Source organism: Mesorhizobium sp. M2A.F.Ca.ET.043.05.1.1 (assembly GCF_003952445.1).
Lineage (GTDB): Bacteria > Pseudomonadota > Alphaproteobacteria > Rhizobiales > Rhizobiaceae > Mesorhizobium.
Genome location: NZ_CP034446.1, coordinates 3426237 through 3883777, shown reverse-complemented (window position 1 = coordinate 3883777; position 457541 = coordinate 3426237). Strand labels below are relative to the sequence as shown.

Sequence of the window (457541 nt, the reverse complement as noted above, 5' to 3'; positions counted from 1 at the left end):
GGTTGCAGCGCCTTGACCTTGTCATTGTGCTTGCGCAGCCATTCCACGAATGCCGCGACATCGGTGTTGCGCCACATCCAGCTTGGAAAGCGCTGGAACGGCTGATCGGCGCCGGGCGAGGCGTCTCGACCGCGAACATAGCGGTCGATGGCCGCTGCATCGGGCCAGTCGGCCTCGACCGCGACGATGGTGAAGCCGTGCCTCTCGATCAGCCTTTTGCTGATTGCCGCGCGCGCCCGGTAGAATTCAGAGGTGCCGTGGCTGGATTCGCCGAGCAGGACGATCCGCCGGTCCGCGAAACGGTCGAATGGTTCGGCAAACGCAGGGTCGTCGAAGTCGGAAAGCGGCTCGGCGACCGCGGCGATCATTTCCGGCAGGCTGCGCTGGCGCGCCAGTGGGGTCGTGCGGACAGTCGCCGGGCGGCTTTCCTCCCGCCAGCCCTGTTCGCCGATCAACGGGACGAAGCGCACGCCGCCGAAATCCTCCTCGCGATAGGTCGATGCGCCCGTGCGGGTCACCTTGAGCAGCCGCTGCTCGTCGGGATCGTCGCCCACCGGAATGACCAGCCTGCCGCCGACGTCGAGCTGCTGCTGCAAGGCCAGCGGCGCGCCCGGTCCGCTCGCAGCCACCACGATGGCGTCGAAGGGTGCTGCTTCGGGCCAGCCTTTGGTGCCGTCGCCGATCCGCACTTCGATGCTGCCGTAGCCTAGTCTTTGAAAGCGTCGCCGTGCGTCCTCGGCCAGTGGCGCGTGGCGTTCGATCGTGTAGACATGGTCGACGATGCGGCTCATGACGGCGGCTGCATAGCCGGATCCCGTACCGACTTCGAGCACCTGGTCGCCTGGGCCGACTTCCGCCATCTCCAGCATGAAGGCAACGATGTAAGGCTGCGATATCGTCTGTCCTTCCGCGATCGGCAGCGGTCCGTCCTCATAGGCGAATTCCTCATAGCCTGGGCCCACGAAGACTTCGCGCGGAACCTCTCGCATCGCCGCCAGGATTTCCCGATCATGGATGCCGCGCCGGCTGAGATGAACATCGACCATCCGTCGACGCTCACGGGAAAGATCAAGCATCGCAATCCCCTTCTATTCGCCTGCCTCCATCATCGTCCTGGCAGGCTCCCGGGCGACGTTTTCCTCGATCTCGTCGCGGCCCGGAGTCTGCGGCAGCGCCTTGCGGAAGTTCTTGGCGTAATCGGGTGGCATTTTCGGCGGCATCATCGGCTCATAGGCGTCGACCAGCGCCTCGATGATCACCGGCCCGCTGGTGGCGAAAGCCTGGTCGAGCACCCGCTCGACCTCCTCCGCCCGCTCGATGCTGAAGCCTTTTCCGCCCATCGCCTCGGCGGCCTTGGCGAAATCGATCGGCTGCAATTCGCAGCCGAATTGCGGGTTGCCGAGGAACATCATCTGCTCCCATGCGATCTGGTTCAGCATGTTGTTCTTGATGACCAGGACTTTCAGCGGGATGCCGTAGCGCACCGCCGTGGAAAACTCGCCGAGCTGCATGGCGAGCCCGCCGTCGCCGACGATCGCCGCGACCGGCCGGCCCGGAAAGGCAATGCCGGCCGCGATCGCATAGCTCAAACCGCAGGACATGGAGGCGAGCGCGCCCGAAACGCCGAAAGCCTGTCCCGCGCGGAGATCGACATGCCGCGCGGCAAGTTCCGTGTTCTGGCCGGAATCGGTCGCCAGCACCGTATTCTCGGCAAGGCGCTTGCCGAAGGCGCGCACGACGTGTTGCGGCTTGAGCGGATGGGCCAAGCCGTCTTCGGACTGGCGCATCATCTCGCGCCATTTCTGCATCGAGCTCTGCGCGGTCGCAAGGAATGCGCCGTCGCCCTTCTGCTGCAGCCGCTTGTTGAGGGCGCGCAAGGTCTCCGCCGCATCGCCGACCAGACCGGCCTCCACCGGGAAGCGCAGGCCGATGCGCTGCGCGTCGCAGTCGATCTGGACGCCACGCGCTTTGCCCGGCTGCGGATAGTATTCGATATAGGGGAAGGTCGAGCCGACGATGAGGACGGCGTCGCACGTCTCCATCGCCTCCTGCGATGGCAAGGTGCCCAGAATGCCGATGCCGCCCGTGGTGTAGGGATGGTCGTCCGGCAGCACCGCCTTGCCAAGCAAGGCCTTGACGATCGGCGCCTGCAGCAACCGGGCCGTTTCTTCGAGCTCGGCCGCCGCGCCGATCGCTCCGCGCCCCGCCAGGATCGCCACGCGCCGCGCGTCGTTGAGGATTGCCGCCGCTTTGTCCAGCTCCGCATCCTGGGCCAGGCAGTGGGGGGCGAACATGTCTTGCGGCGTGTGTGCCGGCCGGTTGCGCTTGGATCGCTTGGCCGCGTCGGCGGGCTGTTCCTGGACATCGCTGGCGATCGAAAGATGCGCGACGCCCTTGCGGGCGAGCGCCGTGCGGCAGGCGAGGCTTGCCACGTTCTCCATATGCGCGGCATCCGAGACCTGGACGTTGTAGACGCTGACGTCGTTGAAGACGCGGGTGAGATCGACATCCTGCTGCGTGAAAGTCTCGATCAGGTCATGGAACTGCATGCCGGTGATCGCCAGCACCGGCGCCTGGTCGAGCTTGGCGTCGTAGAGGCCGGTGAGAAGATGCGTGCCGCCGGGCCCGGATGTTGCGAGGCACACCCCGAGCTTCCCTGTCCATTTGGCGTAGGCGCAAGCCATGAACGCGGCCGATTCCTCGTGCCGCACCTGGACGAAGGATATCCTGTCCTGGTTCTTGCGCAGCGCTTCCATGACGCCGTTTATGCCGTCGCCAGGCAACCCGAACACGACTTCGACGTTCCAGGCGATCAAGGTGTCGACGAGAATTTCGGCTGCATTGGGCATGGCGAGGCTCCGCTGTTGGCTTCCGAACCAGCGAGGCTGCGGTTGGTTCCCTCGCCGGATCGAGGCGGCTCATGGCCAAAAGCAACGAACCCGATTGCGCAGGGTTGGGCCTCTACTGCAGTGTGATGGCCCTGAGGAGGCGTCCATGGAACCTGTTTTCTGCGATACTTCGCTTTTGCGGGTCGCCTATCTGAGCGGTGGATCCGAGGATGGACCGCCTGTGCTGCTCCTCCATGGGTGGCCGGATGATGCGACGACTTTTGCGGATGTGGCGCCATCGCTTCAGGCCGCGGGCTTCCGAACCTTCGCGCCATGGCTGCGCGGCTTTGGGAAGACCTCGTTCCACTCCGATCAAACGATGCGCTCAGGCGAGATCGCCGCCATGGCGCAGGACGCGCTCCACTTTGCCGACGCCATCGGCCTCGAACGGTTCGCGGTTGTCGGCCATGACTGGGGCGCGCGTATCGCCTATCTGCTCGCCTCAGTCTTTCCACAACGGATAACATGCTGCGCGGCGCTTTCGCTGGGGTGGCAGCCCGGCCCGCCTCCGACGCCGCCTTTGGAGCAGTCGAAAGCCTTCTGGTATCAGTGGTTCATGGCGACCGGGCGCGGCGAAGAGTTCGTGCGACAGCACGGTCGCTCCTTCGCGCGTTTCCAGTGGGACAGTTGGAGTCCCCCGGGCTGGTTCGACGACGCGCTGTTCGAACGGGTGGCGAGGTCCTTCGAAAATCCCGACTGGCCGGATGTCACGCTGCATTCCTATCGCGTGCGCTGGGGCGAGGCGGATCCCGACCCGCGCTATGCTGAACTTGCGCGCAAGCAAATTGAGGCGGAGGCCATCTCGGTGCCGACATTGGTCCTTCATGGCGATGACGATCGCGTCGTTCTGCCGGATTCCTCTGAAGGCAAGGAGCCGTATTTTACCGCCGGTTATGAGCGTGCGCTCCTGCCGGGCGTCGGTCATTTCCCAACTCGGGAAGCTCCTGCTCAGGTCCGGGAGAGGCTGGAGAAATTCCTGGACGACTTCGGCAGACAATAAAGCATGTCTTCCGAAAGTGGGAACCGGTTTCCGGATAAAGACATGCGTCAGATCAAAAAACCCAAAGTGCATGGAGCGAATCTGAAGATCGTGACGCGCTTTAGGCGACGTCGACTTCCGCGTCGGGGAAAGCTGCATTGAAAGGACGTTCGTCGGTCCAGCGGAAGAGCGAAGCAGGAACCTTTTTTCCGTCATTGGGTTAGTGGGCAGGCATTAACCCATGTTAGGGCGCGGCCGTGGCACGGAAGGTTCGTGAAACACTGAGATCGGAACAGGAGCTGTCCGAGACGACAACGCCGGAACGCGAGACGACCGTCGCGTTGGAGGCGCTGGGATCCGAGGAAGCGCCGTCTCGAATGCTGGAACTGGCGCGAAAGCTGGACGCCGCGATCGCGTCACATGCGCGCAAGGCCCGTCCCAATTGACTTTCAACTGACGACGCTCTGATCGCGCCGACCCGGAACAATCAGGGTCGGCATCTGTTCGCCTGTGAAACGTTACATGGGCAGTCCGATGAAGAGCCTGATTCAAAGCCTGATGGCCGAGTTCCTGCCGCGCTGGTGGCGCCGAAAATCTCGCATCCCTGCGCCGCGAGAGGTGCCCGCGTGTGCATCCTCGCGGGTAACGCCGGACCGCTCCCAGGCAAGCGGGGCAGGGGAGGGATCGGACGACGTTCAAAGATAGTTCGAGCTGGGCATGCCCGCCTCCGCCAGCGGGAACATTCGCCCCGATTGCTCGTTCGGCAACATCATTCAGCGAGCACATTTCACCGAGCAAAAGGGACACCGACAATGCCGAAGAAAGCTTCCCCGGCCGACGCTACAGCCGTGGCTGAGATTCATGACCAGAAACTTGTCCGCGGCAATGGCGGCGAGCTGCATCAGGTGGCCAAAGGCAAGGTCGAGGTGCAGACGACGGCGCTTGGCGCGCCGATCGCTGATGACCACAACACGTTGAAGATCGGCGACCGCGGTCCCACGCTGATCGAGGATTTTCATTTCCGCGAAAAGATCTTCCATTTCGATCATGAGCGCATCCCCGAGCGCGTCGTCCACGCGCGCGGCTACGGCGCCCATGGCTTCTTCGAGACGTATGAGTCGCTCGCCAAGTACACCAAGGCCGACATCTTCCAGCGGCCCGGCGAGAAGACACCCGCCTTCGTTCGTTTCTCGACCGTCGCTGGCAGCAAGGGGTCCTTCGACCTGGCGCGGGATGTGCGGGGCTTCGCCGTGAAGCTCTATACCAAGGAGGGCAATTGGGACCTCGTCGGCAACAACATCCCGGTCTTCTTCATCCAGGATGCGATTAGGTTTCCGGATATGGTCCATGCCGTGAAAGAGGAACCGGACAGGGCGTTCCCGCAGGCCCAATCCGCGCATGACAATTTCTGGGATTTTATCTCGCTCACGCCGGAATCAATGCACATGATCATGTGGATCATGTCCGATCGCGCCATCCCCCGGTCGTTCCGGTTCATGCAGGGCTTCGGCGTGCACACGTTCCGTCTCGTCAACGCAAAGGATGAATCGACCTTCGTCAAATTCATCTGGAAGCCGAAGTTGGGCATGCAGTCGGTGGTCTGGAACGAAGCCGTGAAGATCAACGGGGCCGATCCCGATTTCCACCGCCGCGACCTCTGGAACGCCATCCAGTCGGGCGATTTTCCGGAGTGGGAGCTCTGCGTACAACTCTTCGACCAGGATTTCGCCGACAGTTTCGACTTCGACATCCTCGATCCGACCAAGATCATTCCCGAGGAGATCATCGAGCCGATCCCGGTCGGGCGCCTTGTTCTCGATCGCATGCCTGAGAACTTCTTCGCCGAGACCGAACAAGTTGCCTTCATGACGCAGAACGTGCCGCCAGGCATCGACTTCTCCAACGATCCCCTGCTGCAGGGACGCAACTTCTCCTATCTCGACACGCAGCTCAAGCGCCTGGGCAGCCCCAACTTCACCCACCTTCCCATCAACGCGCCGAAATGTCCCTTCCATCATTTCCAGCAGGACGGTCACATGGCGATGCGCAATCCCGCCGGCCGCGCCAACTATCAGCCGAATTCCTGGGGCGAGGGGCCGCGTGAGTCACCCGAGCGGGGCTTCCGCTCCTTTGCCGATGCGGAGGAGGGGCAGAAGGTCCGGTTGCGGGCGGAGAGCTTCGCCGATCACTACAGTCAGGCCCGGCAATTCTTCATCAGCCAGACCGAGCCTGAGCAGCGTCACATCGCGATGGCTTTGACGTTCGAACTGAGCAAGGTCGAGACGCCGGTCATCCGCGAGCGGATGATCTCCCATCTGCTCAACATCGACGAGACGCTGGCGACCACGGTCGCCGACAAGCTCGGCATCAAGACCATGCCGGCGCCTGCCGACGCGGCCGTGCCGACACGCGATGACCTCGAGCCGTCGCCCGCGCTCAGCATCATCAACAACGGGCCGGACACCTTCAAGGGCCGCAAGATCGGCGTGCTCGTCAGCGACGGCATCGATTCCGGCCTGCTGCAAGCGGTGCGGGATGCGGCGCAAGCCGAAGGCGCCAAGGTGGAAATCGTGGCGCGCCGGGTGGGCGGTGTCGAGGCAGGCGATGGCAGCTGGATCGAAGCCAATCACATGATCGACGGCGGTCCTTCCGTTCTCTTCGATGCGGTCGTGCTGCTCGTTTCGGAGGAAGGCGCCGAGATGCTGTCCAGGGATGCTGCGGCAAAGGACTTCGTGTCCGATGCCTTCGCGCATCTGAAGTTCATCGGCTTCGTCGCGGGTGCCGGACCTCTGCTGGCAAGCGCCGGGGTAGCGGCCGATGCGGACGAGGGGCTCATCGAGCTCACGGGCGGCGATTCCGCGCGCTCGTTCGTCGAGGCTTGCCGCAAGTTGCGGCTTTGGGCGAGAGAGAGCGCCGTCAAACTCTGACTTTCGCGGGAACATTTCGAGCGCCTGCCGGTTCGAAAGAGGATCGCCCTCCCTCCAGCGATCCAGGGTCCCATCAAGACCTGACAAGGCCCGTTGCCGCATGCAGGCAGCGGGCCTTCTCTATCTGCCGATATTCGGTTGCGGCGAGCCTACAAAACCGGGCCCCATGGGAACAAGCGGATGCCTGCCGGGTTGCTTTCGAGAGAAGGGAACTCTCAGCAGGAGGCCGCAATGAGCGAGGCGATGACCACCTCAAATCACGAAGTGATCCGAGCTTGGATCGAGGCGCGCGAAGGACGGCCTGCCGTTGTCGCGACCCCAGGGAAGGCTGCCACGCTGCGGGTCGATTTCGGCGCCGGCGACGAAGATCTGAGGCCGATCGAATGGGAGGATTTCTTCAAGGTGCTGGACGACAGCAACCTGGCGTTCGTTCACCAGGACATGACCGCCGAGGGCAGCACCAGCCGCTTCAATAAGTTCGTGCCGCGCGAGTAGCCATTCGGGAGCAACGATTTCGACTGTCACTCAGCCCCCGGCATCTTGCTGGCGTCCTGTGGATTCTTCGTGATGCCGGCAGCTGGCGAGGTATCCTGCGGCGCATTCCCGCCCTGGTTTTGTTCGGGCGTGCGCTTCCATGGCGCCGAAGATGAGCCGCTGTCGACACGAATGAAGACCCAGTAACATGCCAGCAGCACGACCAAAGTCAGTATGAGCGGCAAAACAACACGTCTCATGCCGATTCCTTCCTGGCCTTTGTCGAGCGCGTGTCTGGCTCAGGCTCCCCGCCGTCGCGCCGCCTCGCGCTCGACATCGTCAGCCGAATAATCGCCGGCGGCCGGGTCGAATGCTGCCCATCCGTCCGCTTGGTATTCACTGCGGCGGTCGGCGATGTCGACCGATGCGGAGCTGCGGAGAATTTCACGGGCTTCCGAAGCGAGGTCGTCCTCGACGCGAGCCGTCACCAGCGTGCCGCCTCGGCGGACGCCTTCGGCATAGACATGCGCGTCCTGCTCCGGCACGCCGGCGTCGGTCAGGCTGCCGATGATGCCGCCGGCCGCGCCGCCGACAATCGCTCCGGCGACGGCGCCCGCGGCCGTCGCCGCCAGCCAGCCGGCCGCGACCACAGGCCCGACGCCCGGTATCGCCATCGCGCCCAGGCCCGTTGCCAGGCCGCCGGCGCCACCCACGACCGCGCCGATACCGGCGCCGCTGGCGGCGTCCTCGGCTGCGGGGGATTGCGTGTTCCTATGCCAGCCGCGGGCATTGTTGGCCATGATGCTGATGTCGGATGACGGAACGCCGGTGGACTCCAACGCGCCCACGGCGTCGGCGGCATCGTCATAGTCGTCGAACAGGGCGGTGATCGTTTGCATGTCGGTTCTCCTGTCTATTGTTGGCCGGCAAAGACGTTGCCCTGGTAGTCGAGCGCAACAGAGGTGCCCTTGCCGTCCTTTGTCGCCTGGCCGCGCCAGATGCCCTGTTCGTCCTTGGCGAGGGCGGACACGTCCGCATAGCCGGCGTCTTGGATGCGCTTCTTCGCCTGCGCTTCGGTGAAGCTGTTCGCGCCGGGGACCGGAGCGGGTGGTTTGGGCGTCGATGCCGATTTGACCGCCGGCGTGCTCGCGCTGGCGCCGGCGATCTTCTCGATCATGTCCTGATGCATCTTCAGCGTCGGCAGCGTCTCCGCAGCGAAAGATTTGAGGGCGGGATTGTCTCCGTTCTTGGCGTAGGCCTCGAACAGGCCGACCGCGTCCGCATGCGCCTTACGCTGCATCTCGACGTAAGGCTGGTCCAGCGAGGCCGTCGTGCTCTGCAATCGTTCCAGATCGCTCTTATGAGCGGCATCGGATTGCGCCGGCACCTGCAGCTTCTGCTCGCCGGCAATCTTCTGCAATTTGGCGTTCGCCGCGCCGTGATCGGCGATCATCCGCTTGGCGAAATCCTTGATCTGCTGATCCTTCGCACTGTCCTGCGCGATCTTGCTCGAATCCACTTCGAACATCCCGCCGATCGCAGCCTTGTTGACGAAGGTCTGCGCGTCGTCGGCCGCGAAGGCAGGGAGGGCAAGCATCAGCGCGGCGGTCGCCGACGGGATAAGGAATATCCGCATGCTCATGGGGCAAGGCTCCTTTGGTCTTGGTGGCACCGAACCACCGTTCCGGCCCTTTGTTCCCCAAGGGCCCTCGTTTCCATGACGTAAAAAATCGCCCGGCCGTGGCGGGGCGGATTTCGGGTTGGATCCGCTTGGGTGCCGAAGTTGCCTAGACGACAAATCAGGCAGCGTCAGCCGCCACGCTGGCTCTGCCGCCGATGACGGCAACAAACCTCGTATCGGGCCAATCGTTCGATGAATTTTTCCGTCGCACCGGCCAAAAACATCATTTGTTATTGTGACTTGGCAAATCGAGGCCGGTCGGCGCGAGCGCTTTTCGAAAAATGTGGCAAGCGCCTGCCTTGATGGAACGGAGGACTTTAATCGGAGTTTAGCGGCAGACAACGCGATGGAGAAAATCCAACATGGAATATGCTGCCGAAAATCTTCGTCCTGAAATCGCCGAACGGGAACGTTGCGCGGCCATGGCCGAGGCGCAAGCGAGGGAATTCGAACGCATCAAGATGTATCCGGTGGCACGCGCAATGCGTGCCTTGGCCTGCCGCATCAAAGAGTCCAGCCTGACACAGGAATTCGACACGCGAACTGCTTCTCGCAATATCGAACGTGCTGCGGTCTGATGGCCTCGACCGCGCTCTCACCGATCTCGGCGAAAGCCGTCCATATTTGCGTAGACATGCAGCAGATGTTCACGCCGCCGTGGCCATGGGCGGTCGATTGGCTGCCCGTGATCCTGCCACAAGTTCAGAGGCTGGTGCGCAAGCGACCCGAAGCCACGATCTTCACCAGGTTCATCCCGCGCGAAATCCGGGGAGGGCCACGGCCAGTGGAAACAATATTATGAGCATTGGGCGGACATGACGATCGCAAGGGCCGGCGAGGAGGCGGTGGACCTTCTGCCCGAGCTTGCCGTCCATATCCCGCCGGCGCGTGTGTTCGATAAGCCGATCTATTCACCGTGGCTGAGCGGCGAACTGGCTGGCGTGCTTCAGTCCGAAGGGGTCGAGGAAGTCATCGTCAGCGGCGGTGAGGCCGATATGTGTGTTTTGGCGACCCTGCTTGGCTCCATCGATCTGGGCTATCGAACGATCCTCGCGGAGGACGCCATCTGCAGCGCATCCGATGAGGCCTATGAGAACATCCTGAAGCTCTTCACCAAGCGGTACTCCCACCATGTCGAGGTCGCGCCGGTGGAGGCAATTCTCGAATGCTGGCGATAGCGGAGAGGCGGCGCCCCCGACCAGCGGACTGCTTTCGTTCGGAACATCTCGCTCCTTTCTTAGTTCGGTCGGCGCCGGCGCGTTCCGCGTCCCGAATGCGCCGTATTGGGCGTCAGGCGTCCTATCGAAAGGCTCGCCCGTTCACCCCTTTTGCGGGCGAGCCTTCCGTCGGACCAAGATTTGCGGGCGGTGATGGCGTTTGCGTCAGGCCCTGAGTTTAACAGCTGATTGAAACAAGTAGTTCAGGCGGAACGAAAGCCAGACCTAGGAATTAAATACAAGAATTCGAACACGACTTACAGGAGGACGAAATGGGACGAGGTATTCTGCTCTGGCTGCTCGGCGTTCCAATTCCGATCATCATCCTTTTGATGCTTTTTGCACGTTAGGAGCCGACGATGACCTTTTCCACGGCCGACGAACCCGCAACGATTGAGACATCATCCTCCGCCGTCAATTGGGGGCCGATCGTGGCCGGCGCTTTTGCGGCGGCCACTTTGACCGTCATCCTCATGCTTGTCGGTTCCGGACTCGGCTTGGCGATGATGTCGCCATGGGGTAGCCCTACCCTGACGACATTTGCGGTGTCGACCGCGGTCTGGCTGGTCATCGTGCAATGGCTGTCATCTGCGTTGGGCGGCTATGTCGCCGGGCGGCTTCGCACGAAGTGGGTCAACGTGCATACCGACGAGGTGTATTTCCGCGACACCGCGCATGGATTCCTGGCCTGGGCCCTGGCCACGCTGCTGGTGGCCACGGTCCTCGGCTCGGCGGTCTCCGGAATTGCCGGGACGGGCGCCCAGGCGACGACTGGTTTGCTGAGCGGCGCGGCCGCCGGTGCGGCTTCGCAGGCTTCGTCGGCGCAAGCTCCGTCCACTAACGATCTCGCCGGCTATTTCGTGGACGCGCTCTTCCGGCCGACCGGCAACGCGGCCGCGCCTACAGCGGCGGCAACGCCCCAAAACAACGCGGACGCTGCGGCACAGGCCGCACGCATACTGACAATCAGCGCTGCGAACGGCGAAATGAGCGCGGATGACAAGGCGTATCTTGCCCAACTCGTGGCATCCCGCACGGGCCTTCCCCAGGCTGAGGCGCAGAAGCGGGTCGACGAGGTCCTGGCGCGTGCCGAGGACGCCAAGAACAAAGCGAAGGCAGCCGCCGACAAGGCCCGCAAGGCGAGCGCCACCGCTGCACTGGTTGGCGCGCTGTCGCTGGTGATCGGCGCGTTCATCGCTGCGGTCGCGGCAGCGCTAGGCGGCAGGCAAAGAGACGAAGACGAGGCGGGCTATTTGCGCAGCGACTCCCGGACGGTTACGACCGCCGTCGGCTAAAGCATGTCTCCCGAAAGTGGGAACCGGTTTCGGGATAAAGACATGCGCAAATCAAAAACCTAAAGCGCATGGAGCGAATCTGAAAGATTGCGACGCGCTTTAGAGTGGTTCGCCGTTTCACGGAAACGGTGAACCACTCTATCTCTTTCCTTTGACGCAATTTCCAGCGGAAGCCGCTCACACTTTTCCTGAAATTGCTCTAATGGCGCGAAGCGGGACAGCAGCCGTGAAATTGAGACCGCTCGGAGCGAACCCCAACTCCACCGTCGCCCCGAGCTCGTAAGGCAAGGTCCGCTCGAGCACCTCGAAACCGAAGCCTCGTCGCTCGGTCTGCTTCAAATCTTCAACACCGCTTTCAGCCCAGACGAAGCGGAGCAGATCTTCCTCCAAACGCCATTCGATGTCGATGCGGCCAGTCCGGTTGGAGCTGGCGAGCGCCCCGTATTTCAACGCGTTCGTCGCCAGTTCGTGGATGGCCAAGCCCATCGTCTCGGCAGCCTTGGGGGCGAGCGTCAATGGCGGCCCCTCGATCGTCAGGTTATCGCCCTCCCGGCCCCCGGCGGCGCGCAATTCCTCGGCGACGATTAATGCCAGGTTGATCTCGATCGACGGACGGCGTGTGATCGCCGCCTGCACGCGGGCGAAAGCGTTGATGCGACCTTCCAGGTGAGCCGCGGCTTCGTCCAGGGATTCGCTTTTCTCCATCGTACGCCGCACGATCGAGCGGATCACGGCCAGCGTGTTGCGCATATGATGCTGCAATTCGGCGAAGTGGGCCTGCTGCTGTTCCTCGGCTTGCTTCTGGCGCGTGATGTCCTGGCCGACGCCACCGATATAAGCGACCTTTCCAGCCTCATCGCGCATCGGAAAGCCGGAATCGCGCAGCCAGCGTATCTCGTTGTCGGCCGGCCGGCAGATGCGGTATTGGAAGGTTGCGCGTTCGCCGTCGCGTATGCGTGCGATCTGGCCCAGCACATGCTCGCGATCCTCGGGCACGATAAGGTCGACCCAGGTGGCGAAATTGTCGCCGGCCAGGGCCTTTTGACGGCTCATCCCGTAAATTGCGTCGAAGGCCGGCGTCAGGTATTCCCACTGCAGCGTTTCGGCATTGCGGGCCCAGAGCACGTCCGAGGCGGCTTCGGCGAAACCCCGCAGGGTCTCGTCGCTCTCCCGCAGGCGGGCTTCGGCACGCGCATGCCCGCGCAAGCCCGGTTTGACATCTGCCAGACCGGGTTCAAGCGGCTTATTGGGCGGGCCCTTGGACATCACTCCTCGTTGGCGTCGAGATGCCTGCCCTCGCGATCGAGATGCAGATAATTGGGATTGAACAGCGCGACATCCTGCAATGCCTGGAGGTTGGGAATGGTCAGCGTCCTGTCCTTCAGCACGATGAGGTTCGAGGCCCGCAGCTCCTGCAGCGTGCGATTGACGTGAACCGTCGACATGCCCAGCGTCTCGCCCAGTTCCGTCTGCGTCAACGGGAATTCGCAACTGCTGTCGCTTGTGCAGCCGGCGGCCTCCAGCCGGATGAACAGCTCGCACAACAGATGCGCCATCCGCTCGAGCGCATCGCGCTGGCCGAGGTTGACCGTCCACTCGCGCTGGATCGCCGCCGCGACCAGCGATTCCCACCACAGAGCCTGAGTGATGCGCGGATGTCCGATCATCATCTCGTCGAAGGCGGCGCGCGAAATTTCCGAGACCGAGACTGGCGTGATGGCGCCGATCGAGTGGTCCATTTCTTTCAGGATGAAGACGTTGAGGTCACAGAGATCGCCGGGGAGGAAGAAAGCAATGATTTGCCGCCGCCCGTCCTCGAGCGTCTTATAGCGGCAGGCCCAGCCCTCGTTGATCAGGTTGATGAACTCAGGTTTCTCGCCTTCGTGGATGATGTCTTCGCGCGCGGCGAAGCGCCGGACGCGTTGCGCCGCAATTCTGACCAGCATCTCCTTGTCGGCCTGCGAAAGGCGCGTGAATTTCTCAAGCTTGCGGATCAGAGGTCGCCTCATCCCAGTCCTCTTTCCCCGTGATACACACAATGATGCGACGGCGACCTTACCTATGTTAATGTCGGACCGCGTAAGACGGTCCAAATGACTCCCTCGGGAGGCTTGCCATGAACGAGAAATTCGCCGGCGCTCGTGTTCTGGTCATGGAAGACGAGTATTTTCTGGCTGAGGATATCACAAAAGCCCTCTTGGGGCTCGGGCTGACGGTCATCGGTCCCTTCGCGACCCGTGACAAGGCCTTGAACTCCCTTGACCTGGATTGCGTCGACGCCGCCATACTTGATCTCGACCTGGCCGGTGGCATCGACTTTGCCGTGGCGGACGCGCTGCTGGAAAGGCGGCTTCCGTTTGTGTTCGCCACCGGTTATGACGCCGCTGCCATCCCCCCACGCTTTGCTGAGATTCGCAGGTTCGAAAAACCTTGCGACGCAACGGAACTGGCGCACCACATTGTGGACATGACGCGCGAGTCGCTGCCGATCCCTTGCGATCGATAATGGGTTTGGTGCCGGACTAAAGCATGTCTCCCGAAAGTGGGACCCGGTTTCGGGATAAAGACATGCGTAAGATCAAAACCCAAAGCGCATGGAGCGATCTGAAAGATCGCGACGCGCTTTAGATGGGCGTCAAATCGAAGCTCACGGCATGACCATGCCTGACGGCCGATCGCGCGATCATGTTGCTCAATTGCGGGGTCTCGACCGAGCAATCCGGCATGACGGTCAAGATGGCCCTCGTGGCCGCTGCGACCGACACCGGCGTGCGCTGCGAGGAACGCGTTTCCATGTAGTGTTCGATAAGCTCGTTCAGCCGCACAGGATGATATTTGATCACGCCGCAACCTCCCTTAGCCGCGCTTTTGTTATGTTTGCATTTGATAATTGCGCCCTGCCTCGGGCCACGCATTAACCCATGCGAGGGAGGCGGAAATTCTTTGGAAGCTTGGGCGCGGTCAAGACCCCGATCGCAAAAAGGGCCCGCCTCGCCTGGGGGTAGAGTTAGGCGGGCCCTCCGGCTCTCTTCGGTTGCCACCGTCTTGTATAGCCAGGGCCGAAATTTATCCGAGCCCGGAAAGAGTCGCTTTAACCTGCGTTATTGTCGGGGGCCTGAGCCGGGCGCAGATATCTTCAGCGTCACCCGGCGGACCCGGTTGAGTGGCGCCTGGGGTCGCCCGCGAGGCGCTCAGCCAAGCAACAAGAGAACAAAATGGTCTCCGCTGCCAATGGCTATGACTTTTCCGACATCAAGGCTGTTGCGCGCGAGCTCGTGCAGTCCGATCCGTCCGTGTCGATAGAGGACATAGTCCGCTCGCTTTACGAAGATCTCTATGAAGGCCAACCCTGCCCGCCGGCGTTGATTGAAGCCGTCAAGCAAGCGTTGCAGCACCCGGCCAGCGGGCAAACAGGCGCAGGTGGTACCTGATGTGCGCCGCTCTTGTCCGCCCTGAGCTGCATCGGCCTCTGAGAGTTGTCATGTCAGTTCTGGAGCGGCTTGTCGGCTGAAGGGAACATGCGGCTTCCCCGGGTGTTCGGCATCATGGATGATCTGCGCTCGCATCGCATCCAGCTCGACCTGGAACATCTTCTCCAAACCCGCCGACGCGCGGAGCGTCTGATCGGCGAAACCGGTTCGGCTATCGCCAGAAGTCGCATTTTGCTGCAGCAGTCCCGACAGTTGCTGGCCAAGATCGGGCGGAGACAGAAGCCTTGATCCGCCTTGGCAAAGTGCTCAAGGCACCCGGCCAGAAGCGCGCAGCCAGAAATAGCGTCAGGCTTGGTCGCCCAGGAAAATCCTGGCGTCCTTTGCGGCGTCTACGAAAGCCTGGCGAGCCACGCGTGGCGGCTGCTCGTCCCGCAGCACCGCAAGGCACGCCCTGATGGCGTGATGCCGGGCGCGGGAGTTGGGCTTCGGCCAGGTATGCAGAAGGACGTCGGCCGCATCCAGCACAGTGACCACCACCCGATCACGATCGATCCGGCCGGGCTGCACGATAACCGGTTTGCGAAAACGTTTGATGCGTTTTGAGCGCATGATCGCTTTGCCGCTGACCACTCGCCCAAAGAGAAGCGCTCAATCCTCGCCGCCATCAACAACCTATGTTAAGGCGGCGGCGCAATCATCGTGCAACATAGGTTGGCCTTTGTGCCCTCACTTAGGCCAGGCCCGGCCTGCAATCCTGTGTCACGGACGAAAACGCAGGTCGGGCTTCATCCGTACGGGGTTATGGCGAGCTGCCAGCGTGTTCAAGCCACCAACGACTGATGTGCGGTCTCCGTTCCGACAGCGGAACATTTGAACCTTTCACCGGTTAGCGCACCACCGGCGCCTCTGCTTGCGGGAGCACAGCCTTCAATCCGGGAAGGAAGATCAATGTCAGGCACCGACTTGTGGTTCATCGTCGTCGCGGGCGGCCCCCTCATTCTCATGCTCGTGATCGTCTACGTTCTCCTTACCCGCCGCCGCCGCGGACCGGCAGAGCGGCGCGAGAGCGACCGGGCAACCCAGCGTCTGTACCGGGACGAAGGCGACTAGCGCCTCTGTCCTGGCGAAGCTCGTCAAAGCGTGACGTCAAGCGCGGAACAACGCCGGTCTGCCGCTGTTTACCGAAACATGGGAATGAGGATCGAAAGCCGGAGCAACGGTTGATGGCCAATGACGAGTTGCCGGGAGTGCTGGCGACGCTGCCGGTTATCGATGCAAAGGCGGAGCCGACGCTGAAGAGCGCGGAGGCGGAAGCGTTCTACACGCATGCAATCCGCGAACTCGCCGCCACCGACATTCCGTTTCTGGTTGCCGGGACTTATGCGGTCAGCGCCTATACCGGCGTCGTACGCCAGACCAAGGATCTCGACATCTTCTGCAAGCCCGGCGATTGCCCACGCATCCTCACCCATTTCAAGGATATCGGCTACGCCGTCGAGATCGAGGACGATCGCTGGCTGGGCAAGGTCTTCGAAGGCCCGCATTTCTTCGACGTGATCTTTGCTTCCGCCAACGGGACCATGCACGTCGAGGACCAGTGGCTGGAGCATGCCCGCCAGGTCGAGCTGCTGGGCAGCCGGGTCAGGATCATCGGCCCGACCGAGCTTATCTGGTCGAAATGCTTCATCCAGGACAGGGGCCGGCATGATGGCGCCGACATCGCCCATACCATACTCAAGGCGCATGAGCAGATCGATTGGCAAAGATTGCTCTCCTATCTCGACACCCACTGGGAGGTGCTCTTGATGCAGTTGCTGAATTTCAGATGGATCTATCCCAGCGAACGCGACCACATTCCCGACTGGCTGCTCGACAATCTGCTCGACCGGCTCGGCAGGCAGCGGAAACTGCCTTCGCCGCGCATGAAGATCTGCCGCGGCCGGCTTTTGTCGCAGGTCGACTACGAGATCGACGTCAAGGAATGGGGCTTCGCCGGCGTCGGCGGCGTTGGAGAATTCCGCGATGGCTGAACAAAGCAGGACAGGCCGCAAAGCGAGCGGCAACGGCAAGGTCAAGGTTGCCGCCATGGGCGATCTGCATGTTCAGGAAGATGCGCAGACCTCCTACCGCGACCTGTTCGGCGAGGTTTCCCGAGAAGCAGACGTCCTGGTGCTCACCGGCGACCTCACCAATCTCGGCAAGCCGAAGGAGGCCGAGTTGCTCGCGGAGGATTTGCGCGCCTGCTCCATTCCCGTGGTCGCGGTGCTCGGCAATCACGACTACGAATCCGGCTGCGTCGACCAGATCGCGGCGACGCTCCGTCAGGCAGGCGTCTATCTCCTCGATGGGCAGGCCACGGAGCTGATGGAAGTCGGCTTTGTCGGCGTCAAGGGTTTTGTCGGCGGCTTCGGCTCGAGGATGCTTGGCTCTTTCGGCGAGCCGGCGATCAAGGCCATGGTGGCCGAGAGCGTCAATGAGGCGATGCGGCTCGAGAACGCCATGCGGCAGGTCCGCGCCAAGCGCACGCTGGTGGTGCTTCACTATGCGCCGATCGCGGAGACGGTCGCCGGCGAGCCGCCGGAAATCTTTCCGTTCCTCGGATCGTCCAGGCTCGCGGAAACGATCGACCGGTTCAAGGTGAGCGCGGTCGTGCACGGCCATGCCCACCGTGGCAGCTTCGAGGGCCAGACCCCCGGCGGCGCCAAAGTCTACAACGTCGCCATGCACATCACGAAGCCGACGGGCCGTCCCTACGCGCTGCTCGAAATCTGAACGTTAGACCTCGTCGAACCGGTTGCCTTCCTTGGAAGGGTCCTTCGACAGGACGCGTTCTTCTTCGTCATCAGGCAAGGCTTCGTCGCTGTCCTGGAAGGGGTTGTCGTCATCCTCTTCCGGAAGGTCGCCTTCCGCTTCGGCATCGTCCTGCGGATCACCGTTCACCGCGACGCTGTCAGGCAGGATCCTGCTGCCCTCCAGAGCGTCCCAGTCCTGCTGTTCGATGGTCGGCGCTTCGGTTTCGTCGGTCTTTGCAGGCCGCTGTTTGTCGCGCGGGTCCATGACGTTCTCCATTTCTGAGCTTCAAGTGGAGAACCTCTCGCCGAAACAGTTGTTCCGCTTCATATCCAATCACGGATGGTTGGCGCGGTTGCCCGGGAACAGCACGGCGCCTTGTGGCTTATCGTGCCGAACCGGGAACTTTCATGCCTCGCCAGCTCGATCTCAGAAGCGGCAAACCTGTCTGGTCTGCCTATCGCTCGCCCGCGGTGCCGGCGGAACGCCTGATCCGAGATGCAAAGACCGATGTCCTGATCGTCGGCATGGGCATCAGCGGCGCGATGATGGCCGAAGCCTTGACCCGCGACGGCCACGCCGTCATTTGCATCGACAGGCGTGGGCCGTTGCAGGGCTCGACGGCCGCGACGACGGCGCTCGTCGAGTTCGAGATCGATCAACCGCTGACAAGGCTGTCCAGGATGATTGGAGGCGATGCCGCGCGGCAGGCCTGGATCCGCTCGCGGCTGTCGCTGCTCAACCTGCGCGGACGCATCGCGGAACTCGATATTCGCTGCCGGTCGGCCGAGACGCCGTCGCTCTACTTGGCCGGCAATCGGCTCGATGCACCGGAGCTGCGCAGCGAGGCCGAAGCGCGTCGCGAGGCAGGCATTGGAGCGTCCTTCCTGCCACGCAAGAAGCTGAGAGAAGATTTCGGGATAGAGCGCGCCGCAGCGATTCTGAGCCACGGCAATCTGGCGCTCGATCCACGCAAATTGACGTCCGGGCTGCTGATGAGGGCGTTGCAACGAAAAGCACGGTTCTATGCGCCGGCGGAAGCGACGGCCATCGAAGATACCCGCCTCGGCGTGACGGTGGCGACGCGCCTCGGTCCGAGGATACATGCTCGCCATCTTGTGCTCACGACCGGCTACGAGCTGCTCGATATCGTGCCGAGGACCGGCCATCGCATCATCTCGACATGGGCGATTGCCACCCGGCCGCAGCCGGAGAAGATCTGGCCGCTCGCCGCCCTGATCTGGGAAGCTTCGGACCCTTATCTCTATCTCAGGGCGACATCCGATGGTCGCGTGATCTGCGGCGGCGAAGACGAGGAGTTCACCGACGAGGAGAGGCGTGACGCCCTGATCGCGGAAAAGAGGGACCGACTTGAGGAGAAACTCGGCAAAATCTTCCCGCGACTCGACATCGCGGCGGAATTCGCCTGGACCGGCTCGTTCGGAGCTGCCGACACCGGACTTCCGATTATCGGCAGTGTGCCCGGCCACCCGCGCGTTCATGCGGTGATGGGCTACGGCGGAAACGGAATCACGTTTTCACAGATCGCGTCCGAGATCGTCTCGGCTTCCATCGCCGGCAAGGAGGATACGGATGCGAGCCTCTTCGCGTTCAAGAGATGATTGGGCTACGCGATCTGCTCGAACGTGCACTGCCGCGGCGCCTTGTCCGGCCGCCAGCGCAGCAACCTTGTGCCATGCCGGAAGCGCTCACCGGTGACATGGTCGAAACGAATCTCGACGACCAGGTCCGGCTTCACCGGCTCCCATTCACCGCTGCGCTCTGCGCTCCAGCGGCTCGGACCGCCCGGCGCCTTGCCGGTGAAGCCCGGCCCGCGCAAGGCCTCGAGCTTCGCCGTGAGCGCCGCGCGGTCTTCATTGGCGATGGTCGATGTGAAGCCGACATGATCGAGCTGCCCATTGTCGTTGTAGAGGCCGAGCAGAAGCGATCCGACCTGCCGTTTGCCGCTCAGATAGCGGAAACCGCCGACCACGCAGTCGGCGGTGCGCAGCCGCTTGACCTTGACCATCGCGCGCTCGCCCGGCCGATATGGCTCGTCGAGCATCTTGGCGACGACACCATCGGTCGGGCCGTGGCCGGCGCCTTGCAGCCATTGCCTGGCGGTGGCGACATTGGTGGTCGATGGCGACAGCTGGAGGCCGGGATTGGCCGCCTTGGACAGAAAGGCCTCCAAAGCCTCGCGCCGGGCCCGCAGGGGTCGTTCGAGCATGATCTTGCCTCCCGGGGCGACCAGCATGTCGAACAGGATCAGCCGCGCCGGCGTCTCGATGCTGAGCTTGCGGATACGGCTCTCCGCGGGGTGCAGCCGCATCTGCAGCGCGTCGAAGGAAGCGCGACCGTCGATCTCGATGACGATCTCGCCGTCGACGACGAAATCCTCCGCATCGAGGCTTTGCATCGTCGCCATCAATTCGGGAAAGTAGCGGCCAAGCGGCTTTCCGGATTTCGCCCTGAGATCGACGGCCTTGCCGTCCTTGAAGGCAAGGCAGCGGAAGCCATCCCACTTCGGCTCGTATTGCCAGGAACCATTTCCCTCCGGCAACGCTTCCGCCGTTCGCGCTTCCATCGGCGGCGTTTCCGATGGCAACGGCAAGTCGCTCCGGTGCGCCGCTACCATCGTTCTTCCGTGTCATGGTGCGGCAGGTCGATGCCGCAGCAGACCCAGCCGAGCCGTTGCGAGGAACCGTAATTGTGACGCGGCTCAAGCCCGGACGGATCGTCAAAGGTCCCGATATGCATCGCGACTTCGTACGGGTTCGCGTCGTAGGCAAGGGTAAGCGGCGTGCCGCAAGACTGGCAGAAGCTTCTGCGGGCGATCGGCGAGGAGCGGCGATAGGCTGGTTCCGTGGTCAGCCACAAGAGGCCGGCGACAGGTGCCCAGCCAAGCACGGCGAAGGCGCTGCCAGTCGCGCGCCTGCACATATCGCAATGGCAGTAATGCACGCGCGGCTCTGCCGTCAGACAATAGCGGATGTTGCCGCACAGGCATCCGCCGTATCGCTCGACGGCTGCGTTTCGCGTAAAGACGTCCGCATCTTCCATCAAGCTTGAACGCTCGACCGAAGATGCGGTTTCGGCAACGCGAGATTTTACGCGTCGAGATCGATCAGGGCGATGCCGAGGCCCAGTCGCTTCGTGCGCCGCAAATGCACAGGCGATTCCGTCACCGTGACTTCGAGGGTCGGCTTCACCACGCCTTCCAGCAGGTGCCCACCGCGGGTGGATCCGTCGCTCAGGCCCAGCACCGCATGCAGATGCAGGCTTGGCTTGCCGCTGTCGTCGACGGCGATGTCGCCGATGGCGCTCAGCACCTCACACTGCTCGTCGACCGGTAGCTTGCGGTAGGATTTCGAGCCGAAATCGAACCAGCCGACCGTTGCTCTTTCGAAAGCGCCGATTGCCGTCAGCGAGGCGCCGGTAATTCCCTTCTGCCCCGCGAAAGCCGTAAGGGAGGCGAAGGCTTCCTCGCCCGGATCGAGCACGACCACGAATATTCTCTGTCCCGAGGTTTCAGTGACCAGCTTCGATTTCATGATGCCCTACTGACGGAGAGATGGACTGGCACAGAACGCCTCGCCACGCCGCATGTTCCCGGCGAAGCCTCGCGGCACTCCGGTTGAGCAGGAGCCTCACAGTTTGGTGAAGTGTCGCGGTTCTGCGTTCAGCGCCGGAACAATGGAACCATCGAAAGGTTAGCGCACAAGACCAGCCAGCCAGGAGCGAGCCATGTCCCAGCCTTCAGTCGCATCAAACAACGGGTTCAGTCGAAGAAGGTTCATGGCAGGTACTGTTTCGGCGGCGGCAGCACCGTTGCTAGCATCGACCGCGCAGGCTGAGGCGCCAGTCATCTCCCAAACAAAGTTGAGGCAGCCGGTCGTAACGTCGCTCAGGATCAACGAGCAGCCCTATGAACTTTCGCTCGACACCCGAACCAGCCTGCTCGACGCGTTGCGCGACCACGCCGGCCTTACCGGCACCAAAAAGGGCTGCGACCACGGCCAGTGCGGCGCCTGCACGGTGCTGGTTGACGGCAAGCGGGTGCTGTCTTGCCTGAGCTTCGCCGTGATGAACGAAGGCAAGGACATCACGACGGTCGAAGGGCTCGCCTCCAGCGACGGCAAGCTGCATCCGATGCAGCAGGCCTTCATCGACCACGATGCCTTCCAGTGCGGCTATTGCACGCCGGGCCAGATCCTGTCGGCGATCGGTTGCGTCAATGAAGGTCACGCCGAATCCGAGAATGACATCCGCGAATATATGAGCGGCAATATCTGCCGCTGCGCCGCCTATCCCAACATCGTCGCCGCCATCCTGCAGGCGCGCGACGAGACGAAGGGAGCCTGACATGCGTCCGTTCGTCTATGAACAGCCTGCCGACATCTCCGCGGCGGTCGCGATCGCGTCCCGGTTCACGACCAACGACGATCAACCCACGCGAGCCAATGCGCAGTTCATCGCGGGGGGTACCAACCTTGCCGACTACATGAAGCTCGGCGTGGCGGAACCCAACCGCCTGCTTGATCTCAACCGGCTCAAGGAGTATGGACTGAGGCAAATCCGGGTAACCGATGACGGCATCCGCTTCGGCGCCCTGGTGCGTATGGGCGAGGCTGCGGATCACCGAGAGGTCAAGGAGCGCTATCCCGTCATTGCCGACAGTTTGCGATTGGCGGCAAGCGGCCAGATCCGCAACATGGCAAGCCTGGCCGGAAACATCCTGCAACGCACGCGCTGCGAATATTTTCGCGAGACGTCTTGGCAATGCAACAAGCGTGTGCCTGGCTCCGGCTGCGCGGCGATGGAGGGCTTCAACCGGCAGCATGCGGTTCTGGGGGCCAGCGATGCATGCATCGCCACTTACCATGGCGATTTCGCCCAGGCGTTGATCGCGCTCGATGCTGTCGTCCATGCCGAAGGCTCGCGCGGCGCACGAAAGATCCCGTTCGCCAAGCTGCATCGGCAACCCGGCGACACGCCACATATCGAAACCGATCTCGCCGCTGACGAGATCATCACTGCGATCGAAGTGCCCGCCATCCCGTGGGCACGGCGCTCGCTTTACCTGAAAATCCGCGACCGCGAATCCTATGCCTTTGCGCTGGCTTCGGCGGCCGTCGCGCTCAACCTGGACGGCGAGACCGTGCGCGAGGCACGCATCGCGCTCGGCGGTGTGGCGACCGTGCCCTGGCGTGCCAGCGCGGCCGAACAAAGCCTGCAAGGCAAGAAGCTCGACGAGGCATCGGCGGAAGCGGCGGCCGACGCCGCCTTCGCCCAAGCCCGACCGCGCCAGCACAACGCATTCAAGATCGAGCTTGGAAAACGAACGCTGGTGCGGGCACTGCTTGAAACCCGAGACATGAAGGTATGACCATGGACGCTGCCGCTCCCAGACCCAAGGAGAACATGGGCGAACCGCTGCCGCGCGTCGATGCACGGTTGAAAGTCACCGGACAAGCCCACTACCCCGCCGATCTGCCCACCGCCAACATTGCCTATGGCGCGCTGGCCACCAGCAGCATTGCCAAGGGCAAAGTGACGAAGCTTCGTCTCGACGACGCCCGCGCGGTGCCCGGCCTGCTCGACATCGTCACCTATGGCGACATGGACAAGGTCGACAAACCGAAATTCGGCAATTCCGGCGCGACTTCTATCGGACCGCTGCACGACAGGACGATCTTCCATGACGGTCAGATCGTCGCGCTCGCGGTTGCCGAGACATTCGAGGCGGCCGAAGAAGCGGCGCGGCTGATCCGCGCCGAGTACGAGGAGGAGAAGCCGACTGCGACTTTCGACAGCCCGGGGACGGCGACCATCCCTGCCGCCGGAAAGAGCCCTCTGTTCAAGGAAGATGTGAAGGCAGGCGACTTCGATGCGGCCTATGCCGATGCCGCGGTCAAGATCGACCAGCGCTACTCGACGCCCACGCAGCATCACAATCCGATCGAGCTGTTTTCAACGACGGCCTTCTGGGAAGGCGACCAGCTGACCGTTCACGAGCCGTCGCAGAATGTGACCGGTTGGAAGGTCGAGTTGGCAAGGCAGTTGAAGATCGACCCTGCGAAGGTGCGCATCGTCAGCCCCTTCATCGGCGGGGCCTTCGGCTCGAAGGGGCCGATGACACCACGCACGGCAATCGTGGCGGTGGCCGCCAAGCGCCTCGGACGTCCGGTGCGCTGCGTGGCCAGCCGCATGCAGGCTTTTGGCACGCAGACCTATCGGGCCGAAACCCGGCACCGCATCCGCATCGGCGCCGGCAAGGACGGCCGCATCACCGCCTTCGCGCATGAAGGCTGGGAGGTGACGTCGCGCCCGGACGCCTATGTCGTCGGCGGCACGTCGGCCACCGGCCGCATGTATGATTATGGCTCGGTGCTGACCCATGTCTCGCTGGTGCAGGCGGACCGCAACACGCCGGGCTACATGCGCTCACCGCCCGAGACGCCTTATGTCTACGCGCTTGAAAACGCCATGGACGAGATGGCCGTTGCGCTTGGCATGGATCCTGTCGAATTCCGCCGGATCAACGAGCCCAAGACGGAGCCGATCGGCAAGAAGCCGTTCTCCAGCCGTTCGCTGATCCAGTGCTACGACCAGGCTGCGGAAGCTTTTGGCTGGGCCGACCGCGATCCGAAGGTCGGCGCGATGCGCGACGGCGACTGGCTGGTCGGCATGGGCTGCGCCACGGCGATTTATCCAACGGCCGTCGCGCCATGCGCGGCGCGCGTGCGCCTGACGGTCGACGGCGATGTGCGGCTGCAATGCGGTTCGCACGAGATCGGCACAGGCGTTCGCACGGTGGCCGGCCAGATGGCGTCGGAGCGTCTCGGTGTGAGCATCGACAAGATCAGCGTCGAAATGGGCGACAGCGGCCTGCCTCCGGCTCCGGTCTCGGGCGGGTCGATCTCCACGGCAAGCGTGTGCTCGGCGGTGCTCATGGCCTGCGACACTATCCGCACCAAGCTCTACGCCGCAGCGACCGCGGAAGGCGGTCCGCTGGCCAGCTCCCATAATGAGGAACTCGAGCTTGCCGGCGGCAAGATCGTGGCGAAGAGCGGCGCCTCGGCCAAGGTCGGGGATGTCCTGAAAGCCATGCAGGTCGGCGCGATCGAGGAATATGCCGAGTTCGCCCCAAGGGCGCGACGCCGGAGGCGCTGAAGAAGCTCTATGCCGGAACGCCGGAGTTCCATGGCGGCGAGCAGGACGAGGATTCCGTGAAATACGCCTTCGGCGCCGAGTTCGTCGAAGTCCGCATCAACCGCTATACCAGGGAAGTCCGCGTGCCGCGCATCGTCGGCGCCTTTGCCGCCGGCCGCATCATGAACACCCGCACGGCGCGCAGCCAGTTGATGGGCGGCATGATCTGGGGCATCGGTCAGGCGTTGCATGAGGCGACCGAGGTCGACAGGCGCTACGCGCGCTATGTGAATCGCGACCTGCAAGACTACGTTGTGCCGGTCAATGCGGACATCAAGGACCTGCAGGTGATCCTGGTGCCGGAGGTCGACCATGCGGTCAATCCCGCCGGCGTGAAAGGCCTCGGCGAGCTCGGCAATGTCGGCACGGCCGCTGCCGTCGCCAGCGCGGTTTACCACGCCACCGGCAAGCGTATCCGCGACCTGCCGATCAGGATCGAGCAACTGCTCGTCTGAGCACGCCTGCGATGAACGCGCACAGCTATTTTCTCTGACAGGGCGAAACCCATGTTTCACCTTGGCGTTTGGATGCTGCCCATCGCGGGCATCCCTCTGATCCTCATTTTGATCTGGATGTATGTCCTCGCCAGGCGCCGGAGCCGGCGGCTGGCGGAGCCGAGAGGCGGTCCGTCACAAGAGACGCAGCGGCGCCGCAACGACCAGAAGGGCTGAAGGGTCTCGAGGCCCCTGCTTTAGCTCAACCGACGTCTGTTACCCCGCCGGCAGAGCGTAGGCGATGACTTCGTCGCCGACCTTGGTTTCCATGAAATGATGGCCGCCGGGCGCGATGACGACATACTGCCTGCCGCCGACTTCGTACGTCATCGGCGTCGTCTGGCCTCCGGCGGGAAGATCGGCCTGCCACACCTCCTTGCCGCTCCTGATGTCGATCGCGCGAAGCTTGTTGTCGGTGGTCGCGGCGATGAAGATCAGGCCGCCGGCCGTCACCAGCGGACCGCCATTGTTCGGCGTTCCGATGGTGAGCGGCAGCATCGAGGGGATGCTGAACGGGCCGTTGCTTTCGGCACTGCCCAGCGGCTCGTCCCACAGCGTCCTGCCGGTCTTGAGATCGATCGCGCGGATATGGCCATAAGGCGGCTTCGAGCAGAGCAGGCCCGTGAATAGGCGCCAGCCGGCATTGACCGCAATGGCGTAGGGCGATCCGGCCTGCGGGTCGCCGATATCCTTCACCTTTTTCGGGCTGCCGCCCTTGTCGATCGGCCTGAAGCCCATCTCGTCCGCCTTCTGGCGCGCAATGAGCTGGTTGTAGTTCGGCATGTCGTTGTAATTGGCGATCAGCACGCCGTTGTCGGTGTCGACTGCGATGCTGCCCCAGTCCGAGCCGCCATTGTAGCCAGGATATTCGATGAAGGGCCGGTCGACTGTCGGCGGCGTGTACTCGCCCTGATAGGAGGCACGATGGAACTGGATGCGGCAGTAGAGCTGATCCAGAGGGCTCATGCCCCACATATCCTTTTCGGTCAGCGCCGGCTGGTCGAGATGCGCGTAGCCGGAATAGGGCTGCGTCTTGGAGAGCTTGTCCGGTTCGACGCCGCCCGAGGGCGCCTTACGCTCCTCGACCGGGAACAGCGGCTTTCCGGTCTTGCGGTCGAGCACATAGATCTGGCCCTGCTTGCTGGGCACGATGATGGCCGGGATCTTGCCGGTCACCGTCGGGAAGTCGACCAGCGTCGGCTGCGATCCGAGGTCGTAGTCCCAGAGATCGTGATGCACCGTCTGGAAATGCCAGACCGGCTTGCCCGTCGTGACATCGATGGCGACGATCGAGGAGTTTAACTCGTTCTCGAAACCCTTGCGATCGACGCCGTAATAGTCGACGGCGGCATTGCCGAGCGGCAGGTAGACATAGCCGAGCTGCGGATCGGCGGCGGCGACGGTCCACATGTTCGGCGTGCCGCGCGTGTAGGTGTCGCCTTGAGACGGCGCGCCGGTGCGATCGGGATGGCCCATATCCCATGCCCAGGTCAGTTTGCCGGTGGTGACGTCATAGCCGCGCACGACGCCCGAGGGCGCGTTCTCGGCCTGGCCGTCCTTGACTTGTGCGCCGACGATGGCGATGCCGCGCACGATGGTTGGCGGCGCCGTGATGGAATACCAGCCAGGCACCGTCTCGCCGATGCCCTGGTTGAGATCGACGCTGCCTTGCTGACCGAAATCCGAGCAAGGTCTTCCTGTCTTGGCGTCGATGGCGATCAGCCTTGCGTCCAGCGTTCCGAAGATGATCCTCGTGGCGCAGGCCTGGTCGGCATTCGCGCCTGGAGCGGCGAAATAGGCGACGCCCCGGCAACTGGCGCCGTAGGGTATCGCGTTGTCCGGCACCTTCGGCTCGTAGCGCCATTCTTCCTTGCCGCTGCGGGCATCGGCGGAAATGACAATGTCCTTGGCCGAGCAGGCATAGAGATGGCCACCGATCTCCAGTGGCGTGTTCTCCGGCGAATAGAGGTCCTTGGTTGCCCCGGTCGGCATGTCGCCGGTGTGGAACGACCAGACGCGGGTGAGCTTGGCGACGTTGGCCGCCGTGACCTGATCGAGTGGCGAATAGCGCGTCCCGAGTTCCGAGCCGCCGTAGACCGGCCAGTCATTGCCGGCCCGATGGATCGCGGCATCCTGCGACGCCGGCGCCCCCTTCGGCGCGGATTGCGCGGCTGGCGCTGGCGGTCGCGCCGGTTGTGACTGCGCCGAGGCATTGACGTGCAGGAAGCCGAACGCCGCCAGCGCAGCGATCGGCAGCAGCAGGCCGGTCACGTAGGCTGCGTTTCGGCCCCCGCGCCTTGTCCGGTCGCGGAAGGCGGGCATCGCGAGCAGCACGAAAATCAGGATGATCGTAGGAGCAAGGGTGCGTGGCATCAGGGCCCAGCCATCGAGACCGACCTCCCAATAGGCCCAGGCGAGGGTGGCGAGCCAGGTCAGCACATATAGCCAGACGCCGGCCATGTTGCCGGCCAGCAGCAGAATGCCCGCGAGCAGCAACGCGATGCCAGCCGGCAGATAGTACCAGGAGCCGCCGAGGGCGATCAGCCAGGCGCCGCCGCCGCCGATCAGCAGGCCAAGAATGGTCAGCAGCACCCCGACCAGCGCTCTCCACCAATAAGCGACGCCGTGATGGCGCACAGGACGACGGGGGTTGTTTGCAGCGTCGGTCATGGCATTTTCCAGCGTGAAACTGATTGTGATATCCGGCGAACGCATGCGGGCGGCTGTGGTTGCGGATTAAATCCGCGACCCGTTCCCGGTTGTGGTCACCATTCTGTGATCCTTGTGCGGCTTCGGAACTTTCGCGGCGAAAGCGCCGTTAGGTGTCGTCAACCCTGGGTTTGCCTTCAGCAGAATCGGCGAGGGGATGCCGCAGATCTTCTCGAAAAACGCCAATGGCGTTGCGCGCTTTGTCATCTGGGGAAGTTGTGCCGTTCTGCTGATCGCCGCCGCGATCGGGATAATCCTGCCCCGTTCGGACCTGGTAACGGGAGTAGGTGAGCCATTGGCGCAGCCGGTGCCGTTCAGCCACAAGCACCATGTCGGTGAGCTCGGCATCGACTGCCGCTATTGCCACAACGGCGTCGAAACCTCGTCTTCGGCGGGTCTGCCGGCCACCGAAATCTGCATGACCTGCCATTCCCAGCTTTTCACCAATGCCAATATGCTAGCGCCGGTGCGCGCAAGCCTGGCCAGCGGCAAGCCGATCGAATGGCAGCGCGTCAACAGCGTGCCCGACTTCGTCTTCTTCAACCATGCGATCCACATCAACAAGGGCGTCGCCTGCGAGACCTGCCATGGCGAGGTTGACCGGATGCCGCTGACCATGCGAGCGCACACGCTGAGCATGGAATGGTGCCTAGGCTGCCATCGCAATCCGCAGCCCAATTTGCGTCCGCCACAGGACGTGTTCCTGATGCACTGGCAGCCGCCTGCGGACATCGATGAGATCAGGCGGCAGCTGATCGGCATGCTCGACATCCATCCCGAGACGATGACGGATTGCTATGTCTGCCATCGCTGACGACAGACTTGGTCCCGCCATCGACATCGAGGCTCTGCGCAAGCGGCTGGCGCATGGCGGCGAAATGTGGCGCAGCCTGGACGAGATCGCCGGCACCGACGAATTCCGGCGCTTTGTCGAGGCCGAATTCCCGGCAATCGCGGAACGTCTGCCGGCAAAGCCGAACCGGCGCACGCTGCTGAAGCTGATGGGCGCCTCGCTGTCGCTTGCCGGGCTGGCCGCCTGCAGCAGGGCGGAAAGCATCGTGCCCTATGTGCGCCAGCCGGAAATCCTCGTTCCCGGCAAGCCTGTCCATTACGCGACGACGCTGTCCAGCGACGGCTTCGGCATTGGCGCCATCGTCGAAAGCCACGAGGGGCGGCCGACCAAGGTTGAGGGCAATCCCGATCATCCGGCGTCGCGCGGCGCGACCGACGCTGTGATGCAGGTAGCCGTGCTGACGCTGTTCGATCCTGACCGCTCACGCACGCCGCTGAAGGATGGCGAGCCGGCAGCTTACGGCGATTTCCTCAAGGACATGGCGGCGCTTGTCTCGCGCTGGGCGGCATCGCAAGGGCATGGCGGGGCGTTGCTGGTTGAGGCTACGACATCGCCGACCGCCGCAGCACAGATCGATGCGTTGCGGGTCCGCTATCCCGAGCTGAAAATCTATCGCCAGGACCCATTGGCAACGCCAGCCGCAGAGGCAGTCTCGCGCGCGCTGTTCGGATCGTCGCTGACGCCGATCTATCGCTTCGACCGTGCAGATGTGATCCTCAGCCTCGACGCCGATTTCCTCGGAGAAGGACCTGGGCGACTTGCCTATGCCCGAGACCTTGCCGCGCACCGGCGTGTGCGAAGCCCTAACGACCGGATGAGCCGGCTCTATGTAGTGGAATCGACGTCCACTATAACCGGGGCTGCCGCCGACCATCGGCTTGCTATCAAGCCAAGTGAAGTCGAATCCGTGGCTGCCGGATTGAACGCAGCTTTGGCCGGCCAATCCGGGGGCTCCGGCTCGGCGATCGACCAGGCCTGGAGGACGGCGCTGGTCGACGACCTGAGGGCGGCGGGCCGCAACGCGTTGGTCGTTGCAGGGGCGCATCAGAGCGCCTTCGTTCAAGCCGCCGCTTTGTCTGCCAATGCGAAGCTTGGCGCTCTCGGCAACACGGTCGAGCTGATCGAGCCGCCGGATGCATTGCAGGTCGATGGCGACCTCGCCGCGCTGTGTGAGGCAATCGGCGATGGCGCGATCGACACGGTCGTGGTGCTGGGCGCAAACCCGCTGCACACGGCTCCAGCGAGGCTCGATGCGCATAAGGCATTCTCCAGCCTGAAGCTGCTTGTCCATCACGGGCTCTATCGTGACGAGACCGCGTTCCCGGCGCATTGGCATGTGCCGGCGGCGCATGAGCTCGAGAGCTGGAGCGACATCCGCGCCCATGACGGCGCCGCCTCGCTTGTGCAGCCGCTGATCAAGCCGCTTTACGATGGCAAGACCATGCATGAATTGCTAGCCGTGTTTGGCGGCCAGTTCGAGACCGATCCGCTGGCGATCGTCCGGCAGCATTGGGCAGCGCTCGATGACGATGCCTGGAGGAAGGCGTTGCGTGACGGCGTCATGTCGAACAGCGCCGCCAGGCCCGTATCCGTCACCGTGCCGCCTGATCTGGGCGGCTTGAGACCGGCGGCGAAGGCCGCCGACGGCATCGAGATACGGTTCGTCGCCGATCCGTGGCTGCGCGATGGCCGCTTTGCCAATGCGTCGTGGCTGCAGGAGCTGCCGCGGCCGCTGACCAAGATCGTCTGGGGCAATGCGGCGCTCATCTCGCCCGTCACCGCGGAGCGGCTGAAAATTGCAAATGGCAAGGTGATAAACGTCGCGTCGAATGGAGTGAATGTCGACGCGCCGGCCTGGATCATGCCCGGCCACCCGGATGAGACGATAACGCTCTCCTTCGGCTTCGGGCGCAAGGCCGGTTCCGTTGCAGCGCTGTCGGAAGGCTATGATGCGTTCCCTTTGCGCGGCACGGCGGAATGGATGGCGACCGGTGCTGTAATCACGCCGCGCGAGAACAGCGCTCGCGTCATCACCACTCAGCATCATCAGGCGATGGAAGGTCGTGCCATCGTTCGCCACGCCTCGCTCGATGCGTTCCGGCAGGATCCGGATTTCGTCCGCAAGGATGCGCCGCCAGACCCGACAGAGTCGCTTTATCCTGATTGGCCTTACGACCAGGAAGCCTGGGCGATGGCGATCGACCTTTCAGCCTGCATCGGCTGCATGGCCTGCGTCTCCGCTTGCCAGGCGGAAAACAACATCGCCACGGTGGGGCCGGACGAATGCGAGCGCGGCCGCGAAATGCATTGGCTTCGTGTCGATCGCTACTATGCCGGACCGCTCGATGCGCCCGAGACCTTCTTCCAGCCAGTGCCATGCATGCATTGCGAGAAGGCGCCTTGCGAAGTGGTCTGCCCGGTCAACGCAACCGTGCATACGCATGATGGGCTGAACGCGCAGGTCTACAACCGCTGCATCGGCACGCGCTATTGCTCGCAGAACTGCCCCTACAAGGTGCGGCGCTTCAACTTCCTCGACCACCAATCATTCGACAAGGACGAAGCCGGGCCGGAGCAGGGCGTTCATAACCCCAATGTCAGCGTGCGCTCGCGCGGCGTGATGGAAAAATGCACCTACTGCGTCCAGCGTATCAGCGCCAAGCGCATCCAGGCGCAGATCGAAAATCGCGACATTGCCGATGGTGAAGTCGTCACCGCCTGCCAGCAGGCCTGTCCGACCCAGGCCATCACCTTCGGCGATCGCAACAGGAAAGACGCAAAGGTCGTCCGCGAGAAAAGCGCGCCGCAGAATTACGCGCTGCTGGAGGAGTTGAACACAAGGCCGCGCACCACCTATCTGGGCAAGATCTCCAATCCGAACGGCAAGCTTGCCAAGCCGGGCAAGGCGACCGATGGCTGAGGCGACCGCGAACAGCTTGGACGTCCTGCGCGGCCGCCACGATTTTCCCGAGATCAGCGGGCGCATCGGCTCGATCGTGCTCAACGGCCGCTTGCCGCGCCATTTCTGGACGGCGTTCTTCCTCTGCTTCCTGCTCGTCCTGTTCTTCCTCTACTCGATCACCTATCTGATTTCCGTCGGCGTCGGCGCCTACGGCATCAACTTGCCCGTGGTCTGGGGCACGATGATCTCCAACTTCGTCTGGTGGATCGGCATAGGCCATGCGGGCACCTTGATCTCGGCGGTGCTGCTTTTGCTACGACAGCCATGGCGCGCCTCGATCAACCGTTTCGCCGAAGCCATGACCCTGTTCGCGGTCGCGATGGCGGGGCTGTTCCCGATCCTGCATCTCGGCCGTCCGTGGTTTTTCTATTGGCTTCTGCCGCTGCCCAATGTGCACATGCACTGGCCGCAATGGCGCAGTCCCCTGGTCTGGGATTTCGCCGCGATCGCAACCTACGCGACCGTCTCGCTGCTGTTCTGGTACATGGGCCTGCTGCCCGACCTGGCGGTGCTGCGCGACCGCGCAAGGTCGAGACCGGCGCAGCTCTTCTACGGCATATTGGCGCTCGGCTGGCGCGGCTCGGCCTATCATTGGTCGCGCTACCAGACCGTCTATTTCCTGCTCGCGGCCCTGGCCACGCCGCTGGTCGTTTCGGTGCATTCGATCGTCTCGCTCGACTTCACCTTCGCGATCACGCCCGGCTACCACTCGACGATCTTCCCGCCCTATTTCGTCGCCGGCGCGCTGCTCTCGGGCTTCGCCATGGTGCTTACCATCGCCATTCCGCTGCGCTGGGCCTTCTCGGTCGAGGACCTGATCACGCCGCGTCACATGGACAATGCCGCCAAGCTGATGATCGCCGCCGGCATGGTCGTCGCCTATGGCTATGTCTCGGAAGCATTCTTCGCCTGGTATTCGGGCGAGCCCTATGAACGCGCCATGATGGCGCAGCGCGCTCTGGGTCCCTATGCGCCGCTGTTCTGGACAATGCTCGGCCTGAACTGCGGCGTGCTGCAGCTGCTGTGGTTCAGGCGCATCCGCCGCAATATGCGGCTGCTGTTCGCGATCGCCGTCGCCATCAACATCGGCATGTGGATCGAGCGCTACATCATCGTCGTGACGGGGCCGAGCCGCGATTACCTGTCGTCCGCCTGGGGCGAGCAGTCGCTGACCTGGCTCGATTTCGGCGTCCTGTTTGGCTCGATCGGCACCTTCTTCGCGCTCGTCTTCCTGTTCATCCGCATCCTGCCGGCGATCACCATCTTCGAAGTCGAGGAGTTGGCCGAAGAAGAGGGCAAGCTCAGATGAGCCTCTACGGTCTCATGGCGGCGTTTGCCGATCCCGAAGCGCTCGTTGAGGCCGCGCGCGGCATGCGCGAGCGCGGCTATCGTCGCATGGATGCGTTCTCGCCCTTTCCGATGAAGGAGCTGGACGGGATACTGGAGATCCCGAAGACGCGCCTGCCTTGGGTCGTGCTCGCCGGCGGTATTGCAGGTGCTGCTCTCGTCTATGCGCTGATCCGGTATTCCGTCGAAGTCGACTATCCCATCAATGTCGGCGGCAGGCCGCTGCATTCCTGGCCGCCTTTCGTCGTCATCGCTTTCGAGGCCGGCATCCTCGGCGCCGCCTTTTCCGGCTTTCTGGGCCTGCTCGCGGCCAACGGCCTGCCCCGCTACCATCATCCGGTCTTCAACGCCGAGAGCTTCAGCTATGCGCGCGGCGGCAGGTTCTATCTGCTGATCGAAGCGGCCGATCCGCAATACCGCAAGGGCGTGACCAGGGGCCAGCTGACGCGGCTCGGCGCCGAAACGGTCGAGGAGGTCGAGGCGTGAGCCGCCTCAGCCTCACGCTCATGCTAGGTGCGCTGGCCATCGCCGGCTGCCGGCAGGACATGGAGGACCAGCCGCGATACGATCCGCTGGAGGCGAGCAACCAGTTCGCCGACGGCATGTCTGCGCGCACGCCAGTGGCGGGCACGGTCACGCGCGACGCCGATTTGGCGCCGACCCCGCAGCGGATACCCTATCCGATCACGATCGAGCTGCTGCAGCGCGGCCAGCAGCGTTTCGATATCTTCTGCTCCCCCTGCCACGGCCGCACCGGCGACGGTCACGGCATGATCGTCCAGCGCGGTTTCCCGGCTCCGCCGAGCTACCATCAGGATGGGCTGCGCAAGGCTTCGGACCGGCACTTCTACGACGTCATCACCAACGGCTATGGCGCCATGTATTCCTACGCGGCGCGGGTGCCGCCGCGGGACCGCTGGGCGATCGTCGTCTACATCCGCGCCCTGCAATATTCGCGCGACGCACCCGTCGCCGAACTTCCACAGGCCTTGCGCGCACGCCTCGAAGCGGAGGCCTCGCCATGAGCCGCCTTGAGCAGGGTTTTCTGGCCGCCGGCATTGCGGGACTTGTCCTGTGCGCGCTCGGAGTGTCGCTCGACGCCAAGGCAATGCTGGGCGCCTGGCTGGCCGCAGCCATATTTGCGCTCAGCTTTCCACTCGGCGCGCTGACGATCCTGATGGTGCATGGGCTGACCGGCGGCCGCTGGGGCGAGGCGGTCCGTCAGCCGTTGCGGATCATGATCGCGATGCTTCCGCTTGCGCTGATCTTGCTCCTGCCGGTGCTGATGAGGCTCGATCTGGTCATTCCTTGGGCCGGGGCCGACTCCGCGATGTTGCCGGAGAAGGTTCGCGAGAAGCTCGCCTATCTCAACGTGCCGTTCTTCCTGCTGCGCTTCGCCGTCTGCGCCGCGATCTGGCTCGTTCTCGCCTGGATGATGGTAGGCCCGACTGCGGAGGATTCCGCAAAGACCGGCAAGGGCAGGAAATATGTTTTCGGCCTAATCCTCCACGCGCTTGCTGTCAGCGTCTTTGCGATCGACTGGATGCTGTCCCTCGAGCCGGAATTCACCTCGACCATCTACGCGCTTTGCGAGGCGGCGGCCGAAGTGGTCGGGGCATTCGCGCTTGCCGTCCTCGTGCTGGCGGCGAGGCGGGCGGTCGAGGTCTTGCCCGGCGGCGAGGAAGATGTCGCATTGAGCGAAGATCTCGCCAATATGCAGTTCGGCTTGGTGCTGATTTGGATCTATCTCGCCTTCATGCAGTGGATCGTCGTTTGGGGTGGTGACCTTCCGGACGAGATCCACTGGTACATCGTCCGCGCCACCGGCGGCTGGCAGTATCTGCTGTGGCTGCTGGTTGCCTTGCAGGCGGCTGTGTTCGCGAGCTCGCTCAGCCGGCAGCTCAAGCGAAGCCATGACGGCCTGATCTGGCTGGCGGGCATAGTTCTGGCCGGCCATCTCGCCGATGTGTTCTGGCGCATTCGACCACCGCTCTTCGCCGGTGGTCCGTTCGGATTCTGGCACGACATTGCCGCCTGGACCTGCGTTGGAGGCCTTTGGTTGGCAGTCTTCCTTTTCCTGCTCCGCCGGCCGAACACGATCGTCTGGTGGAAGCGGGAGGCCGCCCATGGCTAAAGCTCGCCGCCATCCCGAGACGCGCGATGTCCAGCCGCTTGTGCTGCTCGCTTTCGGCGGCGGGCTGTTGGTGTTTCTGGCCTTGGCCGCGCTCTGCATGAAGGTCCTTTTCAACACCACGCCAAGCTGGCTGCCGCAACCCGAGAACGCCAGTCCGGAAGCTCCTGATTTGCAGAGCGCGCCAAGGCAGGATCTTGTCAGCTTCCGCGCCGAGGAGGATCGCCAGCTGAAAATGCTCGGCTGGGTCGACCGCACGGCCGGTATCGCTCGCATTCCGATCGACGACGCGATGTGGGCAGTGGTCAGCAACGGCTTGCCGGATTGGTCCCAGCCCGACACCGCAGCCCCGGAACCTGGCGATTGCAGCCTGCTCGCGGCTGCAGTTCCCCGCACACCCCAGGCCCAGAATTGCCAGCAGCAAAGTGGCGAGGCAGGGCGATGAGAAGCCTGTTAGCCGCGCTTTGTCTGTTGGTTGTCGGGGCGGCCCTTGCCGCCGAGCGACCGACATTCGATCCGAAGCTCGGTGCGCAGCTGACGCTGGACCGCGAATTGATCGACGCCAGAGGCCGGAAGCAGACGCTTCGCGAAACGCTGGGCGGCCATCCGGCGCTGGTCATCTTCGGCTACGACAAATGCCCGAACCTGTGCGGCGTCACCCAGCAGGCCGTCGCCTCCGACCTGAACAAGACATCGCTTCGCCCGGCGGATTACCGCGCGCTGTTCATCTCGATCGATTCCGGGGAGACACCGGCCGACGCAATCACGGCGCAAGAAGAAATCGCTTCCGCAGCCGGTCCGGCAAGCCTGGCTGCCTGGCGCTTCCTGACCAGCAGCGATGGCGCCGGCGCGGCGCTGGCTAAAGAGGCCGGCATCACGTTCGACCGGCGCAAGGGCATCGATCAGTTCGTTCATCCGATAGCGGTTATCGCGCTTACCCCAACGGGCCGAATTTCGCAGGTGCTGCCGGCGCTGACCTTCACGCCGCGTGATCTCCAGCTCGCGCTGATCGAAGCGTCGGAGAACAGGCTCGGGTCTATCGCGGATCACATCTTCCTGCTCTGCGCTGGCTTCGACAGTTCGAAAGGCCAGTACACGCCAGCGATCTGGGCGGCACTGAAAGTGGCGAGCCTGGCGACGCTGTTCGGTCTCGGCGTGACGGTGCTATGGCAAGGCTGGGGGAGGGCGAGGTGAGCTTCGGCATTCCCTTCTTCCCCCCGGAGGCTTCCTCCGAAGCCGGCCAGGTCGACGCGCTGTTCTACACACTGCTTGCTTTTTCTGCCGTTCTCGGGCTGGCGCTCACCGGGCTGGTCGTCGGCTACGCTGTGAAATACCGCGTCGGCTCAAATGCGGATCGAACAGGCAAGCGTTCCCGCAGCCTGCCGCTGGAAATGAGCTGGACGATCGCCAGCCTGGTCATCGCTTTCATCTTCTTCGGCTGGGGCGCGACGCTCTTCGTTCGTCGCGACCATCCGCCGGCCGACGCGCTGGAGATCGCCGGGCTGGGCAAACAGTGGATGTGGGAGTTCAGGCAACCCGGCGGCCAGCGCGAGATCAACGAATTGCATGTTCCCGTCGGCAAGGCCGTAGTCGTGTCGCTCGCCGCGCAGGACGTCATCCACTCCTTCTACGTTCCGGCCTTCCGCATCAAGCAGGATGCCGTGCCTGGGCGCACGACGCATCTCTGGTTCATCGCCACCCAGCCCGGCCGCTATCACCTGTTCTGCGCCCAATATTGCGGCACGCAGCATTCGGAAATGGGCGGCTGGGTGACCGCGATGGCGCCCGAGCAATATGCCGCGTGGCTGAACAGCCAGGGCGAAGGCGAGACACTCGCCGCAGGCGGCGAGAAGCTGTTTCGGGCGCTCGGCTGTTCCGGCTGCCACGGCGCGAGCAGCAAGGTGAGGGCGCCGTCGCTTGACGGTATCTTTGGCCGTCCCGCGGCTCTCGACAATCAGCAGACGGTGATCGCCGACGAGCGTTACCTGCGCGACTCCATTCTCAACCCGAAGAAGGAGGTCGCCGCAGGCTACGAGCCGGTCATGCCGAGCTTCGACGGCCTCATCGACGGAGGCGAGCTGCAGATGCTGCTTGCCTATCTGAAGTCGCTTTCGCCGCAACCAACGGCTGGAGCCAGGCCATGACCAACGCGGCGATGCAGGGCACATATCTGGAGGAGGGGAGCGGTCCGCGGGCGTGGCTGCTCACCACCGACCACAAACGCGTCGCGTGGCTCTATCTCATCTCGCTGACAGCCTTCTTCTTCCTCGGCGGCGCCATGGCCGTGCTGATGCGCATCGAGCTTGCAACACCGGCCGGCGATCTCGTCTCCGACGATGTCTACAACCGGCTGTTCTCGCTGCACGGCATCATCATGGTCTGGTTCTTCCTGGTCCCGTCGATTCCGGCGACCTTAGGCAATTTCTTGTTGCCGCTGATGATCGGCGCGCGCGACCTTGCCTTCCCGCTGCTCAACCTCGCCAGCTGGTACGTCTTCATCTTCGGCAGCCTGTTCGCGCTGTTTGCGGTGGTCGCCGGCGGCGTCGACACCGGCTGGACCTTCTACACACCGCTATCGACCCTTTATGCCAATGGTTGGGTCTCGACCGCGGCGTTTGGTGTCTTCATCGTCGGCTTCTCGACGATCATGACCGGCATCAACTTCATCGTCACCGTGCACACGTTGCGCGCGCCCGGGCTCACCTGGTTCCGCCTGCCGATCTTCGTCTGGACGCTCTACGCCACCAGCCTGGTGATGGTGCTGGCAACCCCGGTGCTCGCCGCCTCGCTGATCCTGATCGTGCTGGAGCGCGTCTTCGGCATCGGCATCTTCAATCCCGCTCTCGGCGGCGATCCGCTGCTCTTCCAGCATCTCTTCTGGTTCTATTCGCACCCGGCCGTCTACATCATGATCCTGCCCGGCATGGGTGTGGTGTCGGAGGTGCTGCCCTGCTTCAGCCGCCGGCCGCTGTTTGGCTACAAGGCGGTGGCGATGTCGTCGATGGCGATCGCCGTCTTCGGCTTCCTGGTCTGGGGCCACCACATGTTCGTCAGCGGGCAATCGGCCTATGCCGGCGTGGTGTTCTCGTTCCTGTCCTTCTGCGTCGCGATCCCGTCGGCGATCAAAGTGTTCAACTGGAGCCTCACGCTGCGCAAGGGCGAGATCAGCTTCGAGGCGCCGATGCTCTATGCGTTGTTCTTCCTGGCGCTGTTCACCTTCGGCGGATTGGCCGGGCTCTTCCTTGCGGCGTTGGCGGTCGATGTCCATGTTCACGATACGTATTTCGTCATCGCGCATTTCCACTACATCATGGTCGGCGGCATGGTGACCGCCTATATGGCCGGCCTGCATTTCTGGTGGCCGAAGCTGACCGGCCGCATGTATTCGGAAACGTCAGCGCGAATTGCGGCGACCGTCACCTTCATCGGCTTCAACCTGACCTTCTTCCCGCAATATGTGCTGGGCTTCGACGGCATGCCGCGCCGCTATCACACCTATCCGCCGGAGTTCCAGTTCTGGAACGTGCTGTCCTCGGCCGGCGCGGTGGTTCTGGCGATCGGCTATCTGATGCCGCCGTTCTATCTCGGCTGGTCGCTGTTTCGCGGCGCCCGGGCGCCCGATAATCCGTGGAACGCCACCGGGCTCGAATGGCAGACCGGTTCGCCGCCGCCGCCGCATAATTTCGAGACCATGCCGGTCGTAACGCGACCGGCCTATGCCTATGACATGAAGGGGCTGGAGCATGAGCGCTTCAGCCCGCACCGGGAGGAGGCGGCGGGATGAGCGGCACGGAAAGCGTCGCTTTCGACACGCCGGAACGCGAGCGGCGCGCCGACACTTTTGCCATGTGGGTGTTCATCGGCTCCGAGGCGATGCTGTTCGGCGCGATCTTCCTCGTCTTCCTCATCGCCCATATCGATTTCGGCCCTGCCTTCGCGGCCGCCTCGAAACGCCTTTCGCTGCCGCTTGGCACCTTCAACACGGCAGTGCTGATCACCAGCAGCTTCACCATGGCGCTGGCGCACAGGCTTGCGTTGCAGAGGCGCTGGCGCGCGACGGTCTGGGCGCTGGTCGTCACCTCAGGCCTGGGCCTGTGCTTCCTGATCGTGAAGGGGATCGAATACGGCAAGGAGATCCACGACGGACTGGCGCCGCTCCTCGGCCTGCCGTTCCGCTATGCCGGGCCGGATCCGGTTCATGCCGAATTCTTTTTCGGCCTTTATTTCACGATGACGTCGCTGCATGCGCTGCACCTGATCGGCGGCATCGTGGTCATCGCCGGCATGATCGCGCTCTGGCGGACAGCCAGCCCCGCCAACCGCCTGCGCCGGATCGTGGCCACAGGCCTCTACTGGCACTTCGTCGACATCATCTGGGTGTTCATGTTCCCCGTTCTTTACCTGATCAACCGATGAGCGAACTGCGCAAACTCACCTTCGGCTATCTCGGCCTGCTCGCGCTGCTGGCGCTGACGGTAGGCTCGTCATTTCTTGATCTGGGCGGTTTCAACGTCGCGCTCAACCTGGCGATCGCCGCTGCGAAGGCTGTCCTGATCGCCATGCTGTTCATGCATCTGACCGGCACGTTGCCGCGGCTGGCCGTCGCGGCCGCCGGGCTTTGGCTGATCATCCTGTTCGGGCTGACGCTGATCGGGCGATAGGAGAGACATTAATCGCCGGCAGGCACGCCGACATAGTTTTGGGTCTTGAAGAGCCCGGCCAGATGAGCGGCATTGGAGGCCGCCATCTTGATCATTCTGACCACTTTCTCCGGTGTCCCGGGAAGATCGACGAAGTTGACGTCGCCCATCGCTTCTCCAACCCAGTACACGCCGCCATTGGCGGGAACGGTGAACCCGACATCGTTGAGCGCCTGATAGCACTCGGCATGGCAGTGGTGTGCGCCATCCTCGTTGCCGACGATCGCCACCAGCGCGACCTTGCCGGCAGCCGGCATGCGTCCGCTCTCGTCGGTCTCGGACAGGAAAGCGTCCATCCGCTCCATCACGCGCTTGGCGACGCTCGACGGCTGCCCCATCCAGATTGGCAGGCCAAGGATGAAGATGTCGGCGGCCAGGATCTTTTCCCGCAGCGTCGGCCAGTCGTCGCCTTCGCCCATGTCGGAGAGCACGCCGGGCTTGATGTTGTGGGCGAGCGCACGTGCCGTTTCGCATCCGACGTCATGTGCCGCCAAGGCCTTGGTCAACTCAGCAAGCATTCGATCGGTCGAGGACTCGTCATCGTCCCGAGGCGTCTTGAGTGTGCAATTCAAGGCAAAAGCGGTGAGCGGCATCGAATCTTCCCGACTGAACATGATGACCAACGCGGAGGGCAGACACTGGTTGCCTCTTTCTGCGCAACAGCCAGCGGGAAAGAGTCAGGTGTTTTCATTGGCAAGGTGGGCGTAGCCAGAATGCGGTCGCGACCTCACGCGCCTCAAGCGCCGGTTCGGTTCCGGTTAACGGAGTCGAGTACGAAAACAAAGGTTTAGGTGCAGGGATGCGCAACCTGAAGTTGATGGTGCCAGAGGCGGATTCGAGCTAATGGTCTATGTATTTGAAATTATTAACAAATTTTCAATATGACGAATAGTCGATACCCACAAAATTACCCAAGCAAAACGTTGCCAATGGTTTCACTTCACTTTTCCACAGAAATTGGCGCCATGATACAATGAATGCTATTACTTTTCCATCTCACATCCGGATTTATCGGATTTCACCACCTTCTCGCCTCGGCATCCACGATACGGGATTCTCTACCCATCGATTGATATCGGACTCGCGCCATCCAGCGCCGTTGACACTGATTTTCAACTGGGCAGGGAACGTGCCTTCGGCGATCTTGCGGTAGAGGGTGGAGCGGGAAAGGCCGGTTCGGGAAAGGACGGTCGTGAGGCGGATGATACGGTCGGGTTCTTGCATGGCTGGCCTGCCTCCTGCTGGATGCTTCTGATACCTTATGGTCAAACAGAACGGGGAGGCACGCCACGCAAGACGGATTGCCGCTTTATCGTAAGGTGACGTGGAAACGGCGGCAAATCGGAGGGGTGCTATAGCCCGATGCCGCGTCCCCTGCCAATGCCGTGGCTGAACGCGAGTTCCGCGCCCAGGCGCCGGCCGGATTCGACCTGGATGCCAAGCGCCTTCTTATGATTGGCAAGCAGCGATTCCAGTTGCGGATCGCGCTCGAGACTCGTGGCCATGTCGGACATGGCCGAGCGCGTTGACCTGTAGCCGGACATATCGCCGGCCTCGTATTGGCGCTGGCTTGTCCTTTTTAGCTTTTGCCAATCTTCTACGAAACGGTCGGCCCGGCGGCCCGGATCGGTGCGGATTTCCGTTTCAAGCTGGAGAGCGCGCACGATGCGGTTGACGCGACCGGCTCCGGCTTCGCGCACCAGCTCGGGATTCTTGACGTACGCCGCTTCGGCATCGCGCCAGCCATGCGGCCGAACCTTCTCGAAAGCGTTGCGCGCATCTTTCAACTCGCGCATCTGCTCGGGGCTGACCTGCCCGCCCGCCTTTCCGCTGCTGATAGCAGCGTCGAGTGCGCGCGCGTGGCGCACAAGCGCCTTCGTACGAGCGCTGCGCAACGCCGCTTCCGGATCCACCGGCGTATCCGCCTCGCGCTGCGCTCCTCTGGAGGAAGCTTCTCTTCCAGGTGCGGCATCGCCGTTTTGCGCTCGCCCGTCTTCTCTTCCCGGCTGATGCCCACGGTCCCGACCGGGCTCAGCGTCGGCGGGCGAGCGCAACCCGTCGAGCAGCCCGTCGATCCGGTCGCGAAGCTTCTCGGGAAAGATCCGGCGCACGATCTCGACCACACGCTGTCGGAAGCTGATCCCGCGCCGCTCGGCATAGCTCTGCGCCGGGTGGATCTGGTCGTAATCCGACGCCATGTCCTTGGCGCGGTCGCGTGACAGCGTCCGGACGAGCCGTTCGCGGGTCGCAAAATCATCGCTGCCGTAGTGCAGGTCCATCCCGTCTCGATGTCGCGACATGGAGACGTAGCTACCATGCGCGTCCATGCCTGGCGTCGCCAGCACATGCGTGCGGTCGATCGTCATACCCTGTGCCTTATGAATGGTCGCGGCATAGCCGTGGTCGATGTGGGCATAGTCCTTCAGGTCAAAGCGCACAGATCTGCCGTCGTCGGTGCGCACTGCCATGCTCTGGATGCTGAGCTCTTCGATCACGCCGAGCGTGCCGTTCTTGACACCGAGCGACCGCTCGTTGCGCAGGAACATGACGCGGTCGCCGCTGGCGAAGCTTCTTGCACCGCGTTCCACATCGACGTGAACTTCGTCGCCGAGATCTCCGGCAGCACGCATACGCTCGCGCGCTGATTTGTTGAGCGCGCGCACCTCGTCGTTTGTGTGGGTGAGAATGATTCGGCTCGCCTCGGGCTCTGTCTGCCGATTGCGATCCCAGCGCTCGACCAGATCTCGGCGCGCCTCCTCACGCGTCGCAGCCTGATGCACCATACCTTGCGCGTCATAGGCGTCGAGCGCAGCGCCGATCCTGCCGGTTGCCAGATCGCGCGTGGCGTCACGCTGCCAGTTCTTGCGCTGCCGGCGCACCTGACCGATCTCGACGCCGCCATGACGCTCATGGATGGAGCGGAATGCAGCACCGGCTTCGATCGCCTGCAACTGCTGCGGATCACCGACAAGCACGACCTTTGCGCCGGCGTCCGCCGCATGGGAGAGCACGCGCTCCAACTGGCGCGTGCCGACCATGCCGGCTTCATCGATCACCAGGATGTCGCGCGCGGTAAGCAGATCGCGGCCCTGTCCCCAGCCATGTTCCATGCTAGCGATGGTGCGCGACGGGATGCCGGAACCGCTTTCGAGATTCTCGGCGGCGATACCGGAGAGTGCCGCGCCTCGAACCTCATAACCCGCGGCTGCCCAAGCCTGGCGCGCAATACCCAGCATGGCGCTCTTGCCGGTGCCTGCAAAGCCGACAACGACACCAAGACCGCGGCCATCGATGACGTGATCCAGTGCATCGCCCTGCTCGACCGACAATGCAAGGCCACGCTGCCTGACACGCGCCAGAGCGCCCTCGCGATCCCGATCACTCACCGCATGCTGTCCCTCACCGGCCATGCGTTCTGCCGCGCGATACAGGCGCTGTTCGGTCTCGATCATTTGCCGCGTGGTGAAGCGATCTTCGCCGCGTCTATCCTTGCCGAGTTCGACAAGATCGGGCGCTCTCCTGATGGCCCCCATGACATCGTCGAACTGGTCAATTCCATCGCTGTGGCGATGCGCAAACTTCGCAATGTCCTTTCGGGTAAAGGTCGATTGCTGATGCGTAATGGCATCCAGCGCCACGGATGGATCGGCGACGATGCGTGCGCCGTTGTTGCGCGCGATCTCGCGATGCAGCTCAGCGCGATCTGCTTCAATGCCGGCAGCGTCGAGGCCGCTGCCTTCAATGCGCTGGGCCGGAGCACCGATCTGGGTCTGCGGCTCCAAGGCAATGCCCTGCGTTTCCAGACTACGATGGTCTATGCGGGTGTCTATGTCGAGTTCGGCCAGGCGCTCATTGGCAAGCTCGGCCCATCGCTCCCGCCAGCGCTCGACCAGCTCCGTCTTGTTCCAGTCGCGCACCTTCGCCCCAAAACCATTCTCGTCCACGGACCGCATGGTGAGCATGACATGGGCATGAGGTTTGAGACTGCCATCCTCTGCCCTGTCCCAATGCACATTGAGATCGGCGACCATGCCTCGGCTGACAAAGTCCGCCTGTACGAAATCGCGCGCCAACTCGATGCCTTGCGCCTGGCTCAGTTCGCGAGGCAGGGCAAACTCCACCTCACGAGCCAGTTGCGCATCCTTGCGCATCTCGAAGGCCTCAACGTCGTTCCACAGCCGTTCGCGGTCGCTCCAGGCGTCCAGCGCATTCTCCGGCAGCAGGACCTCGGAATGGACGACGCCACGCTTGGCCGAGAAGTCATGAGTGCGTTCGATCCGCTCGTCGCGCAGCCGAGAAGCCGACCGGTAGGCGGCCGACGCCACGGCGCTGCTCCCTGCCTTGCGGCCAATGACTTTGACATGAAGATGATAGATCGCCATCGCGACCAAACTATTTGCACGTCAAAGCGCACGTCGGCACGACGTATAAGCGCGCCCTCCCTCGAAAAATTCTCGGGATGGACCAGCCCGTCCCGGGCTGTCTCGGCAACCATGAAGCCTTCCGGCAGGCGCTCCCCTATCATCGGCGCATCGACAATCGATGGAGACCAGCACATGCGTAAACCACGTAACCTCGACGCGGAACTGAGGGCGTTGGAAGAAAAGGCGCGAGAGCTCAAAACGCGGAAGGTACAGCAACTCGGTGAACTGGTGATCGCCACCGGCGCCGATCAACTCAGCACCGAAGAACTGGCCGGCGCGCTGGTCGCAATCGCTGAAACGAAGGACACCGCAAAACGTGAGGCATGGGCCAAGCGTGGGGTGATGTTTTTCGAGAGTGGGTCCCGGCGAACTGCTCCGGCATCTCAGCGCGACGTTCGCGGCACTCCAGCGCAACCGGGCAACATACAATCGCCGACAAGGGGCTCTGGCTCGCAATGACATGCGCGGCTGGCAGGTCGAGCGCCGCAAGCGCACCCGACATCTGATCGAGCTCGGCGGTCTCGTCGTCAAGGCAGGCATTGTTGATCTGACCGCCGATGATCGTGCCATCATCTATGGAGCGATGCTCTGGATGGCCGATAAGCTCAAGAGCGATCAAGGTGAACATGCACGAGCACTCTGGGCCGAAAAGGGGAAGGAAGCCTTCGCGGATGAACAAGCAGCAGATAGGCCGTCCGTTTCGCAGGCGGGGCAGGTTCGGATCTGACCGATGGCGGGCGGCGCGAAGACCTCAAATATCGCTGCGACGCCCGCTTCGCCGCAGCAGTTGATGTCAGGTGCTACGGCGGTTGAGGCGCGAATGATGCTTACGACTAATGGTTCGCCTTGAGCGCGTCTAGCAAATCTGCCCACTCCTGCATCAGAGTCACCCGCTGCTCCCAATAGGTGGCGCGGTTGTAGGTCCGCCGGATCGTGTTCTTATCTTGATGCGCTAGCACCGCCTCAATCACGTCTGGATCGTGATTGTTGGCGTTGAGGATGGTGCTGGCGGTGACCCGGAAGCCATGCGCGGTCACTTCGTCCTTGCCGTAGCCCATACGCCGCAGCGCGGAATTCATGGAGTTCTCGGAAAGCGGACGCCTGGTCGAACGGATCGAAGGGAAGACCAGGCCGCCGTGCTCGGAGAGCGGCCAGATCTCTTCCAAGACCCGAAGCGCCTGTTTGGATAGCGGCACGTCATGTGGAGCACGCATCTTCATACGTTCGGCCGGGATGCGCCAGACAGCCTTATCTCGGTCGAACTCGCCGCGGGTCGCGCCCCGCACCTCTCCGGGACGGACGCAGGTAAGGGCAAGGAACTGCAGGGCGGCTTTGAGGGTTGGCCAGCCGTCGTACTCATCGATCGCCCCGAGGAGCTGGCCAAATTTCTTTTCATCGGTAATCGCCGCACGGCCGTTGGCTTTCGGCGCCTGGAGTGCACCCTGGAGCGCCAGGGTGGGATCGGTCTCGGCCCGCAGGGTGACAATCGCCAGCCGGAAGACACTGCCGATGACCCCACGTAGACGCCTAGCCGATTCCCGTCGGCCGCTTTTCTCGATTTTCTGAAGGATATGGAGAATCTCTGCCGGAGTGATCTCTCGGATGGGACGCTTGGTGAGAGGGCTGGCCAAGTCTTCGAGGAGCCATTCGGTTTTGGTCACCGTGGCCGCCGCGGCGTCCCGTTCCTTCATCCGTGTGATGTATTCCTCGGCGATCAGCCCGAAGGTGGTGCGCGCTTCTGTGAGAGCCACAACCTTCTCCTCCTTACGCTTGGCGGAAGGATTGATGCCGGCGATCAGCAATCTCTTGGCATTGTCCCGCCTCACTCTCGCGTCGAGAAGCGAGACAAGCGGGTACTTGCCAAAGGAGAGGATGTTTTCCTTTTGCAGATAGCGATAACGCAGCTGCCAGAGCTTCGAGCCGCCTTTTTGGACGACGAGATAGAGCCCGTCACCATCAGCAAGGCGATACGGCTTGTCTTTAGGCTTGGCGTTTTTACAAGCGAAGTCGGAGAGCGACATGGGTAACGGACCTTCTGGGCATGGGTAATACCCAGATCGTTACCCACAAACTGATGCGTTGCAACGGTACACGGCGGGTCGCCATGAGCGGGCCAGACCAGCCAACCAATTGATTTCTATAGATTAGTAGGACGGCGCGAGAAGCGGTGGGAAGCTATGGGAAAGGCAGGTGGTGCCCAGAGGCGGATTCGAACCACCGACACGCGGATTTTCAGTCCGCTGCTCTACCAACTGAGCTATCTGGGCCTGCGCCGGCTAACGGGATGCGCCCGCCGGGCTTCGCGAAGGCACCAGGCGGCGCCCCTTGAAAGCGCGTGGGTTATAGCACGGGAATCTTGGCTGTCCAGCGCCTAACGGGCGATTTTCCGGGGCAATTGTCGCAGGCGCCTGATGGGGTTCGAACGATGTCGGCAAAGGAGCAATCGCACTTGCCGGCAAAGCCGGGATCTGATTGCCCGCAACCACCCTAAGCATGTCCCGAAGTGGGAACCGGTTTCGGGATAAGACATGCGTAAAATCAAAACCTAAAGCGCATGGAGCGATCTGAAAGATCGCGACGCGCTTTAGAAGGGGGCGTGCCGCTGGCGCTTAGCCCTCGTCCTTGGGGCCCGGCTTCGGGCTGTCCTCGTCGTCCTCTTCGCCGTCACGGCCGGGGATGACATAGGCGCCCTTCAGCCAGCGATTGAGGTCGATGTCCTTGCAGCGCGCGGAGCAGAACGGATAGTGCTCGCGCGAGGACGGTTTTCCGCATTCGGGGCAGGGCCGCTTGGGCCGAAGCGGTGTCACCTTGTCGTCCAGGCTCATGGCCGCGCGACGTGCCAGTTCTTGTGCGCCTTGAAGCCTTCGCCGGAAAGCAGCGCCACGCTCTCATAAAGCGGCAGGCCGACCACATTGGTGTAGGAGCCGACCAGCTTGACCACGAAGGAGCCGGCCAGGCCTTGCACGGCATAGCCGCCGGCCTTGCCGCGCCATTCGCCGGAGGCGACATAGGCGTCGATCTCCTCGCGCGGCAGCCGCTTGAAGCGCACCCTGGTCTCCACCAGCCGCTGGCGCAGCTTGCCGCCGGGCGTGATCAGGCAGACGCCGGAATAGACGCGGTGCGAGCGGCCGGAGAGCAGGCCGAGGCAATTGATGGCGTCGTCGATCGTCTCGGCCTTGGGCAGGATGCGCCGCCCCACCGCCACCACCGTGTCGGCGGCGAGGATGAAGGCGGGCGCGTAATCTTCCTCGCTTTTCAGCGAGGCCAGCGCCTTCTCGGCCTTGTCCTTGGACAGGCGCTTGGCCAGCGAACGCGGATGCTCGGCGCGCTGCGGCGTCTCGTCGACATCGGCGGGCAGCACCCGGTCCGGCTCGATGCCGGCCTGCTGCAAGAGTTCGATGCGGCGCGGCGAACCCGAGGCAAGCACGAGCTTCTGCAGGATGCTCATCGTGCTTAACGCCGATTTGCTACTTGAAACGGTAGGTGATGCGGCCCTTGGTCAGGTCGTAAGGCGTCATCTCGACCAGGACCTTGTCACCGGTCAACACGCGGATGCGGTTCTTGCGCATGCGGCCGGCCGTGTGGGCGATGATTTCATGTTCGTTTTCGAGCTTCACGCGGAACATCGCATTGGGCAGCAGTTCGGTGACCACACCTGGAAACTCGAGGACTTCTTCCTTCGGCATTCGATACCTTTGCTTGGATGGTAGTTCCAGCACCCGGCTGGAAATTGCGGCGGAACCTATATGATAATCGTGCGCTTGTGAACACGCTTAATCCGAAGCGTTTCCTGCCTCTGGAAGCAGGAAACGTCGGCTTATGCGCGTTTTCAGCCGCTCGCGCACGTCGCGATAGGCCGCCATGATGTGCTCGCGCGTCCCGCCGGTGTCGGTCGGGTCCGGCATCGGCCAGTATTCGACCTCGACGGCGAGCGAGCGGGTGAGCTCGAGCGCGGCGTGGTGCGCCTCCGGCGCCAGCGTCACGATCAGGTCGAAATAATCATCCTCCAGATCCTCCAGCGTCCGGGGCTGGCGCTCGCCAAGCGACAGGTCGTCCTCGGCAAGCACCGCATCGACGAACGGATCGCGCTCGCCGGCGCGCACGCCGGCCGAAGCGACAAAGGTGGTGGCGGGCAGCATGCGGCGCGCCAGCTGCTCCGCGATCGGCGAGCGCACGGCGTTCATGCCGCACAGAAACAGGATCGAGTGGGGCAGGGCGGCCGGCACTAGAGCATGATCCCAAAAAGTGGGAACCGGTTTTTGGAAAAGATCATACTCCAACAAAGAGCTGGACCAGGACGGCGGTTCAACGAAACGTCATCCTGATCTAGCCCCGCCAGTGCAGAACGCAGACCAGCGTGAACAGCCGCCGCGCCGTGTCGAAATCGATCTCGATCTTGCCGGCGAGCCGATCCATCAGGGTCTGCGAGCCCTCATTGTGCAGGCCGCGCCGCCCCATGTCGATCGCCTCGATATGGCTGGGCGTCGAGGAGCGGATGGCCTCGTAATAGCTTTCGCAGATCAGATAATAGTCCTTGACGATGCGCCTGAGCGGCGTCAGCGACAGGATGTGGGTGACCACCTCGGCGCCGTTCTCGCGGCTGACGGCAAGGACCAGGCGCGACTCGGCCAGCGAAAGCTTGAGCCTGTAAGGACCCGCGCCGTCGTCGTTGACCGGCTTGAAACTGTTCTCCTCGATGAGGTCGAAGATCGCCACCGCCCGCTCGTGCTCGACGTCGGGCGTCGAACGTCCGATCGTTTCGTCGAGCTCGACTTCGATCAGCCTGTCGCGGGTTTGGTCGCGGCCGGGCATCGCTACATGTTCAGCCTGATCGCCACGGAGCGGGCATGCGCATCGAGCCCCTCCGCCTTGGCAAGCGCGATCGCGGCGGGCGCCAGCGCCTTGAGCTGCTCCGGACCCAGCTTCAGGATCGAGCTGCGCTTGACGAAATCGAGCACGGACAGGCCCGAGGAGAAACGCGCCGAACGTGCTGTCGGCAACACGTGGTTGGAGCCGCCGACATAGTCGCCGATCACTTCCGGGGTGTGCCGGCCGATGAACACGGCGCCCGCGTTGCGCATCCTGGAAAGGAAGCCCTCGGCATCGTCGAAGGCGAGCTCGACATGTTCCGCCGCGATCCTGTCGACCAGCGGCAGCGAGGCATCGAGCGTCGGCACCAGGATCACCGCGCCGAAATCGCGCCAGCTGGCGGCCGCCGTCTCGCCGCGCGGCAGGACTTTCAACTGGCGTTCGACCGCCTGCTCGACCGCCTTGCCGAATTCGGCATTGTCGGTGATCAGGATCGACTGCGCCGAGACATCATGCTCGGCCTGCGCCAGAAGGTCGGCCGCGATCCAGTCCGGATCGTTGTCGGCATCGGCCACCACCAGCACCTCCGACGGTCCGGCGATCATGTCGATGCCGACCGTGCCGAACACCTGGCGCTTGGCCGCCGCGACATAGGCATTGCCCGGCCCGACGATCTTGGCGACCGGCCTGATCGTCTGGGTGCCATAAGCAAGCGCCGCAACGGCCTGCGCGCCGCCGACGCGGTAGATCTCCGAAACGCCGGCAAGGTCGGCCGCCATCAGCACCAGCGGATTGATGACGCCGCCCGACGCCGGCACGACGATGACGATGCGCTCGACACCGGCGACCTTGGCCGGCACGGCGTTCATCAGCACCGAGCTCGGGTAGCTCGCCGTGCCGCCGGGCACATAAAGGCCGACGGCCTCGATCGCCGTCCAGCGCGAGCCGAGCTCCACGCCGGCGGCATCCGTGTAGCGGTCGTCCTTCGGCTTTTGCCGCTCGTGATGCGAACGGATACGGTCGCGCGCGAATTTGAGCGCCTCGACGGTGGCCGGATCGGCCGCTTCATAGGCCTTGGCGATGTCGTCCTTCGACACGGCGATGCCGAGCGCGCCGAGATCGGCTTTGTCGAACTTCAGCGTGTAGTCGATCAGCGCCTTGTCGCCTTCGGCGCGCACGCGGGCGATGATGTCCCGCACCACGGCCTCGACATCGGCCGACACTTCCCGCTTGGTGGTGAGGAAGGCCGAAAAGCGCTGTTCGAAATCGGTATCGGACTGGCGGAGCGTGATGGCCATCGTCAGCCTCTGTGCACAGGTCGCGAGGTGGCTTCCCAGGCGCCGCCGACATCGGCAAGCCGTGCCTCGACGCATTCGACGTCGAGCATGATGGTGCCGCCGCCCGAAAACACCAATTCGACGATGCCGGCCGGTTTGCTGATGGCAATGAAGCTGATCGCCAGCAGCGACAGCACTTCGGCGGGCTTGTCGCGTTGAATGCCGCTGGTCTTGACGCCGAGCACGCGGTCGAAATGCAGAACGCTCTGCCGCCGTTCATTGTGCTGGCGGAACAGGCCCGATTTCGCTTCCCAGACGAAGCGGTTCATGGTCAGCACGAAGCGCTTGGCCGCCGGCAGGTACTCCAGGTCGGAGACCTTCATCACGGCGTCCTGGACATGCGCCGAGACGATGCTCAGATCCTGATCGTCGAGCGCGATGAGCTTGAGAGCTGCCATGCGGAATTTGTACCTAAGGTTGGTTTCAGCCTTCTGTTAGGCGGTCTTTCCGGTCCGTGCAACCTCGGCACGGATGCAGCCAAAGGCAATCACGCCAAGTCTGTGCTGCCCCTCATCGCCCTACCGGGCACTTCTCCCCGTATCGTGACGGGGAGAAGGGAGGCTTTCGTCAGGGATTTCGCCAATCGCGAACGTTGCAGCAAAGGCGACAAGGCTGCAGTCGCGGCCTTCCCCGTTCACGGGAGAAGGTGCCCGAAGGACGGATGAGGGGCAGCGCCAGCTTCAAAAATTGGCCGCCCCAACGCGCGCGGACCTATGTTGTCTCGAGCACCTGCTTCGTGCGCGTCAGCCCGAAATGCGCTCGATCACCGCGCCGCAGCCCGAGAGCTTCTCTTCCAGCCGCTCGAAGCCGCGGTCGAGGTGGTAGACGCGGTTGACCGTGGTCTCGCCCTCGGCGGCAAGGCCGGCGATCACCAGCGACACCGAGGCGCGCAAATCGGTCGCCATGACGGGAGCGCCCTTGAGCTTGGCGACGCCGTCGACGATCGCCGTCTGGCCGGAAAGCGTGATGTGGGCGCCCAGCCGCGCGAGCTCCTGCACATGCATGAAACGGTTTTCGAAGATCGTCTCGGTGATGCGCGATTTGCCCTTGGCCATCGTCATCAGGCCCATGAACTGCGCCTGCAGGTCGGTCGGGAAGGCGGGGAAGGGGGCGGTGGTCACGTCGACCGGCGCAATGCCGGCGCCGTTGCGCTTGACGCGGATGCCCTCGTTGGTGGGCGTGATCTCGGCGCCGGTCTCGACGAGAACGTCGAGCGCCGTCTGCAACAGGTCGGGCCGCGCGCCTTCAAGCACCACATCGCCGCCGGTCATCGCCACCGCCATGGCATAGGTGCCGGTCTCGATGCGGTCGGGGATGACGCGGACACGGGCGCCGGACAGCGCCTCGACGCCCTGGATGGTGATGGTGGAGGTGCCGGCGCCGTGGATCTTGGCGCCCATGGCGATCAGGCACTCGGCGAGATTGACGATCTCCGGCTCGCGGGCGGCGTTTTCGAGCACCGTCTCGCCCTTGGCGAGCGAGGCCGCCATCATCAGCACATGGGTGGCGCCGACCGAGACCTTCGGGAAGACGTAACGATTGCCGACCAGGCGGCCATTCCGGGTCTTGGCCACGACATAGCCATTGTCGACGTCGAGTTCGGCGCCAAGCACCTGCAGCCCCTCGAGGAACAGATCGACCGGCCGCGTGCCGATGGCGCAGCCGCCGGGCAGCGACACCTTGGCCTCGCCCATGCGGGCAAGCAGCGGCCCGATAACCCAGAAGGAGGCGCGCATCTTCGACACCAGCTCGTAAGGCGCGGTGGTGTCGACGATGTTGCGGGCGGAAAAATTGATGGTGCGCGAATAGCCTTTCTGCTGGCTCTCGCGGCGGCCGTTGACGGAATAGTCGACGCCGTGGTTGCCGAGGATGCGGATCAGCTGCTCCACATCGGCCAGATGCGGCACGTTTTCGAGCGTCAGCGTGTCGTCGGTGAGCAGCGAGGCGATCATCAGCGGCAGTGCCGCGTTCTTGGCGCCCGAGATCGGAATGGTACCGGCCAGCTTATTGCCGCCGACAATTCTGATGCGATCCATAAGAAAACGTCCCCTCGGCCAGAACAGGCCGGTTCAATCGGTTGATGCGCCCGGCTTAGACCATTGGCCGGTTTGGTTCAAGAAATAGGATTTTTCCCGAAACCGGACCGACTATGGCCGGGCAGTATGGCTGATTTGGTCAGTCCTTGTGCATTTTTCCAGCAGCCGGCAAGCCTTCCGACCGCTGATCGGCGTCGCCAGCGCGCCGCGAACGCGTCTGCGCCTTGCGCTTCTGCAGATTGGCGCGCAGCGCCTCGGCCAACCGTTCCTTGCGCGCGGCTTCGCCCTTTTTCGGTGGATTTGTCTTGTCGTTCATCATCCATCCCTGACCGGCGGCTCAGCCGGCCACGATTCCGCAATGGCTAACATTTTAACGCGCCTATGTCATGAAAGCAGGCCGTCCGGCGGGTTTCACGCTGTGGATCGGCCGCGCATGCCGCCCCAACCGCTTAATGGCGGCCAAGAATCAGATGCGACGCTTTGGGTTTTTCTTGGCCTTGCGCTTGCCGGTTCGATATGGCAGAAGCGCCGCCATCGCAGGCTGCGGTAGCTCAGTGGTAGAGCACTCCCTTGGTAAGGGAGAGGTCGAGAGTTCAATCCTCTCTCGCAGCACCAGCCTTCCCTGTAATTGGCATCGGGCAGCGCCTGACGATGGGTCTGGCGCCAACCCATGGCAATGTCGCGCCTGCGAGGCCTCGTGGCGGAATGGTTCACGCAGAGGACTGCAAATCCTTCACTCCCGGTTCGATTCCGGGCGAGGCCTCCAGTTCCAGCGCCACCATAGCCCAGCCGCATTTGCCGGTGCGGCCAAGAAGCAGACCGATCGCGCCGGTTCAGTTGGTGACGTGCGACAGCCGCAGGCCGGCTTCGTCGGGGGCCTCTGCCATGCCTTCCTCCGCGAAGCGGTACATGTCCTCGAAATCGAGCTCATGTTCGAAGACGACGCCGCCGACGCTGATCGCAAGCACGTCCTTGTCGCCCTTCGGCGCGAAATAGATCTCGCCGACCGCGCCGCGAATACGCTCGCCGATCTCCTTGGCGTCCTGGTCGCTCGCACCCGGCAGGAAGACGCCGAACATCGAGGTTCCGAGACGGCCGATCAGATCGTCCTTGCGCACCGCGGATCGGATGGCCGATGCGATCAAGCGCAAGGCCTCGTCGCCCCATTCCAGACCGAAGCGCAGGTTGATCGACGCCAGATGCTCCGGATGGATGACCAGAAACGCGCCGGAGCGCGGACCGGCCGGCCTCGCCGCTCTCCTGTCGACCATCGATGTGAACACCTTGCCGTTCAGACAGCCGGTCAGCTGATCGTAGGTGCCGGATTTGGTGAGTTCCTGCCGGTAACGGCGGATCTCGATCTGTTGCCAGCCGGTGAGGGCAAACAGCGGCAGGCCGATGACGATCGGCACGATGATGGCCGTGGCGGCCCCGCGGGCGAACGGCGTCAGGCTGTCGCTGAAAAGCATCAGGTAGTTCAGCGCCAGCGAAAGGGCGACGCAGCCGGCGGTGCCAAGCACGGCCAGCAAGATGAGGTGCTTCCACGTTTGAGCCGGCGCGATCGGTGTTTTCGTGGTCAAGGGCCAATCTCCTGTTCGACGCATTGCTTTACAGGAGGTCCGTTGCAATTTCGGTTTCAGGGAAGCGTACAATTTGATGCAAAGTCGGCTTCTTCTCCATGGAAGCGCTGGATCCGGCGCACCGGCTGCCGTTGGATCAGGCCAAGTTTTAAAAGTGCCGAACCGCTCTGACCATTCTGCTTTCACGCAATTCCGTGACGGAAACCGGCTTTCCCGCGATTGCGCTATTGCGGTGGTCCGAAAATGCCCATCCTGGCTTCTCTCGCCACCGCTTCCGCCTTGCCGTAGATGCCGGTGGGAGCGGCCAGCGCCCAGCCGTTGGAGACCAGCCAGGCCCCGACATCCTGCTTGCCGAGCGCGCAGGGCGCGGCGATGGCGAAGCGGTCGGCATCCGGCGGCAGCAGGCATTTGAGCGCCCGGCCGCGCAGCCAGGCGTTGAGGGCGGCCCGCGCGCGCTGGCCGCAGGGCCAGGCAGTGTTGTCGAACGTGCAGGTCCTGTCGGGGTCGATGCCGATCGTGCCGCTGATGGCGACCCTGCGTCCCATGGCCTCGAAGACCGCCGAGGAGGTCGCGACCGGGCCGAAAAGCAGCGTCTCGCGCCAATCCCGCGGCATCGGCGTCTTCGGTCCCGGCGCGAGCCCGAGTTCGCCGAGCGGAGGGCGCGGCTCGATGCGCTCGATCCCGGATGGGTCGAGCGGCGGCGGCGCAATGAGATGCTCGGCGATCTTGCGTGCCGGCTCGCCCGGCCGCGTGTCTTGAACCGGGACCTGAGAGGCAGGCTCGAGGTCGCCGGCATCCTGGGTCGGCGCGACCGGAGGCGGGTCGGGCGGCAGCCAGCGCCTGCCCTCGGCGATCAGCAGCATGCCGGCGAGCAGCCCGAGACCACCGAGCATCGGCGCCAGCAGCGGGCGGCTGGGCGGTCTCGCCTGGCTCACGCGCGGGCCTCCATGGGATCGCGCCGGCAGCCGGTGTTGCTGCTCGATCCCAACCCGTTAGCTCCTGTCGACACGGCGCCACCCCGACTGTTGAATCCGTCCGCACATTAGATCCGCACATTAGACATGAGCGACATTCCTTGAAAAGCAAGGCGTTGCGTTAAGTCTCGCGCAACCAATGCATCCTAGAATCGGTCATCGGATGTCGAGGGGATGACATGATGCGCAAGCCGATACTGCTTTTTGCCTTTCCGGCCCTGATGCTGGTTTTGCTGGCGGCGGAGCGGATGGCGGCACTGCTTCTCGGCTTTTATCCGGCGAGCCCCGCCGTGTGGCACGCCTGGCTCGAGCTGCGGCCGTTCTCGACCATGTTCTGGCAGCAGGCGCATGTCTATCTCGGCGGGTCGATGGCCGTCGACGCCGCTATCCTTGTTTTCGCGGCGGGCGCCTGCTGGATGATCTGCCAGGCAAAGAGGTCGGCCGGCTTCTTTCTGGCCAATCACGCAGCCCTGATCTTCGCGGGGCTTATGATGGCGCAGAGCAGTCACGCGGAAACGGCGAGCACCGTTGCCGCGTTCGTCACACCCCATGGTCTCCAGTTCTCGGTTATGGTCGATCTAAGCTTGCAGAACTGCCTGGTGTTGTGCCTCGGTCTCGCGGCGTGCGCCTATTGCCACGTTGCTTTCCTGCGCGAGGCGAAACTGCGCGCCGAAGCCCGCTCGGTTCGTATGCTTGCGCTGCAGCGCGATCTGTAAGCGGCCGGCTCAGGCGGCCCGCGCGATCAGTTGATCTTCTTGTAATAGACCTTGCCGTCGGGCTGCTGGATGCGCTGGTAGGACGGGTTGGGACCCGGGGGCGCGACCTTGCGCTTGAACGAGGGCTGCGCGTCGGCGGGATCGGCGCCGCCTTCATAAGCCGCTGAAGCATCCGCCACCGTGGTGTTGCCGAGCATGCTCGGCTCCGGAGCGCCGGGCGCCGGCGCGCTGGCGGCGGCCGGTTGGCCTTGCTCCAGCCTGGCGACATTGCCGTTGATCTGGCCGAAATTCGCCTGCAGCTGGCGGTCCAGCGTCTCGAACCGGCTCTGGAAACCGTTGTTGACGGTGTCGATGCGGGCGCCGATGCGCTGCTCGAACTGGCCGAGCTGATCCAGCCGCGCCTCGATAGTCTTGAGGTCGTTGACGCCGCGATAGAGATAGACCGCGGCCGTCACGTTGATGGCGGTGACAAGCAACGCGCCGACGGCGATGACGCCGATCATCCTGGCGCGGCTGGGCTTTCCCGGAACGGTTTCCCGGTGACCGAGTTCGATTGCCGGAACGTCCGGCTCGCTGATCATCGTCATTCAACCACCACCTTTGCCCCCACCGAGACGCGTTTGAAGAGATCGATCACATCGGTGTTCGTCAGCCGGAAGCATCCGGACGTGCCGTCGAAACCGACGCCCCTGGGATCGTTGGTGCCATGGATGCGATAGAGCGTGTCGCGCCCGTCGCGCGAAAGATAAAGCGCCCTGGCGCCGAGCGGATTGTAGGGACCGGCCGGCACCATCGCCGGCAGTTCCGGCTGGCGCGCGCGCATTTCCTTGGGCGGGCGCCATTCGGGCCATTCGGTCTTCGACGCGATCTTGACCGTTCCGGTCCAGCCGAAACCGTCGCGGCCGACGCTGATCTGGTAGCGCAGCGCCTGGCCCTGGCCGGTCACCAGATAGAGGGCCTTCTCGTTCTTGCGGATGATGATCGTGCCCGGCTGCTCGCCGGTCTCAAAGACGACCGCCTTGCGCAGGCTTGGGCCCATCGCCGGCAGCGGCGGCAGGCCTGATCCCGCCATCGCCACTTCGCAGGCCGACGCCAGCGCGATGCCGATCAGGCCGGCCGCGGCAAGGGTTGTGCGAAGGTTAGCGCTGGGCATTGTCCAGCCGCTCCTTGAACATGCGTTTCAAGTCCTTGTTGAAGCGCGCGCGTCCGTCCACCTCGGAGGGCAGGATGGCGCGGTTCAGCGCATCGGCCAGGAGCGTATTGTCCAGCGCCAGCGACTTGATGTGCGGCGCCTTGAAGATCTTCTCCAGCTCGCTGCGCGAGAAGTGGTTGCCGAACCATTTGCGCTTGTGCTTGTTGGCGACCAGCGTGATGCTGACCTTGTTGCCGCGCAATTCGCGGATCTTCTTGTAGAGCCGCTTGCCTTGCCTCAGCGAGGCGACGTTGAGCTCGAAAACGATGAAGATCTCGTCGCTCGTGCGCAGCACCGAATCGTGCCACGGCGTCTCGATGTTGGGCAGGTCGATGACGATGTCGTCGAAGCGGTAGGCGACGAGGTCGAGCAGCCGGAAGACGAAGTCGGAACCGTGCGGCTCGAACGGCAGTTGCGGCCGCTCGAAGGAATAAAGCGTGAGGCCCGAAGGCCGCGACAGCTTGATGACGTCCATCAGCTCGACATCGAGCCGGTCCGGCTGGCCGATGATGCCGGAGAGGTCGAACTGGTTGAACTGGTTGAGATAGGCGCCGCAATTGGCGCTCTGGAAGTCGAGGTCGACGAGGCAGGTGGCGGCCGCCCGCTCGGCCGACTTCGAGGCGAGGTGCTCCGCCGCCGAGATCGCCAGCGTGGTGGCGCCGGCGCCGCCGCTGGCGGCGATGAAGGTGATGATGCGGCTCTTGGTGCCCTGGCTGCCGGTGTCGTGGAAGGTGACGGCGTTGAGCAGCTCCTTGGCGTCGAGCGGTTTGTGCAACCAGTCTGACGCGTTCATGCGCACCAGCACGCGCGTCTGCTCGGAGGTGAGCTCGTCCGAGATCGCGATCAGCGGCACCGAGGCCCAGGCCGCGCGCGCCTCGACGATCGCCGGATTGCCGAGCAGCTCGCCATTGCCGAGATCGAGGATGATGATGCCTGGACGGCTGTCGACAGGCGGCCCCTTCAGGAACTCCGCCGCATCCGAGACCTTGACGTCATAGATCGCCAGCGCGTCGAGCCGCGTGGTGACGTCGCGCTTGAAATTCGGATCGCCGGAAAACAGCGCCACCTGCTTGCGCTTGGTCGGGAGAACTCTTGTGTCGATGGCGTTCATGGTGACGTACTCTTTAAATCTTCACCCGTTACTGTACTCAGCATGGATGGCATCGTTTTATCTGCAAACCCGAGCAGCCCGCCCAAGAAGAAGAATTGGAACGGAACGTTCTGTAGGCTGACGGTGATGGTCGGCACCGGGCCACCCAAGCGCGTCTGGTAACCGAGGCCGGTGGCGGTATAGGTCACCACGACATTGGCGCGTTGCAAGCCTGGGAAAAATTGGCACATCCCCGGTCGTTGGTTGGCGGCCAGTCCCGGGCAGGCATCATCATTAGTCGCTGCCGTATCACCGCGGAAAATGCGGCTGAACGCGGCAGCATTGAATATCGCGGAATTGCCGTTACACGAGCCTGTGCTGCCGGAATATTTGCACTCGAACGAGTATGTTCCAGCCGTAATCGGGGCTCCTGGATTTGTACCTGGGTCGGCCGCTGCAAGCGTGGCTGTGTTGACGGCTGGATCGGAGACGGAGGCGAGCCTTGCACCGATCTGCACCGCCTTGGTCGCTGCGTTCCACTGATAAAATGCGTAACCGAAATCGACGAAACCCAAGGTAAGAGTAAGCAGGAGCGTCATCGCGATGGCCATCTCGACCATCGTTGCTCCATCTTCCGCTCTTAGGAACCGTTTCAGCATCATCAAAATCGGATCAACCGCTCCTGATGGCTGGTCCCCAGTGTGACGGTGGTGATGTTGAATAATGACAGCAGGCCGACGCTGTCCAGTTCGCTGTATTTGTAAGTGCCGGACGCCGTGACGATACAGACCTGCGATGTCGTCGACAGATAGAGGACAGTGCCGCTTGAATCGATAGCGTTCACGCAGGTGGTGGAGTCGATAGTGACATCCGATTTTTGCCACCCGGGGATACGTGCGGGCGCCGTCCCCGCTATATTGCCGAACACGGTGATGTTCTTTGCCCGGTCCGCGCAATCGATCGCCGCGAGCCCGGCGTCAGTATAGAGCTTGCTGTTGCAGCGGGCGGCGAACCGGGCTCCGTCGGTAAGGCCTGCTTCCATTAACAGCTTGTCGTGAATGAGATTGCCGAATTCAAACACGCCGGCCGACAGGAGCAACATGAGCGGCGCCACCAGGCTCATTTCGAGGATGACGGTACCGCGCTGATCGAACCAAAAACGCTGAAATATGCGGGACAGCAGATTCGACATCGTCGTCACCGATATAGCTGCGCTTCGTTGCGCAGGAAGTTGTCGAGTGTACCCTGACCCTCGCGTCCGCTGATGTCCACCAGTTCCACCATGACCGAGGCGTCGGAGGAGGCCGACGCTACCGGCTCGGTCAGAAAGAAGCTGGCGAAGGCTTCGACGGGGAGGTTGGTACTGTTGCCGTTGAGATCGTAGCCGGCTGCCTCAAGCGCAGTGCAATTCAACAACGCTCCGTAGATTAGGCGGCGATCGACAGTCGTCACCGGTGGCTGACAGCCACTGGGTGGCGTTCCAACCTCTCCGCCAGTTGACTGCACACCGACCAGCGACTGAGCGGCATTGGGGGGCGATGAGGGTAGCGTCCCGTTCGCCAAAGCGGCACGTTCGTACTTATAGACCTCGTATCGCGTCGGCGTGGTTGTATCCCAGGCGGTCGGATAAGAGGCGCTCCCAAAATTGGTCTGCCAGTAGTTCCCCTGCCCAAGAAGTAGGTAGTCTCCGGCTCCCATACGGCCGCCCATATATGGCGTCGTCTGATCTCTCGGCAGGCCCTTGTTACCGGGGCCGTTAAATGTCAGCTGATTGTATTGTGGACACTGGTTCGAATTTCCGTTGGATCGTACTCCTCCCTTGCGTACATTTTCCGCTGGGCCGTATTCCGGGGTGTTGAAGGCATTGCCGCTGGCATTGATTCCAAATCGGACATTGAAGGCGTCCTGAACCGGTCCCGTGTTTTGGCCGGTTTTGGTGTTTACTCCCTGCGCCGAATAGCAACCCAGCGGCTTCGATGTGGCGATTGTTTGGGCTAGAGCCTGTGCGCCGTTGCCGACGCCGTCCGGCGGTTGCAGGAAACCGAAATTGCCAGGGCCGTAAGCTGCACTGTTCCCGACCATTCGAAGTTCGATTAGCCGCCGATGGATTGCCGGATCCGTTACGGCCTGCTCCAGCGTGACGCCGCCCGCCGTATTGGTGCCATTCACCATCTCATAGGGATTACACATGAACACAGGCGTGTAATTGCAAACACCCGATGTAAAACCCGCCACGGAGACTGCGGTGAGGTTATAGCTCTTGTCGGTCGCATTTCCCGAGGACGAAACCGAGACCGGGAACATGGGCGTGAAGCCCTGCGGCTGAGCCCATACCTGGATGAAACGGGTCGTTATTGGCGACGCGGCATAGTTGGCCGACGTAATAGGATCGGAATCGTTCGTTGGAATGCTTGCGAGGTAACACCACGAAATTTGCCCTTTCGATCGGCAGGCGGGATAGGTCGCGTCCGTTGTGGCGGCTCCAGTGCCGGCGGTCAGCGAAACGGACCCACCGTCGGAGAACATCGTGTTGTTGGATACCAGGTTGGTGATAGCGTTCTCGGCGCGCGTCCATGAGTCGGATCTGCCGCTCAATTCGGCGGCTGCAGCGAGTGCCAAGGCATCCGTGCCCTTCTGCAAGTCGTTGTCCAGATTGTTCATCCGGCTCATGTCGATCGCCAGCAGGGACAAGCCGATAATGGCTGGCAACATGACGCTGACTAGTATCAGCGCTATCCCACTCTGATCGTGCCAGAACGCGCGAATGGTCCGCAGCATGGCCTACCCCTTACCCCGTGGTGTCAGGCGCCTCGTATGCCTGATGCAACCGCTTCCTTTCGTTCAGTTCATTGTGTGCTCGTCCCCGACGGTCCGACATTGACTGTCATGTTCGTCGACGGCGCGGATGAGCTTGGCGGTAATTTATATTTCTGCACGACACCGACGGAGCGTGCGCCGTTGCCTTCGATCTTCGTGTTGTTGGAAGCCGGATTATACGGGTCGACCGTCTGCAGCAGCTGGTTGGCCTTCTGCGAGTCGCCCGATGCCAGCGTCATCGTGTCGTAGTTGTGAAGATAGTCGGCCGCGCAGCCCGCGAGCAGGCCGGTGCCGAGAAGAACGAGCAGGAGCTTATTTCTTGACATAGACCAGCTTGTCCTTCGATTTCACATCCAGCATGTGGCCATAGGGCCCGGTGACGCCGTCGCCATGCTCGTACATGCGGATCATGTCCTTGTTGACTTCGAGCTGGCCGAGCAGCATCAGTTCCGGATCGTTGGCCGGCTTGGTCTTGTCGAGAGGCGTCGCCAGCTGCTCGCCAGGCCTCACCGGCCGCACGAGATGCGGCGTCACGATGACGACGAGTTCGGTCTCTTCGTTCTGCGTGCTCGAATTGTGGAACAGCGCGCCAACGATCGGCACCTGGCCGAGCCACGGCACTTGGTCCTGCAGTCTGGTTTTCTTGCTGGACAGCAGACCGCCCACGGCGAAGCTCTGGCCGTCGCGCAAATCGACCACCGTCGATAGTTTTCGGTTCGTGAATATCGGATCGCCGGCGCTGGTAAAGCCGGTCAGGTCGCTCACTTCCGGCGCCAGCTTGATGTGGATCTTGCCGTCGTCGAGCACCACCGGCGTGAAGTTCAAATTGACGCCGAACTGCTTGAAGACGATCTCAACTTCGCCTTGGCTGTTGACGCTGCGCACCGGCACCTCGCCGCCGGCGTTGAAGCTGGCCGTTTCGCCGGAAACCGTGGTGAGATTGGGTTCGGCCAAAGTTCGCACGACACCCTTCGACTCCAGTGCTTCGATGATAAGGTCGACCTTGATGTTGTTGTCGATGATGCGGGTGATGAGCGCCGCGAACGGGTTGGTATTGGATAGAAGGCCGGTAACGATATCCCCGGCTCCGGCAACGACGTTATCTTTATCGACAGCGGCGATACCGGTGGCTGCTCGCGTCGTGCCGCGGCTATTCGTGCTCCTGAACGACACCCCGAGATCGCGGCCGGCATTGCGCTTGGCCTCGAGAATGCGCACTGAGAGATTGACCTGCTCGCTGTCGTCGATCGTCACGGCATTGATGATGGCGTCAGGGCCATATTGCTGCGTGACTTCCACGATGGACGCCAGCGTCGCGGCGTCCTTGACGTGACCGGAAAGCCTGACCTTGCCATTGATGGAGCCGATCTCGATGCGCGCCTTTGGCGCCACCTGGCGGATCGCGGCCGCCATGTCGCTGACATCCTGGCCGACCTCGATCTGGATGGCGCCAAGCGAGCGCTTGTCCTCGGAAAACAGATTGACGGTGGTGGTGCCGACGCTCTTGCCGATGATGTAGAGGGTCTTGTCGGTCATCGGCTGCGCGTCGGCGATCTTCTCGTCGCCGACCACGATGTCGCCCAGAGTGGCATTCACCTGAATCGTGGCCGATTGCGATACCGGCACAAACACGCGATGCAGCGACGGGCTCGACACGTCGATGAAACGGTCGGCCGCGCAGGCCGGATGGCCAAGCATCGCCGGTGTACCCAAAAAGGACAGCGCGACCGCCGCCATCCTCATCCAAAACCCCTTCATTCCCCGTCTCCCCGCTCGCTGCCCATGGCAGCCCCGCCGCGCCGACCTTGGTCAGTCTTGTCGCGGCACCTCGTATGTTTCCAGCTTGATGCCCCTGAACACCCCGACCGTCGCTTGCTTCGGCGGTTCCGGCTGGACGTATTTGATCACTTCCTTCACGGGCTGAGCCTGAGGCGCAGCAGCCACGACCGTGACAGGCTTTGTCTTGCTCATCTGATCGATCTGGCTGCCGACCCGTTCCACCGCCTTGGCGAGGCCATCAATTTTTTGATCCGCCTGCTTGCGAGCGGCTTCCTCTGCTGCCTGCCTGTCGAGTTCCGCCTGCCTCTTGGCGACATCTTCGGGCGTGTCGCCACTTAGATCGGCAACCGTCACCCGCTCCGTCGTTTCGCCCTTGTTACCCGCCGCTTGCCGCAGCGCCAGAGATAATTGTCCGGCGCCGGCTGCAAGCGTCAGCTTCTGCGCATCCTTGGTGCTGACCTCCACGGTAACCGCCTTGACAACGGTCGGGCTGTCCTTGCTCTCGTCCGCGACTTGGTCAACCGCAAGAACCTTGACGCTCTGCAACAAGACATCGACGAAACTCTTCGCGACACCGCTGTCGTTCGTCGTGCGCGTGAGGAGGATATCCACCCGGTCGCCGGGAAACACGAAGCCAGCAACCCCCAGAACGTCGTTGACCCGGATGGAAACAGCCTTCATGCCTTCTGTCAGCACCGCCGAAAGCGTTGCGCGTTGACCGGCGCCGGTGATCTTGCTGGCAAAAACCGGCTCGTTAGTACTGATGGCCTGCAATGCTTGGCGCGTGCCGTTGCCGGCTAAGACATCCTTGATCGTCTTGAACGCGCCGGCTGGAACCGCGCCAACCGGCCAGGCAATCTCACGCAGCTTGTCTTCGCTCAGCGTGTCGCCGAACTTGAGAGGAACGGCCGCGACTACAACCGTGTCGCTCGGGACCTCATTGCCTCGCGCCAGCGCGTTACGCTGGCTGGCCAGCCAGAAATTAGCGAAGACGACCGCCAGCATGCCGAAAACACAGGCGAGAACGATCATCACGATTGTATTGGCGCGCATAACCCAAACCCCAAGCCAAATCCCAAGAAGGCCCAAAAACATCGGTCGCGACCGATCAGGCCCGGACGTGTGGATCCGGGCCTGATTTAAAGACGTCAGGTACCTGTACCTGCTGCTGCATCGCAGGTGCCCTTGGCGGTAGACGAAAGGACGCCCTTGCCATCAAGAATACTGCAGAGGCCCGAAAAGCGTCCTGTCACCCAGCCGCCAATCGCAATGATCGCCAGGATCGCCGCGCCGGCGATGATGCCGATCAGGATGGAGTATTCGACCATGGCAGCGCCGTTTTCATCGTCGCGGAACTGCCGGGTCATATCGATCAGCTTACCCATATAAGTTCTCCCTTCAGGCCCGGATCGGTAGACCCGGGCCTGATCGAATAGCCTCAGGTGCCCGTTCCCGCTGTCGCATCGCAGGTGCCCTTGGCGGTAGACGTAAGGACGCCCTTGCCGTTCAGGATTGTGCAGAGCCCCGAAAAGCGCCCAGTCACCCAGCCGCCGATGGCAATGATCGCCAGGATTGCCGCGCCGGCTATGATGCCGATCAGAATGGAATATTCGACCATGGCAGCGCCGTTTTCATCGTCGCGGAACTGCCGGGTCATCGTCATGAGCTTCTTCATGCCAATTCTCCCTTTGGAGGTTTGAACCCGACGAGACGAGCCTAAGGATGAACCCCATACCCAAGCATCCCCCGTCGCTTTCAATCCTAGGTCGCGCAAAAAAGCAGTGTCAAACGGATTAACGGAAGCTTAACCTTTCAATACTCGGATTTCGGCATTTTCATTTGAGACAAGGGTTTGATTCGCCTCATTTTTCAAGTCTCCTTAACCATTCGTTCACAATTCGGCCATGGTTAGGCCTTTCTGCGGTTGGATTAGGATGCCTACATACTTCTTTATATCTAATGGCTTAGGGGAATCGTCGCCTCCGTTGTGGCAAAGGTCCTAAGACCTTGGTCTGGGGACCAAAGGCGGCCTTGAAATAGTGATGTTGCTTCACGGTCACTTTTTTAACTATGTCGCAAGTAATTGCAGGTGCTTTGCCTCGTCACCCGCTTGTGCCCCTGGTGGTTAACGCTTAGTTTCCATCCTGGGAAAATCAAAAGGGGCGGGTGGCATGTTGGGTCGCTTTATCAAAGGGCCGGGGGAGCAGCGTGCTACGCAATCGGCGCAGGCGCCCGTGATTGCGAATGGTGCGATAGTCGTGCAGCCGGCGCAGGCCGAACCAGTGCCCGACGATTTTCTGTCGCTCAAGGTCGATCTGCATCGGCATCTCATAGACAGGTTCAACCTGACCGCCCTTGAAAACGCCTCCAAGGACGAGATCCTGAACGAGATTCGGCCGATCGTGCGCGAATTTGTTCGCGCTAAAAATGTTCCGTTGAACGCGCGCGAGCTGGATCAGCTGACGAGCGACACCGCCGATGAGATGCTGGGTCTCGGGCCGATTGAACCGCTGCTGAAGGACGATTCAATCGCCGACATTCTGATCAATACCCACAACCATGTCTTTATTGAGCGTCGCGGCGTGCTCGAGGAAACCTCGATCCGCTTTCGCGATGAGGCTCATTTGCTGCGCATCATCAACAAGATTGTGTCGGCCATTGGCCGACGGGTCGATGAATCCGCGCCTATGGTCGACGCGCGCCTCGAAGACGGGTCGCGCGTCAATGTCGCCGTGCGGCCGGTCTCGGTTGACGGTCCACTCGTCTCGATCCGTAAATTCTCCAGGAACCCCTATTCACTGGAACGCTTGATGGCCTTCAACTCGATCCGCCAGCCTATGATTGATCTGCTGCGGATCGCTGTGCAGGCGCGCAAGTCGATCCTGGTTTCGGGCGGCACGGGTAGCGGCAAAACCACGCTGCTCAACGCACTTTCGAGCTATATTCCGGTGAAGGAGCGCCTAGTTACCATCGAGGACGCAGCGGAACTGCAATTGCAGCAACCGCATGTCGGCCGGCTGGAGACGCGACCGCCCAACGTCGAGGGCAAAGGCGAGATCCGCCAGCGCGAGCTGGTCAAGAACGCGCTGCGCATGCGCCCCGACCGCATCATCGTTGGCGAAGTGCGTGGCGAGGAAGCCTTCGATATGTTGCAGGCCATGAACACTGGTCACGAAGGCTCGATGACCACCATCCACGCCAACACGCCGCGCGATGCGTTGTCACGTCTAGAGCAGATGGTAGGCATGGCTGGCCTGCCGATGACTCAGGAAACGATCCGCGCCCAGATTGCATCGGCCATCGACATCATTGTGCAGACGCAGCGTCTGGCCGATGGCGGCAGACGGGTCATTTCCATCTCGGAACTGACAGGCATGGAAGGGAACGTCGTACAACTCCAGGAACTCTACCATTTCGTTCGCCGCGAGGTGGCGGCAGACGGACAGATCATCGGCGAGTTTCGCGCCACCGGCATCCGCCCGCGCTTTGCCCAGGAAGCGGCAACGCTCGGCCTCCACTTCGCCAAGGATGCGTTCAATCCACAGGTCCCGCTCTGATGATGAACAGCGAGACGCTTATCTACTTCGTCTACGTGCTGGCGGCGGCGTCAGTCATCCTGGCAGCCGAGGCACTCTATGTCACTTATGTAAGAGGTCGCGATCGCATCGGCACGATAAACCGGCGACTCAAGCGATTGGCGGATGAGGCCCCGGCGGAACAGACCCTGCAGAGCCTGCTGCGCGAACGTGGACTGACCGAGTCTGGCGACTATGTATTTGGGGTGATTGCACTCAACAGGCTCTATACCCAATCAGGTATAACCGGAAACCCGCTGACATTTTCCACGATCTTCATACTGGCTGGGCTGATCGTAGCACTGCTTTTGAAGCTGCTGACGGGTTTTTCCGCGCTTCCAGCCCTAGTTTGCTTCGCATTTGTAGGATTTGTCTTGCCTCTGCTATTTCTCCGCCGGGCTCGCAACAAGCGAATTTTGAAGTTTGCTCGCCAATTGCCAGACGCCTTGGATATGATCGTGCGCTCTCTGCGCGCCGGCCATCCGGCCTCGGTGGCGATTGGGTTAGTTGGCCGCGAAATGGCTGATCCGCTCGGCACCGAATTCGGCATTGTCGCCGACGAAGTCACTTTTGGGTTGAGCATAGAGCAAGCGGCACGGAAGCTATCGGAGCGTGTCGGCTTCGAGGGGCTGCGTCTTCTATCGGTGTCTCTGTCAATTCAGTCCAAGACAGGCGGCAATCTCACGGATATCCTTGCCAACTTGTCCAAGGTTCTGCGTGAACGGCAAAAGCTTCGGCTGAAAATTAGGGCGCTTTCAGCCGAGGGGCGCTTTTCGGCGTGGGTCATCTCGCTGTTTCCAATAGTCATGTTCGCCATTCTCGCGTTGGTTGCCCCGAGCTACTACGGGAAGGTCTGGGGCAACCCCCTCATCTTTCCGGTGTTTACGATCTTTGGCGTATGGGCACTGCTTGGCGACTTGATCATGTACCGTATGGTCAACTTCGATTTTTGATTGGAGCGGAACATAAACCTCTTGTCGAACATCCTGGGTTCCGAGCTTCTCGTGTCCCTTTCGGTATTTGCGGCCGCGGCGGCGCTGTTTCTCTTTGGCGCATTTGTTTTATTGCCCGCTTTTCAGACGCGAAGGCTGGTAACCGAAAGCTTAATGTCGGAGGGAATCGTCAACCGGCGGTCCCTGAGCGCCCAAGAGCAATTGGTCAAGATTTCAGCTCAACGACCTGTCGATGCCTATTTCCGTGCGCTTGAGAAGGAGCGCGGTGAGCCAAATGCCCTTGAAGCCAGATTGTTTCGTGCCGGCTTCTACCATGCGAGCGCGCCGGCCCTTTACACCTTGTCGCGAATTGGCGCGGTCGCCGTTGCCTTTCTCGGCTGCTACATTCTGTTGGGGATGGTGTTGCCTCCGAAAATACCAGGCTTTATTTCGTTGGCCGGAGCCGCGCTGTTCGGATTGGCTTGCCTTGTTATTCCAAGCATTGCACTCGATCGCTTCGAGAACGCCCTAAAACGGACGTACCGTCGAGGCTTTCCCGATTTCATGGATATGATGATCACCTGTGCGGATGCCGGCATGAGCTTGGAGGCCGCGGTCGAGCGAGTGAGCCAAGAAATGGCCGGTACGCACAAATGGCTGGGCGTTCAACTCGCGATCATGAATCTGCAACTGCGCGCCGGTAAATCTCTTCGCGATTCGCTGCGAGAACTCGCCGATCGTATCGGCTTGGAAGAAGCCAGGGCTCTGGCGGTGCTGTTCCGGCAATCAGAGGAACTTGGCACCAGCCTCACCGAAGCACTGCGCGTCTACAGCGATGAAATGCGGACACAGAGAATCCTTCAGGCGGAGGAGCGTGCCAACGTGCTACCGGTCAAAATGATGATACCGCTGGGCATCTGTATCTTTCCGGTTGTGCTCATGATCGTCCTCTTGCCGGTGGTCATTCGCATGAGAGGCATTTTCTTCTAAATCGTCATATGATTATGTGCTAAAACGGATTCGGAGGGCATGTTGGGGCATAGTATGAAAAGGCCTATACGCCTCGTAGCCGCGGCAGTGCTGATGGCGGCCCTCGCCGGTTGTCAATCGACTGACGGCATCGGAGTGGTGCGCACCAATGAGCCGGATAAGGGCGATTACACCGCCTTTGGCGACACCTTCGACGGCTTGAAAACGGTCAGCGACGTCGACTACTACGCCTCGGACCAGGCGATCACCGAGGCCAAGACGCAATTCCGTTCCGAAAACTACGGCAATGCTGGCGCCCTGTTTTACAAAGCCACGAGACTTGCGCCAAATGATGGCGTTGCCTGGTTGGGGCTTGCCGCGTCCTGTGATCGTATCCGGCGTTTCGACCTTGCGGACATGGCCTACGGAAGAGCTTACAAGCTGCTCGGCGCGACGCCGGAATATTACAACAATCTCGGCTATTCCTATCTGCTGCGCGGCAAGCTGCAGGAAGCGCGCAGCAATTTCCTCAAGGCCTATGAACTGGCGCCCAACGATCCGACGGTGGCCAACAATCTGAAGCTGCTATCGTCCAGTGTACGGAACATCGAGCGGTCATGAGCCTTTTGCTTGCCGCCTCGCTTCTGCTGAAGGCAATTGCCATCCCGCTACTCGCGAGAGTGGCTTGGCTTGACTTCACCACACAGAAGATATCGAACCGTGATGTGCTGCTGTCGCTATGCCTGGGACTGGGAGCATTGCAGCTTGTCTCGGTGCTGACCGGGTCGTGGTGGGACATGGGCCTCAGCACGCTCGGTGGGCTTTTGCTGCTCGTTGCGCTCTTCCCGTTCTGGATCCTGCGCAAGGTGGGCGCCGGCGATGTGAAATTGATGGCTGTTATGCCCTTTCTAATCGGTGGGGATGGTCTCGTGGTTTTCACCTTGTTTCTGTTGGTTTTCGCGGTCGCTATAGTCGTGCTCGTGAAGAACCCATTCATGCTGCCGGCAGGCGCATTCCGCCTATATGTCCAGCATATGGATCGTAAGGGGGTTGTGCCATTCGGCGTGCCGATCTCGGCAGCTGCCATCTGCACTATCGCTTTGCAAATGTATCACGCGATTCTCGTGGCAACGAGTTCTGGAATCTTGGAACAGCTTAATTAGACCTTGTTTCGGGGTAGGGGCAGCGTGAGTTGAAGGAGTGTGCTTCAAAGTAACTCGGCTGGGAAATTGATGGAAAGAAATGAAAAGGTCGATTTTCCGGCACTTCCTGACTCTTTTCGGGAAAGTTCCACAATCCCATCTGCCAATCGGATGCGAATGATCCGCTTCGCACCCGGCTGTTCGATGTCGGGGACTAATTTTGTTTAGCGCATATAGCCGATACCTGATGGTTATACTCATTACCATCGGGCTAGCCCTGCTTTCCGACGCCGTCCTATTGCAACGATCGGCTATTTATCTCGCATCTGGAACTGCGCCGGCCGCGGTGCAGGGCGTTGCCTTCGGCGCGGTGTTCTTGGGCTTATCCAAACTGCTCTATCAGGCCGTGCGCCGTGCGACTGGTGCAATTGGAGATGCGCTGATGAGGGTATCGGAAGGGCTTCAGAGCGTCGGTACCTTCCTGATGCTGCTGTTCATCCTTCAGCCCGCCAGCGGCCTGTACATGTTTCTCGCCGCCGCTAATCAACATCCGCTGATGGACGGCACGATGGCGGCAATGGATCGGTCGATAGGCTTCAACTGGCCGGCCGTGGTCGAGGCGGCGAATTCGTGGCCATTGTTGGCCTCAATTCTTGTGGCCAGCTATGCATCTGTCCTCTATCAGGTGCCGCTGGTACTGGTATTCCACGCCTCGATGAGAGCCCAGGCTCGGTTTTTCGAATTTGCGGCCACGTGGATTGTGGCTCTCTTCATGACCACTACAATATCAATGCTGATCCCGACCGCCGGAGCCTATTCGTATTACCAGCCACAGGCGTCGTCCTATAGCCATTTCACGGCGTTTGGCGGGTTAGCGCACTTGGAGACCCTTCATCAGCTTCGCTCGCTAGTCCCCTACGAATTCACCGTGGGCAAGCTGGTCGGACTGATTTCCTTTCCGTCATTTCACACATCTCTCGGCATTCTGATTGTCTTCGCCCTTCGACGCACATTCCTTTTCTGGCCGGCTGTGGTGGTCAATGCTGCAATGATCGCTGCCACCATTCCAGAAGGCGGCCATCATTTCATGGACGTCATTGCCGGGGCTGTTGTAGCCGTCATCTCGATCGGCTTAATTCGTTGGGTCGGCAAAGAAGCCGACACCTTGAGAGAGCTCAAGTCAGCGTGATTTTGATAGTTGCCGCCCCCCTCAAAACCCCGCCGTCTGCTTCTCTACCAGCTTCAGCTGCCCCTTTTCCACCTTGAAGAACGGCATCGATCTTTGGCTTGAGCCGTCGCTGCGGAAGCGGAACAGACCGGTCGAGCCGCGGAAGCCGGTCGCATTTTCCAGCACCTGCTTGTTGAAGCCGTCGGGGCCGGCGGAGCTTGCTATGCCCGCGCTCAGCGCCACCATGTCGTAGGCATAGGCCACGTTGACGTCCGGCTGGTAGTTGTAGGTCGCCTTGAAGCGGTCGGCGATCGGCCCGGTCTCGCTCTGGTCGAGCGTCGCGATATAGGCGCCCTCATAGAGCGGATCCACTGGCCGCTCGAGCCAGCGGTCGGTGCCGATCAGCGTCACCGTCTTGCCCGGAATGCCCTTTGCCTTCAGCGCCGCAAGCACCGCGGCCGGGCTGCCGTCGCCGCAGGCGACGACCACGGCGTCCGGCGCCTCGACCAGCGAGCCCATGTCGGATACCACCTTGGCGCCGCCGTCGGTCGGCGAATAGGGCAGGGTCACCGCCAGCGTGGCGCCATAGATGCTGAGCGCGTTGGCCACCCGGGATTCGACGGCGCTTGAATCCGAGCCCGCCGGCACCATCAGCACGAATTTCCTGGCGCCCTTGCCGGCGATTGCCGCCGCGCCGGCCGCAGCACTGTCGGCTTCGCTGAGCCGCACGGAATAGACGCCGGGCCCCCGGCGAAATTGTCGGCCAGCGCCAGCACCGGCGGCCGCTTGGAGCCGGAGAGCTTGGCAAGGTGCTGCGCGGCCGCAAGCTCGGACGGGCCGACGACGACCTTGGCCGTGCCCGACGTGATCGCCTTCACCGCGAGGTCCTTGGCGTAGCCGCTGTCGCCGCGCGTATCCTGGATCGTCAGCGTCAGCAGCTTGTCGCCGAGATCGGCCATTGCGAGCCGCGCGCCGTCATACATCTTCCGGCCGTTCTCGCCCGTGCTTCCGGGTGCGGAAAGCGGCAGCAGCATGGTCACCTTGGTCGGCCCCGTGCCGAGCGTCAGGTTGGCCTTCGCTGCCGTGGCCGAGGTCGGGCCGCTCGACATCGCGCTGGTCGCGGTTCCGGCGCCCTGGGTCGCGGGGGTCGGGTTGCCAGGGGTCGCGCTGCTTGCCTGCTGCGCCGCGGCAGCGCCCGCCTGGCCGGCGGGTGCTGCGATCGCCGACGGATCGAGCACGTCCGATGCGCCGCTCTTGGACTGGCATCCAGACGCTGCCGCTGCGACCGCAAGGGCGAGCGCCAAGGCTCGCCAACGCTCGCGTCGGAGATCAGTTGGCGGCGTCCTGCCGGCATGCGCGGCAGCCGGCCGCGCGGTCGCTGAGGCGTCCGCCCGGGCTTGCATCGTCATCATTGCAAACGGTCGGCGCGCCGCACGCCCGTCAGCTCAGTGCATGTACTCGACCATGCGGTCGTGGAAGCACTCGCATTTGTTGAGCGTATCTTCGTCCTTGTAGTTCGTCTTGAGGTAGCCATAGGCCATGCCGCAGGCGACCTTGGCTTCCGACGCCCAGACGAAGGCCGGACGCGACGAGTTGATCCATTCCGGGCTGTTGGCGACGGCGACCGACTCGTCCATCAGCTTCACCACATGGTCCTTGAGCTCGACCATGTTGTCGGTCAGCACCAAGTCCGATGTGCCGACGGTGCGGCAATAATTCACCGCCGGCTCGCCGATGATATCGGCGGCAAACCCCGTCGACCCGGCCAAAAACAGCGCCGCGGCCGAAGCCAGCAATCTTGCGGAATGTCTCATGTAAGCCCCTCGTTGAATTGCGAATTCATGCGTTGCTAATGTGTAGCATGGGAGTGTGGCCACGCATAAGTGCTAAATGGTGACAGGATGCTGAACATGGTTCGTGTCATCATAGAGGATGTTGATCGTGCCGGCAGCAGGTGCGTTCGTCAGTTGCGCCACATCGACGAAATTAGCCTGGTTGCCCGAGCCGCTGCTGTCGACGCTAAGGGTGTGCGTTGTGCTGTTGTATTGGACATAGTTGCTAAGGGCGACATTGTCCGCTTTGTCGAACAACGCTGTCAGGTCGATCTGATCTCCTTCACCCTTGTTGTAGTCGGTGATGAGATCCTTGACGTCCAGGCTGTCTAGCTTGAACGTGTCGGCGCCGGTCCCGCCCGCCATCGTGTCCTTGCCCAGACCGCCAATCAGGATGTCGTTGCCGGCCCCACCGTCGATGATGTCGTTGCCGCCCCGACCGATGATGACGTCGTTGCCGCCATTGCCAAAGAGATGATCCACGCCGGATGTACCATAGATCTGGTCGGCAAGCGTCGCATCTCCATTGACGGTGATGCCCGGATCGCCCGGATCGTGCGAGAAGAACGAGAAGTTGACCGTACGCGCTTGGTAGTTGCCGCCGTCATTGTCGAAATACGAGAGTGTCCACGTATCGTTGACTGATGGTGGATGCGTAATCAGGTAGGAAGCAAGCGTCGTGCTTGTCGCTTTGCCGCTGGCATCGAGCAAGTAGATGTGATCGTAGTCAACGGTAGCTTTCATCAAACCGGTCGCCGGATCGTAGAACCAGCTTTGCTCGAACGTTGCCGGGCTCGTATCGTCCTCGACGATCGCGAAACGGTCCGTGCCGATTCTCACCTCGACCTGCACTTCCTGTTCGCGGTGCGAACCAGCGCTGCTATCGCCGTAAACGCCCGGGTTCCGCTCGCTGGGATCGATTGGCGTGGTGAACGGCGACTCCTGGAAATCGGTATAGACGACTATGGTCGAGCCGTGCGGATCGGCCGTGATCGCATTCACCGTCGCCTGCGACAGGTGGAGCGTTGCTACCTGGTCGTTGCCAGAGGTCAACGGGCTGTTGCCATTACCGATCTGCGAGGTGTCGCTCGGCAGGCTGGTCGGCGGCACCTCATGGATGCCGACCGTCTGGCCGACATGGACCGTGCCGTCATAGACGTCGAGCGAAAGACTTTTGGTCACTGTGTCATTGGCCGTAACCGTCGGCTTGTAGACCAAGTCGTCCAATAGGTTGATGCCGCTCGAGGGATTATAGAGCACCGTACCAGTTGTGAGCGCAACATAGCTGACGCCGTTGAAGTAGAAGACGCCGGCCGGGATCGCTCCGGTGGCTGTGACGACGAGGTTGTCTCCATCCGCATCGGTCGGGATGTTCACCAGCAACGGATAGCCGTCCGGATAGCTGGGTGTGCCGGAGGTCTGCTGCGACGGGTCGCTTGACATCCAGTTTTCAGTGTTCGCCACCGTCGGCGAATCGTTGACGTCCGTCAGGTTGATGGTCAGCGTTGTCGTCGATAGATCGCCGTCGCCGTCCTTGATCGTGTAGACAAAGACGTCGGTCGTGTTGGCATTGATGCTGTGCGCCGTCGACTGGTAGGTGTAGGAGCCGTCGGCATTGAGGTGCAGCGTACCGTGCAGACCGACAATGTCGGTGTTAACGCCACCGCTCACCGCCGTCGTTGTATCAGCTCCCGCCGCGCGGACGCCGTCGATGGTGGCGCCGTCCGCGCCGCGAACGTCATTGACCAGAACGCCGGCCGCCGCGAGTACGGTGAGCAGGGAGCCTTCATTAACGCTGCCACTGTCGTTGTGCGCCGTCGGCACGTCGTCGACGATGCTGATGGAGAGCGTCGTGGAGGCAGGATCGCCGTCGGAGTCCACGACCTGCACGGCGAAGTCGTCATGGGTGGTGTTGCCCGAGGTGTTGTCGAGCAGCGTGTAGGAGTAGGTGTAGCCCGTCGCCGGCGTGCCGGTGATGGTCAGGTCGCCATACTGGCCGTGCACCAGGATGCCGCCGGCCGCATTGGTCACGTCCACCTGGACGTTGTTCTTGTCGGTCACATAGAGGTGGCCGATCGTGTCGCCGCCGGTGGTGATGTTGAGCGAGCCCGTCGCCGTCTCGCTCGGATCGCTGTTGTTGGTGCCGTTGTTGTCGGCGATCTCACCCGAGCCCGCGGGCTCGCCGCCGCGCGCCGGAAGGCCGGCTTCGTTGACGCTGGTGTCGGAGCCCCCGGCGATCGCGATCGTCGGCGTCGAGTCATTCAGCAGGTTGATCGTCACCGTCGCCACCGACGGGTCGCCGTCGCCGTCGACGATCTGATACTGGAACGTCACCGTGCCCTGCTCGCCGGCGGCCGGCGTGTAGGTGAAGGTGCCGTCATTGTGATAGACGACCGTGCCGGAGCCGGTCAGCGAGTTCGCCACCAGGCTCACCTTCGTCGGATCGGCGATGTTGACGCCATCGGCGCCAGGCACGTCGTTGGCGAACACGTTCACCGTCACGGCGGCATTCTCGCTCGCTTGCGTGCCACTGTCGTTGTGCGCCGTCGGCACGTCGTCGACGATGCTGATGGAGAGCGTCGTGGAGGCAGGATCGCCGTCGGAGTCCACGACCTGCACGGCGAAGTCGTCATGGGTGGTGTTGCCCGAGGTGTTGTCGAGCAGCGTGTAGGAGTAGGTGTAGCCCGTCGCCGGCGTGCCGGTGATGGTCAGGTCGCCATACTGGCCGTGCACCAGGATGCCGCCGGCCGCATTGGTCACGTCCACCTGGACGTTGTTCTTGTCGGTCACATAGAGGTGGCCGATCGTGTCGCCGCCGGTGGTGATGTTGAGCGAGCCCGTCGCCGTCTCGCTCGGATCGCTGTTGTTGGTGCCGTTGTTGTCGGCGATCTCACCCGAGCCCGCGGGCTCGCCGCCGCGCGCCGGAAGGCCGGCTTCGTTGACGCTGGTGTCGGAGCCCCCGGCGATCGCGATCGTCGGCGTCGAGTCATTCAGCAGGTTGATCGTCACCGTCGCCACCGACGGGTCGCCGTCGCCGTCGACGATCTGATACTGGAACGTCACCGTGCCCTGCTCGCCGGCGGCCGGCGTGTAGGTGAAGGTGCCGTCATTGTGATAGACGACCGTGCCGGAGCCGGTCAGCGAGTTCGCCACCAGGCTCACCTTCGTCGGATCGGCGATGTTGACGCCATCGGCGCCAGGCACGTCGTTGGCGAACACGTTCACCGTCACGGCGGCATTCTCGCTCGCTTGCGTGCCACTGTCGTTGTGCGCCGTCGGCACGTCGTCGACGATGCTGATGGAGAGCGTCGTGGAGGCAGGATCGCCGTCGGAGTCCACGACCTGCACGGCGAAGTCGTCATGGGTGGTGTTGCCCGAGGTGTTGTCGAGCAGCGTGTAGGAGTAGGTGTAGCCCGTCGCCGGCGTGCCGGTGATGGTCAGGTCGCCATACTGGCCGTGCACCAGGATGCCGCCGGCCGCATTGGTCACGTCCACCTGGACGTTGTTCTTGTCGGTCACATAGAGGTGGCCGATCGTGTCGCCGCCGGTGGTGATGTTGAGCGAGCCCGTCGCCGTCTCGCTCGGATCGCTGTTGTTGGTGCCGTTGTTGTCGGCGATCTCACCCGAGCCCGCGGGCTCGCCGCCGCGCGCCGGAAGGCCGGCTTCGTTGACGCTGGTGTCGGAGCCCCCGGCGATCGCGATCGTCGGCGTCGAGTCATTCAGCAGGTTGATCGTCACCGTCGCCACCGACGGGTCGCCGTCGCCGTCGACGATCTGATACTGGAACGTCACCGTGCCCTGCTCGCCGGCGGCCGGCGTGTAGGTGAAGGTGCCGTCATTGTGATAGACGACCGTGCCGGAGCCGGTCAGCGAGTTCGCCACCAGGCTCACCTTCGTCGGATCGGCGATGTTGACGCCATCGGCGCCAGGCACGTCGTTGGCGAACACGTTCACCGTCACGGCGGCATTCTCGCTCGCTTGCGTGCCACTGTCGTTGTGCGCCGTCGGCACGTCGTCGACGATGCTGATGGAGAGCGTCGTGGAGGCAGGATCGCCGTCGGAGTCCACGACCTGCACGGCGAAGTCGTCATGGGTGGTGTTGCCCGAGGTGTTGTCGAGCAGCGTGTAGGAGTAGGTGTAGCCCGTCGCCGGCGTGCCGGTGATGGTCAGGTCGCCATACTGGCCGTGCACCAGGATGCCGCCGGCCGCATTGGTCACGTCCACCTGGACGTTGTTCTTGTCGGTCACATAGAGGTGGCCGATCGTGTCGCCGCCGGTGGTGATGTTGAGCGAGCCCGTCGCCGTCTCGCTCGGATCGCTGTTGTTGGTGCCGTTGTTGTCGGCGATCTCACCCGAGCCCGCGGGCTCGCCGCCGCGCGCCGGAAGGCCGGCTTCGTTGACGCTGGTGTCGGAGCCCCCGGCGATCGCGATCGTCGGCGTCGAGTCATTCAGCAGGTTGATCGTCACCGTCGCCACCGACGGGTCGCCGTCGCCGTCGACGATCTGATACTGGAACGTCACCGTGCCCTGCTCGCCGGCGGCCGGCGTGTAGGTGAAGGTGCCGTCATTGTGATAGACGACCGTGCCGGAGCCGGTCAGCGAGTTCGCCACCAGGCTCACCTTCGTCGGATCGGCGATGTTGACGCCATCGGCGCCAGGCACGTCGTTGGCGAACACGTTCACCGTCACGGCGGCATTCTCGCTCGCTTGCGTGCCACTGTCGTTGTGCGCCGTCGGCACGTCGTCGACGATGCTGATGGAGAGCGTCGTGGAGGCAGGATCGCCGTCGGAGTCCACGACCTGCACGGCGAAGTCGTCATGGGTGGTGTTGCCCGAGGTGTTGTCGAGCAGCGTGTAGGAGTAGGTGTAGCCCGTCGCCGGCGTGCCGGTGATGGTCAGGTCGCCATACTGGCCGTGCACCAGGATGCCGCCGGCCGCATTGGTCACGTCCACCTGGACGTTGTTCTTGTCGGTCACATAGAGGTGGCCGATCGTGTCGCCGCCGGTGGTGATGTTGAGCGAGCCCGTCGCCGTCTCGCTCGGATCGCTGTTGTTGGTGCCGTTGTTGTCGGCGATCTCACCCGAGCCCGCGGGCTCGCCGCCGCGCGCCGGAAGGCCGGCTTCGTTGACGCTGGTGTCGGAGCCCCCGGCGATCGCGATCGTCGGCGTCGAGTCATTCAGCAGGTTGATCGTCACCGTCGCCACCGACGGGTCGCCGTCGCCGTCGACGATCTGATACTGGAACGTCACCGTGCCCTGCTCGCCGGCGGCCGGCGTGTAGGTGAAGGTGCCGTCATTGTGATAGACGACCGTGCCGGAGCCGGTCAGCGAGTTCGCCACCAGGCTCACCTTCGTCGGATCGGCGATGTTGACGCCATCGGCGCCAGGCACGTCGTTGGCGAACACGTTCACCGTCACGGCGGCATTCTCGCTCGCTTGCGTGCCACTGTCGTTGTGCGCCGTCGGCACGTCGTCGACGATGCTGATGGAGAGCGTCGTGGAGGCAGGATCGCCGTCGGAGTCCACGACCTGCACGGCGAAGTCGTCATGGGTGGTGTTGCCCGAGGTGTTGTCGAGCAGCGTGTAGGAGTAGGTGTAGCCCGTCGCCGGCGTGCCGGTGATGGTCAGGTCGCCATACTGGCCGTGCACCAGGATGCCGCCGGCCGCATTGGTCACGTCCACCTGGACGTTGTTCTTGTCGGTCACATAGAGGTGGCCGATCGTGTCGCCGCCGGTGGTGATGTTGAGCGAGCCCGTCGCCGTCTCGCTCGGATCGCTGTTGTTGGTGCCGTTGTTGTCGGCGATCTCACCCGAGCCCGCGGGCTCGCCGCCGCGCGCCGGAAGGCCGGCTTCGTTGACGCTGGTGTCGGAGCCCCCGGCGATCGCGATCGTCGGCGTCGAGTCATTCAGCAGGTTGATCGTCACCGTCGCCACCGACGGGTCGCCGTCGCCGTCGACGATCTGATACTGGAACGTCACCGTGCCCTGCTCGCCGGCGGCCGGCGTGTAGGTGAAGGTGCCGTCATTGTGATAGACGACCGTGCCGGAGCCGGTCAGCGAGTTCGCCACCAGGCTCACCTTCGTCGGATCGGCGATGTTGACGCCATCGGCGCCAGGCACGTCGTTGGCGAACACGTTCACCGTCACGGCGGCATTCTCGCTCGCTTGCGTGCCACTGTCGTTGTGCGCCGTCGGCACGTCGTCGACGATGCTGATGGAGAGCGTCGTGGAGGCAGGATCGCCGTCGGAGTCCACGACCTGCACGGCGAAGTCGTCATGGGTGGTGTTGCCCGAGGTGTTGTCGAGCAGCGTGTAGGAGTAGGTGTAGCCCGTCGCCGGCGTGCCGGTGATGGTCAGGTCGCCATACTGGCCGTGCACCAGGATGCCGCCGGCCGCATTGGTCACGTCCACCTGGACGTTGTTCTTGTCGGTCACATAGAGGTGGCCGATCGTGTCGCCGCCGGTGGTGATGTTGAGCGAGCCCGTCGCCGTCTCGCTCGGATCGCTGTTGTTGGTGCCGTTGTTGTCGGCGATCTCACCCGAGCCCGCGGGCTCGCCGCCGCGCGCCGGAAGGCCGGCTTCGTTGACGCTGGTGTCGGAGCCCCCGGCGATCGCGATCGTCGGCGTCGAGTCATTCAGCAGGTTGATCGTCACCGTCGCCACCGACGGGTCGCCGTCGCCGTCGACGATCTGATACTGGAACGTCACCGTGCCCTGCTCGCCGGCGGCCGGCGTGTAGGTGAAGGTGCCGTCATTGTGATAGACGACCGTGCCGGAGCCGGTCAGCGAGTTCGCCACCAGGCTCACCTTCGTCGGATCGGCGATGTTGACGCCATCGGCGCCAGGCACGTCGTTGGCGAACACGTTCACCGTCACGGCGGCATTCTCGCTCGCTTGCGTGCCACTGTCGTTGTGCGCCGTCGGCACGTCGTCGACGATGCTGATGGAGAGCGTCGTGGAGGCAGGATCGCCGTCGGAGTCCACGACCTGCACGGCGAAGTCGTCATGGGTGGTGTTGCCCGAGGTGTTGTCGAGCAGCGTGTAGGAGTAGGTGTAGCCCGTCGCCGGCGTGCCGGTGATGGTCAGGTCGCCATACTGGCCGTGCACCAGGATGCCGCCGGCCGCATTGGTCACGTCCACCTGGACGTTGTTCTTGTCGGTCACATAGAGGTGGCCGATCGTGTCGCCGCCGGTGGTGATGTTGAGCGAGCCCGTCGCCGTCTCGCTCGGATCGCTGTTGTTGGTGCCGTTGTTGTCGGCGATCTCACCCGAGCCCGCGGGCTCGCCGCCGCGCGCCGGAAGGCCGGCTTCGTTGACGCTGGTGTCGGAGCCCCCGGCGATCGCGATCGTCGGCGTCGAGTCATTCAGCAGGTTGATCGTCACCGTCGCCACCGACGGGTCGCCGTCGCCGTCGACGATCTGATACTGGAACGTCACCGTGCCCTGCTCGCCGGCGGCCGGCGTGTAGGTGAAGGTGCCGTCATTGTGATAGACGACCGTGCCGGAGCCGGTCAGCGAGTTCGCCACCAGGCTCACCTTCGTCGGATCGGCGATGTTGACGCCATCGGCGCCAGGCACGTCGTTGGCGAACACGTTCACCGTCACGGCGGCATTCTCGCTCGCTTGCGTGCCACTGTCGTTGTGCGCCGTCGGCACGTCGTCGACGATGTTGACCGACAGCGTGCCGGGAAGCGAGACGTCGCCGTCAGTGTCGGTGACGGTCACCGTGATGTTGTCGAAGGTGGAATTGGTTCCGTTGCCGTCCGGATGCTGATCGCTATGCTCCAGCGTGTAGGTATAACTCACCTGGCCGGTGCTGGCATCGTAGCCGGTGATGGTCAGCGTGCCGAGCGGCGTGGTGATGTAGACATGCACGTTGGCGCTGTTGGCAAGGGCTGCGCCCGAGATCACCTGGCCGTTGATATTCACCGAGCCGATGCCGTCGGGCGAATTAATGGTGAAGGTGCCGGTGTTGTGTTCGGAGGGGTCGCCGTCGGGGCCAGGCGCCGCTTGTTCGCCCGAGCCTTCCGAGCCGGAGCTCGCCGGCAGGCCTTTTTCATAAACGATGGTATCGCCGCCGGTCGTCTCAGGGGTCAGGTCACCGATCGTCGGCGTCGAGTCGGGCAGCAACCCCGGGAACAATTCGCGGTGTTCCGGCTGGCCGAACGCCAGGGCCGTCGGCGGCAGCAGGGCGGTCAGGCCGAAGCCATTGCCGATATCGCCTGCGGGATGATCGAAATTGCCGCCCGCGCTGCTCGGCGAGCCGTTGCCGCCGGCCGAGATCGAGCCGTCGGCGCCGAAGGCGACATCGACATGGCTCGCCTCGAGCGCGGCGATGAGCGCGACGCGCGGCACCTCGACATCGCCGAGGATGAAGGTCGGCACGTTGAGCGCGCCGTCCTTGATGACGATCTCGGATCCGTCGGGCTGCACCAGCACCAGATTGTGGCCGTCGACCTTGATGTTGTCGATCGAGACATTGGCCGGGAGCTTCACGACATTGCCGGCTTCGGCATGATATTCATGCGGCACGTTCGCGGCCGCGGCATTCGCCGCCGGCGCGTTTGCGGCCGGTGCGTTTCCTTGGGCGGCATTGGAAGCTGGGGCGTTCGAGGCAGGCGCGTTCGCGTCGGCTGCCGGCTGGTTTGCGGCCGGCGCATTGGCCGCGCCCTGTGCCGGCGCGCCGCTGCCGACATCGACCGGCACGGGCTCGCTCGCCGCCTGGCCGGTGGTCGCCTGCGCGACCTGGACACCCGTCGAGATATGGTTTTCAGCGGCGCTGTTGTGCTCGTCCCAGGAATTTGAAACGGCGTCGAATTCGATATTGGTCGTCATAGCTCAAGCCCCTCCGGCATTTCCCGGAAAGAGACATGTGAGGCCCGGACTTTGCAACAGACCTTCCATCTATTTCATATAACCCAATATGTAGAGAATCGCATTTTTTACACTTGGTAAATTGCGATGATATATCCAGTTATGCATGATCCTAAGCGGCGCGGGATAGGCTGCGGCGCGCGGCGCTGGTTTGGTAAATGAAAGTATAAATTTGAATAAAATTTGACGAAAGATAGAATAACTTGATTCGCCGAAACTTACCCACCTTCCTTTCCGATAATTTGAGACAAGATTGGTAGCGTCCACAGTCAAAGGTGGGCGTTATGAAAATACAAAAAGCAGCCCCGGGAATGACGGGGATCAAGGTACTCTTGCTGGCTGCCGGCCTTGCCGGCTTCGCAAATCCGTCATCCGCCAGCGCGAATTCGGGTCCGGAACCGGCCCTGCAAAAGGTGGTTGCGCCGGCAAGCGTCGGCGGCGTTCCGCTGGCCCAGCCGCAGCCCTGGCAGCCAGCCGCCGCATACCGCATCGCGGACATTTCGGCTGGCTACGCGCCGGCGGCCGAGGTTGAAGCGCTTTCCGCCGCCAAGGCCGATCCCGGGATCGACCCGATCCAGACCGCCGCGATCATTCCCGGGGTTTTCGGCTCCGTCGCGTTGTCGATGCGCAACTTCCCCGTAGCGGCGCGCTGGGCTCCCGTCTACGAGGCCATTGTCGATTGCACGGCGGGCAGCGCCTGCGATCGCGAGAGCCCTGTTTTCTCCGAGATCATCGACATTGCCGCGGCCAAGGGCTTTCGCGACAAGCTGTCCTTCGTCAACTCAAGCATCAACCGCCTGATCGCCTATCGCAAGGACAGCGTCGTCTACGGCAAGCTCGACTATTGGGCAAAGCCTTCGGAAATCCTCGAGCATCGCGCCGGCGATTGCGAGGACTTCGCCATACTCAAGATGGCGGCGCTGCTCAGGGCCGGCATTCCGGCGCAGAGCATGTCGCTGGTGGTGCTCCAGGATCGCCGCCGCAAGTTCTTCCATGCCGTCCTGTCGGTCAGCACGGCAAGCGGCGCCTTCATCCTCGACAGCCTGGGCAACGCCGTCCTGCGCGACAGCGATCTGCCCGACTATGTTCCGCTCTATTCCTTCAGCACCGATCGCGCCTGGATCCACGGATCGAAGTCCGGCGCGCAGATCGCCGACATCGCCGGCGGCTTCGCGACGGTGGCGCCCGGCGAAGGATCGCCGGAATCGTCAGTGGCTTCGGATATGAGGCAGTAGACTGGGGCGGCTAAACGTTTCCGGGAACGCGGAAACTGCCCATCTGCCTGTTGTCGCGCAACGCCGGCGATGAGCTGAAGGCTGCTGAACCTCGTCATTCCAGGGCGGAGCAAGGAGCGAAGCGACGCGCGCAGACCCTGGAATCCATGCCGTTACCTCGGCCGAAGTGTGCAACGGTGCAGAATTCTGGACCGCTGCGGGGCTTCAAAGTCACGGCATGGATCCTCGGGTCTGCGCGCGTCGCTTCGCTCCTTGCTCCGCCCGTGGATGACGACCGCGATAGGCGTCTCGGCCAATCGCCAAGGCAGAGGAACTACCCGTTGAACACAAAGGCCATCAGAAGTTCCGGCTCGGCGACAGGCGCGCGCACGGCGCTGAGCTGGCCACGATAGCGCCGCTCGCCGGCGCCGATGACGAAGCCGCTGGTGACCGGCGTTTCGCCATTGGCGTCGAGCCTGGCGAAGATATCGGTGACGTTGAGATCGAGCGCCAGCTTCAAATCCTGCCGGCCATCCTCTCCGGGCGCGCTCGGCAACTGTCGCCTGACCAGTTGCTGGAACGGCGTGTTGAAGGCCAGGATTTTCTTTGACGACGACAGCGCGAAGGCGGGCGAGGGGCAGGCGACCAGGATCGCGTTGATCGTGCGGATCGAGGCGAGCTTGCGCAGTTCCATGCTCTCCTCGGCGAGGCCGCGCATGCAGGCGACCCGGATCGCCGAGGTGAGGTTGCCCTGGTCGGGATGATGCTCGGCGATCTCCTCGACCAGCATGCCGATCGTGCATTTGCGGCTTTCGGCCATGTGCTTAAGCGACACCCAGAAGGCGCGCTCCAGCCGGATGCCGCGACGTACGCCGCCGCGCGCCACGACGCGGAACTCCGGGCCGAAATCCTCGGCCGCGAGTGCCGGCAGCAGCCGTTCGCGCGGAGTGTCCGGGCGCATGGCGCTATCGTTCACTCATCGCCTCCTGACGCGCCTTGTTGATCGGCTTCAAGAGATAGTTGAGGATCGTCTTGCGTCCGGTCTTGATGTCGACCGAGCAGATCATGCCGGGGATGATCGAATAGGTCTTGCCGTTCCTTGTCAGCGTCGACTTCTCGGTGGCGACGCGCACCTGATAATAGGGCTCGCCGGTCTTCTGGTCGACGAGACTGTCGGCGGTGATGTTGGAGACCTTGCCCTCGATGCCGCCGAAGATCGAGAAATCATAGGCCGTGACCTTGATCAGCGCCTCCTGGTTCGGCTGGATGAAGGCGACGTCGCGCGGCGAAACCCGGGCCTCAACCAGCAGCGTCTCGGATGTCGGCACGATGCCAGCCACGACCGCGCCCGGCTGCACGAAGGCGCCGAGCGTGTTGACGTCGAGCGTGTTGACGATGCCGTCGACCGGCGAACGTATATCGGTGCGCGCGACCTTGTCGGTGGCGCCGCGGATGGTCTCGTCGACGACGGAAAGGTCGGCCAGCGCCTGCGTCAGGTCGCTCAGCGCTTCCTGCTGCAATTGCAGGCCGAGCTCATTCACCTGAAGCTGCGCCTCGGTGATTGCCGCCTGGGTCTTCTTGATGGTTTCTCCGGCGAGCGCCAGCTGTCCGTGCAGATCGGTCTGCTCGCGCTCGACGCGGATCTGCTCGGTCCTGGCCATCAGGCCCTTCTTGACCATGGGTTCCACCAGCGCCGCTTCCTGGTCGGTCACGGCCAGGCTCTTGGCCAGGCGGTCGGAATTGGCATTGGCCTCGTCCAGCTCCTTCTCGCGCTGGTCGAGGCGCGATTTGAGAACCGACAGCTTGACCTCAAAATTGTCGCGGCGCGCGACGAGCAGCTTTTGCTCGTTGTCGCAGATTTCCGGCGCGACCGTCTGGATTTCCGTGGGGCAGGGGAAGGCCCCTTCGACATTGCCGCTCTGCTCGAACTGCAGGCGCGCGATGCGTGCCTGCAGCGCTCGCGCCTTGGCCTTCTCCTCGCCCAGGCTCGACGTGTTGCCCGAATTGTCGAGACGGATGATGAGGTCGTTCTTCTTGACGGTCTGGCCGATCTGGACGGCGATCTCCTGAACGACGCCGGGTTCGCTGGCCTGGATGACCTGCGTCTTCGAGGCGGGTATCACCTTGCCTTCGCCGCGCGCTATCTCGTCCACCTCGGCAAATGATGCCCAGCCCGTGAAGCACACGAACAGCGCGCCGACGATGTAGACGGACGCCGAGGCGAAAAGAGGTGGCCGGTCTTTCCTTGCAAGCATGTCCGCGTTCCGGTCAGGCACTGCCTTTCTGCAGTGCCTGGATGACTTGTTCCTTTGGCCCGTCGGCGACGACGCGGCCTTGCTCGATGACGATGAGACGGTCGGCAAGTTCCAGCATGCTGTATCGATGGGTCGATACGATCAGCGTCGTGTTGCGGTCGAACGCCACCTTGAGCTGCTTGATCAACTGCCGTTCCGAGGCGAGGTCCATAGAACCCGACGGCTCGTCGAGGAAGACGATCTTCGGCTTCGTCAAGAGCAGCCGGGCGATTGCCACCGATTGTCTTTGCCCGCCCGAGAGATTGGTGCCGCGCTCGCCGACATTCATGTCGTAGCCGCGCGGATGCCGCGAGACGAAGTCGTCGACGCCCGCGGCCTTCGCCGCGTCGATGATCTCCTCGTCGGTCGCTTCCGGCGCCGCCATCAGGAGGTTCTCCTTGATGGTTCCCGAAAACAGATCCCCGGCCTGCGCGACGATGCCGACCGCGGCGCGCACCTCCGACGGGTGGTATTGGCGGATGTCGATGCCGTCGATGAGCAGCTCTCCCGAAGTCGGCAGGAAAAGCCGGCCGATCAGCCGGCCCATCGTGGTCTTGCCGGAACCGATGCGGCCGATGATGCCCACCCGCTCGCCGGGCCTGACCGTGATGTTGAGCCCGCTCAGAACCTCGTTTTCCGTGCCGGGATAGGCGAAACCGACATTCCTGAAGACGAGCGCGCCGCTGCGGATCGGCCGGTTGACGAAACCGACCGTGTCGGGGCGGTCCTCCGGCTGCGACATGATCGTGTTGATGATTCTGAGCGACAGCATGGCCTGCCGGAAACGCGCAAGCGTGATCGCGATCTGGCCGAGCGGCGCCACGGCGCGGCCGGCGAGCATCACCGTGCCGATGATGGCGCCCGTCGAGACCTGTCCTTCCGAGAAGGCATAGGCGCCGGCCACAACCAGGGCAACCGTCACGAATTGCTGGATGGCGCCGGTGATGTTGCCCGCCGCCGCTGAGAGCTCCTTGATCTTCTCCGAGGTGTTGGCCGCGTTCTTCGAGTGCTCGCCCCATTTGCGCAGCAGGTAGGCCTCGGCGCGCAGCGACTTGATCGTCTCCAGCGTGGAAATGGATTCGACCAGCAGGGCCTGGCGCTGCGATGCCTCGTTCATCGAGGCCGCGACCCGCTTGCCGATCCGCCGCTGCGTTATCAGCCCGACGATGACGGAGATGACGAAGGCCAGCGCCGGTATGATCACCAACCAGCCGCCGATGGCATAGATCACAGCCAGGAAGACGAACACGAACATCGTGTCGATGAAGACGCTGATGGTGTTCGAGGTGAAGAACTCGCGCACGAACTCGTATTGCGTGACACGGTTTGCATATTCACCGGTCGATCCGGGCCGGGCCGAAAGCGAGGAATTCAGCACCTTTTCGAACAGCAGATAGGATATCCGCAGATCCGCCTTGCGCCCGGCATAGTCGATCAGCGACGCTCTGGCCGTCTTGAGCAGCAGGTCGAACAGGATGGCCGCGCCGATGCCGAGCGCCAGCACCCAAAGCGTGGAGATCGCCTTGTTCGGCAGGATGCGGTCGTAGACATTCATGGTGAAGATCGGCGAGGCGATCGCCAAGAGATTGATGAAAACCGCCGACAGCACCACCTTGGAATAGGTGCGCCAGAACGCCCCCATCGTGCCGGTCAGCCAGTGGCGCCTCTCGATCCGCGCGGCTGTGCCGACGGTCATCTCTTCAGCCGTGTTGGCATAAGTGATCGAAAAGGACGTGCCGCCGCTGATGTAGTTCTCGGCGAGTTCCGCCCTGTCGATCGTGGTGCGGCCGTTTTCCTGGGGCGCCGTCAGATATTGCCCGCCGTCCATTTCCGCCAGGAGCGCGACCGGCAACTGGCTGACGCGGAAGACGATGGCCGGGAGATCGAAGCGGCCGCGTAGGAAATCGCGATGGCTGAAATCCTGGACCTCCAGTCCGATGCGCTCGGCCAGATGGCGGATTTCATCCGGCTCGATGCGCGTCTCCGAAATCGGCACGCCGGCAAACAGCACCGTTTCCGCGCTCGGCCTGCCGAGATAGGCCGCAACAGCGCAGAAGCAGGCTTTGAAGGCCTCCTTGGGCGACAAGATATGAGGTTGCTGGTTCACGACCCGCCCCGAAGGAACAGAGATCGATGCTTACATCGGCTACTTTTTCCTGACCGGCGCGAGGATGTCGAACGGCAGATCGTTCTTCTGCTCCGACGGCGTGCGCGCATAAGTCTCGGTATCGGCCGTGGCCGGCACACCGAATTCCTCACGAGCGTAGGCCGCGGACTGCTTGGCCGGCTGGATATTGAGCGTCTTCAGCAATTCCCCGGTTGCGGCCAGCAGCCGGTATTCCGCGAACAGCGACGCGTAGGACGACGTGTCGGCCAGTGTCGCGGTGTTGAAGCGCGTGTTCTGGGCATCGAGCACATCGAGCAGCGAGCGCTGCCCGACCTTGAATTGCTCGCGGTAGGAAGCGACGAGCTTTTCGTTGGTGGCCGCCTGCTGCCGCAGCGTCTTTGCGAGATCCGCCTGGCGGAAGCGGCGATCCCAAGAGGTGCGGACGGCTTCCTCGATCTCGCGCAGCACCTGGTGCAGCGCAAGACGCTGCTCGCTGGTGCGGCGGATCTGTTCCTGCTCGTTGGCCTTGTCGATGCCGCCGCGGTACAGGTTCCAGCGCAGCACCACCCGAGCCTGCAGGTCGCTGGTGTCGCCATTATCGCCATCGATATCATACCCGCCGCGGGCAACACCCTCGGCGGAGATCGTCGGACCGTATTTTGCCCGCGCCGCATCGACCAGCGAGGCCGCGGCGTCGATATCGCTGTTGGCCATGTGGACACGAGGATTGTTCTGCCTGGCAAGCCCGATCGCGTCATCCAGCGACCGCGGCAGGGCGGCCGAGACATCGGCCGGCCGGGATGGGCTGGTCAGCGGCTTGCCGACATTCTTGAAGAAGCGGATCTTGGCCGCCTCGAGTTCTTCGGTTGCCTCCTGCATCCGTGCCTTGGCGGCAAAAAGGCGTTCCTCGGCCTGCTGCCGGTCGGCATCGTTGAGCGCGCCGCCCGCGATGCCCTGCTTGATGTCGCTGAGAATGGACTGATGGAAGCCAAGGTTTTTCTTGGCCTCGGCCACGATCGAAGCCTGCAGCATATATTCCAGATAATCCTGGACGACCGCTAGCCCGATGAACTCGGACCGCTCCAGAACCCGGAAGGAAGCTCCGTCGACCCGCGAGGCCTGGCGGTTCAGCTCCGCCCGCCTTGCGCCGCTGTCGTAAAGCGTCTGCGAGACGGTGAGATCGGCCTCGTTCGGATAGAGGGCTTTGTGATCCTCGTCGAGCGCGCGCCGTGTGTCATTGTCCAAGCGGCGAACGCCTGTCGACGCTTCCAGATCGACGCTCGGAAGATAAAGGCCTTTCGCCTGGCGCAGCTCGAATTCGATCGCTTCGCGGTTTTCGATCGCCTGGCCAATCTCCGGATTGGATTCCACTGCGACGGCAACGGCTTCTTTGAGTGTGAGTGCGCTGGCGCTACCGCAAGCTAGCATCGACACCGTAATGGCAAGCGCAAACCGCCAGCCGACGGTCACTTTACCCGTCCTGGTCATTTCTACCCCGTGATTATCCCGCGCCATTTATTTTTATTGGCGCTTATTGCCCAAGCCTGCCACCAAAGCTAGCGGGCAGTATCTATCAGATTTTTCCAGGATGTGAGTGCATATTGGGTTAGGCACCCTTTAAAAGTGCGATTCCGGGCATTAGGGCCAAAGCCTGTAGCAAAAATGGCACAGAAATCGGGAGCGCTGCGGCCGGGAATTTTCGATTCAAGGCAGGCCGCAATGGTTAATGGCCTAAAACAAATGGCGAATCGTGCGGCCGCTAGATACGAACTCTCCGGAAATCTGCTCCAGTTTTGCAAAGCATACGCAAGAAATCGCCATGTCGGGCTGGTTTGATTGGCAAACGTGGATCGTTCCCTGTATTGCGAGCCGGATCAAAAAGCAGTGGATCTTCTTGCATGACCAATGTCGCCCTGACCGGGCTTGCCCGTGATCTTGCCCGCCGCGCCGCCGAGGGCAGGCCGGTGCGCGTCGGTGTCATCGGCTCCGGCGAGATGGGGACCGATCTGGTGACGCAGGGCATGCTGATGCCGGGCATTTCGATCGCCGCCATTTCCACGCGGCGCCCGCATACCGCCCGCGAGGCGATCCGCATCGCCTATGGCCGCGAGGCGATGGCCGCCGAAGCCGAAACCGCCTCCAAGGTCACCCAGGCGATCGAAGACGGCCGCATCGCCATCACCTCGAACGAGATGCTGGTCACCAACCCGCTGATCGACGTGATCATCGACGCCACCGGCAAACCGGGCGTCGCAGCCGATTTCGATCTGATGGCCATGGAACATGGCAAGCATCTGGTGATGATGAATGTCGAGGCCGACGTGACCATCGGCTGTTACCTGAAGCAGCAGGCCGACCGGCTGGGAGTGGTCTACTCCGTCGGCGCCGGCGACGAGCCGTCAAGCTGCATGGAACTGATCGAATTCGCCTCGGCGCTTGGGTTAAGCATCGTCGCGGCCGGCAAGGGCAAGAACAATCCGCTCAACCATGACGCCGTTCCGGACGACTACCGGGAAGAGGCCGCACGCCGGAACATGAACCCGCGCATGCTGGTCGAGTTTGTCGACGGCTCGAAGACCATGGTCGAGATGTGCGCCATCGCCAACGCCACCGGTCTGGTGCCGGATGTCCCGGGCATGCATGGCCCCAGGGCCGATCGCGATCAACTGGCCAAGGTGCTGATCCCGAAAGAGGATGGCGGTCTCCTGTCGAGGAAGGGCGTCGTCGACTACACGATCGGCAAGGGCGTGGCGCCCGGCGTCTTCGTCATCGTCGAGGCGATGCATCCCCGCGTCGTCGAGCGCATGGACGATCTCCATGTCGGCAAGGGCCCTTATTATGGCCTGTTCCGGCCCTATCACCTGACTTCTCTGGAGGTTCCGCTGACCGCCGCCCGCATCATGCTTCATGGCAAGCCCGACATGGTGCCGCTGCCGAGGCCGGTGGCGGAGGTCTGCGCGGTCGCCAAGCGCGACCTTGCCGCGGGGGAGTCCTTCGATGCCATCGGCGAGACCTGCTACCGCTCCTGGACCATGACCGTTGGCGATGCCCGGGCAAGCCGCGCCGTGCCGGTCGGCTTGCTCGAAGGCGGCAAGGTGCTGAAGCCGGTGAAGAAGGGCGAGTTGTTGACCGAGGACAATGCCGCGCCGGACCGGACAACGAGGCTCTACGCCCTGCGCCGGCTGCAGGACGACATGCTCTACGGAGCGAAGATCGCTTCGCCGGCCCTGTCAGGCGGAACCGGCTCTATCTCTTTGTTTTGACGCAATTCGCGGACGGAAGGTTACGGCGAAGGCGCCGAACTTAACCGCTCACACTTTCCTGGAATTGCTCTATTTGCGCAGCTCCGCCTCAATCTCGTCCAGCGCCTTGTCCTTGCCGATGCCAGTGAGGAAGGGGAGCCCCTTGATCACCGGCTTTTTCACGGATGCCGAGATCGGTGTGGTGGCAACGATGAAATCGACATTGTCGGCCAGTCCAGGCACTTCCGTTGCCTTGGCCTGCTGCGCATGAAAGGTGAGGCCGCGCTTCTTCATCGCTTCGGTCACCGCTGCATTGACCGCCGTCGAAGTCGCGACGCCCGTGCCGCAGGCAAAAAGAATGGTTTTCTGTCTGGACATGTTCTTTCCTTTGTCAGCCGAGAATGGCGCGGACGTCGTCGAAGGTCCTGGCGGTCCTCAAGCCATCCAGCGCCGCGGGATTCTGGATGGTGGCCATGACGGTCTGCAGCGTGTCAATCTGTTTGTCCTTGTCATTGATGGCAAGCAGGAAGACGAGGCCCACCGGCAGCTTCTCGTCGGGATCTTCCATATTGGCGAAGGTGACGGGCCGCTTGAGCGTGCCCATCGCGACACCCGGCTTCAGCACATGTTCGGGGTCGGTATGCGGAACCGCGACATTGTCGGCGCGCTCCAGCGGCAGACCTGTCGGGATCGTCATCTCACGCCGCACGACAGCGTCGGCGTAGCTGCTCTTGACGTAGCCCAACGCCTCCAGCCTGGAGGCCAGGATGCGGATGATCTCCTCATTGGTCGAGGCGTCGGAGCCGAGGACGACTGCCTCGGGGTCCAGGAGTTGGATCAGGCCGTTCGACAAGGGTTACTCCATTGATGCGGACCGTGCGCCCGCCGTGTCGCTCGGGCGCACGGGCCATTGTCAGTTCAGGATGGGGCCGGCTCAGGCGGTGCCTTCGGCCTGCTCGTCCTCGGCGCCTGCCGCGCGCTCCCAGCCGAGCGGATTGCGGCGGTAGAACAGGAACAGCGCCGCGATGACCACCGCGATGACGACGATCCCGATCACGCCGAGCCCCTGGATCGCTTCGATGATCACATAGGGAACCCAGAGGAAGCCGTCGACCACCGAGGTGATCTGCAGCGCATCCGCCGGCAGCTTGAAACCGGACGCGACGGCAGCACTTGTGAACAGCGGCGCCAGCGCGTTGGCGACGTAGAAGCCGACGGCGAGCGTCACCGTGCCGATGACAACCATGCGGAAGACATTGCCCCTGACCAGCGGCGCGGTCATCGCGACGATGAAGGGGATGACCGCAAGGTCGGCGAACAGGATGACGCGGTTGCCGGGCAGGATGACCGACAGGATGATCGCGATCGGCACCAGGATCAGCGACGACGAGATCGCGGCGGGGTGACCGATCAGGATGGCCGAGTCGAGCCCGACCAGCAGCTCGCGGTCGCCGGTGCGCTTGCGCACGAATTCCTGCGCCGCGTCCGAAACCGGCAGCAGGCCTTCCATCAGGATCTTCACCATGCGCGGCAGGAGCAGCATCACCGCCGCCAGCGTCATGCCGGTGCCGAGCACCTTGGCCAGCACCGTGCCGAGGTCGCCGGCGTTGTAGAAGGCGATCAGGCCGAGCACCAGGCCGATGATCAGCCCGAGTATCACCGGCTCGCCGAAGACGCCGAAGCGGCGTTCGATGGTTTCGGTGCTGATGTTGATGCGGTTGATGCCCGGAATGCGGTCCATGATCCAGTTGAGGATGATGGCGATCGGCAGGATCTGCGCCGAGGCGAGATGCGGCACCGAAATGCCGGGCACGCCGTAGAACTGCTGCACCGCGCGCGCCGACCAGTCGGCGAAGAGCAGCGCAAGCGCCGCGACAAGCGCGGCGATGATGATGCCGTAGGCCAGGTTGTTGGTGGCAGCGACCATCAGGGAGCCGACAAAGGCGAAATGCCAGAAATTCCAGACGTCGACATTGAGCGTGCGTGTCATGCGCGTGAGCAGAAGCGCGATGTTGACCAGGATTCCGACCGGGATGACCCAAAGCCCGACCGACGAGCCGAAGGCGATCGCAGCGGCGGACGGCCAGCCGACATCGATGATGTCGCGATGGATGCCGGTGTTGGTGACGATCGCCTTGGCCACGTCGCCGATCGAGGTGAACATCAGGCCGAGCACGAGGTTGATGCCGATGAAGGCGACGCCGATCGTGATGGCGGCGCGGAATGCCTTGCTGACCTTGGCTCCAAGGATCACGGCGATGATGAAAATGACGATCGGCAAGAGCACAGTCGCGCCGAGCGTGTCGATGGCTGCCTTTAAGCCTGCAAGTATGGTGTCCATTCTACCTCCCCAGGGGCATCGGCTTCGGCTCGAAGCGTGAATGATGCCCGCAACTCAATGACGCCTCGGCCGTCGCGACCAAGGCACTCCCCACTCGCCGACGAGGCAAGCACGTTCAGTCGAGTGAATGAACATTTGCCTCCGCCAGCGAACGAAAGTTTTATCTGGGTGGCCTATGACAAAGTCAATCGGCAATCCTTTGGGCCAAACCGCAAAGGCATCAATTGTCTGGGGAAATTGATCGGCCGGAACGGCAGTCGCAATCCGGCAAGCTTGATGATGCAGGCCAGCTGAGCTGTCCGTCGGGTCGGCTGGAAGGTTTACTTCCCGAGCTCTATCGACCGCAGCCGCGCCGCTTCCACGGCTTCGGTAACAAGCTTCGTCAGGCGGTCGCCGCCCATCAGCACGGCAAGCGCGGCGGCGGTCGTGCCGTTGGGGCTGGTCACCTGCTGACGCAGCACGCCCGGCTCATCGTCGCTTTCAGCGGCGAGCGAGGCGGCGCCGAAGACGGTCTGCATGGCGAGCAGCTTTGCGGTCTCGGCCGGCAGGCCGGCCTTCTCGGCCGCAACCGTCAGCGCCTCGATGAAGTGGAAGACATAGGCCGGGCCGGAGCCGGAGACGGCCGTCACCGCGTCCATCAGACCCTCGTCGTCGATCGTCGTCACGACGCCGCTTGCCGAAAGCAGCTCAAGCACGAAGCGCCGGACGTCATCGGAGACCAGCGGATTGGAAAACACCACCATCATGCCCTTGCCGATCGCCGCCGGCGTGTTCGGCATGCAGCGGATGACCGGCGCGAGCTCGCCCAGGATTTCCTCGAAGGTGGCGACCGGGGTGCCGGCGGCAATGCTGACGAAAGTCGTCCTGCCATCGCCAAAGCGCTTGTACTGCGCCGTCACATCGCGGATCACCTGCGGCTTTACCGCAATGACGACGAGGTCCGGCACGGCATCGGCCGGAATGGCCTCGGCGTCGGCGGAAACGCGGCAGCCGAGATGTTCGGCCCGCTGGCGCAGTTGCGCGTTGGGCTCGACCACGAACACCGCCGACGGCTCGAGCCTTGCGGACTTCAGCCAGCCCGAAAGCATGGCGTAACCCATATTGCCGCAACCGGCGAGAACGAGCCTGATCGTCATCAATATCTCCTTAGCATGGCTCTCCTTAAACGCTTGCGCGGTCAGCGAAAAGCCCAGCGTGAGGAAGATCGATCGTCCAGGACTGAGTACAATTCCGGGGAAAGGGCGAGCGGCTTTCCGCCCGCAATTGCGTCAGGACGGAGATAGAGAGGTTCGCCGTTCCGGTGAAATGGTGAAACGCTCTATCGCGACAGGCGAACCGGGATCGGCCGCAGCGAGACTTGCCTGAGGCCAAGCACGCCGAGAACGAAGAACAGCCAGACCGGATCGCCGCGATGAAAGAAGAAGCTTTCCAGGAAGCCGTTCAGTGCCGTGAACAGCACCACCATCATGAAGAAGTCACCGAGGAAGATGTTCTCCTTGCGCGGCGGGATACGCATGTAATCGCGCAAAGGAGCGATCAGGAAGGTGTAGACGGCAACGCAGAGCGCCGGGATGCCCATCAGCACGGCGATGTCGAGATAACCGTCATGGCCATGCACGATGGTGCGGATATCCCAGGGCCGGTCGAAGGGCTGGTCCTGGTTGAGCAGCAGCGGCGTCCCCCAGAAGCTTTCGTAGCCGTAGCCGGTCCACGGCTTCTTCGCCAGCATCTCGCCGGCGAACTCCCAAAGCGTCGTGCGCCCGTATAGGTGAGATCGGGGAAATAGATCGCCGCCAGATGCTTCACCGGCGGGATGAAGACGATGCCGAGCGTGCCGACCGCGGTCGCGACGATCGCCAGCGCGAACAGGATCGGCGTGCCGAGCCGCATGCCAATGAGGCTGGGCAGCACGACGATCAAGATCGAGAACGGCACCAGTCCTGCGGTCGTCTTGGAGCCGGTGTGCAGCATGAAGATCATCGCGGCGCAGAAGATGCCGGCACCCCACCAGCGCTGGCGGCGCCGGAACAGATAGAGCCCGGCGAAACTGAAACAGGCCATCACCGGCCCGGCGATGTTTTTGTGCGTGAAGACGCCGCGCCACAGGCCGGCATGCTCCGGCTCCTGCGAGTCGGCGGTATGCAGCGCCTCATGCGGAAAGACGATCAGCCCGATACAGGAAAGGCCGATCACCACGACGGCGGTGAAGATGATCACGCGGGCGAAGGAATCGGCGTTGCGCGGCAGCACCAGGATCGTCGCCATGGTGGTGATGCCGATCATGGTGAAGGAGGCGGCGCGCATCGCTGCGGGCGGATCGGTGGCGAGCACCACCGACAGGAAGAAGAAGCCCAGCATCAGCGCCCAGGAGGGCTGACCAGCGAGCGCACCACACGCGGATCGGCGAAGGCGAGCAGCGAGAAGATGGAGATCGCGCCGAGCGAGCCGAAGCCAAGCTGGTTGACGATGTCGCCGCCGTCGCCGGTCAGTTCCGCGCCCGCCGGCTGGAAAGGCCGGAACGAGACCATGATGACGGTGAACAGGAGCGCGGCGATCGCCGTCGCCACACCTTCCCTGGTGAAGGCGGCGCCGAGCGGCGCGCGCTCAATTCTTCTCAGGCTGTCGGTACTGCTCATTGGCATATCCGAATTCGGCAAGCACCCGGCCGAGCGCGACATAGACCGGGTAGAGGCCGCTCGTCAGCGAGCCGGTTCGCGCCAGCCGGATGGCGCCGCGCAGCGGTGAGGCCGTGAGCAGGGCCAGGCTTTTGAGAAACACCTTGAGGCCGGCAAGCGGCGTGCCGGCGCGTTTCTTCTTTTCGACCAGCGTCGAGATCACGCCATTGCGCAGGCTGCGGGCACGGATCCAATCGGCCTCGACGCGCCGGGCCGGCACGGTCTCGTTGACTTTTGCCTCGGCGCACCAGCCGAGCACGAAGCCTTTCTGCGCGGAGCGGCTGAGGAAGTCGGAATCGCCGCCGCCCATGAAATTGAACCTGAGATCGAGGAAAGGCGGTCCCATAGCCTTGAGCACGTTGCGCCCCACCAGCAAATTGCCGGACGAATAGAGTGCCGGAACACGACCGGTTTCCCGGTAGGGCGGCGCGAACACCGGGTGCTCGGCCCATCGGCCGTGGCTCGGATCGGCGAAGACCGGCACTTGCGGGCCGCCGACGATGTCGGCGTGAAGCGTCTCGGCGGCCTTGCACATGCGCTCCAGCCAGTCCGGCTCGGCGATCTCGTCGTCGTCGATGACAAGAAGGTGCTTGAAGTTGGGAAACTGCAGGATCGCCGTCTGCCAGCCGGCGTTGTAGGCGCTGCAATTGCCGCGCTCATGCGCGATGATCACCAAGCCGGGCATCTCGCCGCTTTCGAACAGCGGCAGCACCGCCTTGGCGCCCTCGCGCGCCTCGGCCTCGTTCTCCATGACGATGACGGCGAAGCGCCGGCCCGTACGCTGCGCCTTGAGCGAAGCCAGGGTTTCCAGCACCTGCTTCGGCCGCTTGAAGGTCGGCAGCGTCACCACCGCCTCGACGGTCTCGGCGGCGAGCCCCGGCGACCGTCCCGCGATCGATACAGAAGCGTCGGACGGCAAAGGGATCATCCGTTTTTGAGCAGCGTGGGTTTGCGCCCTCGATAGCATCGCGGTGATAACGTTTCGTTAATCACCTTCTCGCCCGGCTGTCGGAAAAGCCGGGTCTTTGGCCTTTGACGGTGCCATTTAATCAAGGCTTCACCGCGTTTTGCTACCGGCTGCACCTAAGGATAGGTGAGATGCATCTGCTGTTCGCCACATCGATCGTGCCCGATGGCGCTCTCGCCTCGGGCTACGAGATTGCCAATGCCGCGATCATCGATGCACTGCGGCGCGCCGGCGTGCGCGTGACGGTGATCGGTTTCATCTGGCCGGGCAAGACCCCGTCCGATCCGCAAAACACCGTTGTGCTCGACGCCGTCGAGGTGCGCACCGAAAGCGCCTCGCCGCTGCAAAAACTTGCCTGGCTGGGCAAGGCGGTTCTCTCCGACCTTACCTTTTCGTCGGTCAAGCTGCGTGTCGTTTCAGACGCGCAAGTGCGCGCCGCCATCGAACGCGCGGGTCCCTTCGACGGCTATATCCTGAATTCGGTGCAGTTCGCCGGCGCCTTCGAGAAGGTTCTCGCCGACCGCCCATTCGTCTTCGTGGCGCACAATGTCGAGCATCGTTCGGCCGAGGAAAACGCCGCCGCGGCCGGCAGCGCGCCGCAGCGCTGGATGTTCCGCCGCGAGGCGAGACTCCTCAAGGTCGTGGAGGAGCGCCTTTGCGGCGCCGCGCGTTTCGTCTTCACGCTGGCCGAGGAAGACCGCGCGGCACTTGGCGTCGCCTCCGACATACGCTCGGCGGTGCTGCCGCTGGTGACCCGCGCGCAGGCGCCGGCAAGCAAGGCGAAGCGCCCAATCGAATGCGACGCCGCGCTGATCGGCACCTGGACCTGGCAGCCGAACCGCATCGGGCTCGACTGGTTCCTGACCAAGGTCGTGCCGCATCTGAAGCCGGATTTCCGCGTCAGGATCGCCGGCAACATGGCTTCCGGCGTCAGTTCGGCGCATCCTGGCGTCTCCTTCGTCGGCAGGGTTCCGGACGCGCAGGCCTTCGTGCGCGGCGCCGCCGTTATTCCCCTGATCAGCACCGCCGGCAGCGGCGTGCAGCTGAAGACCATCGAGACCTTCGAGCTCGGCCTGCCGTCCGTCGCCACCAGCCGCTCGCTGCGCGGCATCGGCTATCGCCCCGACAATTGCGTGGTGACCGACGATCCGATCGCTTTTGCCGCCGCCCTCCAGGCGGCCGCCGCCAATGTCCGCGACGTCGATGGCAGCGCCTTCCACCGCCGCCAGCTCAAGGCGCTCGACGCCGCGATCGGACTCGGCCTGGAGAAGCTCGGCGCCGTCAGGCAGGAGGTCGCCGCATGAACATGCACACCGCGCGCGCCGCCTTCGGCTTCGATACGCTCAAGACCATCCTGGGCATTCCGGTGCTGGCCATACGCTGGGACGAGGCCATCGCCTTGCTCACCAGGCTGATCGACGAGCGCCGCTTCACCAAGGTAAGCTTCCTCAACGCCCATAATGCCAATCTTGCCTGCACCGATCCGGTCTTTGCCGAGGCGCTGGAAAACTTCCTCATCCTCCCCGACGGCGTCGGTGTCGACATGGCGGCAAAGCTGCTTTACGGCGCGCCTTTCCCCAGCAACCTCAACGGCACCGATTTCATTCCGGCCTTCCTGCAGGCCTCATCGCATCCGCTGACGGTGGCGCTGCTCGGCACGACGCGCGCCAATGCCGAAGCCGCATGCGCGAAGCTGTCGACGCTCGCCATGCAGCACAATTTCGTCGTCATCCATGACGGCTTCTTCTCCGCCGCCGAGGAGCCGGCGATCCTCGAGCGCATCGCCAGGCTGCGGCCGGACGTGCTGCTCGTGGCGATGGGCGTGCCGCGCCAGGAATTGTGGATCGAGCGCCACATCGACAGCCGCCATTGCGCGCTGCCGGTCGCCGTCGGCGCGCTGCTCGACTTCATGAGCGGCTCGGTGCCGCGCGCGCCGCTATGGCTGCGCCGGCTGCGGCTCGAATGGCTGTTCCGCCTGTGGATCGAACCCGGCCGCCTGTGGCGCCGCTACATCGTCGGCAACCCGCTCTTCCTGTGGCGTGTCGTCAAGCAGAAGCTGTCGCTCGGGCCGCGACCGCTGGGGGCACGCGGTGAATAGCCGCTTCGTGCCGGATACGTCCACCGCAATCGAACCGCTGCCGCGCGTACCCCTGGCCGCGATCGTCACGGCAAGCTACGCACCCGATTTCGAACGCTGCCGGCTTTTGTGCGAAACCATCGACCGCCACGTCGCCGGCATGGCGCATCATTACATCCTGACCGAACATCGCGACGTCGCTTTGTTTCGCCAGCTGGAATCCGGCCGCCGCAGCGTTGTCGACGAGCGGGACCTGTTGCCGCGCTGGCTGCGCGCGTTCGACGATCCGCTGAGCGGTTTCCGCCGGCGCATCTGGCTGAGCCTGAAGACACAGCCGCTGCGCGGCTGGCATGTGCAGCAGCTGCGCCGCATCGCCATTGCCGGCCACGCCAAGGAAGACGTGCTCGTCTTCTGCGATTCCGATGTCGCCTTCCTGAAACCGTTCGACGCGAACGCCTTCTGGCGCGACGGCAAGGTGCGGCTGTTCCGGCGCGACGGCGTCCTGTCGAACGACGGCCATGACGAGCATCGCATCTGGTCGCGCAATGCCGGCACAGCACTCGGCATCGATCCCGCCAACCCATCGAGCCACGACTACATCTCGACGCTGATCGCCTGGCGCCGCGAGACGGTCAACGCAATGTGCGAGCGCATCGAGAAGGTGCATGGCCGCGAATGGGTCAGCGTGGTCGGTTCGGCGCGAAAATTCTCCGAATGCATGATCTATGGCCGCTACGTCGACGATGTGCTCGACGGTGCCGGCCATTTCCACGGCTCGGAGGAGTTCTGCCGCGTCCACTGGAACGGCGCGCCGCTCTCGGATGACCAGTTCCGCCGTTTCGTCGACACCATGGCGCCGGAACAGGTGGCGATCGGCATGCAGTCCTTCATCGGCACCGACATTGGCCGCATCCGCCGCCTGATCGGGCTTGCTGCGTAAGGCTCAGATGGCTTTGGCCGGCCGGCGCATCGCCGAATAAGTCAGCAGCATCGAGGCAAGATAAAGCAGCAGGAAGACGATGTTGAGCGACAGGACCAGATTGGCCGTGTCGGGGATGGTCGTCAGCACATAGGTGAGCAGAACCGCCTTCAATCCGGCGAGCAGGCCGAGGTTGATTGCCCTGACCGCCGTCTGGCCGCGCGCGAAGAGCAGTTCGGCCTGGTATTCGACGAGGTTGCGCAGTCCCGGCACGCAGATCGCCAGCGCCACCAGCGGCGCTGCCTCGGCGACATTCCTGCCGAGCGCGTTGGGGAAGAAGTGCAGCACGATGCCGAGGGACGCCAGCGCCAGCATCGAGACGAGGAACACCCCGCCTTCGATGCCGCTCTTCACCGCCAGCCGCGACAGCAGCTCCGGCGCCCGCATCATGCGCTGCACCAGCATCATCGAGAAGGTGCGGATCGGGATCGCGGTGAGATCGACCAGCCGCATGATGATGGCGTAGATGCCGGCCAGATGCGGCCCGCCGATCGACAGCACCAAGAGCTTGTCGAACTCCATCTGCAGGTAGAACAGCACTTCGGATCCGGCTACATAGATGGAATCGGCGAGCCGCCGGAAATAGAGCTCGGCGCGCAGCCTCAGCCGCTGGCGCGGATAGAAGAAGGCGAAGGCGACGATCAGCGAAGCGGCATTGGCGCCGATATAGAACAGCGACCAGACGCCGATCGTATGCTGCGCGGCTAGCATGAACAGGATGGCGCCGACTGCCCGAAGCGCCGTCGCCAGAATGGCGAGCACCGCCGCCCGCCCGAACTTGCCGAGCCCGTTGTTGACGATCAGGGCCACCTCGACCGGCCGCCACAACAGCGCCTCGGCGAAGACGATCGCCGCAAAGGCCGACAGCGGCACAGTGCCGGCAAAGAAGATCAGGTAGACGATGTAGGCGGCGGCGGCGAGGAATGGCAGCGAGAGGACGCCGAGAAGCAGGAAACCGGCGGTGAAGGTGCCGATCAGGTTGGGGCGGATCGTGGCGGTGCGGTAGAGCGCCGAGATGAAGCCGAAGGCGAGGATGCGCGACAGCATGATGCCGGCGGCCGAGGCTGTCGCGAACATGCCGAACTCGGCGATCGAAAGCGTGTTGGCCAAGGCGATGAAATAGGCGAGCGAGAACACCAGCCGGCCGCCGGCGCCGCTGATGGCCGAGAGATAGTCGAACACCAGTTTCCGGCGGGTGGCCACGAAGTGGCCGATCCGCGCGAAGCTCCGCCTTTGCGGCATGTCGCTGGCCTGGGTCATATCCGGGCGATAGATAGGCTGGAAAGTTTAACGCGGCGTTCTGGCGCCTGTGCTGGCGGCGCCGGAATGCCGCGAACAAGGCGAGAACCGTGCGGACCCGGGTGCAAAATTAACCGTTTGTTTCCTATGCCCGTTTAGCGTGGCTTAACGATTGGCCCACCCGCCGCGCCCACACCGCCAGAGAGCAAGTTCCAGGACAATGGTCGACAGGGATAACCATGATGACTGGAGGCGCGAGCGTTCCCTGCTCGCGCTCGGCCAAGCCATGCGTGGCGACGACAACACGGTTTCGATCGGCGACCGGGCCAATTCCTCCTGGCGCGAGGACGCCGCCGCGCGCCATCGCGCCGCGCGTTCCGAGCGCGAAGGGAAGTCGAATCCGCGGCCCGATGATACCGGTGAATTTGGCCGCGATCAGGGACAAGCAGAATCCCAGCCGGTCGAGACCGAACATGACTGGCGCGCAAGAAGTCGGCCTACATCGCCCGAGCCGCTCTATGAAGCCCTGGGGGAGAGCCAGCAGCCGCAAGCCGCTCCCGAACCTCGTCACACAAGCCGACTACCCGCTGCCGACGATTCCCAGGAATGGAAACCGCTAATCGACCCGATGCAGGTCGTTCACGGCATCACGCGATCCAAGGCGCTGATCCTGTCGACGACCATCCTGGGCGCCGCGCTCGGCGTCGCCATCGCTTTATCGACACCGAAGAAATACGAGGCCACCACCGACGTCATCGTCGATCCGCGCGACCTCAAGCTCACCGACCGAGACCTGACGCAGAACGTGGTCGCCGCGGATGCGACGCTTGCCATCGTCGAGAACCAGGTCCGCATCCTGACGTCGGGCACCGTTCTCAACAAGGTCGTCACCGATCTCAACCTCACCAACGATCCTGAATTCAACGGCCAGGGCAGTGGCGGCTTCGGCCTGATCTCGACGCTCCGCTCGATCCTGTCGCGCCAGGATGCGGGTGTCGCAGACGAAGCGCGCAAGCGCGCGCTCGCGGTCGGCAAACTGTATGACAGCCTCGACGTGGAGCGTGGCGGCAAGACCTTCGTGGTCTCGGTCAGCGCCACGACGCAGAACGCCGAGAAATCCGCGCTGATCGCCAACACCATGGTCAAGGCTTTCAAGCAGATTTCCAGCGAGATCCAGTCGAGCACCGCGGGCCGCGCCAATGACGAGCTTACCGCCAGGCTCGACGAATTGCGCAAGGGTGTCGAGACGGCCGAACGCAACGTCGAGGATTTCCGGGCGACCCACGACCTCGTCGATGCGCAGGGTCACCTGATCAGCGACGACCAGATGCTGAAGCTCAACGAGCAGCTTTCCGTCGCCCGCGCCCGCACGCTGGAGCTCAATGCACGCGCCGCCTCGGCGCGCTCGCTGAACGTCAATTCGATCCTCAGTGGCACGTTGCCGGAGGAAATCAACTCGAACATGATGAGCGAGCTGCGCTCGCAATATGCCGCGCTGAAGCAGGAAGCCGACCGCGCCGAGGTCAAGCTCGGGCCGCGCCATCCGGAAATCGAGGCGCTGAATGCCCAGCTTGCCGGCGCGCGCGAGCGCATCAGCGCCGAGCTGCAGCGCATCGCATCCTCGCTGCAGGTCGACCTCAAGCGCTCCGTCCAGCTCGAGCAGGACCTTTCCTCGCGCTTGGCGCAGGCCAAGGTGCAGAGCGGCGACGTCAACAACAACCTCGTCTCGCTGCGCGAGCTGGAGCGCGAGGCGGCCGCCAAGCGTTCCGTCTATGAGCAGTTCCTGCTGCGCGCCAAGGAAACCGGCGAGCAGAAGGACATCAACACCGCCAACATCAGCGTCATTTCGGAGGCCTATGCGCCGCTGCAAGCCAAGGGTCCGTCGCGCGCCGTGATGGCCTTGGCCGGCCTGTTTGCCGGCCTGTTCGCCGGCATCGGGTTGGGCGGTTTGCGCGGGGTCTATGCGAGCCTGCGCGAGACGGCCGACACGCGCTCGCGACGCAGGGCCGGCGATCGTGCTCCAACGGTGGGGAACGTTTCCAACCGTGCCGCTCCGCTGGCGCCGCCGCTAGTTACGCCGCCACCGGCCCCGCCAGTCACTCGACCGCGGGCCGCGCCTTTCACGTCGGAGCCTCCCGCTCCCCCTTTCACGCCACCTCCGGCCAAATCATTTACGCCGCCTCCGGCTCCGGCATTCACGCCGTCGCCAGCCGCGTCTTTCACACCGCCGCCTGCCTCGCCTCCGGCCCCTCAGCCTGCGTCGGTGGCTGCGCAGCTTGCGGTCCAACCCGTCACACCGCCACCGATGCCGGAGAATGACGCCGTCCGTCCCGGGCTTTTCGGGTCGCTTGCCTCGGCGCTCCGCTATTTCGTGCGCCGCGAGCCGGCTGAAACGGTGGATTTGGACACTGTGCCGCCCGAAAGCGCCTGGCGCGTGCCCAGCCGGGAGGAACGCTACCCTGGGGCTGAACCCTCGGCGCGGCAGAATATTCAGCCGCCATACGAGCAGGGCTATTCCTATCGGCCGGCCCATGGCCGGACCGACCCGTACGAAGATCATTATTCGGCATCGCCCGCCTCCTATGATCCGCAACCGCCAGTCCCGGGCGACGCCCGCCAGTCGTCGTCCGACCAGGGTGAGATCGACGAGATCCGCGCCAGCCTGCGCGAATTCCGTGAGGCGGTTCGCGAGTTGACCGAAAGCCGCTCGCGCCGTCGCTATTTCTGAAGCGTCATATTGTTGACACCGCATATTTCTTGACCGCTTGCGGTTCGATAAAAGCTGCCGGTTTCGGGTTTACGGCATCCGACGACGCTTTGACGGGATTGCCCTGTCGAATTTTCGTGAAAATGCCGCGCTGCATTTCGGCCGCAAGCGTCTCGCTTTGGCGGATCGACAATGCCGATCGAGGAATGAGGCCATGCACCGGCCTCGTAGCGAAGCTGAGGGTTGGTGATGGCCGAAGTGATTGACGGAAAGAGTGTCGCCGAGGATGTGGTTTCGAAGGTCAAGGCTTTGACCGCGGAGCTGTCGGCCAAGGGAGCCACCAAGCCTGGCCTTGCCGTGGTGATCGTCGGCGAAGACCCGGCAAGCCAGGTCTATGTCGCTTCGAAATCGCGCACCGCCAAGGAATGCGGCTTCCATTCGCTCCAGCATACGCTGCCGACCGACACCAGCGAGGAACAGTTGCTGAAGATCATCGGCGATCTCAACGCCGACAAGTCGATCCACGGCATCCTCGTGCAACTGCCGCTTCCAGGCCATATCGACGCCGGCAAGGTGATCCAGACGATCGCGCCGGAGAAGGATGTCGACGGCTTCCACTTCATCAATGTCGGCAAGCTCGGCACCGGCGAGCTTGACACGGCCTTCGTGCCCTGCACGCCAGCGGGCTCCATGCTTTTGATCGAACGCGTGCGCGGCAAGGATCTTTCCGGCCTCAACGCCGTCGTCGTCGGCCGTTCCAACATCGTCGGCAAGCCGATGGCCAATCTGCTGCTCGCCGCCAACTGCACCGTCATCATCGCCCACAGCCGCACCAGGGACCTGCCGGCTCTGGCCCGCACCGCCGACATCCTGGTCGCCGCCGTCGGTCGCCCGGAAATGGTCAAGGGCGATTGGGTGAAGCCCGGCGCGACCGTGATCGACGTCGGGATCAACCGCATCCCGGCGCCCGAGAAGGGCGAGGGCAAAAGCCGCCTGGTCGGCGACGTCGCCTATGCCGAGGCGGCCAAGGTCGCCGGCGCCATCACGCCGGTCCCCGGCGGCGTCGGGCCGATGACCATTGCCATGCTGATGGCGAACACTGTAGCTTCCGCCTACCTCGCGGCCGGGCTGAAGCGGCCGTCCTTCTGATAGAAAGCAGATCCTTGCCGAACCTTACTGCTCCTGTCGAACGGCCGATCACGAACGATCCCGTTCAGGGCGGCCGTCAGTTCGGCTTCCTGCTCGTCGACAAGTTCTCGATGTTCTCGCTGGCCGCCGCCATCGACTGCTTCCGCTCGGCCAACCGGCTGCTTGGCCGCGACTTCTATGGCTGGACGACGATTTCGGCGGATGGCGACGCGGTGATGGCCTCGAACGGCCTGCCGCTGAAGATCGACTATTCGGTCGCCGACATGCCGCCGGTCGACATCCTGTTCGTCTCGGTCGGGCTCACCACGGAATTCCCCGGCAAGAGCAAGGTGCTGGCGGCTTTGCGCAGCTGGGGCCGGCGCGGCAATGCGCTCGGCGCGCTGTCGGTCGGCTCCTATCTACTGGCCGAGGCCGGGCAGCTCGACGGCTACCGCTGCACCATCCATTGGGAGAACCGCGCCGGCTTCATGGAGCGTTTTCCAGACATCAACTGCACCGGCAATGTCTTCGAGATCGACCGCAAGCGCTACACCTGCGCCGGCGGCACCACGTCGATCGACCTGATGCTGGAGATCGTCCGCGGTGATTTCGGCTCCAACCTGGCCAATGGCGTCGCCAACCAATTCCAGCACGAGCGCATCCGCTCGGCCGGCGACCGCCAGCGCGTCGGACCGGAGCGCGATCTCACCGGCAAGTCGGAGAAGCTCAGGCGCATCGTCGAGCTGATGGCCGACCATCTCGACGAGCCTCTGTCCGCCGTGCAGCTCGCCAAGTCGGCGGGCCTGTCGGTGCGTCAGGTCGAGCGCTTGTTCCTGCGCCATCTCAGCGTGACGCCGGGTCGCTATTACATGCGGCTGAGGCTCGAACGGGCGCGCGAATTGCTGCGCCAGACCAACATGCCGATCCTCGACGTGGCGATCGCCACCGGCTTCACCTCGCACTCCTATTTCGCGCAGAGCTACCGGCTGCAGTTCGGCCGCCCGCCATCGGAGGAGCGCCGCACCACCTACTGAGTTTTAGAAGGCGACATGCAGCCCGGCCTTGAAGGCTTGGTTGGTCGTGCCGCCGCCGAATTGCCCGAAATAGCTGATGCCGAGCCGCGCGGCCGCGCTGGTCTGGCGTCGAGGCCAAGGTCGATCAGAGCGGCGTCACGCGCGATCGGCGTCCCGGCGATGGTGAACGGATCCTGGCCGGCAAAGGCCACGCCGATCGTCGGTGCGGTGTCGCCGAAGGCATGGCGCCAGCCGAGGAATCCACACGCCGTCGCGGCCATGCCGCCAAGATCGAAGGCCGCCCGGCGCTATCGTGATGCGCTCAAAACCCGGCAGAGGGGCGGATGCAACGGCTGGGCTTGTCCCCCGGCGCCACCTAAAATAGCTTTCCGGGCGCGGACGAGGGAACAATCAGGAGACATCCATGGCGGGACTGATACGGAGCGTCGCTGCGGCGGCCCTCCTTTTGTCGATGACCAGTTTCGGCTTTGCCGCCAACAAGGTCATCATCATTCTGGACGCTTCAGGCTCGATGTGGGCCCAGATCGATGGCAAGCCGAAGCTGGAGATCGCGCGTGAATCGCTGCGCACGGTGCTGCAGTCGGTTCCGGCAGACGACGAGATCGGCTTCATGGCCTATGGCCATCGCACCAAGGGCAGCTGCGACGACATCGAGCTGATCGTGCCGCCGCAGGCCGGATCCGCCAGCGCCATTTCGGCGGCCGCCGACAGCATGAAATTCCTGGGCAAGACGCCGCTCACGGCCGCCGTCAAGCAGGCCGCCGAGGCGCTGAAATACACCGAGGACAAGGCAACGGTGGTGCTGATCACCGACGGGCTGGAGACCTGCGGCGGCGATCCCTGCGCGCTCGGCAAGGAGCTGAAGGAAAGCGGCGTTGATTTCACCGCCGATGTCGTCGGCTTCGGCCTGACCGCCGACGAAGGCAAGCAGATCGCCTGCCTCGCCGAAAACACCGGCGGAAAATACATCCAGGCCTCCGACGAGAAGGCGCTGCAGGACGCGCTGGTCGAGACCGTGGCGGCTCCGGCGCCGGCGCCAGAGCCGGCTCCGGCACCCGCGCCAGCGCCCGAGCCCGCCAAGCCTGAATTCAATTTCATGCCGAGTGTGGTCATGGCCGAGGGGGGTCCCGAGATCTCCGACAACAGCAATGCCTGGGAAATCTACAAGGCCAATGCGGACGGATCGCGCGGCGATCAGGTCATGACCGAGTATGGCGAGCTGAAAACCAATCTCGAACCGGGCGACTATATCGTCGTCGGCCGCGACGACGAGGCAAGAAGCGAGCAGAAGATCAAAATAGAGGCCGGCCAGGTTTACAAGCCGCTGTTCACGCTCAACGGCGGTACGCTGGTTATCCATCCGCATGCGAGCCAGGGATCGGAGATCAGCGGCGAGGCGCGTGTCGACTTTGCCTATCCCGGCGGCAGCACCACCCACTATGGCGACGCCAAGGCGACTGTCCCCGCCGGCGAGCAGAAGGTGACGGTGCAGATCGGCGCCGGCACGGTAACCGAGACCATCCAGCTTGCTGCCGGACAGACGGTCGAGAAGGATGTCGTCGTCGGCGTCGGGCACGCCGTGCTCAATGCCTTCTATACGGCAGGCGGCGACAAGGCCGACAATTCCGGCATTAGCTTCGAAATCGTCAAGGCGAAGAAGAAGATCGACGGCAGCCGCGAGAGCGTCGAGCACTCCTATGGTCCCGACAGCAAGTTCTGGCTGCCGCCGGACGACTATGTCGCGCTCACCACGCTCGATCTTGCCGTTGCCGAGCAGCCCTTCACCATCAAGGCCGGCGACAATCAGGACATCAAGGTCACGCTCGACGCCGGCGTGCTGGCGATGTCGGCGCCCGGCGCTTACTCGATCGAGGTGTTCTCGTCGAAGAAGGACATAGAGGGCAAGCGCAAGTCGCTGGGCTTGAGCTATGGCGACAGCTGGCAGCAGACGATTCCCGCCGGCGATTATGTCGTCGTGCGGCACGCCTCCGACCAGGGCCAGGACAAGGAAATGCCAGTGACGATCAAGGCCGGCGAACGGAGCGAGATCACCGTTCAGTAGTAACCGCAGCCTGCCTGCCTTCCGGTCTGGCTGCCCTGGCATTCCGCGAACGGATCGCGGAATGCCGACTCGGCAACGCGGTGCACATGGCGCCGATCAGGCAGCTTCCGAGACGCGCACTTCGACATGAAGCCCGGCCGCGACCGCCATATTGACGAGAGTGTCGAGGGCAAACAGGTTGATCTTCCCGCGCAGGAGATCGGATACGCGCGGCTGCGTCACGCCAAGCCGCTGCGCGGCCTCGGCCTGCGTCCAGCCCTTTGCTCGAATGTGCTTCTCCAACGCCATCATGAGCGTGGAGCGGAGCCTCATGTTCTCGGCTTCGGCGGGAGTGTCTTCGATGGCGTCCCACACACTTGCAAACGTTTCTTTGCTCACTGGCCTAGTACCTTAACACTGACGTTTTGACCGGGTTGGTTGGTGTGCGTTCCATGCCTTGGCGATTGGCCGAGACGCCTATCGCGGTCGTCATCCACGGGCGGAGCAAGGAGCGTAGCGACGCGCGCAGACCCGAGGATCCATTCCGTGACCTGGAAGCGCCGCGGCGGTCGCAGAAATTCTGCACCGTTGCACATTTCGGTTTAGGTAACGCATGGATTCCAGGGTCTGCGCGCGTCGCTACGCTCCTTGCTCCGCCCTGGAATGACGAGGTTCAGGAGCCTTCAGCTCATCGCCGGCGTTGCGCTGACTTACCCAAACGGACGTTGACAACCTGCCCAACAAGCCTGCAGTCTGTCAAAATCACTGTGCAGAGGGATCAGTCCTTCATGAGATTGCTGTAGCGCCGCAGCGTTAGAACTTAAGCGTCTTCACGCCAGCAACTATACAAAATTTTGTATAGTTGGCACAAGTAGCTTCTCACACGAAACGAGATCAGGCGCTTCCGAACGCCGCCGCCCCATGGTCGGCGCGGCCGACCAGTTGCCGGAACCCCGCGAACAGCTCGCGGCCGAAGCCGAACTCGTTGCCGATGAGATCGGCGTCCGCGGTGCGGCGCAGCGCGAATTCCGTTCCCGGCACCAGCACCTCGAGTGTGCCGGCATCGGCGTCGAGGCGGATGACGTCGCCGTCATGGATCCTGGCGATCGGGCCGTCCTCAACCGCTTCCGGCGTCACATGGATCGCCGCCGGCACCTTGCCGGAGGCGCCCGACATGCGCCCGTCGGTCACCAGCGCCACGCGTTGGCCGCGATCCTGCAGGATGCCGAGCACGGTGGTCAGCTTGTGCAGCTCCGGCATGCCGTTGGCCTTTGGGCCCTGGAAGCGGATCACGGCGACAAAGTCGCCGGTAAGCTGGCCGGCCTTGAAGGCGTCGTTCAGGCCTTGCTGGCTGTCGAACACTTTTGCCGGCGCCTCGATGATGCGGCGTTCCGGTTTGACGGCGGAGGTCTTGATGACGGCATGGCCGAGATTGCCTCCAAGCACTTTCAGGCCACCGGTCGGCTGGAAGGCTTTCTTGACCGGCGCCAGCACCTTCTCGTCGCCGCTCACGAGCGGCGCCGCTTCGCGCACCACGCTGCCGTCGTCGCCAAGCCTCGCCTCGACCGCGTAAGGCCGCAGGCCTTCGCCCCAAACCGTCTGCACGTCCTCGTGCAGCAGGCCTTCGTCGAGCAGCTCGCGGATCAGGAAGCCGAGCCCGCCGGCGGCATGGAAATGGTTCACGTCGGCGAGCCCGTTCGGATAGACGCGCGCCAAGAGCGGCACAGCTTCCGACAGGTCTGATATATCCTGCCAGGTCAGCGCGATGCCGGCAGCCGCGGCCATGGCGATCAGGTGGATCGTATGGTTGGTCGAGCCGCCGGTGGCGTGCAGGCCGACCACGCCGTTGACGATCGAACGCTCGTCGATCATGCGCCCGACCGGCGTGTAGGCATTGCCGAGCGCGGTGATCGCCAGCGCCCGCTTGGCCGCTTCCCTGGTCAGCGCGTCGCGCAGCGGCGTGCCCGGATTGACGAAGGAGGCGCCGGGCGTGTGCAGGCCCATGATCTCCATCAGCATCTGGTTGGAATTGGCCGTGCCGTAGAAGGTGCAGGTGCCAGGCCCGTGATAGGACTTGGATTCCGCCTCGAGCAGCTCGGCGCGGCCGACTTTGCCTTCGGCATAGAGCTGGCGAACCTTGGCCTTCTCGTCATTCGCCAAGCCGGTCGTCATCGGTCCGGCGGGGATGAAGACGGCCGGCAGGTGCCCGAAGGTGAGCGCCGCGATCACCAGCCCGGGCACGATCTTGTCGCAGACGCCGAGGAAGACGGCGGCGTCGAACATATTGTGCGACAGGCCGATCGCCGCCGCCATGGCGATGACATCGCGCGAGAAAAGCGACAGCTCCATGCCGGGCTGGCCTTGGGTGACGCCGTCGCACATGGCCGGCACGCCGCCGGCGACTTGAGCGATGCCGCCGGCCTCGCGCGCGGCTTCCTTGATCAGCGCCGGGAAGGTCTCGAAGGGCTGATGCGCCGACAGCATGTCATTGTAGGAGGTGATGATGCCGAGATTCGGCACGCGGTCGCCGCCGAGCGCGATCTTTTCCGACGGGCTGCACACGGCAAAACCGTGGGCGAGATTGCCGCAGCCCAGCACCGCCCGATTGGCGGTATTGCTTGACGCTCCGGCGATGCGGCCGAGATAGGCTTCTCGCCCGGCTTTTGAACGTTGGCGGATGCGTTCCGTGATGGCTTCGATATCGCGTCTGGCTGTCATGGTCCGTCCTTTCGAGCCCGGTAAGCGTCCTCCCCTGCCGCCGGGCTGTCCTCATATGAAATCAGGGTGCCCAGAACACCTCTATCCGTCCCGGCGCCGCCTCGAGCACGCTGCGGATGGGCTTTTTCGCGCCTGGACCCATCGCGCCGTTGAACGCTGTGCGCTTGTCCTCGCCTTCGATGTGCAGCGCGACGAAGCCGGCCGCGACGATGCGCGCCATCGACAGTGTCAGCCGCGGCTCGCCGCCGCTCGCCGCGTGCACCGGCAGCACGATGCGCTGTGACGCGGGGTCGAGCAACTCCTCGAGGTTGCCGGCATCCGGAAAGAACGAAGCCGTATGGCCGTCGCCGCCCATGCCGAGGATGACCACGTCGAGCGGCCAGGGCAGCGACCGCAGCGCTTCGCTATCCGCCGCCGCGGCGTCCTCGATGCTTGCCGCCTCATGGTAGAGCGGCACGAAGCGCGCCGCCGCGGCCTTGTTCTGCAGCAGATTCGCCGTCACCAGCCCGGCATTCGATCGCGGCGAGGACGGCGGCACGAAGCGCTCGTCGACCAGCGTCACAATAACCTTGTCCCAGGCGATCGGCGTGGTCGAGAGCACGGCGAACAGCTTTGCCGGCGTGGTCCCGCCGGAGACGGCGAGCAGCGCGGCGCCGCGTTCTGTGATGGCCCTGGTCAAACGGTCCGCGATCTCACCGGCAAGCGCCGTCGCCAGAACCTGGCGATCGGCAAAGCCGTTCCAGCCGTAGCTGACCTCGCTCAATTGCTCTCGTGCCATGTCCGTCCGTCACGTTCGATAAGCGCGATCGAGGCCGACGGCCCCCAGGTTCCGGCCGTATAGCCCTGGGCTTCCTGCCTGGCGCTTTCCCAGGCGTTCTGGATCGGATCGATCCATTTCCAGGCCGCCTCGACCTCGTCGCGGCGCATGAACAGCGTCTGGTTGCCGCGCACCACATCCATGATCAGCCGCTCATAGGCGTCCGGCGCGCGCGTGTCGAAGGACTGAGCGAAGCTCATATCGAGCGAAATCTGGCGCAGGCGCATGCCGCCCGGGCCGGGATCCTTGATCATGATGTATTGCTTGACGCCCTCGTTCGGCTGCAGACGGATCACCAGCTGGTTGGCGAAGATCGGTCCGGCGCTGTCGCCGAAGATCGAATAGGGGATCGGCTTGAACTCGATGACGATTTCCGAGACGCGGGTTGCGAGCCGTTTGCCGGTCCTCAGATAGAAGGGAACGCCGGCCCAGCGCCAGTTGCCGATCTCGGCCTTGATGGCGACGAAAGTCTCAGTGTTGCTATCCTTGCCGAGTTCCTCGACATAGCCCTTGACGGGACCGCCCGCCGAGGCGCCGGCGCGATACTGGCCGCGCACCGTATGCTTGGGCGCCCCGTTGCCGTTGATGCGCTTCAACGCCCGCAGCACCTTCAGCTTCTCGTCGCGCACCGCATCGGCGTCCATGGACGACGGCGTTTCCATGGCGACGAGGCAAAGCAGCTGCAGAATATGGTTCTGCACCATGTCGCGCAGCGCGCCGGCCTTGTCGTAATAGGTGACGCGGTCTTCGAGCCCGACGGTCTCGGCGACGGTGATCTGAACATGGTCGATATGCGCCGAATTCCACAGCGGCTCATAGAGCGCATTGGCAAAGCGCAGCGCCATCAGGTTCTGCACCGTTTCCTTGCCGAGATAGTGGTCGATGCGGAAGATCTGGCCTTCGTCGAAATCGCCACCGACCGCGTCGTTGAGGGCGCGCGCCGAGCTGAGGTCGCGGCCGATCGGCTTTTCCAGCACGATGCGCGAATTCGGCGTGATCAGCTTGTGCTCCTTGAGCTTGTGCGAGATGTCGCCGAACAGCGCCGGTGCCACCGCGAGGTAGAAGGCGCGGATGCGGTCGCTGTCGCCGATCGCCTTCTTGAGCTCGCCGAAGCCGGTGCCTGTGGTCGCGTCAGCCGACACGTAGGAAAGCCGCGCCAAGAAAGTCTCAAGCTCCTTGGCATCGACATCCTCCGGTTTCACGTGCTCGGATATCGCCTTCTTGGCGAAGGTCCGGAATTCGGCATCGCTCATCTTCGCGCGCGACGTTCCGATGATGCGCGTCGGTTCGGAGAATTGATGGTCGCGCTGGCGATGGTAGAGCGACGGCAGGAGCTTGCGTTCCGACAAGTCGCCGGTGCCGCCGAAGATGATGAAGTCGAAGGGATCGACAGGAATGATCTGGCTGGTCATGGTCAGTCCGATTTGATGCCTGATGGCGGCAGCGTGGCTGGTATATTCTAATCGATTTAAATTTTCCAGTGCCATGGTGTCACAGGCAGGACCAATCGCTTGCACTTGCATCGGTCCACATGTTTCCCGACACTCGCGCGCTGCCGGCAGGCTTGTCGGCAAGCCATGGCTTCCGGCAGCGTTCGCGCCTGCACCATAGAACGTGAATGTGACGAAAGCTAAGGGAGATGGCTGCGGAAATCCAATGAGCGGGAAAGCCATGCGTCTGGAAAACAAGGTCGCCATCATCACGGGTGCCGCGTCGGGCTTCGGCGAGGGCATGGCCAGGCGCTTTGCCGAAGAGGGGGCGCGCGTGGTCGTCGCCGATCTCAACGCCAAGGGCGCGGAGCGGGTGGCCGACGAGATCGGCGCCAACGCGATCTGGACCCAGACCGACGTGTCCCTGCGCTCCGAATTCGACGAGATGGTCTACGCCGCCAAGAGCGCGTTCGGCCGCATCGACATCATGGTCAACAATGCCGGCTTCACCCACCGCAACGGCGATATGCTGGGCGTCGACGAGGAAACCTTCGACCTGATCACCGCCGTCAACATGAAGGCGATCTATCATGCGGCGCTCGCCGTCGTGCCGATCATGGATCGGCAGGGCGGCGGCGTCATTCTGACCATGGCCTCGACCGCAGGGCTTCGGCCGCGGCCGGGACTGACTTGGTACAATGCTTCCAAGGGCTGGGCGATCACGGCCACCAAGTCGATGGCCGTCGAACTGGCGCCGAAGAACATTCGCGTCAACTGCCTTTGCCCGGTTGCCGGAGAGACCGGCATGCTGGAGAAATTCATGGGCGCCGACACGCCGGAGATACGCGAGAAGTTCCGCGCCTCGATTCCGCTCGGCCGGCTCTCGACACCGCTCGACGTCGCCAATGCGGCACTGTGGCTGGCTTCGGACGAGGCCGCCTTCATCACCGGCGTGGCGCTGGAGGTCGATGGCGGCCGCTGTGTCTAGTCGATCACGTGCGGCTTGAGTTTGACTTGACGATCCGGCGAAAGGCATAACGGTGCCTGGATGAGGCGGGTGCCATGAATGCCGGACTGCGGAGAATTCGCAAGGACCTGGGGCAACGCCTCAAGATCTACCGGGCGAGGCGCGCAAGGGCGCGGAGCAAGGCCACCTTCATCGGCGTAACCGGCAGCTCGGGAAAGTCGACCGCCGTGAGCCTGCTCGGGCACATTCTGGCCGGCCACGGGCGGACCTACACGCGGGTTCTGGCCAACACGATAAATTCACTGGTCAGCACACTCTACAGGCACATGAACAGGCACGGCGAGGTCGACTATGTCGTCTTCGAGGCGGGCGCCTCCGGCGTCGATACGATCAGGCCCATGGCACAGCTGCTCAAGCCGCATGTGGCTGTTGTCACTATGGTGCAGCTTGAGCATTTTTCCAGTTTCAAGGCCTTGGAGAACGTCGCTCGGGAAAAACGCGCTTTGGTCGAGGCGCTGGGGCCTGACGGGCTGGCGGTACTGAACGCCGACGATCCCAATGTATTGGCCATGGCGTCCGGCGGTGCGCATCGCCTCGTCACGTTCGGCGAGTCGGAAACGGCCGACTATCGCGTCGCCGATATCAGCGCTGCCTATCCGCGCACGCTCAGCTTCACGCTTCATTGGCGGGCCGGGGTGTTGAAGCTCGAGACGCAGTTTCCGGGAGAGCATTTCTGGCTGCCGACGGCTGCCGCGGCCGCGACCGCGCTCGAGCTTGGCGTACCAGCGCGAATGGTGGAGGCCAGGATCGCGGCATTCGAGCCGTTGGCGAACCGCTGTCGCGTCCTGGTCGTCGATGGAGGACCGCATTTCGTCGTCGACACCGCCAAGGCCCCTTGGCATTCGCTGTCGCTCGCCTTCGACATGATGGCAAGATCAACGGCTGGGCGAAAGCGGATCGTGCTTGGCCAGCTGTCGGACTTTGGCGGCTCGAACGCGAAATATGCGCGCGCCTATGAAAGTGCGCGCGAGATTGCCGACCAGGTGATCTATGTCGGGGAGCATGCCCATCGCTCGAAAGCCAGCCAGGCCGATCGCGACAGCGGCCGGTTCGTCGAACTGCGGACGCCGAAAGAGGTTTCCGATCATCTCAGGCGCACTGCCGCGCCAGGCGAACTCATCCTTCTCAAGAGTTCTTCCAGTCTTCACCTGGAACGTTTGGCGCTCGCCTGGACACATGATGTAAAATGCTGGATCCCCGCTTGCGGGAAGAAGGAAGGCTGCCAGACTTGCGGCCTTTTCGAAGTGCCGTTCGAGGAGCATCGGGAGTTCGTCAAAAAGCGCAGGCATGATCGCTGGCAGCAGCGACTTCGTCACCTCTTCGGCGGCTGACGGCATCGCGGTTCGGCTGCGGGCACCGCCGGCACAACGGCCTCACGCGCCGGTCTTGACGTAGCTCTTGTAGACCCAGCCGTGCTTGCCGTTATAGACGATCTCGCACCATTGCTTGCAACTCATCACCTGCACCGACGCCTTGGCTGGCACCGTGGCGATTGCGGCAGCGCCCTTCTTCGGGCCGGAACGCATGGTGACAGATCTCAAAATGCGTCCGTTGGCGGCCGCGCCGACCTTTTGAGGTTTCGGTTTGGACTGCGCCGCGTTGTCGGTTGCCGGCGGATCGGCAGCCTGTGGCTTGGCCTCTGGAATGGCGGCGGTCTGGGCGCCGTCCATCTTGTCGCCTGGCGTCTTCGCGGCCGTCTCGCCCGCCGGTGCGGGTGCGGCAACCTGCGACAGTGCGTCCGAGGCGTCGTTCTCCGCGGCTGGTTCGGCGAAGGCCGTGTCTGTTGATTGCGCAGCGCCAGGCTCGGCGGCCTGCTTCGATGGAGCTGGTTGATCCTCTGCCGGCTCCGATGGGGATTTGGAGTCGGGGGCCGTCCAGCGGGGGCTGTTCGACGCCAGCGCCGGAATGTTGGCTTCGCGGGCCCCTGTTGCCGGCGAAACCGCATCCGCCTTGCGCGCGGCCTGTGGTGCCGGGGCCACGGTCACCGCCGCTGCCGCCGGAGCGATCTTCGTGGTCTTCACCGGGATTGTCGGCACGGTCTGCTCGGCGCTGGCAGCGGCAACCTGCCGGCCGCTGCCCGGAATGCACAACCAGAGCGCCACCGCGGCCACGCCGAGCAGCGCGACCGTGCCCACGGCTGCAATGACCAGATGCGCGTTCGACTGCACCTTCTGCCAGAAGGATGGCCGTACGTTATAGCCGAACTGCATTGTGAAGCGCTGCCGTTCCGGCGTGCCGAAACTGAAGGGCTCGTTCACTCAAACCACCTCCAACAAGCGGGCCGACGTTCTTTCGATCATTGCCGCGAGGGTTGGCATCGATCGGCATCGGTCCCGAAATCACAGCGGACAAGGCCCGCGAAATCCCCGGAATTTTCGCGCATGATCGCATCTTTTACTGCTGATTATGGCATGAGTGAGCCAGATTGCGAAATTCTGCGCGCCCGTAAGGCTTCCACAACCTGCCTCGTGGAAGCGCCATGGTCGAATTGGCGCCTCGACCGGGCGCCAGGTTCAAATCCTGTCGCGCAGCGCGAACCAGCTGAGTGCGAGAAACAAGAGCGGCGCGCGAAAGCGGCGGCCGCCCGGGAAGGCGGGGATATTCAGGTCCTCGATCAGTTTCAGGCGGTCGCGATTGCCGGCAACGGCCTCGGCATAGAGCTTGCCGAAGAAGTTCGACAGCATGACGCCGTGGCCGGAATAGCCACCGATCGAAATCACATTCGGCATCACTTCGCGCACGAACGGCTTCCTCGGAACGGTGATGCCAACATAGCCGCCCCAGCCATGCGTGATCTCGACATCCTTGAGGTCCGGGTAGAGCTCGGCGATCTGCCTGCGGATGTGGATATGGATGTCCTTCGGATCGGCGACGGCATAGACCTCGCGGCCGCCGAACAACAGCCGGCCGTCTTTCGACTTGCGGAAATAGCGCACCACGAAACGGGAATCGTCGACGGACTCGCCGCCCGGGAGCACTTTGGAAGCAGCGCCGAGCGGCACGGTCGCGCCGATGAAAGAGCCGATCGGCATGATATGCGCCGCGCTCACCGGCTCGAGATTGCCGCCATAGGCATTGACCCCGATCAGGCATTTGCTGGCGGTGATCGTGCCCATGGGCGTCGTGACCTTCACCTTGCCGCCGCTGGAAATTATGCCGGTGGACGGCGTCTGCTCGAAGAGATGCGCACCGGCGGCGGCCGCCACTTTCGCCGTGCCGATCACCAGCTTCAGCGGATGGATGTGACCGGTGCCGATGTCGCGCGTGCCGCCGAAATAGCGTGTAGAGCCTAGCCGCTCCGCAGTCTCCGCCTGGTCCATGAAGCTTAAATGCCGATAGCCGAAGCGGGTCGCCATGATCTCGGCATGGCGCCTGTAGTCGTCGACGTATCGCTGCTTGTGCGCCACGGAAAGCTGGCCCGGCATATAGTCGATGTCGATCGCGTTGGCGGCAGCGAAGTCAAGCAGATGCGCCTTGGCCTCCTCGGCCATGTCGAATAGCGCCCTGGCGCGGGAAAGGCCATACTCGGCCTCCAGTTCCTCGGCCCAGGCGCGTTGCCCGGTGCCGAGCTGGCCGCCATTGCGCCCCGACGCACCGTCGCCGAGACGATAGGCCTCGATCAGCACGACATTTGCGCCCGCCTTGGCCAGATGCGCTGCAGCCGAGAGGCCGGTAAAGCCGCCGCCGACGATGACGACGTCGCAGGTCCGGTCGCCGTCGAGCGAAGGATATTCGGGGCGAGGGCCGACCGTATCCTCATACCAGGACCGGCCGGGAGAGATGGGGGATTGGTAGGGCATGATGCTCGCAGGCAGTAGGGCAGTAGGGCAGTAGGGCAGTAGGGCAGTAGGGCAGTAGGGCAGTAGGGCAGTAGGGCAGTAGGGCAGTAGGGCAGTAGGGCAGTAGTGCTACTCGGGCGCTAATTTACGGATGAGGAGCCGCAAGAGTGTTCCTACGCTCTCACTTCGCACCATCATTTGTTGAGCTGCTTCGTTGGAGGTGATTCCGACGCGCTGCGCGATCAGCAAGTGAGTTTCCAACTCTTTGAGTGATCCCTGTGCAATTCTAAGAAACTGTTGATAGGACGCTCTGCTTTCTCGTCCATAGCCCTCAGCGATGTTGGCAGGCACGGAAGCGGCTGCCCTGCGTAACTGAGTTGTCAATCCATAGAGTTCTTCCTTCGGCCAGGCTCTTGTCGTTTCGTAGATCGAAACTGCGAGGTCCATAGCCTGCTGCCAGACGACCAAATCCCTGTACGATTCGATCTTCGCCATCGTTCCCCCTACTGCCCTACTGCCTTACTCCCCTACTGCCTTTCCTCACACATTCAGCAGCAGATATTCCCGCTCCCACGGGCTGATCACTTCCATGAAGGTCTCGAATTCGGCCCGTTTGATCGCTGCGTAGGTGGCGGCGAAGGATGTGCCGAGGATGGCCGCGAGCTCTTGATCGCCTTCGAACAGGTCGACCGCTTCCAGCAGGCTGCGCGGCAAGTCGATCTCGTCGGCATTGGCCGTGGTCAGCACCGGCGGCTCAGCCTTGACGTTTTTGGTCATGCCGATCAGCCCGCAGGCAAGCGATGCCGCCAGCGCGAGGTAGGGGTTGGCGTCCGACGACGGGATGCGGTTTTCGACGCGCCGCGCGGCCGGATCCGAGCGCGGCACGCGGAAGGCGGTGGTGCGGTTGTCGTAGCCCCATTTGTTGTTGACCGGAGCCGAGGCCTGTTGCGTCAGCCGGCGGTAGGAATTGACGTAAGGCGCGAACATCACCAGCGCGTTCGGCACATGCTTTTGCATGCCGCCGATGAAGTGGAAGAAAGCGTCTGTTTCGGAACCGTCCTCGGCCGAGAAGATGTTCTTGCCGGTCTTCTTTTCGACCACGGATTGGTGAATATGCATGGCCGAGCCCGGCTGCCCCTGGATCGGCTTTGCCATGAAGGTGGCGTAGATCTCGTGCTTCAGCGCCGCCTCGCGGATGGTGCGCTTGAACATGAACACCTGGTCGGCGAGCTCGATCGGGTTGCCGTGCCGCAAATTGATCTCGAGCTGGCCGGCGCCTTCCTCATGGATCAGCGTGTCGATCTCCAGGCCCTGCCGCTCCGAGAAATGGTAGATGTCGTCGATCAACTCGTCGAACTCGTTGACGCCGGCGATCGAATAGCCGGCGCCGCCGCCGATCGGCCGCCCCGAACGCCCGACGGGCGGCGTCAGCGGATAGTCCGGGTCAGGGTTCTTGCGCACCAGATAGAATTCGATCTCAGGCGCCACGACCGGTTTGAGCCCGCGCTCGTCATAGGCCGCAAGCACGCGCTTCAATACGTTGCGCGGCGTGAACTCGACCGAGCGGCCGTCCTGGTGCACGAGGTCGCAGATGACCGCGGCCGTCGGGTCTTCTTCCCAAGGCACGACGGTCAGCGTCGAGAGATCGGGCAAGAGCTTCAGGTCGCCGTCGTCTTCGGGATAGTGGAAGCCGTTGCCGTCTTCCGGGTAGCCGCCGGAGATCGTCGTCATGAACACGGCTGACGGCAGCGCCAGCGAGGTGTTGGAGGTGAATTTCTTCGACGGCATCATCTTGCCGCGGGCAACACCGGCCTGGTCCGGCGTGATGCATTCGATGTCCTCGATGCCGCGCCACTCCAGCCAGGCGCTGGCTTCCTTCCAGTTCTTCACACCGCGTTCGTTTTTCAGGAAGGCAGGCGTGCGGGCGCGTCCCCCCCGGCTTGACGGACGGACTTCCTTTTTCTCAGGCGGCATCATTCACCAGATTGTGTTGCGGATTTCGGACTATAGCCGGGCACCACGGGGAAAGGAAAGGGGAGGCGGGACAACCACCCATCCGTCTTCAGGCTGGCGGCGCGCCGCAACAGCAGGTACACCGGCCGTCATGAAGAACGGGCCCGCCTCTCATTTGACCACGATCGGCTTCGATGCCGACGACACGCTGTGGCAGAATGAGCAGTTCTTCCGCATGACCGAGAAGCGCTTTGCCGAAATGCTGGCGGAGCACGGCGACCATGAGCATATTGCGGCAAGGCTGCTCGAGGCGGAAAGGCGCAACCTCGCCCTCTACGGCTTCGGCATCAAGGGTTTTACCTTGTCGATGATCGAGACGGCGGTCGAGATCACCGGTGGCGAGGTGCCTGGTTCGATCATCGGCGAGATACTGGCTGCCGGCCGCGAGATGCTCAGCCACCCGATCGAGCCGCTGCCGCATGCGCGCGAGACGGTCGAGGCGCTGGCGGGCTCCTATCATCTGGTGCTGATCACCAAGGGCGACCTCTTCGATCAGGAGCGCAAGCTTGCCCAGTCGGGGATGGGTGACCTCTTCGACGCGGTGGAGATTGTCAGCGACAAGAACGCCGCCACCTATGCCCGCATCTTCAGCCGCCATGGCCGTGGTCCGCAGAGCAGCATGATGGTTGGCAACTCCCTCAAGTCCGATGTGGTTCCCGCCATCGAGGCAGGCGGTTGGGGCATTCATGTGCCGCACGAATTGACCTGGGCGGTCGAACATGCCGAGGCGCCTGTCGAGGCGCCGCGTTTCCGCCAGATTGCCCATCTCGGCGAGTTGCCGAGCCTTGTCGAGGCTATCGCAAGGGCCGGCTGAAGGCCCTACAGTCTAACCGCGCCCTGTTAGGCGATCGACCACCGGTTGCAGCCTCTCTGGCGTGATCGGCTTGGCAACGACCGCATCGACCACGCTCGACAGGCCAAGGCTCTCCGGCGTGCCATTGCTGGTTGAGAGCAGGATCACCGCGGGCAGCGGCTTGCGGGAGACGCGCCGCAGCGCGTCGATGGCCGACATCAGCCGGTCGCAATCCTTGTTGTCGGGGCCACCGTCGAGGATGACCGCGCCGGGCAGTTGGCCGGCCAGTGTCTTCTCGGCGGCCTCGGGCGATTCCGAGATCGGCTTCAGGCCCGATTTCTCGACGATTTTCGACACCACGACCCTGTTGATCGATGATTTTCCGACGACCAGCACCTTCGAAAAGTCCGCCGCCATCGCGCCGGCGCGGGCTGCCGGTCTTGGATGTTTTTCGGAGTGGTCGTCATGGTCGGAGGGACACATCGGCGGGCAGGCACTCTGATTCAATGCAGGGTTGAAACCTGAGGTAGAATTGAGTGAGATCGCGCCCGGTGTCAAGCTGAAACGGTCGAGGCTGAGAATATAGCAAGAAAATCCTGAATTCAGCGCAAGTCGTGCCTCTCGACTGCGAGACAAATCGAAAAAATGCGACAGTCTCCCGAACGTATAACGCGCGGGAGACTGTCGCCGAGACTGTTGACGTTACGTCAAGTATGGCTCTGATGGGTGACGATGACGGGGATCAGCAGGTCACCCCAGTTGCCGTCGCCGCCATGGTGCCTGGCCGAGCGCACCAGCTCCACCGAGACGCCGGCCTCGACTGCCTTCATGACCGACTGGTTGAGCCTGTGCAGATCGTTGGCGAGCATGCGGATCGTCGCCTGCTGGTCGACGCTCATCGCGCTCGATTGCTCTTCCGCCCTTTCCTTGACGCGGCTTATCGATGCCATTGGTCTTCTCCTCGATGTAGATGCCCTGCGGGCGTTTCCTCTGGTTGTTATCCGTTACTCGGCCGCCGGCCTGAACTGGGCGTGCTCGGTCGATTCATGCATGGCGGTGGTCGAAGACTGGCCGCCGGTGATCGCCATCGACACGGCGTCGAAATAGCCGGTGCCGACCTCGCGCTGGTGCTTGGTCGCGGTATAGCCGTTGGCTTCCGCCGCGAACTCGGCCTCCTGCAGTTCCGAATAGGCCGCCATCTGGCGGTCCTTGTAGCCGCGCGCCAGCTCGAACATGCCGAAGTTCAACTGGTGGAAGCCGGCCAGCGTGATGAACTGGAACTTGTAGCCCATCGCGCCAAGCTCCTTCTGGAACTTCGCGATCGTTGCGTCGTCGAGGTTCTTCTTCCAGTTGAACGACGGCGAGCAATTGTAGGCGAGCAGCTTGCCCGGATGATGCTTGTGCACGCCTTCGGCGAACTTCCTGGCTTGCGCCAGATCCGGCTTCGAGGTCTCGCACCAGATCAGGTCGGCATGCGGCGCATAGGCCACGGCGCGCGCGATGCAAGGCTCGATGCCGTTCCTCACATTATAGAAGCCCTCGACCGTGCGGCCGGCGTCGTAGTCGACAAAAGCCCGGTCGCGCTCGTCGATATCGGAGGTCAAGAGCTTCGCCGCTTCCGCGTCCGTGCGCGCCACGACCAGCGTCGGCGTGCCCATCACGTCGGCCGCCAGACGCGCCGCGTTGAGGTTGCGGATATGCGCCGCCGTCGGGATCAGCACCTTGCCGCCGAGATGGCCGCACTTCTTCTCCGACGCCAGCTGGTCCTCATAGTGGACGCCTGCGGCACCCGCCTCGATGAAGGCCTTCATGATCTCGAAGGCATTGAGCGGACCGCCGAAACCGGCTTCGGCATCGGCGACGATCGGCGCGAACCAGGTCTCTACCGACAGCCCGTTGCCTTCGGATGTCTCGATCTGGTCGGCGCGCTGCAGGGTACGGTTGATCCGCTTGACGAGTTCCGGCGCCGCATTGGCCGGATAAAGCGATTGGTCCGGATACATGGCCGAAGCCGTGTTGGCGTCCGCGGCCACCTGCCAGCCCGAGAGATAGATCGCCTTCAGCCCGGCGCGAACCTGCTGCATGGCCTGGTTGCCGGACATCGCGCCGAGCGCGTTGACGAAATCCTCCTCGTGAATGAGCTTCCACAGCCGGTTCGCCCCCATCTCGGCCAGCGTCTGGCGGATTTGCACGGAGCCGCGCAGCCGCTTCACATCCTCTGGCGAGTAGGGGCGCTCGATGCCATCGAAGCGGCCTTCCGGCGCGGAGGGGATGAGGTTGTAAAAATCGGTCATTGGTCACTCCGGATCGTTTGAAAACTGCTTCAGCGCCGCATCGCAAATCCATATCCCGCGACGTCTGGATATGACATCATTTACATTGCGGCGCGAAATAAACCAGAGAAACCGCCATTTCGCGCCGAAAATAAAGGAAAAGCTGTGTTGCCATTGACAAGTCCGCTCTGTAAATTTGTCATGATTGTAAAAGCGGCAAACCGGGCGCTGGGTTCGATGCGCCTGTAAATTCTTGTCAAGGTGGAAGCGATGGCCGACCAGAAGATCTTTGCCGGGCCTCGGCTGCGCCGGCTGCGCAACGCCAGGGGGCTGACCCAGACGGCAATGGCCGAAGGGCTGGGCATCTCGCCCTCCTACCTGAACCTCATCGAGCGCAACCAGCGGCCGCTGACGGTGCAACTTATCCTCAAGCTTGCCTCTGTCTACAAGGTGGATCCGCACGAATTACAAGGTGAGGCCAGAGGATCGGTCGCAGCACTGAAGGAGGTGTTTGGCGACCCGCTGCTGGCTGGTGAACTTCCGGGCGATCAGGAGTTGATCGACCTCGCCGAGACGGCGCCGAACGCTTCGGCCGCGATGATAAAACTCTTTCGCGCCTATCGCGAGCAGGCCGAGCGCCTGTCCGACCTCAACCAGCTGCTGGCCAAGGAGGCAGGGCGACCGCGCTGTCCGGCGCGCGCCTGCCCGCCGACGAAGTCCACGAAGTGTTCGAACGCCGTCCGAACCACTTTGCTGCGCTGGAGGAGGAGGCGGAGGCTTTCACATCGCTCCTCGAGCCCGGCGACGATCTGTTCGGCGCGCTCAAGACCTGGTTGAGGCGTGAGCATGGCATCGTCGTCAAGGTGCTGCCGGTCGCCACCATGCCCAACTGGCGCCGCCGCTATGACCGTCATTCGCAGCGTCTGTTCCTGTCGGAGCGTCTGTCGCCCTTCGACCAGTTGCGTGAGGTCGCCATGGAGGCGAGCCTGATGCGCATGTCGGTGGCCGTGGCGGGCGAGATCCAGGGGCTGAAGCTCGGCACGGACGAGGCCCGCCGGCTCGCCCGCTTCGAGCTCGGCCGCTATGCCGCGCACGCCCTGATGATGCCCTATCAGGCTTTCCACGCCGCCGCCATTCGCGCCCGCTACGATATCGATGTCTTGCGTTCCCGCTTCGGCGTCTCTTTCGAACAGGCGGCCAACCGCCTGACCATGCTGCAGCGGCAGGGCGCAGCGGGCGTGCCGTTCTTCATGCTGGAAGTCGACAATGCCGGCAACCGCTTCCGCAAGGCCGGCAGCCAGGGTTATCCGCAAAGCCGCTTCGGCGGCGGCTGCCCCAAGCTTCCCATTCACGCGGCCTTCCCGCAGCCGGGCCAGATCCTGGTCGAGGCGGTGGAAATGCCCGATGGCGCCGAGTTCCTGTGCATCGCCCGCACGCTGGAAGGCCCGCAAGGCGCCTTCTCCGAACGGCCGCGCCGCACCGCGCTCCTGCTTGGTTGCGATATCGGCTTTCGCGACGAGATCGTCTATGGCGCGGCGCTGCCGGCCGGATCCTCCGGCAAGCCCGGGCAAGGTTTCGCCACTCCGGTCGGCCCCGCCTGCAGGCTTTGCGAGCGCGCCGGCTGCCTGGCGCGCGCCGAACCGCCGGTGACGCGCCCGCTCGGCCTCGACGAGATGGTGACGGGCCTCAGCGCCTTCGATTTCCAGGGTTGATACACGCCGGACCTGCGCGTCGGTGCAGGTCCGACCTGTGCCGAAGTAAACCGCGGCGACGTTGTCCCACATTTCAGTGAATGCTGGATCACGCCCGGCTTTCTGCTTTGCGCTACGCGATTGAGACACAGTCCTGTCGTTTGAGACGCAGAGTTCCTGTTGTCCTTGGTGCACCATAGCGCGCATAACTCGCTGACACTCATGTCCATGACCGATACCGCATCGCCTCGCGTCGCCCTGCCAGACGTCTCGCCGCGCGAGGAGCGGATCGGCATGCTGTTGGTCTTCCTCTCGGCGCTGATGTGGAGTTTTGGCGGCACAATTGCCCGTTTCATCCATGTCGACGACAGCTGGACTGTGGTGTTTTGGCGCTCGCTCTGGGCGGTGGCCTTCCTTATTGCCTTCATGCTCTGGCGCGACGGTTGGCGCGGCACGTTGAAGCTGTTCCGCGACATGGGATTGCCCGGGCTTGGCGTTGCCCTCTGCTTCGCCACCGCCTCCACCAGCTTCGTCGTGGCGCTCGCCTACACCACGGTCGCCAACATCCTTCTGATGCAGGCCGGCGTGCCGCTGCTTGCGGCGCTCCTTGCGTGGCTCCTGTTTCGCGAGCGTGTCAGCCCGGCGACCTGGGTTGCCATCGCCGCAGTCATCGCCGGCGTCGCGATCATGGTCTCCGAATCACTCGGCGGCGCCGTCTCGCCGATCGGCGACGGCCTTGCGCTGCTGATCGCGGTGATGTTTTCCGTGGCGACTGTGATTACCCGGCGTTTTGCCCATGTGCGCATGGTGCCGGCCAATTGCCTCGCGGCGTTGCTTGCTTGCGCGTTCGCGGCATCCCAGGCCTCGCAGTTTGCGGTGTCCGCACGCGACATGGGCTTCCTCTTCGCCTTCGGCGTCGTCAATCTCGGCGTCGGCCTCGCCTTTTTTGCCATGGGCGCCCGGCTGGTGCCGGCGGCGATCGCGGCGCTGCTCGGCACCTTCGAGCCGATTCTCGGGCCGATCTGGGTCTGGCTCGTCCATTCCGAGGTGCCGTCGGTGCGCACCATCATCGGCGGCGCGGTCGTGGTCACTGCGCTGCTCGTCCATATCGGCCTGGAGTTCAAACGTCAGGCGCGGCCGGCACGTCCCGGCATCACCGGCCTGCCGTCACCCAATTGATCTCGGCAATGATGTGTTGGCGCAATTAGATCCGCTCCCACACCAATACTGTCACGGTCAGCAGTTAGATGCTGCCCGTTCGTGCCTACCGGTGTGCGATACGCTGAGCCTGTGAGCGTCAAAATAAATTTTGGCCGATGCCAGACCTGGCTTGGGCCACAACAGTGGTGGAAAGGGACATTTTCAGTGTCGGTTGCGAATATATTTGGCGCTATTGTGAAGCCGAGCGACCAAGACCGGTGTGGTGGGTATGGATGATCGTACTGTAAGGAAAATGCATCGGCTCTTGTCCGATTTCGCAAAGGGAAAGAACGCTCGTGGCGCAGATATCGCGTCCCTGCGTTACGACGGCCGACCCGATGGATGGCGATTGCCCCCTTCGTTTCCTGAGCTAGACTTGCGTTTTTCATCCGTCATCAAAGCTTATCCCTCAATTGCCGCTGAACTTAAAGAGCGAGCGCTATTTGCCACTGCAGCGCTTTTTGGCGGAATGCTGACCCTCCCCGAATTGCAGGGCAACAGCTTCCGTCTCCAGATGCTCGCGCATCTTGCTGTTCTGCTGTGCTCGGGTCCGCGCCAACCGAAGATCGCTCAGGTAAGTCCGTGGTTCGACATGTTTGATCGCGGACCAGTCGGAAGTCACGAGGACCCCGCTGAGGATCTGTTCATTGAGTTGGTGGATGACAGCGCCGGCAACTATCGTGTTTTTGGAGGAACGTCGGAAGGAAACGGCTTCATCATCAGGGTCTTCCTGGAGATGCTAGAGACGTCATCTTGGCCGGAAGCTCGGTCTTTGCTGGTTCCTATACGGGCGCTTCTGAGCTTGTCTGACGCCGTTGCCACTCGTTCGGAACTACCAAGAAACATACTCGGCAGACCCAATCCTCGGCGCTCGTTGCCGAAGGCAAAACCCGAGGTCGGATTGGAACTGCAACGACGGGTAACTTTTTCTAACGAGGAACTTCGGGACCTGGGAATTGAAACGGCCCATCTTCATCGCTTTGTCTTTGACACGTCCCTAGCCAATTCAATGCTCGATCAGCGGATCGGCGATAGCTTTCTTGAACGTTTCCCAATTTTGATGGACGAGGGACGGCTCATCCTCGCGCATCCATCGGCGGTTGGGATTGCTGTCCGCCGTTTCGTAATTGAGCAGTTTCTAGCCACCGGCAACCAGCTATTATTTGAGGAGGAACTAGCCCGGGCATATGCACTGGAGTTTGGACGCCATCCATTTCTTAAACACCTCCCACCAATGCCGCTTATGTTCTCGCGACAGAGGCACTGTCACGTTGCGGAGCTTCTGACCGAGGTCGATGTCGGTCGGCGTCTCCAAATCCTGGTCGTAGTTGACGGCCTTCAAGGCTACGCAAAGGAAGGTCTCCTAGGCATAGCTGATGACAAAGCCCTCACTGTTGCACTCGGCGAGGCAATTCGGTCAGCTCAGGAGAGCGCAAGTGCTGATCCGAATTTCAAACAGGGGTTGTCACTAATCGTAGGATGCGGATGGGGGCGATCTGGTCTGCGTATTCCCCAAAATTCAGCTGACAATTGGGCGGCGGAAGCGGTGAGCGCACACGACCTTGTAACTTTGGGTCAGACAGAGGGAGGAACGGGTCAAAACTTGTTTCTACTGCTAGACGCGGAACGTGCGCTCGAACATGCCGGAATACAACTTTTCAACGTCAATGGACTTTTGAACCTACATGCTTGGGCATGGAAAAATCATGGCCATCTGGTTCCGCACGAGCGGCTTGACGCTGATTTTATAGTCGAGGGATCGACCAGCAGCCTCCAAATACCAATCAACTCGTTGCTCGACGCTCGGTACGCTGTAGCAAAGGGTAGGGACGAGCACAGTGTCCGCGATGTTCGCGGCGATCTCGTCCGGGTTAGGCGCCTATACGACACCCCCGGATTTGGGACGCACGACCTTGCACCATTTTACGTGGAGATGATCTATCCTCGGGTCGGAGAAGCATTGGCTGTCTTCACCGGCGAACGCTCCAATTGGTGGATCAGGGCAAGCTTCAGACCGAAGTTGCCTCGACGAATGGCATATGAGCTTGGCAAGTTAGCGTTTGTTTGGGCCGAAAGAGTTGCCAAAGAACTTTCGGGTTTAGCTGACGCGCCTGCAGGGACATGGGAGTGGCATGTCCAATTTTTCGAGGAGCATGACGATCTGGATGCGCGCGAGAACATACCGCCCATCAAACAGCTTTTTTCATGGAGTGCAAACTCGGCTGAAGGCGTAGTGAAAATTTCGGTCGCAGCGGGTTTTGCGTTGGCCGGATCAATTCCGACCAATGACGCCGAACGCGAATTTGCACGCACGCTGCTAGATAGCGGAGTAAGCTGCTGCGGTCTATCCATCACCAAAGCTGAGATAGATCGGCTGATGGAACGCATCGTTCCCTCGGAAGGTGCAAGGCAGTTTCACGCATTCACTGTGCCTGACGAGCGCGATTTCGTTCGCGACACGTTGCCGCCACCACATACGATTGGGCGGCTCCTTGATGCCTCTAGTCGGATCGGGCTGGGTTGGCTTGCTCGAAGCCGGGCCGAAGGAAACGAACTGTTCGGCACAGATTGTGTCACTTACCTCAACAGTGTGGTGCGCGCAGTAATCGAGCGGATCGAACGCTTCATTGCTCAGTTCGAACGGACGTCGATCATCTCAGCTGCGCTTCTCTGTCACGAGGCTGCAATGGCTGAGGAACGTCGCTACCGGCGATCGTTCAAGGCGCTGCTAGCATTGGCCGACGATGCTGAGAAGGCCATTGCTGACGCAAGTGAGAAGATATCCAAACTTAACGGAGCAAGCCTTGCAAGCAGACTGGTCGCAGAGATCGCGATTTGCGCCGCTCCTCTGGGCCATGGATTTGTGGCCGGCGATATCGACCTTGGTAGGCTAATGGCAGATGCTGCAATTCTCTTCCATTTTGGAGGCTACAGCGACGCAATGAGGGCTGGCGTCATTAGGCAAATAATTCGCATTTCTCCTGCGGGTGATGTGCTTATGGATCACAGCTTTTCTGAAAAGACTATTACCCCCTTCGGGCAGGTTTATCAGGCGGCTCGGCTGTCCAATGCCGCCACGAGCTATCAGAAGAATTTTGTAAGTGACGCTGATGACGCCGAGCCGAGTGAGGAAAGCAAGGCATTGCAAGGGGAGCTTCCAACTGCCTGGGTCGAAGAATTTGGGTTCGACTTCGAACGTCTTCCCGCACTTCTATCTGTGTTCCAGGATTTCGCGATGGAGGGGCAAGCTATCCAAATTATACCCCGCTCAGCCCTTCTTGCGGCGCTCAGGGAAAAGCCCCTTGTCAGTGAGAATGACGCCAGTCGTTTTTTGGATGCCTTCACTCTTGTGCATCGTCCAGATTGGAGTGTGTCGCCCAAAGGGTTCCAACCCCACGCATGGCAACCTTGGCGATTTCGTAGGCAGCTTTCGGTTGTTTCCCGTCCGATTTTGGCGATGGACTTGAGCGATGACCCCACATGTATTTTTGCCCCAGCTATGGTTCTAGAAACGCTGACGAAGTTTGTGGGCGACGTTCACAAGGGGCTTTTTGACGAGGATTTTTTCGCTACCTCTAGAATGAGGTCATGGATTGGCAGGGCGAATAACGAACGCGGGCACGCCTTCAACAATGCGGTAGCTGAGCATCTGCATGGCCTGGGTTGGCAGGCGATACCCAACGTGACCATTCCGGCGATTATCAAAGATTACCAGGGGCCCGATCTCGGCGATGTGGACGTACTTGCTTGGCGTCCAGGGGATGATCGAGTTATCGTCGCGGAATGCAAAGACTTGTTTGCCGACAAGACCTTCGGAGAGGTCGCGCGCAGGCTTGGGAAGTATCGCGGTGCCGTAGATGCGAAGGGCCGTCCTGACAACCTTGAGAGACATCGCCGGCGTGTGGCTGCGCTCCAAGCCGCCACAGAGCGGGTTGGTCAGTTCACCGGACAAGCGTCGCCTCGCTTGCAGCCTGCGCTGATCTTCGACCAACCGACGCCTATACAGTTCTACGAAAACCCTATGCTCGAAGGTTTTTTGGTTCTGACTAAGGACCAGCTTAACGAGATTTAGGACGCGCGAGCGCGGTAGCTGAATGTGAAAGCTGCAGTCGATTCGCACGTGCGGATATGGATCCCGCAAACATCTCGCGACGACGCTATAGGCTCTGATAAATGAAAGTTATCGGAGGTTAGGCCGTCGTGCGTCGAGCGGAAGAACGACGTAGCTCTCGATGAGGAATGGCTTTGGGGCATGGAGCGCCCATTCGGGCGCCCCCACAAAACACCCTTCTTCTTTCTCCCCAAGCCAGCACTCCGGTGCTGGGATACTTGGGCTTGGCCTCTTGGCGATCTTGAGGAAGAACACGAAGCCTCCGACCGGGAAGCGTACGACATTCACGCCTTCTTTTCGGTCCAATACAGGAGCCCTGTAGAATTGCGCTCCGGCATCTCCCACCTAAAGCTGGACAGCCGTGATATCGACGCTCGAGAGAGACAGTCCTATTTCGTGCTCGGCTTTGTGGCGTATACGGCGGCCGCATCAGAAAACGCAATTGACGCTCCCGCAGTTCCCCCATTGACAACCCCGCTGCCGGGCGGGCAGGCTGCGATCACGGCAACAACAAGACAGGCGTATCTTGCCAAGTGTCTCTGCCGGCCTGACTAGGGCCGGATCACATCGTCGTATCTCTGCCCACGCCACGGCAAACGCCGCTGACGCCGCCCGGGTACCTTACAGGGGCACCCTGCGGGAGGTCTTTGACCACCGACCGGCAACCCGGCGCAGCGCCGACAGGTCGCGCTTGTTGCCCTCCGGAAAGCCCAATAGTCTGAAATCAATGCCGCGCCGTCATATCGCGACGAGCCGGCAAGGGAACACTCACCAAAGGAGAACATCATGATCCGTAAAGCGCTCTGGCTTTCGGCGACGTCGGTATTTCTGACGCTTTTCACTGCGGGCGGCCATGCCGAGGACCGCGTTGTCAACGTCTACAACTGGTCGGACTATATCGATAGCTCGATCATCGACGACTTCACCAAGAAGACCGGCATCAAGGTCGTCTACGACACCTTCGATTCCAACGAGATCCTCGAAACGAAGCTGCTGGCCGGCGGCAGCGGCTACGACGTCGTCGTGCCGAGCGCCAACTTCCTGGCGCGCCAGATCCAGGCGGGCGTGTTCCAGAAGCTCGACAAGTCGAAGCTGCCGAACATCTCCAACATGTGGGACGTCATCTCCGAGCGCACCGCCAAATACGATCCGGGCAACGAATACTCGGTCAACTACATGTGGGGCACCGTCGGCCTCGGCTATAACGTCAAGAAGGTGACGGCCGCGCTCGGCACCGACAAGATCGACAGCTGGGATGTTTTCTTCAATCCGGACAAGCTGGCCAAGCTGAAGGATTGCGGCGTCTATGTGCTGGATTCTCCCGCCGACATCATTCCGGCGGCGCTGAAATATCTCGGCCTCGATCCCAACAGCACCTCGCCGGATGACATTGCCAAGGCCGAGGAAGCGTTGCTCAAGGTCCGCCCCTACATCCGCAAGTTCCATTCGTCCGAATACATCAACGCCTTGGCCAATGGCGACATCTGCCTGGCGATCGGCTGGTCGGGCGACGTCTTCCAGGCGCGCAACCGCGCCGAGGAAGCCAAGCAGGGCGTCGAGATCGGCTATTCGGTGCCGAAGGAAGGCGCCCAGATGTGGTTCGATCAGATGGCGATCCCGGCGGACGCGCCGCATGTCGCCGAAGCGCTCGAGTTCATCAACTACATGATGACCCCCGAAGTCATCGCCAAGTCGTCGAACTACGTGCTCTACGCCAACGGGAACAAGGCTTCGCAGCAGTTCATCGACAAGGCGATCCTGGAAGATACTTCGGTCTATCCAGATGCCGAGACGATCAAGAAGCTCTATACCGTTAAGCCATATGATCCAAAGACACAGCGCGTCATCACGCGCACCTGGACCAAGATCGTCACCGGTCAGTAAGCATTGAGATACGACCCCGGCAGCCAACTGCCGGGGTCGCTTTCTTTTGGGGAATCAAAAGGTAACGGAGTGGGGATCATGAAATCGCTTGGCAGCATCCGCAGGGATTTCGCGCCATGGAACGACCCGAACGCCAAGCCATACATCCAGTTCGACAAGGTCACCAAGAAGTTCGGTGAATTCACCGCCGTCAACAATCTGTCGCTGACCATCTTCGAGCGCGAATTCTTCGCGCTGCTCGGCGCGTCCGGTTGCGGCAAGTCGACCCTGCTCAGGATGCTCGCCGGCTTCGAGGAGCCGACGGCGGGCCGCATCCTGCTTGATGGGCAGGACCTGCGCGGCATCCCGCCCTACAAGCGGCCGGTCAACATGATGTTCCAGTCCTACGCGCTGTTCCCGCATATGACGGTGGAGAAGAACATCGCCTTCGGCCTCAAGCAGGAAGGCATGCCGGGACCCGATATCGAAAAGCGCGTCGCCGAGATGCTGAAGTTGGTCAAGCTCGAGCCGTTCGCCAAGCGCAAGCCGCATCAGCTCTCGGGCGGCCAGCGCCAGCGCGTGGCGCTGGCCCGCTCGGTCGCCAAGCGGCCGAAGGTTCTGCTGCTTGACGAACCGCTCGGCGCGCTCGACAAGAAGTTGCGCGAGGAGACCCAGTTCGAGCTGATGGACCTGCAGCAGGAGCTCGGCCTCACCTTCGTCGTCGTCACCCACGACCAGGAAGAAGCCATGACCATGGCCGATCGCATCGCCATCATGGACAAGGGCGAGGTCATGCAGGTCGCCACGCCTGCCGAGATATACGAGGCGCCGACCTCGCGTTTCGTGGCGCATTTCGTCGGCAACGTGAACATGTTCGAGGGCAAGGTTGCCGAGCATACGGCAAACGCGACGCGCATCACCGGCGCGACCGGGGCTGAGATCGTCGTCGACAATGGCGGCAAAGCCGCTGCCGGCTCCGACATCGTCTTCGCGATCCGGCCGGAAAAGATCAAGGTCTCCTCGAAGAAGCCCGCCGATGCCGTCAATGCGCTGGAAGGCGAGGTCTATGACGTCGCCTATCTCGGCGACATGACCGTCTATCACATCAAGCTCGATGACGGGCAAATCGTGCGGGCGAGCGCGCTGAACGCCTCGCGCGTAACCGAGGATCCGCTGACCTGGAACGACCGCGCCTGGGTCTCCTTCCGGCCTGATGCCGGCGTCGTGTTGACCAGGTAGGAGGCTGAGATGACCGATATCGCAGCGACTGCCGCCCCGTCGACGGAAACCGCAACACTGCCGGCGAGGCTGGCGAAGGGCTTCGTCAACCGCCTCGTCATCATCATCCCCTATCTCTGGCTGCTGTTCTTCTTCCTCATTCCCTTCATCATCGTCTTCAAGATATCGCTGTCGCAGACGGCGATCTCGATGCCACCCTATACGCCGGTGCTCGACTTCAGCGACGGCATCTCGGGATTCCTCGCCGGCTTCCGCGAGCTCAACTTCGACAACTACACCTGGCTCATCCAGGATGCGCTCTATTTCAACGCCTATGTGACGAGCCTGATCATCGCGGCGATCTCGACGATGCTCACCCTGATCGTCGGCTATCCGATCGCCTATGGCATGGCGCGAGCCCCGGCGACGATCCGTCCGACCTTGCTGATGCTGGTGATCCTGCCCTTCTGGACCTCCTTCCTGATCCGCGTCTACGCCTGGATCGGCATCCTCAAGCCCGAAGGGCTGCTCAATCAGTTGCTGATGTCGCTGCACATCATCAGCCAGCCGCTGGTGATCTTGAACACCTACACGGCGATCTTCATCGGCATCGTCTATTCCTACCTGCCCTTCATGGTGCTGCCGCTCTATTCGTCGCTTGAGAAGATGGACTATTCGCTGGTCGAGGCCGCGGAGGATCTTGGCTGTCCGCCGATCGGCGCCTTCTGGAAGATCACCTTCCCGCTGTCGCTGCCCGGCGTCGTCGCCGGCTGCCTGCTGGTGTTCATCCCGGCCGTCGGCGAGTTCGTCATTCCCGACCTTCTCGGCGGCTCGCAGACGCTGATGATCGGCAAGACGCTCTGGAACGAATTCTTCTCCAACCGCGACTGGCCGGTCTCCTCGGCGGTGGCCGTCATCCTGCTTCTGGTTCTGACCATCCCGATCATGTTCTTCCAGCAGGCGCAGGCAAAGGCACAGGAGCAGGGCAGATGAACTCGACCTGGAGCCGCTTCAACATCACCTCGATCGTGCTGGGCTTTGCCTTCCTCTATCTGCCGATCGTGCTTTTGATCGTCTTTTCCTTCAACGAGTCCAAGCTCGTCACCGTCTGGGGTGGCTTCTCGACCAAATGGTACGTGTCGCTGTTCCACAATCAGGGCCTGATGGACGCCACCTGGGTGACGGCGCGCGTCGGCGTCATCTCGGCGACGGTGGCGACGGTGCTCGGCACGCTCGCCGCCATCACGCTGACGCGCTACACGCGCTTCAGGGGGCGGGTGCTGTTCTCGGGCATGGTCTTCGCGCCGCTGGTCATGCCGGAGGTCATCACGGGCCTGTCGCTGCTCTTGCTCTTCGTCGCCGTCGGGCTCGACCGCGGCTTCTTCACGGTCACGCTCGCGCACATCACCTTCACCATGTGCTTCGTCGCCGTCGTCGTGCAGTCGCGGCTGGTCTCGTTCGATCGCTCGCTGGAGGAGGCCGCGATGGATCTCGGCGCGCCGCCGGTGAAGACCTTCTTCCAGATCACCTTGCCCGTCATCCTGCCGGCGATCATCTCCGGCTGGATGCTGGCTTTCACGCTCTCGCTCGACGATCTGGTCATCGCGAGCTTCTCCTCGGGTCCGGGCGCCACCACGCTGCCGATGAAGATCTACAGCCAGGTGCGTCTCGGCGTGACGCCGGAAATCAACGCTGCCTGCACCATCCTGATCGCGGTCGTGGCTGTCGGCGTCATCATCGCCTCGATCGCCAACAAGCGTCGCGAGATCCAGCGCCAGCTCGACGAGCAGGCCGCGCAACGCGGTTGAGCAGTTGGGTTCGGGGACGCTTTGGGCCGTGCCTTACTGGCCCGAAACGCCGGGAGCGATCGGCGAGATGAACGGCGCGCTCCAGTTGCCGCCGACGAAGAACAGCGACTGGTTCGGCTGAGCGGGAGTCGGACTGGCTGCCTGACCGTTGGCCTGCTGGGGCTGCTGTGCCGGCTGTCCGCTAGGCACCACGCCGCCCGAGAGCGCCAGTCCGCGTCCGGCATAGGAGGCGATGCCCGACAGCCAGATCTTGTATTTCTGCGCATTGATCTCGGCCTTGTCGAGGCGCGCCACGCCTTTCGAGATGCTTGCCTTGATCTCGGCGCCATCGATCGGCAGCGAACCATTGCCGACGTCGTCAAGCGCGAAGAAGCCGCCTTGCTGGTTGCGCTTGAGGAAGGCCGGTAGGTCGAGCCCGTTGAGCGTGCCCGGCCCGAACGTCGCCGAGAACGATCCGTCGGCATTCTCGAAAATCGAATTCCACGCCTTGCCCGGTCCCTTGAGGATAACCGACACCGTGCCGGTGCCGGCCGGCACCAGCCGCGTCATTCCCGCCGCGGTGGCAAAGGCGCCCGTATCCACATCCGACGCCAGGAGCCGCAGCTCGACCTGCGTGCCTTCAGGCTTGCGGTCGAAGCGCAGGCTGCTCTGGATGGTGCCGTTGAAGGCCGACGCGTCGGATATATCGAAGACGGCAAGGCCGTTCTTGACCTGCGCGGTCGCCGCGACGTCGGCCAGCTGCACCGGTCCCGCCATGGCATGCGCCGCCGACAGCCTGAGGTCGAGGTTGATGCGGTCGGCGAAGCTGGTGTCGATGTCGCCTGGGCCGGCCTCGCCGGTGGGCGCGACGGGCGTGAAGGCCGACAGGAAAGATCTCAGATCCAGCGTGTCAAAGGCGAGCGTGCCGGCGATCACTGGGCGCCCTTCGGCGAAGGAGAAATCCAGCGCACCCATGCCCGGATTGTTGTTCAGGGTGACGGTCGTGTTCTCGAATTTCGCGCGCCCCGCCGAGGCGTTCACCTTGCTGGTGACCGAGACCGCACCGATCGCGGCGCCCGGCGCGAGGCCGGCCTGCGACCACTCCAGCACGCGCCGCAGCGACGGCGCGACGAACTTCGCCTGGCCATCCAGATAGGCATTGTCCGACATCGAGGCCGTTCCGTCGAAGGAGAATGTCGCTGGCGCCGCTTTGAAGGAGAGGGTGACAGGCGCTGCTCCCCCGGCAAACAGCACCAGCGGTTTAGCCGAGGAGAAGTCGAGTTGCACGGTCTCGCCGCGCCAGATTCCGGTCGCGGTCAGCGATGCATCGCTGTTCATAGCCTCCCAGTTCACCTGGCCGCTCAGGCTGCTCAGGATTTCGGCGTCCTTGCCGTCGGCCGTCGTCACGACGCGGCCATCGCGGAACTCGACGGTGCCGAACGGATCGGAAGGCAATCTGCCGAGGTCGGGCTTCTGCGGGTTGGCGGCGACCACGCCGCGCGCGGTATCGATCGAGCGCGTGATGCGCCCGCCGGTCGGAAAGGGTGGCAGATAGAAGCCGCTCGCCATGCGCTGCACCCTGATCGTCGGGCGCACCAGCCTTGCGGTCGAGAAGGCGACGTCGCCCTGCAGGGCTGCCATGGCCGAGAGATCGACTTCCACGCGATCGGCCTCGACCACCGGCGGCGCGTCGGTCTCTGTCCATTGCGACAGGGTCACGTCGCTGAGAACGGCCCGGAACTTCGGCCACACCTCGATGCGCGGCGAGCCGTCGATCGTGACCCTGAAGCCGCTCCAGGCGCTCAATTCCCAGGCGATGCGGTCGCGCACGATGCGGGTCGAGGCAATCAGCGGCAACGCCGCGACCGCGAGCGCGATGACGAGCACGGCAACGCCGATCGCCCACACCCCGCGCCGGATCAAAGATGATGGCATTTCGCCCCGTATGCTTCTATTGCCGACAAAATCGCCCGACGGGTGTAACCGAGCGCCGACGCTTTTCAAGTCTTTATGGCCTTGCGATGGCATTTGCGCAGGGACGGCCATGGGTCGCGCGAACAAAATCTTGCTCTGCTGCGCTGCAATATGCATAAGCGAACCGTACGACCCCGGTCCACGGTTGCGCGCCGTTTTTGGAACGATGGCATAGGCGATGTTGAGCTTAACTGGCTCGTTCGCGACGCGCTTTGGGAGGAGCGATCATGGCCGCCGACACACCTTTGTGGACCCCGACGCAGGAGCGGATCGACGCAGCGCCTCTAACCGCGTTCATGAAGGCCGCGGCAGCGAAGGCCGGGGAGGCTTTCTCCAGCTATGCGGACCTTCACCGCTGGTCGATCGAGGATCGCGAAGCTTTCTGGAGCCTGGTCTGGGATTTCTGCGGGCTTGTCGGCGACAAAGGCGAGCGGGGCCTCATCGACGGCGAGCGGATGCCCGGCGCGGCTTTCTTTCCTGACGCCAAGTTGAACTTCGCCGAGAACCTTTTGCAGAAGACCGGCGGCGGCGAGGCCATCGTCTTTCGCGGCGAGGACAAGGTCGAGCGCCGGCTCTCCTGGAACGAGCTTCACGCTCTGACCTCGCGGCTGCAGCAGCTTTTCCTGTCGCTCGGCGTCAAGGCCGGCGACCGCATCGCCGCCATGATGCCGAACATGCCAGACACCATCGCCGCGATGCTGGCGGCGAGCTCGATCGGCGCGGTATGGTCGTCCTGCTCTCCCGATTTCGGCGAGCAGGGCGTGCTCGACCGGTTCGGCCAGATCGAACCGGTCGTCTTCATCGCGCCGGACGGCTATTGGTACAACGGCAAGGCGATCGAGGTGGCCGACAAGATCCGCGCCGTGGCGGCCAAGCTCACCACACTGCGCAAGGTGCTGATCGTCGATTATCTCGGCACCTCGGCCGACGTCGCCGCCACCATCGACGGGGCGACGGCGCTCGAAGAAGCGCTCTCGCCATTCGCCGCCAGGACGGTCAGCTTCGAGCGGCTGCCTTTCGCGCATCCGCTCTACATCCTGTTTTCCTCGGGCACGACCGGCATCCCGAAATGCATCGTGCATTCGGCCGGCGGCACGCTGATCCAGCACGTCAAGGAGCACCGTTTGCATGCGGGCCTGCTCGACGGTGATCGCCTGTTCTATTTCACCACCTGCGGCTGGATGATGTGGAACTGGCTGGTCACGGGCCTCGCCTCGGGCGCTTCGCTTTTGCTCTATGACGGCTCGCCTTTCTACCCCGACGGCAATGTGCTGTTCGATTTCGCCGACGCCGAGCAGATGACCTATTTCGGCACCTCGGCGAAGTTCATCGATTCTGTTCGCAAGGCAGGGCTCAAGCCGATCGCGAGCCACGATCTGTCCAGCGTGCGCACCGTCTCCTCCACCGGCTCGCCGCTGTCGCCGGAGGATTTCCGCTTCGTCTATGACGGCATCAAGAAGGACGTGCATCTGGCCTCGATCTCGGGTGGCACCGACATCGTGTCCTGTTTCGTGCTCGGCGTTCCCACCGAGCCTGTCTGGAGCGGCGAAATCCAGGGACCTGGTCTCGGCCTGGCGGTCGATGTCTGGGACGACGACGGCAAGCCTGTCCGGCAGGAGAAGGGCGAGCTTGTCTGCACGAAAGCCTTCCCGTCGATGCCGATCGGCTTCTGGAATGACCCCGAGGGCAAGAAGTATCACGCCGCTTATTTCGAGCGCTTCGACAATGTCTGGTGCCATGGCGATTTCGCCGAATGGACGGCGCATGGCGGCATGATCATCCACGGCCGTTCGGATGCGACGCTCAATCCGGGCGGGGTTCGGATCGGCACGGCCGAGATCTACAACCAGGTCGAACAGATGCCGGAAATCCTCGAGGCGCTCTGCATCGGCCAGGATTTCGACAATGATGTCCGTGTCGTGCTGTTCGTGCGGCTGGCCGCCGGCGTTGGCCTGGACGAGGATCTGGAAAAGCGCATCCGCGCCAGGATCCGCACCGGCGCCAGCCCGCGCCATGTGCCGGCCAGGATCGTCGCCGTCACCGACATCCCGCGCACCAAGTCCGGCAAGATCACCGAACTCGCGGTGCGCGACGTGGTTCACGGCCGTGCCGTCAAGAACAAGGAAGCGCTTGCAAACCCGGAAGCGCTGGAGCTGTTCCGCAACCTGCCGCAGCTGGCGGGCTGACGGGCGGCATGGTTAACGAAATCCTTCCAGCGAATTTACCTAGATTTCACGGGTGGTACACATTCGTAAATTTTTCCGCGGCCCGGTAAGGACTTGTTAAGGGACGACCCCGATAGTCGCATGTAACTTGAGGGAGAAATCCCGTTCCTCGTCCCCTGAGGTTCAGCTCAAGCCCCCGTTGTGACAGCATCCCATTTCTCAAGGCGTCCTCCCGGACGCCTTTTTCTTTGGCCGGAACCGAGGACGATCTTATTCGGCGAGCACGCGGGTCGAGGGGAAGGCGACCTCGACCAGGGTTCCTTCGCCCGGCGTCGAGGTGATGGCGAAGCGGGCGCGGTTCGCTTCCACCATGGCCTTGGTGAGAGGCAGGCCGAGGCCAGTGCCGTCGCCGCGTCCGCGCTTCAGCGCATTGATCTGCTTGAACGGCTTCAGCGCCTGCTCGATCTCGGCCGGGGTCATGCCGATGCCGGTATCGCGCACGCGCATGACGACATCGCCCGAGGCTTCGTAAGCGGTCGAGACGATCACCTGGCCGCCGGCCTGGGTGTAGCGGATGGCGTTGGACAGGATGTTGAGAGCAATCTGGCGCACGCTTCGCAAATCCGCCACCACTTCCGGCAGCCGCGAGGCGAAGCTGGACCGGATGATGACGCGCTCACGATTGGCCTGCGGCTGCATCATCGCCACCGTCTCGGCCAGCGTGTCGTTGAGCGACACCGCCTCGTAATCCATCTCCTGCTGGCCGGCCTCGATCTTCGAGATATCGAGCAGGTCGTTGACGAGGTCGAGCACATGATTGCCTGACCGGTTGATGTCGCGCAGGTAGTCGCGATAGCGGTCGTTGGCGATCGGACCGAATTTCTCGTCCACCATCAGCTCGGAAAAGCCGATGATGGCGTTGAGCGGCGTGCGGATCTCATGGCTGATGCGGGCCAGGAAATCCGTCTTCTGCGAGGACGCGCGCTCGGCAACCGCGCGTGCCTGGGTCAGGTCTTCCTCGGCCCGCTTCCATTGAGTGATGTCGCGCACCACGGCGCAGAAGCCGCTGTCGTTCGGCAGCCTGCCGATGGTCATGAACAGCGGGATGAAACGTCCCTGCGCCTCGCGGCCGATGACCTCGCGGCCGTCATTCAAGACACTCGCCACGCCCGGCTCCGAAAGGCCCGCGAGATAGTCGCGCGCTGCGCGCTGGCTTTCGATGGCGAACAGCGAGGCAAAGGGCTTGCCGGCGACCTCGTCGCTGTCGAAGCCGAAAAGGGCTTCCGCCGGCCGGCTGATCGAGCGGATGTTGCCGTCGCGGCCGATCAGCACGACGCCGTCCGTGGCGGTGTCGATGATGGTGCGCATCTCGGCGATGCGCGATTTCAATTCCGGCACGTCCGGCTGCAGCGCCGGCTCGTCATTGGCGGCGGTGAAATGCGCGGCATCGTCCTCGCCGGAGCGCCGCACCACCAGCATCAGCGCCTTGCCGCCCCGCCATGGCACCGAACGAAGCAGGGCTTCGATGGGAAATTCCTGGCCCTGGCGGCTCTTGAGCTTCAGCGAGTGGTCGCTTTCGTCCGCGGCGGCATCCTCGGCATAGGGATCGGCAAACAACGCGCCCAGGCCGCCCGCATCCGCGAGATCTTCCAACACATCGTAGCCGGTGAGCTCGAGGAAGGCTTCATTGGCGTAATGGAGCTCGTCACCCGAATGGATGAGCAGCGGCACCGGCAGCCTGGCGAGGATGGACGTATCGGGCGCCTTGGCTTCCTCTCCGGTCGAAAAGGCGGAGGGCACAAAGCCTGCGAGTTTCAGCGGCGGCACGTCCGGGCGTGGCCGCGCCGGCGTTACCGGTTCTTCCGCGGCCGTCGCCGCGTCGGCGTCGGAGCCGGCCCAATCCTCGCTGTCTTGCGCATCGCGGAAATCGTCGGCGGTCATGCTGTCATCATCCGCCGTCGCATCGCGCGCCGGCTTTTCGGCGACCGGCTCGGTCGCTGGCCGTTCGACCGGCTGCCGCGCCTCGGAATCGGCACGCTCGGCCGCCTGCCGGGTGGCCGCTGCTCGGTTGTCCTCGGAAGTAGGTTCGACGCCGGCTTCTTCCCCGGATTTCTCACCATCGGCGTAGCTGAGCAGCGAGCCGGAAGCGGCCGACGTCACCGTCTTGCCGGCGTCGCCCGTCGCAGCGGCGTCATCGATACCGTCGAGCCTCGCCAGGTCTTCCTGGTCTTCCGCCTCGGTCTGTGCTTCCGCGGTCTCCGCATCGGCCTTCGCGTCGACGGTTTCCGAGGCTTCCGGCGCGGGTGCCGGCGTCGCTTCCTGCGCGGGGTTCTCGTGCGCCGACCCTTCAAGCGCCGTTGTCTGGTTTGCCTCGGCCTTCGTTGCGACGGCGGGCTCTTTCGCCGTTGCTTCGTCCTTGCCGGCAACAACCGCATCGGCCTGCTTGCCGGCTTCGGCGGCGCTCGGCTCTGCAGGCAGGGAATTGTCCTTGCGCAGCCGCTCACCGATCTCGCGGAAGGCGCTGCGCTCGAGGATCGACAGGCTCTTCTGACTTGCGGGCGTGTCGCTCCCCGGCTGCTTGTCGTTGGCCGGCTGGCGGTGCTCGGCCAGCCTTATCACCTTGTCGGCGAAGCGCCTCTCCGGCTTCGGCACGATGCTCAGCGCCGGCACTTCGCCCTGGAACGGATCTGCGGGCTTTGGCTGTTCCGGCTGCGCCTGCTCCGCGGCTGGCTGCTCGACCGACGGCTCGCTCCCGGCAGGCGCGGCATTAGGCACCAGCGCCATGCCGAGCGCTTCGGGATCGACCACGGCGTCGGCCGGGCGCGCGACGCCAAAGCCGCGAAAACCCTCGAAGGCGCGGCTGCGGCCGTAGACGGGCAACGCCGCCAGATCGACCGGTATCTTCAGATCTGTTCCGGCCACCGGCCACAGCACCGATCGGCCTGACCAGGTGTCGCGCCGCTCGAGCAGACCGGCGATCTCGCCCGAGGTGTCGAGGCCGAAGATGGTGGCGACGTCCTTGAAGCGGCGGCCGATCACATCGGCGGCGGGCTGGCCGACGATGTCTGCGAATTCGGGCGACAACGCGCTGAATTTGCCGTCGGCGTCGGTGCGCCAGACGAAGCGCAGGGCTGGCGCCGAACGGTCGATGCCGCGGGGCAGGGCTGGCCGCGACGGCATGATGGTTTCGCGCGCGGCCGTCTCGCCAGCACCCGGCCGCAGGCCTTCGGCCGCGACGGCCTCCTTCGGCTCATCCTTCGCCGGCGCTGCCGGTTGAGCCTGCCCCGCGTCATCGTCGCCGGCGTTGAAATACCAATGGTCATGTTGGCCGGCGCCGGCGTCCGCGGCCTGTTGGCTGGGCTCGGCGGCATTCACGTGATGATTGGTCCGGCTTCCAGCGTCAGTCGGTGCATCGCCTTCAGCAGGCTCCGGGACCAGCTTGGCCTGTTCGCCGGCCGTTACGGCCGGCACAGGGCTATTGTCCTGGACCGGCCGGGGTTCGGGCTCGGCGGCCAGGCTTTCACCCGACAGCGTGGCCGCAACGGTGCCTGGCGTCGCGACTCGCTCACCATCGGGCCGAGAGCCCTGGCCGGCGGCCGGCTGTTCGCCGTCGAGCTGGTCTTCATCGATCACCACCAGCAGATGCCGTGTGTCCGTGAGCCGCGCGAAACCGGCCGGGTAGGAAGTGCCACTGCCAGGCACAAGGCGCTTGACGACACGGTCGCCGCTGCTTGCCACATCCGCAACCAGCGCAGCCAGGGTCCGCGGCTCGATGCCGAGCGCCGCGAAGCCGTCCGAGGCCGCTTCGACGCTGCCTTGCGCGTCGACGAAGGCGATGAAATGCCCGGCCTCGGTAAAACCGCCGATGGCGCGGCCGGCGATTTCACCGGCGCTGCGTGAGCCGGTCTGCGCCGCCGGCACCGCCAGCATGATTGCCTTCTCGCCGTCCGGCATCGTTACGGCGCTGGCCAGGAAGCCCACGGCCCGGCTCACCATGCCCGTGGCCAACCTCACCGTGATGGCACGGTCGCTGCCAATCTCGGGAAAGCCGCTGGTCGCCATGATCTGCCGCCTGGCGATCAGCGGCAGCCGCGCCGATGCGCCGATGATGGCCTCGATATCCGGATAGCCGAACACCGACGCCCCCGGTCCGTTCGCCCAGATCACCTGCTCGAGGTCGGCCGACAAAATGGCCAGGGCGTCGCCAGCGGCAAAGCGCTGACGCACCGCGTCGAGCACGGCGACGTCGAGGAAGGAGTAGTTTTCAGGCGGCATGCGCTGGGCAACCCTCCGGAGCGGGCATTTCAGTTAACGCTTTGTTAATAAAAGCCCGCGGTCCGAAGGTCCACAAGCCCTGGCTTGCATAGGTCGAAATCTCTGGGCTCTTGGTTAACGGCCCAGCGGCTGACGTTACGGTTGACGTGAGGGAAGATTTTATGGTGCGGTGCAACAAACATGTTGCAATGCACAAAAAAACCTCTATATTGCCACCATACATGAACGAGACGGCTTTCTGTCAAAGCCGCTATGCCGAAAGGTTGGAAAATGTCCAAGACCACCTCTAAGACCGCTGCCGAGACCATCGAAAACGTTGAATTCCCGAGCTTCGACGCTTCCAAGGCCACCGACCAGATCCGCGCCTTCGCCGAGAAGGGCGTCGAGCAGTCGAAGGAGGCCTATGCCAAGCTGAAGACCGGGGCCGAGGAGACCCAGAAGGTTCTGGAGTCGACCTACGAGACCGCCAAGGCCGTCTCCAGTGACGTTTCGCTCAAGGCCATCGCCGCGCTGCGCGCCAATGCCGAAGCCGGCTTCTCGCACCTTGAAGCCCTGGTCGGCGCCAAGACCCTTTCGGAAGTCGTCGAGCTGCAGACCGCTTTCCTGCGCAAGCGCGCCGAATTGGCCGTGGAGCAGGCCAAGGAGTTCCAGGCCGTCGCCACCAAGGCGGTCGAGGATGTCTCCAAGCCGGTCAAGAGCGCCTTCGAGAAGGCGATCAAGGACGTCAAGGCTGCCTAATTTTCGCGCACAACCCTGCGCTGCATCAAAACGTCGCATTTCGTCAGACAAATAGTTATGCGATAGAGTTGAGTAACCAGATACCCGGAAGCGGAACCTCCTCCCTCTGTTCCGGGGTGACCAGCCAGCACCTCCTCCCGCTGGCTCGTAACAGGAAAAGGCCGGCACCTCCTCCCGCCGGCCTTTTCTTTTGCCTTATGAAAGGTGCGATGAGGACAACCCGTCCTTTGCCTTATTAAGGGCCTTGAATTAGAATTCGATAGCCCGTATTGGACGCATCGCCAACGATGGAGCGCATCCTCGAGATTCCTGGATAGCGCTCGCCTGGAATGTGCCGTTGTAGCTCAGTTGGTTAGAGCACCAGATTGTGGATCTGGGGGTCGCTGGTTCGAGCCCAGCCAACGGTACCACCGCCCTCTCGCGTAAGTAACTGATTTTTCGATTTAAATTGGAAGGTTCGATCGTAAGCTTCGCATCTGCTTGCGATTTTGCCCCACAAATTGTGCTCCCTATTGTGGTGCGGACGGATGGTAGGGACGAACGCGCGAAGAGCGCGCTCTGGTCGCTGCTTCCTCCTCCATCATAATGGCCTACTGCGATCGCGCACCTTTCGATCCGGATTTACACGTCGCCGTCCATGGAAGTTCTCGAGCAGGACGCGTCATAACGTTGACGGATCACGTTCGTGAAGCTCTCTTATCGCTGGCGGCGATATGGCCTTCATACGCCCAGCAGGCGAGCCAGGGATGATGCGGCCCCGGTGCCGGCGATGCCAAGGTCGCGGACGCTGCTCATGTGGTTGGCCCCTGCAAGGCTTGTGCGCGAGACGGCAAGCCCTTGCCCTTCGAAACGCTCCGCAAGCGTGGCGGCCTGGCTGTGGAAGGGCGGCGTTTCCTCGGCGCCGACGGATATCTCGACCGCCACGCCCGGATCGAAGCGGTGATTTATCGGCGAGAACCGCTCAACCTCGTCGTCGGTGATCGCGATCTCGGCCGCGAGAAACGACTCCTGCAACGGTCTTAGATCGTAGATACCGCCGAGCAGGAGCGCGCCTTTGATGCCTGAAGGCCGGGTGTTGTCGTCAAAGAGCATCGTCGCGAGATGCGCCCCCGCGGAATGGCCGCTTACCGTCAGGTGGTCGGGATCGCCGCCATAGCTCGCGATATGGTCGTCTATCCATTGCCTCGCGCGGCGTATTTGATCGACGATCGTCGCCATTCTCACGCTCGGCATCAGTGCGTAATCCACGATGACGGCAATCGCTCCGGCGTTGGTGACGGTGTCCGCTACGTAGGAATAGTCGCGCTTGGAGAACATGCGCCAGTAGCCGCCATGAATGAACATGTGCACCGGCAGGTGATCGCGTTTGCCCTGCGGGAAGAACAGGTCGACGGTCTCCGTGCCGTTCGGTCCGTATGGCACGTCGGCGGCCATCGGGACCTTGGCCCTGGTCTCGGCGCTGCGCCGGACGATCTCGGCGACGATGTCGTCGAACTCGGGGACATGGTCGCGAATACGGAATGGATCTTTCACCATCTGTCTCATCAGATCGTCACGGCGATGTATTTCGCCTCCATGAACTCGGCGATGCCGTGCTTCTGGCCGCCCTCGCGCCCAAGCCCGCTCTGCTTGATGCCGCCGAATGGCGCGGCAGGGTCCGACATCAGGCCGCGATTGAGCGCGATCATGCCGGACTCGATCTTCGACGCCATGCGCATGCCTTTCGCAAGATCGCGCGTGTAGATATAGGCGGCAAGGCCGTATTCGGTATCGTTCGCCTTTGCGATGACCTCCGCCTCGTCCTCGAAGCGGCTGATTGGCGCCACGGGACCGAATATCTCCTCATGAGCCATGGCGGCGTCGGCCGGCACGTCGCTCAGCACCGTGGGCGGATAGAAAAATCCTCGGCCCTCGGCGACCGCGCCGCCGCACAGAATCTTGGCGCCGCGCGCGACCGCGTCCTGGACAAGCCGATCGATCTTGTCCACGGCTTTCCTGGTGATCATCGGTCCGCATTCGGTTTCCGAATCCGTGCCCGGGCCGATGGCGAGCGCCGCCATGCGTTTGCGCAGGCCTTCGGCGAATGCGTCATGGATGCCAGCCTGGACGTAGAGCCTGTTGGCCGCCGTGCAGGCCTCTCCGGCGTTGCGCATCTTGGCGATCATCGCGCCGTCGAGCGCCGCTTCGAGATCGGCGTCGTCGAGCACGATGAACGGCGCATTGCCGCCAAGCTCCATCGAGCAGGAAATGACCTGCTTCGCCGCCTCGGCAAGAAGCACGCGACCGATGCCGGTCGAGCCGGTGAAAGAGAGCTTCCGCACCCGCGCGTCGGCCAGCATGGCCGCAGTCACCGGCCCCGGATTTGAAGTGGTGATGACGTTGACGACGCCCGGCGGCACGCCGGCTTCCTCGTAGAGGGCGGCAAGCGCGTAGGCCGTCAGCGGCGTCTCGCTGGCCGGCTTCAGGATGACGGTGCAGCCGGCGGCAAGGGCCGGCGCGATCTTGCGTGTGGCCATCGCCGCAGGGAAGTTCCACGGTGTTATCAGAACGCAAATGCCGATGGGCTGGTAGTCGACCACGATCCGGTTAGCGCCCGACGGCGCAAGGCCGAACTCGCCGCTGATGCGAACCGCTTCCTCCGCGTTCCAGCGGAAGAACTCGGCCGCATAGGCAATTTCGCCGCGCGCGTCGCGCAGGGCCTTGCCGTTCTCCAGCGAAATCAACGCGGCCAAGGTCTCGGCACGTTCGGTCATCAGCTCGAAGCAGCGCCTCAGGATCTCCGACCGCTTGCGCGGCGGGGTCTCGCGCCAGCCCGCCGCTGCCTGTGCCGCCGCCTCGACCGCTGCCGCGGCGTCGGCGAGCGTCGCGTCCGGAACCGCGGCGATCACAGCTTCGGTCGACGGGTCGACCACTTCGATGACACGGCCATCCGAGGAGGGGCTCCATTTCCCGCCGATATAGAGTCCATGCGAAAACGCGGCATATTCAGTCATGTCGGGATCCTGGTCGAATAGGTCTATCGAAATGTTCATGGGCTTGGGCTCCGTCCCTCACACGGTCACGGCGGACATATCGCCGCTGTAAGCAGCCCTGACCAGGCGCTGCATCGCGGGCAGGTCGAAGGGGCGGGGATTGTTCTTGATCAGCCGGTCGATGCCGAGCGCCTGTTCCGCCGTCCAGTCGATCTTGTCCTCGGCAAGACCGAGGTCAGCCAGTGTCCGGGTGATGCCGATGGCGTTGAACAGTCGCGCGACTTCCGTGATTGTGGCATCGGCCAGCTGACCGGCATCGCGGTCCTGGCGCGGCAGGCCAAGCGCAATGCCGATTTCCGCGATATCCGAGCTTGCCGCCGACAGGTTGTAGCGCATCACATAAGGAAGCATCGTGGCGACGCCCAGGCCATGCGGCGTGTGGGTGAGCGCGCCGACCGGGTACTGCACCGCATGGGCGGCGGCGGTTCCCGCCGTGCCGAAGGCGCAGCCGGCGGCCAACGCTCCCATCATGACATCGGCCCGTGCATTTTCGTTCGACCCGTCGCGATAGGCTGCTTCGAGGCTGCGGCCGAGGAGCCTGATCGCCAGAAGGGCGAAATGATCGGTCAGCGCGCTCTTGCCGACGAAGACATGGCGTTGCGCCAGATCGGCATCGGCGCCGCGTCTTGCCGCGGTGAAGGCCTCGATCGCATGCGTCAGCGCGTCGGCGCCGGCGATGGCGGTCAGTGATGGCGGGCAGGTCGCCGTCAGGTCCGGGTCGCACAGAGCAACCGCGGCGATGAGATGCGGGCTGGAGATACCGACCTTCAGCGTCCGCTCCGGGTCGGAGATCACCGCGACGGGAGTGACTTCGGAACCCGTGCCGGCCGTGGTCGGCACAGCGATAAGGGGAAGGGTGGGGCCCGGCACTTTGAACTCACCATAATAGTCCTGGAGCTTGCCGCCATGGCTGATGAGCAGCCCGGCGCACTTGGCCATGTCGAGGCAGCTGCCGCCCCCGACGCCGATCACCATGTCCGGCCTGAATCCCTTCGCCTCCGCGATACAGGCGCCGACGCTGTCGCGCGGCACATCCGGCAAGGTGCGGTCGTGGACGAGCGTGTCGATCCCGGCAGCCTTCAACCCATCGAGCATCTCGATGAACTCAGGCGTGCCGGCGAGCCTTTCGTCGGTGCAGATGAATGCGCGCCGGCCATATCGCCCGGCAATGGCCGGCAGCGCATGGCGCTGACCCTTGCCGAAGAGGATTTCGCGCGGCAGGCGCGCGGCTGCAAAGAGGGTCATGGACTGAGATCTTTCGAAAGAGACTGATGAAAACGTCGTGATCATCGGTAGGGGCGGCCTTCAGTTCGGACGCCGGTGCTTCGTCGGCTTCTGCCCGCGTCGTTGAGTGCGGAGTGCGGTTCCTAGCCCATCCGTTCGTATCCCCTATAAAATCGTATAGGATATCCTATTGAATTGGCCGGAGCATCATGTTAGGGCTTGCTCCTGTCAAGAGGAAACCGATGGAAAATCCCGACCTGACGGTTGAAACCGAAACTCGCTCAAGCGGCCGCATCCAGCGCGCCAACAGCTTGGCGGGCGATGTTTACGAAGCAATCTTCGCGCAATTGATGTCGCTGAAGATTCCGCCGGGATCACGCATTACCGTCGACAACCTCGTCAGGGAATTCGACGTTTCACACACGCCCATCCGCGAAGCGCTCGGGCGGTTGGAGGGCGAGGGCCTGGTGGTCAAGACCCACCTGATCGGCTATCGCGCGGCCCCGCAAATCACCCGGCGCCGGTTTGACGAGCTGTACGAGCTGCGCCTTCTGTTGGAGCCCGCTGCCGCCGCCAAGGCTACGGCAGCGCTGGACGAAGAGCGCCTGGCGGTGTTGCAGGAAGCGGCGGGCGTGATGGCGCGGCGGGTGGGGAAGGACGAGCGCCTGCGCTATTCCAACTTCGCGCGGCAGGACGCGATCTTCCACGACAAGATCATGGAGTTCGCGCAGAACGAGCTCATCCGCGAGACGCTGAATCACCAGCATACGCACTTCCATATCTTCCGCTTGATGTATCACTCGCGCGTCACCGAAGAAGCGCTGGACGAGCATGAGGCGATTCTCGCTGCTTTCGCGGCCGGCGACGCGCATGCCGCCGAGAAGGCGATGCACGTGCACATTGAGAATTCGCGGGCCCGCCTCCTGCCCGCCTTCGAGTAATTGCTCCCATGTCCATTGCCGCTCGCATCGACGGAGATAGCGCTGTTGCGCCCGCAGCCGGCATCCCGGTTGGCCCTGCGGTGTTGCGCGCCGAGGGGCTGTCCAAGCAGTACGGCGCCGTCACCGTGCTGTCGGATGTCACGCTCGACATCCAGCCCGGCGAGATTCATGCGATCATCGGCGAGAACGGCGCCGGCAAGTCGACATTCATGCGGCTGCTGTCCGGCTACATCGAGCCGACTGAAGGCACGTTGTCCATGGCGGGGCACCGGGTGCGCTTCAGCAGGCCGGACCAGGCTCAGGCCGCCGGCATCGCCCTGGTGCATCAGGAGATCCTGCTCGCCGATGCGCTGAGCGTCACCGACAATCTTTTCCTCGGCCGCGAGCTCACCAAGGGTGGCCTTGTCGATGATGCCCGCATGCGCCGCCTCGCTGCGGCAAAGCTCGCGGAGCTGGGCTGCGAGGTCTCGGCCACGTCTCTCGTGCGCGACATCTCGCTGGCGGATCGCCAACTGGTGCAGATAGCCCGCGCCTTGCTCGATGAGCATCGGGTGGTCATCTTCGATGAGCCGACAGCCGTGCTGACGGGGGGAGAAGTCGAGCGTCTCCTCACCATCATCTTCGAACTCAAGGCACGCGGCATCGCGGTCCTCTATATCAGCCACCGGCTCGACGAGGTGCAGCGGCTGGCCGACAAGGTCAGCGTCCTGCGCGACGGCAAATTGGTTGGCACCTATCCGGGCCATACACTGACGCAGATCGACATGGCGCGGCTGATGGTGGGCCGCGAGCTCAACGCTCTTTATCCCCAAAAGCAGGCGGCGCGGACAAACGAGCCGATGCTGAGCGTGCGGAACGCCGTGGTTCCGGGCTTCGTCGAGGACGTCTCGTTCACCGTGCACAAGGGCGAGATTCTCGGCTTCGCCGGAATGATCGGCGCCGGGCGAACGGAGCTGTTCGAAGGAATGCTCGGACTCCGGCCGGGAACCGCTGCGGTCGAACTCAACGGTGCTCCGGTTCGGATACGCTCCCAGCGCGAAGCCATGGAAGCCGGCATCGGTTATCTGACCGAGGACCGCAAGGGCAAGGGCCTGCTCCTGCAGGAGCGTCTCGGGCCGAACCTTACTCTGTCCGCCCTCACCAGCTTCCATCCCGGTCTCATCGTAAGACGCGATCGCGAAGCGCGGGCCTTGGCGCAGGCAATCTCCAGCTACGACATCCGCCTGAAGAGCCTTGGCGCGCGGGCCGGGCAGCTCTCCGGCGGCAACCAGCAGAAGCTTCTGCTCGCCAAGGTGCTCCTGACCGATCCGTCCGTCGTCATCATCGACGAGCCGACCCGCGGCATCGACATCGCCAACAAGGCGCAGATCTACGGCTTCATCCAGGATCTCGTGAGGCAGGGCAAAGCCTGCATCGTCATTTCCTCGGAGATGCAGGAACTGGTGGGCATCTGTGACCGCGTCATCGTCATGCGCGAGGGCAGGATCAGCGGCGAAGTCTCGGGCGAAACGATGACCGAGAGCAACATCGCGCTGCTGGCAACCAGCTCGCGTGCGCACGTCGCCCAGGGAGGAACAAAGTGACAGCGCTTACCCAGTCCGCGCCGGCGCGAAGCGAGCGGCAATACCAATTCTCATGGGCCGACGCCGGCCCGTTTCTTGCTCTTGCGGCGCTGCTTGCGCTGGGATTCCTGGTCAATCCCGACTTCCTGTCTGCAACAAACCTCAGCAACGTGATCACGCGCAGTGCCTATGTCGCCATCATCGCCGTTGGCGCGACATTCGTTATCTCCTCGGGCGGCCTGGACCTGTCCGTGGGCTCGATGGTGGCTTTCATTGCCGGCATCACCATCATGTTCATGAACATGATGGCGCCGAGCCTCGGCCTCTGGGCCATTCCGGCTGGGATGGCGATCGCGGTCGTGACGGGGCTGCTGTGCGGCCTGGCGAATGGCGTCATCGTCACCGTAGGCAAGATTGAGCCGTTCATCGCCACGCTCGGCACCATGGGCATCTTCCGCGCGCTTATCACCTACATGACGAACGGCGGCACCATCCCGATCGACAAGTCGCTGCGCGAGGCATACCGGCCGGTCTATTTCGGAACCCTGGGCGGGATCCCAATTCCCATCCTGATCTCCGCGATCGTCGCGGTGCTTGGCGCCTTTGTCCTCTACAAGACCAAATATGGCCGCAGATGCGCCGCCGTCGGCGCCAACGAGGACGTGGCGCGCTATTCAGGCATCTCGGTCATCAAGACGCGCACCATAGCCTATGTCATCCAGGGCGCGTGCGTCGCCATCGCGGCCATCTGCTACGTGCCCAGGCTTGGCGCCGCCACGCCCACCACAGGACAGCTCTGGGAGCTGCAGGTCATCACCGCCGTCGTCATCGGCGGAACGGCGCTTCGCGGCGGCAAGGGACGCATCTGGGGCACGATCGCCGGCGCGGTGATCCTGGAACTGATCGCCAACCTGATGGTGCTCTCCGACTTCGTTTCCGAATACCTCGTCGCCGCGGTTCAGGGCGTCATCATCATCATCGCCATGCTCGTGCAGCGCTTCTCCAAATAATCCGTCTCGGGACCGGGCGGGTGCCTGTGTTTGATTGGTCCTCATCTCTGGGAGGCTTGTAATGTTCAGTAGAAAATGGTTTGCGGCCGTGGCCATCGGCGCTTTGATGGTCGCCGGCCAGGCGCTGGCGGCCGACAAGAAGGTGGTCGCCGTGTCAATCCCGGCCGCGGACCATGGCTGGACGGCTGGCGTGGTCTATCACGCCCAGGCCGCCGCCAAGGAAATCAACGCGGCCTTTCCCGATGTCGAGGTGGTGGTGAAGACCTCGCCGTCCGCGGCCGATCAGGTCAGCGCGCTGGAGGACCTTTCAGCCAGCCGCAAGCTCGATGCGCTGGTCATCCTGCCCTACACCTCGGAGGAACTGACCCAGCCGGTCAAGGCCATCAAGGACATGGGCACCTTCATCACCGTCGTCGACCGCGGCCTGACCGATGCCTCGATCCAGGACCTCTACCTGGCCGGCGACAACATCGCGGTTGGCGCCAACACGGCGAAGTTCATGATCGACAAGCTCGGCGGCAAGGGCGACGTGGTAGTGCTGCGCGGCATCCCGACCGTGATCGACGACGAGCGCATCAAGGGTTTCCAGGACACGATCAAGGGCACCGGCATCAAGGTGCTCGACATCCAATACGCCCATTGGAACAGCGACGAGGCGTTCAAGCTGATGCAGGATTACCTCGCCAAATATCCGCAGATCGATGCCGTCTGGGCCAATGACGACGACATGCTTCTCGGCGTGCTCGAGGCGGTCAAGCAGTCGGGCCGCACCGACATCAAGCTGGCGCTTGGCGGCAACGGCATGAAGGACATCGTCAAGAAGGTGATCGACGGCGACGCCGTGACGCCCGTCGAGACGCCTTATCCGCCTTCGATGATCAAGACGGCCGTCTACATGACTGTGGCCAACCTGATTGGCCAGGCTCCGGTTCGCGGCCACGTCAAGCTCGATGCGCCGCTGATCACCCAGGCCAATGCCAAGGAATACTACTTCCCGGATTCTCCGTTCTGACAATCGGCAAACCGAACTTTGCGACAGCCAGGGCGCGGCAGCGCCTTGGCATTCCCAAAAATCGAAAGGACAAGTCATGCCAGCCAAGAAGATACTGATGCTGACCGGTGAGTTCACCGAGGAATACGAAATCTTTGTCTACCAGCAGGCGATGGAGGCCGTCGGTCACGTCGTCCACGTCGTTTGCCCCGACAAGAATGCCGGCGACGTGATCAAGACCTCGCTGCACGATTTCGAGGGCGACCAGACCTATACCGAGAAGCTCGGCCATTATGCGCTGATCAACAAGACGTTCGCCGACGCGGAGAAGCAGCTCGATCAGTACGACGCCGTCTATTGCGCAGGCGGCCGCGGGCCGGAATATATCCGTACCGACAAGCGCATTCAGGCGATGGTGCGTCATTTCCACGAAACGAAGAAACCGATCTTCACCATCTGCCACGGCGTGCAGATCCTGATCGCGGTTGATGGCGTCGTGCGCGGCAAGAAGGTCGGTGCGCTGGCGGCCTGCGAGCCGGAAGTGACGCTCGCCGGCGGCACCTATATCGACCTGTCTCCGACGGAGGCTTATGTCGACGGCACGATGGTTTCGGCCAAGGGCTGGACGGCTCTCGCCGCCTTCATCCGGGAATGCCTGAAAGTGCTCGGCACGGAAATCCGGCACGGGTAAAGCATGTCTCCCGAAAGTGGGAACCGGTTTCGGGATAAAGACATGCGCAAATCAAAAACCTAAAGCGCATGGGGCAATCTGAAAAATCGCGACGCGCTTTAGGATCTGACGGGACGCAGAAAGACTTGGAGCAGGTGGCCGATTCCAGACGGAAGGCGCACCGCTCCAAGTACACGACGATTCCAATCGTTCATCTGTCGAAGAGTGGCTGTTCTTCGACGGCAGCGGAACCCGAGATTATCGAATCCGGCCGGCTTTCCGGCCGACCAACCGATGGTCGGTCTGTCGCCGCTCAGAGCCGACAGATTCTAGACTCCTGCGGTAAATCTCTCGCTTGCGACCCGGATATGCCGTTTCACGTTGCTCCATCGCATAACGGATTGGAGTAGCTGGAGACAGCTGCACGGAAACGACGCCTCATGACATCAGCCAATATTCTGATCTGCGATTTTGTCGGCCTCCGGTTTGGGGCCGATGGCAATCCCGACCATAGCGAGGTCAAGGCCTACATCGAAGCCAAGGGTGGCGTGTTCCACCAGACAGGCATCGCCAAGGCCCGCGCGCCTGACCCCGGCAAGCTGCATTTCTTCTACCAGCCGCAATTGAGCACGCGCGACGAATTGCTGGCCGAGGCCGGCGACGGCCGCTACGACGCACTCATCGCCGCCGCGACCTTCATTCCGGCCGAGACCAGATTCCGCCTTGGCGGCGTGCGCATCGGCGCCGGCACCGGCAATATGGGCTCGGCATCCTGGGGCGGCGGCAGCGGCGAAGGCGGCGAAGCGCCGCTGATGAACACGCCCGGCATCAACAGCCGCGCCACCGCGCAAATGGCCATGAAGGCGCTGCTGAAAGTCAGGCCGGACCTGCCAGTGGACAGATTGAACAGCCTCGTCGCCGGCGGGCAGTTCGATACGGGAAAGGACCTGCGCCATTATCCGACCGAGAAGCTCGAAGGCAAAAGACTGGCGGTGATTGGCTATGGCAATATCGGCCGGGAATTCGCCAGGCTCGGCCAGGCTTTCGGCATGCGGGTCGCCATTCATGCACGGCCCCGTCACCAAAAATGGATCGAGCTGGAAGGCTTCGACTACGCCGCAACCATGGAAGACGCGGCGCGCGGCGCCGACGCGCTTTCGGTCCACCTTGGCCTCGGTGCTTTCGATCCCGGCGCGCAACGATACGCCAATGCCGGATTGATTGGAGATGAAGTCCTCTCTCTCCTCAACCCCGGCGCCGTGCTTGTCAACTATGATCGCGGCGAGCTGGTCGATGTTGCCGCGCTGGAGCGCGCGCTGGCGTCAGGGCGCGTTTCCCATGCGGCGATCGATGCGGATCTGTTCAGGGACGGCGGCACGCTTTCAGGCCCGATGCTGCCTTATCTCAAACTGGTCGAAGCCTATGGCCCGCGTCTGGAACTTCTCCCCCATGCCGCGGCCGACACCGATCATCCCTCTCGCGTCGCGGGCGCCAAGCAGGCGGTCGACCAGATCCATGCGGTCATCACCGAGCGTCAGGTCACCAATCTGAAAGGCTCGCTGCCCCCGGGTTTCGTCGACATGGGAGCGAAAATCCCTCCCGGTATCGGCGGCATTACGCCCCGGCACCTCGCGGCACTCGCCGCGGACCAGGCGCTTGCCGCCGGCTTGGCCGGTGCGGGCGCTGTCGTGGCCGGATTCTGGGAGCGTCTTCTGGCTGCGTCCGCCCAAGAACGCCAGGCGCTGCTCTCTTCGGAAGGCGAGGTTTTCATCGAGGCAGCGAACCGGCTGTCGACCTTGCTGCGCGAACATCATCTTTCCGGGCCGTTTACTTCAAAATAATCGAACCCGGTTGGGCCGCCGGGCCATTGCATTGGAGCTGTCCCGGGTCGAACATGCCTTCTATGCAGCCAGTCCGAGTTCCGAAGCTAACGACGCCGAGGCTCGTGCTTCGGGCGCCGAGCGAACAGGATATCCCGGCATGGTTTGCGCGCGCGACGGATATTGAATCCGCCTCCCTGGCCGGCGATCCCGTTCCCGATGACATAGGAGCGGGCGAGCGATGGCTCGCCCGCTCGCGTCAGCGGTTTGCTGACGGCGAGGCGATCCAGTGGTGCATAGACCAAGCAGGAGTATCGGACGCGATCGGGACGGTAACCCTGTCCTTCAGCGAAGCCGATGCGAAGTCAGCCGCATTGGGATTTGTGCTCGCGCGCGCGTACTGGGGCCGCGGGCTGGGCAGCGAAGCGGTGCGCGAAGTCCTCCGCTTCGCCTTTGAAACCCTGGAGCTTGCGCAGGTAACGGCCGAGGCGGCGGCGCGCAATCTCGCGTCGCTGCGGATGTTGACGAAGTTCGGCTTCAGGCATGTCGAGAGCTTCGTTGACCCGTCCGACGACGAACCCTGTCAGCGTTTGTCCTCGACGCAGGAATTGGATTGCGATTGTTGGCTGGCGGGGAGGCACCCTAACGCTGATCACCCATTCTTGGAAGAGCGTCGCGCCACCTATTGCAGCGAGCACCAGCTCGCCCTGGATGCGTTGCTGGCGCGCGACTCCGAAGCCGCCAGCGATGCCATGCCGACGCATCTGAGGACCATCGAGCGCAACCTTCTGGGGAGGTAGCCGCGCGGATGACGGAGCCCCGAGTCGACATTGCAAGAGGATGTCACTATATAGCGCCTGCTCCGGCTCGGGCCGGGGCAGCGTTGACCGGGAAGCTGCGATACGGTTTGTGATGCAAATGCGCTGTCGAAGTTAGAAAAAGGCAAGCAAAAACAACGAAGACGACCTTCTGTCGATCCCGGCCCACCATTCCATCATTCTCAATGATCTGAACGTGCACCTCGAACCCTTCCATTCCTGCGGCTCTGCGTCTCATGGCCAAGATGTCTTGTCTCATGGCCAAGATGTCTTGCCGGTAGGGGACGACTCGGTTCGAATGGGGCATGCATCCTTTGCAGGGTGCGGACGTTCATGGCTACCAACCGGCTTTGCCGCCAGGGAAGAAGCAGTATGAGTGAACATGCGATCGAGTTCTTGCGCGGATGGATTGGCGAGAAAGTCCAATGCCAGCATTCGCCGATCCAGATCGAGCAGGCCGAGACTCTCGCCAAGGAGTGCTGCGCCAAAGCCGCCGAGGCAGGCATTCTCCTCGAGGACATCCAGGAAGAGGTCGGCGACATCCAGGAACTGATCGCGTCGCGCCTCGAGGAAGCCGCCGAAGAGGGCAACAGCGAAGCCAAGCCCGACACGCCGGCGGAGTGAAAATGCCCGCGCCGGCGCGGGGCAGGCGGCATCGTTTAGAGCAATTCCAGGAAAAGCGTGAGCGGTTTTCCGTCCGGAATTGCGTAAAAACAAGGAGATAGAGTGGTTCGCCGTTTCCGTGAAACGGTGAAACACTCTAGCCGAACTTCTCCTTTAGCCAGCCCTTCGGCAGCGCCGGCACGAAATTGCCGTCGCGTCCCGTCATGTCCTCATTGGCGGTGAGCGCGTTGAGGATCGCCTCCTCGACGCTTTGCACGACCGCGTCGAAGAACGGATCGATGTCGACGTCGGGGATGAACTCCGCCAGTCCGATGCGCCCTGAAGCGCCAAGCGCCGCCCCCGGATTGGCGGTCGAGAACGCCAGAAAGATATCGCCTGAACTGTGGTAGCCATAGCCGCCGGTCATGGCGATGCCGAGCGGCACGCGCCGGGCGAGCCGCTTCATCTGATGCGGCAGGAACGGCGCGTCGGTGGCGACCACGGCGATGATCGAACCCTTTTCGGCGCGCGCCGTCGCCTCGCGGATCGCCGGGTCGACAAGCGCCTGCCCGATGCGCCGGCCGCGAATGGTGAAATTGTGCCTCTTGCCGAAATTCGACTGCACGAAGACACCCACCGTGTAGCGCCTGTCCTGCCACGCGACGATGCGCGAGGCGGTGCCGGATCCGGCCTTGAAGCCGAAGGTGATCATGCCGGTGCCGCCGCCGACGCTGCCTTCCTCGATGCCGCCGCCGCCGGCGCTGTCGAGCGCGGCGACGACATGCTCCACACTCACATGATGGCCGTTGATGTCGTTGAGGAAGCCGTCATAGGTCTCGGCCGCCACAGGCAGGCCCCAGCCTGTGTCGAGCGCGGCCGGCAGCACCTTGTGCATCCAGCGCAGCGTGGCGTCGCGGGTGACGCCGCAGGAATGCGTGTTGGTGATGGTGACCGGGAAGTTGAAGGCGCCGGTCTCCTCGATGATATGCGTGCCCGTCAGCTCGCCATTTCCATTCTGGCTGAACACGCCGGCGAAAACCGGCGTTGCGAGTTCCTGAACCGGCCTCGGCAGGATCGCGGTGACGCCGGTGCGCACCGGTCCGTTGCCGACACGCAACGGACCGTCGCCGGAAATCAGCGTCGTGTAGCCCACCGACACGCCTGGAACGTCGGTGATGGCGTTGAAACGGCCTGGCGTGCCATCGAGCTCGATGCCGAAGGAGCGCAGGCGCGGCTTGCCGGAAGGCGTGCGAAGATGCGGGTCGTGGCTGCTCATCCAAACCTCAGAACAACGAGCCCTGATTGCCCGGCTCCCTGGCCTTAGCGGACGGCTTCGCGGCCAGCTTCGGCCGCGCGCCGCCGCTGGTGGCGATGGCCTCGGCAGTGCCATCGGCGAATTCAAGCTGCAGCGCCGCGCCCGGCGCCAGCTCCGCGACCCGCTTGATGACGGCGCCCTCGGCGTCCTTGACCAGCGCGAAGCCGCGCGCCAGCACGGCCTTGTGCGACAGCGTCGACAAAAGTCGGTCGGCCTGGGTCAGCGCCGCGCGCAGCCGGTCGAGCCGCCGCGCCAGCGCCTGGTCCTGCCGTCGCGACAGTCCGGCCAATGTGTCGGCCTGCAGCTTCTGCCGCCGCACGATCGGCGCCGGCGACAGGCGCGTCGAATTGCGCTGGAAGCGCTGGCGCCGCTCGCGCACGATGGCGAAGAACGCCGCCCGCGCTCGCGCGATATCCCGACCGGTCAGCGTGCGCGCCTCGTTGAGGCGTCGCGACAGGGTCGCCGGCGTCAGCCTTTGCCGCTCAAGCGTCGCCCGCTTGCGCTCGATATTCACCGTCAGCCCGCGGCCGAGGCGGCTGGTCGCATCGTCGAAACGGCGGCGCGGCAGCGCCAGCAACTGGTCGGGCGAGGGGAGCGCGCGCGCCGCCGCGCGCACCGCCTGGCGTTTACGCTCCAGATGCCGCGAAGCACAGGCATTGAGCCGAGCGCCAAGGCTGGCCAAGGTGGCCTCCAGGTCCGCCCTGACCGGCACGGCGATCTCGGCCGCGCCCGTCGGCGTTGGCGCGCGCCTATCGGCGACGAAGTCGATCAGGGTCGTATCGGTCTCGTGCCCGACGGCCGAGATCACCGGGATGGCCGACGACGCGACGGCACGTGCCAGCCCTTCGTCGTTGAAGCCCCAGAGGTCTTCGAGGCTGCCGCCGCCGCGCGCCACGATCAAAACGTCGGGCTGGCGGATGGGTCCGTCCCAAGTCTGCGCGTTGAAGCCGTTGACGGCCGCGGTGACTTCCTTGGCCGCCGTCTCGCCTTGGACCCGCACCGGCCAGACCAGCACATGGAGCGGAAACCGGTCCTTGATGCGATGGATGATGTCGCGGATCACCGAGCCCGTCGGCGAGGTGACGACGCCGATGACCTTGGGCATGAAGGGCAGCCGCCGCTTGCGGCCGGCGTCGAACAGGCCTTCGGCCTGCAGCCGGCGCTTGCGCTCTTCGAGCAGCGCCATCAGCGCGCCGGCGCCCGCCGGCTCCAGATTGTCGATGACGATCTGGTAGTTGGATTTGCCCGGATAGGTCGTCAGCCGGCCGCTGGCGATCACCTCCATGCCTTCCTCGGGGCGGAATTTCAGCCGCGCCATGGTGGTCTTCCAGACCACGGCATCGATCCGCGCCCGGTCATCCTTCAAGGCAAAGTAAGCATGGCCGGACGAATGCGGGCCGCGATAGCCGGAAATCTCGCCGCGCACCCGCACATTGCCGAAGGCGTCCTCGACAGTGCGCTTCAGCGCGCCGGAAATCTCGCTCACCGTGTATTCGGTGGCGTTGCTGCGTGATTCGGTTGCTGTTTCACTCATTTGGCGATTGGGGAACGCTTATCGGCCCGCGTCAAGCACGGAGAAAACCTGCTAATATTATAACGTGATTTTAAGCCCGATTTGATTTGACAGGCGGCAGGAGAGCCGGCCCGGAACGCATGAGCGCACGCCACGACAGCAGCCCGTTGACGCACCAGGTCACGTTGACCGTGCTGACGCTTGCCGCTCTCACGTTGGCGATTGTCGTCGGCTTCGGCTTCTACGCCGCCAATCAAGCCGACGAGGCTTCACTCGAACGGCAGAAGATTTTCATCGCCGATGGGCTGAACGACCAGATTGCCACGGTTCAGCGCGAGCAGGAAAGCGTGACGGTCTGGGATGACTCGGTAACCAATGTGAGGGCGGGCAATCAGGCCTGGATCGAGGAAAACCTCAGCACCTGGATGTACAGCTACTACGGCCACAACCGGGTCTACATCCTCGACGCCGCCAACCATGCGATCCACGCCATGCGGGAAGGCAAGGTCGTCGCGGCGTCGGCTTTCGGCGAGGACGAGCCGGAATTGCGGCCGACCGTCGACAAGCTGCGCCGCATGTTGGCTGAACCGCCGAAGGCCGACGCCTCCGGCCAGCCGGCCAAGATGGTCGCGCAGGATCTTGTCTCGCTCCAGGGGAAGCCCGCGATCCTGAGTGTCATGCCGCTGGTGCCGAGCACGGATCGCGTCAGCCAGGCGCCTGGCACGGAATATGTGCATATCTCGGTCGAGTTCATCAACGATGCCGTCATCGGCAAGATCGCGGCCAAATACCTGCTCGATGGCGCGCGCCTGGTGCCGTTGTCCGAGCCTGTTGGCCCGGCCGCCGTGCCGCTGGTCGATTCGCGTGGCGTCATCCTCGGTTATATCGGCTGGGACCAGTTGCGGCCCGGCCTCACCTTGGTGCGCAAGACCGCTCCGGCCTTGGCGATCGCGCTGCTCGTGGCGGGCGGCGTTCTGGTGTTCCTGCTGCGCCGATTGCGCCGCGCCTCGACCGCGCTGCAGACCAGCCAGGACCAGGCGCAATATCTCGCCTTCCACGACACGCTCACCGGCCTGCCCAACCGGGCGCTGTTCGAGGACCGATTGCGGCGCATGCTGCTCTTCGCCGGCCAGGACGGAACGCGCGTGGCGCTGCTTTACCTCGATCTCGATCGCTTCAAGCATATCAACGACACGCTCGGCCATCCGGTCGGCGACGAGCTCGTGCGCCAGACGGCGGCGCGGCTCAAGCATACGATCCGCGAAGCCGATACCGTCGCGCGGCTCGGCGGCGACGAGTTCGCTGTCATCCTGCTCGACATTCCCGACGCCGCAAGCGCCGAAGATATCGCCGAAAGGCTGCTTATGAAGCTGCGTGAGCCGTTCAGGCTCATTGGCGACCAGGTCTTCGTCGGTGCAAGCATCGGCATCGCGCTCTCGTCCGGGTCTGATGCGGATGCCGACGACCTGCTGCGCAAGGCCGACATCGCGCTCTACGAGGCCAAGAAGAACGGTCGCGACCGCTACGAGGTGTTCGCCGGCGACATGGATGATCTCTTGTTGCGCAAGCGCAAGGTCGAGTCGGAACTCCGCAAGGCGCTGGAGGGCGAGGGCGGCATAAAGCTCGCCTATCAGCCGGTTTTCGCGGCCGACGGCCGCCGGATTCTCGGGGCCGAAGCGCTGATCCGCTGGGGGCATGAGGTGCACGGCGCCTTGCCCGCGGCGCAGTTCATCGCGATTGCCGAGGAGCGCGGCCTCATCGGCGAGCTCGGCAAATGGACGCTAAGCGAAGCCTGCCGCTTTGCCGCCGGGACCGAACTTCCCTGGATCGCCGTCAACATCTCGCCGATGCAACTGCGCGATGCCGGCTTTGCCGAACAGATCGCCGGCATCCTGAAGGAAACCGGGCTCGACCCATCCCGCCTGCAGCTCGAGACCACCGAGAGCGTTCTGCTCGAGCACAATGACACGATCGGCGCCGTGATCGCCGCGCTGCGCCAGTCCGGCGTGCGCATCGTGCTCGACGATTTCGGCACCGGCTACTCTTCCCTCAGCTATCTGCGCCGCCAGGCGATCGACAAGCTGAAGATCGACCGTTCCTTCGTGCGTCTGCTCGACGAGGACGAGAGCGCCCGCGCGATCGCCAAGACGCTGATCGAGCTGGCGCTGGCCCTGAAGGTCGAGGTGACTGCCGAAGGCGTCGAAACCGACGCGCAGAAGGCCTTGCTGGTTGGCATGGGTTGTCTCCAGATGCAGGGCTATCTGCTGTCGCCGCCGTTGGAGCCGGGTCAGTTGCTTGCGATGCCGGGTGTTTGGTCAGCCGGCCCGGAGCGTTCCGTTGCTCGGGCCTAGAGCAGTTCGTCGTTTCACGGAAACGGCGAACCGCTCTATCTCTTTGTCTGGACGCAATTCCAGACGGAAAACCGCTTCACACTTTTCCTGGAATTGCTCCCGCCTTACCAGCCAGGCATGATCTGGTTGGCCTTGACCCGCTTCATCTTGGCAAAGGCGAGCGCCGCGAAGTCGAAGCTTCCCGCCTCTTCGCTCACCGGCACGGAAATGTTGTCGAGGCTTTCGGCGATGTGACGGGCCAAGGCGTCGACGATCTCCGGCTGTGAGGTCTGGCCGCGCATGATGCCGATGCGGCAGTCCGGCAACTGGCCGAAGCCGTCAGCCTCGCCGAGCACGCGCATGCCGGGCCTGAGCGCGCATTCCGGCAGCACCGAGACCGCCAGGCCGGAGAGCACGGCCGCGGTGATGACGGTGGCCGAGAAGCTGGAGAACAGCACGCGATAGTCGCGGTTCTGCCGGTCGAGCACGTCGACAGCCGCACGCCGCCAGATGCAGTTCGGCCGGCCGAACGCCATCGGCAGGGTTTCCTGTTCATGCGTGGCGTGGTTGGCCGAGGTGACCCACAAGAGCGGCTCGCGACGCACCACTTCCGACTGGCCGCGCGTGTCGTTATGCGTGACCAGCGCGAGGTCGAGATTGCCGCGCTTGATATGTTCGACCAGCCCCGGCGTCGGCTCGCAGACGACCGTCAGCTCGACACGCGGATTGGAGCGCGAGAAGCGCGCCATGATCTCGGGCAGGAAGCGGTCGGCGTAGTCGTCAGGCGTGCCGATGCGGATCGTGCCTTCGAGGCGCTGGTCGTCGAAGGCGGCCAAGGTCTCGCGGTTGAGGTAGATCAGCCGCCGCGCATAGGAAAGCAGCCGGTCGCCCTCCTCGGTCAGCTTGTTGGTGCGGCCGTCCTTTTCGAACAGCGGCTTGCCGATCCGCTCCTCCAGCCGCCGCATCTGCATCGACACCGCCGACTGCGTCCGGTGCACCTCCTCGGCCGCGCGGGTGAAGCTGCCAGTGTCGGCGATCGAGATGAAGGTTTGCAACTGATCGAGGTCAAGCGGCGCTTTCATCGGTCCAACCCATCATTGATGTTGATGCTAGAGATTAAAAACATTCGTTGGATTAATCAATCGCGCGATGGCAAATTGTCATTGTCCACATGAGAACAGTGCATGTCGCCCAGAAGTGGTTCCCGGTTCTGGGGACAACGACATGCATCACATCAATGAATGGAACCGGACCGGCGCTTCTCCCAAGGCGCCGATTGGCTGGTTTCGTCCGCTCGACTCCTGGAAGGAGAGACTGAAATGACCACGATTGAATTCGCCTCCGAGACCCCGCGCATCACCACGCGTCCGGCCGTTGCGACGCTTGTGGTCAATGCCATCGCCAACAGCTACCGCGCCTGGAAAAACCGCCGCGCCTTCTATCGCCTTGGCGAGATGTCGGACGCCGAGCTTGCCGATATCGGCCTGACCCGCGCCGACCTTCACGTTGCCGTCGCCGTGCCCTTCGGCCGCGATCCGACGGCGAAGCTGCGCGTGATCGCCAGCGAGCGCGCCGACACGATCGAGGACCTTGCTCGTCAGGTAGGCTGAAGGGCGGCGTTTCCTTGGATTTCCCGTCGCGCTGAACCTTTTCACGGCTCGGCGCGACCAAGCTTCATGCAGGCTCCCACACTCCCTGCCGGTTCCCCGCCGGCCAGCCTGCACATTGCCCGGTTCTCCTCCAGGACCGGGCATTTTTTATGGGCTCCGACTCATGACGGAAGCGTTGGTTGCCGCCAGATGCATCTGGTGAAACCAGCAAAGCCGTTTAGGGACGAAGGCTCTAATCTGGCGCCATTTGGCAATCGGGGCCGACCCACTTACCCGTTGTAATATCCAACTCGGCATCCATGTTTGCGGCGCTGCACACGGGATAACGATCATCACCCTGTCGGGCCTTGCTGCGGCTTCTGTATTGATTGACAAGGGTATCATGGTCGGGCTGCTGCGAGCCTCCCTGCCGCAGTGAAAGCTGCATCATGCAATTGGCGAAAGCATCCGTACCTTGTTCAAAACCCAAGCCAACGCATTGCGCCTCGTTCTTCGAGCTTTGGCCAGCGTTTCCGTTGCTTGTTGTGCAGCCCATCAGCGATGCGGCAAACATCAGTAGCAACATAGAGGACGAAGGGCGCATCCCGCTTTTCCTTGTGATCCAGAATACTCGGTAGTGAAATTGTGGTCGAAAGCCCCTGCAGGCAGTCGCGGCGAGGATTGCGGCGCATCTGCTTGGGTCTCTTGCTCGCGGAACGTCGCTCCGGCGGCGTTCAGGATTCACCGCCGGTCCATATCGCGCTTGAACTGGTCGAAGATCGTCTCCACGCCCTTCTGATATTCGTCGCGCTGCTGCGCGCCGGTCTCGAACATCTTGCCGAATATGTCGTCGAACGGGTTTCGCGGACGGCCGCTCGGGTTGGTCTGCGGCTGTTGCGGCGCACTCTGCTGCGGTTGGCGCTGTTGCGGCTGCTGCGCCGGCTGCCCGCCGGGCGCGCCAAAGCCGCCTCCGCCCTGGCGCAGCATCTCCTCGAAGATCTTGCCGAGCGGATTGTCGCCGTAGGGGCTTTGTGTCTGCTGCGGCTGGCTTTGCGGCTGCGCGCCGCCGCCGAACATGTCCTGCAGCACCTTGCCAAGCGGGTTTTCGCCGTAGGGATTGGGCGCTTGCTGTGTCTGGCTTTGCGGCTGTGCCGCGCCGCCGCCGAACATGTCCTGGAGCACCTTGCCGAACGGATTCTCGCCGTAGGGATTGGGCGCCGGCGCCTGCCGCGTTTGCGGCGCCGGCGCGAGGCCGCCCTGCCGCATCATCTGCTCGATGATCTCGCCGAGCGGATTGCCGCTGCCGCCGAAGGCCTGCATCTGCCCCCCGGTCAACTGATTGTTGGTCTGCTTGAACAGCCCGCCCATCATCATCGAGGCCATGGCCGGCAGCATCTGCTGCAACACCTGCTGGCTGAGCCCCGTCGCCTGGGCGGCCTGGTTCGCCACGGCGCGCGACAGCTCCTTCGAGCCGAACAGATGGCCGAGAATGCCGTTGCCCTCATCGATGCCTTGCGGCGAAAAGGCTCTTGTCGCGTCCTCGAAATATTTGGCGTGCTGCCCACTTGCCATCGCCGTCATGAAGGCGCCCATCCCGTAGGGATCGGCGGTGTTGCGCTGGAGCCCCTGTGAGAAGGCGGGCAGCAGCGCCTGGACCGCAGCCTGCGTCTGCTGCATCGAAAGCCCATATTGCTGGGCTAGCGCCTGCATGCCGGCGCCATTCTGGGCTTGGGCAAAAATGTCGAACAGGGAAGGCATGGGGGTCTCCTCCGGCAGTGTTCTCGCGGGAAAAGACTAGTTCGTTTCGATCACTGATTGAAGCGGCTTTTACCAACCAACCGCGTAGCGAGTAGCGGACGGTTAATAGGCATACTCCATGAACACCGGCTCGATCGAGCCGCCCCAGCGCGTGTGGTAGGCCGACAGCATCTCCTCAGCGCTGGTCGTGCCACGCGACACGACCTCGTCCAGCGTGTTGAGGAACGACGTCTCGTCGTAACCGTCGCGGTTCTTCTTGGCCCGATTCTTCAGGCCCATGCGCGAGACGGCGAGCACGTCGCGGGCCACGTCGCGCAAGGTGGCGTTGCGGAACGGCGCCGCGATGCCAAGCTCCGGCACGGCATTGCGCATCGCCAGCGCTTCCTGATAGGTCCAGCTTGCGGTCAGCGCCTCGACGGCGTCCAGCGCCTGCTCGTCATAGAGCAGCCCGACCCAGAAGGCGGGCAGGGCGCAGATGCGACGCCACGGGCCGCCATCGGCGCCGCGCATTTCGAGGAAACGCTTCAGCCGCACGTCGGGGAACAGGGTCGAGAGATGGTTCGCCCAGTCGCCCATCTCCGGCAGGCCGTCGGCGATTTCATTGCGCGCCGCACCCGCCATGAACTGGCGGAAGGTGTAGCGCGTCATGTCGTGATACTGGCCGTCGCGGATGACGAAGTACATCGGCACGTCGAGCGCCCATTCGACATAGTCGGCAAAGCCGAAATCGGGCGCGAAGCAGAATTCGAGCATGCCGGAGCGCTGGTTGTCGGTGTCGCGCCAGATGTCGCCGCGCCAGCTCTGCAGCCCGTTCGGCCGGCTCTCGGTGAAGGGCGAGTTGGCAAACAGCGCCGTCGACAGCGGCTGCAGCTTCAGGGACACCTGCATCTTGCGGCGCATGTCGGTCTCGCTCTCGAAGTCGAGGTTAACCTGGATCGTGCAGGTGCGGTACATCATGTCGAGGCCCTTGGTGCCGACCTTCGGCATGTAGCGCGTCATGATCTCGTAGCGCGACTTCGGCATTTTCGGCGTGTCGGCCAGCGACCATTTCGGGCTGCCGCCAAGGCCGAGGAAGCGGATGCCGAGCGGCTCGGCGATCTCGCGCACCTGCGCCAGATGCGCGTTGCCTTCGCGGCAGGTCTGGTGGATCGATTCCAGCGGCGCGCCGGAAAGCTCGAACTGGCCGCCCGGCTCCAACGAGATCGCGCCCTGGCCGGTCGGCTCGACAAGGCCGATGATACGGCCGTCATCGATGATCGGGTCCCAGCCGAGCTTTTGCTGCATGCCTTCAAGGATGGCGCGGATGCCGCGCTCGCCGCCATAGGGCACCGGCGCGTGGCCGTCGACATAGAAGGGGAATTTCTCGTGCTCGGTGCCGATGCGCCATTTGTCGCGCGGCTTGTTGCCGGCGGCCAGATAGCCGACCAGTTCGTCGATGCCTTCGATGGGCTGGGTATCGGTCGTATCGCGCGCCATGAGGCCCCTCCGAGCGCTTTGCCCCGGAAATCGGCATCGACTTCCGCCAGGCGTCCTGCACAGTTCCTAAGTGTTACAGCGCCCTTCGCGCGTCGAAAAGCATGCGCGGTGCTGCAGAGGCCGGACGGCCGCCGGCGCTAGATGGACGAAATGCCGGCAGCCGATCAAGCAAAAAATCCTGAGCCAGGCCTCAAAGGGATTTGATTTACCAGTCGCCGATCGTCGCCTGGATGGCGGCAAGCGCCGCCACCGCCGCCGTGTCGGCGCGCAGGATCCGCGGCCCGAGCGGGATGGCGGTGACGAAAGGCAAGGCCCTCAGCATCTTGCGCTCGTCCTCGGAAAATCCGCCCTCCGGGCCGACCAGAAGCGCAAGTTTCTTCTCGCTTACCGCCTGCAGGGCCGGCAGCGGATTGTTGGTCGAGGCATCTTCGTCGCAGAAGATCAGCCGCCGCTCCCTGTCCCAATTGGCGAGCAGCCTCTCCAGCTTCTCCGCTTCACGCACCTCCGGCACCGCGAGGATGCCGCATTGCTCGGCCGCCTCGACGACATTGGCGCGCAGCCGCTCGATGCCGGGCTTCGCCACCTGCGTGTGCTGGGTGATGACCGGCTGCAATGTGCCGGCGCCCATCTCCACGGCCTTCTGCACCAGATAGTCGAGCCGTCCCTGCTTGAGCGGCGCGAAGCAATAGACGAGATCTGGCAGCGGCGGCTGAGGCCGCTGCAGCTCCAGCACTTTCAACCGGACAGCCTTCTTGGATCTAGCGGCGATCGCAGCCGACCATTCGCCGTCGCGGCCGTTGAAAAGCAGCACCTCGGCGCCTTCGCCGAGCCGCAGCACATGGGCGAGATAATGGCTCTGCTGCTGTCCGGCATCGAATTCGAGGCCGGGTCCGAGATCGTCCGGCACGAACAGCCGCTGCATTTTGTAGTTGGCGCGCATGGCCAAGCAGGTTCCGCAAAAGTGTCCCCGCGGTTTTGCGATCAGAACCTGCGAAAAACAAGGGAATCTAGGCAGATATTTGCGGGCCATCCCGCGAATATCTGCCGACCAATGGGCGAGGCGATGGATATCGTCAAGTGTCGGCGGTCGGATGCCACACCGGCGCATAGCCTTGCCGCAGCACCGCGATGGTGGTTGCCGGCGTCAGCAGGCGCAGCGACCGGCCGGTAAAGCGATCGAAGCCGGTTGGATCGGCGTAACCCGCGAAGGACCATTCAAGTGCCTTGCCGGAACGCAGCGCGTAGGCGGTGTCGCCGTCCGCGATCATCGCTCCATCAGGCAAGCCGCCAAGCTCCGGCACGGTTACGGGAGGCGGCCGTCCGCCCGAAGCCAGCCGTTCCCGGTGCAGCTGTTTGTCGACCATCGGCGCGCGCGGCTCTGCGATGCCGAAGGCCTCGCCGAAGCGGGCGACGAAATCGGTCGCCCGTTCGCGCCGGCAGAAGAAACAGGGCCGGTGGCCGGCGGCCAATGCCGTCACCTCGTCGAGGAAGAACAGTTCGGTCCAGCCGGCCTTCCCACCGGGCCGGTTACGGCCCATCGGCTCGCGCCGCACGTTGCGGAACTCGCACACGCAGATGATCCAGGCCGGCAAGGCCCAGCGCTTCCTCAGCAGAGTCCTGGTCTCCGGATCATGGATGATGCCGCGATTGCCGGTGAACAGGCCGCGTTCCGGCACCGCATGGATGGTGCCGAAGGGATCGACCCGGTTCTGCAGTGGCATAGCTTTCTCTCCCGCCGCGCATCTTGGCTGAAACACGGGCCGCATGATATCGCTCGCCCCAGTCTTTTCATGTCAGCAGGATTCTCGATGCGCGTGCTGGTGGTCCAGAACTACGACAATACCGGCCTCGGCCAGGTCGGCGCCGCTCTGGCCGAAGCGGGCGCCGATGTCGACCTGCGGCGCCCATACCAGGGCGATCCGCTGCCGCAGGACGCGGGCGAGCATGATGCGATGGTCGTGCTGGGCGGCGGGCAGAATGCGCTGGCAGACGAGGACTATCCCTATTTCCCGGCGCTGCTTGAGCTGACACGCGATTTCGCCGATAAGGACCGCTCGGTGCTCGGCATCTGCCTCGGCAGTCAGCTCCTTGCCCGCGCGTTTGGTGGCGACAACCATATCGGCAGCGCCACCGAGTTCGGCTGGCACAAGGTCTCGCTGACGCCGGCGGCGAAGTCGGATCCGGTGCTGGCGGCGCTGCCCGAGCAATTCCCGATCTTCGAATGGCACGACGACACCTTTGCGCTGCCTGAGAATGCCGTGCGGCTTGCGGGCAGCGCGGTCGCCGAGAACCAGGCCTTCCGCCTCGGCCGCGCCGTCTACGGGTTCCAGTTCCATTTCGAGGCGGACACGCCGATGGTGCGCGACTGGAGCACCTCCTTCGCGGCAACCATCGCCGAGCGCCATCCCGACTGGAACGACCGGCTCGACGACGAGTTGGCCGGTAACGGCCCCGAAGCCGATGCCGCTGGCCTGGCGATCGCCCGCGCCTGGGTGGCTACCATCTAAGGTACGTTGATATTCAGGTGAGGCCGGCCTGACCTGCATCTCGACACATCCGCGCGGACGCAGCGTGGCATAATTGGCACGCCTCAGCGCCTGCGCCTGGGGATAACGCTCTTCTTTCTTGGTTTGTGTCCGGCCGCTCCCTTAAGAGGGCGCGCTCTGTATCGCCGGTGCAACTGCCATGAACCTTTTGTGTGATCCAGCCGACACACCGGCGAAACAGAATCTGCTTAGAAGCGCGAAATCGTCGAAACATTGAGACGCATTTTATCGTTTCAACGCATTGGTAACCGCCTCGTGCCCAGATGCAGAAAGCTTAACCAGAGATGACGTCCGTGAAAGCAGCTCTCCTGTCTTTTGTCATGCTGTCTGCCATCGTGCTCTGCGGCTTGGGCATTTATGCCGCCGACGCAGCGACCAACCACCGGGCCGTCGACGGCTACGGCGTGACGGCCTCGCTCGACTGAGCCCAATCAAAAATCGGAAGCACGCCCGCGCTGGGATCGCGCTTAGAGCGCTTTGCCTTTGACGTCGATAATCTGCTTGTCGCCGCCATTGACGGCGAGCGCGCTCAGCGTCCCCGATTTCCAGGCGAGCGTGTCGACATTGACGCGGTTGGCCTTCACCTCGGCTTCCGGGACTGGCGTGTGCCCGTGCACGATCACCTTTGAAAAAAGCTCCTGGTGATCGTGGAAGGCGTCGCGGATCCAGATCAGGTCCTGCTGGTTCTGATGGTCGAGCGGCACGTCCGGCCTTATCCCGGCATGGCAGAAGAAGAAGTCTCCGAAACTGACCGAAAACGTCAGCGACTGCAGGAAATCGACATGGCTGCGCGGCACCGCTTTCACCAGCGCAGCGTGTCCTCGCGCGATGGCTTCCGCCTTGCCGTACCAATGGGCGTCACGGACAAGGTCCACGCCATAGGACTGCGCGGTCTGCACGCCGCCATAGTTCATGAACAGGCCGTCCGGCTCGGCATCGGCCAGGAATTCGAGCATGCCGATATCGTGGTTGCCGGCGAGCATGATGTTGCGCGGATCGCGCTTGCGCGCCTCGATCAGGAAGTCGATGACGCTCCTTGAATCCGGACCGCGGTCGACATAGTCGCCGAGATGGATGATGCGCCAGTCGGACGCGTGCGCATATACCAGTTCGCTCTCGATGCGCCGGTGCATGGCGGCGAGCAGGTTAAGGCGCCCATGCACATCGCCGATGGCATAGAGCCGCACGCCGTCGGGCCCGCGCGCGTCGAGATAGTGAATGCCGGTTCCGGTCAAGGTGAACATCTTCCCGAGGCACAGTTGGAGCGAAGCCTAGTGCCGATCGATGAACAACGCCCTAGCGACGCAACCGATCCCTGCGATCTTGGCGCTGATGCGTCCTAAAAAGCATGTCTCCCGAAAGTGGGAACCGGTTTCGGGACAAAGACATGCGCAAGATCAAAAACCTAAAGCGCAGGGAGCGAATCTGAAAGATCGCGACGCGCTTTAGCGCCGGAGCTGGTCCTTGCCCATGTCGGCGACGAGGCGCTTGCCGCACAGCGCCATCGTGACATCCATTTCCTTGCGGATGATTTCGAGCGCTTTGGTGACGCCGTCCTTGCCCATCGCGCCGAGGCCATAGAGGAAGGGCCTACCGATATAGGTGCCCTTGGCGCCCAGGCAGAGCGCCTTGAGCACATCCTGGCCGGAGCGGATGCCGCCGTCCATATGGACTTCGATCCTGTCGCCGACCGCATCGGCGATCTCTTCCAGCACCGAGATCGAGGAGGGAGCGCCGTCGAGCTGCCGCCCCCCATGATTGGAGACGACGATCGCATCGGCGCCGGTCTCGGCCGCCATCAGCGCGTCTTCCTTGTCGAGGATGCCCTTCAGGATCAGCTTGCCGCCCCAGCGTTCCTTGATCCAGGCGACGTCCTTCCACGACAGGTGCGGATCGAACTGCTCATTCGTCCAGGACGACAGCGAAGACACGTCGCCCACGCCCTTGGCGTGGCCGACGATGTTGCGGAAGGTGCGGCGCTTGGTACCTGCGATGCCCAGGCACCAGCGCGGCTTCAGCGCAAGGTCGATGATGTTGGCAAGCGTCATCTTGGGCGGCGCCGAAAGCCCGTTGCGCACGTCCTTGTGGCGCTGTCCCAGGATCTGCAGGTCGAGCGTCAGCACCAGCGCCGAACACTTTGCCGCCTTGGCGCGGTCGATGAGGTTGAGCACGAAATCCTTGTCGCGCAGCACATAGAGCTGGAACCAGAACGGCTTCTTGGTCACCGAGGCGACATCCTCGATCGAGCAGATGCTCATGGTCGATAGCGTGAACGGAACGCCGAACGCTTCCGCCGCCTGCGCCGCCAGCATCTCGCCGTCGGCATGCTGCATGCCGGTCAATCCGGTCGGCGCCAGCGCCACCGGCATCGCCACCTTCTGGCCGATCATGGTCGATTCCAGCGAGCGGTTGCTCATGTCGACCAGCACGCGCTGGCGGAACTTGATCTTGCCGAAATCCTCTTCGTTGGCGCGGTAGGTGCTCTCCGTCCAGGCGCCGGAATCGGCATAGTCGAAGAACATCTTCGGCACCCTGCGGCGCGCCAGGTCCTTGAGATCGGCGATGGTGAGGATTTCGCTCATGATGGGTCCCCGCTAAATCTGTGCTTAAGAGCGTTTGCGTGTGGGTTCGATATCGCCGGCGTCGGAGCGCTGTCTCAGCCTCAGCCGGGAGACGCGCTGCCAGTCGCCGCTGCGCTCGGCTTCCGCCATCGAGCGCTCGACATAGGTGATGTGGTCCATCGCGGCCTTGCGCGCCGCGATCGGATCGCCGGCCTTGATCGCGGTGTGGATCGCGCGGTGCTGCTGGAGCAGCGCCTCGCGCGCCCCGGGCACGCCGAACACCAGAAGCCGGTTCTGGAACACGCCTTCCGACAGCAGCCGATAGCAGGAGCGCAGCGTGTGCAGCAGGATGATGTTGTGCGCGCATTCGCACACCGCATGATGGAACTCGACGTCGATCTCCGCCTCGTCGTCGAAGTCGCCGGTCCGGTGCGCCTCCTCCATGCGCGCCATGATGCGGTCGAGCAGCTTAAAATCCTCCGGCGTCGCCCGCCGCGCCGCATATTCGGCCGCCACCGCCTCGATCTCGCGCCGGTACTCCAGATAGTCGGTCACCGCCTTGCGGTGCGTGGAGATGAGGTCCGTCACCGGCTTGGTGAAGAGCTGGCCGATGACGTCGGCGACATGCGTGCCGCCGCCGGGGCGCGTCGTCAGCAGCCCGCGTCCCTCCAGCGCCTTCAGCGCATCGCGCAGGATCGGCCGCGACACGTCGAACTGGCGCGCCAGCTCGCGCTCGCCGGGCAGCCGGTCGCCGGTGCGCAGCACGCCTTCGAGGATCAGGCTCTCGATCTGCTGCACCACCTCGTCGGCGGTGCGGGAATGCTCGATCCTGGAGAAAATGTCGCTCAACGGAGACGCCTGGAGATGGAACGGATGTCGCCCAGATTAAAGCGTCTGTCGCCAACTGGTCAAATTATTTATCCAATTCGCCCGATGCGGTCGGATCGCCTGCCGCGCGCCGCCATCGCCGGATGCTAATATTTGCTGTTTACGCGTCTCGCCGATTGCCGCAAGACGACCGGGTTGCACGAAGGGTCGAAAACAGGGGGACCAGCCGTGTCCGACGAGATGTCCAGTCTCGAATTCCAGCCGCGCGCCCAAGGCAGCGTCATGGGTTTTCCGGCGCATGAGGGGCGGCCCGGCGCGATCGGCGAGGTTCATGCCCGTCCACATCCGCTGATCGAAAAGCCGCGCGTGCTGATCCAGCTTTCCTTCATGACCGAGGCCGGCGCCGCGGTCGACCATGCCGTGCTCTCGGAGCTTTCGCGGCGGCTGGGAATCGCCGCGCCTGAGCGCAACGCGCGTCACCATGCCATGAAATGGGGCAAGGGCTCGCTGCGTTGGGAGCGGCATACGGAATTCTCGACCTATCTGTGGGAGGGGCCGCTGGCCGAGAACGGCCGGGGGCAGGAAGATTCACCCTTCGGCAACGGCTTCTCGCCCCCAGGCACGGTGATTTCCGGCATCCGCCTCGAAATCCGCAAATGGACGCAGGCGAGCGAAAGGCTGATCGCCGGCTTCGATCCGACCAGCCTTTGCTATTCGCTGGTCGAGCGGGGCGCCGCCGCCATCATCACCGATTTCCGCCAGGACGGCGACGGCCTGACCCGAATGCTGGTTCTCGACCGCGGCCTGACGCCGGCCAGCACCGGCGCCTTGTCGCAGCGGCTGATCGACATCGAGACCTATCGCACGCTGGCCATGCTCGGCCTGCCGCTGGCATTGACGCTGTCCAGCCGTGCCCGCCGCATCGAGGACCGCCTGGCGCAGACCACGCTGGAAATGAAGGCGGTCGAAACCCGTGACAACCAGACGCTGCTGGCCGACCTCACCGAGCTCGCCGCCGAGCTCGAGGCGGACGCCGCGTCCAGCCTCTACCGTTTCGGCGCCAGCCGCGCCTATGACGGCATCGTCACCGAAAGGCTGGAGGCGCTGGATGAAGAGCCGGTGCAGGGTTTCGACACCTGGGCGGGCTTCCTGTTGCGGCGCATGGCGCCGGCCATGCGCACCTGCCGCTCGGTCGAGGAGCGCCAGGCCAACCTGTCGCGAAAACTTACCCGCGCCACCACGCTGCTGCGCACCTGGGTCGATGTCGATGTCGAGAAGCAGAACCGTGACCTGCTGGCGTCGATGAACAACCGAGCCCGGCTGCAGCTGCGCCTGCAGCAGACGGTCGAAGGCCTGTCCGTGGCCGCCGTATCATACTACGTCGTCGGCCTCATCGGCTATGTCGCCAAGGGCGCCTCGATCTTCGGTCACGTCTTCGCGCCAGAAGTCGTCACCGCCGCCTCCGTCCCCGTTGCCATCCTGCTGGTCTGGTGGGGTGTGCGCCGGGTGCGCAAGATGCATTCAGAGCCGGCGAAGCATCCGGGCGAGTAATCTTCCCCCGTGAGGGGGAGATGTCGCCTAAGGCGACAGAGGGGGTCGCCGCGCGTGGAGCGCCGGCGCCTTCCTGCTACGACAGAAGACGTCGGCGATCTACGTTAGACGACCCCCTCTGACCGCTTCGCGGCCATCTCCCCCTCAAGGGGGAGATTCGAGCGCCAGCGGCAGATTGCCGCTGCGGAAGCTCGGCGTTACGCTCGCCGCCATATGTGACCAAAGCAGCGTTTGCAACAAAACCGTCAAGCTGGTAAAAGATTTTGACCAGTCAAGCGGGATGACCGATGTCCGGCCTAGCCATGCCCAAGCCAGATGCCGAAACGCTGCGCCGCCGCGCCGAGATCGTCGCCGACATGCGCATCATCGTGCCGGGCGAGGGCGTCGTCGACGCGGCCAATGAAATGCGCGCCTTCGAAAGCGACGGCCTGACCGCCTACCGGCAGTTGCCGCTGGTCGTCGTGCTGCCGGAAACGGTGGCTCAGGTCTCGCGGGTGCTCAAATACTGCAACGAGCGCAACATCCGCGTCGTGCCGCGGGGCTCCGGCACTTCGCTGTCCGGCGGCGCGCTGCCGCTGGAAGATGCGGTGCTGCTGGTGATGAGCCGCTTCAACCGCATCCTTCAAATCGACTACCCCAACCGCATCGTGGTCGCCCAGCCGGGCGTCACCAATCTCGGCATCACCACCGCCGTCGAGCAGGAGGGCTTCTACTATGCCCCCGATCCATCCTCCCAGATCGCCTGCTCGATCGGCGGCAATGTCGCGGAAAATTCCGGCGGCGTGCACTGCCTGAAATACGGGCTTACCGCCAACAATGTGCTGGGCATCGAGATGGTGCTGATGAATGGCGAGGTGGTGCGCCTCGGCGGCAGTCATCTCGACCAGGAGGGCTACGACCTGCTCGGCGTCATGACCGGCTCCGAGGGCCTGCTCGGCGTCGTCACCGAGGTCACGGTGCGGATCCTGAAGAAGCCGGAGACGGCGCGCGCGCTGCTGATCGGCTTCCCGACCAGCGAAGAGGGCGGCCAATGCGTCGCCGACATCATTGGCGCAGGCATCATCCCGGGCGGCATGGAGATGATGGACCGCCCGGCGATCCACGCTGCGGAAGATTTCGTCCACGCCGGCTATCCGCTCGACGTCGAGGCGCTGCTCATCGTCGAGCTCGACGGGCCGAGTGTGGAGGTCGACCATTTGATCGGCCTCGTCGAGGCGATCGCCTACAGAAACGGCTCCACCACTTGCCGCATCTCGCAATCGGAGCAGGAGCGGCTGAGTTTCTGGGCCGGCCGCAAGGCGGCTTTCCCGGCGGTCGGCCGCATCTCGCCCGACTATTACTGCATGGACGGCACCATCCCGCGCAAGGAGCTGCCGCGCGTGCTCGCCGGCATGCGTGATCTCTCCGAGAAATACGGCCTCGGCGTCGCCAATGTCTTCCACGCCGGCGACGGCAATCTGCACCCGCTGATCCTCTACGACGCCAATGTGCCGGGCGAGCTCGACAAGGCCGAAAGCTTCGGCGCCGACATTTTGCGGCTTTGCGTCGAGGTTGGCGGCGTGCTGACCGGCGAGCACGGCGTCGGCGTCGAGAAGCGCGACCTGATGCCGGAAATGTTCAACCAGGTCGATCTCGACCAGCAAATGCGCGTCAAATGCGCCTTCGACCCCAACCACCTGCTCAATCCGGGAAAAGTGTTTCCGCAACTGCGCCGCTGCGCGGAGCTGGGAAGGATGCATGTGCATCGCGGGCAGGTGGCTTTTCCGGACATTCCGAGGTTTTGATGGGGGTGTGGGACAGAAGTTCCTCGCCCCCGCAAAGCGGGGGAGAGGTGGCTCGGGCGAAGCCCGAGACGGAGAGGGGAACGCCCTCTCCGCCAAGCCGCCGCTCGCCAGAAAAAATTGCTCGTGCCCGCGAGCTTCGCCACGGTGACAATCAAGCGGAAGCGACCCTCTGGAACGAGCTGAAGGCGAAGAAACTGGGCGGCTACAAATTCGTTCGCCAGATGCCCATCGGCCCGTATTTCGGGGATTTCGCCTGCAGGAGCAAAAAACTGATCGTGGAGCTGGATGGCAGCCAGCATGCGGACAGTCCATATGACAGGCGACGCGACGAATTCATGCGTGGTGAAGGCTTTTCGGTTTTGCGGTTCTGGAATTTTGATGTTTTGAAGAACACGAGGAGTGTTTGCGAGACGATACTTGCCGCACTTGAAGGGCGGCTTGCTGAAGATGTGGCTGCTGCCGACCTCAGGTTTGTATTTGCGGCCAAGAAGATCGGAGACAGCGCTCTATGATGGCTCCCTCTCCGTCTCGGGCTTCGCCCGAGCCACCTCTCCCCCGCTTTGCGGGGGCGAGGAACCCAAACTTTTCAAGGTCGCGAGGTCGGCGGTTGGCGTTTCCTCGCCCCCATGAAATGGGGGAGAGGTGTCCGCGTAGCGGACGGAGAGGGGGCAGCGCTGCCGTATGCGATTGCCCCGGCCTTGCGAGGGCGAGGAACCAGGCCAAGCCATGACCACCTTCACCCCTTCTACACCGGCCGAAACCCTCTCCACGATCCAATGGGCGGCAGCCGAAGAGACACCGCTCGAGCTCCTCGGCCATGGTTCCAAGCGCGGCATCGGCCGTCCGCTGCAGACCGAGCATACGCTCGACCTGTCCAAGCTCACCGGCGTCACCCTCTATGAGCCCGCCGAACTGGTGCTGTCGGCCAAGGCCGGCACGCCGCTCGCCGAGATCGAACAACTGCTTGCGGAAAACGGCCAGCAATTCGCCTTCGAGCCGATGGATTACGGCCCGCTGCTCGGCGGCGAGCCGGGCCAAGGGGGCAAGAGCGGAACCATCGGTGGCGTGCTGGCCTCGAACCTGTCCGGCCCGCGCCGCCTTAAGGCCGGAGCCGCGCGCGACCATATCCTTGGCGTCGCTGCCGTCTCCGGCCGTGGCGAGGCCTTCAAGTCGGGCGGGCGCGTCGTCAAGAACGTCACCGGCTACGATCTCTCCAAGCTGATGGCGAACAGTTGGGGCACGCTGGCCGTGCTCACCGATGTCACATTCAAGGTGCTGCCAGCGGCTGAGACGGAAGTGACTTTGGCCATCCGCGGCCTGCTCGACGAGGCAGCGGTCGCCGCCATGGCGCTGGCGCTGGGGTCCAGCGCCGAAGTGTCGAGCGCGGCGCATCTGCCGGAGCGCATCGCGGCCCGTGTCGCCGGCGGCAAGCACGGCAGCGACGCGGCGACGCTGCTGCGCGTCGAGGGGTTTGGCCCCTCGGTCGTCTATCGCGTCGAGGCGCTGCGCAAGCTGCTCGGCAAGGCCGGGCCGCTGGAAGAGATCGCCGGCGAGGCGTCGAAGACGATCTGGCGCGACATCCGAGACTGCCGGCCCTTCGCCGATGGTGGCACGCGGCCGGTCTGGCGCGTCTCGATGGCGCCGTCCGAAGCGCATCACATGGTGATGGCGCTGCGCATGCAGGCGGCGGTCGACGCGTTCTACGACTGGCAGGGCGGCCTGGTATGGCTGTCGATGCGCGAGGACGATCCGGAGGCCGATCTGTTGCGCGGCTTGATCCGCAAGCATGGCGGCGGCCATGCGACGCTGGTGCGGGCGTCCGCTCCGCATCGCGCCGCTCTGCCGGTGTTCGAGCCGCAGCCGCCGCATCTGGCGGCGCTCTCGGCGCGGCTCAAGGTCGAGTTCGATCCGAAGAATATCCTCAACCCCGGCCGCATGGCGCCGGGCTCCGGCTCTGCTACTCTCGCCCGATCAACACAGGGAGCAGCATCATGAGCAGTACCGACCCAGGACCGAGCAGCGCGCCACGCCAGACCGATCGCTGGCTGGAGCCGGGCCAGACCAACGCGCTGGTCATCTATATTCTCTACCTCGCCAGCTTTGTCATCGGCATCACCGGCATTGTCGGCATCGTGCTTGCCTACATCAACCGCGGCAAGGCCGGCGGCTTCGTCGAAAGCCACTATACGTTCCTGATCAGGACGTTCTGGATCGGCCTTCTCTACGCGCTGATCTCGGTGGTCCTGATGATGCTTGTGATCGGCTTCGTGCTGATGTTGGCCGTCGCCGTCTGGTTTATCGCCCGCTGCATTCTGGGCATCCAGGCGCTGCAGCGCGGCGAGGCCGTCAAGAACCCGCAAAGCTGGCTTCTTGGACAGTAAGGATTTTTGCGTGCAGACCAATTTCTCCCTTGCCCAGCTTGCCGACCCGCATGTCGCGGAATCGGAAAAGATCCTGCGCAAATGCGTGCATTGCGGCTTCTGCACCGCCACCTGCCCGACCTATGTGACGCTTGGCAACGAGCTGGATTCGCCGCGCGGCCGCATCTACCTCATCAAGGACATGCTGGAGAACGGTCGCCCGGCGGACAAGGAGATCGTCACCCATATCGACCGGTGTCTGTCCTGCCTTGCCTGCATGACGACGTGTCCGTCGGGCGTGAACTACATGCATCTGGTCGACCACACCCGCGCCCATATCGAGCAGACCTACAGGCGGCCGCTGCTCGACCGGCTGACGCGCGCAGTGCTGGCCTTCGTGTTGCCTTATCCCAGCCGCTTCCGCGCCGCGCTGAAACTGGCCGGCCTCGGCCGGCCTTTCATCGGCCTGTTCGAAAAACTGCCGGGCCTGAAGCCGGTCGCCGCCATGCTGAAGCTCGCGCCGTCCGCGATCCCACCGGCATCGCCGATGGCGAAACCAGGCACGCATGCCGGGCATGGCACAAAGCGCGGCCGCGTCGCGATCCTCACCGGTTGCGCGCAATCGGTGCTCGATCCAGCCATCAACGACACCACCATCTCACTGCTGACCAGGCTGGGCGTCGAGGTCGTGGTGCCCGAAGGCGAGGGCTGCTGCGGCGCGCTCGTCCATCACATGGGCCGCGAGGATCAGGCTCTTGCCTCGGCCAGACGGAATGTCGACGCCTGGACGCGCGCGATCGACCAAGGCGGGCTCGATGCCATCATCATCACCGCGTCAGGCTGTGGCACCACGATCAAGGATTACGGCTTCATGCTGCGCCTCGATCCGGCCTATGCGCAAAAGGCGGCGCGGGTATCGTCGCTGGCCAAGGACATCACCGAATATCTCGCCGCGCTCGACCTCCCCGAGCCGGTGCGCAAACCGGGCACTGTCGTCGCCTATCACTCCGCCTGCTCGATGCAGCATGGCCAGAAGATCACACGCCAGCCGAAGGAGTTGCTCGCCAAGGCCGGCTTCGTCGTGCGCGAGCCGCGCGAAGGGCATTTGTGCTGCGGCTCGGCCGGCACCTACAACATCCTACAGCCGGAGATTTCAGCCAAGCTACGCGACCGCAAGGTGCGGAATATCGAGGCGACCGGCGCCGAAATTGTCGCCACCGGCAATATCGGCTGCATCACGCAAATCGCGTCCGCCGCCAAGCTGCCCGTGGTGCACACGATCAAGCTGCTCGACTGGGCCTATGGCGGTCCGAAGCCGGAAGGTGTCTCCGAGGTAGCGATGGTCGCCGCCGAATAGTCGAAGCTACTCCGCCGCGAGCTGGTCCGCCACGCCGTAGGTCGCGCGATAAAGCGCGCGCTGGCGGTTGAGCGCCACCATGGTGTTGCGCAGCAGGATCGCGACCGTGAGCGGGCCGACGCCGCCCGGCACCGGCGTGATCCAGGACGCCACTTCCTTGACGCTGTCGGTGTCGACGTCGCCGACGATGCGGGTTTCACCGTCGGGCCCCACCTCGGAATTGATGCCGATGTCGATGACGCAGGCCCCCGGCTTCACCATGTCGGCCTTGATCAGCCGCGGCTTGCCGACAGCGACGAACAGCGCGTCGGCGCGCCGTGCATGCGCCGCCACCGAGCGCGTCATGTGGTGGCACACGGTCACGGTTGCGCCTTCGCTCATCAGCAGGAAGGCGATCGGCTTGCCGACGATCTCGGAATGGCCGACGACGACCACTTCGAGCCCCTTGAGATCAAGGCCGGTCTCCTTCAGCAGTTCGACCGAGGCGGCCGCCGTGCAGGGCGCCAGATCGAGCTGGTTGTAGACGATGTTGCCGATCGAGGCCGGGTGCATGCCTTCGACATCTTTCAGCGGATGCACCGCGCCCTGCAGCGTCTTGATCGGGATATGCGCCGGCACTGGCCGCTGGATGATGATGCCGGTGACGCGCGGGTCGGCGTTGAGGCCGTGGATCGCCGCTTCCAGTTCGCCGGCGGTGATGTCGGCGGCGAAGCGCCGTTCCTCGAAGCCGATGCCGGCAAGGGCTGCCTTGGCGCGCTGGTTGCGCACATAGACATCGACCGCTTCGGTATCGCCGACGGTGATCGAGACCAGCTTCGGCGGAAAGCCCTCGGACGCCGCGATCGCGGCGTCTTCGCGCACCGACGCGATGATGCGCTGGGCAACCGGGCCGCCTTTCAGATAGCGGCTGTCGTCGGTCCGGGTCATGGCTGGCACCTCTGCCTTCTGGGCAATTCGAGGAAATCGCGTAAGCAGCGTTGCGTCCAGAATTGCGTGACGATCAGGATTTGTGCACTGCAATAGCAGAGGAGCGCCGGGAAATCAGCCCCGAAAGCGAATCCGTCTGTTTGCGGCGCGACTTGCCGCGCCGCGCGTCAAGGAACCCTCAAGAACGAAAAGGGCAGCGCGGTTGCCCACGCTGCCCTTTCGTGACCGGCCGTATCCCCACACGGCCCGTCCCCCGTAAACTCGACACCGGTTTAAGCACATCCCACGGGATCGCACTATGACTTGACGGCAACAGCTGGACTAAAAGTGCTGCGCCGCCTAACCGGCTGGCTCGCAGAAACTAGATCACCTCGACCGTGGTTCCGACATTGACGCGCTCGTAAAGGTCGACGACGTCCTCATTGCGCATGCGGATGCAGCCGGAAGACACCGCGCCGCCGATCGTCCAGGGCTGGTTGGTACCGTGGATGCGGTATTCGGTGGTGCCGAGATAGAGCGCGCGCGCGCCGAGCGGGTTCTCCATGCCGCCGGCGAGGTAGGTTGGCAGGTAGCGGCCCTTCGCTGCCTCGCGCTTGATCATCTCGGCCGGCGGGCGCCAGTCCGGCCACTCGCGCTTGTTGGTGATCTTGTGCGTGCCCGACCATTCGAAGCCGGGCTTGCCGGTGCCGACGCCATAGCGCCGTGCCCTGCCGTTCTTCTCGACCAGGTAGAGGAAGTTCTGGTGTGTATCGATGACGATCGTGCCCGGCTTCGCCGGGCCGTCATAGGCGACTTCCTGCGGCAGGTAGACCGGATTGATCTGCGGCCGCATCACCATGCGCCTGGCCGGCTGCTGCACGGCCGCCGTCTTCTGCCGGTCGGGCTGCGCCTGGAACAGGCGCTGCAACGGCTGCTGCGTCGCCTGCCGGGCCGGGCGCACGATGCCCGGCGCGTGGCCAAGCTGCAGCACCCAGGGCGCCGAAAGGTCGGGGCTCACCGTCACCGGCGGCATATCGGCATAGCGGTCATTGGCAAAGGAGGTGGTGGCGCCGGCGGCAAGGATCGCCGCCGCGCCGAGCAGGGAACAAAACGCTGTCTTCATTGGAACGCACCTTGATCGAACTCATCCGGGGCGGAGAGGGCGCCCTCGGTTTCGCGATCCTTGGCGCGGAGCGGGAAGCAAAACATGAATCGGAATGCGTAAAATGCTGCTTTGTCAGTAAACCTTTTGGTGTGGTTACCGGCCGGTTCAGGAATCTGGTAAAGCCACGGTAAAAGCGGCGCCGAGGCGCATTAACGAAATGGATCTGCTGACGATGGCAACCGAAAATACCGGCATCCTCGACGGTCCCGACGGCAAGGCGCGCTGCTTCTGGCATGGCAATTTGCCGGACTATCTCCGCTATCACGACCATGAATGGGGCCGGCCGGTAACGGACGATCACCGGCTGTTCGAAAAGATCTGCCTGGAAGGATTCCAGTCGGGCCTGTCGTGGCTCACCATCCTGCGCAAGCGCGAGAATTTCCGCGAAGCCTTCGCCGGTTTCGACTTCGACAAGGTGGCTCAATTCACCGAGAAGGATGTCGAGCGCCTGCTCGGCAATGCCGGCATCATCCGCCATCGCGGCAAGATCGTCTCGACCATCAACAACGCCAAACGCGCCCGCGAGATGGTCGACGAGTTCGGCTCTCTGGCTGCCTGGTTCTGGAAATTCGAACCGGGCCCGGACGAGCGTCCGGAAATCGTCGACCTCGCGCATCTGCGCGCCAATCCGACGACGGCGGTGTCGGTCAGGATCTCGAAGGACTTGAAGAAGCGAGGCTGGAGCTTTGTCGGCCCGACGACGGTCTACGCCTTCATGCAGGCCATGGGCCTGGTCAACGACCATCTCGAAGGCTGCTATTGCAGAGCGGAGGTGGAAAAGGAACGCAGGAAGCTCAAGCGGCCGAAGTAAGGCGCTTTCTCCTTCTACCCTTGCGGGAGAAGGTGTCGCCGAAGGCGACGGATGAGGGGTGCTCCAGCTTGGCACCGCCGGACGAGACATCAAGTTTGCCAGCGTCTCACTCCGCTGGAACACCCCTTGTATCTGCACGGACAGAGATTTGTGCAAGGAAAGCGACTGAGCCTCGAACCGGACGGCCATCCGATACGAGGCTTGGCGAAGTCGCCCGACACCCCTCCGGTCACAACCGTGGATGAGCCTGGGATCTTCGCCTTCGTCACGCACGACCGAATAGTCGCTTGGCTCCAATCGCACGCACAAGGCAGGTTACCGTGAACAAGATCATATGTGGAGTGGATGTTTCGAAAGGATGGCTCGATGCCCATGTCGAGCCGAGCGGGGCGGTGGGCCGCTTCGGCAATGATGCGGCAGGCATCGCCGATCTGGCCGCCTGGTGTCAGAGCCACGACGTCGAGCTTGTCGTGATGGAGGCTAGCGGCGGCTATGAACGACTGGCCTTCCTGCTGCTGTGGGAGTTGGGCGTATGCTGTGGCTTGGCCAATGCCCGCAGTGTGCGCTACTTCGCCGAGGCGATGGGCTTCCTGGAAAAGACCGACAAGATCGATGCCGCCATGATCGCCCGCTATGGCGCGGTCAAGCAGCTCAAGGCGATGCCGCCACCAAATGCGGCCCAACTGCGGCTCAAGGCGTTGGTTGCCCGGCTTTCCCAGGTGACTGGCGATCTCACCGTTCAAAAGCAGCGCAAGAGTGCTGCCCTCGACGCCGAGACCGTCGCCAGCCTTGATGAGGTGATCGCGCTGCTCACACGCCAGAGCCGCAGGCTCGAGGGTGAGATCGCTTCGCTCATCGACGATGATCCGTTGTGGGCATGCCTCGACCGGGCCTTTCGCTCGCTCAAGGGCGTGGCCTCTCGCACCGTGCCACGGCTGATGGCGCAACTGCCTGAGATCGGCATCGTCTCCAACAGGGCCATCGCTAAGCTGGCTGGCCTGGCTCCGATCGCCAATGACAGCGGTAAGCGCAGCGGCCGAAGAGCGGTGCGCGGTGGCCGCGCCGGGCCGCGAGGCGTCCTCTTCCTCGTTGCCAGCATCGTTGCCAAATATGATCCCCATCTCGCCGCCTTCAAGCAACGGTTGCAGGCGGCTGGAAAGGAAAAGATGGTCATTCGCATTGCGCTCGCCAGGAAGCTGCTCGTCATCCTCAATGCAAAAGCACGCGACGCGCGCAAACAGTTCGCAAATGCAACTTGACACCTCAGATAGTCGCTCATCCGTCTCGGCGCTACCGCGCCGATCCACCTTCTCCCACAAGGGGAGAAGGTCAGGTTGCGAAGCTCAAACGCTGCCGGCGCCCGCCAAAAACAGCCCTGCGAGTATGGCCGCCACCGCGGCGAAAGCCGGATAGATCACGAGCAGCCCTGTCACCAGCGCGTCGCGAGCGCTCGGCTTGGCCGCCGCAGCCTCGAAAGGCCCTGCCGGCTGCTGCGCCGGCTTCAGTGTCGGAACCCCGGCAGGCCTCAGCCTTGCGGTCGCCCCGCCCTCGATGATGTCTTCAGCCGTCGTCATGGCCCCGAACCCCTTGTTTCGGCGTGGTTTATGGTCGTGGATTGTGTCGGCAGCATGCCGCGCCGATGGCGGAATTGTTTCGTTTTTGCGCTGATTGTTACGAAGTTCTTGGAGGCTCTCAACCTTCTAAGGGTGGGATATTGAAGTCTACTTCTTTATTAGTCGGCGCTGCCCCTCATCGCCCTGCCGGGCACTTCTCCCCGTATAGTGACGGGGAGAAGGACGCTGGCGCCGCGGGTTTCGCCAGTCGTCAACGCTGGAGCTGTCGCGCCGGCGCCGAAGCTTCCTCCTTCTCCCCGTCACTATACGGGGAGAAGGTGCCGGCAGGCGGATGAGGGCGGCGCGGCGCCTGCAAACTATCGAACTGTTTCCTGCAGGTCTGCAAACGCTTGCCGCACCACTTGGCATGGGTTAGGACACGCCCGCTCTCGATAAGCCAGTGTTTACTTAACGAAAAGACCGACCCCATGGCCGACAAATCCGAAAAGACCAAAGCGCGGTTGCCGCGCGGTTTTGCCGACCGCAGCGCCGAAGACATCCGCGCCGTCGAGAAGATGATGGCGACCATCCGCTCGGTCTATGAGCTTTACGGCTTCGAGCCGGTCGACCAGCCAATGATCGAATACACCGACGCGCTGGGCAAATTCCTGCCCGACCAGGACCGGCCGAACGAGGGCGTCTTCTCCTTCCAGGACGACGACGACCAGTGGCTGTCGCTGCGCTACGACCTGACCGCGCCGACGGCGCGTTTCGTGGCGGAAAATTTCGACAAGCTGCCAAAACCCTATCGTAGCTACCGTTCCGGCTGGGTGTTCCGCAACGAGAAGCCGGGTCCCGGCCGCTTCCGCCAGTTCATGCAGTTCGACGCCGACACGATCGGCACGCCGGGCGTGGCGGCCGACGCCGAGATGGCGATGATGATGGCCGACGTCATGGAAGCGCTCGGCATCAAGCGGGGCGACTATGTCATCCGCGTCAACAACCGCAAGGTGCTCGACGGCGTGCTGGAGGCGATCGGCCTTGGTGGTGATGAGAACGCAGGCCGCCGACTGACGGTGCTGCGCGCCATCGACAAGCTCGACAAGCTCGGGCCGGAAGGTGTCAGGCTGCTGCTCGGTCCCGGGCGCTGGGACGGCGGCAAGGAAGGCGAGGGCGACTTCGCCAAGGGCGCCGGGTTGAAGGATGCGCAAGCCGAGGCGGTTCTTCTCGCAACGGCCAGGAACGGGCAGGCTGCCCAGGACGCCAGCGTCAATGCCAATGCCGTCTATCAGGAAGGCGTTGGCGAACTCGCAACGATCGAGGCCCTGGTTAGAGCAGCGAGCTACGGCGAAGACCGCATCGTGATGGACCGCTCGGTCGTGCGCGGCCTCGAATACTACACCGGCCCTGTCTTCGAGGCGGAACTGCTGGCCGAGATCCCCAACGATGAAGGCCAGATAGTGCGTTTCGGTTCGGTTGGCGGCGGCGGGCGCTATGACGGGCTGGTCTCGCGCTTCCGCGGCGAGCCGGTGCCGGCCACCGGCTTCTCCATCGGCGTCTCGCGGCTGATGACGGCGCTGAAGAACCTCGGCAAGCTCGACACCTCCGATGTCATTGCCCCGGTGGTCGTGCTGGTCATGGACAAGGACACCGAAAGCCTCGGCCGCTACCAGAAGATGGTCGCTGACCTTCGCGCCGCCGGCATCCGCTCCGAAATGTATCTCGGCGGCGCCGGCATGAAGGCGCAGCTGAAATATGCCGACCGCCGCGGCAGCCCAATCGCCATCATCCAGGGCGGCGACGAGTGCGCCAAGGGCGAGGTGCAGATCAAGGACCTCATCGAAGGCGCGCGCCTCTCGGCCGAGATCACCGACAACGCCGAATGGCGCGCGGCAAGGCCGGCGCAGGTGACGGTGGCGGAGGGTGACCTGGTGGCTGAGGTGAGGAAGATACTCGCGGCGCAGGCCGAGGAGCGGGCACGTGGGAAGTAGAGCGCCGACCTTCCCTTCTCCCCTTGTGGGAGAAGGTGGATCGGCGCGTAGCGCCGAGACGGATGAGGGGTGTTCCAGGGAACGCCAGCGTCTCACTTCGCTGGAACACCCCTCATCCGTCGCCTTCGGCGACACCTTCTCCCACAAGGGGAGAAGGGGAGGGCGTGCCGCATGACCTCCCGTCCCGCCATCGCCGCCGACATCGCAAAACTCTTTGCCGCCCGCGACACGCACGCCGTGGAAGTCGCCGTGCTGCAGCCGGCCGATCCGTTCCTCGACATGGCCGGCGAAGACCTGCGCCGCCGCATCTTCCTGACCGAGAGCGAGACCGGCAAGACGCTGTGCCTGCGGCCCGAATTCACCATTCCGGTCTGCCTCGACCACATCGCCAGCCAGGCCGGCACGCCGCGCCGTTACTCCTATCTCGGCGAAGTGTTCCGCCAGCGGCGCGAAGGCGGCAACGAGTTCTTCCAGGCCGGCATCGAGGATCTCGGCGACCGTGACATCGCCGCCGCCGATGCCCGCTCGCTGGCCGACGCGCATGCGCTGCTGTCGCTGGTGCTGCCTGGACAGAACCTCGCCATCACGCTTGGCGACCAAACCCTGTTCGAGGCGGTGCTGGCGGCCCTTGGCCTGCCGCGCGGCTGGCGCATGCGGCTGGCCCGTGCATTCGGTTCGGCGCCGATGCTGGAAGCGGCCCTTGCCGATCTCGCCAATCCGCCGCGCAACAGCCAGCTCTCCGGTCCCGTCGCCTTGCTGGTGCTCGACGGTGACGCGGAAGGCCTCGCCGCGCATGTTGCCGAAGGCATGGAGCAAGCGGGGCTGTCGGCTTCCGGCGGCCGCTCGCCGGCAGACATTGCGCGCCGGCTGATCGAGAAAGCACAGTTGCGCAGCGTGCGGCTCTCCGATGACGCCTTCTCGGCGTTGAAGGGCTTTCTCGAGATCGACGTCGCGCTCAGCGACGCGACCGCGGCGTTGGAGAAATTCGCCGCCGATGCCGGCCTGTCGCTGGGCCCGGCGCTGGAGAATTTCGCCGCCCGCGCCAAGGCGATCGAGGCGCATGGCCTATCTGCGGCGCAGATCCGCTACGATGCCGCCTTCGGTCGTCCGCTCGACTATTACACCGGCCTCGTCTTCGAGATCGCTGTCCAGGGAGGCGATCGCCCGCTTGTCGGCGGCGGCCGCTACGATCGGCTGCTGACGCTGCTTGGAGCAAAAAAGCCGATCCCCGGCGTCGGCTTCTCGGTCTGGCTCGACCGCATCGAAGCCTTGCGGGAGAACGCCAAATGATCACGCTGGCGATCCCGTCGAAGGGCCGTCTCAAGGAACAGTCTCTCGAAGCGCTGGCCAAGGCTGGCCTTGCCGTCAGCTTGCCGCAGGACGACCGCAAATACCGCGCCCGCATCGACGGCATCGACAATGTCGAGGTGGCCTTCCTGTCCGCGTCCGAGATCGCCGGAGAGATCGGCCAGGGCGCGGTCGATCTCGGCATCACCGGCGAGGACCTTTTGCGCGAGAACCTCGCCGATTGGGAGGCCCGCGCCGAGATCGTCGCCCGTCTCGGCTTCGGCCATGCCGACGTCGTGGTCGCCGTTCCCGACATCTGGCTCGATGTCGACACCATGGCCGATCTTGACGATGTCGCCGCCGATTTCCGCCAGCGCCACGGCCGGCGGCTCAGGATCGCCACCAAATACTGGCGGCTGACGCAGCAGTTCTTCTCGCTCAAGCACGGTATCCAGGTCTACCGCATCGTCGAAAGCCTCGGCGCCACCGAAGGCGCGCCGGCGGCCGGCTTGGCCGACGTCATCGTCGACATCACCACCACCGGCTCGACGCTGCGCGCCAACCATCTCAAGGTTCTGGGTGACGGGGTGATCCTCAAGTCGCAGGCCTGTCTGGTCGCTTCGAAGAAGCAGCGCGACGCGGCGGATGAGGCACGGTTGCGGGAAATCGCAGCCAAAATGGGCGCCTTGGTCGCTTAGCCCTCCCTACCTTCGGCGGGTTTCCACCGCCGTTGCAGGCTGATAGGCTCAATGATCCCGGGAGGAGACGGCGATGGCGATCAAACTCGACGAGCTTATGAACGCCACCAATTTGCGCGGGCATCGCGCGACCTTTATTGCCCCGGCGGGCGGCAAGGCGCATGTCTCGGGCGACCGTTCCGTGCCGTTGCTCGACAAGACCATTCCGGAGCTGTTCTCCGACACGGTGAGCAAATACGCCACGCTCGACGCCGCCGTCTTCGTCGGTCAGGACAAGCGCTTCACCTGGAGCGAGCTCTCGGATGCGGTCGATGCCCTTGCCGCCGGTTTCCTGGCGCTCGGCCTGGAAAAGGGCGACCGCGTCGGCATCTGGTCGCCGAACCGCTGGGAATGGCTGGTGACGCAGTTCGCCACCGCCCGCATCGGCCTGATCCTCGTCAACATCAACCCGGCCTATCGGCTGACCGAGCTGGAATATGCGCTCAACAAGGTCGGCTGCAAGGCGCTGGTCACCGCCGCGCAATTCAAGACATCCGATTATCTCGGCATGATCGAGACGCTGGCGCCGGAGATCGCCAAGGCGGAGCCCGGCAAGCTCAAGGCGAAAAAGCTGCCGGCGTTGAAGATCGTCATCCGCATGGGTGACGACAATTCGCCCGGCATGTTCAATTTCGGCGATGTGCTGGCCATGGCCGGCCGCGACGAGCATGACAGCCTCGACCGCATCTCGGAGAGCCTGAAGCCAGGCGAGGCCATCAACATCCAGTTCACCAGCGGCACCACCGGCGCGCCGAAGGGCGCGACGCTGACCCACGCGAACATCGTCAACAACGGCAATTTCGTCACCTCGGCCATAAAACTCACCGTCGATGACCGGCTCTGCATCCCGGTGCCGCTCTACCATTGCTTCGGCATGTCGATGGGCACGATGGGCTGCGTGTCGAAGGGCGCGACCATGGTCTTCCCGGGCGAAGGGTTTGACGCCGGCGCGACGCTGAAAGCGGTCGCGCAGGAGCGCTGCACTGGCCTCTACGGCGTGCCGACCATGTTCGTCGCCATGCTCGACCATGCCGATTTCGCCGGCTTCGACCTCTCCAGCCTGCGCACCGGCATCATGGCCGGCTCGCCATGCCCGATCGAGGTGATGAAGAAGGTGGTGTCGCTGATGAATATGTCTCAGGTGACCATCGCCTATGGCATGACGGAGACCAGCCCGGTCTCCTTCCAGAGCAGCGTCGACGACCCGCTGGAAAAGCGCGTCTCCACCGTCGGCCGCGTCCACCCGCATGTCGAGGTGAAAGCGATCGGCGCGGATGGCGCGACCGTTGCGGTCGGGGAACCTGGCGAGCTTTGCACGCGCGGCTATTCGGTGATGAAGGGCTATTGGGACGACGCCGACAAGACGCGCGAGGCGATTGACGCCGAGGGTTGGATGCACACCGGCGACCTCGCAACGATAGATCCCGAGGGCTATTGCAACATCGTCGGTCGGGTGAAGGACATGGTCATCCGCGGCGGCGAGAACGTCTATCCGCGCGAGGTCGAGGAGTTCCTCTACCGCCATCCCAAGGTCAAGGAAGTGCAGGTCTTCGGCATTCCGGACGACAAATATGGCGAGGAACTCTGCGCCTGGATCGTGTTGAAGCCCGGCCAGATCGCGACCGCCGAGGAAATCAAGGCCTTCTGCGCCGGCCAGATCGCCCACTACAAGGTACCGCGCCACATCCGCTTCCGCACCGAACTGCCGATGACGGTGACCGGCAAGCCGCAGAAATACCTGATGCGCGAGGCGATGGTGGAGGAACTCGGGCTGGTGGCGCAGAAGACGGCGTGAAACGGCATTTATGGACAATGAGTTTCCAAATTTCGCGGCGCTGAGAGCCGCCAAGATCGAAAACGTGGATTACCGCATCGTCGTCCGGCGCGGCGCGCGAACCGGCGGTGCGATTGTCATGGCCCCGCATGGCGGCAAGATCGAACCCCGCACCTCCCTGATCACCGAGACGATAGCTGGCGGCGATCTCGACATGTATTGCTTTGAAGGGCTGATGCCGGAAAGCAACCGGGAGCTGCACATAACGTCCAGGAATTTTGATGAGGCAACCGCGCTGGACCTGTTGCGGACCAAGTCCACCGTCGTCGCCATCCACGGCCGTCAGGATCGCGACGATCTCGCGACGGTCTACCTGGGCGGCAAGGACGCCGCGCTGGTTTCGGAGATAGCCTGGCGCCTGCAGGAAGCCGGCTTCCAGACGCAAAAGGACAACCATCCCTTTCCGGGCATCCAGGATTCGAACATCGTCAATCGCGGATTGACGGGAAAAGGCGCACAGCTGGAAGTGCCCTTCTCGCTGCGCCGCCGGCTGGGCAACGAGCCGGAGCTTCTGGAAAAATTCTGTGCGGCGGTTCGCGGGGCCATCGAGACATTCGACGCCCAAAACGGTGCCCGGTCCCCGATCCTATTTTGAATGTTGCAAGGTGCCCGGGAGGTGCTCCCCACGCGGTTTTCCGCTAAGGTCGCGAAAGCGCATGGCGTTAGTCCAGGGGGATGAATGACGGGTTACGGCCGGTCGGTGACGTCCTATACGATGCCGGTGGCCGCGCTGGCGCTGGCCCTCGCGGTCAGGGCCAGCGGCGTTTCGGTTGACGAAGGGTCGCTGAACGTCAGGATCCTCGTTGGAGCGCTGTCGAGCGCCATCATGTTCGTCACCATTTTCGTCGTGCTCGACCATGCCGAGGCGCTCGCCCGGCGCGTGGGCGAGCCCTACGGAACATTGGTGCTGACCTTTGCGGTGACGGCAATCGAAGTGTCGATCATCGTCTCCATGATGCTGCATGGCGAGAACAACCCGACGCTGGCGCGCGAATCCGTCTTCTCGACCGTGATGATAACCTCCACCGGCGTTGTCGGCATCTGCCTCACGCTTGGCGGCTGGCGCTACCGCAAGCAGGCGATCGTTCGGCAAGGCACCAGCGCCTATCTGTCGGTTCTGATCGCGCTGACCGTGATGACGCTCATTCTTCCGACCTACACACGAGCCACGGACCCCGGCACGTTTTCGGCGGCTCAGCTTGGTTTCGTGAGCGTCCTTTCGGTGCTGCTCTATGCGAGCTTCGTGTTCGCCCAGACCGTCCGTCACCGGGAGGACTTCGTCCAGGAGGCACACGACGCACCGATGCGAACCGCCTCCCACGACAGCATTTCCGTCAGCGCCCTGCTGCTGTTGAGTGGGCTCATCGGCATTGTCCTGCTCGCCGAGCAGGTCGCCGCGAGCGTGGAGGACGCGCTCGCCGCCTACCAGGTGACCCAGGCCGACAGCATCGTGGGGGCATTGATCGCGGCGCTCGTTTTGATGCCGGAGGCCATCTCGGCGATCCGCGCCTCGTTCAAGAATGAGCTGCAGCGCAGCCTGAACGTCGCGATGGGCTCGGCCTGCGCCACGATCGGTTTGACGATACCGGCGGTCGCGGCCGCCAGCCTGTTGACCGGCAGGGGGCTGACCCTGGGGCTTCCGGCGTCCGATGCCGTGCTTCTGGTCTTGGCGCTTTTCATATGCAGCGTGAGCTTCAGCACCGAAAGAACGACGTTCCTGACCGGCATGGTCCATGTCGTGGTGTTTTTCACCTATGTGTTTCTGATCTTCGTGCCGTGAAGGGTGTCGCGAGCCGAGCATCGGGCGCAGGGTTAGCGCCGTCTTGAAAGGCGCTCACGCCGCGAGCACCGCCCGGTCCAGCCCGCGTATGATCCGCGCCAGTTCCACGCACTCGTCCTGCCGCACCTTGTTCTTCCGCCAGGCCATGCAGATCATGCGCTGCGGCATCGGCTCCTGGAACGGCACGATCCGCAAGTCGGGCATGATGCCGGCGGCACTTGCCGCCATTTCCGGCACCAGCGTAACGCCGAGCCCATGCGCCACCATCTGCAGGAGCGTGGTGAGGCTGGTCGCGCCGTAGCTTGCCATCGCCACCGGCCGCACATTGCCGCAGACGGCCAAGGCCTGCTCGCGCAGGCAGTGGCCTTCCTCCAAGAGCATCAGGCGCTCCAGCGCCGGGCTTTCGGGCGGCACCGGCGGCGAGGCGAAGGCCGGATCGCCGGCGGGAACGGCGAGGAAGAAGCGGTCGGGAAAAAGCTCTTCGGTGACGATCGCCGGCTGATCGAGGGGCAAGGCCGCGATAAAGGCGTCGAGCCGGCCTGATGTCGCTTCCTCGACCAGCGATGCGGTCACCGCCTCGCGCAATTCGAGCTGGAGGGAAGGGTAGTGCTTTTTCAGCTCCGGCAGCACATGCGGCAACAGGTAGGGCGCGACCGTCGGGATGATGCCCAGCCGGAAACGTCCTTCCATGGTCGGGCGGCCGCGCCGGGCAGTCGTCTCGACGTCACGTATGTCGGCCAGAATGCGCTCGATACGCGGCTGCAGGGCAAGCGCCTCGTCGGTCATGCGCACCGTCTTGCCGCCGCGCTCGAACAACAGGCAGTTCAGCCGCTCTTCCATCTCGGCGATCTGCGCGGAAAGCGCCGGCTGGCTGACGCCGGCAAGCTTCGCGGCGCGGCCGAAATGCAGCGTCTGCGCCAGCGCGTCGAAATATTGCATCTGTCGGACAGTGAGGCCAATCATAAGAAAATCCTATCAAATGAAACAGGAAAGGCAATTTGTCTTTATCGGCCGGTCGGCCTAGTCTGGAATCATTCCAGGATGGCGCGGCCAATGGCTGCCCCCCGGGAAATTCCGGGAAAATCAACCTCGGCAAAATTCAACCACGGCAAAACCTCGGCAGAATCGGGAGACCCAAGATGGACGCGAAAACCGACGACAACAGCGCTGGCAAATGCCCGGTGGCGCATGGATCCGCACGGACCAACCGCGACTGGTGGCCGAACCAGCTCGACCTTTCCGTTCTCCACCAGCAGTCGAACCTGTCCGACCCGATGGACGAAGACTTCGACTACGCCAAGGAGTTCGCGACCCTCGACCTCGACGCGGTGATCGCGGACCTGCACAAGGTCATGACGGATTCGCAGGACTGGTGGCCGGCCGACTTCGGCCATTATGGGCCGCTCTTCATCCGCATGGCCTGGCACAGCGCCGGCACCTATCGCATCGGTGACGGCCGCGGCGGCGCCGGTGCCGGTCAGCAGCGTTTCGCGCCGCTGAACAGCTGGCCGGACAACGCCAACCTCGACAAGGCGCGCCGGCTGCTGTGGCCGGTCAAGCAGAAATACGGCCGCAAGATCTCCTGGGCCGACCTTCTGATCCTCACCGGCAACGTCGCGCTGGAATCCATGGGCTTCAAGACCTTCGGCTTTGCCGGCGGCCGCGCCGATGTCTGGGAGCCGGAGCAGGACGTCGACTGGGGCTCCGAAGCGAAGTGGCTCGGCGACGAGCGCTATTCGGGCGATCGTGAGCTTCGAGGCCATCTCGGCGCCGTGCAGATGGGCCTGATCTACGTCAACCCGGAAGGGCCGAACGGCAAGCCCGATCCGGTCGCGGCGGCGCGCGACATCCGCGAGACCTTCGGCCGCATGGCGATGAACGACGAGGAAACCGTGGCGCTGATCGCCGGCGGCCATACCTTCGGCAAGACGCATGGCGCGGGCGATGCCTCGCTGGTGGGCGCCGAGCCGGAAGGCGCCGGCATCGAGGCGCAGGGCCTCGGCTGGTCGAGCAAATATGCCTCCGGCATCGCCGGCGACGCCATCACCTCGGGTCTCGAGGTCACCTGGACGACGACGCCGACCAAGTGGAGCAACAACTTCTTCGACAACCTCTTCAACTATGAATGGGAGCTGACGAAGAGCCCGGCCGGCGCCCATCAGTGGACGCCGAAGGGCGGCGCCGGCGCCGGCACGGTTCCGGACGCGCACAATCCCTCCAAGCGCCACGCGCCGGCCATGCTCACCACCGACCTCGCGCTGCGTTTCGACCCGGCCTATGAGAAGATATCGCGCCGCTTCCATGAGCATCCGGAACAGTTCGCCGATGCCTTCGCTCGCGCCTGGTTCAAGCTCACCCATCGCGACATGGGCCCGGTCGTGCGCTATCTCGGCCCGCTCGTGCCGAAGGAAGAGCTGATCTGGCAGGATCCGATCCCAGCCATCGACCATGAGCTGGTGAGCGAGGCCGACATTGCATCGCTCAAGGCCAAGATCCTGGCGTCCGGCCTTTCGGTCTCCGAGCTGGTCTCGACCGCCTGGGCCTCGGCCTCGACCTTCCGCGGCTCGGACAAGCGCGGCGGCGCCAATGGCGGCCGCATCCGCTTGAGCCCGCAGAAGGACTGGGAAGTCAACGAGCCGGCTCAGCTCGCCAAGGTGCTGGGCAAACTGGAAGCCATCCAGAAGGAGTTCAACGCGGCCCAGACCGGCGAGAAGAAGGTCTCGATTGCCGATCTCATCGTGCTTGGCGGCGCCGCCGCGGTTGAAAAGGCGGCGAAGGACGGCGGCACCGAGGTCAAGGTGCCCTTCACGCCGGGCCGTATGGACGCTTCGCAGGAGCAGACAGACGTCCACTCCTTCGCGCCGCTCGAGCCGAAGGTCGACGGCTTCCGCAACTATGCCCGCGGCAGGCTGCCGATGTCGGTCGAGGCGATGCTGGTCGACCGCGCCCAGCTGCTGACGCTGACGGCGCCGGAAATGACCGTGCTGGTCGGCGGCCTGCGCGTGCTCGGCGCCAATGCCGGCGGTTCGAAGCATGGCGTCTTAACCGACAGGCCGGGACAGCTAACCAACGACTTCTTCGTCAACCTGCTCTCGATGGCGACCGTCTGGGATCCGGCGGCCGGCTCCGAGCCGGGTTCCGACGAAGTCTACGAAGCGCGTGACCGCAAGACCAGGGAAGTGAAGTGGACCGGCACCCGCGCCGACCTGATCTTCGGCTCGCACGCGCAGCTGCGCGCGCTCTCCGAGGTCTATGGTTCAAGCGACGCCAAGGCGAAATTCGTCAAGGACTTCGTCAAGGCCTGGACCAAGGTGATGAACGCCGACCGCTTCGACATCGCGAAGTAAGGTCGTACCTCTCAAGAAAAAAGGCGCGGGTCATGCCCGCGCCTTTTTGCGTTTCTCGACCGAAGCAATTCCAGGAAAAGTGTTCTGCGGTTTTCCGTCCGGAATTGCTTCAAACGAAAAGACCGATTCAGTCTTTTTCGAAGATGCCGGCCTTGGCGACGACGCCGGCAATCGCCCCGCCGATCAGCGGCGCGACGATGAACAGCCAGAGCTGGCTGAGCGCGGCGCCCCCCGAAAACAGCGCCGGGCCGATCGAGCGCGCTGGGTTGAGCGACGTGCCGGTAACCGGGATGATGGCGAAGTGCAGGCCGGCCAGCGTCAGGCCGATCACCAGGCCGGCAAAGGCGGTGGTGTGCTTGGCATTGGTGACGCCGAGGATCACCGTGACGAAGGTGAAGGTGCCGATCAGCTCCCACAGGAACGCCGAGCTCACGCCCCATTTCGCCTCGTCCCAGCCATTGGCGCCGAAGCCGCCGGTGTGGCCGCCGGCCTGGCCGGAAACGATGATCCACAGCGCCAGCGAGGCGATGATGGCGCCGATGATCTGCGCGATCCAGTAGGGAATGACGTCCTTGGCCGGCATCCGCCCTGCCAGGAACACGCCCAGCGTCACCGCCGGATTGAGATGCGCGCCCGAGATCGGGCCGATCGCATAGGCTGCGGCGATCAGGCCGATGCCGAACGCCAGGCCGATGCCTTCCTGTCCGAGCGGCAGCGCGCCGCCGAAACCGCCCGTGACCACGGAGGCCGTGCCGATGAACACCAACAAAAACGTGCCGAGAACTTCTGCCAGATAAGTCTTCATTGCCCTCTCCTCATACGATCCGCCGAAATCACGTTTCCCGCGTCGCGAATCACCGCCAGAAGAGTATTCCCGCCGGAAACACTTGGAAAGCTGAGAGATTAAGCCGGTAGGCTTGCTTGTGTATGTCAGGTAAGTACATTAGAGATCTTTCATATTCTGGTTGATTGTTCTTGTTTTTTCCGTAGCGCCGCTTGCGATCGAAAACCGTTTGGGGAAATTGCGTCGCGCTGAAACCCTGTTTCACCGGCAAGCCGAATAGAATTGTTTCAATCCTGGCCTGAAAGGCTTTAAGAGCGGCTGGAACCGATTTGCAGGAGCTACGGAAAACGGGATGCGATTGGGCGGAAGGCTGGCGGCGGCCATAGAGGTTCTTGAAGACATCGGCCGGCGCCACCGGCCGGTGGCCGACGCTCTGCGCGACTGGGGCCTCTCGCATCGCTTCGCCGGCGGCGGCGATCGCGCCGCGATCGGCAACATCGTCTATGACGCGCTGCGCCGCAAACGCTCGGCCGGCTGGCTGTTCGACGAGGACACGCCGCGCGCCATCGGCTTCGGCGCGCTTCTCTTGGAGTGGGGGCAAACGGCGCAGTCGCTCAACGATGCGCTCGATGGCGACAAGTTCGCACCGCCGCTGCTCAGCGCCGCCGAATTGAAGGCGGCGACCGAGCGCAGGCTTGCCGACGCGCCCGAGGCCGTGCGCGCCGATATCCCGGATTGGTGCGCGCCGCTGCTCGAGCAAGCCTATGGCGACGCATGGGTCGAGGAGGGCGCCGCCCTGGCGCTGCGCCCTCCGCTGGATCTCAGGGTCAACACGCTCCAGGCCGACCGTGCCAAGGTGCTGGCCGAGTTGCAGGGCACCGGCGCGGCACCCGCGGCGATCGCGCCGCATGGCATCCGTATCCCGCCCATCGATGGCGACGGCAGACATCCTAACGTGCAGGCCGAGCCCGCTTTCCAGAAAGGCTGGTTCGAAGTGCAGGACGAGGGCTCGCAGCTCGCCGCGGCGCTCGCGGGCGCCGAGCCCGGCATGCAGGTGCTCGACTATTGCGCCGGCGCCGGCGGCAAGACGCTGGCGCTGTCGGCCGAGATGGACAACAAAGGCCAGCTCTTCGCCCATGACGCGGAGAAGGTGCGGCTGGCGCCGATCTTCGAGCGCATCCGCCGTTCGCATAACCGCAACATCCAGATCGTCAGCAAGCCGGCGGAGCTTGCGCCCCTTTCAGGTCATATGGACCTCGTGCTGATCGATGCGCCCTGCACCGGCAGCGGCACCTGGCGTCGCCGCCCGGACGCCAAATGGCGATTGACCGAGCGGCAGCTCGATGCCCGCAAGGCAGAGCAGCAGGCGATCCTCGATACGGCCCAGGCCTTCGTCAGGCCGGGCGGCCTGCTGGTCTATATCACCTGCTCGGTGTTCGACGCCGAAAACGGCGAGCAGGTCGCGGCGTTCCGCGAACGCCATGCAGGCTTTGCGCCGGTCGATCACCGCCAGCTCTGGGACAGCCGCTTCCCCGGCCATGAAGGAGCCGCGCGCATTGCCGGCAACGGTGGTGTCTCGCTGTCGCCGGCGCTGACTGGCACTGACGGGTTTTATTTCCACGCCTTGCGCAGGGCGGCCTGAGAGGCCGCGCGATTTTGTTGCGCTGCAACATAAAAGATTGCCTGTGCTGCCTGCCTCTGCAATAAGCTTCGCCAGCAAAACGTGAGGCGGAGACCATGGCAGCAAAGATCGTACCCGCTCCCGACTTCGAGGAACGCGTCAGGACGTCCTTTGCCCGGCAGAAAGCCATGGCCACCATCGGCGCGGAGCTGACGCTGGTGACGCCCGGCATCATCGAGATCGAGATGCCGTATTCCGCCTCGCTCACCCAGCAGCACGGTTTCCTGCATGCCGGCGTCATTTCCACCGCGCTGGACTCGGCCTGCGGCTACGCGGCCTTTTCGCTGATGCCGGAAAATTCCGGCGTGCTGACCATCGAGTTCAAGGTCAACCTGCTGGCGCCGGGCAGGGGCGAGCGCTTCCTGTTCCGCGGCTCCGTGACGAAGCCCGGCCGCACCATCATCGTCGCAGACGGCCAGGCCTACGCGTTTGCCGCCGACGGCGAGGCCAAGCTGATTGCCACAATGACCGGCACGATGATGACAGTGGTCGGCCGCGACGGGATCGAGGGGTGAGGAGCGGTCCGCGCAGCGGACGAACAGCCCCAAATGGGCTTTCGAGCGACGAACGCCCGGAGCCATAGCAAAGGGCCGGCAGACGGCGTTGCCGCTTTCCTTTTCGTAGTGGTAACAAACAGGGGTGGAGCCGCCATGACCGTCGAAATGTCGCGCCTGTCGCAAAAATCCGTTCTCTTCGTGATGGCGGTGGAGGCCGAATACGGCCCGCACCTGAAAAACCTGTTCACGCCGCTGATGACTGGTGTCGGTCCGGTCGAGGCTGCTGTGCGGCTGAGCGCCGAACTCGCGGCGTTGAAGGCCGAAGGAGCGCTCCCGGACCTGATCGTCTCGCTGGGCTCGGCCGGCAGCCGCGAGCTGGAACAGACCGAAATCTACCAGGCCGGGTCGGTGAGCTATCGCGACATGGACGCTTCGCCGCTCGGCTTCGAGAAGGGGGCGACGCCTTTCCTCGACCTGCCGGTGACGGTGCCGCTGCCTTTCGTCATCCCCGGCATCAAGACCGCCTCGCTCTCTACCGGCGGCGCGATCGTCTCCGGCGCCGCTTATGACGCCATCGATGCCGACATGGTCGACATGGAGACCTTCGCCTGCCTGCGCGCCTGCCAGCTCTTCGGCGTGCCGCTGATTGGGCTGCGCGGCATTTCCGACGGCGCGGCCGATCTCAGGCACGTCAACGACTGGACGGAATATCTGCACGTCATCGATGAGAAGCTGGCCGCGGCCATCGGCTTGCTGGAACAGGCGATCGAATCCGGCGCGATCCGACTGGCATAGGCGCAAAAGGACGGAAGGCCGCAGCGCGCAACCCATTGCGCCGACTCGTTTCTTTCTCTAAAGGCTCGCCATGACGACGACAGCCAATAACTCCGACACCGTACTGATTGTCGATTTCGGCAGCCAGTTCACGCAGCTCATCGCCCGCCGCGTCCGCGAGGCCGGCGTCTTTTCCGAGATCGTGCCGTTCCAATCGGCCGAAGCGGCCTTCAAGCGCATCAATCCCAAAGCGGTGATCCTGTCGGGCGGTCCGGCCTCGACCACCGACATCGGCAGCCCGCGCGCGCCGCAGATCGTCTTCGACGCCGGCGTGCCGGTGCTCGGCATCTGCTACGGCCAGATGGCGCTCTGCGTGCAGATGGGCGGCGTCGCCGAAAGCTCCAACCATCGCGAGTTCGGCCGCGCCTTCGTCGAGATCGAGAAGGAGAGCCCGCTGTTCGAGGGCCTCTGGGCGCCTGGCCAGCGCCACCAGGTGTGGATGAGCCATGGCGACCGGGTCATCGAATTGCCGCCGGGCTTCAAGGTGCTCGGCAAGTCGGAAAGCTCGCCCTTCGCCATCTTCGGCGATATCGAGCGCAAGATGTACGGCATCATGTTCCATCCCGAAGTGGTGCATACGCCGGACGGCGCGAGGCTCTTGAGAAACTTCGTCCACAACATCGCCGGCATCGAGGGCGACTGGACGATGCGCGCCTATCGCGAGCACGCGGTCGAAACGATCCGCAAGCAGGTCGGCAAGGGCAAGGTGATCTGCGCGCTTTCGGGCGGCGTAGACTCCTCGGTCGCCGCGCTTCTGATCCACGAGGCGGTCGGCGACCAGCTGACCTGCATCCTCGTCGACCACGGCCTGATGCGCAAGGATGAGGCGCAAAGCGTGGTGGAGATGTTCCGCCAGCACTACAACCTGCCGCTGATCCTGGTCGATGCGTCCGACCGCTTCATCTCGGCGCTGGAAGGCGAGGCCGATCCGGAGAAGAAGCGCAAGACCATCGGTCGGCTGTTCATCGAGGTGTTCGAGGAAGAGGCGAAGAAGCTCGGCGGCGCCGATTTCCTGGCGCAGGGCACGCTTTATCCCGATGTCATCGAAAGCGTTTCCTTCTCAGGCGGCCCGTCGGTGACGATCAAGTCGCACCACAATGTCGGCGGCCTGCCTGAGCGCATGAACATGAAGCTGGTCGAGCCGCTGCGCGAACTGTTCAAGGACGAGGTGAGGGCGCTGGGCAAGGAGCTTGGCCTGCCCGACAGCTTCATCGGCCGCCATCCCTTCCCAGGCCCGGGGCTTGCCATTCGCTGCCCGGGCGGCATCACGCGCGAGAAGCTGGAGATCCTGCGCGAGGCCGACGCCATCTATCTCGACGAGATCCGCAAGGCCGGCCTCTACGACGCCATCTGGCAGGCTTTCGCCGTGCTTCTGCCGGTACAGACCGTCGGCGTCATGGGCGACGGCCGCACCTACGAGTTCGTCTGCGCGCTGCGCGCCGTGACCTCCGTCGACGGCATGACGGCCGACTTCTACCACTACGACATGAACTTCCTCGGCGCCGCCGCCACCCGCATCATCAATGAGGTCAAGGGCATCAACCGCGTCGTCTACGACGTGACATCCAAGCCGCCAGGCACCATCGAGTGGGAGTGAGGGAGAGTACCCTGGCGTGGCGCGGGATAGGAGAGGGTACCAAAGGGAATTGCGGGTTTGCGATAGATCTCGATACATACGATGGGTGCCGGTCAATCGACGACACAGGGCCGTCGGATTATCTCGAGACTTCTAGGATTGCATCGGCGAACGCTTGCGGCGCCTCGCGTGGCACAAAGTGACCAATGCCAGGAAGAAGTCGCCGTTCATAGCCGCCGCTGAAGTAGCGTTCCTTGTGCTCCGAGGTGAATGGCAGGTTATCCCGATCATCTGCGCCCTGCAGCATGATGGTCGGCATGCTGATCACGGGCGGCTCCGCCAGATGGCGCTCTATCTCCTCGTGCTCTGGGGCTCCTTTGGCATCGTGCCACCGCTGCCGATACGCGTGAATGCTGACTTCGGGCCAGTCGGCATTGTCGAGGGAAGCGGTTGTCTCTTCGAATTCAGCGTCTCGGTTTGGCCATGGCGGTGACCAGCTTTCCCACAGATACTGGCAGAGCCGCTTGCGATCCTCGCGGTACGCCTTCTCGCCATGCGCCGTGTTGACGTACCACTCGTACCAGTAAGCGCGCGCCAACTCATAGGGCATCTGGCTCGCCGGAATCGCGGTGGCATAGCCCGCCGCTGCAGCGACAACGCCGACCACCCGTTGCGAAAACAGCGCCGCTACACCATAGGCCGCACGCGCACCCCAATCATAACCTCCGACCACGACGCGGTTGAGGTCGAGGACGTCGAGGAACTGCGCGAGATCGAGCGTGAGGGCGGCGATCGCCCCGCTGCGCATCGTGGTGTCGCGCAAGAACCGCGTTGGGCCGGAGCCGCGCAAGTAAGGCCGATAAATTCGGAAATTTGCGCCGCCCAGTCTCTCGATCACCTTGTCCCAGCAGCGCGCGTCGTCCGGCCAGCCATGGACAAGAACGAGCGGCCGGCCGTCAGTGGGTCCCGTGACCTCATAGGCGATTTCCAGTTCGGTCGTGCGGCAGGTGCGGAGGGCCTGTTGGGGCATGGTTTACGCTCCTTCGGGCTGCTTGACGGGCCTGAGCCATCTCATCGTAAGCGACACGTCCATCTCGTCTAAGGCACCGGCTCTTGGATAACCCGCCCATTCTCAAGATGGTCGAGCGTCCCGTCATAAATCGATATCGGCGGATGGCCGCCGGGATCGGTCAGCACGTCGATCAGCGCCACCGTGGAGGACTTTGCCGCTCGATCGAAAGCGGTGTCGAGGTCGCGTGCGCGCTCCACAGTCTCGCCATGGCCGCCGCAGGCGCGTGCGATTGCCGCATGGTCGACCTGGCCAAGGTGTCCGGAGCTGGTGTAGCGGCCGAACTTCGCCGTCTCGGCATCCTTCTGATAGCCAAGCACGCGATTGTTGAGCACGACCACCGTTACCTTGATGCCGGCCCGCACCGCGGTTTCCAGCTCCGCCCAGGCATGCGCAAAACCGCCATCACCGACCACAACGATCACCTCTGCATCGGGGCGCGCCAGCTTGGCGCCGAGGGCGAGCGGGAAGCCCCATCCGAGGCCGGCCAGACCCCGTGGCGAGATGATGCGTGTTGTGGCATGGCCGGTGCGAAGCTGGCCTGCAATCCAATTCGACGAATAGCTGGCATCCCCTGCGACGACGGTTTTCGGAGACAAGCGCTTTTGGATCGCCGCGAGAACGCGCTCGGCGCGGATTGGCTCGGCGTCGGACATCAGAGGCGCGCGTTCCCGCTCGAACATCGCCCAGGCATCGGCGATGCGGCGTTCGATCGCGCGCAGATCCCGGTTGTGGCTGCCCAGCGCGCCTGTGAGCGCATCGAGCGTGGCGCGAGCGTCGCCGAGGAGGCACGTCGCTTCGTAGTTGCGGCCAATCTCTTGCGGGTCGATGTCGATATGGATCACGCCTGCCGTGTCTGGGATCAGCGACCATCGGTCGGTTCCGTCCTCGTTGCTCCGGTTGCCGACGAGCAGAACCAGATCGGCATCCTGTACGATGCATTTGGTGTGGTGGCCGAGCCCGCCAGGACCGGTGAGATTTCCTATCGCACCCATGGCGAGCGGATGCGTCTCGGAAATGGCGCCTTTGCCCATATTGGTTGTCGCGGAAGGCGCAGCGGCCTTCTCGGCGAAGCGCAGCAACGCCTCGCATGCGCCCGAGCCATGCACGCCGCCGCCCGCGATGACGACCGGCAGGCGTGCGCGGTCGACGAGCCGCGCCGCTGTGCGGATCGCTGTGTCATCGGGGCGTGGCCGGTCGACCGGCCATGTGCCGAGCTGCATTTCACGGTGCCCCGGCTTTCTGGCTTCAGTCTTGTGCAAATCAACTGGCAGCATCAGCACGGCCGGGCCCGGCTTGCCACTGGCAGCAGCGATGAACGCTCGATCGAGATGATCTTCGACGCCGTCGGCGCTTTCGAGAAGATGGAACCACTTGGTTACCGGGGCGAACAGCGCCTTGTGGTCATATTCCTGGAAGGCATTCCTGCCGATGTGAGAGCGATCCACCTCCTGCATGATTGCGATGATCGGGCTGCCAGCTTTTGTCGCCTCGGCGAGCGGCGCGACCGCCAATGCTGCAGCGGGGCCGTTCTGGCAGATGAACACCGGCACACGTCCGGAAATGCGCGCAAAGCCATCAGCGATGGCCCCACCCATGTTTTCCTGGCGATAGGTGATGTTGCGGATTCCACGATCCTCGCAGGCAAGAACCAGCGCGGTCGGCACGCTCTGGCTCAGGATGAACCCCACGCCGTGCCGAACCAACCCGTCGGCGACGACATCGACGACCGTGCGATGCGCGTTGGACATGCCGTCAACTCCTTCCGGTGAGCGTGCCGATGTCGTCGGCCCTGAGAAAGCCTCTGACAGCCCCGACGGTCTTTACATTGTCCGCCGTCGGTTGGAATTCGGCCGACCGTCGGGATTGCCTCAAGGTGAAACGGCGGGTGCCTCACTGCCTTTCATCGGTGTCCGACAGGACACAATCGAACGGGCGCGGGCCCGTGCCGAACCAACACCTGTGAAACAAATCATGCGCCAGTGTGTTCCGACGGCATGAAGAGTTTTTGAAAACGTCGAGACTTCAGGATTGCATTATGTCGGACAATAATTTCCGCCTGCGCTGGGATTCCGCCGCACCAGCCTCATTGCGTGCGCGCATTCTGGATTGGCGAGGCCATCCGCAGAGATAGCGGTTTTCAGTGGTGAACGCCGCCCCTCATCTTTCAGCGGCAATCAGGGACGGGAAGAGAGTTACTCCCCCGTCCTGCATGAATTATTTGTTGGCGCCGCCCAGCGCCCTGAGCTTCTCGCAGAACACGGCGTAAGGCTTGCTCATCGCCGCGTCCTGGCATTCCCTCATCATATTGTCTTGGTAGTTCTTGGGCATGCCAGCCCAAACCTTCTTCATTTCATCGACTCGATCAGCAAAAACCTCGCTGACTTTCTTCGATCCCCTGTCATCAGGATTCGGCCGCTGTCAGGCCGCCGGTCGATGCTTACATGACCGGCGCATGGCGGATTCGACAAAGCGAGAGCATCTCGTACAAGATTGACCTGTCGTGCCGCGTATAATGGGGTGTTTGCATGCTGGATGAGCCGATAGGTCAGCTTACTTGTGGATCTTGGACCGGCCGGGCGTTGGCTTCCGTGGGAGGCAGCGCCACCGTGCCGATGAGACAGCGTCCATGGAGCCAGGAAGCGCGCAATCGCAGGTGAGGAGAAAGATGTGCATCAGGATGCGTCGATGGATGCTCAAGTTGGCCGCCATTTCGGAGTTTCGACCGCTCCGTTCATGTCCATACGGCCGCTTCGCAACGAGTGCTTCTCAGTGACGCATCTCTGCTGTCCGGTGGGCGCCGACAATTCTCTGGCGATCCATCTCCCGGCCCAGCCCGCGTATTTCATGTTGCTTTACATGCGCGATGCCGAGCATTGCGATATCATGGCCGGCGGCATGGAGACTGTGGTGCGACGCTACAGGAAAGCTTCCGTGTGCCTCGTCGACTTGCATGAGGGCGCTTCAATTCGGCTCCATAGCGACCTCGACGCACTCGCCTTTCACCTGCCGTACGGGCTCTTCAGTGAGGTCGCCAGCATTCCCCATGCCCCGGAAGCCGCACCCCTGCGCTGCCTCCGGGGTTCAGGGGAGCGAATCATTTGGAACATCGGCTGCGCCTTGCTGCCGCTGTTCGAACGGCAGGGCAACTCGGTCGACGACATGCTGCGTCCGATCGCCATCGCCGTCTGCATCCACCTCATGCAGCATTACGAGAGAAAGGTGCTGGACAGTGACGAGGCGCCGCTCACGGTTTGGCAGGAGAAGGATGCCAAGGAGTTCATGACCGACCATTTGAGGAAGAGCGTAACGATTGCGGAGGTCGCAGCGAAGGTCGGGATGCTGGCTTCCGACTTCGTCGAAGCTTTCAGCGCCACGGTCGGCATCGCGCCCGAGCAATGGCTGGCCCTGCTCCGGGTGGATCAGGCCAAGGACTATCTCCGCGACCGACGGCTTACGATGGCCGAGATCGCCGCGCGATGCGGCTTTGCCGACGAGTTGCAATTCAACGATACGTTTCTCAAACAGACGGGGATGACGCCGGGCGATTGGCGAAGGGGCTTGTATCACTGATCCGGAAGGGGTTTGCGCCCTGGCCCGGGCTTGTTGGAAGGACATTGCGATGAGGTCATTTCTCGGTCGGTCTTCACGGTATCGGTTCGTGACGCCAAAAGCTGCGGACGATAGAATTGCACCGCCCGGGGCTTTCGAGGACTTGGTCTGATGTCATCGGCTTCCCCAGAGAAGCTTGCTGACGGACAGCCTTCGGCAGCACCGACGGTGCCGTCGCTGACAGTCGGCGACGTCGAGATCGCACGCACCTTCGATGATGCCGGCAATCTCGACAGGATGGAGCCCGTTTCCAGCGGCGAGGCATTCAACGTAACTGTGCAACTGAGAGACCTTGAGCGGCAAAAGGTCTGGCGCGACGGCAAACTTCTTTTTGATGGCGGACGCCGGAGCGGCGACCTCATGATCAACGACCTGCGCTACCAGTGGCAGTGTCAGTATCTTTCGCCCTTCGACAAAGTTCGCTTCCGGGTTCCCTTCTCTTCACTGCATTCTTTCGCGGAAGACGCCGGGCGGCCCGAGTACCGGACCTTGTCCTGTCCACCTGGGACCAACGACGACGTCATGCTGGGGCTCGCACGTGCGCTGATTCCTTCGCTTGAACACCCGCAGGAGGCGCATCCGCTCTTCCTCGAGCAAATCAATCTGGCGATGCTGGCGCATCTGATCCAGAGCTACGGCGGCGTTTATTTTCCATCCCGCAAGAAAGGTGTCCTGGCGCCCTGGCAGGAGAAAAGGTCCACCGAATTTCTGGTCGGCCATGTTAACGCCTCCTTTTCTATCGCCGAGCTCGCGGCAGCTTGCGAGCTCTCACGCAGCTATTTCATCAAGGCCTTCAAACAGAGCTTCGGCCGGACGCCCCATCGCTGGCTGACCGAGTATAGAATCGCCCGAGCCAAGGATTTGCTGCGCCTCGATATGCCTATTGCCGAAATCGCGATCGTCTGCGGCTTCGCGGACCAGAGCCACTTGACGCGTGTTTTCTCTGACCACGTTGGCGTTTCGCCGGGACGCTTCCGTCGAACCTTCGCCGACCTGGATCCGGGCGAAAAGAAATAGACCGTCGGATGCCGGTCAACCGCCGATCTGCCTACGCCAACCGGCTGGCGTCATGCCGATAAGCCGGCGGAAAACACGCGTCATGTGACTCTGGTCCGCGAAGCCACAAGCGATCGAGATCTCTGCGAGAGAAGCGCCGGACTTTCGCATTCGATCCTTGACCTTCTCGATGTTACGCTTCTGCAGCCAGCGATGAGGCGTCATGCCCGTGGTGCGCTTGAAGGATCGTGTGAAATAACTGACCGAGAGGCCGCACGCACCTGCGAGCTCCACCAGTGTAACATTGCCGTTCGAGTGGGCGTCGACGAGCTCCATGGCACGACGTAGCTGCCACGGGGCGAGCACGCCGCTGTGGTGAAGCCTCGAAGCGTCGGCCTCACCGTATTCGATCGCCATATGCGATGTGAGAGCAAGTCCCATGTGGTCGAGGAACAGGCGGCTCGTTTGTGCCGGCTGCTCGAAGGCCGGGATCAAAGCATGCGCGAGGCCGCGGACGACCGGATCGTCTGTGTCGGCGCCGGGCGCCACGTTGAGGGCTTCGATCTGCCCCGAACCTAAATCCTCCTGCAAGGCATCGAGCGCCGGGCGTGGGATATAGAGGTTGATACAATCGAAGGCGGTCTGCAGGTCTGCCTCCGTCTCACGCTTGTGGTCATAGAGTGTAAAGTTGCCCGCACGGCCGATTGGAAAATCAATCCATCTTCCGTCGATCCACAACTGGCCGCGGTAATCGCGGAGTTGAACCGAGATCATGAAGGCATCTTCAATGACCGCCTGCCGCACATAACCGTGACCGGGGCTGCCTCTCGTCAAGCGAGTCGCCGTCACGGTTCCTTTGTCGAGAACAGACGACTCGATGGTCTTCGCGCTCTTCACGCGGAGATAGTCCATGTTGCGGTTGGACGGCGGAGGGTCCTTCGACACGCTCGCTCCTTGGCGCTGGAGCACAGGGCACGGCAACAGTATCCCAGCAACGAGACTTTTCGACAATACAGGCGTTGCGCGTTCCGACAGGGTTCGAATCTGCCGAGATCGATTTCGATGCATTCGTGAAGCGGCAAACATTCATGCGATCGACGGTGCAAGAGGCCGGGCCGCGTTCGAGCGTTGGCCGAAAGATGGAGCTGTGGCTCGACATGCCAGAAACGCACAACCAGTCTCCAAACGAGCGGCATGCGCGCGGTGCGCTGGACGGTCTCGGCTGCCCGTTGTCAAAGCTGCAGAGTGATCGCCAGATCGTCGGCGACTTCATGACTTTCTACCAGAAGACATCGGACTCGGCTGCGATCGGTCGGGTGGAGACGCCGGCGACGAACAGGGGTTTCCTGATCGGGCTTTCGGGAACGGGCGGTCACAGGCGCACGGTTTTCAAGGGAAACAGCGCGACCGATCACGATTTCGGTGAGAACAGCGTCTATGTTCGCGACTTCTCCGAGCACTACAAGGCCGACCTGCGCGGATCTTTCGACTTCGTGCTGCTGGAAGTGACAAACGCCGCGCTCGCGCGCATCGCGGACCGGGAAGGCGAATCGAGCCGGGTCGACCTCTCGCGTGGGGTGCATGACGCGGATCCCGTTCTTGCAGGCCTGCTCGGAGCGCTCTTCTCGACGAGCCCGCAACCGAGCAAACCAAGTGCCTTGTTCATCGATCAGATGTCAGTCGCCATCGGGACCCATATCCTGCAGAGATACGGCGCCGGCGAGCCTGCGCCGCCCGGTCGACGATATGCGCTGTCCTCGCGGCGCGTTGCCACGGTCGTCGAAATGATCGACAGCCGACTGAACGGCAATATCTCGATCGACAATCTGGCTTCAGCGTGCGGTCTCTCGTCGGCGGTCTTCACAAGCGCCTTCCGCGAAACCACCGGCAAGACCCCGCATCAGTGGTTGATGAAAAGACGGGTCGAAAAATCCCGCGGACTGCTTCTCAACTCGAACCTGTCGCTTGTGGAGATCGCCCGGAGCTGCGGCTTCACCGATCAGAGCCATTTCACCCGCATCTTCGCCCGCGAAACGGGCACGCCTCCGGGCGCGTGGCGGCGAAACCAGCGGTACTAAAGCATGTCTCCCGAAAGTGGGAACCGGTTTCGGGATAAAGACCTGCGTAACACCGAAGACCCTGAAGCGCATGGAGCGAATCCGAAGGATCGCGACGCGCTTTAAGCAGACACGCCAACATCCGGCGGTCGCTCATCAAGCTCCTCAATGCCGCGACATCATCAAAGAGATGATGACTTCATCCGGTGCCGCCTTCGCAGTCAGCGCAGTCATTTCGAATTCGCGATGCCGGCGCTCGTCATTTCGCGAATATTTCGCAGGGCCGCGGCGATCTTGCCGGCCGCCTCAGCGGTACCCGCCACCTCAATCGCGCTCCGCTTCTGGACGATGCCAGCCGGAATAGGCGGGCAGTTGGCGATGAACGGTCCCTTTTTCGCGCATCCTTCGGTCTGCGCAGCAAGCTTCGCCCTGTTCGCAATCAACGACCTGCTGACGCGTCACACGGCCCTCGGCCCAGCGCGGCCGATATTCCAGTTGTCTTTGTTCAAAACGCGATCGGGTTGGACAAGCCAGTCCGGAGCTCATCTGAGAGGATCGTCGGGACCGGCGAGAATACCGCTTGGACCCAGCCGCTCGGCAAATAGGAATTTGAGATGACAAACCTCGATGCACTCCATCTTTCGCGCCGGCAAGCCCTTGTAGCGGGCGCGACCGTTTCGCTCGCGCTGGCCGTGCCGGCCTTCGCGATGAAAAAATCGTCCTCCAACCAGAGCAAAGGAACTCATGCCATGACCCATAGCTTCGTCACGACCAAGGACGGCGTCGATATCTTCTACAAGGACTGGGGTCCCAAAGACGCCCAGCCGATCATGTTCCACCATGGCTGGCCGCTGTCGTCGGACGACTGGGATGCCCAGATGCTGTTCTTCGTCAACCATGGTTTTCGCGTGATCGCTCATGACCGTCGCGGCCATGGGCGTTCCTCCCAGGTCTCCGGTGGCCACGATATGGACCACTATGCCGCCGACGCCTCGGCCGTGGTCGAGTCTCTCGACCTGAGGAATGCCGTTCACATCGGCCATTCCACCGGCGGCGGTGAGGTGGCGCGCTATGTCGCCAAGTTCGGCGAGCCGCAAGGTCGCGTCGCCAAGGCTGTCCTCGTCAGCGCCGTGCCGCCGCTCATGCTGAAGACGGAATCCAATCCGGGCGGGCTTCCTCTCGAGGTCCTCGACGGAGTCCGCGCCGGCGTCGCCTCCAACCGGGCCCAGTTCTTCCTGGATTTCCCCACCGGCCCGTTTTATGGCTTCAACCGGCCGAACGCGAAGGTCTACCCAGGCGTTATCCAGAACTGGTGGCTTCAGGGCATGATGGGCAGTGCCAAGGCCCATTACGACGGCATCAAGGCGTTCTCGGAGACGGATCAGACCGAGGACCTCAAGCGGATCACGGTCCCGACGCTCGTCATGCACGGCGACGACGACCAGGTGGTGCCGATCGACGATTCGGCCAAGCTCTCCGTGAAGCTTCTGAAGAACGGCACGCTCAAGATCTACGAAGGGTATCCGCACGGTATGCTGACCGTCCACGCGGATGTCATCAACCCCGACCTGCTGGCCTTCATCAAGGGCTGACCTGAGGGCAGTTCGCGCACAGAGGCGTGGCGGAATTCGTTTCGCCACGCCGCGTCCTGCCGGCAATGGAGATCCGGCGGTAGGCCGGCGCCGATCTTCGAGGAGATGAACATTGCCGAGGTTGCCCCTTCCCATCCTGCTGAGCTTCAACGGTGGATATGTCGACACTGTTGGCTTCGTTGCGCTTGCCGGGCTGTTCACGGCCCATGTCACCGGCAACTTCGTGACCCTTGGAGCATCGATCGCGCTCGGGACCGGTGGCGCGCTCTCCAAGCTGGTGGCGCTGCCGGTCTTCTGCATGGTCATCATGCTGGTGCGGCTCCTAAGCCAGTGGCTCGAGCGCAGCCGGAAGTCTGTCATGACCGTTCTGCTGTGGTTGAAGCTCGTTCTCTTCGCTATCGCCGCCACCTTTGCCGAGGTCCACGGCCCCTTCGACGACGGCAGCAGCCTCGCGGCGTTCGCCGCTGGCATGATCCTGGTGGCGGCGATGGCGATCCAGAACGCCTTTCACCGTGTTCATTTATCCAAGATGCCGCCCACGACGCTCATGACCGGCACGACGACGCAGATCATGCTTGACCTGGCAGATCTGATCGGCGGCCTGGCGCAGGGCGACCTCAAGCCGGTCAAGGAAAGGCTAAAGCGGATGAGCGCCAGCGTCTTGGCCTTCGCGCTTGGTTGTGCTGCTGCGGCCGTTGCGTTCCTGCTGTCGCGCACCTGGTGCTTTGCCGTTCCAGTCGCGTTGGGCGCCTTAAGTCTCTTCGCATCCGTCCGTCCACCTGAAAAGGCAAGCATCGAGGCGCCTTTGGACAGCGCCCACACCGAATGACGAGACGAATTTGACAAGACGGAATGAGCCGTGGACGGGCAGCGCCCCCGAGCCAGTGAGGAGCGCCCGGTCCGTGCGGAGGTCAGCATGACGACGACGCTTCGCGCGAGGGCTTTGATAGGATCTTCGCCAACAACGACCATTGAACCCAATCGGTTCGAGCGGCGCCAACTCAATGCAACCGAGGAGTATTCAACCATGGAAGACAGCCCCAAATCGCGCATGAGCGCGGCATTGCACACCCGATCAGGTCTTTCCAACGAGGCGGTACACGAGATCTCGACCGCGGCCACGGTCCTGCTGGCCGACATATTCGCGCTTTACATCAAGACCAAGAACTTCCACTGGCACATGTCAGGACCGCATTTCCGCGATTACCACCTGCTTCTCGATGACCAAGCCGATCAGATTCTGGCCGTGACCGATCCGCTGGCCGAGCGGGTGCGCAAGCTCGGTGGCACCACCATCCGCTCGACCGGTGATATCGCGCGCCGCCAGCGGTTCCTGGACAACGATGCCGACTTCGTCCAGCCGCACGAGGCGCTGGCGGAGCTGCGCGAGGACAATGGCACATTGGTCGCCCGCATGCGCGCCATGCACGATCTTTGCGACGAGCACGGCGACGTTGCGAGCGCGAGCCTGCTCGAGAACTGGATCGACGAAGCCGAGCAGCGGGTCTGGTTCCTGTTCGAGACCCTTCGTACTACAAACTGATAGTGTCGATGTCAGCCATGATCCTCGCCATAGTTCCTGCTGTGCCATTCGCGCGCGACTACCGCGTCCTCCGGCACAAGCTCATGCGCTGCTTCGATGGTGTGCACTCGCAGCGTCGCGCCGGACGCTCCGAACCAATTCGCCAGCCGAGAGCCGTCGCCCAACGGATCGCGCGAGCCGGGGACCATCAGAACGTCAACGTCAGTTAGGTCGGCCGCGGGCAAAGTCTCCAGAACCGGTATTGCCCGCAACAGGATCGCTCGAGAGATGACTCCCGGTTGGAGACCAATCACCGCGGCCGCGAAATTCGCGCCGTTGGAAAAGCCGAGAAAGGTCATGCGTGCGGGCTCGAGCCCGTAACCTGTGATGGCGCCGCCCACGAAGGCGGCGAACGCCTCGGCCTCAGCCTTGATGTCCGCCTGGTCGAAGGTTGTGGCCGTCACCCGGCGGAACCAGCGCGCGCTGCTCTCTTCGTGGCTGCGTCCACGCACGCCGAGCAGTGTGGCGCGCGGCGCCACCCGATGCGCCAACGGCATCAGATCCGCTTCCGTCCCGCCGCTTCCATGCAGCACGACGATTGTGCTGCCGTCCGGATCTTCGGGTGTGAAGAAGCGATGCACAAATGGCAGGTCGCGCCGCGGCAAACGCGGCTCTCCAGGCATGGCGAACTGCGGCAACATGATCTGAAGATCGTCGGCGCGGTCTTTGTCGGTCGGCGGCAGCATTAGGGTCGTCCCCAGGTGCTCCGGTGCTTCGTCGACAGCGAAACCCGGCCCGTCCGTTGCCACTTCCAGCAATGTGCCTCCCGGTTCGCGCACGTAAAGCGACGTGAAATAGCGCCGATCGTGGACATTGGTGGGCGATGAATTGAGCTTCGACAGTTGCGTCCGCAACGCGCTAATGGCCGCCGCGTCCGGAGCACGGAATGCGACGTGGTCGGCTGTACCGGTGCCGGGAACGCCAGGCACATAACCAGAGCCATCGCGGATGTCGACGGCATCGGTGGCAGACAGAAGGCGCGTGATATTGCCCCGGCTGGGACCACGCTGATAACCGAACCTCTCGATGAAAGCAGCGGTCTCTTCCGGGACCTCCGACAGGATCGTCAACGCCCGCAACCGTCGCGGGGCGATTTCCAGGTTGCCCCATGGATGCGACGCTGGAATATCGGAGACGACCAGCTTGACGATGAAGCCGTCCGGATCCTTCAGTCGCAACACGGCTTCGCCGAACTCGTGCGTCGGCCCATCCACCGCAACGCCGTATCGCAGCGCGCGCGTCATCCACTCGCCGAGGCTGGCTGGGGGAATCGCGAAGGCTATTTCAAGAACCTGGCCATTGCCAACGCGCCCTGGCGCGCCGTCTTCCCAGACAAGGAAGGTGACGAGCGAGCCAGGAGAGCCAAGCCTGTCACCGTAAAAAAGATGCAGCTGTTCGGCATCCTCATAACCGCCGGTGCGTTTGACCAGCCGCAATCCAAGGAAGCCAACATAGAAATCGACATTCGCCTGCACATTGCGGGTGATCAAGGTGACATGATGAATGCCACTTGACTGAAGAGCGATCATGTCGACGTCCTCGGATTGTTGATACCGGCGTTGCCGGCGGAAAGCGCGCCCCAGCAGTGGCGGTTGAAAGCGGTTCCGAAATGCCACCGAAATCAGACAAAGCACAGTTCAATTCTACAAGACGCAAGCGCCCACTTTTCGCACCCTTCGGCGACAAAGAGGCCCTCCAACGCGATGGACCGGCCTCTCCATTACGGCACCGGGTGCGCAGATGAAAGTCTACTTACTATCCCTTGGCGCGGGCCTGCTCGTCGGCGTCATCTACGGCCTTATCAACGTTCGTTCACCGGCGCCGCCGGTCGTGGCGCTCGTGGGGCTTCTGGGCATCTTGATTGGTGAGCAGTTGCCGCCGCTGGTGCGGGGTCTGTGGGCCAAGGAGTCGGCCCTGCAGTCCTGGGAGAATCAGGTCAGGCCTCATGTCTTCGGTCACCTGCCGCGCGGCGCCCAGCCGGGGCAGGACGAGATGAAGAAAAGCGAGCGCGCGTAGTGCCGACGCGTCGCGCCGTCCTCGGCGGGCTCGTCCTTCCCGGCCTTGCGCTGTCCGCCTTGGCCCAAGGCCAATCCCAACAACCCGGAGACAAGCCTTTGACAGCAGACGTCATCTTCCACAGCGGCCAGATAACCACGCTCGACCGAAGCAGGCCGTCGGCAAGTGCCGTCGCGATCAAGGATGGCGTGTTCCTCGCGGTTGGTGGCGAGGCGGACGTGATGGTCCATGCCGGTCACAATACTGAAATAGTCGACCTCAAGGCACGCCGGGTGCTTCCGGGACTGATCGACAACCATCTGCATATCATCCGCGGCGGATTGAACTTCAACATGGAACTGCGTTGGGACGGCGTGCGTTCGCTGGCGGATGCCATGGGCATGCTCAAGCGCCAGGTTGCGGTGACGCCGCCGCCGCAATGGGTGCGTGTCGTCGGCGGCTTCACCGAACATCAGTTCGCCGAGAAGCGCCTGCCTACGATCGAGGAACTCAATTCGGTAGCACCCGACACCCCGGTGTTCATTCTGCACCTCTACGAACGAGCCTTGTTGAACGGGGCGGCACTGCGTGCCGTCGGTTACGGCAAGGATACCCCCAACCCGCCCGGCGGTGAGATCACCCGCGACGCCAACGGCAATCCGACCGGCTTGCTGCTTGCCAAGCCCAATGCCGGCATCCTCTATGCGACGCTCGCCAAAGGGCCCAAGCTGCCCTTCGATTACCAGGTCAATTCGACCCGCCACTTCATGCGCGAACTCAACCGACTCGGCGTGACGGGGGCGATTGACGCCGGCGGCGGCTTCCAGAACTATCCGGACGACTACGCCGTTATCCAGAAGCTCGCCGATGACGGTCAATTGACCATCCGCCTCGCCTACAACCTGTTCACGCAGAAGCCGAAGCAGGAGAAGGAGGACTTTCTCAACTGGAGCAGAACCTCCAAATACAAGCAGGGCAACGACTATTTCCGCCACAACGGCGCCGGCGAGATGCTCGTCTTTTCGGCCGCCGATTTCGAGGATTTCCGTGAACCGCGCCCCGACATGCCGCCTGAGATGGAAGGCGACCTCGAGGGCGTCGCTCGCATCCTGGCCGAGAATCGCTGGCCCTGGCGCCTGCACGCGACTTATGACGAGACGATCTCGCGCGCGCTCGACGTTTTCGAGAAGGTCGACCGGGACATTCCCCTCAAGGGGTTGAATTGGTTCTTCGACCACGCCGAGACCATCTCGGAGCGCTCGATCGATCGCATAGCGGCGCTTGGCGGCGGCGTCGCCGTGCAGCATCGCATGGCCTATCAGGGCGAGTATTTCGTCGAGCGCTATGGCGCTCGCGCAGCCGAGGCGACCCCGCCGGTGGCACGGATGCTGGGTAAGGGTGTGAAGACTTCGGCCGGCACCGACGCCACCCGCGTCGCCTCCTACAATCCCTGGGTCTCGCTCTCCTGGCTGGTCACTGGCCGCACCGTCGGCGGCCTCCGCATGACCCCGCAGCGCAATTGCCTCGATCGCGAGACCGCGCTCAGGATGATGACGGAGAAGGTGACCTGGTTTTCCAACGAGGAGGGGAAGAAGGGCCAGATCGCCGTCGGCCAATTCGCCGACCTGATCGTGCCCGACCGCGACTTCTTCTCGTGTCCGGAGGACGAGATTTCGCACATCACCGCCGATCTGACGGTTGTCGGTGGCAAGATTGTCTATGGCACTGGGGACTTCGCAAGCCTTAACGAAAGCGCGCCCCCTTCGGCCATGCCCGACTGGTCGCCGGTCAGGACCTTCAAGGGCTATGCGGCCTGGGGTGAACCGGAGGGTGCCGGCAAGCACTCCTTGCGGCGGGCAGCCATGACCAACTGCGGCTGCGTCAACTCCTGCGGCGTCCATGGCCATGACCATGCGCGGGCCTGGTCGAGCAGGCTGCCGGTCTCCGATCTCAAGAACTTCTGGGGCGCCCTAGGCTGCGCCTGCTGGGCGGTGTGATGCGCGACATCAGCCTTCCTGCGGACCGCCTTCTGCTCGTCGTGCTCTTCGCCGTCAGCGGTCATCGCCTGAAAATGCCAAACGCGGGGGTCAAGAAGATGCGTGGTTGCGAGAGCCAGCGCGGGCCAATCGGCCTTTTACGAAATGGGAGACCATGAACGATGTCGATATCGGATTCCGCGACCGTGCCTGCAAGCCAGGCTCCAGCACTACGTTGGTTCGCTTTGCTTCTGCTCTGCGCAGCCTACATTCAGGGACCGGTGACCAAGATACTCGATTTCAATGGCGCCATCGGCGAGATGAGCCATTTCGGCCTGTCGCCCGCGCCCGTCTTCGCTGTCTTGGTGATCATCCTCGAACTCGTGACGACCGCGATGATCCTGACCGGCCGCTGGCGGTGGCTCGCCGCACTCTTCCTTGCCGGCTTCACCCTGGTTGCTACGTTCATCGCCCTGCGTTTCTGGGAGTTGCCGCCGGGACAGGAACGGATGATGGCGACGAACGCCTTCTTCGAGCATCTCGGCCTGATCGGCGGCTTCCTCCTGGTCGCGCTAGATGACCTTGTGCGGGTGAAGGGAGCGGCTAGCTGAGCGATGTGCCCTCGAGTTCCGCACCCCTGCAGAAGGTCTTCGCGGCGCGCTGGGCGGCGACGATTGTCGGCAACGTCGGCAGCTTCATGCGCGAGGGTCGCCTGTGCGTGGTTCGTCACGGATCTCTCAGGCGCTCCGGTTGCGGTCGCTATGGTGCAAGCGACCGCAAACTCTTTGCGAACTTCACCCAGGGCTGAACGCAGATCTGCTTAGGAGAGACTGACAAATGCGACAGGAGGTTATCGGTGCCGCAGTTCCGACGGTGCTGCGAGGATCGGCGATCTATGCCATGGCGACCGCCGCGGGCATCGCAGTGGCGAACATCTACTACAATCAGCCGATGCTCGGCCTTATCGAAGAAGCGCTGCCCGGCCGACTGACTGAACTGGTGCCGACCGCAACCCAGCTTGGCTACGCCTGCGGACTTTTTCTGCTCGTGCCGCTCGGCGACATCGTTGAACGGCGGCGATTGATCGTTCTGCAGTTCGGCTTTCTCGCCATAGCGCTCGTGCTGGCCGCAATGGCCCCGAACGCATTGCTCGTCGTCCTCGCGTCTCTCGTGGTGGGGCTCTCGGCCACGGTCGCCCAGCAGATCGTTCCATTGGCCGCGCATCTATCGCCACCGGAGCGCAGAGGGGCTGCCGTCGGTACGGTCCTGGCGGGCATTCTGACGGGCATTCTATTGAGCCGGACGCTCGCCGGTTTTGTAGCGACCCAGGCGGGTTGGCGAGAGATGTTCTGGCTGGGTGCGCCGATGGCGCTCGCCGCAGGTGGGCTGATGTGGCTGATCCTGCCGGCGACACCGCCTGAATCCGACCTCAGCTATGGGAAGCTGCTGCGTTCGATCTTCGGTCTTTGGTGGGAATTTCCAGCCTTGCGGCTCGCGGCCATCACCCAGGCGCTTATCTTCGCGGCGTTCATTGTGTTCTGGACGGTGCTCGCCTTTCGACTTCAAGCGCCTCCTTTCCACCTTGGAGCGGATGTCGCCGGGCTTTTCGGCGTCCTAGGGGCCGTCGGCATCTTCGCCGCGCCGCTGGCCGGTCGCTTCGCCGATGCCCGCGGCCCCGCGCCAATTGTCGCGACGGGCGCCGTCGTGACATTGCTGTCCTGGTTCATCTTCGGTGCCTGGACCTCGCTCACGGGCTTGATTGTCGGTGTACTGCTGCTCGACTTCGCTATGCAGTCGGCCCTGGTCTCGAATCAGCACATCGTCTTCGAACTGCGTCCAGAGGCTCGAGCCAGGCTCAACACCGTCCTCGTCGGCGCGATGTTCCTTGGCGGTGCGCTCGGCTCCGCAGGCGGCACGACGGCCTGGCAACTCGGCGGCTGGACCGGTGTCGTCGGGCTCGGCCTGACATTCGCGCTCCTCGCAACGGCGATGCAGCTTGTGAATATCAACCGCCGCCCGCGTCACGCACGGGGTTCCTGATCGTCGCCGGCGCAAGCGCGGCGCGAAGTGAGCAGCAGATCATGCGTCTCGAAGCCGTTCTCGGCATCGATAGCGTGCTCGCCGGCGGGCCGCGCTCGCGCCGACATTCGATGGCCAGGAGGCCTGGCTGTCTCTTTCGTGCACGAGCCCATGAAACCGCAACAATGATCCGGCCTTGACGGGCTACCGGCGCAGCGAGGTCATCGGTCTGCGTTGAGGCGGAGTCGACATCGAGGGCAGTTGCCTGCGCCTAGCTGACAGCAAGGAGGGAGCATCAGTGCGTCCCATCGGCTGCCAGCCCTCGAATACCTCGAAGGTCACTGCGACGAGGAACAGAGTGCCGAGGACCACGTCTTTCCCGGCCGGGAGTCTGAACCGGTGCTCAGCACAAAAGCACCGCGTCAGACCAGGGCGCACACCGTCTTCGCCTCGAGATAGTTCTCCAGGCCGGGTGCGCCGTTCTCGTAGCCCCAACCAGACTGCTTGTGACCACCCTTGGGCAGCTCCGGCGAGAAGTAGGAGTGGCAGTTGATCCATACGGTGCCGGAACGGATGCGCGCCGACAGACGATGCGCGGTGGAGAGATCGCGCGTCCATAGGCTTGCCGCGAGGCCATAGGGCGAGTCATTGGCAAAGGCGACCGCCTCATCCAGCTCGTCGAACGGCGTCACGGCGACGACGGGTCCGAAAATCTCCTCGCGCATCATGCGCATCTGCGGCCTGACGCTTGTGACCACGGTAGGCTCGAAGAAGGTACCCGTCCGCTTTCCGCCGACAACGATGTCGGCGCCGGCTTGCTCGCCTTCCGCGACATAAGCCGCGACGCGTTCGGCCTGGACCGCGTTGACCAGCGGTCCGAGATCGGTATCGGGATCGAGCCCGTGACCGAGCCTCAGCTTCGCCGCCTCCCTTGCCAGCCCCTCGATCAGCTTTTCGCAGATCGAGCGATGGGCATAGACGCGTGAGCCGGCGACGCAGACCTGGCCGGCATTGGCGAAGATGCCGCGCGCGATGCCGGGGATCGCGAGCTCCATATCGGCATCGGGCATGACGATGGCCGGCGACTTGCCGCCGAGCTCGAGCGTGAGCTTCTTCAGATTGCCGCTTGCGGCAGTGACGATCAGCTTGCCGACCTCGGTCGAGCCGGTGAAGGCGACCTTGTCGACACCCGGATGCGCGGCAAGCGCGGCGCCGACCGTCTCGCCCGGGCCGGTGACGATATTGACGACGCCGGCCGGCAGGCCGGCCTCGATCAGGAGCTCGCCGAGCCTCAGCGCCGTGAGCGAGGTCTCCTCCGCCGGCTTCAACACCACGGTGCAGCCGGTGGCGAGCGCGGGCGCGAGCTTCATCGCCGCCATCAGCAGCGGCGAATTCCACGGCGTGATGGCTGCCACCACCCCGATCGGCTCGCGCGTGGTATAGGCGAAGATCTTCTTGCCCATCGGCTGGTGCGAGATGGAGGTGGGAATGGTCGTGCCCAGGATCTTGGTGGCGAAGCCGGCGAAGTAGCGGAACTGCTCGGCGGCTGCCGGTATTTCGCCGAAGCGCGCGGTCTTCAGCGATTTGCCCTGGTCGAGGGTCTCGAGCTCGGCAAGCTCGTCCGCTTGGCGGTCGATCGCCTCGCCGATTCGCCACAAAAGCTTGCCGCGCGCCGAGGGCGTCATGCCGCGCCAGGCATCGCTCTCGAACGCACAGCGAGCCGCCGCTACGGCCCGGTCGGCATCCTCCGCGGTGCCTTGCGCAAGGTTGGCGAGCAGGCATCCGCTGGCGGGATCGGTGGCCGGCATGGTCGCGCCATCGGAAGCGTCGTACCATCGGCCGCCGATCAGGTGCTGCAGGCGTGGTCGCGCGAGAAAGGCCTTCACGCCTTCGTGCCTGGGATCGCTGTTGCGGATGGCGATGGTCATGGCCTGGATTCCGTTCTCAGCCCTGAGTGGATGGCGGAGCGCTGCGGTCCGCCATTGCCCTGACGGCGGCGAGCGCTCCACGGATGATGGAGTGATAGCCGGTGCAGCGGCAGATGTTGCCTTCGAGCGCCGCGCGGATGGCGGGCTCGTCGGCGTCGAGGTGCTCACGCAGCAGCGCCGTGAGCGCGATCGTGGAGCCCGGCGCGCAGTAGCCGCACTGGAAGGCGTTCTCCTCGGCAAGCGCGCCGCGGACGATGGCCGCCTCGGGCAGGGCGTCGAGACCTTCAGGCGTGAGGATATCCGCGCCGTCGATCTGCCATGCCATCAGCAGGCAGGCATTCACCGGCCGCCCGTCCATCAGGACTGCGCAGGCGCCGCAGCGGCCGATGCCGCACGCCTTCTTGGCTGCCGTCAGCCCCAGCCGCTCTCGCAGCATGTCGATGAGGCGCATGTCCGGCGGGACCTGCATCGCCGTGTCCGCGCCGTTGAGGCGAAAGGCGACGGCAATCGTCTCGGTCATGCCGCCGCTCCCAGCGCGTCGAGCAGCCTTTCGGCATCGAAGGGCACGGCGTGCGGCCAGACGCCGGTCGCGTCGGCAACCGCATTGGCGATCGCCGGCGTGACCGCGCCGATGCCGAGCTCGCCGGCGCCGCGCGGCCCGAACGGGTCGCCTGGGTCGAGGTTCTCGAGCGCGTAGGTTGCGACGGATTCGGGCGCGTCGGCGATGCTGGGCATCATGTAGGTGTCCAGGTTGGCGGTGACGTAGCGGCCGTCCTGCATGGCGGCGTGCTCCGTCAGCGTGAAGCCGACGCCCTGCAGCCCGCCGCCTTCGATCTGGCCGAGATAGGCGGCGAGATCGAGGATCGGCCCGGCGGCTGTATGCTGGCTGAGATCGAGCACGCGCACCTGCCCGGTGATGCGGCTGACGGCCACCCGCGCCAGGGCCACGCCGAAGGCGAAGATCATACGGGCATTGCCCTCGAAATAGTCAGACTTGGGAAACTCGAAGCTCGTTGCCGCGAAAGGCAGTTTCTCGGGATCGAGCCCTTCCGCCAGCGCGGCGAAGCTCAGCAGCAGCTCGCCGCTGTTCGAATGGCGCTCGACGATGCCGCCAGGTGCGATCGCCAGGGTCGCGGGCTCCCGGCCGAGGCGTTCGGCCGCGCGAGCGAGGATGCGCTCGGCCAGCGCCGGAGCCGTCTTCGCCGCGACCTTCCACACGACGAAGGTCCCGCGCGACGCCGTGGTCGAGCCGGATTCCGGGGTCCGGCCCGTATCGCCTGTTACCGGCCTGACGTCGTCGCGGCCGCAACCCAGCGCGGCGGCGACGGCGGACCTGATCGAGGTCAGCAGGCCTTGGCCCATCTCGTCCAAGCCGTAGAGCGCCTCGATTGCGCCGTCGGCAGCGAGCCGCAACGCGCCGCCTCCCGGGTCGGGCGGCAGCGTGCCCAGCCCGTTGCCCTGGTAGTTCATCGCCATGCCTGTGCCGACGATCTCCGAACCATCATCGGATGGGCCGCGAGGCCTTTGCCAGATCGGGTCGGCCGCGGCGGCCTTGAGCATTTCCTCGAGGCGTTCGGACGGCGCGACGACCTGGCCGAGATAGCCGCGCGTGCCGGGCTTGCGCATATTCCTGCGCCGGATCTCGAAGACGTCGAGTCCGCATTCCGCTGCCAGCCGGTCCATCTGGCATTCGACGGCGTAGGCCATTTGGTTGGCGCCGAAGCCGCGGAAGGCGCCGCACACGCCGTTGTTGGTATAGGCGAGCCTGCCCGACGTGCGAACATTCCGAACCACATAGGGCCCGCAGGCGTGTTCGAGCGCAGTTTCCAGGACTGCGGGCCCAAGCGAGGCGTAGGCGCCGGCGTCGGAGATCACATCCACCTGTTGGGCAAGCAGCAAGCCGTCCGCATCGCAGGCCGTGCGCATGCGGATCGTCATCGCGTTGCGCTTGGCGCCGGCAAGGACGGATTCGGCGCGGTCGAGCTGCAGGCGCACCGGCTGGCCGGTCTTCAGCGCAAGCAGGGCCAGCGCCGGCTGCACGGTCAGCTCGTCCTTGCCGCCGAACGCGCCTCCCGTCGGACTGGTCACGACCCGGATCTTCTCCTCCGGCAGGCCGAGGATGCGCGAAAGCTGCTGCCGGTCGCGCAGGCCGTATTGGCCGCCGGCACAGACATTCAGCGTTCCATCCGTATCTACGAAGGCATGGCCGCCTTCGGTCTCCATGAAACCGTGCATCTGGCGCGGCGTTTCGTAGACGGCCTCGACGACGTGGGCGGCGCGGGCAAAACCCTCGGCGATGTCACCGCGTTCGAAGCCGAGGGAGGTTTGCAAATTGCCCGCCGCGTGCACGGGCTCGGCGTCGGCTGAAAGCGCCTGCTCCGGATCGGAGACGACGGGCAGCGGCGCATAGCGCACCCGGATGAGACCGAGCGCGCGCTCGGCGGTCTCGGCATCGACCGCCGCCACCGCTGCGACGGCATCCCCGACATAGCGGACCTTGTCGAAGCAGAGCGCCGGCTGGTCTTGCACGACAATGCCGAAGGCGTTGCTTCCGGCGATGTCGCGATGCGTGACGACTGCCGCGACGCCGGGCAAGGCCTCAGCCGCGCTTGTGTCAATCGAGAGAATCCTCGCGTGGGGAATGCCGGCGCGCAAGATCCGTCCCACCAGCATGCCCGGCTGGCGATGGTCGGTCAGGTATCTCAGCTTGCCCTCGATCTTGGCCGGGCCGTCTGGGCGTATGTGCCAGCGTTCTCCGGCGGTGCAGCGCGTCAGCCGGATTTCGCCGGCCGGCGGCGTGGCGGGGCGGGCAGCCGGAGCGGAGGGCCTGGAGGGTTGCGCGTCAGTTTTGCCGCCACCCAGCCCATGCACGAGGGCGTTGGCAGCAACCTTGCGGCGATAGCGGGCGGAACGGAAAGCATCGTCCGGCGCGACGATCTCGCCCTCGATCGCCGCCCGCAATGCGTTCCAGTCGACGCCGGGAAACGGCTGGCCGACGAGCAGGGCCTCGGCTCCGCCGAGCCGGGCCGGCGTCACGACGCCTCCGCCGACAGCCAGGCGTGCGGCTGCGACACGACCGTCGACGATTTCGATGATCCCGGCGGCGCCGATCACGCTCGGCGTGAAGGCGATGCGAAGACCGATTTTGCGATGCGTCCAGCGGACATGTGCATCGGGAACCGGGACCGTGATCGCTTCGATGATCTCGCCGCCGGGCTCCTGACGCAGCCATTCGGAAAGCGGCAAGGTCCGGCGTCCCGCCACGCAGGAGCTTTCGACACGGGCGTCGAGCGTGAGCAGGGCAGGGAGCAGGCAGCCGGTTCGGCCGGCAACGTTGCCGCCGACCGTCGCCAGATTGCGGACCGCCGGGCCTGCGGTCGCGCGGAGTGCCGCGGCGAGCAATGGCAGCTCTTCGCGCACGGTCGCGTCACGCTCCACAGCGCCCAGCGTCGTGAGTGCGCCGATCCGGAGCCCGTTGCCGGCAGGGACAATCCCCTTCAATCCGCCGATCTGGCCGATGTCGACAAGGCTGCGCGGCTTCGGCAGGCCTTTCGCCCACTCCAACTGGAGCGCGGTTCCGCCGGCGACCAATCTCGCATTGCCGCCCGCCAGGATGGCCAGCGCATCGGCGATCGATGTCGGGCGAAGCACCTGCACGGTCAGTGCGCTCCCGTCGTTCCGAACCGCAGGCCCTTCTCCTTGAGCCAGCGACGATAGGCGACCGAAGAGCCGTCCGCCCGCGTCGGGATCTCCAGGCGCGGTTCGAGCGGCAGCAGGAGGGGACGCTGGTTCTCGACTATGATCCGGTCCTGCAGGAAGATCACCTGCTCGAAATTGAGCAGCGCCGTGTCGGTCGAGGTCGCGTCGACGAGATACATGACCGGCTGCGCGCGGCAGAGATCCTCCTCGATCGGCTGGATGAAGAGCGCGATGGCATCGAGGCGGTCCGGCGCGCTGGGGCAGACGCGGTAGAGCATCACCACGAAGGGGCTTGGCACGCGGTAGGTGAGGTGCACGAAGTCGCCTGAGCTTTCCGTCGCCGCGATGCGCGGCTGGAAGAAGGTGCAGTTGGTGGCCCAGACCTCGTCCACGTCGCGGCGGATCTCGCTCAGATAGCGCGGCACCTCGGTGTGCGGCTCCGATCCGAGTATGTCGGTGTGCACGAAGGGGAAATGCGCCATGTCGAGGAAATTCTCCACGACGCGCAGGCCGGAGGCGCGCATCCTGACCCAGCCGCAGGGCACGAAGCGGCGGTCCGCCTCATGGCTTTCGGCGATGTCGAAAATGTCCTTGTTAGGGCGGCCAAGCGTCGTCCAAATGCAGCCGTAGCGCTCCTGCGCGGGGAGGGCGCGGCTTCTTCCGCCGTCGTGCAAGATTTCACGGATGACCGGCACTCCGGCCTCGTCGCGGCAGAGTTCGATGTCCTGGCCGAGCAGGCGTGTCACGACCGGAGCTTGTCCGAGTTCCGCGGCGGTCGCCACCGCGTACCATTCGTCGAGCGCCGCCCTGTCGGTCGTCTTCATGGCTCCGCTCCGTTCAGTCGGTCCATTGCCGGACGCCGCCGGCATTCTCGGCGAGGAAGGCCGCTCGCCGGGCAAAGAGGCCGGGCGCCACCTTGCGGACTTCGGCGATGATCTCACCCAGATCGGCGGTCTTGATCTCGCCATCCTCGACGACGATCTGGCCGTCGATCATCGTCATTGCCACGTCGCTGCCGCGCACGGCATGGACCAGATTGTGCTGCAGGTTGAAGTAGGGGCCTTCGCCGTAGAGGGGCGTCATGCGCGGCGTGTCGGTGCGGACCGCGATGATGTCGGCGCGTTTGCCGGGCTCGATCGAGCCGATCTCGGCGTCGAGCCCGATCGCCTTTGCCCCGGTGATCGTCGCCATGCGCAGCACCTGCCAACTGTCCATGGCGGCGGCGTCGAGGTCCTTGAGCTTGCCGAGCAGGGAGGCGACCTTCATCTCCTCGAACATGTCGAAATTGTTGTTCTCCTTCTCGCCGTCCGTGCCGATGCCGACCGCAACGCCGGCGGCCAGCATCTCGCCGACCAGCGCGATGCCGCTGGCGAGCTTCATGTTGGAAACGGGGTTGTGCGCGACCGACACGCGGCGCTTCGCGATGAATTCAATCTCGGCGGAATCAAGCCATACGCCGTGCGCGATCATGGCGAGCGGCGTTTCGAAGAAGCCGAGATCGTCGAGCACGTACATCGGCCGCTTGCCGTAGCGTCTCTCGAATTCGGCGAGCTCGATCTGGGCTTCGCTGCAGTGGGTGTGGAAACCGGTGCCGCGCTTCTTCGCCAGCTCCACGGCGCGGCGCTGCCCTGCCTCGTCGGCATAGAAGAGATGCTCGAGACCGACCCATACGTTGACGCGGCCGCCGGCCTTTCGATGCCACGTCTCGATCATCGCCTCGTTCATGTCGAGCGTGTCGAAATAGTTGTAGTCCGGATGCTCGCCGACATAGGGCACGGCGACGAGCCGGTTGCCGATCGCTTCCGCCGCCTTGGCGCTGCCCTCCATGAAGCGCCACATATCGACGACCGTGGTCGTGCCGCCGAGCACGGATTCGGCGTAGCACAGCCACGACGCGGCTTCTGCCTCGTGCGGCTGCAGCACCCTGTGCATCGGGTTGATGTGCAGCGTCAGCCAATCCCAGACCGGCAGGTGCTCGGCGGTGCCGCGCAGGAAACCTGAATGCGCGTGCGCGTTGACGATGCCCGGCATCAGCACGCTGTCGGTGATTTTTTTCACCGGCGCCGACGGGTTGTCGGCCGCGATCTCCCGCAGCTTGCCGACCGCGGCGATGCGGCCGTCCTCGATCAGCACGGCGCCGTCGGCGATGACGCTGTTGGTCGCGTCCATGGTGAGCAGATGGTCGCCTGCAAGGATCATGCTTTCACTCACTACGTTCCCCTCATCCGTTCGTCCCTTGTCCCCACAGCCAGGCAAGTTTCAGGCCGCCTGCAGGATGAAGTCGGCCGCGCGTTCCCCGATCATCGTTGCCGGCGCATGGGTGTTGCAGCTCGGTATGATCGGGATCACCGACGCGTCGGCGACGGTGAGTCCGCCGATGCCTCGCACCGCGAGGCGGCTGTCGACCACGGCCTCCTCGTCCTCGCCCATGCGGCAGGTGCCGCAGGTATGGAAGAAGGTCGAGCAGGCGTCGCGGACGAAGGCGACCGTCTCCTTTCGCGAGAGTCGCCGGTCGGGCGCGGCGAAGCCGGCGAAGACATGCGCGTTGGCGCGCGCGGCCGCCATCTCGATGACGGCCTCCACCGCCGTGACCATCGCCTCCAGATCCTCGGACTCGGCGAGGAAGTTGGGCTGGATCTCCAGCGCGCCGCCCGGCCGGGCCTCCAGCAGCCGCAGATGGCCGACGCTCTTCGAGCGCATCACGCCCGCGCCGAAGGAGAAGACGTCGCCCGAAATCTCGTAGCGGGCGCGGATCGCCGGCTCGGCGCTGTTGCCCTGCACCGGGAAGGCGTGGAGGTCGGCCTGCGGCAGGTCCGGCCGCGATTTCCAGTTCACCATCGATCCGCCGCCATTGCCGGTCACCGGCCCGAGCGGCCGTTTCGCCCGGAAGACGCAGGCTTGCGCCAGCGGATGATCCTGGAGATTGCGGCCGACGCCGGGAAGCGCGTGGACGGTCGGGATGCCGAGCCTGTCGAGCTCGGCCGGGTCGCCGATGCCGGCGAGCATCAGCAGGCGCGGGGTGTCGATGGCACCCAGGGCCAGCACGACATGTTCTCGCGCGCGGGTCTCCCGCTCCGCGCCGCCGACGAGATGGCGCACGCCGGCGCACCGGCTGTTCTCCACCGCCAGCCCGACGGCCAGCGATTCGGTCAGGACGGTGAGGCGCGGATGGTCGAGGATCGGCAGCAGGTAGCCCTGCACGGCGCTCCAGCGCCGGCCGCCGGCGACGTTGAAGTTGGCGGGCGCGGCGCCCTCGTTGTCGGAACCGTTGGGATCGTCGATGACAGGGATGCCCAGCTCCGCCGCGCCGTCGATGAGCGCCTGCGCCACGGGATGCATTTCGGCCGCGCGCTCGATGCGCAGCGGTCCGCCCGCGCCGCGCCATTCGCTGGCGCCGTCCCGCCAGTCCTCGCAGCGGCGGAAGTAGGGCAGGCAGTCAGCGAAGCTCCAGCCCTTCGCGCCGGCGTTTTCCCAGGCATCGTAGTCGCGCGGATGGCCGCGATACCACATCATCGCATTGATGGCGCTGGAGCCGCCGAGCACCTTGCCGCGCGGGATGCCGATGGTGCGGCCGTTGACGGGCGGGGCGGGCGCGTAGTCGTAGCCCCAGTCATAGGCGCCGCGCCCGAGCGGCACCCATTGCGCCGGATTGTCGATCTCGGCGATGCCGATGCCGGCCGGCCCCGCCTCGATCAGCAGCACCTCGGCGCCTGCGTCCACCAGCCGCCGCGTCACCGCTGCGCCGCCGGAGCCCGCGCCGACCACGATGACGTCGTAGGAAGGTTTGAGCGGCCTGGCGGGAATGGCTGGGGCGGAGGCGATCATGGGCGGACTTCAGTTGTGCTCGCTCGGACCCATGATGGTTATGCCTTCTGTCGCCTCGACATGGCGCACGAAGATGTATTTGTCCTCGCGGCCGTCGCTGTGCTTGCGCCTGATGTCGGGCTGCACCGTGCCCGATACCTTGGCGACGACGATGTACGGCTTCCCGGCGGCCAACCCCGCCTTGCAGTGGGCGTCGAACTCGTCGAGCGTGCGCACCAGATAGGCGTCCTTGACCCCAGCGCCGCGGGCAATCGCGGCGAGGTCCACCCGGCCGAAGGCGGTGTGGGTCGGCGGGCCGCCGATCGACAAATACTGCTCGTTGTCCCAGACGACGACCAGCAGGTTCTTCGGCTGCTCATTGCCGAGCGTGGCGAGGATGCCGAGGTTGAAGAGCAGGCCGCCGTCGGTGTCGAGCGAGACGATGCGCCGGTGCGGCAGGCCGGCCGCCAGCCCGAGGGCCTGGGGGGTCACGCAGCCGAGCTGCTGCTGGAAGAGGCTCGCCTCGCGCATGTGCGGCGCGGCGTTGTACCATTCGTCGACGCTGCCGCCGAGCGACAGGATCACCAACTCGTCCTTCAGCCGGGCAGCGAGCGCCTTCATGCAGTCGAAGCGTTTCATCGCACCACCTCGCCGCCGAGCGCGACCGCCGAATGGTAGTAGGACGCGTAGGACCAGGAGTAGGCGTCTGCGATCGCCCGTTCGATCTTTTCCTCCTCGCGCACCACGCGGTAGGGGATGCGCAACGCGTCCAGCACCGGCTCCATGGTGATGCCGTGGGGGATGGCCCACCAGTTGTTCTCGCCGAGCTCGCCGCGGTAGCTCATCAGCATCACGACCGGGATGCCGGCGCCCAGCCCCATGCGCGCCAGCGGCTCGACCGAGGCACGCAAGCCCGAGTTCTCCATCACCAGCGCGGCCCGCTTGCCCGACAGGAACACGCCGCCGCAGATGGCCGCGCCCTCGCCCTCGTTGGTGACGCGAATCGTCCTGATGTCGGGATCGGCGTCGAGCGCAGGGTAGAGTTCCTTGAACAGCGAATCCGGCAGGTAGCAGACGATCGACACTCCTGCTCTTTTCAGACCGCGAATGACGGCGTCCACCGCGCTTTTCTTCATGCGAATTCTCTCCTGCCGGCGCAGGTTCGCAGAAAAGGAGATGTTCCGAATAGTGCAAAAGGAAGCCGCGACATGATGCGAAGAACGCAACAACTGGCGGCGGTGGTCATCGATCGTTTCCGAGCCGCTCTACCGTCTGCGCCAGTTGCGTGGCGAAGGCGGAGGCCGCGTCCGACATCTCGCGCTCCGGCCGGGTGAGCAGCATCAGCCGGCGCGGCGGTATCTTGGCATCATGCAGCGGGACGAAGATCAGCGTCCCGTCGGCGACCTCCGCCTCGACGCCGATGCGCGTCTGTAGCACTGTGCCCAGATTGAGCTTGGCCAGTTCGATCATCAGTCCGATCGAATTGGTTCGAGACCGCCGTGTCAGATCGATGATCGAGCGGCTGATAGCCTCTTCCACCGAAAGCCCCAGCGCCAGGCTGCCGTCCGACAGGATCACGCGCTCGCCGGAAAGGTCGAACAGCTTAAGCTCTTTGCGGCCGGCGAAGCGGCTCTCCGGATGCGCAACCACGCCGAGCGGCAGCATGGCTGCCGCGATCTTGCGCACGCTGCGCGGCACCTGCACGTCGAAGGCGAGCGCAAGCTGGCAGTCGCCCTCCGCCACGGCATCGCACGCCTGCTGCGACCCTGCGACCCGCACGTCCACCGTGATCAGCGGGTGACGCTCCCAGAACGCCTTCAGCGCGGTCGGCATGAGGCCGCGCGCGACGCTCTCGACCACGGTCACGGAGACGCCGCCGCGGTTGAGGCCGCGCAGGTCGTTGATCTCCGACCAGGCGCGGCCAAGCTCGGAGGTGCTCACTTTGGCGTGGTAGAGCAGCAGCTCACCCGCACTGGTCAGCTTCAGGCGTTGCCGCACCCGCTCGAACAACGGCGTGCCGATCTCGTCCTCCAGCGCCTTGATGAGGCGGCTGATGGAGGATGGCGCGACGTTGAGCACCTGCGCGGTCTGCCGCACCGAGCCCAGCCGCGCCACCAGCTGGAAATAGTGGATACGCGGCGAGACGAGGCCGAGGCGGTAGGGATCCACTCAGGCCGCCTCGAAGGCCGGCACGATTGCCATCTCCGGCACCAGCACGAGGCCCTTGTCGGTGATGCGTATCTCCGGGATCACGGAGAGCGGGATGAGGTTGAAGCCCATATAGGGGATGGAGCAGCCGGCGGCTTCCCATTCGCGCTTCAGCACCTTCATCTCCTCCGCAACCTCGGTGACGCGCTTGTCCGACAGAAGCCCGGCGATCGGCAGGTCGACCATCGCGGTCACCTTGCCGTCATGGACCACGCAGACGCCGCCCTGCTTCTCCTCGAGCGCGCGCAGCGCGACCTGCATGTCGGCCTCGTTGACGCCCGCGACGATGATGTTGTGGCTGTCATGCCCGACCGAGGATGCGACCGCGCCGCGCTTCAGCGCGAAGTTGCTGAGCAGCCCGTGCGCGACATTGCCGGCGGACTTGCCATGCCGTTCCACCACGGTCACGAAGCAGAGTCCGTGCCGGTCGAAATGCGTCTGCCAGTCGTTTGCCGGCTCGAGCGTGATCCGCTCGTGGCCGAGCGTGATGCCCGGCAGCTCGGTCCGTATGGTGTGCGCCACGACCTTTTCGGTCGGAAGGTCCGGGGTGAGCTTGATCGCCTTCGGCAGCTTCACCGTGTGGTAGGCCGCCTCGGGATAGCGGTAACGCTGCGACAGCGCTTGGTCGAGGACCGGCGTGATCCTGCGGTCCTCGACGACCAGTTCGCCGCCGTACCAGGTGTTCACCGGCTTGTAGGAATCGTCGAGCAGCACGAGGTCGGCGCGCCGACCGCCGCCCAAGCCCCCGATCTCGCCTTCCATGCCGAAGCGCGTGGCGCCGTGCAGCGAGCCCATCGCCCAGGCCTGTTCCGGTTTCATGCCGGCTTTCATCGCCTCGCGCGTGACCCAGTCGAGGCCGAAGAGCAGCAGATCGTCGGCGTCGCGGTCGTCGGTGCACACGGCGACGCGCTTGTGCGAGGCGCCGAGCTCAGTGATCGTCTTGATCGCCTGCGGGAGCGAGTGCCACGGCGTCGTCGGCGGGCCGCCGCGCAGGAAGAGCCAGATGCCGGCTTCCAGCATATCGTCGGCGATCTCGCGGTCGATCGCCTCGTGCGTGTCGGTCACGCCGGAAGCGGCATAGGCCGCCACGAATTCGCGGCCGTAAACGTGGCCGGAGACGGGGCGGCCGCGCTGGAGCGCCGCGGCGAGGATCGCATGGCTGCGCTCGTCGCCCATCGCCACCTGCACGAAATCCATCTTTTCGCCGAGCGCCACCGCTTCCGGCCATTTGTCGAACAGCGCGCCGATCTTTTCCGCCGTCAGGTCGCCGCCGGCCGTTTCGAGCTGCGGCGAGGTGGCCGGCACTGTGCTGGGCACCGTCAGGAAAATCGAGAGCGGCGCCTGGCGGGCGTCTTCGAGCATTGCCTCGACGCCCGCCACGTCCATCACGTTGCCGATCTCGTGGCTGTCGCAGAAGATGGTCGTGGTGCCGTTGAGCAGCGCGGCCTCCGCATAGGCGCAGGCCGTGACCATCGATGATTCGATGTGGATGTGCGGATCGACCAGTCCCGGCGCGACGATGCCGCCCTTGGCCTGGTAGACCCCGGCGGCGGTTCCCATGTAGGTGCCGGCGGGCTTCACCGAGGCGATGCGCCCGCCCGAGATCCAGACTTCGCGGTCCGCCAGGATGCGTTCGGAATAGGTCGACAGCACGCGCGCCCCGGCAATGACCAGGTCGGGCTCCTGCCTGCCGAAGGCGACGTCGGCCAGCCTCCGCGTCATGGTCGAGAGCGGCTGTACCGAGAAGCGGCTGAGAGTGTTCATGACTTTTCTGCCTTCTGCCTGGGCGCCTGCGCCTCAATAATAGTCCGGAATGCCCGGCATGGTTACGAAACCGGGGAGCGAACGGACGCGCCGTCCCCAGCGCCGCAGCCCGGCATATTCATCGTGGTCGATCCCGAAATCGCGGCTGAGCGCGAAGGCGGGAAACAGCGCGATGTCGGCGATCGTGGGATGGCCGGCCGCGAACCAGTCGAGGCCCTCGTAGCCGCGCGCGATCATGTGGTCGTCCATGATGCGCAACAGCTTGCCCGCCGATGCCTGCAGCGCCTCGCCGTTGCCCGGCGTGTCGAACAGTGAGTTGCGGCGCGCCTCGCCCGCGACCGCCAGCGCGCCGGCCGAGAAGACGAGCCACTGCATGACGCCGGCGAAGTCGGCGCCCTCCGCCGGCAGCCATTTGCCAGCAGCGTCATTGGCGCGGGCGAGATGCGCAAGGATCGCTTCGGCGCCGAACAGGGTCAGGTCGCCGTCCTTCAGAATCGGCAGTGTGCCGAGCGGGTTCATGGCCAGGAAGGGCGGCGTCGTCTGCTCGTTGCCGGGGAAGGCGTTGACCGCGATCGGCTCCCATTCGAGGCCGAGCATCGAAAGCGCGAGCCGCACCTTGTAGCAGTTCTCGTCGAGCTCGTAGTTGTAGAGGACGATGCCGGCCATCACGCGGCCACCGCTGCTGCCGGCTGCGTCTCGATGCGGTGGCGCAGTTCGGCCGTCCAGGCCAGGAAATGCGCCTGTCCCTTGCCGGCATAACGTGCGGCAGGTCCGGCGATGACGACATGCAATGCCGTGCGCTCTCCGGAAAGGCTATGCAGGCCGAGGAGAAGCCTATCGTTGCCAACCGTCAGCGCGTAGAGACGGCCGTCGATCTGGCGCAGGACGGAGGCTGCAGCCTCGTCGCTGAAAGGGCGCGACGGTGTCGTCTCGATCGCCGCCAGCACCGCGTCAATGGCTGCGCCGAAAAAGACACTGCGCACCGATACGGTCTCGCCGGCCTCCTGCGGGGCAGGGGGCGCGGACTCGGTCGGCTCGGTGGCCACCCAGATCATGCCAGCCGCCTCGACCGTCTGGAAGACCGGCACCCTAATGCTCCCCGGCACGTCCAGCTCAGGATGAGCCGGGATGTAGCGGCACTGCCCGGCCGTGTCGTACTGCCAGCCGTGATAGAGGCAAGCGATGTGGTCGCCGCGCACGAAGCCGAAGCTCAGCTTCATGCCGCGATGCGGGCAGCGGTCTTCCCACACATGCGGTGCGCCGCTGTTGTCGCGCCAGACGACGAACTCCTTGCCGTCGATATGCGTGCCGGCCGAGCTCCCCGGCTCGATCGAGGCCGACAGCGCGACCGGATGCCAGACACCCGCGGTGGTCATCGTTCTTGTTCCCCATTGGAAATGCTGTGGATTCTGGTGCGCTCATAGTCGAGCACGAGGCAGTCGAGCGGGCCGAGACTGCACGCCATCTCGAACGCGTCGACGAGGTCGGGCTGGCCCGAGACTTCAACGGTGAAGCGATCGGCGGCGACGCTCCTGATCGCCATCTTCAGGTCGAGCTTCTCCGCCCGCCGATCACAGAACTCGGCGAAGCTGGGCGGCACCAGCCGTCCGATGAAGGACAGCCGGGCGGTTTCGGTCGAGACCGCCTTCACTCCAGCCCTCGCTGCTTCATGGCACCACGCACGCTGCCTACAATCCCAGCCATTTGCACAATTTTTAGGCAATATTGCGTTTCTGTCTAATTAGGCATCATTTTGGGGCTTGTGCAAGCCAAATTTCCCTGACATCTGTTGCGTAAGGGAGAATTGAAGGCACGGAAAACGACGAAAAAGTCGAACAACTTCGTGTTGAGTGGGTGTCCCGCAACGGCCTGAAAGAGCCGAAAGGGAAATGAGGCAGATGGCGCCGTCAGCGACATTGTGCCTCGCAATGGGGAAGGCTGATGTCTTTGGCGAGCTTCGTTCAGCAGCTGCCCAAGGTCGAGTTGCATCTGCACCTCGAGGGCGCCGTTTCCGCCTCTACCTTCGCCGATCTCGCCGCTTTGAATTCGGTCGCGCTGCCCAAGCCGACAGCCGAGTTGTACAGCTACGACAACCTGCCCGACTTCCTGAAAATCTACGACCTGGTCTGCGCCTCGATCAAAAGCGCCGCGGACTTCTCGAGGGTCACCTTCGAGGCGCTGGAGCGCTGCGCGGTTGCCGGCGCGCGCTACGTCGAGCTCTTCTTCAGCCCGCATGCGCATCTCGCCCACGGCGTTTCCTACTCCACCATGCTCGGAGGCGTCCTCGACGGGATGCGGCGCGCCAAGGAAAAATATGGCATCGTCTGCAAGCTCATTCCCGCGCACAGCCGCGAACTCGGACCGGAACGCGGCGAGCAGTTCCTGGATATGGTGCTGGCCGAGCGCATGCCCGACGTGATCGGCATCGGCCTTGACTACAACGAGGCGCCGTTTCCGCCGGCCCCCTACGTGAAGATGTACGAGCGCGCGCGCTCAGAGGGGCTGAATGTCACCGCCCATGCGGGCGAGTCCGGCCCGGCCGAGAACGTTGCCGACAGCATCGACCTGCTCGGCGTGCGCCGCATCGACCACGGCTACCACGTGGTCGACGATCCCGCGCTGATCGAGCGCTGCAAGGAAGCCGGCATCGTCTTCACCTGCTGCCCCAGCACGACGTTGGCAACCACCGTCTGGCGCGACCTTGCGGCTCCTGGCCACGCGATTCGGCGCATGATCGAGGCTGGCCTCAACGTCACCATCCATTCCGACGATCCGCCGATGTTCGCCACCACGCTCGACCGCGAATACGCGCTGGTTATGGACAATTTCGCGCTCTCGCCGGAAGCGCTGAAGAAGATCGCGCTCGCCGGCCTCGAGGCCGCATGGCTCGACAACGAAACCAAGCAGGCATGGATGTCCGAATGGTCGGCGGAAATCGATGGCCTGCTGAAGACCGAACTCCTCCCAAACTGACCGCCGTGTATCGCGCAAAGGATAGAACATGATCAGTATCGAGAAGCTTTCCCGCCGTGGATTCCTCAACATGGGCGCCGCCGTCGGCGCCTCGCTCCTGCTGCCCAGGACGGGCCTGATCGGCGCCGCGCGCGCCGCGGCGCCGCTGCCGGCCGTGGCCGAGGAAGATGCCGTAATCGGCTTCGGCCATGTCGGTCCGGTCACCGACGAAGGCTGGACCTGGGCGCACCACCAGGGCGTGCTGGCCGTGCAGAAGGCGTTCCCCAAGCTGAAGAAGGTGCTCGAGGTGGAGAACGTGCCGTATTCGGCGGATGCCACCCGTATCTACCGACAGTTCGTGAGCGAAGGCGCCAACCTCATCTTCGACACATCCAGCACCGGCGACTTCCTGCACGAGGTTGTGAAGCGGGCGCCCGACGTCGGCTTCATGGAGTGCGACGGCCGCACCACGATGGACAATCTCGGCTGGTACTATCTCAACCATTGGTACCCGACCTATGTGGTGGGTGTTGCCGCCGGCCATCTCAGCAAGTCCGGCAAGCTCGGCTATGTCGCCTCCTTCCCGGTTCCGTCGGTGTTCAGCGGCACCAACGCCTTTTTGATGGGCGCGCGTTCGGTCAATCCGAATGCCACGCTGCAGGCGGTCGTCATCAACTCCTGGTTCGACCCGCAGGCCGCCGCGCAGGCCGGCACCGCGCTCATCGACAACGGCTGCGACTTCCTGTTCGGCATCATGGACGAGGCCGCCTATCTGCAGGTCGCCGAGAAGCGCGGCGTCTGGGCAGCGATGTGGAACACCGACATCCGCCGCTACGGTCCGAACGCCTACGTCTCGTCCATCGTCATCGACTTCAAGGACTTCTACGTCGACCAGGTGAAGAAGCGCCTGGCTGGCCAGTGGACCTCGAGCGAGAACCTGTTTGCGATGGGCAAGGGCATCGACCGCGACGCATGGGGCGAGAAGGTCCCTGCCGATGTCGCCAAAGCGGCCGATGAGGTCCGGCAGAAGATCATCAACGGCTGGTCGCCCTTCACCGGCGAGATCAAGGACTCGACCGGCAAGGTCCGCGTCGAGGCCGGCAAGACCATGACCGACCTCGATCTCTACTACTGGGATTGGTCGATCGAGGGCGTCTCGGGCCTCAGCGCCTGATGACCTGCCATAACGCAGCGCATTGCAGCAGGCCGGCATGAACGCCACGCAGGACCGCTACATCGCGGCGCCGGGAACGGCGCCGCTGGTGCAGCTGAAGGGTATCGCCAAATATTTCCCGGGCGTCGTCGCCAACCAGGACGTCGATCTCGATGTGCTTCCGGGAGAGATCCACGCGCTGCTCGGCGAGAATGGCGCCGGCAAGTCGACGCTGATGAACATTCTCACCGGCATCTACCAGCCCGATGCAGGCGAGATCACCATCGACGGCTACGCCAAGGAGCTCGCCACGCCGCTTGACGCAATCGCGGCGGGCATCGGCATGGTGCACCAGCATTTCAAGCTGGTGCAGGCCTTCACCGTGGCCGAGAACATCCACCTCGGCTGGAGCGAGACGCCCCGGCTTGCCTCCGCTCGTAAGCTGGAGGCGCGGACGAAGGCGCTGGCCGAACGCTTCAACCTCAATGTGCGTGCGGACGCGCGCATCAACGAGCTTTCGACCGGCGAGCAACAGCGCGTCGAGATCCTGCGCGTGCTCGCCCGCGAGGCCCGCATCCTCATCCTCGACGAACCGACGGCGGTGCTGACTCCGGCCGAGGCGCGCGAGCTCTTCAAGGCGCTGCGCGAATTCACCTCGCGCGGCAACGCGGTCATCTTCATCAGCCACAAGCTGGACGAGGTGCTGGAAATCTCCGACCGCATCACCATCCTGCGCGGCGGCCGCAGGGTCGCGACGCACGACACATCCGAGTGCGACCCTCGGATGCTGGCGCGGCTCATGGTCGGCCGCGACATCGTGCTCGCCGACATGCGGCAGCGGCCGCCCGGCGCAGCGCCCCGGTCGGCGGAGCCGATCCTGAGGCTTGAAAGCGTCTCGGCGCTCGACGACGGCGGAAAAACCGCGCTGAACGACATCACCCTCGATATCCATGCGGGAGAGATCGTCGGCATCGCCGGCGTGGCCGGCAACGGGCAACGCGAGCTCAGCCATGTGCTCACTGGGCTGCGGCGCATCGCGTCGGGACGCATCGTCGTGGACGGCGCGCCGCTCGAGGCGGGGGATGCTGCTGCGTTCAGCGAACTCGGCATCGGCCACATCCCGGAGGACCGGCTGCGCAGCGGGCTGGCCCCGGCGATGAGCGTCGCCATCAACGCCGTGATGCGCGAATACAAGAAGCCGCCCATCGGCTCCGGCGGGCTCTATCGCTCGGGCGCCGCGACCTTGCTTGCGCGCGAGATCGCCAAGGCCGCGGACGTCGCCGTGCCGGACTTCGCCATGCCGGTCCGCAACCTGTCGGGCGGCAATCAGCAGCGTCTGGTGGCGCGCCGCGAGATGCGCATCGCCCGCAAGGTGCTGGTCGCCGCCTATCCCAGCCGCGGGCTCGACGTCGGCGCCATCAACACGATGCTGCGCTACATCGTCGAGTTGCGCGACGCAGGCGCCGGCATCGTGCTTATCTCGGAGGATCTGGAAGAGCTCCTCAACCTCTCCGACCGCATCGCCGTGCTCTATGAAGGCCGGCTCATGGGCGCGCTCGACAACGACAAGATCGACGTCGAGCAGATCGGCCTGCTGATGGGCGGACGCACCGTGCGGAAGGAGGCGGCGTGATGTTGCAGGGCCGGCGCCTCCAGCGGCTGCCATCCGTCCAGCCTGGCATCGCGCTCGCCATGCGCGCGCTGGCCATTGCCATCGTGGTGCTGGCCGCATCCATCGCGCTGCTGGTGGCAGGCGAAGACCCGCTCGCGCTGGGCGCGCAACTCGTCAGCGCCACCTTCAGCTCCACCTTCGGGATGGAGGATTTCGGGCTGCTCGTGATCCCGCTGATCCTCACCGGCCTGTCGGTGGCGGTCGGCCAGCAGATCGGGACCTGGAACATCGGCGCCGAAGGCCAGTTCCTGGCCGGCGCCTTCGCAGCCACCGCGGTCGGACTGTTCGTGCCCGGCCCCGCCTGGCTCATCCTGCCGCTGATCATTGCCGCTGGCGCGCTCGGCGGCGTCGTTTGGATCCTGGTCCCCACACTGGCGCGCGCCTTCGTCGGCGTGAACGAGCTGATCACGACGCTGCTGCTCAACTTCGTGGCGGCGCTGCTCGTCTACTACGTCTCCACCGGCCCGTGGCGCGATCGCGTCGGCATGTCCAACTCCTCGACCGCGCGGATCACGGTCGAGATGCCCGAATTCTGGGGGCTGATTCACTGGGGCCTGCCGATCGCCATCCTGATGGCGCTGGCCGCCGCCGCGATCCTCGCCTTCTCCCGCTGGGGATACGAGGTGCGGCTGTCCGGCTCGAACCCTTCGGCCGCGGCCTATGCCGGCATCGCGGTGCGGCGCCACATCATCACCGTGATGCTGCTGTCGGGCCTGATCGCCGGCGTCGCCGGCGCCTTCGAGCTCGCCGGCACGGTGCACCGCCTGCAGGGCGGAATTTCCAACAACTTCGGCTATCTCGGCATCATGGTCGCGGTGCTCGCCCGCAACTCCTGCGTCGGCGTCATCTTCACCGGCATACTCATGGCCTTCATCCTCAACTCCGGCATCATCCTGCAGACTCAAGGCATCACCACCTCCGCGGTGCTGGCGATGACCGGGGCGATCCTGTTCCTGACGGCGATCGGCGACGAGCTCGCGCATTACCGCATCCTCCGCGCCGGATCGACGAGAGCATAGAGCGAGACCGACATTGGACCTCTTGACCGGAATTCTCGCCACAACCTTTCTCGCCGGCGGCGTGCTTGCGCTCGCGGCCATGGGCGAGGTGCTCGCCGAGCGCGTCGGCGTCGTCAATCTCGGCGCCGAAGGGCTGATGGCCATGGGCGCGATCACCGGCGTAGCGACCGTCGCGGCCGTTCCCTCGCCGGCGCTCGGCTTTGCCGCGGCGCTCGTGGTCGGGGCGGTGCTCGGCATGGTCTTCGCTTTCGCCACGGTGACGATCCGGGCGAACCAGGTGCTCTGCGGCCTGGCGCTGACGCTGATCGGCACCGGGCTCGCCAACACCATCGGCCGCAGCTACTCCGGCACGCCATCGGCCGCGGTCTTCGAGCGTGTCGAGGTACCGTTGCTGAGCGACATCCCGATCCTCGGGCCGGCGCTCTTCTCGCAGAACGTGCTGCTCTACCTCATCTACATCGTCCTGCCGCTCGGCCTGCACTACCTGCTGTTCCACACACGGCACGGGCTCAACATGCGCGCCGTCGGCGAGAACCCGGCCGCCGCCGACGCCGCCGGCATCCCAGTCGGCCTGATCCGCTTCGCCTACGTCACCGCGGGCGCGGCGCTGTGCGGCGGCGCCGGCGCCTACCTGACGCTCGCCTTCGTGCCGGCCTGGTCGGACGGCATGGTCGCAGGGCGCGGGTGGATCGCGGTCTCGCTCGTCATCTTCGCCGGTTACCGGCCGGTCAACGCCGTGCTCACGGCGCTGCTGTTCGGCCTCATCACGTCGATCGGCTTCGTCGGTCAGGCGCGCAACTGGCCGGTGGCCGCCCCGTTCCTGTCGATGCTGCCCTATCTCGGCACCATCGCGCTGATGATCGTGCCGGTGCTTGCCTGGCAGAAAGTGCGCCGGCTGATGGCCGCGCCGGCCGCTCTCGGCGAGCCGTTCTACCGCGATGAACGCTGACGGGCGGCCGATGACGACGCTTCTGGTCAAGAACATCGATCATCTCGCGACGTTCGACGACGCGCGCCGCGAGATTTCGGGCGGCGCGCTGTTCGTCCGCGACAATGTGATCGACAAGGTCGGCACGACGGCCGAACTCGCAGGGCTTGACGCCGATGCGGTGCTCGACCTCTCCGGCCATGTCGCCATGCCGGGCATGGTGAACACCCATCACCACATGTACCAGAATCTGACGCGCGTCATGGTGCAGGACGACGAGCTGCTGGTCTGGCTGAAGACGCTCTATCCGATCTGGGCCAAGCTCGACGACGAGGCGATCGGCGTCTCCGCGCGGGTCGCCATGGCCGAGCTCATCCACTCCGGCTGCACGACCAGCTCCGACCATCTCTACATCCTGCCCAACAACTGCACGCTGGATTCGACGATCGAGGCGGCGCGCGAGATAGGCCTGCGCTTCCATGCTGCCCGCGGAGCGATGTCGCGCGGCGAGAGCCAGGGCGGACTGCCGCCGGACCGCTGCGTGGAGAAGGAAGACGCCATCCTCAAGGATGCGGAGCGCCTGATCGACACCTATCACGACGCGTCGCGCCACTCGATGGGCCGCATCGTGCTCGCGCCCTGCTCACCTTTCTCGGTGACGCCGGAGCTGATGCGCGACGCGGCCGTGCTGGCGCGGCAGCATCCCGGCGTGAACCTCCACTCGCATCTGGCGGAAGAGCTGTTCGAGGAGAAGTACTGCCATGAGATCTATGGCATGCGGCCGGTCGAATTCGCCGAATCTGTGGGCTGGCTCGGCGAGGATGTGTGGTTCGCCCACTCGATCTTTATGACGAGCGGCGAGATAGACCGCTTCGCCGAGACAGGCACGGGCGTCGCGCATTGCCCGTCGGCCAACATGCGTTGCGGACAGGGCATCGCCAAGATCCGCGAGATGCTGGATAAGGGCGTCAAGGTCGGCCTCGGCGTCGACGGCTCTGCCTCCAACGACACATCCAACCTGTTCATGGAGGCGCGGCTCGCGCTGATGCTGCAGCGCGTCGCGCCGCACCACTACCTTTCCGAGAAGCCGGGCGGGCGCGGCGGTTTCGGCGGCACCCCGACCGCGCTTTCGGCGCGCGAGGCGCTGGAGATGGCGACGCGCGGCGGGGCGGCGCTGCTCGGCCGCGACGACATCGGCCATCTGGCGCCTGGCATGAGCGCCGATTTCATCGCGGTGAGGCGCGACCAGCTCGGCCTGTCCGGCACCGAACGCGACCCGCTTGCGGCGCTCGTGCTTTGCGGGCCCTTCCGTGTCGACTATTCTTACATCAACGGCAGGGAAATCATCGGCAAGGGCGCGTTCCGGTCCTTCGAGGTCGAGGAGGCCCTTGCCGACCACCGTGCGGTCATGAACAGGATATACAACCAGTAAAGGGAGACGGGCATGGCCATGCAAGCCGAGAAGGCTGCTCTCGACCAATGGTACTGCATAGAGGCGCTGGACGACATTCCGGTCGGCGCGATGCACAACAGGTTGCTGGGCGTCGATCTCAGCGTCAGCCGCGATGCCGGCGGCAAGTTTACCGTCACGCGCGCGGGCGACAGCGAGGCTTTGCCGATACGCGAACGCTACGGCTATTTGTGGGTGACGCTCGGCGCGCCCGAACGCGACGTCCTGCCGATCCCGGAGACGCAAGAGGACGACCGGCGCTGGGTGATCTGCGGCGCGGTCTCGGTCAGGGCCTCGGGGCTCAGGATCGTCGAGAACTTCCTCGACATGGCGCATTTCCCCTTCGTCCACACCGACATCCTCGGCGCCGAGCCGCACACGGAGGTGCGGCACTACACGACAGAGATCCGTCGCGACGTCGACGAGGTCTGGGCGACCAATTGCGAGTTCTTCCAGCCGCAGGCGGCGCTGTCCGCGACCGGAGGCATCATGACGCAGTACATGTACCGCGTCGCCAATCCGTTCGCGGTCATGCTCTACAAGACATGCCCGAACTCGGCGAACCGCTGGGACGTCATCTGCCTGTTCGTCCAGCCGGTCGAGCCGGACCGCTGCCGGGCTCATCCGGTGATGTTCCTGATCGATGACGTCTCGACTACGGCAGCGCTCGTCCAGTTCCAGCAGCTCATCTTCCTGCAGGACCGGATCATTTTGGAGAACCAGCGGCCGCGGCTTCTGCCGCTCGAGCCTCGCGCCGAAATCCCCACCCGCGCGGATGCCTCCTCGGTGGCCTACCGCCGCTGGCTGAAGGAAAAGGGCATCGTCTACGGCACCACGGCCATGGCCGCCTGAGCGGCAGCCTGGCCGCGCGAAGGCAACATGACCGACCTCAAGGGCAAGACATTGCTCGCCTCCGGCTTCCACGCGCCGGAGCGCGGCAGCATAGACGAGCTTCGCGACGCGCTGATCGCGGTTCGCGAGGACGGCGTCATCGCCTCCGTGCTGAGGCCGGGCGACGAAGCCTATGAGGCCGCTGTCAGCGCGGCGGCCGGAGCGGGAACGCTTGTCCGGCTGCCGAAGGGCCATTATCTGCTGCCTGGGCTTGTCGACCTGCACGTGCACGCGCCGCAATACCCGCAGCTCGGCCGGGCGCTCGACGTGCCGCTGGAGGTCTGGCTGCACAAATACACCTTTCCGCTTGAGGCGCGTTACGCCGACGTCGCGTTTGCCCGGCGCAATTACGGCCTGCTGGTCGACGACCTGCTCGCCAACGGCACGACGACCGCGCTCTATTTCGCCACCATCCACCGCGACGCGACCCGCGTCCTCGTCGATGCCTGCCTCGAGCGCGGCCAGCGCGCCCTGGTCGGCAAGGTGGTCATGGACAACGCCGACCAGTGCCCCGACTACTATCGCGACGCCTCCGCGCAAGCGGCGGTCGACGGCGCGGCCGAGCTGATCGACTATGTCCGCGCGCATCCGGACAACGGGCACGGCCTGGTCAGTCCGGTGGTGACACCGCGCTTCATCCCCTCCTGCACGGATGCCTCGCTCGTCGAGTTGGGAGCGCTCGCGAAGAGCTGCGGCTGCCATGTGCAGACGCATTGCTCGGAGAGCGACTGGGAGCATGGCTACGTGCTGGAGCGGTACGGGGTGACCGACACCGCCGCCCTCGATCGGTTCGGGCTGCTTGGCCGATTGAGCGTGCTCGCCCATGCCAACTTCATCACGCCGGACGACATGGACACGATCCGGGTGCGCTGTTCGGCGGTCGCCCACTGCCCGCTCTCCAACGCCTACTTCGCCAATGCGGTCTTTCCGCTGAAGGCAGCGCTGGAGAAGGGGCTCAATGTCGGGCTCGGAACCGACATTTCGGGCGGGCCGAGCGCCTCGCTCTTCGACGCAATGCGCGGCGCGGTCATGGCATCGCGCATGCTGGAGGCCGGCACCGACCCCGACGTGCCGCCGGAAAGGCGGAGCAGCCGGAGGGCCGCGCGGATCGATTTCCGCGACGCCTTCCACCTCGCAACCGCCGCGGGCGGGACCGCGCTCGACCTGCCGGTCGGGCAGTTCGCGGCAGGCTACCATTTCGATGCCTTCGTCATCGACACCGAAGCCGTGGGCGGCACGATAAGGCTACAGGAAGATCTCGACCGCGGCGAAGCCATCCTGCAGAAGATCGTCTACACTGCGTCCAGGACGAACATCGCAACCGTCTGGGTAGGCGGCCGCGCTGTGGCCGGCCGGTTTCCTTCGTAGGCATTATTTCAATGCTGTGGCCAATGTCGGATGGAATGGATGCCCAATCCACCCTGTTGGTCCAATGGGTTACAAGACGTTAGCGCGCGCGACCATTTCACGGCGTCGATCACACGGTCGCGGACCGATCACTGCACCTTCTTGAACAGATCCTGGAAGATGACTTGGCCCCAAGCGCGGCCACATCCCTGCACCAGCGCTCCGCCCTCGTTGAGCTTTCCTAACCCCTCGTTTTGCGCCACGCCTCATACTCTCCGCGGGCATCATCGTGCAGCGGATAATAGCGCTGCAAGGGCGCGCCCTGCATGAGCTTCTCTCGGGAAAACTCTTCCCAGTCATGATGCTTCTGCGCCTCCTCGATCACCATGGGCGCCATCGAGACGGGAACCACCACGGCGCCGTCATCGTCGGCGACGATGATGTCGCCGGGGATGACGGTGACGCCGCCGCAGGCGATCGGAACGTTGACGGCATTGGGATAGATGCTGGTCTGGACATGATAGTTGGGCGTCCAGCCGCGCAGCCACAGCGGCAGGTCGAGCTTTTCGACATTGGGCCGGTCGCGCATGCATCCGTCGACGACGATGCCCGCGCCGCCCCGGCCCTTGAAATAGGTTGACATCATGTCGCCGAAGACGCCCGATCTCATGTCGCCGCGCGCGTCGACCACGACCACGTCGCCCTCCTGCGCGTGGTAGAGCACATGCCGGTGCAACTGCGTTTCCGGATCGGCATATTCGCCTTCGTTGAAGAGGTCCGGCCGCTGCGGCAGGAACTGCAGCGTGAGCGCCGGCCCGACGATCGACTTGCCGTGGTTCTGCGCCACCGGGCCGACCATGTGCGGACTGCGGAAGCCCATATGGCCGAGCGTGCCGGCAACTGTCGCGGCGCCGATCTCCTTCAGCGCTTCGATCAGATCCTTGGGCGGCCGCTTGATGTCGGGTGTATGCGTCATTGTCGAACTCCGGGTGAGATGGAATTACCAGTTGGTGACGGAACCGTCGTGGCGCTTGAGATGCGGCGCTTCCCAGAAGCGAAAGCTCTGCGCCTGGATCGCCGCCTCGTTGACCTCGACGCCCAGCCCCGGCAGGTCGCCGACCGGGTAATGGGTGCCGTCAAGCCGCGGTTGCACCGGAAAGAACTCGGAATTGTCGAAGCCCAGCTTCCTTTCGGGCACCCTGGTTTCGAGCCAGGCGAAGTTGGGCACCGCGGCGCCCAGATGGATGGTCGCGGCCGTGCACACCGGGCCAAGCGGATTGTGCGGCATCAGGTCGACATAATGCGCCTCGCTCCAGCCGGCGACCTTCATCGCCTCGGTGAGACCGCCGACATTGCACACATCGAGCCGGTTGAATTGGTGGATGCCGCGTTCGATGTAGGGCAGGAACTGCCACTTGCTGGCAAACTCCTCGCCGATAGCGAAGGGGATGTCGGTCATCCTGCGCAGGCTCTCATAGGCCTCCGGCGTCTCGTCGCGGATCGGCTCCTCGAGAAAATCGAGCACGCCGCGGCCGAGCTTGTTGCAGAAGCTCGCCGCTTCGGCCACCGACAGCCGATGATGATAGTCGATGCCGAGCACCACGCCCTCACCCAGCGCCTCGCGCGCCTTGTTCAGCATGCTCGCGGTGGTACCGATCGACTCGCGCGGCTCGAAAATGTCCCTGCTGCTTTGCCCGGTTGGGAAGAAGCGGATCGCCTGCCATCCTTCGGCACGGAGTTCGCGCGCTCGTTCGATGGCGGCGTCGCCCTCGGCCTCGTCTCCGGTCGAGGCGAAGGTGGGAATGCGGTCGCGCTGCTTGCCGCCGAGCAGCTCGTGGACCGGCACGCCCAGCGCCTTGCCCTTGATGTCGTGAAGCGCGATGTCGATGGCGGAGATCGCCGCCTGCAGGACCCGCCCGCCTTCGAAATACTGGCTGCGATAGAGTTCCTGCCAGATCCGGCCGATCTGCATGGCGTCGCGGCCGATGAGAAATTCGCGATAGTGCTCGACCGCTCCGGCCACGGCCTTCTCGCGACCGCTCAGGCCGCTCTCGCCCCAGCCGAAGATACCCTGGTCGGTCTCGACCTTGACGAGCATCTGGTTACGGGTCCCCACCCACACCGGGTAGGGCTTGATCGCGGTGATCTTCATCGTCGTCGTCACTCCCCCCTTGTCCCATGCATTCGCCGTCTCAACTGGCCTCGAGCGCCATTTCCGTTTCGCTGTCGAACAGGTGCATGCGCTCCTGGTCGAACTCCAGCCAGATCTGCTCGTCGGGTGCGACGGCGACGTTGGGGGGCACGCTGATATTGACGATGGCGCCGGAGAGGAACGCCTGCACGAAGGTGACGTCTCCGGTCGGCTCCACCGTATAGGCCTTGGCCGGAATCGCGCCGGGAACCGCGCTTTTGTGCAGCTTGATCGTCGAATGTCGCGCGCCGAGCACGACCTTCCTGGTGGTCGCTTTCTGGACCTTGCGCGCATTGCGTTGCGACAGCTCAAGACTCCAGCCTTCCGCGCTCGTCAGAACGGCGCCGCCATTTGCCGTCGACGCCTCCAGCGGGATAAGGCTCATCGCCGGGCTGCCGACGAAGCTCGCGACGAACATGTTGGCGGGATGGGCGAAAACCTGCGCCGGCGAATCATATTGCTGCAGGTAGCCGCCGTTCATCACCGCCATCCTGTCAGCCATGGTCACGGCCTCGAGCTGGTCGTGCGTCACATAGATGATTGTTGCCTTGAGGTCCTGGTGGAACCGCTTGATCTCGGATCGCATCTGCACGCGCAGCTTGGCGTCCAGATTGGAGAGCGGCTCGTCCATCAGGAACACCGCCGGATCGCGCACGAGGGCGCGGCCGAGCGCCACGCGCTGCTGTTGTCCGCCTGAAAGCTCGCGCGGCTTGCGTTCGAGCAGCTGCGTCATGTCGAGCACCCGCGCTGCTTCCCGCACCTTCCTGTCGATCTCCTCCTTGGGCAGCTTGCGCATCTGCAGCGGGAAGGCGAGGTTCATATAGACCGACTTTTGCGGATAGAGCGCGTAGTTCTGGAACACCATGGCGATGTCCCGGTCCTTGGGATCGAGCTCGTTGACCACCCGGTCGCCGATGACGATGTCGCCCGATGTGACGGTGGTCAGGCCCGCGACGAGATTGAGCGTGGTCGTCTTGCCGCAGCCGGAGGGCCCGACCAGCGCGACGAACTCGCCGTCATTGATTGTCAGCGAAACGTCGTTGACGGCTTTGAAGCTGCCATAGGTCTTAACGAGATCTTTGAGGACCACGTGGGCCATCTGAAACTCCCTAGTGCTTGACCGCGCCCTCGGTGAGGGCGCGCACGAAGTATCGTTGCAGGAGGAGGAACAGCACCACGACGGGCACGCTCATCATGAAGCTGGCCGCCATCAGGCCAGGAAAGTCCGTGGTGTTCTCCGAGAAGAAGCGCTGGATGCCGACGGGCAGCGTCAGCTGTTCGTTCTTGGAGAGGAAGGTGTAGGCGTAGATGTATTCGTTCCACGCGCCGATGAAGGAATAGATCGCGGTGGCGATGATGCCCGGCGTCGAGAGCGGCATCACGATCAGCATGAAGGCCTGGAACCGCGTTGCGCCGTCGATGCGCGCCGCCTGCTCGAGCTGCACCGGGATGTTGTCGTAAAACCCCTTCAACAGCCAGATCGCCAGCGGCAGCCCAAAGGTGAGGTAGGTGAGAACAAGCGACCCATGTGTGTTCACCAGTCCGATCGCGCGCATCAGGATGAAGAGCGGCACCAGGAAGATCACCGCCGGGAACATGTTGCGAAGCAGGACGGCGAAGAACAGGAAGTTGCGGCCCGGGAATGTGAAGCGCGAGAACGCGTAGGCCGCCGGAACCGCCACGATCACCGAAAGGATGGTCGTGGCGGTCGAGACGATGAGACTGTTCCAGAAGAAGCGCAGGAAATCCTGGCCGACGCTGTTCTGCGGATCGAGCAGTTTCTGGTAGCTGTCGAGTGTAGGTTGGTCAGGCCACCATTGCGGAGGAAACTGCATCGCCGCGAAGCCGGACTTGATCGAGGTGAGCAGCATCCAGATCATCGGCAAGGCGGTGTAAAGCAGCATGAACAGCAGAAAGGCGCGCCCGCCCCATCGCCATCCGTCGATCCGCACGCGGCGGACGGACCGGCCCCGTGAGATTGTCTCGGAAACCGTGCTCATGCGCTGCCGTCCTTCCGCTCGTTGCCGCTCAGCGCGCGGACATAGAAGTAGCCGAGCGTCATCAGGATGATGAACAGAAGCACCGAATAGGCCGATGCCACGCCCCAGCGCTGGCGGCCGAAGGCAAGCTCGTAGATGTGGGTGATCCAGATGTGCGAAGCATTGGACGGACCGCCGCCGGTCATGATCCAGGGGATGATGAAGGAGTTGAAGTTGGCGACCGCGAGCAGCAGGATCGTCACCGTCGAGACATTGCGCAAATGCGGGAAGGTGACGTGCCAGAAGCGTTGCCACGCATTCGCCCCATCGACTTTCGCGGCGCGCAGCAACTGCTCGGGCACGGTCTGCAGGCCGGCCGTCATCATGATCATGGCGAAAGGGAACTCGCGCCAGATGTTGACGACGATCAGCGAGGGCAGCACCGTTGAGACGCTGTCGATGAAATTCGGCGGTCGCTCGGCCCATCCGAGCTCGACCAGTATCGCGCCGATGATGCCGAAATCCGAATGGTAGATCCACTTCCAGATATAGGAGGCGGCGACGGCGCTGATGACCCAGGGAATGATGAGAATGGCGCGCAGGACGCCGCGACCGGCAAAGTCGCGATGCAGCGCCAGCGCGGCGGCAAAGCCGAGCACGAAGGAAAAGAAAGTGGATGCGACTGTCCAGATCAGGGTGTTGAAGGTGACCTGCCAGAACACCCCGCTGGTCAGGATGGCCGTGTAGTTGTTGAAACCGACGAAGATCTTGTCGCGAAGCTGCAGGCCGGGCGGCGTGTTGAAGAAGGACAATTCGATCGTGTAATAGATCGGATAGGCGATGACGATGAGCATCACGGCAATCGCCGGAAGCACGTAGGCATAATCGGCGCGATGCTCCCACATCTTGCGGAGCACATCGGACCTGGCGGATTGCAGTCTTCGGCGAGCCTCGGCCTTGCCGCTCACGATCGTCACTTTGGCGTGCCCTTGTTCATCGGAACGAACCGGCTGCGCTGTCGGCGCAACCGGTAAGATCGCAGGTCAGGCTGGTGCTAGAGTCCGCCGCCCATCAGGTCTTTCACCTTCTTGGCCGCGTCGTCCGCCGCCTGGTCGACGGTCATCGCTCCGGTCAGGGCATTCTGCAGCATGTCCGGGACGATGATGTTCATGATCTCGGGCGATTGCGGCAGGGCCGGGAACGGAATGCCGTATGGCAGCATCGACGTCGTGACATCGAGGAACTTGATGCTGTCCAGACGCTCCTTCATCCATTTGGTCTTGAAGCCGTTGAGGTTGCCGGGGTTCGAGCCGGCATAGGCCATCTTCAGCGACCATTCGGGGCTCGTCCACATGCAGATGATGGCCTTCGCCGCCGGCTCGTCCACCTTGCCGCCCTCGACATATTCGGGCTTCAGGATGTGGATGTTCGAGCCGCCGAAGACGACGGCGCGCTTGCCGTCGGGACCGGTCGGAATGAGCCCGTAGCGCATATTGTCGATGACGGTCTGCGCCTTGTCCTTGTCGGTGCCCGTCGCCTTCTTCTGCAGGTCGAGCATGACGTTGTAGTCGGACGGATGCGAGATCATCATGCCGAGCTGGCCGGCCAGGAACAGCGGCTGGTTGTCGGCCTGCTGGTTGGTGAGCGCCGAAACCGGAACCGACTTGTCGCGGACATACATGTCGTAGGAAGCCTGCAGCGCCGCCTTGCTCTGCGGGCTGTTGAGCAGGACTTCCTTGTAGGTTGGGTTGGGTGCCGCTTCGTCGAACACGCCGCCGCCATAGGCCCATAGCTGCGGCATGAAGCGGTAGGGCGTGTTGCCGGCATTCTTGCGCGCCACGAGGCCGTAGCCGGCGATGCCGAGCTTGTCGTGGATCTGCTTCGAGTATTTGACGACGTCGTCCCAGGTTGCCGGTGGCTTGTTCGGATCGAGACCCGCGCGCTTGAAGATGTCGGCGTTCCAGATGAACGCCATCGTCTCGTTGTTGGTCGGAATGCCGTAGGTCACGCCGTCCCAGGTCACGGCTTTCATGGCGCCGGGCCAGAAATCCTCGGTCGAATAGCCGACGTCCTCGGGTTTCAGCGGCTGCAGATAGCCCTTCGAGGCGAACTCGGTTCCACCCAGGATTTGCAGGCGGACCGCCATCGGCGCCGCGTTGCCGAGGAGCGCGGTGCGGAACTTGTCGAGCAGGTCGTTATAGGTGAGGGCCTGTTCCTCGAGCTGGATGTTCGGGTAGGTCTTGCGGAAGGTTGCGAAGAAATCCTTGTAGTACTGGCGCAGGAGGTCGGGGTCGCCCTCGAACACGCCCTGATACCAGAAAGTCAGTCGCCCCTTGTAGTCGAGCGGGGTGACCTTGGCGCAATCGCCGGCTGTGTCGAAATCCTGCGTGCCGGCAATCGAGCGCACATATTCCGGCGACCACTTGCTCAGGTCGACCGGGGGCGCGGCAAGCGCCGAACCGGACATCAGCGATATCGTCAAAGCAGTGGAAACAGCGCCGCGCAAAACGGCACCGCCGACTGTGATCCTCCTCATAGGTCTCCTCCCAGGTTCTCCTATGCCGCTCTGCGCCTAGGCAAGCGGTCCTTCGTCGCTTCGATCGCGGGGATATTCCTCCACCCTAATGTATCCCTTCGATCACTTTATACGTTTTCAGATCGCAGAATAGCTGTCAACGCAACAAATCGTACATTGTTTGTCGAAGGTGTGCGTGATATCGGTCGGATCGTGTATTGGACTAAGGGGGACGGCGATGGCGGAAACGAGCGATTTCAAAGCGGAGCCACCCGAGGGGATTGACGCTCTCGGGGCATCGAGCGAGGGCGCCTCGCTTTACGAGCAGATAAGGGAGGACATCATCGAGGGACGGCTGGCTGCCAACGAGCGGCTCGTGGTCACCGATCTCGCCCGCCGCCACGGCACCTCGACCAATCCCGTGCGCGAGGCGCTGCAGCTCTTGCGCGGCGAGGGCTTCGTCACCTTCGTTCCCAACCGGGGCGCCCGCGTTCGGCCCATAGATCAGGATTTCGTGCGCGATATCTACGAGATCGGCGTTCTCATCGAGCCCGCCCTGACGCGCTGGTTCGTGGGAATGGCGACCGAGGAGGACATCGCCGAGCTCGAACGCCTCCAGGGCCTGATCGAAGAGAACAACTTCGCCGACACGTTCAGGCACAGCGAGCTGGATACCGCCTTCCACACCGTGATGTACCAGCGGCACTACAACCGCCACGCCGCCGAACTCTGGTGGAAGCACCGCGAGGTGCTGCGGGCGGTCAGCCGTCGTTTCAATTTCACGCTTGCCCGCCGCGCCGCGATCATCCGCGAGCACCGCGAGCTTATCTCGCTAGTCAAAGCTGGAGAGGCCGACAAGGCGGCCGAACTCATCGCTCGCCATGTTGAGGGCTCCGGCCGGCATGTCCTCGAACACATGCGCGCGCGCAGCGCCGCCCGGGCAGGGTAGCGGACCCGCAACATCGTCAGACTGGCCATTCAGGGAGGATAGTCCAGATGAAAATCACGAGTATTCGGCCATGGCTGGTCAAGTCAGACGCTTCCTATTGGGGAGAGTATTTGTTCGTCGAAGTGACGACCGACGACGGCGTCAGCGGCTGGGGCGAGATCACCACCACGACCAAGCTCGCCAACCGCGCGCTGTGCACGATCCTGCGCCAGATCGGGCTTGCCGTGGCAGGCGAGGATCCGGCGCGCATCGAGCATCTGTGGCACAAGGTCTTCCGCAGCTTCACCTATATGGGCAGCCGCGGCGCCGCCGTGGAATGCGTGAGCGCCATCGACATCGCGCTCTGGGATATCCGCGGCAAAGTTCTCGGCAAGCCGATCTATGAGCTGCTGGGCGGGCCGGTGCGCGATGAAATCTCGCTCTACACCCATCCCAACCAGGCCAAATTCACCAGCAAGGAAGCGGTGGTGCGCGAAATTCGCGACATCGTGGAATCCGGCCACACCGGGCTCAAATTCGACCCGTTCCCGCACCAGGGTCCCGGCGTCGATGGCGTGGCCCGCGAGAGGCGGGACGGCTATCTCGACGGCGGCATGACTCGCAAGGACGAGCGCGAAGCCGCCGAGCTCACGGCTCTCATCCGCGAGACGGCGGGGCCCGATGTCGACATCCTCATCGATGCGCATGGCCGCTTCGACGTTCCCACCGCCATCCGCCTCTGCCGCAGCCTCGAGGAGGCCGGCCAGATCGACTGGTTCGAGGAGCCATGCCCGCCGGAAAGCCTCAACGCGCTCAAGCAGGTGCGCGACAAGGTCAGCGCCCCCATCTCCTGGGGCGAGCGCGGCCACACGAAATGGGATTTCGTGCCGGTACTAGAGAACAAGCTCGCCGACTACATCATGCCCGACGTCACCTGGACCGGCGGCATCACCGAGCTCAAGAAGATCTCCGCCCTTTGCGAGGCCTATTACGTCCCGGTCTCGCCGCATGACGCCGCCGGGCCGATCAATGTGGTCGCGGGAGCGCAGGTGATGATGACCGTTCCCAACTTCTACAAGCTCGAAACCTCGGAGTGGGACCTCTCCAAATACGATCACCTCATCGACAAGCCGCTCGACGTGTCGAACGGCAACCTCAAGCTGACGTCGAAGCCGGGTCTCGGTGTCGAGATGAACCGCGACTATCTGCAGGCCCACGAGATCGAGCTGGGCTAGCACTGCTCAAAGCAGGCCCTGCGGGCGGGGCCACTCCCAGCGGAACGAGGACAGATCATGCCAAAAACGGATGGAGCCGACGAGGCTCTCGATCGCATCAACACGAATTCCAGGCCCTCCGAGCTGCGCATCACCGACATGCGGGTGGCCGAGATCGTCGGCGCGCCCTTCACTTCGGCGCTGCTCAAGATCTACACCAACCAGGGCATCGTCGGGCTCGGCGAGGTGCGCGACGGCGCCAGCGCCACCTTTGCGCTGATGCTGAAGAGCCGGCTGCTCGGCGAGAACCCCTGCGATATCGACCGCCTGTTCCGCCGTATCAAGCAGTTCGGCGGCCATGGGCGGCAGGGCGGCGGCGTCTCGGCGATCGAGATCGCGCTCTGGGATCTCGCCGGCAAGGCCTATGGCGTGCCGATCTATCAGATGCTCGGCGGCAAGTTTCGCGACCAGGTGCGCGTCTATTGCGATACGGACGCCGAGAAGCCGAGCGGCACCGAGACCGGCAAGCGCCTCAAGGCGCGCATGGAGCGCGGCTTCACCTTCCTCAAGATGGATCTGGGCCTGATGCAGATCGCCCACATTCCGGGCGCCGTGACGGCGCCCGCCGGCGCGCTTGAAGGGTTCCGCGCCAATCCGCGCGGCCGCGGCGGCACGCTCGAGGAGCGCAAGGCCCGCAATCTCGCCTACGATGCGCAGAACGTGCAGCACCCGTTCACGGGCCTGCATTTCACCGAGAAGGGCATCGACCTGCTGGAGCAATATATCCACGAGGTCCGCGAGGTCATCGGCTACGAGATTCCCTTGGCCATCGACCATGTCGGCCACATCTCGCTGCAGGACGGCATCCGCCTGTCGCGCCGTATCGAGAAATACGTGCCGGCATGGCTAGAAGACGTGATCCCCTGGCAGTACACCGAACAGTACCGGCAATTGCAGCAGGCGACCTCGGTGCCGATCTGCACCGGCGAGGACATCTATCTCAAGGAGGGCTTCGAGCCTCTGCTGAGGAGCGGCGGCCTCTCCGTTATCCATCCGGACCTGCTGACCAGCGGCGGCATCCTCGAGACCAAGAAGATCGGCGACATGGCGCAGGATCACGGCGTCGCCATGGCGATCCACATGGCCGAAAGCCCAATCGCGGCGATGGCCGCGGCGCATGTCGCGACCGCGACCGAAAACTTCATGGCGCTCGAATACCATTCCGCCGATGTCGACTGGTGGGACGATATCGTCACGGGCCTCCCCAAGCCGCTCGTCAAGGACGGCTTCATCACCGTGCCGGATAAGCCGGGGCTGGGGATCGACGACGTCGTCGACGAGGTGATCTCGAAGCATCTGCAGCCCGGTGTCACGGGGATATGGCAATCCACAGAGCATTGGGACAATGAACATAGCTGGGACCGGACCTGGAGTTAGCCCGGATCCCCGCTGTCATTCCCCAGGCTCGCAGTGCCACCGACCGACCATTCGTGTCGACCTCTCCCAAGTGAGAGGCGGAGAAAGAAACGGACGAAACCATGATCTACGAATTGCGTATCTATGACTGCCTGCCGGGCAGGCTGCCGGCTTTGCTCAAGCGCTTTTCCGAGCAAACGCTGGCCATCTGGGAGAGGCATGGCATCCGCCAAGCCGGGTTTTTCACCACGGTGATCGGCCAAAATAACAATCGCCTCACCTATTTCCTCGCCTGGGGATCGTTGGCTGAGCGCGAGGCGAAATGGACGGCTTTCGTCACCGATCCGGCGTGGCACAGGGCCCGGGACGAGTCTGAGCGCGACGGGCAGATCGTTGCCAATATCAGCAGCCAGCTGCTCACGCCGACAGCTTTCTCGTCTGTGAAATAGGACCGCGCCATGAAGATCACCGACCTGCGCTGCGCCGTCATCGGCAAGCACCCCATCGTCCGCGTCGTCACCGACGAGGGCCTCTATGGCCTGGGCGAGGTCGAATACACAAAGACCTATCTGAAACCCTTCGTGCTGCATTTCCGGGAGGCGCTGATCGGCGAGGACCCGACCGATGTCGAGCGCGTGATGCTGAAGATCCGCCAGCGCGGCTCGTTCAAGCCCTATGGCGCGGCGGTCAGCGCCATCGAGCATGCGCTGTGGGACATCGCCGGCAAGGCCGCGGGTGTGCCGGTCTACAAGCTGCTCGGCGGCAAGGTGCGCGACAAGGTGCGCGTCTATAACGGCTCGATCCGCCGCAAGCGTACGGGCGACCGGCCGGAGGACTACGCGGCCGACGTCAAATGGATGATGGAGCAGCCGCAGAACTTCTTCATGGTCAAGCAGGGCATCTCGTTCCACTCCAACATGAAGGACAGCGTCGAGGGTTTCCACTACGGCGTGACGCAGAAGAAGGCCGGCTATCACGGCGCGATGGATCAGGGCGTGATCAGCGAGCGCGGTTTCAATCACATGCTCGACTGCGTGGCGGCGATGAAGGAAGTGCTGGGCGACAAGGTCAGCCTGGCGCTCGACTGCGGCCCGGGCTGGATGCTGCCCGATGCGATCAGGTTCGCCCGGGCGGTCGAGAAGTACAATCTGATGTGGCTGGAGGACATGCTCACCGGCGATTATGTGCCGTGGGTCAATCCGCAGGCCTATCGGGAGCTGACCACCTCAACCTCGACACCGATCCATACCGGCGAGCAGATCTACCTGCGGCACAATTTCAAGGAACTGATCGAGACCCAGGCCGTGCGCGTCATCGGTCCCGATCCGGCCGACATAGGCGGCATTGCCGAGCTCAAATGGGTCGCCGAGCACGCCTGTATGCATTCGATCCTGATGGCGCCGCACGGCACCGCCAACGGCCTGCTCGGCCTGGGCGCGCTGATCAATGTCTGCGCCACCTTGCCCGCCAACTACATCGCCTTCGAATATCCGAGCGCCTCCGACCCTTGGTGGGAGGACCTGGTGATCGGCCTGCCCAAACAGATCGTGAGGGACAGCATGTTGGACTTGCTGGAGGCGCCGGGGCTCGGCCTCGATATCGATGCCGAGGCGGCGAGGAAATATCTCAAGGAAGAGGATGCGGGCTTCTTCGACTGACTTTGTCGCCGCTCGCCTTTGAGCGACAGGCATTGAGCTGACCCGCAAGGATCAGCTCATTGTGTCCGCCAGTCGTGCTCTTGCCGGAATCCGAGGACGTCGCGCAGCTTCCGGTTTGATATCGGTCCCTCGAATGCGTCCATGGTCCGAGTGACCGGTATGTCGGGCGCATGCTTCCTGAGAAACTCCGCCGTCGGCAATTCGGACACGATGTTGTCGTTGACGGCGTTGAATATCTGGAACCCCAAGCCGTCCTTCTCGACGCACAGGTCGACGATCTGGCCAAGATCGCGCGCGTCCATATAGGTCCAGGCGTCGCGTCGTCGCTTCGAGGGATCGGCCAGGAATTCCGGAAAGCGGGCATAGTCCTTCGGCTCCACGACGCCGCCAATCCGCAGCGCATAAATGTCGGCTCCCGTGCGGGAGGCGAAAGACCGCGCGATCTTCTCGCCCAGCAATTTGGAAAGGCCGTAGCTGTCGGTCGGATCGGCGTCGTGCTCCTCATCCACCGGGAACGAGGAGAAGTCGCGTTCGCCTTCGGCAAAGCAGATGCCGTAGACCGTTTCGCTGGAGGCCGTGACGATCTTGCGGATGCCGAGCTTGATGGCGGCTTCGATCACATTGTAGGTCGACTGCACATTGGCGGCGAACATGGCGTTGTCCGGCCGCAGGAATATCCGCGGCAGCGCCGCGAAATGGACGACGGCGTCGACCGGGGCGCGGCCCTTGCCGCCGAAATACTCGCTGAAGCCGAAATGCAGCGTCAGCGCATTGTAGGCTTCGCCCGCGTCCGCAAGGTTGGTGATGACGGTATCGACGCCGGGCGCATCCAGTGGCGTCAGGTCGAGGTTCAGAACCTGATGCCCGCGTTTCAGCAGATAAGGTATGACGTGCCGGCCGATCTTGCCGCTGCCGCCGGTGAAGACGATCCGCTTGCCCATGGCTTCCTCCCAGCGAATTTGTTTGATCGAGCAGCGAATCCCGGCCGGCCGGTCGTCCGCTATTCAAATATGCCGAAGCCGGGCACGGCGTGTTTGTGAACACCGTCCATGTTGAGCTCGACGCCGATGCCGGGCACATCAGGCACCGTGATGTGGCCGTCTTCGACGATGGACTTGGCGCCGTTCGGCAAGCGGACATAGCTGTCCCAGGCGTCGCGTTCCTCCAGCGCGTGCCATTCCAGCACCAGGAAGTTCGGAACGCTGGCGCAAACATGACATGTCGCCATCGTGCCCAGCGGCGTCGACACCAGATGCGGCGCGAAGGGCACGTAATACATCTCGGCGAGGTTGGCGATCTTGCGGCTTTCGGCAAGGCCGCCGCATTTCGGCACGTCGGGCATGACGACGTCGGCGCCGTAGTTCTGGAACAGCTCCCGAAAACCCCAGCGCAGATAGAGATTTTCGCCGACACAGATCGGCGTCTTGGTCCGCATGCGGATCTGCTTCAGGGCCTCGACATTTTCCGCGGGGATCGGTTCTTCGAGCCACAGAAGATTGAAGCGCTCCATCTCGGCGGCGATGCGGCTGGCGCTGAGCACGTCATAGCGCGCATGCAGGTCGATGCAGAGATCGATGTCGGGGCCGGCCGCTTCGCGCACTGCCGCAACGCGCTCGATCATGAAGCGCAGCTCGGCGCCGTTGATGGTGTGGTTCACCGCATCGAACTTGCCCGGATGGCGCAGATTATCGATGTCGAATTTCAGTGCCGTGAAACCTTCCGCAACCATGCGGCGGGCGCGGGCCGCGCATCCCTGCGGCGATCCCGATTCGTCGTCGCCGTCGCCGCAATCGGCATAGAGCCTAATGCGGTCGCGGAACTTGCCCCCGAACATTCGGTAAAGCGGCTGGCCGGCGGCTTTTGCCGCCACGTCCCACAGCGCCATTTCGAGCCCGGTGAGGGCGATGAGAAAGATGCCGGCCTGCGCGCCGGAGAAGACATGATCGCGGCGGATCTTGTCCCAGCAATATTCGACATTGCGCGGATCCTGGCCGATCAGCTCCGACTTCAGCTCCGAAATCAGACCGACGATTGCGGCCGCGCCTGCGTCGGGATTGGCCTCGCCATAGCCGGAGATGCCGGCGTCCGTATCGATCCGGATCAGGGTCGCCTTGCCGTGATAGGCGACGACGGCCGTTTTGATGTCCACGATCTTCATAGGATCCCTCTCCCCGTGATGACGCCACGCTTACAAGCGCAGATTTCTACCCATGGTAAACTTGTCTAATAAGCATACAAGAATGACCAATGTGCCGTAAACCCCCTTCGATGGATTTTGCATCGGCGGACGTTCGCAGGTGCCGCTGCTCGTTGTTTTGTTTGGGAAATTCAGAGGTGTCGGCCAAGAATCCCGAAACTCAAACTTCACACTTGTTAGACGAGTATATAAGCATATAAATTGGATGACTGCAGAGCTATGGCTCATGCGTGTCGTCAATCGGGAGGAACAGGATGCAACAGCGACAGCTCGGATCGTCGCCGGTGAAGGTATCGGAAATCGGCCTCGGGACTTGGGGGATGTCCGGCGCGTTTTGGGGCGCGGCTGACGACGAAGAGTCGATCCGGGTGATCAGACGCGCGCTTGATCTCGGCATCACGCTGATCGACACGGCCGAAGCCTACGGACACGGCCATGCCGAGGAGGTCGTCGGACAGGCGCTGGCCGGCCGCCGCGACAAGGCCGTGATCGCGACCAAGGTCGCGCCCAATCATCTCGAACCCGCCGCGATCGAGGCGGCGCTCGACGGTTCGCTGAAGCGCATGCGGACGGAATATGTCGACGTCTATTTCGTCCACTGGCCGAATTCGGATTTTCCGATCGGGCCGACCATGGAGATGATGGAGCGGCTGCGCGCGTCAGGGCGGATCAAGGCGGTCGGCGTCTCGAATTTCAGCATCGCCGACATGGACAGCGCCCGCCAGCACGGCGTGATCGACGTGCTGCAGCCGCCCTACAACATGCTGTGGCGCGAGGTTGAAGCCGAGACGCTGCCCTATTGCCGCAAGCACAATATCGGCGTCATGCCATACAGCGGTCTCGCCCAAGGACTGCTCACCGGCACGCTGTCAACGGACACCAAGTTCGTCGAGGGCGACGAGCGGCGCACGACGGTGCTGTTCCAGCCGGGCACCTATGAGCGGGCCGTGAACGCCGTCGACATGCTCAAGCCGATCGCGGCGCGCTACGGCAAGACGGTTCCGCAGCTTGCGATACAGTGGCTCACCAGCCGGCCAGGCGTCAGCTCGCCACTGGTCGGCGCCCGCACCGTCAAGGAACTAGAGGAAAATGTCGAGAGCGCCGGCTGGACGATTTCCGACGCGGACATCGCCGCCATCGACAGGATCACCGCGCCCGTCTGGGCGGAAATCAAGGACAAGGGCGACATGTTCGGTTTCCGCGCACGCCAGCGCCAGGAACAACAAGCAAAGAGAGCTTAGTTCACTTCCGCGGGATTGCTCACGTGTCCTCCCGGCACGCTGCGGCGCGGCCAGCGCAAATGCTGGCTGCGCCGCTTCTTCAGCGCGGCAGGCCGACCGCGGTGGTCTTCTTGAGGTGCCGGCGCATCGCTTCCTCGGCCCGCTTTTCGTCGCGCGCCACGAGCGCCTCGTAGATCGCCCGGTGCATTTCGGTTGCGGAGGGCAGCGCATGAGGCATCTGGTTGCTGATGCGCCTGCTCGCCATCTGCCACCACCGGGACGAATACATGAAACGGTCGAGGATCCTGTTCTGCGCCGCCCGGCAAATCTCCATGTGGAAATCGAGGTCGAGCTTCAGATAGGCGTCGGGATTGTCTTCGCTGGCCGACATCGCCGCCAGCAAAGTGCCAAGGCGTTCGAGATTCTCCTTGGTCATGTGCTTGGCCGCGATGGCGGCGATGGCCGGTTCGATGATGATCCGGGTCGCATGCGCTTCGGCCAGGATCTCGCGCATCTGCTCATGCGGCAGCCAGTCGATGAGCAGTGGGCTGAGATAGTCCCACTCCTCGGCTGGACGCAGCACCACGCGCCGCCCTTGAGCGATCTCGATCATATCGAGCGACGCCAGGATCTTCAGCGCCTCCCGCGCGACCGCGCGCGAGACTCCGAATTCCTGCAGGATCTGCTGTTCCGACGGCCCCTGGGCGCCGGCGACACCGCTGCCGGCGATGCGCCGCGCCAGCACGCCAGCCACCTGCTTGGGCAAAGTTTGAAGCTTGACCTCGACGGTATCCATCACTAACATCCACTTGTCTGATAAGCTTATAGGCTGATAGCTAGATATGCAGTCAACTTATCTCATAAAAACGCTCACTAGCCTATAACACGGCCTGCGGGAAGGGAGCATCGAGCGGCGTCTAGCCGCCGTGCCCCGTTGCCGCCGTCCGAGATCACGATCGATACGCCTGCGCAACCCAGCGAGGCGTGTTGGAGCGCAAGTGCCGATAGCCCGGAGGCTCGCAAGCGTCGTTCGGGAACCAATCCACGCAGTTTAGCGGCGGGAGGAGCACGCTGCTGGCTGCCGAGGCTGAAAGTCGTCGGCCGTCCCTGGATGGACCGGCCAGTCAAACCAGGAGGAGATTGTGATGTCCGGAACCTTATCGAGACGTAAATTCCTTGCCGCGAGCGCGGCATTGACAGCCGGCTCGCTTGCCGCGCCATGGGTTGCCAGGGCAGACGCCAAAGAGATCAACGCATTGCTGATCACCGGCGGCCCGCTCTATCCCAAATACTGGGAGAAGATCGTTCAGGATTTCACCGCCAAGACCGGCATCAAGGTTCGCTACGACCTCCTGGAATTCACGCCCTTGACGGCGAAGGTGGTCACGTTGAGCGCGGCGCGGTCGAGCCAGTACGACGTCTACAGCACCCATACGGCGCAGATCGATTCTTACTTCAACCATTTCGCGCCGCTGAACAGCTATTTTAGCGACGCCGAGCTGGCGGACTTCTATCCGGTCGCGGTCAAATACCTGCGCGATCCCAAGACCGGAAATCTGGCGGCGATTCCGCGCAACATGGATGCGCGCGTTCAGTATTACCGCAGCGACATCTACCAGGAGAAAGGCCTCAAGCCGGCCGAAACCTGGGAAGAACTCGTCGATGTCGGGCTGAAACTCACCGGCAACGGTCATTATGGGCTTGTCGTGCCGGGGCAGGGCGATCCGGCGCAACGCACCTTCAGTGATCTTCTCTGGCAGGCAGGCGGCGACTGGGTCGACCAGGCCAACAAGCCGGCCTTCAATTCCGAAGCCGGCATCAAGGCGCTCACCTTCTATCGCGATCTGATCCAGAAGCACAAAATCGTGCCGCCCGACGCCGTCGGCTATCAGTGGAACGAGAACTCGACCGAATTCTCATCCGGCACGGTCTATGCCACTTTCGATTGGCCGGGTGCCTTCGCCACCTTGTCCAATCCGGAGACCTCGCGCGTCGTCGGCAAATGGTCGACGGCGCCCTATGTGCGGGACAAGGCGGCGATCTCATGCGCCATCTCGCATGCCATGGCGCTGAATGGCCAGTCCGGACGAAAGGAACCCGCCGTCGAGTTCATCAAATACACGGTCAGCACCGACGCCCAGCGGCTGCAGTTCGACCAGTTCACCAACTTCCCGAGCAGCCAGAGCCTGGCCAAGGAAGTGATCGCCGCGGCCAAGGGCCCGCAGGCGACATGGCTGCAGCAGCTCGAGACGACGATCGCCAACGGCAAGGAATGGCCCAAGCTTGCCGGCTTCTCGAAGGTCTGCACCTTGATGTTCTCGGCCATCGAGCAAGCCCTGTCCGACCAGGCTTCGCCCGCCGACTCGCTCAACCAGGCGGCGACCGAGGCGGAGGACATCATGCGCCGGGCCGGGGCCTACGATTGAGCATGGCGCCCGTTGCGCAGACGCGGGTGTCAAACAGGAGCACCATCAACGGCGTGTTCTGCCAGACATCGGCGACGATCACCGAGACGAGCGCCCAGGCCGGATGGGTGAGCCACGGAATGTCAGGCAGGTTGAAGATGAGCAGCAGCGCGTCGACCAGCCCGTACTGGGTGTTGAACAGCCAGCGGAAGTTCAGGCCGACGACGCATCATCGACACGTTCCGCACCTTCGACGTCGTCTGGCTGATGACGCAAGGAGGACCGGGCGGCGCCACCAACCTGCTCACGGTCTATTCCTACCTGCTGGCGTTTCAGGCGGTGGATTTCGGACACGCCGCGGCGGTCTCCTACATCGCGCTGGGCATGTCGCTGTTCGTGCTCGGCCTGCTCTACGGGGTGCCGTGGCTCATCGCGAAACGGAGGGCGATATGACCGAAGCCGTCATCGTCGGCGCACGTTCCATGCCAAAGCGCCGCCGCCGCCGGTTCACGGCGGCGATCGCCGGTCAGTATTTGGCGCTGGTGCTGACCGTCGCGCTCACCGTCTTTCCGCTGGTATGGCTGTTCCTGACCTCGATCCGCAGCTCGGCCGACATTTTCTCGGTTCCGGTGCACATCATCCCCGAAACCGCGACGCTGACGCAGTATGTCGCGGTCTTCGCCCAGTACGACACGATAGGCTATGTCTGGAACACCGTCATCGTCTCGGTGGCGACGGTCGTCCTCGTCCATCTGCTGGCCATCCCCTGCGCCTATGCGCTGTCGCGCTTCAGGATGCCGGGCGCCATGCTGATCTTCGGGCTGCTTTTGATCATGCGCATGATCCCGGTCATCGCGCTTGCGATTCCGCTCTTCGCCGTGTTCGCCGCCATGGGCCTGCTCGACACCGTCTGGGCGCTGATCCTCAGCCATACTGCGGCCAAGCTGCCGGTCGCCATCTGGCTGCTTCTGGGCTTCATCCAGGATGTGCCGAAGGAGATCGAGGAGGCCGCCCAGTCGGATGGCGCTGGCACCGTGCGCACGCTGGTCCAGATCGTAGCGCCTCTGATTGCGCCCGGCATCGGCGCTAGCGCTGTGATCACCTTCCTCTTCACCTGGAACGACCTGCTGCTCGCGCTAACGCTGACCTCGAGCAAGGCGGCGCAGACACTGCCCGTTGGGCCCACCAATTTCGTCTCGCAATACGGCATCGACTGGGGCGCCATGTCTGCCGCCGGCGTGCTCATGGTCATCCCGACTTTGGTGTTCGTTTGGTTCGCCCAGGGGCTGCTGGTCAAAGGCCTGACGACCGGTGCGGTTCGCGGCTGAAGGGCGAACGGCTTCGACGACGGTTGAACGCAACTGACTGACGATTGGTGAGGTTCGCACCTCACTGCGCATTGGAGGAACGGAATGGAAGCTGACCAGATACCGGCGATACAGGACATTTCCCGGCCGCCACGAGAACTGGTCGACGCGCTGGCGGCGATCGGTTCGGCGACGCTGGCCAGCGAGCTCTACCACAAGATGGGCATTCGCGACCCGCAGATCCGCGGGCCGCGTCCCTTGCGTTCCGGCAGCACGGCGGCAGGGCCGGCCCTCACGCTCCAGTGCATGCCGAAGCGCGAGGATCTGTACAACGAGACGGAGTATGAGGAGCCTGAGCGGCAACTGCACCGCCACGTGCTTTATCCCACCCAGCCCGGCGACATGGTGGTGGTCGATGCCCGCGGCGATCTGGGCAGCGGCATTTTCGGCGAGATGATGCTGACCTATTTCGCCGGGCGGGGCGGCGCCGGCGTCGTTGTCGACGGCTGCATTCGCGATTCCGCCCAGGCGGCGGCGCTCGATATCGGCATCTGGGTGAGGGGCGTCACCCCGAATTTCCACGCCCAGACCAACATCGTCCCCTTCGCCGTCAACGTTCCGATCGCCTGCTCGAACGTGCTGGTCATCCCGGGCGATATCATCGTCGCCGACGACGATGGCGTGGTCGTCGTGCCGGTCGCCCTTGCCCCCAGACTGGTCGAGCTCGCCGGCGCGCATATCGAGTGGGAGGAGTTTTCGCGCTCGCGGCTCGCGCAAGGAGGAGACCTGCGCAAATACTACCCGTTGAGCCCCGAGGGCGAGGCCGAATACCGCGCATGGCGGCAGGCCCAAGGAAAATGAGCCGCGCCGGTACGGGAGAAGAATAGGTGTCCGCAATCGAGATAGAACAGCTCGGCAAGAGCTTCGGCGCCGTGGAAGTTCTGCGCGACGTCAACATCGAGATCGCCAGCGGCGAGTTCGTGGTCCTGGTCGGTCCGTCGGGCTGCGGCAAGTCAACGCTCCTGCGAATCATCGCGGGGCTCGAAGAGCATACGACTGGTGAGATCCGCATCGGCGGGCGCGTCGTCGACGAGATGCCTGCCAAGTCGCGCGACATAGCCATGGTCTTCCAGAGCTACGCGCTCTATCCGCATATGAGCGTGGCCGACAATATGAGCTTCGCGCTTCGGCTGGCCAAGGTTCCCAGGGAGGAGATCGTCTCCAGGGTGAAGGCGGCTGCCGAAATCCTCGGTCTGCAGGACCTGCTTGGCCGCATGCCGCGTCAGCTGTCCGGCGGCCAGCGCCAGCGTGTCGCCATGGGTCGCGCGATCGTGCGCGCGCCCTCGGCCTTCCTGTTCGACGAGCCGCTCAGCAATCTCGACGCCAAGCTGCGCGTGAAGATGCGTGCCGAGATCAAGAAGCTGCACCAGCGGCTCGGCCGCACCAGCATCTACGTCACGCATGACCAGACCGAGGCGATGACGCTCGCCGACCGCATCGTGGTCCTGAACAAGGGCCGCATCGAACAGATCGGCACCCCTTCCGAACTCTACGAGAGACCGGCCAATCTGTTCGTCGCGGGCTTTATCGGCTCCCCGGAAATGAATCTCATCGAAGGTCGCGTCGACAACGGCGCGTTCGAAGCCGGTTCAGGCCTCCGCCTGCCATTGCCAAAAGGTCTGGAGTTCCACGGTGCACAAGAGGTGATTTACGGGATACGTCCCCAGCACATCGTCGTCGGGGGCGATCACGCGAGGGCAAGCGTCCAGGTGGTGGAGCCGACAGGAGAGGCTCAGGAACTGACGTTGAGGACAAGCGGGGTCGAGCTCGTGGCCGAAGTTCGGGATCAGCCGCCGTTCAAGCCCGATCAAGAGGTTGGGTTGGAGGTGATGGTTTCGAAGGTCCACCTTTTCGACGCGCGAAGTGGCATGAGGATAAATCAGGACGAACTCGTCAGAGGGTAGGGGGAACTGCTCGCCCGTGGAGCTCGCGTTTAAGCGCCCGAGGCCGCGAATGGGTGCACTCGGCCGGATCGCGCGCGACCAATGGCGGCCGAACCAGCTCAGCCGACTGGGCCGGCTGAGCTCGCGTTCCGAGGGTTACAGCCGCGGCGCCTCAGGCCTGCTTTTCATAATCAATGACGATGCGGCCCTGGATGTCACCCTTGTGCATGCGGGAGAAGATGTCGTTGATGTTCTCGAGCCGTTCGGTCTCGATTGTCGCCTTGACCTTGCCGTCCCCCGCAAAGTCCAGCGCTTCCTGCAGGTCGAGCCGTGTCCCGACGATCGAACCGCGGACGGTCACGCCGTTGAGCACGGTATCGAAGATCGACAGCGCGAAATCGCCTGGCGGCAGACCATTGAGCGATACCGTTCCTCCGCGGCCGACCATTCCGAGCGCCTGCTCGAAGGCTTTCGGCGACACGGCGGTGACAAGAACCCCCTGGGCGCCGCCGACCTCCTTCTTGACGAAGGCGGCGGGATCGGCCTGGCGGGCGTTGACGGCCAGCGCGGCGCCGAGGCGTTTGGCGAGGTCGAGCTTCGCATCGTCGATGTCGACCGCAATGACGTTCAGCCCCATCGCCTTCGCGTATTGAACCGCCAGGTGGCCGAGCCCGCCGATACCCGAGATCACCACCCAGTCACCAGGCTTGGTGTCCGTGACCTTGAGGCCCTTGTAGACGGTGACGCCCGCGCACAGGATCGGCGCGATCTCCGTGAACGATATGTTGCCCGGCAGATGGCCGACATAATCGGGATCGGCAAGGACGTATTCGGCAAAGCTGCCGTTCACCGAATAACCGGTGTTCTGCTGCTCCTCGCAAAGCGTCTCCCATCCGCCGAGGCAATGTCTGCAGTGGCCGCAGGCGGTATAGAGCCAGGGCACGCCGACGCGATCGCCTTCCTTGACGTGCTTGACGCCCGATCCAACCGCCACGACGTGCCCGACACCCTCATGGCCGGGAATGAAGGGCGGCCTGGGCTTCACCGGCCAATCGCCTTCGGCGGCGTGCAGATCGGTGTGGCACACGCCGGTGGCCGCGATCTTGACGAGGATCTGGCCGGCTCCGGGCGTCGGCACCTGAACCTCTTCGATCACGAGCGGCTTGCCGAACTGGCGAACGACGGCTGCTTTCATAGTCTTGGGCATGGAATACTCCTGGATTGTGAGTGGGTCCTATTTCAGGAACTGTCGGAAGCGCCGCAGCGAGAACGCAAACAGGAACGTGCTGATGACAAGCAGCGCCGCGAGCTGCGGCCACACGACATCGAGGCCCGCGCCGCGGAACAGCACCGCCTGTGCCAGCATGACGAAATGCGTGTTGGGCGCGGTGAACATGATGGCCTGGATGGGGAGGGGCATGCTCTCGCGCGGCGTGACGCCGCCGGACAGCACCTGCAGGGGCAGGAGCACCATCATCAGCAGCAGGCCGAATTGCGGCATGGACCCGGCGACCGTGGCGAGGAAGATCCCGAGGCAGGTCATGGCGACGATGTCGAGGGCCGCGCCTATCATGAACAGTGCGATCGATCCGTTGATCGGGACCGCCAGCAGCCCCTGGATGACGACGACGAGTGCAAGGCCGGACGCGACGAGCACGACAATGCCCATCGACCAGATCTTGCTCGTCATGATCTCGAACGGGGTGACCGGCATCACCAGAAGATGCTCGATCGTCCCGTGCTCGCGCTCGCGGATCAGCGCTGCGCCGGTGAGCACGATAGACAGCATCGTGATCGAGGAGATGGCATTGGTGATGGCGCCGAACCAGCCCTTGTTGAGTTCGGGGTTGAAGCGCGCCCGCAGGTCGAGGTCGACGGGCAGGGAGGCCTTGGACCGATAGTGGTCGAGGAATTCGTTCACTTCTCCCGAAACGATCGACTGGATATAGCCTCCGCCGGTAAAGGCCTGCGACATCCGGGTGGCGTCGATGTTGAGCTGAACCGTTGGCGAGCGGCCGGCCAGAAGGTCACGCTGGAAGTTCGGTGGAATATCCAGCGCGAAAGTATCCATGCCTGAATCCATGCGGCTGTCCATCTCCGGCTGGGAGATGAGCAAAGGCGCGGTGAAGTAGGGCGGATAAAATGCCGTGACGATGCGCGACGAGACCGGCGACTGATCCTCATCGACGATGGCGATCGGAGCGTGATTGAGCGTCTCGGGCATCGCCTTCGAAGCGGTGTAGATGGCGGCGGTGAAGGCATAGACGATCAGCACGAGCATCATCGGGTCCCGCAGGAGACCGCGCAGTTCCTTTATGCCGAGGTTGTATATGTTGGCGATGCGCATCAGCGGGCCTGTTTTTTCAAGAACGCCGCTCCAAGGCCGAGCAGCACCGGAATGGCAACGAGCATCGGCACGAACGCGCCGGACAGGTCGGCAAAGCTGAGCGCCTTGGAAAAGACGCCGCGCGAGATCGTCACGAAATAGGTGGTCGGATAGATCCGGCCGACGAATGCGCCCACGCCCTGGAGCGACGACACCGGGTCGATCATGCCCGAATATTGGGTGGCGGGGATCATGGTGATCAGCGCGGTTCCGAAGATCGCCGCGATCTGGCTGCTCATGAAGGTCGACAGGAAAAGCCCCATGGCCGTCGTGGCCGTGACATAGACAAGGGCGGCGGCGGCGAAAGCCGGAAGGCTGCCGGTCAGCGGCACCCCGAAAAGGAAGACGGCCAAGCCCGTCAGCAGCACGAAGTTGAGCATCGCGAGGGCGACATACGGAATCTGCTTGCCGATCAGGAACTCCAGCCGGGTGACGGGCGTGACGTAGAAATTGATGATGGAGCCGAGCTCCTTCTCCCGTACCACGCTGAGCACGGCCAGCATCGCCGGGATCAGCAGCAGAAGCATCGGGATAACCGCCGGAACGATGGCATCGAGACTGCGGACGTCGGGATTGTAACGGTAGCGGATATCGAGCTGGAAGGCGCTGGCGGTGGCGGCGTCGCCATAAAGCTCACGCGCCTTCTGCGTCAGCCAGCCGGCATGCATTCCCGAAACATAGCCTTGCACGGTTTCGGCCCGTGTCGGCATGGCGCCGTCGATCCAGGCGCCGATCGTGACGTCGCGGCCGCGCGCGAGGTCGCGCCCGAAGCCGGGCGGGATTTCGATCGCGAGGCTGAGTTCCCCGTCCTCCATGCGCCGGTCGAGATCGGCATGGTCGATGATCGGCGCCTTCTCGGTGAAATAGCGCGAGCCGGCGATCTGCAGCACATAGTCCCGGCTGATCGTCGTGTCGTCGTGATCGAGGACGGCGAAGGAGAGGTTTTCGACGTCCATGTTGATGCCGTAGCCGACGACGAACATCAGGATGAGGCTGCCGACGGTCGCCAGCGTGGCCCGGATCGGATCGCGCAAGAGTTCAAGCGCCTCGCGCCGCGTGTAGGCGAACATGCGGCGCAAATCGAAGGAACGGCCTGTGCCGCTCCTCTCGCGGCGACTGGCCGGCGCTTCCGGGACCGGCATTGTTCCGGCCGTCGCGCTCGGCGTTTCGGCCTGCGTGCCTGTCGCGTCCTCGAGATATCCGACGAAGGCTTCCTCCAGCGTTGCCGCCGACCGGCTTTTGACGATTGCGGCAGGCGTGTCGCTGACGAGGACCCTGCCGGTATGCATGAGCGAGATGCGATCGCAGCGTTCCGCCTCGTTCATGAAATGCGTGGACACGAAGATCGTCACGTTCCGCTTGCGCGAGAGGTCGGCAAGAATCCGCCAGAAGCCGTCGCGGGCAACCGGGTCGACGCCGGAGGTCGGCTCGTCGAGGATCAGTATCTCCGGAGAATGAATCATCGCCACGGCCAGCGACAGCCGCTGGCGGATGCCGAGCGGGAGCGCTTCGGGCAGCGTGTCGACATTGTCGGCGAGGCCGAATTGCTGCGCGACCTCCTCGACCCGGGGCGGGATCGCCGCACCGGCCATGCCGAAGAGGCGGGCATGGAGCTCGAGATTCTGCCGGACCGTCAGCTCGGAGTAGAGCGAGAACCCTTGCGACATGTAGCCGACGCGCCGACGCACCTCGATGTCGCGGGGGTCGATCTCGCGCCCGAACAGCCGTGCCTTGCCCTCGGACGGCTCGAGCAGTCCGGTCAGCATCTTCATCGTGGTCGTCTTGCCGCAGCCGTTCGATCCGAGGAAGCCGAAGATCTCGCCACGGCCAATGCGGAAGCTCACGTCGTCGACGGCGGTGAAATCGCCGAAGCGCACGGTGAGGTGTTCGGCCTCGATGGCAGGTTCGCTGTCGGCGCCGGCGGGCCGCGGAGGGATCACCACGGCCTCGTGGCTGTCCCGCTTCTCCGGCGGGAGAAGGGCTATGAAGGCGGCGTCCAGGTCGGGCGCGCCGGTTCTTTCGAGCAGGTCGGCCGGGGTTCCGGAGGCGAGCACGTGGCCCGCGTCCATGGCCACCAGCCAGTCGAAGCGCGCGGCCTCTTCCATATAGGCCGTGGCGATGATGACGCTCATGCCCTCGCGACCCTTGCGGATCTCGCCGATCAGTTCCCAGAACTGGCGGCGCGACAACGGATCGACGCCGGTGGTCGGCTCGTCCAGGATCAGGAGGTCCGGATCGTGGATGAGGGCGCAGCACAGGCCGAGCTTCTGCTTCATGCCGCCCGAAAGCTTGCCGGCCTGCCGCTCGGCGAAAGGCGCGAGCCCCGTTCGCTTCAGAAGCTCGCCGATGCGGCGCTCGCGCTCGCGCCGATCATGCCCGAACAGGCGGCCGAAGAAATCGATGTTGTCGAAGACCGACAGCGTCGGATAGAGGTTCTTGCCCAGGCCTTGCGGCATATAGGCGATCCTGGGGTAGGCGCTCTGCCGGTGGCCGAGATCGGCCATGTCTCCGCCCAGCACCTCGACATGCCCCTGCTGGATCGTCCGTGCTCCGGCAATCAGGGAAAGCAGGCTGGATTTGCCGACGCCGTCCGGCCCGATCAGGCCGACCATGCGGCCGGCCGGGAAATCGAGCGTTATGGCATCGAGAGCCCTGACCTTTCCGTAAGCGTGGCCGACATTCTCCAGCCGTGCCACGTAGCTTGACGGAAGGCTCGCGCCGGCGTCCGGCCGCGCATTCATTGCACGAGCTTTCCCTTGAGGCTCGCGGGCCATCCGGCCTGCGGATCGAGCCGCACATAGGCCACGCCGGGCAGGCCGGTCTTCACCTGCTGGATGTATTTGCGGAGCAGCTCCGGTGCGATGTGCGCCTTGATCCGGAACATGAGTTTCAGGCGCTCCTCCTCCGTTTCTACCGTCTTGGGCGTGAACTGCGCGACGTCCGCGACGAAGGTCACCTTGGCGGGGATGATGTATTGCGGCGCCGCGTCGAGCACGAGGCGCACATCCGAGCCGATCGCGACGCGCCCGGCCTGCGCGGTCGACAGGAAGAAGGTCATGTAGACATCGCCGAGGTCGACGAGGTTCAGAACGCGCCCGCCGCCCGCCAGCACCTCGCCAGGCTCCGCCACGCGGAACTGGATGCGCCCGTCGCGCGGCGACGCCAGCGTGGCGTCGCCGATATCGGCGTCGATGCTTTCGATCGCGGCCTGCGCCGCATCGACCGCGGCCTTGGCATCGACCACCTGCGCCCGCGCGGCGTTGATCGCCGCCTCGCTGGCGGCGAGCTGGGCCTGCGCCGCGGCGACGGCGGCTTTCGCGCTCTGCTCGGCCGCGCGGTCGTTGTCCAGGACCTGCTGGGAGACGGTGTTGTTGACCGCAAGCTGCTGCGAGCGCGCCAGGGTCCGATCGGCGGCGTCGAGCTCGGCTTCGCGCTGCGCGACGACAGCGCCGGCCGCCGTCTTTTCAGCCTCGCGTTGCGTCACCAGGCTGCCCGCGGTTTCGACCCCGATGGTGGCGCGCTGAAGCTGTGCCTCGGCCTGACGGCGCTGCGCCTCGAGCTGCGCTATATCCATGCGGGCAAGCACCTGGCCGGCCTTTACGAAATCGCCTTCGCCGACAAGGATTTCCTTGATCCGCCCCGCCGCCTTCGTCGAGACGTCGATCTCGACCGCCTCGATGCGGCCGTTGCCGCTGGCGATGCCTTCCGGCAGTTGCCCGTCCTTGGAACGCTGCCACGCATAATAGCCGGCTGCTCCGATGGCGATCAGGGCGCCGAGGATCAGCCACCGCGGGGAAACCTTCATAGCCGGCCTCCTGCATTGCGCGACCCGTCCGGTTCGGCTGGCGTCACGGACGACCCTTCGGCATAAACCGATGCCGGAGACAGCGGCCCCGAAGCGGAGAAGGGAAGAAACCTTGCCGAGGCAATCTGCCGCCGCCAGGCGCCGATCTGTCCGGCGCTTAAGGTAATGCCGTCCATGTCAGGGGAACTCCGTTCAGGTTGCCAAGTTGGCGCGACCAAAACAGAGACCGGCTGCAGCGACCTTGATCGATATCAATTCTGGGAGGAGGGTCCGCTGTGAGCGCCGGGACTAGTCTAGTGATGAACACGAGGTCGGAGAGCAGCATTTAGCGGCCCCGGCCGCGATGATTGCCCGGACTTACCGCTCCAGGCAGATCGCGACACCCTGGCCGCCGCCGATGCAGAGCGAGGCCAGGCCCTTCTTCGCTCCACGCCGGACCATCTCGTGGAGCAGCGTCACCACGATGCGGCAGCCGGAGCCGGCCAGCGGATGGCCAAGCGCGATGGCGCCGCCGCTCGTATTGATGGTGTCCTCGTTCCAGCCCATCTCGCGATTGACCGCGATGGCCTGCGCGGCGAAGGCTTCGTTGATCTCCATTGCGTCGAGGTCGGACGCGCGCCAGCCGGCTTTATCGAGTGCGCGGCGCGAGGCCGCGACGGGACCGAGGCCCATGTCCATCGGCTCGACGCCGGCAGAGGCATATGAGGCGATGCGGGCGAGGGGCGCCAGGCCGAGTTCCTTCATCCGCGCCTCCGACATCACAAGCACCGCGGCGGCGCCGTCATTGAGGCCTGATGAGTTGCCGGCCGTGATCGTCCCCGCCGCATCGAAGACCGGTCTCAGCCGGCCAAGGCCTTCCATCGTGGTGGAGGGGTTGGGATGCTCGTCACGCTCGATGACGAGATCGCCGTGCCTGGCCTTGATCGATACGGGGACGATCTCGTCGTCGAACCTGCCAGCCTGGATGGCGGCGTCGGCCTTCTCCTGCGAGCGAAGTGCGAACCTGTCCTGTTCCTCGCGGGTGATCTGGTAGCGCTGCGCCAGCGCTTCGGCGGTGACGCCCATATGCACCTGATGAAAGGCATCCCACAGACCGTCGGTGATCATGGAATCCTTGACCGTGCGGTCGCCCATGCGGATGCCGGCGCGCACCCCGTGAATGACATGTGGCGCCGAGGTCATCGAATCCTGTCCGCCGGCGATCACGCAGTCGGCGTCGCCGCAGCGAATGGCCTGCGCCGCAAGATGGATCGACTTCTGGCCGGCGCCGCAGACCTTGTTGACGGTCATGGCGGGCACGCCGACCGGCAGACCGGCCTTGAGAGCAGCCTGCCGGGCGGGGTTCTGCCCGGCGCCGCCGGTCAGCACCTGGCCCATGATCACCTCGCCGACGGCATCGGGCGCAAGCTGCGTTTCGGCCAGCATCGCCTGGATAAGCTGCGCCCCCAGCTCCGCCGCCGACAGACTGGCGAAAGCGCCGTTCAGCTTGCCGATGGGGGTCCGCTTCGCGGCAACGATATAAACGGCGTCCATGTCCGTTCCTCCGCACGTGCGACCCACAGAGGCGGGGTCGCCGCTTGACATTCTGGTTATAACCAATAATCATGAAATGCGTCGGCAGGCAAGGTCGCGGCAAAGAGCCCGACCTGCATTGCGGGGAGGAAATCCATGTCATCCATGCTTTGGACGCCGGCGCCGGCCGCGTTCCAATCGTCCAATCTTGCGCGCTTTTCGATGGCCAACGGCTTCGATCCGCGCGACTACGAGACGCTGCATCGCTGGTCGATCGGCGATCCCGGCGCCTTCTGGCGGGCGCTGTGGGATTTCGCCGAGGTCATTGGCCATCCGGGCACGATCGCCTTCCTGCGCGACGACAATGCGCCGATGACCGGGAGTCGCTTCCTGCCGGAAGCGACACTCAATCTCGCGGAAAACCTGCTGCGCGGCGATGAGGCGAGGGTTGCTCTCATCGAGGCCGACGAGAGCGGCCGTTTCCAGACCATCACACTGGGCGAATTGCGCCGGCTCGTCGCCAGGACGGCGCATGGCCTGCGCGCGGCCGGCGTCGGCAAGGGCGATTGCGTCGGCGGTATCCTGCCAAATAGGGTCGAAGGGCTCGTGGCGCTTTTGGCGACGCTTTCCGTCGGCGCCGTCTGGTCGTCCTGCTCGCCGGATTTCGGCGTCGCCGCGATCGTCGATCGCCTCGGCCAGATCGGCGTCAAGGTGCTGTTCGCGGCGCCGCGCTATCGCTATGCGGGCAAGGAGCACGACATCTCCGGCAGGCTGGCCGAGATCGTCGCCGCGATGCCGACGGTGACGACGCTGGTGCTGACCGGCGAACCGGGCGCCAAGCCGGATTGCGCGGCAGATTGCATTTCGTTTGGCGATTTCGGCGGCGACGGTCCTCTAGTCTTCGAGCGCGTGCCCTTCGACCGCCCGGCCTATGTGCTCTACACCTCCGGCACGACAGGCGCGCCGAAGGCGATCGTCCATCGCACCGGCGGCGTGCTGCTCCAGCATCTGAAGGAGCACCTGCTCCACGGCGACGTCCGCCCGGGCGACGTCATGAGCTGGTACACCAACACCGCCTGGATGATGTATCACTGGCTGATCTCAGGTCTGGCCTGCGGCGCGAGCGTGGTGCTCTATGACGGCTCGCCGATCCTGAAATCGGCCGATGGCCTCGACCTCAGTCCGCTCTGGACGATGGCGGAGCGCGCCAAGGTCACGCATTTCGGCACCAGCCCGAAATATCTGGCGACACTTGCTGCCGAAGGTTACGCGCCTGGGCGCCTGCATGATGTCTCGTCGCTGCGTTCGCTGCTGTCGGCCGGTGCGCCCGTCTCACCCGGGCAGTTCGACTGGGTCTACGATCATGTGAAGCGCGACATGATCTTCGCTTCGATCTCCGGCGGCACCGAGATCATCGGCTGCTTCCTGCTGGGATCGCCGATCCATACTGTGCGTCGCGGCGAGTTGACGGTGAAAGGGCTCGGCCTCGCCGTGGCTGTCATGGACGAGCGCAACGCGCCGGTCATCGGCCGGCAGGGCGATCTCGTTTGCACCGAGCCGTTCCCATCCATGCCGCTGACCTTCTGGGGCAAGGACGGCGATGCGCGTTACCACGCCACCTATTTCGCCGCGCGCCGCGAGATCTGGACGCATGGCGATGTCGCCGAGATGACGGCTTACGGCTCTGGCATAATCCACGGCCGCTCGGACACGACGCTGAAGCCCGGCGGCGTGCGGATCGGCACGGCGGAAATCTACGCGGCCTGCGAGAATTTTGCTGAGATCGAGGATTGCCTGGTATTCGGCGCGCCGGTCGAGGGCGACGAGGAAATCGTGCTCTGCGTCAAGCTGAATGACGGTTATGCGCTGAGCCCCGAGCTTGCCGCGCGAATTCGCAAAGCGATCCGCGAAGGCGCCTCGCCCCGTCACGTGCCGCATCGCATCCACGCAGTGCAGGCCGTGCCCTACACGCTGAACGGCAAGCGCGTCGAGGGCGCCGCCCGCACCACGCTCGAAGGCAAGCCTGTCAAGAACATGGCTTCGCTCGCCAATCCGGCATGTCTCGAGGAATACCGCGCGCTCGACCGGAGCAAGGCGGCATGAGCCGGGCAAAGGGAGCGATCGTCGGCATCGGCGAGTTGAAGCCGCAGCGCCTGACGCAGGGCGTGACGACGCTGGAAATGATCGCCGAGGTCTCCCGCCTGGCGGTGCTCGACGCCGGGCTGGAGCCGGCGGCGATCGACGGGCTGCTGGTCGGGCCGCAGGTCGGCGAGACGCCGCAGCATGTTCCGGCGACGATCGCCGAACATCTGGGTCTCGCGCCGACCATGGCCAATGTCGTCGACCTCGGCGGCGCATCAGGCGCCGGCATGGTCTGGCGCGCGGCCGCCGCGATCGAGGCCGGCATGTGCGAGGCGGTGTTGTGCGTGCTCGCCAACAACCGCGAGGAGACAGCACCACGCTCGCCCAACCGCAATCCGATCCGCGAGTTCGACGTGCCTTTCGGCGCCTCGGGCGCCAACATCTCCTATGCGCTGCTGATGCAGGCGCATATGGCCGAATACGGCTCGACCGCGCGCGATTTCGCGCTGATCGCCGCGACGGCGCGAGCCAATGCCCAGCTCAATCCCGACGCCATCTTCCATGGCAAGCCGGCCGATGTCGAAGCGGTGCTGGCCTCGCCGATAATCGCCTCGCCGCTGCATCTCCTCGAAATCGTCATGCCGGTCGCCGGCGGCGAAGCGGTGGTCGTCACCTCGGCCGAACGCGCGCGGTCGTTGCGCAGGCCACCTGTCCATCTGCTCGGCGCCGGCGAGAAGGTCACGCACCGCGCGGTCAGCCAGGCCCCGCACCTCACCTCCGGTCCGCTGAAGAGCGCGATGGCGCGCGCCTTCCAACAGTCCGGCACGAAGGCTGACGAGATGGACCTTCTGTCGCTCTACGACTGCTACACGATCATGGTCGCGACAACGATCGAGGATGCAGGCCTCTGCGCGCCGGGCCAGTTCGGTGCGTGGCTCGGCGACCACGATCTTTCCCACAAGGGTGACAAGCCGCTCAACACACATGGCGGCCAGCTCGGCTTCGGCCAGTCCGACCTTGCTGGCGGCATGACCCATGTCGTCGAAGCGGTGCGCCAGCTGCGCGGGGAGGCGGGCGAGCGCCAGATCGGCAAGGCCGGGCTCGCCCTGGTCACCGGCAATGGCGCGACGATGAGCGAAGCGACCGCGCTGGTGTTGGGAGCCGCCTGATGTCCGTCGATCTCAACACGCTGAAAACCCCTGGCCCGACGATCACCGCGCTGACCAGGCCGTTCTGGGATGCCGCCGCCGAGGGCCGGCTGACCATCCAGCGCTGCGAGGATTGCGGCAAGGCCATCTTCTATCCGCGCCCGATCTGCCCGCATTGCTGGAGCAGGCACCTGCTGTGGAAAGACGCATCGGGCAGGGGACGGCTCAAGTCCTTTTCCGAGGTGCATAGGCCCGGCCATCCCGGCTGGCTGCCGGCGGCACCCTATGTGGTCGGCCTGGTCGAATTGGCCGAAGGCCCGACGATGCTGAGCTTCATCCTGCCCGGCACACGGCCGCTACAGGTCGGGGACGTGTTGCGGCTTGCGCCGACCCCCATCGGCGGCCGTGTCCTGCCGGCCTTCAAACCAGTCGAACCCGGAGCAGAGGAGAAGCCTAAATGAGCACCGAGACGAAAGATGGTTGGGTGGGTGTCGTGAAAGGCCGTCCGCAGGTCGGCGCCTTTGCCGAGCGCACGCGGCGCACGAGGATGAGCGACATCGAGGCGTTCACCGACATCACCGGCGATCGCAATCCCCTGCATTACGACCGCGCGCTGGCCGAGAAGTCGGTGTTCGGCAAGCTGATCGTTCAGGGCGGCGTGACCTCCGGCATCCTCAACGCCCTGGTCGCGGAGGATCTGCCCGGCCCCGGAACCGTGTTCCTCGAAGTGGCCTGGAGGTTCGTCAAGGCGGTCGGCGTTGACGAGGAGATCACCGGACGCGTGGAGGTCAAGGAAGTGCGGCCCGACAAGCCGATCTGCAAGATCGAGACCAGCGTGCGCAACGGTCAGGGCGAGCTTTGTCTCACCGGCACGGCCACGGTGTTCACCGTACCGCTGCAAGGCGCATGAGCACGGTCGGCGGCGGCCGGCATGGCACGGCGGCCGACAGCGAGCGCTGGCGCGTGCTATCGCTGCTTTGCCTGGCGGTCGTCCTGTCGCTGACCACCTGGTTTTCGGCCACCGCGATCCTTCCCGAGCTGAAGCAGGAGCTGGCGCTGGGCGCGAGCGCCGAGGCCTGGCTGACCAATGGCGTCCAGGTCGGCTTCGTCATCGGCGCGCTGGCGGCGAGCCTGGTCAATCTGCCGGACCTTGTACGGCTGAGCCGCCTGATGGCGGCAGCAGCCCTTGTCGCCGCTTTAGCCAACGCGACGCTGCTGCTTCATCTGGGGCCTGGCGGGATAATCGCCGCGCGCATCGTCACCGGCGCCGCGCTTGCCGGGGTCTACCCGCCGGCGCTGAAGCTGGTCGCCACTTGGTTCACACGCGACCGGGGACTGGCTCTCGGGGCGGTCATCGGCGCGCTGACAGTCGGTTCGGCGCTGCCGCATCTCTTCCGCGCCCTCTCGACCGTGCTCGACTGGCGTCCGGTGGTTGCCGCGGCAAGCTTGGCCACCGCTGCGGGCGCGCTGCTCTTCCTGCTGTTCGCGAAGGAAGGACCCTATCCCTTCGGCAAGGCTATCTTCGAGCCCTCGCGCATCGGCCAGGTGTTTCGCGAAAAGCCGCTGCTCCTCGCCAATCTCGGCTATCTCGGCCACATGTGGGAGCTCTACGCCATGTGGGCCTGGCTGCTTGCCTATACGCGCGCCGCCTTCGAGGTGCAGGTGATCGGAACCACCGCCACCGCCTCGCTCGCGACTTTCTTCGTCGTCGCCTCCGGCATCCTCGGTTGTCTGCTCGGCGGCTATCTGTCGGACCGCATCGGCCGCACCGCCACCACCGCCGGCATGATGCTCGTCTCGGGAAGCTGCGCGCTGCTGATGGGCTTTCTGTTCACCGGACCGCTCTGGCTGTTCATGCTGGTGGCGATCGTCTGGGGCGTTTCGGTGATCGGTGATTCGGCGCAGTTCTCCGCCGCCGTCACCGAGCTTACCGACCGCCGCTTTGTCGGCACCGCTCTGTCGGTGCAGCTCGGCGCCGGTTTCGCGCTGACGGTGCTCGCCATCTGGCTGACGCCGCGCTTCGCCGACTTCATCGGCGGGTGGCGCTGGGCCTTCCTGCTCCTGGTTCCCGGACCGCTTCTGGGGGCGGCCGCCATGCTGTGGTTGCGAAACTTGCCGGAGAGCGTGAAAATGGCGGGCGGCCTCCGGTAGGGTGGCGCTGCCGCTTTCTGAGTCGCGGCAAATGATTTTGCGGCGGGACCCGAATGGAACAGGCAACCAGAACGCGCGGGCGTCCTCGTTACGATCAGGAAGACGCCGAGGCGGCAGAGGCTTTCCGCTCGATCGGCTCCAAGGTCCAGCTCAACCGCGACGAGGCTGCCCCGCTCTGGGTGCAGTTGCGCAACCAGGTCGAGGAGGCGATCAACACCGGCCTGCTGGCAGCCAATTCGCGCATTCCGTCAGAACAGGCGCTCTGCGATTTCTTCGGCGTCTCTCGTCCCGTCGTGCGCGCCGCGATCGGATCGCTGTCCAATGAAGGCCGCATCATCAAGATGCCGCGCAAGGGCATGTTCGTCGCCGCTCCCCGGGAGCATGTAGACTTCATGACCGCCAATCTCGGCGTGTTCGACGATTTGACCGCCAAGGGCCACAAGGTCTCGACCCGCACGCTGGAGATCTACCGCTGCCCGCCAAGCGAGAAGGAGTCCAAGGTCTTCGGCATTCCCGCCAATGGCAGCGTGGTCCGCATCAGCCGCGTCTACATGACCGACGGCACGCCGATCACCATGACGCGCATCAGCCTGCCGGGGCATCGGGTGCCGGGGCTGGAGAACATCCTGTCGGAAAACCAGTCGATCTTCGGCACCATCCGCGCCGTCTTCGGCCTGACGGTGAAGCGTGCCGACCGCTGGCTGCGTGCCGCGCTTCCCACCAAGGAAGAAGCCGATCAGATGGGTGTCGCCGCCAACACGCCGCTGATCGAGATCGAGTCGATCGCCTATGATTCCGACGGCGCCGCGCTTGAATATTACGAGGCCTTCTACAACTCCTCCGTCGCCCGCATCCACATGGCGGTCGAGCAGCCGTCGGCGACGGTGAACGGTGTCGATCGCACCTGAATTGCACACATCCAAGAAAGATTTCGTTTTCTGGTTATAACCAGATTGACGGACCAGAGAAGCTTCTGTAACGTCGCTGTCATGGGGTCGGGAGGAGCCTGACCCCGGAGGCATTATCAGGACCGGCCGGCTTGCGGTGCCGCTTCGGCGGCGAGGGCAGCGTTTTGCCCGCGCTCAAGCCTGTCCTGATGGAGGACGTGCATGGACTACCGGTCGCAATTCGACCTGACGGGCGAGGTTGCCGTTGTCACCGGCGGCGCCAGCGGCATCGGTCTCGAGGCCGCCAAGGCGCTGGGAACTTGCGGCGCGAGGATCGTCCTGCTCGACATGGATGCGGATGGGCTGAAGGCCGCTGCCGAGGTGCTCCAGGCGGCTGGCGTCGCGAGCGTCGATGGCCGCGTGTTGAACGTTAACGATCCGCAAGCCGTCGAGGCGATGGCAACCGCAGTCGTCGCGGATTTCGGCAAGGTCGATATCCTGGTCAACAGCGCCGGCATCGCACGCCTCAACACCGCGCTCGAAACCCCGGACGAGGAATGGCGCCTGGTGATGGATGTCAACGTCAACGGCGTCTACTGGGCTTCGCGCGCTTTCGGCCGTTCGATGGTCGCCCGCAAGAAGGGCTCCATCGTCAATCTGGGTTCCATGTCGGGGCTGATCATCAACCGTCCGCAGACCGCGCCCTCCTACATGGTGAGCAAGGGCGCCGTGCACATGATGACCAAGGCGCTTGCGGTCGAGTGGGCGAAATCAGGCGTGCGCGTCAACGCGCTGGCGCCGGGCTACGTCGGCACCGAGATGACGCTGAAGATGCGCGAGCGTCCCGAACTCTTCAACACCTGGATCGACATGACGCCGATGGGTCGGCTGGGCACGCCGCAAGAGATCGCTTCGGCGATCCTGTTCCTGGCGTCGCCGGCCTCGAACTACGTGACGGGCGCGATCCTGTCGATCGATGGCGGCTACACGGCCTGGTGACGGACTGAGCAAGGATTGGAATATCGCATGACCGTTTCGGACCGAGATGTGCGCCAGGCCATCATCGACGCCTGTATCGAGATGAACGCACTCGGCATCAACCAGGGCACATCAGGCAACATCAGCTGCCGCCATGGCGAGGGCATGCTGATCTCGCCGACGAGCACGCCCTATGACACGCTGGTGCCCGAGGACATCGTCTTCATGGCCTGGGACGGCGAGGTCGACGGACGCCTCCCGCCGTCCAGCGAATGGCGTTTCCATCTCGACATCATGAAGGCGCGGCCCGAGGTCAACGCGGTCGTCCACGCGCATCCGACCTACTGCACGACGATCGCCATCATGGGCCGGAAGATACCGGCGATCCATTACATGGTCGCGGTCGCCGGCGGCAACGACATTCGTTGCGCGCCCTACGCCACCTTCGGCACGGCGGAGCTTTCGGCGCATGCGGTGGAGGCGTTGCGCGGCCGCAAGGCCTGCCTGCTTGCCCAGCACGGCATGATCGCCGTCGGATCGAGCCTCGCCCAGGCGATGTGGCTCGCCGTCGAGGTCGAGACGCTGGCGCGCCAGTATCACGGCGCCCTGCAAATCGGCGAGCCGCCGATCCTATCCGACGAGGAGGTCGAAAACGTCATCAAGCGCATGGCCAGCTACGGCCTGCGCGACAATGACGCCGCTGCCTGAGCGGAGGGCTCTGCCCGAAGCGACCAACAAGGGGCTGGAGCAGCAATTCAACGTTTCGCATATCCTCCGGGAAGGCCCGGAGCGATCAACAAGGGAGGAAATGAAATGACAAATTCGATGAAAGGCCTCGTCAAGGCGCTCGCTCTGGGGTTGGCGGCGGCTTGCAGCCTGGCCGCCATCTCGGGCGCCAGCGCTGAGGAACTGTCGCTCAAAGGCAAGCGCATCGGCGTCTCCGCCATCGGCACCGACCATTATTGGGTCCTGATGGCCTTCAAAGGCATCCAGGACCGCGTCAAGGAGCTCGGCGGTGAAGTCATCGCGCTCGACGCCGGCCGCAAGGATCAGCAGCAGATCGCGCAGCTGCAAACACTTATCGCGCAGAAGCCGGACGCGATCATCGAGCAGCTCGGCAATCTCGAAGTGCTGAACCCGTGGCTGCAGAAGATCCGCGATGCCGGCATCCCGCTGTTCACGGTCGACACGGCGACGCCGCACGCCATCAACAACACCACGTCCAACAACTACAATATCGGTGCCGAGATTGCGCTGCAGATGGTCGCCGACATGGGCGGCAAGGGCAATGTGCTGGTCTTCAACGGCTTCTACAGCGTCCCGGTCTGCAAGATCCGCTACGACCAGCTGAAATATGTGCTGACCTCGTTCCCGGATGTGAAGATCGTCGAGCCCGAGCTGCGCGACGTCATCCCGAACACGGTGCAGAGCGCCTATTCCAACGTCACCGACATGCTGACCAAGTCGCCCGAGAAGGGGTCGATCGGCGCGGTCTGGGCCTGCTGGGACGTGCCGCAGATCGGCGCCACCCAGGCGGTCGAAGCCGCCGGCCGCAACGAGGTCAAGACCTACGGCATCGACGGCAGCCCGGAAGTCATCAAGATGGTGATGGATCCGAAGTCGTCGGCCGGCGCGGTCGCGGCGCAGCAGCCCTATGAGATCGGCAAGACCTCGGTCGACAATGCCGCGAAATATCTGGCCGGCCAAAAGGTGCCGCCCTTCACTTTCGTGCCTTCGGTGCTGATCAACAAGGAAAATGCCGCCGAAAAAGGAAAGCCGTTCCTCGACGCCGCCGAGAAGGCTGGCGTTAAATAGGACGGAACGAAACGTCGGGCAGCCGCGCCTATGTGGCTGCCCGTCACATCCAACCAGGATTGACGGCCATGCAGACAGCAAAGCGTGACATTGCTGTATCGATGACAGGCATTTCGAAACGGTTCGGTCCGGTGCGCGCCTTGCAAAACGCGAACCTCGAGATCGCGCGCGGCTCGATCCTCGGCCTCGTCGGCCAGAATGGCGCCGGCAAGTCGACCATCATCAAGGTGCTGGCCGGCATCATCAAGCCGGACAGCGGCTCCATCGTCATCAATGGCGAGACTGTTACTTCGCTGACGCCGGCTTCGGTCGAAAAGCTCGGCGTGCACTTCATCCACCAGGACCGGTTGCTGGTGCCGACCGCGACGGTCGGCGAGGCCGTGTTCCTCGGCCATGAGATCGGCCTTGGCCCGTTCGTCAGCCGCCGCGGCATGGAGCGCAGGGCCGCCGACCTGCTGAAGCGCTTCTTCGGCATGGAGCTGCCGGCCGGAACGCTTGTGAAGGATCTCACCACGGCGCAACAGAAGGTCATGCAGATCACCCGCGCCTTGGCCCAGAAGGCATCTGTGCTGGTGCTCGACGAGCCGACGGCGGCGCTCGTCAAGCGCGAGGTCGACAGCCTGTTCGACGTGCTGCGCCGGCTGCGCGACGACGGCATCGCCGTGGTCTTCATCTCCCACTACATGCAGGAGATCGAAAAGCTCTGCGACCGCGTCACCGTGATGCGCAACGGCACCGATGTCGGCACGGTCGATCCGCGCCAGACGCCGATCGACGAGATCATTGCGATGATGATTGCCCGCGATGTCGGCGAGATGTTCCCGAAGCGCTCGGTCACTTTAGGCGCGCCGGTGCTGGAGGTTTCCAATCTTCGCCTCGGCGGCAGTTTCGACAACATCGGCTTCAACGTCCGCGCCGGCGAGATCGTCGGCCTCACCGGCCTGCTCGGCTCGGGCGCCAAGGAGATCGTCCAGTGCCTGTTCGGCCTCAAGACCGCCGATGGCGGCCAAATCAAGGTCGAGGGCAGGGAGGTCGCGCTGTCGACGCCGGTCAAGGCGGTGCGAGACGGCATCGCCATGCTGCCAGAAGACCGCCGCGCCCATGGCGTGGCGCTCGGCCTTTCGGTGCGCGAGAACATTTCCCTGGCCAGCCTGCGCCGCTATTCCAAGAGCGGGTTGGTCAGCCGTGGCGCTGAGAACCAGGCGGTGGACAGCTTGATCAAGGAGCTGTCGATCAAGACGCCGCATCGCGACGCGCTGGTGCGCGAGCTCTCCGGCGGCAATCAGCAGAAGGTGGCTATCGCCAAATGGCTGAGCTGCCAGTCGCGCGTCTATGTGCTGGACGAGCCAACGGTGGCCGTCGATGTCGGCGCCAAGGTCGAGATCTACAATCTTCTCAATCGGCTGGCGGGCGAGGGCGCGGCGATCCTGCTTCTGTCCTCCGACCTGCTCGAGCTGGTCGGCGTCTGCGACCGCGTGCTGGTCGTCTATCGCGGCCGGCTTGCCGGCAGCTTCTCCGGTTCTGCGATGAACAGCGATGCGCTGCTGGCGGCTTCGTCGGGCGCACGTTCGAACATCGATGGAGTGGCTGCATGAGCGCGACTGTCCTCCACACAGACGTCGGTGTTTCCGACGAAAAGCAGGCCGCCGCCAAGAGCGCCGGCCGCCGCTTCGGCGCGCTCGTCGTGCGGCTGGGCGCCATCGCCGCCTTCGCCGCGATCATGGCCTATTTCGTCGTCTTCGCGCCGGGCTTCACCTCGACCTTCAACCTGATCAACGTCGTCGAGCAGTCGGCGATCCTGGGCGTGCTCGCCTACGGCATGACTTCCGTCATCATCGGCGGCGGCTCCGATGTCACCGAAGGCGGCATCGATTTGTCGATCGCCGCCAATATGGGGCTCTGCGCCGCGGTCTATGCGACTCTTCTGTCCATGGGCTACGGAGACTTCCTCTCGGTGCTTGCGGCGATTGCCGTCGGCATGGCGGTTGGCGCGCTGAACGCCCTTGCCGTGGTCGGCCTCGGCATCCTGCCGCTGCTCGCAACACTTGCCGTTCTCAATGTCGCGGCCGGCATGGAACTCACCCTCACCCAGAACACGGTCGTCGGCGCATCCTCCCCGCTGCTCGGCGTGCTGGTCTCCGGCAGCTTCCTCGGCATCTCGGCACTCGCCTGGGCGCTGATCGTCTTCTCCGCCATCATGATCGTGGTCGTTCACGGCACCTCCTTCGGGCTCAGGCTCTACGCCGTCGGCGGACACCCGGAAGCGGCGCGCGCGGCGGGCATCAGCGTGCCGTTCTACGTGTCCTTCACCTATGTGCTGAGCGGCTTCTGCGCGGCGGTGGCGAGCATCCTCACCGTCTCGCGTCTGTCGGCGAGCACGCCCGGCTCCGGCGAGCTGCTTCTGTCGGTGCTGGCGGCGGCGCTGCTCGGCACTGTCTTCTCGCGCCGCTTCGTGCCGACCATGGGCGGCACGCTGCTCAGCGTGTTGTTCATCGGCCTGCTCGCGAACGGCTTCCAACTGCTCAACGTCTCCAGCTACTGGGTCAACGGCGTGCAGGGCGCGCTGATCCTGCTGGTGGTGGCGATCACTTCGTTTGCCCGCGGTTCGGAGGGTTCGCGATGAGCGTCTCGACCAATGACACCACCGCCAAGGTGAGCCTGCGCGGCTTCCTCGCCAAATACAGCGTGCTCATCGCTTTCGCGGCCATCGTCATCTTCTTTTCGGTGGCGAGTCCGACTTTTCTCACGCCAGCCAACCTCTTCAACGTGCTGGTCAACAATGTCGTCATGCTGGCGATCGTGGCGCTCGGCCTCACCATCGTCATCTCGTCGGGCGGCATCGATCTCTCGGTCGGCGTCTCGGTCGACATGGCAAGCATGATCTTCGTCATGCTTCTCGCCGCCGGCTACAGCGGCATCGTCGGCGTCGCTGGCGGACTCGGCGCCGCGCTGATCGTGGGCGTGCTGAATGCCATCCTCATCACCAGGCTCAACATCAGTCCGTTCCTGGCGACGCTCGGCGTGCTCTTCATCGGTCAGAGCACGCAGCAACTCGCCACCAGCGGCGGCCAGCCGATCTATCTCACAAGCGGCTATGCTGCCGATCAGTTCAACGCCATCGCCCGCACCGCTCTGTTCGGGATGCCAACGCCGGTCATCGTGCTGATCGTCCTTGTCGTCGCCGTTCATGTCCTGCTGCATCGCTCGGTGTTCGGGCGCTATGTCCAGGCGATGGGCGCGCAGCCGGGCGTGGCCTGGTATTCCGGCATCCGCGTGCCGCGCGAATTGTCGATGGTGCATGTGCTGTGCGCGCTGCTCGCCGGCGTTACCGGTATCCTATTGTCGGCGACGGTGAAGTCCTACGTGCCGCTCTCCGGCAATGCCTTCCTGCTCGACGCCATCGGCGCCACCTTCATCGGCACGACGCTCAGCCGCGAGCGCAAGCCTTCGGTCATCGGCACGCTGCTCGGCGTGTTGCTGCTCGCCATCGTCAAGAACGGGCTGCTTTTGGTCGGCTGGAATTTCTACTGGCAGCAGGTCGGCATCGGCGTGCTCGTCTTCCTGGTGCTCGCCGCAAGCTTCGGCCTGCGTCGCGCCGCCCATTGACTTCGAAAGGTCTTTTGCCCATGCCCCAATTCGACGTCAGCTCGATCGGCTTCTACGTCCTCGACATCCTGGGACGGCCGGTCTCGCGCATCCCCGAAGGCGGTCGCGCCGACTATATCGAGGAGATCCGCATGACCGTCGCCGGCACGGCGGGTGCCACCGGCATGGACTGCGCCATCCTCGGCCTGAAGACGCGCGCCGTCACGACGCTTGGGCTCGACGACATGGGCGACTGGTTTCTCGCCAAGCTGAAGAAATACGGCCTGGAGACGAGCCTCGTTCGCCGCGACGGCAGCGTCCAGACCTCGTCCACCATCCTGCCGGTGCGGCCGAACGGCGAGCGGCCGGCATTGCATGTGCCGGGCACCGCCACCTTGTTCGAGGTCGCCGACGCCGATCTCGACGCCGCGCTCGACGCGACCGTGGTCCATGTCGGCGGCACCGGGCTCTTGAAGCGCTTCGACGGCGAGCCGACCGTCAGGCTCTTGAAACGCGCCAAGGAGCTTGGACGCGTCACCACCTTCGATCTCATCCAGGCGACGCCGGAGACGTGGAAACTGGTCGAGCCGTGCCTTCCCTACATCGACTATTTCGTGCCGAGTATCGACGAAGCCGGCGAGATGGCGAATGACCGCGATCCGGCCCGCGTCGCGGCCTTCTTCAAGGCGAGGGGCGTGAAGAACTGCATCATCACGCTGGGCGCCGACGGCGTTCATGTCTCGCCCGAACATGGCGAGGATTTCCGTCTGCCGGCTTTCGAGGTCGAGGTGTTCGACACCACGGGCTGCGGCGATTCCTTCACCGCCGGCATCATCGTCGGCATCGTCAAAGGCTGGGACCTGAAACAGTCCGCGCGCTTTGCCAGCGCGGTCGCCGCCAAGGTGGCGATGGGTCTCGGCTCCGACGGCAAACTCGTTTCATTCGACGACACGGTCGCGGCGATGAATTCGCTCCCGGTCAAGACATCAAAGGTGGAAGCAGCATGACCATTCTTCCTGAGGCCAAGGGCAAGACGGCTCTCGTAACCGGCGCCAGCCGCGGCATCGGCAGGGCGCTCGCCAAGGGGCTCGCCGAAGCGGGCTTCAATGTCGCCATCACCGATCTGCCGTCGCAGGCAGCGGAGCTCGACGTGACCAAGGGCGAGATCGAGGCTGCGGGCCGCAAGGCCTATGTCTACACGATGGACGTCAGCAAGAAGAAGGACATCGAGGCGACGGCGCAGGCACTGCTTGAAGAGGCGGGCAGCATCGATGTGCTGGTCAACAACGCCGGCATCCTCAAGCCCAGCCTGCTGCAGGATCTGGACGAAGCCAATTGGGACGCGCATTTCGACGTCAACGCCAAAGGCGTGCTGATGATGTGCCAGGCGGTGCTGCCGCATATGCGCGCCAGGAAGTCGGGCAGGGTGATCAACATCGCCTCGATCGCCGGCCGCCAGGGCGTGCCGACGCAAGGCCACTATGCGGCGACCAAGGCGGTGGTGATCACGCTCACCCGCGTTCTGGCGCAGGAGGTCGGCATGGACGGCGTCACCGTCAACGCGATCTGCCCCGGCATCATCCTGACCGAAATGGGCAAGAACAATCTGGGAAGCGAAGCCGCGATCCGCCATTGGGAGGAGGTCGCGGCGCTGAAGCGCCTCGGCGCGCCGGAGGATATCATCGGACCTGTGCTGTTCTTCGCCTCGGACCTGTCGGCCTTCGTTACCGGCCAGGCGTTGAACGTGGACGGCGGTATCTACTACCACTGACGAGCATCCGACGAGATCGTCCGCGCCGACCGATGCAGTGGTCGTAACGGATCTCTCTGCCGCTCTACAGCCGCGGCCCCGCCACCATGTGCGCGACGCGCGCCATGTCGGCGCTCATCTCGCGGTCGTCGTCGAGTGGGGCGACGAGCGCCCGCACGGCTTCATAGCTGCGCCGCGGGCCTTCGCCCATCGAATCCAGCACGCCGCGCAACTCCACGCCGGTGGCGGCGAAGATCAGTTCCATCGCCACCAGATAGCGTAGGCGCTCGATGATGCCTGCCGTCTTGGCCACGACGCGTGGCGCCATCGACGACTGGTCTTCGACGCCGTCCGAGATCGCGAGCGGGCTGAGCGACATCGGATTGGCGAGGTGCCGGATCTCGGCTTCGAGTGCCGCGACCGGCTTCTGCAGTTCCGCATAGCCCTGGCGGCTGCCGCCCCGGGCCGACAGGAAGCGCGGCAGTTCCGCCACCGTCGGCGACATCAGCTTCATCGAGCGGTTGGCGGTGCCGACCGCGCAATGCGCCAGCGCCTGGCCGAGATTTTCCCAGGTGAGCGTGAAGGCGGTGAGGTCGAAATTGCCGTTGGACATTACGCGCTCGACCTCGGGCAGGATGACCGGATTGTCGCCGGAGTGGCCGAGCTCGATCTCCGTCGCCAGTTTCGCCTGCTCATAGGCATGGAGCAGGCCGCCCCATACTTGCGGCACGCAGCGGAAGCTGAGCGGATCCTGCAGGCGCCGCGCGGCGTTGTCGTGCCACAGGCCGGAGCCGGAAAGTTCGGCCCTAAGCCGCGCGCCGATCTCGCGCTGGCCGAAGGCCGGTCGCGCCGCAAGCGCATCCCCGTCGATGGCCTTGAGCGACGCCCGGAACGCCTCGTAGTTGAGCGCGACTGCCGCCAGCGACCAGTCGATCAGGCAGGCGATCTCCTCAAGCGCGAGGCACGCCGTTCCGGTCGAAAGGCTGTTGGCGACGATGATGGCGTGGCCGTCCTTCTCGCGCAGGTCGAGCGGCTCGAGCCCGGCGAGCTTCAGCGCTTCGGCCGATGGCATGATCCTGCCTTGATACTCGCTCTCACCGTCGCCGCGCAGCGCCCGCGCCAGATGGCCGAGCGGCGCGAGGTCCGCGGCGCCCACCGATCCCCAGCTCGGAATGACCGGATGGACGCCGGCGTTGAGCGCCGCGAGCAGTCCGAGCGCCACGCCCTCCGAGGTGCCGGTGCCGCCCGCCGCCATACCGCAGATGCGCGCGACCATCAGCGCCCGCACCGCCTCGGTCGGCAGCGATGGGCCGGCGCCCATCGAATGGCTGAGCGGCACGCTGTGCTGGAAGGCGATCAGGTCCGCCTGCGCCAACGGCGTGTCGACACAGGCGCCGAGCCCGGTGGTGACGCCGTAGAGCGGCTTGCCGAGTTGGGTGAGATGTTCGATCAGCGCCCTGCTTGCGCGGATGCGGCGCATGGCTTCCTCGCCGAGCACGAGCCGGGCGTTGCGCCGCGCGATTTCCGCGACATCTTCCGTGCCGAGCGGCTTGGCGTCGAGGACGATCACTCTGGCTGTCATCGGGCTATTCCTTGGGCCTCCGGAAATGAAGGCCGAACGAATGGAGGATATCCGGCATCGCACCCGGCCATTGTCGAAAATCCGCCGTTACGATTGCCGTTATCTTTCTTCAACCGGCGGTGCGGCGGCGACAAATGCCCCGTACGGGAAACTTTTGCGCGACTGGTGATTTTGGATATGCTGCGGATCCAAATTGCCAGAAGGTTGCCGTCGATGATGAAGTACCTGACCCTCTTTGCGCTCGTGCTGGCCACGGCCGCGACCGTGTCCGCCCAAGCGGTTGCGGGCGAAAAGCACCATCATCGCCATTATCAGCCGGTCGAGCGCGAGCGCTATGTTCCGGCCAGCGACGATCTTCTCTATCAGCTCTTCGGCGGTCCGCGTTACTACGACCAGCAGCTGTTCACCACCGCCGCTGGCGCTTGCTCCTACGACCGCGTTAGGCCGGACGCGAACGCGACCAACAAGATCAACGACCATCATTGCGGGAAGTAGCCTTCGACTCATACTGACGGGTGCACACATTCTCGCGAAACATTGTATACAATACATAAGAAAGATGTTGACAATCCGCCCTAGGCGGTTTCCCTTAACGCTATCCGCGCAGCCTATGAGCAAAACACAAAGCGCGATAACCAAGGGGAACTGCCAATATGATCAACCGTCGCTCGACTCTGAAATCCATGGCGCTCGGCGCCGTCTCGACCCTGGCCATTGCCGCTGTCGGCATCTCGTATGCGCAGGCTGAAAACAAGGAACTGAAAATCGGCTTTGTCGGCGTCACCAGCGGCCCGGCCGCCGCCTGGGGCACCTCGAACGTGCGCTCGATGCAGACGCGCGCCGCCTGGCTCAACGAGACCGGCGGCGTCAAGATCGGCAACGACACCTACAACATCAACATCGTCACCTTCGACGACCAGAAGGACCCCAAGCGCGCCATCGCCGGCATGGAGAAAATGGCGCAAGAAGGCATCCACTATGTCGTCGGCCCGAACGTGGATGACGGCGCCGCCGCAGTGCGCCCCGTCGCCGAGGCCAACGGCATCATCTATTTCCCCTACGCCTTCCCCAAGGCGCTCTACCAGAAGCCGGCCTCCAACGCCGTGCTGGGCATGATCGCCAATTACCAGTCGGGTCCGGCGATCTATAAATATCTCAAGGAAAACAAGGGCGTGAAGAAGATCGCCTTTGTTGCGGCCAATGAATCCGACCCGCTCAGCCAGCGCGACAGCGGTGTCGAGGCGGCAAAGGCGCTCGGGCTGGAAGTCGTCGCCCAGAACGACACCTACCAGAACGACACGCGCGACTTCACCCCGGTGCTGACGCCGATCGTCGCCTTGAAGCCCGACCTGCTCGTCCTGTCGGGCGTTGCGCCCGCCAATGCGCCGCTGCTCATCCGCGCCGCCCGCGAGCTCGGCTATGAAGGCCTGATCTCGACCGAAACCGCGCAGGACGCCAAGGTTCTGGAAGAGGGCGCCGGCGAATATGCCAACGGCTTCATCTCCGTCGGCGGCGCCTCGACACCGGAGATCGCTTCGGACGAGATGAAGGAATTCGTCACCCGCTACACCAAGATGTTCGGCGAATACAACGACGAGTCCAACACCAAGGTCTATGCGCTGGAATACATCCTCGACACGCTGAAGGCCAATCCGGCCGCGATCAACGACGTTGCCGAATTCAAGAAGACCATGGACAGCTTCACCGCGCCCAATCCCTTCCTGAAGGGCGACGCGAAGCTCAGCTATGTCGGCGCGACGTCCTTCGGCCAGAAGCGCCAGCTCTCGGTGCCGATGGTGGTCAACGAATACAAGGACGGCGCATTCCAGACCCTGTTCGTCGGCTCCGTCGACTAGCGTAACCTTCGAGCGTATTTCCTCAAGCTTGCCATGGGGTCCGGTCGACAGGCCGAACCCCGCGGAAGATCGAAGGTATCCATGGAACAGGTCATCGCCAACGGATTGTATCTTGGTGCCCAATACGCGCTGATCGCGCTGGGGCTGACCCTGATCTTCGCCCTGATGAACGTGCTCAATTTCGCGCACGGCCAGATGTATGTGCTGGGCGGGTTCATCACCTACACCGTCTACGGCCAGCTCGGCCTGCCTTTCGTGGTGGCGCTGCTCGCTTCGGGCGTGACGCTCGCCATCATCGGCGCGCTGATGGAGAAATTCCTCTTCCGCACGGTCATCCGACGCAGCCATCGCGAGGAAAGCACCATGCTGCTCGCCGCCGCGACCGCCTTCTTCTTCGATGCCGTGATCCTGCTTCTCTTCGGCGAGAAACAGCGCGGCGTTCCCAAGATCGTCAAGGGCGTGTTCAACGACGTTGGCATCATCATGCCTTACGACCGCATCGTCGTCGGTGCGCTGGCGATCGTCTTCATCGCCGCCTTCGTGCTCTACATGCAGTACAGCAGGGTCGGCCGCGCCATGCGCGCGCTCGCCCAGGACCGTGTCGCCGCCCAGCTTATGGGCGTCCGCGTCGACCGCTATTCGATGATCGGCTTCGCCATGGGCGCCATGCTGGCGGGCGTCGTCGGCGGGCTGCTGGTCACCATCACCGGCGTCAATTCAGGCATCGGCGGGCCGATCTCGATCAAGGCCTTCCTGATGGTGATGATCGGCGGGGCCGGCGTCGTCGGCGGCGCGATCGCCGGCGGTTTTATCCTCGGCATGATGGAGTCGGTCGGCCTCACCGTGCTGCGTGAATATGGCGACGTCACCTATCTCGTCATCTTCGCCGCCCTGATGGTGTTCCTGTCGGTCCGCCCCAACGGGCTGATGGGCAAGCCCTGGGGTTGATCGCGCCATGACCCCCAATCGCAACACCAGGATCGCCGCGGTCGTCACTTTCCTGGCGATCGTCTTCATCGCCGTGCCGGTCGCGATCTCGTCGAGCGGCCGCTTCGACCTCTATTACACGCTGACCTCGGTGGCGCTGCTCAGCATCGCCAGCGCCGGCGTCTGGCTCACCTTCTACATCGGACGCATCAATATCGGCCAGGGCGCCTATGCGCTGATGGGCGGCTATGTCTCGGCCATACTGGTGATGAACCATGGCTGGTCGTTTTGGCTGACGCTTCCCGTCGCGGGTCTGTTCTGCGCCGCTGCAAGCGTGCTGATCGGCCTGCCGATCCTGCGCCTGCGCGGCGTCTACTTCGCCATGGTCACGCTGGTGCTGACCGAGGTTGCGCGCCTGCTCGCTCTGGCGCTGCCGATCACCAACGGCGCCAAGGGCATCGTCAGCATCCCGCTGCCCGGCGCGCTGTCGGTCTTCGGCACCACGCTGATCCCCGATTTCGCCACGCTGCAGAATTCGCGGCTCGCCTTCTATCTGCTGGCGGTCACGCTCATGGTGGTCTGCTTCGCCATCATGTACCGGCTGGTCAACTCGCGCATCGGCAAGCTCTGCCAGTCGCTGCAGCAGAACGAGGAGCTCGCCTCCTCGATCGGCGTCAACATCGCCTATCTGCGCGTCATCGCCTATGCCGTCTCGTCCTTCTTCGGCGGTGTTTCCGGCGCCATCTTCGCCGCCATCTCGCAGTCGATCTACCCGTCGAGCTTCACCGTCACCGATTCCGTCAACTTCATGCTGAACTGCTTCCTCGGCGGCCTCGGCTATGTCTTCGGTCCCATGCTCGGCACGCTGGTGCTCTATTTCGGCTGGGACCTTCTGTTCCAGACCGGCCAATTCCAGCTGCTCATCTATTCCGGCCTGATGATCGTCCTGATGCTGGTGCTGCCCAACGGCCTGCTCAGCCTTGCCGAAACGACCCGGAAGAAGGGTTGAGCCATGGCGGAAATGCTCGAGGTCTCCGGTATCACCAAACGCTTCGGCGGCCTGGTCGCGGTCAACAACGTCTCCTTCTCGGTGCGCGAGAAGGAGATCCTGTCGGTGATCGGTCCGAACGGCGCCGGCAAGTCGACTTTGTTCAAGCTGATCTCGTCTTTCCTGCGCCCGACGACAGGCGAGGTGCGCCTAAAGGGCGAACGCATCTCCGGTCTCGCGCCGCACATCGCCGCCCGCAGGGGCGTGGTGCGCACCTTCCAGGAAACCACGATCTTCAAGAACATGAGCGTGCGCGACAACGTCATCATCGCGCACCATCTGCGCTCCAAGGCGAGCCTGTTCGGCTTCTTCCTCGGCACCGGCACGGCAAAAGCCGACGAAGCGGCCTTCGGGCAATCGGCCGATGAGATTCTGGCGCTGCTCGGCCTCTCCTCGCTCGCGTATGAGATTGCCCGCAATCTGCCGCATGGCCATTTGCGGGCGCTGGGCATCGCCATCGGTCTCGCCACCAATCCTTCCATCCTGCTGCTCGACGAGCCCTTCGCCGGCATGAACCATGACGAGACCATGCGCATGGTCGAGATGGTGCGGCGCCTGCGCGAGCGCGGCCTGACCATCCTGCTGGTCGAGCATGACATGCCGGCCGTGATGAAGATTTCGGACCGGCTCGTGGTGCTCAATTTCGGGCAGAAGATCGCCGAGGGAACGCCGTCGGAAATCCAGGCCAACGACAAGGTGATCGAAGCCTATCTCGGCAGCGAAGACGAGGCGATCGGCCTATGAACCAGATCCTGAACTTCGCCAATGTCGAGCTCTATTACGACCACGTCTACGCGCTGAAGGGCGTCTCGCTCGAGGTCAACGAGGGCGAGACCGTCGCGCTGATCGGCGCCAACGGCGCCGGCAAGTCGTCGATCCTTCGCGCCATCACCGGACTGCGCAAGATCCGATCCGGAGAGATCCATTACGGCGGCAAGCGCATCGACGGCGCCGCCCCCGACGAGATCGTCAAGATGGGCATCGCCATGGTGCCGGAAGGGCGCCGCGTCTTCCCCTATATGTCGGTCAGGGACAATCTCCTGATGGGCGCCTTCACACGCACCAGCAAGTCCGAGATCGCCGCATCGATGGAGATGGTGCTGGGCCGTTTTCCGCGGCTCAAGGAGCGCTTCTCGCAGGCCGCCGGCACGATGAGCGGCGGCGAGCAGCAGATGCTGGTCATCGGCCGCGCGCTGATGGCGAAACCGAAGCTGCTGCTGCTCGACGAGCCGTCGCTTGGCGTCGCGCCGAAGCTCGTCCAGGACATCGCCCGCTCGATCGTCGCCATCAACCGCGACGAGAAGGTCAGCGTGCTTCTGGTCGAGCAGAATTCCCGCATGGCGCTGCGCATCTCGCAGCGCGCCTATGCGCTGACCACCGGCAGTGTCGCGCTGAGCGGCGACTCCGCCGAACTGCTGACCGACGACCGGGTCAAGCGTCTTTATCTCGGCGGCGAGATCTGAGGCTGATTGGAATGCGCATACTCGTCATCAACCCCAACACTACCCAATCGATGACCGCCAAGATCGGCGAGGCGGCGGCAAGCGTCGCCTCCGGCTCGACAGAGATCGTCGCCGTCAATCCCGCCGACGGCCCGCCGAGCATCGAAGGTTATTTCGACGAGGTCTTCGCCATTCCGGGCATCATCGCCGAGATGGCCAAGGCGCCCACCGATGCCTATGTCATCGCCTGCTTCGACGACACCGGCCTCGATGCCGCGCGTTGCGCCACCGAGGCGCCCGTCATCGGTATCGGCGAGGCGGCGTTCCATATGGCGAGCCTTGTCGCGGGCAAGTTCAGCGTCGTCACCACGCTTGCCCGCTCGGTTCCGGCGATCGAGCACAATCTGGCGAAATACGGCCTCGCCTCGCGCTGCGCCAAGGTACGCTCGTCGGACGTCGCCGTGCTCGAGCTCGAACGTCCGGGCTCGAATGCAAGACATCGGATATCGCAGGAGATTGCGCGCGCCATTCGCGAGGACCATGCCGAAGCGATCGTGCTCGGCTGCGCCGGCATGGCCGACCTCGCGCGCAGCCTTTCCGAGGAGCATGGGGTTCCGGTGCTGGACGGTGTGGTCTGCGCCGTCACGCTGGCTGAGAGCCTGTTCAAGGTCGGCTTGAAGACATCGAAGATCGGCGGCTATGCGGCTCCGCGCGGCAAGCGGTTCGCCGGCATGTTCGCGCCGCTGTCGCCGGCCGGCTGAGACGCGTCGTTTAAGGCCGGCTGCGCGGGATTGACCACCGCGCAAGCCATATTAGATTGAACCGACCTCTACCAATGGAGGCAAATCAGGCGGGCTGCGCCTGCGCGTTGAAGAGCATGTTGACGGTACTCAGGGAAGAAGATCGCGATGATAAGCCGGCGGCGCGCTGGTCGCCGATCTATTACGGGCTGAGGGACGCCATCATCAGCCACCGTCTCGCGCCGGGCACCAAGCTGCCGGAAGACGAGCTGGCCTCGATCTATTCGGTGAGCCGCACCGTCGTTCGAGCCGCCTTGCAGGCACTCGCGCATGACCGGCTGGCGCGGCTCGAGCCAAATCGCGGCGCTTTTGTCGCGCAGCCGTCGAAGATGGAGGCGCGGGAAGTGTTCGAGGCCCGGGCGCTGATCGAGCCCAAGGTGGCGGCGCTTGCCGCCAAGGCGGCGGTGCCGTCGGACATCGTGCAATTGCGCCACCACCTCGAAAAGGAGCACGAGGCGCTGCATGACGGCCGCGACAGCGATGCCATCATGCTGTCGGCGCGCTTTCACGTCGGCATCGCCGAAATCGCCGCGCATTCGGTGTTCACCAACTTCGTCCGCGACCTTGTCTCGCACTCCTCGCTGATCATCGCGCTCTACTGGAAGCGCCGCGACGCAACCTGCGAGAAGCACGCGCATCACGCCCTTGTCGACGCGATCGAGAGCGGCAACAGCGCCGACGCTGCCGCCCTGATGAACAGCCATCTGGTCGACCTGCTCTCCGGTCTCGACCTGACCGACAAGGTGGAAAAATCCGACAGCCTGGCAGATCTGCTGCGCGCTTAGGTGAGAGGAGGCGGTTCGATCGGGCTGCCGAACCGCCTGGGAGTCCGTTAGGCCGCGGCGGCTTGCGAATAGTCCATCTGCTTAAGGTCGGCGATCAGGCCAGGTCCGGTCGGCTGCCAGCCGAGATGCGCACGCGTCCATTCGCTCGACGCCGGCAGGTCGAGGCCGGCGAACATGGCGAGCCACCCGAAATGGTCCGCAGCCTCGTCCTGCGACAGCGAGACCACAGGGACGTTCAGCCCGGCGCCGATCACTTCCGCGATCTCGCGCACCGGAATGCCTTCCTCGGCAACGGCGTTGTAGCGCACGCCGGCTTCCTGCTTGTCCAGCGCCAGACGATAGAGCTTCGCGACATCCAGCACATGCGCCGCCGACCACCGGTTGCCGCCTTCGCCGAGATAGGCCGACACGCCCTTGGCGCGTGTCTGGGCGATCAGCGGTGTGATCAGGCCCTGCTTCACCGTGTCATGCACCTGCGGCAAGCGCACCACCGACACCTTGACGCCCTTCTCGGCCATCGCCGCGCCGGTGAGTTCCGACAAGATACGCGGATTGGGATGGTCGGTGTTGAAGACGTCTTCTCTCGCCGGCTGTCCGTGTTCGGCGGAGCCCATGCCGACACCCGACGTGATGATGAGCAGCCGGTCCGACCCGGCCAGCGCGCCGCCCAGTGCTTCGATCACACGCTTGTCCTTCTCGCAATTCGCGACGAAGTTCGAGAAATCGTGGTCGAAGGCGGTGTGGATCACCGCATCCGATTTCGCCGCGCCGTCGCGCAGGCTGTCGAGGTCTTCGAGGTCGCCGCGATGCGGCTCGGCGCCGGCGGCGACAAGCGACCGCGCGCCGGCTTCGGAGCGGGTCAGGCCAAGCACCTGATGGCCGGCGGCGAGAAGCTCAGGCACGATTCTCGAACCGATGAAACCGGTCGCGCCGGTAAGGAATACACGCATGGGAGGGTCTCCTGTGGTTGTTCGGAGGCCTTATTTGCGCTATAACTCATTCTGTTAAAGTAGTGACTTTATCATGGTATAATTGCCAACAGGATGGCGATGCCCCAAGAGATTGCCAAAAAAGAGACGACCAACAAGCTGGGCACCTTTCTTCGCGATCGCCGCATGCGCCTGGATCCGGCCGCCTTCGGATTCGCCACGGGGCGCCGGCGCACCCAGGGGCTGCGGCGCGAAGAGGTGGCGCAGCGCGCCAATATCTCCCCGACCTGGTACACCTGGCTGGAGCAGGGGCGGGGCGGCGCGCCGTCCGCCGATGTGCTGAACCGCATCGCCACCGGGCTGATGCTGACCGAGCCCGAACGCGAGCACCTGTTCATGCTGGGGCTCGGCCGGCCACCGGAGGTCCGTTACAGGAACGTCGACAGCGTCACGCCGCGCCTGCAGCGCGTCCTCGATGCCTTGGACCCCAGTCCGGCGATCATCAAGACCGCGACATGGGATGTGGTGGCCTGGAACCGGGCCGCGGCAGCGATGCTGACCGACTATTCCAAGCTGCCGCGCGAGCAGCGCAACACCCTGCGCCTGATGTTCGGCAATCCGCGCGTGCGCGACGCGCAGGATGATTGGCAGAACGTCGCGCGTTTCGTGGTCGGGTCCTTCAGGGCGGATGCCACCAGGGCCGGCGCAGGCGCGGAAATCACCCAGCTCGTCGAAGAGCTTTGCCGGATCAGTCCGGAATTCGAGGCGCTGTGGCGCGACAATGATATCGTTCCGCCCCACGGCGAAGGCGTGAAGCGCCTGCGGCATCCCGAGATCGGGCTGATCGAGCTGGAGTTCTCGGTCTTTGCCGTTGACGGCCGGCCCGAGCTCGGCATGATCGTCTACAACCCCGCGACGCAGGCGGATGCGGAACGCATCCGGTCACTGATTGAGTCCCGCTCTGGCTGATGGCGTGTTCCTCAGGCCCTCATCGCCGCGCGTCTCAACGCTTGCGGCGGTTGGCCAAAGCTCCTCATGAAAGCGCGGCGCATGCGCCCGGCGTCGCCGAAGCCACTGTCCTCGGCGATGCGGTCGAGCGGCGCATTGCTGGTCTCGACCGCCATGCGCGCGGTTTCTAGGCGCAGCCGCTCCACCGCCTTGGCCGGTGTCGTGCCGGTCTCCGCAGTGAAGGCGCGAGCGAAGTTCCTCGGGCTCATCGCGGCCTGATCGGCGAGGCGCTCGACGGTCAGCGTCTCGGCGAGTCTGTCGCGCATCCATTCGATCAGTTCGACGAAGCGACCCGAGCGTCCGCCGAATTCCACGAGGCCGGAAAATTGCGACTGACCGCCTGGACGGCGCTGGTGGACGACGAGCTGCTGCGCGGTGCGACGCGCGATCGCGGGGCCGAGATCGTCCTCGATCAGCGCCAGCGCCAGGTCGATGCCGGCAGAGATCCCGGCCGACGTCCACACGCTGCCGTCCTGGATGAAGATGCGCTCCGCGTCGAGCTTCACCTTCGGATAGCGGTGGGCGAAGTCGTCGGTGCTCCACCAATGCGTGGTGGCGGACCGCCCGTCGAGCAGGCCTGCCTCCGCCAGCAGGTAGGCGCCGGTGCACACGCTTGCCGTCCGGCGCAGCTTTGCACGCCGCAGCCAGGCGACGATCTCCTGGGCCGCGGCCATCGAGCGGATGATCTCACCGCCGGAAATGATGGCCGTGTCGAGCGGCTCGGCGTCGGACAGGGGCCGGGCCGCCAGCCGCATGCCGGACGAGCTTTCGACCTCGCCACCGCCCGGCGCCAGCATACTGAGCCTGTAGCTGCCGAGCTGATAGTGCTCGGCCAGCTCGAAGGCTGCCGCCGGCCCGGCCACGTCGAGCAGTTGGAAGCCCGGATGGATGACGATGCCTATCATGCGCATGGCGGTTTTTGCCCGATATATGTCATTTCGGCCAAAACCTATCGGAGCTAGCCTGCCGGTCAAGCGTTGGGGTTGGAAGGATTTAGCCATGAGCCTGCGTATCGTGTTGTGGAGCGCCCTGGGCATCCTCCTGATTTTCGTTACGGCCGGTGCCGCCTGGCTGCTGTCGCTGCCCTCGGCATCGCTGGCCGCGGTGCAGCCGGCAATCGACGCCAAGGAGGCCGACGCCACGCTCGCGGCGCTCAAGCCAAAACGGCCGCGCCCGCTGATCGCGATCATCGGCGTCAATGACGGCACCGAGACCACCGACTATCTGATGCCATACGGCATCCTGCGCCGCGCCGACATCGCCGATGTCGTCGCGCTGGCGACGCATCCGGGACCTGTGCAACTGCACCCGGCCTTGCGCGTCGAGCCGGATGCGACGACAGCGGCGTTCGATGCCCAGCATCCGGAAGGCGCGGACTACGTCATCGTTCCCGCCATGATGCGCGACGACGATCCGGACGTGTTGAAATGGATCAGGGCCCAGTCGGCCAAAGGCGCCATGGTGATCGGCGTCTGCGTCGGCGCCACGGTGGTCGGCGCCAGCGGATTGCTCGATGGCAAGCGCGCGACGACACACTGGTATTCGCTGAGCGAGCTGCGCCAGAAACATCCGTCGATCCGCTATGTCGCCGACCGCCGCTACGTCGTCGACCGAAATGTCGCGACCACCACCGGCATCACCGCGTCGATGCCGATGATGCTGACCCTGATCGAGGCGATTGCCGGCCGCGACAAGGCCGAGGCCGTCGCCCGCGATCTCGGCCTCGTCCATTGGGATGCACGCCACGACAGCGGCGCCTTCAGATTCACGCGGCCTTTCGCGCTGACGGCGATCGGCAACACGCTCGCCTTCTTCAATCATGAGCAGCTCGGCATTCCGCTGACGCCGGGCATGGACGAGGTGTCGCTGGCGCTGGCGGCCGACGCTTGGTCGCGGACCTTTCGCTCCCGCGTCGTCACCTTTGCCGCGAAGGATGGCGCTGTCGTCAGCCGCGCCGGCATCCGCATCCTGCCCGATCAGGTTGCGAGCGATTGGCCGGTAGATCGGAAGGTTTCAGCCATGTCGGACACGCCGCCGGCAAAAGCGCTGGACCGGACGCTCGAGGATATCACGGCGCGCTACGGAGCGCGCACCACCGATTTCGTCGCCATGCAGCTCGAATATCCGCGGACACAGCCGGCCCAGTAAACCGTCGGATTTGAAGCGTCAGCTTTGCCGCTGCCTGCCCGATCGCTTAGCGGGAGCCTCGACGCCGCCCGGCTGCCTTATGTGGTCGATGAAAGCGCGCAACTTCGGCAGCACTTGGTGCCGTTCCGGATAGTAGAGGAAAACGCCCGGCGTGGTCACCGCGAAACGGGCGAGCAGCGCCTGCAGGCGCCCGTCGGCGATCGGCGCTTCGGCGAGCGGGCTCGGCACCTGCGCCAGCCCCACACCCTGGATCGCCGCGGCGAGCAACGACGGATAGTCATGCGCGATCAGCGGTCCGGAGACGATCGCTTCGATGGCCTTGTTGCCGTCGACGAAGGACCAGGGCGCGACCGAACCGTTGGAGCGGCGCAGGCGCAGGCAGGCATGGTCGCGCAGATCCTCGATGCGCTCGGGTGCCGCGCGCCGGCGCAGATAGTCGGGACTGCCGACGACCACCATCGGGAAGGACGGAGTCAGGCGAACCGCGACCATGTCGGGCGCGATCAGGTCGCCCATGCGGATGCCGGCATCGAATCCTTCGGCGGCAAGATCGGCCAGCTCGCCGCTGGCGACGATCTCCAGCTCGATCTCGGGATAGGCCTGGCAGAAGGAGGCGATCATCGGCTCCAGCAGCACCGGCACCACGGCCGGCGGTACCGAGAGGCGCAACAGCCCGGCCGGCCGCTGGCCCATGCCGCGCGCGATCTCGCTCGCGGCGACCAATTCTTCGAAGGCCGGCCGGGCGCGCGCGAAAAAGCGTTCGCCGGCTTCGGTGAGACCGACGCTGCGTGTCGTGCGGATGAAGAGGGCGGCGCCGATGCGCCTCTCCAGCGTGCGTATCGCCTGGCTGATCGCTGACGGGGTGACCGCAAGCTCGGCCGCCGCCTTGCGGAAATTGCGATGTTTCGCGACACTCAAGAAGGCTTCGACGCCGTCGAGCGCGCCATGCCTGATTGTGAAGTTCTGCTTCATGGCCCATCGACTTTATCGCGGATAGTCGCTGGCAGATAGCGGTCGTATCTCTTGCTGACTTGGAAGCCTGAAGGGAAGAGGCAATGACCGACGAACTCGATCGCGTGCGCGATCACTATCGCGCGACCGGCCTGACCGATCGATTGAAGACCGCGCTGGCGGTCTTTGGACCGGAGGAACAGCGGTTGAAGCCCGAGCAACTGGCGACACTCGACCAACTCCACACCCGCGGGCTGGCAGCGACGGCGGAGCTCGCCAATCTTGCCGCCATCACCGCCGGCATGTCGGTGCTCGACGTCGGATCGGGCGTCGGCGGTCCCGCCCGCTTCCTGGCGGCAACCTATGGCTGCAAGGTGACGGGAGTCGATCTCAGCGAGCCTTTCGTCGAGGCCGCGCGCTATCTGACCGCGCGAACTGGGCAGGACGGCAAGGTGTCGTTCGAAACCGGCAGTGCGCTGGCGCTGCCCTTCGAGGACGGCCGCTTCGACGCCGCGCTTCTGCAGCACGTGGCGATGAACATTGCCGACCGGCCGCTGCTCTACCGCGAGATCAGGCGCGTGTTGAAGCCGGGCGGAAAATTCGCCACCTTCGATGTCGTGCTGAATGGCGGCGATCCGCTCTATCCAGTGCCGTGGGCGAAGACACCGGGCGAAAGCTTCCTGCTGACCGCCGAAGCGACTTGCGAGGCGGTTGAAGCCGCCGGCTTCGGCACGCTGGTCCGCCGCGATGACACGGCTGTCGCCAAGGCCTGGTTCGCCGAACTCCGCGCCTCCGGTCCGCCGCCTTCGCTCAATCTCGGCGTCGTCATGGGCCAGGGTTTTGCCGAACTCACCACCAATCTCGGGCGCAATCTCATGCAAGGGCGGCTGGGCATTCTGACAGCAGTGTTCGAAGCCGTTCCCACCAAGGCTTTATAGGAGGTGCGGATGTCACCGGCGATGATTCTGAACATCCAACTTGGGCTCGGCTACGTGCCATGGCTGCTTTGCTTCACCGCCTATATCTGGCCGAGGCTGAGGTCGATGGAACCGGTAGAAGCGCAGCGCGCCATCGCCACGCTGCACAGCTTTCGCTTCTTCGGGCTGGTCTTCCTCGTCCCAGGCGTTGTCGGCCCCGACCTTGCCCCTGGCTTCGCAAGTTTCGCCGCCTATGGCGACTTCGCGACCGGGCTCATCGCCATGCTGGCGCTGCTCGCGGTGGCAAGGCCCGCGATCTTCTGGCCCCTCGTCATCGCCTTCAATGTCGTGGGCGTGATCGACCTTATCGGCGACTACTATCATGGCGTCATGCTCGACCTTCCCGGCCATGCCGGTCAGTTGGGCGCGACCTACGCGATCCCGGTCATCTACGTGCCGCTGCTGATGATCACGCATGTCGCGGCCTTCTATCTGCTGGCGCGTTCGAGGCGCCATCAGCCGGCAACGGCCTAATACATGGGATTTGCCATGTGCTTGGGGGCCGGCCATTCGCCCGTGATTTCGGGCTGCACCGGGCGCTCAAGATAGGTCGACAGCACGACGTAGCTACGCGTCGAGGTGACGCCGGGCGTGTCGTAGAGTCGGGCCAGCAGGCCCTCCAGCGCGCGCGTGTCCTCTGTGCGCAACTTGAGCAGCATGCAGGTGTCGCCGGCGACCGTGTGGATCTCCTCGACTTCCGGATATTTGGAGACCGCCATCAGCTCCGGCGTCTTGCCCCAGCCTCTGGTGTCGATATGCACGAAGGCGAGCAGCGGCTTCTTCACCGCCCTTGGATCGATGATCGCCGAGGTGGTGCGGATGGCGCCGCTGCGCTTCAGCCGCTTGACCCGCTCATGCGCCGCCGGCGGCGACAGGCCGACGCGCTCGCCCAGATCGGCGTAGCTGATGGTCGCGTCCTCGACGAGAACGCCTAATATCTTTCGGTCGATCGGGTCGACCTCGCGGGCCGGTTGCTTGTTCCGCTGAATGTCATCTGTTTCTGCGTCCATATGGAAATTCCCCATTGATACGGAATTTAATTCGGCCATTATGATGATATGTCGAACAGCAATCAATCAGCTTTTATAGCCGCGGCGCCGCGCGCGCCGATTCCGGCCGCCGCCTATCTGCTGACCGGCTGCATCGCCGTCATCGGCTCTAATTCGCTGGTTCTGGGACCGATCGCGCCTGCCGTAGCGGCACACTTCGGCGCCAGTGTGCCGGCGGTGATGACGGCGGCTGCCGCTTTCGGCCTCGGTACATCGGCCAGCGCGCTCTTCCTTGCCCGATATATCGACCGCATCGGCGCGCGCCGCATGTTGCAGGGTGCGTTGCTGCTGCTGGCCCTGGCGCTGGTCGCCAGCGCGTTGGCGCCGACGGTGGCGGCGCTGGTGGCGGCCCAGCTCGTCGCCGGCATTGCCGCCGGCATCGCCATGCCGGCGATCTACGCCAGTTCGGCCGCGATCGCGCCGCCCGGCCGCGAGAGCGGCACCATCGGTGTCGTGCTGACCGGCTGGACGCTCTCGATGGTCGCCGGCGTCTCGCTGTCCGCGGTGCTCGCCGATCTCATCCATTGGCGGGCCGTCTTCGCGGCCGTGGCGTTGCTGGCGGCAGCAGCCGTTGCCGGCCTGGCGATGAGCTCTCTGCACGATGCCAGGAAAAGCGGCCCGGCGCCGTCGCCGCTCGGCGCGCTCGCCGTTCCCGGCATCCTGCCGCTGCTCATTGCCTGCGGCGCCTTCATGACCGCCTTCTACGGCGTCTATGGCTATCTCGGCGACCATCTCCATGAAGCCCTCGGCGAGCCGGTCAGCGCCAATGGCCTGGCGGCCGTCGCCTACGGCCTCGGCTTCGGCGCGGCCGCCTTGCTCGATGGCGTCATCGACAGGCTTGGCGCCCGCCGCGTCATGCCCTTCGCCTATCTGCTGGTCGCCGTCGTCTATGTCGCGATCGCGCTGGCGAGCGGCGGCTTCGGCCCGTTGATCGCGACGATCGCCGTCTGGGGCTTGGCCAACCATTTCGGGCTGAACGTGCTGGTCATGCGCCTCACCGCGCTCGATCCGTCGCGGCGCGGCACCATCATGGGACTGAACAGCGCGGTCACCTATCTCGCCGTCACCGTCGGCACGGCAGGCTTCGGCCCGCTCTACACGAGCCTCGGCTTCGCCAACTGCGCCCTGATCGCCGCTGGATTGATGCTGGTGGCGGCGGGCGCGGCAGCATGGCGGTCGGCCACCCGGCAATAGGCTTGCATCTGCGTTCGCACCTTCGCTAAGGCTGGCTTGCGAACCGGAGTCGCAGCCGATGAAGACGACGCTCGAGATCACCGCCGAGCCCCTGCCGCGGGACCTTGCTTTCCTGGGCGAAAGTCTCACCGCTTTCAATGATGGCGACGTCGGCCCCTCAGGCCGGAAGCCTCTCGTTGTGTTCGCGCGCGACGAGCATGACGCCGTCGTTGCCGGCATATCCGGCTACACCGCCTGGGGCTGGCTTTACGTGCAGTGGCTGTGGGTCGACGAAACGCTGCGCGGAAAAGGCATTGCCGCCGGCATGCTCGACGCCGCCGAACAGGAAGCTGTCGCGCGCGGCTGCCATGGCGCCTGGATCGACACTTTCAATCCAATTGCCGAAAAGGTCTATCGGCGCCAGGGCTACCAGCCGTTCGGCGAATTGCCGGATTTCCCGATCGGCCGCCGCCGCGTTTTTCTGCAGAAGAAGCTGTCTTAGAGAGCAATTCCAGGAAAAGTGTGAAGCGGTTTTCCGTCCGGAATTGCGTCAAGACAAACTAGTTCCTCAACACAGTGATTTTGAAACATTGCAGGCTTGTCGGGCAAGGCTATCAACGTCCGCCAAGGTAGTCGGCGCAAACGTTGGCGATGAGCTGGAGGCTTCTGAACCTCGTCATTCTAGGGCGGAGCAAGGAGCGAAGCGACGCGCGCAGACCCTAGAATCCATTCCGTTACCTGGACCGAAGTGTGCAACGGTGCAGAATTTCTGAACCGCCGCGACGCTTCCAAGTCACGGCATGGATCCTCGGGTCTGCGCGCGTCGCTTCGCTCCTTGCTCCGCCCGTGGATGACCGCAATAGGCGTCTCGGCCAATCGCCAAGGCCTGGGGTCTGCCAACGCACACTAACCAACCGGTCAAAACTTCTGTGTGTTAAGGAACTACCCCGCCAGCTTTCCGCCGCGCAGCGGCTCGGGCGCGCCGGTGGTGCTCGGAAAGCTGATCGGCAGGCCGCGCAGCACGCGCACGGCGAGGAAAGCAAAACATTCCGCTTCCACCGCGTCGCCCTTCCATCCGAGCGTTTCGGCCTGCACCACCTCGACGCCGGCACGGCTTTCGAGCATCGCCATCATCGTCGGGTTGTGGCGGCCGCCGCCGCTGACCGCCAGCCGCTTCGGCCGGCGCGGCAACAGGTCGAGCGCCTTGCCCACGGCCGACACAGTGAAGGCCGTCAGCGTCGCCGCGCCGTCCTCCACGCCGAGCCCTTCGGCCATCGCCGCGGTGAAGTCGAAGCGGTCGAGCGATTTCGGGTAGGACTTCGTCAGGTAGGGATGCTGCAAGAGCCTGGCGAGCCGTTCCTCATCGACCCTGCCGGCAGCCGCCAGCCTGCCGTCGCGGTCCATCTCGCCGAGGCCCTTCGCCTTGATGAAATCATTGACCGGCGCATTGGCCGGCCCGGTGTCGAAGGCGACGATACTGTCCTTGCCATCCCACCAGGTGATGTTGCCGACACCGCCGAGATTGAGCACCGCCGTATTGCCGCTGGCGTCCGCCTCCTTCAGCAGCGCCGCATGATAGGCGGCGGCCAGAGGCGCGCCTTGCCCGCCCGCCGCGACATCGGCCGAGCGGAAATCATAGGCGACCTTGGTGCCAAGCAGCGAAGCCATCAGTTCGCCGTCGCCGAGCTGGCGAGTCCTCCCGATCTTGCCGGGTTGGGGGGCGCGATGCAGCACGGTCTGGCCGTGGAAGCCCACGATGCCGATATCGGCCATGCTCATGCCCTGGCTCTCGACCAGATCCTTGACCGCCGCCGACTGCGCCCGCGTCAGCGCCTCCTCGGCCTCGCGAAAAATCGCCGGCTCCGCTCCCTCGAAATTCCAGGCGCGCGCCTGGCGCAGCGTCTCTTCGAGCAAGGCGCGGATTGATTGCGGGTAGGGGGCCAGGGTGTATGTGCCGGTGTCGGCGATGCGCTCGCCATCCGTCTTGATCAGCGCCACGTCGATATTGCCGTCGAGCACCGTGCCGGTCATCAGCCCGACGGCCCAGATTGGTTCCATGGTCTTGTCCCCGAATCGTCGTCCAACCACGTGTCGGACGGATCGGCTGGAGGATAACGCCTCGATGAAGATGAACAAGCTACGCATGATGGCTGACGCCGCGATTGCCGTTGCCACGGCCGCAACGAGCGTTTCCAGTGCCGCCGCCTCTCAAACCGACGTAACCGTGCCAGATGAGCAATGCGAGCCAGAGCATCAAGAAGTCGAAAGATCGTAGGCCCGCCACAACAAATGTAGGTTAAGTGCTTTTTAGATTTCCATCTGCAGTCTGTCACAGCGATCGGGAAAATGGGGCCGACAATATGGACGCGCGGGAACCCGAAACGTTAGATCGGCGATGCCTCCTTGTCGACGCGCTGAAATCTTTCTCCTCGTCGCCCTCGACGGTGAAAAGCCTCGCGGTGGTAACCGGGCCGGTAGCGAGGAGCCATTGATGGCGCGGCTTGCCCTGAAACTGGCAATTGTTGCGGCAGCGCTGTGGGCAACAGGAATAGCTGGCTGGCTAGCGCTCGGCTTCAAAAATTGGGAATGGCATGAGAGGCTGACGCTTGAGGTCGAAACGCCAACAGGAACCATCTCTGGCGGAAGCGTAGTGGCGGTGAAAGCCGGGACAACGCCAAAATGGTTGCCCGGAGAAGGCGCTGGCGGCATGGGGAGCAAGACGATTGGAGAGGCTTCCTTTGTTGAGGTGTCTCCGGGCAAGTACCTGTTCGCACTATTAGGGAACGAGCTTGATCGTACTTTGACGATCTTTCTTCCCGAGATCGAGGACACCAAGGACAGGGCTGCTGAGTTGGAGACATTGCGTGAGACACGAGACGTGCCACGCAAAAAATATCCCTTGCTTGTTACGTTCCTCGACATCGCCGAGCCGCGAACTGTTCAGAAGGTTGATCCTGACAATCTCGCCGCGAGCTTCGGTCCTGGTGTGATACTTAAGCGGATTACACTCGAAATTACTGACGACGGAGTAACGAAGGGAGGGATTGGGGCCGTTCTTGGTTGGCTCAATGACCCCGCAGTGATGGAAAACCCCGGATGGTCTTCACTCCCCATTGAAAGCCGCAGAGCAATCGGCGCACTTCTGTCACACTTTCCCGACTCGAAAGGTTTACGCGAATGACGACATCGAAGGACTTGTTCTTGGCGGTCCTTGCGATGGATGCCTACGATCGCGCGTTGCTGGATCTCTCTCCACACCGCCCTTGACTGTGACGCGCAGTCGGGCAGTTGAGGTGATTTCAGCACTCCGGCAGGCAAGCCCTTCGCGACGGCCGCAAGCCCTCAATGTCGCTAGTTTTTTGCCGAACGGCCAAAATGGAGCAACGCCCTTCTTGCCTCTTGCTGCATAAGGCGCGAGCCTGTGCGGAGAAAGGGCGTCGGCATCGCCTGACGTCTGGTCGGATTTGCAAGGAGGAAATGCCATGGCAGCCAACGTCGCACTGATCGCTGGCGCCGGCTCCGGCTTAAGCGCCTCGCTGGCGCGGCTTCTGGCCAAGGAAGGCTTCCGCGTTGTCCTTGCCGCGCGCAATGTCGACAAGCTTGCCGCGCTGGTCAAGGAAACCGGCGCGCTGGCCATCGAAACCGATGTGTCGGACGCGGCCTCCGTTGAGCGGCTCTTCGAGGCGGCCGACAAGGCGGGTCTGCTCGAAATCGCCGTCTTCAACGCCAGTGGCCGCACGCGCGGCCCGATCGCCGAACTCGACGCGGAAGCGGTCAAGCAAGCCCTGCTCGTCGGTGCCTATGGCGGCTTCCTGGTCGGCCAACAGGCGGTGCGCCGGCTCTTGGCGCGCGGCTCGGGCTCGATCCTGTTCACCGGCGCCACGGCGAGCCTCAAGGGCTTTTCCGGCTCGGCTGGTTTCGCCATGCCGAAATTCGGCCTGCGCGGGCTGGCGCAGTCGATGGCGCGCGAGCTTTCCCCGAAGAACATCCATGTCGCGCATTTCATCATCGACGGCCAGATCGATCCGGCCGGACAGGCGCCGGAGCCCGAACGTCCGGACCGCCGCCTCTCGCCCGACGCGATCGCCGAGACCTACCTTGCGGTCCATCGCCAGCATCGCAGCGCCTGGAGCTTCGAGGTCGAGCTGAGACCCTGGGTCGAGACGTTCTGACGACCCACTACAGGACTCTTCAACAACGCGTCCCGCCGCGGCTGCGCTATTTTAGAAGATATGCATATTTGATGATGACATTTTAGCGATCTGTAATGTAAAAAGGCGAAAAATAAAGATACCTTTACTTAACTTCGGCGTGCATACTGCGGATTGGTCAGATCTGTTGTCCGGCTCTCCTGCGCGAATTGAGAATGGGCATGCCGCTTACACGTCGCAAGCTGTTTGCAGCCGGAGGCGGAGGGCTGCTGATCGCGCAGGCGCAAGCCGTGGCCACGCCGGCCCAGGCGCAAGACGCTCCAAAACCCATCGTGACCGACAACAAGCTGCGCGTCGCCATGCCGGCTTTCGCCTCCGATCCTTTCTTTCCGGCCGACGGCTCAGGCGACAAGGGTATCGACATGGACCTTGCGCGCGGCATAGCCGCGGAGCTTGGCGTCGAACCCGTGTTCGACCGGTCCGCCGTGACCTTCGACGGCATGGTGCAAAAGCTGACCTCCGGTCAGGCGGACCTGGCGATCGGCAAGCTCAGCCGCACGCTTCAGCGCGGCCGCTCGATCCTCTATTCACGCCCTTATGCCATGCTGCATCAGGGGCTGCTCGCCAATCGCGTGAACCTGGCGCGCATCACGCAAGGCAAGCCGCCCGAACAGATCATCCGCGATTTCTCCGGCGATCTCGGTGTGATCGAAGGCTCGTCCTTCGCCACTTATGCGGCGGCCACTTTCCCGCACGCCACGATCCAGCGCTTCGCGGGCTGGAACACGGTCATCGACGCGATCCGCAACGGCACGATCGACCTTGCTTATCGCGATGATTTCGAGATCAAGAAGCTGATGGTCGACGACCCGTCGATGACTGTCGTCGCGCGCTCGATCACGCTGACCGACAAGGTCGACACAATCGCGGTCGGCGTCAGCCCGGCCAATCCGCATCTCGCCGCCTTTGTCGATCTCTATCTCGATCTGGCAAGGGGCCAGCAGGTCCTCAACACCGACGAGATCATTGCGCGCTATCGCCAGGGGAGCAAAGCCTGACAATGGCCGTCTCGGATGCAGCCGCACCCATGCCTCTCGATTGGCGCCTGGCGGCAAAGCGCATCCTGCGCTCGCCGTTGACGACGATCATCATGATCCTGGCCGGGATTCTGTGCGGACTCTACTACCCGGCATTCGCCCATGCGATCAGCCCTTTGGCGCAGGTCTACCTGAATTTCCTCAAGATGGTCGTGCTGCCCTATCTCGTCTCGTCCGTCATCTTCTCGATCACAGCGATGGTCCAGGACCCGAAATCGGTCCGCTACCTCGGCAAGGTCGGCATCGCCGTGCTGGTCGTGTCGTTCCTCGCCGTGCTGGTGAGCGGCACCTATTCGCTGATCCTCAAGCCTGGCCAGATCGAAAACCCGCAGTCGCGCATCGAGCTCGGCGAGTTCATCAATTCGCAGGGCAGCGTCTCCACCGATCTCGCATTTCCCTTCCAGCCGCCGCCGTCGACCGGGGATCCGAACGGCGGGCATTCGATCTTCATGGATCTGGTGCCCAACAACGTCTTCAACGCGCTGGCCTCGGGCCAGACCATCCAGGTGCTGTTGTTCTGCCTGCTTTTCGGGCTGGCGATGGGGAAAATCCCGCAGCCCTCGTCACTCAGCCTGTCGCAGGCGCTCAACGCGGTGTATCGGGCCTGCACGGTGCTGACCAACTGGTTCGTCTGGGGACTGCCCTTCGCAACCTTCGTCCTGATCGCCGACCAGACCGCGTCGACCGGCACCAAGCCGCTGATGCTGATGGGCGGCTATCTACTGGTGATGGGCCTTTCCTGCCTGACATTCCTCGCCTGCGCGTTTGCGATCATCGCTATACGCTCGCGGCGAAGCTACTGGGCCACGATCAAGACCCTTCAGCCGCTTCTGATGGTGGCCATCACGACGCGCTCCACTGTCGCCTCGCTGCCTTGGGTCATCAATCTTTTGAGCGAACGGCTGCGCTTCAACCTGGTGGTGGTCGAGCTGCTCGTGCCGCTGCAGGCGGCGCTGCTGCGGACCGGGCCGGCGCTGGTCTACACATCCGGCGCCCTGTTCATTGCCCAGCTCTACGGCCATCAGCTGGCGATCCCGGACCTCTTGCTTGTCGGCGTCGTCTCCGCGCTTCTGGCGCTGACGACCGGCGGCATGGGCAGCCTGCTCATCCTCTCGCAGATGTCCATCGTTTGCGGCTATCTGAAGCTTCCCTTCGAGGCGGCATTCGCCCTGTTCGTCGCGGTGGACGCGGCCGTGGACACGCTGATGACGCTGTCCAGCGTCTCCACCGTGGCGGCAAGCACGGCAATGATCGCGCCCAGCCATCGGGAGGCGGCGCAGAGCGCTGAAACCGTCGCGCAAGAGCTCGAAGCCGAGCTCGCCCGATGATCGACGACGCCATCCGTCCGCAGCTCGGCATCATTGGCGGTCTCGGGCCGCTGGCGTCGGCAGACTTCTACTTCAAGCTCACCCGAATGACCGAGGCGCTGCGCGACAACGGGCATGTGCCTTCCGTCATCCTCAGCGTGCCGCAGCTGCCCGACAGGACCGAAGCGATCCTGACCGGTCATGACGGGCCGCTGGCGCCGCTGCAGGCCGCGGTCACAACGCTCAACGCGCTCGGCGTTGCCTGCATCGCCATGCCCTGCAACACCGCCCATCATTGGTACGACAAGCTGGCGGCGAACTCGCCAGCCGAGATCATCCACATCGGCGACGCGGTGGTGGCGGAGATCCGGCGCGGGCTGGACCGGGGCAGGGTAGCGAACCTTGCAACAAGGGGCACCCTGGTTTCCGGTTTCTATCAGCACAGGATAGCGGCGGCGGGGTTCGACCTCTGCCTTCCGCAGGATGCCGAGTTTCAGGAACGCGTCGACAGCGCGATCATGCTCGTCAAGGCCGGTTCGATCGCGCAAGCCGCGGCCGAGACCGAGCGCGCGCTTTATCTCGCGCAAATGGCCGGCGCAGATGTCGCCCTGCTTGGCTGCACGGAACTTTCCGTCGTGGCAGCCAGCCTCGGCGACACGAACGGATTGGTCGTCATCGACAGCAATGCGGCGCTGGCGCGGGCCAGCCTGCAACGATTGGGCTACCCAGTGCAGGAAGCGCGAGGCCTGCCCACCGTCTCATCGCTGCCGGCAGACGGCCGGCCGTCCTTGCGTGTCACCTGGCGGGCGTCCTAAGCGCGCAAGCTTCCATCGCTTCGCTGTCGATATCCGCTTGCCAGCGGCTAATGTGCTCCAGGTCATAAAATCTTTGAGAGAATATTTTCCGCCTCCCGTTTGAGAGGAAATGCGCTTCTTTGCCCGAGCGGGCAGCATTGGTGATGCTTGGTATCAAGGCTTCGCATCCCGCCAGGCCCAAATGATTTCAGGATCGCAAGGAACGTATCATGTCCGAACGCGGCAACGCTTCAAAGTCTCTCGTTACGTCAATCACCAGGCGCGCCGGACTGGCGGCGCTTCTCGCCACGACATTGGCCGTCATCGGCCTCAACGCGCCGTCGCCGTCCTTCGCCGAGGAGAAGAAGGCGATCAAGGTCGGCATCATCAGCGGCGAGGATGAGGATGTCTGGCGAGTCGTCACCGCCGAGGCGGCCAAGAAAGGGCTGACCATCGAGACCGTTGTCTTCAACGACTATACCCAGCCCAACGAAGCGCTGGAGCGCGGCGAGATCGATGCCAACGCCTTCCAGCACAAGCCCTATCTCGACAACCAGATCAAGACGCAAGGCTATCACATCGTGCCGGTCGGCTATACCGGCGTCTGGCCGATCGGGCTCTATTCGAAGAAGCACGCCAAGGTCGCCGACCTGCCGGAAGGCGCTGTCATCGGCCTGCCCAACGACCCGTCCAACGAAGGCCGCGCGCTGCACGTGCTGGAGCATGAAGGCCTGATCAAGCTCAAGGATGGCACCGGCATCCTGGCGACCACCGCCGACATTGCCGACAACCCGAAGAAGCTCGAGATCAAGGAGCTCGACGCCGGCATCGTCGGCCGCTCGGTCGACGATCTCGACGCCGCGGTCGTCAACACCGACTGGGCGCTGAAGAGCGGCCTCGGCCCGGAAAATCGCATCGCGCAGGAGCCGGTGGCCGACAATCCCTACCGCAACTTCATCGCGGTCAAGATCGGAAGCGAGAACGAGCCCTGGGTGAGGACGCTGGTCGCCTCCTACCAGAACGAGACGGTCAAGGCCGAGTTCGACAAGGTCTACAAGGGCACCGGGATCAGCGCCTATTGACCGGCGCATGGTTGGCAGAAATGGGCGGTCCGCTGTTGAGCGGACCGCCGTCGCGTTTGCGTGGCACTGAAACGGACATAGAGATGAACCAGCACGTCACCGCCGGACTTGCCGATCCGGTCCGCGTCGAGCCGACCGGGCGGGAAGACGTTGTCCGTCTCGTCGATCTGAAGCGCCGCTTCGGCGCGACGGCGGCGCTCGACGGCGTCTCGCTGACCGTGAAGAAGGGCGAGATCCTCGGCATCATCGGCCGCAGCGGCGCCGGCAAGTCGACGCTGATCCGCTGCCTGAACGGGCTGGAGCGAGCGGATTCCGGCGAGGTCTTCATCGAGGGGCGCGAGATCAGCCGCCTCGGCGAGCGCGAGCTGCAGCCGCTGCGCCGCCGCATCGGCATGGTGTTCCAGCATTTCAATCTGTTGTCGGCCAAGACCGTCGAGGACAATGTCGCGCTGCCGCTCAAGATCGAAGGACGTCCGCGCGCCGAACGCATGGCCCGCGCGGCCGAGCTGCTGCAACTCGTCGGCCTGTCGGAGAAAGCCAAGGCCTATCCCGCTTCGCTGTCGGGCGGCCAGAAGCAGCGCGTCGGCATCGCCAGGGCTTTGGCCGCGCGGCCGGCGCTGCTCTTGTCGGACGAGGCGACATCGGCGCTCGATCCGGAAACGACGCGCTCGATCCTGGCGCTGCTCAAGGACATCAATTCCAGGCTCGGCCTCACCATCCTGCTGATCACGCACGAGATGGAGGTGATCCGCTCCATCGCCGATCGGGTGGCGGTGATCGACGCCGGCCGGATCGTCGAGGAGGGCGCCGTCTGGCAGGTCTTCGCCGATCCGAAGTCGGAGATCACCCGCAGCCTGCTCGGCGGCATCCGGCCGCAACTGCCGCCCGAGATTGCCAGCCGGCTGGTTCCGGGCGAAGGGGCGGAAACGATCCTCCGGATCGACGTCGCCGGCGAGGCGGCGCGTCGCCCGCTGCTGTCCGAGCTTGGCGCCAGCGTGCCCGGCGCGTTCCGGCTTGTGCATGGCGGCATTGACCATGTGCAGCAGGAGCCGGTCGGCACGCTGTTCGTGGCGGTCCCTGGAGCCGACGCAGCCCATCTGGCGGCGGTTATCGCTTTCCTGAAGAACCGCGGCGCGCGGGTGGAGGTGCTTGGCCATGTCGCCGGTCCTGTTTGAACTCCTGCTTCGTTCGATCTGGGAGACGGTGCTGATGACCGGCGCGTCCGGTCTGATCTCGCTTGTCTTCGGCCTGCCGCTCGGCCTTGCCCTGGTCGCCACCGATCGCGGCGGCATCGCCGAAAGCCTTTGGGTCAACCGCATCCTCGGCGCCGTCATCAACGGTTTCCGTTCGGTGCCGTTCATCATCCTGCTGGTGGCGCTGATCCCGGTGACGCGGCTGATCGTCGGCACCTCGATCGGTACCTGGGCGGCGATCGTGCCGCTGTCGATCGCGGCGACGCCCTATTACGCGCGCATTGCCGAAGTGTCGCTGCGCGAGGTCGACCACGGGTTGATCGAGGCGGCGCGCGCCATGGGCGGCAACCGCTGGACGATCATCCGCGAGGTGCTGGTGCCGGAGGCGCTGCCGGGCATCGTCGCCGGCTTTACCGTGACGCTGGTGACGCTGGTCGGCGCCTCGGCCATGGCCGGCGCCATCGGCGCCGGCGGTCTCGGCGACCTCGCCATCCGCTACGGCTATCAGCGCTTCGAAACCAGCGTCATGGTCGCCGTTGTCATCGTGCTCATCGTGCTCGTCTGCGGCATCCAGTGGATCGGCGACCGGCTGGTCGCTCGTCTGGATCATCGCGGATGATGTGCGGCATCCGAACGCAATTTGCCGCAAAAGCCGGGAATTGAGCGCTGGCTTGCTCTGTTTGCAATGAGATTGGTCGGCGCTTTTCTTCACCCGTAATGACACGCATGCCATCGTGCGGCGGGTCGCCAAGGCAATTCCGGGAAAAGCGCACGGCGATTTTCTGTCCGGAATCCGAAGACATAGAGTTGCCGCCAACAGGAGCCTGTCCATGCCCAGAATAATTCCGGTGCTCGATCTCGACCGCCTGGAGCAGGGTCCATCCGAACTTCGAACTTTCTTGTTTGATCTACGCACCGCCGCCCGCGATGTCGGTTTCTTCTATCTGAGCGGCCACGGCATCACCCAGCCGGAGATCGACGCGGTGCTGAGTGCCGCGCGCGGCTTCTTCGCCTTGCCGGAAGCCGACAAGCTCGCCATCGAAATGGTGAAGTCGCCGCAGTTCCGCGGCTACACGCGCGCCGGCGGTGAACTGACCAGGGGCAAGGCCGACTGGCGCGAGCAGCTCGACATCGGCGTCGAACGCGCGACCATTGCGCAAGGGCCGGGCGTGCCGGCCTGGACGCGGCTGCAGGGCCCGAACCAGTGGCCGGCCGCGCTCCCCGATCTGAAGCCGGCGTTGCTCGCCTGGCAGGCCAAGACGACCGATGTGGCGATCAGGCTGCTCAAGGCCTTCGCGCTGTCGCTCGACCAGCCGGAGGACGCCTTCGATGCGATTTATCGCGGCGAGCCGAACCACCGCATGAAGATTGTGCGCTATCCCGGCCGCGACACGACCGGCGACGACCAGGGCGTCGGCGCGCATAAGGATGGCGGCTTCCTCACCCTTTTGCTTCAGGACGAGAACAAGGGGTTGCAGGTCGAGTATGACGGCAGCTGGGTCGATGTCGACCCGATCTCGCGAACGCTGGTCGTCAACATCGGCGAGCTGCTTGAACTCGCCTCGAACGGCTATCTCAGGGCGACCGTGCACCGCGTCGTCACGCCGCCCGCCGGCGTCGAACGGATTTCGGTGCCGTTCTTCTTCAGCGCCCGGCTCGACGCCACCATCCCGCTGCTCGACCTGCCGGAGGAGCTGGCGGCCGAGGCGCGTGGCCCGGCCAGCGACCCGGACAACCCGCTGTTCCGCAATGTCGGAACCAACGTGCTGAAAAGCCGGCTGAGGTCACATCCCGACGTAGCGCGGCGCCATTATGCGGATCTGTTGGAAAAAGCATCGGCCGCCGGCTGACGACTTCCCGATGATTAAGCGAGATTTTTTCGCTATCTCGGTCTTTTTTGGAATTTCGTTCGTGGAAAATACGCCGCCGAGACCCCAAATAGGTTGCATCGCTCGGTGTTTTCCTCCCATTGCGCCGGGTGATGTTCCCCTCTGAAGGTTATGACCTTCATGCTTGGCCGGGCCGCTTTCGCGCCCGGCCTTTTTCTTTCAAATGCTTTAGAGATGCCTTGATCAGGCGAAGGCGATACTGATCGCGACAAAGTGGCGTAAAGCATGTCTCCCGAAAGTGGGAACCGGTTTCGGGATAGAGACATGCGTAAACCAAAGACCTAAAGCGCATGGAGCGAATCTGAAAGATCGCGACGCGCTTTAGCTCATCAGCTTCGGCAATCCCGCCGCCAGCGCGTCGATGGCCAGCCGCACCTTCAGCGGCAGATGCGGCGTCTGCAGCCAGAGGGCGTGGCAATCGTAGAGATAGTCCGGCTGGCCAGGCAGCACGCGGACGAGCTTGCCCGCTTCGACACGCTCACGCACCAGCCAGTATGGCAGCCAGGCCAGTCCCATGCCTTCGCTCGCCGCGTCGGCGATCGCATCGAGATCGTCGAGACGCAATCGACCGACCGGCGCGAACTCTGCAACGGAACCGTCATCGCGCGGGAAGAGCCATGGCTGCAACACATGGCCGAGCCGCCGGTAGACGATTGCCTGATGGGTGGCGAGGTCCTCCAGATCGGTGGGCTTGCCGAAGGTCTCGATATAGGACGGCGAAGCGCAGACGACCATGCGCTGGCGCGCGACTCGGCGCCCGATGATTCCAGCCCGATCATCCAGCGCGCCGGTACGGATCGCCAGATCGAAACCATCCTCGACGAGATCGGCGAAACGGTCGCTGAGCGACAGGTCCAGCTCCAGCGTTGGATGGCGCCGCGCGAGCGCGAGCAGGATCGGCGTGACGCAGTGCCGGCCGAGATGCGCGGGCATCGTCACCCGCAGTTTCCCGCGCGGTTCGGACAATTGGTCGGCTGCCAGCGCATCGGCCGCCTGCGCTTCCGCCAGCACGATCCTGCAGCGCTCATAATAGGCGCGCCCGAAATCGGTCAGGCTCTGCCGGCGCGTGGTGCGGTTGATGAGCCGTGCGCCGAGCCGCTCCTCAAGGAAGCGGACATGCTTGCCGACCATCGGCCCCGAAAGGTCAAGAGCCGCCGCGGCGGCCGTGAACGAGCCGAGGTCGATGGCTTTCACGAACACTTCCATGCTTTCGAGGCGATCCATATTGAAAACCTGTCGTTTTGACTGTTCTGCCTGAGCAGCGATTTATCGGCTCTCCACGCCCCTGCATAGTTCCATTCCATCGAATGGATTTGGAGTTGCATGGATGGCAAGGGTTGTTCGCTTTCACAGTCACGGCGGTCCCGAGGTGCTTCGCATCGAGGAAATGGAGGTTCCGTCGCCAGGTCCTGGCGAGGTGCGGATCCGCGTCAGGGCACTGGGCTTGAACCGCGCCGAAGCCTCGATGCGCAACGGCACTTACATCGAAACGCCGTCGCTGCCGTCAGGCCTCGGCCTTGAGGCAGCCGGCCCTGTCGAGGCGATCGGCGAGGGCGTCGCTGGTTTCGCGCCGGGCGATGCGGTCAGCATCATCCCGCCGCGATCGATGGCGCGCTGGCCTGCCTATGGCGAGCTTGTGACCTTTCCGGCCGAGCTCGTCGTCAAGCATCCGCCGTCGCTTTCGTTCGAGGCCGCCGCCGCGACCTGGATGCAATATCTCACCGCCTATGGCGCGCTGATCGATATCGCCCATCTGTGCCCTGACGAGCCCGTCGTCATCACCGCCGCTTCGAGCAGCGTCGGGCTCGCCGCCATCCAGATCGCCAACAGAATTGGCGCCGTGCCGATCGCCGTCACCCGGACATCGGCCAAGAAGACGCCATTGCTCGATGCCGGCGCTGCGCATGTCGTGGCCTTGGCTGAGGACGATCTCGAGGCGCGGCTGAGAGAAATCGCGCCGCAAGGCGTGCGCGTCGTGCTCGACCCCGTCGGCGGCCCGATCTTCCCGCCTCTTGCGGCCGCAATGGCGCGCGGCGGCATTCTCATCGAATATGGCGGCCTCAGCCCTGAGCCGACGCCGTTCCCGCTGTTTGAGGTCCTGGCGAAGACGTTGACGCTGCGCGGCTACCTTGTCCACGAGATCACCGGCGATCCCGCCCGGCTGCAAACAGCCAAGCGCTTCATCCTCAATGGCCTCGCATCGGGCGCGCTGAGGCCGATCATCGCCAGGACGTTTCCGTTCGAGGCGATCGCCGAGGCGCACCGCTTTCTCGAGGCGGGCGAACAGTTCGGCAAGATCGTCGTGACTATGTGAGGGCCTGAAAGGATCGGCGACCGATCGAGCGGCGCGCCCGATCGATTATGCCGCCCGAATTACGGAGACCGTCGCTACCCGCGCTTTTCGATAACCGCGTAGAGCACGTTGCGGTTCTCGCCATAGAACACCTGCGCGTCGACCGTGTTGCGGTCGACGCTGGCATTGATGATGTTCCACATGTCGGCTTCCGAGCGCAGCAGCAGCACCCAGTCCATGAACGTCTCGCGATAGCCGGCGTCGGGAGTGCCTTCGGCATAGTTTGCGAACAGGAACCTGCCGTTCGGCTTCAGCATCTGCAGGCACGTCTTCGTCAGCTTCACCGCGACGTTGTGCTGAAGATAGTCGTAAAGGCCCGAAGCATAGATCAGATCGAACTTGCCGAGCTTGTGGCCTCTGGTGAGCACGGTTCGCACCGAGCCGTCCACGGCCTCGATCGCGGTGCCCTGGAAATCGCGCGCGATCAGACCGACGCTCTGCGGATCCTGGTCGAGCGCGACCCACCGCTTCAGCCTGCCCTCGGCAAGCGCGGTCGAGCGGTTGGCCTCGCGCAGATGGCCGGCCGCGATCGCCAGCACTTCCGCTTCCGGTCCATTCCTCGCCGCCGTCTCGTCGACATATCGGGTCAACAGGTCCCGCCGTTCCCGCGCCGCGACGCATGACGGCACATTCTGGGTATGGCTGTAGAGCGCTTTGCCGATCTCCGAGGCGCTGGCCACGTCGTCGGCCACATGCGGATCGCAATAGATAAAGTCGAGCAGCTGCGCGTCGCCGGAATAGCCTCTGGGCTTGGTGAAGGACCAGTGCGTAAGCGGATCCTGGAGGAAATATTGCAGGATCGCATGGTTCTGCGCCACCGGTATCAAGGCCTGCCAGACGTCGGGATGAACCCTGGAACGCAGTGCATTGAGCACTGACAGCAGCCGGCGAACGATCTCGGCGGGATCCTTCCGCAGCTCGATCTGCTGCTGCGTCGTCAACAGGATGAGCGCGAGCTCCGCGCGAGCATCCTCGAACGCCTCGCCGTGGCGCTCGGGCTTCCCTCGATGCAGACCGGCGGCAATTGTCTTGGCAGTAATCAGGCTTTTGCCATCAAAAACGGTCTGCACTGGATACTCCGTGGTTAACAGTCATTTAACTTATTGCGTAGAATGTCGGATTTGCCAACGGTGATCGTTAGCATTTTAATGATATGATTAATTTCCCGCTAACCATCTCGCTTCATTGGATATTTTGACGGCCGGAATTCGGGTTCGAGTTAACGCAAACTTGTCTCCCGCCGTGGCATTTTATTGCTCGGCAAACCGTTGTTTCCCTAGGAGCGGGCCCGCGTGGGGGCAGGAGCGAGAAAAGAGTTAGAAAGGCAAAAACCCTTTGAGCAGGGGTTCATTGCGGACGAACGCGTCGCGTCCAGATTGGCCGATATGGCGCATGTCGAGCCCTACGAGCCGCGCCCCGGCCCGGGGCCGAACGAGCTGCGCGTCCTTTATCGCGAGGAATCGCAGGCGAAGCGGCGGCGGGAAGCCAGGCCCGGGCTTTGGATGGCCGTCGCCATTTATGTGCTGTTCTCAGCGACGGATCTGCTGCTGGTGCCGGATGTGGCGCTCTACACCATCATGGCGCGCTTCGCCGTGGGCCTCACGGCCCTGCTGACGCTTGAGGGGCAGCTTCGCCGCGGCGTTGCCACGCAATGGCTCGACATCACCTGCGCAGCCGCCATCATCTTTGGCTATGTCGGCTGGCTGTGGCCGACCTCCTTGGGTGCGGATCGGCAAGCCGTCGCCTATTATATGGTGTTCGGCACGATCTTCATGATGAGTGCCAACCTCTTCTTCACGTTCAGCTTCAAAACGTCGATCATCACCTCGACCATAATCCTGTGCATATTGTACGTAGTGAATTATTTCGTGCCCGCATCGCTCACATACAAAATGGTGTTCGGCACATTCTACGTCTCGTGCTTCACCTTCACCTCCTATGTGAACTGGAAGCTGAACGAGGAACGCTACAACGTCTTCCTCAACGCGCTCGAAGCCAAGATCCAGCACAAGGAGGCGACGGAGCGCGGCAAGGCCTTGCTGAGACTATCGCGGACGGATCCGCTGACGGGCCTGGAGAACCGCCGCGCGATCGACGAGAAGCTGCGCGAATACTGGAGCGACTGGCAAAAGCTCGGCAAGCGTTTCGCGGCGATCCTCATCGACGTGGATTTCTTCAAGAAGTTCAACGACTGCTATGGCCATCAGGAAGGCGACCGTTGCCTGATCCATGTCGCCAATGCGCTGAGCGATCTTATCCGGCAACACAATGGCTCGATCGGGCGCTATGGCGGTGAGGAATTCATCGTGCTCGCCCGCATGAACGACAAGGATCAGGTCGCCGACCTCGCGCAAGCCATCTGCCGCACGGTGGAGGAACTGGCGCTGACGCACGAGCTGCGGCGCGACGGCACCTCGATCGTGACGGTGAGCGTCGGCGCCGCGTTTACCAGGACGCAGGCCGGCGGCAAGCTGGAAAAGATCATCCACGAGGCGGACCGCGCGCTTTACCTGGCAAAGGCCGGCGGCCGCAATTGCGCCCGCCTGTTCGACCCGACCGATCCGCAGAGCAGCGACGAGAGCGAGAACATCGCGGCCTTGCTCAAGATCGCAATCGACAGGAATCTCGTCTCCCTGGTCTATCAGCCGATCCAGGAAATAGCCTCGGGCCGGGTCGAGGCCGTCGAGGCGCTGATGCGCCTCAAGATGCTCGACGGCATACTGGTTCCGCCGAGCCTGTTCATTCCGGTGGCCGAACGCACCGGCGCCATCCTGGAGCTCGGCCGCTGGGCGATAAGGACGGTGTGCACCGACGTCCTTGCGCATGACGACGTCCGCGTGGTCAGTGTCAACGTGTCGCCGATCCAGCTCAAGACGCCCGGCTTCGCGACGTCCGTCGCCGGCATCCTCGGCGAAACCGGCGTGGCCGGCAGCAGGCTTGCCTTCGAGATCACCGAGGGGCGCGAGCTGGAGATGGACTCCGACATCCTGCGCTGCATCAGCGACCTGAAGCTCCTGGGCATCAAGATCTGGCTCGACGATTTCGGCACGGGCTTCGCCGGCCTGTCATGGCTGCGCCTGATCGATTTCGACACGGTCAAGATCGACCGCTCGTTCCTGCATGACTGCGGCACACCCAAGGGCATGGCCATGCTCCAGGACATCATCGCGCTGGTCCGCAACCGCGGCCACAAGATCCTGGTCGAAGGCGTGGAGACCGACGAGCAGATGGCCCTGATGCGCGACTTCGGCATCGACAAGGTCCAGGGCTACCACGTCGGCCGCCCGATGCCCGCCGCAAGCTTCCAGGCAAAGCAGCAGGTGCAGAAGCGCCCGTTCACGGTGCTGAAGTCGGCGTGATACGGCATTCGAATTGAAAGCGCAGGTAAAGGCATTTCCGAGATCGCGTCTGAGGCGCGGGCGGGCGAGGAGTTTCTCCTTGCTGCCCCCAGCCGCCTGTCCTGAACAGTTCGGCAAGGTCGTGGTCGTGGTTTGAGGCCCGCTTGCCTGTTTGCAGGCTGCGGCCCCCTTCAGCGAAAGGGTTAATAGGCCGCGGCCGAGCCGGGTATAGCCTGAAGGCGCTCGATGTCCTGACGGGGCGGGGCGCCGAACAGGCGCCGATACTCGCGGCTGAACTGGGACGGGCTGTCGTAGCCGACCGCGAAACCGGCCGTGCCGGCGTTGGCCCCGTCGGCCAGCATCAGCCTTCGCGCTTCCTGCAGGCGTAGCTGCTTTTGATATTCGAGCGGGGTCATGCGTGTGATCGCCTTGAAGTGGGCGTGAAGCGACGACGCGCTCATGCCTGAGGCGGCGGCAATCTCGTCGATCCGCAACTGGGTGTGGAAGCCGTTGCGTATCGTGGCGATGGCGCGGCTCACCTGGTTCAGGTGGCTGTCGACGGTTCCCATTTGACGAAGCGTTGCGCCATGCGGACCGGTGAGCAGACGGTAGAGGATTTCGCGCTCCACGAGCGGGGCCAGGACATCGATGGTCTCGGGGCGATCGAGCAGCTTCACCAATCGGCATGCGGCATCGATCAGGTCAGGATCGCTTGGATAGACGGCAAGCACGGGCAAGTCCTTCTCGGAAGAAACCCGCTGCTCGGTCACAAGCAGGTCGGCAAGGGCCGCGGGGTCGAAGTCGATCTTGCAGCAAAGATATGGCGCGGCCGGACTGGCCTCGAGAACATGGCCGACCAGAGGCAGGTCGACCGAAACAAGAAGATAGCTCGATGCATCATAGACCACGCTCTGGCCGGCCAGCGAGACGCGCTTCGACCCTTGGGCGATTATGCAAAGCGAAGCTTCATAGACCGCCGGCACGGGCGCGCTGGGATGGTCGGCGCGAATGAGCGACAGCCGGGGCACCGCGGTGCCGGACATGCCGGAAACCGGTGCGAACCGCGAGATCAGCTGAGCCAGATCGGCAATTTTGTCCATGCCGCATAAATCTGCATCGCGCGCGATGTTGCAAGGCTTGGTCGGCTTGTTTGGAGGATCGTGCAAACTCTTTGGACGATCGCGCTACCGCTCTCCGCCTTCGCGCCACCATTTTGCGTCCCGTCACCGCAAGCGAAAAGGAAACGATCATGACGGGACTGAAAGACAAGGTTGTATTGGTCACCGGCGCCTCGAGCGGCATCGGCGAAGCGACGGTTCGCGAGCTCTCATCGGCGGGCGCCAGGCTGTTTATCGGCGCCCGACGCGGCGAGCGTCTGAAGGCGCTGGCCGAGGAAATCGGTGAACGCATCGCCTGGCGCGAGCTCGACGTAACGAAGGCTGAGAGCTTCGATGCGTTCGCCGATGCCGCGCACGCCGAATTTGGACGGATCGATGTGCTGGTCAACAATGCCGGCGTTATGCCGCTGTCGCCGCTTGCCGCGCTGAAGCGCGATGAGTGGGCGCGCATGATCAACGTCAACATCTTCGGCGTGCTGAACGGGATCGCTTCGGTGCTGCCGCGCTTCGTCGCGCAGAAAAACGGGCACGTGGTCAACGTGGCGTCGGTCGGCGCGCATCTCGTGCTGCCGACGGCGGCGGTCTACTGCGGCACCAAATATGCAGTATGGGCAATCACGGAAGGCCTGCGCCAGGAGCATGACGAAATCCGCGCCACGATCATCTCGCCCGGCGTGACCGCGACCGAACTGGGCGACGACATCAGCGATCCCCAGGTGGCCGCAGCTTTGAAGGAGTGGCGGCAGAAGTCACTGACGCCGGACGCCATCGCCCGCGCGATCCGCTTCGCCCTGGAACAGCCCGACGGCGTCGACGTCAACGAAGTGATCGTGCGCCCGACGGCGGCGAATATGTAGACATTCGTCTGCCAGATGCCGATTGTCGGTGAATAACGGGCAGGCCGACGTCCCGCGCCGGCCTGCCTCAGGCATGGATCAAGCGGCCTTGACCTTCAGCTCTTCCTCGCCGCGCACCATCCGGGTCACGCCGGCGAAGTCGAGCTTGCCGGAACCGAGCACCGGCACTTTCGGCACGACGCGCACCTCGGCCGGCACCATCAGGTCCATGGCGCCGTGCGCTTTGGCAAAGGCCAGGAACTCGGCGCGGGTGGCGCCGGAGGCTTCGGTGATGAGGATCAGCTTCTCACCCTTGCGCGCGTCCGGCACCGCCGCGACGGCCGATGGCGAGCCTTTCCAGAGTTCACCCGCCAGCGCCTCGACCGCCGCCAGCGAAATCATCTCGCCGCCGATCTTGGCAAAGCGCCTGGCGCGGCCCCGGATCGAGATGAAGCCAGCATCGTCGACGGTGACGATGTCGCCGGTGTCGTGCCAGCCGTCCTTCACCGGCTCGATCACACCGGGGTTTTCGGCCCGCAGATAGCCGGCCATGACGTTCGGGCCGCGCACGAACAGCCGCCCGCCCTCCTCGACGCCGGGCACCGAATCCAGGCGGTACTCCATGCCCGGCATGATTTTGCCGACGCTGCCCGACTTGTTGTACATCGGCGTGTTGATGGCGATCACCGGGGCTGCTTCCGTCACGCCATAGCCCTCGAGGATGCGCAGGCCGAACTTCTCCATATAGGTCGTGCGCGTCGCCGCCTTGACCGGCTCGGCGCCGGCGAAGCAATAGCGCACCGAGCGGAAGTCGTAGGGGTGCGCGGTGCGCGCATAGCCGGCGAGGAATGTATCGGTGCCGAAGATGATCGTCGCGTTCGACCCGTAGATCAGTTCCGGCACGATGCGGTAGTGCAGCGGCGAGGGGTAGAAATAGACCGGCACGCCCGAGATCAAGGGTAGCACCGTGCCCGCCGTCATGCCGAAGGAGTGGAAGATCGGCAGCACGTTGAATACCTTGTCGCCCGAGTGGAAGTCGATGCGCGAGGCGGCCTGGGCGGCGTTGGCCAGGATGTTGCGGTGGGTGAGCACCACGCCCTTGGGCGTGCCCTCTGAGCCCGAGGTGAACAGGATCGCTGCCGGATCGTCGGCCTTGCGCGCTACCCGCGGCGTCGTCTTGCGCAACAGGCCGAGCAGCTTCTCCTTCAGGCCGATCGTGGCGCGCAGGTCATCGAGCCAGACGATGTCGACCGAGCGGCCGATCTCCTCGACCACCGGCCCGAGCTTGGCCTGCTCGACGAAAGCGCGGGAGGTGAGCACGGTCTTCACCTCGGCCGCCTTGCAGGCCGACAGGATGTTGGCCGCGCCCGCGGTGAAGTTGATCATCGCCGGCACCTTGCCGGCCGACATGACCCCGAGCAGCGTCGCGCATGAGCCGTTGGCGTTGGGAAGCATGATGCCCAGCGTCTCTTGTCCCGCATAGAGATGCTCGAACTTCTCGCCGAGCACCGCGGCGGCGGTGAGCAGCTTGCCGTAGCTCAGCGAACCGGTGACCGGATCCTGCACGGCGAGCTCCTTCATGCCGCGCTCGTGCGCCGTCTCGATGATCTTCTGAAGCACCGTCTTGTCGATATCCTGGGTGCGGAAGACGAGGTCCGACATCACCTGGTAGAGCGCGGAGCCCGCCGCGGCGCGGCGCTGGCGCCCCTTCAGCTCCGCGGGGACTTCGAGCTTGACCGGCTCCAGGATGGTCACCTTGACCTTCGGGAACAGCCGATGGCGCACATGCTGCGAGGTCAGCCGCGAGAAGTAGCTCTTCTCCAGCCCCTCGATGCGCACCGGCACCACCATCGAGCCGGTCTTGTCGGCGACCATGGCGGCGCCGTCATAGACTTTCATGAGGCCGCCGGTGACGGTGATGCGTCCCTCCGGGAAGATGACAAGCGGATCGCCGCCCTGCACGATCTTGATCAGCGTGCGGGTCGACATCGGCTTCGCCGGATTGAGCGGCAGCGCGCGGGCGAGCTTCATGAACGGCTTCATCCACCAGGCCTGCGCGATCGTGTAGTCGATGGCGAAGACCGGTTCCTCGTCGGTCAGCGTCAGCGCCAGCGGGCCGTCGAGGAAGCTGACATGGTTGAGCGCCAGGATCGGCGCCGTGCCGGCTGCCTTGAGATTGTCGAGCCCCTCGACCTCCAGCCGCAGGAAGGCGCGGAACAGGATCGAGACGAAATCGCGGAACGGATTGGTCGGCAGGAATTTCAGCATCAGCCAGGCGGCAATCGCGTTGGCGACGACGAGGCCGGACAGGATGCCCGCGATGGAGACGCCGGCAGCCTGGATGGCGGCGACAAGGATGCCGCCGACGGTCATGAAGCCGGCATTGACGATGCTGACCGCCGCGACGACGCGGGCGCGGCGCGCTTCCGGCGACCAGGCCTGCACGGCGGCGAAGGTCGGCACCACCAGGAATGCGGCGGCAATGGCCATGCCGGCGAGGTCGATGGCCACACGGATGGTGTTCGGGCCGGCGAAGAAGGACGAAAGGCTGGCGGCTGTCGGCGAAGGCTGCATGCTGCCGATGGTCCAGGCGAGATGCAGGCCGAACAGCGCCATCAGCGCGGTGCCGACCGGCGCCGGCAAAAGCACCATGCGGCCCTGCGACATCCAGGCGGCGATGGCCGAGCCGACGGCGATGGAGACGGCGAACACCGCGAGATATGCGGTGACGGCGATCTCGTTGCCGCCGAGCGAATCCTTGATCATCGCCGGCAGGATCGAAAGCACGATGGCCCCGACCAGCCAGAACCAGGAGGTCATCAGGCCGGCGCGCCAGATGCGCGTATCAGTGCGCAGGTCGGCGACCTGCCGCCAGGTCGAGCGCAAGATGTTCCAGTCGATGGTGAGGTTGGGAGCAGCCGAACCGGTGGCGGGGATGTAGCGGCTGACCAGCCAGCAGCCGACGGCGAGCGCCATCATGATCGGTCCGAACACCGCGACGCCAATGCCGTCTGCGGAAACGACGCCGCCGGCAATCGTGCCGCCGAGGATCGCGGCGAAGGTGGCCGACTCGATCCAGGCGTTGGCCTTGGGCAGTTCCTTGCGCTCGAGATGGTCCGGCAGGATGCCGTATTTGATCGGCCCGAACAGCGCCGAGATGATGCCGAACATCAAGAGCGCCGTCATCAGCACCGGGATCGAGGACAGCGCGATGCCGACGACGGCGACGGCGGCCGCGGCGATCTCGGTGAATTTCAGCCGCCGCGCGATCAGCGCCTTGTCGAAGCGGTCGGCGATCTCGCCGCCAAGCGCCGAAAGCAAGAGGAAGGGCGCCATGAAGACAGCGCCGGCCAGCGTCACCAGGGACGCGGCCTGATCCTTCGCCAGCGTGAACAGAATGAGGAACACCAGCGTGTTCTTCAGGAAATTGTCGTTGAAGGCCGAGAGGAATTGCGTCCAGAAGAGAGGCGCGAAGCGCCGCGACATCATCAGATGGGTGTTCATGGCAATTTCCATTAGGCAAGTCTGGCTGGCAATCCGATTGGACTGAGCGGACACTTGCGCGGTTTGAGCCTTGTTTATCGAGAAGCGGTTAAACTTCGTTACTGCGAACCATTCCAATCCATTTGTTTCTTGTTCTTGGCGCCTGGAATCTGTCGCGCATGATCGGTCTCCAGGCCTTCCAGGCACTCGACTGTTTGCGGGCTTGGTTGTCGGCGAGCATCGATATGGTCCATTCGTTTCAGCATTAGGCTGCGTCGGTGCAGGCTTGTTTCAGGTCGGATACATTCTCTTGAACGTCGTTCACGTGGCGCACCTTAGCACATCGTGAACGTCGTTCAAGAGAAAAATAAACGATGTTCAAGAGCCGAATCGATGTTCTAGAGAAAGAACAGCGAACCGCGAGCCGAACCTCATAAGGCAGCGGCCCGGGCGATCCTGTAACTGCGGCAAAGTCGAATTCGACAAAATTTAAAACGTTTGCAATTTCACGAAAGGCGATTACAAACGTTTCAACATTGCGTTCAGGGAGGAACGATTGCCGGCCCGTGTCACCACGCTGAAGGAACTCGCCGCAAGCCTCGGCCTGTCGATCACGACGGTGTCGCGGGCGCTTGCCGGCCATCAGCAGATCGCGCTCAAGACGCGCGAGCGAGTCGCTCAGGCGGCGCGCCAGGCCGGCTATGTTCCCAACACCGCGGCGCGCACGCTGGTTTCCGGCCGCAGCGGCTTCGTCGGGCTGGTGCTGCCGATCCGCGGGCCCAACTTGGTCGATTCCTTCCTCGGCGAATTCGTCACCGGACTGGGCGAGGGCCTTGTGGCGCATGGCGCCGATCTCATCCTCGCCACAGCGGCGGTCGATCAGTCCGAGATTTCCGTCCTGCGCCATGTAGTCGAATCAGGGCGCGCCGACGGTGTCGTCATCACCCGCATCGCCGAGGTCGACGAGAGGCTCGCTTACCTGCGCCGGCGCGCCTTTCCCTTCGTCGCGCATGGCCGGCTGCTCGACAGCGACTTTGCCTACAACTGGCTCGATACCGACGGCGCGTATGCCTTCGGCGAAGCCTTCGACATGCTCTACGATCTCGGCCACCGCCATTTCGGCCTGGTGACGATTTCCGAGCCGATGACGTTTCGGCATCTCAGGCAGGACGGTCTCGCGGCGGCGATTGCCCGTCGCTGCGATCCATCGGTCCGCCTCGACGTGGCGACCGCCCCGCGTTTCGATCGCGGCGCCCGCATCCAGGCTGTCAGCCGGATGCTGCAGGGGCCCGACCGACCGACGGCCGTCGTCGCCTTGTTCGACGAACTGGCGCTGACGGTGATGGAGGAGGCGGCGCGCGCCGGCCTCACGGTGCCGCGCGACCTCTCGGTCATCGGCTTCGACAACGTCGTCGCCTCCGGCTACGCGCCGCCCGGCCTCACCACGTTCGATGCCTCGATCCGGCAATGCGCGCGCGAGATCGCCGACATGCTGCTCACCGTTATTTCCGAACGGCCGGCGGAGCCTTTGACACGACTGATCCGGCCGACGCTGGTGCCGAGAGCGAGCCATGGCCCCGCGCCGAAGACAAGAAAGTGACGCCGGCCTGACGGCGCACATACAGGGAGGAAAAGGCATGACCAATGTGTTGAGGAAACTGGCGGGTGCGGCGTTGGCGCTGTCCGTCGCCGTTGGCGGAGCCCATGCGCAGCAGGTGCTGTTCTGGTCGACGCAGGCGCGCCCCGTCGAGGAAACGCAGAAGATGCGCGACGAGGTGCTGAAAGGCTTCGGCGGCCCGGTCGACTACCAGGTCGCCGAGGACGGGCCCTGGCTCACCCGCCTGCAGGCCGAGTTGCAGGCCGGCTCTGGCGCTATCGGCCTGTTGGGCGGCCTGCATGGCGACTTCTCCACAGTCGGCGCCAGCCTTGTCGATCTCTCCGCCGTCGATGTCGGAGGGGTCAAGGTCAACGAGGCCTACAAGAAGCTCGGCATGCTCGGCACGGGCGAGCAGAAATACATGCCCTGGATGCAGGCCACCTATCTGATGGCGGCGAATAAGCAGGCACTGCAATATCTGCCGCCGGGCGTCGATCTCAACACCATCACCTATGACCAGCTGATCGAATGGTCGAAGAACATCGCCGAAAAGACCGGCTCGCCGAAATTCGGCTTTCCGGCCGGTCCGAAGGGACTGAAGCACCGCTTCTTCGAAGGGTTTCTCTACCCCTCCTACACCGGTTCGATGGTGACCAGGTTCCGCTCGGCCGAAGCCGAGACCGCCTGGAACAAGTTCAAGGAGCTTTGGCAGTACACCAATCCGAACTCGACCAACTATGCCTTCATGCAGGAGCCGCTGCTTTCGGGCGAGGTCTGGGTCGCCTTCGACCACGTCGCGCGCCTAGCTGATGCCTTCAACCAGAAGCCCGACGAATTCGTCGCCTTCCCGGCGCCGGCAGGTCCGGCCGGCCGTGGCTTCATGCCGGTGGTGGCCGGCGTCGCCATCCCGAAGACCTCGCCCGACATCGACAAGGCCAAGGCGCTGGTCGCCTATATGCTGAAGCCTGAAACGCAGATTGCGACGCTCAAGGCGACCAACTTCTTCCCGGTCGTCGAAGTCAAGCTGCCCGACGACATGCCGGCCTCGGTGAAGGCCTTCGGCCCGGCGATCGCCGCCATGACGGGTGCGCCCGATGCGCTGCCGGCGCTGCTGCCGATGGGGCTCGGTGATCTCGGCGGCAAGTTAAACCAGGTCTACAACGACAGCTTCGAGCGCATCGTGCTAGGCGGCGAGGACGTGCATGGCGTGCTCGAAGAACAGGCGGCCGCGCTCAAGGCGATCATCGAGCAGGCCAAGGCGCCGTGCTGGGCTCCCGACAAGCCGTCCGAAGGCGCTTGCCCAGTCGAGTAGCTGGCCGACTAGGATCCTCCCAAGGGGTGCCCGGAGTTTGTTGCGCTCCGGGCGCCCGGACCGCGGCCCTCGCTTGCGCAGGCAAAGGACGAACACCATGAACGGCAAGGCTCTGCCCTATCTGCTGCTGATGCCAGCGACTTTGTTCCTTTGCGTCTTTTTCCTCTATCCCTTTGTGCTGGTCGCCTTCGAGGCGGTGACCCGCGACGGCGCCTTCACCGTCGATAATTTCCGCACCATGGCCGGCAGTTGGAAATTTCCGGCCACTGTCCGCAACACGCTGCTGCTTGCCACGATGTCGTGCCGATCCAACTCGCCATGGCGCTCCTGATGGCATCGGTGGTCTCGCGGCTGGAGAGTGGGCGCAGCGCGGCGCTTTACATCTTCGCCATTCCGCTCGGCATTTCCGACCTCGCCGCCGGCCTGATCTGGCTCGCCATCTTCGACCAGTCCGGCTTCCTCAACACGCTGCTCTCCGGCCTCGGCATCGTCGACCGGCCGGTCATGTTCCTCGGCTACCAGAGCAAGCTGACCATCTTCATTGCCGTCGCTCTGGCCGAGATCTGGCGCGCCACTGCGATCATGATGGTCATCCTCGTTGCCGGCATGGGGCTGATCCCCAAGGAATATTACGAGGCGGCGGAGGTCTTCGGCGCCGGCCCTTGGAAGCGCTTCGTCCGCATCACCCTGCCGCTGCTGCGCCCCAGCCTGCAGACGGCGATCATCCTGCGCGTCATCCTCGCCTTCGAGGTCTTTGCCGTCGTCGCGGCGCTTGGCGGCACCAATCTGCCGGTGCTGATGGGCGAGACCTACAACTGGCAGTTCACGCTGCAGGACCGCAATGTCGCCGCCGCTTCGGCGCTGCTTATCCTCGCCATCTCGATCGGCTTCACGCTGTTTTTCCTAAGGGTGCTGCGCGTGCCCAAGGAGGCGCGGATATGAGGGAGGCACGCCTATGAGCGCCGTCGCGGAAACGCCTACCGCGCCTGCAATCGCCGATGCGCGCAAGGCCGGCGACTGGCTGCTCGTCGCCACCGCAGTCCTGCTTTGCGTCTGGGTGCTGCTGCCGATCTATCTGCTGATTGTCAACGCACTGTCGTCGCCGCAGGACGTGACCGGCTTTCCCAAGCGTTTCTTCCCGTCCTTCGATCTTGGCAGTATCGCCTTCTTCATCAATTTCGCCGGCGTGGCCAGGGCGCTGTGGAACTCGGTGCTGGTCGCCACGCTGACGATGATCCTGTCGATCGGCTTCGGCGCGCCGGCGGGTTATGCGCTGTCGCGCTTCGACTTTCCGGGCAAGGGCACCTTCCGCTTCCTGGTGCTGATGACCCGCGCCTTTCCCCTGCCGCTCTTGGCGCTGCCGCTGGCGGTGATGTTCATCCGCACCGGTCTCGACGACACCGCGATCGGCCTGGCGCTGGTGCACACGACGCTGGCGCTGCCCTTTGCGGTGCTCATCACCTTCTCGCTGTTTTCCGGCATCCCAATCGAGATGGAGGAGGCGGCATGGACACTCGGCTGCACCCGGTGGCAGGCCTTTCGCAAGGTGATCCTGCCGTTGGCGCTGCCCGGCATCGCGGCCTCGGCGGTGTTCGCCTTCACCATCTCCTGGAACGAGGTCTTCGCCGCCGCCGTGCTCACCATCGAGAACCGCACGCTGACCGCCTTCCTGCTGCAGAGCCTCGGCGAGTCGCCGCTCTATCTGAAATTCGCCGGCGGCGCGGCGCTGGTGGTGCCGGCACTGATCTTCATCTTCGCCGTCAGGAAATACCTGTTCGCCATGTGGGGGATCGCCAACCGATGACGCGCGAGAGGAAGAACGCTCATGGCTGAGATCGTCATCAAGGGAGTGGCCAAGCGCTTCGGCGGTTTCACCGCGCTGCATGAGGTCGACCTCGCCATCGCCGACCAGGAATTCATGGTGCTGCTCGGCGCCTCCGGCTGCGGAAAGACCACGCTGCTCAGAATCGTCGCCGGGCTGGAGACGCCGAGCCAGGGCGAGGTCTGGATCGGTGGCCGCCGCGTCGACCACCTGCCGCCGCGCGACCGCGGCATCGCCATGGTGTTCCAGAACTACGCCGTCTTTCCGCATCTGACCGTGTTCGAGAACATCGCCTTCGGCCTGCACATGAAGAAGCTTCCGCAGCAGGAGGTCGACCGTCGCGTCAACCGCACTGCCGAGCTGATGCATATCGAGCAGCTCTTGAAGCGCTATTCCGGCCAGCTGTCCGGTGGCCAGCGCCAGCGCGTCGCGGTTGCCCGCGCGCTCGCCATGGAACCGGACGTCATCCTGATGGACGAGCCGCTGTCGAACCTCGACGCGCTGCTGAGGCTGGAGATGCGCGCCGAGCTGAAAGGCGTGCTCGCCGCATCGAAGACCACCACAATCTATGTAACCCACGACCAGGTCGAGGCGATGAGCCTTGCCGACCGCATCGCCGTCATGCATCAGGGCCGCATCGTCCAGGCCGCGTCGCCGGTCGAGGTGTATCGCAATCCGGCGGCACGCTTCGTCGGCTCCTTCATCGGCAACCCGCCGATGAATTTCCTGCCTGCGTCCAAAGCCGCGAATGGCAGCTGGAATGTCGCCGGGCTGACGCTGCCGGGGCCGAAGTCGGACAGGCAGACAATCGAATTCGCCATCCGGCCCGAGGACGTCGATGCCGGCGACAACGGCTTGCTGGCCATCGTTCGCGTCATCGAGCCACTCGGTCCGCACACGCTGGTCACCTGCGATGTCGAAGGCGGCCTGTTCCGCGCCGTGCTGGACTCCAACGCCGCGGTTGCGGTTGGCGACCGCCTGCGGCTCGCCCCCAAGCCCGACCGCATCCGTTGGTTCGATCCCGAAACCGCCAATGCCCTCTGAAAGACCTCGATCCGCCATGACAGCCGCTGCCGCCCAGGACATCATCGCCCGCGCCGTCGAGGTGCTTAAGGAAAACGACCACGGCGACTACACCATCCCGACGAAAGGGCTTTATCCATTTCAGTGGAATTGGGATTCCTGCCTGACGGCCCTTGGCCTCGCCCATTATGACGAGGCGCGCGCCTGGACCGAGATCGAGACCTTGTTCGCGCATCAATGGTCCGACGGCATGGTGCCGCACATCGTCTTCCATGTCTGGAACGACGGCTATTTTCCCGGGCCCGAGGTCTGGCGCACCGGCCGTCCGACGGCGACTTCGGGTATCACCCAGCCAGCCGTCGCCGGCTTCGCCGTACGCCGCCTGTTCGACCGCGCGCGCGACAGGAAGCTTGCCACGGAGCGGGCCCGTGGGCTGCTGTCGAAGATCGACGCTTGGCACCGGTGGTTCTATGCGAACCGCGACCCGAAAGGGGAGGGGCTGGTTGCGATCATTCACCCCTGGGAGTCCGGCCGCGACAATTCGATCGACTGGGACGAGGCCTTCGAGCGCGTTCCGACCGAAGGCGTCGAGCCTTACACTCGCCGCGACATCCTGCACGCCGACCCGGCGCATCGCCCGACCCAGGCGCAATACGACCGCTATCTCTGGCTGGTCCAGCATTTTCGCGGGCTGGGCTGGGACAATGCCAGGCTGCACGACGCCTCGCCGTTCCAGATCGTCGATCCTGGCTTCAACGCCATCCTGATCCGCGCCGCGGCCGATCTTGCCGATCTCGCCGAGGCGTTGGGCGAGACCGGGATCGCCGCCGCCAATCGTGCCCGCGCCGAAAAGGGCCTGGCGGCGATGGAGCGATTATGGAGCGACGCGCATGCCCAATATCTCTGCCTCGACCGCATCACCGGAAAGCTGGTCGACAGCGCCTCGGTCGGCGGCATCCTGCCGGCCTTCGCGGCCGTCCCGAAGGCGCGTGCAACGGCAATTGCCGCAACCGTCGAGCGCCTCGCCGGCAAGGCGCGATATGTCGTTCCGTCGCACGATCCCGGTGACCCGCGCTTCGATGCCCGGCGCTATTGGCGCGGCCCGGCCTGGCTGGTCGTCAACTACATGATCGCCGACGGACTTCTCGCCGCGGGCCATGCCGAGGTTGCCCGGAGCATCACCCGCTCCAGCCTCGACCTGATCACCGAAAGCGGCTTCGCCGAATATTACGATCCGCTCACCGGAGAACCGCTCGGCGGCGGCCGTTTTACCTGGACGGCGGCAATGGTCATCGAGTTTTTGCGCGCAACGTAAGCGCGCGTTCATCGAGCCCGCATACTTTGCCGCGGCTGGAGCTGCGCCAGCGCGCCGCAAACGGTTATCAATCGTCGCGACGTCATGCTTCGGGATCGCGATCGGCATCCCGGTCTTTGCCTGCACGCCTGACCATTTCCCCTGATGGCGGCGGCGCTGCGCCGCGAGGATATCGGCGCTGGGCGGCGGGTGCCGACATCAAGCTCATTCGCGCCGACGCTGAGACGACAGGCGCGGCCGAGTAAATCAGCCCGGTCGATGATCAGAAGGGCTTCTCGCCAATTACCTCGAAGCGCTCGACCGCGCAGTGCTCGGCAATCGCCGCCAGGATGTCCGTCGAAGGCTCGAGCGCGTCGGGCTGCTTCCATTGAACGTCGAAGGAAAAAACAAAGCAGTTGCGGTCGACATCGTGCTGCATGCCGACGAAGCGCGCGTCATAGCCGAGCGGGCGCACCAATTCCCCAATGTCGGGCGGCGAGTTCTTCGGCCATGAGACCGAAAGGATCGCCTTGTGGTCGCGCGGAATCTTGAGATCGACCCATTTCAAAGCCCACAGCGTGACCAGGGTCAGCACCGTCGCGATCATGCCGAGGCCATACTGGCCGCCGCCGAAGGCGAGGCCGATCATGGTCATGATCCACATCGTCGCGGCGGTGGTGACACCGGTGACGAGATCGCCGCGCCGCAGGATGGCGCCGCCGCCGATGAAGCCGACGCCGGTCAGCACGCCGAGCGCGAAGCGCATCACATCCATGCGCACGAAGGAATCCGGCGTCTTGCCTGAGACGTCGAGCAGCATATTGGCCTGGACCATGGCCACGCAGGCCGCCAGACCGACCAGTATGGTCGTCCGCAGCCCGGCGGAATGGCCGCGGGCCTCGCGGTTCAGGCCGATGAAGAAGCCTGCGACCAGCGTCAGCAGCAGCCGCGCGACGAGGTCCGGCCAGGTCGGATGAAGCGGCATGTCGCAGCAAAGTGTCTCGAACATCGTCTCGACAAGGGGTGTAAATTCTTCGCGCCTCAATTTCGTCCGCGACGTTCAACCGGGCAGAGCCGGGAATGGTTCCCTAAAGCATGTCTCCCGAAAGTGGGAACCGGTTTCGGGATAAAGACATGCGTAAAATCAAAAAACCTAAAGCGGCATGGAGCGAATCTGTAAGATCGCGACGCGCTTTAGTCGGCGCGTCTGAGGCATTCGCAAGGCACGGCCTCAATGAGCGGCAATGCTCAGCAGCAGCGCCAGAACGACGATGCTGACCAGCCCGGCGATGAAGATGATGCGGCGGGTGCGCGTGCGCAGGATGATCTCGCCCTGTCGCGCGTCCTGGCCCGAGAAGACCGGCCCTCCGCTGTCGCGGTCCTTGCGCATGAATTGCTCCTTCCTTTGGAACGGATCCGGAAGGTCTCTGAGCAGGAACCGATTTGTCGGTGTGAAGTTCCGCCGTGTTTCGGCAGGAGGGATGCCCGCGACCGGGATTGAACCGGCCGCGGGAGATGTTGCTTTAGGCGAATTTCGGATCGAGGCTGCCCGACTTGTAGCGCTTGGCCATCTCCGCCAGCGGAATCGGCTTGATCTTCGGCGCGTTGCCGGCGGTGCCGAACTGCTCGAAGCGCTCCTTGCAGAGCTTCTTCATCGCCGCCATGGCCGGCGTCAGATATTTGCGCGGGTCGAACTCCGACGGGTTCTCGGTCAGCACCTTGCGGATCGCGCCGGTTAGCGCCATGCGGTTGTCGGTGTCGATGTTGATCTTGCGCACGCCATGCTTGATGCCGCGCTGGATCTCCTCCACCGGCACGCCCCAGGTCGGCTTCATCTGGCCGCCATATTTGTTGATGATCTCCTGCAGCTCTTCCGGCACCGACGAGGAGCCATGCATCACCAGATGCATGTTGGGCAGACGGCGGTGGATCTCCTCGATCACATTCATCGCCAGCACCGCGCCGTCCGGCTTGCGCGAGAATTTGTAGGCGCCGTGGCTGGTGCCCATGGCCACCGCCAGCGCATCGACATGCGTATCCCGCACGAACTGCTCGGCCTGCACCGGGTCGGTCAAGAGCTGGTCGTGGCTGATCGCACCCTCGACGCCATGGCCGTCCTCCTGCTCGCCGCCGCCGCTCTCCAGGGAGCCGAGCACGCCGATCTCGCCTTCCACCGACACGCCGCCCCAATGCGCCATGTCGACGACGCGGCGCGTGATGCCGGAATTGTAAGCATAGTCGGCCGGAGACTTGCCGTCCTCCTTCAGCGAGCCGTCCATCATCACCGAGGTGAAGCCATACTGGATCGCGGTGACACAGGTCGCTTCGTTGTTGCCGTGGTCGAGATGCATGCAGACCGGGATATCGGGATGGATCTCGACCAGCGCGTCGATCAGCTTGGCCAGCACCACGTCATTGGCGTAGGCGCGCGCGCCGCGGCTGGCCTGCAGGATGACTGGCGACTTGGTCTCCTCGGCCGCCTCCATGATGGCGAGGCCTTGTTCCATGTTGTTCATGTTGAAGGCAGGCACGCCATAGCCATGTTCGGCGGCATGGTCGAGCAATTGTCTCAGTGTGATGCGAGCCAACGAATAGTCTCCCGTATCTGTTGAAAGCGCGATTTAGCAGGTCGGGCCGAAACCCGGCCCAACTGCTTCTGGCCGGATTTCCGACGGACCGCAACCCACTCAGGTCGCGGTCCTGAAATCCAAATCGGTTTAGTTCCGATGCGCTGCTCGCAAAGGGGTTCAGGCCGCGATTCTGGCACGCGCGGCGAGGATCTCGACGCAGGCCTTCGCCGCTTCCTTGCCTTTCACTGTGAAATGCTCGTGAAAGAAGCGGTGATGCTCGGCGCTGTCATGGTAGTTGTGCGGCGTCAGCACCGCCGACAGCACCGGCACGCCGGTCGCAAGCTGCACATTCATCATGCCGTCAATGACGGCGCTCGCCACGAAGTCATGCCGGTAGATGCCGCCATTGACAACGAAGGCGGTGCCGAGGATCGCGGCATAGCGGCCGGTCTCGGCAAGCGTCTTGGCGTGCAGCGGGATCTCGTAGGCTCCCGGCACGTCGAAGACCTCGACGGTGAAGCCGCCGAGCGCGGCAAGCTCCGCCTCGAACGCCGCTACGCATTGGTCGACGATATCGGCATGCCAGCGCGCGCGGATTACGGCGACACGAAGGGTAGTTTGGTCTTTGGGGAAATGCTGATTCATGGGTCCTTCCTTCCGTTTCGAACCAGAATCAGGACGCACGACGCAAAAACGCGGCCCACGCGAGCGGGCCGTCTTTCAGCGTACGTTCTCTTCCATCCGGACTGTAACCGTCGGCTCCGGAATCGCACCGGATCTGCTGACCCTTCCACTAGAGCGCCACGCGTCCTTTTGGACGCGTAAAGGACGCTCTAGCACTTAAGAATCCACGCATTGATGCGTGGACCGGAAGGCGCTCGCGGGCTTGGGTCGAGACCCTTACCGCCGGTGGGGACTTTCACCCCGCCCTGAGAACATTAACGCGGGTTTTATGAGAGAGGAGGGTGGCGCTGTCAATTGGCGACTGGCTAATCCTTCCCTTGTAGGGATGCCGGCAGGGTAGGGGCGGCGCTGTCCCGCCAACGTATCTATGCTTGGGTTCCTCGCCCCGCCGAAGGCGGGGAGAGGTGTCCGCGAAGCGGACGGAGAGGGGCCTTCGTAGGGCGCTCCCCTCTCCGTCTCGGCTTCGCCGAGCCACCTCTCCCCACTTTCGTGGGGCGAGGAACCTTGATCCTGCGACGCCGCGATACTTCGCGCCCCCTCTGTCCTGCCGGACTTCTCAGCCGTCACCCCCGCTCCGGAAACATCGCCTTCAGCCCCTCGCGCGAAGCTTTCGCCACGCCGCGCTCGGTGATGAGACCCGTCACCAGCCGCGCTGGGGTCACGTCGAACGCCGGGTTGGCCGCCGGCGTCGCATCCGGCGACACGCGCACCTGCGCCACCTTGCCGTCAGCCGTCTTCCCCCAGACCAAAGAGACCTCGTCGCCGGAGCGTTCCTCGATCGGGATTTCCTTCAGCCCGTCGGCCACGGTCCAGTCGATGGTGGGCGAGGGGAGCGCGACGTAGAAGGGCACCTCATTGTCGGCGGCGGCCAGCGCCTTGAGATAGGTGCCGATCTTGTTGCAGACGTCGCCGTTGGCGGTGGTGCGGTCGGTGCCGACGATCACCATGTCGATGTCGCCATGCTGCATCAGATGGCCGCCGGCATTGTCGACGATCAGCGTGTGCGGCACGCCGTGGCCTGCCATCTCCCAGGCCGTCAGCTGGGCGCCCTGGTTGCGCGGCCTGGTCTCGTCGACATAGACATGCACCGGAATGCCGGCCTCGGTCGCCAGATAGATCGGCGCGGTGGCCGTGCCGTAGTCGACTGTCGCCAGCCAGCCGGCATTGCAGTGGGTGAGGATGTTGACCGTCTCGCCCGGCTGTTTCTTCGCCGCGATCTCCTTGATGATGGCAAGTCCGTTCTCGCCGATGGCGCGGTTTAAGCCCACATCCTCATCGGCGATCTCGGCGGCCCGCCTGTATGCGGCCTCCGCACGTTCCCCCGGCGCGAGCGGCTTGAGGAAGCGCCGCATCTCGTCCAGCGCCCAGCGCAGGTTGATCGCCGTCGGCCGCGTCTTGTTGAGCGTCTCCCACACCTCGTCGAGCGCTTCGTCTGACGGATCGTCCATCATCTGGATGGCGACGCCGTAAGCCGCGGTGACGCCGATCAGCGGCGCGCCGCGCACCCACATGTCGCGGATGGCAGTGGCGATGCCGGCGACGGTTCCGATCGTCTCGATGCGGAATTCATGCGGCAGCCAGCGCTGGTCGATGATCTCGACCGAGCGCTTGTCGTCGCTGAGCCAGATGGTGCGGTAGTGGCGTTCGCCGACGTTCAAATTCTGTTCTCCTGTTCGATCAGCGCGGCCAGATTGTTGACCTCGTCGATGCTGTGGATCCGGCGCCGGTTGACGGCGATGTGGCGGCCGAAGCGCAAAGCCTTGGCCTCACATCTGGCGCGCAGGTCTCGATCGGCAATGGTCTCGAAATCGGCATTGTGGGCCAGCCCAAGGATGCGCCGGTGCACCTCGATGCCGGCAAAGCCGAGCAGGTCGGTCCAGATGGAATGCAGCATGTGGTCGAGCGCCTGTTCGGAACCCAGCCTGTCGCCCCGATCTTCGAACAGGCTTTTCTGGTAGAGCATGCCGGTGCGTTCGGTGCGCCACAGATGCGAGAACTCGGCGCGGAAGGTTGCCCAGGTCTCGGCGGTGACGCCGAGCAAATAGGCGCGCATCGAGTCCCTGCCGCCTTTTTCCTCATGGCCGCGCTGCGAGAAGAAGGCCATCCAGAAATTGGCGAGCAGCATGCCGACATCGAAGGCGATCGGGCCGTAGAAGGCGAACTCCGGATCGATCATCCGGGTCTCGGTGTCGGTCACCATGATCGAGCCGGAATGCAGGTCGCCATGCAGCAACGTCTCGGCATTGGCCGCGAAAAGGTGCTTCAGCCGCTGCGCCTCGACCTTGAGGTCGCGGTCGGCGCGCAATTCCGCAACCAGGCCGTCGAGCTGCGGCGAGGTATGCCGGTTCATCTTGGCGTCGAAATAGGGATCGGAGAACACCAGATTCTCGGTGATGTCGCAGAGCTCGACATTGTCGGCGAACAGCGCCAGATCGGCCTTGCGCTCCTTCGTCACCATCGACAGATCCGAGCCGCGGAACAGCGTGCGGGCCATGAACAGGCCGATGTCGCGCGCAATGTTCGGCAGTTCGCGGCCGTCGATCAGAGCGCGCCTGAGGATGACGTGCGGCGGCGCCAGATATTCCATGACGATCAGCGCCTGGGCCTCGTCGAAATGGTAGATCGCCGGCACCGAGCCGGGCGCCCGGCGCTCCTGCCTTGTCAGCGCATGATATTCGAAGAAGGAGCGCTTCAAGGGCAGCGGCCAGCTGTCGCCGACCAACCGCACATAGGGCAGCGCCTGCTTCACCACCGCCGCACCTTGGTCGCCCTCGACGATGAAGACGAGGTTCAGATTGCCGTCACCGACCTCGCGTACTTTCCAGTGGCTGGCGTCCTTGCCGATGCGCTCGGTCAGCGCCGCGGTCTCGCCAAGGCGCTTCGGCAGCGTCTCCACCGACAATGCTTCGAACTTCCCGGTCATTCTCTCCCCTCCTGCGCGTGGTGTCCGACGATAGCGGAGCCACGGCGGCGGGGCCAAGCTAGGAAGCGCTCTGGCAAATGTCAATCGTGTTGACAATTGACGAATGAGCCCATAGCGTCATGGACCAGGGAGGAAGGAATGGGCGCAGATGCCGTGTTCCATGTGGAGGGCTTGAGGAAATCCTTCGGCCAGAACGAGGTGCTTGGCGGCATCTCGCTCGAACTGCATTCGGGCGAGGTCACCGTGCTGATGGGCGCCAACGGCGCCGGCAAGTCCACCCTGGTCAAGATCATCAGCGGCGTCTATGCGCGCGGTGCCGGCACGATGCGGCTCGCCGGCAAGGCATTCGACCCGCAAACCCCCGCCGAAGCCATCCGCGCCGGCGTCGTCACCGTGCACCAGAACATCAATGACGGCGTGGTCGCCGACCTCGATGTCGCCACCAACCTGACGCTCGACCGGCTGAGCGGCAAAGGCGCGTCGATGCTGTTCAAGCCCGCCAATGTCCGCGCCGAAGCCAAGGCTGTCGCCGACCGCATGGGACTCGCAATCGACCTCAAGGCGCGCGTCAGCGACTTGTCGTTGGCCGACCGGCAGATGGTGGCCATTGCGCGGGCCATGGCGCACCAGCCCAAAGTGCTGATCCTCGACGAGCCGACCTCCTCGCTGTCGAGCGCCGAGGCCGACCGGTTGTTTTCGCTGATCGACCGGCTGCGCGGTCATGGCGTCGCCATCCTCTATATCTCGCACCGCATGTCCGACATCAGGCGGCTCGCCGACCGCATCATGTCGATGCGCGACGGTGTCGTCTCCGGCGTCTTCGATCAAAAACCGCTTGATTACGAGGGCGCCGTCAACGCCATGCTCGGCCGCAAGATTCGTCTCGACAGGGTCGTTGCCAGAAGTTCCGTCAGTGCGGTCTTCACTGCAGAAGGCCTGCGGATCGCGCATGGCGCAAAACCGATCTCGATGACGCTCGGCGCCGGCGAGGTGGTGGCGATCACCGGCCTCGTCGGCGTCGGCAAGACGGCCTTGGCCGAAACGCTGTTCGGCGTGCGCCGGCCGCTTGCCGGCACCATGCATATGGACGGCAAGCCCTACGCGCCGGGCTCGGCGCGCGAGGCGATCGCCGCCGGTGTCTTCCTGGTCGCCAAGGATCGCGCCGAGAGCGGCATTGTCGGCGGCTTCAACATCGAGCGCAACATCAGCCTGCCATTCCTCAGGCGCATGTCGAGCCTCGGCGTCATGAAGAAGCGCGCCGAGCGCCTCGCTGCCCGCCGCCAGATCGACGAGCTCGGCATCGTCTGCCGGTCCGAGAAGGACGAGCTTTCGTCGCTCTCTGGCGGCAATCAGCAGAAGGTGATGGTGGCGCGCTGGATGTCGCAGGCTTCGCGCCTCTTCATCCTCGACGAGCCGTTCCAGGGCGTCGACATCTCGGCCCGCCGCGACATCGCGGCTAAGCTCAGGGCAAGCGCCGACGGCCGCGCGACGCTGATCTTCGTCACCGAGATCGACGAGGCGCTGGAAACCGCCGACCGCATCCTGGTGATGTCGGAACACACGATCGTCGGCGAGCACCGCAATGCCGATATCGACCTCGACCGGCTGCTGGCGGAAGTGGCCGGCGGACCGCTGCATGGTGTTGCGTGAGATCGTGCGGATGACGAGACTTGGAGTGCAGGCATGAGTTCCAGTTTGGCGGAGAGGACAACAGCGCGGGAGCGTTCGATGACATTGCGCGACTATGCCATCCGCTACGGCTTCATCGTCCTGCTGATCGGGCTGATCGCCTATTTCGCGATCGCGGCCGACGGTTTCGCCTCGCCGCAGAGCGCTGTCTTCATTTTCCAGTCGGTGGCCATCACCGGCGTGCTGGCGCTCGGCGTTACCGCGACGCTGGTCGTCGGCGGCTTCGACCTGTCGATCGGCTCGGTCGCCACAAGCGCCATGATGGCGGCTTCTTACGCGATGGTCGTGCTGGAGCAGAACGCCATCGTCGCCGTTGTTGCCTGCCTGGTCATCGGTGTCATCGTCGGCCTGATCAATGGCTGGCTGATCGTCTATATGCGCGTACCAGATCTGCTCGCGACGCTTGGCATGATGTTCCTCCTGCTCGGCCTGCAGCGCATCCCGACCGAAGGACGCTCGATCGCCACCGGCATGACCATGCCCGATGGCTCGGTCGCCAACGGCAAGTTCTCCGAAGCCTTCCTGGCGCTCGGCCGCCACCGCATCGACTTCTTCATCCCGAACCTGATCCCGGTCTCTGTGGTGGTGCTGGTGGTGCTCGCGCTGCTGATCTGGTTCTTCCTCGAATACACCCGCTTCGGCCGCATGATGTATGCCGTCGGCAGCAATGAAAGGGCGGCCGAGCTCGCCGGCGCGCCTGTCAAGGCATACAAAATCTGGGCCTATGTCATTTCGGGAGTTTTTGCCTCGATCGGCGGGATTTTGCTCGCCGCGCGGCTTGGACGCGGCGACATCGCCTCGGGTAATAATCTGTTGCTCGACGCAGTCGCCGCGGCGCTCATCGGCTACGCGGTGCTCGGCGCCGCCAAGCCCAACGCCTTCGGCACCGCCGTCGGCGCGGTGTTCGTCGGCGTCCTGCTGCAAGGCCTGACGATGATGAACGCTCCTTACTACACGCAGGATTTTGTCAAGGGCGCGGTGCTCGTCGTCGCCCTTGTCTTCACCTTCGCCCTTTCCGGCAGGGGCAAGAGATAGTTTCGACCGGGACATTGATGAGAACACAAACGGAGGAAAAAGTGAGCATCACAAGGAGACTTTTGGGGAAGGCGGCGCTCGGCCTCGCCGGCGCGGCGCTGCTGATGCAGGGCACGGCATTGGCGGCGGACCGCCCGGCGCCGTTCGACAAGCCGGGCGTCAAGATCGCGCTGGTGCGTTATCTCTCGACCGGTGACTTCTTCCAGGCTTATCTCTCGGGCGTCGAGGCGCAGGCGAAGGCGCTGGGCGTCGACCTGCGCGTGCTGGACAGCCGCCAGGACGCCGCGCTCCAGGCCGACATGGTCGACCAGGCGATCGCGCTCGGTGTGCAGGGCATCATCATCCAGCACGGCCTGACGGAATCGATGAAGGACGCTGCCCAGCGCGCGGTCGACGCCGGCATCAAGGTCGTCGCCTTCGACGTCAATGTCGAGAACCCGAAGATCCCGCAGATCGAGCAGTCGGACAAGGACCTCGCCAAGCTGGCGCTCGAACAGGCGGTCAAGGACAATGGCGAGAGCTGGAAGGCCGGCTATGTCTATGTCGCCGGCATCGCCCCGCTCGACCGCCGCAACGAGACCTGGGTGGATGTGAAGAAGAAATATTCGGGCATCAGCGAGGTCGCGCAGTTCGGCACGCTCGACAACCCGATCGCCAACTCGGTCGCCAACCAGGCGCGCTCGGTGCTGCAGGCGCACCCCGATATCAAGGTGATGTTCGCACCCTATGACGAGTTCGCCAAGGGCGTGAAGATCGCCGTCGACGAGGCGGGCCTGAACAAGGGCATCAAGATCTACTCGGCCGACATCTCGACCTCCGACATCGCCGCCATGCGCGAGCCGGACAGCGCCTGGGCTGCCACCGCCGCCACCAACCCGGCCGTCGTCGGCCAGGTCTCGGTGCGCGCGTTGGCGCAGCTGCTCGCCGGCGAGGATCCCGGCCACAACGTCATCGTGCCGCCGACGCTGATCACCCAGAAGGAGCTGATCGACAAGGACATCAAGAACATGGAAGACCTGTCGGCCAAGCTGCCGCAATTCGCGCATGCCGATGTCGCGATGCCGGCCTGGATGCCGAACCCCAACGCCAAGTAAGGGTAAGGCAGTCGCAAGATGAAGAGAGCGGTCCAACGGGCCGCTCTCTGTCTTTGTGAGGGCTGCTGTTGCGGCCTCACCGCTGCCAGAAAGGCAGCTTGGCGATCTCTGCCTCGACCTCTTCTTTCGTCAGCCCGATATCGTCGATCAGATGCGGATTGTCCGTCGCCATCCGCTTGAGCTCGAAGCGAAAATAGGCCTGCTCGCGCCGCAACGCGATGAGGCTGCGCAAGGCCGCGAGGCTGTAGCGCCAGCGGCTCTTGATCTCGGCTGGATGCGCGGCCAAAGGTGCGCAAGTCGCAAGAATATCGTTCATGGCAACCTCCATCGAATGAGGGTTCCAAAAGCCCTCGACCTGATTGAGATTGCAGTGTGCCGCAGGCGGCCGGCGGCGTAATTAAGCCCTCCCAAATAGTTCTCAAAACTTCCAAATCGGATAGAGCGGTTCGCCGTTTCACGGAAACGGCGAACCCGTCTATCCCTTTGTTTTTACGCAATTCCGGGCAGAGGGTTACGGCGAAGTCGCCGAACTTAACCGCTCACCTTTTTCCTGGAATTGCTCTATAGATCGCCGCATGCAGGGATCGCGCTTTGCCTTCGGACCGTTCGTGCTTGATCCGGGCGCGGGAACGCTGCTTCGGGACGATGTTCCCGTTGCCGCCGGCCATCGCGGACTGAAGCTGCTGGAGGCGCTCGTCGCGCGTCCCGGCGAAATCCTCGCCAAGGCCGAGCTGATGGACGCGGCCTGGCCGGGCACGGCGGTAGAGGAAGGCAATCTCACCGTCCAGATCGCGCAATTGCGCAAGCTGCTCGGTCCGGCGGCCGGCGGCGGCGAGTGGATCGCCACGGTACCGCGTGTCGGCTATCGCTTCACCGGTACCGTCGAACAGGCCGACGCAACGCGCAAGCCCTTGCCGCTGCCCGACAAACCGTCGATCGCCGTGCTGCCCTTCATCAATCTGAGCAACGATCCCGAGCAGGAGTCTTTCGCCGACGGCCTGACCGAAGACCTGATCACCGATCTTTCACGGATTCCGGGCCTCTTCGTCATCGCGCGCAATTCGGTGTTTGCCTACAAGGGCAAGGCGATGGACGTGCGCGCCATCGCCGGCGAACTCGGCGTGCGCTATCTGCTGGAGGGCAGCGCCAGGCGCGCCGCGGGGCATGTGCGCATCAACGCCCAGCTGATTGACGCGCTGAGCGGCAAGCATCTGTGGGCCGAGCGGTTCGATCGCGGCCTGGAAGACATTTTCGCCGTTCAGGATGAGGCTACCGCCAAGATCGTCGAGGCGCTGCTCGGGCGGCTGCGCGCCCCGCCGGCCCGCAACCGGCCCAGGAATCTGGAAGCCTATGATCTCGTCGTGCGGGCTCGCAAATCGTTCGACGAGTCGCCGCAGATGGCGCGCGAGGCGCATCTGATGCTGACGCGCGCGATTGCGCTCGATCCGGACTATGCCGAGGCCTATCGCTGGCTTGCCATGAACCACTGGATGGGATGGGTGCATTGGGGCGAGCCGTTCGAACCTGCCCGCAGCATCTCCCTGGAGCTGGCGCGCAAGGCGGTGGCGATCGACCCCAACGACGCTGGCTGCCGCTGGGTGCTGGCGAACCTGCTTGCCTATGAACGCGATTTCGAACAGGCCGAGATTGAGTTCGCCAAGGCGATCGAACTCGATCCGAACGAGGCGGACATCTGGGCGACAGTGTCCGACATCGAGGTGCTGGCCGGCCAGGTGGAGTTGAGTCTCGAACACATCCGCAAGGCGTTCCGGCTCAATCCGTTTCCGCCGAGCTGGTATTATCTGACGCTCGGCCAGGCACAGTATGCGGCCCGTGACTATGAGGCCGCCGTCGAGACGCTGCGCCGCGACGAGACCTACCGCACCAGCTCGCGCCGCTTCCTGGCGGCAGCCCTTGCTCAACTCGGCCGGCTCGACGAGGCGCGCACCGAGGTCGCGCTGTTCCTCGTAGGCAATCCGCATTTCTCCACCCGCCGCTGGGTCGAAACGGAGCCTTTCCGCGACGACGCGACGCTTGAGCATTTCGTCGAGGGTTTCCGCAAGGCCGGCCTGCCGGAGTGAGGCCGACGTAACCTCAGCGGTCGGCGCGCGCCAGTCCATGCGCCACCAGCCGGTCGATGACTTCCGGATAGCTGACGCCGCTCGCCGCCATCGCCTTGGCGTACATGCTAATGTTGGTGAAGCCCGGAATGGTGTTGAGCTCGTTGATCAGGAAATTCATATCCGGCATCAGGAAGAAATCGACGCGGGCCATGCCGTCGCAGCCGAGCGCCCTGAACGCCTTTGCGGCCATGTCGCGCATGGCTTCCTCCACCTCCGGCGGCAGCTCGGCCGGCACGATCAAGGCAGCGCCGTTCTCGTCGATATATTTGGCATTGTAGTTGTAGAAGCCGTGGCTCTCCGCCGGCACGATCTCGCCCGGTCTTGACACGAAAAGCTCGCCCGCGGGGCTCTCCAGCACGCTGAATTCGATCTCGCGGCCACGAACGAATTCCTCCGCCAGCAGCTTGCTGTCGTGCTGGAACGCCTCCGCGAGGGCCCGGTCAAATTCCTGGCTGGCATTGACCTTGGCGACGCCGACCGACGAACCCTGCCGCGCCGGCTTGATGAAGATCGGCAGCCCGAGCCGATCTTCCAGTTCTGCAAGCGTAGGCGCCGCGCCCTCGTCGATGGTCACCGAGCGTGCGACGGGCACTCCCGCCGCTTTCAGCAACCGCTTGGCGATGTCCTTGTCGAGCGCCGTGGCCGAGCCCAAAATGCCGCAGCCGGCGAGCGGCACGCGTGCCACCTCGGCCAGCCCCTGCACCGCGCCGTCCTCGCCGTGCAGGCCGTGCAGCACCGGAAACAGGATGTCTATGGCGGGCAGGTCGTAGGGTGCGCCGTTGGCAGGGACCGCCAGCATCCGTCCATGCCCGCCCGGCACCAGGCAGAGCTGCGTGCCGGAGGATGGCGTCGCCAGCGCGCCGCCTTCGAAGCTGCTCAGCAGCCATTGCCCTTCGCGCGTGACGAAGATCGGAACGGCATCGTATTTCGCCGGGTCCAGCGCGGCCATGACGTTGGCCGCCGAAAGCAGCGACACCTCATGCTCGGCGGAGCGTCCGCCGAACAGCACACCGATACGAAGTCTTTTTGCGGGCATCGACAACTCCACCAATGATTAGGGTTGGAGCTCGCATGCGAAACACCAGCTAGTCCCCTTCAACCTTTCCAGTAGTAAGGAAGGATTGGAGTGGGACTTTGACCGGTTGAAGCAGTTTTTCAGCAGAAGCGCGAAAGGCCTTCCGTCCGGAATCGCACCAAGACGAGGAGCGGCTCGTCGTTTCGTGAAACGATGAACCACTCCAAAGGGGTGTCTTCAGGTCTTCACCGCAGCGCCGCCGCGATGTTGCCGCCGTCGACGGTGGTCACATCGGCGGTGGTACGCTCGGCCAGCGCCTGGTGCAGGAAGGCCTGCGCCACGTCGTCGGCTGTCACTTCCTGTCCGAGCAGGTTGCCGGACATGTATTCCTTCTCCGACACGCCGCGCGCGCCGGAGCGGCTGGCGATCATGGCGTCGGTCAGGAGGCCGGAGCGGATGCGGTCGGCATTGACCGCGTTGGAGCGGATGCCATAGGCGCCGTAATCCAGCGCATATTGCCTGGACAGGAACAATGTCGCCGCCTTCGGAATGCCGTAGGCGCCGAATTTCGGGCCGGGATTGATCGCCTGCTTCGAGGTGTTGAAGAGAAGAACGCCGCCTGTGCCCTGTTCCAGCATGATGCGCACCGCGTTCTGCGCCGCCGACTGATGCGCGAAGAAATTGAGCTCGAAGCTCTTGCGCAAAGTGGCGTCGTCGAGCTCGCCGATCCGGCCTTCCCAGGCCGCTCCCGCGTTCGAGACCAGGATGTCGACGCCGCCATAGACGGCGACCGCCTTGTCGAAGGCAGCGCGCATCTCGGCCGGCTTGGTAATGTCGGCACCGACGCCGATCGAGTTGTTGCCTGCGGCCTTAGCCGCGTCCGCGGCCTTGGCCGGATCGAGGTCGACGATCACCGCATGCGCGCCATTGGCGGCGAACAGCTTTGCCGTCGCGGCGCCGATGGCGCCGGCGCCGCCGGTGATCAGCACCACCTGGCCGGTCAGCGGCTTCGGCTTGTTGGAGGCCAGCTTGGCCTGCTCGAGCGACCAATATTCGAGCGGGAAGAGATCGGCCTTGGAGAGCGGATGGAATTTACCGATCGCCTCGGCGCCGCGCACCGCCTCGATCCACATCTCGCCGACATCGGAGGCGATCTTGGCGTCCTTCAGCGTGCGGCCATGGCCGAACATGCCGAGACCCGGCACCAGCGTCAGGCGCGGCATCGGGTCGAGCATGGTGCGCTTGACGTCGTCCAGCGCGTCATTGGTCTCGAAATAGGCGGTGTAGTCCTTGACGAAGGCCTCGACATGGCTGCGCACCACGCTCTTGTAGTCACCGAGCTTGTCGGCGTCGGGCGCCGGCACCGCCATCGGCCCGGTCTTGATGCGGATCGACAAGTCCGGCGTCGACACGCCGCGGCCGGCCAACTCGGCGATCTTGGCCGAATTGATGAAATCGACGATCGCGTCCGAGGTGCGGAAGTCGCTGATCATGCGGTCGAAGCGGCCCTCGCCGCGCGCCACGGCAACGGCGCCGCGAAGCGTCGGCGCGATGTCGCCCGGCTTGGCGAGCCTTGCCGGCAGCGCTGCCTTGGCCGCCTGCGGCTTGCCGTTCCTGGCGACATACTCCTCGGCGACATTCACATAATGGATCATGCGGTCATAGGCCTGCCTGGCATCGTCACCGAAGGTGAAGATGCCGTGCTTGTCGAGGATCAGGCCTTCGACACTCGGGTCGGCATCGAAGACTTCCGCGGCCACCTTGGCGAGGTCGAAGCCCGGCTTGATGTAGGGCACGTAACCTAGTCTGTCGCCGAACACGGTCTTGATCAGCGGCTTGCTGTCCTCCTGGTCAACAATGGCGAGGATCGCGGTCGAATGCGTGTGGTCGACGAATTTGTGCGGCAGGAAGGCGTGCAGCAGCGTTTCGACCGACGGGTTGGGGGAGGACGGATCGATCAGGTTGGAGCGCTGCAGCGCCACCATGTCCTCGTCGGAAAGCTTGTCCAGCGCGCGCGCCTTGAGCAGCGCGCCCATCTTCACCGCCGGCAGGCCTTGCGGCTCGATGACGGCCATGTCCCAGCCGCTGCCCTTGACGCAGAGCACGTCCCATTCGTCGCCGAGGAGGTCTGTGGCCTTGGTCTTGCATGAGGTGTTGCCGCCGCCATGCAGCACCAGCCGCGGCTCTCCGCCGAGCAGGCGGGTTGTGTAGACGCGCAATGCAAGGTCGCCGCCGACGCCCTTCTTGGCGTAGTCGGCAACCATCTTCTCCGCGTCGGCGTCGTTCCAAAGGTTCTTCATGTCGTTGCGTCCGATACTCGTCTTTTTGCTCATGAACAGAAAGCCGCGACGCCTTTATGACAGAAGCGGCGAGGGTGGTTTTCTAAGAGGCCTTCTTGGTTGCCGCCTCGGCGTATTGGAGCAGGCGATCGGCCATATGCGCGCCGATCACCAGATGCGTGCAGAGCCCGCCAGCGATGGCCGCAAGCAGCGGCTCGAACTTCGTATCTTCCTGCACCACCATCAGCCGCTTCTCGATGGCCCGCAGCGAGGCGAGCGCGGCGGAGATGACGCGCCGGTTGTAGCTGCAGTCGAGCACTTCGCCCCTGGCGTCGATGATCTGCCCGGCGATGACGCCGGCCGCACCCTGGCTGCGCAGCGCCTCCATCTCAGCCGGCGACAGCGCGCCGCATTTCACCAGATGGCTGTCGGCGTCGACCGCGCCGACGGAATAGAGCGCAAGGTCGCAGTCGGCGATGCCGGCGAGCTGGTCGCGGATCACCGGCTCGGCGCGCAGGCTCTTCGCCAGCTCTTCCGTCGACAGCACCAGCGGCGCATAGAAGTTCAGGCCCTTGGCGTTGAGCCGGCGCGCGATCTCCATCGTGCACTGGTCGGGCCGATAGGAATAGGGCGCGCCCAGATTGCCGCAGAGCTGCACCACGGTGACGTCCTGCAGGTCGGCGAAGGACATGATGTCGGCTATGGTGTAAACGGTGCGGCCCCAGGCGACGCCGATGCGGTCGCCCTTCTTCACCAGCTCGAGAAAGACGCTGGCCGCGAGCACCGCGATGTCGGTTGAGGGATCGGCGAGATAGGCATTTTCGGGCGCGATCCAGACGGCGTCGAGCCCGAAGCCGTCTTCAACCTTGCGCGCCATGACATCGTCGGTGAAGAGCTGCGTCGAGGTCGAGATGTTGACGATGCCGGTCTCGCGCGCCTTGCGCAGATACATGGCGACCGAGGCCCGCGAAATGTTGAGCTGGCTCGCCACTTCGTCCTGGCGAAGGCCATGTGCATAGTAAAGCCAGGCGGCCTTGTGGATGAGCTGTTCTGCCGGTCTGATCGCCATGCCGCCTCCCTGGCTGACATTAGTCACGGCTCTCGACAAAAGTCAAACCTGAGTGAGCGGAGGCGTTTACCTGTCGGCACGGCTCAGCGTGGATCGCCGTTCTGTCAAGCGACCGGATCATAGCATTTTCAGCTAGTCGGAGGGATAGCGTGACAGCGGGCCTGAGGTTAGAAGGTTCGAAAAGAACTTTGGGGAGAACGGGATGGCCAATCCCTACGAACAGGATCTCGACAGGAACGCCGCCAATTACCAGCCGCTGACGCCGCTCACTTACCTTGAACGCACGGCCAAGACCTATCCCGACCATGTCGCTATCATTCATGGCAGCCAGCGCATCACCTATCGCGAGTTCTGGCGCCGCTCGTTGAAGCTTGCCTCGGCGCTCGCGCGGCACGGCATCGGCAAGGGCGACACGGTGACGGTGATGCTCTCCAACACGCCGCCGATGCTGGAAGCGCATTTCGGCGTGCCGATGGTGAAGGCGGTGCTCCATTCCCTGAACACCCGCCTCGACGCCGCCATCATCGCCTTCCAGCTCGATCATGCCGACACGAAGGTGCTGATCGTCGACCGCGAATTCTCGGGCGTGGTCAAGGAGGCCCTGGCGTTGACCAAGGCCAAGCCATTGATCATCGACTATGATGATCCCGATTATGCCGCCGACGCTCCCTACCCGAAGGGCGAGCGGATCGGCGTGCTCGATTATGAGGACTTCGTCGCCGCGGGCGACGAGGCGTTCGCATGGTCGATGCCGGACGACGAATGGGACGCCATCTCGCTCAACTACACGTCCGGCACGACAGGCAATCCGAAGGGCGTCGTCTACCATCATCGTGGTGCCGCCCTGATGGCCTACACCAACACCATCCATGCCGGCATGGCTAGGCACGCGGTCTATCTGTGGACGCTGCCGATGTTCCACTGCAACGGCTGGTGCTTTCCCTGGACGCTTGCGGTGCAGGCCGGCACCCATGTCTGCCTGCGCTGGGTGCGGGCGAAACCGATATATGACGCGATCGCCGATCACGGCGTCACCCATCTGTGCGGCGCGCCGATCGTCATGTCGGTGCTGATCAACGCGAAGGACGAGGACAAGCGCCAGTTCCCCCAGACCGTCACCTTCAACACCGCCGCCGCGCCGCCGCCGGAAGCTGTGCTTGCGGGCATGGCCGATGCCGGCTTCGCCGTCACCCATCTCTACGGCCTGACCGAGACCTACGGCCCGGCCGTCGTCAACGAATGGCACAATGAGTGGGACGCTCTGGAGAAGGGGCCGAGGATGGCGAAGAAGGCACGCCAGGGCGTGCGCTATGCCGCGCTGGAAGGGCTGACCATCATGGACCCCGAGACGATGGACGAGACGCCGGCCGACGGCGAGACCATTGGCGAGGTCATGTTCCGCGGCAACATCGTCATGAAGGGCTATCTGAAGAACAGGAAGGCCACCGACGAGGCCTTCGCCGGCGGCTGGTTCCATTCCGGCGACCTCGGCGTCATGCACCCCGACGGCTACATCCAGCTCAAGGACCGCTCCAAGGACATCATCATCTCGGGCGGCGAGAACATCTCCTCCATCGAGGTCGAGGACGCGCTCTACAAGCATCCGTCGGTCGCCTCCTGCGGCGTCGTTGCGCGCGCGGACGAGAAATGGGGCGAGGTGCCGGTCGCCTATGTCGAGTTGAAGCCCGGCAAGAGCGCGACCGAAGCCGAGATCATCGAGCATTGCCGGGGGCTGCTGGCCCGCTTCAAAGTACCGAAGGCAGTGGTGTTCGCGGAGATTCCGAAGACCTCGACGGGCAAGATCCAGAAGTTCCGGCTAAGGGAAATGGCGAAGGTGGCGTAATTCGCCCCTTCCAACATGGCCGCGACGTCGACAACTTGCGCCAGCGCCCGCGACGTCGACAGCTTGCGCCGGCAACCGCGACTTCGTCATCCTAGGGTGGAGCAGTCGCGAAGCGACGTCGCGGAAACCCTAGGATCCATGCCGTTACCTTGCGGCCGCGCTCCGGCGGTTGAGAATGGCTTGCGGCGAATGGGCAGAAAAATCCTCGTAACTTATTGATCCGCCTTCGTTCTTCGGCCTGCGTCACGGCATGGATCCTAGGGTCTGCGCGCGTCGCTTCGCTCCTTGCTCCGCCCTAGGATGACGACCTCATCGGTGTCGGCTGCTAATCGCAGGCGCCGCCCGCTGCCCCAACTGTCACCATCTGTCACCAACCATTCGCGTACGTCGATTCCGCGTTGACTCCTCGCCATTTTCATTTTACGACTGACGAAATTTGAAATTCGTCACTCGTCAAAACGAAAGCGCCATGTCCGAAGCCGCCCACATCGTGGCAGACCCCACCAGACAGGAGAATGTGACCCGCATTCTCGACTGCGCCGAGCGGCTGTTCCGTCACTATGGCTACGGCAAGACCAACGTCGCCGACATCGCCCGCGAGCTCGGCATGTCGCCGGCCAACATCTATCGTTTCTTTGCCTCCAAGGTCGAAATCCACCAGGCCGTCTGCGGCCGCATGCTCGGCGCCAGCTACAAGATGGCCTACGAGATCATGCACCTGCCGATCAGCGCCGAGGAGCGGCTGCGCCGCTACATCCACGCCCAGTACAAGATGACGCTGGAGGTCATGCTCGACCAGGAGAAGGTGCATGAGATGGTCATTGTCGCGCTGGAACGCGACTGGGCCGTCATCGACAAGCATCTCAACAGCATCCACGACCTCTATGCCGAGGTGATCCGCGAGGGCATCGAGGTCGGCGAGTTCAGGGAACAGGACCCAGAAACGGCCTCGCGCTGCTTCGGCGCCGCAACCGTCATTCTCTGCCACCCGCAGATGGTGGCGCAGTGCCTTGCCAAGACCAACCGGGCGACGCCCGACGAACTTATCGACTACGCAATCAGAGCCTTGAAATAGAAGCAGTCCGCCGGGTGCGGGCCGACAGATCATCTCCAGTTCGGGAGTGCTAAGGTGTCTTTGTCCAGTTCCATCCTCCGCAAGCTGCCGGCCGCAGGCCTCCCAGCCGCCGCCGTCGTCGCAGCAGTGCTTGGCCTTGCCGGCTGTAGCCAGGAGAAGGCAGAGGTCGTCCAGGAAGTCGTCCGGCCGGTCAAGGTGGTCGAGATCGGCGAGGCGCAGACCACCCGTCAGCTCGACTATTCCGGTTCGGTGCGCGCCCGTACCGAGATGAATCTCGGCTTCCGCATCGCCGGCAAGGTCACCGAGCGCCTGGTCGACATCGGCCAGCACGTGAATGAGGGCGACGTGCTCGCCCGGATCGATCCGGCCGATTACGAATTGTCGGTGAAAAGCGCCGCGGCCAGCCTCGACGCGGCCGAGCGCCAGGTCGAGACCGTCGACCTCGCCAGGAAGCGCGCCGAGCAGCTCTATGCCAAGAATTTCGCGCCGAAATCGCAGCTCGACCAGGCGCGGCTGACCTACGACCAGGCCGTGGCGACGCGCGATGCCGCCCGTTCGACGCTGGCCCAGGCACAGAACCAGGTTCAATACGCCGATCTGAAAGCCAGCAAGAACGGCATCGTCACCGCCATCTCCGCCGATGTCGGCCAGGTGGTCGCCGCCGGCACGCCGGTGATGACTGTAGCGGTCGACGGCGAGAAGGAAGTTTCGATCGCGGTGCCGGAGATGGATATCGCGGGCTTCAAGCCCGGCAAGGAGGTCAAGGCGAGCTTCTGGTCTGACGAAGGGCTCACCCTTGACGGCAAGGTCCGTGAAGTCGCCGGCAGCGCCGATCCGCAGTCGCGCACCTTCGCGGTTCGGGTGTCGCTGCCCAACGATCCGCGCGTGCTGCTCGGCATGACCGCCAATGTCCAGGCGACCGTCGGCAGCAAGGCTGAGCTCGTCTCGATCCCGCTGACCGCGATGACCGAGAAGGACGGCAAGCAGATCGTCTGGACGGTGGACCGCGCCTCCGACACGGTGCATCCGCGCCCGATCAAGGTCGCCAACTTCACCGCCGACGGCGTCACCGTGGCCGACGGCCTGAAACAGGGCGATGTCGTGGTCGCGGCAGGCACCCAGTTCATGACCGAAAACCTGAAGGTCAAGCTTTCCGGCGACGCCCAGCAATCCGCCTCGGCGGCAGAGGATGTCGCAACCACCGGCAGCCTGCACTGATGCTTGTCGCCCAAAAGTGCGAAGCGGTTTTGGGAGAACGACATGCATCCAACTAAGACCTGAAGCCAGGCGTAACAGACGCCTTTCCCGCTCTCGCTGCATCAAGCCGCGAGCCGGGGAAGGGCATGGGTTCCGGGCGGCGAACGCCCGATCGCGGGATGCCGGCATGTTGGCTCCCCCCGCGGCAGTGCCGCGTCCAGCGCGATTTGCGAGTCTCTCTCCGCTTGAGGGTCTCGCCGCCCGGAAACCCGACCGAGAATTCACGGGCAATGCCAGCTGTGCATTGCCGGCCAATTGGACTGGACTTGCGCCATGACCACCACGACGGACAGCAGCACTGAAAAGCGCCCCTTCAACCTCTCGCGCTGGGCGATCGGACATCCGAGCATCGCCCGCTTCCTGTTCGGGCTGATCATCCTGGCCGGCGCGCTCGGCCTGATGCGCATGGGCCAGAAGGAAGACCCGGACTTCACCTTCCGCGTCATGGTGGTGCAGGCGATCTGGCCGGGCGCCTCGATCCAGGACATGGAGGACCAGGTCGTCAACAAGATCGAGCGCAAGCTGCAGGAAACGCCGCATCTCGATTTCGTGCGCTCCTACACCCGCGCCGGCAGCGCCATCATCACGCTGCAGGTCAAAGGCGACACCAATGCCGAGGAGGTGAAGGACGCCTTCTACCAGGTGCGCAAGAAGGTCGGCGATATTTCCAACGAATTGCCGCAAGGCCTGCTCGGTCCCTACTTCAATGACGAGTTCGGCGACACCTTCATCACGCTGCATTCGATCAGCGGCGACGGCTTCACCTATCCGGAGCTGAAGAAGTTCGCCATCCAGGCGCGCGATATGCTGCTGACGACCCCGGGGGTCGAAAAGGCCGTCATCATCGGCGACCAGCCGGAGAAGATCTATATCGACGTCTCGTCCAAGGCGCTGGCTGAGCGCGGCCTGACCATCGTCGACTTGCAGAACGCCGTGAAGGGGCAGAACGCCGTCGATCCCGCAGGCTCGGTCGACACCGGCCTGCGCTCCGTGCGCATCTCGGTTGAGGGCGATGTCACCAAGGCCGCGGATATCCGCGAGTTGAGGCTGCGCTCCGGCAGCCAGGTGACGCGCCTCGGCGATATCGCCACCGTCTCGTCCGGCCTCGAGGACCCTTATGAGCGCAAATATCGCTTCAACGGCCATGAGAGCGTCCAGGTCGGCGTCGTCATGGCCAAGGGTTTCAACGTCAGGGATGTCGGCAAGGATGTCGAGGCGACCTACCAGCGCTTCGAGGCTGGGCTGCCCTACGGCGTTTCGGTCGATCAGATCTCGGATCAGCCGGAGGTGGTCAAGGACGCGGTGAGCGAATTCATGGAAGCGCTCGGCGAAGCGCTGCTGATCGTGCTCGCCGTCTCGCTGCTGTCGATCGGCTGGCGCTCCGGCCTGGTGATCGCCATCGCCATCCCGCTGGTCTTGGCCGCCACCTTCGCCATCATGTACGAGATCGGCATCGACCTGCAGCGCATCTCGCTCGGCGCGCTGATCATCGCGCTCGGCCTGCTTGTCGACGACGCCATGATCGTCGTCGAGATGATGGAGCGAAAGCTGGAGGAGGGGCTGGTCAAGATCGAGGCGGCGAGCTTCGCCTACACCTCGACCGCCTTCCCGATGCTCACTGGAACGCTGATCACCACGGCGGGCTTTATCCCCGTCGGCTTCGCGGCATCCACCGCCGGAGAATATGTGCGCACGCTGTTCTATGTCGTCGGCATCGCGCTGGTCGTGTCGTGGTTCGTCGCGGTCTATTTCACGCCGTGGCTGGGCTACATGATCCTCAAGCAGCGCAAGCATGCCGGCACCCATCACGATGTCTTCGACACCGGCTTCTACCGCCGCCTGCGCGCGACGGTCGCCTGGGCCGTGCGGCACCGCATCATCGTTCTGGTAATGACGCTGGTCACTTTCGCCACCAGCCTATGGGCCTTCCAGTTCATCCCGCAGAATTTCTTCCCGCAATCCTCGCGTCCGGAAATCCTCGTCGATCTCTGGCTGCCGGAAGGCACCTCGATCAAGGAGGTCGAGAACCAGGCCAAGGCGCTCGAAGCCAAGATGATGGACGATCCCGACAAGCGCTTCATCGCCACCTATATCGGCGAAGGTGCCCCGCGCTTCTTCCTGCCGCTCGACCAGCAGCTCAGGAATCCCAACTTCGCCCAGCTCCTCGTGATGGCCAAGGACGAGCCGGCGCGCGAGCGGCTGATCATCAAGATGCGCGGCATCCTCGCCAAGGACTTCCCGTCGATCCGCGGCAAGGTCGACCGCCTCTTCCTCGGACCGCCGACCGGCTGGCCGGTGCAGATGCGTATCATGGGTCCGGACCGCCAGGAGGTGCGCCGCATCGCCGACGAGGTGAAGGCGAAGTTCCAGGCCAACCCGCTGCTCGGCGCCATCCATGATGATTGGCTGGAACCCGTGCCGGCGATGAAGCTGGTGATCGACCAGGATCGCGCTCGCGCCCTTGGCGTCACCTCGCAGCGTATCCGCCAGATGCTGCAGGCCACCATGTCCGGTGCCCAGCTCGACGACTTCCGCGACGGCGAGGAGACGGTGTCGATCGTCGCCCGCGAGCCGGAGGCGACCCGCCACCTGCTGTCCTCGGTCGACTCCGTCTACATCCCGACCGACTTCGGCGGCTCGGTGCCGCTCTCGCAGGTGGCCAAGATCGTACCGGTCATGGAGCAGGGCGTCGAATGGCGGCGCGACCGCCTGCCGACGATCAGCGTGCGCGCCACGCTGCCGGACGGCGTGCAGTCGAACGACGTCGTCACCAAGATGTACAACGACATGAAGGACCTGCGCGCCGGCCTTGCGCCTGGCTATAAGATCGAGATCCAGGGCGGCGCCGAGGATTCGGCCGAGAGCCAGGCCTCGATCGCCGCCAAGGCGCCGATCATGCTGGCCATCATCGTCGTGCTCTTGATGGTCCAGCTGCAGCATTTCGGCAAGTCGATGCTGGTGCTCGCAACCGGTCCGCTCGGCATCATCGGCGCCGCCGCGGCGCTGCTGATCAGCGGCGCGCCCTTCGGCTTCGTCGCCATCCTCGGCGTCATCGCGCTGCTCGGCATTATCATGCGCAACTCGATCATCCTGGTCGACCAGATCGATCAGGATATCGCGGCAGGCATGGACCGATCGGAGGCCATCGTGGGTGCCGCCGTGCGCCGCTTCCGGCCGATCATGCTGACCGCGCTCACCGCCGTGCTGGCGCTGATCCCGATCTCGCGCGCCGTCTTCTGGGGGCCGCTCGCCTACGCCATGATGGGCGGCATCCTCGTCGCCACCGTGCTCACCATCCTGGTGCTGCCGGCCGGCTACGCGCTGTTCTTCGGCCGCGCGCCGAAGAAGGCCAACACCGACGAGCAGGCGCCGGAGCCGGAGAAGATCGAAGGCATCGAACGGCCGCAACTGGCACTGGCCGCGGAATAGAAAATAGACGTGGCGACCTGAGCGCAATTCCAGGAAAAGTGTGAGCGGTTTTCCGTCCGGAATTGCGTAAAACAAAGGCATCATCCGCCATCGGCGAAAGCCGGTGGCGGATGATCCGCATCAAGGGCCAGCCGGGCGAAAATACTCCGCGGCAGGGCTTCGGCAAAACAGAATTCCTTTTCAGCGGCGCGATGCGGGCCGATCCTGCGCTAATATCGGAGCGGCAACGCTCGTCATCGCTGGATCATTCCCCATGTCAGAAAAACGGCAATTGCGGCTCGGCGCCTTCATGCGGCCCGTCAGTCTTCACACCGGCGCCTGGCGCTATCCGGGCGCCTATCCCGACGCCAACTTCAACTTCGCGCATCTCAAGCGATTCGCGCAGACGCTCGAGGCGGCGAAGTTCGACGCCTTCTTCATGGCCGATCATCTGGCCGTGCTCAACATGCCGATCGAGGCGCTGCGGCGCAGCCACACGGTGACATCCTTCGAGCCGTTCACGCTGCTGTCGGCGCTTGCCGCCGTCACCGACCACATCGGCCTGGTCGCCACCGCATCGACGACTTTCGACGCGCCCTATCACATTGCGCGGCGCTTCGCCTCGCTCGACCATATCAGCGGCGGACGCGCCGGCTGGAACATCGTCACCACGTCCAATCCCGACGCGGCGCTGAATTTCGGCCTCGACGAGCATGTCGAGCATGACGAGCGCTACCACCGGGCGCGCGAGTTCTACGATGTCGTCACCGGGTTGTGGGACAGTTTTGCCGACGACGCCTTCATCCGCGACGCGGAGAGCGGCCTCTACTTCGATCCATCGAAACTCCATGTGCTCGACCACAAGGGCGAGCATCTGTCGGTGCGAGGGCCACTCAACATCGCCAGGCCGGTGCAGGGCTGGCCGGTCATCGTCCAGGCCGGCGCGTCTGACGTCGGGCGCCAGCTGGCCGCCGAGACGGCGGAGGTGATCTTCGCGGCGCCGCCCGACCTGGCATCCGGCCAGCGCTTCCTTGCCGACGTGAAGGGCCGAGCGGAAAAACTTGGCCGCGCGCGCGACGACATCAAGATCCTGCCCGGCGCCTTCGTCATCGTCGGCGACAGTGTCGAGGAGGCGCGGGCCAAGCGCGCGAAGCTGGACAGCCTCGTCTATTACGAGAGCGGCATCGCCTCGCTGTCGATCGCGCTCGGCCACGACGCGTCCGGTTTCGATCCGGACGGACCGTTGCCGGACATTCCGGAGACCAATGCCTCGAAGAGCAGCCGCGAACGCGTCATCGAACTGGCGCGCAAGGAAAACCTCACGGTGCGCCAGCTCGCCCAGCGCCTCGGCGGCTATTCGGGTCTCGCTTTCGTCGGCACCGCCAAGTCCATTGCTGATGAAATGGAGGAATGGCTGCTCACCGAAGGCTCCGACGGCTTCAATGTCATGTTTCCTTACCTGCCCGCCGGGCTCGACGACTTCGCCGAGAAGGTCGTGCCCGAGCTGCAGCGGCGCGGGATCTTCAGGCGCGAATATGAAGGATCGACGCTGCGCGAGAATCTCGGCCTGAAGCGGCCGCCGAACCGGTTCTTCGAAGAAACGGCCGTCCGCAAGGCTGGCTGATCTCAGCTTCGACAAACTCGCCAAAAGGAGACGGGCGCGCCGAAGCGCGCCCGTTTGCTTTCAGCTTGCCACGTCAGATGACGAACACCCAATTGGCGATCAGCATCACGATCACGCCGGCGGCGAGCGTCAGATAGGGCAGCATGCCCGCCTTCTTGACCGAGAGGTCTGCCCCCGCCATGCCGAGGTCGGCCATCATATGATCGGGGAATTTGCCGCCATCCTGGATGTAATGGCGGAAGCAGAACACCGGGATGATCAAGGCAGCCGTGATCAGGCCGGCCCACAGCGCCATCGGGTTCCACACCTTGGCGCCGGCGCCCATGAAGATGGCGTTGACATAGGCGAAGATGGCGCCGATGCCGAGCAGCCAGGTCGGCGCCCGCCACGGCCGCGTGATGTGGCCGTTGTCGATGCGATGGATCCAGCCGGCATTTAGGTTGAGGAAGTTGAAGATGATGTAGCCGCAGTTCGATACGGCGAGGATGAAGAAGAAGCTCGTCGCGTCGGCCGAGGCGATTGCCAGCACGATCAGGTTGAAGCAGAGGTCGGTCCACATCGCCCGCGTCGGCGCGCCATGCTCGTTGACATGGCTGAGATAGCGCGGCAGCCAGCCATCGACCGAACCCTGGTAGAGCGTGCGCGAGGAGCCGGCCATCGCCGTCATGATGCAAAGCACCAGCGCCAGGATCATCAGCATGACCAGCAGGCTGTGGATGATCTTGCCGCCGCCGACCATGCCGGCCAGCGCGTCGGCGACGCCCGAGCCGTCGACGATCGGCGTCGCCAGCATGCCGTTCAGGCCCAGCACGCCCTGGAAGGTGAAGGGCACCAGGATGAACAACAGCATGCAGAGCAGGCCGGAATAGAAGATCGCCTTGAACGTGTCGGTGCCGGGGTTCTTGAATTCCGACGTGTAGCAGACGGCGGTCTCGAAGCCGTAGGTCGACCATGCGGCGATGAACATGCCGCCCAGCACGAGTGTCCAGCCGGCGATGTTCCAGGAGCCCGGGTCAGGCGCATAGGCGGCCGCGAGCGGCACCAGCGGCGAGAAGTTGGCGTAGTCGATCTGGCCGGTGATGATCGGCACCACGCCGACGATCAGCATCGGGATGATGACCAGCAGACCGATATATTTCTGCACATTGGCGGTGCCGAGGATGCCGCGATGCTGGATGGCGAAGATGACCAGCATCAGGACCGCGCCGATGAAGAAGGTGGCGTTGAGCGTGAAGGAGACGGGACCCAGCGTATGGCCCCACAGCGTCCAGGTGCGGATAGCCGGCGTCGCGGCAGCCGTCACCGCGGCGATGGCGTCGGCAGGGGCCGTCCCCGCATGCGCGGCGATATAGGCGACGACCTCCGGCGAGGTCTCGGAGAAGACCGGGATCGGCGCCAGGGCGTTGAGGATATAGGCGGCGGCGATGGAGCAGCCGAGCGACAGCACCGGCGACCAGGCGAACCAGTTGCACCACACCGACAGCGGCGCGATGAATTTCGAATAGCGCAGCCAGGCGGTAGCGCCGTAGATCGAGGCGCCGCCCGACTTGTTCGGGAACAGGCCGGCAATCTCCGCATAGGTGAAGGATTGCAGGAAGCCCATGATCATGGACACCGTCCAGATCAGGAAGGCCAGGGTTCCGGTCGTGCCGGCAATGCCGCCGATCGAGAACAGGACCAGCGCCGGAACGCCGCTCGCCACCCAGAAGGCGCCACGCCAGTCGATATGCCTGAGCAGCTTGCTTTCGGCAGGCTGCTCCAGGGCCGTGCTTATCGTGCTCATATCTTGTGTCTTCCCCTTTTTTCTGTTCCCCGCCGGCGACGCTTCGGCTCTCGCGAAGCTTGCTCCCCGGCCACTATGGCCCGACCGTCGTGTTTCCACTCAGTCGTATTTTTTTCTTTAGAGTGAAGATTGATCCAGCGCGCTTTCGCGTCAAGCGTTTTGTGGATGTCATGCACATCACGCTTGCGAAACATGCTCTTGCCTTCTCCCCTTGTGGGGTGAGAAGCAGTTCGCGCAGCGAACAAAAAGCCAATTGCTTGGCTTTTCGAGCTTCGAACGCCCTGAGCCTGCGAAGGGCCGGGCGGTGTCGCCGAAGGCGACGGATGAGGGGCGTTCCAGCGGAGCGAGGCGTTGGCGTTCCCTGGAACACCCCTCATCCGTCTCGGCGCTGCGCGCCGATCCACCTTCTCCCGCAAGGGGAGAAGGGAAAGACGCCGCTATCAGGATCGCGGCTTGGTCTTCTGCGGATCGTAATGGGCGAAGGCCACGACGCGCGCGGGCAGCCGTTTGGCATGGCCGTCGAGCTTGCCGATCTCGACCTCCGTGCCGATCCCTGCGTGGGTGACGTCTAGCCGTGCCAGCGCGATTGTCTTGCCGAGCACCGGCGAGCGCATGCCGGAAGTGACGACGCCGATGTGGGCGCGGCCGATATGGACGCAGTCGCCATGGCCGACCGGGATGTTGGCGTCGACGTCGAGGCCGACAAGCTTCGTCTGCGGATGTTCCTTGCGCCGGATCAGCGCGTCGCGGCCGATGAAGTCGTCGGCCTTGGTCTTCAGCGGCACGGTGAAACCGATGCCGGCCTCGAACGGATCGGTCTGATCGGAGAATTCGTAGCCGGCGAAGATCAGACCGGCCTCGATGCGCACCATGTCCAGCGCCTGCAGGCCCATCGGTTTCAGCCCGTGCGGCTGGCCGGCTTCCCAGACTGCGTCGAACACCTTTTCCGCGTCGCGCGGATGGCACCAGATCTCATAGCCGAGCTCGCCGGTATAGCCGGTGCGCGAGACGACGATCGGCACGCCATTGCCGCCGCCGATGCGCGCGACCGCGAAGCGGAACCATTCGAGCTCGCCGATCGCGGGCTGGACCGGCGAGGTCCAGACGACTTCCTTCAAGATGTCGCGGCTCTTCGGCCCCTGCACGGCGATGTTGTGCATCTGGTCGGTGGAGGAGCGCACCAGCACGTTGAGGCCGAGCTTCGTGGCCGTCTCGCGCAGCCATTCGCCGGAAAGATCGTCGCCGCCGACCCAGCGGAAATTGTCCTTGCCGAGCCTGAGCAGCGTGCCGTCGTCGATCATGCCGCCATGCTCGTAGCACATCGCCGTATAGACGACCTGGCCGACGCCAAGCTTCCTGACGTCGCGGGTCAGCGTGTATTGCAGCAGCGCCTCGGCGTCCGGTCCGGTCACCTCGAACTTGCGCAGCGGCGACAGGTCCATGATCACCGCATCCTGCCGGCAGGCCCAGTATTCGGCGATAGGCCCTTCCTTGGCGAAGGAATTGGCCAGCCAATAGCCCCTGTATTCGACGAAGTCGCGCGTATGCTTGGCAAAGCTCGAATGAAAGGCTGTCTCGCGGGTCATTTTCGGTTCCGAGTCGGGCTTCATGCGTCTGGCGATCGCTCGCGAGAATTTGTGCTGGCCGGAATAGGTCCGCACATGGATGTCGGTCAGGTCCCAGCCATTGGCGGGCGTGGTGTCGTCCGGGCAGGCCGAGGACACGCAGACGATGTCAGTCAGCGCCCGCAGCAAAACATAGTCACCCGGCCGCGACCAGGGTTCGTCCGACACCATCACGCCATGCGCGTCGATCGCCGTGTTGAAGAAGAAGTTGATGGCCATCCAGCCGGCGCGGGGCGTGATACCCTTGTCGGCAAGCGCCTTGTTGAAATTCTCCGAGCAGTTGGTGTGGCCGGGATAGCCGATGTCGTCGTAATATTTGGCGGCGCAGGCGAGCGCGAAGGCATCGTGCCGGCCGCATGTGTCCTGCACCACCTCGACCAGCGGCTCCATGTCCTGGTCGTAATATTTCGAATGCAGGCCGGGCATCGGATAGGCCGAGCCCATCAGCGTGCGCGTCGTCGTCACATCGAGCGGCAGGTCGTGCCCCTTGTCCAGTTTGCGCGCCGAAAAGCACTGGAAATCGGTGCACTGCCGGCCGTCGACGTCGATGATCTGCAGATAGTCGCCGGCCCTGACGAAATAGGATTCGGCGGTCGCCGAATGAACCCTGAGATCGAGCACCGGATCGGCGAGCGGATCGGCAAGCTGCCCTCTTGTCTTCAGCCGGATCGTGGCGCGGCGCACCAGGACGGTCAGCGGCGTCGCCGTGTTGTGGCCGTCGACCAGCATAGGCCCGCCGGGCGCCGCAATCAGCAGCGCGCCGTCGCGCTGCACGGAAAAACTCTGCTCGGTGCCGGCCGGCGTGGTGCCGCCGAACACGCGCACGGCTTTCGGTTGGTCGAGCTCCACCTTGCGGCGCTCGAGGCTGAGGCGAACCGCCGAGAGACTGTCGTCCCCTTCGGCAAGAAGCGCCTTGATGCCGGCCGCATTGCTGTTCGACCTCTCACCGAAAATGCCGGGATCGGTGATCCCCGTTTTATCCCAGGCCAGCAATTCGCAAGGCTGCCCGCCCTCGACATTGGTCACACTGACGCTGTCGCCCGCCTCGACGTCGATGAGCACCGCGCCATTGCCCTGCACTGTGTAGCGCTCCAGGCCCGGCGGCAGGCGGATCTCGCCAGGCCTCAGGATCAAGCTCGGACGCGGCGGCCCGGACAGGACGGCAGGGTAGGGCGACTGGCTCATCTCAAACCCTCCTCCGAGCGAGAAACAAGTTTGCCTGTGTGTAAAATTATTTTCGCTGAGAGAATAGCAGGGTGAGGGCTTTTGGCAAGGCAGGTCTTCCCTTCTCCCCTTGTGGGAGAAGGTGGATCGGCGCGTAGCGCCGAGACGGATGAGGGGTGTTCCAGCGGAGTGAGGCCTTGGCTTTCCCTGGAGCCCCCCTCATCCGTCGCCTTCGGCGACACCTTCTCCCACAAGGGGAGAAGGAGAGGACGCGCGTCGCTACGCCAAGTCTTCCGAATAGCCGATCGTCACTCCGTATTCCGCGGCCGAGTTCAGAATGGTGTGCCACAGGCTCTCGGCGAAGGTCGCGAACACCAGGAGATTGAACACGGCCTGGCCATTGCGATCACCACCGCGCCACAGCGTGACACTCGTGTGATCCATCGACGTTGCCGCCGCCGCGCCCACGCCGAACACATCGGGATGCAGGTCGATCGACGACAGCTTGGCGAGCATCGCGCGAGCCTTGTCGCCGGAGATGCTGATCAACGCCCGCGCATGCGATTGGTCGGACAGCGAAGCCGAACCGGCAAAGCCGGGGGCAAGCACCTCAATCGAATGCTTGCCGCCCTTGGACAGTACAAGGAACTGATCCGGCCCCGACCAGATCAGCGTTGCATCGGCCGTAGCGACTGCCCTCGGCGTCTCCGGCGCGGCAACGCCGAAGCGCGCCTTCGCAGCCGATATCATCTCGCCGGCCTTGCCGCGCCGCGCCATCACCTGCACGAGGTCGAAATTGCGGATCTCGGTCAGCGCCACGCCGACGTCGCCCTGCGCACCGTAAGGGCCGGCCACGAGCGAGCGAGCGAGCGGGCTGCGGACATCCCAGGAAAACTCAGCCACGCTGGCGTCCTCCATCCGGATCGTAGAAGACGGAATTGCAGAGCTCGACATCGTAGTCCTCGGAGCGCAGCGGATCATGCGCGCGCACGATCTCGCCGATGCGCTCGCGGCCGCGTTCGACAAGACCCAGCCCGATCCACTGGTCGAGCACCGGCGAGAAGCAGACCGAGGTGACATAGCCCTGGTCGTTGTCGGGGCCGGGCGACTCGCCCTTCGGAATGATATGCGCGCCTGAGCGCAGGCGGCGCGCCTTGTCGGTCGGCTTGATGCCGACGACCACCTGCCGGTTCGGGGCGGTGAGCGCCTCGCGGCCGGCCATGACGCGGCCGATGAAATCCTTCTTGGTCGACATCATCTTGCCGAGGCCGAGATCGCCCGCCGTGGTGGTGCCGTTGAGCTCCGGCCCGGCGACATGGCCCTTTTCGATGCGCATCACGCCGAGCGCTTCGGTGCCGTAAGGCGTCATGCCGAATGGCTTGCCCGCGATCATCAAATTGCGCGCCATCGCCTCGCCGTAGCGCGCTGGCACCGAAATCTCGAACGCCATCTCGCCGGAGAAGGAAATGCGGAACAGCCGCGCCTTGATGCCGCCGCGCAACGCAACTTCCCGCGCGCCCATGAAAGGAAAACCTTCGTTCGACAGGTCCTCGGACGGATCGACGATCTCTTTCAGCAGATCACGCGTTTTCGGACCGGCGATGGAGAACTGCGCCCACTGATCGGAAACCGACGTAAGCTGCACATCGAACTCGGGGAACAGCACCTGCCGGCAGAACTCCAGATGCTGCATCACCAGCCCGGCTTTCGCCGTCGTGGTGGTCAGGAAATAATGATCTTCGGCCAGACGCGAGGTCGTGCCGTCGTCATAGACGATGCCGTCCTCGCGCAGCATCAGCCCGTAGCGCGCCTTGCCGACCGCAAGGCTGGAGAAGGCGTTGATGTAGACGCGGTCGAGGAAGGCGCCGGCATCGGGCCCATGCACGTCGATCTTGCCGAGCGTCGAGACATCGCAGAAGCCGACGCCTGAGCGCACAGCCTTGACCTCCCGCGTCACCGATTGCAGCCAGTCCTTCTCGCCCGCGCGCGGATACCACTGCGCGCGCTTCCAAAGCCCGGTGTCGACGAAGATCGCGCCTTGTTCGGCCGCCCAGTGATGTGACGGCGTCAGCCGCGTCGCATGAAAATTCTCGTCGCGGTGATGGCCGGCGAAGGCGCCGATGGCGACCGGCACATAAGGCGGCCGGTAGATCGTCGTGCCGGTCTCGGGAATGGATTTGCCGCTGACCGCCGCCATGATGGCGAGGCCGGCGACATTCGAGGTCTTGCCCTGGTCGGTCGCCATGCCGAGCGTGGTGTAGCGCTTCAGATGTTCGACCGATTGAAAACCCTCGCGCTGCGCCAGCTCGACATCGGAAGCGGTGACGTCATGCTGCTGGTCGACGAAGGCCTTGCCCTTGCCGGCGACATGCCAGAGCGGCGTTAGCGAGAAAGCCGCGTCGTCGGCGACTGGCATCGAGCCGATATTGCCGCTGCGTCCGGCATCGCGTGCGGCAGCAGCGCCGGCTTCGTACCCTTCGCGCAGGCAGGCGCCGAGACCGAAGGCGCCGTTGGCCGCACCAGCCGCGACCATGCCGGGCGGTGCGCCGTCCGGCACGAAGGCGGCGATGTCGTCGCGCCATTTCGGTCGGCCGCGATGGTAGGAAGTAAGGCCGACCGCCGGGTTCCAGCCGCCCGAGATGGCGAGCCCGTCGGCCTCGACCTCGGCGCGCGCGCCACCGGTCAGCGACACGGAAATCTTTCGTACGCCGGTCTTGCCGCCGTCGACAGCGGAGACCGAGCCGTGCAGCACCGGAAAGCCGCCCTTGCTGGCCAGCGAGCGATGCGCCGGCGAAACATCCGGCCGCGCATCGATCACGGCCGCCACCTGAAGCCCTGCCGCGATCGCCGTCTCGGCTGTGCGCCAGCCGTCCTCATTGTTTGTGAACAGCGCGATGCGCCTCGCCGGCGTCGCGGCGTAGCGGTTGATGTAGCTGCGCATGGCCGACGCCATCATCACGCCGGGCGTGTCGTTGCCGGCAAAGACGATCGGACGTTCGATCGCGCCGGCGGCAACCACGCAGCGCTTGGCCACGATCCGCCACAGGCGCTGCCGCACCTGATGTTCCGGCGGCACAGGCAGATGGTCGTTGACGCGCTCGATCGCGCCATAGGTGCCGCCGTCATAGACGCCGAACAGGGATGTGCGCGTCATGATGCGCACATCGGGCATCGCCTCAAGTTCGGCAACTGCCCGCGCGATCCATTCGGCGGCGGGCAATCGGTCGATCGTGCCGCCATCGGCAAGCAGCCGCCCGCCAAGGACGAAATCCTCCTCGCACAGAATGACGCGGGCGCCGCTACGGCCGGCGGCAAGGGCTGCCGCCAGACCAGTCGGACCGGAGCCGGCGATCACCACGTCGCAATGCGCCCAGGCCTTGTCATAGTGGTCGGGATCGGAAACGCCGGCAGCGCGTCCTAGGCCGGCGGCGCGGCGGATCGCCGGCTCGTAAATCGCTTCCCAGAATTTTGCCGGCCACATGAAGGTCTTGTAGTAGAAGCCCGCGACGAAGATCGGCGCGAACAGCTGGTTAACCGACATGACGTCGAAATTGAGCGACGGCCAGCGGTTCTGGCTGGCGGCTTCCAGGCCCTCATAGAGCTCGGCCGTCGTCGCCTTGGTGTTCGGCTCTCGCCTGGCGCCGCCGCGCAATTCGACCAGCGCGTTGGGCTCTTCCGACCCAGCGGTCAGGATGCCGCGCGGGCGATGGTACTTGAACGAGCGGCCGACCAGCTTGACGCCATTGGCGACCAGCGCCGAAGCCAGCGTGTCGCCCTTGAAGCCCAAAAAAGTCTTGCCGTCGAAGCGGAAGCTGAGCGCGGTCGAGCGATCGATGAGGCCGCCGGATGTGAGACGGTTTGCCTGATCGCCGGCCATCACGCACCAACCTTGGCGGCGCCGGCGCCTGCAGCCGCCTCGACCGCCGAAATCTCATGCGTCAGCGTGTTGCGAGTGACCTTCAGCCACGCCCGGCAACCGCCGCCGTGGTACCAGTGCTCGCTCATCACGCCGGCGATGTTGTCGCGCAGATAGACGTAGTCGTAGACGGCGCCCGCGTCGGCTTCGGCCGCGGGGCGTTGTGGCTTGGCGTCACCGAGATAGGTGAACTCGCCGAGCTCGCGTTCGCCGCAGAAAGGACAGGTGATACGCATGGTCTTCTGGCGGCCTCAGTGCAGGTTCGGTTGGGCGCCCTGGCCCTTCTCGTCGATCATGGCGCCGCGCTGGAAGCGGTCGAGCCGGAAGCGGGCGGCCTCCTTGTGCGACTCGTCACGCGCCAGAAGATGAGCGAAGACGAAGCCTGAGCCGGGCGTCGCCTTGAAGCCGCCATAGCACCAGCCGGCATTGATATAGAGGCCGTCGACCGGGCTCTTGTCGATGATCGGCGAGCCGTCCATCGACATGTCCATGATGCCGCCCCATTGGCGCAAGAGCCGCACGCGGCCGATCATCGGGATCAGCGCCATGCCGCCTTCGCAGACATCCTCGATCACCGGTAAATTGCCGCGTTGGGCATAGGAATTGTAGCCGTCGATATCGCCGCCAAAGACCAGCCCGCCCTTGTCCGACTGGCTGACATAGAAATGACCGGCGCCGAAGGTCATGACGCCGGGGATCAGCGGCTTGATCGCTTCGGAGACAAACGCCTGCAGCACATGGCTTTCGATCGGCAGGCGCAGGCCGGCCATCGCCGCCACGCGCGAGGAAGAACCCGCCACCGCCATGCCGACCTTGCCGGCGCCGATCTTGCCGCGCGAGGTCTCGACGCCCGTCACCTTGCCGTTGGTATCCCGCGTGAAGCCGGTGACCTCGCAATTCTGGATGATGTCGACGCCGAGCGCGCTCGCCGCATGCGCATAGCCCCAGACCACCGCGTCATGCCGCGCCGTACCGCCGCGCCGCTGCAGCAGCCCGCCCTGGATTGGAAAGCGCGCATTCTCGAAATTCAGGAATGGCAGCATTTTGCGCAGCGCCGCCTGGTCGAGCAGCTCGGCGTCGATGCCGTTGATGCGCATGGTGTTGCCGCGCCGGGCGAAGGCGTCGCGCTGCGCGTCGGAATGATAGAGGTTGAGCACGCCGCGCTGGCTGACCATGGCGTTGTAGTTGAGGTCCTGCTCCATCCGCTCCCACAGCTTCATCGAAAGCTCGTAGAATCCAGTGTTGCCGGGGAGGCCGTAATTGGAGCGGATGATGGTGGTGTTGCGGCCGGCGTTGCCGGAGCCGATCCAGCCCTTCTCCAGCACGGCGACGTTGCGGATGCCGAACTCGCTGGCGAGGAACCAGGCGGTGGCGAGCCCGTGCCCGCCACCGCCGATGATCACCACGTCGTAGCGATCCTTTGGCGCCGCATCGCGCCACGTAGGCTTCCAGTTCTTGTGGCCGGAGAGGGCGGCACGGGCGAGCGAGAAGATCGAGTATTTCATAAAATCATTCCGAGGCCGCTCATCCGCAATGCTGGATGCTAGATATCCAGCGTGTGGTCGCGCTCCCACTGCGTGAAGTGCGAAGCATAGGAATTCCATTCCTGCTGCTTCAGCTTTAGATATGCCGACGAAAATTCTTCACCCAGCGCCGCCTTGAGCGATTTGTCGTTGTCGAACTCGCGCAGCGCGTCAAGCAGGTTGAGCGGCAGCTTCGGCGCATCCGTGACGGTATGGCCGAACTGGTACATGTCGATATCGTAGCGCTTGCCGGGGTCGGCCTTGGAGCGGATGCCGTCGAGGCCGGCGGCGATGATCACGGCCTGCAAGAGATAAGGGTTGGCGGCGCCGTCGGGCAGGCGCAGCTCGAAGCGTCCAGGCCCAGGCACGCGCACCATGTGGGTGCGGTTGTTGCCGGTCCAGGTCACCGTGTTCGGCGCCCAGGTCGCGCCCGAAATGGTGCGCGGCGCGTTGATACGCTTGTAGGAGTTGACCGTCGGATTGGTGATCGCGGCAAGCGCCGAGGCATGCTTCATGATGCCGCCGAGGAAGTTCCTGCCCTTGGCGGAGAGGCCGAGCTCTTCCGAATTGTCGGCGAAGACGTTGGTCTTGCCGGCCTCGTCCCACACCGAGATATGCGCATGGCAGCCATTGCCGGTCAGGCCTTGGAAGGGCTTGGGCATGAACGTCGCGCGCAGGCCATGCTTTTCCGCGATCGACTTGACCATGAACTTGAAGAAGGAGTGCTTGTCGGCCGTCGCCAGCGCGTGGTCGAAGGTCCAGTTCATCTCGAACTGGCCGTTGGCGTCCTCATGGTCGTTCTGGTACGGGCCCCAGCCCAGCGCCAGCATGTGGTCGCAAATCTCTGCGATCACGTCGTAGCGGCGCATCACCGCCTGCTGGTCGTAGCAGGGCTTCGAAGCTGTGTCGTATTCGTCGGAGATCGCCTTGCCGTCCGGCGAGATCAGGAAGAACTCGGCCTCGACGCCGGTCTTGACATGCATGCCGTCGCGGGCGGCTTCGTCGATCACCCGCTTCAGCGTGTTGCGCGGCGCCTGGTCGACGAGCTTGTCATCCATCACGCAGGTGGCCGCCACCCAGGCGACGTCTTTCTTCCATGGCAACTGGATCACCGAGTCCGGGTCCGGCACCGCCAGCATGTCGGGATGCGCCGGCGTCAGGTCGAGCCATGTCGCGAAACCGGCAAAGCCGGCGCCGTCCTTCTGCATGTCGGCGATCGCCTGCGCCGGCACCAGCTTGGCGCGCTGCCCGCTGAACAGGTCGGTGTAGGAGATCATGAAATATTTGACGCCGTTCTCCTTGGCGAATGCGGCGAGATCGTTCCCCATTATAGTTCCTCGCTTATGTGGTCTTGGAAGTTGTCCTAGAAGCCGTTCTTTCCCGGTATCCAGTTGGTGCCGGCCAAAGGCACGCCGGCCATGGCGGCGGATTCGATGGTGAGCGCAACGAGATCCTCAGGCTCCAGATTGTGCAGGCTGTTCTTGCCGCAGGCGCGAGCAATCGTCTGCGCCTCCAGCGTCATCACCTTGAGGTAATTCGCCAGGCGTCGTCCGGCCGCGATCGGATCGACCCGCTTCATCAGTTCGGGGTCCTGCGTGGTGATGCCGGCCGGGTCGCGGCCCTCGTGCCAGTCGTCATAGGCGCCGGCCGTGGTGCCCAGCGCATTGTATTCCGCCTCCCAGCGCGGATCGTTGTCGCCGAGCGCGACGAGCGCCGCCGTGCCGATCGACACCGCATCGACGCCGAGCGCCAGCGCCTTGGCGACATCGGCGCCATTGCGGATGCCACCGGAGATGATGAGCTGCACCTTGCGGTGCATGCCGAGGTCCTGCAGCGCTTGCACGGCCGGCCTGATGCAGGCGAGCGTCGGCTGGCCGACATTCTCGATGAACACTTCCTGGGTTGCGGCCGTGCCGCCCTGCATGCCGTCGATCACGACGACGTCGGCGCCGGCCTTCACCGCGAGCGCGGTGTCGTAGTAGGGGCGGGCACCGCCGACTTTGACATAGATCGGCTTTTCCCAGTCGGTGATCTCGCGCAGCTCGAGGATCTTGATCTCGAGATCGTCCGGCCCGGTCCAGTCGGGATGGCGCGAGGCCGAGCGCTGGTCGATGCCCTTGGGCAGCGTGCGCATTTCGGCCACGCGGTCGGAGATCTTCTGTCCAAGCAGCATGCCGCCGCCGCCAGGCTTGGCGCCCTGGCCGACGACGACCTCGATGGCGTCGGCGCGGCGCAGGTCGCGCGGGTTCATGCCGTAGCGCGACGGCAGGTATTGATAGACCAGCGTCTTCGAGTGGCCGCGTTCTTCCTCGGTCATGCCGCCGTCGCCTGTGGTGGTCGATGTCCCGGCGATCGTCGCGCCGCGGCCAAGGGCTTCCTTGGCGGGACCGGAAAGCGAGCCAAAACTCATGCCGGCGATGGTGATCGGGATCTTGAGCTCGATCGGCTTCTTGGCATGGCGCGAGCCGAGCACCACCGAGGTGTCGCAGCGTTCGCGGTAGCCTTCCAGCGGATAGCGCGAGATCGAGGCGCCGAGGAACAACAGATCGTCGAAATGCGGCAGCTTGCGCTTGGCGCCGGCGCCACGGATGTCATAGATGCCGGTCGCGGCCGCGCGGCGGATTTCGGAAAGCGTGTAGTCGTCGAAGGTCGCGGATTTGCGCGGCGTCGTGGGAGGATTGTGATAGGCCATTTCTGTCCTCAATACGCGTCCGCGTTATCGATGTTGAAAGTGTAGAGTTTGCGGGCCGAGCCGTAGCGCTTGAACTCCGAGGCCTTGACGCCGGTGACGCCGGCCTTGTCGAGCAGGCCCTGCAGCAATTCGATGTGCTCGGGTCGCATCTCCTTGGCGATGCAGTCGGCGCCGAGGCTTTCGACCTTGCCGCGCACGAAGAGCCGCGCCTCGTAGATGGAATCGCCCAGCGCGTCGCCGGCATCGCCCAGCACCACCAGGTTGCCGGACTGCGCCATGAAGGCCGACATGTGGCCGATATTGCCGTGCACGACGATGTCGATGCCCTTCATCGAGATGCCGCAGCGCGACGAGGCGTTGCCCTCGATGACCAGCAGGCCGCCGCGGCCGGTGGCGCCGGCATACTGGCTGGCGTCGCCCTTGATGACGATCGAGCCCGACATCATGTTCTCGCCGACGCCGGGGCCGGCCGAGCCATGCACGGTGATCGCGGCGCCGTCATTCATGCCGGCGCAGTAATAGCCGACGCTGCCGCGCACATCGATGCTGACCGGCTGGTCGACGCCGACGGCGACCGAATGGCTGCCCTTCGGGTTGAGCACTTCCCAGGCAGTCTCGTTCGAACCCGGCGTGAGCTTGTGCAGCGCCTCGTTCAATTCGCGCAGCGAATGTTGCGAGAGATCGAACATCCTCGCATCGCCCTGGTCACGCTCGGCCTTCGACATTGGGGTTGCCGGCATCAGCTCAATGCTCCCAGAAATAGACGGTTGCGGGCTCGGGCTCCCAGACCCGCGCATTGTCGATGCCGGGCAGCTTGGTCAGCGCGCGATATTCCGAACCGAAGGCGACATACTGGTCGGTCTCGGCCATCACGGCCGGCTTGCAGGCGATCGGGTCGCGCACCACGCCGAAGCCGTTCTTGGTGCCGACGACGAAGGTGAAGAAGCCGTCGAGGTCGGAGAGCGTGCCTTCCAGCGCCTCGCCCAGATTCTTGCCATGCGCCATCCGGTTGGAAAGATAGGCCGCGGCAACTTCGGTGTCGTTCTCGGTCTCGAACTTCATGCCGTCGCGGATCAGCTCGCGGCGCACATTGTTGTGGTTGGAGAGCGAGCCGTTATGCACCAGGCACTGGTCGGCGCCGGTCGAGAACGGATGCGCGCCCATCGTGGTGACCGCCGATTCCGTCGCCATGCGGGTGTGGCCGATGCCATGCGTGCCGGTCATCGAGCGCACGTGGAAGCGATCGATGACGGTTTCCGGCAGGCCGACCTCCTTGTAGATTTCAACCGCCTCGCCGGCGCCCATGATGCGGATGTCGGGCCTGAGCGTCTGCAGCGCTTCGCGCGCGGCATCGACCTTGTCGGGCGTGGTCCTGATGACGGCGTGCGTCGAATTCACCGCCACGCTCACCGGCGCGCCGACCGCCTTCGCGAGCTCGGCGTCGAGGCCGCGGAAATCGCGATCTGCCTTCGGCGACTGCACGGTGATCTTGGCTTCATTGCCGGTGGCCGCGCCATAGATGGCGATGCCGGCGCTGTCCGGGCCGCGGTCGCTGAGCGACACCAGCATCTCCGACAGCATGGCGCCGAGCTTCGGCTCCAGCGCCTTGTCCTTCAAGAAAAGTCCGACGATTCCGCACATGCCAGCCTCCAACGTTTTTTGGCTCTCAGATGATGTACCCAATGAGCGAGCCGAATTCAATTGCTATGAAAGAAATTTTCCTGTGGTTACATGTTGGACGGCGCATCGCCCTTGGCACTATCGCCGTCCGGGCGCGCCTTGTGAACCCAGATCGCATGGCGGATGCGCGCGATTTTGTAGGCGTCGAGGATCGAGAAAGCATAGATCAGGAAAGCGCCGGCATGGCGGCCGATGAAGCTGGCATCGGCCGGCGCCAGCTTGGTCGTTATCCAGCCCAGGATCACCATGAAGAACAGGAACTGCAGGCCGCGTACCGGCACGCCGAGCATGACATGGCCGCTTGCCGGCAAAACGACCGCCGCGCCGAGCACGAGATAGGGATTGACGGGAGCAGGGGTGGCGCTCATGCGGCCTGCCTCTCGCGCCGGTTGATGGCTTGGCGAAGCGTGGAAGCGGCATCGAGCAGCCTTTCGATCAGGCCGGGATCGATCCCGGCATCGCCGAACGCGGCCTGCCGGAACACGCCATAGCGTGCGCGCTCGGCTTCGGCCAACAGCCAGACGATGCGCACGCCGTTGGGCGTGATAAGCAATTCCTTGGCGCGCCCCTCGGCAAAGATGTCGATATGCGCGGCGATCAGGTCCTGCGGAAAGGCGACGCCTCTGCGGTCCGTCTTGAGCACCGCGTCGGCGGGAAAGCCGAGCACCTTCGGCAGCGTGTACGGCAGATGGTCGAAATTGGAAAATGTCGTCGCCGAATTCGGCCGCATCATCATGTCGAAGACACCCGGCACGCCGACCGGCTCGGTGATCGAGACGCTGAGCCAGCGCGTCGGCAGCTTTCGCGTCGCCAGCGTGTCGACGATGGTGCGCAGCTGAACGCGCTGGCCGTTCCACGTGCCGGCCCAGGTGACCACGCCGGCCGTGCCGCCGGAAATATCGGCGGCATCCGCAACGACGCCGCGGACGCTCGCCGTGTCGGCGGCCAGAGCCGCCTTCGCCCTGTTGCGGCTGACGCGCGCGAGCCAGGCAATATGAGCGACGACCCCCAATGCGATCGCTCCGGCAAGCAATACTGACGTCAGTTCCGACATTTCGACACGCCACGGCCCGCCGTCGAGAGGCGGGCCTTCACTCCACTCAATAACCCTGCGGCTTCGGCCACGGCATGGAGAACTGGTCGCCGCGCCGCACGAACTTGTAGCGATAGAAGTGGAACCACAGCGAGATCAGGAAATAGAACACCGTCATCGCGATCAGCTGTGAGCCGAAGCCGAGGAAGATGGCGAAGAACGTCACCATGCACAGGCAGAACAGCACGATCGCCGGCAGCGGGTGGAAGGGATGCGTGTAGCCGCGGCGGATCGAGCCCAGCGGCCACTTCTTGCGGAACATCATGATGTTGATACTCATGAAGGTGTATTGCAGCACGCCCGACAGGATCGAGAAGGTGATCGCCTGGTTGAGGTCGGCGATGAAGGCGAAGGCGAGCGCGATCGGCAGCAGGAACAGGATCGAGCGATAGGGCGTGCGATATTTCGGATGCACCGCCGAGAACCAGCTTGGCAGGTAGCGGTCGCGGCCGAGCGAGAACCAGGCGCGCGCCGCGTCGTTGATGCAGCCATTGGCCGAGGCAAGCGCCGCCAGCAGCGTCGCGATGAACAAAAGGTTCTCCAGCAGCGGGCTGCCGGTGAGCTTGCCGGCGTCCCACAGCGGATAATAGGTGATGCCAAGATATTCCCAGGGCATCAGCGAGGCGCAGACATACCAGGTCATGGCGGCGGCGATCAGCAGCGTGATCATGCCGGCCATGGTGCCGTAGGGCAGGGAGCGCGCCGGCGAGCGCACTTCCTCGGCCGCCTGCGTGGTGCCCTCGATGCCGAGATAGTACCAGATGCCGAACTGGAAGGCGGCGATCACGCCGATCCAGCCATAGGGCAGCGCGTTGCCAGGCGTGACCAGCTCGTTGAGCTTCAGCACCGCGCCTTGCGTCCATGGGCTGACGGAGAAGAACAGGATGACGATCGAGATATAGGCGATTGCGGTGATGACGAAATTGACGTTGAGCGTCATCAGCACGCCGCGATAGTTGAGCCAGGCGAGCACCACGATGGTGGCGGCGATGAAGGAATTGTGCGTCAGCCCTTCGACGCCTGCCTTGGCGACGATCGTGTCGCCGAGCAGGATGGCGTCCGACACTTCGAGCATCGTGTAGGCGAACACCAGGAACAGCGCGACGTTGAAGGCCATCAGCGGCCCGACAATGTGCTTGGCCTGCGCGTACTGGCCGCCGGCGGCGGCCACGGTCGAGGTCACCTCCGAGTCGATCATGGCGACCGAGGTGTAAAGCAGTCCGACGATCCAGCAGACGATCAGCGCGGCCAGCGCGCCGCCCTTGTCTGCCGCGAAATTCCATCCGGTGAACTCGCCGACCAGCACGATGCCGACGCCGAGCGCCCAGACATGGGCGGGGCCGAGCACCCGAAGCAGCGAGACCCGGTCGCCGTGGATCGTCGTCGTCAGTCCCGTTTCAACCGCAGCGGTCATCGTCAGTCCCCACTCAGATCCGGTGTTTCTCGGAAACGGCTTCAAGCTCGCCTTCGCGCGAGGAGGTCAGCACGTCCTCGGAATAGGTCGTGTCGATCTTGAACCAGTCGTAGAGCATCCAGAGCGCAAGCAAGCCCGAGATGCCCCAGCAGGCGTAGTTGATTGCCATCCACATGGATCTTGTCCCCGAATTACTTGTCGTCGAATTTTTCGTTGATCACCTCGCGATACTCGCGATCGGAGGCGCGGAACAGGAAGACGAAATAGGCGACCAGCACGATTGCCATGATGATCAGCGTCGGCCAGTCGATGATGTAGTGGAAACGGTTCTGGATGATGTCGTGCGCGGTCTCGGGCGTGTAGCCGAGCTTCTCCCAGATCGACGCCATGGTCGCATTCTGGCCGAGCGCGTCCCATGTCTTGGCGTCCAGGGGATCGATGGATTTCGCCGCGCCGGCGAGGCCGAGCTTCAGCGGCAGCCACAGCGCCACGAAGATGGCGACCACGACGACGGCGATGTCGAAAATCTGGCCGGCCTTGCTCTGTTCCGGCGGGATATAGCGGGACATAGTCTTTCCCCTCAGGACTTGCTGTTGCGGAACGCGTCGGCGTTCTTGATGTCGAGGCCGTAGATGAAGTCCTTGTCTTCCTTGTAATGGTTGAGCATCGCCAGGATGGCGGCGGTGTTGAAGATCAGCACCGCGGCAGCCGCGATGACCACCACGAGCTTGATCCCGCTGTCGGGGATGTAGGCCCAGGTCATCAGGAGGACGAAGAGGATCGTCGCCCACAAGCAAACGATCAGGAGCACGGATCCGCGCACGTCGGAACGGTACAGCGCTTCGATGCGCTGCTGCAGGTCGGACATCGGTTTTTCCCCTTCTGGCGACGTCCGGCCCCGAAATCGACCGGGCGTCCACTCTTTCTAGAGAGTGAAATTTTTTTCATAAATTCCGACCGATCTTCGAAATTGTCAAGCCGGATTTACGCTCCGTAAGCTATTTGTCCTCGGGCAAGAAATTTGCCTGACAATGAAATTATTTGCTTCAAGGGGATTGCAGGGCTCCGCCGTTTGCGGTCAATATTCGAGCAAGCTCCGACGCCAAGCAGGAGCAGGGAACAGCAACCGCTAAGCGACCTAATCGCACGGAGGACGATCGGATGACGGCATCCTGGAGATTCTCGACCCTGGCGGATCGCCATCGCGCGCTCGGCTCGAAACTCGAGGACTGGAGCGGCATGGGCACCGCCTGGACCTATGACAAGGACGCCGACGAGGAATATATCGCCATCCGCACCAAGGCCGGGCTGATGGATGTCTCCGGCCTGAAGAAGGTTCACATCACCGGGCCGCATGCGTCGCATCTGATCGACCTCGCCACGACGCGCGACGTGGAGAAGATCTATCCCGGCAAGTCGGCCTATGCCTGCATGCTGAACGAGGCGGGAAAATTCACCGACGACTGCATCCTCTACCGCATCAGCCCCAACTCGTGGATGGTCGTGCACGGCTCGGGCACCGGCCATGAGGAGCTGCAGCGCGCTGCCATGGGGCGCGACGTCTCGCTGCGCTTCGACGACAATTTGCACGACCTTTCGCTGCAGGGGCCGACCGCCGTCGATTACCTCACCAAGCATGTGCCGGGTATCCGCGACCTTCCTTACTTCCATCACATGCAGACGCAGCTCTTCGGCTTGCCCGTCATGATCTCGCGCACCGGCTACACCGGCGAGCGGGGCTACGAGATCTTCTGCCGCGGCCCGGACGCCGGCACGATCTGGGACAGGATCCTCGAGGAGGGCAAGAGCGCCGGCATCATCCCGTGCCGCTTCACCACGCTCGACATGCTGCGCGTCGAGAGCTATCTGCTCTTCTACCCCTACGACAATTCCCAGAAATATCCGTTCGAGAACGAAGGCCCCGGCGACACGCTGTGGGAGCTCGGCCTCGACTTCACCGTCAGCCCCGGCAAGACCGGTTTCCGCGGCGCCGAGGAGCATTACCGGCTGAAGGGCAAGGAGCGCTTCAAGATTTATGGCGTGCTGCTCGACGGCAAGGAGCCGGCGGACGAAGGCGCGCCGGTCTATCGCGACGGCAAGAAGGTCGGCGTGGTCACCTGCGCCATGTATTCGCCCCTGGTCGAGAAATCGATGGGCATCGCCCGCCTTGACGTTGACTGCGCGGTCAAGGACACCAGGCTCGAGATCCGCAACAGAAGCGGCTCGATCAAGGCGACGGCGCAACCCTTGCCGTTCGACGACCCGAAGAAGACCAAGCGCACCGCCAAGGGTTGAGGCAACATCACGGGGAGGGGATTTAGGGTACTAAGGACGAATGGCAGCCAAGACGATCATCAGCCGGCCCATTTACGGAACGCTCTCTCCGCGGCCGGGCAAGCATCATCTCTTCATCGCCGATGCCGAAGGCGCGCTCGCGATCACCGACATGGCCGGCAAGGCGCCGTCCGGCTTTTTCGACGGCGCGGAAATCGACTTCATTCCAGGCCCGGAGGGCAAGCACATCGCGGCTCTGGAAGCATTGAAGCCGGCGCAACTCCACATCGCGCCGTCTTTCGCCAGCCTCCTGCCGCGTCTCAAGCAGACGCTGACCAACGCGCATATGGGCCTGCGGATCTATCTTGCCGGCACCGAGGGGCTTATCGGCCAGGCCATGCAGGCGGCGCTCGAAGCCGGCATGGACCACACCTCGATGCAGACCGAGCATCGCGGCTCGCTGGCGCGGCGCATGCAATGCGTGCACTGCAAGGGCATCACCGAGAACGTTACGACGCAGCCGGCGCTCTGCTCGCATTGCGGCCTGCTGCTCCTGGTGCGCGATCATTATTCGCGGCGCCTCGCCGCCTTCCAGGGCGTGTGCATCAACGCCGAGGATCGCTCCGAGATTCCTCCGATGGAGGAGGCCTTCTCATGAGCACCGGCACCACCAAGCTCGATGTCGTGGTCAGCGACGTCGTTCCCGTCAACGATCTCGTCACGCGCTTCCATTTCCGCCGCCGCGACGGCGGCCTGCTGCCGACCTTTTCCGGCGGCGCCCATGTCGTGGTCGAAATGCGCGACAGTGATCGCAGCAGGCTCAACCCCTATTCGCTGATGGGCTCGCCGCTCGACACACGCGAATACACGATCTCGGTGCGCCGCGACGATGTCGGCCGCGGCGGCTCGCTGTTCATGCACCGGCAGGTCAAGCCCGGCCTGGAGATGGTGATCAGCTATCCGGTCAATCTGTTCTCGCTGGACCTCAGGGCGAAAAAGCATCTCATGCTGGCCGGCGGCATCGGCATCACGCCCTTCATGGCGCAGACTTCGCAGCTGGCGGCGGCCGGCGGCAATTTCGAATTGCACTACACCTGTCGCACCGCTTCGCTCGGCACCTATGCCGATATCTTGCAGCAGCGCTACGGCAACCGGGTCAGGCTCTATCACGACGACCGCGAGGAGCGCATCGATCTCGATCGGCTGTTGTCCTCGCAGCCGCTCGGCACGCATCTCTATGTCTGCGGCCCGGCCGGCATGATCAACTGGGTTCGCGACCGCGCCGCGGCGCTCGGCTGGCCGTCGGAGACGGTGCATTTCGAGCATTTCGCCGCACCCCAGCCCGGCGCGCCGTTCGACGTGGCCTTGGCCCTCACCGGCAAGACGATCCGCGTCGGCGAGCAGCAGAGCCTGCTGGAAGCCATGGAAGCCGCCGGCGTCGACCCGCCCTATCTCTGCCGCGGCGGCGTCTGCGGCCAGTGCGAGACCAATGTGATCTCCTCCGACGGCAAGTTCATCCACAACGATCACTGGCTGAGCGAGGAAGACCACCGTTCCGGCTGCAAGATCATGCCTTGCGTCTCGCGCTTCGAGGGCAAGTCGCTGGTCCTGGAAAGATAGGAGGCGTCAATGGGCATCACCTTTCGCAAGGAAACCTTTCGCGACGACTACACCTTCAGGAACAGCCCGGAGCACATCAGGCGCTTTCCGTTCCCGTTCAACGAAGACGCCTACATGTATGCGGTCAACATCGAGCCGCATGTCGTCGGGCCGAAAGGCTCGGTGCTCGAAAACCTGATCGACGTCGACGAGCACTATGTCGCGGAGATGCAGGACCGCGCCTTGGTGCTGGCCGAGGATCCGCTGCGCTGCCAGTCGCTGCCGCATATGACGCTGGCCGGTTGGGACCTGCTCGAGCTTCTGATGGAACAGCAGGCGCTCGGCTACCCCGAGCATTTCACGCTGGAGCGGAACGGCGATCGCTGGCGCTGGATCAACCGGCCGCTCGGCATCGACGACACCTTCACCTTCGGCGACACCTCGACGCTGCCCTATGGGCCGATGGAATACATCACCCGCCAGAGCCAGGGCGATTTCTGCATCCTCGACCAGCGCGACGGCAATCTGTGGATGGATGCCGGCATGGTCACCACCCAGGCCGACTGGTCGCTCGATTTCGATATCGGCATGAATTTCTTCGAGTGGCACGCGCCGGTGCCGCTGGCGCACGAGAAGGGAATCTTCACCCGCGCGCTGAAATTCCTCACCAACATCCAGCAGGGCAGGCCGGCGCGGCGCCTCAACTGGACGATGACCATCAATCCGCGCCTCGACACCAGCCCCGAGAATTATCACAAATGGGGCCCGGATCGCGCCACCGTCACGCCCGAAAATGTCGGCGAGAAAGTGCATCTGCGCGTCGAACTGCAAAGCTTCTGGCGGCTGCCGCGCTCCAACGCCATCGTCTTCCCCATCCGCTGCTACCTGATCAAGATGGATGAACTGGTCACCCAGCCGAAATGGGCCCGCCGCCTGCACCGCGTCATCCGCGACCTGCCGGAAGAGCTTGCCACCTACAAAGGCTTGACGCGGTATCGGCCGACGCTGGTGGAATGGCTGTCCAAGCTTGATGATGGCAGCCCGACCAGCCCGGGGTTTGGGCCGGACTGAAGACTTGGGTTCCTCGCCCCCGCAAAGCGGGGGAGAGGTGTCCGCGAAGCGGACGGAGAGGGGGTCTTCGTAGGGCGCTCCCCTCTCCGTCTCGGCTTCGCCGAGCCACCTCTCCCCACTATCGTGGGGCGAGGAACCAGGTGCCTCACCCAGCGCTGTTCTGCGGATAGCAGATGATCGACAGATATCGCATCGGCAGCTGCGTCAGCTCTTCCGGTCCGTGCGGCGCGTCGGCGTCGAAGAACAGGCTGTCGCCCGGCTTCATCGGATAGAGATTGTTGCCGTGCCGGTAAACCACCTCGCCTTCGAGCATGTAGAGGAACTCCATGCCCGCATGCTGGAAGGTCGGGAACACATCCGAATTCTCGGTCAGCGTGATGAGATAAGGCTCGACGACGACGCCGCTGGTGTTGGCGCCGATATGTCCGAGCAGATTGTACTGGTGGCCGGCGCGCGTGCCGCGTCGCTCGACATCGACGCCTTCGCCCGCCTTGACGAAGACGGCGCTGTGCTCTTCCTCGAAGCGGCGGAAGAAGGCAGTCACCGGAACGCCCAGCGCCCGCGACAGCGCCTGCAGCGTCGTCAGCGATGGCGAGGTGATGCCGTTCTCGATCTTGGACAGCATGCCGAGCGAGATGTCGGTGGCGGCGGCGAGATCGGCGACGGTGATGCCGAGCTTCTTGCGGAAGGCGCGCACCTCATGGCCGATCGCCACTTCGAGCACCTTCTCGCGCGTGTCGCGGATGGCGTGCGGGTTTTGGGTCAGTGGCGTGCGGATCGAGCGTCCGTCGGCCGAAACGCGTTTCGGCGGCGCCTTGTCCTTTGCGGCCGCAGCGGCGGGCTTTGTGTCAGAAGTCTTGTTCGGCATGTCGCCCCCGAATCCGCGGATTTATTTCACTCTAGGTGAACATATGCGGTGGCGATAGAGGAGCGCAACCGTAAGGGCAAGCCATCGGATGTCGCGGCAATTCTTTATGGCGGTTTCCGTTTTCCGCCCAAATCCGTTCGCGGCAAAGCCCTTGCCCCCAGATGCCTGTTGACAGCACCGAAGACCCAATTACTGTCACTGTGAGTGAAATTTGTTTCGTGAGAGCAATTCCAGGAAAAGTGCCGACCGGTTTTCCGCCCGGAATTGCGTCAAGAGAAAAGTCGAAATCAAAAAAGGAGGCCCGCAATGAAATCTCGTGTCGCCGTCATCGGAGCCGGACCGTCGGGCCTGGCCCAACTCAGGGCCTTCAAGTCCGCCGCCGACAAGGGCGCCGAGATCCCGGAAATCGTCTGCTTCGAGAAGCAGAGCGACTGGGGCGGCCTGTGGAACTACACCTGGCGCACCGGCCTCGACGAGCATGGCGATCCGGTGCACGGCTCGATGTACCGCTATCTGTGGTCGAACGGCCCGAAGGAATGCCTCGAATTCGCCGACTACACTTTCGAGGAACATTTCGGCCGGCCGATCGCCTCCTATCCGCCGCGCGCCGTGCTGTGGGACTACATCAAGGGCCGCGTCGAGAAATCCGGGGTGCGCAAATGGGTGCGGTTCAACACGCCGGTGCGCATGGTCACCTACTCCGACGAGACCGGGAAATTCACCGTCACTGCGCATGACCGCACCAACGACGTCACCTACTCGGAAGAGTTCGACAACGTCGTTGTCGCCTCCGGTCATTTCTCCGTGCCCAACGTGCCCTATTTCGAGGGCTTTTCCACCTTCAACGGGCGCATCCTGCACAGCCACGACTTCCGTGATGCCATGGAATTCAAGGGCAAGGACATCCTGATCATCGGCCGCTCCTATTCGGCCGAGGACATCGGTTCGCAATGCTACAAGTACGGCGCCAAATCGATCACCACCAGCTACCGCTCCAAGCCGATGGGGTTCAAATGGCCGGAGAACTGGAAGGAAGTGCCGCTGCTGCAGAAGGTCGTCGGCAAGACGGCGCATTTCAAGGACGGCAGCACCAAGGATGTCGACGCCATCATCCTGTGCACCGGCTATCTCCATTCCTTCCCCTTCCTGACCGACGATCTGAAGCTCAAGACCGCCAACCGCATGTGGCCGCTGGGTCTCTACGAAGGCGTCGTCTGGGAGAAGAATCCGAAACTGTTCTACATCGGCATGCAGGACCAGTTCTACACCTTCAACATGTTCGATGCGCAGGCCTGGTACGCGCGCGACGTCATCATGGGCCGCATCAAGCTGCCGTCGGCCGAGGCGATGGCCGAGCACAGCGCCAAGTGGCGCGCCCGCGAGGAGACGCTGGAAGACGCCGAGCAGATGATCTGGTTCCAGGGCGACTACACCAAGGAGCTCATGGACCAGACCGATTATCCGGGCTTCGACGTCGAGGCGGTCAACCATACCTTCATGGAGTGGGAGCACCACAAGATGGAAAACATCATGACCTTCCGCGACAACGCCTATCGATCGCTGATGACCGGCACCATGGCACCGGTCCATCATACGCCCTGGCTGCAGGCGCTGGACGATTCCATGGAGAGCTATCTCGAGGTGAAGGGCGTGGCGGCGGAGTAGCGCCGCGCGCCTCCGCCCGCATCCGTCAAGTCAGCAAGGTGGGCGTCTCTCGGGACACCCCACCAGTCTACCAGCACACGTAGCCGCCATCGACGATCAGGTCGAGGCCGGTCACGAAGCTGGAAGCGCGGCTGGCCAGGAACACGGTCGGCCCGACCATTTCCTCCGGCGCCGCCATACGCCCCATCGGCGTATCGCGCTTGAATATCTTAATCTCCTCCGCCACCTCGGGCCGCTTGTTCATCGGCGTCAGCGTGTAGCCCGGGCTGACGACATTGACGCGCAGGCCACGGTCCGCCCACTCCATGGCGAAGCTCTTCGACATGTGGATGACGGCGGCTTTGGAGGAATTGTAATGCGCCTGCGTCAGCCCCCGGTTGACGATGGTGCCCGACATCGAGGCGATGTTGATGATCGAGCCCGCGCGCCGGGGAAGCATGACGCGTGCCTCGGCCTGGCAGGACAGGAACACGCCAGCGACGTTGACCTCGTGCACCTTGCGCCATTTTTCCAGCGGCATGGTCTCGGCCGCTTCCGATCCGGCAATGCCGGCATTGTTGACGGCAATCGTCAGCGCGCCGAGTTCGGCTTCGACCCGATCGATCGCCGCGGCGAGGTCGGTCTCGGACGTCACGCTCCCCGCCAGCACCAGCGCCTTGTGGCCGAGCGCCGTGATCTTGTCGGCAGTCTGCTCCAGTCCGCCGTTCGAGGCATGGCCGAAGCAGGCGACATCGGCGCCGGCCTCGGCAAGCCCGATCGCGATCGCCTGACCGATGCCGCTGCCGGCGCCCGTCACCAGCGCCACGCCGCCGTCCAGTTTGAAAAGATCCATCGCACCCTCCCTGATTGCGGGAGGGTATGCGCTGAATGGCGCCTCGATCAAGCGGCCTGATCTGGCTGGCCGGAGGCCTCGAGGTTCAGAAATAGCCGTCCGACGCCGCAGTCGCTTCCTTGGGGATCTCCACGCCGTCGACCAGGATCTTGTCGACCAGCTCGTGGTGGAAGCAGACCAGCCCCTTGATGCGCTCGGCCTCATGGACCGGCTCGGGATAATACCAGACCAGGTTCTCGTGCCGCTTCTTCGGCGTCGTCACATGGTAGTAGTTGGAGATGCCCTTGTAGGGGCAGCGCGAGATGTAGCGGCTGGGCGCAAACATATCGAGGCGCGTGTCGGAGATCGGCAGGTAGTGCCGAACCGGATGTCCGGTCTCGAACAGGAACACGCCGCGCCGTGAATCGGCCACCTGCTCGCCGTCGAGGATCACCTGCACCCGCCGCGACGAAGGCAGGCAGTCGACGCGGCGGAACGGGTCGCGGGCATGGACGAAGATCTCTTCGTCCTCTTCAAACCAGTGGGTCATCTTCGGCCAGTAGAAGGAGATGTAATCCTGGATCGGCGGACAGCCCTTGACGGGATCGAGATAGCGCCAGGCGCCGTCCTCGACCAGCGTGATTCCGGTGTTGAGCGAATAATGCGTGGCGACACCCTTGAACGGATCTTCCGTCGTCGTGCGGCTGGGCAGCAGGAACTCCTCGCGCACGTCGCTCATCGGGAAGTAATAGACTGGCAGATGGTCGCTCTCCTGGAACACCAGCGCCTTGGTGCTGTCCGCGACGATCATCGGCCCGACCTGCACCCTGATCCGCTTGGGCGAGGGCATGGTGAAGGCGACATAGCCCGGCTCGAACTCGTATTGCACGATGCTGTCGAGGATCGGGAAATGCGGCCCGCGGCCGCGCAGATGGGGCTTGCGAATGGTCGTCGTCCTCTTCTCGTCGTTTGCTGCCGGGCTCTTGCGCGCGGTTATGGTCATGATGCCACCGATACGCGATCGAGCAGCAGGCCGGCGGCGATCGGCGGCACGCCGCCGACAGTCTTGCGCACCGGCACCAGCAGGTCCGGGAAATAGCTAAAGATCACCGGCGTTTCGTCGAGCAGCAGCTTCTGGATGTCGGAAGCGGCCTTGCGCTGGGAATCGAGGTCGAGCGCCTTGAGATAGCCGGTGACGAGCCCGTCATAGGCCGCGTTCTTGAAATGCGCCGCGTTCCACGGCCCGTCGCTGACCAGCGGGCTTTTCAGGAAGACGTTCGGCACGCTGCGATGCGCGTAGTCGGTGATGCCGAGCGGGCTGTCCAGCCAGTCCGACTGTCCGAACACCGCCTTGCCGTAATATTTGTCCTGGTCCTCGATGTTGAGCGAAATGCGCGCGCCGATCTCCTTGGCGAAGTTCTGGAAGAGCTGCGCATAGCCCGGGATGTCGGAATAGCGCAGCGTCGTCAGCGTCATGTCGAAGCCGCTGGCAAGGCCGGCCGCCTCCATCAGCTGCTTGGCCTTGGCGATGTCCTGCGTGCGCTGCGCAATCGAGTTGTCCGTAACCGGGAAGGCCGGCGCGAACGGGCTGTCATTGCCGGTCGCGGCCATGCCGCGGCAGAGTCCGTCGACCAGCTTGGAGCGGTCGATGCACAGAGCCAGCGCCTGGCGCACGCGCTTGTCGGTGAAGGGCGCCATGTCGCAGCGCATATGCAGCTGGCGATGCGCGGTGGAGGCCACGCGCAGCACCGTGATGTCGGGATTGCCGAACACCACCTGGCTGACGTCGAGCGGGATGGCGTCGAGCACGTCGACCTCGCCCGCCTGCAGCGCGAGAATCCGCGGCTGCACATCGCCATAGAACTTGAACTCCAGCCGGTCGGGCAGCGCCTTCTCGCCCCAGTAATCGGCATTGCGCACGAAGGTCGCGCCGACCTTCGGCGTGTAGCTTTCTAGCCGGAACGGACCGGTGCCTTCGAAGGTCTTTTCGTAGTCGCCCTTGTAGCTCGCCGGCAGGATGACGGCGTTGTAATTGTCGATCGACACCGAATAGGGGAAGCTGCCGTTCGGCGCGTCGAGATGGAACTCGACCGTGTGGTCGTCGACCTTGCGCGTGCCGCCCTTCGACAGCAGGCCCTTGAACACCGAGAGAGCGTTGGACGGGCCGTTCGGATCGGCAAGGCGATCGAAGGTCGCCACCACGTCGTCGGCCTTGAAATCCTCGCCATTGTGGAATTTCACGCCCTTGCGCAGCTTGAAGGTCCACACGCTGCCATCGGCATTGGGCGACCAGCTTTCGGCCAGCACCGGCTTCAGCGTCAGGTCGGGCTGCGTCACGCACAGGAACTCGGACGTCTGGAAGGCGAGCTGGTAGCTGCCGCTGTCGTAGAAGGTCACCGGATCGATGGCGCCGCCGGGCACGGCGATGCCGGCGCGCACCGTGCCGCCAGGCTTGCCCTCGGCGCGCGCCTGCGGAGCGCCGAGGCCGACAGCCGAAGCGATGCCGCCGAGGAAGGGCAGCGACAGGCCGAGCACGCTGCCATGGCGCAGGAATTCGCGCCGGCCGATCCTGCCGGCGAGCAATTCGTCGATAGCGGAATTTTCGATTGCGCCAAGTTGCTTGCGGGCGGCGTCGATCGTCGTGAAATGCTTCGGCATGGCGGCATACCTTGTTTGTCGCGGGGGGCTTTGGCATTTAGGCCATTGTTGACCGGGGCCGGAAAGCGATATTTTCTGATCGAAGCCATCGAAGATTTCGATGGCGGTAGCTCAAGGGGCAGGGGGCCATGGACACCGAGAATCTGCGCAGTTTCCTGGAGGTCGCGGCGCATGGCAGCTTCACCGTGGCGGCCCATCGGCTGAACCTCGCCCAGTCGACCGTCAGCGCTCGCATTCGCGGCCTGGAGGAACAGCTGGGGCGAAAACTGTTCGTGCGCGACAGCGACGGAGTCTCACTCACCCAGGCCGGCCGGCAGTTCCTGCCGCATGCCTCGACGATCACCCGCACCTGGGAGCAATCGCGGCAGGACATCGCCGTTCCCGATGGCTACGAGACGCTGCTCAGGCTCACCGCGCCCGCCTATCTGTGGGACAGCATCACCTCGCCCTGGATCGACTGGATGCGCGCGAAGCGGCCGAACGTGGCGCTCAGGCTGGAGGGCAGCTTCCCGGATCTGGCGATCGACCAGATGGCCGAAGGCCTGCTCGACATCTGCATCCTCTATCTGCCCAGGCCGCATCCGGGCATCGTCTATGAGACCTTGGCCGTTGATCAGGTGGTGCTCGTCCAGCATGTCGAGCAGCCCGGATCATGGACCGACAATTACATCCTGATGGACTGGGGGCTGGAGTTCCGCGTCGAGCACGACCGCGCCTTTGCCGGAATGGTGAAGCCGGCGATCTCGGCCGGGCTGGTCTTCATCGGCCTGCAGCACGTCCTGTCGCAGAAGGCGGCCGCCTATCTGCCGCTGAGTGCGGTCAGCACCCATATCCAGCGCGGCGAGTTGAGACGCGTCGAGGACACGCCGGTATTCCAGCGCCCGATCTACCTTGCCTATCCGGAGAACCCTGCCTCTTCCGATGCGCTCAACGTTGCCCTGACGGGCCTGCGTACGCTCGCCAGGAACCTGTCCGGCGATCAGGCCTTCGCGGAAAGCGACCGCGCCTTCAGCATGTTAAAGCATGTCTCCTGAAAGTGGGGGCCGGTTTCAGGATAAAGACATGCGTCAAATCAAAAACCTAAAGCGCATAGCGATCGAAAGATCGCGACGCGCTTTAGGCGCGGCGGCATTCTGATCACGATCACGCCGGCTCCATTGTCTTCGGCTTCTGCAGCTTCGCCAGTTCCGCGTAGGGAATGTGGCAACGGATCGTGTGCCCAGGCTGGGCTTCCGTCAGTTCCGGCTCCTGCGTCTCGCAGATCGCTCCGATCTTGCGCGGACATCTGGTGTGGAAGACGCAGCCCGTCGGCGGGTTGGCGGCGCTCGGGATTTCGCCGTCGAGACGGATGCGCGAGCTCTCCGTCCGGTCGAGTTTTGGAACAGCCGACAGCAGCGCTTCGGTGTAGGGATGATGCGGCCCGGAGAAGACCGCTTCCGACGGCCCGAACTCCATGATGCGGCCGAGATAGAGCACGGCGATCTTGTCGGAGAGGTAGCGCACCACGCCAAGGTCATGCGAGATGAAGATGTAGGAGACATCCTGTTTCGACTGCAGGTCGGCGAGAAGATTGAGGATCGCCGCCTGCACCGACACGTCGAGCGCCGAGGTCGGCTCGTCGCACACCACGATGCGCGGATCGCCGGCAAAGGCGCGCGCGATCGCCACGCGCTGCTTCAGCCCGCCGGACAGCTGACGCGGCTTGACCGCCAGATGCCGGTCGGTGAGCCGCACCGAGCGGACCAGCTCTTCGAGGCGCGCGTCCAGTTTCTTGCCGGTGAGCCCGCCCAGCCGTTTCAGGGCGCGGCTGAGGATATGCCGGATCGAATGCGAGCGGTTGAGCGCGGAGTCCGGATTTTGGAAGACGATCTGCACCGACTTGACCTGATCCTCCGAGCGGCTGGCAAGCCGTGGCGCCAGCTTCTTGCCCTCCAGCTCGATCGAGCCGCCGTCGTCGGGCGCAACGAGGCCGAGCAGCAGCCTCGCGAAGGTCGTCTTGCCGCTGCCGGATTCGCCGACCAGGCCGAGCGTCTCGCCGGGCCGCAGGCTGACCGAGACATCCTTCACCGCCCGCAGCGGGCGGCCGCGGCTGGCATAGGTCTTGTTCAGCCCTTCGACCTGCAGCACCGGCGGCGCCTGCTTCGGTGCGACGGCAGCGATCTCGGCGGGTGTCGCGCGCGGCAGCGACTGCGCCTTGTCATGGTAGTGGCAGCGCGACAACCGGCCGTCGCCGAGATCGTAGAGCGGCGGCGGCTCGGCGCGGCAGCGTTCGGTGGCCAGCGCACAACGGTCGGCGAAGGCGCAGCCGACGATATTGGCGCCGATGCCGGGCAGGAAGCCGGGGATGGTGTCGAGCCGGCCCTGGTCCTTGCGCTGGCCGCCGCGCGGCAGGCAACGCAGCAGCGCCACCGTGTAGGGATGGCGCGGATCGTTGAAAACGTCCTTGGTCGTGCCTTCCTCGACCAGCATGCCGGCATAGAGCACGCCGACGCGGTCGCACATGTTGGCGACCACGGCGAGGTTGTGGCTGATGAACAGGATCGAGGCCGACAGCTCGCGCCGCAGCTGGCCGATCAGGTCGAGCACTTCGGCTTCCACCGTGGCGTCGAGACCGGTGGTCGGCTCGTCGAGGATCAGCATCGAGGGGTCGTTGGCCAAAGCCATGGCGATCGCCACGCGCTGCTGCATGCCGCCGGAGAGCTGATGCGGATAGCGCTGCATGACGCTTGCCGGATCGGAGATGCGCACCCGGTTCAGCATGGCGAGCGCCTTGTCTTCAGCCGCCTGTCCGCTGATGCCGGCAAGCTCGAAGATCTCGGTCAATTGCCGGCCGATGCGCAGCGACGGGTTCAGCGCCTTGCCGGGGTCCTGGTAGACCATCGACACGCTGTCCGCGCGGGCACGCCGCAGCGCCTCGCTATCGAGCTTCATCACATCCTTGCCGTCGAGCGCGATCGAGCCGCCGGTGATCGAGCCATTGCGCGGCAGGTAGCGCACGACGGAAAGCGCCACGGTGGATTTGCCGCAGCCGGATTCGCCGACCAGCCCGTAGGCTTCGCCGGCCTTGATGGTCAGGTTGACGTTGCGCAGCACCGCGCGGTCGCGGCGGCCGACGCGATAGGCGACCGAGAGGTCTTTGAGTGTTAGCGCGTTGGCGGTTTGGCTAGTCATTGAACGCTCCATGCACGCCGTCGGCCACCAAATTGACGCCGATCACCAGCGAGGCGATGGCCAGCGCATCGAACAGCACCGTCCACCAGAAGCCGCCGCCGATCATGCCGTAATTGGAGGAGATCGACAGGCCCCAGTCAGGCGAGGGCGGTTGGATGCCGAAGCCCATGAAGGAAAGCGTGGCCACCGCGAAGATGGCGTAGCCCAGCCGCACCGTCGTCTCGACCAGGATCGGCGGGATGACGTTGGGCAGGATCTCGAAGAACATCGTGTGCAGCGCGCCTTCATGGCGCAGCTTGGCCGCGGCGACATAGTCGAGCTCGCGTTCGGCGAGCACCGCCGAGCGCACCGTGCGGGCGATGATCGGCGCGAAGCTCAGGCCGATGACGACGATGACGGTGATCTTCGAGGTGCCGAGCGCGACGATGGCAAGCAGCGCGATGATCACCACCGGGATCGCCATGAAGGCTTCCAGCACGCGGCTGACGATGTCGTCGACGATGCCGCGGAAATAGCCGATGACGAGGCCGAGCGCGGTGCCGGCTATGGTGGCCAGGATCGTGGCCAAAGGCGCCACGGTCAGGATGTCGCGGGAACCGACGATGACGCGCGAGAACGCGTCGCGGCCGAGCTGGTCGGTGCCGAACCAGTGGTCGGCCGATGGCGGCGCAAGCGTGTTGATGATGTCGGCGTCGAGAGGATCGTAGGGCACGAAATGTTCCCCGAACAGCGCGCAGATGACCCAGAACAGCAGTATGCCCAGGCCTCAGGAACGTGGGGGACCTCACGAGCGAATGCAGCACCTCGCCCCAGGGGCTGCGCCGCGCGACAGTATCCGGGACCGCGGGAAGGGATGGGCTGTCCGTCGCGCTCATTGCTCTGCCCCCAGCCGAATGCGCGGATTGAGCACGGAATAGAGGAAGTCGGCGGCCAAGGTCGCCACCGCATAGACGATGCCGATGGTGAGAATGCCGGCTTCCAGCATCGGAAAATCCTTGCCGCGCGCGGCGGTGAAGATCAGCGAGCCGATGCCCTGGTAGCGGAACAGCGTCTCGATCACCACCAGGCCGCCGATCAGATAGCCAGTCTGGGTGGCGATCACCGTGATGGTGGGCAACAGCGCGTTGCGCAGCACATGGCGCCAGATCACCGTTCGCCACGGCAGGCCCTTGAGCACGGCTGTGCGCGTATAGTCGGAATCGAGCGCCTCGATCATGCCGGACCGCGCCATGCGCGCAATATAGCCGAACAGCACCAAAAACAGCGGCAGCGAGGGCAGGATAAGGTAGTAGATCTGGGTGAAGAAGCCAGCGCCTTTCGGCCATGCGGCGGCGATCGGCAGCCAGCGCAGCCACACCCCGAAGATCAGGATCAGGATGATGCCGGTGACGAATTCCGGCAGCACCGTCACCGACAGGCCGCCGAGGCTGATGATGCGGTCGAGCGGCCGGTTGAGGTTGAGCGCGGCAATGACGCCGCCCAGAATGCCGATCGGCACCACCAGCACGAAGGCGATCAATGCCAGCTTCAGCGAATTGCCCAGAGCATCGATGACGAAGGGGGCGACCGGCGCGCGGAAAATGTAGGATGTGCCCATGTCGCCATGCAGGAAATTCCAGATCCAGGTCCCGTATTGGACGAGCAGCGGCCGGTCGACGCCGAGCGAATGGTTGAGCGCGTCGACGGCGCGCTGATCGGCGAACGGCCCCAATATGGCGCGACCGACATTGCCCGGCAGCACCTGGCCGCCGAGGAAGACCATGACGCTGAGCAGAAACAGCGTGACGAGCGACAGAGCCAGGCGCCGGACGAGGAAGACGAGGATGGCGAATACTCCTATTGGAGCCGGCTCTCCGTGGAGAGCCGGCTGTCAGGGATATGCTTGTTCGCTCTCGTCAGGCCTTCGACGCCTTGTCGAGGAACAGCTGCGACATGGCGGTGGGCTGCACGCCCGTCACGCCTTTCGCCGTCGCCGTCAGGTAATCGTAGAAATAGCCGAAGACCACCGGCGTTTCCTCGAGCAGCAGTTTCTGGATCTTGCCGGCGGTGGCCTTCTGCGCCTCGAGGTCGAGGGCCGCGATATAGCTCGCCGCCATCTGGTCGTAGTCCTTGTTCTTGAAGTGGGCGGCATTCCAGGTGCCGTCGCTCTTCAAGGGAGCCGCCAGATAGACATTGGGCACGCCGCGGTGGCCGTAGTCGGTGATGCCCATCGCCGAATCCAGCCAGTTCGACTTGCCGAACACGGCATCGCCGTAATAGGCGCCCTGGTCGAGGATGTTGAGCTCGAGCTCGATGCCGATTTCCTTGACCCAGTTCTGGATGAGCTGGGCGTATTCCGGGATTTCCAGATAGCGCTCGGTGGTGAGCGTCATCTTGAAGCCCTGGGCGAGTCCGGCCGCTTCCATCAGCTGCTTGGCCTGGGCGATGTCCTGCTTGCGCTGCGGCACGCTGGTGTCTGTCGAGGGGTAGACGGCGGCGAACGGGCTGTCGTTACCGAGTGCCGCGCGTCCCTTCATCAGGCCGGCGGCGAGCTTCTCGCGGTCGAGGCAGAGCGCGATGGCGCGGCGCACGCGCGCGTCCTTCGTCGGGCCCTCGTCGCAGTGCATATGCAGCTGCTGATGCGCCGATGACTTCAGGCTGATGATCTCGAAATTCGGATCGTTGAGGAGCGCAACGCCGGCCAGTACCGGCATCTGGTTGATGATGTCGATCTGGCCGCCCTGCAGCGCCAGGATTTGCGGCTGGATATCGGTAAAGAAGGTGAACTCCGTGCGGTCCGGCAGGGCCTTGTCGCCCCAGTAGTCGTCGTTGCGCACGAAGGAGGCGCCGACCTTGGGCGTGTATTTTTCCAGCTTGAACGGACCGGTGCCGTCGAAGCTCTTCTCGTAGTCGCCCTTGTAGCTCGCCGGGATGATGACGGCGTTGTAGTTGTCGGACGACACCATATAGGGGAAGTTGCCGTTCGGCGCATCGAGATGGAATTCGACCGTGTAGTCGTCGACCTTCTTGGTGTTGCCCTTCTGCAGGATGCCGCTGAACACCGACAATGCATTGGACGAATTAGCCGGATCGGCGAGCCGGTCGATGCTGGCCACCACGTCTTCGGCCTTCATCTCGCCGCCCGAGTGGAACTTGACGCCCTTGCGCAGCGTGAAGGTCCATACCGTGCCGTCGGCGTTCGGCTTCCAGCTTTCCGCCAGCGCCGGCTTCAGCACCAGGTCCGGGCCGTCGACGCAAAGAAATTCTGCCACTTGCTGCATGACGAGCAGGCCGCCGGCGTCGGCGATGGTGACAGGATCGATCGCCGCGGCCGGCACGCTGCTGCCGACGCGAATAGTGCCGCCGGCAGCACCTGCGGCGCGAGCGAGCGAGGGTGCTGCGCCGAAGCCGGCGGCCATGCCGATGCGGCCGAGCAGCGGCAGCGACAGGCCGAGCAGGCTGCCGTGGCGGACGAATTCGCGGCGGCTGAGGCGGCCGTCGACAAGGCCGTCGATCAGATGGTTTTCGAGGGGCGTGCGGCCACGCCGCAGCAGATCGAGAATGCGATGGTTCTTGCTCATGGGTCTATGCCCTTTCCCCAGTTGTTGTGGTTGGCGAGTGCATTCAGGTGACGAGTTCCGTGGAGTTCTCCTGTTCCAGGCCTCATCAGTATCGGTCGATATACAGTAGCATGCGGTTCCGACCGATCCATCCGCCGTTGGGACGGAAAAGTCAGATTTTCTTGATGAATTGTCTGTCGGCCAGGCGACTTGTGGCCGCCTTTTTCCGGATAGGTCCTGCTGGCTTTTCGACATCCTCCTAGTTCAGCGGCAGTCTGCGGTAGGTCCCGGGTTTTTCCGGGTCGTGATATTTGTTGCAGGGGCCGTTCTCGACGAAATCGCGATGGCAGGCGGCGAGCCTTTCTTGCGACAGCGTGACCCCGAGGCCGTGGCCTTCCGGCACCGGCACGGTGTTGTTGTTGGGCGCGAACGGGCCTTCCTCGATGATGTCCATCGGCTGCATGCGAAACAGCGACTGGTTGGGCTCCCTGATCCAGCCGAGCGCGGCGCACAGATGCAGGTAGCAGGCGCTGCCGATGCCGGTGTCGCCGCTGTAGCACCAGTAGTCGATGCCGGCATGCTCGCAGGCGCCGACGAAGCGCAGCATGCGGTTGATGCCGCCATGTGCCGTCGGGTTGCCGACGAAGGCGTCCGGCACCTTGAGCTCCATGGCGCGCGCGATGTCGATGTTGTGGGTCGAGAATGGGATCGAAGTGTGACGACGCAGCTCGCGCATCTCCTCGATGGTCGCGACCGGGTCCTCCCAGTTGCGCACGCCGAGCTCCTCCAGCGGCCGCGCCAATTGCCTGGCGGTGGTCAGCGAATAGGCCTGGTTGGAATCGATGCGGATCATCGCCTCGCCGCCGAGCTTCCTGCGGATCAGCTCGACCATCTTCATCGAAATTTTCGGATCATGCGTCGAGAACTTGCCTTCGAAGAAGGTCGTGCCGTGGCGCTCGTGGAGCTCGAGGCAATAGTCGGCGACTTCTTCCGGTGTCTTCTCGCCCTTGACCCTGGCGCCATCGCCGCGCAGCGAGAAATAATCGGTGAAGGGGATGTCCTTGCGCACCGCGCCGCCGAGCAATTGATAGAGCGGCTGCTTCCACGCCTTGCCGCGCAGGTCCCACAGCGCCATCTCGATGGCGCCGAAGGCCATGATGCGGGTGCGGTCGTTGATCGACTGCACGCCGCTCCAGAAGGGCAGGCAGACTTCCTCCGCCCCGGCGATGTCGAAGGCGTCACGGCCAACAAGCCTCGGCGCCAGCACGTCGTTGATGACGGCCGCCGCGCCCGGCGTCGGCGCCTCGCCGATGCCGACAAGCCCGTCCTCGGTCTCGACCTCGACGATGGTCGGCGAGAAGCCGTCGAGCTCGCCGAAGACCCAGACATAAGGGGCCTCTAGTCGGTAGTTGATCGGGGTTGCCTTGACGCGCCTGATCTTCATGTCAGTCGATCTCGAAGAAGGGTTCGCCGAGCAGGCCCGGATCCACGTCGATGCCGAGGCCGGGGCCGTCGGGAATGCCCATATGGCTGCCGGTCACCGGTGGCGCGTTCCTTGCCGTGCGCACCGTGACCCATTCGTGGAAGGCGATGGCATGCAGCCGGCGCTCCGCCGGCGTCGACATCGACAGATGCGCCATGGCGGCGGTGTCGATCTCGGCGCCGCCTGTGTCCTCGACCGTGATCATGAAGCCGAGGTCCACGGCGACGTCGCGGATCAGCCGTGTCTGTGTCACGCCGCCGAGCCGTGAGATCTTCAGCGTCAGCCCATCGGCGGCACCTCGGCGGTGGATTTCCAGCATCTCGCCGAGCGACGTGACGGATTCGTCCAGCACCATCGGCTTGTCGAGCATGCGGCGCACCGACATGTTCTCATCCAGCGTCGTGCAGGGCTGCTCGAACGTGTAGTCGATGCCTCGCGTGGCGTCGGCGAACTGGCGCGCCTGGTAGGGCGTCCAGCCGGCATTGGCGTCGCAGAAGATCACCGTGCCCTTCGGCACCGCGGCGGCCACCGTCGTCACTCGCTCGATATCGTCATGCACATTGCCGCCGACCTTGACTTGCAGGCGGCGGCAGCCTTCGGCGATGATCCTTTTGGCAAGTGCGGCCATCTGATCGAGCGTGCCGTGGGTGACGACTCGGTAGGTCTCCGCCATGTCGCTTTCGCGCCCGCCAAGCATGGTCACCAGCGGCACGTCGGCCGCCCGCGCCGCCAGGTCCCAGCACGCCATGTCGAGCGCCGACTTGATATAGGGGTGGCCCTTGAACACCGTGTCCATCAGCCTGCCGATGCCGGCAAATCCGCGCGGATCCTGACCGATGAGATGCGGTGCGATTTCCGGCACGCCCACGCGCGCTCCCGCCGGGAAGGCGGCCGAATAGAAATTGCCGAGCGGCGCCATCTCGCCCCAGCCGGTCACGCCGCTGTCGGAGGTGATGGCGACGATCACCGCATCGAAGCAGTCGGCGACGCGTCCCTTGGACATGCGGTAAGGCCCGTCCACGAAGGGCTGGACCACACGGTAGGCCTTGATGCTCTTGATCTTCACTTTGCTGTCGTCCGCGTCTGTCAGTTCTTCGATGCGCGCTTCTCGAGGCCGCGCGCGTAGGAAAGCAGCTCCTCGAAATCGAGATCGATATGCTCGCGCGCATGGCGCTGGGCGGCGCGCATGTCGGCGCCTTTGAGCAGCGCTACATAGGTTTCGTGCACATCCTCGGCCGGCACCGGCTCGTTGCGCGCCCGCTGATGCAGGGCGAAGTACATCTGCAGCCGGCTCGTCAGCCGCTGCCAGGTCTCAAGCAGCACCGAATTGTCGGCCCACTCATAGATCAGCCCATGCAGTTGCAGCGCCGTCTCGATCTGGCGCGTGGTGTCCACCGCCCGCGTCGCCTGCTTCACCGCCTCGTGGCGGCGGTCCAGTTCATCGAAGAAGCGTGGGTCGCGCTGCGGCCAGGCGAGTTCGATAGCGAATTCATCGAGCACCTTGTTGAGCGAATAGGCGTCGATGATGTCCTTGGCGGTGACGTCGATGACGAAGGTTCCGGCATAGGGGATGCTGGTCAGGATGCCTTCCTGCACCAGCTCGCGCATCGCCTCGCGCAGCGGCGCGCGGCTCACCCGCATCTGCTCCGAAATCCTGAGCTCGTTGAGCTTCTGCCCCGGTTCCAGCTGTCCGGTCAGGATGGCACGCCTGAGCAGGGCGACGATCTCCGCCCTGCGCGTCGTATCCGCGATCGGACCGAAATCCAGCTTTGCCATAGGTCGACCCCCGGGAGGAATTTCTGCCAGACAAGCAGATTGTCGACAATCTAACAAGAGCTTTTTAACTGGGATCGGCGGGTTGTGAAGACTGTTTCGAAATTCGCTCCGGCGAGTCTCAAGCCGCTCGTCCGTAGAAGCCGATCCGCTCCTCGTCGGTGAACATCACGCCGGGGCGCTCGTAGTAGGAGAACACCGCGATCATGCGCTCGCGATTGCCCTCGACAGTGGTGACGCGATGCGCGGTGTTCTTGCCGCGGAAGACGTTCAGCGTGCCGGGATTGATGCGCAGGATCTTCGCTTCGGGATCCCGCCCCTCGAGCAGCTTGGCGACGCCCTCATAGTTCGGGTCGCTGTCCGAGCGCAGGTCGGTGCGGTATTCGAAATCGCCGCCGCGCTCGGGCGCCTGCAGCAAAAGCGTCGTGGTGAATTCCGAGCGATCGAAATGCCAGTTGAGCCCTTCGCCGGCGCGGTAGCCCATGACATTGGCGCGGGCCAGCGGATCCTGCATGACATGCAATTGCGGCTTGTCCATCGTCGCCGCCAGGAACCGCACCAGCGGCTCGTATTCGTAGATCGATAAAACGGTGCTGCTCGGGATCTGGTCGGCGCAGACCGTATGGCTGATCGTCTCGACCTTGCGCAGCGCCGGATGGTCCGGTGCGAGTTCCGGAATCGACGGCTTGAAGTAGATGTTGTGCATGCGCTTGTGGACATGCGAGCGCGTGTCCATCACCGGCCGGATTTCGGCGACGGCCTTCTCGGCGATACCGGGGCGCAGAAACCCTTCCAGGTTGAACATGCCGTTGGCCGCGAGCGCCGCCTTGGACTTGTCCACCAGCCGCTGCCATTCGGCACTGCCTTCGCGGTTCAGCGGATAGCGGTCCAGGTCGAGAATGGTTTCGATCATTGCGTCCTCCAAAATCCGAAGCCACTACACCGCAAGGAAAACTTTGCCGCAACGCGGAAAATTGTTAGGCTCCGCTAAGAAAATCTTTCGAGGGCAAAACGTGGAAAAGCTTCCACCTTTGAACGCGATGCGGGCCTTCGAGGTCGCGGCCCGCGCCGGCTCCTTCACGCTCGCCGCCGGCGAGCTTGGCGTCTCCTCGGCAGCGGTCAGCCAGCAGATCCGCAACTTGGAAGACTGGTTCGGCAAGCAGCTCTTCGTGCGCAACGGCAACCGCATCGCGCTGACCGATGCCGGCCACGCCATCTATCCGCAGACGGCGCATGCGCTGGGCGAGATCGCGGCGGTCGGCCGGCGCATGCTGGAAGGCGGCTTGCGCACGCGCCTCGTGGTGAGCGTGCCGTTCTCGCTTGCCGAGCTTTGGCTGGCGCCAAGGCTGGCGGTGCTGCTCGACGGCTTTCCGCACATGGCGATCGATGTCCGGGTCGAGGACGATCCCGTCGACGTGGTGCGCCAGAACATCGATCTGCGCATCAGCTACGGCGATTACCACTATCCGGCGCTGAAAATGGTCAGGCTCGTCCATGACGAGGTGCTGCCGGTCGCAGCCCCTGAGTTCTGGCAACAATACGGGAACGGGTCGCCCACCCTCGCCGGTATGCATGAGAGCCACTTCATTCACACCAACTGGGGTCCCAACTACGCCTCGCATCCGAGCTGGGCGGATTGGTTCGCCGCCGCCGGGGGCAACCGCGCGCCCGACCCGTCGCATGGCCGCCGTGTCGGCCTGTCCAGCCTGGCGATCGGCGCAGCGCGGCTGGGGCTGGGGATAGCGCTCAGCCAATGGATCATGGCGAGCGCCGATCTCGAAGCCGGCCGATTGATCGCGTTATCATCCGTCTCCGTCCGCCTCGGCCAGCCCTATTGCGCCTTCATGCTGCCGGCGAAGGCGGAACGCGCCGGCATTGCCGGCCTGGTCGAATTGCTGGCGAGCAGCCCCGGCAGGCCCCGTACGGAACCGGCATCGGGAACCGACTGAACCCCCATAGCAAAACGGCGCCCTCGACGTGGGAGTCGAGGGCACCGTCGGACCGGAAACTGATGGGGGTTATCAGCTGGCCGGTTTCGGTTGCGGCAAGGGAGAAACCGGCATTCCGGGTCCGATCTTCTGCAGATTGCCCGTGATCACCTGGTCGGTCTCGGAAATGCCGGAGGTCACGGAAATCAGGTCGCCGTCGGTCGGCCCAAGCGACACCAGCTTCTGATCGACGGTGTTGCCCTTGCCGATGACATAGAGGTACTTGCCGAGCTGGCTGGAACCCAGCGCCACCTGCGGCACCATCAGCGTGTTGGGCTGCTCCTTCACATGCAGCCGCACCCGCACATATTGCCCGGGCAGCAGCGTGAACTTGGCGTTGCCGATCGTGGCGCGCGCCGTGATCGTGCCGGTCGAATGGTCGATCGTGTTGTCGATGAAGGTCAGCTCACCCTTCTGGCTGGGCTTGGTCTCGCCGGGCAGGAGCACGTCGACGGCGATCGGACCGTTGGCCTTCGCCTGCTCGATCTGCACGAGATCGGTCTCGCTGGGATTGAAGGTCACATAGATCGGGTCGAGCTGCACCAGCGTGTTGAGCACCGTGCCGGCGACGCTGACCAGCGTGCCGACCGAAGCCTGGTTGCGGCCGATCCGGCCCGAGAAGGGCGCCTTGATCTCGGCATAGCCAAGGTTGAGCTCGGCGGTCCGCACCGCCGCCTGGTCGACGGCAAGGGCGGCCTGCGCAGCGCGAAGATTACTGGTGCGCTGGTCGAAGCTGTCCTTGTCGAGATAGCCGGCCTTGGCGAGGTCGGTGCCGCGGCCGAGATTGGACCTTGCATATTCGAGCGTCGCGGTATCGCGCTGCACCTGCGCCTTCGCCTGGTCGAGCGCGGCCTGATAATCCTCCGGCGCGATCCGGTAGAGCAGGTCGCCCTGCTTGACGTCGCTGCCGTCGGCCGCGGTCTGCTCCTGCAGATAGCCCGGCACGCGCGCCTGCAGCGTGACGCTGCGGATCGACTCCACCCGCGCGGCATAGTCGAGATAGATCGGCAGCGTCTTCTTTACGACATTCACCACCGGCACCGGCATGACGAAGGCCGCCGGGGCGGGCGCCGCGCCCGCCGTGCCGCCGCCGAGATAGCCCGGATTCAGCAGGTGGACGCTTGCAACCGACACTGCGCCCACCGCGACGGCGGCGCCCAAAGCGATTTTCCATCTACGCATTTTGATCTCCAATCCTATTCGGCCGCCTGGGCGAGCGGCTGAAGCGCCGGCTCGGCGGTCGGTTCAATTTCCTTTGACTCAGGGGCGCCGTGGTGTCCCTCGGCTGGTTCCTTTTCGCCGCGCTCGCGCAGCTGTTCGATCACCGCGTAGAAGACGGGCACGAAGACCAGCGACAGGATGGTCGCCGCCACCATGCCGCCGAAGACGGTGGTGCCAATCGACTGCCGGCTGGCCGCACCCGCGCCTGTCGCGAACATCAGCGGCAGCACGCCGAGGATGAAGGCGAAGGCGGTCATCAGGATCGGCCGCAACCTCAGCCGCGCGGCCTCCATCGAGGCCTCTACGATGGTGAGGCCTTCCTCGCGCCGTCGCCTTGCGAACTCGACGATCAGGATCGCGTTCTTGGCCGCCAGACCGATCAGCATGACGAAACCGATCTGCGAGTAGACGTCGATCTGCATGCCGCGCAGCAGGAGCACCACGAACGCGCCGAACAGCGCCAGCGGCACGGCGAGCAGCACCATGAAGGGCATTGCCCAGCTTTCATACTGCGCCGCCAGGATCAGGAAGACGAAGACGATCGCCAGCCCGAACACGACCGAGGCGATCGATCCGGCCTTGAGCTCCTGGAAGGTGATGCCGGTCCATTCGTAGCCGAAGTCGCGCGGCAGCACATTGGCCGCCGCCCGCTCCATGGCCGCCACCGCCTGACCGGACGAGAAGCCGGGGGCCGCGCCGCCATTGATCAGGGCCGAGGCATTGTTGTTGTAATGCGGCACGGTCTCCGGACCGACGATCGGCACCAGCTTGCCCAGCGTGCTCAGCGGCACCATGCCGCCCGACGCGTTGCGCACATAGAGCCTGGAGATGTCGGTGGCGTCGGCGCGCGCGTCCTTATCGGCCTGGATGGTCACCCGGAAGGTGCGGCCGAACAGGTTGAAGTCGTTGACGTAGAGCGAGCCGAGATAGATCTGCAGCGTGTTGAACACATCCGGCAGGTTGAGGCCGAGAAGCTTCGCCTTGCTGCGGTCGAGGTCGTAGTTGAACTGCGGCGTCGAGGTCGAGAAGGACGAGAACAGCTGCTGCGGGTTGAGCTCCGGCTGCTTGCGCGCCTCGGCGAGCAGTGCCTGCGTGACATCGTTCAGCGCGGCGCTGCCGCGTCCCGACAGATCCTCCACTTGGAACTCGAAGCCGCCGGTGGTGCCGAGGCCCGGGATCGAGGGTGGATCGAAGGACAGGGCAAAAGCTTCCGGAATCTGCAGCAGCTTGTTGCGCACATCGGCGACGAGCTTCGAGGCGCTCTGGTCCGGTCCGCGCTCGTCCCACGGCTTCAGGATGGCGAACTCCACCGCCGAGTTCGACTGCGCGGCGCTGGTGAGGAAGTTCAGGCCGCTGATCGAGCCGACGATGTCAACGCCGGGCGTGTTCTGCAGGATGTCGCGCGCCTTCTGCGCCACCGCGTCGGTGCGTTCGAGCGAAGCGCCGTCCGGCAGCTGGATGACGACGAAGAAATAGCCCTGGTCCTCCACGGGGAGGAAGGTCGAGGGCAATTTCTGCCAGACGAAATAGGTGGCGACGAGGCCGGCCGCGAACAGGCCGAGCATGATCCAGCGCAGCTTGATCAGGATGCGCACGCCGTGGGCATAGGCATGCGACAACCAGTCGAAGCCAGCGTTGAACCAGCGGAACAGCACGAACTGGGTCTCGCCGCGATGACGCAGGAAGGCAGCGCTCAGCGCCGGCGACAGCGTCAGCGAGTTGAAGGCCGAGATGCCGACCGAGATCGCCACTGTCAGCGCGAACTGGTTGTAGAGCCGCCCGGAGACGCCCGGGATGAAGGCGACGGGAATGAACACCGCCATCAGCACCGCCGTGGTGGCGATGATCGGTCCCGTCACTTCGGCCATTGCCGCGCGCGTCGCGGCAAGCGGCTTCAAGCCCGCTTCCAGCTGTCGCTCGACATTCTCCACCACCACGATCGCATCGTCGACGACGAGGCCGATCGCCAGCACCATGCCGAGCAGCGAGAGCATGTTGAGCGAGAAGCCCAGCATATACATGATCGCCAGCGTCGCGATCAGCGACACGGGAATGGCGATGGTTGGAATGATGGTGGTGCGCCAGCTCTGCAGGAAGATGAACACCACCGCCACGACCAGAACCAGCGCTTCGCCGAGCGTGATCAGCACGTCATGCATCGAGGCCGACACGAAGCGCGTCGTGTCGTAATGCATGGCGTAGTGGACGCCCTTCGGGAAGCGCTGTGACAGCTCCTGCATCTTGTCCTTGACCCGCTGCTGCAGGTCGAGGGCGTTGGAGCCGGGCATCTGGTAGACGGCCAAAACCACCGTCGGGTCCTTGCCGAAGAACGCGGATGACGAATATTGCAGCGCGCCGAGCTCGATGCGGGCGACGTCGCGCAGCCGCACAAGCGAGCCGTTCTCCGAATTGGCGCGCACGACGATGTCGCCGAATTCCTTCGGGTCGCTCAAGCGGCCCACCGCATTGACCTGCATCTCGAAGGCGGTCCCGGCAGGCGCCGGCGACTGGCCGATCTTGCCGGCGGCCACCTGCACGTTCTGCTCGGCGATGGCGTTCTGGACGTCGACGGCGGTGATGCCGAGATTGGCGAGCTTATCTGGGTCGAGCCAGATGCGCATCGAATAACGGCGCTCGCCGAAGATCTGCACGTCGCCGACGCCGGGCAGGCGCTTCAGCGGATCGACAACCTGCAGATAGGCGAGGTTGCTCAGCGCCACCGGATCGACCGAGCCGTCCGGCGAGGTGAGGTCGACGATCAGCACGAAATTGGGGTTCTGCTTCTTGATCGTCACGCCGCCCTGGTTGACGATGGCCGGCAGCGAGGACGCCGCTTGGCTGACGCGATTCTGCACGTCGACGGCCGCCGTGCTCAGCGGATAGCCAACGTCGAAGGTGATGGTGATGGTGGACGAGCCGTCGTTCGAGCTGGTCGACGACATGTAGGTCATGCCCTGCACGCCGTTGATCTGCTGCTCGAGCGGCGTGGTGACCGTGTCGGCCACAACCTGCGCGCTGGCGCCCGGATAATGGGCGCTGACCACGACCTGCGGCGGCGTGATGTCGGGGAATTGCGAGACCGGCAGCAGGAAATAGGCGATCGCGCCGGCGAGCACCATGATGATGGCGATCGCGGACGCGAAGATCGGGCGGTGGACGAAGAAGTTTACCATGATGCGCACACCTCGCCGAATGGCTTTGCGAAATGGCGCAGGCGCCGGGCCCGGCCGGAGCCGGAATCCGCCAGGAAGGATGGCAGGACTTCGTCGTCCGCCTGTTCCGCCGCGCGCGAGCGCAGCATCCGTTCGAAGGCTTTGGGGTCGACCCCGTCAGCCTTCATCACCAGCCGGATCATCGGATCCCGGATGGCTTCGTCGATCGTCAGGTCTTTGCGCTTTTGCATAGGAGCGGCTCCTTGCTCGGTCCGCATCGATTGATCACGGACCGCTTTTCTCGTTTTCACCGGCCGAAGCCGCATGACAGGCTGCTTTTTCGTCCTATCTCACTCTGGCAGGCTATCGGAGGGCCTTGTCGTTTGACGGGGAGTGATATAGGTGTTACCAGTAAGTAACATCTAAAAGTTACAGACCGGTAACACCCTAGTCAAGAGGTGGCGACGGTTTTTTTGGAAACGACGAAAGGAGATCATCATGAGTGACGGCGTCGCGGAGCGTTCCCGTCCCCGGGATCGAATCCTGGAGACGGCGCAGGACATGTTCCACAAGCACGGCATCAAGGGCGTTGGCGTCGACGCCATCACCGAGGCTGCCGGCACCAACAAGATGACGCTTTACCGCCATTTCGAGTCCAAGGACGAGCTGGTCGTGGAATGCCTGCGCGCCACGGCGGCGAAGGCTTCAAGGATCTGGGACGAGTTCGAGGCCAGGCATCCCGGCGACAAGCTCGCCCAGTTGCATGCCTGGGTCCAGAAGGCTTCGGAACTGCTCAGCGCCGACAGCCGCGGCTGCGACATGGCCAATGCGGCCGTCGAGCTCACCGAGACCGACCACCCGGCCAGGCGCGTCATCAAGGAGTTGAAGGAAGCCCAGCGCGAAAAGCTGGTTGCGCTTTGCCGCGATGCCGGCATCGGCCAGGCCGAGCTTCTCGCCGACACGCTGTCGCTGCTGCTCGAAGGTGCCCGCGTCTCGATGCAGAGCGTCGGCGCCGAAGGCCCGAGCGCGCAATTCGTGCGCATGGCGGAAAGCCTGATCGCTTCCTTCCGGGCGCGCTGAGCGCTTACGGAGACACTGCGCGCAAAGAAAAAGCCCGCTGCCGGGAGGAGGTGGCAGCGGGCTTGATTTCGAATACGGCACGGGAGGAGGTGTACCGCACTCAGCGCCGGTGTCTGGGAGGAGGAAGACATCCGACAGGTTCATAAATACGAGTTGCCCAACGATTCGGCAATTGCGAAACGTGCATAGCTGCTGTGCAGAATTGCGGCATCAATTATCAGACAAATCCGAAGAGCCGCCCGCCGGCACCCGTTGCCGGGCTACTGCACCGGCACGTTTTCCTTGAAGATCAGCCGCGGCTCGATGAATTTCTTGGTCAGGTAGGGGGCCGAGGAGGCGATCGAGCCGAGCAGGCGGATCACCGACTGTTCGGCGATCAGCCGCGCATTCTGGTCGATGACGACATCGGCGAGGTCATCGACGAGATAGCGCCGTGTCTCCTTGGTCAGGTCGTGGCAGATGAAGACCGGCTTCCTGCGCGGCTTGGCTTCCAGCAACGCCCTGGCGACGCCGGAGCGTCCGCCGCCGACGCAGTAGATGCCGAGCAGATCCGGTTCGTCGTGCAGCGCCTTGATGGTGGCGCGGTAGCTGGCGTCCGGCTCGTCGTTGATCTCGACGGCGCTGGACACGGTGAGATTGGGGAACTCCTCGCTCAGCACCGAGCGGAAGCCCATCTCGCGCTCCTCATGGCCGCGATAGGAGCGCGAGCCGACCATCATCGCCAGATGCCCGGTGCGGCCGCCGAGGAAGCGCCCCATCAGCAGCGCCGCTGTGCGGCCCGCCACGCGGTTGTCGATGCCGACATAGGCCGAGCGGGGCGCCGCCGGCACGTCTGAGACCAGCGTGACCAGCCTGATTCCCGCCTCGACCAGCTCGCGCAGGATGTTGCGTGTGCGCGGGTGATCGACGGCGATGACGCCGACGCCATTGGCCTTGAGCGACAGATTCTCCACAGCGCTCTGCAGCGCGCCGGGCGAAATGCCGGCAAGATTGTGGATGCGGCACGACGCGACCAGGGGCAGGCGCGCTGCATAATCTTCGATGTGGTGGGCGAGATCGGCCATGAAGGCGTTGGACCCGATCGGCAGGAAGAATTCGAGATGCGCCGGCTTCGACGGCAGCACGACCTGGTCGAGTGTCGGCAGATAGCCGAGCTGCTTGGCCGCTTCCATCACGCGCTGCCGGTTGGCCGCGCTTGCGCCCGGACGGTTGTTCAGCACCCTGTCGACGGTCGCGGTGGACAGGCCGCAGCTCCTGGCGATGTCGGCTACGGTGGCTTTCATGGGTCCAGTCATAGGATGGGATGCCAGCCCTGTCACGCCAAGTCAAAGTCAGCCGAAATCAGCCATGCTAGTCCCGGCCGTCTGAAATCGCATCGCGGATTTCCTTGTCCGACATGCCGGTGATGACGCGCTCGACCTCGGCCACCGTCGTCTTCTTCGGATCGATGTCGTCGGCCACCACCTTGCCCCGGCGCATCACCACGATGCGGTCGACCACCTGGAAGACGTGGTGGATGTTATGCGCGATGAAGATGCAGGAATGACCGGAGTCGCGGGCGCTGCGCACGAAACTCAAGACGCCTTGCGTCTCGGCGACGCCAAGATTGTTGGTCGGTTCGTCGAGGATGATGAGATCGCTGTCGAAATGCATGGCGCGCGCGATCGCCACCGCCTGCCGCTCGCCGCCCGACAGCGAGCCGATCGGCGTCGTCGGCGGGATGTTCTTGGTGATGCCGACTTGCCGCAGAAGGTCGCGCGCCACCGCGTTCATCGCCTCTTGGTCCATGCGGTTCAGGAAGCGCGGCGGCTTGATCGGCTCGCGCCCGAGGAACAGGTTGCGGGCGATCGAAAGCTGCGTGACCAGCGCCGAGTCCTGGTAGATCGTCTCGATGCCCTCGGCGATTGCGTCGCTGGTGCTGCGGAAATTGACCTTCTTGCCGCGCACGAAGATGTCGCCGCTGGTCAGCGGCACGGCGCCCGACAGCACCTTGATCAATGTCGATTTGCCGGCGCCGTTGTCGCCGAGCAGGCCGACGATCTCCTTTTCGTTGACGTGGAAATTGGCGTCCACCAGCGCCTGCACGCGCCCGTAGGACTTGCGGATATTTGCCATGCGGATCAGAGGCTCGGCCATCGTCTTAAGTCCCTGCCTGGTGCCGGCGTTCGAGCCACGAATGCAGCGCCATCATGCCGAGGATGATCGCGCCGATGAAGATGTTGTAGGCAAGCCCCGGCACCCCGATCAGCACGATGCCGTTGCGCATGACGCGCAGGATCAGGATGCCGAGCACCGTGCCGATGATGGTGCCGCGCCCGCCGGTCAGCGCCGTGCCGCCGATCACAACCATGGCGATGACCTCGAGCTCGTAGCCCGTGCCGCTGTTGGGGTTGGCCGCGGAGGTGCGCAGCGACGAGATCACGCCGGCAAGCGAGGCCATCACCGCCGAGAGGACGAACAGGCCGACCTTGACGCGGTTGACGTTGACGCCGCGGGCGCGTGCCGCATTGGGATTGCCGCCGGCGGCCTGGATCCAGTTGCCGGTCCGGCTCTGCGTCAGCACATAGCCCAGCACGATCGCTGCGCCGATGAACCAGAACAGCGAGGCATAGATGCGGAACGGGCCGACATAGAAATCGCCGACCAGGATGTTCGCCAGCCAGCTACCTTCGGCGCTCCAGGTCCGCTGCGGGAAGCCGTCGGTGATGAACAGCGCCGTGCCGCGCACGACCAGCAGCATGCCGAGCGTCACCAGGAAGGACGGGATCTTGAGCTGGGTCACGAACCAGCCATTCACCAGCCCGATCAGGGCCGCGACCACCAGCGCGATCAGCAGCCCCGCTTCCAGCGAGGTGACGCCGCTGTTGTAGAGCGTCCACATCAAGACCGGCGAGAAGCCGAACAGCGAGCCGACGGAAAGATCGAATTCACCCGATGTCATCAGCAGCGTCATCGCCAGCGCGATCAGGCCGAGCTCGACGGTGAAGGCCAGGATGTTGGAGATGTTCTGCGGCGACAGGAAGTCGGGATTGATGCCCCAGAAGACGGCGAGCTCGACGATGAGCAGCACCAGCGGACCGAATTCGGGCCGCGCGATCAGGCGTTGGACGAAGGAACGGTTTTCCATTGAACCCGCGACGTGAGGGCCGGCCTGCCTGTGAGGGCGGGCGCGGCGGGACAGGAAAAGGCAGTCGCGGCGTTGCCGTCGCGACCGCTCGGATCATTGGCTATTTGCCGGACAGGATCTTGTCGTAGACGCCGGCGGTGTCCTTCTCATAGAGCGCGCCGGTGATGACGTTGAAGCCCGGGGGAATGCCGCTCGCGGCCATGTTGGCAAGCGAAAGCGCCACATAGCTGGTCGCCTGCGGGTCCTGCCACTGCGCGGCGTTGACATAGCCGTTCAGCACTTCCTGCGTGGTGTCGAGCGAGTTGCCCCAGCCGACGACCGGGATCTCGCCCGGCTTGACGCCGACCTGGTCGAACACGCGCTTGATCGAGCCGGTGACGAGGTCGCCGAGGCCGATGATGGCCTTCACCTTGCCCTTGTGGGCGGTGAGGTAGTCGACCATGCGGTTGATCACCTCGGCCTGGTCGAGCGTGGCTTCGGTCACCTCATAGGTGATGCCGGCCGGCCCGAACACGCTCTTGATGCCTTCCTCTTCCTGCACGCCATAGGTGGCGCCGGGGATCTCGACCGGCATCCAGACGAAGTCGCCCTGCTTCACCAGGCCCTTGTCGACCAGGTACTGCGCCCAGTGCTTGCCGAAGGTGACGTTGTCGCCGCCGACATAGGCGTTGAAATTGGCTTTCGGGTCGGGCGTGTTGAAGTTGATGATCGGGATGTTGGCCGCGCGAGCCTCCTTGGCGAGCTCGATTAGGCTGCCCGGATCGGGGCTGGTGGTGACGATGCCGTCGGCCTTGGCCGAGATGGCGGCGCGGATCGCCTCCTGCTGCGAGGCAACGTCGCCATTATGGAACGACGTGTTGACCTTGTTGCCGGTGTCGCTTGCCCATTGCTTGGCGCCGGCAAGGAAGTAGGTCCAGACCGGGTCGGCCGGGCCGCCATGTGAAATCCAATAGAACGTCTTGGCCTGCGCCATCGCCGGAATGGCGACGAGCACGATCAAGCCAAGCACGAGCAGTCTTAGCCGCGACAGCATTCGATTTCCTCCCATGTTGAAACTCTCCCTCCACATCAAGCGCGATGCGGCCCTCGAACCGCACCTCCTGCCAGCGCCGAGCGGGACGCCCAGAGCATTCCCCTTTTTCCTGCGGTGGCAAGCCTCCGTCGCCAATGGATGTTGGGTGAGGCGCGTACGCCATCAGCAATCCCATCAGATTGCATCAGTTCAGGTGCTATTTTCTCGGGCAGGCGGTGCCGTTAGCGCTCGCTCTCTGTGGCGGGCTTGGACAACGTCGCCTCGGTTGGGCCCTAGAGAAGATTGGCCTTTGCCAGGTCGCGCATCAGATGGCTGGCGCCGTAGGTCCAATGCGCACAGTCCGGCGACAGGCGGACGCGGTTGGTGAGAGCGCCGAGCTTTTCCGACGAGATGGTGACGATGTCGCCGACCTTGTGCGTAAAACCCTTGCCCTTCTCGCCGCGGTCCTTCGACGGCACGAACATCGTGCCGAGATAGAGCGCCAGCCCGTCCGGATATTGGTGATGCGGCCCCATTGCCGCCTTGACCAGTTCTTCCGGCGACCGGCTGATTTCCGCCATCGAGCTCGCGCCCTCCAGCGAGAAGCCGTCCTCGCCCTCGACACTGAGCCGCACCGTGGCTCGCTTGACGTCGGCAATCGAGAAGGTCTCGTCGAACAGCCGGATAAACGGTCCGAGCGAGGCGGAAGCATTGTTGTCCTTGGCCTTGCCGAGCAGCAGCGCCGAGCGCCCCTCGACATCGCGCAGGTTGACGTCGTTGCCGAGCGTGGCGCCGACGATGCGACCCGAGCTGTCGGCGATCATGGCGATCTCCGGTTCGGGATTGTTCCAGGTAGAGACGGGGTGCAGGCCGACATCGGTGCCGAAGCCGACGGACGCCATCGGCTGGCATTTGGTGAAGATCTCGGCGTCCGGGCCGATACCCACCTCCAGATATTGCGACCAGGCCCCGCGCGAGATCAGCTTGGCCTTGATTTCCATCGCTTCCGGCGAACCGGGCTTGAGCTTCGACAAGTCATGGCCGATCAGGCTGGCGATGTCGGCGCGGATGGCGTCGGCCTTCTCCGCCGAGCCGCGCGCCTGCTCCTCGATGACCCGCTCGAGCAGGCTGACCACAAAGGTGACGCCGGAAGCTTTCACCGCCTGCAGGTCGACAGGCGACAGCAGGATGGGCTTCTTCGCATCGCGTTTGGCCTCGAAGCTGTTTGCCGCGATGTCGGCGAGCGCGCCGATCGCCTTGCCTTTGGCTGAGCGCAGGTAGTCGGCCGGATCCTTCAACTCGCAAAGATCGCGTACCGTCGGTGCCGCGCTCGAGGTGATGTCGATCACTTCGCCGTCTCGGACCGTGACCACCAGCGGGTGGGCGGCTTCGCTGGTCTTGGCGCGGCCGACGAAAAGTCCTTCGGCGGGCAATCGGGTCGGATCGGTCATGGCGCTGTTCCTCTCAATCTTGCGGGCGGCACTTTCCCCGGATTTAGCGCAAACGTCTATCCCGTCGATGCCAAGCTTTTATGGGCCATGGCTGTGCTGTCACATAGCCAGGATTTGTCTGGCCTATCGAGCGCTCTTTCAAATTCATGAAATCGACAATAGGATTTTCACGAAGTTTCAGCGCCGAGGTGATCTTTGCCCGCAGCCTTCTCCGATCCGGTCTGGCGGAAGCCTCGAATGGCGCCGGCCTTCCGGTCCGAACTGTCGTCCGGCGGCACGTTCGACGCGATCATTGTCGGCGGCGGCATCATGGGCCTGTCGACAGCCTTGCATGCGGCGCGCGCCGGTCTGTCGGTCCAGGTGCTGGATACCGGCGCGATCGGGCAGGGCGCTTCCGGTCTCAATGGCGGCCAGGTCATTCCCGGCCTCAAATACGATCCGGAATGGCTAATCGAGCATTTCGGCAATGAGCGCGGCGAAGCCCTGGTCGCGTTCGCCGCCTCGACGGCCGATGCCGTGTTCGATGTGATCCGCGACGAGAAGCTGGCTGTGCCGTTCACGCGCAATGGCTGGATCCAGGCCGCGCACACCGAGACAGCGCTGAAGGCCGCCGCCAACCGCGACCGCCAATGGCGCTCGCGCGGCGCCGATGTCGAACTGCTCGACCAGGCGGAGATGGCGGCGATGACCGGCGCCAAGGGTTATCTCGGCGGCTGGCTCGACCGCCGCGCCGGAATCATCGATCCGCTGTCCTATACGCTCGAGCTCGCCCGCGTCGCATCGGCCGCCGGCGCCGGCATCGCCGAGCAGCGGCGAGTGGTGAAGCTCGCCCAGGAGGCGGGCGTCTGGCGGGTCTCGACGCAAGGCGGCGCCGAGTTGCGTGCCAGATCGGTCGTGCTTGCCACCAATGCCTATACGGATGGACTGTTGCCCGGGCTTGCCCAGACCATCGTGCCGCTCCATTCCTTCCAGATCGCGACCGCGCCGCTGCCGGCGGAACTTGCCGCCAGCATCCTGCCTGACGGGCAGGCCGTTTCCGATTCCCGTCGGATCCTGGTCTACTACCGCCGGAGTCCCGATGGCCGCATGGTGCTGGGCGGACGCGGCCGCATGGCGCTGCCCTCAGGCGCCGCGGTCTGGGCGCATCTCGAACGCGCGCTCACCCGCCTCTATCCGGCGCTTGCCGGCATCGCCATCGAGAAGCGCTGGTTCGGCCGCGTGGCGCTGACGCCGGATCACCTGCCGCATCTGCATGAACCGGAAAAGGGCCTGCTTGCCGTCGTCGGCTGCCAGGGCAGGGGCGTCGGCCTGATGAGCGCCCTCGGCAAGCGCATGGCGAACTACCTTGCCAGCGGCGATGCCAGGCAATTGCCCTTCCCGCTGTCGCCGATCCGGCCGATCCCGTTCCACGCCTTTCGCCAGGTCGGCGTCGCCACCGCCATCACCTGGTATCGCATGCTCGACGCGTTCGAGCGCTGAGCGGAACCTGTGCAGCGCACAAGCGATTCAGCTTGACAGTTTCATGAGTATGAAAAATCATTAGGCGATTTCAGAATTTCGATGGGCAGTTCAATGTCGTCGACTGTCGTTGCAGCACGGCCCTTGCCGGAAAATCGCATCTCGCCGGTCTTCCGCTTCGCCATGCTGCTGCCGGGTGGGCTGGTCACATTCTTCCTGATCCTCTTTGCGCTCGGCCTTGTGGTCTTCCTCGCCTTCAGGGGCAATGACGGCTCGCTCCTCGGCGTCGGCCTGACGGCGGAGAATTTCCTCACCGTCGCCGCCGATCCGCTCTACTGGACGGTGACTCTGCGCTCGCTGGTCATTGCCGGCCTGGTCACGCTTGCGACGGTCGTTACCGCCTATCCGGTCGCCTATTACCTCGCCTTCCTTGCCGGCCGCCGCCGCAACCTTTTGCTCTTCCTGGTCACGCTGCCCTTCTGGACCAGCTATCTCTTGCGCGTCTTCGCCTGGAAGATCGTGCTCGCCTATAATGGCGTGCTGAATTCCGCCTTCATCGAGACCGGCCTCTGGAAGGAGCCGACGCTGGCCTTCCTCAACACGCCGGCCGCGGTGGTGGTGACGCTCGCCCATGCCTACGCGCCTTTCGCCATCCTGCCGATCTATGTGGCGCTGGACACGATCCCGAAATCGCTGCTCGAAGCCGCTTCTGATCTCGGCGCGCGGCCCTTCACCAGCTTCCGCCGGGTCGTGCTGCCGAATTCCATGCCGGGCGTGCTGGCCGCGGCGCTCGTCGTCTTCGTGCCGACGGTCGGCGACTATGTCACGCCGGCCATGGTCGGCGGCCCGGCCAGTACCATGATCGGCACGCTGATCCAGTCGCAGTTCGGCAAGGCCAATGACTGGCCGTTCGGCGCGGCCCTTTCGGTCTGCGTCATGCTGGTCATCCTGTGCGTGGTGCTCGTCGCGCGCGGCGCCGACCGCAGATTCGGCAGCCGCACATGAGAGCCCGGAGAGATACCAACGCAGGCGGCGGCTGGCTCGGCCTCTATGTGCTTGCGTATCTCGTCTTCCTCTATTTGCCCGTGCTTTTGATCCCGCTGTTTTCCTTCAACAACTCCATCCAGGCGGCGTTCCCGTTGCAGGGTTTCACGCTCGACTGGTACCGCACGCTCTACGGCAATCCGGCGCTCTCCGGCGCCTTGGCCAACAGCCTGGTCATCGGCGTCATCTCGGCCTGCGGGGCGACGCTCTGCGGCATCACCGTATCCTATATGGACCTCTATGGCCGTTCGCCGCTTGCCGCCACCATCAGCGCCATCGCCCGCCTGCCGATCCTGATCCCCGGCGTCATCGTCGGCATTTCGCTGTTGATCCTGGTCAACCTCATCGGCCTCGGCCCCTCGCGCGTCTCGATCGTGCTCGGCCACATCCTGGTCGCGCTGCCGACGACGGTGGTGGTCATGCGCAGCCGCTTCGCCGCCATCCCGAAGACGATCCGCGAAGCCGCGCTCGATCTCGGCGCTTCCGATTGGACGACGTTCCGGCGTGTCATGCTGCCGCTGAGCGCGCCCGCCGTGCTGTCAGCCTTCATGCTTTCTTTCCTGATTTCCTTCGACGAGTTCATCGTCGTCTTCTTCCTCGCCGGCACCGAGCCGACGCTGCCGCTCTACATCTGGAGCCAGCTGCGGTTCCCGCGCTCGCTGCCGACCGTGATGGCGCTGGGGACGGTGATCCTCAGCGTCTCCTTCATCATTGCCGGAACCGCCGAAATCCTGCGCCATCGCGGCCTCGGCGCCGCGCGCCGCAATCCAGCCTGAAGCACAACAAAGAAGAGGAGAACGAAAATGACTGTACACCTGAAATCGATCACCGGCCGCAAGGCCCTGGCGGGTCTCGCGGCCCTGGCCATGGCGCTGTCGTCGACGGTCGCTTTTGCCGCCGACAAGCTGCAATATTTCACCTGGTCGGGCTACGAACTGCCCGACTTCAACAAGAGCTTCCTCGCCGCCCATCCGGACGGCGTCGAGGCGACGATCTTCGGCGACGACGACGACGCCTTCACCAAGGTCAAGGCCGGCTTCCGGCCCGACATCGCGCATCCCTGCTACGACAAGGTGGCGCGCTGGAACAAGGAAGGCCTGCTGCAGCCGATCGACACCAAGCGCATCAAAAACTGGGATTCGGTCTTCCCGGTGTTCAAGAACCTGCCTGACCTGCAGGCAGGCGACGGCAAGGTGTGGATGGTGCCGTGGGATTGGGGCAACACCTCGATCCTCTACCGCACCGATCTGGTGAAGAACCCGGAGGCAAGCTGGAAGCTTCTGTGGGACAAGCAATATGCCGGCCGCATGGCGACCATCGATGCCGTGCATGACACGCCGATCGTCGCGGCCCTTCTGGCCGGCGTGAACCCCTTCGACATGACGCCGGACCAGATGGACAAGGTGGCGGCAAAACTGCGCGAGCAGCGGCCGCTGCTGTCGAGCTACACCACCGACATGACCTCGGTCGAGCAGGCGCTGGCGAGCGGCCAGCTGGTGGCGGCGATGACCTGGAACGCGTCCGCCACCTCGCTCAAGAAGCAGGGCGTGCCGGTCGAGTTCATGAAGCCGAAGGAAGGCATGCTGACCTGGGCCTGCGGCTTAGTCATGCTCAAGGACGCCAAGAACGTCGATCTCGCCTATGACTTCATCAACAGCCGGCTCGACGCCGACTCGGGCAAGTTCCTGATCCAGTCCTACGGCTATGGCAGCTCGCTCTCGACCGCTTTCGCCGGCGTGTCGAAGGACGAGCTCGACAAGCTGCAGCTGCCGGCGGACCCGGACGTGATGCTGAAGAGCACGATCTTCACCGGACCGATGAAGCAGAATGACGATATGGCCAAGATGTTCGAGAAAGTGAAGGCGGGGGGATGACTAGCTCCCCCTTCTCCCCCTGGGGGAGAAGGTGGATCGGCGCGCAGCGCCGAGACGGATGAGGGGTGCTCCAGCGGAGTGAGACGTCCGCGTTCCCTGGAACACCCCTCATCCGTCGCCTTCGGCGACACCTTCTCCCACAAGGGGAGAAGGGGGAGCCTGGCGGCGCTGCGCCGCGTCAGTGGAAAGACAATGAGGACGAATGCATGGATTTTCTTGACGAAGCGGCGGCAAAGCCGAAAGACGATGCCGATATCCGCGTCGGCCGGCGCGTGCGGGCGTTGCGCCTGGAGCGCAACCTCTCGCTCGCCGAGCTCGCGGCCAAGGCCGGCATCTCCATCGGCGCGCTGAGCCAGATCGAACGCGGCATGTCCTCGCTGCGCGTCAAGGTGATCTGGCCGCTGGCGGCAGCCTTGGACATCGAGCCTTCGGCGCTGATCACCGACGGCAATGAAGCGGTCAACGATCTCTATTGCGTGCGCGCCGACAAGCGTCGCGCGATCCCGGTGAAGTCCGAAGGCATCGCCAAGGCGCTGCTGTCGCCGCCCGCCGCCACGCTCACCGGCATGCTGGTCACGGTCGAGGCCGGCGGCGGCACGGCGGAAGCCTACGCCCATGCCGGCCACGAATTCGGCTTCGTGATGGCGGGCGAGGTCGAGCTGGTGGTGGACGCCACCACCTATGTGCTGAAAGCCGGCGACAGCTTCGCCTTCAAGAGCACGCTGCTGCATGCCTTCCGCAACCCCGGCGCCGAGCGCTGCCAGATACTCTGGGTCAACACGACCAAACCGTCCGAGGTGCGCGATGGCGCCTGATGCGCTCGTTCGTCTCGAAAAGTATCGAAAGTTTTTCCCGGTGGCGTGGTCGGCCTCGATGCCGTCGATCTCGATATCGCTCCGGGGGAGTTCCTGACCTTGCTTGGCCCGTCCGGCTGCGGCAAGACGACCAGCCTGCGCGTCATCGCCGGGTTCGAGAGCCCCTCGAGCGGCAACGTCCTGCTCGAAGGCCGCGACATCACGGGCTTGAGGCCCTTCGACCGTCCGGTCAACACCGTCTTCCAGGATTATGCGCTGTTCCCGCATATGGATGTCGCGGCCAATGTCGGCTTCGGCCTGTCGCTGCGCAAAATATCCGGCGCCGAGCAGGCAAAACGCGTCCGCGACGCGCTCGACATGGTCGGCCTCGCCGACAAGCTGCGCGCCCGCGTCTCGGAACTCTCGGGCGGCCAGCGCCAGCGCGTCGCTTTGGCCCGCGCCATCGTCTGCGAGCCGCGTGTGCTGCTTCTGGACGAGCCGCTGTCGGCGCTCGACGCGCATCTGCGCGAGCAGATGCAGGTCGAATTGAAGCGGCTGCAGTCGCGGCTCGGCACCACTTTCGTCATGGTCACGCACGACCAGACCGAGGCGCTGTCGATCTCCGACCGCATCGTCGTCATGAACAAGGGCCGCATCGAGCAGATCGCAGCGCCGGCAACGCTCTACGACCGGCCCGCGACGCGCTTCGTCGCCTCCTTCATCGGCACGATGAATCTCTTGCAGTCGCGCTTCCAGTGCCGAGACGGCGAACGCCTGCGCTTCGCCGCCGGCGAGCTGCCGCTGGAGGCGACCTCAGACAGCGGCGAGGCGCCGGCCGCCGGCGACACACGTACGATCGGCGTGCGCCCGGAAGATCTTTTAGTCGCCACCGAGGCCGCGGAAGGAAGCGCACCGGTGCGGGTCAGCGGTGTCGTCTTCCACGGCCGCACGCTGCGCCTGCATGCCGAGCTCGGGCAGGGGACTCCGATCGTCATCGATACGCCGCGCCGCGCCGACGGTTTTCAGTTCAGCGTCGGCGACGTGGCGCATGTCAGCCTGCGCCGTGGCGCCAACTGCCCCATGCTTTCCAGCTGACGGGGAAGGCCCAAGGCTCACGAGGCCTTGGCGAAGAATCCCTGATAGTCGGACTTGGCCTGCAGCAGGCGCAGGATGTTCTCGCGCGAGCCGCGCACATGCGCGCGGGCGCGTTCGCCGGCCAGAGCCACATCGCCGGCGCAGATCGCGTCGACGATACCGGCATGCTCCTCGCGCGTGAGCTTCCATTCGTCCAGCCACAGAAGCTCGGTCCAGACATATTGCTGGCACTTGTCGAGGATGCCGCAGAGCATGCCGGAGAGCATTTCGTTGCCGCCGATCTCGGCGATCACCCGATGCAGGTCGATGCCGACCTGCAGCTCCTCGAATTTCTCGCGCGTGCTGCGATCCGGGATCGCCGCCAGCCGCTCGCATTCGGCGAGCATCCCGCGCAGCTTCGCCTTGTCGGCGGCGGTCGCGTTGGCCGCAGCCAGCTCGGTCGCGCGACCGTCGAGCAGTTCGCGGATGTCGAAGGCCTCGCGGAACATGGTCAGGTTGAACTCGGCCACGACATAGCCCTGGCGCGGCCGGCCGATCACCAGCCCGTCGCGCTCCAGCCGGTTGAAGGCCTCGCGCACCGGCGTGCGGCTGACCTTGAGGCGCTCGGCGATCTCGTTCTCCGTCACGCGGCCGCCCGGCGGGATCTGGCCGGTGATGATCAACGCCTTCAGCTTCTCGAACACCGAGTCGCGCAGCGTGTTCTTTCTTTCCTTGCTCAAACGTCCCGCCTCCAACGGTCAGTCATGGAATCGCAGTCTAGTGCCTTTTAGCGCCTGCTTGAACAGACCCTGTCGCGGCGGCGCGCGGCCGCTCCGAGCTGCCCCGCTTCTCCACGATCGAAAAACCCGAAGCCCGTGTTGACATCGGCTTCCAGAGAATTACACTCAAAATTGTATACAAATTCGCATACCAAATCAACGATAACGGGAACACCGGTTGGAGAAGCGAAAATGACGAAGAGACTTTGCATTCACGGGCTGGTTGTCGCCGGCCTGCTGGCTTCCGTCGCCGTTCCGGCGTCGGCCGCCGACACCATCACCGTCGCCTCATGGGGCGGCACCTATCAGGAAGCGGAGACCAAGGCCTTTTTCGATCCGACAGCCAAGGATCTCGGCGTCACCATCAAGCAGGACACCACCAACGGCCTCGACGACGTGCGCCTGCAGGTCACCGGCAATGCCGTCAAATGGGACATCACCGAGCTCGGCGCCGACGAATGCGCGCGCGGCTCCAAGGAAGGCCTGTTCGAGAAACTCGACTACAACGTCATCGACAAGAGCGGCATCAACCCGAAGCTCGTCCATGACGATTGGGTCGGCATCTCCTACACCTCGGTGGTGCTGATCTACCGCACGGATGTTTTCGGCGACAAAGGCCCGAAAACCTGGGCCGATTTCTGGGATGTGCAAAAATTCCCCGGCCGCCGCGCGCTCTCCGGCAGCCAGGCGACGGAGACGCTGAGCGTCGCCGCTTTGGCCAAGGGCATTCCGATCGACAAGGTCTATCCGGTCGATATCGACGGCGCGCTGCAATCCGTCGACAAGGTCAAGGGCCATATCGACGCCTGGTGGACCTCCGGCGCGCAGGCCATGCAGCTCGTCAAGGACGGCGAGGTCGACATGGCGAGCATCTGGAACGGCCGCGCCGGCACCCTGAAGAAGAGCGGGGCCCCGGTCAGCTTCTCCTTTGACCAGGGCGTGCTGACCGCCGACTGCATGGTCATCCCGAAGGGGTCGAAGAACAAGGACCTCGCCATGAAGGCGCTGGCCAAGTTCGTCAGCCCGGACCTGCAGGCAAACCTGCCGCTCTATGTCGACAACGGCCCGGCCAACGAGAAGGCCTTCGAGACCGGCAAGATCCCGCCCGAGCGCATCAAGGACATCAATTCCGCGCCGGAGAACGTCAAGAAACAGGTGCTGCAGGACCCGGCCTTCTGGCGCGACACCCTCGTCGAGGCGACGGAGAAGTTCAACAACCTGATCCAGCAATGACGATCGTACCGGAGCGGCGTCCTCGCGGCGCCGCTCCGCATCGTTTCGCAAAAATGATCCGGAGTTGAAGGAGATGCTCTTGTCTCTCGCGCAGTCCGCGCTTCCCATCGGCATCAGCGGTATCGAGAAGCGCTTCGGTGCGGTCTCCATCCTCAGCGATCTCAGCCTCGATGTCGCGGCGGGCGAATTCCTGACGCTGCTCGGGCCTTCCGGCTCGGGAAAGACGACCTTGCTGATGATCCTGGCCGGCTTCGTGCGGGCCAATGCCGGCTCCATCAAGGTCGGCGGCGAGGAGATCATCACCATGCCGCCGCACAGGCGCAACATCGGCATGGTGTTCCAGAACTATGCGCTGTTTCCGCATATGAACGTCTTCCACAACATCGCCTTTCCGCTGAAGCAGCGCCGTGTGTCGGCGGCCGAAACAGCTGAACGCGTCGAGCGGGCGCTGGACCTGGTGCAGCTGAAAGGCCTCGGTGAGCGCCGTGTCGACCAGCTCTCCGGCGGCCAGCGCCAGCGCGTCGCCTTGGCCCGCGCCATCGTCTTCGAGCCGCGCATCGTCTTGATGGACGAGCCGCTGTCGGCGCTCGACAAGAGCCTGCGCGAGCATATGCAGATCGAATTGCGCAACCTGCATCGCAGGCTCGGCATGACGACGGTCTACGTCACGCACGACCAGCGTGAGGCGATCACCATGTCGGACCGCATCGCCGTCATGAATGCCGGGCGCATCGAACAGATCGACCAGCCGGAAGGTCTTTACGCCAGGCCTCGGACGAAGTTCGTTGCCGGCTTCATCGGCGAGTCCAGCTTCGTGCCCGTCGAGAGCCGCAATGGCAGCGTCTGGTACGAGGACAGGAAGTTGCGCATGAACGATGCGGCGCCATCCACTGGCCGGCATCTGATGGTGGTGCGGCCGGAAAAGCTGCGCCTGGTTGCCGACGTCGGCGAGACCGGCGTCAACCTGCTGCCGGCGACCGTCGGCGACATCATCTACCAGGGCGACAGCTTCGTCTGCTACGCGACCCTGAAGGACGGCCGGCAGGTGACGTTGCGCGACTACTGCCGCTCCGACGTGCTGGCGAAACTGCCGGCGCCGGGCGAGCCGATCATGCTCGGCATCGATGCCCAGGACGTCGTGCTGGTGGCTGACCAATGAGCCTCGCATCCGCCAGCCTTGATCGTGCCGTCGGCCCGGATCGTGCGCTCAATTCCGATGCGCTCAACGCCGATGCGCGACGGGAAGTGCGCGGCATCCTCGCGCTGCTGTCACCCGGGCTCTTCCTGGTCTTCGCCGTCATCATCGTGCCGATCGGCTGGCTGTTCTGGCTTTCGCTGTTCGATGAGAGCGGCCAGCTCAGCGCCGCCAATTACGCGCGCTTCTTCGAGCAGGCGTCCTACATCAAGACCTTCGCCACCACCTTCAAGGTGGCCTTCACCGTCACCGGCGCCTGCGTGCTGCTCGGCTATCCCTTGGCCTATATGCTCTCGCAACTGCCGCGCCGCGCGGCGTCGATTTGCCTGATCTTCGTCATCCTGCCGTTCTGGACCTCGGTGCTGGTGCGCACCTATGCCTGGCTTGTCATCCTGCAGCGCAAGGGGCTGGTGAACACGTGGCTGATCGATCTCGGCGTCATCTCCCAGCCGCTGCCGCTCGCCAACAATTTCGCCGGCGTGGTCATCGGCATGACCCACATCATGCTGCCCTTCCTGGTGCTGCCGCTCTACGCCTCGATGAAGACCATCGACGCCGACTGCCTGCGCGCCGGCATGAATCTCGGCGCGAGCCCCGCCGCCACCTTCCGGCAGATCTTCTTTCCGCTGTCGCTGCCGGGCCTGGCTTCAGGCTTGGTCATCGTCTTCGTGCTTTGCCTCGGCTTCTTCGTTACGCCGGCGCTGATGGGCGGCGGCAAGGTGATCATGTGGGCCATGCGCATGGAGCAGACCACCAGCCTCTATTCCAACTGGGGCGCGGGCGCAGCACTTGGCGTCGTGCTGCTCGCCGTCACGCTGGCGCTGCTCGGCCTCTTCCACTGGCTGCTCGGCACTCGCGCCACCGGGGTCTGGAGCCGGCGATGAGCATGGAAAACGCCCTGCCGATCTCGCATCGGCAACGCCTCTGGCTCTACGCGCTCGGCGGCCTCGTCATGCTGTTCCTGATCGCCCCGTCGGTGATCATCGTCATCATGTCCTTCTCAGGTTCAAGCCTGCTGCAGTTCCCGCCGCAGGAATGGTCGCTGCGCTGGTATGAAAGCTATTTCGGCTCGCTCGAATGGCGCGACGCCACCATCGTCTCGGTCAAGGTAGCGGTGATGACGGCGATCGTCGCGACGCTGCTCGGCACTGCCGCCGCCTACGCCATCAACGCCCGCACGCTGCGGCTGACGGGCGCCATCAATGCGCTGCTTACGGCATCGCTGATCATCCCGGTCATCCTGATCGGCATCGGCACTTTCTTTCTCTATGCCCGCATCGGCCTCAACAACACGCTGACCGGCCTCGTCATCGCCCATACCGTGCAGGCGCTGCCGCTGGTCGTGCTGACCGTGCTGTCGGGGCTGCGGTCCTACGACATGAACCAGGAGATGGTCGCGCGCAGCCTCGGCGCCGGCCGCTTCTCCGCGTTCTTCCAGGTGACGATGCCGCAAATCAGATTCTCGATCGTCTCAGGCGCGCTGTTTGCCTTCATCACCTCCTTCGACGAGGTGGTGGTGTCGCTGTTCATTTCCGGCGGCGAGACCACGACGCTGACGCGCCGCATGTTCAATGCGCTGCGCGACCAGATCGATCCGACGATCGCCGCCATTTCGACTTGCCTGATCGTGCTATCGATCGTCTTGTTGTCCGCCGCCCGGCTTTTCGGCCGCGGACGTTGATATAGGATACCAGAACCAGCATGCGTGACTTCCAGTTTCCCGGCCGCTCGCCGGTCCGCGCCACAGAGGCGATGGCCGCGACCTCGCATCCGCTTGCCACCCTTGCCGCGATCGACATGCTGCGCGCCGGCGGCAATGCCATGGACGCCGCCGTCTGCGCGGCCGCGGTCCAGGCGGTGGTCGAGCCGCAATCGACGGGCATCGGCGGCGACTGTTTTGTGCTCTATTGCCCGAAGGGGCAGGGCGAGGTGATCGCCTTCAACGGCTCTGGCCGCGCGCCCGCCGCCGCGACCATCGACTGGTACCGGGACAAGGGATTCAGCGAACTGCCGCTGCATGGCCCGCACGCGGTCACCGTTCCAGGCGCCGTCGACGCCTGGTGCCGGCTGCTGGAAGACCACGGCCGCAAGGGCTTGGCCGATGCGCTCGCTCCGGCCATTCACTATGCGGAAGAAGGCTATGTCGTGCACGACCGCGTCGCCTTCGACTGGCACGACCCCGAGACCGACCTGTCGGCCGACGAGGTTGCGACGCGCATCTTCCTGCCAGGCGGCAAGCCCCCAAAAGCGGGGGACATCCATCGCCAGCCGGAGCTGGCGGAGACGTTGCGCATCATCGCCAGGAAAGGCCGCGCCGGTTTCTACGAAGGCGAGGTCGCGGACGATCTGGTCGGACGCCTTCGCGCGCTCGGCGGGCTGCACACGCTGGAAGACTTCGCCGCGACCAGGGGCGATTACCGAACCCCGGTCAGCGCCTCCTATCGCGGTCACGACATCCACCAGATGCCGCCGAACAACCAGGGCCTGACCGCGCTTCTGATGCTGAACGTGCTTTCGGGCTTCGATCTCGGCAGGCTCGATCCCGAGGGCGCCGAGCGCCTGCATCTGGAGATCGAGGCAGGGCGCCTGGCTTACCAGGACCGCGATGCGTTCGTCGCCGACCAGGATCATGTCGACGTGCCGGTCCAGGCGCTGCTTTCCAGCGCCTATGCCGACAGCTTGCGCGCCGCGATCGACCCCGAGCGCGCCATGACCCATCTGCCGCGCCTCGATCTTCCCGGCAGTGACACGGTCTATATCAGCGTCGTCGACCGCGACCGCAACGCGGTCAGCTTCATCAACTCGACCTATTATTCCTTCGGCAGCGGCGTCGTCGGCCCGAAGACCGGCGTCGTGCTGCAGAACCGCGGCTCCGGCTTCCGCCTCGATCCGAAGCACCCGAACGCGATAGCGCCAGGCAAGCGCCCGATGCACACCATCATGCCGGGCATGATGACGAGGAACGGCCGCGCTATGATGCCCTTCGGCGTCATGGGCGGCGGCTACCAGCCCTTCGGCCATGTGCATGTCGTGAGCAACATGATCGACTTCGGCATGGACCCGCAGCAGGCGATCGACGCGGCCCGCGTCTTCTACAACCACGACGTCGTCGAGGCCGAGCGCAGCGTGCATCCCGATGCCGTCGAAGGTCTGCGCCGGCGTGGTCATCGTGTCGTGGAGCCCGGCCACCCGCTGGGCGGCGGCCAGGCGGTGCTGATCGACTGGGAAAAGGGCACGCTGACCGGCGCGTCCGATCCGCGCAAGGACGGCCTGGCGCTTGGATATTGAGCAGCGCTGGACATCGGCCGATCGTTCGAAACATAGTCGAGAACCATGACAAGCAGCGAAAACCCCACCGATCTTGCTCATCGTCTTGCCCCCGGCGCCGACGACGCGCCGGCGATCCTGGCGCCCGACCGCGCAGCTCTTTCCCATGGCGGGCTGCGCCACCTGATCCGCGATACCGTGGCACGGCTCAACGCGCTCGGCATCGGCCGTGGCGATCGCGTCGCCATCGTGCTGCCCAACGGCCCCGAAATGGCCACGGCCTTCATCGCCGTGGCGGCGGCCGCCTCCACCGCGCCGCTCAATCCAGCTTACCGCGCCGACGAGCTCGATTTTTATCTGACCGACATCGGCGTCAAGGCGATCCTCGTCGGCAAGGATGAGGCAGGTCGCTCGGTCGAGGCGGCCGCGCGCCTCGGCATCCCGGTGCTTCGTCTGGTCGTGTCGGAAGGGTCGCCCGCCGGTATCTTCACGATCGAGGGCGCTCCGGTCCGGCCGCCGGTTTCCTCCGGATCGGCCGAGGACGGCGACGTTGCGCTTCTGCTCCACACCTCCGGCACCACCTCGCGCCCAAAACTCGTGCCGCTCAGCCACGCCAATCTCGCCGCTTCGGCTGCGCATATCGGCGCCACGCTCGGCCTGACGCCGGCCGACCGCTGCCTCAACATCATGCCGCTGTTCCACATCCACGGCCTGATCGCCGCGGTGCTCTCCTCGCTCGCCGCCGGCGGCAGCGTCTTCTGCACGCCGGGCTTCAACGCGCTGCGTTTCTTCCAATGGCTCAGCGAGGCGAGACCAAGCTGGTACACGGCGGTGCCGACCATGCACCAGGCGATCCTGCCGCGCGCCGCCCGCAATCCGGAGCAGCTTGCCGAAGCGAAGCTGCGCTTCATCCGCTCTTCTTCGGCTTCGCTTCCGGCGCAAGTGATGGCCGAACTCGAAGCGACCTTCGGCTGCCCGGTGATCGAATCCTACGGCATGACCGAGGCCGCGCATCAGATGGCATCCAACCGTCTGCCGCCTGGCCAGCGCAAGCCCGGCAGCGTCGGCGCGCCGGCCGGACCGGAAGTCGCCGTCATGGCGCCGGACGGGCGATTGCTCAAAGCCGGCGAGATCGGCGAGATCGTCATTCGCGGGCCCAACGTCACCGCCGGCTATGAGAAGAACCCGGATGCCAACGCCAGCGCCTTCGCGCATGGCTGGTTCCACACCGGCGACCAGGGCGTGCTCGACGAGGACAATTACCTGCGCGTCACCGGCCGGCTGAAGGAGATCATCAATCGCGGCGGCGAGAAGATCTCGCCGCTCGAGGTCGACGACGTGCTGATGGACCATCCGGCGGTGGCGCAGGTGGTCACCTTCGCCATGCCGCATGACAAGCTGGGCGAAGAGGTGGCGTCCGCTGTCGTGCTGCGCGAGGGCCAGAGCGCCAGCGAGGCCGACATTCGCGGTTTCGCCGCGACCCGGCTCGCCGATTTCAAGGTGCCGCGCAAGGTGGTGATCCTCGACGAGATTCCGAAGGGCGCCACCGGCAAATTGCAGCGCATCGGCCTCGCGGCAAAGCTCGGGCTCGGCTGATGCGCATCACGGTCTTTGGCGCCGGCGCCATCGGCGGCTATCTTGCCGCGAAACTCGCGATCGCCGGCTCGGTCGATCTATCGATCGTGGCGCGCGGCGCGCATCTGGAGGCGATCAAGGCTGGCGGACTCCGCCTGATCGAGGACGGCAACGAGACAGTCGCGCGGGTGAGGGCTGCCTCCCGTGCGGAAGACCTCGGCGTGCAGGACTATGTCGTGCTGGCGCTGAAGGCGCATTCACTGGCGCCGGCGCTCGAGCAGATCGCGCCGCTGCTGGGCGAGGGCACAGCCGTCGTCACCATGCAGAACGGCGTGCCCTGGTGGTATTTCCACAAGGCAGGCGGTGCGCTCGAAGGCACGCGGCTCGACGCGGTCGATCCAGGCGGTGCGATCTGGCAGCGCATCGGACCGGAGCGCGTCATCGGCTCCATCGTCTATCCCGCCGTCGAGGTCGACGCGCCCGGCCTGATCCGCCATGTCGAGGGCACGCGCTTCTCGCTGGGCGAGCCTTCGGGCGAGAAGACCGAGCGGGCCGCCGCCTTGGCGCGCGAAATGGTCAAGGCCGGGCTGCAGGCCCCGGTGCGCGAGGACATCCGCTCGGAGATCTGGGTGAAGCTCTGGGGCAATCTCTCCTTCAACCCGATCTCGGCGCTGACCGGCAGCACGCTTGCGGCCATCGTCGCCGATGAAGCCACGCGCGCCGTCGCCCGCGCCATGATGCTGGAGGCGCAGGCGATCGGGGAGCGCCTCGGCGTGCGCTTCCTCATCCCCGTCGACCGCCGCATCAAGGGCGCCGGCGATGTCGGGGAGCACAAGACCTCGATGCTGCAGGATCTCGCGCGCGGCCGCCCGATGGAGATCGACGCGCTGGTGACGGCGGTGCAGGAGCTCGGCCGCCTGACCGGCCAGCCGACGCCGACCATCGACAGCGTGCTGGCGCTGGTGCGGCGGCTGGCGATCGAGCGCGGGTGTTATTAGAGGAACGCCGGTCCTGAAGCTCCGTCACTCCGATAGCTCTAACTGCCACAATGAACAAAAATAGAACAAAAGGGTTTCGCTCGAATTGACTCCGCGAGGAACACTTTCCTATTTCGTAGGGCATGCCGGAGCCCAGCAGCAGATCCCGACGCGTCGTCCAGACGCTAAGCCGTGCCCATGAAATCGGGCAGTTAATCCGCGTCCGGTGCATCAACTGCAACATCACCCATCACTACCTCCCCGGAGATCTCCTCAAGCTCATGGGGGACATTCCATTCTGGGACGTCGAGCGGCACATGCGGTGCGAGCGCTGCAAGCGGCGGGAGTTCGACGTGGACATTCTGCTGCCCAGCGCCGTCCAGGGCGTGAAGATACGCGTGAGGCGCCTTGTGGGGGTGCGTATGGTGCGGCGGGTGATCTGGCGAGACGAAAAAGATTGATAGATCATCTCCTCGCCGGGTCAGAGCCCGGTCAAAGTAGTGACATTTGGCCACCCGCCGCATTCCCGGCATTTGGGAACTTGATCTGCGTGGCCGGCTTCTCGACAATCGCCAAGGCGTCGTCCGGGGCTGTCCGCTGCATGTGCCGCGCTTCGGGCCACGGGGCTGTGAGCCAGGTGTCCACCTCCTCGCGGGTGGTGAGGATCACCGGCATAGCCTTGTCGTGAATGGGCGCTATGAGGGCGTTGGGCTTGGTCGTAAGGAAGCCGTAAAGCTCAAAGTCTCCAGGCCCGTCCTTGACCCTGCGGACCCCCTGCCAGCGCGTCCACATGCCAGCGAAAAAGAACAGGGGTCGGTCCCCGCTTCGCGCAAACCAGTAGTTCCGCTGTATGCCCGTCTCGGGATCCTTGTCGTTGGGCGTGGGGCTCGGCTCCGCGAAGCTTGTGACGGGCACCACACAGCGGTTCTCCACGCCGACATATTGCTGCCAGTGGCCATACTGCGGATTGCGGATGTTGGTGGTCCCGTAGTCCGCCTTGCCCTTCACCCGCTCTGCCGGCGTTGGCATGCCCCACAGCAGCTTGGCAAGCTCACGCTGGCCATCGGGGGCATTGCGGACCACTGCGCCGAGCATGTTGGGATAGACGTCCAGCGAGGGCTCAAGGTTGCCCATGATGTCGCGCATAGCGCGGGTCCACTCGCGGATGGCGTCCTGGCTTGTGGTGATGTTGTAGAGGTTGCACATCTGCCCACGATGCCTCAGCGATCGCGCGTAATCCAGAAACAAAAATGGCCCACGGACCTGTACTGGTCGGTCGAACATGCCTGCATCTCGAACCTCTCTAAGGTCTCCTTTCGGGTTTCCACGTGGCCGGCCAACTGGCCGCGCACCATTGCCCCCTGCTGCAAGGCGCTGGCGGGAACTGGATTGTTGGGTTCTGATGGCGCGGCATCGCCATCCTGACACGAATTGTCACCTGCCGAGCGACGCACCGCTGGCAGGCGAACAATCGGTTCCTACTTGATGTCTGGTCCAAACCCGGGAGGAAATCATGACCACTGCGGAAATTGCCAAGGATTTCACCGAGCTCCTCAAACAGGGCGACAGCCACAGCGCCGCCGCGAAATACAATGCCGACGACATCGTCAGCTACGAGGCCATGGAAGGGCCGATGGCCGTCTGCAACGGCAAGGAAGCCGTCAAGCAGAAGAGTGAATGGTGGGAGGCCAATCACGAGGTTCACGGCGGTTCGGTCGAGGGTCCCTATGTCAATGGCGACCAGTTCGCCTTGCGCTTCAGCTTCGACGTGACGCCAAAATCGACCGGCGAACGCGTCAAGATGGATGAGGTCGGCCTCTACACGGTCAAGAACGGTAAGATCAGCGAAGAGCGTTTCTACTACTGAGGCCGGATATTGCACGCGGCGGCCGGGCTCCGGCCGCTGCCAGGTAAGCCTCAAATCGTCTGCGCAAGTTGGTCGGCAGCTTTGCCCAGCCATCAAAATGCGGGCCACCGCGAAACGCTGGCAAAGCTTGCAGGGCCGGCCTAGGCTTCCGCCGGATTCGAAACCCCACCCGACAGAGGCCCGCCTTGACCATCACCATGTATGGCATCACCACCTGCGACACGATCAGGAAGGCGCGCGTTTGGCTGGAAAGCCACGGCGTGCCCTATCGCTTCCATGACTACCGGGCCGAGGGGATCGAGGCTGGGAAACTGGACGGCTGGGTCGGCAAGGTCGGCTGGGAAAAGCTGCTCAACAAGGGCAGCACCACCTTTCGCGAGCTGCCGGAGGCGGACAAGGCCGGGCTGGACGAGAAGAAGGCGAAGAAACTGATGCTCGCCAAGCCGACGATGATCAAGCGGCCGGTGCTCGAGGTGGGGGAGCGGGTGTTCGTGGGCTTCAAGCCGGAGGTTTACGAGGAGGCGGTGGGCGGAAAATAGGCGCGACTACTCTTAGGCCGAGTTCCTTCGCCCCCCTCTCTGTCCTGCCGGACATCTCCCCCTCAAGGGGGGAGATTGGCAGCTTCGCCGGCTCCGCTCATTCTTCGACGTTGGCGATTGGCGAAAGCCGTCGCGACGGCTGATCTCCCCCCTTGAGGGGGAGATGTCCGGCAGGACAGAGAGGGGGGCGAAGGAACTCGACGTCTCAACAATTAGCTTGGGCTTCCAAGTACGCCGCCAGCGCCACCGCATTGTTGTGCACCTCGTCATGCGCGCCGTAGAGCAGCGTCACCTTGCCCTCGCGCAACAGGTCACGCAGCTGCGCTACCGCCTCCTTGTTGACATCGAGCTCCGCCCGATACCGCTTCTGGAATCCCGCCCAGCGCTCCGGCTTATGCCCGAACCATTTGCGCAACGCTTCGCTTGGCGCGATCTCCTTCAGCCAGAGCGTCAGCGCGGCGTCCTTCTTGGCGACGCCGCGCGGCCAGATGCGGTCGACCAGCACGCGCTGGCCGTCGGCTTTCGCCGGCGGCTCATAGACGCGCTTCACCGCTATGTCGAAGGCCATCACATCTCCGCTGGCGAGGAGGTTACGCCCACTCGCCCTTGCGCATCACCGGCACGCGGCCGCCGTCCTTGGCCACCCCGTCGATGTCGATCTTGTCGGAGCCGATCATCCAGTCGATGTGGATGAAACTCTTGTTGCCGCCGCGCGCGGCGATCTCGTCCTGGCTGAGCGAGGCGCCGTTGACGAAGCACTTCGAGTAGCACTGGCCGAGCGCGATGTGGCAGGCGGCGTTCTCGTCGAACAGCGTGTTGAAGAACAGAAGTCCGCTCTTCGAGATCGGCGAGGAATGCGGCACCAGCGCTACCTCGCCCAAGCGGCGCGCGCCCTCGTCGGTGTCGAGCACCTTCTTCAGCACGTCCTCGCCCTTCGAGGCCTTGGCCTCGACGATCCGCCCGCCTTCGAAGCGCACCGAAATCTCGTCGATCAGCGTGCCCTGGTAGGAGAGCGGCTTGGTCGAGGAGACATGGCCCTCGACGCGCCTGGCATGCGGCGTGGTGAAGACCTCCTCGGTCGGGATATTTGGATTGCAGGTGACGCCGTTCTTCGCCGTCGAGGCACCGCCCATCCATTCATGGCCATCCGCCAGCCCGACGGTGAGATCCGTGCCCGGCCCGGTGAAATGCAGGGAATGGAAATTGTGCTCGTTCAACCATTTCGTGCGCTCGGCCAGCGCGGCGTTATGCGCCTTCCAGTTGCCGATCGGGTCCTCGACATCGACGCGCGAGGCGGAGAAGATGGCGTCGGCGAGCTTCACCACCGCGACGTCGTCCGGCTCGCCCGGAAACACTTGGCGAGCCCAGGCGAGATCGGGATAGGCGACGATGTTCCAGTTGATGTCGAAGCCGGTGATCTTCTCCAGCGCCGGCTGGTAGGCCATCGAGTTCGCCTTGTTGGCGCGCGCCACCTTGGCCGGATCCTGCGCAGAAAGCAGCGATGGATCTTCGCCGCGCACCGCGAGCCGCGCGGCATTGTTGGAGAAGGCTTTCGCCATGCCCTCGTAAAGCCAGCCGGCGGCGCGGTCGAAACCGGCATCGGCGCCGTGGCGGAAGCGCGCCAGCGTGATCTCGTCGTCGTTGAAGATCGGCGTCACCAGCCCGGCGCCCGCCTTGTAGGCGTGCTCGACGATGCGCCGCGTCAGCGGCAGCGCCGCGATCGAGGAGGTCAGCACCAGGTCCTGCCCGGGCTGCAGCTGCAGCCCGACCTTGATGGCGACTTCGGCCAGCCTGTCGAGCTTCACCGGGTCGATGCTTGCCGAAACGCCGCGCGAATGTGTGGTCATGATCCTGCCTGCCGTTGTGTTGGGGTTCTCATCCTTACATAGACCGCTGCGATTGACCTTTCCACCGCGATCGACTGGGCCTGCTCTCAAGCACGGCGGACCGCGTTGTCTCAAAGTGGCGCAGCGATTATGCGACGCTGTCCAGCGCGCGGAACTGCGCCACCGTCGCCTCGATCTCCTCGCGAATCCAGGCCTTGAAGTCGCGCACCTTGCGGCTTTCGCTCTTGGTGGCCGAGGTCACCAGCCAGTAGCCGAGCCCGCTTTCGGCCCTGATCCCGAAGGGCGCGACCAGTCGACCGTCGGCCAGCGCGTCGGCGGTCAGCAACTGCCAGGCAAGCATCACGCCGTGGCCGGCGATCGCCGATTCCAGGCAAAGCATCGGATCGGTGAAGCGCGCGCCCTTCTGGAAGGTGACCGGCTCGACGCCGGCGGCCTCGAACCAGCTGTCCCAGCTGAACATCGCCCGCTCGTCGGTGATGGCGCAGGTCTGCGCCAGATCGCCGATCGAGTGCAGCCTGGCCGCGATCGAGGGCGCGCAGACCGGAAACACCTCCTGCGCAAGCAGAAGCTCGGCGCGGTCGCCCGGCCATTTGCCGTCGCCGAGCCGGATGGCGATATCGATGTCGGAGCGGTCGAGGTCGGCCACCCTGGCCGAGGCGTCGATGCGCAAAAGCACGTTCGGATGGCGGGAAAAATGCCGCGACAGCCGGGGCAGCAGCCATTTCGAGGCGAAGGCCGGCGCCACCGAGACGACCAGCGTGCATTCATTGGCCTCGTCGGCCAGCGCCACTGCCTGCGCGAGCTCGCGGAAGCCGGCGCTCAGCCGCGCCGTGAAGACGGCGCCGAATTCGGTCGGCACCAGCCCGCCAGGCGTGCGTTCGAACAGCGCCTGTCCCAGCTGCTTTTCCGTGCGCTTGACCTGCTGGCTGACGGCGCTGACCGAGACGTTCAGCTCCGCCGCCGCTGCCGCCAGCGATCCCAGCCGGGCGACGGTTTCCACGGCGCGCAGGCCGTTGAGGTGGACGCGGTTGAGCATAGCCATTCAGTTTTTCTAAAGGGTGCGAATCGAAATCTCAATTGAAACCTGTCGGGGAAGGGCAGAATTTAGCCGGACTGACCTTGAGGCAGGAGGTTGTCCAATGAAGATTTTATCTTTGCTGAAAGGACTTTCCGGCACCGAGGCCAAGCCGCGCGACGACGGCGAGATCACCCGCTGGGTCAACGATCCGCTGTCGCATCCCGTGCTCTACACCATGTCGGAGCGCGAACTCGGCGACATGCCGTTCCGGCTGACGGCTCGCCGGACGGCCTACGAGGCGGCAGGCGCGGGCTGTCGCTAGTTATTGGCCTTTCGGCGGCGCTCCCCCTCATCCGGCCGCTTCGCGGCCACCTTCTCTCCGGTGGGGAGAAGAAGTTGGCGCCGGCGTCGACAGTCTCCTCTCCCCACCGGGGGTCCGAAGGACGGGCGAGACCCGTGGCTCGCCCCGGAATGGTCAGCCGAGCGAAGCGGAGGCTGGGTGAGGGGACGTCTACGCCTGGGGCGCGCCGCTGGCCCAACGCAAGCGCATTGTTTCGCGAGCGCACATTCTTATTGTGCGCCGCAATGAACGCCTCGTCATCTCCCCTGCGTCTTGCCTTTGCCGGCATGGTCGCGCTTGCCGTTGCCCAGGGCATCGGTCGCTTCGTCTACACGCCGATCCTGCCGGGCATGATGGAGGGACTGCACCTGACCCCGGCCGATGCCGGCTGGATCGCTTCGGCCAATTATCTCGGCTACCTCATCGGCGCTTTGGCCGCGGCCGGCGGCTGGGCGCATGGCCAGGAGCGCCTGCTGATGTTCGCCGGCCTGGCCGCCAGCGCCGTGCTCGCAGGGCTCATGGGTCTCAACGAGACGATGGCCGCTTTCCTCCTTATCCGCTTCCTCGCTGGCCTCGCCAGCGCCTTCGTCATGGTGTTCATGGCTTCGATCGTCTTCAGCCATCTGGCGGAAGCCGGACGCGGCGATCTGCAGGCGCTGCATTTCGGCGGCGTCGGCCTCGGCATTGCCGTCTCCTCGGCACTGCTCGCGATCCTCGTCTCAGAACATGCGGATTGGGCCGCCGGCTGGATCTGGTCCGGAGTGCTCTCAGTGGTTGGCCTGCTCATCGTCATGCTGCTCGCCGGCTCGGCCAATCCCGCCAATGGCGTTGACGGGCGTGAGCCGGCGCTGCCGAAGGACCGGTCGCTGGCGAAGATGATTGTCGCCTATGGGCTGTTCGGCTTCGGCTATGTGGTGACGGCCACCTTCCTGGTCGCCATCGTCCGCCAGGGCGGCGGCGGGCGCGTGTTCGAGGCTACCGTCTGGATGGTCGCCGGGCTTGCCGGCTTTCCCTCGACCTGGTTCTGGCAGAAGCTCGCCGCCCGCATCGGGATCTACGCCGCTTACGCCGCGACCTGCCTGATCGAGGTGGTCGGCGTCACTGCCAGCGTCGTCGTCAAGGGCGCCGCCGGGCCGCTGATCGCCGGCGTCCTGCTCGGCGGCACCTTCATCGCCATCACGGCGCTGGGCATACAGATGGGCAGACAGCTCGCGCCGCGGGCGCCGCGCCGCGTCTTCGCGGTGATGACGGCGGCCTTCGGCCTTGGCCAGATCGTCGGCCCGGTCGCCGCCGGTCTGCTCGCCCAGGCGTCGGGCAATTATACCCTTGCCTCGATCATGGCAGCGGTTGCCCTGTTGCTCTCCGGCGTCATTGCTTGGTCGGCCGCGCCAAAATCGCCATGATTTGCGGCCTTGTTCGATGCCGGGCATCGGGCAGGGCATTTTCTTTCCCCCTAATGTGTGACCTTATGCCCGCCGAACAGCAACGCCGCTGATTTGCGGTCAGACCGAGGAAACCCGCCACAGTGTTCGTATCTTTCTTCCCGCAGCCGAAGCTCTTCTTCACCTCGGCCGCCCTCTGGAGCCTTGCGGCGATCCTGTTCTGGTTCTTCGGCGGTGAGCAACTGGGCGCCGTCTTCGGCCTGCCGCCGGCAGCGGCCGGCACGCCGCCCATCATCGGCATCGCAGTGCTGTGGTCGAAGCCGTTCCTGTGGTTCTACCTCTACTTCGTCGCCTGCGTGGCGATCTTCTACGCCTTCTGGAGCTGGTACGCCCCGCACCCGTGGCAGAACTGGTCGATCCTGATGACCGCCGTCATCCTGTTCTTCATCTACTTCAATGTTCAGATCTCGGTTGCGGTCAACAATTGGTATGGTCCGTTCTTCGACTACGTCCAAGGCTTGATGTCGGGAACGACTCCCTCGACCAACATAGAATTCTACAAAGGGCTGGCCGATTTCTCCTGGCTGGCGCTGGTCGGCATGAATGTGCAGGTGGTCAACGCCTTCATCGTCAGCCACTGGATCTTCCGTTGGCGCACCGCGATGAACGATTACTTCATGGCCAATTGGGGCCGGCTGCGCCACATCGAGGGCGCCTCGCAGCGTATCCAGGAAGACACGATGCGCTTCTCGCAGATCATGGAGGACCTCGGCTCGACCTTCGTCCAGTCGATCATGACCCTGATCGCCTTTCTGCCGGTCTTGATTCAGCTACAGGCTCACATCACCGAATTGCCGATCATCGGCGCGGTCCCTCAACCACTGGTCGTTGCGGCATTGGGCTGGTGTCTATTCGGAACGATCTCCGTCATGGTGGCGGGTCTTAAGCTCCCGGGCCTGCAGTTTCGCAACCAGCGTGTCGAGGCAGCTTATCGCAAGGAGCTTGTCTACGGCGAAGATCATCCCGACCGGGCTCAGCCGGCGACGACGACGCAATTGTTCAACAACGTCCGTCGCAATTATTTCAAGCTCTATTTCCACTACATCTATTTCAACGTTGTTCGTTACACCTACCTGCAGGCCGACAACATCTTCTCGCTGCTGATCCTCGGGCCTTCGCTGGTCGCGCACAAGATCACGTTTGGCGCGCTGAACCAGATCTCGAACGCGTTCGGCAAGGTGACGAATTCGCTGCAGTTCCTGTTGAATTCTTGGTCGACGATTGTCGAGCTGCAGTCTGTGCACAAACGTTTGCGTGCCTTCGAGGCGACGCTGCAAGGCGAACAACTGCCGGTTATCGATCAGCATTATCTGGAACGCGAGCGGGCTGGCATGCGTCCCGAAGATCAGCCGGTAAGTTAAAGCATGTCTCCCGAAAGTGGGAACCGGTTTCGGGATCGAGACATGCGTAAGATCAAACCTAAAGCGCATGGAGCGAATCTGAAAGATTTTAGGGCGCGGCTGGGTCCGGTCAGCCGCCCACACTCGCCTGCGCGCGGCTGGCGCGCTGGCGTGCGACATAGTCGCGAAAACTGATGCACTCGACATCGGCTTTCACGCAGACCTCGCCGGCGAAGCGCTCCAGCGCGTCCCAATACGCGCCGTTGTTCATCAGCGTGAAGTGGAAGCCGAGTTCCAGCGGCAGGCGCTTGCCGTTGTACTCAGCCTCGAAGGCGGCGCGGAACGCCTGATAGGCGCGCTCGGTGAATTCGCCCGCCATGGCCGGCTTTTCGGCGCCGCCTGAATGGCGGACATAGAGATTGTAGTCCATGGCGACCACCGGCTTCGCCTTCGGCCCCTCCGGAACGAGGGGCAGGGCAAAACGGATTGTGCCGTTACGGGTCGGCGGCAACTCGGGGCCTTTCGAGACGCCACTCGCGTCGTATTGGAAGCCTGCCTCGGGCAGCGCTTCGTAAAGCGCCTTGTCGGTCGAAAGATATGGCGCGCGGAAACCGGTCACGGCATGACGGGCGAAATCACGCCAGTCGGCCGGTTCGGGGATGCCGTTGATCGCATAGGCGTTTTCGAAGATGCGCCGCACGGATGCGAATTCGGCCAGCCAGTCTGCCTTGCTCCAGTCCTTGCCGTCGAAATGGCCGCAGGCGTGGCTGCCGATGTCATGGCCTTCGGCCCCCGCCAGCCTGACCTGCTCAAGCCGATCCGCGACATCCTGTTTCGAGGCGCCGAAGCCGACATTGGATTTGCCGGCGGCCTTGCCGGGGCCGGCATATTGTTGTCGCGTGTCCGGCGAGAGCAGGAACACGCAGGACAGGAAATAGGTGAAATGCGCGCCGGTGCGCTTTGCCAGCGCTCGGCTTCGCTGCCATTGCGAGATCTCGCGGGCGGCATCGAAAGAAATCAGCACGACCTGCTTGGGCCTGGCCGGCGAAACGGCCGGCGGTTTCGGCGGATCGGCGAAGGCGGCATTGGCTGAGGCGAGCGAAGCAAGACTGTAGGCAAGGACGCGGTACGAACGAAGCATTGGCAACCTTCTGGCAGGACCCTTCCGGCCGATCGGAAGCCGGCTATCGCGCAAATGTGGCGTCGATGCGATCCGGCAAGCCCCGTGCGGCATCTGGCGTTCTCAGCCGATTTTCCGGCCCGCCCCCTTCCATGCCGACAAATTTTCGCTAAAACGCGGGCTCAAGAAGCGCCCTTCTCTGGGGCAATAATGGTTTTGATTGATGTCGGACGACAGTTTTATCCGCGAAGTCAACGAAGAGATTCGTCGCGAGCAGGCGCAGGCGCTGTGGGATCGTTTTGGCCCGGCCATTCTGGGCATCGCCATCCTGATCGTGCTGGGAACGGCCGCCGTCGTCGGCTACCGCTACTGGGACGAGAGCCGCGCCAACCGCTCGGGCGACGCCTTCTCGGCGGCCCTCAAGCTCGCCAATGACGGCAAGAACGACGAGGCGATCGCCGCTCTCGACCAACTGGAGAAGGACGGCTACGGCGCCTATCCGCTGCTCGCCCGCATGCGCGCCGCTACCGTCAAGGCCGACAAGGGCGACGTCGACGGCGCGGTCAAGGATTTCGACGAAGTCGCCGCCGACAACGCCATCCCCGCCGGCATCCGCGACATCGCGCGGCTGAGAGCAGCACTGCTGCTCGTCGACCACGGCTCCTTCGCCGATGTCTCCAGCCGCGTCGAGGCACTCACCGCCGACACCAATCCGCTGCGCCATTCGGCGCGCGAGGCGCTTGGCCTTGCTGCCTGGAAGGACGGCAAGTCGGCCGATGCGCTCAAACTGTTCGACCAGATCTCTTCGGATGAGGCTGCCCCGCGCAATGTGCGCCAGCGGGCGCAGCTGATGTCTGAGCTGATCCGCGGGTCGGGCAACGCGTCGTGATTGCATGTCGCCCAAAAGTGCGCAGCGGTTTTGGGACAAACGACATGCAAAATGAACGGTAGACTGGATGGGCTTCAAAGTCGCCATCATCGGCAGGCCTAACGTCGGCAAGTCAACTCTTTTCAATCGGCTGGTCGGAAAGAAGCTTGCGCTTGTCGACGACACGCCGGGCGTCACGCGCGACCGTCGCGTCCATGCGGCAAAACTCTACGATCTTCATTTCGATGTCATCGACACCGCCGGCTTCGAGGATGCCGCCGCCTCGACGCTGCCCGGCCGCATGCGCCAGCAGACCGAGATCGCCATCCGCGAGGCCGACCTCATCTTCTTCACCGTCGATGCCAAGTCCGGCCTGATGCCGGACGACCGCACCTTCGCCGACGTCGTGCGCAAATCCGGCAAGCCCGTGGTGCTCGTCGCGAACAAGGCCGAGGCGCGCGGCGCGCAAGGCGGCATGCTGGAGGCCTGGGAACTCGGTCTCGGCGAGCCGATCCCGGTCTCGGCCGAGCACGGCCAGGGCATGCCCGACCTGCGCGACGCGGTGGTCGAAGCACTTGGCGAGGAGCGGGTCTTCGGCGAGGACGACGAGGAGGACAGCGGCGAGATCGCCGCCAGCGAGGTGCTGATCGGCGAGGACATTGCCGACCCGGATGCCGAGCCCGCCTATGACGACACCAAGCCGCTGCGCATCGCAGTCGTCGGCCGGCCGAATGCCGGCAAGTCGACGCTGATCAACGCGCTCATCGGCGAGGAGCGGCTGCTCACCGGCCCGGAAGCCGGCATCACGCGCGATTCGATCTCGGTCGACTGGGATTGGCGCGGCCGCCGCATAAAGCTGTTCGACACCGCCGGCATGCGGCGCAAGTCCAAGGTGCAGGAGAAGCTGGAAAAGCTCTCGGTGCAGGATGGCCTGCGCGCCATCCGTTTTGCCGAGATCGTCATCATCGTGCTCGACGCGACCATCCCCTTCGAGAAGCAGGATCTGCAGATCGCCGACCTGATCATCCGCGAGGGCAGGGCGCCGGTCATCGCCTTCAACAAATGGGACCTGATCGACAACCCGCAGGAGCTTTTGGCCGAGCTGCGCGAAAAGACCGAGCGGCTCTTGCCGCAGGTGCGCGGCATCCAGGCGGTGACGGTGTCGGCCGAGACCGGGCGTGGCCTGGACAAGCTGATGGAAAGCGTCATCAAGACGCACAAGGTCTGGAACAGCCGCGTCTCCACCGGCAAGCTCAACCGCTGGCTGGAAGGCATCCTGGCGCATCATCCGCCGCCCGCCGTCGCCGGCCGCCGGCTGAAGATCAAATATGTCACCCAGGCAAAAACCCGCCCGCCGGGCTTCGTCGTCTCCTGCTCGCGGCCCGACGCGATGCCGCAATCCTATGTCCGCTACCTGACCAACAGCCTGCGCGAGGCCTTCGACATGCCCGGCGTGCCGATCCGCATGGCACTGCGGACGTCGGACAATCCGTTCGCAGGCCGCGCGAAGAAGCGGTGACATCTGGGGAGAAGCCGACGCTGATCCCCTCGTCATCCACGGGCGGAGCAAGGAGCGAAGCGACGCGCGCAGACCCGAGGATCCATGCCGTGACTTCGAGGCGCCGCGGCGGTTCAGGATTCTGCGCCGCTGCACCCTTCGCTCGACGTAACGGAATGGATTCTAGGGTCTGCGCGCGTCGCTTCGCTCCTTGCTCCGCCCTAGAATGACGAAAGCGCGGGGCGTCGGCCGAGAAACTAGGCCACTTCCCGCAGCCTCTCCTTCGCCCGCGCCCCATCCGGCAGCGTCTCCAGCGCCGCCTGCAAAAGAATCTCCGCCAGCCGCGCCGCCACCGGATCGAGTTCGGCGTCCTTCTGGTGCAGATGCAGCGCCATCATCGGCAGGGCGGGAAGCCCCAATACGTCCGGCGCGATCGCCCTGACATTGGCGGGCAGGCCGATATCGGTGCGGATCGTCAGGCCGAGGCCGGCCGCCACCGCCGCCCAGATGCCGCCGAGGCTGGGGCTGGAGAATGCCATGCGCCAGGGCATGCCGGCGCGATCGAGCGTTTCCGTGGCGACAGTGCGCAACAAGCACGGCGCCTCGAACACCACCAGCGGCAGCGGCTCGCCATTGCGCGGACCCGCCTCGATTGGCTTCGCCGGACCGATCCAGCGCGACTGCACATCGGCGACGTGGCGGCTGTAGGGCAGGGTGGTGCCGTCATGCCAGGCGAGCGCGATGTCGAGATTGCCTGACAGGACACGCTCGGCTAGGTCGTGGCTGCGTCCGATCCGCGCCTCGATGCGGACCTTGGGATGGGCGCGGGCGAAGCGGCCAAGCACGTCGGGCAGCACGGCCTCGCCGAAATCCTCCTGCAGGCCGAGCCGCACCCAGCCTTCCAGCTCGACGTCGCGAATGGCGGAGGCCGCCTCGTCGTTGAGCTCGATCAGCCGCCGCGCATAGCCGAGCATGGTTTCGCCGGCTTCGGTCAGCGCCAGGCCGCGCCCCGCCTTTCGGAAGATCGGCGTATCCGCCTGCTCTTCGAGCTTCTTCAATTGGGCGCTGACCGCGGAGGTCGAGCGTCCCAGCCGTTCGGCCGCCTTGGCGAAGCTGCCCAGCTCCATGCCGGTGACGAAGGTTCTGAGGACATCGAGATCGAATGTGACACGGCGCATGAGATTGTCCCGATTTTCAGGAGTATTGATCAAAAACTTCCTGATTTTATGGATGAAGCTATGGCGCTACATCCGGTCCGTCAAGCCTCAGCCGGCCGTCACGGGAATGGATCATGTCCGCCATCGTCACACGCAGCGACTGCCAACAGCCTGATGCAGCCGCCGTCACCTCCGCGCGCCGCGCCTTCGGTCCCAACCATCGCTGGAAGGTGCTCGGCACCGGCGTTGCGGCCAATGCCGGCTTCTCCGCCACCTTCTCCGGTATTCCGGCGACTGCGGTGGCGATGCGCCAGGGCTACCACCTCGACAATGCCTCGCTCGGCCTCGCGCTTGGGTTTCTCGGCCTGGGCGTGGCGCTGAGCGAGCTGCCCTGGGGCGTGCTCACCGACCGCTGGGGCGACCGCCGCGTGCTGTTGACCGGGCTCGGCGCGACGGCGGCATGGCTTCTCATCATGGCGCTGCTCGTCGTGCCGACGAAAATGGCCGTTCCCGGCGTCACGCTGCTTTCGGCGAGCCTGCTTGTCGCCGGCCTGCTCGGCGGCAGCGTCAACGGCTCTAGCGGCCGTGCCATCATGGGCTGGTTCGCAGAGGGCGAGCGCGGCTTCGCCATGAGCATAAGGCAGACGGCGGTGCCGCTCGGCGGCGGGCTTGGCGCGCTTGTCCTGCCGTCGCTGGCGCTGGCTCCGGGCTTTGCCGCGGTCTTCGGCTTGCTTGCGGCCGTCTCCGCCGTCTCGGCCTATTTTGCCTGGCGCTGGCTGCACGAGCCGCCGGTGGAAGGCGGTAGCCACGCCGCCGCGGCGACAACCGGCCCGGCGCCCTTGCGCAACATCCAAGTGTGGCGCATCTCGACCGCCATCGGCCTGCTCTGCTTCCCGCAGGTCGCGGTGCTGACCTTCGCCTCGGTCTTCCTGCACGACTTCGCCGACATGGGCACATGGGTGACCAGCGCAACCCTCGCCGCCGTGCAGACCGGCGCCATGGTGATGCGTGTCTGGAGCGGCCGCTTCACCGACCGTCACGGCAACCGCCGTCCCTTCCTGAAAGTCTGCAGCGCATTGAGCGCATTTGCCTTCCTGTCGTTGTGGCTGCTGGTGATGGGCTCGGCCGGAGCACCACTGCTGTTGCCGCTGCTTCCGCTGATGGTCGTCGTTGCCGGCATATTCGTCTCCGCCTGGCACGGCGTCGCCTATACCGAGCTTGCCACGCTTGCCGGCGCCGGCCATGTCGGCACCGCGCTCAGCCTCGCCAACAGCTTTGTGTTCGTCGGCTTCTGCCTGGTGCCGATCGCCATTCCGTGGCTGCTCGTGGTCTTCGCGTGGCCCGGTGTGTGGCTCGCGGCGGCGATCTGCGCGGCGCTCGCTTTCCCGATTTTCCTGCGCCCCGCCTGACTAGTCCGAACCTGATTCATCCCCATTCAGGCCCGATTATTCGCCGGCTTGCTGTGGAAACGGCAAGCCGGCTTCTCTCAAACATGAAAAGAACATGATCGATGTCGTTAACCCCGCATCAAGGTTAATGCTTCATTTTGGCTCTCCGGGGTCAGTAGCGTTCTGGAGAGTTCCGTGCATCGACGCGTTTCCATGCGGCTTGCCGCCGCCGCCGTTGCGAAAAGACGTTCCTTCCTTTCTCCTTTGGTGCTCGGGCTCGGCATGTGGATCGGCTTTCCGTCGGTCGTTGCCTATCAGGATATGACCAGCCTGATCACCGGCCTGGAAACGCCCAGCGCCCGCTGGAACGCCTATATCGAGAAATCCGCCGCCGGCTCGGTGCATGCCGCAGAAATGCCGTTCATCGATTCCACCGCCACCGGCTCGATCTCCGGCTCCGGCGTCAATCTGCCGGGCGTGGGCACGGTCGCCTTCCGTGGCAAGGGCAACGCCGCGGGCGCCACGCCCGATGAGGATCGTGTCGTGCGCGCCGACAAGAAGGGCCGCCTCGTCCAGGTCTCGCCCGTCGCGCCGCCCAAGAATTTCAGCGCCGGCTCGATCTTCGAGCGCACCTCCTCGCTGCTGCGTCCCTCGATGGACAGCGGCCTGAAGCTCACCTTCGCCAAGCCCGGCATCAAGGGCAAGGAAGTCCAGATCGCCCAGGCCTTCCATCTGCGCGAGGACAAGAAGCCTGATCCGGATCTGCCGGCAGCGCTCGTCGCCCTCGTCAACAACGACAAGCCGGACATCCTCGCGACCGCCTATGCCCAGTCCGCGCCCGACTATGCCAAGGCGTCGCCCTTCGAGGCGCTGCTGCAGGACGATCCGAACGACGGCCGTTTCATCCCGCCGATGGGCAAGGGCGACCACGCGTGGCTGCAGAACCCGCTGCCGGCCAGCGTCTTTTCCAAGCCCGAGCAGGCCTGCCTTGCCAAGGGCATCTATTTCGAGGCGCGCAGCGAGCCCGTCCGCGGCCAGGCGGCGGTCGCCCAGGTGATCCTGAACCGCGTCCGCAACCCGGCCTATCCGAAGACGATCTGCGGCGTCGTCTACCAGAACGACGACTGGTTCAATCGCTGCCAGTTCTCCTTCGCCTGCGACGGCAGGAAGAAGACGATCACCGACCAGGCCTCCTACAAGACCGCGCAGGAGGTCGCCATGGCGGTGACCGCCGGCAAGATCTTCATTCCCGAGGTCGGCTCGTCGACGCACTACTATGCCAACTACGTCCATCCCGGCTGGGCGCGCGCCATGCAGCGCATGACCAGGATCGGCCTCCACATCTTCTACCGCACCTATGGGGGCGGCTGGAGCTGAGCCGATTGAGCGGCTCCAGTCGAGCCGCCTAAACGACGCCCCTGGCTGTCCTTCTTTCGGCGCCCGGCATGCCCCGGCGAACGCGGCTTGCCGCCAGGATTCGCGCCGTCACCTCACGCGGGCGTGAAGGGCACGATGTCGCACCTCGATAAACCATTGTTTTAACAGCGAAAAATACATCGCTTGGAAGTTCGGCCCGTGGCTTGACGGGCGCGGACCCTCTAACTATGTTGCCGGCGACTTTAGAAGCGGACGGACGGCAATCGTCTGCCCGGGCAGGGGGGTTGCGATGGCCAACAAAACCGGGCCAGACGGAACCGGAGAAACCGGCCGCGGCAGGCAGCCAGAAGCCACCATCCGCGACGACGAACTTGAGCGCCGCCGGCGCGATCTCGAAGCATCGCTCGCGACGAGACGCACGGACCGGCTCGAGGGGAAAGACGAAGCAAAAGCTGCGGCCGGTTACGGTCAGGCGCTGAAACTGTCCAGCGAGTTCATCGCCGGAGTGGTGGTCGGTGTCGGCTTGGGCTGGATCATCGACCGCCTGGCGGGAACAGCGCCTTGGGGTCTGATCGTGGGCCTGCTGCTTGGCTTCGGCGCCGGTATACTCAATGTCCTGCGTTCGGCGGGGCTTGCACCGGAATTCGGTCAGGGCGGCAAGCCGCGCGAGCCGAAAGAATGAAGTGGGCGCCCCTGGGCGCTGAAGTGAACTCAAGAAGCCGATTGTGGCTTTGACGGGGATTTAAAGTGGCTGCTGCTGACAAGGTCGATCCGATCCACCAGTTCCAGATCCATCCGATCATCCCGCTGCATATCGGCGGCTACGACGTTTCGTTCACCAACTCCTCTCTGTTCATGGTCGTCACGATCGTGCTGGCGTCGGCTTTCCTCTATTGGAGCACGGCCAGCCGCGCCTTGATCCCGGGCCGCCTGCAGTCGGTCTCCGAAATGGCCTATGAGTTCGTCGGCAACATGCTGCGCGACGCCGCCGGCAAGCAGGGCATGCAGTTCTTCCCGCTGGTGTTTTCGCTCTTCATGTTCGTGCTGGTCGCCAATCTGATCGGCCTGTTCCCGTATTTCTTCACCGTCACCAGCCACATCATCGTCACCTTCACCCTGGCGATCCTGGTCATCGGCACGGTCGTCGTCTACGGCTTCGCCAAGCACGGTCTGGGCTTCCTCAAGCTGTTCGTGCCGCATGGCGTGCCAGGTCTTCTTCTGCCGCTGGTGGTGGCGATCGAAGTCATCTCCTTTGTCTCGCGCCCGGTCAGCCTCTCGGTTCGTCTTTTCGCCAACATGCTGGCGGGCCACATCACGCTGAAAGTGTTCTCGGGCTTCGTTGTCAGCCTCAGCGCGCTCGGCGCCGTCGGCATCGCCGGCTCGGTCCTGCCGCTTGCCATGGCCGTCGCGCTGACCGCCCTCGAGCTGCTGGTCGCCTTCCTGCAGGCCTACGTCTTCGCGGTGCTGACCTGCATGTATCTGAACGACGCGCTGCACCCGAGCCACTGATTTTCACCGGCGCTGCGGCGCCAGCATACCCAACGTACCAACCGCAACGAACAAGCAAACCACAGGAGTTTTGAAATGGACGCAACTGCAGCAGCTGCTATCGGCGCTGGTATCGCCTGCATCGGCATGGGCGGCGCGGGCATCGGCCTCGGCAACATCTTCGGCAGCTACCTCTCGGGCGCGCTCCGCAACCCGTCGGCTGCCGACGGCCAGTTCGGCCGCCTGATCTTCGGCTTCGCCGTGACCGAGGCTCTGGGCATCTTCTCGCTCCTGATCGCTCTGCTCCTGGTCTTCAAGTAAGATTGAGAGCTGACGAAAGGGGCCGCATGGTGCGGCCCCGTTCCATGGACAGGGGAATGAGATGTTCGTGACATCTGCCTATGCGCAAGAAACAGCGCCGGCCGCGGCCGAGGGCGATACGCATGCGGGCACTGCCGTGCCTGCCGCGGAGCATGAAGCGTTCCCGCCGTTCGACGCCAAGACCTTCCCGTCGCAGATCCTGTGGCTGGTCATCACCTTCGGGCTCTTCTACCTGTTCCTGAAGCGCGTTGTGATGCCGCGTCTTGGCGGCATCATCGATGTCCGCAACGATCGCATCACCCAGGACCTCGACCATGCCGCAAGGCTGAAGGGCGAGGCGGATGCCGCCGTTGCCGCCTATGAGCAGGAACTGGCGGAGGCCAAGGCCAACGCCAACAAGATCGGCCAGCAGGCAAGCGACGCCGCCAAGGCGGACGCCGAAGGCACGCGCAAGAAGCTCGAGGCCGAGCTCGAGAAGAAGCTTGGCGAGGCCGAGGCGAGCATCGCCTCGATCAAGGCCAAAGCGATGAAGGAAGTCGGCACGATCGCCGAGGATACCACGTCGGCCATCGTCGAGGCGCTTGTCGGCGGCAAGGCCGACAAGTCCGAGATCGCGGCCGCGGTCAAATCCGCGAGCCGGTGAGGAGCGGGATCATGGACGCCACATCACTTGCCACGCTCTGGGCCACCATCGCCCTGATCATCTTCCTCGCTGCCATCATCTATCTGAAGGTGCCGGGCATGCTCACCAAGTCGCTGGACGCCCGCGCGGCCAAGATCAGCGGCGAGCTCGAGGAAGCGCGCAAGCTTCGTGAAGAGGCCCAGCAGCTGCTTGCCCAATATCAGCAGAAGCGCAAGGAAGCCGAGAAGGAGGCCGCCGACATCGTCGCCGCCGCCAAGCGCGAGGCTGAATTGCTTGCTTCCGAGGCGGCCAAGAAGACCGAGGACTATGTCGCCCGGCGCACCGCGCTTGCCGAGCAGAAGATCAGCCAGGCCGAGCGCGAGGCCGTCAGCGAAGTGCGCGCCTCGGCCGTCGACATCGCTGTCGAAGCCGCCCGCGCCTTGCTTGCCGCCAAGGTCGATGCCAAGGCCGGTGCCGACCTGTTCAAGTCGGCGCTGGATGACGTCAAGGCCAAGCTGAACTGAGCGTGCGTCGAAGCTTCGAAATGAAAGCCGCCTGGGCAACCCGGCGGCTTTTTTGTTTGGCGTGGATAATCTCCCCCCTTGAGGGGGAGATGTCGCCGGAGGTGACAGAGGGGGTCGTCTCACGTAGAGAGCCGACTTCATTTGCTTGTCGCGGAAGGAGGTCGGCGCTTCACGCGGGGCGACCCTCTCTGCCTGCCGGCCATCTCCCCCTCAAGGGGGGAGATTATGCTACTCCAACCCGGCCAAGCTCTCTTCCTCGACCACCTCGGCGCCACCCAACCGGAACGGCGCGAAGGAGGTCCGGTGCAGCCTTGCCACTGGGCCATGCGCCTCGATGGCGGTGCGGTGCCGGACCGTCGCGTAGCCCATGTGCACTTCGAAACCGTAGTGTTCGTGATGGCCGCCGCAGCCGCACATCATGCGGTCGCGCATCACCTTGGCGACGATCGAGGCGGCGGCGATCGACTGCGAGCGCTGGTCGCCCTTGATCAGCGCGCGGCCTTCGCAGGCGAGACCGGGCGGAATATCGCGGCCGTCGGCCAAGGCGAGTTTCGGCTGCAGCGAGAGACCCGCGGCGGCGCGGCGCATCGCTTCTAGGCTCGCTTTCAGGATGTTGCTGTTGTCGATGCCTTCGGCGCTGATCGAGGCCATCGAGACGCTGAGCGCCGAGCCAAGGATCTTGAGGAACAGCGCCTCGCGCTGCAAATGGGTGAGGCGTTTGGAATCGTCGAGGCCTTCCGGGATATTCGCCGGATTGAGCACCACCGCGGCGGCCACCACCGGTCCTGCGAGCGGACCGCGGCCTGCCTCGTCCATGCCGGCGACCGGCCACAGCCCGTCGGCCATCGCCTTGGTCTCGATCGAAAAGTCGGGCTTCTCGACCATTTCAAAGAGAAGCGGAGAATCGGAACGCGCGCGAGCCATGGTGCGGCGAGGTTCGCATCGGCTCCGATTCTCCGCAAGTCCCTCCGGGTCGGGTGGGGCGCCGGACCGGGAGGGCACCGTCTCACGGCCGGGGGACAAGGGCCGGACGGAATTCTTGGAAACAAGAGCAATTCCAGACGGAAAACCGCTTTGCCTGGAACTGCTTGGCGCCGGCCGTCAGTGCCGGCGCCATCTTCACAGCAGCATCAACTGCTCGCCTGCGCCGGAGCCTGCGACGAATTGATCGATGCGAAGCTGCCGCCGCTCGACGTTGAGGCCGAGGCGCTTGGCCGCGATCTCGAAGCGCCGGCCGATCTGCCAGGCATAGGGTCCGGCGCCTTTCATGCGCTTGCCCCATTCGGAATCGTAGTCCTTGCCGTCGCGCATCGAGCGGATCAGCGACATCACATGCCGGTAGCGGTCCGGATAATGCCGCAACAGCCAATCCTTGAAGATCGGCGCCACTTCCAGCGGCAGGCGCAGGATGACGTATCCGGCCTCCCGGGCGCCGGCGGCCCGCGCCGAATCGAGGATGCGCTCCATCTCCGGATCGTTGAGGCCGGGAATGATCGGCGCCACCATCACGGAGGCCGGGATGCCGGCATCCGACAATTGCCTGATCGCCTCCAGCCGCTTCGTCGGGGTCGACGCGCGCGGTTCCATGGTGCGGGCCAGCATGCGGTCCATCGTGGTCACCGACAGCGCCACCTTGGCAAGGCCACGCTCCGCCATGCGCGACAGGATGTCGATGTCGCGCGTCACCAGCGCCGACTTCGTCACGATGCCGACCGGATGTCCGCGCGCCTCCAGCACCTCGAGGATCTCGCGCATGATCCGGTACTGCTTCTCGATCGGCTGGTAAGGATCGGTGTTGGTGCCGATGGCGATGGTGCGCGGCTGGTAGCCCGGCTTCGACAACTCCCGGTCCAGCATGCGCGCCGCATCCGGCTTGGCGAACAGCTTCGATTCGAAATCAAGCCCCGGCGACAGGCCCATGAAGGCATGCGTCGGACGGGCGAAGCAGTAGACGCAGCCATGCTCGCAGCCGCGATAGGGATTGATCGAACGGTCGAAGGAAATGTCGGGCGACTCGTTGCGGGTGATGATGGTGCGCGGCTTCTCGACCTGCACTTCCGTCTTGAACGGCGGCAACTCCTCCAGCGAGTTCCAGCCGTCGTCGAAGACTTGCCGGCTGACCGGCTCGAACCGGCCGGACGGGTTGATGCCGGCCGAGCGCCCGCGATTGCGGTCGGGCCGCACGCGCATGCCGCTCTGCTCTATCATCGCGTTCGCCATCTCGGCTCTGCCCGCTCCGAAAGCGGCAATGTCGGCGCGCACGATCTGTTCCATTTTCGCCCTCTCCCAGGGACTGTCGGCAGGCTGTCGAATCGCTCTGTTCATGAAACTATTCCTATTTTGCCGATGAGAACAAAGCAAGAACTTTTTCGCTTGGCGCGCGCAACTGGCGCATCGCCGCACTTTCCGCTATTCGCCTAGGCATGCTCAGCGTTCTCATAGAGACCCGCAACGACGAAGAGGGACTTGCCCGCACGCTCGCCTCGCTGGTCGGCGGCGCGGTCGAAGGCGTCGTGCGCGACGTCATCGTCTGCGATCAAGGCTCGACCGACCAGACGCATCGGGTGGCCGAGCATGCCGGCTGCCATTATGTGAGCGCTGGGCTGGGCGCCGGCATCGGCCAGGCCAAAGGCGATTGGCTGCTGCTTCTGGAGCCCGGCGCCCGGCTGGCCGAAGGCTGGATCGACGAGGTTGTCGCGCACACGGCAAAGCAGACCATGCCGGCACGCTTTTCACGCGCTCGGGCCGACCGCGCGCCTTTCCTGGCGCGCGTCTTTTCGGGTAATCGTGCGCTCGCCGAAGGTCTCGTCATCAGCAAGCGCCAGGCCGCGGCTCTGGCAAAGAGCGCTCGCGGTGCGGAGGCCCTGGCTCGCGGTCTCGCGACCAGGCGGTTGAACGCCGAAATCTGGGTGGCGCCGCCGAAGTGAGGCCTGCGCTTGCTTAAGAGGCAGGCTTGCCGCCGCGCCTGAGGTGCTCGTCCAGCCGCGGCATGATCTCGACGAAGTTGCAGGGCATGTGCCGGTAGTCGAGCTGCGCCTTGATGATGCCGTCCCAGGCGTCCTTGCAGGCGCCGGGCGAGCCCGGCAGCACGAAGACGAAGGTGGCGTTGACGACGCCGCCGGTCGCACGGCTCTGGATCGTCGAGGTGCCGATCTTGTCGTAGGAGATGCGGTGGAAGACTTCCGAAAACCCGTCCATGCGCTTTTCGAAGATCGGCTCCAGCGCCTCCGGCGTCACGTCGCGGCCGGTGAAACCGGTGCCGCCGGTGGTGATGACGACGTCGATGTAGTCGTCCTTCGACCAGCCGACGACCTTGTCGCGGATTTTTTCGTGGTCGTCGGTGACGATGTCGCGCGCCGCAAGCACATGGCCGGCTTGCGCGATGCGGTCGGCCAGCGTCTGGCCGGACCTGTCGTCGGCAAGGCTGCGCGTGTCGGAGACGGTCAGCACCGCGATGCGCACCGGAATGAAAGGTCGGCTCTCATCAAGCTTCGCCATCGCTCACCTCCATGCTGCGCGTGGCGGCCACGAACCAGTCGGGATGACGCGCGCGGATCTCGATCGCCGCGCGCTTGGCCACATTGCCGGTCTCGAACAGGCCGAAGCAGGTGGCGCCCGAGCCGGACATGCGCGCAAAGGCTGAGTCGGCGCGTTTGAGCGCTTTGAGCGCCGCGCCCACCGCAGGTTCGATCGAACTGGCGGCGCCTTCGAGATCGTTGCGGGTCGATTCCAGCCAGTTGCGGACGGCGTGGAAGTCGAGGCGCCTCGGCAGCGGCGGCAGCGCGTCATTGTCGCGACGGGAGAGCGCCTTGAACACGTCCGGTGTCGAGACGGCGATGCCCGGATTGACCAGGACCAGACCAAGCGCCGGAAACGCGGGGAGCGGCGACACCTCATCACCGATGCCGCGTGCGATCAGCGGCTTCGACTTCAGGCACATCGGCAGGTCGGCGCCGAGCGAAAGCCCGATCCGGGCCAGCGAAATCTCGTCGATATCGAGCTTCCAGAGCCGCGCCAAGCCGTTGAGCGCGGCTGCCGCGTCGCTGGAGCCGCCGCCGACTCCCGAGGCGATCGGCAGGTTCTTCTCCAGCCGGATGGCGACCGGCGGCGTGCGCTGCGCGCCGGCTTCCCGGCGCAGGGCATCGCGCGCCTTCACCACCAGATTGCCGTCGTCGAGCGGCAGGCCGGCGGCATATCGGCCGGACACCGAGAATTCGTCCTGCTCCGCCGGTTCGATTTCCAACCGGTCGCCGAAGCGGGTGAACACGGCAAGGCTGTCGATGAGATGATAGCCGTCGCCGCGCCGTCCGGTGACATGCAGCGCCAAATTGATCTTGGCCGGCGCGAGCCACGTCCGGACCTCTGTGCCGGGCTCCAGGATGTCGGCTGCTGGCGAGATGGGATCAGTCCTTGGCGAGACGATATTCGCCGGTCTTGGGATCCTTGACCAGCGTGCCCATCGTGCCGTTCGCCGCCTGTTTTTCGGTGCGCCGGATCTTGGCTGTCACGCGCTCAGCCTCGCGCACGAAAGCGCGGTAGCCGAAATAGGCGGCGGCGCCGACAACAGCGAAGAAAATGATCTGCGGCATATCCAAACTCCTCCCGCGTTCTCGCGGCAAGGCCGGCCGATGGGTCGGTCAAGCGATCATGCTAGACGCAATCATGGCTTTTTCAAAGCCCGAAGCGCGCCCACAGCGCGCGTTCTTCCGCCGCATCGAGGACGCCGTTTGCGGCGGCAACGGCGATATCGGACGCCGAGAAGCGCGAGCCGAACAGGCCGAAACGGCCGAACAGGCCGCGCGGCGCGCTGATCAGCTTGAGCTGCGTCTTGTCGCCGAAACGGGTCTTGAGCACGCTGCGCATGTCGCCCAGCGCATCGACAAGGCCGAGCTCGAGGCCGCGCTTGGCTGTCCAGAACAGGCCGGTGAACAGGTCGGGGTCGTCCTTCAGCTTCGAGCCGCGCCGCTCCTTGACGAGGTCGATGAAGGTCTCGTGCACTTCGAGCTGCAGAGCCTTCAGCCGCTCCACGTCCTCCTTCTTCTCGGGCTTGAACGGATCGAGCACGGCCTTGTTCTGGCCGGCGGTGTGGACGCGCCGCTCGACGCCGATCTTCTTCATCAGCTCGGGGAAGCCGAACGAGGCCGAGACCACGCCGATCGAGCCGACGATCGAGGACGGGTCGGCGAAGATCTCGTCGCCGGCGACCGCGATCATGTAGCCGCCGGAAGCCGCGACATCCTCGACGAAGACCAGCACCTTTTTGTTCTTCTCCGCCGCCAGGTCGCGGATGCGCTTGAAGATCAGCCGCGACTGCACCGGCGAGCCGCCCGGCGAGTTGATCGAGATGGCGACCGCCGGCGCGTCGAAGCCGAACGCCTTTTCGATGAGGCCGGCCGTCGAGGCGAGCGACAGGCTCGGCCGGAACTGGCCGCCGCCGGCCATGATGGTGCCTTGCAGCCGGATGACCGGAATGGTGACGACTGTCGAGCGCCAGGATTTCGGCAGCAGGCGGTTGAAAAGGCGTTTCACGAACGGGTGTCTCCGGACAAGATGCAAAGGAGCAGGGTGAGATCAGGCAAGTCGGTAATGTCTTTCGGGCGCGATGTCACCTTGCCTGCCATGTAGGCATTCGCCGGCCAACGGCAATGCCGCATCGCCGGCCCAGGATCAATCGCCGTACAGCGATGCCAGGCCGTTGTTGATCATTTCCGTCCGCTCCGTCGGCGCGTTGCCGGATGGTCCGTGCAAGGCGAGCGGCGGGCGGATCGACAGTTTTCCGCGCGCCCCGAGCACCGCCCTGACGACGATGCGGATCGCCGCCGCGTCCGGACGCGGATGCACGCATAGCAATTCGGCATCGCCAAAGCGGCCTTCGATCGCATCGAGGATGGCGACCAGTTGCTCGGGCCGGGCGATGACGGCCAGGCCGCCGCGCGGCCTGGCGACGGCGGCGGCGCTCCTGATCCAGCTCTCGAACAGCCCGTCCTCCGCCACATGCGCCTGCCGGCGCAGCGCGTCGGGCGTCGAGCGGTCCTGCGCCGCGTTGAACGGCGGGTTCATGATGACGAAGTCGAAGGAATTGTTGGCGAGCCCGGCCTCAGCGCGCGCTCGGCCGGTCAGCGTCACGTCGGCCGTGAGCACGCGAGCGCGGTCGCCGAGATGCGCATTGCCGGGATGCGAAAGCGTGGCGGCGGCGAACCCAGCCATTTCGGTCGAGCGCTCGACGAGCACGGCCCGGGCCGTCGGGCAGCGCGACAGCACGGCAAGGGCGGCGGCGCCGGCGCCGGCGCCGAAATCGGCGAGCCGGCCGGAAAAGCCGGCCGGCACCGCGGCTGCCAGCATCATGGCGTCCATGCCGGCGCGATGACCGCCCTGGCTAGGCTGCACCAGCCAGAAGCGGCCGCGATGGAAGGCATCGACCGTGTGCGCCGGCGTATCTGGGGCGGTCGTCGCTGCCATTATTTCTGGCGGATCTCGTTTTCGATGCCGGCATCCTTGAGGATGCGGCGCGCCACGTCGGCCTTGTCGGCGTCGACCATGACACGCTTCTGCAAAAGGCCGATCGACCCCTCCAGCACGCTCATATTCTGGTCGGCGACGAAACAGGCGATGCCGGCGTCGCGCATCAGCGATTCGACAAAGGAGATGACGACGGCGTCATTGGTGCGGACAAGCTCGATCATGGAACGAAAATCGCAGGTTGCGGCGTTCGTGTAAACGTGCGGGTAAACACAGCGTCGGCAGAGCGCGCCAATTCGCCTCTTGCCGTGTCCGGTTGTGCCGCCCTAGAGTCGGCGCGGGATCAAGGGTGCCGTGGTGCGCGCTGCTCGTGCGCGTCAATGTAGACGGGAGTTGTCGTGGTGGGTGTCGTTCTCAACATCGAAGGCAAGCGGGAACCCGCTTCCATCAAGGATCTGATCGATTTGACGGCTGCCGACATGGGACGCGTCAACGAACTGATCCTGTCCAAGGCCGGCTCCGACGTCGAAATGATCCCGGAGATCGCCAACCACCTGATCTCTTCCGGCGGCAAGCGGCTCAGGCCCATGCTGACGCTCGCGGCCGCGCAGATGTTCGGCTATTCGGGCGAAGGCCATGTCAAGCTCGCCACCGCGGTCGAGTTCATGCACACGGCGACGCTTCTGCATGACGACGTGGTCGACGAGAGCGCGTTGCGCCGCGGCAAGAAGACGGCGCGCATGATCTGGGGCAACCAGGCGAGCGTTCTCGTCGGCGATTTCCTGCTCGGCCAGGCCTTCCGCATGATGGTCGAGGTCGGCTCGCTGGAAGCCCTCGACATCCTGTCGGCCGCCGCCTCCATCATCGCCGAGGGCGAGGTGATGCAGCTTGCCGCCGCCAAGAATCTCGACACCACCGAGGACGAGCATTTCGCCGTCATCAAGGCCAAGACCGCGGCGCTGTTCTCGGCCGCCGCCGAAGTCGGGCCGGTGATCGCCCAGGCCTCGCGCACCGATCGCGCCGCGCTGCGCTCCTACGGCATGAATCTCGGCCTCGCCTTCCAGCTCATCGACGACGCGCTGGATTACGGCGGGTCGAGCACGGATCTCGGCAAGAATGTCGGCGACGATTTCCGCGAGGGCAAGGTGACGCTGCCGGTGATCCTCGCCTACCGGCGCGGCACCAAGGCCGAGCGCAGCTTCTGGAAGCGCGCCATCGAGGAGAACGTCACCGACGATGCCGGGCTCGAAAAGGCGATCGGCCTGATGGCCCGTCACGGCGCCATCGCCGACACGATCGGCCGCGCCCGCCATTTCGGCGAGATCGCCCGCGACGCGCTGGCGCCGCTGGAGGCGACGCCGCAGAAGTCGGCGCTGCTCGACGTCATCGATTTCTGCATCAGCCGGGTGAACTGAGCCTGCTTGGCTCCCTGCGCCTGGCTGGCATCCGCCGGGCGGCGCGTCCGTGAATCCCGATCCGGTCGTCTCGACAAAGGGCTGCCCGGCAAATTATCTATAAATATGGCCAGCACAGAAGACACGATCGCCGTCCGCATCAGCAAGGAACTGGCGGACCGCATCATTTCGGGCGCGATCGAGCCCGGCTCGCGGCTGCGCCAGGACCATGTCGCCGAGGAATTCAAAACCAGCCATGTCCCGGTGCGCGAGGCCTTTCGCCGTCTGGAGGCGCAAGGCCTGGCGATCAGCGAGCCCAGGCGCGGCGTGCGCGTCGCCTCCTTCGATCTCGGTGAGGTCAGGGAGGTGGCCGAAATGCGCGCGGCGCTGGAAGTGCTGGCGCTGCGCCATGCCGCGCCGCATCTGACGGCGTCGATCCTCGACCAGGCCGAGGAAGCGACCAAGGCCGGCGACAAATCCCGCGACGTCCGCTCCTGGGAAGAGGCCAACCGCACCTTCCACCGGCTTATCCTGGCGCCCTGCAACATGCCGCGCCTGCTCTCCACCATCGACGACCTGCACGCGGCGAGCGCGCGCTTCCTGTTCGCCGCCTGGCGCTCGGAGTGGGAAACCCGCACCGACCAAGACCACCGGGCGATCCTCAGCGCGCTACGGCAAGGCAACACCGAATCGGCCGCCGCCACGCTCGGCCGCCACGTGCAATGGATCGGCCAGAAGCCGGTCAAGACCGCCTCCGGCCGCACCCGCGACGCCTTCGCCATCGTGGGGTAGCGATCGGCGATCAGCCGAGGCCTCTCAACTTCGTCATCGTCGGCTAGTGATTGGCCGAGGCATCCCAGCTTCGTCATTCCAGGGCGGAGCAAGGAGCGAAGCGACGCGCGCAGACCCTGGAATCCATGCCGTTACGTTGGAGCCTTGCAGCGGCGCAGAAGACCTCCGTTCTGCCCCGCCTTTGCCATTAGGCGTAGTCACGGCATGGATCCTCGGGTCTCCGCGTCCGCTTCGCTCCCGCTCCGCCCGTGGATGACGAACCTGGAGGCTTGCCATCCTCACGAAAATATGGATTCGATAATAGATGAAGTCGCAAAATTATCTATAATTCGCACAAACAAGGGAAGACACCGTGACCAACGCAACCGTTTCGATCGACAAGCCCTCCTTCAGCCCGCTCAAGCTGCACAGCCGTTCGCTCGCCTGGCAGATCGGCGCCGTGATCATCGGCTCGCTGTTCTTGGCGCTGTCCTCGTACATCGAGGTGCCGATGGTGCCGGTTCCGGTGACCATGCAGACCTTCGCCGTCACGCTGGTCGGCGCGCTCTACGGCTGGCGCTTCGGCGCGCTGACCATCGCCGCCTGGCTGGTCGAAGGCGCGGCAGGGTTTCCGGTGCTGGCGGGCGGCGCCGCCGGCGTGCAGCATTTCGTCGGTCCGACCGGCGGCTACCTCTTCGCCTTCCCGGTCGTCGGCGCCGTCGTCGGCTGGCTGGCCGAGCGCGGCTGGAACGGCAACCGCGTCATGCTTGCCTTCGCCGCCATGCTGATCGGCAACCTGCTTTGCCTGGTTCTGGGCACCGTGTGGCTTGCCGTCATGATCGGCGCCGAGAAGGCGATCACCTTCGGCTTCCTGCCCTTCATCGTCGGCGGCCTGCTCAAGTCGGCGCTGGGTGCCGCGACGCTGAAGGTGTTTTCGGGCAACCGGCCGGCCGATCCTCGGTAAGCCGCCGGGCGGATGACCGAACCCGACACCAGATGACCGTCAGGCTGCGCGCCCATCATCTGCTTTGCCTGCTGACCTATGTCGGCAAGGGCTACTCGCCGGCCTTCACCGCCAACTACGACAAGGTGGTGAAGCGGCTGGGCGAGGGCGAGGATATCTTGATCGTTTCCGGCCCGGACGACATCTGCGCCCCGCTGCTCAATGAGTCAGAGCCGCACTGCCGGGGCGAAAGCGCTGCCGGGCGGGATGACGTCGCGGCTCGCGATGTCGCCGGTCTTCTCGGTCGGCCGCTCCCGGCCGGCGCTTGGCTCGAGCTCGATCCCTCGACGCTCGCGCGCATGCGCGAGGCCTTTTCTTCCGGCCTGACGCGCAAGGCGTGCCCGGGCTGCGAATGGTTCGAGCTGTGCGGCGCGGTCGCGGCGAGCGGCTTTCACGGAACGCGCATTTAGACGGATATGGCGAAATTCGGCCGCCGATCCGCATATTTTTCGCTGACTGGCATCGTTTTTTAAGCCGGATGATTGCATTGTGATTCGCTCGGCGATTGAAGCCCGACCCCAAAAAGGCCATGCTTTGGCCGGAAAAGATCGAGTCTGTGGGCGGTCCGCCGAGGGCGGGATCGCATCTGGCTGAAAGGGATACGATGCGGCAAGGACGTGCGCGCTGGCTGACGAGGCTGGCATTTTTGACCGGAGTGGCGCTCTGGGTGCTGCCGGTCCAGGCCAAGGAAGAAGCCCAACCGCTGCAGATCACGTCTTTCTCGGGCGCCTATCTTGCGGCCCATATCGCCGAAAGCGACAACGACCTCGACGACGCGATCGCCTATTACAAGCAGGCACTGGCCTTTGCCCCCGATGACAAGGATCTGCAGCAGAGCCTGATGCTGGCGCTGGTCTCGCAGGGCCGCTTTGAGGAATCGCTGGTCTATGCCGACAAGCTGAAGGAAGTGCCCGATGTCGAGCGCTTCTCGCGCCTGGCGCTGGCCATCGATTCCTTCCACAAGAAAGACTACGCAAAGGCGCAGTACTGGCTGAAGCTGTCGCTCGAATCCGATCTCGACCGGCTGCTTTCCGGCGTCATGGACGGCTGGGCCAAGCAGGGCGCCGGCAACGCGTCCGAGGCCATGGATGCCATCGACAAGCTGAAAGGCCCCGATTGGTTCGGCCTGTTCAAGTCGTTCCACCGCGCGCTGATCGCCGATGCCGCCGGCCTCAGCGACAAGGCCGACGCGATCTACGCCGCGACCTTGGCCGACACCGCGGCCGGGGGCTCCGCGCCCGAAACCTGGATGCGCAATGCCCAGGCCTATGCCTCCTTCCTCGCCCGCAAGGGCGACAAGTCGAAGGCCGAGGCGGTATTGAACCAGGCGGAAGCCTTCGCCCCGGGCAAGCTCGAGATCACCACGCTGCGCGACCGCATCGCCAAGGGCGACAAGATCGAGCCGCTGGTCGCCGGCCCGGCCGACGGGGCATCCGAAATTCTGCTCGACCTTGCCACCGCGCTCAACCGGGGCGGCGGCGAGCCTTTCGTACGGCTCTATTTGCAATACGCGCTGGCGCTGAAGCCGGACAGCGACGCCGCGTTGGTGCAGCTTGCCGCCGTTGCCGAGCAGCTGAAGGACGGCGAGGGCGCGGTCGCGCTCTATCGCCGCATTCCGGAATCCTCACCGCTGAAAGAGCTCTCCGACCTGCAGATCGGCCTCAACCTTGCCGATCTCGACAAGCATGACGAGGCGATTTCCCACCTCAAGGCCTATCTCGACAAGCACCCGGACGACATGCGCGCCTATCTGGCGCTTGGCGGCGTCTATGGCTCGAAGGAAGATTTCCGTTCGGCCGCCAATCTCTACGACAAGGCCGTCGAGCAGCTGAAGTCGCCGACCGCCGCCAACTGGAACATCTTCTACCAGCGCGGCATCGCCTATGAGCGGCTGAAGGAATGGCCGAAGGCCGAACCCAATTTCCGCAAGGCGCTGGAGCTGCAGCCCGACCAGCCGCAGGTCATGAACTATCTCGGCTATTCCTGGGTCGACATGAACATGAACCTCAAGGAAGGCCTGGCGATGATCCAGAAGGCCGTGGATCTGCGGCCGAACGACGGCTACATCGTCGATTCGCTGGGCTGGGCTTACTTCCGGATGGGCCGCTTCGACGACGCCGTTCGCGAGATGGAACGCGCCGTCTCGCTGAAGCCGGAAGATCCGGTCCTCAACGACCATCTTGGCGATGCCTACTGGCGCGTCGGCCGCAAGCTCGAGGCCACCTATCAGTGGACCCAGGCGCGCGACCTGAAGCCCGATCCGGATGTGCTCGCCACCCTGCAGCAGAAGCTGCTCAAGGGCCTGCCGCCGATCGAATCCAACACCGCGCAGGAAACCCCGAAGGTGAAGCCGGATCCGACCCCCGTGCCCAAGGGCTGAGCGACTTTCGTCGACGTTCAATAATGCGGGGCTCGTCGAGCCCCGTTTTCGTTCGGCTTGGAGTCTGCCAAGCTTGGGCCTCCCCTGAACATCGGCAAGCGCCAGTTCCCCGGCGGGGAAGTGTCGACCTTGTAGCTGCGGTTGCTCGGCAGCCGCGTGCGTTGGCGATTGGCCGAAACACCCATCGCGATCGTCATCCACGGGCGGAGCAAGGAGCGAAGCGACGCGCGCAGACCCGAGGATCCATGCCGTGACTTGGAAGCGCCGCCACGGTGCAGAATTCTGCTCCGTTGCACGCCTTGGCGAAGGTAACGGCATGGATTCCAGGGTCTCCGCGACGGAGCTTCGCTCCTGCTCCGCCCTGGAATGACGATCGCGTTGGGCGTTTCGGCCAATCTCCAACGCATGCCACCTGCCAACGCAAGCGGAGCCGATAGGTCAAAATCCCTGTGTCCAGGAGCTAAAACATCTTTCTGTACACCACGAACCCGGACTTCTCGGCGACCTTGTCGTAGAGCTGCATCGCGGTGTGGTTCGTCTCATGCGTCAGCCAGTAGACGCGGTTCGCGCCCGCTTCACGGGCGCGTTCGTAGACGCCTTCGATCAGCGCCCGGCCGACACCCTGGCCACGCGCGGCCCGCGTGGTGAAGAGATCCTGCAGGTAGCAGCTCGGCGCGATCGACGTCGTCGAGCGGTGATAGAGATAGTGGACTAGGCCGAGCAGGCTGCCTTCGCGCTCTGCCACCAGCGCATGCACCGGCTCATAGGCATCGAAGAAGCGCGACCAGGTCATCTGCGTGATCTCGCCGGCAAGCGCCGTCGGGCCGGAGCGCCCGTAAAACGCGTTGTAGCCATCCCATAGCGGCAGCCATTGCTCGTAATCCTGCCTTGTGACGGGGCGGACGGTAAGTTGACCGGACATGGCGGGACCTCTGTCGTTGACGCGGAACGGAGCAAACGGCGGCCGCCGCTCGACGGCAATGGGCCAGCCTGCCGTAAAGCTTTCCGCCTTCCCGGACGCGAGCCACTGCCTTGACGCTCGCCGGCCCGGCAACTAGGGAAGCGTCATCCTGCGCTTTCCGAGGCCGCCGTGACCATCGAGATCCCCGCCCATATGCATCCCAGCCGCTCCTTCCAGGGGCTAATCCTGACCTTGCACAATTACTGGGCCGACTATGGTTGCCTCATCCTGCAGCCCTACGACATGGAAGTCGGCGCCGGCACTTTCCATCCGGCGACGACCTTGCGAGCGCTGGGTCCGCTGCGCTGGAACGCCGCTTACGTCCAGCCCTCGCGCCGGCCGAAGGACGGCCGCTACGGCGAGAACCCCAACCGGCTGCAGCACTATTACCAGTACCAGGTGATCCTGAAGCCCAATCCGCCGAACCTGCAGGAGCTCTATCTCGGCTCGCTGGAAGCGATCGGCGTCGATCCGCTGCTGCACGACATCCGCTTCGTCGAGGACGACTGGGAAAGCCCCACGCTTGGCGCCTGGGGGCTCGGCTGGGAATGCTGGTGCGACGGCATGGAAGTCTCGCAGTTCACCTATTTCCAGCAGGTCTGCGGCATCGAATGCGCGCCGGTGGCAGGCGAATTGACCTACGGGCTGGAGCGCCTCGCCATGTATGTGCAGGGCGTCGACAATGTCTATGACCTGAATTTCAACGGCCGCGAAGGCGCCGAGAAGGTCACTTACGGCGATGTCTTCCTGCAGGCCGAGCAGGAATATTCGCGCCACAATTTCGAATTCGCCAACACCGCGATGCTGCTGCGGCATTTCGAGGACGCCGAGGCCGAGTGCAAGGCGCTGCTCGATGCCGGCACGCCCAAGCCGAGCGACAATCTTCCGATGCACCGAATGGTCTTCCCGGCCTACGACCAGTGCATCAAGGCAAGCCACGTCTTCAACCTGCTCGACGCGCGCGGCGTGATCTCGGTCACCGAGCGCCAGAGCTATATCCTGCGCGTGCGTAATCTAGCCAAGGCGTGCGGCGAGGCGTTCCTGAAGACGCGGGCTGGCGGGCTGGCGGCGGCTTAGAGCAATTCCAGGCAAAGTGCGTTGCGGTTTTCCGTCCGGAATTGCGTCAAAACAAGATAGAGCGAATTCGCCGTTTCCATGAAACGGCGGATCGCTCTAAGCCGGTACGGCTTTCACGGTCTCGGCGGCGGCGCCGACCGGCAACACGACCTGCGCCGTTGCGCCATCGATCGTGCGCATGGCCTGCCTGACCCCCGGCATCGTGATCGCGCCATGCATCTGCGCGGCGAAGCAGGCGCTGAGCGCCAGGATCTGCAGGGTTCTCGATGCCGTCTTCATCGTCGTTCAGCCAATAGGTCTCTGCCTGAGCGTGTGTCGCTTCAGCGCAGCGTTCGGTTCATGGGAAGGTCTGCTCCAAGGACGACCGACCCCGAGCCGTCCCGACAGCGGGCTGAAAAATTCCGTGAAATCGCTTGAAGAGGCGATCTCCTAGCGGGGTGACAGCGGCCGGCCGAGTTGCTATTTCCCGCCCATTCGTGACGGCGCTGACGCGCCGGCCCTCCCCACCAAGGGGAGGGTGGGAGCCTAATCATGCCTGACCTACTGCTAGAACTTCGCTCGGAAGAGATTCCCGCCCGCATGCAGCGCAAGGCTGCCGGCGACCTCAGGAAGATGCTGACCGACGGTCTGGTCGAGGCGGGTCTCACCTATGAGGCGGCGCGCGAATATTGGACGCCGCGACGCCTGGCGCTCGACATCCGCGGCTTGACGGCGCGCTCCAAGGACATCCGCGAGGAGATCAAGGGTCCCTCGACGACGGCACCCGAGCAGTCGGTGCAAGGCTTCCTGCGCAAGGCCGGGCTTTCGTCGATCGCCGAGGCGCATGTCCATTCCGACCCGAAGAAGGGCGACTTCTACGTCGCCCATATCTCGAAGCCGGGCAGGGCGGCCGAAGAGATCATCGCGGAGCTGGTGCCGGGCATCATCAAAAGCTTCCCCTGGCCGAAATCGATGCGCTGGGGGCCGGCCTCAGCCAAGCCCGGCTCGCTGCGCTGGGTGCGGCCGCTGCAGTCGATCGTCTGCACCTTCGGTCCGGAGACAGAGGAGCCGGTCGTGGTCGATTTCGAGATCGACGGCATCCGCGCCGGCAACGTCACCTATGGCCATCGCTTCCATGCGCCGGGCCCGATCACCGTGCGCCGCTTCGACGACTATGTGGCGAAGCTCGAAGCGGCCAAGGTCGTGCTCGATGCCGACCGGCGCAAGGAGATCATCCTGCACGACGCCCGCAATCTCGCCTTCGCCAACGGACTTGATCTCGTCGAGGACGATGGCCTGCTGGAGGAAGTCTCCGGCCTGGTCGAATGGCCGGTCGTGCTGATGGGCGAATTCGAGCAGGATTTCCTCACCATTCCGGGCGAGGTCATCCGCCTCACCATCCGCGCCAACCAGAAATGCTTCGTCACCCGGCCGCAGGGCGCGGGCGAGGATCTCTCGAACCGCTTCATCCTGGTCGCCAACATCGAGGCGAACGATGGCGGCAAGGAGATCGCCTATGGCAACGGCAAGGTGGTGCGGGCGCGCCTGTCCGACGCGCTCTATTTCTGGAAGACCGACCAGAGCGACCTGCCGGATCTCGATCAGCTCGCGGATTCGGCGGCAAGGTTCGGCCTCGATTTGATGAAGCCGCTCGACCAGCGCATGGCGCGCCTCGATCATCTGAACGTCACCTTCCACGCCAAGCTCGGCACGCAGGGAGAGAGGGTTGAGCGTATCAAGAAGTTGGCGATAGAGCTTGCCCCGGTCGTCGGCGCCGATGCAGCGCTCGTCGCCCGCGCAGCCGTGCTCGCCAAGGCCGATCTGCAGACCGAGGTGGTCGGCGAGTTCCCTGAATTGCAGGGCGCCATGGGCCGCAAATACGCGTTGCTGCAGGGGGAGAATCCCTCGGTCGCGGCCGCCGCCGAGGAGCATTACAAGCCGCAGGGTCCGTCCGACCGCGTGCCGACCGATCCGGTCTCGGTAGCGGTGGCGCTCGCCGACAAGCTCGACACGCTGACGGGCTTTTGGGCGATTGATGAAAAGCCTACAGGGTCGAAGGATCCCTTTGCCCTCAGAAGAGCTGCGCTGGGGGTGATCAGAATCGTAGTGGAAAACGGGACGAGGCTTGAACTAGCTACCGTTA

General features: G+C 64.1%; 408 protein-coding genes, 4 tRNA genes, 7 pseudogenes and 1 riboswitch (2 of these 420 cut by a window edge). Of the genes and pseudogenes, 222 read left to right on the top strand and 197 right to left on the bottom strand.

Annotated features, from left to right (window positions below):
* Both EJ069_RS18950 and EJ069_RS18945 read right to left on the bottom strand, forming a co-directional pair.
* Positions 1-1076, bottom strand: partial view of a protein-L-isoaspartate(D-aspartate) O-methyltransferase gene (locus tag EJ069_RS18950; protein ID WP_126062603.1) — the 5' portion only. Its footprint begins 916 nt before the window's first position; 1076 of the gene's 1992 nt are visible here — the first part of the coding sequence; the start codon lies at positions 1074-1076; its stop codon lies beyond the left edge, outside the window.
* Between the two features lie 12 nt (positions 1077-1088).
* Entirely contained in the window at positions 1089-2849 is a 1761-nt protein-coding gene (locus EJ069_RS18945; protein WP_126062602.1) for a thiamine pyrophosphate-dependent enzyme, read from the bottom strand.
* Here EJ069_RS18945 and EJ069_RS18940 point away from each other — a divergent pair.
* The 4 genes from EJ069_RS18940 to EJ069_RS18925 all read left to right on the top strand — a co-directional run bounded on the left by EJ069_RS18940 (position 2755) and on the right by EJ069_RS18925 (position 7289).
* Positions 2755-3888: an alpha/beta hydrolase gene (locus EJ069_RS18940; protein WP_348639329.1), complete on the top strand. Its 1134-nt coding sequence runs from the start codon at positions 2755-2757 to the stop codon at positions 3886-3888. The two genes, EJ069_RS18945 and EJ069_RS18940, sit on opposite strands and share 95 nt — an antisense overlap.
* A gap of 236 nt (positions 3889-4124) precedes the next feature.
* Positions 4125-4313, top strand: a complete 189-nt coding sequence (locus EJ069_RS18935; protein ID WP_126062601.1) for a hypothetical protein — start codon at positions 4125-4127, stop codon at positions 4311-4313.
* A 366-nt stretch (positions 4314-4679) separates the two neighbouring features.
* Positions 4680-6794: a catalase gene (locus EJ069_RS18930; RefSeq protein WP_126062600.1), complete on the top strand. Its 2115-nt coding sequence runs from the start codon at positions 4680-4682 to the stop codon at positions 6792-6794.
* 231 nt (positions 6795-7025) lie between these two features.
* A complete protein-coding gene (locus EJ069_RS18925; protein ID WP_042647291.1) occupies positions 7026-7289 on the top strand; it encodes a hypothetical protein in 264 nt (87 codons plus the stop codon).
* A gap of 26 nt (positions 7290-7315) precedes the next feature.
* On the opposite strand, the gene EJ069_RS18920 is transcribed toward EJ069_RS18925, so the two are convergent.
* Genes EJ069_RS18920 through EJ069_RS18910 form a run of 3 tightly spaced genes read right to left on the bottom strand, consistent with a single transcriptional unit; the run spans position 7316 to position 8910 of the window.
* A complete protein-coding gene (locus tag EJ069_RS18920) occupies positions 7316-7528 on the bottom strand; it encodes a hypothetical protein (RefSeq protein ID WP_126062599.1) in 213 nt (70 codons plus the stop codon).
* 39 nt (positions 7529-7567) lie between these two features.
* Complete coding sequence (locus EJ069_RS18915; protein WP_126062598.1) at positions 7568-8167, bottom strand: hypothetical protein; 600 nt, start codon at positions 8165-8167, stop codon at positions 7568-7570.
* A gap of 14 nt (positions 8168-8181) precedes the next feature.
* Entirely contained in the window at positions 8182-8910 is a 729-nt protein-coding gene (locus EJ069_RS18910; protein WP_126062597.1) for a DUF4142 domain-containing protein, read from the bottom strand.
* Positions 8911-9311: 401 nt separating this feature from the next.
* Between EJ069_RS18910 and EJ069_RS18905 the strand changes: the two genes are divergently transcribed.
* The 3 genes and pseudogenes from EJ069_RS18905 to EJ069_RS18895 all read left to right on the top strand — a co-directional run bounded on the left by EJ069_RS18905 (position 9312) and on the right by EJ069_RS18895 (position 11461).
* Positions 9312-9527, top strand: a complete 216-nt coding sequence (locus tag EJ069_RS18905) for a hypothetical protein (RefSeq protein ID WP_126062596.1) — start codon at positions 9312-9314, stop codon at positions 9525-9527.
* Positions 9528-9740: 213 nt separating this feature from the next.
* Positions 9741-10127 (top strand): annotated as a pseudogene (locus EJ069_RS18900) (isochorismatase family cysteine hydrolase); the annotation flags it as partial.
* 398 nt (positions 10128-10525) lie between these two features.
* A complete protein-coding gene (locus EJ069_RS18895) occupies positions 10526-11461 on the top strand; it encodes a hypothetical protein (RefSeq protein ID WP_126062594.1) in 936 nt (311 codons plus the stop codon).
* A 177-nt stretch (positions 11462-11638) separates the two neighbouring features.
* Here the strand turns inward: EJ069_RS18895 and EJ069_RS18890 are convergent, their stop codons facing one another.
* The gene (locus tag EJ069_RS18890) at positions 11639-12727 is read right to left on the bottom strand and encodes an HWE histidine kinase domain-containing protein (protein ID WP_126062593.1); all 1089 of its coding nucleotides are present in this window, start codon (positions 12725-12727) and stop codon (positions 11639-11641) included.
* Positions 12727-13470: a Crp/Fnr family transcriptional regulator gene (locus EJ069_RS18885; protein ID WP_126062592.1), complete on the bottom strand. Its 744-nt coding sequence runs from the start codon at positions 13468-13470 to the stop codon at positions 12727-12729. Before EJ069_RS18885 ends, EJ069_RS18890 begins: the two co-directional genes overlap by 1 nt.
* Before the next feature lie 107 nt (positions 13471-13577).
* Here EJ069_RS18885 and EJ069_RS18880 point away from each other — a divergent pair, with 107 nt between their 5' ends.
* Positions 13578-13967: a response regulator gene (locus EJ069_RS18880; protein ID WP_126062591.1), complete on the top strand. Its 390-nt coding sequence runs from the start codon at positions 13578-13580 to the stop codon at positions 13965-13967.
* Positions 13968-14085: 118 nt separating this feature from the next.
* On the opposite strand, the gene EJ069_RS18875 is transcribed toward EJ069_RS18880, so the two are convergent.
* Positions 14086-14304, bottom strand: coding sequence for a hypothetical protein (locus EJ069_RS18875; protein ID WP_126062590.1), 219 nt, complete (start codon positions 14302-14304; stop codon positions 14086-14088).
* 372 nt (positions 14305-14676) lie between these two features.
* On the opposite strand from EJ069_RS18875, the gene EJ069_RS18870 reads away from it, so the two are divergent.
* Both EJ069_RS18870 and EJ069_RS32815 read left to right on the top strand, forming a co-directional pair.
* Positions 14677-14892 carry a hypothetical protein gene (locus EJ069_RS18870; RefSeq protein WP_126062589.1) on the top strand — a complete coding sequence of 72 codons (216 nt, stop codon included), beginning with the start codon at positions 14677-14679 and terminating at the stop codon, positions 14890-14892.
* A gap of 114 nt (positions 14893-15006) precedes the next feature.
* On the top strand, positions 15007-15180 hold the full coding sequence (locus EJ069_RS32815) for a hypothetical protein (protein ID WP_189475877.1): 174 nt from the start codon (positions 15007-15009) through the stop codon (positions 15178-15180).
* A gap of 57 nt (positions 15181-15237) precedes the next feature.
* Here the strand turns inward: EJ069_RS32815 and EJ069_RS18865 are convergent, their stop codons facing one another.
* Positions 15238-15501: a DUF982 domain-containing protein gene (locus EJ069_RS18865; protein WP_126062588.1), complete on the bottom strand. Its 264-nt coding sequence runs from the start codon at positions 15499-15501 to the stop codon at positions 15238-15240.
* Positions 15502-15840: 339 nt separating this feature from the next.
* Here EJ069_RS18865 and EJ069_RS32810 point away from each other — a divergent pair, with 339 nt between their 5' ends.
* From EJ069_RS32810 to EJ069_RS18855, 3 genes are all read left to right on the top strand, one after another.
* The gene (locus EJ069_RS32810; RefSeq protein ID WP_189341621.1) at positions 15841-16002 is read left to right on the top strand and encodes a hypothetical protein; all 162 of its coding nucleotides are present in this window, start codon (positions 15841-15843) and stop codon (positions 16000-16002) included.
* A 113-nt stretch (positions 16003-16115) separates the two neighbouring features.
* A complete protein-coding gene (locus EJ069_RS18860; protein ID WP_126062587.1) occupies positions 16116-16922 on the top strand; it encodes a nucleotidyltransferase family protein in 807 nt (268 codons plus the stop codon).
* Entirely contained in the window at positions 16915-17664 is a 750-nt protein-coding gene (locus EJ069_RS18855) for a metallophosphoesterase (RefSeq protein WP_126062586.1), read from the top strand. The genes EJ069_RS18860 and EJ069_RS18855 overlap by 8 nt, the downstream gene beginning before the upstream one ends.
* Positions 17665-17667: 3 nt before the next feature.
* On the opposite strand, the gene EJ069_RS18850 is transcribed toward EJ069_RS18855, so the two are convergent.
* Positions 17668-17949: a hypothetical protein gene (locus EJ069_RS18850; protein ID WP_126062585.1), complete on the bottom strand. Its 282-nt coding sequence runs from the start codon at positions 17947-17949 to the stop codon at positions 17668-17670.
* 143 nt (positions 17950-18092) lie between these two features.
* Between EJ069_RS18850 and EJ069_RS18845 the strand changes: the two genes are divergently transcribed.
* Positions 18093-19304, top strand: a complete 1212-nt coding sequence (locus tag EJ069_RS18845; RefSeq protein ID WP_126062584.1) for an FAD-binding oxidoreductase — start codon at positions 18093-18095, stop codon at positions 19302-19304.
* 5 nt (positions 19305-19309) lie between these two features.
* Here the strand turns inward: EJ069_RS18845 and EJ069_RS18840 are convergent, their stop codons facing one another.
* The 3 genes from EJ069_RS18840 to EJ069_RS18830 are packed head-to-tail and all read right to left on the bottom strand — an operon-like array spanning position 19310 to position 21236.
* A complete protein-coding gene (locus tag EJ069_RS18840; RefSeq protein ID WP_126062583.1) occupies positions 19310-20320 on the bottom strand; it encodes an ATP-dependent DNA ligase in 1011 nt (336 codons plus the stop codon).
* Positions 20314-20745, bottom strand: coding sequence for a GFA family protein (locus tag EJ069_RS18835; protein WP_126064795.1), 432 nt, complete (start codon positions 20743-20745; stop codon positions 20314-20316). The genes EJ069_RS18840 and EJ069_RS18835 overlap by 7 nt, the downstream gene beginning before the upstream one ends.
* A 47-nt stretch (positions 20746-20792) precedes the next feature.
* The gene (locus EJ069_RS18830) at positions 20793-21236 is read right to left on the bottom strand and encodes a PPC domain-containing DNA-binding protein (RefSeq protein WP_126062582.1); all 444 of its coding nucleotides are present in this window, start codon (positions 21234-21236) and stop codon (positions 20793-20795) included.
* A 244-nt stretch (positions 21237-21480) separates the two neighbouring features.
* On the opposite strand from EJ069_RS18830, the gene EJ069_RS18825 reads away from it, so the two are divergent.
* The 3 genes and pseudogenes from EJ069_RS18825 (at position 21481) to EJ069_RS18815 (ending at position 25352) form a co-directional block, all read left to right on the top strand.
* Positions 21481-22047 (top strand): (2Fe-2S)-binding protein, encoded by a 567-nt coding sequence (locus tag EJ069_RS18825; RefSeq protein ID WP_348639328.1) that lies wholly within the window; start codon positions 21481-21483, stop codon positions 22045-22047.
* A gap of 1 nt (position 22048) precedes the next feature.
* Positions 22049-23071, top strand: a complete 1023-nt coding sequence (locus tag EJ069_RS18820; protein ID WP_126062580.1) for a xanthine dehydrogenase family protein subunit M — start codon at positions 22049-22051, stop codon at positions 23069-23071.
* Between the two features lie 2 nt (positions 23072-23073).
* A pseudogene (locus EJ069_RS18815) lies at positions 23074-25352 on the top strand (xanthine dehydrogenase family protein molybdopterin-binding subunit).
* Positions 25353-25607: 255 nt separating this feature from the next.
* Here EJ069_RS18815 and EJ069_RS18810 read toward each other — a convergent pair.
* Positions 25608-28061 carry a membrane-bound PQQ-dependent dehydrogenase, glucose/quinate/shikimate family gene (locus EJ069_RS18810; protein ID WP_126062579.1) on the bottom strand — a complete coding sequence of 818 codons (2454 nt, stop codon included), beginning with the start codon at positions 28059-28061 and terminating at the stop codon, positions 25608-25610.
* Positions 28062-28257: 196 nt separating this feature from the next.
* Here EJ069_RS18810 and EJ069_RS18805 point away from each other — a divergent pair, with 196 nt between their 5' ends.
* The 12 genes from EJ069_RS18805 to EJ069_RS18750 are packed head-to-tail and all read left to right on the top strand — an operon-like array spanning position 28258 to position 40054.
* A complete protein-coding gene (locus EJ069_RS18805; RefSeq protein ID WP_245456177.1) occupies positions 28258-28914 on the top strand; it encodes a cytochrome c3 family protein in 657 nt (218 codons plus the stop codon).
* Positions 28898-31873: a TAT-variant-translocated molybdopterin oxidoreductase gene (locus EJ069_RS18800; RefSeq protein ID WP_126062577.1), complete on the top strand. Its 2976-nt coding sequence runs from the start codon at positions 28898-28900 to the stop codon at positions 31871-31873. Before EJ069_RS18805 ends, EJ069_RS18800 begins: the two co-directional genes overlap by 17 nt.
* Entirely contained in the window at positions 31866-33224 is a 1359-nt protein-coding gene (gene nrfD / locus EJ069_RS18795) for an NrfD/PsrC family molybdoenzyme membrane anchor subunit (RefSeq protein ID WP_126062576.1), read from the top strand. Before EJ069_RS18800 ends, nrfD begins: the two co-directional genes overlap by 8 nt.
* The gene (locus tag EJ069_RS18790; RefSeq protein WP_126062575.1) at positions 33221-33748 is read left to right on the top strand and encodes a DUF3341 domain-containing protein; all 528 of its coding nucleotides are present in this window, start codon (positions 33221-33223) and stop codon (positions 33746-33748) included. The genes nrfD and EJ069_RS18790 overlap by 4 nt, the downstream gene beginning before the upstream one ends.
* Positions 33745-34287, top strand: a complete 543-nt coding sequence (locus EJ069_RS18785) for a cytochrome c (RefSeq protein ID WP_126062574.1) — start codon at positions 33745-33747, stop codon at positions 34285-34287. The genes EJ069_RS18790 and EJ069_RS18785 overlap by 4 nt, the downstream gene beginning before the upstream one ends.
* Positions 34284-35396 carry a hypothetical protein gene (locus EJ069_RS18780; RefSeq protein ID WP_126062573.1) on the top strand — a complete coding sequence of 371 codons (1113 nt, stop codon included), beginning with the start codon at positions 34284-34286 and terminating at the stop codon, positions 35394-35396. Before EJ069_RS18785 ends, EJ069_RS18780 begins: the two co-directional genes overlap by 4 nt.
* Positions 35389-35838 (top strand): hypothetical protein, encoded by a 450-nt coding sequence (locus EJ069_RS18775; RefSeq protein ID WP_126062572.1) that lies wholly within the window; start codon positions 35389-35391, stop codon positions 35836-35838. The genes EJ069_RS18780 and EJ069_RS18775 overlap by 8 nt, the downstream gene beginning before the upstream one ends.
* The gene (locus EJ069_RS18770) at positions 35835-36587 is read left to right on the top strand and encodes an SCO family protein (RefSeq protein WP_126062571.1); all 753 of its coding nucleotides are present in this window, start codon (positions 35835-35837) and stop codon (positions 36585-36587) included. Before EJ069_RS18775 ends, EJ069_RS18770 begins: the two co-directional genes overlap by 4 nt.
* Positions 36584-37537 (top strand): cytochrome c oxidase subunit II, encoded by a 954-nt coding sequence (gene coxB, locus EJ069_RS18765; protein ID WP_126062570.1) that lies wholly within the window; start codon positions 36584-36586, stop codon positions 37535-37537. The genes EJ069_RS18770 and coxB overlap by 4 nt, the downstream gene beginning before the upstream one ends.
* Entirely contained in the window at positions 37534-39177 is a 1644-nt protein-coding gene (locus EJ069_RS18760; protein WP_126062569.1) for a cbb3-type cytochrome c oxidase subunit I, read from the top strand. Before coxB ends, EJ069_RS18760 begins: the two co-directional genes overlap by 4 nt.
* On the top strand, positions 39174-39809 hold the full coding sequence (locus EJ069_RS18755; RefSeq protein ID WP_126062568.1) for a cytochrome c oxidase subunit 3: 636 nt from the start codon (positions 39174-39176) through the stop codon (positions 39807-39809). Before EJ069_RS18760 ends, EJ069_RS18755 begins: the two co-directional genes overlap by 4 nt.
* The gene (locus EJ069_RS18750; protein ID WP_126062567.1) at positions 39806-40054 is read left to right on the top strand and encodes a cytochrome C oxidase subunit IV family protein; all 249 of its coding nucleotides are present in this window, start codon (positions 39806-39808) and stop codon (positions 40052-40054) included. Before EJ069_RS18755 ends, EJ069_RS18750 begins: the two co-directional genes overlap by 4 nt.
* A gap of 8 nt (positions 40055-40062) precedes the next feature.
* Here the strand turns inward: EJ069_RS18750 and EJ069_RS18745 are convergent, their stop codons facing one another.
* The 3 genes from EJ069_RS18745 to traA form a co-directional block, all read right to left on the bottom strand.
* Positions 40063-40686, bottom strand: coding sequence for an NAD(P)H-dependent oxidoreductase (locus EJ069_RS18745; protein ID WP_126062566.1), 624 nt, complete (start codon positions 40684-40686; stop codon positions 40063-40065).
* A gap of 415 nt (positions 40687-41101) precedes the next feature.
* Complete coding sequence (locus EJ069_RS18740) at positions 41102-41317, bottom strand: AlpA family phage regulatory protein (RefSeq protein ID WP_126062565.1); 216 nt, start codon at positions 41315-41317, stop codon at positions 41102-41104.
* A 128-nt stretch (positions 41318-41445) separates the two neighbouring features.
* Positions 41446-44475, bottom strand: a complete 3030-nt coding sequence (gene traA / locus EJ069_RS18735) for a Ti-type conjugative transfer relaxase TraA (RefSeq protein ID WP_126062564.1) — start codon at positions 44473-44475, stop codon at positions 41446-41448.
* 174 nt (positions 44476-44649) lie between these two features.
* Between traA and EJ069_RS18730 the strand changes: the two genes are divergently transcribed.
* Both EJ069_RS18730 and EJ069_RS18725 read left to right on the top strand, forming a co-directional pair.
* Positions 44650-44976 carry a conjugal transfer protein TraD gene (locus tag EJ069_RS18730; protein ID WP_126062563.1) on the top strand — a complete coding sequence of 109 codons (327 nt, stop codon included), beginning with the start codon at positions 44650-44652 and terminating at the stop codon, positions 44974-44976.
* 1 nt (position 44977) lies between these two features.
* On the top strand, positions 44978-45244 hold the full coding sequence (locus tag EJ069_RS18725) for a conjugal transfer protein TraD (protein WP_126062562.1): 267 nt from the start codon (positions 44978-44980) through the stop codon (positions 45242-45244).
* A gap of 106 nt (positions 45245-45350) precedes the next feature.
* Here the strand turns inward: EJ069_RS18725 and EJ069_RS18720 are convergent, their stop codons facing one another.
* The 11 genes from EJ069_RS18720 to EJ069_RS32805 form a co-directional block, all read right to left on the bottom strand.
* Positions 45351-46538, bottom strand: coding sequence for an integrase arm-type DNA-binding domain-containing protein (locus EJ069_RS18720; RefSeq protein ID WP_126062561.1), 1188 nt, complete (start codon positions 46536-46538; stop codon positions 45351-45353).
* Positions 46539-46708: 170 nt separating this feature from the next.
* Positions 46709-46784: transfer RNA gene (locus EJ069_RS18715), tRNA-Phe, on the bottom strand.
* Between the two features lie 342 nt (positions 46785-47126).
* Entirely contained in the window at positions 47127-47342 is a 216-nt protein-coding gene (gene yacG, locus EJ069_RS18710) for a DNA gyrase inhibitor YacG (RefSeq protein ID WP_126062560.1), read from the bottom strand.
* Positions 47339-47965: a Maf-like protein gene (locus EJ069_RS18705; protein ID WP_042640800.1), complete on the bottom strand. Its 627-nt coding sequence runs from the start codon at positions 47963-47965 to the stop codon at positions 47339-47341. Before EJ069_RS18705 ends, yacG begins: the two co-directional genes overlap by 4 nt.
* Before the next feature lie 19 nt (positions 47966-47984).
* A complete protein-coding gene (gene infA / locus EJ069_RS18700) occupies positions 47985-48203 on the bottom strand; it encodes a translation initiation factor IF-1 (protein WP_006200926.1) in 219 nt (72 codons plus the stop codon).
* An 87-nt stretch (positions 48204-48290) separates the two neighbouring features.
* On the bottom strand, positions 48291-48743 hold the full coding sequence (locus tag EJ069_RS18695) for a low molecular weight phosphatase family protein (RefSeq protein ID WP_281059989.1): 453 nt from the start codon (positions 48741-48743) through the stop codon (positions 48291-48293).
* 100 nt (positions 48744-48843) lie between these two features.
* Entirely contained in the window at positions 48844-49329 is a 486-nt protein-coding gene (locus EJ069_RS18690; RefSeq protein WP_126062559.1) for a UPF0262 family protein, read from the bottom strand.
* Between the two features lie 2 nt (positions 49330-49331).
* Positions 49332-50624, bottom strand: a complete 1293-nt coding sequence (hisD, locus tag EJ069_RS18685) for a histidinol dehydrogenase (RefSeq protein WP_126062558.1) — start codon at positions 50622-50624, stop codon at positions 49332-49334.
* 2 nt (positions 50625-50626) lie between these two features.
* Positions 50627-51061, bottom strand: a complete 435-nt coding sequence (locus tag EJ069_RS18680) for a DUF2948 family protein (protein ID WP_042640811.1) — start codon at positions 51059-51061, stop codon at positions 50627-50629.
* Positions 51062-51406: 345 nt separating this feature from the next.
* On the bottom strand, positions 51407-52699 hold the full coding sequence (gene murA / locus EJ069_RS18675; RefSeq protein WP_126062557.1) for a UDP-N-acetylglucosamine 1-carboxyvinyltransferase: 1293 nt from the start codon (positions 52697-52699) through the stop codon (positions 51407-51409).
* A 139-nt stretch (positions 52700-52838) separates the two neighbouring features.
* On the bottom strand, positions 52839-53015 hold the full coding sequence (locus tag EJ069_RS32805) for a hypothetical protein (protein ID WP_189341467.1): 177 nt from the start codon (positions 53013-53015) through the stop codon (positions 52839-52841).
* 224 nt (positions 53016-53239) lie between these two features.
* Between EJ069_RS32805 and EJ069_RS18670 the strand changes: the two genes are divergently transcribed.
* Positions 53240-53314: transfer RNA gene (locus EJ069_RS18670), tRNA-Thr, on the top strand.
* Positions 53315-53390: 76 nt separating this feature from the next.
* Positions 53391-53465: transfer RNA gene (locus tag EJ069_RS18665), tRNA-Cys, on the top strand.
* A gap of 67 nt (positions 53466-53532) precedes the next feature.
* On the opposite strand, the gene EJ069_RS18660 is transcribed toward EJ069_RS18665, so the two are convergent.
* Together EJ069_RS18660 and EJ069_RS18655 are read right to left on the bottom strand one after the other, a co-directional pair.
* Positions 53533-54279, bottom strand: a complete 747-nt coding sequence (locus tag EJ069_RS18660; RefSeq protein WP_245456175.1) for a GGDEF domain-containing protein — start codon at positions 54277-54279, stop codon at positions 53533-53535.
* 224 nt (positions 54280-54503) lie between these two features.
* Positions 54504-55214: a thermonuclease family protein gene (locus tag EJ069_RS18655; protein ID WP_245456174.1), complete on the bottom strand. Its 711-nt coding sequence runs from the start codon at positions 55212-55214 to the stop codon at positions 54504-54506.
* A 218-nt stretch (positions 55215-55432) separates the two neighbouring features.
* Between EJ069_RS18655 and EJ069_RS18650 the strand changes: the two genes are divergently transcribed.
* Entirely contained in the window at positions 55433-55969 is a 537-nt protein-coding gene (locus tag EJ069_RS18650) for a hypothetical protein (RefSeq protein ID WP_126062555.1), read from the top strand.
* Positions 55970-55995: 26 nt separating this feature from the next.
* On the opposite strand, the gene EJ069_RS18645 is transcribed toward EJ069_RS18650, so the two are convergent.
* The 11 genes from EJ069_RS18645 to EJ069_RS18595 all read right to left on the bottom strand — a co-directional run bounded on the left by EJ069_RS18645 (position 55996) and on the right by EJ069_RS18595 (position 64522).
* Entirely contained in the window at positions 55996-56556 is a 561-nt protein-coding gene (locus EJ069_RS18645) for a hypothetical protein (protein ID WP_126062554.1), read from the bottom strand.
* Positions 56553-57122: a L,D-transpeptidase gene (locus EJ069_RS18640; RefSeq protein ID WP_126062553.1), complete on the bottom strand. Its 570-nt coding sequence runs from the start codon at positions 57120-57122 to the stop codon at positions 56553-56555. The genes EJ069_RS18645 and EJ069_RS18640 overlap by 4 nt, the downstream gene beginning before the upstream one ends.
* Positions 57109-58272 carry an AAA family ATPase gene (locus EJ069_RS18635; protein ID WP_126062552.1) on the bottom strand — a complete coding sequence of 388 codons (1164 nt, stop codon included), beginning with the start codon at positions 58270-58272 and terminating at the stop codon, positions 57109-57111. Before EJ069_RS18635 ends, EJ069_RS18640 begins: the two co-directional genes overlap by 14 nt.
* Positions 58269-58871: a TadE/TadG family type IV pilus assembly protein gene (locus tag EJ069_RS18630; RefSeq protein WP_245456172.1), complete on the bottom strand. Its 603-nt coding sequence runs from the start codon at positions 58869-58871 to the stop codon at positions 58269-58271. Before EJ069_RS18630 ends, EJ069_RS18635 begins: the two co-directional genes overlap by 4 nt.
* 41 nt (positions 58872-58912) lie before the next feature.
* Complete coding sequence (locus tag EJ069_RS18625) at positions 58913-59443, bottom strand: TadE/TadG family type IV pilus assembly protein (protein WP_126062551.1); 531 nt, start codon at positions 59441-59443, stop codon at positions 58913-58915.
* Between the two features lie 5 nt (positions 59444-59448).
* On the bottom strand, positions 59449-61029 hold the full coding sequence (locus EJ069_RS18620) for a pilus assembly protein TadG-related protein (protein ID WP_126062550.1): 1581 nt from the start codon (positions 61027-61029) through the stop codon (positions 59449-59451).
* 68 nt (positions 61030-61097) lie between these two features.
* Positions 61098-61394, bottom strand: a complete 297-nt coding sequence (locus tag EJ069_RS18615) for a hypothetical protein (RefSeq protein ID WP_126062549.1) — start codon at positions 61392-61394, stop codon at positions 61098-61100.
* Positions 61381-62826 carry a type II and III secretion system protein family protein gene (locus EJ069_RS18610; RefSeq protein WP_126062548.1) on the bottom strand — a complete coding sequence of 482 codons (1446 nt, stop codon included), beginning with the start codon at positions 62824-62826 and terminating at the stop codon, positions 61381-61383. The genes EJ069_RS18615 and EJ069_RS18610 overlap by 14 nt, the downstream gene beginning before the upstream one ends.
* Positions 62827-62877: 51 nt before the next feature.
* On the bottom strand, positions 62878-63900 hold the full coding sequence (gene cpaB, locus EJ069_RS18605; protein WP_126062547.1) for a Flp pilus assembly protein CpaB: 1023 nt from the start codon (positions 63898-63900) through the stop codon (positions 62878-62880).
* 95 nt (positions 63901-63995) lie between these two features.
* Positions 63996-64232, bottom strand: a complete 237-nt coding sequence (locus tag EJ069_RS18600; RefSeq protein ID WP_126062546.1) for a Flp family type IVb pilin — start codon at positions 64230-64232, stop codon at positions 63996-63998.
* Between the two features lie 53 nt (positions 64233-64285).
* Entirely contained in the window at positions 64286-64522 is a 237-nt protein-coding gene (locus EJ069_RS18595) for a Flp family type IVb pilin (RefSeq protein ID WP_126062545.1), read from the bottom strand.
* A 496-nt stretch (positions 64523-65018) separates the two neighbouring features.
* On the opposite strand from EJ069_RS18595, the gene EJ069_RS18590 reads away from it, so the two are divergent.
* The 6 genes from EJ069_RS18590 to EJ069_RS18565 all read left to right on the top strand — a co-directional run bounded on the left by EJ069_RS18590 (position 65019) and on the right by EJ069_RS18565 (position 70654).
* Positions 65019-66404: a CpaF family protein gene (locus EJ069_RS18590; RefSeq protein WP_126062544.1), complete on the top strand. Its 1386-nt coding sequence runs from the start codon at positions 65019-65021 to the stop codon at positions 66402-66404.
* A complete protein-coding gene (locus EJ069_RS18585) occupies positions 66404-67375 on the top strand; it encodes a type II secretion system F family protein (RefSeq protein ID WP_126062543.1) in 972 nt (323 codons plus the stop codon). Before EJ069_RS18590 ends, EJ069_RS18585 begins: the two co-directional genes overlap by 1 nt.
* A 12-nt stretch (positions 67376-67387) precedes the next feature.
* Positions 67388-68344: a type II secretion system F family protein gene (locus EJ069_RS18580; RefSeq protein ID WP_245456684.1), complete on the top strand. Its 957-nt coding sequence runs from the start codon at positions 67388-67390 to the stop codon at positions 68342-68344.
* Positions 68345-68398: 54 nt separating this feature from the next.
* The gene (locus EJ069_RS18575; RefSeq protein ID WP_126062542.1) at positions 68399-68944 is read left to right on the top strand and encodes a tetratricopeptide repeat protein; all 546 of its coding nucleotides are present in this window, start codon (positions 68399-68401) and stop codon (positions 68942-68944) included.
* Complete coding sequence (locus tag EJ069_RS18570; RefSeq protein WP_126062541.1) at positions 68941-69486, top strand: prepilin peptidase; 546 nt, start codon at positions 68941-68943, stop codon at positions 69484-69486. The genes EJ069_RS18575 and EJ069_RS18570 overlap by 4 nt, the downstream gene beginning before the upstream one ends.
* A gap of 226 nt (positions 69487-69712) precedes the next feature.
* Positions 69713-70654 (top strand): phosphatase PAP2 family protein, encoded by a 942-nt coding sequence (locus EJ069_RS18565; RefSeq protein ID WP_126062540.1) that lies wholly within the window; start codon positions 69713-69715, stop codon positions 70652-70654.
* Positions 70655-70675: 21 nt separating this feature from the next.
* Here EJ069_RS18565 and EJ069_RS33340 read toward each other — a convergent pair whose 3' ends face one another.
* The 4 genes from EJ069_RS33340 to EJ069_RS18550 all read right to left on the bottom strand — a co-directional run bounded on the left by EJ069_RS33340 (position 70676) and on the right by EJ069_RS18550 (position 81300).
* The gene (locus tag EJ069_RS33340) at positions 70676-71362 is read right to left on the bottom strand and encodes an ABC transporter substrate-binding protein (RefSeq protein WP_245456170.1); all 687 of its coding nucleotides are present in this window, start codon (positions 71360-71362) and stop codon (positions 70676-70678) included.
* A complete protein-coding gene (locus EJ069_RS33335) occupies positions 71284-71937 on the bottom strand; it encodes a hypothetical protein (protein ID WP_245456168.1) in 654 nt (217 codons plus the stop codon). Before EJ069_RS33335 ends, EJ069_RS33340 begins: the two co-directional genes overlap by 79 nt.
* 141 nt (positions 71938-72078) lie before the next feature.
* Positions 72079-72447, bottom strand: a complete 369-nt coding sequence (locus EJ069_RS18555; protein ID WP_042640852.1) for a hypothetical protein — start codon at positions 72445-72447, stop codon at positions 72079-72081.
* Between the two features lie 72 nt (positions 72448-72519).
* A complete protein-coding gene (locus tag EJ069_RS18550; RefSeq protein ID WP_126062539.1) occupies positions 72520-81300 on the bottom strand; it encodes a tandem-95 repeat protein in 8781 nt (2926 codons plus the stop codon).
* A 350-nt stretch (positions 81301-81650) separates the two neighbouring features.
* Between EJ069_RS18550 and EJ069_RS18545 the strand changes: the two genes are divergently transcribed.
* Complete coding sequence (locus tag EJ069_RS18545) at positions 81651-82574, top strand: transglutaminase-like cysteine peptidase (protein ID WP_348639327.1); 924 nt, start codon at positions 81651-81653, stop codon at positions 82572-82574.
* Between the two features lie 313 nt (positions 82575-82887).
* Here EJ069_RS18545 and EJ069_RS18540 read toward each other — a convergent pair whose 3' ends face one another.
* The 4 genes from EJ069_RS18540 to EJ069_RS18525 are packed head-to-tail and all read right to left on the bottom strand — an operon-like array spanning position 82888 to position 88442.
* Positions 82888-83529, bottom strand: coding sequence for a ribbon-helix-helix domain-containing protein (locus EJ069_RS18540; RefSeq protein ID WP_189475875.1), 642 nt, complete (start codon positions 83527-83529; stop codon positions 82888-82890).
* Entirely contained in the window at positions 83519-84808 is a 1290-nt protein-coding gene (locus tag EJ069_RS18535) for an HlyD family type I secretion periplasmic adaptor subunit (RefSeq protein ID WP_126062537.1), read from the bottom strand. The genes EJ069_RS18540 and EJ069_RS18535 overlap by 11 nt, the downstream gene beginning before the upstream one ends.
* Before the next feature lie 13 nt (positions 84809-84821).
* Positions 84822-86954: a type I secretion system permease/ATPase gene (locus tag EJ069_RS18530; protein ID WP_126062536.1), complete on the bottom strand. Its 2133-nt coding sequence runs from the start codon at positions 86952-86954 to the stop codon at positions 84822-84824.
* Between the two features lie 39 nt (positions 86955-86993).
* Positions 86994-88442: a TolC family outer membrane protein gene (locus EJ069_RS18525; RefSeq protein WP_126062535.1), complete on the bottom strand. Its 1449-nt coding sequence runs from the start codon at positions 88440-88442 to the stop codon at positions 86994-86996.
* A gap of 410 nt (positions 88443-88852) precedes the next feature.
* Here EJ069_RS18525 and EJ069_RS18520 point away from each other — a divergent pair, with 410 nt between their 5' ends.
* Positions 88853-90217, top strand: coding sequence for an NAD(P)H-dependent oxidoreductase (locus tag EJ069_RS18520; RefSeq protein WP_126062534.1), 1365 nt, complete (start codon positions 88853-88855; stop codon positions 90215-90217).
* Positions 90218-90286: 69 nt separating this feature from the next.
* On the opposite strand, the gene EJ069_RS18515 is transcribed toward EJ069_RS18520, so the two are convergent.
* From EJ069_RS18515 to EJ069_RS18490, 6 genes and pseudogenes are all read right to left on the bottom strand, one after another.
* Positions 90287-90574 (bottom strand): PTS sugar transporter subunit IIB, encoded by a 288-nt coding sequence (locus EJ069_RS18515; protein ID WP_126062533.1) that lies wholly within the window; start codon positions 90572-90574, stop codon positions 90287-90289.
* 13 nt (positions 90575-90587) lie between these two features.
* The gene (locus EJ069_RS18510; protein ID WP_126062532.1) at positions 90588-91049 is read right to left on the bottom strand and encodes a PTS sugar transporter subunit IIA; all 462 of its coding nucleotides are present in this window, start codon (positions 91047-91049) and stop codon (positions 90588-90590) included.
* 81 nt (positions 91050-91130) lie between these two features.
* Complete coding sequence (locus tag EJ069_RS18505; RefSeq protein ID WP_126062531.1) at positions 91131-92537, bottom strand: PTS transporter subunit IIC; 1407 nt, start codon at positions 92535-92537, stop codon at positions 91131-91133.
* A 320-nt stretch (positions 92538-92857) separates the two neighbouring features.
* On the bottom strand, positions 92858-93673 hold the full coding sequence (gene proC, locus EJ069_RS18500) for a pyrroline-5-carboxylate reductase (protein WP_126062530.1): 816 nt from the start codon (positions 93671-93673) through the stop codon (positions 92858-92860).
* A gap of 182 nt (positions 93674-93855) precedes the next feature.
* Positions 93856-95173 (bottom strand): annotated as a pseudogene (locus tag EJ069_RS18495) (O-antigen ligase).
* Positions 95142-96140, bottom strand: a complete 999-nt coding sequence (locus EJ069_RS18490) for a glycosyltransferase (RefSeq protein WP_126062529.1) — start codon at positions 96138-96140, stop codon at positions 95142-95144. The pseudogene EJ069_RS18495 and the gene EJ069_RS18490 overlap by 32 nt, the downstream one beginning before the upstream one ends.
* Before the next feature lie 170 nt (positions 96141-96310).
* Here EJ069_RS18490 and EJ069_RS18485 point away from each other — a divergent pair, with 170 nt between their 5' ends.
* The 3 genes from EJ069_RS18485 to EJ069_RS18475 are packed head-to-tail and all read left to right on the top strand — an operon-like array spanning position 96311 to position 99196.
* The gene (locus tag EJ069_RS18485) at positions 96311-97483 is read left to right on the top strand and encodes a glycosyltransferase family 4 protein (RefSeq protein ID WP_126062528.1); all 1173 of its coding nucleotides are present in this window, start codon (positions 96311-96313) and stop codon (positions 97481-97483) included.
* On the top strand, positions 97480-98277 hold the full coding sequence (locus EJ069_RS18480) for a WecB/TagA/CpsF family glycosyltransferase (RefSeq protein ID WP_126062527.1): 798 nt from the start codon (positions 97480-97482) through the stop codon (positions 98275-98277). The genes EJ069_RS18485 and EJ069_RS18480 overlap by 4 nt, the downstream gene beginning before the upstream one ends.
* Complete coding sequence (locus tag EJ069_RS18475) at positions 98270-99196, top strand: DUF6492 family protein (RefSeq protein WP_126062526.1); 927 nt, start codon at positions 98270-98272, stop codon at positions 99194-99196. Before EJ069_RS18480 ends, EJ069_RS18475 begins: the two co-directional genes overlap by 8 nt.
* Positions 99197-99199: 3 nt before the next feature.
* Here EJ069_RS18475 and EJ069_RS18470 read toward each other — a convergent pair whose 3' ends face one another.
* Positions 99200-100495 (bottom strand): lipopolysaccharide biosynthesis protein, encoded by a 1296-nt coding sequence (locus EJ069_RS18470; RefSeq protein ID WP_126062525.1) that lies wholly within the window; start codon positions 100493-100495, stop codon positions 99200-99202.
* A 199-nt stretch (positions 100496-100694) separates the two neighbouring features.
* Here EJ069_RS18470 and EJ069_RS18465 point away from each other — a divergent pair, with 199 nt between their 5' ends.
* Positions 100695-103202, top strand: a complete 2508-nt coding sequence (locus EJ069_RS18465) for a GumC family protein (protein WP_126062524.1) — start codon at positions 100695-100697, stop codon at positions 103200-103202.
* Between the two features lie 4 nt (positions 103203-103206).
* Here EJ069_RS18465 and EJ069_RS18460 read toward each other — a convergent pair whose 3' ends face one another.
* Positions 103207-103401: a hypothetical protein gene (locus EJ069_RS18460; RefSeq protein ID WP_126062523.1), complete on the bottom strand. Its 195-nt coding sequence runs from the start codon at positions 103399-103401 to the stop codon at positions 103207-103209.
* 29 nt (positions 103402-103430) lie between these two features.
* Between EJ069_RS18460 and folD the strand changes: the two genes are divergently transcribed.
* Positions 103431-104330, top strand: a complete 900-nt coding sequence (folD, locus tag EJ069_RS18455; protein WP_126062522.1) for a bifunctional methylenetetrahydrofolate dehydrogenase/methenyltetrahydrofolate cyclohydrolase FolD — start codon at positions 103431-103433, stop codon at positions 104328-104330.
* A 14-nt stretch (positions 104331-104344) separates the two neighbouring features.
* Positions 104345-105343 carry a GlxA family transcriptional regulator gene (locus EJ069_RS18450; RefSeq protein WP_095819786.1) on the top strand — a complete coding sequence of 333 codons (999 nt, stop codon included), beginning with the start codon at positions 104345-104347 and terminating at the stop codon, positions 105341-105343.
* Here EJ069_RS18450 and EJ069_RS18445 read toward each other — a convergent pair.
* Positions 105337-105603, bottom strand: a complete 267-nt coding sequence (locus EJ069_RS18445) for an autotransporter domain-containing protein (protein WP_126062521.1) — start codon at positions 105601-105603, stop codon at positions 105337-105339. The genes EJ069_RS18450 and EJ069_RS18445 overlap by 7 nt on opposite strands.
* 143 nt (positions 105604-105746) lie before the next feature.
* Between EJ069_RS18445 and EJ069_RS18440 the strand changes: the two genes are divergently transcribed.
* Entirely contained in the window at positions 105747-107405 is a 1659-nt protein-coding gene (locus EJ069_RS18440) for a VWA domain-containing protein (RefSeq protein ID WP_126062520.1), read from the top strand.
* 96 nt (positions 107406-107501) lie between these two features.
* Here EJ069_RS18440 and EJ069_RS18435 read toward each other — a convergent pair whose 3' ends face one another.
* The 4 genes from EJ069_RS18435 to zwf form a co-directional block, all read right to left on the bottom strand.
* Entirely contained in the window at positions 107502-107783 is a 282-nt protein-coding gene (locus EJ069_RS18435) for an XRE family transcriptional regulator (RefSeq protein ID WP_126062519.1), read from the bottom strand.
* Between the two features lie 495 nt (positions 107784-108278).
* Positions 108279-110102, bottom strand: a complete 1824-nt coding sequence (gene edd / locus EJ069_RS18430; RefSeq protein WP_126062518.1) for a phosphogluconate dehydratase — start codon at positions 110100-110102, stop codon at positions 108279-108281.
* 61 nt (positions 110103-110163) lie between these two features.
* A complete protein-coding gene (gene pgl, locus EJ069_RS18425; RefSeq protein WP_126062517.1) occupies positions 110164-110880 on the bottom strand; it encodes a 6-phosphogluconolactonase in 717 nt (238 codons plus the stop codon).
* Positions 110862-112331 (bottom strand): glucose-6-phosphate dehydrogenase, encoded by a 1470-nt coding sequence (gene zwf / locus EJ069_RS18420; RefSeq protein ID WP_126062516.1) that lies wholly within the window; start codon positions 112329-112331, stop codon positions 110862-110864. The genes pgl and zwf overlap by 19 nt, the downstream gene beginning before the upstream one ends.
* A 259-nt stretch (positions 112332-112590) precedes the next feature.
* Between zwf and EJ069_RS18415 the strand changes: the two genes are divergently transcribed.
* Positions 112591-113337 carry an SDR family oxidoreductase gene (locus EJ069_RS18415; protein WP_126064789.1) on the top strand — a complete coding sequence of 249 codons (747 nt, stop codon included), beginning with the start codon at positions 112591-112593 and terminating at the stop codon, positions 113335-113337.
* Positions 113338-113411: 74 nt separating this feature from the next.
* The gene (locus EJ069_RS18410; protein ID WP_126062515.1) at positions 113412-114707 is read left to right on the top strand and encodes a Mur ligase family protein; all 1296 of its coding nucleotides are present in this window, start codon (positions 113412-113414) and stop codon (positions 114705-114707) included.
* Positions 114708-114749: 42 nt separating this feature from the next.
* Here EJ069_RS18410 and EJ069_RS18405 read toward each other — a convergent pair whose 3' ends face one another.
* The 4 genes from EJ069_RS18405 to EJ069_RS18390 all read right to left on the bottom strand — a co-directional run bounded on the left by EJ069_RS18405 (position 114750) and on the right by EJ069_RS18390 (position 119129).
* A complete protein-coding gene (locus EJ069_RS18405) occupies positions 114750-115634 on the bottom strand; it encodes an SH3 domain-containing protein (protein WP_189475872.1) in 885 nt (294 codons plus the stop codon).
* Positions 115635-115889: 255 nt separating this feature from the next.
* Complete coding sequence (locus EJ069_RS18400; protein ID WP_126062514.1) at positions 115890-117176, bottom strand: FAD-binding oxidoreductase; 1287 nt, start codon at positions 117174-117176, stop codon at positions 115890-115892.
* Between the two features lie 108 nt (positions 117177-117284).
* Entirely contained in the window at positions 117285-117650 is a 366-nt protein-coding gene (locus EJ069_RS18395; RefSeq protein ID WP_126062513.1) for a four helix bundle protein, read from the bottom strand.
* A 45-nt stretch (positions 117651-117695) separates the two neighbouring features.
* The gene (locus tag EJ069_RS18390; protein ID WP_126062512.1) at positions 117696-119129 is read right to left on the bottom strand and encodes a glutamine synthetase family protein; all 1434 of its coding nucleotides are present in this window, start codon (positions 119127-119129) and stop codon (positions 117696-117698) included.
* 130 nt (positions 119130-119259) lie between these two features.
* On the opposite strand from EJ069_RS18390, the gene EJ069_RS18385 reads away from it, so the two are divergent.
* Entirely contained in the window at positions 119260-119982 is a 723-nt protein-coding gene (locus EJ069_RS18385; RefSeq protein ID WP_126062511.1) for an HAD family hydrolase, read from the top strand.
* Positions 119983-119994: 12 nt separating this feature from the next.
* Here EJ069_RS18385 and EJ069_RS18380 read toward each other — a convergent pair whose 3' ends face one another.
* The 3 genes from EJ069_RS18380 to aceA form a co-directional block, all read right to left on the bottom strand.
* Positions 119995-120378 (bottom strand): response regulator, encoded by a 384-nt coding sequence (locus tag EJ069_RS18380; protein ID WP_126064787.1) that lies wholly within the window; start codon positions 120376-120378, stop codon positions 119995-119997.
* A 290-nt stretch (positions 120379-120668) separates the two neighbouring features.
* Positions 120669-120911, bottom strand: coding sequence for a hypothetical protein (locus EJ069_RS18375; protein WP_042640947.1), 243 nt, complete (start codon positions 120909-120911; stop codon positions 120669-120671).
* 54 nt (positions 120912-120965) lie between these two features.
* Positions 120966-122255 carry an isocitrate lyase gene (aceA, locus tag EJ069_RS18370; protein ID WP_126062510.1) on the bottom strand — a complete coding sequence of 430 codons (1290 nt, stop codon included), beginning with the start codon at positions 122253-122255 and terminating at the stop codon, positions 120966-120968.
* A gap of 249 nt (positions 122256-122504) precedes the next feature.
* Between aceA and EJ069_RS18365 the strand changes: the two are divergent.
* The 7 genes and pseudogenes from EJ069_RS18365 (at position 122505) to EJ069_RS18335 (ending at position 134125) form a co-directional block, all read left to right on the top strand.
* Positions 122505-123946, top strand: a pseudogene (locus tag EJ069_RS18365) (XRE family transcriptional regulator).
* Between the two features lie 207 nt (positions 123947-124153).
* Positions 124154-125104 carry a DMT family transporter gene (locus EJ069_RS18360; RefSeq protein WP_126062509.1) on the top strand — a complete coding sequence of 317 codons (951 nt, stop codon included), beginning with the start codon at positions 124154-124156 and terminating at the stop codon, positions 125102-125104.
* Positions 125105-125354: 250 nt separating this feature from the next.
* Positions 125355-129197 (top strand): hypothetical protein, encoded by a 3843-nt coding sequence (locus EJ069_RS18355; protein ID WP_126062508.1) that lies wholly within the window; start codon positions 125355-125357, stop codon positions 129195-129197.
* An 825-nt stretch (positions 129198-130022) separates the two neighbouring features.
* Positions 130023-131120, top strand: coding sequence for a polyamine ABC transporter substrate-binding protein (locus EJ069_RS18350; protein WP_126062507.1), 1098 nt, complete (start codon positions 130023-130025; stop codon positions 131118-131120).
* 78 nt (positions 131121-131198) lie between these two features.
* Positions 131199-132338 carry an ABC transporter ATP-binding protein gene (locus EJ069_RS18345; protein ID WP_126062506.1) on the top strand — a complete coding sequence of 380 codons (1140 nt, stop codon included), beginning with the start codon at positions 131199-131201 and terminating at the stop codon, positions 132336-132338.
* Positions 132339-132347: 9 nt separating this feature from the next.
* Positions 132348-133310 carry an ABC transporter permease subunit gene (locus tag EJ069_RS18340; RefSeq protein WP_126062505.1) on the top strand — a complete coding sequence of 321 codons (963 nt, stop codon included), beginning with the start codon at positions 132348-132350 and terminating at the stop codon, positions 133308-133310.
* On the top strand, positions 133307-134125 hold the full coding sequence (locus EJ069_RS18335; protein WP_042640957.1) for an ABC transporter permease subunit: 819 nt from the start codon (positions 133307-133309) through the stop codon (positions 134123-134125). Before EJ069_RS18340 ends, EJ069_RS18335 begins: the two co-directional genes overlap by 4 nt.
* Positions 134126-134158: 33 nt before the next feature.
* Here the strand turns inward: EJ069_RS18335 and EJ069_RS18330 are convergent, their stop codons facing one another.
* On the bottom strand, positions 134159-136039 hold the full coding sequence (locus tag EJ069_RS18330) for an AsmA family protein (RefSeq protein ID WP_126062504.1): 1881 nt from the start codon (positions 136037-136039) through the stop codon (positions 134159-134161).
* Between the two features lie 266 nt (positions 136040-136305).
* Between EJ069_RS18330 and EJ069_RS18325 the strand changes: the two genes are divergently transcribed.
* Positions 136306-138264 (top strand): acetoacetate--CoA ligase, encoded by a 1959-nt coding sequence (locus EJ069_RS18325; protein ID WP_126062503.1) that lies wholly within the window; start codon positions 136306-136308, stop codon positions 138262-138264.
* A gap of 249 nt (positions 138265-138513) precedes the next feature.
* Here the strand turns inward: EJ069_RS18325 and EJ069_RS18320 are convergent, their stop codons facing one another.
* A complete protein-coding gene (locus tag EJ069_RS18320; protein WP_126062502.1) occupies positions 138514-142518 on the bottom strand; it encodes a PAS domain S-box protein in 4005 nt (1334 codons plus the stop codon).
* A gap of 270 nt (positions 142519-142788) precedes the next feature.
* Here EJ069_RS18320 and EJ069_RS18315 point away from each other — a divergent pair, with 270 nt between their 5' ends.
* On the top strand, positions 142789-143256 hold the full coding sequence (locus tag EJ069_RS18315; RefSeq protein ID WP_126062501.1) for a phasin: 468 nt from the start codon (positions 142789-142791) through the stop codon (positions 143254-143256).
* A gap of 333 nt (positions 143257-143589) precedes the next feature.
* Positions 143590-143666 (top strand) — tRNA-His (locus tag EJ069_RS18310).
* Positions 143667-143976: 310 nt separating this feature from the next.
* Here the strand turns inward: EJ069_RS18310 and EJ069_RS18305 are convergent.
* The 3 genes from EJ069_RS18305 to EJ069_RS18295 are packed head-to-tail and all read right to left on the bottom strand — an operon-like array spanning position 143977 to position 147533.
* Positions 143977-144792, bottom strand: a complete 816-nt coding sequence (locus tag EJ069_RS18305; RefSeq protein ID WP_126062500.1) for an alpha/beta hydrolase — start codon at positions 144790-144792, stop codon at positions 143977-143979.
* A gap of 8 nt (positions 144793-144800) precedes the next feature.
* Positions 144801-146288 carry an NAD-dependent succinate-semialdehyde dehydrogenase gene (locus tag EJ069_RS18300; RefSeq protein ID WP_126062499.1) on the bottom strand — a complete coding sequence of 496 codons (1488 nt, stop codon included), beginning with the start codon at positions 146286-146288 and terminating at the stop codon, positions 144801-144803.
* Positions 146289-146306: 18 nt separating this feature from the next.
* Complete coding sequence (locus EJ069_RS18295) at positions 146307-147533, bottom strand: iron-containing alcohol dehydrogenase (RefSeq protein WP_126062498.1); 1227 nt, start codon at positions 147531-147533, stop codon at positions 146307-146309.
* A 221-nt stretch (positions 147534-147754) separates the two neighbouring features.
* Between EJ069_RS18295 and EJ069_RS18290 the strand changes: the two genes are divergently transcribed.
* The 8 genes from EJ069_RS18290 to EJ069_RS18255 all read left to right on the top strand — a co-directional run bounded on the left by EJ069_RS18290 (position 147755) and on the right by EJ069_RS18255 (position 155948).
* The gene (locus EJ069_RS18290; protein WP_126062497.1) at positions 147755-148453 is read left to right on the top strand and encodes a GntR family transcriptional regulator; all 699 of its coding nucleotides are present in this window, start codon (positions 147755-147757) and stop codon (positions 148451-148453) included.
* 8 nt (positions 148454-148461) lie between these two features.
* Positions 148462-150036: a sugar ABC transporter ATP-binding protein gene (locus tag EJ069_RS18285; RefSeq protein ID WP_126062496.1), complete on the top strand. Its 1575-nt coding sequence runs from the start codon at positions 148462-148464 to the stop codon at positions 150034-150036.
* Positions 150033-151025: an ABC transporter permease gene (locus EJ069_RS18280; protein WP_126062495.1), complete on the top strand. Its 993-nt coding sequence runs from the start codon at positions 150033-150035 to the stop codon at positions 151023-151025. The genes EJ069_RS18285 and EJ069_RS18280 overlap by 4 nt, the downstream gene beginning before the upstream one ends.
* Positions 151026-151086: 61 nt before the next feature.
* Complete coding sequence (locus EJ069_RS18275) at positions 151087-152037, top strand: substrate-binding domain-containing protein (RefSeq protein WP_126062494.1); 951 nt, start codon at positions 151087-151089, stop codon at positions 152035-152037.
* 76 nt (positions 152038-152113) lie between these two features.
* Complete coding sequence (locus EJ069_RS18270) at positions 152114-152707, top strand: DJ-1/PfpI family protein (RefSeq protein ID WP_126062493.1); 594 nt, start codon at positions 152114-152116, stop codon at positions 152705-152707.
* Between the two features lie 419 nt (positions 152708-153126).
* Positions 153127-154527 (top strand): NAD(P)-dependent oxidoreductase, encoded by a 1401-nt coding sequence (locus EJ069_RS18265; RefSeq protein ID WP_126062492.1) that lies wholly within the window; start codon positions 153127-153129, stop codon positions 154525-154527.
* Positions 154528-154631: 104 nt separating this feature from the next.
* A complete protein-coding gene (locus EJ069_RS18260; protein WP_245456166.1) occupies positions 154632-155306 on the top strand; it encodes a GNAT family N-acetyltransferase in 675 nt (224 codons plus the stop codon).
* A gap of 390 nt (positions 155307-155696) precedes the next feature.
* Positions 155697-155948 (top strand): DUF768 domain-containing protein, encoded by a 252-nt coding sequence (locus tag EJ069_RS18255; RefSeq protein ID WP_126062491.1) that lies wholly within the window; start codon positions 155697-155699, stop codon positions 155946-155948.
* Positions 155949-156084: 136 nt separating this feature from the next.
* Here EJ069_RS18255 and EJ069_RS18250 read toward each other — a convergent pair whose 3' ends face one another.
* Both EJ069_RS18250 and xseA read right to left on the bottom strand, forming a co-directional pair.
* The gene (locus EJ069_RS18250) at positions 156085-157203 is read right to left on the bottom strand and encodes a P1 family peptidase (RefSeq protein ID WP_126062490.1); all 1119 of its coding nucleotides are present in this window, start codon (positions 157201-157203) and stop codon (positions 156085-156087) included.
* Positions 157204-157210: 7 nt separating this feature from the next.
* Complete coding sequence (gene xseA / locus EJ069_RS18245) at positions 157211-158776, bottom strand: exodeoxyribonuclease VII large subunit (protein ID WP_126062489.1); 1566 nt, start codon at positions 158774-158776, stop codon at positions 157211-157213.
* A gap of 119 nt (positions 158777-158895) precedes the next feature.
* On the opposite strand from xseA, the gene EJ069_RS18240 reads away from it, so the two are divergent.
* On the top strand, positions 158896-161106 hold the full coding sequence (locus tag EJ069_RS18240) for an EAL domain-containing protein (protein ID WP_126062488.1): 2211 nt from the start codon (positions 158896-158898) through the stop codon (positions 161104-161106).
* Positions 161107-161210: 104 nt separating this feature from the next.
* Here EJ069_RS18240 and EJ069_RS18235 read toward each other — a convergent pair whose 3' ends face one another.
* Positions 161211-162167, bottom strand: a complete 957-nt coding sequence (locus EJ069_RS18235; RefSeq protein ID WP_042640974.1) for a LysR substrate-binding domain-containing protein — start codon at positions 162165-162167, stop codon at positions 161211-161213.
* Between the two features lie 237 nt (positions 162168-162404).
* Between EJ069_RS18235 and EJ069_RS18230 the strand changes: the two genes are divergently transcribed.
* Entirely contained in the window at positions 162405-162695 is a 291-nt protein-coding gene (locus EJ069_RS18230; protein WP_126062487.1) for a DUF1127 domain-containing protein, read from the top strand.
* Between the two features lie 232 nt (positions 162696-162927).
* Here EJ069_RS18230 and EJ069_RS18225 read toward each other — a convergent pair whose 3' ends face one another.
* From EJ069_RS18225 to EJ069_RS18205, 5 genes are all read right to left on the bottom strand, one after another.
* The gene (locus EJ069_RS18225; protein WP_126062486.1) at positions 162928-163278 is read right to left on the bottom strand and encodes a hypothetical protein; all 351 of its coding nucleotides are present in this window, start codon (positions 163276-163278) and stop codon (positions 162928-162930) included.
* A 137-nt stretch (positions 163279-163415) separates the two neighbouring features.
* On the bottom strand, positions 163416-164432 hold the full coding sequence (locus EJ069_RS18220) for a DUF937 domain-containing protein (protein ID WP_126062485.1): 1017 nt from the start codon (positions 164430-164432) through the stop codon (positions 163416-163418).
* 102 nt (positions 164433-164534) lie between these two features.
* Positions 164535-165908 (bottom strand): glutamate--cysteine ligase, encoded by a 1374-nt coding sequence (locus EJ069_RS18215; RefSeq protein WP_126062484.1) that lies wholly within the window; start codon positions 165906-165908, stop codon positions 164535-164537.
* A 205-nt stretch (positions 165909-166113) separates the two neighbouring features.
* Positions 166114-166848, bottom strand: a complete 735-nt coding sequence (locus EJ069_RS18210; protein ID WP_126062483.1) for a 16S rRNA (uracil(1498)-N(3))-methyltransferase — start codon at positions 166846-166848, stop codon at positions 166114-166116.
* A 133-nt stretch (positions 166849-166981) separates the two neighbouring features.
* Complete coding sequence (locus tag EJ069_RS18205) at positions 166982-167629, bottom strand: hypothetical protein (protein ID WP_126062482.1); 648 nt, start codon at positions 167627-167629, stop codon at positions 166982-166984.
* An 87-nt stretch (positions 167630-167716) separates the two neighbouring features.
* Here EJ069_RS18205 and EJ069_RS18200 point away from each other — a divergent pair, with 87 nt between their 5' ends.
* A complete protein-coding gene (locus EJ069_RS18200) occupies positions 167717-168415 on the top strand; it encodes a type 1 glutamine amidotransferase (protein WP_126064786.1) in 699 nt (232 codons plus the stop codon).
* A gap of 332 nt (positions 168416-168747) precedes the next feature.
* The gene (locus EJ069_RS33780; protein WP_263498119.1) at positions 168748-168879 is read left to right on the top strand and encodes a hypothetical protein; all 132 of its coding nucleotides are present in this window, start codon (positions 168748-168750) and stop codon (positions 168877-168879) included.
* Positions 168880-168921: 42 nt separating this feature from the next.
* Here EJ069_RS33780 and EJ069_RS18190 read toward each other — a convergent pair whose 3' ends face one another.
* The 3 genes from EJ069_RS18190 to EJ069_RS18180 all read right to left on the bottom strand — a co-directional run bounded on the left by EJ069_RS18190 (position 168922) and on the right by EJ069_RS18180 (position 171864).
* Positions 168922-169689, bottom strand: a complete 768-nt coding sequence (locus EJ069_RS18190; RefSeq protein WP_126064785.1) for a metallophosphoesterase — start codon at positions 169687-169689, stop codon at positions 168922-168924.
* Between the two features lie 210 nt (positions 169690-169899).
* Positions 169900-171036: an alpha-hydroxy acid oxidase gene (locus EJ069_RS18185; protein WP_126062481.1), complete on the bottom strand. Its 1137-nt coding sequence runs from the start codon at positions 171034-171036 to the stop codon at positions 169900-169902.
* A gap of 24 nt (positions 171037-171060) precedes the next feature.
* Positions 171061-171864 (bottom strand): FCD domain-containing protein, encoded by an 804-nt coding sequence (locus EJ069_RS18180; protein WP_126062480.1) that lies wholly within the window; start codon positions 171862-171864, stop codon positions 171061-171063.
* A gap of 207 nt (positions 171865-172071) precedes the next feature.
* Here EJ069_RS18180 and EJ069_RS18175 point away from each other — a divergent pair, with 207 nt between their 5' ends.
* The 6 genes from EJ069_RS18175 to glcF all read left to right on the top strand — a co-directional run bounded on the left by EJ069_RS18175 (position 172072) and on the right by glcF (position 178895).
* Positions 172072-173394, top strand: coding sequence for a DUF3422 family protein (locus EJ069_RS18175; protein ID WP_126062479.1), 1323 nt, complete (start codon positions 172072-172074; stop codon positions 173392-173394).
* Positions 173395-173681: 287 nt separating this feature from the next.
* Positions 173682-175178 (top strand): FAD-linked oxidase C-terminal domain-containing protein, encoded by a 1497-nt coding sequence (locus EJ069_RS18170; protein ID WP_126062478.1) that lies wholly within the window; start codon positions 173682-173684, stop codon positions 175176-175178.
* Between the two features lie 47 nt (positions 175179-175225).
* Complete coding sequence (locus EJ069_RS18165) at positions 175226-175690, top strand: DUF559 domain-containing protein (protein WP_245456164.1); 465 nt, start codon at positions 175226-175228, stop codon at positions 175688-175690.
* Between the two features lie 214 nt (positions 175691-175904).
* A complete protein-coding gene (locus EJ069_RS18160; protein ID WP_126062476.1) occupies positions 175905-177173 on the top strand; it encodes an FAD-binding protein in 1269 nt (422 codons plus the stop codon).
* Positions 177170-177559, top strand: a complete 390-nt coding sequence (locus EJ069_RS18155; protein ID WP_126062475.1) for a DUF4870 domain-containing protein — start codon at positions 177170-177172, stop codon at positions 177557-177559. The genes EJ069_RS18160 and EJ069_RS18155 overlap by 4 nt, the downstream gene beginning before the upstream one ends.
* 10 nt (positions 177560-177569) lie before the next feature.
* The gene (gene glcF / locus EJ069_RS18150; RefSeq protein WP_126062474.1) at positions 177570-178895 is read left to right on the top strand and encodes a glycolate oxidase subunit GlcF; all 1326 of its coding nucleotides are present in this window, start codon (positions 177570-177572) and stop codon (positions 178893-178895) included.
* Between the two features lie 6 nt (positions 178896-178901).
* On the opposite strand, the gene EJ069_RS18145 is transcribed toward glcF, so the two are convergent.
* Entirely contained in the window at positions 178902-179822 is a 921-nt protein-coding gene (locus tag EJ069_RS18145; protein ID WP_126062473.1) for a bifunctional 5,10-methylenetetrahydrofolate dehydrogenase/5,10-methenyltetrahydrofolate cyclohydrolase, read from the bottom strand.
* Positions 179823-180183: 361 nt separating this feature from the next.
* Positions 180184-180924 (bottom strand): L,D-transpeptidase, encoded by a 741-nt coding sequence (locus EJ069_RS18140; RefSeq protein WP_126062472.1) that lies wholly within the window; start codon positions 180922-180924, stop codon positions 180184-180186.
* A 214-nt stretch (positions 180925-181138) separates the two neighbouring features.
* Here EJ069_RS18140 and EJ069_RS18135 point away from each other — a divergent pair, with 214 nt between their 5' ends.
* The gene (locus EJ069_RS18135; protein WP_126062471.1) at positions 181139-181777 is read left to right on the top strand and encodes a DNA-3-methyladenine glycosylase I; all 639 of its coding nucleotides are present in this window, start codon (positions 181139-181141) and stop codon (positions 181775-181777) included.
* Between the two features lie 320 nt (positions 181778-182097).
* On the top strand, positions 182098-183036 hold the full coding sequence (locus EJ069_RS18130) for an IS110 family transposase (RefSeq protein ID WP_126059835.1): 939 nt from the start codon (positions 182098-182100) through the stop codon (positions 183034-183036).
* Between the two features lie 84 nt (positions 183037-183120).
* Here the strand turns inward: EJ069_RS18130 and EJ069_RS18125 are convergent, their stop codons facing one another.
* Positions 183121-183351 (bottom strand): hypothetical protein, encoded by a 231-nt coding sequence (locus tag EJ069_RS18125; protein WP_126062470.1) that lies wholly within the window; start codon positions 183349-183351, stop codon positions 183121-183123.
* Between the two features lie 467 nt (positions 183352-183818).
* Between EJ069_RS18125 and hisS the strand changes: the two genes are divergently transcribed.
* From hisS to EJ069_RS18090, 6 genes are all read left to right on the top strand, one after another.
* A complete protein-coding gene (gene hisS, locus EJ069_RS18115) occupies positions 183819-185321 on the top strand; it encodes a histidine--tRNA ligase (RefSeq protein ID WP_126062469.1) in 1503 nt (500 codons plus the stop codon).
* A gap of 171 nt (positions 185322-185492) precedes the next feature.
* Positions 185493-186611, top strand: a complete 1119-nt coding sequence (locus EJ069_RS18110; RefSeq protein ID WP_126062468.1) for an ATP phosphoribosyltransferase regulatory subunit — start codon at positions 185493-185495, stop codon at positions 186609-186611.
* Complete coding sequence (gene hisG / locus EJ069_RS18105) at positions 186608-187306, top strand: ATP phosphoribosyltransferase (RefSeq protein WP_126062467.1); 699 nt, start codon at positions 186608-186610, stop codon at positions 187304-187306. Before EJ069_RS18110 ends, hisG begins: the two co-directional genes overlap by 4 nt.
* 73 nt (positions 187307-187379) lie before the next feature.
* Entirely contained in the window at positions 187380-189140 is a 1761-nt protein-coding gene (locus EJ069_RS18100; protein ID WP_126062466.1) for an AMP-binding protein, read from the top strand.
* A gap of 10 nt (positions 189141-189150) precedes the next feature.
* Positions 189151-189774, top strand: a complete 624-nt coding sequence (locus EJ069_RS18095) for a poly-gamma-glutamate hydrolase family protein (protein ID WP_126062465.1) — start codon at positions 189151-189153, stop codon at positions 189772-189774.
* An 84-nt stretch (positions 189775-189858) separates the two neighbouring features.
* Positions 189859-190959 (top strand): calcium:proton antiporter, encoded by a 1101-nt coding sequence (locus EJ069_RS18090; protein WP_126062464.1) that lies wholly within the window; start codon positions 189859-189861, stop codon positions 190957-190959.
* A 54-nt stretch (positions 190960-191013) separates the two neighbouring features.
* Here the strand turns inward: EJ069_RS18090 and EJ069_RS18085 are convergent, their stop codons facing one another.
* Positions 191014-191922, bottom strand: a complete 909-nt coding sequence (locus tag EJ069_RS18085; RefSeq protein ID WP_126062463.1) for a hydrogen peroxide-inducible genes activator — start codon at positions 191920-191922, stop codon at positions 191014-191016.
* A gap of 176 nt (positions 191923-192098) precedes the next feature.
* Between EJ069_RS18085 and katG the strand changes: the two genes are divergently transcribed.
* Positions 192099-194306 carry a catalase/peroxidase HPI gene (gene katG / locus EJ069_RS18080; protein WP_126062462.1) on the top strand — a complete coding sequence of 736 codons (2208 nt, stop codon included), beginning with the start codon at positions 192099-192101 and terminating at the stop codon, positions 194304-194306.
* A 127-nt stretch (positions 194307-194433) separates the two neighbouring features.
* Here the strand turns inward: katG and EJ069_RS18075 are convergent, their stop codons facing one another.
* A complete protein-coding gene (locus EJ069_RS18075; RefSeq protein ID WP_126062461.1) occupies positions 194434-195111 on the bottom strand; it encodes an MIP family channel protein in 678 nt (225 codons plus the stop codon).
* A 331-nt stretch (positions 195112-195442) separates the two neighbouring features.
* Here EJ069_RS18075 and EJ069_RS18070 point away from each other — a divergent pair, with 331 nt between their 5' ends.
* From EJ069_RS18070 to guaA, 4 genes are all read left to right on the top strand, one after another.
* Positions 195443-196732 carry an RsmB/NOP family class I SAM-dependent RNA methyltransferase gene (locus EJ069_RS18070; protein ID WP_126062460.1) on the top strand — a complete coding sequence of 430 codons (1290 nt, stop codon included), beginning with the start codon at positions 195443-195445 and terminating at the stop codon, positions 196730-196732.
* A 95-nt stretch (positions 196733-196827) separates the two neighbouring features.
* Complete coding sequence (locus tag EJ069_RS18065; protein WP_040997552.1) at positions 196828-197286, top strand: PaaI family thioesterase; 459 nt, start codon at positions 196828-196830, stop codon at positions 197284-197286.
* 135 nt (positions 197287-197421) lie between these two features.
* On the top strand, positions 197422-198063 hold the full coding sequence (locus EJ069_RS18060) for a 5'-methylthioadenosine/S-adenosylhomocysteine nucleosidase (protein WP_126062459.1): 642 nt from the start codon (positions 197422-197424) through the stop codon (positions 198061-198063).
* A 70-nt stretch (positions 198064-198133) separates the two neighbouring features.
* A complete protein-coding gene (gene guaA, locus EJ069_RS18055) occupies positions 198134-199699 on the top strand; it encodes a glutamine-hydrolyzing GMP synthase (RefSeq protein ID WP_126062458.1) in 1566 nt (521 codons plus the stop codon).
* Between the two features lie 118 nt (positions 199700-199817).
* Here the strand turns inward: guaA and EJ069_RS18050 are convergent, their stop codons facing one another.
* The 3 genes from EJ069_RS18050 to EJ069_RS33775 all read right to left on the bottom strand — a co-directional run bounded on the left by EJ069_RS18050 (position 199818) and on the right by EJ069_RS33775 (position 203099).
* Complete coding sequence (locus EJ069_RS18050; protein WP_126062457.1) at positions 199818-200708, bottom strand: alpha/beta hydrolase; 891 nt, start codon at positions 200706-200708, stop codon at positions 199818-199820.
* Positions 200709-200776: 68 nt separating this feature from the next.
* Positions 200777-202498, bottom strand: coding sequence for an acetolactate synthase catalytic subunit (locus EJ069_RS18045; RefSeq protein ID WP_126062456.1), 1722 nt, complete (start codon positions 202496-202498; stop codon positions 200777-200779).
* Positions 202499-202964: 466 nt separating this feature from the next.
* Entirely contained in the window at positions 202965-203099 is a 135-nt protein-coding gene (locus EJ069_RS33775; protein WP_281059988.1) for a hypothetical protein, read from the bottom strand.
* A 318-nt stretch (positions 203100-203417) separates the two neighbouring features.
* On the opposite strand from EJ069_RS33775, the gene EJ069_RS18040 reads away from it, so the two are divergent.
* Entirely contained in the window at positions 203418-204320 is a 903-nt protein-coding gene (locus EJ069_RS18040) for an AraC family transcriptional regulator (protein WP_126062455.1), read from the top strand.
* A 150-nt stretch (positions 204321-204470) separates the two neighbouring features.
* Positions 204471-205376, top strand: coding sequence for an AraC family transcriptional regulator (locus EJ069_RS18035; RefSeq protein WP_126062454.1), 906 nt, complete (start codon positions 204471-204473; stop codon positions 205374-205376).
* A 15-nt stretch (positions 205377-205391) separates the two neighbouring features.
* Here the strand turns inward: EJ069_RS18035 and EJ069_RS18030 are convergent, their stop codons facing one another.
* Positions 205392-206300, bottom strand: a complete 909-nt coding sequence (locus tag EJ069_RS18030) for an AraC family transcriptional regulator (RefSeq protein WP_245456162.1) — start codon at positions 206298-206300, stop codon at positions 205392-205394.
* A gap of 74 nt (positions 206301-206374) precedes the next feature.
* Here EJ069_RS18030 and EJ069_RS18025 point away from each other — a divergent pair, with 74 nt between their 5' ends.
* Entirely contained in the window at positions 206375-207433 is a 1059-nt protein-coding gene (locus EJ069_RS18025) for an AraC family transcriptional regulator (RefSeq protein ID WP_245456160.1), read from the top strand.
* 209 nt (positions 207434-207642) lie between these two features.
* Here EJ069_RS18025 and EJ069_RS18020 read toward each other — a convergent pair whose 3' ends face one another.
* Entirely contained in the window at positions 207643-207855 is a 213-nt protein-coding gene (locus EJ069_RS18020; protein WP_126062453.1) for a hypothetical protein, read from the bottom strand.
* Positions 207856-208026: 171 nt separating this feature from the next.
* Here EJ069_RS18020 and EJ069_RS18015 point away from each other — a divergent pair, with 171 nt between their 5' ends.
* The 3 genes from EJ069_RS18015 (at position 208027) to EJ069_RS18005 (ending at position 210547) form a co-directional block, all read left to right on the top strand.
* On the top strand, positions 208027-209004 hold the full coding sequence (locus tag EJ069_RS18015) for an alpha/beta hydrolase (protein WP_126062452.1): 978 nt from the start codon (positions 208027-208029) through the stop codon (positions 209002-209004).
* A 112-nt stretch (positions 209005-209116) separates the two neighbouring features.
* Positions 209117-209833: a YoaK family protein gene (locus EJ069_RS18010; protein WP_126062451.1), complete on the top strand. Its 717-nt coding sequence runs from the start codon at positions 209117-209119 to the stop codon at positions 209831-209833.
* 198 nt (positions 209834-210031) lie between these two features.
* Positions 210032-210547, top strand: coding sequence for a DNA starvation/stationary phase protection protein (locus EJ069_RS18005; RefSeq protein ID WP_126064782.1), 516 nt, complete (start codon positions 210032-210034; stop codon positions 210545-210547).
* 11 nt (positions 210548-210558) lie between these two features.
* Here the strand turns inward: EJ069_RS18005 and EJ069_RS18000 are convergent, their stop codons facing one another.
* Positions 210559-212115, bottom strand: coding sequence for a VOC family protein (locus EJ069_RS18000; RefSeq protein WP_126062450.1), 1557 nt, complete (start codon positions 212113-212115; stop codon positions 210559-210561).
* A gap of 211 nt (positions 212116-212326) precedes the next feature.
* Between EJ069_RS18000 and EJ069_RS17995 the strand changes: the two genes are divergently transcribed.
* The 4 genes from EJ069_RS17995 to EJ069_RS17975 all read left to right on the top strand — a co-directional run bounded on the left by EJ069_RS17995 (position 212327) and on the right by EJ069_RS17975 (position 216597).
* A complete protein-coding gene (locus EJ069_RS17995; protein WP_126062449.1) occupies positions 212327-212602 on the top strand; it encodes a XapX domain-containing protein in 276 nt (91 codons plus the stop codon).
* Between the two features lie 98 nt (positions 212603-212700).
* Positions 212701-214578 carry an amidohydrolase gene (locus EJ069_RS17990; RefSeq protein ID WP_189475867.1) on the top strand — a complete coding sequence of 626 codons (1878 nt, stop codon included), beginning with the start codon at positions 212701-212703 and terminating at the stop codon, positions 214576-214578.
* 161 nt (positions 214579-214739) lie between these two features.
* Positions 214740-215168 carry a DoxX family protein gene (locus tag EJ069_RS17985; RefSeq protein WP_126062447.1) on the top strand — a complete coding sequence of 143 codons (429 nt, stop codon included), beginning with the start codon at positions 214740-214742 and terminating at the stop codon, positions 215166-215168.
* 226 nt (positions 215169-215394) lie between these two features.
* Positions 215395-216597, top strand: a complete 1203-nt coding sequence (locus EJ069_RS17975; protein WP_210211301.1) for an MFS transporter — start codon at positions 215395-215397, stop codon at positions 216595-216597.
* Between the two features lie 401 nt (positions 216598-216998).
* On the opposite strand, the gene EJ069_RS17965 is transcribed toward EJ069_RS17975, so the two are convergent.
* The 13 genes from EJ069_RS17965 to EJ069_RS17905 form a co-directional block, all read right to left on the bottom strand.
* Positions 216999-218504, bottom strand: a complete 1506-nt coding sequence (locus tag EJ069_RS17965; RefSeq protein WP_126062446.1) for an aldehyde dehydrogenase family protein — start codon at positions 218502-218504, stop codon at positions 216999-217001.
* A gap of 16 nt (positions 218505-218520) precedes the next feature.
* The gene (locus EJ069_RS17960; RefSeq protein WP_126062445.1) at positions 218521-219024 is read right to left on the bottom strand and encodes a (2Fe-2S)-binding protein; all 504 of its coding nucleotides are present in this window, start codon (positions 219022-219024) and stop codon (positions 218521-218523) included.
* Positions 219021-222161, bottom strand: a complete 3141-nt coding sequence (locus EJ069_RS17955) for a molybdopterin cofactor-binding domain-containing protein (RefSeq protein WP_126062444.1) — start codon at positions 222159-222161, stop codon at positions 219021-219023. Before EJ069_RS17955 ends, EJ069_RS17960 begins: the two co-directional genes overlap by 4 nt.
* Before the next feature lie 2 nt (positions 222162-222163).
* On the bottom strand, positions 222164-223027 hold the full coding sequence (locus EJ069_RS17950; RefSeq protein ID WP_126062443.1) for an aromatic ring-hydroxylating dioxygenase subunit alpha: 864 nt from the start codon (positions 223025-223027) through the stop codon (positions 222164-222166).
* A 13-nt stretch (positions 223028-223040) separates the two neighbouring features.
* Complete coding sequence (locus EJ069_RS17945; protein WP_126062442.1) at positions 223041-224414, bottom strand: amidohydrolase; 1374 nt, start codon at positions 224412-224414, stop codon at positions 223041-223043.
* Positions 224415-224462: 48 nt separating this feature from the next.
* Complete coding sequence (locus EJ069_RS17940; RefSeq protein WP_126062441.1) at positions 224463-226028, bottom strand: GMC family oxidoreductase N-terminal domain-containing protein; 1566 nt, start codon at positions 226026-226028, stop codon at positions 224463-224465.
* A 9-nt stretch (positions 226029-226037) separates the two neighbouring features.
* Positions 226038-226646, bottom strand: a complete 609-nt coding sequence (locus tag EJ069_RS17935; protein WP_126062440.1) for a thiamine pyrophosphate-dependent enzyme — start codon at positions 226644-226646, stop codon at positions 226038-226040.
* Positions 226643-227143 carry a thiamine pyrophosphate-binding protein gene (locus EJ069_RS17930; protein WP_126062439.1) on the bottom strand — a complete coding sequence of 167 codons (501 nt, stop codon included), beginning with the start codon at positions 227141-227143 and terminating at the stop codon, positions 226643-226645. Before EJ069_RS17930 ends, EJ069_RS17935 begins: the two co-directional genes overlap by 4 nt.
* Positions 227144-227249: 106 nt before the next feature.
* Complete coding sequence (locus tag EJ069_RS17925) at positions 227250-228176, bottom strand: LysR family transcriptional regulator (protein WP_126062438.1); 927 nt, start codon at positions 228174-228176, stop codon at positions 227250-227252.
* Positions 228177-229979 carry an adenine deaminase C-terminal domain-containing protein gene (locus EJ069_RS17920; RefSeq protein ID WP_126062437.1) on the bottom strand — a complete coding sequence of 601 codons (1803 nt, stop codon included), beginning with the start codon at positions 229977-229979 and terminating at the stop codon, positions 228177-228179.
* Between the two features lie 33 nt (positions 229980-230012).
* Positions 230013-230645 carry a glutathione S-transferase family protein gene (locus tag EJ069_RS17915; RefSeq protein WP_126062436.1) on the bottom strand — a complete coding sequence of 211 codons (633 nt, stop codon included), beginning with the start codon at positions 230643-230645 and terminating at the stop codon, positions 230013-230015.
* Positions 230645-231355: a Rieske (2Fe-2S) protein gene (locus EJ069_RS17910; protein ID WP_126062435.1), complete on the bottom strand. Its 711-nt coding sequence runs from the start codon at positions 231353-231355 to the stop codon at positions 230645-230647. Before EJ069_RS17910 ends, EJ069_RS17915 begins: the two co-directional genes overlap by 1 nt.
* Positions 231352-231630: a hypothetical protein gene (locus EJ069_RS17905; protein ID WP_245456158.1), complete on the bottom strand. Its 279-nt coding sequence runs from the start codon at positions 231628-231630 to the stop codon at positions 231352-231354. Before EJ069_RS17905 ends, EJ069_RS17910 begins: the two co-directional genes overlap by 4 nt.
* Before the next feature lie 290 nt (positions 231631-231920).
* On the opposite strand from EJ069_RS17905, the gene add reads away from it, so the two are divergent.
* Genes add through guaD form a run of 8 tightly spaced genes read left to right on the top strand, consistent with a single transcriptional unit; the run spans position 231921 to position 241412 of the window.
* The gene (gene add, locus EJ069_RS17900) at positions 231921-232952 is read left to right on the top strand and encodes an adenosine deaminase (RefSeq protein ID WP_126062434.1); all 1032 of its coding nucleotides are present in this window, start codon (positions 231921-231923) and stop codon (positions 232950-232952) included.
* A 28-nt stretch (positions 232953-232980) separates the two neighbouring features.
* Positions 232981-234105, top strand: a complete 1125-nt coding sequence (locus EJ069_RS17895; RefSeq protein ID WP_126062433.1) for a BMP family ABC transporter substrate-binding protein — start codon at positions 232981-232983, stop codon at positions 234103-234105.
* 37 nt (positions 234106-234142) lie between these two features.
* A complete protein-coding gene (locus EJ069_RS17890) occupies positions 234143-235717 on the top strand; it encodes an ABC transporter ATP-binding protein (RefSeq protein ID WP_126062432.1) in 1575 nt (524 codons plus the stop codon).
* A complete protein-coding gene (locus EJ069_RS17885) occupies positions 235717-236775 on the top strand; it encodes an ABC transporter permease (protein WP_126064779.1) in 1059 nt (352 codons plus the stop codon). The genes EJ069_RS17890 and EJ069_RS17885 overlap by 1 nt, the downstream gene beginning before the upstream one ends.
* Positions 236776-236788: 13 nt before the next feature.
* Positions 236789-237724 carry an ABC transporter permease gene (locus tag EJ069_RS17880; RefSeq protein WP_126062431.1) on the top strand — a complete coding sequence of 312 codons (936 nt, stop codon included), beginning with the start codon at positions 236789-236791 and terminating at the stop codon, positions 237722-237724.
* Positions 237725-237734: 10 nt separating this feature from the next.
* Positions 237735-239135 carry an 8-oxoguanine deaminase gene (locus EJ069_RS17875; RefSeq protein WP_126062430.1) on the top strand — a complete coding sequence of 467 codons (1401 nt, stop codon included), beginning with the start codon at positions 237735-237737 and terminating at the stop codon, positions 239133-239135.
* 18 nt (positions 239136-239153) lie between these two features.
* On the top strand, positions 239154-240005 hold the full coding sequence (locus tag EJ069_RS17870; RefSeq protein ID WP_126064778.1) for an aromatic ring-hydroxylating dioxygenase subunit alpha: 852 nt from the start codon (positions 239154-239156) through the stop codon (positions 240003-240005).
* A 27-nt stretch (positions 240006-240032) separates the two neighbouring features.
* The gene (guaD, locus tag EJ069_RS17865; RefSeq protein ID WP_126062429.1) at positions 240033-241412 is read left to right on the top strand and encodes a guanine deaminase; all 1380 of its coding nucleotides are present in this window, start codon (positions 240033-240035) and stop codon (positions 241410-241412) included.
* A gap of 128 nt (positions 241413-241540) precedes the next feature.
* Here guaD and EJ069_RS33330 read toward each other — a convergent pair.
* From EJ069_RS33330 to EJ069_RS17830, 7 genes and pseudogenes are all read right to left on the bottom strand, one after another.
* Positions 241541-241636, bottom strand: a pseudogene (locus EJ069_RS33330) (NADP oxidoreductase coenzyme); the annotation flags it as partial.
* Positions 241633-242367 (bottom strand): ribonuclease activity regulator RraA, encoded by a 735-nt coding sequence (locus EJ069_RS17855; RefSeq protein ID WP_126062428.1) that lies wholly within the window; start codon positions 242365-242367, stop codon positions 241633-241635. The gene EJ069_RS17855 and the pseudogene EJ069_RS33330, both read right to left, overlap by 4 nt.
* Before the next feature lie 24 nt (positions 242368-242391).
* Positions 242392-243555, bottom strand: coding sequence for a mandelate racemase/muconate lactonizing enzyme family protein (locus EJ069_RS17850; RefSeq protein WP_126062427.1), 1164 nt, complete (start codon positions 243553-243555; stop codon positions 242392-242394).
* A 28-nt stretch (positions 243556-243583) separates the two neighbouring features.
* Positions 243584-244681, bottom strand: a complete 1098-nt coding sequence (locus tag EJ069_RS17845; protein ID WP_126062426.1) for an ABC transporter ATP-binding protein — start codon at positions 244679-244681, stop codon at positions 243584-243586.
* Positions 244682-244691: 10 nt separating this feature from the next.
* Positions 244692-245582, bottom strand: a complete 891-nt coding sequence (locus tag EJ069_RS17840; protein ID WP_126062425.1) for a carbohydrate ABC transporter permease — start codon at positions 245580-245582, stop codon at positions 244692-244694.
* A complete protein-coding gene (locus EJ069_RS17835) occupies positions 245579-246538 on the bottom strand; it encodes a sugar ABC transporter permease (RefSeq protein ID WP_126062424.1) in 960 nt (319 codons plus the stop codon). The genes EJ069_RS17840 and EJ069_RS17835 overlap by 4 nt, the downstream gene beginning before the upstream one ends.
* A 77-nt stretch (positions 246539-246615) precedes the next feature.
* Positions 246616-248097, bottom strand: a complete 1482-nt coding sequence (locus EJ069_RS17830; RefSeq protein ID WP_126062423.1) for a sugar ABC transporter substrate-binding protein — start codon at positions 248095-248097, stop codon at positions 246616-246618.
* Positions 248098-248314: 217 nt separating this feature from the next.
* Between EJ069_RS17830 and EJ069_RS17825 the strand changes: the two genes are divergently transcribed.
* The 5 genes from EJ069_RS17825 (at position 248315) to EJ069_RS17805 (ending at position 253292) form a co-directional block, all read left to right on the top strand.
* Positions 248315-249025 carry a GntR family transcriptional regulator gene (locus tag EJ069_RS17825; RefSeq protein ID WP_126062422.1) on the top strand — a complete coding sequence of 237 codons (711 nt, stop codon included), beginning with the start codon at positions 248315-248317 and terminating at the stop codon, positions 249023-249025.
* 47 nt (positions 249026-249072) lie between these two features.
* Positions 249073-250239 carry a mandelate racemase/muconate lactonizing enzyme family protein gene (locus EJ069_RS17820; RefSeq protein ID WP_126062421.1) on the top strand — a complete coding sequence of 389 codons (1167 nt, stop codon included), beginning with the start codon at positions 249073-249075 and terminating at the stop codon, positions 250237-250239.
* A 57-nt stretch (positions 250240-250296) separates the two neighbouring features.
* The gene (locus tag EJ069_RS17815) at positions 250297-251655 is read left to right on the top strand and encodes a mandelate racemase/muconate lactonizing enzyme family protein (RefSeq protein ID WP_126062420.1); all 1359 of its coding nucleotides are present in this window, start codon (positions 250297-250299) and stop codon (positions 251653-251655) included.
* A 101-nt stretch (positions 251656-251756) separates the two neighbouring features.
* Positions 251757-252083: an NIPSNAP family protein gene (locus tag EJ069_RS17810; RefSeq protein WP_126062419.1), complete on the top strand. Its 327-nt coding sequence runs from the start codon at positions 251757-251759 to the stop codon at positions 252081-252083.
* 9 nt (positions 252084-252092) lie between these two features.
* A complete protein-coding gene (locus EJ069_RS17805) occupies positions 252093-253292 on the top strand; it encodes a mandelate racemase/muconate lactonizing enzyme family protein (RefSeq protein WP_126062418.1) in 1200 nt (399 codons plus the stop codon).
* Positions 253293-253348: 56 nt separating this feature from the next.
* On the opposite strand, the gene EJ069_RS17800 is transcribed toward EJ069_RS17805, so the two are convergent.
* Together EJ069_RS17800 and EJ069_RS17795 are read right to left on the bottom strand one after the other, a co-directional pair.
* Entirely contained in the window at positions 253349-254233 is an 885-nt protein-coding gene (locus EJ069_RS17800) for an NAD(P)-dependent oxidoreductase (protein ID WP_126062417.1), read from the bottom strand.
* Positions 254234-254292: 59 nt separating this feature from the next.
* A complete protein-coding gene (locus EJ069_RS17795) occupies positions 254293-255450 on the bottom strand; it encodes a mandelate racemase/muconate lactonizing enzyme family protein (protein WP_126062416.1) in 1158 nt (385 codons plus the stop codon).
* 293 nt (positions 255451-255743) lie between these two features.
* On the opposite strand from EJ069_RS17795, the gene EJ069_RS17790 reads away from it, so the two are divergent.
* Positions 255744-256730, top strand: a complete 987-nt coding sequence (locus tag EJ069_RS17790; RefSeq protein WP_126062415.1) for an aldo/keto reductase — start codon at positions 255744-255746, stop codon at positions 256728-256730.
* Between the two features lie 79 nt (positions 256731-256809).
* Here EJ069_RS17790 and EJ069_RS17785 read toward each other — a convergent pair whose 3' ends face one another.
* A complete protein-coding gene (locus tag EJ069_RS17785; RefSeq protein WP_042638970.1) occupies positions 256810-257505 on the bottom strand; it encodes an FCD domain-containing protein in 696 nt (231 codons plus the stop codon).
* Positions 257506-257854: 349 nt separating this feature from the next.
* Between EJ069_RS17785 and EJ069_RS17780 the strand changes: the two genes are divergently transcribed.
* The 5 genes from EJ069_RS17780 (at position 257855) to ugpC (ending at position 262385) form a co-directional block, all read left to right on the top strand.
* The gene (locus tag EJ069_RS17780; RefSeq protein ID WP_126062414.1) at positions 257855-259135 is read left to right on the top strand and encodes a sugar ABC transporter substrate-binding protein; all 1281 of its coding nucleotides are present in this window, start codon (positions 257855-257857) and stop codon (positions 259133-259135) included.
* 246 nt (positions 259136-259381) lie between these two features.
* Positions 259382-259567, top strand: a complete 186-nt coding sequence (locus EJ069_RS32800; protein ID WP_189475865.1) for a sugar ABC transporter permease — start codon at positions 259382-259384, stop codon at positions 259565-259567.
* On the top strand, positions 259564-260442 hold the full coding sequence (locus EJ069_RS32795) for a carbohydrate ABC transporter permease (protein ID WP_189475863.1): 879 nt from the start codon (positions 259564-259566) through the stop codon (positions 260440-260442). The genes EJ069_RS32800 and EJ069_RS32795 overlap by 4 nt, the downstream gene beginning before the upstream one ends.
* An 84-nt stretch (positions 260443-260526) precedes the next feature.
* Entirely contained in the window at positions 260527-261282 is a 756-nt protein-coding gene (locus EJ069_RS17770; protein ID WP_126062412.1) for a ribonuclease activity regulator RraA, read from the top strand.
* Between the two features lie 26 nt (positions 261283-261308).
* Complete coding sequence (gene ugpC / locus EJ069_RS17765) at positions 261309-262385, top strand: sn-glycerol-3-phosphate ABC transporter ATP-binding protein UgpC (protein WP_126062411.1); 1077 nt, start codon at positions 261309-261311, stop codon at positions 262383-262385.
* A gap of 151 nt (positions 262386-262536) precedes the next feature.
* Here ugpC and adhP read toward each other — a convergent pair whose 3' ends face one another.
* The 5 genes from adhP to EJ069_RS17740 form a co-directional block, all read right to left on the bottom strand.
* Positions 262537-263571, bottom strand: a complete 1035-nt coding sequence (adhP, locus tag EJ069_RS17760) for an alcohol dehydrogenase AdhP (protein WP_126062410.1) — start codon at positions 263569-263571, stop codon at positions 262537-262539.
* Positions 263572-263598: 27 nt separating this feature from the next.
* The gene (locus EJ069_RS17755) at positions 263599-264711 is read right to left on the bottom strand and encodes an ABC transporter permease (protein WP_126062409.1); all 1113 of its coding nucleotides are present in this window, start codon (positions 264709-264711) and stop codon (positions 263599-263601) included.
* Complete coding sequence (gene rbbA, locus EJ069_RS17750; RefSeq protein ID WP_245456156.1) at positions 264711-267491, bottom strand: ribosome-associated ATPase/putative transporter RbbA; 2781 nt, start codon at positions 267489-267491, stop codon at positions 264711-264713. The genes EJ069_RS17755 and rbbA overlap by 1 nt, the downstream gene beginning before the upstream one ends.
* Entirely contained in the window at positions 267488-268555 is a 1068-nt protein-coding gene (locus tag EJ069_RS17745) for an HlyD family efflux transporter periplasmic adaptor subunit (RefSeq protein ID WP_126062407.1), read from the bottom strand. Before EJ069_RS17745 ends, rbbA begins: the two co-directional genes overlap by 4 nt.
* Positions 268556-268912: 357 nt before the next feature.
* Positions 268913-270088: an acetyl-CoA C-acetyltransferase gene (locus tag EJ069_RS17740; protein WP_126062406.1), complete on the bottom strand. Its 1176-nt coding sequence runs from the start codon at positions 270086-270088 to the stop codon at positions 268913-268915.
* Positions 270089-270223: 135 nt separating this feature from the next.
* Here EJ069_RS17740 and EJ069_RS17735 point away from each other — a divergent pair, with 135 nt between their 5' ends.
* The 14 genes from EJ069_RS17735 (at position 270224) to EJ069_RS17670 (ending at position 284484) form a co-directional block, all read left to right on the top strand.
* A complete protein-coding gene (locus tag EJ069_RS17735; RefSeq protein WP_126062405.1) occupies positions 270224-272170 on the top strand; it encodes an acetoacetate--CoA ligase in 1947 nt (648 codons plus the stop codon).
* Positions 272167-273318, top strand: a complete 1152-nt coding sequence (locus EJ069_RS17730) for a thiolase family protein (protein ID WP_126062404.1) — start codon at positions 272167-272169, stop codon at positions 273316-273318. The genes EJ069_RS17735 and EJ069_RS17730 overlap by 4 nt, the downstream gene beginning before the upstream one ends.
* Entirely contained in the window at positions 273318-273758 is a 441-nt protein-coding gene (locus tag EJ069_RS17725; protein WP_126062403.1) for a zinc ribbon domain-containing protein, read from the top strand. Before EJ069_RS17730 ends, EJ069_RS17725 begins: the two co-directional genes overlap by 1 nt.
* Positions 273755-274207, top strand: a complete 453-nt coding sequence (locus tag EJ069_RS17720) for a MaoC family dehydratase (protein WP_126062402.1) — start codon at positions 273755-273757, stop codon at positions 274205-274207. Before EJ069_RS17725 ends, EJ069_RS17720 begins: the two co-directional genes overlap by 4 nt.
* Positions 274204-275448 carry an MFS transporter gene (locus EJ069_RS17715; RefSeq protein ID WP_126062401.1) on the top strand — a complete coding sequence of 415 codons (1245 nt, stop codon included), beginning with the start codon at positions 274204-274206 and terminating at the stop codon, positions 275446-275448. Before EJ069_RS17720 ends, EJ069_RS17715 begins: the two co-directional genes overlap by 4 nt.
* Positions 275449-275501: 53 nt before the next feature.
* Complete coding sequence (locus EJ069_RS17710; protein WP_126062400.1) at positions 275502-276356, top strand: GntR family transcriptional regulator; 855 nt, start codon at positions 275502-275504, stop codon at positions 276354-276356.
* A 201-nt stretch (positions 276357-276557) separates the two neighbouring features.
* Positions 276558-277334 carry a glucose 1-dehydrogenase gene (locus EJ069_RS17705; protein ID WP_126062399.1) on the top strand — a complete coding sequence of 259 codons (777 nt, stop codon included), beginning with the start codon at positions 276558-276560 and terminating at the stop codon, positions 277332-277334.
* A 27-nt stretch (positions 277335-277361) separates the two neighbouring features.
* Positions 277362-278021 carry an L-fuculose-phosphate aldolase gene (locus EJ069_RS17700; RefSeq protein WP_126062398.1) on the top strand — a complete coding sequence of 220 codons (660 nt, stop codon included), beginning with the start codon at positions 277362-277364 and terminating at the stop codon, positions 278019-278021.
* Between the two features lie 105 nt (positions 278022-278126).
* Positions 278127-279128 (top strand): sugar ABC transporter substrate-binding protein, encoded by a 1002-nt coding sequence (locus tag EJ069_RS17695; RefSeq protein ID WP_210211300.1) that lies wholly within the window; start codon positions 278127-278129, stop codon positions 279126-279128.
* 68 nt (positions 279129-279196) lie between these two features.
* Positions 279197-280723, top strand: coding sequence for a sugar ABC transporter ATP-binding protein (locus tag EJ069_RS17690; protein ID WP_189475861.1), 1527 nt, complete (start codon positions 279197-279199; stop codon positions 280721-280723).
* Complete coding sequence (locus tag EJ069_RS17685; protein ID WP_042638849.1) at positions 280720-281751, top strand: ABC transporter permease; 1032 nt, start codon at positions 280720-280722, stop codon at positions 281749-281751. Before EJ069_RS17690 ends, EJ069_RS17685 begins: the two co-directional genes overlap by 4 nt.
* Positions 281748-282734, top strand: coding sequence for an ABC transporter permease (locus EJ069_RS17680; protein WP_126062397.1), 987 nt, complete (start codon positions 281748-281750; stop codon positions 282732-282734). The genes EJ069_RS17685 and EJ069_RS17680 overlap by 4 nt, the downstream gene beginning before the upstream one ends.
* Positions 282735-282754: 20 nt before the next feature.
* Positions 282755-283720 carry a sugar kinase gene (locus EJ069_RS17675; RefSeq protein ID WP_126062396.1) on the top strand — a complete coding sequence of 322 codons (966 nt, stop codon included), beginning with the start codon at positions 282755-282757 and terminating at the stop codon, positions 283718-283720.
* Positions 283717-284484 (top strand): SDR family NAD(P)-dependent oxidoreductase, encoded by a 768-nt coding sequence (locus EJ069_RS17670; protein WP_042638853.1) that lies wholly within the window; start codon positions 283717-283719, stop codon positions 284482-284484. The genes EJ069_RS17675 and EJ069_RS17670 overlap by 4 nt, the downstream gene beginning before the upstream one ends.
* A gap of 64 nt (positions 284485-284548) precedes the next feature.
* Here EJ069_RS17670 and hutH read toward each other — a convergent pair whose 3' ends face one another.
* Positions 284549-286045 carry a histidine ammonia-lyase gene (gene hutH, locus EJ069_RS17665; protein WP_126062395.1) on the bottom strand — a complete coding sequence of 499 codons (1497 nt, stop codon included), beginning with the start codon at positions 286043-286045 and terminating at the stop codon, positions 284549-284551.
* Between the two features lie 213 nt (positions 286046-286258).
* Between hutH and EJ069_RS17660 the strand changes: the two genes are divergently transcribed.
* The 8 genes from EJ069_RS17660 to EJ069_RS17625 all read left to right on the top strand — a co-directional run bounded on the left by EJ069_RS17660 (position 286259) and on the right by EJ069_RS17625 (position 292903).
* The gene (locus EJ069_RS17660) at positions 286259-286540 is read left to right on the top strand and encodes a hypothetical protein (RefSeq protein WP_126064775.1); all 282 of its coding nucleotides are present in this window, start codon (positions 286259-286261) and stop codon (positions 286538-286540) included.
* Positions 286541-286698: 158 nt separating this feature from the next.
* Positions 286699-287901, top strand: a complete 1203-nt coding sequence (locus EJ069_RS17655; RefSeq protein ID WP_126062394.1) for an ABC transporter substrate-binding protein — start codon at positions 286699-286701, stop codon at positions 287899-287901.
* 81 nt (positions 287902-287982) lie between these two features.
* Entirely contained in the window at positions 287983-288849 is an 867-nt protein-coding gene (locus tag EJ069_RS17650; RefSeq protein ID WP_126062393.1) for a branched-chain amino acid ABC transporter permease, read from the top strand.
* Between the two features lie 7 nt (positions 288850-288856).
* Complete coding sequence (locus tag EJ069_RS17645; RefSeq protein WP_126062392.1) at positions 288857-289837, top strand: branched-chain amino acid ABC transporter permease; 981 nt, start codon at positions 288857-288859, stop codon at positions 289835-289837.
* A gap of 3 nt (positions 289838-289840) precedes the next feature.
* Complete coding sequence (locus EJ069_RS17640) at positions 289841-290620, top strand: ABC transporter ATP-binding protein (RefSeq protein WP_126062391.1); 780 nt, start codon at positions 289841-289843, stop codon at positions 290618-290620.
* On the top strand, positions 290617-291339 hold the full coding sequence (locus tag EJ069_RS17635) for an ABC transporter ATP-binding protein (protein WP_126062390.1): 723 nt from the start codon (positions 290617-290619) through the stop codon (positions 291337-291339). The genes EJ069_RS17640 and EJ069_RS17635 overlap by 4 nt, the downstream gene beginning before the upstream one ends.
* 11 nt (positions 291340-291350) lie before the next feature.
* Positions 291351-292079 (top strand): aspartate/glutamate racemase family protein, encoded by a 729-nt coding sequence (locus EJ069_RS17630; RefSeq protein ID WP_126062389.1) that lies wholly within the window; start codon positions 291351-291353, stop codon positions 292077-292079.
* A gap of 116 nt (positions 292080-292195) precedes the next feature.
* Entirely contained in the window at positions 292196-292903 is a 708-nt protein-coding gene (locus tag EJ069_RS17625) for a GntR family transcriptional regulator (RefSeq protein WP_189475859.1), read from the top strand.
* Between the two features lie 47 nt (positions 292904-292950).
* Here EJ069_RS17625 and EJ069_RS17620 read toward each other — a convergent pair whose 3' ends face one another.
* On the bottom strand, positions 292951-293853 hold the full coding sequence (locus EJ069_RS17620; protein ID WP_126062387.1) for an SDR family oxidoreductase: 903 nt from the start codon (positions 293851-293853) through the stop codon (positions 292951-292953).
* Positions 293854-293952: 99 nt separating this feature from the next.
* Between EJ069_RS17620 and EJ069_RS17615 the strand changes: the two genes are divergently transcribed.
* On the top strand, positions 293953-294801 hold the full coding sequence (locus EJ069_RS17615) for a helix-turn-helix transcriptional regulator (RefSeq protein WP_126062386.1): 849 nt from the start codon (positions 293953-293955) through the stop codon (positions 294799-294801).
* Between the two features lie 11 nt (positions 294802-294812).
* Here the strand turns inward: EJ069_RS17615 and EJ069_RS17610 are convergent, their stop codons facing one another.
* Positions 294813-295745, bottom strand: a complete 933-nt coding sequence (locus EJ069_RS17610) for a GlxA family transcriptional regulator (protein WP_189476508.1) — start codon at positions 295743-295745, stop codon at positions 294813-294815.
* A 94-nt stretch (positions 295746-295839) separates the two neighbouring features.
* Here EJ069_RS17610 and EJ069_RS17605 point away from each other — a divergent pair, with 94 nt between their 5' ends.
* The gene (locus EJ069_RS17605) at positions 295840-296988 is read left to right on the top strand and encodes a DJ-1/PfpI family protein (protein ID WP_126062384.1); all 1149 of its coding nucleotides are present in this window, start codon (positions 295840-295842) and stop codon (positions 296986-296988) included.
* An 18-nt stretch (positions 296989-297006) separates the two neighbouring features.
* Here EJ069_RS17605 and EJ069_RS17600 read toward each other — a convergent pair whose 3' ends face one another.
* On the bottom strand, positions 297007-297960 hold the full coding sequence (locus EJ069_RS17600) for a LysR family transcriptional regulator (RefSeq protein ID WP_126062383.1): 954 nt from the start codon (positions 297958-297960) through the stop codon (positions 297007-297009).
* Positions 297961-298043: 83 nt separating this feature from the next.
* Between EJ069_RS17600 and EJ069_RS17595 the strand changes: the two genes are divergently transcribed.
* Positions 298044-298877: a class I SAM-dependent methyltransferase gene (locus EJ069_RS17595; RefSeq protein ID WP_126062382.1), complete on the top strand. Its 834-nt coding sequence runs from the start codon at positions 298044-298046 to the stop codon at positions 298875-298877.
* A gap of 9 nt (positions 298878-298886) precedes the next feature.
* Positions 298887-299390, top strand: a complete 504-nt coding sequence (locus tag EJ069_RS17590) for a hypothetical protein (RefSeq protein WP_126062381.1) — start codon at positions 298887-298889, stop codon at positions 299388-299390.
* Here the strand turns inward: EJ069_RS17590 and EJ069_RS17585 are convergent.
* Positions 299387-299926: an Lrp/AsnC family transcriptional regulator gene (locus EJ069_RS17585; RefSeq protein ID WP_126062380.1), complete on the bottom strand. Its 540-nt coding sequence runs from the start codon at positions 299924-299926 to the stop codon at positions 299387-299389. The genes EJ069_RS17590 and EJ069_RS17585 overlap by 4 nt on opposite strands.
* A gap of 48 nt (positions 299927-299974) precedes the next feature.
* On the opposite strand from EJ069_RS17585, the gene EJ069_RS17580 reads away from it, so the two are divergent.
* Together EJ069_RS17580 and EJ069_RS17575 are read left to right on the top strand one after the other, a co-directional pair.
* Positions 299975-301159, top strand: coding sequence for an MFS transporter (locus tag EJ069_RS17580; protein ID WP_126062379.1), 1185 nt, complete (start codon positions 299975-299977; stop codon positions 301157-301159).
* Between the two features lie 58 nt (positions 301160-301217).
* On the top strand, positions 301218-301640 hold the full coding sequence (locus EJ069_RS17575; protein WP_126062378.1) for a GNAT family N-acetyltransferase: 423 nt from the start codon (positions 301218-301220) through the stop codon (positions 301638-301640).
* A 440-nt stretch (positions 301641-302080) separates the two neighbouring features.
* On the opposite strand, the gene EJ069_RS17570 is transcribed toward EJ069_RS17575, so the two are convergent.
* Entirely contained in the window at positions 302081-303196 is a 1116-nt protein-coding gene (locus EJ069_RS17570) for an anhydro-N-acetylmuramic acid kinase (protein WP_126062377.1), read from the bottom strand.
* 64 nt (positions 303197-303260) lie between these two features.
* On the opposite strand from EJ069_RS17570, the gene EJ069_RS32790 reads away from it, so the two are divergent.
* From EJ069_RS32790 to EJ069_RS17525, 10 genes are all read left to right on the top strand, one after another.
* Entirely contained in the window at positions 303261-303413 is a 153-nt protein-coding gene (locus EJ069_RS32790; protein WP_189341698.1) for a hypothetical protein, read from the top strand.
* A gap of 216 nt (positions 303414-303629) precedes the next feature.
* A complete protein-coding gene (locus EJ069_RS17565; RefSeq protein ID WP_126062376.1) occupies positions 303630-304319 on the top strand; it encodes a hypothetical protein in 690 nt (229 codons plus the stop codon).
* A gap of 301 nt (positions 304320-304620) precedes the next feature.
* Positions 304621-305310 carry an SDR family NAD(P)-dependent oxidoreductase gene (locus EJ069_RS17560; RefSeq protein WP_126062375.1) on the top strand — a complete coding sequence of 230 codons (690 nt, stop codon included), beginning with the start codon at positions 304621-304623 and terminating at the stop codon, positions 305308-305310.
* Between the two features lie 200 nt (positions 305311-305510).
* Positions 305511-306347 carry a transporter substrate-binding domain-containing protein gene (locus tag EJ069_RS17555; protein ID WP_189475856.1) on the top strand — a complete coding sequence of 279 codons (837 nt, stop codon included), beginning with the start codon at positions 305511-305513 and terminating at the stop codon, positions 306345-306347.
* 29 nt (positions 306348-306376) lie between these two features.
* Positions 306377-307714 carry a cation:dicarboxylase symporter family transporter gene (locus EJ069_RS17550; protein ID WP_245456155.1) on the top strand — a complete coding sequence of 446 codons (1338 nt, stop codon included), beginning with the start codon at positions 306377-306379 and terminating at the stop codon, positions 307712-307714.
* Entirely contained in the window at positions 307711-308508 is a 798-nt protein-coding gene (locus EJ069_RS17545; RefSeq protein ID WP_126062373.1) for an amino acid racemase, read from the top strand. The genes EJ069_RS17550 and EJ069_RS17545 overlap by 4 nt, the downstream gene beginning before the upstream one ends.
* A gap of 209 nt (positions 308509-308717) precedes the next feature.
* Positions 308718-309569, top strand: coding sequence for a MetQ/NlpA family lipoprotein (locus tag EJ069_RS17540; RefSeq protein WP_126062372.1), 852 nt, complete (start codon positions 308718-308720; stop codon positions 309567-309569).
* An 83-nt stretch (positions 309570-309652) separates the two neighbouring features.
* Positions 309653-310744 carry a methionine ABC transporter ATP-binding protein gene (locus tag EJ069_RS17535; RefSeq protein ID WP_126062371.1) on the top strand — a complete coding sequence of 364 codons (1092 nt, stop codon included), beginning with the start codon at positions 309653-309655 and terminating at the stop codon, positions 310742-310744.
* Positions 310725-311381 (top strand): methionine ABC transporter permease, encoded by a 657-nt coding sequence (locus EJ069_RS17530; RefSeq protein ID WP_042638989.1) that lies wholly within the window; start codon positions 310725-310727, stop codon positions 311379-311381. The genes EJ069_RS17535 and EJ069_RS17530 overlap by 20 nt, the downstream gene beginning before the upstream one ends.
* 211 nt (positions 311382-311592) lie before the next feature.
* Positions 311593-312612 (top strand): isopenicillin N synthase family oxygenase, encoded by a 1020-nt coding sequence (locus EJ069_RS17525; RefSeq protein ID WP_126062370.1) that lies wholly within the window; start codon positions 311593-311595, stop codon positions 312610-312612.
* A 360-nt stretch (positions 312613-312972) separates the two neighbouring features.
* Here the strand turns inward: EJ069_RS17525 and EJ069_RS17520 are convergent, their stop codons facing one another.
* Positions 312973-313875 (bottom strand): LysR family transcriptional regulator, encoded by a 903-nt coding sequence (locus EJ069_RS17520; RefSeq protein WP_126062369.1) that lies wholly within the window; start codon positions 313873-313875, stop codon positions 312973-312975.
* 103 nt (positions 313876-313978) lie between these two features.
* Between EJ069_RS17520 and EJ069_RS17515 the strand changes: the two genes are divergently transcribed.
* On the top strand, positions 313979-314965 hold the full coding sequence (locus tag EJ069_RS17515; protein WP_126062368.1) for a zinc-dependent alcohol dehydrogenase family protein: 987 nt from the start codon (positions 313979-313981) through the stop codon (positions 314963-314965).
* Positions 314966-315039: 74 nt separating this feature from the next.
* Here the strand turns inward: EJ069_RS17515 and EJ069_RS17510 are convergent, their stop codons facing one another.
* Positions 315040-316074 (bottom strand): class I SAM-dependent methyltransferase, encoded by a 1035-nt coding sequence (locus tag EJ069_RS17510; protein ID WP_126062367.1) that lies wholly within the window; start codon positions 316072-316074, stop codon positions 315040-315042.
* 315 nt (positions 316075-316389) lie between these two features.
* Between EJ069_RS17510 and EJ069_RS17505 the strand changes: the two genes are divergently transcribed.
* Positions 316390-318363 (top strand): EAL domain-containing protein, encoded by a 1974-nt coding sequence (locus EJ069_RS17505; RefSeq protein ID WP_126062366.1) that lies wholly within the window; start codon positions 316390-316392, stop codon positions 318361-318363.
* Between the two features lie 182 nt (positions 318364-318545).
* Here EJ069_RS17505 and EJ069_RS17500 read toward each other — a convergent pair whose 3' ends face one another.
* Positions 318546-319442, bottom strand: coding sequence for an AraC family transcriptional regulator (locus EJ069_RS17500; protein ID WP_126062365.1), 897 nt, complete (start codon positions 319440-319442; stop codon positions 318546-318548).
* A gap of 149 nt (positions 319443-319591) precedes the next feature.
* On the opposite strand from EJ069_RS17500, the gene EJ069_RS17495 reads away from it, so the two are divergent.
* The gene (locus EJ069_RS17495) at positions 319592-320317 is read left to right on the top strand and encodes an SDR family oxidoreductase (RefSeq protein WP_126062364.1); all 726 of its coding nucleotides are present in this window, start codon (positions 319592-319594) and stop codon (positions 320315-320317) included.
* A gap of 78 nt (positions 320318-320395) precedes the next feature.
* On the opposite strand, the gene EJ069_RS17490 is transcribed toward EJ069_RS17495, so the two are convergent.
* Entirely contained in the window at positions 320396-323800 is a 3405-nt protein-coding gene (locus EJ069_RS17490; RefSeq protein WP_126062363.1) for an acyl-[ACP]--phospholipid O-acyltransferase, read from the bottom strand.
* 535 nt (positions 323801-324335) lie between these two features.
* On the opposite strand from EJ069_RS17490, the gene EJ069_RS17485 reads away from it, so the two are divergent.
* The 7 genes from EJ069_RS17485 (at position 324336) to EJ069_RS17460 (ending at position 330848) form a co-directional block, all read left to right on the top strand.
* The gene (locus EJ069_RS17485) at positions 324336-325379 is read left to right on the top strand and encodes a substrate-binding domain-containing protein (protein WP_126062362.1); all 1044 of its coding nucleotides are present in this window, start codon (positions 324336-324338) and stop codon (positions 325377-325379) included.
* Positions 325380-325416: 37 nt separating this feature from the next.
* The gene (locus EJ069_RS17480) at positions 325417-326688 is read left to right on the top strand and encodes an ABC transporter substrate-binding protein (protein ID WP_126062361.1); all 1272 of its coding nucleotides are present in this window, start codon (positions 325417-325419) and stop codon (positions 326686-326688) included.
* 97 nt (positions 326689-326785) lie between these two features.
* On the top strand, positions 326786-327019 hold the full coding sequence (locus EJ069_RS33325) for a hypothetical protein (protein WP_245456154.1): 234 nt from the start codon (positions 326786-326788) through the stop codon (positions 327017-327019).
* Complete coding sequence (locus EJ069_RS17475) at positions 326989-327630, top strand: sugar ABC transporter permease (RefSeq protein ID WP_245456153.1); 642 nt, start codon at positions 326989-326991, stop codon at positions 327628-327630. Before EJ069_RS33325 ends, EJ069_RS17475 begins: the two co-directional genes overlap by 31 nt.
* A 13-nt stretch (positions 327631-327643) precedes the next feature.
* Positions 327644-328492 carry a carbohydrate ABC transporter permease gene (locus tag EJ069_RS17470; RefSeq protein WP_126062360.1) on the top strand — a complete coding sequence of 283 codons (849 nt, stop codon included), beginning with the start codon at positions 327644-327646 and terminating at the stop codon, positions 328490-328492.
* A gap of 21 nt (positions 328493-328513) precedes the next feature.
* Entirely contained in the window at positions 328514-329554 is a 1041-nt protein-coding gene (locus tag EJ069_RS17465) for an ABC transporter ATP-binding protein (protein ID WP_126062359.1), read from the top strand.
* Positions 329555-329570: 16 nt separating this feature from the next.
* Complete coding sequence (locus tag EJ069_RS17460) at positions 329571-330848, top strand: trehalase family glycosidase (RefSeq protein WP_126062358.1); 1278 nt, start codon at positions 329571-329573, stop codon at positions 330846-330848.
* Between the two features lie 262 nt (positions 330849-331110).
* Here the strand turns inward: EJ069_RS17460 and EJ069_RS17455 are convergent, their stop codons facing one another.
* The 6 genes from EJ069_RS17455 to mtnK all read right to left on the bottom strand — a co-directional run bounded on the left by EJ069_RS17455 (position 331111) and on the right by mtnK (position 337004).
* Positions 331111-331836 (bottom strand): MgtC/SapB family protein, encoded by a 726-nt coding sequence (locus tag EJ069_RS17455; RefSeq protein ID WP_126062357.1) that lies wholly within the window; start codon positions 331834-331836, stop codon positions 331111-331113.
* Between the two features lie 222 nt (positions 331837-332058).
* Complete coding sequence (locus EJ069_RS17450; protein WP_126062356.1) at positions 332059-332217, bottom strand: peptide ABC transporter permease; 159 nt, start codon at positions 332215-332217, stop codon at positions 332059-332061.
* A 133-nt stretch (positions 332218-332350) separates the two neighbouring features.
* Complete coding sequence (gene fba, locus EJ069_RS17445) at positions 332351-333415, bottom strand: class II fructose-bisphosphate aldolase (RefSeq protein ID WP_126062355.1); 1065 nt, start codon at positions 333413-333415, stop codon at positions 332351-332353.
* A gap of 159 nt (positions 333416-333574) precedes the next feature.
* The gene (locus EJ069_RS17440; RefSeq protein ID WP_126062354.1) at positions 333575-334042 is read right to left on the bottom strand and encodes a 6,7-dimethyl-8-ribityllumazine synthase; all 468 of its coding nucleotides are present in this window, start codon (positions 334040-334042) and stop codon (positions 333575-333577) included.
* Positions 334043-334122: 80 nt separating this feature from the next.
* Positions 334123-334338: riboswitch (FMN riboswitch) on the bottom strand.
* A gap of 306 nt (positions 334339-334644) precedes the next feature.
* On the bottom strand, positions 334645-335739 hold the full coding sequence (gene mtnA / locus EJ069_RS17435; RefSeq protein WP_126062353.1) for an S-methyl-5-thioribose-1-phosphate isomerase: 1095 nt from the start codon (positions 335737-335739) through the stop codon (positions 334645-334647).
* Positions 335736-337004: an S-methyl-5-thioribose kinase gene (gene mtnK / locus EJ069_RS17430; RefSeq protein ID WP_126062352.1), complete on the bottom strand. Its 1269-nt coding sequence runs from the start codon at positions 337002-337004 to the stop codon at positions 335736-335738. Before mtnK ends, mtnA begins: the two co-directional genes overlap by 4 nt.
* A gap of 138 nt (positions 337005-337142) precedes the next feature.
* Here mtnK and EJ069_RS17425 point away from each other — a divergent pair, with 138 nt between their 5' ends.
* From EJ069_RS17425 to EJ069_RS17415, 3 genes are all read left to right on the top strand, one after another.
* Positions 337143-338654: a sugar ABC transporter ATP-binding protein gene (locus EJ069_RS17425; RefSeq protein ID WP_126062351.1), complete on the top strand. Its 1512-nt coding sequence runs from the start codon at positions 337143-337145 to the stop codon at positions 338652-338654.
* Between the two features lie 78 nt (positions 338655-338732).
* On the top strand, positions 338733-339728 hold the full coding sequence (locus tag EJ069_RS17420) for an ABC transporter permease (RefSeq protein WP_126062350.1): 996 nt from the start codon (positions 338733-338735) through the stop codon (positions 339726-339728).
* Between the two features lie 41 nt (positions 339729-339769).
* Positions 339770-340822 carry a substrate-binding domain-containing protein gene (locus tag EJ069_RS17415; protein ID WP_042638932.1) on the top strand — a complete coding sequence of 351 codons (1053 nt, stop codon included), beginning with the start codon at positions 339770-339772 and terminating at the stop codon, positions 340820-340822.
* Between the two features lie 76 nt (positions 340823-340898).
* On the opposite strand, the gene EJ069_RS17410 is transcribed toward EJ069_RS17415, so the two are convergent.
* Positions 340899-341138 carry a DUF1127 domain-containing protein gene (locus tag EJ069_RS17410; protein ID WP_245456152.1) on the bottom strand — a complete coding sequence of 80 codons (240 nt, stop codon included), beginning with the start codon at positions 341136-341138 and terminating at the stop codon, positions 340899-340901.
* 259 nt (positions 341139-341397) lie between these two features.
* Here EJ069_RS17410 and EJ069_RS17405 point away from each other — a divergent pair, with 259 nt between their 5' ends.
* Positions 341398-342903, top strand: coding sequence for a winged helix-turn-helix domain-containing tetratricopeptide repeat protein (locus EJ069_RS17405; protein WP_126062349.1), 1506 nt, complete (start codon positions 341398-341400; stop codon positions 342901-342903).
* Positions 342904-342916: 13 nt separating this feature from the next.
* Here EJ069_RS17405 and EJ069_RS17400 read toward each other — a convergent pair whose 3' ends face one another.
* The 3 genes from EJ069_RS17400 to EJ069_RS17390 form a co-directional block, all read right to left on the bottom strand.
* Entirely contained in the window at positions 342917-343981 is a 1065-nt protein-coding gene (locus EJ069_RS17400) for a D-alanine--D-alanine ligase family protein (protein WP_126062348.1), read from the bottom strand.
* Between the two features lie 224 nt (positions 343982-344205).
* Positions 344206-346260: a bifunctional aldolase/short-chain dehydrogenase gene (locus EJ069_RS17395; protein ID WP_126064772.1), complete on the bottom strand. Its 2055-nt coding sequence runs from the start codon at positions 346258-346260 to the stop codon at positions 344206-344208.
* A gap of 82 nt (positions 346261-346342) precedes the next feature.
* Entirely contained in the window at positions 346343-347308 is a 966-nt protein-coding gene (locus EJ069_RS17390) for a sugar-binding transcriptional regulator (RefSeq protein ID WP_126062347.1), read from the bottom strand.
* A 202-nt stretch (positions 347309-347510) separates the two neighbouring features.
* On the opposite strand from EJ069_RS17390, the gene EJ069_RS17385 reads away from it, so the two are divergent.
* The 5 genes from EJ069_RS17385 to EJ069_RS17365 all read left to right on the top strand — a co-directional run bounded on the left by EJ069_RS17385 (position 347511) and on the right by EJ069_RS17365 (position 356515).
* Complete coding sequence (locus tag EJ069_RS17385; protein ID WP_126062346.1) at positions 347511-349151, top strand: acyl-CoA synthetase; 1641 nt, start codon at positions 347511-347513, stop codon at positions 349149-349151.
* 469 nt (positions 349152-349620) lie between these two features.
* Positions 349621-350226, top strand: a complete 606-nt coding sequence (locus EJ069_RS17380) for a TetR family transcriptional regulator (RefSeq protein WP_126062345.1) — start codon at positions 349621-349623, stop codon at positions 350224-350226.
* Between the two features lie 54 nt (positions 350227-350280).
* Positions 350281-351444, top strand: a complete 1164-nt coding sequence (locus EJ069_RS17375) for an efflux RND transporter periplasmic adaptor subunit (RefSeq protein ID WP_126062344.1) — start codon at positions 350281-350283, stop codon at positions 351442-351444.
* A gap of 312 nt (positions 351445-351756) precedes the next feature.
* Positions 351757-354912, top strand: a complete 3156-nt coding sequence (locus EJ069_RS17370; RefSeq protein WP_126062343.1) for an efflux RND transporter permease subunit — start codon at positions 351757-351759, stop codon at positions 354910-354912.
* Positions 354913-355165: 253 nt separating this feature from the next.
* Positions 355166-356515, top strand: coding sequence for an LLM class flavin-dependent oxidoreductase (locus EJ069_RS17365; protein WP_126062342.1), 1350 nt, complete (start codon positions 355166-355168; stop codon positions 356513-356515).
* Between the two features lie 73 nt (positions 356516-356588).
* On the opposite strand, the gene EJ069_RS17360 is transcribed toward EJ069_RS17365, so the two are convergent.
* From EJ069_RS17360 to EJ069_RS17280, 16 genes are all read right to left on the bottom strand, one after another.
* Positions 356589-358298: an APC family permease gene (locus tag EJ069_RS17360; RefSeq protein ID WP_126062341.1), complete on the bottom strand. Its 1710-nt coding sequence runs from the start codon at positions 358296-358298 to the stop codon at positions 356589-356591.
* Positions 358299-358738: 440 nt separating this feature from the next.
* Complete coding sequence (locus EJ069_RS17355; RefSeq protein WP_126062340.1) at positions 358739-361108, bottom strand: aminomethyltransferase family protein; 2370 nt, start codon at positions 361106-361108, stop codon at positions 358739-358741.
* Between the two features lie 258 nt (positions 361109-361366).
* Complete coding sequence (locus EJ069_RS17345) at positions 361367-361990, bottom strand: sarcosine oxidase subunit gamma family protein (RefSeq protein ID WP_126062339.1); 624 nt, start codon at positions 361988-361990, stop codon at positions 361367-361369.
* Positions 361983-364964, bottom strand: coding sequence for a sarcosine oxidase subunit alpha (locus EJ069_RS17340; protein ID WP_126062338.1), 2982 nt, complete (start codon positions 364962-364964; stop codon positions 361983-361985). The genes EJ069_RS17345 and EJ069_RS17340 overlap by 8 nt, the downstream gene beginning before the upstream one ends.
* Entirely contained in the window at positions 364964-365239 is a 276-nt protein-coding gene (locus EJ069_RS17335; protein WP_126062337.1) for a sarcosine oxidase subunit delta, read from the bottom strand. Before EJ069_RS17335 ends, EJ069_RS17340 begins: the two co-directional genes overlap by 1 nt.
* Before the next feature lie 15 nt (positions 365240-365254).
* Positions 365255-366508, bottom strand: a complete 1254-nt coding sequence (locus EJ069_RS17330) for a sarcosine oxidase subunit beta family protein (protein WP_126062336.1) — start codon at positions 366506-366508, stop codon at positions 365255-365257.
* Between the two features lie 38 nt (positions 366509-366546).
* Positions 366547-367854: a type III glutamate--ammonia ligase gene (glnT, locus tag EJ069_RS17325; RefSeq protein WP_126062335.1), complete on the bottom strand. Its 1308-nt coding sequence runs from the start codon at positions 367852-367854 to the stop codon at positions 366547-366549.
* A 35-nt stretch (positions 367855-367889) separates the two neighbouring features.
* A complete protein-coding gene (locus EJ069_RS17320) occupies positions 367890-369218 on the bottom strand; it encodes an FMN-binding glutamate synthase family protein (protein WP_126062334.1) in 1329 nt (442 codons plus the stop codon).
* A gap of 8 nt (positions 369219-369226) precedes the next feature.
* Positions 369227-369958 (bottom strand): GXGXG domain-containing protein, encoded by a 732-nt coding sequence (locus EJ069_RS17315; RefSeq protein WP_126062333.1) that lies wholly within the window; start codon positions 369956-369958, stop codon positions 369227-369229.
* 4 nt (positions 369959-369962) lie between these two features.
* Complete coding sequence (locus tag EJ069_RS17310; RefSeq protein WP_126062332.1) at positions 369963-370859, bottom strand: glutamine amidotransferase family protein; 897 nt, start codon at positions 370857-370859, stop codon at positions 369963-369965.
* 86 nt (positions 370860-370945) lie between these two features.
* Positions 370946-371266, bottom strand: a complete 321-nt coding sequence (locus tag EJ069_RS17305) for a hypothetical protein (protein ID WP_126062331.1) — start codon at positions 371264-371266, stop codon at positions 370946-370948.
* A complete protein-coding gene (locus tag EJ069_RS17300) occupies positions 371263-371952 on the bottom strand; it encodes a hypothetical protein (RefSeq protein WP_126062330.1) in 690 nt (229 codons plus the stop codon). The genes EJ069_RS17305 and EJ069_RS17300 overlap by 4 nt, the downstream gene beginning before the upstream one ends.
* 46 nt (positions 371953-371998) lie before the next feature.
* On the bottom strand, positions 371999-373405 hold the full coding sequence (locus EJ069_RS17295; protein WP_126062329.1) for an amino acid permease: 1407 nt from the start codon (positions 373403-373405) through the stop codon (positions 371999-372001).
* A 13-nt stretch (positions 373406-373418) separates the two neighbouring features.
* On the bottom strand, positions 373419-373580 hold the full coding sequence (locus EJ069_RS17290; RefSeq protein WP_126062328.1) for a hypothetical protein: 162 nt from the start codon (positions 373578-373580) through the stop codon (positions 373419-373421).
* 16 nt (positions 373581-373596) lie between these two features.
* A complete protein-coding gene (locus tag EJ069_RS17285; protein ID WP_042645898.1) occupies positions 373597-373974 on the bottom strand; it encodes a hypothetical protein in 378 nt (125 codons plus the stop codon).
* Between the two features lie 11 nt (positions 373975-373985).
* A complete protein-coding gene (locus EJ069_RS17280; protein ID WP_126062327.1) occupies positions 373986-374273 on the bottom strand; it encodes a hypothetical protein in 288 nt (95 codons plus the stop codon).
* A 293-nt stretch (positions 374274-374566) separates the two neighbouring features.
* On the opposite strand from EJ069_RS17280, the gene EJ069_RS17275 reads away from it, so the two are divergent.
* From EJ069_RS17275 to EJ069_RS17260, 4 genes are read left to right on the top strand one after another with little or no spacing between them, the layout of a single operon-like run.
* Positions 374567-375700, top strand: coding sequence for an aminomethyltransferase family protein (locus tag EJ069_RS17275; protein ID WP_126062326.1), 1134 nt, complete (start codon positions 374567-374569; stop codon positions 375698-375700).
* Between the two features lie 40 nt (positions 375701-375740).
* Positions 375741-376337 (top strand): dimethylamine monooxygenase subunit DmmA family protein, encoded by a 597-nt coding sequence (locus EJ069_RS17270; protein ID WP_126062325.1) that lies wholly within the window; start codon positions 375741-375743, stop codon positions 376335-376337.
* Positions 376334-377299 (top strand): PDR/VanB family oxidoreductase, encoded by a 966-nt coding sequence (locus EJ069_RS17265; protein ID WP_126062324.1) that lies wholly within the window; start codon positions 376334-376336, stop codon positions 377297-377299. The genes EJ069_RS17270 and EJ069_RS17265 overlap by 4 nt, the downstream gene beginning before the upstream one ends.
* A gap of 9 nt (positions 377300-377308) precedes the next feature.
* Positions 377309-378349 carry a DUF3445 domain-containing protein gene (locus EJ069_RS17260; protein WP_126062323.1) on the top strand — a complete coding sequence of 347 codons (1041 nt, stop codon included), beginning with the start codon at positions 377309-377311 and terminating at the stop codon, positions 378347-378349.
* 145 nt (positions 378350-378494) lie between these two features.
* Here the strand turns inward: EJ069_RS17260 and EJ069_RS17255 are convergent, their stop codons facing one another.
* Complete coding sequence (locus tag EJ069_RS17255) at positions 378495-379217, bottom strand: XRE family transcriptional regulator (protein WP_126062322.1); 723 nt, start codon at positions 379215-379217, stop codon at positions 378495-378497.
* 306 nt (positions 379218-379523) lie between these two features.
* Here EJ069_RS17255 and EJ069_RS17250 point away from each other — a divergent pair, with 306 nt between their 5' ends.
* Positions 379524-380882 carry an NAD(P)/FAD-dependent oxidoreductase gene (locus EJ069_RS17250; RefSeq protein WP_126062321.1) on the top strand — a complete coding sequence of 453 codons (1359 nt, stop codon included), beginning with the start codon at positions 379524-379526 and terminating at the stop codon, positions 380880-380882.
* A 67-nt stretch (positions 380883-380949) separates the two neighbouring features.
* Here EJ069_RS17250 and EJ069_RS17245 read toward each other — a convergent pair whose 3' ends face one another.
* From EJ069_RS17245 to EJ069_RS17235, 3 genes are all read right to left on the bottom strand, one after another.
* Positions 380950-381714 carry an SDR family oxidoreductase gene (locus EJ069_RS17245; RefSeq protein WP_126062320.1) on the bottom strand — a complete coding sequence of 255 codons (765 nt, stop codon included), beginning with the start codon at positions 381712-381714 and terminating at the stop codon, positions 380950-380952.
* Positions 381715-381799: 85 nt separating this feature from the next.
* Complete coding sequence (locus tag EJ069_RS17240) at positions 381800-382696, bottom strand: DUF427 domain-containing protein (protein WP_126062319.1); 897 nt, start codon at positions 382694-382696, stop codon at positions 381800-381802.
* Positions 382693-384351, bottom strand: a complete 1659-nt coding sequence (locus tag EJ069_RS17235; protein ID WP_126062318.1) for an ABC transporter substrate-binding protein — start codon at positions 384349-384351, stop codon at positions 382693-382695. The genes EJ069_RS17240 and EJ069_RS17235 overlap by 4 nt, the downstream gene beginning before the upstream one ends.
* Before the next feature lie 128 nt (positions 384352-384479).
* On the opposite strand from EJ069_RS17235, the gene EJ069_RS17230 reads away from it, so the two are divergent.
* Complete coding sequence (locus tag EJ069_RS17230; protein WP_126062317.1) at positions 384480-385385, top strand: LysR family transcriptional regulator; 906 nt, start codon at positions 384480-384482, stop codon at positions 385383-385385.
* A gap of 109 nt (positions 385386-385494) precedes the next feature.
* Here EJ069_RS17230 and EJ069_RS17225 read toward each other — a convergent pair whose 3' ends face one another.
* From EJ069_RS17225 to EJ069_RS17190, 8 genes and pseudogenes are all read right to left on the bottom strand, one after another.
* The gene (locus tag EJ069_RS17225; protein WP_189475853.1) at positions 385495-387522 is read right to left on the bottom strand and encodes an ABC transporter ATP-binding protein; all 2028 of its coding nucleotides are present in this window, start codon (positions 387520-387522) and stop codon (positions 385495-385497) included.
* Positions 387515-388397: pseudogene (locus EJ069_RS17220) on the bottom strand (ABC transporter permease). Before EJ069_RS17220 ends, EJ069_RS17225 begins: the two are co-directional and overlap by 8 nt.
* Positions 388394-389347 carry an ABC transporter permease gene (locus EJ069_RS17215; RefSeq protein WP_108703019.1) on the bottom strand — a complete coding sequence of 318 codons (954 nt, stop codon included), beginning with the start codon at positions 389345-389347 and terminating at the stop codon, positions 388394-388396. Before EJ069_RS17215 ends, EJ069_RS17220 begins: the two are co-directional and overlap by 4 nt.
* 70 nt (positions 389348-389417) lie before the next feature.
* Complete coding sequence (locus EJ069_RS17210) at positions 389418-391082, bottom strand: ABC transporter substrate-binding protein (protein ID WP_126062314.1); 1665 nt, start codon at positions 391080-391082, stop codon at positions 389418-389420.
* Between the two features lie 238 nt (positions 391083-391320).
* Positions 391321-392505, bottom strand: a complete 1185-nt coding sequence (locus EJ069_RS17205; RefSeq protein WP_126062313.1) for a mandelate racemase/muconate lactonizing enzyme family protein — start codon at positions 392503-392505, stop codon at positions 391321-391323.
* A 1-nt stretch (position 392506) separates the two neighbouring features.
* Entirely contained in the window at positions 392507-393610 is a 1104-nt protein-coding gene (locus tag EJ069_RS17200) for a mandelate racemase/muconate lactonizing enzyme family protein (protein ID WP_126062312.1), read from the bottom strand.
* A 20-nt stretch (positions 393611-393630) separates the two neighbouring features.
* The gene (locus tag EJ069_RS17195; protein WP_126062311.1) at positions 393631-394320 is read right to left on the bottom strand and encodes a GntR family transcriptional regulator; all 690 of its coding nucleotides are present in this window, start codon (positions 394318-394320) and stop codon (positions 393631-393633) included.
* Positions 394321-394438: 118 nt separating this feature from the next.
* Positions 394439-395230: a 2OG-Fe(II) oxygenase gene (locus EJ069_RS17190; RefSeq protein ID WP_245456150.1), complete on the bottom strand. Its 792-nt coding sequence runs from the start codon at positions 395228-395230 to the stop codon at positions 394439-394441.
* A 100-nt stretch (positions 395231-395330) separates the two neighbouring features.
* Between EJ069_RS17190 and EJ069_RS17185 the strand changes: the two genes are divergently transcribed.
* Positions 395331-396266: a LysR substrate-binding domain-containing protein gene (locus tag EJ069_RS17185; protein WP_126062310.1), complete on the top strand. Its 936-nt coding sequence runs from the start codon at positions 395331-395333 to the stop codon at positions 396264-396266.
* 72 nt (positions 396267-396338) lie between these two features.
* Here the strand turns inward: EJ069_RS17185 and EJ069_RS17180 are convergent, their stop codons facing one another.
* The 3 genes from EJ069_RS17180 to EJ069_RS17170 are packed head-to-tail and all read right to left on the bottom strand — an operon-like array spanning position 396339 to position 401004.
* On the bottom strand, positions 396339-397487 hold the full coding sequence (locus EJ069_RS17180) for an efflux RND transporter periplasmic adaptor subunit (RefSeq protein WP_126062309.1): 1149 nt from the start codon (positions 397485-397487) through the stop codon (positions 396339-396341).
* A 14-nt stretch (positions 397488-397501) separates the two neighbouring features.
* Entirely contained in the window at positions 397502-400699 is a 3198-nt protein-coding gene (locus EJ069_RS17175; RefSeq protein ID WP_126062308.1) for a multidrug efflux RND transporter permease subunit, read from the bottom strand.
* Entirely contained in the window at positions 400693-401004 is a 312-nt protein-coding gene (locus tag EJ069_RS17170; RefSeq protein WP_245456148.1) for a hypothetical protein, read from the bottom strand. Before EJ069_RS17170 ends, EJ069_RS17175 begins: the two co-directional genes overlap by 7 nt.
* 172 nt (positions 401005-401176) lie before the next feature.
* Here EJ069_RS17170 and EJ069_RS17165 point away from each other — a divergent pair, with 172 nt between their 5' ends.
* Positions 401177-401758, top strand: coding sequence for a TetR/AcrR family transcriptional regulator (locus tag EJ069_RS17165; RefSeq protein ID WP_042645875.1), 582 nt, complete (start codon positions 401177-401179; stop codon positions 401756-401758).
* A gap of 260 nt (positions 401759-402018) precedes the next feature.
* Here EJ069_RS17165 and EJ069_RS17160 read toward each other — a convergent pair whose 3' ends face one another.
* From EJ069_RS17160 to EJ069_RS17140, 5 genes are all read right to left on the bottom strand, one after another.
* Positions 402019-403041: a LacI family DNA-binding transcriptional regulator gene (locus EJ069_RS17160; RefSeq protein ID WP_126062307.1), complete on the bottom strand. Its 1023-nt coding sequence runs from the start codon at positions 403039-403041 to the stop codon at positions 402019-402021.
* 67 nt (positions 403042-403108) lie between these two features.
* On the bottom strand, positions 403109-403894 hold the full coding sequence (locus EJ069_RS17155) for an ATP-binding cassette domain-containing protein (RefSeq protein WP_126062306.1): 786 nt from the start codon (positions 403892-403894) through the stop codon (positions 403109-403111).
* A 4-nt stretch (positions 403895-403898) separates the two neighbouring features.
* The gene (locus EJ069_RS17150; protein ID WP_126062305.1) at positions 403899-404885 is read right to left on the bottom strand and encodes an ABC transporter permease; all 987 of its coding nucleotides are present in this window, start codon (positions 404883-404885) and stop codon (positions 403899-403901) included.
* A gap of 100 nt (positions 404886-404985) precedes the next feature.
* Positions 404986-405918: a substrate-binding domain-containing protein gene (locus EJ069_RS17145; protein WP_126064769.1), complete on the bottom strand. Its 933-nt coding sequence runs from the start codon at positions 405916-405918 to the stop codon at positions 404986-404988.
* A 272-nt stretch (positions 405919-406190) separates the two neighbouring features.
* Positions 406191-407348, bottom strand: coding sequence for a fumarylacetoacetate hydrolase family protein (locus EJ069_RS17140; RefSeq protein ID WP_126062304.1), 1158 nt, complete (start codon positions 407346-407348; stop codon positions 406191-406193).
* Between the two features lie 237 nt (positions 407349-407585).
* Here EJ069_RS17140 and EJ069_RS17135 point away from each other — a divergent pair, with 237 nt between their 5' ends.
* The 6 genes and pseudogenes from EJ069_RS17135 to EJ069_RS17110 all read left to right on the top strand — a co-directional run bounded on the left by EJ069_RS17135 (position 407586) and on the right by EJ069_RS17110 (position 413613).
* Entirely contained in the window at positions 407586-408827 is a 1242-nt protein-coding gene (locus EJ069_RS17135) for an FAD-dependent oxidoreductase (RefSeq protein WP_245456146.1), read from the top strand.
* A gap of 93 nt (positions 408828-408920) precedes the next feature.
* Positions 408921-409811 (top strand): ABC transporter permease, encoded by an 891-nt coding sequence (locus EJ069_RS17130; protein ID WP_126062302.1) that lies wholly within the window; start codon positions 408921-408923, stop codon positions 409809-409811.
* A complete protein-coding gene (locus EJ069_RS17125) occupies positions 409808-410626 on the top strand; it encodes an ABC transporter permease (RefSeq protein WP_126062301.1) in 819 nt (272 codons plus the stop codon). The genes EJ069_RS17130 and EJ069_RS17125 overlap by 4 nt, the downstream gene beginning before the upstream one ends.
* A gap of 27 nt (positions 410627-410653) precedes the next feature.
* Complete coding sequence (locus EJ069_RS17120) at positions 410654-411724, top strand: ABC transporter substrate-binding protein (RefSeq protein WP_126062300.1); 1071 nt, start codon at positions 410654-410656, stop codon at positions 411722-411724.
* A 206-nt stretch (positions 411725-411930) separates the two neighbouring features.
* Positions 411931-412539 carry a cupin domain-containing protein gene (locus tag EJ069_RS17115; RefSeq protein WP_126062299.1) on the top strand — a complete coding sequence of 203 codons (609 nt, stop codon included), beginning with the start codon at positions 411931-411933 and terminating at the stop codon, positions 412537-412539.
* A pseudogene (locus EJ069_RS17110) lies at positions 412529-413613 on the top strand (ABC transporter ATP-binding protein). The gene EJ069_RS17115 and the pseudogene EJ069_RS17110 overlap by 11 nt, the downstream one beginning before the upstream one ends.
* Before the next feature lie 17 nt (positions 413614-413630).
* Here the strand turns inward: EJ069_RS17110 and EJ069_RS17105 are convergent.
* Positions 413631-414332 carry a GntR family transcriptional regulator gene (locus tag EJ069_RS17105; RefSeq protein ID WP_189475847.1) on the bottom strand — a complete coding sequence of 234 codons (702 nt, stop codon included), beginning with the start codon at positions 414330-414332 and terminating at the stop codon, positions 413631-413633.
* A 231-nt stretch (positions 414333-414563) separates the two neighbouring features.
* On the opposite strand from EJ069_RS17105, the gene EJ069_RS17100 reads away from it, so the two are divergent.
* The 7 genes from EJ069_RS17100 to EJ069_RS17070 all read left to right on the top strand — a co-directional run bounded on the left by EJ069_RS17100 (position 414564) and on the right by EJ069_RS17070 (position 422639).
* A complete protein-coding gene (locus tag EJ069_RS17100) occupies positions 414564-415604 on the top strand; it encodes an ABC transporter substrate-binding protein (protein ID WP_126062297.1) in 1041 nt (346 codons plus the stop codon).
* Positions 415605-415683: 79 nt separating this feature from the next.
* The gene (locus EJ069_RS17095) at positions 415684-416763 is read left to right on the top strand and encodes an ABC transporter ATP-binding protein (protein ID WP_126062296.1); all 1080 of its coding nucleotides are present in this window, start codon (positions 415684-415686) and stop codon (positions 416761-416763) included.
* A complete protein-coding gene (locus EJ069_RS17090) occupies positions 416760-417683 on the top strand; it encodes an ABC transporter permease (RefSeq protein ID WP_126062295.1) in 924 nt (307 codons plus the stop codon). The genes EJ069_RS17095 and EJ069_RS17090 overlap by 4 nt, the downstream gene beginning before the upstream one ends.
* Positions 417680-418480, top strand: a complete 801-nt coding sequence (locus tag EJ069_RS17085) for an ABC transporter permease (RefSeq protein WP_126062294.1) — start codon at positions 417680-417682, stop codon at positions 418478-418480. Before EJ069_RS17090 ends, EJ069_RS17085 begins: the two co-directional genes overlap by 4 nt.
* 20 nt (positions 418481-418500) lie before the next feature.
* Positions 418501-420087 (top strand): gamma-glutamyltransferase, encoded by a 1587-nt coding sequence (ggt, locus tag EJ069_RS17080; protein ID WP_126062293.1) that lies wholly within the window; start codon positions 418501-418503, stop codon positions 420085-420087.
* 45 nt (positions 420088-420132) lie between these two features.
* On the top strand, positions 420133-421662 hold the full coding sequence (locus EJ069_RS17075; protein WP_126062292.1) for an acyl--CoA ligase: 1530 nt from the start codon (positions 420133-420135) through the stop codon (positions 421660-421662).
* Complete coding sequence (locus EJ069_RS17070) at positions 421662-422639, top strand: 2-dehydropantoate 2-reductase (protein WP_126062291.1); 978 nt, start codon at positions 421662-421664, stop codon at positions 422637-422639. Before EJ069_RS17075 ends, EJ069_RS17070 begins: the two co-directional genes overlap by 1 nt.
* A gap of 471 nt (positions 422640-423110) precedes the next feature.
* Here EJ069_RS17070 and EJ069_RS17060 read toward each other — a convergent pair whose 3' ends face one another.
* The gene (locus EJ069_RS17060) at positions 423111-423824 is read right to left on the bottom strand and encodes an SOS response-associated peptidase (protein ID WP_126064768.1); all 714 of its coding nucleotides are present in this window, start codon (positions 423822-423824) and stop codon (positions 423111-423113) included.
* A 307-nt stretch (positions 423825-424131) separates the two neighbouring features.
* Here EJ069_RS17060 and EJ069_RS17055 point away from each other — a divergent pair, with 307 nt between their 5' ends.
* Complete coding sequence (locus tag EJ069_RS17055; RefSeq protein WP_126062289.1) at positions 424132-424485, top strand: SnoaL-like domain-containing protein; 354 nt, start codon at positions 424132-424134, stop codon at positions 424483-424485.
* A gap of 185 nt (positions 424486-424670) precedes the next feature.
* Positions 424671-425024: an ArsC family reductase gene (locus tag EJ069_RS17050; RefSeq protein ID WP_126062288.1), complete on the top strand. Its 354-nt coding sequence runs from the start codon at positions 424671-424673 to the stop codon at positions 425022-425024.
* 205 nt (positions 425025-425229) lie between these two features.
* On the opposite strand, the gene EJ069_RS17040 is transcribed toward EJ069_RS17050, so the two are convergent.
* The 3 genes from EJ069_RS17040 to EJ069_RS17030 form a co-directional block, all read right to left on the bottom strand.
* Complete coding sequence (locus tag EJ069_RS17040; RefSeq protein ID WP_126062287.1) at positions 425230-425592, bottom strand: DUF488 domain-containing protein; 363 nt, start codon at positions 425590-425592, stop codon at positions 425230-425232.
* Positions 425593-425614: 22 nt separating this feature from the next.
* On the bottom strand, positions 425615-426871 hold the full coding sequence (locus EJ069_RS17035) for an aminopeptidase (protein WP_126062286.1): 1257 nt from the start codon (positions 426869-426871) through the stop codon (positions 425615-425617).
* Between the two features lie 127 nt (positions 426872-426998).
* The gene (locus tag EJ069_RS17030; protein ID WP_126062285.1) at positions 426999-427913 is read right to left on the bottom strand and encodes a LysR substrate-binding domain-containing protein; all 915 of its coding nucleotides are present in this window, start codon (positions 427911-427913) and stop codon (positions 426999-427001) included.
* Between the two features lie 97 nt (positions 427914-428010).
* Between EJ069_RS17030 and EJ069_RS17025 the strand changes: the two genes are divergently transcribed.
* The 3 genes from EJ069_RS17025 (at position 428011) to sbmA (ending at position 431032) form a co-directional block, all read left to right on the top strand.
* On the top strand, positions 428011-428211 hold the full coding sequence (locus tag EJ069_RS17025; protein ID WP_126062284.1) for a hypothetical protein: 201 nt from the start codon (positions 428011-428013) through the stop codon (positions 428209-428211).
* Positions 428212-428474: 263 nt separating this feature from the next.
* Positions 428475-429632 carry a YbfB/YjiJ family MFS transporter gene (locus EJ069_RS17015; RefSeq protein WP_245456144.1) on the top strand — a complete coding sequence of 386 codons (1158 nt, stop codon included), beginning with the start codon at positions 428475-428477 and terminating at the stop codon, positions 429630-429632.
* A 122-nt stretch (positions 429633-429754) separates the two neighbouring features.
* Complete coding sequence (sbmA, locus tag EJ069_RS17010; protein WP_126062282.1) at positions 429755-431032, top strand: peptide antibiotic transporter SbmA; 1278 nt, start codon at positions 429755-429757, stop codon at positions 431030-431032.
* Positions 431033-431141: 109 nt separating this feature from the next.
* Here sbmA and EJ069_RS17005 read toward each other — a convergent pair whose 3' ends face one another.
* Positions 431142-432152 carry a polysaccharide deacetylase family protein gene (locus tag EJ069_RS17005; RefSeq protein WP_126062281.1) on the bottom strand — a complete coding sequence of 337 codons (1011 nt, stop codon included), beginning with the start codon at positions 432150-432152 and terminating at the stop codon, positions 431142-431144.
* A 202-nt stretch (positions 432153-432354) separates the two neighbouring features.
* Here EJ069_RS17005 and EJ069_RS17000 point away from each other — a divergent pair, with 202 nt between their 5' ends.
* Positions 432355-433020: a tetratricopeptide repeat protein gene (locus EJ069_RS17000; protein ID WP_126062280.1), complete on the top strand. Its 666-nt coding sequence runs from the start codon at positions 432355-432357 to the stop codon at positions 433018-433020.
* 67 nt (positions 433021-433087) lie between these two features.
* Complete coding sequence (der, locus tag EJ069_RS16995) at positions 433088-434518, top strand: ribosome biogenesis GTPase Der (protein WP_126062279.1); 1431 nt, start codon at positions 433088-433090, stop codon at positions 434516-434518.
* A gap of 236 nt (positions 434519-434754) precedes the next feature.
* On the opposite strand, the gene EJ069_RS16990 is transcribed toward der, so the two are convergent.
* Positions 434755-435675, bottom strand: coding sequence for a LysR substrate-binding domain-containing protein (locus EJ069_RS16990; protein WP_126062278.1), 921 nt, complete (start codon positions 435673-435675; stop codon positions 434755-434757).
* A gap of 113 nt (positions 435676-435788) precedes the next feature.
* On the opposite strand from EJ069_RS16990, the gene EJ069_RS16985 reads away from it, so the two are divergent.
* The 7 genes from EJ069_RS16985 (at position 435789) to EJ069_RS16955 (ending at position 441374) form a co-directional block, all read left to right on the top strand.
* Positions 435789-437063 (top strand): MFS transporter, encoded by a 1275-nt coding sequence (locus tag EJ069_RS16985; protein ID WP_126062277.1) that lies wholly within the window; start codon positions 435789-435791, stop codon positions 437061-437063.
* 174 nt (positions 437064-437237) lie between these two features.
* Positions 437238-438419 (top strand): cell wall hydrolase, encoded by a 1182-nt coding sequence (locus EJ069_RS16980; protein WP_126062276.1) that lies wholly within the window; start codon positions 437238-437240, stop codon positions 438417-438419.
* Between the two features lie 289 nt (positions 438420-438708).
* The gene (locus tag EJ069_RS16975; protein WP_042641414.1) at positions 438709-439101 is read left to right on the top strand and encodes an AtpZ/AtpI family protein; all 393 of its coding nucleotides are present in this window, start codon (positions 438709-438711) and stop codon (positions 439099-439101) included.
* A 65-nt stretch (positions 439102-439166) separates the two neighbouring features.
* Positions 439167-439928 (top strand): F0F1 ATP synthase subunit A, encoded by a 762-nt coding sequence (locus EJ069_RS16970; protein ID WP_042641416.1) that lies wholly within the window; start codon positions 439167-439169, stop codon positions 439926-439928.
* A gap of 75 nt (positions 439929-440003) precedes the next feature.
* Complete coding sequence (locus tag EJ069_RS16965) at positions 440004-440228, top strand: F0F1 ATP synthase subunit C (RefSeq protein WP_027164582.1); 225 nt, start codon at positions 440004-440006, stop codon at positions 440226-440228.
* A gap of 61 nt (positions 440229-440289) precedes the next feature.
* Positions 440290-440871: a F0F1 ATP synthase subunit B gene (locus EJ069_RS16960; RefSeq protein WP_126062275.1), complete on the top strand. Its 582-nt coding sequence runs from the start codon at positions 440290-440292 to the stop codon at positions 440869-440871.
* Between the two features lie 11 nt (positions 440872-440882).
* Positions 440883-441374 (top strand): F0F1 ATP synthase subunit B, encoded by a 492-nt coding sequence (locus tag EJ069_RS16955; RefSeq protein ID WP_126062274.1) that lies wholly within the window; start codon positions 440883-440885, stop codon positions 441372-441374.
* A 228-nt stretch (positions 441375-441602) separates the two neighbouring features.
* On the opposite strand, the gene EJ069_RS16950 is transcribed toward EJ069_RS16955, so the two are convergent.
* A complete protein-coding gene (locus tag EJ069_RS16950) occupies positions 441603-442298 on the bottom strand; it encodes a ribonuclease HII (RefSeq protein WP_126062273.1) in 696 nt (231 codons plus the stop codon).
* A gap of 195 nt (positions 442299-442493) precedes the next feature.
* Positions 442494-443648, bottom strand: a complete 1155-nt coding sequence (locus tag EJ069_RS16945) for a PA0069 family radical SAM protein (protein WP_126062272.1) — start codon at positions 443646-443648, stop codon at positions 442494-442496.
* Between the two features lie 149 nt (positions 443649-443797).
* Here EJ069_RS16945 and EJ069_RS16940 point away from each other — a divergent pair, with 149 nt between their 5' ends.
* Entirely contained in the window at positions 443798-444301 is a 504-nt protein-coding gene (locus EJ069_RS16940; RefSeq protein ID WP_126062271.1) for a glycosyltransferase, read from the top strand.
* Between the two features lie 13 nt (positions 444302-444314).
* Here EJ069_RS16940 and moaB read toward each other — a convergent pair whose 3' ends face one another.
* The 6 genes from moaB to EJ069_RS16910 all read right to left on the bottom strand — a co-directional run bounded on the left by moaB (position 444315) and on the right by EJ069_RS16910 (position 448057).
* Positions 444315-444872: a molybdenum cofactor biosynthesis protein B gene (moaB, locus tag EJ069_RS16935; RefSeq protein WP_126062270.1), complete on the bottom strand. Its 558-nt coding sequence runs from the start codon at positions 444870-444872 to the stop codon at positions 444315-444317.
* The gene (locus EJ069_RS16930) at positions 444859-445752 is read right to left on the bottom strand and encodes a 4-(cytidine 5'-diphospho)-2-C-methyl-D-erythritol kinase (protein ID WP_126062269.1); all 894 of its coding nucleotides are present in this window, start codon (positions 445750-445752) and stop codon (positions 444859-444861) included. The genes moaB and EJ069_RS16930 overlap by 14 nt, the downstream gene beginning before the upstream one ends.
* Before the next feature lie 25 nt (positions 445753-445777).
* Positions 445778-445963 (bottom strand): membrane protein, encoded by a 186-nt coding sequence (locus EJ069_RS16925; protein WP_027164591.1) that lies wholly within the window; start codon positions 445961-445963, stop codon positions 445778-445780.
* Positions 445964-446045: 82 nt separating this feature from the next.
* A complete protein-coding gene (locus tag EJ069_RS16920) occupies positions 446046-446903 on the bottom strand; it encodes a S49 family peptidase (RefSeq protein WP_126062268.1) in 858 nt (285 codons plus the stop codon).
* A gap of 138 nt (positions 446904-447041) precedes the next feature.
* Positions 447042-447833 carry a methyltransferase gene (locus tag EJ069_RS16915; protein ID WP_126062267.1) on the bottom strand — a complete coding sequence of 264 codons (792 nt, stop codon included), beginning with the start codon at positions 447831-447833 and terminating at the stop codon, positions 447042-447044.
* The gene (locus EJ069_RS16910) at positions 447833-448057 is read right to left on the bottom strand and encodes a DUF2007 domain-containing protein (protein WP_040991013.1); all 225 of its coding nucleotides are present in this window, start codon (positions 448055-448057) and stop codon (positions 447833-447835) included. The genes EJ069_RS16915 and EJ069_RS16910 overlap by 1 nt, the downstream gene beginning before the upstream one ends.
* 177 nt (positions 448058-448234) lie before the next feature.
* Here EJ069_RS16910 and EJ069_RS16905 point away from each other — a divergent pair, with 177 nt between their 5' ends.
* The 5 genes from EJ069_RS16905 to EJ069_RS16885 all read left to right on the top strand — a co-directional run bounded on the left by EJ069_RS16905 (position 448235) and on the right by EJ069_RS16885 (position 453381).
* The gene (locus EJ069_RS16905) at positions 448235-449248 is read left to right on the top strand and encodes a polyprenyl synthetase family protein (RefSeq protein ID WP_042641443.1); all 1014 of its coding nucleotides are present in this window, start codon (positions 448235-448237) and stop codon (positions 449246-449248) included.
* A gap of 105 nt (positions 449249-449353) precedes the next feature.
* A complete protein-coding gene (locus tag EJ069_RS16900; protein WP_126062266.1) occupies positions 449354-450019 on the top strand; it encodes a GntR family transcriptional regulator in 666 nt (221 codons plus the stop codon).
* A 352-nt stretch (positions 450020-450371) separates the two neighbouring features.
* Positions 450372-450962, top strand: coding sequence for a biotin transporter BioY (locus EJ069_RS16895; RefSeq protein WP_126062265.1), 591 nt, complete (start codon positions 450372-450374; stop codon positions 450960-450962).
* Between the two features lie 32 nt (positions 450963-450994).
* Positions 450995-451411 carry a DUF1284 domain-containing protein gene (locus EJ069_RS16890; RefSeq protein WP_126062264.1) on the top strand — a complete coding sequence of 139 codons (417 nt, stop codon included), beginning with the start codon at positions 450995-450997 and terminating at the stop codon, positions 451409-451411.
* 194 nt (positions 451412-451605) lie between these two features.
* On the top strand, positions 451606-453381 hold the full coding sequence (locus EJ069_RS16885; protein WP_126062263.1) for a tetratricopeptide repeat protein: 1776 nt from the start codon (positions 451606-451608) through the stop codon (positions 453379-453381).
* Between the two features lie 460 nt (positions 453382-453841).
* Here EJ069_RS16885 and EJ069_RS16880 read toward each other — a convergent pair whose 3' ends face one another.
* Positions 453842-454303, bottom strand: a complete 462-nt coding sequence (locus EJ069_RS16880; RefSeq protein WP_126062262.1) for a GNAT family N-acetyltransferase — start codon at positions 454301-454303, stop codon at positions 453842-453844.
* Positions 454304-454495: 192 nt separating this feature from the next.
* On the opposite strand from EJ069_RS16880, the gene EJ069_RS16875 reads away from it, so the two are divergent.
* On the top strand, positions 454496-455419 hold the full coding sequence (locus tag EJ069_RS16875; RefSeq protein WP_189341644.1) for a glycine--tRNA ligase subunit alpha: 924 nt from the start codon (positions 454496-454498) through the stop codon (positions 455417-455419).
* 96 nt (positions 455420-455515) lie between these two features.
* Here EJ069_RS16875 and EJ069_RS16870 read toward each other — a convergent pair whose 3' ends face one another.
* A complete protein-coding gene (locus tag EJ069_RS16870; protein WP_126062261.1) occupies positions 455516-455698 on the bottom strand; it encodes a hypothetical protein in 183 nt (60 codons plus the stop codon).
* Between the two features lie 252 nt (positions 455699-455950).
* Between EJ069_RS16870 and glyS the strand changes: the two genes are divergently transcribed.
* Positions 455951-457541, top strand: partial view of a glycine--tRNA ligase subunit beta gene (glyS, locus tag EJ069_RS16865; protein ID WP_126062260.1) — the 5' portion only. The gene runs 689 nt beyond the window's last position; only the first 1591 of its 2280 coding nucleotides appear in the window; the start codon lies at positions 455951-455953; its stop codon lies beyond the right edge, outside the window.

Excerpts from the sequence above, each read along its gene's own strand:
- EJ069_RS18940 (WP_348639329.1), top strand. The coding sequence starts at position 2,755 with ATGACGCCGTTTATGCCGTCGCCAGGCAACCCGAACACGACTTCGACG.
- EJ069_RS18945 (WP_126062602.1), bottom strand. The coding sequence starts at position 2,849 with ATGCCCAATGCAGCCGAAATTCTCGTCGACACCTTGATCGCCTGGAAC.
- EJ069_RS18930 (WP_126062600.1), top strand. The coding sequence starts at position 4,680 with ATGCCGAAGAAAGCTTCCCCGGCCGACGCTACAGCCGTGGCTGAGATT.
- EJ069_RS18925 (WP_042647291.1), top strand. The coding sequence starts at position 7,026 with ATGAGCGAGGCGATGACCACCTCAAATCACGAAGTGATCCGAGCTTGG.
- EJ069_RS18920 (WP_126062599.1), bottom strand. The coding sequence starts at position 7,528 with ATGAGACGTGTTGTTTTGCCGCTCATACTGACTTTGGTCGTGCTGCTG.
- EJ069_RS18915 (WP_126062598.1), bottom strand. The coding sequence starts at position 8,167 with ATGCAAACGATCACCGCCCTGTTCGACGACTATGACGATGCCGCCGAC.
- EJ069_RS18910 (WP_126062597.1), bottom strand. The coding sequence starts at position 8,910 with ATGAGCATGCGGATATTCCTTATCCCGTCGGCGACCGCCGCGCTGATG.
- EJ069_RS18905 (WP_126062596.1), top strand. The coding sequence starts at position 9,312 with ATGGAATATGCTGCCGAAAATCTTCGTCCTGAAATCGCCGAACGGGAA.
- EJ069_RS18895 (WP_126062594.1), top strand. The coding sequence starts at position 10,526 with ATGACCTTTTCCACGGCCGACGAACCCGCAACGATTGAGACATCATCC.
- EJ069_RS18890 (WP_126062593.1), bottom strand. The coding sequence starts at position 12,727 with ATGTCCAAGGGCCCGCCCAATAAGCCGCTTGAACCCGGTCTGGCAGAT.
- EJ069_RS18885 (WP_126062592.1), bottom strand. The coding sequence starts at position 13,470 with ATGAGGCGACCTCTGATCCGCAAGCTTGAGAAATTCACGCGCCTTTCG.
- EJ069_RS18880 (WP_126062591.1), top strand. The coding sequence starts at position 13,578 with ATGAACGAGAAATTCGCCGGCGCTCGTGTTCTGGTCATGGAAGACGAG.
- EJ069_RS18870 (WP_126062589.1), top strand. The coding sequence starts at position 14,677 with ATGGTCTCCGCTGCCAATGGCTATGACTTTTCCGACATCAAGGCTGTT.
- EJ069_RS32815 (WP_189475877.1), top strand. The coding sequence starts at position 15,007 with ATGGATGATCTGCGCTCGCATCGCATCCAGCTCGACCTGGAACATCTT.
- EJ069_RS18865 (WP_126062588.1), bottom strand. The coding sequence starts at position 15,501 with ATGCGCTCAAAACGCATCAAACGTTTTCGCAAACCGGTTATCGTGCAG.
- EJ069_RS32810 (WP_189341621.1), top strand. The coding sequence starts at position 15,841 with ATGTCAGGCACCGACTTGTGGTTCATCGTCGTCGCGGGCGGCCCCCTC.
- EJ069_RS18860 (WP_126062587.1), top strand. The coding sequence starts at position 16,116 with ATGGCCAATGACGAGTTGCCGGGAGTGCTGGCGACGCTGCCGGTTATC.
- EJ069_RS18855 (WP_126062586.1), top strand. The coding sequence starts at position 16,915 with ATGGCTGAACAAAGCAGGACAGGCCGCAAAGCGAGCGGCAACGGCAAG.
- EJ069_RS18850 (WP_126062585.1), bottom strand. The coding sequence starts at position 17,949 with ATGGACCCGCGCGACAAACAGCGGCCTGCAAAGACCGACGAAACCGAA.
- EJ069_RS18845 (WP_126062584.1), top strand. The coding sequence starts at position 18,093 with ATGCCTCGCCAGCTCGATCTCAGAAGCGGCAAACCTGTCTGGTCTGCC.
- EJ069_RS18840 (WP_126062583.1), bottom strand. The coding sequence starts at position 20,320 with ATGGTAGCGGCGCACCGGAGCGACTTGCCGTTGCCATCGGAAACGCCG.
- EJ069_RS18835 (WP_126064795.1), bottom strand. The coding sequence starts at position 20,745 with ATGGAAGATGCGGACGTCTTTACGCGAAACGCAGCCGTCGAGCGATAC.
- EJ069_RS18830 (WP_126062582.1), bottom strand. The coding sequence starts at position 21,236 with ATGAAATCGAAGCTGGTCACTGAAACCTCGGGACAGAGAATATTCGTG.
- EJ069_RS18825 (WP_348639328.1), top strand. The coding sequence starts at position 21,481 with ATGGCAGGTACTGTTTCGGCGGCGGCAGCACCGTTGCTAGCATCGACC.
- EJ069_RS18820 (WP_126062580.1), top strand. The coding sequence starts at position 22,049 with ATGCGTCCGTTCGTCTATGAACAGCCTGCCGACATCTCCGCGGCGGTC.
- EJ069_RS18810 (WP_126062579.1), bottom strand. The coding sequence starts at position 28,061 with ATGACCGACGCTGCAAACAACCCCCGTCGTCCTGTGCGCCATCACGGC.
- EJ069_RS18805 (WP_245456177.1), top strand. The coding sequence starts at position 28,258 with ATGCCGCAGATCTTCTCGAAAAACGCCAATGGCGTTGCGCGCTTTGTC.
- EJ069_RS18800 (WP_126062577.1), top strand. The coding sequence starts at position 28,898 with ATGTCTGCCATCGCTGACGACAGACTTGGTCCCGCCATCGACATCGAG.
- nrfD (WP_126062576.1), top strand. The coding sequence starts at position 31,866 with ATGGCTGAGGCGACCGCGAACAGCTTGGACGTCCTGCGCGGCCGCCAC.
- EJ069_RS18790 (WP_126062575.1), top strand. The coding sequence starts at position 33,221 with ATGAGCCTCTACGGTCTCATGGCGGCGTTTGCCGATCCCGAAGCGCTC.
- EJ069_RS18780 (WP_126062573.1), top strand. The coding sequence starts at position 34,284 with ATGAGCCGCCTTGAGCAGGGTTTTCTGGCCGCCGGCATTGCGGGACTT.
- EJ069_RS18775 (WP_126062572.1), top strand. The coding sequence starts at position 35,389 with ATGGCTAAAGCTCGCCGCCATCCCGAGACGCGCGATGTCCAGCCGCTT.
- EJ069_RS18770 (WP_126062571.1), top strand. The coding sequence starts at position 35,835 with ATGAGAAGCCTGTTAGCCGCGCTTTGTCTGTTGGTTGTCGGGGCGGCC.
- EJ069_RS18760 (WP_126062569.1), top strand. The coding sequence starts at position 37,534 with ATGACCAACGCGGCGATGCAGGGCACATATCTGGAGGAGGGGAGCGGT.
- EJ069_RS18755 (WP_126062568.1), top strand. The coding sequence starts at position 39,174 with ATGAGCGGCACGGAAAGCGTCGCTTTCGACACGCCGGAACGCGAGCGG.
- EJ069_RS18750 (WP_126062567.1), top strand. The coding sequence starts at position 39,806 with ATGAGCGAACTGCGCAAACTCACCTTCGGCTATCTCGGCCTGCTCGCG.
- EJ069_RS18745 (WP_126062566.1), bottom strand. The coding sequence starts at position 40,686 with ATGCCGCTCACCGCTTTTGCCTTGAATTGCACACTCAAGACGCCTCGG.
- EJ069_RS18740 (WP_126062565.1), bottom strand. The coding sequence starts at position 41,317 with ATGCAAGAACCCGACCGTATCATCCGCCTCACGACCGTCCTTTCCCGA.
- traA (WP_126062564.1), bottom strand. The coding sequence starts at position 44,475 with ATGGCGATCTATCATCTTCATGTCAAAGTCATTGGCCGCAAGGCAGGG.
- EJ069_RS18730 (WP_126062563.1), top strand. The coding sequence starts at position 44,650 with ATGCGTAAACCACGTAACCTCGACGCGGAACTGAGGGCGTTGGAAGAA.
- EJ069_RS18725 (WP_126062562.1), top strand. The coding sequence starts at position 44,978 with ATGCGCGGCTGGCAGGTCGAGCGCCGCAAGCGCACCCGACATCTGATC.
- EJ069_RS18720 (WP_126062561.1), bottom strand. The coding sequence starts at position 46,538 with ATGTCGCTCTCCGACTTCGCTTGTAAAAACGCCAAGCCTAAAGACAAG.
- yacG (WP_126062560.1), bottom strand. The coding sequence starts at position 47,342 with ATGAGCCTGGACGACAAGGTGACACCGCTTCGGCCCAAGCGGCCCTGC.
- EJ069_RS18705 (WP_042640800.1), bottom strand. The coding sequence starts at position 47,965 with ATGAGCATCCTGCAGAAGCTCGTGCTTGCCTCGGGTTCGCCGCGCCGC.
- infA (WP_006200926.1), bottom strand. The coding sequence starts at position 48,203 with ATGCCGAAGGAAGAAGTCCTCGAGTTTCCAGGTGTGGTCACCGAACTG.
- EJ069_RS18690 (WP_126062559.1), bottom strand. The coding sequence starts at position 49,329 with ATGCCCGGCCGCGACCAAACCCGCGACAGGCTGATCGAAGTCGAGCTC.
- hisD (WP_126062558.1), bottom strand. The coding sequence starts at position 50,624 with ATGGCCATCACGCTCCGCCAGTCCGATACCGATTTCGAACAGCGCTTT.
- EJ069_RS18680 (WP_042640811.1), bottom strand. The coding sequence starts at position 51,061 with ATGGCAGCTCTCAAGCTCATCGCGCTCGACGATCAGGATCTGAGCATC.
- murA (WP_126062557.1), bottom strand. The coding sequence starts at position 52,699 with ATGGATCGCATCAGAATTGTCGGCGGCAATAAGCTGGCCGGTACCATT.
- EJ069_RS32805 (WP_189341467.1), bottom strand. The coding sequence starts at position 53,015 with ATGAACGACAAGACAAATCCACCGAAAAAGGGCGAAGCCGCGCGCAAG.
- EJ069_RS18650 (WP_126062555.1), top strand. The coding sequence starts at position 55,433 with ATGATGCGCAAGCCGATACTGCTTTTTGCCTTTCCGGCCCTGATGCTG.
- EJ069_RS18645 (WP_126062554.1), bottom strand. The coding sequence starts at position 56,556 with ATGACGATGATCAGCGAGCCGGACGTTCCGGCAATCGAACTCGGTCAC.
- EJ069_RS18640 (WP_126062553.1), bottom strand. The coding sequence starts at position 57,122 with ATGCCCAGCGCTAACCTTCGCACAACCCTTGCCGCGGCCGGCCTGATC.
- EJ069_RS18635 (WP_126062552.1), bottom strand. The coding sequence starts at position 58,272 with ATGAACGCCATCGACACAAGAGTTCTCCCGACCAAGCGCAAGCAGGTG.
- EJ069_RS18630 (WP_245456172.1), bottom strand. The coding sequence starts at position 58,871 with ATGGTCGAGATGGCCATCGCGATGACGCTCCTGCTTACTCTTACCTTG.
- EJ069_RS18625 (WP_126062551.1), bottom strand. The coding sequence starts at position 59,443 with ATGTCGAATCTGCTGTCCCGCATATTTCAGCGTTTTTGGTTCGATCAG.
- EJ069_RS18620 (WP_126062550.1), bottom strand. The coding sequence starts at position 61,029 with ATGCTGCGGACCATTCGCGCGTTCTGGCACGATCAGAGTGGGATAGCG.
- EJ069_RS18615 (WP_126062549.1), bottom strand. The coding sequence starts at position 61,394 with ATGTCAAGAAATAAGCTCCTGCTCGTTCTTCTCGGCACCGGCCTGCTC.
- EJ069_RS18610 (WP_126062548.1), bottom strand. The coding sequence starts at position 62,826 with ATGAAGGGGTTTTGGATGAGGATGGCGGCGGTCGCGCTGTCCTTTTTG.
- cpaB (WP_126062547.1), bottom strand. The coding sequence starts at position 63,900 with ATGCGCGCCAATACAATCGTGATGATCGTTCTCGCCTGTGTTTTCGGC.
- EJ069_RS18600 (WP_126062546.1), bottom strand. The coding sequence starts at position 64,232 with ATGGGTAAGCTGATCGATATGACCCGGCAGTTCCGCGACGATGAAAAC.
- EJ069_RS18595 (WP_126062545.1), bottom strand. The coding sequence starts at position 64,522 with ATGAAGAAGCTCATGACGATGACCCGGCAGTTCCGCGACGATGAAAAC.
- EJ069_RS18590 (WP_126062544.1), top strand. The coding sequence starts at position 65,019 with ATGTTGGGTCGCTTTATCAAAGGGCCGGGGGAGCAGCGTGCTACGCAA.
- EJ069_RS18585 (WP_126062543.1), top strand. The coding sequence starts at position 66,404 with ATGATGAACAGCGAGACGCTTATCTACTTCGTCTACGTGCTGGCGGCG.
- EJ069_RS18575 (WP_126062542.1), top strand. The coding sequence starts at position 68,399 with ATGAAAAGGCCTATACGCCTCGTAGCCGCGGCAGTGCTGATGGCGGCC.
- EJ069_RS18570 (WP_126062541.1), top strand. The coding sequence starts at position 68,941 with ATGAGCCTTTTGCTTGCCGCCTCGCTTCTGCTGAAGGCAATTGCCATC.
- EJ069_RS18565 (WP_126062540.1), top strand. The coding sequence starts at position 69,713 with ATGGTTATACTCATTACCATCGGGCTAGCCCTGCTTTCCGACGCCGTC.
- EJ069_RS18555 (WP_042640852.1), bottom strand. The coding sequence starts at position 72,447 with ATGAGACATTCCGCAAGATTGCTGGCTTCGGCCGCGGCGCTGTTTTTG.
- EJ069_RS18550 (WP_126062539.1), bottom strand. The coding sequence starts at position 81,300 with ATGACGACCAATATCGAATTCGACGCCGTTTCAAATTCCTGGGACGAG.
- EJ069_RS18545 (WP_348639327.1), top strand. The coding sequence starts at position 81,651 with ATGACGGGGATCAAGGTACTCTTGCTGGCTGCCGGCCTTGCCGGCTTC.
- EJ069_RS18535 (WP_126062537.1), bottom strand. The coding sequence starts at position 84,808 with ATGCTTGCAAGGAAAGACCGGCCACCTCTTTTCGCCTCGGCGTCCGTC.
- EJ069_RS18525 (WP_126062535.1), bottom strand. The coding sequence starts at position 88,442 with ATGACCAGGACGGGTAAAGTGACCGTCGGCTGGCGGTTTGCGCTTGCC.
- EJ069_RS18520 (WP_126062534.1), top strand. The coding sequence starts at position 88,853 with ATGACCAATGTCGCCCTGACCGGGCTTGCCCGTGATCTTGCCCGCCGC.
- EJ069_RS18515 (WP_126062533.1), bottom strand. The coding sequence starts at position 90,574 with ATGTCCAGACAGAAAACCATTCTTTTTGCCTGCGGCACGGGCGTCGCG.
- EJ069_RS18505 (WP_126062531.1), bottom strand. The coding sequence starts at position 92,537 with ATGGACACCATACTTGCAGGCTTAAAGGCAGCCATCGACACGCTCGGC.
- proC (WP_126062530.1), bottom strand. The coding sequence starts at position 93,673 with ATGACGATCAGGCTCGTTCTCGCCGGTTGCGGCAATATGGGTTACGCC.
- EJ069_RS18490 (WP_126062529.1), bottom strand. The coding sequence starts at position 96,140 with ATGATCCCTTTGCCGTCCGACGCTTCTGTATCGATCGCGGGACGGTCG.
- EJ069_RS18485 (WP_126062528.1), top strand. The coding sequence starts at position 96,311 with ATGCATCTGCTGTTCGCCACATCGATCGTGCCCGATGGCGCTCTCGCC.
- EJ069_RS18480 (WP_126062527.1), top strand. The coding sequence starts at position 97,480 with ATGAACATGCACACCGCGCGCGCCGCCTTCGGCTTCGATACGCTCAAG.
- EJ069_RS18470 (WP_126062525.1), bottom strand. The coding sequence starts at position 100,495 with ATGACCCAGGCCAGCGACATGCCGCAAAGGCGGAGCTTCGCGCGGATC.
- EJ069_RS18465 (WP_126062524.1), top strand. The coding sequence starts at position 100,695 with ATGGTCGACAGGGATAACCATGATGACTGGAGGCGCGAGCGTTCCCTG.
- folD (WP_126062522.1), top strand. The coding sequence starts at position 103,431 with ATGGCCGAAGTGATTGACGGAAAGAGTGTCGCCGAGGATGTGGTTTCG.
- EJ069_RS18445 (WP_126062521.1), bottom strand. The coding sequence starts at position 105,603 with ATGGCCGCGACGGCGTGTGGATTCCTCGGCTGGCGCCATGCCTTCGGC.
- EJ069_RS18440 (WP_126062520.1), top strand. The coding sequence starts at position 105,747 with ATGGCGGGACTGATACGGAGCGTCGCTGCGGCGGCCCTCCTTTTGTCG.
- edd (WP_126062518.1), bottom strand. The coding sequence starts at position 110,102 with ATGACAGCCAGACGCGATATCGAAGCCATCACGGAACGCATCCGCCAA.
- pgl (WP_126062517.1), bottom strand. The coding sequence starts at position 110,880 with ATGGCACGAGAGCAATTGAGCGAGGTCAGCTACGGCTGGAACGGCTTT.
- zwf (WP_126062516.1), bottom strand. The coding sequence starts at position 112,331 with ATGACCAGCCAGATCATTCCTGTCGATCCCTTCGACTTCATCATCTTC.
- EJ069_RS18415 (WP_126064789.1), top strand. The coding sequence starts at position 112,591 with ATGCGTCTGGAAAACAAGGTCGCCATCATCACGGGTGCCGCGTCGGGC.
- EJ069_RS18410 (WP_126062515.1), top strand. The coding sequence starts at position 113,412 with ATGAATGCCGGACTGCGGAGAATTCGCAAGGACCTGGGGCAACGCCTC.
- EJ069_RS18400 (WP_126062514.1), bottom strand. The coding sequence starts at position 117,176 with ATGCCCTACCAATCCCCCATCTCTCCCGGCCGGTCCTGGTATGAGGAT.
- EJ069_RS18395 (WP_126062513.1), bottom strand. The coding sequence starts at position 117,650 with ATGGCGAAGATCGAATCGTACAGGGATTTGGTCGTCTGGCAGCAGGCT.
- EJ069_RS18390 (WP_126062512.1), bottom strand. The coding sequence starts at position 119,129 with ATGCCGCCTGAGAAAAAGGAAGTCCGTCCGTCAAGCCGGGGGGGACGC.
- EJ069_RS18385 (WP_126062511.1), top strand. The coding sequence starts at position 119,260 with ATGAAGAACGGGCCCGCCTCTCATTTGACCACGATCGGCTTCGATGCC.
- EJ069_RS18380 (WP_126064787.1), bottom strand. The coding sequence starts at position 120,378 with ATGGCGGCGGACTTTTCGAAGGTGCTGGTCGTCGGAAAATCATCGATC.
- EJ069_RS18375 (WP_042640947.1), bottom strand. The coding sequence starts at position 120,911 with ATGGCATCGATAAGCCGCGTCAAGGAAAGGGCGGAAGAGCAATCGAGC.
- aceA (WP_126062510.1), bottom strand. The coding sequence starts at position 122,255 with ATGACCGATTTTTACAACCTCATCCCCTCCGCGCCGGAAGGCCGCTTC.
- EJ069_RS18360 (WP_126062509.1), top strand. The coding sequence starts at position 124,154 with ATGACCGATACCGCATCGCCTCGCGTCGCCCTGCCAGACGTCTCGCCG.
- EJ069_RS18355 (WP_126062508.1), top strand. The coding sequence starts at position 125,355 with ATGGATGATCGTACTGTAAGGAAAATGCATCGGCTCTTGTCCGATTTC.
- EJ069_RS18350 (WP_126062507.1), top strand. The coding sequence starts at position 130,023 with ATGATCCGTAAAGCGCTCTGGCTTTCGGCGACGTCGGTATTTCTGACG.
- EJ069_RS18345 (WP_126062506.1), top strand. The coding sequence starts at position 131,199 with ATGAAATCGCTTGGCAGCATCCGCAGGGATTTCGCGCCATGGAACGAC.
- EJ069_RS18340 (WP_126062505.1), top strand. The coding sequence starts at position 132,348 with ATGACCGATATCGCAGCGACTGCCGCCCCGTCGACGGAAACCGCAACA.
- EJ069_RS18335 (WP_042640957.1), top strand. The coding sequence starts at position 133,307 with ATGAACTCGACCTGGAGCCGCTTCAACATCACCTCGATCGTGCTGGGC.
- EJ069_RS18330 (WP_126062504.1), bottom strand. The coding sequence starts at position 136,039 with ATGCCATCATCTTTGATCCGGCGCGGGGTGTGGGCGATCGGCGTTGCC.
- EJ069_RS18325 (WP_126062503.1), top strand. The coding sequence starts at position 136,306 with ATGGCCGCCGACACACCTTTGTGGACCCCGACGCAGGAGCGGATCGAC.
- EJ069_RS18320 (WP_126062502.1), bottom strand. The coding sequence starts at position 142,518 with ATGCCGCCTGAAAACTACTCCTTCCTCGACGTCGCCGTGCTCGACGCG.
- EJ069_RS18315 (WP_126062501.1), top strand. The coding sequence starts at position 142,789 with ATGTCCAAGACCACCTCTAAGACCGCTGCCGAGACCATCGAAAACGTT.
- EJ069_RS18305 (WP_126062500.1), bottom strand. The coding sequence starts at position 144,792 with ATGGTGAAAGATCCATTCCGTATTCGCGACCATGTCCCCGAGTTCGAC.
- EJ069_RS18300 (WP_126062499.1), bottom strand. The coding sequence starts at position 146,288 with ATGAACATTTCGATAGACCTATTCGACCAGGATCCCGACATGACTGAA.
- EJ069_RS18295 (WP_126062498.1), bottom strand. The coding sequence starts at position 147,533 with ATGACCCTCTTTGCAGCCGCGCGCCTGCCGCGCGAAATCCTCTTCGGC.
- EJ069_RS18290 (WP_126062497.1), top strand. The coding sequence starts at position 147,755 with ATGGAAAATCCCGACCTGACGGTTGAAACCGAAACTCGCTCAAGCGGC.
- EJ069_RS18285 (WP_126062496.1), top strand. The coding sequence starts at position 148,462 with ATGTCCATTGCCGCTCGCATCGACGGAGATAGCGCTGTTGCGCCCGCA.
- EJ069_RS18275 (WP_126062494.1), top strand. The coding sequence starts at position 151,087 with ATGTTCAGTAGAAAATGGTTTGCGGCCGTGGCCATCGGCGCTTTGATG.
- EJ069_RS18270 (WP_126062493.1), top strand. The coding sequence starts at position 152,114 with ATGCCAGCCAAGAAGATACTGATGCTGACCGGTGAGTTCACCGAGGAA.
- EJ069_RS18265 (WP_126062492.1), top strand. The coding sequence starts at position 153,127 with ATGACATCAGCCAATATTCTGATCTGCGATTTTGTCGGCCTCCGGTTT.
- EJ069_RS18255 (WP_126062491.1), top strand. The coding sequence starts at position 155,697 with ATGAGTGAACATGCGATCGAGTTCTTGCGCGGATGGATTGGCGAGAAA.
- EJ069_RS18250 (WP_126062490.1), bottom strand. The coding sequence starts at position 157,203 with ATGAGCAGCCACGACCCGCATCTTCGCACGCCTTCCGGCAAGCCGCGC.
- xseA (WP_126062489.1), bottom strand. The coding sequence starts at position 158,776 with ATGAGTGAAACAGCAACCGAATCACGCAGCAACGCCACCGAATACACG.
- EJ069_RS18240 (WP_126062488.1), top strand. The coding sequence starts at position 158,896 with ATGAGCGCACGCCACGACAGCAGCCCGTTGACGCACCAGGTCACGTTG.
- EJ069_RS18235 (WP_042640974.1), bottom strand. The coding sequence starts at position 162,167 with ATGAAAGCGCCGCTTGACCTCGATCAGTTGCAAACCTTCATCTCGATC.
- EJ069_RS18230 (WP_126062487.1), top strand. The coding sequence starts at position 162,405 with ATGACCACGATTGAATTCGCCTCCGAGACCCCGCGCATCACCACGCGT.
- EJ069_RS18225 (WP_126062486.1), bottom strand. The coding sequence starts at position 163,278 with ATGCGCCCTTCGTCCTCTATGTTGCTACTGATGTTTGCCGCATCGCTG.
- EJ069_RS18220 (WP_126062485.1), bottom strand. The coding sequence starts at position 164,432 with ATGCCTTCCCTGTTCGACATTTTTGCCCAAGCCCAGAATGGCGCCGGC.
- EJ069_RS18215 (WP_126062484.1), bottom strand. The coding sequence starts at position 165,908 with ATGGCGCGCGATACGACCGATACCCAGCCCATCGAAGGCATCGACGAA.
- EJ069_RS18210 (WP_126062483.1), bottom strand. The coding sequence starts at position 166,848 with ATGCGCGCCAACTACAAAATGCAGCGGCTGTTCGTGCCGGACGATCTC.
- EJ069_RS18205 (WP_126062482.1), bottom strand. The coding sequence starts at position 167,629 with ATGCCACTGCAGAACCGGGTCGATCCCTTCGGCACCATCCATGCGGTG.
- EJ069_RS18200 (WP_126064786.1), top strand. The coding sequence starts at position 167,717 with ATGCGCGTGCTGGTGGTCCAGAACTACGACAATACCGGCCTCGGCCAG.
- EJ069_RS18185 (WP_126062481.1), bottom strand. The coding sequence starts at position 171,036 with ATGAGCGAAATCCTCACCATCGCCGATCTCAAGGACCTGGCGCGCCGC.
- EJ069_RS18170 (WP_126062478.1), top strand. The coding sequence starts at position 173,682 with ATGTCCGGCCTAGCCATGCCCAAGCCAGATGCCGAAACGCTGCGCCGC.
- EJ069_RS18160 (WP_126062476.1), top strand. The coding sequence starts at position 175,905 with ATGACCACCTTCACCCCTTCTACACCGGCCGAAACCCTCTCCACGATC.
- EJ069_RS18155 (WP_126062475.1), top strand. The coding sequence starts at position 177,170 with ATGAGCAGTACCGACCCAGGACCGAGCAGCGCGCCACGCCAGACCGAT.
- EJ069_RS18145 (WP_126062473.1), bottom strand. The coding sequence starts at position 179,822 with ATGACCCGGACCGACGACAGCCGCTATCTGAAAGGCGGCCCGGTTGCC.
- EJ069_RS18140 (WP_126062472.1), bottom strand. The coding sequence starts at position 180,924 with ATGAAGACAGCGTTTTGTTCCCTGCTCGGCGCGGCGGCGATCCTTGCC.
- EJ069_RS18135 (WP_126062471.1), top strand. The coding sequence starts at position 181,139 with ATGGCAACCGAAAATACCGGCATCCTCGACGGTCCCGACGGCAAGGCG.
- EJ069_RS18125 (WP_126062470.1), bottom strand. The coding sequence starts at position 183,351 with ATGACGACGGCTGAAGACATCATCGAGGGCGGGGCGACCGCAAGGCTG.
- hisS (WP_126062469.1), top strand. The coding sequence starts at position 183,819 with ATGGCCGACAAATCCGAAAAGACCAAAGCGCGGTTGCCGCGCGGTTTT.
- EJ069_RS18110 (WP_126062468.1), top strand. The coding sequence starts at position 185,493 with ATGACCTCCCGTCCCGCCATCGCCGCCGACATCGCAAAACTCTTTGCC.
- hisG (WP_126062467.1), top strand. The coding sequence starts at position 186,608 with ATGATCACGCTGGCGATCCCGTCGAAGGGCCGTCTCAAGGAACAGTCT.
- EJ069_RS18100 (WP_126062466.1), top strand. The coding sequence starts at position 187,380 with ATGGCGATCAAACTCGACGAGCTTATGAACGCCACCAATTTGCGCGGG.
- EJ069_RS18095 (WP_126062465.1), top strand. The coding sequence starts at position 189,151 with ATGGACAATGAGTTTCCAAATTTCGCGGCGCTGAGAGCCGCCAAGATC.
- EJ069_RS18090 (WP_126062464.1), top strand. The coding sequence starts at position 189,859 with ATGACGGGTTACGGCCGGTCGGTGACGTCCTATACGATGCCGGTGGCC.
- EJ069_RS18085 (WP_126062463.1), bottom strand. The coding sequence starts at position 191,922 with ATGATTGGCCTCACTGTCCGACAGATGCAATATTTCGACGCGCTGGCG.
- katG (WP_126062462.1), top strand. The coding sequence starts at position 192,099 with ATGGACGCGAAAACCGACGACAACAGCGCTGGCAAATGCCCGGTGGCG.
- EJ069_RS18075 (WP_126062461.1), bottom strand. The coding sequence starts at position 195,111 with ATGAAGACTTATCTGGCAGAAGTTCTCGGCACGTTTTTGTTGGTGTTC.
- EJ069_RS18070 (WP_126062460.1), top strand. The coding sequence starts at position 195,443 with ATGCGATTGGGCGGAAGGCTGGCGGCGGCCATAGAGGTTCTTGAAGAC.
- EJ069_RS18065 (WP_040997552.1), top strand. The coding sequence starts at position 196,828 with ATGGCAGCAAAGATCGTACCCGCTCCCGACTTCGAGGAACGCGTCAGG.
- EJ069_RS18060 (WP_126062459.1), top strand. The coding sequence starts at position 197,422 with ATGACCGTCGAAATGTCGCGCCTGTCGCAAAAATCCGTTCTCTTCGTG.
- guaA (WP_126062458.1), top strand. The coding sequence starts at position 198,134 with ATGACGACGACAGCCAATAACTCCGACACCGTACTGATTGTCGATTTC.
- EJ069_RS18050 (WP_126062457.1), bottom strand. The coding sequence starts at position 200,708 with ATGCCCCAACAGGCCCTCCGCACCTGCCGCACGACCGAACTGGAAATC.
- EJ069_RS18045 (WP_126062456.1), bottom strand. The coding sequence starts at position 202,498 with ATGTCCAACGCGCATCGCACGGTCGTCGATGTCGTCGCCGACGGGTTG.
- EJ069_RS33775 (WP_281059988.1), bottom strand. The coding sequence starts at position 203,099 with ATGAAGAAGGTTTGGGCTGGCATGCCCAAGAACTACCAAGACAATATG.
- EJ069_RS18035 (WP_126062454.1), top strand. The coding sequence starts at position 204,471 with ATGTCATCGGCTTCCCCAGAGAAGCTTGCTGACGGACAGCCTTCGGCA.
- EJ069_RS18015 (WP_126062452.1), top strand. The coding sequence starts at position 208,027 with ATGACAAACCTCGATGCACTCCATCTTTCGCGCCGGCAAGCCCTTGTA.
- EJ069_RS18005 (WP_126064782.1), top strand. The coding sequence starts at position 210,032 with ATGGAAGACAGCCCCAAATCGCGCATGAGCGCGGCATTGCACACCCGA.
- EJ069_RS18000 (WP_126062450.1), bottom strand. The coding sequence starts at position 212,115 with ATGATCGCTCTTCAGTCAAGTGGCATTCATCATGTCACCTTGATCACC.
- EJ069_RS17995 (WP_126062449.1), top strand. The coding sequence starts at position 212,327 with ATGAAAGTCTACTTACTATCCCTTGGCGCGGGCCTGCTCGTCGGCGTC.
- EJ069_RS17985 (WP_126062447.1), top strand. The coding sequence starts at position 214,740 with ATGTCGATATCGGATTCCGCGACCGTGCCTGCAAGCCAGGCTCCAGCA.
- EJ069_RS17975 (WP_210211301.1), top strand. The coding sequence starts at position 215,395 with ATGCGACAGGAGGTTATCGGTGCCGCAGTTCCGACGGTGCTGCGAGGA.
- EJ069_RS17965 (WP_126062446.1), bottom strand. The coding sequence starts at position 218,504 with ATGACCATCGCCATCCGCAACAGCGATCCCAGGCACGAAGGCGTGAAG.
- EJ069_RS17960 (WP_126062445.1), bottom strand. The coding sequence starts at position 219,024 with ATGACCGAGACGATTGCCGTCGCCTTTCGCCTCAACGGCGCGGACACG.
- EJ069_RS17950 (WP_126062443.1), bottom strand. The coding sequence starts at position 223,027 with ATGAAGACGACCGACAGGGCGGCGCTCGACGAATGGTACGCGGTGGCG.
- EJ069_RS17940 (WP_126062441.1), bottom strand. The coding sequence starts at position 226,028 with ATGATCGCCTCCGCCCCAGCCATTCCCGCCAGGCCGCTCAAACCTTCC.
- EJ069_RS17935 (WP_126062440.1), bottom strand. The coding sequence starts at position 226,646 with ATGAAACGCTTCGACTGCATGAAGGCGCTCGCTGCCCGGCTGAAGGAC.
- EJ069_RS17930 (WP_126062439.1), bottom strand. The coding sequence starts at position 227,143 with ATGAAGAAAAGCGCGGTGGACGCCGTCATTCGCGGTCTGAAAAGAGCA.
- EJ069_RS17920 (WP_126062437.1), bottom strand. The coding sequence starts at position 229,979 with ATGAACACTCTCAGCCGCTTCTCGGTACAGCCGCTCTCGACCATGACG.
- EJ069_RS17915 (WP_126062436.1), bottom strand. The coding sequence starts at position 230,645 with ATGGCCGGCATCGTCCTCTACAACTACGAGCTCGACGAGAACTGCTAC.
- EJ069_RS17910 (WP_126062435.1), bottom strand. The coding sequence starts at position 231,355 with ATGACCACCGCGGGTGTCTGGCATCCGGTCGCGCTGTCGGCCTCGATC.
- add (WP_126062434.1), top strand. The coding sequence starts at position 231,921 with ATGTCTTTGGCGAGCTTCGTTCAGCAGCTGCCCAAGGTCGAGTTGCAT.
- EJ069_RS17895 (WP_126062433.1), top strand. The coding sequence starts at position 232,981 with ATGATCAGTATCGAGAAGCTTTCCCGCCGTGGATTCCTCAACATGGGC.
- EJ069_RS17890 (WP_126062432.1), top strand. The coding sequence starts at position 234,143 with ATGAACGCCACGCAGGACCGCTACATCGCGGCGCCGGGAACGGCGCCG.
- EJ069_RS17885 (WP_126064779.1), top strand. The coding sequence starts at position 235,717 with ATGTTGCAGGGCCGGCGCCTCCAGCGGCTGCCATCCGTCCAGCCTGGC.
- EJ069_RS17875 (WP_126062430.1), top strand. The coding sequence starts at position 237,735 with ATGACGACGCTTCTGGTCAAGAACATCGATCATCTCGCGACGTTCGAC.
- EJ069_RS17870 (WP_126064778.1), top strand. The coding sequence starts at position 239,154 with ATGCAAGCCGAGAAGGCTGCTCTCGACCAATGGTACTGCATAGAGGCG.
- guaD (WP_126062429.1), top strand. The coding sequence starts at position 240,033 with ATGACCGACCTCAAGGGCAAGACATTGCTCGCCTCCGGCTTCCACGCG.
- EJ069_RS17855 (WP_126062428.1), bottom strand. The coding sequence starts at position 242,367 with ATGACGCATACACCCGACATCAAGCGGCCGCCCAAGGATCTGATCGAA.
- EJ069_RS17845 (WP_126062426.1), bottom strand. The coding sequence starts at position 244,681 with ATGGCCCACGTGGTCCTCAAAGATCTCGTTAAGACCTATGGCAGCTTC.
- EJ069_RS17840 (WP_126062425.1), bottom strand. The coding sequence starts at position 245,582 with ATGAGCACGGTTTCCGAGACAATCTCACGGGGCCGGTCCGTCCGCCGC.
- EJ069_RS17830 (WP_126062423.1), bottom strand. The coding sequence starts at position 248,097 with ATGAGGAGGATCACAGTCGGCGGTGCCGTTTTGCGCGGCGCTGTTTCC.
- EJ069_RS17825 (WP_126062422.1), top strand. The coding sequence starts at position 248,315 with ATGGCGGAAACGAGCGATTTCAAAGCGGAGCCACCCGAGGGGATTGAC.
- EJ069_RS17820 (WP_126062421.1), top strand. The coding sequence starts at position 249,073 with ATGAAAATCACGAGTATTCGGCCATGGCTGGTCAAGTCAGACGCTTCC.
- EJ069_RS17815 (WP_126062420.1), top strand. The coding sequence starts at position 250,297 with ATGCCAAAAACGGATGGAGCCGACGAGGCTCTCGATCGCATCAACACG.
- EJ069_RS17810 (WP_126062419.1), top strand. The coding sequence starts at position 251,757 with ATGATCTACGAATTGCGTATCTATGACTGCCTGCCGGGCAGGCTGCCG.
- EJ069_RS17805 (WP_126062418.1), top strand. The coding sequence starts at position 252,093 with ATGAAGATCACCGACCTGCGCTGCGCCGTCATCGGCAAGCACCCCATC.
- EJ069_RS17800 (WP_126062417.1), bottom strand. The coding sequence starts at position 254,233 with ATGGGCAAGCGGATCGTCTTCACCGGCGGCAGCGGCAAGATCGGCCGG.
- EJ069_RS17795 (WP_126062416.1), bottom strand. The coding sequence starts at position 255,450 with ATGAAGATCGTGGACATCAAAACGGCCGTCGTCGCCTATCACGGCAAG.
- EJ069_RS17790 (WP_126062415.1), top strand. The coding sequence starts at position 255,744 with ATGCAACAGCGACAGCTCGGATCGTCGCCGGTGAAGGTATCGGAAATC.
- EJ069_RS17785 (WP_042638970.1), bottom strand. The coding sequence starts at position 257,505 with ATGGATACCGTCGAGGTCAAGCTTCAAACTTTGCCCAAGCAGGTGGCT.
- EJ069_RS17780 (WP_126062414.1), top strand. The coding sequence starts at position 257,855 with ATGTCCGGAACCTTATCGAGACGTAAATTCCTTGCCGCGAGCGCGGCA.
- EJ069_RS32800 (WP_189475865.1), top strand. The coding sequence starts at position 259,382 with ATGACGCAAGGAGGACCGGGCGGCGCCACCAACCTGCTCACGGTCTAT.
- EJ069_RS32795 (WP_189475863.1), top strand. The coding sequence starts at position 259,564 with ATGACCGAAGCCGTCATCGTCGGCGCACGTTCCATGCCAAAGCGCCGC.
- EJ069_RS17770 (WP_126062412.1), top strand. The coding sequence starts at position 260,527 with ATGGAAGCTGACCAGATACCGGCGATACAGGACATTTCCCGGCCGCCA.
- adhP (WP_126062410.1), bottom strand. The coding sequence starts at position 263,571 with ATGCCCAAGACTATGAAAGCAGCCGTCGTTCGCCAGTTCGGCAAGCCG.
- EJ069_RS17755 (WP_126062409.1), bottom strand. The coding sequence starts at position 264,711 with ATGCGCATCGCCAACATATACAACCTCGGCATAAAGGAACTGCGCGGT.
- rbbA (WP_245456156.1), bottom strand. The coding sequence starts at position 267,491 with ATGAATGCGCGGCCGGACGCCGGCGCGAGCCTTCCGTCAAGCTACGTG.
- EJ069_RS17745 (WP_126062407.1), bottom strand. The coding sequence starts at position 268,555 with ATGAAGGTTTCCCCGCGGTGGCTGATCCTCGGCGCCCTGATCGCCATC.
- EJ069_RS17740 (WP_126062406.1), bottom strand. The coding sequence starts at position 270,088 with ATGGACGCCGTTTATATCGTTGCCGCGAAGCGGACCCCCATCGGCAAG.
- EJ069_RS17735 (WP_126062405.1), top strand. The coding sequence starts at position 270,224 with ATGTCATCCATGCTTTGGACGCCGGCGCCGGCCGCGTTCCAATCGTCC.
- EJ069_RS17730 (WP_126062404.1), top strand. The coding sequence starts at position 272,167 with ATGAGCCGGGCAAAGGGAGCGATCGTCGGCATCGGCGAGTTGAAGCCG.
- EJ069_RS17725 (WP_126062403.1), top strand. The coding sequence starts at position 273,318 with ATGTCCGTCGATCTCAACACGCTGAAAACCCCTGGCCCGACGATCACC.
- EJ069_RS17720 (WP_126062402.1), top strand. The coding sequence starts at position 273,755 with ATGAGCACCGAGACGAAAGATGGTTGGGTGGGTGTCGTGAAAGGCCGT.
- EJ069_RS17715 (WP_126062401.1), top strand. The coding sequence starts at position 274,204 with ATGAGCACGGTCGGCGGCGGCCGGCATGGCACGGCGGCCGACAGCGAG.
- EJ069_RS17710 (WP_126062400.1), top strand. The coding sequence starts at position 275,502 with ATGGAACAGGCAACCAGAACGCGCGGGCGTCCTCGTTACGATCAGGAA.
- EJ069_RS17705 (WP_126062399.1), top strand. The coding sequence starts at position 276,558 with ATGGACTACCGGTCGCAATTCGACCTGACGGGCGAGGTTGCCGTTGTC.
- EJ069_RS17700 (WP_126062398.1), top strand. The coding sequence starts at position 277,362 with ATGACCGTTTCGGACCGAGATGTGCGCCAGGCCATCATCGACGCCTGT.
- EJ069_RS17695 (WP_210211300.1), top strand. The coding sequence starts at position 278,127 with ATGACAAATTCGATGAAAGGCCTCGTCAAGGCGCTCGCTCTGGGGTTG.
- EJ069_RS17690 (WP_189475861.1), top strand. The coding sequence starts at position 279,197 with ATGCAGACAGCAAAGCGTGACATTGCTGTATCGATGACAGGCATTTCG.
- EJ069_RS17685 (WP_042638849.1), top strand. The coding sequence starts at position 280,720 with ATGAGCGCGACTGTCCTCCACACAGACGTCGGTGTTTCCGACGAAAAG.
- EJ069_RS17680 (WP_126062397.1), top strand. The coding sequence starts at position 281,748 with ATGAGCGTCTCGACCAATGACACCACCGCCAAGGTGAGCCTGCGCGGC.
- EJ069_RS17675 (WP_126062396.1), top strand. The coding sequence starts at position 282,755 with ATGCCCCAATTCGACGTCAGCTCGATCGGCTTCTACGTCCTCGACATC.
- EJ069_RS17670 (WP_042638853.1), top strand. The coding sequence starts at position 283,717 with ATGACCATTCTTCCTGAGGCCAAGGGCAAGACGGCTCTCGTAACCGGC.
- hutH (WP_126062395.1), bottom strand. The coding sequence starts at position 286,045 with ATGACAGCCAGAGTGATCGTCCTCGACGCCAAGCCGCTCGGCACGGAA.
- EJ069_RS17660 (WP_126064775.1), top strand. The coding sequence starts at position 286,259 with ATGATGAAGTACCTGACCCTCTTTGCGCTCGTGCTGGCCACGGCCGCG.
- EJ069_RS17655 (WP_126062394.1), top strand. The coding sequence starts at position 286,699 with ATGATCAACCGTCGCTCGACTCTGAAATCCATGGCGCTCGGCGCCGTC.
- EJ069_RS17650 (WP_126062393.1), top strand. The coding sequence starts at position 287,983 with ATGGAACAGGTCATCGCCAACGGATTGTATCTTGGTGCCCAATACGCG.
- EJ069_RS17645 (WP_126062392.1), top strand. The coding sequence starts at position 288,857 with ATGACCCCCAATCGCAACACCAGGATCGCCGCGGTCGTCACTTTCCTG.
- EJ069_RS17640 (WP_126062391.1), top strand. The coding sequence starts at position 289,841 with ATGGCGGAAATGCTCGAGGTCTCCGGTATCACCAAACGCTTCGGCGGC.
- EJ069_RS17635 (WP_126062390.1), top strand. The coding sequence starts at position 290,617 with ATGAACCAGATCCTGAACTTCGCCAATGTCGAGCTCTATTACGACCAC.
- EJ069_RS17630 (WP_126062389.1), top strand. The coding sequence starts at position 291,351 with ATGCGCATACTCGTCATCAACCCCAACACTACCCAATCGATGACCGCC.
- EJ069_RS17625 (WP_189475859.1), top strand. The coding sequence starts at position 292,196 with ATGTTGACGGTACTCAGGGAAGAAGATCGCGATGATAAGCCGGCGGCG.
- EJ069_RS17620 (WP_126062387.1), bottom strand. The coding sequence starts at position 293,853 with ATGCGTGTATTCCTTACCGGCGCGACCGGTTTCATCGGTTCGAGAATC.
- EJ069_RS17615 (WP_126062386.1), top strand. The coding sequence starts at position 293,953 with ATGCCCCAAGAGATTGCCAAAAAAGAGACGACCAACAAGCTGGGCACC.
- EJ069_RS17610 (WP_189476508.1), bottom strand. The coding sequence starts at position 295,745 with ATGATAGGCATCGTCATCCATCCGGGCTTCCAACTGCTCGACGTGGCC.
- EJ069_RS17605 (WP_126062384.1), top strand. The coding sequence starts at position 295,840 with ATGAGCCTGCGTATCGTGTTGTGGAGCGCCCTGGGCATCCTCCTGATT.
- EJ069_RS17600 (WP_126062383.1), bottom strand. The coding sequence starts at position 297,960 with ATGAAGCAGAACTTCACAATCAGGCATGGCGCGCTCGACGGCGTCGAA.
- EJ069_RS17595 (WP_126062382.1), top strand. The coding sequence starts at position 298,044 with ATGACCGACGAACTCGATCGCGTGCGCGATCACTATCGCGCGACCGGC.
- EJ069_RS17590 (WP_126062381.1), top strand. The coding sequence starts at position 298,887 with ATGTCACCGGCGATGATTCTGAACATCCAACTTGGGCTCGGCTACGTG.
- EJ069_RS17585 (WP_126062380.1), bottom strand. The coding sequence starts at position 299,926 with ATGGACGCAGAAACAGATGACATTCAGCGGAACAAGCAACCGGCCCGC.
- EJ069_RS17580 (WP_126062379.1), top strand. The coding sequence starts at position 299,975 with ATGTCGAACAGCAATCAATCAGCTTTTATAGCCGCGGCGCCGCGCGCG.
- EJ069_RS17575 (WP_126062378.1), top strand. The coding sequence starts at position 301,218 with ATGAAGACGACGCTCGAGATCACCGCCGAGCCCCTGCCGCGGGACCTT.
- EJ069_RS17570 (WP_126062377.1), bottom strand. The coding sequence starts at position 303,196 with ATGGAACCAATCTGGGCCGTCGGGCTGATGACCGGCACGGTGCTCGAC.
- EJ069_RS32790 (WP_189341698.1), top strand. The coding sequence starts at position 303,261 with ATGAAGATGAACAAGCTACGCATGATGGCTGACGCCGCGATTGCCGTT.
- EJ069_RS17565 (WP_126062376.1), top strand. The coding sequence starts at position 303,630 with ATGGCGCGGCTTGCCCTGAAACTGGCAATTGTTGCGGCAGCGCTGTGG.
- EJ069_RS17560 (WP_126062375.1), top strand. The coding sequence starts at position 304,621 with ATGGCAGCCAACGTCGCACTGATCGCTGGCGCCGGCTCCGGCTTAAGC.
- EJ069_RS17555 (WP_189475856.1), top strand. The coding sequence starts at position 305,511 with ATGCCGCTTACACGTCGCAAGCTGTTTGCAGCCGGAGGCGGAGGGCTG.
- EJ069_RS17550 (WP_245456155.1), top strand. The coding sequence starts at position 306,377 with ATGCCTCTCGATTGGCGCCTGGCGGCAAAGCGCATCCTGCGCTCGCCG.
- EJ069_RS17545 (WP_126062373.1), top strand. The coding sequence starts at position 307,711 with ATGATCGACGACGCCATCCGTCCGCAGCTCGGCATCATTGGCGGTCTC.
- EJ069_RS17540 (WP_126062372.1), top strand. The coding sequence starts at position 308,718 with ATGTCCGAACGCGGCAACGCTTCAAAGTCTCTCGTTACGTCAATCACC.
- EJ069_RS17535 (WP_126062371.1), top strand. The coding sequence starts at position 309,653 with ATGAACCAGCACGTCACCGCCGGACTTGCCGATCCGGTCCGCGTCGAG.
- EJ069_RS17530 (WP_042638989.1), top strand. The coding sequence starts at position 310,725 with ATGTCGCCGGTCCTGTTTGAACTCCTGCTTCGTTCGATCTGGGAGACG.
- EJ069_RS17525 (WP_126062370.1), top strand. The coding sequence starts at position 311,593 with ATGCCCAGAATAATTCCGGTGCTCGATCTCGACCGCCTGGAGCAGGGT.
- EJ069_RS17520 (WP_126062369.1), bottom strand. The coding sequence starts at position 313,875 with ATGGATCGCCTCGAAAGCATGGAAGTGTTCGTGAAAGCCATCGACCTC.
- EJ069_RS17515 (WP_126062368.1), top strand. The coding sequence starts at position 313,979 with ATGGCAAGGGTTGTTCGCTTTCACAGTCACGGCGGTCCCGAGGTGCTT.
- EJ069_RS17505 (WP_126062366.1), top strand. The coding sequence starts at position 316,390 with ATGGCGCATGTCGAGCCCTACGAGCCGCGCCCCGGCCCGGGGCCGAAC.
- EJ069_RS17500 (WP_126062365.1), bottom strand. The coding sequence starts at position 319,442 with ATGGACAAAATTGCCGATCTGGCTCAGCTGATCTCGCGGTTCGCACCG.
- EJ069_RS17495 (WP_126062364.1), top strand. The coding sequence starts at position 319,592 with ATGACGGGACTGAAAGACAAGGTTGTATTGGTCACCGGCGCCTCGAGC.
- EJ069_RS17490 (WP_126062363.1), bottom strand. The coding sequence starts at position 323,800 with ATGAACACCCATCTGATGATGTCGCGGCGCTTCGCGCCTCTCTTCTGG.
- EJ069_RS17480 (WP_126062361.1), top strand. The coding sequence starts at position 325,417 with ATGACCAATGTGTTGAGGAAACTGGCGGGTGCGGCGTTGGCGCTGTCC.
- EJ069_RS33325 (WP_245456154.1), top strand. The coding sequence starts at position 326,786 with ATGAACGGCAAGGCTCTGCCCTATCTGCTGCTGATGCCAGCGACTTTG.
- EJ069_RS17470 (WP_126062360.1), top strand. The coding sequence starts at position 327,644 with ATGAGCGCCGTCGCGGAAACGCCTACCGCGCCTGCAATCGCCGATGCG.
- EJ069_RS17465 (WP_126062359.1), top strand. The coding sequence starts at position 328,514 with ATGGCTGAGATCGTCATCAAGGGAGTGGCCAAGCGCTTCGGCGGTTTC.
- EJ069_RS17460 (WP_126062358.1), top strand. The coding sequence starts at position 329,571 with ATGACAGCCGCTGCCGCCCAGGACATCATCGCCCGCGCCGTCGAGGTG.
- EJ069_RS17455 (WP_126062357.1), bottom strand. The coding sequence starts at position 331,836 with ATGTTCGAGACACTTTGCTGCGACATGCCGCTTCATCCGACCTGGCCG.
- EJ069_RS17450 (WP_126062356.1), bottom strand. The coding sequence starts at position 332,217 with ATGCGCAAGGACCGCGACAGCGGAGGGCCGGTCTTCTCGGGCCAGGAC.
- EJ069_RS17440 (WP_126062354.1), bottom strand. The coding sequence starts at position 334,042 with ATGAATCAGCATTTCCCCAAAGACCAAACTACCCTTCGTGTCGCCGTA.
- mtnK (WP_126062352.1), bottom strand. The coding sequence starts at position 337,004 with ATGACCGGGAAGTTCGAAGCATTGTCGGTGGAGACGCTGCCGAAGCGC.
- EJ069_RS17425 (WP_126062351.1), top strand. The coding sequence starts at position 337,143 with ATGGGCGCAGATGCCGTGTTCCATGTGGAGGGCTTGAGGAAATCCTTC.
- EJ069_RS17420 (WP_126062350.1), top strand. The coding sequence starts at position 338,733 with ATGACATTGCGCGACTATGCCATCCGCTACGGCTTCATCGTCCTGCTG.
- EJ069_RS17410 (WP_245456152.1), bottom strand. The coding sequence starts at position 341,138 with ATGAACGATATTCTTGCGACTTGCGCACCTTTGGCCGCGCATCCAGCC.
- EJ069_RS17405 (WP_126062349.1), top strand. The coding sequence starts at position 341,398 with ATGCAGGGATCGCGCTTTGCCTTCGGACCGTTCGTGCTTGATCCGGGC.
- EJ069_RS17400 (WP_126062348.1), bottom strand. The coding sequence starts at position 343,981 with ATGCCCGCAAAAAGACTTCGTATCGGTGTGCTGTTCGGCGGACGCTCC.
- EJ069_RS17395 (WP_126064772.1), bottom strand. The coding sequence starts at position 346,260 with ATGAAGAACCTTTGGAACGACGCCGACGCGGAGAAGATGGTTGCCGAC.
- EJ069_RS17390 (WP_126062347.1), bottom strand. The coding sequence starts at position 347,308 with ATGGCGATCAGACCGGCAGAACAGCTCATCCACAAGGCCGCCTGGCTT.
- EJ069_RS17385 (WP_126062346.1), top strand. The coding sequence starts at position 347,511 with ATGGCCAATCCCTACGAACAGGATCTCGACAGGAACGCCGCCAATTAC.
- EJ069_RS17380 (WP_126062345.1), top strand. The coding sequence starts at position 349,621 with ATGTCCGAAGCCGCCCACATCGTGGCAGACCCCACCAGACAGGAGAAT.
- EJ069_RS17370 (WP_126062343.1), top strand. The coding sequence starts at position 351,757 with ATGACCACCACGACGGACAGCAGCACTGAAAAGCGCCCCTTCAACCTC.
- EJ069_RS17365 (WP_126062342.1), top strand. The coding sequence starts at position 355,166 with ATGTCAGAAAAACGGCAATTGCGGCTCGGCGCCTTCATGCGGCCCGTC.
- EJ069_RS17360 (WP_126062341.1), bottom strand. The coding sequence starts at position 358,298 with ATGAGCACGATAAGCACGGCCCTGGAGCAGCCTGCCGAAAGCAAGCTG.
- EJ069_RS17355 (WP_126062340.1), bottom strand. The coding sequence starts at position 361,108 with ATGAGCCAGTCGCCCTACCCTGCCGTCCTGTCCGGGCCGCCGCGTCCG.
- EJ069_RS17340 (WP_126062338.1), bottom strand. The coding sequence starts at position 364,964 with ATGGCCGGCGATCAGGCAAACCGTCTCACATCCGGCGGCCTCATCGAT.
- EJ069_RS17335 (WP_126062337.1), bottom strand. The coding sequence starts at position 365,239 with ATGCGTATCACCTGTCCTTTCTGCGGCGAACGCGAGCTCGGCGAGTTC.
- EJ069_RS17330 (WP_126062336.1), bottom strand. The coding sequence starts at position 366,508 with ATGAAATACTCGATCTTCTCGCTCGCCCGTGCCGCCCTCTCCGGCCAC.
- glnT (WP_126062335.1), bottom strand. The coding sequence starts at position 367,854 with ATGGGGAACGATCTCGCCGCATTCGCCAAGGAGAACGGCGTCAAATAT.
- EJ069_RS17320 (WP_126062334.1), bottom strand. The coding sequence starts at position 369,218 with ATGGCCTATCACAATCCTCCCACGACGCCGCGCAAATCCGCGACCTTC.
- EJ069_RS17315 (WP_126062333.1), bottom strand. The coding sequence starts at position 369,958 with ATGCCGGCAACCCCAATGTCGAAGGCCGAGCGTGACCAGGGCGATGCG.
- EJ069_RS17310 (WP_126062332.1), bottom strand. The coding sequence starts at position 370,859 with ATGTGCGGAATCGTCGGACTTTTCTTGAAGGACAAGGCGCTGGAGCCG.
- EJ069_RS17305 (WP_126062331.1), bottom strand. The coding sequence starts at position 371,266 with ATGAGCGCCACCCCTGCTCCCGTCAATCCCTATCTCGTGCTCGGCGCG.
- EJ069_RS17300 (WP_126062330.1), bottom strand. The coding sequence starts at position 371,952 with ATGTCGGAACTGACGTCAGTATTGCTTGCCGGAGCGATCGCATTGGGG.
- EJ069_RS17295 (WP_126062329.1), bottom strand. The coding sequence starts at position 373,405 with ATGACCGCTGCGGTTGAAACGGGACTGACGACGACGATCCACGGCGAC.
- EJ069_RS17290 (WP_126062328.1), bottom strand. The coding sequence starts at position 373,580 with ATGTGGATGGCAATCAACTACGCCTGCTGGGGCATCTCGGGCTTGCTT.
- EJ069_RS17285 (WP_042645898.1), bottom strand. The coding sequence starts at position 373,974 with ATGTCCCGCTATATCCCGCCGGAACAGAGCAAGGCCGGCCAGATTTTC.
- EJ069_RS17280 (WP_126062327.1), bottom strand. The coding sequence starts at position 374,273 with ATGTCCGACCTGCAGCAGCGCATCGAAGCGCTGTACCGTTCCGACGTG.
- EJ069_RS17275 (WP_126062326.1), top strand. The coding sequence starts at position 374,567 with ATGACGGCATCCTGGAGATTCTCGACCCTGGCGGATCGCCATCGCGCG.
- EJ069_RS17270 (WP_126062325.1), top strand. The coding sequence starts at position 375,741 with ATGGCAGCCAAGACGATCATCAGCCGGCCCATTTACGGAACGCTCTCT.
- EJ069_RS17265 (WP_126062324.1), top strand. The coding sequence starts at position 376,334 with ATGAGCACCGGCACCACCAAGCTCGATGTCGTGGTCAGCGACGTCGTT.
- EJ069_RS17260 (WP_126062323.1), top strand. The coding sequence starts at position 377,309 with ATGGGCATCACCTTTCGCAAGGAAACCTTTCGCGACGACTACACCTTC.
- EJ069_RS17255 (WP_126062322.1), bottom strand. The coding sequence starts at position 379,217 with ATGCCGAACAAGACTTCTGACACAAAGCCCGCCGCTGCGGCCGCAAAG.
- EJ069_RS17250 (WP_126062321.1), top strand. The coding sequence starts at position 379,524 with ATGAAATCTCGTGTCGCCGTCATCGGAGCCGGACCGTCGGGCCTGGCC.
- EJ069_RS17245 (WP_126062320.1), bottom strand. The coding sequence starts at position 381,714 with ATGGATCTTTTCAAACTGGACGGCGGCGTGGCGCTGGTGACGGGCGCC.
- EJ069_RS17240 (WP_126062319.1), bottom strand. The coding sequence starts at position 382,696 with ATGACCATAACCGCGCGCAAGAGCCCGGCAGCAAACGACGAGAAGAGG.
- EJ069_RS17235 (WP_126062318.1), bottom strand. The coding sequence starts at position 384,351 with ATGCCGAAGCATTTCACGACGATCGACGCCGCCCGCAAGCAACTTGGC.
- EJ069_RS17230 (WP_126062317.1), top strand. The coding sequence starts at position 384,480 with ATGGACACCGAGAATCTGCGCAGTTTCCTGGAGGTCGCGGCGCATGGC.
- EJ069_RS17225 (WP_189475853.1), bottom strand. The coding sequence starts at position 387,522 with ATGACTAGCCAAACCGCCAACGCGCTAACACTCAAAGACCTCTCGGTC.
- EJ069_RS17210 (WP_126062314.1), bottom strand. The coding sequence starts at position 391,082 with ATGAGCAAGAACCATCGCATTCTCGATCTGCTGCGGCGTGGCCGCACG.
- EJ069_RS17205 (WP_126062313.1), bottom strand. The coding sequence starts at position 392,505 with ATGAAGATCAGGCGCGTCAAGGCAACCCCGATCAACTACCGACTAGAG.
- EJ069_RS17195 (WP_126062311.1), bottom strand. The coding sequence starts at position 394,320 with ATGGCAAAGCTGGATTTCGGTCCGATCGCGGATACGACGCGCAGGGCG.
- EJ069_RS17190 (WP_245456150.1), bottom strand. The coding sequence starts at position 395,230 with ATGATCGAAACCATTCTCGACCTGGACCGCTATCCGCTGAACCGCGAA.
- EJ069_RS17180 (WP_126062309.1), bottom strand. The coding sequence starts at position 397,487 with ATGCGTAGATGGAAAATCGCTTTGGGCGCCGCCGTCGCGGTGGGCGCA.
- EJ069_RS17175 (WP_126062308.1), bottom strand. The coding sequence starts at position 400,699 with ATGGTAAACTTCTTCGTCCACCGCCCGATCTTCGCGTCCGCGATCGCC.
- EJ069_RS17170 (WP_245456148.1), bottom strand. The coding sequence starts at position 401,004 with ATGCGGCTTCGGCCGGTGAAAACGAGAAAAGCGGTCCGTGATCAATCG.
- EJ069_RS17165 (WP_042645875.1), top strand. The coding sequence starts at position 401,177 with ATGAGTGACGGCGTCGCGGAGCGTTCCCGTCCCCGGGATCGAATCCTG.
- EJ069_RS17160 (WP_126062307.1), bottom strand. The coding sequence starts at position 403,041 with ATGAAAGCCACCGTAGCCGACATCGCCAGGAGCTGCGGCCTGTCCACC.
- EJ069_RS17155 (WP_126062306.1), bottom strand. The coding sequence starts at position 403,894 with ATGGCCGAGCCTCTGATCCGCATGGCAAATATCCGCAAGTCCTACGGG.
- EJ069_RS17150 (WP_126062305.1), bottom strand. The coding sequence starts at position 404,885 with ATGGAAAACCGTTCCTTCGTCCAACGCCTGATCGCGCGGCCCGAATTC.
- EJ069_RS17145 (WP_126064769.1), bottom strand. The coding sequence starts at position 405,918 with ATGCTGTCGCGGCTAAGACTGCTCGTGCTTGGCTTGATCGTGCTCGTC.
- EJ069_RS17140 (WP_126062304.1), bottom strand. The coding sequence starts at position 407,348 with ATGACCGATCCGACCCGATTGCCCGCCGAAGGACTTTTCGTCGGCCGC.
- EJ069_RS17135 (WP_245456146.1), top strand. The coding sequence starts at position 407,586 with ATGGCGCCGGCCTTCCGGTCCGAACTGTCGTCCGGCGGCACGTTCGAC.
- EJ069_RS17130 (WP_126062302.1), top strand. The coding sequence starts at position 408,921 with ATGTCGTCGACTGTCGTTGCAGCACGGCCCTTGCCGGAAAATCGCATC.
- EJ069_RS17125 (WP_126062301.1), top strand. The coding sequence starts at position 409,808 with ATGAGAGCCCGGAGAGATACCAACGCAGGCGGCGGCTGGCTCGGCCTC.
- EJ069_RS17120 (WP_126062300.1), top strand. The coding sequence starts at position 410,654 with ATGACTGTACACCTGAAATCGATCACCGGCCGCAAGGCCCTGGCGGGT.
- EJ069_RS17115 (WP_126062299.1), top strand. The coding sequence starts at position 411,931 with ATGGATTTTCTTGACGAAGCGGCGGCAAAGCCGAAAGACGATGCCGAT.
- EJ069_RS17100 (WP_126062297.1), top strand. The coding sequence starts at position 414,564 with ATGACGAAGAGACTTTGCATTCACGGGCTGGTTGTCGCCGGCCTGCTG.
- EJ069_RS17090 (WP_126062295.1), top strand. The coding sequence starts at position 416,760 with ATGAGCCTCGCATCCGCCAGCCTTGATCGTGCCGTCGGCCCGGATCGT.
- EJ069_RS17085 (WP_126062294.1), top strand. The coding sequence starts at position 417,680 with ATGAGCATGGAAAACGCCCTGCCGATCTCGCATCGGCAACGCCTCTGG.
- ggt (WP_126062293.1), top strand. The coding sequence starts at position 418,501 with ATGCGTGACTTCCAGTTTCCCGGCCGCTCGCCGGTCCGCGCCACAGAG.
- EJ069_RS17075 (WP_126062292.1), top strand. The coding sequence starts at position 420,133 with ATGACAAGCAGCGAAAACCCCACCGATCTTGCTCATCGTCTTGCCCCC.
- EJ069_RS17070 (WP_126062291.1), top strand. The coding sequence starts at position 421,662 with ATGCGCATCACGGTCTTTGGCGCCGGCGCCATCGGCGGCTATCTTGCC.
- EJ069_RS17060 (WP_126064768.1), bottom strand. The coding sequence starts at position 423,824 with ATGTGCAACCTCTACAACATCACCACAAGCCAGGACGCCATCCGCGAG.
- EJ069_RS17055 (WP_126062289.1), top strand. The coding sequence starts at position 424,132 with ATGACCACTGCGGAAATTGCCAAGGATTTCACCGAGCTCCTCAAACAG.
- EJ069_RS17040 (WP_126062287.1), bottom strand. The coding sequence starts at position 425,592 with ATGGCCTTCGACATAGCGGTGAAGCGCGTCTATGAGCCGCCGGCGAAA.
- EJ069_RS17035 (WP_126062286.1), bottom strand. The coding sequence starts at position 426,871 with ATGACCACACATTCGCGCGGCGTTTCGGCAAGCATCGACCCGGTGAAG.
- EJ069_RS17030 (WP_126062285.1), bottom strand. The coding sequence starts at position 427,913 with ATGGCTATGCTCAACCGCGTCCACCTCAACGGCCTGCGCGCCGTGGAA.
- EJ069_RS17025 (WP_126062284.1), top strand. The coding sequence starts at position 428,011 with ATGAAGATTTTATCTTTGCTGAAAGGACTTTCCGGCACCGAGGCCAAG.
- EJ069_RS17015 (WP_245456144.1), top strand. The coding sequence starts at position 428,475 with ATGAACGCCTCGTCATCTCCCCTGCGTCTTGCCTTTGCCGGCATGGTC.
- EJ069_RS17005 (WP_126062281.1), bottom strand. The coding sequence starts at position 432,152 with ATGCTTCGTTCGTACCGCGTCCTTGCCTACAGTCTTGCTTCGCTCGCC.
- EJ069_RS17000 (WP_126062280.1), top strand. The coding sequence starts at position 432,355 with ATGTCGGACGACAGTTTTATCCGCGAAGTCAACGAAGAGATTCGTCGC.
- der (WP_126062279.1), top strand. The coding sequence starts at position 433,088 with ATGGGCTTCAAAGTCGCCATCATCGGCAGGCCTAACGTCGGCAAGTCA.
- EJ069_RS16990 (WP_126062278.1), bottom strand. The coding sequence starts at position 435,675 with ATGCGCCGTGTCACATTCGATCTCGATGTCCTCAGAACCTTCGTCACC.
- EJ069_RS16985 (WP_126062277.1), top strand. The coding sequence starts at position 435,789 with ATGTCCGCCATCGTCACACGCAGCGACTGCCAACAGCCTGATGCAGCC.
- EJ069_RS16975 (WP_042641414.1), top strand. The coding sequence starts at position 438,709 with ATGGCCAACAAAACCGGGCCAGACGGAACCGGAGAAACCGGCCGCGGC.
- EJ069_RS16965 (WP_027164582.1), top strand. The coding sequence starts at position 440,004 with ATGGACGCAACTGCAGCAGCTGCTATCGGCGCTGGTATCGCCTGCATC.
- EJ069_RS16960 (WP_126062275.1), top strand. The coding sequence starts at position 440,290 with ATGTTCGTGACATCTGCCTATGCGCAAGAAACAGCGCCGGCCGCGGCC.
- EJ069_RS16955 (WP_126062274.1), top strand. The coding sequence starts at position 440,883 with ATGGACGCCACATCACTTGCCACGCTCTGGGCCACCATCGCCCTGATC.
- EJ069_RS16950 (WP_126062273.1), bottom strand. The coding sequence starts at position 442,298 with ATGGCTCGCGCGCGTTCCGATTCTCCGCTTCTCTTTGAAATGGTCGAG.
- EJ069_RS16945 (WP_126062272.1), bottom strand. The coding sequence starts at position 443,648 with ATGGAACAGATCGTGCGCGCCGACATTGCCGCTTTCGGAGCGGGCAGA.
- EJ069_RS16940 (WP_126062271.1), top strand. The coding sequence starts at position 443,798 with ATGCTCAGCGTTCTCATAGAGACCCGCAACGACGAAGAGGGACTTGCC.
- moaB (WP_126062270.1), bottom strand. The coding sequence starts at position 444,872 with ATGGCGAAGCTTGATGAGAGCCGACCTTTCATTCCGGTGCGCATCGCG.
- EJ069_RS16925 (WP_027164591.1), bottom strand. The coding sequence starts at position 445,963 with ATGCCGCAGATCATTTTCTTCGCTGTTGTCGGCGCCGCCGCCTATTTC.
- EJ069_RS16915 (WP_126062267.1), bottom strand. The coding sequence starts at position 447,833 with ATGGCAGCGACGACCGCCCCAGATACGCCGGCGCACACGGTCGATGCC.
- EJ069_RS16910 (WP_040991013.1), bottom strand. The coding sequence starts at position 448,057 with ATGATCGAGCTTGTCCGCACCAATGACGCCGTCGTCATCTCCTTTGTC.
- EJ069_RS16900 (WP_126062266.1), top strand. The coding sequence starts at position 449,354 with ATGGCCAGCACAGAAGACACGATCGCCGTCCGCATCAGCAAGGAACTG.
- EJ069_RS16890 (WP_126062264.1), top strand. The coding sequence starts at position 450,995 with ATGACCGTCAGGCTGCGCGCCCATCATCTGCTTTGCCTGCTGACCTAT.
- EJ069_RS16885 (WP_126062263.1), top strand. The coding sequence starts at position 451,606 with ATGCGGCAAGGACGTGCGCGCTGGCTGACGAGGCTGGCATTTTTGACC.
- EJ069_RS16880 (WP_126062262.1), bottom strand. The coding sequence starts at position 454,303 with ATGTCCGGTCAACTTACCGTCCGCCCCGTCACAAGGCAGGATTACGAG.
- EJ069_RS16875 (WP_189341644.1), top strand. The coding sequence starts at position 454,496 with ATGCATCCCAGCCGCTCCTTCCAGGGGCTAATCCTGACCTTGCACAAT.
- EJ069_RS16870 (WP_126062261.1), bottom strand. The coding sequence starts at position 455,698 with ATGAAGACGGCATCGAGAACCCTGCAGATCCTGGCGCTCAGCGCCTGC.